Consider the following 461,373-nt stretch of genomic DNA (forward strand, 5'->3'; position numbering starts at 1 on the left):
GTATGTATGAAAATCAGACCCGCTGAGTCTAAATAATCATGGTCGGGACGACACGATTTGAACATGCGACCCCCTGGTCCCAAACCAGGTGCTCTACCAAGCTGAGCTACGTCCCGAAGCTTCACTTTTGAAAAATATCGTTCGTGAAGACAAAATATAATATATCACTTTTCCCTTTACGTTGCAACACCTTTTTTGATGTCCTTCCTAAGGCATGAAAATAGAAAGAAAAATCCTTAGCCGGCAAGCCGGCTAAGGAACTGACTTTCAAGCACTCGGGCCGGGACGGGTTTGCTGAACAAGTACCCTTGGCCTTCGTGGCAGTTTTGACCTTTAAGAAATTCAAGCTGTTCTTCGCTTTCCACACCTTCCGCGGTGACCTTCAGTTTCAAATGATGCGCCATCGTCGTAATGGTGGAAACGATCGCGGCATCATTTCCATCCAGCATAACCTCTTTTACAAAAGAGCGGTCGATTTTCAAACGGTCAATCGGCAGGCTTTTCAAATAATTAAGCGAGCTGTAGCCTGTTCCGAAGTCGTCGATGCTAATATGTACTCCCAAACGCTTCAGACTTTGGAGCTGGTTCAAGGCCGTATCGATATCGAAGGTCATGCTCTCCGTGACCTCCAGTTCCAAATATTTGGCATCCAGGCCAACCTCTCTCAAGATCGCATCCACCTTGTCTGCCAAATTATACTGACGGAACTGGCGCATGGATAAATTCACCGAAACGCAAACCGGCTCATATCCATCCAACTGCCATTTCCTGTTATGCTCGCAAGCCGTTTTAAGCACCCATTCGCCTAGAGGTACGATCAGACCGGAATCTTCGGCCAACGGAATGAAGTCATTGGGCGGAAGCAATCCCCGTTTGGGATGATTCCAGCGGACCAGCGCTTCCATGCCGACCATCTTTCCGGTGAGCAGACTGAATTGAGGCTGATACTCCAGAAAGAATTCGTCCCGTTCCAGCGCTTTTCGCATATCGTTCTCCAATTCCACTCTGGATTGGGTACGCTTCTTCATAGCTTCCGTATACCGGATGAATATCTGATCATGCTCTTTCGCATGGTGAACCGCCATATCCGCGTATTGGATCAGCTGATCTACGGAATCACCGTCTTCGGGATAAATCGAAAGCCCCATACTTAACGAGATGTGGTACTCGGTCTCATCGATCAAAATAGATGGATCCACCGACACAAGCAGCTGCTCAGCACGCGACTCCAGTTCGGTTACCTCTTTGGGACCGGGAAAAATAACGGCAAACTCATCTTCCCCCATCCGGAACACCTTTTCTCCTTGAAGGCATAGTCCGCTCAAGCGCTCTCCCACTTCCATCAGGAGCTTGTCTCCCGCGCTGTAGCCCAAAGAATCGTTTATTGCCTTGAACCGATCGATATTAATAACCGCCACGCCCGTTCTCACCGGCTCATCCTTCCCGTGGGACGTCAACAGCGATCCAAGAAATTCCTTCATACGTCTGAGATTAGGAAGACCTGTAAGATCATCGTGATAAGCCATATACTTCATCTTCGCTTCGATCGCCCGCTGGCCCCGAAACGGTTCATCAATCGTCAAATGATAAACGCCCTTAAGCACGAAATAATAAGAAATTACGATATACCAGCTGCCCAGGACATGGGCCAGTCTGGAATCCCCCGGAATGCCTGTCATCAGCAGGGTGAAGCCCATCATCATGAACATCAAGGCGCGAATCACTGTCAGAGCCGCTCTAGGGCGCTCTTTACGGTGACGATAAAGAATGGAGAAAATGCCTGTGGCATATAACGCCAATATCGCAGACATTAAAACCATTTTGACTGTGATATTCTGAAACTCAAGCAAACCCGCAGGCAGATGGTTCTGATATGTATATAATGAGACAATTCCGGCCGCTGCAACAAGAGCGGTACCCGAAAACACGAATATTTTATGTTGGCCTGAAACCTGCCGGTCTGACGTTGAAAATATGATCAACATTCCCGCCGCACACAATAGATGCGAAATGATTAAAAATGCATTTGACAAGCGCAGTCCGGTCTCCAGACCGAACAGCTTGATCCCGCTCGTTCCTGCGGCATTGAGAAAGCTCAGTATTCCCAGGATGGAGAATAACACCGCAGAGTAAAGCCGCTGTTTTGACAACTTATCCGTGAACAAAATCCACCCTTGGGTAAAAATCGCGAAAGAAACGGCACCGCAGACCAAACCTGCTACAAGCTGCAAAGTTTGCAGCGATTCCGCGGCATTTGAACGGTTTCCACTCCCGGCGGCAAACATAACGACACCGAGCATCACCGCCAAACCGAGTCCTCCCTGGATGATCGTTGCCCTCTCCTCTGTCCTGATTCCCATTCGTGTTCAACCCCCGGAGGTAATTATCTGTAAAGCTTCCTTGTAGTACAATTCAACAAAAACCGACCTTTTCCTGCCGGCGAAATTAAAACCTTGTAAAAAGCGCATGAATATTCATAAATTTTGTTCAAAATTCACGAAACGGTGTTTTGAAAGAATGCCATAACAGGTAAAAGTCCGGCACAAAATGGGCCGAACTTTTACCCTGAATCTATTATTTTTTGTTATCGAAGCTGACTTCTGGCGTCGTTAATTTATCGTAGAAGTCAACCGCCTTGTCTTTATCCTCCGAAGCCCGGAGAGCCATGGCAGAACGAGGATGCTCGTCCAATGATCCGGTAATCATGTACGGAATGAGATAGCCCCATTCCTCTTTCTCGCGAAGCGGAATAAGCAATTGCTCCAACACTTCGAGCATCGGCCGCAGCTTGTAATTGGTATTCTTCAGATGGGTTACCAAAAGCTCTGTCGGGCAATTTCCTGCTGCTCTTCCCATGCCGTATACCGACGCATCCAGGAATTCAACTCCCAGATCGGCGGCAACGAGCGTATTGGAGAATGCAAGCTGCATGTTGTTGTGCGTGTGCACGCCCAGGCGCTTATTCGGCAAATGAGTTTTGAATTTATTAACAAGGTAATCCATATCTTTATAATCGAGACTTCCATACGAATCTACAATATATACAACGTCAACAACGCTTTCTTTAATCATTTCAAAGGCTTCAAGCAGCTCGTTTTCCATCACGTTGGACAACGCCATGATATTAAGAGTAGTTTCATAACCCCGATCATGGAAAACCTGAACCAGTTTCAGGGCCTTGTCCACATCCTTGACATAGCAAGCGACCCGGATCAGATCCAGCAGGCTTTCGCTCCGCGGCAAAATATCATTCTCATCCACACGGCCGATATCCACCAAAGCGGACAGCTTGGTATTTCCTTTTTGAGGAATGACCTTCTTGAGAAAATCATCGTTCAAAAACCGCCAAGGACCCGCTTGATCGGCTCCCTTTAAAAGCTTGGGCGAGTTCTTGTAGCCGATTTCCATATAATCCACACCCGCCTCATTCAGGCCGGCGTACAATTTCTGCACGAACTCCACACTGAAATCCCAGTTATTGACTAAACCTCCGTCGCGTATCGTACAGTCGACAATCTTGCTTTGATTTTCCTTCATCCCTACCGATCCCTTTCCCTGTCTGTTTTACTTTCCATCTTACTTGAATCGAAATCAAAAAGTAAAGATGAAGAATCATTTTTAGGTATGATATTTATCACAGTTCGACTTTTCCTGCCATGATATATTGAATTGAATCCAATTGAGAGTGATTCTCAATGATTGAATGAAGACATATATACGTAAACATAAATGATTTTTTTAACATCCTAAAAAAGGAGCGAAAAATGACCGATGATACCATGCCAAAGCTGTTTAACAAGCTTACAACCCGGCAATTCGGGGTCCATCTGCAGATTCGGCAACATAGACCCCATTCTTAAGCGGCGCCTTGCCGACCTGGGCGTAGCCGAAGGTTCGAATATCACCGTCAAGCGTTGCTGCTTATGGGGTGGACCTATCCTGCTCGAATGCGACGGACAGCTATTGGGCATTCGTCAGAAGGAAGCGGCGAAGATTGAGGTGTCGGTATCATGAGCGGAGCTGCATTAATCGGAAACCCCAACACGGGTAAAACATCTCTGTTCAATACGCTTACAAGTTCATACGAGTATGTGGGCAACTGGTCCGGCGTGACCGTAGAGAAGAAAATCGGACAGCTCAAAGACAAGAGCGGCCCTCTTACCGATCTCCCTGGCATATACTCACTCCATCCTCTATCCCGGGATGAAGGCGTGGCCGCTGAATATCTGGTCACGGACTCCCCTTCCCTGCTCATCAATATCGTCGATGCCTCCCAACTTGAGCGGAATCTATATCTTACGATTCAACTGCTTGAATACGGTAAACCCGTCATTATCGGCTTGAACATGATCGATGTAGCGATAGCCCGCGGGCTAGCTATCGACACGGCCTATCTATCGGAACTTCTTCATACTGAGATTGTGCCATTGATAGCCCGAACCGGAGCCGGAAGCAAAGAGTTGCTGTCATGCATGAACAAAACAGAAGTAAAGGATTTATCGCCCGGTTTTACGATACATTACGGAACCGTTATCGAAGAAAGCATTCTCGGTATTTCCCGGGAAGTAAATTCGGAGCTGACTTTCTCAGGCTTATCCCCTCGTTGGATTGCACTGCAAATACTTGAAGATAACCCCGCAGTGATGAACTCTTTAGCTCTTACAGAAGCGACTCTGTCCCGCATTCGGGCAATTAAGGAAGATGCGCTGAAACAGCTCCGCATGAAAGAAGATACGTCATCCCTACAGGATTACATCCGTTCCGTGCGTACGGAGATAATTCAGGACATCTGCGAATCCGCAGTCGATCAGTCGAACCGGAAACCGCATACTTTAACGGAAAAGATTGATACCTTCGCAGCCCATCCGGTATGGGGAATTCCGATCTTTCTGGCCTTCATGCTACTCACCTTCGAGCTGACCTTCGATTGGCTTGGCAACCCGCTCTCCGATCTGCTCGACGCCTTCATTTCCGGACCGTTAAGCACTCTTGTTGAGCAGGGGCTAACAGCGGTGGGTGCCTCCGGTTTTACACACGCCCTTATTATTGACGGCATCATCGGCGGGGTGGGCGGGGTTCTCGTATTTATGCCGCAAATATTCATTATGTTTCTGATTATCTCGTTTATCGAGGATTCAGGATACATGGCCCGGATTACTGTAATGATGGATAAATTAATGGAAATGGTCGGTTTAAACGGTAAAGCGCTAATTCCTTTTATTATCGGATTTGGCTGCAATGTTCCGGCGGTCATGGCTTCAAGAAGCATTGAACAGCCGAAGGAACGAACGCTGACCATGCTTTTGGTCCCGTTGATGTCCTGCTCCGCACGCCTTCCCGTTTATGCGTTGTTTGCCGGCATCTTTTTCGCAAATTCCCAGGCTTTGATCGTTTTATCGCTTTATGTGATGGGCATTGTGCTTACACTGGTTCTTGCCAAGCTGTTTTCCCTGTTCCTGTTCAAGGACAGCAAATCCTTCTTTATGGTCGAGCTACCTCCATACCGAATGCCACAGACGGTAACGTTATTCCGGAGCACCTGGGAAAAGGGAAAAGGCTTCCTGCGTAAAGCCGGAACCTTTATTCTAGGAGGCTCTGTCCTTATCTGGCTATTGACCTATCTCGGCCCGGGAGGAATCGCGGCAGAAATGGATGACAGCTTCCTGGCTTCCATCGGCGGTCTGTTCGCAGCCTTGCTGGAGCCATTGGGCTTTGGAACCTGGCAGTCGGGCGCCGCATTGGTTACCGGGTTTATGGCGAAAGAGGTCGTCGTTTCCACGATGAATATCATCTATCATGTGCCTGATATGGCTGGCCTTCAGGAACAGATTTCACTGGCTTTTACACCGCTGCAAGCTTACAGTTTCATGGCTTTCGTCCTTCTTTACACACCTTGTCTGGCTACGGTAGGCGTGTTGCGCAAAGAGACGGCGTCATGGAAATGGACGTTGTTCTCTGTCGGTTATTCCTTGGTCCTCGCGTATACGGTGGCTGTAATCATTTATCAAGGCGGAAAATGGATCGGACTAACATAATTGCTGCATTTATTGATAAAGAAAGTAATGAAAGGAGTCTGTTCAATGGCTGATATTGTTATTATCACGATTGTTTTCTCTTATGCGGCGTTTGCTCTATACCGCGGAATCCGCAAAAGCAAAAAAGGGGCCTGCTCATCTTGCTCCCAGCGGAAATCTTGTTCCGCGGTCTGCAGTGATTCTCCGGCACCGCCATCGACTCCTAAATCGAAATAAGCATCCTGCTTACTCGTTTGCATAATGAATAAAGGGGCTGCCCTGACGTGATTTCACGCCAAGACAGCCCCTTTCTTTATATAACTATTGAACTAGCGGAAGGGAGATCACGAATACGGTTCCCATGCCCTTCATACTATCGACGTAAATATTCCCCCTGTGATTTCTAATAATTCGGTAACTGACCGATAACCCCAGGCCAGTCCCTTTTTCCTTAGTCGTAAAGAACGGGGCAAACAAGCGGCTCAGCATCGCCTTCTCCATTCCGTTCCCGTTATCCCGGATTGAAATATTGACATATTTCCCGTCCGGCACGGCCTCTATCTCAATCATGCCGGCATGCTCCCCGCCGACTTCTTCGATCGCATCCATCGCATTTTTGATCATGTTGAGAAGCACCTGCTTGATCTGTTTTACATCAATCGATACCTTTAGACCCGCCTCAGCCTCTTTTAATTTAATTTCGCAACCCATCATGAGCGCCTCGCTCTCGGTCAGAAGAATGACCTCTTTTAAAAGGGATGCGATGCTTATCGCTACTTTTTGCGGGGCCGAGGGCTTCGAGGAATTTAAAAATTCATAAATAATATCGTTAGCCCGATCAATCTCATTTAAAATTATGCGGGCGTATTCATCCCTTCCTAACTGGACCAGATGAGGCCTGAGTAATTGTATGAACCCCCGGATCGCCGTGAGCGGATTACGGATTTCATGTGCGATCGCGGCCGAAATCTTCCCCAGCATCGCCAGTTTGTCATTCTGGTATGCCGTTTGTTCGATCTGCTTGAATTCGGACACATCCTTGATGCTGAACAGATAATCGCCTTCCATTTGGTCTCCGTATGTAACTGTGGTCAACCAGTACCTGCCGTATTCATCGATCAGTTCATGATTCTTTTTGCGGTAAAAGATCGTCTCCCTATAAAGCCGTAAAATTTTTCTTTTCTTGAACTTGCTTAAATGCGGGTGTCGAAGCAACTGGAGCAAATTACAACCGATCAGAGAATGACGCGGAATTTCCAGCAGCCTGGCCATTTGCACATTAATAAAAGTCAAAACACCATCGCTGTCAAACAGCATAATACCACTGTCAAGATGTTGCAGTACGTTTTCGTACTTATTCTTAACAGACTCGGTTGATTGATACGCTTTAACGGACTGGAGCAATGTCTCCTGGAATTCGCTCAACAAGTCGGTTCCCCCTTTTTCTCCGAATGATCTTTCAGCCTCTGACGACAACTAACGATCACTATGCGGAAAGCCCATATCGCCCAGATCTGATATGAGACTTCACCTCTCCATCTTGTTTCCTATTCCATGAGCTTGTCCTATTTATATAATAAATCGATGACGATTGACGGGCACGAAAACGGCCTATTTCAATCATAGTAAAGACTTCCAAATATCGTCAATCAGAGATACTGTCGAAAAAAAGGGGATACTCTCGCAAAAGCACAACTCTATAAAAAAGTAATAGCCCCCCGGTGGGGAGCTATTTCATCTCTCTGCTATTCTTTTGCAGCAATCTCGCTCTACGCCGGCTCATGACGGCCAGCCGCTTTTTGAGTTCATTTTCCCATTTCGAATCGCCGATCTGCTTTGCTACCGTCAGTAAGTCCAGCGACATGTCGATCTGACTCTGAACAACATCCAGCGGATCCTCATCCTCACGGTTCACGCAATTGCCGAAGATGGAGTCCTCGTCTTCCATCACGAAATCCTGGAAATCGATCTCCGACAGCCCGTCGCCATGCGCATATTCGGCCAATACCTCATACTCGTTTTCCACTTTATAGTGAACTTCCACCCGATGGCACACCGGGCAAAATAGCAGGGGAACGTTATGAACCTGGGTCCGGTAATGCTTTAAAGTCCCTTTCGTTCCTATCATGCTTGCACCGCAGCAAAAACTCATTCCCCATCACCCTTTCCCATACAGGTTTTGTAAGACCTGGATTCCTTGAAAAGTCGATTGCATATAATTATTCGAGATCCAGCTTGTAAATTCCTCCAACAAATTGCTGCTCGTTCATTAAATAGGATAAGCTCAAACTTGTACTAAAATGCGTCCAGTCTGTATGCTCCGGAGATGCGGGCAAAAAGCCCCCTGCAAACGGCTTGCGTCTACAGGGGGCCTGAACAGCTATTTACTTGATATTACGCAAAGAGATTCTTGTCCCCTGGTTTCCAGTTCATCGGGCATAAACCACCGGATTGAAGGGCTTGAAGCACACGCAGAGTTTCTTCTACGCTGCGGCCTACATCATTGTGGTTTACCACTTGATATTTAAGCTCGCCATCCGGATCGATAATGAACAGTCCGCGGAGAGCTACGCCTTCCTCTTCGATCAAAACGCCGTAATCGCGGGCAACGCTCTTGGTAATATCCGAAGCCAATGGGAAGTTCAATTGACCCAAGCCATTGCTGTCTTTCGGAGTATTGATCCATGCCTTGTGGCTGTGCTCGGAGTCAACGCTGACACCCAAGATTTCAGTATCCAGGTCCTGGAATTGGGAGTAAGCTTCGCTAAGCGCCGTGATTTCTGTAGGACAAACAAATGTGAAATCCAATGGATAGAAGAAGAATACCAACCATTTACCTTGATAATCGGACAATTTCTTGCGTCCGAATTCCTTACCGTCACCGGTTACGATCGCCATATCAAAATCCGGTGCGGGTCTTCCAACCAAACGTTCTGCCATTTGAAAAGGCCTCCTTTTGAAATATGTAAGAAACTGATAAGTTTCTGTATACACATCATTCATTTTCAGTTCGAGACTACATTTCAAATGGTATCATTCGATAAAATCAAAGTCAATATTATAACCACTTCTTAATTATAATTATTATAATTAAGGTTTTATCTTGAACAATTCATCATTATAAACGATATATTATTTCTTCATTGTTGCTACGATCAGGTCACCCATGGCTTTCGTGCCAATCGCTTTACTCTTGTCAACCGCGATATCGCCCGTACGGTGACCGGCATTCAGTACGTCCGAAACAGCGCGCTCAATCGCATCAGCCGCATCGGCATACCCGAACGTCATGCGGAACATCAGGGCTACCGAGAGGATTGTTGCGATCGGATTGGCCAGGTTTTGACCCGCGATATCAGGCGCAGAGCCGTGTACCGGCTCGTACAAGCCGAAGCTTCCTTCGCCAAGCGATGCCGAGGACAGCATGCCGATCGATCCGGTAAGCATCGCTGCTTCGTCGCTCAAAATGTCGCCGAACATATTTTCCGTAACGATTACGTCGAAGCTCGAAGGACGGCGAAGCAGCTGCATTGCGCAGTTGTCGACCAATACATGCTCCAGCTCGACATCCGGATATTCAGGAGCGACTTTGATTACGACCTCGCGCCATAAACGGGAGGTTTCCAATACATTGGCCTTGTCAACCGAAGCAAGCTTCTTGCGGCGTTTCTGGGCAATTTCAAACGCTTGGCGAACGATGCGTTCCACTTCGTTGACATTGTAGGCGCAAGTATCGACCGCTTCCTGTCCATTCTCTGTTTCGCGGCGGAATTTCTCGCCGAAGTAGATGCCGCCGGTAAGTTCGCGAACGACCATGAGGTCGGTCCCTTCCAACACTTCCGGTTTCAATGTCGAAGCATCCTTCAAGCAATCAAATACAACGGCCGGGCGAAGATTGGAGAACAGGCCGAGCGCTTTGCGAATTCCGAGCAATCCGGTTTCAGGGCGCAGTTCCTTAGGATTGTTGTCCCATTTCGGACCGCCGACGGCTCCGAGCAGAACTGCATCCGCCTTCTGACAGACTTCCAGCGTTTCTTGCGGCAGCGGCGTTCCTTTCTCATCGATGGCGATGCCCCCGAACAAGGCATGCTCCGTTTCAAACCGGTATCCGAACAATTCCTCCGTACGTTTCAATACCTTTTCCGCTTCCGCAACAACTTCCGGTCCGATTCCGTCGCCGGCGATGACCGCGATTTTTTTCACTTCTGCCATATCAATACAACTCCCTTTCTCTCAGTAGCTCACTCGTAAAGATCCTAACCTAGTTGTATCATAACCTTTGACCAGAAAACAAAGATATAGAATCTATTAGATTAATAGGTTTTAACTATAAGCGATCTGCAGCTTTAGAAAATAAAAAAAAGCCGCTAATCGTTAGCGGCTTCAACCCACTGAAGATCTGGAGTTTTTATTGGCAGTTACATTTACATTTCCTCATCATAAGCTTCGGCAAGCGCATTGGCGGCAACAATCGCATTGTAAACGTCATCCGGCGTTACGGGAAAAGGCATATTTCCCATCGTGTCGCCTTCCGCACAGGCGTCCGCAGCCACTTGACGCCATTCTTCCTCAACGAACTTCTTAACTCCGAGATCTTGCAATGTCAACGGAAGTCCCACCTGTTTTACCAGGGAGATCACCATTTCGATTTCTTCATGGGGCGCATTTTCCAAGACGAGCTGAGCCAGCAGACCGAACGTTACCTTCTCCCCGTGCTGGGCATGATGCAGCGATTTGACGGCGGTCATTCCGTTATGAATGGCATGCGCAGCTGCCAACCCGCCGGATTCAGCTCCCACTCCGCTTAAATAAATCGTCGCTTCAATCGTGTTTTCTACCGCTTTGGTTACAACCCCGTTATCCACGGCAATTTTTGCTTGGACTGCATTCTCCAACAGGGTGTCATAGCAAAGTTTGGCGATTCCAAGACCGGTCAGCGAAGGCTTCATCAGAACCAAATTATCTCCCACCGAACGGTAGCAGGCTCTCGCTTCAAAATACGTAGCCAGAGCGTCTCCGATACCCGCCGCAAAGAAACGGGCCGGCGCGGCAGCCAGGATGCCGGTATCGGCCAACACCACATCGGGATTGCTGGGCAGAAACAAATATTCGTCAAAAGAACCGTCAGGCTTGTAAATGACCGCCAGCGCCGTGCAAGGTGCATCCGTAGAAGCAATGGTCGGAAAAATGACGACCGGAAGCTTTTCGTAATAAGCAGTGGCTTTGGCCGTATCCAGCGTTTTCCCTCCGCCGATGCCAACGACGATATTGGCCCCCGCCTTATGGAGAAGATCGCGATGGCGCTGAATTTCTTCCTTGGTGCATTCGTAATTGAATTTCTCGAATACGGATTTGCCCCCGCCTGCGGCAATGGATTGCCCCGCTTCCTTGGAGGCGCGTTCCAAAATAAATTCGTCGCAAATCACATAGGCGCTGTCGCCGAAATGCTTCATATAGTCATAGATCGTCTCCAGCAAGTCTTGCCCGATAATAAACTTTTTGGGAGAGGTTACGGATTTTACGGTTTTGGTCATGTTGTCTTCTCCTTTTTACTTATCTGAATTCCTCAGAAATTCTGAGCCTCCAAGTTAAGTTGGACGATTCCGCTCCAAACTAAACATAAAACCGGACTATCTTTCACGCAAAAAAACGAAAAAAGGCTGCGGGTCCTATGACTCCGCAGCCTTTACTATGTTCTTGTGCTTAATTTATTACTTTTTGATCCAGTGCATCAATCCGCGAAGCTCTTTGCCGACCACTTCGATCGGATGGTTAGCTTCGTTGCGGCGAGTAGCCGTCAGGAAGGCACGGTTCGATTGGTTTTCCAGGATGAAGTCGCGTGCGAATTTGCCTTGTTGGATATCGGACAGCACTTCTTTCATCGCTTTCTTCGTTTCTTCTGTAACTACGCGAGGACCTGTAACATAGTCGCCGTATTCCGCTGTGTTGGAGATGGAATCGCGCATCGTTGCCAAACCGCCTTCATAGATCAGGTCAACGATCAGCTTCAGTTCATGCAAGCACTCGAAGTAAGCCATTTCAGGAGCGTATCCCGCTTCTGTCAGCGTTTCGAATCCGGCTTTGATCAGGGCGCTAACGCCACCGCACAATACCGCTTGCTCACCGAACAAATCGGTTTCGGTTTCTTCCCGGAACGAAGTTTCGATAACCCCTGCACGAGTACAACCGATACCTTTCGCGTAAGCAAGGCCGATTTCTTTAGCTTTGCCTGTAGCATCTTGATGAATCGCGATCAGACCTGGAACGCCAAAGCCTTCGACATAAGTACGGCGAACCATGTGGCCCGGCGATTTCGGAGCGACGAGCAAAACGTCGGTGTCCGGGGACGGTACGATTTGGCCGAAGTGAACGTTAAAACCGTGAGCAAACAACAGAGCTGCTCCCTTTTTCAGGTTTGGAGCGATTTCGCTGTTGTAAACAGCCGCTTGAGTTTCATCCGGCATCAGGATTTGGACAACATCCGCACGTTTTGTAGCTTCCGCTACAGGCAGAACTTCGAATCCGTCTTCCTTTGCTTTATTGAAGGATTTACCTTCACGAAGACCGATGATGACTTGAAGTCCGCTCTCGCGCAAGTTTTGCGCATGGGCGTGGCCTTGGCTGCCGTAACCGATGATTGCGATTGTTTTTCCTTTTAATACGCTGAGTTCTGCATCTTGTTCATAGTACAAAGTAACTGCCATTTCTAAAGCCCTCCCATAGTATGCGGGTATGCATAACGCATGTCCCAATGATTTTGAACCTCCGCCTGTTTGACGGGTGATTCAAAGGACCGGTCTTTGTCGCCGCTTCCTCGCGATCCTTTCAATCCCCCGCCAAACCCGGCGGAAATATTAGTAAAACTGCAATTTCTTATGTGCTGAAAATTAAGCGTTGCCTCGAATCATCGCGGTAACCCCGGTCCGGGACAATTCCCGGATTCCATATGGATGCAGCAGTTCGATCATGGCATCGATCTTTTCCGTATCTCCGACCACCTGAACGATCATGCTGTTCGTTCCGATGTCGACGACCGCCGCGCGGAAGGTTTCAACTACGCCCATAATTTCCGGACGTTCCGCCGGTTCGGATTTCACTTTGATCAATGCCAGTTCCCGGCCAACCATCGGCTTGGAACTGAGGTTCACGACTTTGATAACATCGATCAGTTTGTACAATTGCTTCTCGATTTGTTCCAATGTTTTGTCGTCGCCTTGGGTCACAATGACCATCCGGGACAATCCTTCTTCCTCCGACTGGCCAACCGTAATGCTCTCGATGTTGAAGCCGCGCCGGCCGAAAAGGCCGGACACGCGCTGCAAAACACCAGGCTGGTCATTCACTAAAACGGCAATTGTATGGCTTGTCATCATTGTTCATCGTCCCCCATCAACATTTGATCAATGGTGGAACCTTGTGTAACCATCGGATATACGTTCTCGCCTTTGTCGACCACGAATTCCACCAATACCGGTCCCGGCGTCTCCATAGCTTCCTGCCATACCTTCTTGGCTTCCTCTTTGTTCGTCGCACGCAAGCCTTTGACGCCGTAAGCTTCGGCCAGCTTCACGAAGTCCGGGCTGCCTGCCAAGTCAATATGGCTGTAGCGGTTCTCGTAGATCAGTTCCTGCCACTGGCGAACCATCCCAAGCACCTGATTGTTGATTACAACGACTTTAACAGGAATCTTGTTAATTGCGCAAATCGCCAGCTCCTGAGCGCACATTTGCATGCCGCCGTCACCGTTGATGGAAATAACAAGCCGTTCGGGATGCGCCATTTGAGCACCGATAGCGGAAGGGAATCCGAAGCCCATCGTTCCGAGTCCCCCGGAAGTGATCCAGGAACGCGGCTGGTTGAACTTGTAATACTGGGCCGCCCACATTTGATGCTGTCCAACGTCCGTAGTTACGATCGCTTCTCCATTAGTCGTGTCGTTCAGAAGTTCGATAACCCACTGTGGTTTAAGTACAGTATCGGAATCTTTATACTTGAACGGTTTATCCTGTTTCGACTGATTGATTTGCGCTCTCCATTCGTCCGCCTTGTCCGCGCGGCCGACCAATGGGTTCAGCAATTCGAGAACCGTCTTCACATCCCCGACAATCGGGATGTCCGTCTTAACGTTCTTGCCGATTTCCGCAGGATCGATATCGATGTGCACGATCTTCGCCTTTGGAGCGAAGCCGTCGAGGCGTCCGGTTACCCGGTCATCGAATCTCGCTCCGATGTTGATCAAGAGATCGGATTGCTGTATGGACTGGTTCGCGGTATAAGTTCCGTGCATCCCAGGCATTCCCATCCAAAGCTCATGTCCGCTTGGAAATGCTCCAAGTCCCAGCAGAGTCGTCGTGATCGGGATTCCGGTCCGATTGACGAATTCCAGCAATGCCTCGTGTCCGCCGGAATATACAACCCCGCCGCCAGCCAGGATGACCGGACGTTCCGCTTCCTTGATCGCCGAAGCCAGCTTGTCGAGCTGCAACCGATTCGGAACGACAGTTGGATGATACCCCCGAAGATTGATGGTTTGCGAAGGCTCAAACAATGTTTTATTGGCCGAGACATCCTTAGGAATGTCGATCAGTACCGGCCCTTTGCGTCCGGTATTGGCAATGTGGAATGCCTCATGGATCACGCGCGGCAGGTCCTCTACGTCTCTGACCAGATAACTATGTTTTGTGATCGGCATCGTGATGCCGGTGATGTCGGCTTCTTGGAAAGCGTCCGTTCCGATCAGGCTGGAGACTACGTTCCCGGTAATGACGACGAGCGGAACCGAATCCATATAGGCTGTCGCGATTCCCGTCACGGTATTGGTAGCTCCCGGACCGGAAGTTGCGATGCAGACACCGACTTTGCCGCTTGCACGAGCATAACCGTCTGCTGCATGAATCGCTCCCTGCTCATGTCTTGTCAGCAGGTGATGGAAATCAGTGAATCCGTACAGCGCATCGTAAATATATAGCACAGCGCCCCCCGGGTACCCGAAGACGCATTCGACACCTTCCAAAAGCAAACTGCGAAGCAAGATTTCCGAACCGGTTATGACTTCCGGTTTCATCCATTTCTCACGTAATTGTTCTGTAGACCGCACTGCAGGAATTTGCGCGCTCATCAGTCATCCTCCTTCCAAAACTTAGGTATTTCTAAAATTTATTTGCCTTGTTATAACAAAAAAACCTTCCGTCCGCCGGAATAGTCTCCTATTCCGAGGGACGAAAGGTTTAGCTTCCGTGGTACCACCCATTTTCACCCGGTTCTTCACAGCACCGAGCCTTGACGAGTACAAGCAGTGACGCTTCTACCCGTGGTCTCTAACGCAGACCTGACGATTCTCCCTAATAGACTCATCGCAAACGGTGCCTAGGAACGCTTGCAGTTTTTCAGGAAAATAGCTCCGAGGTGAGCTCGCATTTAAGGGGTAATGGCGGATGGTCTCAGCAAATCCATCCACTCTCTGAGCAAAGAGCCCTTAAACCTTCGTCCTCTTCATCGCCGATTGATATAATCGTTAAAATGTTTAGACACATTATATGATTAGTTTACATCCAGAGTCAATACCCTTTTGAAAGACAGTTTAGAAACTCTCCCTCGAATCCGGATTTTGCTGGCCCGGGAATAGACCCTGCAATCCTGCCTCCGATCCCGTCCGCCCCCGGTTTCATCGGCTTCTTATTTCCATCGGAACGCTTCGGCCCCCTCCTGTCATATGATAAAAGATAACGCCCACTTTTATGCATGTGGTGAGTCCGAATCCGGTACTCACAGTGAGGAGGATTACGAGTGAAATGATACGCTACAGAAGGCCCAAACAAGATGACCCCGTGATCAACGACCTGATTCATAAGGAGCTTGTCCCCTATTCCCACCTGCCCCCCAATGAATTAAAGACGGTCATTAATGATATTCCAAAGCGGCTTACCCGCGGGGTAACGCTGGTGGTTTCGCCCAACTATGAAGCCGACCCGGTGGCGTTCATCCACTTTATGGTGCACGGCGAGCTATTATATATCGACATGATGGCTGTTGCACCCGCGCACCGGCGTAACCGCCATGGCAAGACCTTGATGGCCCAGGCGGAAAATTTCGCCGGATCGCGGGGTTGCAAACGAGCCAAAGTCATGGTGGATCGGGACAATACCCGTGCCCACGTGTTCTATCGCAATCTCGGTTACCATACGGTCCGCTATGTCCCATTGTCCCAATGTTTTGAACTGGAAAAGAAACTGCAGATTCGCTATTGATGTATTACCAGAATCCCCCGTAAGGGTATCCGTAAGGACCGTAAGGACCATAGCCTCCGTATCCGCCATAGCCGCCATAACCATAACCGCCGTAGCCGTAAGGAGCCGAGCCGATCGCAAGCAGGTCAAACAACACGAGCGGAATAATCGCTTTGGTTTTTACCTTTTTGCGTGAATTCTGAGCCACAATCAGACGGTTGCCGCTTATTTTAACCAATTTACCGGTAACCATGCTGCCATCTTTTTTGTAGGCGACAATACTTTTACCCAGCCATTTTTCGGCTTCCTTCTTCGTCACCGTTCTTCCCATGGTAACCCTCCTCAAAATGTAATCAAATAGCCGGGTTTGTTTACGATCCAGTGGGGATCTTACGATTCGGCTATTTCGCGTTCAAGTCACCATATTCATTTTCGGCTGTCTCGGCTTGCGCCATCGCCCTTCAACTATCCAAAATAGGCCGGCCCCCCCTCTTGAAACCACGGCAAATATGAAAAAAAGCCCTGCAGGGTGTTTGCCTGCAGGGCTTTTTGAAATATTATCTTTTTGATGGATCATAAGGTGCTCCCAATGCGGATGGAGCCGAAGAACGGCCGACCGCGCTGACCAGCACAATGATCGTCAATACATAAGGAATCATAAAAATGAATTCCTGTGGAATGCTTCTCGACCACTCGAACAATTGAACGTAGTTCCGGATCGCTTGGGAGAAGCCGAAGAACATAGCCGCCCCAAAAGCTCCCACCGGATTCCATTTCCCGAAGATCATAGCAGCGATCGCGATAAAGCCTTGCCCGGAAATCGTATTGTGGGCAAAGGTACTTGTCGTAGTCAGCGTAATCGTTGCACCGCCGATGCCGGCAAGCGCGCCGCTGATCATTACGCCGATATAACGCATTCTCGATACGTTGACACCCAGCGTATCTGCAGCGCCCGGATATTCGCCGACAGAGCGCAAGCGAAGACCAAATGGCGTTTTAAACAGCACATAATAAGCGACACCAACAAGAATCAGCGCCAGATACGTCGTTGGATACGAATTGAAAAATCCTTCACCGATGACCGGAATATCACGTAAGAACGGAATCTCGATTTTGTGGAAAACCTTAATCAACGGCGTTTCCGCAGAACCGTTAAACAGCATTTTGACGATATAGACGGTTAAGCCCGCCGCCAAAAAGTTGATTACGATACCGCTGATCGTCTGGTCTGCCTTAAACGTAATCGAAGCGACGGCATGAATAAGCGAGCCCAGAATACCGACCAGAATAGCGGCGAAAACACCGATCCATGGGGCCATGCCTCCTAGACCTGCTTCCTGGGCGTAGTAAGTCCCTACCCCGGCCGCGAACGCACCGAAGATCATCAAACCTTCCAGGCCGATGTTCACCACGCCGGAACGCTCCGAGAAAATCCCGCCCAGAGCCGTAAAAATCAGCGCGGTCGAAAATACAAGGGTTGAATTGAGCAGTTGACCTAGCAGCGTAAGAACGTCCATATTACAACACCTTCTCTTTCTTGCGCTTGAGGTAGAATGGCTTCAGCACAAAGCGGACGATGCCTTGCGCGGCAATGAAGAAAATAATGGAACCGATAATGATCTTGATCAGCTCTGGCGGAACGCCCGCTGCAAAGCTCATTCCTGCCGATCCGTAAGTCAATACGCCGTACAGGATAGCAGCCAGGACGACCCCGAACGGATGGTTCATACCGAGAAGCGCCACCGCGATTCCATCGAAGCCGTATCCGGGAGAAGCCGCAAAAACCGACTGATAATGAAATACGCCAAGCACTTCGAAGGCTCCCGCCAAGCCGGCGAACACCCCGCTGATGAACATGGCTTTCACGACGTTGCGCCCCACGTTCATTCCGGCATACTCAGCCGCATTCTGGTTAAAGCCAACCGCACGCATTTCATAGCCTTGTTTTGTTTTCCAGAGATATACGTAGAAGAACAAAGCAGCCAACAGGGCGATCACGATCCCCCAATGCACCCGGGCATTGTTGAATATGCCGGATAGGAATGTCAGAGCAGCCGAAGCTCCGATGTCCTCCGAACGGTTCTGCCCTTTGAGAAGAAAGAAATGACGGATTACATAGTTGGATAAATAAAGGGCTGTCCAGTTTAACATGATCGTCGTTATAACTTCGTTGATGCCTCGTTTTGCTTTCAAGTATCCGGCGATCGCTGCCCACAAGCCTCCGGCAACTCCCCCGGCAATTACGGACACGGGCACGACAATCGACGACGACACGCCCGACATGGACAGTGATACGGCCGTAGCGCTTGTCATCCCGATGAGAACCTGTCCGTCGGCACCGATGTTAAACATCCCGGAACGGAAGGCAAAAGCCACGGCAAGCCCGGTAAAGATCAAAGGCGTGATCTGTCGGATCGTCTCCCCAAAGTCATACGGATTACCCACAACCCGTTTGATTAGGGCACTATATGCTTCGAACGGATTGTATCCGCCCAATAACATGACGACCGCCCCGACGATCAAGCCGAGGAGAATAGCCACGAGCGGTACGATCAGGCTGTCCAGGGTAAAGATTCTGCGCAATCTACTCATCCGATTGTCCTCCCTTTTCCATGAAGCCCGCCATCATCAGACCCAGCTCTTGGTCATTCGTATTCTGAGGAAGCACCTCGCCGACAATTCTGCCTTCATAAATGACGGCAATCCGGTCGGATACATTCATAATTTCATCCAGCTCAAACGAAATAAGCAATACGGCTTTCCCTTGATCCCGTTGACCGATCAGTTGTTTATGGACGAATTCGATAGCTCCTACGTCCAGTCCGCGTGTCGGTTGGGCGGCGATCAACAGATCCGGATTTTTATCTATTTCCCGCGCAATAATTGCCTTTTGCTGGTTGCCGCCCGACAGGGAGCGGGCTTTGGTCTCTATGCTCGGTGTACGAACGTCGAAATCCTGTACCAGTTTCTCGGCATTTTTATCAACAACCCGGCGATCTAGAAACCCGTTTTTGCTGAAAGGAGATTTATAATACGTCTCCAAAACCATATTCTCACTGATGGAAAAATCCAGCACAAGCCCATGCTTGTGACGGTCTTCCGGGATATGAGACAGGCCGCCCTCGATAATTTTGCGCGCCGGCAAGTTCGCGATCTCTTTGCCTGACAGTTTAATCGAGCCCGAGTCAATTTTACGAAGCCCTGTAATGGCCTCGATCAGCTCGGATTGTCCATTGCCGTCCACGCCTGCGATCCCGACGATTTCTCCCGCTTTGACTTCCAGGTCCAATCCATTCAAAACGGAGACCCCTTGTTTATCGTTCATCTTCACCTGATTTAACTGCAAGACAGGTTGTCCGATAACCGGAGCGTCTTTCTCAATTTTGAACGTAACGCCGCGGCCGACCATTTTCTCAGCCAGTTCGTTCGGATTGGTATTGTCGGTATCCACGGTATCGATCACTTTGCCGCGCCGAATAATCGTTACACGGTCGGAAATTTCCATAATTTCTTTTAATTTGTGAGTAATCAGGATGATTGACTTTCCTTCCGCAACCAACCGCCGCATAATCGCCATTAATTCCACGATTTCCTGCGGGGTCAACACGGCCGTCGGCTCGTCAAATATAAGAATATCCGCGCCGCGGAACAAGGTCTTCATAATTTCCACGCGTTGCTGCATTCCGACCGAAATATCTTGGATTTTGGAGTTTGGATTAACGTGAAGACCATACTGCTCCGACAATTTCGCCACTTCGGCGGACGCCGATTTATAGTCGATATTAAGCCCTTTCGTCGGTTCCATACCAAGAATAATATTCTCAGTGACCGTGAAAGGCTGAACCAGCTTGAAATGCTGATGAACCATGCCTATTCCTAATTTTATCGCCTTGTTCGGATTATCGATCGTTACCGGCTTCCCGTCGATCTCAATGGAACCCTCGTCCGGCTGATAAAGCCCGAACAAAATATTCATCAAAGTAGACTTGCCTGCCCCATTTTCCCCTAGAAGCGCATGAATTTCCCCTTTGCGCAAGGTCAGGCTGATTGAATCGTTGGCTACTATACCGGGAAAACGCTTCGTGATTTGCTTCAACTCGACTACGGGAGCCGCGGTGCTCATGAAATCACCCTCACCATTCTGGGATTTACGCAAACAACAAGGCCAGTTCATACAACACTGGCCTTGCCTGCTTATGCTTTATTTTACTATCCGGCCGAAACCGCCGTAAAGAATAGATTTATTATTCTGCCGGAACTGTGATTTCACCATTGATAATTTTTTGTTTGTACTCTTCCACTTTATCAAGAACTTCTTTGCTGACATTCTTCGAGGAAGTGTCGGCAATGCCTACGCCGTCGTCTTTCAGAGTCAGGTTCGTAATTTCGCCGCCTTTGAAAGTTCCGTCAATAACTTGTTGAGTTACGTTCTTCACCGCTACATCAACCCGTTTGATCATCGATGTCAAAGTTACTTCATCACCAAACTCAAGCGATTGGTCCTTATCCACGCCAATAACCCACAATTTTGTAGCACCGCCTGCATTGTTACGTGCAGTGGCTTCGTTAAATACGCCGTTACCAGTTTGTCCTGCAGCAGGGAAAATAATATCCGCGCCGTTGTCATACAACTGGCTGGCAAGCGATTTACCGATGTCCGGCTTATCATAAGCGCCTGCGTAAGTGATTTTCACTTCAGCATCCGGATTAACTGCTTCTACGCCGGCTTTGAAACCAACTTCAAAACGTTTGATAACCGGGCTTTCAGCACCGCCGATAAATCCGATTTTATTCGTTTTTGTAGTCAGGCCTGCAACTACCCCAACCAGGAACGAACCTTCGTTCTCGGCAAAAGTAACGGATTCAACGTTAGGCGCGTCGACAACGCTGTCGATGATCGCCAGTTTAACGTCCTTGTTAGCGTCAGCCACTTGCTTCAACGCATCGCCCAAATCAAAACCGATTGCCCAAGTCAGGTCATAACCGCCTTGCACAAACTGGTTCAGGTTAGGGATGTAGTCCGAGCTGCTGCTGCTTTGCAAATACTTGTGTTGGATGCCTTGTTCCTTGTTCAGGGCTTCAAGAGCTTCCCATGCGGATTCGTTAAAGGATTTGTCGTTTACGCCGCCAATGTCCGTAACAAGACCGACCTTGATGTCGGATGCTTTACTTCCGCCGTTGTTACCACCATTGCTGGCTTCTGTTCCTTTGTTGGACGAGCCACCGTTGTTTGCTGCATTGTTCTTGTTGTTGCCGCATCCCGCCAAAATCATCATCACAGCAAGTACCATGACTAAAGAAAATTTGAAGGTTTTGTTCATTGACTTCATTGACGATTAATCCCCCTTAAAATATTGTGACCATTTTTGACCTCTGTACAGGACGATTATACATTTAAAACCGCCTAAAATCCATACCTTTAATGACCATAGGTTAAATAAGTTTCGCCTTTTTGTGAAATGAAACGCTTACCTTCGACACAATTCACATACAACGTTCGCTATGTGTCAATTTGGGAGTGTCGAAGATTTGCTTTCCTTTTCTTTACCCTTCATCTTTCCCAATATCAGGGTTCTCCACACACACACAGAATAACCCAGTAAAAAGACGGTTGACTCTATAAAATGAAAACAGCCGTCGTTCCCGGTTAAATTCCAACCAGGACGACGGCTGTTTGTACCGTATTTATTAAGCGTTGATTTTTTCTTTAGCTACAGTAGCCAAAGAGTTGAACGCGTTAATGTCGTTTACGGCCAAGTCGGCCAACATTTTACGGTTGATGTTTACTTCAGCCAACTTCAAACCGTGCATCAATTTGCTGTAAGACAAACCGTTCATGCGAGCAGCCGCATTGATACGAACGATCCACAGTCTGCGGAAGTCGCGTTTTTTCGTGCGACGGTCACGGTATGCGTACAGCAGGGATTTCATAACCTGCTCGTTAGCTGTTTTGAAGATGCGGTGTTTCGAACCAAAATAACCCTTTGCCAATTTCAATACTTTTTTATGACGACGACGAACCACGAATCCGCCTTTTACTCTTGCCATATCAATAAACCTCCCAATAAGTTGTGTTAATAATTACTTCAGGTTTGCAAGTTGTTGTTTCAAACGGCTAACGTCGCCGGAGTATGCCACAGGGCTGTTCGCCAATACACGTTTAGCGCGTTTGGATCTATGGGACAGCAAGTGATTGCGATTCGCTTTGTAACGTCTTACTTTACCGGTACCGGTAATTTTGAAGCGGTCTTTAAGACTGCTGTGTGTTTTCATTTTAGGCATTGTACTTCCCCCTCAAAATTTGTGAGTTGCTTGCTTGCGAAGTTCGCCTTTGGCGAAATCACGAAGCCGCGTTTAGTTTTTAGGTGCCAAAATCATGATCATGCTGCGGCCTTCCAATTTTGGAAGACGTTCCACCGTCGAAAGTTCAACGACCTCTTCTTTGACGCGATCGAGAATTTTCTTACCGATGTCGGCATGGGCAATTTCACGGCCGCGGAAACGAACCGAGCATTTCACCTTGTCGCCGTCTTTCAAAAATTTGATCACATTGCGAAGCTTCGTCTGAAAGTCGTGTTCCTCAATGTTGGAGCGGAACCATACTTCCTTGATGTCCACTATCTTTTGATTCTTACGGGCTTCCTTCTCTTTCTTCTGTTGCTCATAACGGAACTTGCCGTAGTCCATAATCCGGCATACCGGAGGTTTGGCCGTCGGTGCCACGTTAACCAGATCCAGATTCAAGTCGATTGCCATTTGCAGCGCTTCGCGAATCGGCGTGATACCAATTTGTTCGCCTTCCGCACCTACCAAACGCACTTCTTTGGCCCGTATCTCATCATTGATCAAATGTTCTTTACTGATAACTCTCCACCTCCAAGGATTTTCTTGTCTTAAGACGGATATTGCAAAATAAAAAGGGATGCAGGTTACCGCCCGCATCCCAAATTGATCAATTCTTCATGAACATACCATTCACAAATCATCGGATCAAAACCAGCCAACGTAATCGTCGGACAGGTGAGAAGCCATGGCCTCTGCTTGCAATCCAAATACTATTCATTGCAACACTCAAACACTTTAACACATGCCGTCAGGCCGTGTCAAGACTTTGATTCAAGATTCGATGCCGAATCCGCTTCTCAACAGCTATGCTTCGTGATAAGAAAAACTTTATCGATGAAATTCTCGGAAGCCAGACCGCGTTTAGCGGAAGTTTTTCTTGCGAATATAGAATTGTTCAGCTCCGCTGAAAACTAATAATTCTATAATCTTCAAAGTCCGGTTTTTGAGTAACCTTATCCTTTTTGGACTTCTTCTAGACGTACTACCCGTGTATGCTGCGTATGACTCCATTGTTTGTTGTTCTGGGTAAAGAACGCGTAGAAAGTAATCGGCCACCAGGAAATCAGGTAAATCGGGAACAGCACCAGATAAGCGTACACCTTCTTGAACTTGACCTTTTCGAGAATCATGGCTGCCAAGAAAATGAATACGTTAGCTGCAATCGCCACAAACGAGATCCACAGCGGGAACTTGGCGTACAGCGTTTCAAAGTTCGGTCCGCCGAACAAGGACTGGTCCGCCCAAATAAAAGCGGTCAACAGAAAAGTCAGCAACACGATATATACGTTAGCTCCGTAAATAGCCATATCGAGCTTAACCAGGTTACGTTCCTTGATGCTCTTCCACAAAAGCGGGAAGAAATATCTGCGGGCTACCGTAAAGTGTCCCTGCATCCAGCGTAAACGCTGACGCGCGGACGCTTTGAAGGTGAGCGGCTTTTCGTCAAACAGCTTGGCATCGTAATTGAATACCGGGTAAACCCCGCGTTCCACGCAGCGCATCGTGAACTCCAAGTCTTCCACGAGGCTCGTTGCTCCCCAGCCGATTTCTTTCAGCAGCTCGGTTTCAAAACACATCCCCGTACCGCCGAGGAAGTTAGCCATATTCAAATTGTGGCGGGACAACTGCCACAGACGGTTACAATACCAATAGGAGATCCCGTAAGAAGCTGTAATCCAGGAGTCTTCCGGGTTCTTGGTGTCAATGTATCCCTGAATGACCCGGGCGCCGGAGCAGAGGTCATTGTTCATTTCGCTCAGAAAATCGGGATGCGCCAAGTTGTCGGCGTCAAACATTACGACGGCATCATATTGCCGTGGCATTTTCCACAATTGCTTGAGCATCCATTCGATCGCGTAGCCTTTGCCGCGCAAATTCGTATTGGTACGGACGCAAGCGTTCATTCCGTGACTCCGGACAATATCCGCCGTACTGTCGGTACAGTTGTCGCAAATGACGAATACGTCGTAAAGCTCTTTCGGATAATTCAGATGCTTCAGATTTTCCATCAGGGCACCGACGACTTTTTCCTCGTTATGTGCTGCTACCAATACTGCAAAGGACTTGGATGGAGCATGGCTTTCTTTTTTCTTTTTCTTGTACATGCCAAACAGCGATAAACCGAACTGGTACACCCCGATCACCGCAAGCACGACCTGCAGCGATATTAAAATGGCGTCCATCATGATCTCTAGTACCCCCTTTTAACTCCCTTTGATTTTTTTAGTTTTTTTAGATCTTACGGAGTTTTGTTTTTATGACCCTTTGTGACATGCTGTGTGAATTCTGAAAATCTCTTTTCATTTTCAACGCTTTTTCGATTTTCCATGACTTTGTATCATTTGTCAAACCGCTGTAAACCCTGCGTAGAGCAAAATCCGACGGAAGTAACCCTATATTTGCGCAAAGCACCGCCGCAACCAGCAATCATTGCGGTTAGTTCTTATTTTCATCAATTTTGACGCTTTTTATTTCTTTAGTCCCCCTTTTTTTCAAATTGTTAACTCTATATAAAATCAGTCGTTAATACACAAACGAAAAAAAACAAAAAAAGTTTACTCAATAACTCATTTTCCTTTAAACTTTTTTGCTATCATTTGAATCAATATCCAGAAGCGAGATTCACAAGAATTCAAAAAAAGGGTATATTAACTCACAAAGTCCCCTGATCTTGAAAAAGGCCACGGAATCAAAATATGATGAGACTTACCTGAAAATGCCATTACTGCATTGCACTTTTTACTTTAACGTGCGAGTTCAAAAAGTCAGGTTTTCAGGACCAAGAAGGTTGGATGAAGTTAGGGACTGAGTAGCGGAGCGTACAAGGGTACGTGAGCAACGGAAGGCCCGGCTGAATTCAAGATTCGACGTCGAATCCGCTTCACGATCTGCTTCGTCGTGGAAAGATGACTTTTTGAACAACCTCTTAACGGCAAATTTAGGCCGTATCTTGCGGCAGACCAAGCGCGGAGGGATCTTTATGAACCGATTGCTTCAAAAATTAATACAACTGGATCAACGACTTTTTGTAGGAATCAACGGACGCTTGCACCGAAGCTTTCTTAATTTCTGGCTGTACCATCTCACTCATTTGGGGGGCGCCTGGTTTACTATTTTATCTACCCTTTTTATTTGGATCGTCGCCCCGGCGCCATGGAACAAAGTTGGCCTTCAAGCCTGTGTCGCCCTGGCGATCAGCCATATTCCGGTCGCTTTGGCTAAAAAAACATATCCGAGGGTCCGTCCGTATTTGACCCTTCCCGGAACCAATACGTTTCGGAATCCGCTCACGGACCACTCTTTTCCTTCCGGACACACGACTGCCATTTTTTCGGTTACTATGACCTTTATGGCAGTGCAGCCGGCCCTTGCGTTCATTCTCGGCCCGCTGGCTCTGATCGTCGCGGTATCCCGCATTTATTTGGGTTTACACTATCCTTCCGACGTGCTTGCAGGGGCCGTAATCGGATCTTCCGTCGCCCTTGGAACGGTTGCATTATGGGCGTAAAGGGGATATTGTAAATGGTAGAAAAACCTTGCAGGAAAAGGTGAAACTAAAGTGCAAAAACAAAGAGTCTTGCTTTTATCTGAGGGGTTTGGAGCCGGACATACACAGGCGGCGTATGCGCTCTCCAGCAGTTTACGCAAAGTGGCACCACATGTGCAGACTAAAGTCCTAGAACTGGGCAGTTTCTTAAATCCTAGAGTGGCGCCGATCATTATTACCGCCTATAAGAAGACGGTATCCACCCAGCCACGGCTTGTTCGAATGATGTATCGAAGCAATTATAAGAAATCATTAAACCGATTGACGACGCTAGCTCTCCATCGGATATTTTATACCCGTACGATTCAAGTAATCCGGCAGCTCCATCCCGACGTTATCGTCTGTACTCACCCGATTCCGAGCGCCATTATATCGCGGATCAAGAGGCTCGAGCTCCTGGACGTTCCGCTCTGCACCGTGATTACCGATTATGATGCGCATGGGACGTGGGTCAGCCGGGAAGTAAACAGCTATCTCGTATCCACCGAACAAGTTAAGCAGAAGCTGCTTGAGCGGGGAGTCGAAGAAGAGAAGATCCGGATTACCGGCATTCCGGTGCATCCGAATTTCTGGGAACGCCACGGGAAAGATGATATCCGGGCCCAATTTAACCTGAAGAACATGCCGACGGTGCTTGTTATGGGGGGCGGCTGGGGCTTTATGAAAGATGAGGCGGTCAATTCGCACCTAGCCTCATACCGGGACCAAATCCAAATCATCTTTTGCTTCGGCAGCAACACCAAGTCGCTGGAGAAGATGAAGAAGGATCCGCGTTATATCCATGAGCATATCCACCTGCTCGGATTTACCAGGGAAATCGACAAGCTGATGGAGGCTTCCGATCTCCTCATTACCAAACCCGGGGGCATGACCTGCACCGAAGGGTTGGCCAAGGGAATTCCGATGCTGTTCCACAAGCCGCTTCCGGGGCAAGAGGAAGAAAATTCGCAGTATTTCACCTCGCAAGGATGGGGTACCCCGATCAGCTCGCTGGATGACATTACCAAGTGGATTAAACGGCTGACTAACAATTATGACGAAGTCGTGCGAAACCGTGAAGAAGTGCTCGAACATATCGCCAGTTATTATCCGCTGCAAAGTGCGCAAGCCATTATGGATCTTATAGAACGCAATAAGGTGACGTCTTAAAATTGCAACCTTCCCCGTTTATAAAGACAAACAGGCCTCCGGAATAATCCGGAGGCCTGTTTGTCCATTGTTAAAATTGATCCATTTTATGTTCGTGGTAACGGCGCAGGGCCGACTCGCCAACCTTGACTTCGCAACGATAAATGGGCATCCCTTGTCCCACGAATTTGCTCTCGTATTCCGTCATGACATGGTTCTCGTTAATACCTTCACCGTGCAAATTTAGCGAAATTTGATCCATCTGCAATCCGGTCGCGGCAAAAGAATTCAGGGAGAATTCAAACAGCTCCCGCGAATCAGTTTTGAAATGAATCTCTCCTTCTTCATTCAGCAGCGTCCGATACTTATCCAAAAAGCGCGGGTGTGTCAGTCTTCTGCGCCCATGCTTCTTTTTCGGCCAAGGATCGCTAAAATTCAAATAAATCCGTTCGACTTCGCCCGGAGCAAAGAACTCCTCGATGGATTCGATGTTGCCTAAGGCAAGCCGGACGTTTGCCGGATTCTCTCCGTCGTGTCCGGACCAGATATTTCGTACCTTTTCGCTTGCCCGGCGGATTAATTCATCATACATATCCATCCCCACAAAATTGCAATCCGGATGTTTAAAGCTCATTCCGCTAATGAATTGCCCCTTACCCATGCCAAGCTCGATATGAAGTGGACGGTCGTTTCCGAAGATCTGCGACCATTTTCCTTTATATTCCCGGGGATCCAGCACGACCAGGTCTTGCTGTTGCTCCAAATTCTCCCGGATTCCTTTTCTACCGCGTAAACGCATGTCATTCCTCCGCTTTCATGTATATGCAAACTCATTACTCCATTACTGAAACATTTTGCCGAAGTTCGAACTAAAAGTAAAGAGATAAAGTACTCTTTCATGTACAAATGAAAAAGGAATCACTTCGCACCGCCGGGGAGACGGTACGCGAGATTCCTTTTTCGATATATTTTGGAATTGGGGTCCAAACGTATGTCAGTTACACTTAAAATAACATAATCTGTAATTCATCGCAAGAAAACACCCCTAGGCAAATTCCCCTTTTTACTTGATTTTTGATACAATGAATCATGTGAACCCGCTTAACCATAGGGTTTGGACCACTTTATACGACACAAAAACTTATTTTGTGACAATTAATAACAATCTCATGCAGAGCGAGGATAAGGGAGTAAAGATGACTACAACACTATCAGAAACACCCGCTATTTGGGGTGACAAACGATTTCATACCTGGAACACAGAGATGCGGCAACAGTTCGGGGAAAAAGTATTTAAAGTGATGCTCGACGCAGGCTTCACCTGCCCGAACCGGGACGGTTCGATCGCTAAAGGAGGATGCACATTTTGCAGTGCGCGAGGCTCCGGCGATTTTGCCGGAAGCCGCAGGGACGATCTCGTCACGCAGTTTAACACGATCCGGGACAGACAGCATCTGAAATGGCCCAACGCCAAATATATCGGTTATTTTCAGGCTTATACGAATACGTACGCGCCTGTGGAAGAGCTGCGTGAATATTATGAAGCCATTCTGGAGCAACCAGGCGTAGTCGGTCTCTCGATCGCAACGCGGCCTGACTGTCTCCCCGACGATGTCGTCGACTATTTGGCCGAGCTTAATGAACGCACATATCTGTGGGTGGAAATGGGACTTCAAACCATCCATGAATCCACCTCCACATTAATAAATCGCGCTCACGACACCCAATGTTATCTGGAAGCCGTAGAGAAGCTGCGCAAGCGGAACATCCGCGTCTGCACCCATATTATTTACGGACTGCCCCAGGAAAGCCACGAAATGATGCTGGAAACCGGCCGGGCCGTCGCTAAAATGGATGTGCAAGGCATCAAGATTCATCTACTTCACCTGATGCGCAAAACGCCGATGGTCAAGCAGTATGATGCCGGCCTCCTGCGCTTCCTGGAAAAGGACGAATATGTGAAGCTCATCGTAGACACGCTGGAATTTCTGCCGCCCGAAATGATCGTCCACCGCCTAACCGGCGATGCTCCCCGCGACCTGTTAATCGGTCCCATGTGGAGTCTCAAGAAATGGGAAGTGCTGAACGCGATCGATGATGAGCTTAAACAACGAGACACCTGGCAAGGTAAATATTGGAGGGGATAACAAATGGGCTTTCTCTCTGTACTAAGCTTTGCCCACAAACTGGCGGGCGAGCGATTGCAGCCTGGCGATAGTGCAGTAGACGCTACGGCAGGCACGGGTGCCGATACCCTCTTCCTTGCCAAAGCTTGCGGTCCGCGCGGGAGCGTATTCTCTTTTGACATCCAGGCCGAGGCTCTTGCATTGACGCAAGCCAGACTGGATAAGGAAGCAAGCGCCCCGCTCTCACCCGTGACGCTGCTGGAGAGCAGCCATGCGGACATGGAAACGGCACTGCCACCGGAAGTCCGGGGCAAGCTAGGCGCAGTCATGTTCAACCTAGGGTATTTACCCGCACAGGGGGCAGACCCTGCAGTAATTACGCATACGGAAAGCACCTTAAAGGCGCTTAACGCAGCTGTAAGGCTTCTGAAGCCGCGCGGCCTGCTCACCGTTGTTCTGTATCCGGGCCACCCCGGAGGCGACGAGGAAGCGGCGGCTGTGGAAGCCTGGGCGGCAGCACTTCCGCAATCGGCAGGACAAGCCATGTTATACCGGCAGCCGCAGAAGCCGGCGTCGCCATATCTCATTGCAGTCGAAAAAAAACAAAGTAAAGAAGGGGATAACGATGCCAGTTAAAAAGATGGAGCATGTGGGCATCCGCGTAACAGCGCTTGAAGATTCCATTGAATTTTATGTCCGGGTGATCGGACTTAAGCACTTATACACCGTAGGGGAGGTTGACGAGCCGCTCCGCCTGGCCTTCTTGACCTTCCCGGGTCAGGAATCCGTAGAACTTGAACTGGTTTATATCCGCGATGGTGAAGATCTGCCGCGTGAGGGTAAAGTACACCATATAGCATTTACGGCCAGCGGCATACAATATGAATATGAGCGGATCGCGAAGCTCGGTCTATCGGGCCTTGATCCCGAAATCCGTTCCTTACCGAACGGGAACCGGTTCTTCTTTTTTAACGGACCGGACGGAGAAGTGATCGAGTTTTTCGAGCCGGCGCATTTGGCTTAACGCGAAAGAGATTTCCAAATATCCAAGAAGGAAGTGCTGGAGCATGCGGGAACAAACTTTCAAATTTGAAAATGATGCCGGGCAAGAGGTGTTTGTCTATGAATGGTCTCCCTCCGACCCGTCGCTCCCTCTGCGGGGAGTGCTGCAAATCGCCCACGGCATGAGCGAGACGGCCGAGCGATATAAACGGTTTGCGGAGGTTCTGACGAGCGACGGCTTCGTGGTTTACGCCAATGACCACAGGGGTCATGGTCGAACCGCCGCCGGGCCGGAAGAGCTTGGCTGGCCCGGCAAAGACGGCCTGAACGGCATGGTCCGCGATATGATTGCCCTGGGCGAAATTATTCAAGAAAGGCATGCCGGCCTTCCTCTTTTTCTGATGGGACACAGCATGGGATCTTTTTTGACGCAGAAAACGATGTATACCGGACCGGATAGATACAAGGGGTTTATTCTGACCGGAACCAACGGTCCGAGAGGTCTCCTTTCCTTCGGCCAAAACCTGGCGATTTTGCAGTCTAAGCTTCAGGGTCCTGATCATCCCAGCCTGCTCATGAACGCTTTGTCCTTCGGCAGCTTCAACAAAAATTTCATGCCGATGCGCACGCCATTCGACTGGCTGTCCAGGGATGAACGGGAAGTGGATAAATACATAGAAAATCCGCTCTGCGGTTTTGTTTGCAGCGCCGGATTTTTCGACGGGCTATTCGGCCTGCTGCGTGAAATCCACCGTCCTGACCGGATGGCCAAGATTCCAAAGGATAAGCCGGTTTATATTTTCGGGGGCGAACAGGACCCCGTAGGCCTTCAAGGAAAAGGCGTCCGCAGACTTGTTGCTCTCTATGAACAGTTGGGGCTTCAGAATGTTGATGTCCGGCTGTACCCGGGAGGAAGGCATGAAATGCTCAACGAAAGCAACCGGGATGAGGTGAGCCGCGATACCGCGGATTGGCTGATCCGGCATACGGGTTAAACTGCCTTCTTCAAAAATATTTTAACGACAAAGGGACCGCTCCAAAGCCATCTGGCTTGGGCGGTCCCTTTTAACTTCTACTTATTATCCGCTTCAGGTTCCCCTTCGATCGGATGGTCAAGCCAGCTCCGGATCAAGGAAAGCAGCTGTGCGCTGTTCACAGGCTTCGTAATATAATCGGAAGCTCCCGCCTCCAGACAAGCCTCACGGTCCCCGCTCATCGCTTTAGCCGTTAATGCGATAATCGGCAGATTTTGAAACTCCGGCTTCTGACGGATCGCCCGGGTCGTTTCGTACCCGTCCATAATCGGCATCATAATATCCATCAGTACGATTTCAATGGATGGCGTTTGCTCCAAAATCTGGATCGCCTCCTGCCCGTTCTCCGCAGGGATTACCTTCATGTTATGACGTTCCAGAATCGTTGTCAGTGCAAAAATATTCCGAATATCATCATCTACGACGAGCACCTGCTTGGACGTGATCATCTCGTCGGATTCATGCAGCTTCACCAGCTTCTCCCGCGACTCAGCCGGCAGGTTCTCAGCCTTGCGGTGCAAGAATAAGCTGGATTCGTCCATCATTTGAATCGGCGTTTTGACTTCTTTGATCACGGACGATTTCATAAGATCCTCAAGCTGACTCTCTTGCTCCTGAGTCCACTTCCGATTGCGGTTCAGAATAATCGGAACGGATTTATTTTGCATATTCTTATGAATTTCATGAACCAGGCCAAGCACGTCCGTATTGCTCAAATCATTGTCGATCAGAATGACGTCAAAGCTGTGATTTTTGAGTTGATTCAAAGCTTTGCGGCCTGTATCTGCAGTAATGATCTCCAAATCGTTGTTGGCAAGAAGCTGCACCGATTCATCGCGGCGGTCGTTGTCGCTCATGACGATAAGCAGACGATGCTTCTCCCGTGCCGAGAACTGTTTCAGTTGATCCAGCTTCGACTCCAGCTCTTCATTGGTTACAGGCTTCCCTAAATACTCATACACGCCTTTCTGACGCAGCGGAATTTCGTCTTCTTCCACCGTGATAACGCAAATCGGAATATGCCGGACACTCAGATCATTCTTCAATTGGTCGATAACCAGCCAGCCGTCCATATCCTTTAGACGTAGATCAAGGGTAATGGCATCCGGACGGTATTTCTGAGCAAGCTCCAATGCCCCGTTGCCCCGGGTTGTAATGATCACCTTGATTCCTTTTTTATGCAAAATATCAAGCAAAATCACGTTGAATTTAACATCGTCTTCCACGATCAAAAATACACTGTCCCCCGGCTCAATGGAATCCCGGTCGTCCTGGATGACCTTCTCTTCCCTCGGCGTGCTTCCCCGTTTGGATTCGCGAGGAGTTACATCGATGACTTCCGGTACGTATTTCGGCGGCTGAACCGGCGTCTCCTGGCCCGATTCTTCCTCCGGCTCATGACCGGGAACATCGGTATACAAGGGCAGGTACAGATTAAAGACGCTGCCTTTATTCACCACGCTGTACAAGGTAATTTCTCCGCCTAACAAAGTCGCAATCTCGCGCGAGATAGCAAGTCCCAGGCCCGTGCCTCCGTATTCCCGGCTCGTGCTTCCGTCGGCCTGTTGGAAAGCTTCAAATATGATCCCCTGCTTTTCAATGGGAATTCCGATACCCGTATCGCTAACCGAGAAGCAAACCACTTCTTTGGCCCGGTTGAGTCGCTCGTTGCCGGCACTCCAGCCATCAACGGCCTTATGGATATGAAGGACGACCTGTCCTTCTTCCGTAAACTTGAAGGCATTGGACAACAGGTTTTTCAGAACCTGCTGCAACCTTTTCGGATCCGTTACCATTTTATCCGGAAGGCTTGGATCCAGCTTGATCAAGAAGTCCAGCTTCTTGTCATCGGCCATAAGGCCAAAGGTTCGTTCAAGCCCTTCGGTGATATCCTTCATCTTGAATTCGTTATAATCGGCGGTTACTGTACCAGACTCGATTTTGGACAAATCGAGAATGTCATTGATCAGTTCAAGCAGCTCTATCCCTGCATCCTGAATCGTCTCCGCGAATTTCACCTGATGGTCCGTCAGATTCTGGTCGGGATTCTCGGAGAGTTGCTCGGCAAGTAGCAGCAGCGAGTTCAGCGGAGTCCGGAGTTCATGGGACATATTGGCCAAAAATTCGGATTTGTAACGCGAGGTAAGAGCGAGCTGTTCCGCTTTTTCCTCAAGGATCCTTCTGGCAATTTCGACTTCGTTGTTTTTGCTCTCCACTTCCGCTTTTTGAAGAACGAGCAGTTTCGCCTTTTCCTCCAGCTCTTCATTCGTTTCCTGCAGCTCCAACTGCTGGTTTTGCAGTTCTTCCGTCAAGGACTGGGACTGCATCAGCAGCTCTTCCGTCCGGCGGTTGGCCTGCATCGTATTGATTACGATCCCGATCGATTCCGTCAACTGATCAAGGAAATCGAGATCGATATCGGTGAAGCGACGGAACGAAGCAAGCTCCAGTACAGCGAGCACCTGATCTTCAAAAATAATCGGCAGCAGCACGATATTAAGCGGTGCCGATTCGCCGAGGCCGGAGGAAATCATGACATAATCTTCGGGAACATTGGTCAGCAGGATTCGCTGCTTCTCGATCAGACACTGGCCTACGAGGCCTTCCCCGGTCCGGAACTGATTCGATAAATGCTTCCGCTGCTGATAAGCATAGCTGGCGAATAACACTAATGTAGCTTCGCCGTTCACCGGCTCGTTGATATACATAACTCCGTGCTGCATCGAAACCAGAGGAGCAAGTTCGGATAGAATCATGCGGCATACGGCATACAAATCCCGTTGACCCTGCAGCAATCTTGAGAATTTGGCCAGATTCGTCTTCAGCCAATCCTGCTCCGTATTAATCCGGGTCGTTTCCTTCAGGTTGCGGATCATCTCGTTTACGTTATCCTTCAGTTCGGCGACTTCACCCGCTGCCGCCACATCAATGCTTCGCGACAAATCCCCTTTGGTTACGGCGGTAGCGACAGTCGTGATCGCACGAACCTGAGAGGTAAGCGTACTGGCCATGTAGTTTACGTTGTACGTCAAATCGCGCCACGTACCGGCCGCTCCCGGCACATTGGCTTGTCCGCCCAGCTTGCCTTCCGCGCCGACTTCACGAGCCACCGTTGTTACTTGATCCGCAAAAGTAGCGAGCGTGTCGATCATATTGTTAATCGTATCGGTCAGTTCCGCAATCTCACCCTTAGCTTCCACCGTGAGCTTCTGCTTCAGGTTCCCGTTTGCGACAGCCGTGACTACCTTCGCGATGCCCCGTACCTGGTCTGTCAGGTTAGCCGCCATAATATTAACGTTGTCGGTCAGATCCTTCCAAATGCCGCCGACGCCGCGAACTTGTGCCTGTCCGCCCAGCTTGCCGTCGGTGCCGACCTCGCGCGCAACGCGCGTAACCTCGGACGCGAACGAGTTAAGCTGGTCCACCATCGTATTGATCGTATTCTTGAGTTCAAGCAGTTCGCCCTTTACATCGACGGTGATCTGCTTCGATAGATCCCCGTTGGCTACCGCCGTTGTAACGCCGGCGATATTGCGCATCTGAATCGTCAGATTGCTGGTCATCGTATTTACCGTATCGGTAAGGTCTTTCCAAGTACCGGATACGTCCTTCACATCCGCCTGAGCGCCCAGCTTTCCTTCCGTGCCGACCTCGCGCGCAACGCGCGTCACCTCGGACGCGAACAGGCTTAGCTGGTCCACCATCGTATTCATCGTATTTTTCAGTTCCAGGATTTCGCCTTTGGCATCTACGGTGATTTTTTTGGACAAATCCCCTTTGGCTACCGCAGTCGTTACTTCGGCAATACCGCGGACCTGATCGGTCAGATTTCGGGCCATGTTATTCACGCCCTCGGTCAAATCCTTCCAGGTACCTCCGACGCCTTTCACCTCGGCTTGTCCGCCGAGTTTACCTTCGGTACCGACTTCCAGCGCCACCCGCGTAACCTCGGATGCAAAGGTAGACAGCTGATCGACCATCGTGTTGATCGTATTTTTGAGCTCCAGAATTTCGCCCTGCACATCCGCAGTAATTTTCTTGGAGAGATCCCCGTTCGCAACGGCGGTTGTAACAACGGCAATATTTCGGACCTGGTTCGTCAAGTTGGACGCCATGTAGTTTACGCTCTCCGTCAAATCGCGCCATGTACCGGCCACGCCGCGAACCTGGGCTTGTCCGCCGAGCATCCCCAGCGTACCTACCTCACGGGCCACCCGCGTAACCTCGGACGCAAAGATGGACAATTGATCCACCATGATGTTGATCGTATTCTTCAGCTCCAGAATTTCGCCCTTCGCATTTACCGTAATATGCTTGGACAAATCCCCTTTGGCTACCGCGGTCGTAACCTCCGCAATATTTCGGACCTGGTTCGTCAGGTTGGACGCCATGTAGTTTACGCTCTCCGTCAAATCGCGCCATGTACCGGCCACACCGGTAACCTCGGCCTGTCCGCCGAGAATGCCTTCCGTACCGACCTCTCTCGCCATCCGCGTTACCTCGGACGCAAAGGTCGACAATTGATCCACCATCGTATTAATTGTATTTTTAAGCTCGAGAATTTCGCCCTGCACGTTTGCAGTGATCTTCTTCGATAGATCCCCGTTCGCGACCGCGGTCGTGACGACGGCGATATTCCGCACCTGATCGGTCAAATTGGAAGCCATATCATTAACGCTGTCCGTCAAATCCTTCCAGGTGCCCGATACACCTTTCACATCAGCCTGACCGCCCAGCTTGCCTTCGGTGCCGACCTCGCGGGCCACCCGGGTCACTTCCGAGGCAAACATCGATAACTGGTCGACCATCGTGTTGATGGTGTCTTTCAACTCCAGAATTTCGCCCTTCGCATTAACGGTAATTTGTTTCGTTAAATCGCCGGTCGCGACAGCCGTCGTCACAGCGGCGATATTCCGCACCTGGTTGGTCAAGTTCGCAGCCATATTGTTTACGCTGTCCGTCAGGTCCTTCCAAGTCCCGGATACGCCCTTTACATCGGCTTGACCGCCGAGTTTGCCTTCGGTACCCACTTCCCGGGCAACCCTGGTCACTTCGGATGCAAAGGTACTAAGCTGGTTGACCATCATATTAATGTTATTCGCGGTTCTTAAGTATTCCCCGGTCAGAGGCCTTCCTTCGAATTCAACCTCTACCTTCTGCGTCAAGTCCCCCTGTGCAACCGCATTGATTACACGGGCAACTTCGGCGGTTGGCTGCACCAAATCGCTGACAAGTCCATTGAGCGATTCAACGACAAGCTCCCAAGATCCGCCGGTATTTTTATGATTAAATCTGCGGGTAAGCTTGCCTTCCTTGCCCACCACTTCGGCCACAGTGCGGATTTCTCCCACCAGGCTTTCCTGCATGTCCATAATTTCATTAAACGTGTCTGCCACTTTGCCTGAGATGCCCGTCCGGTCGTAGGGCAAGCGGAAAGAGAAATTCCCTTTTTTCATAGCCATTAAAGCGTTCAGCAATTCCGCGACATCGATTTGATCGTTCGACGACTGGTTCCGCTGTTGTTCCTGATCCGACATCTTCAATCCTCTCCCGACATTGTTGTATATTGATTTATTTACAACGTATGACATTTTCGTTACATCTAATATATTACTATGGAATTCAGTACCCTGTCATTATTCCGGGGACATCTAAGGAAAAATTACCCACATCAAGGAGAAATTTTATGTTTCCATAAATAGAAAGTCCCGCCAAGCCCGAAGGCTAAGCGGGAAATCAGAAATTTATCTTACAATACGAATGCTCTGGAGATGATCACGAGCAAAATGAACAGTACCAGAATGGCACCTGTTGAAGTAAAAATACCGCCTGGGTAACCTCCACCGCCGCATCCAACGTTTCCACCAACTACACCACTCACAGGGATTCCTCCTTTGGTTTAGAGTACACCCTATTCTATTCCAAACCCAGTCGATTGACTGGGCCATTCCAATACATAGGCTTATGCCTGCGCCGGTTGCGCCTGATATTAAGCCATTCCCCGCTTTAACCTGAATGATGTAACAGGATCAGACGACGGCAAAATAGAGAAACTATTCTCCTTACGCTAGAGCCGAAGTAACCGGCATCGTATAGTAGACCGGCTTCTGATGACCGGCATCATCCTGCTGGTACAACACAACTAACAGCGTGCCTTCCTGTCGTTCTTCGAAGTCCGTTTTGCCTTCCAATACATCCGTAAGCGAAAAAGGAAGCTCGTCCAGAACAGCGCATTTTTGCAATTCCCGCTCGCCGAGATCAAGCGCGGCAAACGCCGGAGACACTTCGGCCGGACGCTCGGTTAAAGCCTTGAAATAAGCGGTCCGCCGCGGTTTGTCGATCCTGTCTTCCCACCAGATTTTGCGCGGCTTGTACTTGTGACCCAGGAAATAGTCCAGCTTCATCAGACCGAGCACGATCTCCGGCTGCTTCATACCGCGCCATTCCAGAAACTCATAGAGCCGGGTAAACAAATCCTCCAGCTGATGGCCGATTCGCTGCCATCCCTGTCCTTCCCAGAAATCTCCCAATTCCTGAAAGAAATCGAACGGCGATTCGAACTCCCGGGTAATCAAATACTCCATCGTATTGTCCATCCGGTGGTCGTTCCAATATTTCTCCAGCACATCCTCCAAACGCTTCAGCCGGACGATATCGGAGAAAGGCATAATATCGTTGCCCAGAATTTCATAAGGGGCATGATCCATATAAGTGTAATTGTACTTGGCGGCGTCATTCCTAAGCCCCGTACCGCGCAGCATTTTCAGGAACCCGAGCTGCAATTCTTCAGGACGCATGGCAAATACGTCGTTGAATGTTTTACGGAAGGAAGCGTAATCCTCCTCGGGCAGCCCGGCGATCAGGTCGAGATGCTGATCAATTTTTCCGCTGTTCTTGATTTTCATGACGGTCCTCGTCAGCTTGGTAAAGTTTTGACGTCGCTTAACGAGTTCATTGGTGTTATCGTTTGTCGACTGGACCCCAATTTCGAACCGGAAGATGCCCGGCGGAGCGTTCTCCGCCAAGTAATCCAATACCTCGGGCCGCATGATATCGGCCGTGATTTCAAACTGGAATACGCAGCCGCCGTGATTGTTGATCAGGAACTCGAACATTTCCATAGCGTAGCTGCGGTTGATGTTGAAGGTCCGATCCAGAAATTTGATCGTTTTGGCACCGTGTTCGATCAGATACAGAATATCCGATTTTACCCGTTCAATATCGTAATAACGCACGCCCACCTCAATGCTGGACAGGCAGAACTGGCAATTGAACGGACAGCCCCGGCTTGTCTCAAAGTAGACGATCCGTTTGCCCAGATCCGGAATATCTTCCGGAAACCGGTGCGGCGACGGCAATGTGTCTAGATCGGATTTCGGACGGGCCGGATTAACCCTAACTTCTCCGTCTTTCCGGTAAGCCGCACCGAATACATAATGGAATTTGCGTTCTCCTGACAGCTCCTGCAACAGGTGATGGAACGTCTCTTCACCGTCGCCCATCACGATATAATCAATACTTTTCACCCGCTCCATCCAATATGCCGTGTCATAGGAAACCTCGGGCCCGCCCAACACGATCGCCGTATCGGGCAGCACCTTTTTCAGCATATCGATAACCTTGATCGTCTCTTCGATGTTCCAGATATAACAGGAAAAGCCGATCACGTCCGGCCGCTTCATATATAAATCGGATACGATGTTCAACACCGGATCCTTGATCGTATACTCTGCCAAATCGATATCGAACTCACCGCCGCTATAGGCTTTGAGCAGTCGAATCGCCAGTGAAGTGTGGATATATTTCGCGTTTAATGTAGCTAAAATAACTTTCATCGTTCACAACCCTATTCCATATTTTGAAAAAACTCGAGGAACGGCAAGCCGTATTTGCGGTATTTGACTTCCCCGACACCTTTAATCCGCAGCATTTCGGCCTCGCTTGTCGGGCAGATCATGCTCATTTCGCGCAAGGTCGCATCGTTGAAAATAATGTACGAGGGAACCCGGTCCTTCTCGGCCAAATCACGCCGGATCAGCCGCAATTGCTCGAATACCGTTTCATTAACCGCTGAAGGACCATCGTCGTAAGCGGCGCCCCGCCGGCGGGAACCTCTTGTGCGGGATGCCGCATTGGCTGCGGCCGGCTCCGGCGCACGCATCATGACCTGATGCTGGCCTCGCAGAACATCTCCCGCCAACGGCTGCAGGCGGACAACCGGATATTGCCCTTCGGACAGGGCAAGATATCCTTCCGCGATAAACACGTTGATCAGCTCGGAGATTTCCTTCTCGGTTCTGCGGCGCATCATGCCGTAAGTCGGCAGGCCGTCAAAGCCGTATTGGAGCACCTTTTTGTTCTGGGAGCCCTTAAGCACCGAAGACACCAGGGAAACGCCGAAGCGCTCCCTCATCCGGTGAATGCACGAGAATACGATCTGTGCATCCACGGTCATGTCGACAAGTTCACGCTCGTCCCGGCAGGAGCTGCAAATGCCGCAGGCTTCCCGGTTATGGGCTTCGCCAAAATAATCGAGCATTCCCCAGCGCAGGCAACTCGTGGAATAGCAGTACTCTATCATCTGCTGAAGCTTCCGGTACTCATTGCGCTTGCGGTCTTCATCCTGAGGGTTCTGCTCGATCAGGAATTTTTGCGTCATGATGTCCTGCGGGCTGAACAGCAGAATGCACTCGCTCGGTTCGCCGTCCCGCCCGGCCCGGCCCGCTTCCTGAACATATGCCTCCATATTTTTGGGCATGTTGAAATGGATCACGTAACGCACATTCGATTTATCGATCCCCATTCCGAAAGCGTTGGTCGCAACCATCACCCGGATATCGTCATAGAGGAACGCTTCCTGGCTCTCCTCCCGTTCACGGTCGGACATGCCGGCATGATAGCGCCCTGCCGGTATGCCGTTTTCCCGTAAACGTCCGTACAGATCGTCGACCTCTTTTCGGGTCGCGGCATAGATGATGCCGGGTTGATGCCCGTGCGTTTCCGCGTAATTCATAATGAATTCACGCTTGTTTTCGCCCCGCAGCACCGACATGGCCAGATTATCCCGGCCCAGGCCGGTTACAAAAACGGACGGATCGTTCAGCCGGAGCAGGCGGATCATATCCTCTTTGACTTCCGGCGTCGCGGTCGCCGTAAAGGCCGCCAGAATCGGGCGGCGCGGCAGTCCGTTCACAAAGGGTGAGACGGCGAGATAGCTCGTCCGGAAATCATGTCCCCACTGCGAGACGCAGTGGGCCTCGTCGACGGCCACACAGGAAATTTCAAGCCCGCTCATCTCTTCACGGAACCAATCCAGTTCCAGCCGTTCCGGCGCGACGTAGAGCAGCTTCAAATCGCCTCGCTTAGCGGCGCGGATGCGGTCGTTCACCTCTTTGCCGGACAACGTGCTGTTAATATAAGCGGCCGGAATCCCCATTGCGATGAGCGCATCCACCTGGTCTTTCATCAACGAGATCAACGGGGAGACGACCAGCGTCAACCCGGGCTGCAGCAGCGCCGGGATCTGGTAACAAATCGACTTGCCTCCGCCTGTGGGCATAATGCCAAGCGTATCGGCTCCATCCAGCATGCTGGCGACGATTTTTCGCTGTCCTTCACGGAAATCGGGATACCCGTAATATTTTTGCAGCAGCTGCTGCGCTTGTTCCAGACGGGTGGTTTGAGCATTCATTGAACTAAACTCCTTATATCTTATAGATATTCTAAACTCTCAAGTGTTGCAATTTATTGTACCGGGCCCTGAAACAATGGGCAACTTTTGCGGTTTAATACAGCCAAATTGCACACCGGGTACATAAAGTGCCCGCCTCTTATCCACACTTACTATTATATACTTTAACCCCTTAAGAGAGGGTCCTTATTTTATTGGAGGAATACGCCGTGAAAAAGTGGAGCGAGACCTATCGGGCTTATAAAGATCAAGAGAAGAGCTCTTCCGGTTCCGGGGAAGCCGCCGCTAGTCGGGGCTTCTCCCTTCCTTTGAGCCCCTCGCTTGACGATAATCTGGCCAAGATTGAACAAGCGATCGGCGTCAATGGCGACCTTAGCGTGCGTAATTTTCTCATTGCTAACCGATTCAAGGCGGCTCTTGTTTTCCTGTCCTCGATGACCGACCAGAAGGGCATTCGGGAGAACGTACTAAAGCCGCTTATGCAATGGCAGGAACCCGAAGTTAAAGATGATGAAGAGCCATTAAGGGAGCATCTGCTCGACCGGCTCTGGAATGAAACGATCTATATCAGCGATGGCCAAAAATGCTCCGAAATATCCCGGCTCTTCGATTTGGTCTCTTCCGGCTACGTGGTGCTGCTTCTGGACCAATGCGAACAGTCGATAGCCTTTGCCATGCGCCAGATTGAAAAACGGGGCATCGAACAGCCCCAGACCGAACAAGTAATCCGCGGCGCACGCGAGGGATTCATCGAACTGCTCGACACTAACCTGGCGCTGATCCGGTACCGGCTGCAAACTCCGGACCTCAAGATCGAAACCGGGCCGGTCGGGCAGCGAACCCAATCCCGTGTGGCCGTCTGTTATATTCAAGGCATCACGGATCCGGAGCTCGTGTCGGAGGTGATGCTTCGGATTTCCAAAATCAATTTCGACGGGATCATCGATGCCGGTTACATCGAGCAGTTTATCGAGGATCAGCCGATTTCGCCGTTTCCGCAAATCCAGAATACGGAGCGGCCCGATAAAACCGTCGCCGCCTTGCTGGAAGGCCGCGTCGTCATTATGGTTGACGGATCCTCCTTCGCTTTGATCATTCCGGCCCTGCTCGATCAATTCTTCCAGACCATCGACGACTACTCCGAACGATTCATCATCGGAAGCCTCGTCCGGTTCATAAGGCTGATCGCCCTGTTGTTTTCCTTGTTCTTTCCTTCACTGTACGTTTCCGTAATTTCGTACAACCCCGAGCTATTGCCCACCGATTTTGCCGTGGCGATATCGGGCGGCCGGGCCGGCGTTCCTTTTCCGGCCGTCCTTGAAGTGTTTATTATGGAAGTTTCCATGGAGATTTTGCGTGAAGCAACGATTCGCCTTCCGCAGATGATCGGCGGGGCTTTGTCTATCGTCGGCGTACTCGTCGTCGGCCAAGCCGCCGTATCTGCCGGTCTCGCCAGCCCCATCACTGTCGTAATCGTTGCGCTGACCACGATCGGCTCGTTCGCCACGCCAGCTTATAACGTAGCTATCGCCCTCCGGATGCTCCGCTTTCCACTGATCTTTTTGGCGGGGCTATTCGGCTTATACGGCGTCATGATCGGTGCCGTTTTTATCATAAATCATTTACTCTACCTGGAATCATTCGGAAGGCCGTATCTCTTATCTCTGATTACCGGCATGAGAGAGCGGCTAACCGACACACTATTCAGAGCGCCGTTATGGTGGATGAACCGGCGGCCCTCCCATCTTCACCCGATCGATGCCACCCGGGCGCCTTACAGGAAGACACAGTCCTACATCGATGGCATATTCCAGTCAAAGGGGAATTCCAATGAACAGGAACCAGAAAATCTCAACGACCCAAACCGCAATCGTCGTCGCTAGTACAACATTCGGGGTAGGCGTGCTAAGCTTTCCCAGATCGATGGCCGAAGCCTCAGGAAGCGGCGCCCCTCTGATGGCCTTGTGCGGTCTCGCGGCCGCTCTGATTCCGCTGTGGCTAATCATCTTATTAGGGCTGCGCTTCAAAAGACAGAGCATTTTTGAATATGGGCAATTGCTTATCGGAAAATGGCCTGCCAAAGCGGCAAACCTGCTCCTGTTCCTCTTTTTTGCCGTATCATCCGCCCTATCTTCCCGCCAATTCGGGGATGTCCTGTCCACCGTTGTTTTTCGCAAAACGCCAATTGAGGTGTGCATCATCCTGATTTTATTGACGACCGCATTATCCTGCCGGCGCGACATCGTCAAGTTCAGTTTTATCCATATCTTCTACTTTCCTTTTATCTTTTTTCCGTACCTGCTGCTCATGCTGATTTCTTTGCAAAGAATCGATTTACTGAGTCTGCAGCCGTTGCTCGGTAATGCCCCGATGAAGTTTAACCCCGGCCTCTTTCAAGCGGCTTCCTTGTTTCTTGGGTCTTTTATCGTCACCATCCTAATTCCTTATATGAAAAAGCCCGAATCCGCCCTGAAATCGGGGACTTACGGGATATTCATCAGCGGCGGACTCTATATTCTCATGGTATTCTCGGTCCTCGGCATCTATGGTTCCGAAGAGACTAAGCTGTTGCTCTATCCCACGCTTGAACTGTCCCGTTCCATTTCCCTAGGAGGAGGGGTGCTGGAACGATTTGACGCCATATTTATCATCATCTGGTTCGTTACCGTGTACACCACGCTATATTCCAGCTACTACCTGGCTTCTTTTGCGTTCAGCAAATTGTTTCGATTTGCCGATCAGCGCCTTACCTCTTCGTTTTTGCTACCTGTCTTGCTGGGAATTTCCCTGCTGCCGCAAGACGTATTCCGGGAGCGAAATATCGTCCAGAGCTTGGAATTTAGCGGTTTACTATTTCTGACCTGTTATCCTCTTCTGCTGCTTATCATTTCACTCCTTCGCCGAAAAGGAGGCGTGACCCATGAATAATATTGTCAAAACAGGACTGTTTAGCCTGCTTTTCGTTTGCTGCGGAGTCCTCTTGACGGGATGCTGGGACAGTCTGGAGATCGAAGACAGGGCGCTGGTTCTCGGGTTGGCGATCGACGAGGCTCCACCCGAAACCATGGAAAAGGAAACCAATGTGACCCATGAAAAGGGGGAGCTGCCGAACAAGATGATCCGCATTACTGCGCAAATTGCCGTTCCCGGCCGGGTTCCGCTCGGCCCGAGCAGCGCTACCAGCGGGGAAGGCACCCAAAATTCAGTTTGGGTCGTTCAAGTGGTCGGACACAGTCTGGACGATGCACTGAACAATTTGCAGCAGCAAATCGCAGACCCCAGATATTTGATCCATTTACGCGTTATCGTCATCAGCGAAGCGATCGCAAAACAGGGACTTGATGATCTTAACGATTATCTCCGGCGCAATCCCGAAGTCCGACGCCGGACCTGGCTCCTCGTATCCGATGTGGAAGCCGCAAAAATTATGGACGTTGCCCCGCCGCTGGAGCGCGTCCCCACCCTTTACCTGCTGTCCATGGTTGAGAAGGCCGTGAAGACCGGTAAATTCCCTCTGGATTATTTGGGCGTATTTTGGACTGCGGAGTCCAAATGGGGGCAAGACGGCTATCTCCCCTACATTTCAATCCGAGGAAAAGAAAATATATTGATCAAGGGAATGGCTTATTTCAGCGAAGGCCGGCTAGTCGGAACAACCAGCCCTATCGAAATCGGCGGATTCATGGCGGCCAAAGGAATGGACCCCGGCGGGTACTCCGTTTTGGTCAAAGTCCCGGAGATGGGCTTCGTAATGGTGAAAACCCAGGAGCGGCATACGAACATGAAGGTTGAAATCCAAAACGGAATTCCCAAAGCTTATCTGAATATCAAATTGGAAGGTATGATCTCGGAACATTTCGGGTCGGCTTCGGAGATTGATTCGCCCGACAAGCTGGATCTCGTTGAGAAGACCTTTGCCGAAGATGGTATTAAAATCGTAAATAAGCTGATCCGGGATACCCAGCTCAAACATTCGGACATTCTCGGCATCGGGGAATTCGTCCGTGCACATCAACCGGCTTACTGGAAACAACATGTCCACGATAAACCGGATTGGGAATATATTTACGCAAACATTCCGGTCGAGGTTCGGCTCGATATGAAAATCCGCCGCATCGGACTAAAAAACTAGGGGGAATCCACCATGATCCGGGTCATCGGCTTTGACAGCATCATGTTTCTTGTGTCAGGACTGTTATTGCTGACAGTGGACCGTAAAATTTACAAAACCGAACATAAAAACAAGGAAATAACTTATTCTTCAATCTTCGGATGGATTAATTTGTCTGGCGCACTTGCGTTGTTTCTTGTATTTCTGTGGCTTGGATGACTTTTGTCTTTGACAAGAATTAATCGTAGTCCGGCCGCGGGAATCATGGTGCTTGTCCAGTTTGCGTGGTATAGTTAAGTCGGACAAAACTAACAAAATGGAGAATTTAACATAGTATGAAAAAATCCAAGAACGAAAAGACATATCATTCCAAGCCCAATTCCCGGATCTCCAACCGGCAAACGGCGGAGGAGCTTCGGGCCGGCGATATAATCGTCGTAACGATCAAGCGGCTTGGCATTAACGGCGAAGGGGTCGGCTACTACCGCCGCAAAGCAGTATTTATCCAGGGAGCTTTGCCGGACGAAGTCATCAAGGCCGAGGTCATCCGTGCGGAGCCAAAATATATCACCGCCAAAATCACGGACATCGAGAAGCGTTCCCCCCATCGGGTTGACGCCCCTTGTCCGGTATTCGGCATCTGCGGCGGATGCCAGATTCAGCATCTGTCCTATGAAGGACAAATGGCTGCCAAAGAGGATATTGTCCGAGAAGCCTTCTCCCGGTATGCCGGGTTTCAGGATCTCCGGATGAAGCCGATTCTCGTCATGGATCATCCTTGGGATTACCGCAACAAGGCCCAGCTCCAATTGGGCATGCAGCAGGAAGGCATGATCGCCGGATTGTACGCCATGGATTCGCACCGGCTCATCGATATTACGGGCTGCCCGATCCAGCATCCGAAGGTCAACGAAGCGGTGGACCGGACAAGGAATGTCCTGCAGCGGCTCCAAATCCCGGTGTACCGGGAGAAGAGCAACCAGGGACTGGTGCGGACCATCGTCGTCCGCTGGGGATTCCAGTCCGGCCAGCTGCAGGTGACGCTGGTCACATCAAGCGACAAGCTGCCGCAGCGCGAGCAGCTTGTCAAGGAGCTCAGGCTCGCGATGCCCGAGCTGACAAGCATTGCGATGAACGTCAATCCGAAGAACACGTCGCTCGTGTTCGGCAATAAGACGTTCATCCTGTGGGGCGAGGACAGTATCCAGGAGTCGCTCGGCGACCTGGATTTCACCTTGTCCCCGCGCGCTTTCTTCCAGCTTAATCCGATCCAGACGGTGAAGCTTTACGAATCGGTGCGCGCCGCTGCCAAGCTGACCGGCCGGGAGACGGTGGTCGACGCCTACTGCGGTACAGGAACGATCGGCCTGTGGCTCGCCCCTTACGCGCGCGAGATCCGCGGGATCGAGTCCATCCCCGAGGCCGTGGAGGATGCGAAGGAGAATGCTGCGCGCAACGGGCGCACGAATACGACCTTCTACCAGGGCCAGGCGGAAGACCTGCTTCCGCGCTGGGCAAAGGCCGGCTACGCCCCGGACGTCATCGTCGCCGATCCGCCGCGCACCGGTCTGGACCCACGCTTCCTTGAAGCGGTGCTCCGCACGAAGCCGAAGCGGTTCGTCTACGTGTCTTGCAACCCTTCCACGCTGGCCAAGGACTGCAAAGTATTAACGGACGGCGGCTACGAGGTTGAATGGGTGCAGCCGGTCGATATGTTTCCGCAGACCAGTCATGTGGAGTGCTGTGTCTCGCTGGTAAAGAAGTAACTTTTATAAGAAGCTTAAAAGTACCTGTACAGTCCAAAGCAATAATAAAGACGCAAAGGAATCCTACTCCTTTGCGTCTTTTGCATCTGATTATTCAAGAACAGGGTCCGGTTCATTTCCGTTAATCTTGTTCTCCCTTATTAATCCGTACAAGAAGAGTCTGGTTACTTCTTTGGAGAGCTCTTCCGGCGTCTTTAAGCCCGCCCATAATTTTGTTAATGTAAGGTGTTCAATAACACCCACGATTGCCGTGGCAACAAGGTTAATATCGATAGTAGAATCAAAGTAACCATTTTCCACCTCTACGGCAAGATTTTCTTCAATCCGCTTCGCCATTTGTTCCTTTATTTTAATAGCATCCGCCGAGAGAAAAAAACCGATCCGGGCAACATGTTCATTTTCTTGAAATATCTGAAACACCAAAGCAATATTATGGGTGATTCGTTGCAGCAGGCCTGACCTATCAATTCCGGAAGGGAGTCTGCTTTGTCCAACTCTAGTAAACAATTCAACTTTAAACAAATCGATCAATTCTTGAAAAATTGCATCTTTGCTTTTGAAATACAGATAAAATGTAGGCTGCGTGACATTGGCTTCTTTTACGATTGCGCTGATTTTCGTATCATGGAATCCAAATAAAGAAAATTGTTTTGCTGCGATCTTCAAAAGCAGTTCTCTGCTTTTTTCTCCATCCGCACCGATTTGCCGACCTCTTTTTTTCAAGTTGGAACAACTCCAGTGAAATAAGTATCTCTATCATTACAACTATGCTTATTATAATCAAGATTCTATAATGATTGCTACTCCAACATCTTCATACCAATCGGCTTTGAATAGAAATTGGTGCGTTCCCGGTTTCAGCGAACCGCCTGTAAGATCTATGTCAATCTTTCCGGCAGTCGACTTATTCACCCTGGAACTATGGATGGGGAGCGAGTTACCATTCATATATATTCCGGTAATCCCGTCTCTCCAGACCGCATCGTCCGTAAATGTAAATTGCACGGTGTCAGGTTTCGGAATTGTCCCCGTTAATACCGGCGCCGCTTGCGGTGCGGGCACTTCGATCGTTACTTCAACATCTCCATACCCCTCGGCTTTGATTAGAAACTTGTTCGTTCCCGGTTTCAGCGAACCGCCTGTAAGATCTATGTCGATCTTTCCGGCAGTCGACTTATTCACCCTGGAACTATGGATGGGGAGCGAGTTACCATTCATATATATTCCGGTAATCCCGTCTCTCCAGACCACATCGTCCGTAAATGTAAATTGCACGGTGTCGGGTTTCGGAACTGTGCCCGTTAATACCGGCGCCGCTTGCGGTGCGGGCACTTCGATCGTTACTTCAACATCTCCATACCCCTCGGCTTTGATTAGAAACTTGTTCGTTCCCGGTTTCAGCGAACCGCCTGTAAGATCTATGTCGATCTTTCCGGCAGTCGACTTATTCACCCTGGAACTATGGATGGGGAGCGAGTTACCATTCATATATATTCCGGTAATCCCGTCTCTCCAGACCGCATCGTCCGTAAATGTAAATTGCACGGTGTCAGGTTTCGGAATTGTCCCCGTTAATACCGGCGCCGCTTGCGGTGCGGGCACTTCGATCGTTACTTCAACATCTCCATACCCCTCGGCTTTGATTAGAAACTTGTTCGTTCCCGGTTTCAGCGAACCGCCTGTAAGATCTATGTCGATCTTTCCGGCAGTCGACTTATTCACCCTGGAACTATGGATGGGGAGCGAGTTACCATTCATATATATTCCGGTAATCCCGTCTCTCCAGACCGCATCGTCCGTAAATGTAAATTGCACAGTGTCAGGTTTCGGAATTGTCCCCGTTAAAGCCGGCGCCGCCAAGATTGGATTTAGTAAACCTTGGGCTATTTTAATTGCTTCTAAAAGAGCAGTCTTCTCGACACCATCGGCCAATAAAGCTACTTTAGCAATAGCATCTTCAATAGCTGCCTGGTCTACACCCGCTTTCAACGCTGTTTTTGTACTATCCGTGAATAAAGAAGCGACCGCATTTTGAGCCGCAATTAATTTAGAGTGTTCTCCCGTGCCAGATGACCCATTATTTGCTCCACCACCGCCGGCCGGAGGCTGCACCTCTATATTTGGAACCCCATTAATTCTAACAATTTTATGTTTTACCAACTCATAGTCGTAAAAAATGGATTTCACATTATTTTTCAGTTCAATGCGCACATCTTCAATTTTCGCGTCGGTTCCAAGAGTAATTCTGCTATTCATATTCTCGATGAAAAGTGAATTTATTCTTGCATTTAATCCCGTATTTAAGGAACCCGTTCCAATTCTGACGATAGGGATGATTGTACTTGCGTCTGTCTTGATACTAGCTTCAGCTAAAAGATTTATTTCGTTAGTTTGAGTCCCACCGGTTAATTCAAGAGTAATCCGATCTAAAGGAACTTGAACAAATTGCAGGACTGATTTGTGAAAATGCAATTTGGGAGTTTGGCTACGATTGATATTGATATTCTTATTATTTTTGTCTTTCCGCTTTGATACGATCGTCGAACCTTTTACGACCACATTCTCAAGGTAAAAGTTGTTTTGCGCATCAATTTCAATAACTAAATCCCTTGTTATAGTAGCGTCTTTAATGGATAAATCGTCACCCTTTAAAATCACAGTTGCATCAATAACGGCCCCGTTAGCTGATAAAACTACTTTCGGATTATTTTTTTCATCCTTTAATTGGCCACTTGTGTTTAGAGTCACAGATTCAATACGGCTTATTTTCCCTCCAATAATATGAGCTCTTATTCGTGATTTGTTAAATAAGGGAAGATTATCAGGTGTAATCCAGGCTTTTTGAGCATCCGTTAATACAAAGCTTTCGTTCCCCAGTTGAACAGAATCCGAAGTGATGGTTATCAATTCCGACTCAATGACCCGTTCTGATAAATGTTGGGAGATTTGTTGACAACGGGAAATAAATAAATCCATTTCTCCACGGGTTACTACACCGTTAGGCGAGTAAGTTGTCAGTGAAGTACCTAATGTAATCTTATTTTGGATCAATGGAGTCAAGTAAGGAGCATACCAACTCTTTGAGGATACATCCTCGAAGGGGTTTACTACTAATTCCTCTTTCGAAAACTGATAGGCAACTACGAGAATCTTCGCCATTTCCGCACGGGTAAGAGATTGGTCCGGCTTAAAAGTTCCATCTGAATATCCTTGGAATATTCCGGCACTTACGATAGCAGCAATCGAATTGTAATTTTCGGAGCTTTCATTCACATCTTGAAAATGGGGAGCATTTGGATCTTCCAAGTTGAGCTGCAGAGCTCTGGCTAGAATGACCGCGGCTTGTCCACGACTCAATCTTTCTGATAGGCGGTAATTCCCGTCCGAATAGTCGATCCCCCTCTCGCTTGCTTCAACTGGTTGCTTGGCAACAATCCCACTGAAAGATAGAAAGAAAATGAATGCGATAACAAACATGAATGCTTCCTTTAATCTTAGCCTTTCCCGCAATTTCATAAGGTGAATATCCTCCTTCAGATACATACCTGGCCCTTCTTTAAGCTATTGATCATTCAATAATCAAGCAGAAATAGTTCTTGCCAAGGCAATAATTATATTACTAATGAGTATTATCTTGAAGGATTAAGCTATTGTCAATCGAAATATCTTGCGGCTTTAGCGGATACGTTTGTTTGTTTGGCAACCCTGGACGAAATAGAGCTAACGGAGTCCATTTTCTTGAACGCAATTATTAGGTAAATATACCAAGGAAACTTAGGAAATTAGCACTAATCAAGATTCATATTTTTACCGAAATAGTAGATATGGTCTAATTTATTTAGGTTTCTCTAAGACAGTCACAGTATACGGAAAAGTGAGGGGCCGAAATGTCACTACCTTATGTTTATTCCCTGGCGTTTTTTATTGCTTTTGCCATCTATTTTATGTTGGGGATCTACACCATCTCCCTCAACACGAAAAGCATGCTAAACCGGCTATATTTTGCAGCATGTGTATCCCTTTCCGTATGGGCGTTCAGTTTCTCTATTGCCAATTCAGCGCAGGATTACGAGATGGCTCTATTTTGGCGCAGACTGGCTTCAGTCGGTTGGGGAACGGTATATAGCATACTGCTGAATTTTTATCTTATCCTGACGGAGAGAACTGGAATTCTGAAGAAAAAATGGCCTTATGTATTGCTGTACCTGCCAGCGTTGGTGAACGTTTTTGCTTTTGGTTTTAGTGATACGGCAAGGGAACATTACAAGCTGGTTGAGACTGCGGCGGGCTGGGTTAATGTTTCGGCGAGCGGCTGGGGCGACTTGTATTTCAACCTATACTATATTTTATTTACCATTTCAGGATTGATAATGCTCGGAAATTGGGGCATAAGGACAAGAGACCCGTTAAAGAAAAAGCAGGCATACCTGTTTATGATCTCTTATATCGTAGCTATGGTATTGGGGACGATGACAGATGTGATTCTTAATACATATACTTCATATCCGCTTCCTCAAATGGCGCCGGTTATTGTACTTTTGCCCACCACAGCTATTTTCTACGCCATCAGGCGGTATGGATTATTGGGTCTGGGAAAGAGCGATAGAGTTGAGCCGGGTAAAATATTGAGTGAAGTAAACATGGACAGATTTATAAAAATAATGTCCTTCGTGTGCATCATTGGCGGAATGTTGAATTTCGCTTCACAATATTTTTTCAATCAGCAATTTCCTCATCTCAACATAATTTTATCATTCAGTTTTTTCCTTTTTGCCATAGGCGCTTTATTGACGATCATTAAATTTCTGCCTATTAAGGCGGGCATTAAAGAATACAGCTTCGTTCTTATCATGTTAGTGTCCCTCCTTCTGATCGCGCTTCATTTTATTGATACGGCAAGTATTACAGTATGGGCCACTCCTTTTATTGTTATCATGCTGTCCGTTGTGTTCAACAAGCGGTTTATGATTCTTTGGATAGGTCTTTCCATTCTGGCTACGCAAATTTTCATTTGGGTGAGTGTACCGAAGGCCATCGTTCAGGTGGATGGATCGGATTATATTGCGAGAATCGGCATCCTGGGTATCACCCTTTGGCTGGCTTATTTCGTCAACCGGGTATATATCCAGCGTCTTGAAGAAAATGAAGCTCAGATCAAGTTTCAGAAGATGGTTTCTCAAATTTCGGGGGATTTTGTTAAAGTCACGGAATCAGATCTGGATGAGAAAATCAATGAACTGTTGGAATTGAGCGGGAGACACTTCCAAGTAGATCGGACGGTCTTCATCCGATTAGGTAAAGAGCAAATTAAATATGAATGGTGCAATGAAGGCGTCGAATCCGTGATCGACAGTATACCCGAGTTGACCGGCGAAGCATTTCCCTGGTGGAAGAATGAGATCTTGAAGACGAACCTGTTAAATATTTCGGACGTGGAACAGCTTCCCCCAGAGGCCCGTGGTGAAAAAGAATTATTTTACGCTCGTAATATGAAATCGCTAATGTCCATTACCGTAAGAAATAAAGGTAAAATTCTGGGTATCTTGTTCTTTGTATCCGTTAAGGCGGCAAAAACCTGGGGAAAAAATCATCAGGAGTTGCTAAGGATTCTGGCCAATTTATTGTCAGATGCACTGGTCAAATTGGAAGCCGAAAAAGAAATAAGCTATATGGCGTATTACGACGCTTTGACAGGTTTTCCTAACCATACCTTGTTCAAAAAACATCTCGAACAGACGATCCAAGCAGCTAAGGAAACCGGAGACCTCATTGGTGTTCTTTTCATTGATCTCGATTCTTTCAAAGTCATTAATGACACCCTAGGCCATCTTGGCGGAGATGAGATGCTAAAACAGGTGGCAGGCAGGCTGTCCAGGTGTTTGAGGCCGCATGATATAGTATCGCGTTTTGGAGGGGATGAATTTCTAATCCAGCTTGCCAAAATGGATCGAGTGGAAAACATTATGGAGATCGCAGATACGATCATGAAGTCGATTTCTCAGCCTGTAATGATCAGAGGACAGGAATTCTTCATTACGTCCAGTGCGGGTATCGCAGTATATCCTGCAGATGGCGAAAGTACGGAAGAGTTGATTAAGAATGCCGATCTCGCCATGTACGCTTCGAAAGAAAAAGGAAAGAATCAAACGACCTTATGCTCATCGGCTATGAAAGAGGAAGTACTGCAGCAAACACAACTGACAAACAGTCTGTACAGGGCGCTGGAAAGAAATGAGTTTGTCCTCTACTACCAGCCCCAGGTGAGTGTTGAAACCCGAGAAATCGTAGGTCTTGAAGCTTTGGTCCGTTGGAACAACCCGGAATTAGGAATGATTTCACCGGCTACATTTATACCCTTGGCAGAACATACCGGACTGATTATCCCGATTGGGCAGTGGGTTCTCGAGACGGCATGCCGGCAGAACAAGGAGTGGCAGGCTATGGGGCTGCCGCCTGTACGCATGGCTGTGAATCTCTCTACTGTACAGTTTCAGGATCGGAATCTGCTTAGTATTGTTGACAGAACACTTAGTGAAACAGGCCTTGATTCGAAATATCTGGAATTGGAAATCACTGAAAGTGCTGCAGCGGAAGGAGATAATCATCTTATCCATGCACTTCATAAATTGAAGGGGCTGGGAGTAACGATTTCTGTGGATGATTTCGGATCCGGGTATTCTTCTTTAAGTCGATTAAAGACATTGCCCGTAGATCGGATCAAAATTGACATGCAGTTTGTACGCGGCATCGCAAAAGGGAATAAAGATGAGGCTATAGCAAAGACGATTATTCAGCTGGCTAAAAACCTGAACCTTAATGTGATAGCCGAAGGGGTCGAAACGGAGTCGCAATTCAAGTTTTTTAACAAATACCAGTGTGATGAGATTCAGGGATACTATTTCTATAAACCGATGCCTGCGTCAGAAATAGAGTCCATTTTGATGGGGCTGCCGAAACCTGGTTAAGCACCTGTTCCTGAAAGACACGGAATTGATCTTCCGTGTCTTTTTCTGATTTCCTGATCTCATTCCAATTCAGCCATACTTCTCCACCATTTGATTTAAAAATTTTCGAAAATCTTCAATATACGTTTTAGGCTCTACGATTTCTAAATGGGTACCGAAGCTCGCCAAAAACTGAAACCCGGCACTGTCCTGCGGAACATAGATGGTTACTAAAAGAAGTTCAGAATTGTAATTTTCAATACTCTTTCGACCGTATCTTTCAATGAATTGATCTTTTACGCTGGGCGAAATCAACGCCTTGACCTCGACTAATTGCGGTTGATACCCCGAGGTATGTTCTTGTTCCAATAAATAGTCACGAGGGTTAAATGTCTCCTCATCTACCTGAAGATGATCGATCCGGGATAATTTGAACGTTCTATATTTCTGACGATCCAAACAGAATCCCTTCAAATACCAACTCGACTCGCTAAAATGAAGCTGATAGGGCTCGACAATCCGATTACTTTTCATGCCACTTTTATCTATATAATCAAATGAAATCAACTTGCTTTTTAGTATGGATTCCTGGCAGATCCTCAAGGTTTGAAGAATCTCAGACCTCCCCTCCCAATCGTAAAATGACAGTTCAATTGAACTTTTCAGAGACAACGGGCTTACCATGGATTCTATTTTTTTGATGGTTACTTCCACTTCCTCGCTAATTAGAATTTGTTCCAATCCGCCGAGTGCAGTCAATATATTCTCTAAGTCGGAGCTGCTTAAAAGTCGTTTGTCCACCTTGTATTCATCCATAAGACCGTAGCCCCCATTAACCCCATGGACAGCATAGATGGGGATATTTGATAAGCTCAGAGTTTCCATATCCCGAAGAATCGTTCTTTTGGAAACGTTGAACAGCTGGGTGAATTCTTTGGTTGAAACGATATCCTTTTTCAGCAAGATCATGATTATAGCTATCAATCGCTCGATCTTTTCCAAATAAAACTTCCCCTCTTTTTTGAAGAATTTCACGAATGGTGACCATCGTATGTCACCTATGATGAATTATACTACACTCATCACATGAAGGAGGTTTTACCCTATGTCAGCTGTTACATATTTAAATTTTGACGGAGATGCAGAACAGGCGATTGAATTTTATTCCGAGGCTTTAAGTGCAACAGAAGTTAAAAAGGTGAAATTCAAGGATTTCCCGCAAGATCCAAACTATCCATTGCCGGAAAATGAGCTGGATATGATCATGGAGTCTTCCATAACATTTCCAAGCGGGAAAATGATGATGTCGGATCTGCTACCTTCCATGAAGACGGTAACCGGTGAGTTGGTAAAAGGAAATCATGCGCTTATTAGTCTGATCAATGACAATCAACAAAAACTGGACGAATACTTCAGTAAGCTGTCGGTTGGCGGCCATGTCATCATGCCGTTATCCCATACGCCTTGGTCTTCCTGCTTTGGGATGCTGGTCGATAAATTCGGGGTTTCCTGGAAATTCAATAGTGATGCGGATCAATTTCTGGATAGTGTGATCTCCAACACAAAGGATGAGAATGGATAACTTAATTCCAGCAAAATCAAGAGAAGAATTTAGATGCTGGCTGCAGGACAATAGTAAGACCGCCAAGTCTTGCTGGGTTTTGGTTAGCATGTCCCCCGCCCCTGATAAGTTGTTATATTTGGACGCCGTTGAGGAAGCGTTGTGCTTTGGCTGGATCGATTCTGTGAAAAAGAAAATATCAGAAACTGAACTGGCTCAGAGAATGTCACCCCGAAGTAAGAATTCATCATGGACTGAATTGAATAAGGAACGGGTCCGCCGCCTGGAAAAGCTGGGGCTCATGAGAGATGAAGGAAGAACGGTCCTCCCGGATATGGCTTACGATTCTTTTAGGATTAACGAGGTTATTGAGCAAAGGCTGAAAGAGGAAAAACAAGTCTACGAAAATTTCCTGGCCTTTCCGGATCTTTATAAAAGGGTTCGGATCGATACGATCCAGAGCAATAAAAATCAGCCGGAATTATATCGGAGAAGGCTGGAGAAATTCATAAATAACACCCGAGATAATAAAATGTACGGTCAATGGAATGATTATGGTCGTCTGCTTGATTACTGATCTACTTCGAAAAAGCCCAGATAAAGTTAGTGTCTGGGCTTTTCAGCTTCAGCTAGTAGTAAGTAATACGTCTTATTCTACACTTTTTAAAGACTCTTTCATTACATTTCTGAATTCGATTAACTTGTTCACTTATCCATCTCCTCGTATATCGCCTTTTTTCCAGGAAATACCTTCCCCGCCCTCATGTTTTATTGTAGGCGAATTCAGAAATGACAAAATGGACCTAGGACGGTAATTGCAGCCGGTCTTAAGTCGGGAAGCGATCAGTCCGAGGAAGGATGTATTTTCTCATCGCAAAGTGCTCTTTACTATTGCACAGCATGTTCGACAGAACCTGCTTTCTATGATATGGTAGCTATAAACAAGGCATTTCGTTCCTTCGGAACGAGGTGCCTTCTCGCGTATTTTGCGGGATTTTTACATTAAATGTCTAAAGGCGGTGATGTAATGGTGCTCGTGCTTCCCCTGCTACGGGGGGCGGAATCCGTAGTCGCAAAGACGATAGATTTTGAATGCATGAAATACCATTTCTAAGAGGAGTGTTTATGATGATGAGAACAAGTTTTCAGGTAGAACGGCGCACGCCAACGAATAAGACGGGCTTGAAGCGTCTAAGGGAATCGGGAAGACTTCCCGCTGTCATTTTCGGGCTAGGTGAAGACAATGACATGATCCACCTTTCCGCTAAACAATTTGGAAAGTGGGTAAGAAGCGGCAGCGGCGGTATGGTAGAATTGGACCTTGGCGCACAAGACCAAGTTCTCGTTCTGCTGGAAGGCGTACAGCGGGATCCGGTAACCCAGGAATATATTCATGCGGACTTTCTTCGCGTGGATAAAGATCAACGGGTCCGTACCAAGATCAATATCGAATATGCAGGGATCGCTAAGGGCTCCAAGCTGGGCGGCATCGTTCAAACACAAAGCACGTTCATTGAGATCGAATCCTTACCTGAACTAATTCCAGCGTCGATTCTGGCCGACATAAGTCATCTCGAAATCGGAGACTCTTTGTACGTGCGTGATCTGGAACTACCTGAAGGTGTCCTCCTTATATCTTCCGAAAATGAACTTCTCGTCTCGGTTGTCACCCCTAAGCTTCAGCCGGAAACTGCCGAAGCTATATAACCAATTACGCATTTCAGGGGCTTACCTGCATAGGTAGCCCCTTATTACATATTTCAATATTTAATTCATTTCTATGAAATACCTGATTTCCTCGCTTACCGGGTAAAAACCGACAGATTCATAGAGGGACAACGCCGACTGGTTAGATGTTAAAACCATCAAGTATGTGTTTTTAAGATTGTTGGATTTCAAATACCTCAGAGCCTCAGTAAGCAAATATTTCGCTAGCCCCCGCTTTCGCCAAGGTTCACGAACGAATACGTCCTCAATAACACCGGTATCTTCTTCTTTCCAGGCCATCAACCCTCCGGCTACCGCCCCTTCTTTCCGGACCACCATGGAAGTCCAAAGCGTATTCCCCTTATATTGAGCAAGCCTATCTTTGCCGAGCGGGGTATCCGGCCATACTTCACTCTCGATTTTCAGATATTCATCCTCTTCACTGGGAGCAGCCATGTCCCAACAAGAAAAATCAAACTCCTTATCCAGTTCGAAATCGGAAATCGGTTCCGACAGATTGCGATTCATGCGAAACAAACTGTTCAGATGGATAAAGCCCTTCTCTATGAAAAACGAGCTGTTCTCTTTTTCCGATGCATCATTTCCGAGACATAAATTCGTACCGTATTCCGGCGACAAAGTACTTTTCAATTCATAGGCCCGGTCAACGAGACAAGCGTAGATTTGTTCCAGCAATTCCGCGTCCGTCTCCCGTTCCGGGAGTGTCTTCAGATTGAGATAAATCGAGTGCCTGCTGTCCGGGGAACGTCCGGGCGGGACCGAGTTAATGACGCCTACCTGGCCTTTGGCTACCATTCTGCCGTTTTCAAATGCACAGTACACGTTATTCCAATTCTCTTCATTCCCTACCCACCAAAACACGGCATTGGCTCTAGAACTTACGGCTGTATATAAATCGCCCAGCAGTTGCATATCATCCTGTCTGAAATTTCGAATGGTTCTGCTTATCGCAGAATGGTTCATTACATTACCTCCTACATGCATATCTAGTATTAGATTCAAAATATCATGCTCTCCGAAGTATATAAACGTCTTTTACAATTTACAAAAGAGCCTAGTCCGGTTATTCAACAAGCTTAAGAAGTAGGCTATAATTTTAATGAACTTAAGGAGGCGATGGAATGAAAAGAATAGCCGTATTTTGCGGATCAAGTGCCGGAGCATCTGAAGTTTACGGCCAAGGGGCGGCCGAGCTGGGCAAAGAACTGGCTGCAAGGAAGCTTACTCTTGTTTACGGGGGCTCCAGCGTGGGGTTGATGGGTACTGTTGCCGATACGGTGCTTGCGGAAGGCGGAGAAGCCATCGGCGTGCTGCCGACTTTTTTGGAAAACCGGGAAATTGCTCACAAGAACCTGTCCGAACTATATATCGTGGATTCCATGCACGAAAGAAAGGCCAAGATGGCCGAACTGGCGGATGGCTTCGTGGTTCTGCCAGGAGGAGCGGGCACGATGGACGAATTTTTCGAAATATTCACATGGGCGCAGTTGGGCCTGCATCGCAAGCCCTGCGGACTGCTGAACACGAACCGTTACTACGATCCCCTGATCACCATGATCAATCATATGGCCGACGAGCAGTTCCTTCAGGAAAAGTTCCGTTCCATGACGCTTAGCGACACGACTCCCAAAGGACTGCTGGATCAATTTCTATCTTATGAACCTCCTGCGGTAAAAACGTTTATGACAACCAAGCAACAGGTTTAATCTCAAAATAACTGTACAACCTGACAGATGGCCTGGAATGCCGAAGAGGTATAACATAATTTCAGTATAAAAAAACAGCCGCCCAAAAGGGCGGCTATTTTTTGCGTGCTCGCAGTTCCTTCATGATCTTGCGGCCGGTCGGAGTCTGAGCCAGACCGCCTTGGGCGGTCTCCCGGTGCCGGCTCGGCATGGCGGAGCCGACCTCCAGCATCACGTCGATCACCTCGTCGGACGGAATGGCGCTTCGCACACCGGCCAGCGCCATATCTGCAGCCGCCAGCGCATTGACTGCCCCGAATCCGTTACGGACGATACAGGGGATTTCGACGAGGCCGCCGACCGGATCACAGATCAAGCCGAGCGTATTTTTAAGAGCCAGCCCGACCGCATGCACCGCCTGCTCCGGCGTGCCTCCGCGCAGTTCCACCATAGCCCCGGCCGCCATGCCGATCGCCGAGCCGACTTCCGCCTGGCACCCGCCTTCGGCGCCGGAGATGAACGAATTGTTGGCGATCACGTAACCGATCGCCCCGGCGCAGAACAGCCCCCGCACCAGATGCTCGTCGTCCCAGCCGAAACGTTCCTGGGCGCTTACGAATACGCCGGGAATGATACCGCATGAGCCTGCCGTCGGCGTCGCGACGATCCGCCCCATGGAAGCGTTGACCTCCGACACGGCCAGGGCATAAGCCATCGCCTGGCAGGCGATGTCTCCTGCTGACGATTCTTCACGCTTCCGGTATGCCTCCACCCTTTTGGCATCACCGCCCGTCAATCCGCTGGGCGATTTCGTTTCCTCCGTCAATCCTTTATGCACCGCGCTTTTCATGATTTGGTAATATTCCGTCATGACCGTCATTATCTCGGCCGCGGATTGGCCGGTCTCTTCAGACTGATCCTGAATCATAATTTCCGAAATCGTCTTGGATTCACTCTCACACAGTTCCATGAGTTCCTGCAAATTGCGAAACCGCATCGTACCCGCTCCCTCCTAAGTCAGATGAATATATGAAACCCGGCTGACGTAAGGCAATGAGGTAACCTCGCCAATCAGCGGTTCAGGAATGGCCGAGTCCGCTTCCACCACAGTAAGCGCTTCTCCTGTCCTGCCCTTCCGGTCGGTAATAATATAACCTATATTGACGTCCGCTTTACTAAACAAAGCGGTAATCCCTGCCAGCACGCCCTGACGGTCGGCATGAGCCACCACCAGCGTAGGCAGCTCGCCGGAGCTCTTCACTTCGAATCCGTTAATGTTGCGGATCACGACGGTCCCCCCGCCGATGGAAGCCCCAATCACTTCGCATCGCTCTTCCCCGGAGGTCAAATTTATTTTTACTGTATTCGGATGAGCTCCAGGCGCCGTGCCGGTTGAAAAGTGCAGGTTCACTCCGGCCTCCTCCGCGTTTTGCAGAGAATTGCGAATCCGCTCGTCATCCGTGCGGTAATCCAGGATACCGCCCACTACCGCAAGATCCGTGCCATGCCCCTTAAAGGTCTCGGCAAACGAACCATAGAAGCAAATATCGGCCTCCGTCGGCTCGGCACCGAGCAATTGTCTTGCAAAGCGTCCGATCCGTACCGCTCCGGCGGTATGGGAGCTGGACGGGCCGATCATCGCCGGCCCGATAATTGAGAACACATTCTTGAATCGCATCGATATCTCCCCCGGCTGCTCTTATTCCTCAAGAAAGTCAAGTCATGCAAAAAGGACAGGAAAAGGCCAATTGCCTCTTCTCTGTCCCGGTTACCAGAAAGTTTAATGTCCCTCATCACTCGGACACGTACCCCTTGGGTGGCTGAACGCTCTCTCCAGAGTCGCGTCGGATTATGGTCCTGTTACCTGAGAGATTCATGACTGGCGCGCAAGGCCTGCCCTTTGCTCCTTCGGTGCCGCTCATTCCTGCAAGGATGGCGGGCTCTCCCATAATCGTCATTCGCGTATATTATAGTTTGTATTAAATGTAATTTGAGCAGGTAGAAATGTCAAGTTCTGGCTCAGGAGGCGGAAAAGCTGCGGATAACCTCCTCAAATTCCGGCTCCTCCATCGCAATATCGTCGATCTCGCCCCAGGTGCCCACGATTCGGATGATCTCCATCGTGCTGACCTCGGTACGGTTTGCCTCGATCATAACGGTATCGTCCTCCATGCCCGTCACACGGAACAAATGAGAATGAGCGCGGCGGTCCAAATCCTCCGGTACATGATAAGCCCCACGGAACTTGATCCGGATGGATGTCGGCAGCCCGATCATCTCCCGCAAGGACGGGATGGTTCCATCATACGTGAGTTGCCCGTGATCAATGACCATGACCCGATTGCACAGCTGTTCGATATCGTCCATGTCATGCGTGGTCAGCAAAATCGTTTTGCCGAAATCCTGATTCAGTGTGCGCAAAAACTGCCTGATATTGACTTTCGCGTGCACATCCAGCCCGATCGTCGGCTCGTCGAGAAACAGCAGCTCGGGATTATGGAGCATGGCGGCTGCAATATCCGCCCGCATCCGTTGACCAAGGGACAGCTTTCGCACTGGCGTCTCCCAAAATTCATTCAGATCCAGCAGCTCTGCAAACTGATTCAATCTTTGATTTTTATCGGCCGGGCTGACATCGTACATTTGAGCCAAAATATCATAGGAATCCTTAACCGGAAGATCCCACCAAAGCTGACTCCGCTGTCCGAACACGACGCCGAGCTGCCGCACCGCTTTCCGGCGGTCCTTGTGCGGGTTCCAGCCGCCCACGGACACCTCGCCGGAGGTGGGGTGCAGGATCCCGGTCAACATCTTTATCGTGGTCGACTTTCCCGCTCCGTTCGGACCGATATAGCCGACAAATTCTCCCCGTTCCACTTGAAAGCTGATGCCGCGCACCGCCTCTTTATGCCGGTATTCCCTGGAGAATAACGTGCGTATGCCGGAAAATCGGCCTTCCCGAACAACCGGGGTCTTAAACTCTTTATATAAATTCCGGGCTTCGATCATTGCTTAACCCCTCCCCTAGCTTCCCGTACTTTGGTATCTAGTGATGCCGAACCGCCAGAAGCGCAGGCTTGCCGCAAGACAGACGATCGCCACGCCTGCCGATGCCGCGAGCACCCATGCCCCCAACTCGCCCCGTAAAATATAAAGGGACGGAATGTAATTCACGAAGCCTACCGGGATTACGATCAGCAGCAGAGAGGACATCCACTTGGGATATATCGAGAGCGGGTACTGTGCCGCTGTACGGGCCGCATCCTCCGTGAATGTCTGCAGTTCGCCGATCCGTGTAGTCCAAAAGCCGATCGTAGCCGTCGCGAGACCGATCGAGAACAAGATGACCGCGCCCGTGCCAATAATAAACAAAGTGGATGGCACAGCGGTCCAACCGACTTGCCCGCCCTTCATCATCCCTCCGAGGGACCAGCAAAGGATGAACCCGCCCTGCAACACTTCGCCGAGCATAATCCGGAAATTTTGCGGCATCAATGCAAGCAGCACCGGCATTGGCCGGGTCAAGAGCTGATCGAAATCGCCGCTGACGAGGTATTTTTCCAAATGATGCACCTCATCGGCAAAGGTCCGGTACAGTGTTTTGGACAAGGTCATTACCGCGAATAAATAACCCACCTCATAGATGGACCAACCCTGGATAGCGCCGAATTTATGCAGTACAATCGCGACCATCAGAAACTCGGAGATCTGGATCAGGGCGGCCAACACCGCCGCAAGCAGGAAATTAAACTTATATTGCATCCGGCTTCGGATACTGGTGCGGATCAACAGCCGGTACAAGGTCAACCAGGATTTAAGCTTCATCCTCCCTGCACCTCCACTTTCCGTCGCACCACTTTGGTCGCCAGAAGACAGAGAACCGTCAGAAGCGCGCACCAAAACAGGGTTCCCCATAACCAAAAGGCATTACCATAGCCGAGATACACAGTCGTGGGCACATATAACAGATAAGGATAAGGAGACATCCAGGCCAGACTCTCCAGCGGTCCCGGCAGCCATTCGAGCGGAATAAAAAATCCGGCAAGCAGATTGATAAGCGCGTGATTGCCCCAATAAAGCCATGACGACTCGGTTGTCCATAATGCGCTGACTCCTATGAGATAATTCAAGCAAATGGATAAGTAAGCAGCTCCGGCCAATCCGGCAGCGGTGTGCAAATAAGTAATTCCATGCTGTGGAGTCTGAAGCGAAAACACAAAAAAGTACAGGAGATAAATCGGAATGGATTTGTAAAGAAGCTGGTAGGCGATTTGCCCGCATTCCCTGGCCGCCATATGGCTGAACAGATGAACGGGACGCATCAGATCAAGCGAGATTTGACCGGTCCTGACGGCTTGCGGAATACCGAGACCGTTCGAGATGAAGCTGGTAATCCAGAGCGCCGCCTGGGTAAAGGCGATGTAGCCGACCATTCCCTGCGTTCCGTATTCCCCCAAAGGGTGATCCCGGCCCAGGCCGATCCAGATGCACGCGTACATGAACCCGAACATGGCGCTAGCGAGATTGTGCACCATATGCGCGCCGCGGTATTGAAGGTTGCGGGCATAGGCTTTGGAAGCCAGCGTGAAATAGAGCATAAGTATAGCACCTCCGATAAGCATAATAGACGCTGAAATCCGTCCACTTCAGACAAGGCGATTTTGCAAGAAGGACACTATCATACCTTAATATTCCAAGCCGGACAAGAGGTTTCTTGAGATAAAATAAGTAGTTCGCACATTCACTCCGTTACGAAAAAAAGAAGTCCAGGCCTTTACAGGCACAGGACTTCGATTACAAATCCTTTATTCTGCCGAAACTTGCCCCTTCACGACGGTTCCCTTCTTTGTGAGCTTGTAATTCACAATCTCGCCGCTCCAGAAATGGAATTTCAGAATGACCTCTCCGTCTTTCACCTCTTTGAAAAATTCAGGCAAAAGCTTGATTTGGTCGGTCGCGAACGAAGGTGCGAAGGTGTATCCGAACTCTTTGAAAGAAGTCCAATCCTGCGGTCCGGCATTCCCGCCGCCAGGATATACCGCCTCCATCGTGGCAAGCTGGTTCCCGTTAAATACTGTAGGAATCGCAAATTCTTCAGTGGACCCGGAGGCATTGAAGAGCTCAGGCGTTTTGTTGACAACGATTTTAAAATTCCATTCCGGACCGTAGCTGAAACGTGCGTTGACAATAGCGTTTTGGCCCAAATGTCCGGCCGCCGTCAATTTCGTGAGCCGGCTGGCTTTAAGAATCAGCTCTTCCCCGTTCAATTCGTAATCTTCGCCCTGAACCAGTTTTTCGCTGCCCGCGAACAATCCGGTCAACTGGTTTCCGTTCAGATTCAGCTGGATTTTCGCATCTTGAATTTCCGCCCCTTGCTTCAGGTAAATCAGATCGGTTTCGGCAGTGGACGAACGTCCTGTCCACCCGGCTTTCATAATGTTGAATAATTGCTCGTCAGACCATTTAAACGTAGTCCGGCCAAAATGCTGCCCGTTATCCCACAGCATATGCGTAATTTTCTTTTCTTTAAGATAATTGGTCAAAATCTCGAAGAACTTCAGTTTCTCGCCCTGCTCGATGACACCAGTGTTTTTGTCGAAGCCGAGCAACCCGTATTCGCCAAGGATAACCGGGATTCCTTTGGCGACCAGCGTGTTGTAAACGTTGTCAAAAGTGGTTGTCAAATCATTCAGCGTATCCTTCTCCAGCTTATAGTACCCGGCAATGTTCACGCTGAACGGCCAGAAACCATAAAAATGTACGGTTGCAATCAAATTCTTATCGTTAAGCTTATTGATCGTGTTGTACAGAACCGTCAAATCTTCCTGCTGCGGCGAAGTCTCGCGGGTCGGAATCACCAAGGGGCGCTCCGCGTTGAGTCCGCCGGAATTTCTAACGATATGATGGAAAGAAGTGATCAGTTCTTCCAGCATTTCATATTGCTTGGCATGATCCGTAGTCCCGCCATCCGTAAACCGCGGCTCGTTGATCGCTTCAAACATAAGCTTGTTGGAATGGTTCTTAAACCGGTCGGCGATCTGAGTCCATGCCGATTTATACTTTGCGAGCACTTCGTCATGATTCTTCTCCATATGGCTGATCCACTGCCAGGAATCATGATGCATATTAATCATGACGTACAGATCGGCTTCCAGAGCCCAGTTTACAACTTCCTCTACCCGGTTTAAATACGCCGGATCGATCTTATAGTCGGGTGCTTCACCCATGTGCTGGCCCCAGGTCACCGGAATGCGGATGCTCTTATAACCTTGGCCGGCAATTTCTTGAATCAATTCCTTCGTAACGCGGGGATTGCCCCAACTCGTCTCGTCGTCTCCCGTAGCGTCAAGCGTATTTCCCAGGTTCCAGCCTGGCTGCATGTCCTCGACATAAGCCTGAATGTTGATTGCTGCATTTTCCTTGGAAGCCGCGACCGGTTTCGAATCGGCCGAAGCTACCGACGAAAAGATCGATACCAACATAGCCACAGCCATCGTCAGCGATAAAAAAGAACGATGATGCTTTTTACTCATGAACTCATTACTCCCCTCTCGTTTGCCATCGATTTTATGTAAGCGTTTTCCATACAATAATTTACCATGGGTACCCAGTAGAAGATACCGTATAAATTTAAAGGGAAATCATGTACAAATCAGTGGTTGAAATGAATATCTTAAATAATAGACTCATAAATTTTAAAATAGATATTGTCGAATTTTGGAATTTCAATTATATATAAATAGAACAAGTTATTCTCCGAATATACATAGTTCATAAAAAACAGTTACTTAGGAGGGAATTTATTTCATGGATTGGTATCTCAAGGTTTTGCAAAATTATGTGGGCTTTCAAGGAAGAGCCCGGCGGACAGAATACTGGATGTTCTTTCTGTTCAATTTCATTATCGGTATTGTCCTAGGCATCTTAGGAGCCGTAATCGGCCTGGGCAACGGTTTAAACTATCTTTACTCTCTGGCTATTTTACTACCGTCATTGGCGGTAGGCGTCCGCAGACTGCACGACACGGGTAAGAGCGGCTTATGGCTTTTAATCGCCTTAGTTCCGTTTGTGGGGGCGATTGTCCTGCTCGTATTCATGTGCCTGGACAGCGAAGAAGGTACCAACCAATACGGTCCGAATCCGAAGTATTAATTACCGGATCAATCGATCCAATCTTTAGTCGAAAACTGTCTCCTACTTCCATGGGGGACAGTTTTCTTTTTATGGACTCTTGGCTCGCTTTCTATTATTGGATACAATGAATGTAATCTAAATATGAAACAGGAGCGGTGTACTTGTATGTGGAAAGAGTTTAAAGCTTTTGCGTTGAAAGGAAATGTACTGGATCTCGCCATCGGGGTCATTATCGGGGCGGCCTTCGGCAAAATCGTCGCTTCTCTCGTGAGCGATATCCTCATGCCTCTGGTAGGCCTGCTACTTGGGGGCGTCAACCTCTCCGGTCTAACATTCACGTTTGGAAATGCCACGCTGAATTACGGAGTTTTTTTACAAACCGTCGTCGATTTCCTGATCATTTCGTTCTCCATCTTTCTTTTCATCAAAGGAGTATCCCGATTCAAACGCAAAGAAGAGGAAGTCAAACCTGAGCAAGCCCCTCTTCCCTCAAATGAAGAATTGCTGCTGGCCGAAATTCGGGATCTGTTAAAACAAAACGCCCAGTTGAACAAGCCGGAGGCTTAAGTCTATCAGCGTGGTACACCTATCAATTTGACAATTGGTATGCAGTGACAAGAGTCCCTCATGTTAAGCATGAGGGACTTTTCACATTCAAATGGAATTTATAGAAATTTTTTACTGTAAAAACTAGAAAATATTAGTTTTACATGGTATATTATGGATGGGACAAGAGAAATCCCACCCCATGCTGAAGACAGCGCGTCCTCTACTTTACCGAAAGTGAGGTGAACGGGCTATTTTTTTGTGTACAGCCGAAAGTCGTTTGTTTAGTAGAATCACTCTAAGAGAGGATGAAATCTGCTATGGGCAAATGGTTCAGGAAAAGTAGTGCACTGTCATTCAGTATTTTGTTAGCGCTTACAAGTTATTCGGGATGGTCATCCCTTCCCGGCAAGGCAAGCGCGGCCGCTTCCGATTACAATTATGCCGAGGCGCTGCAAAAATCGATCTATTTCTATGAAACGCAGCGGTCCGGAGAGCTTCCCGATAACAACCGTGTGGAATGGCGCGGGGATTCGGGAATGCAGGACGGTGCGGACGTTGGGCATGATTTGACCGGAGGGTGGTATGATGCCGGGGACCACGTCAAGTTCGGATTCCCGATGGCCTCCACGGCAACCCTGCTGGCCTGGTCAGTGTATGAATACCGCGAAGGCTATGAGCAATCCGGTCAACTGGATGAAATACTGGACAATATTCGCTGGGCAACGGACTATTTTATGAAAGCGCATACGGCCCCGAATGAGTTATGGGGGCAAGTCGGTAACGGAACAGCTGACCATAACTGGTGGGGACCGGCCGAGGTGATGCCGATGCAGCGCCCGGCATATAAAATCGACGCTGCCCATCCCGGTTCCGATCTGGCCGGTGAAACGGCAGCCGCGCTGGCAGCCGCTTCGATCATTTTTAAAGACAGCGATCCGTCTTATTCAGCCGAGCTGCTCCGTCATGCCAAGGAATTGTATAGCTTCGCAGATCAATACCGCGGCAAATACTCCGATAGTATCACGGACGCCACACAGTTTTATAACTCCTGGAGCGGGTACGCCGATGAGCTGAGTTGGGGAGCGGTTTGGCTATACCTCGCTACCCAGGACCAGAATTATCTGGACAAAGCGATCGCCGCCAGCGACTTGTGGGGCACCAATCAGCAGGGGCAATGGGATTACAAATGGACCCACGCCTGGGATGACAAACATTATGGAGCCCAGCTCCTGCTGGCCCGGATCACCGGAGACCCCCGTTTCGTTCAATCCACGGAACGAAATATGGAGTTTTGGACCACCGGCGTTAGCGGTACGGGCGAAAAGGTATCGTACACCCCCGGCGGCCTTGCCCATCTCGATCAATGGGGAGCTCTGCGGTATTCCGCCAACCAGGCATTTCTCGCCTTTGTGTACTCCGATTGGGTGAGTGATGCCGCGAAGAAAATAAACGCGCGTTCATTCGCTGAACAGCAGATCCTGTACATGCTTGGCGACAATCCTCGGAACAGCAGCTATGTTATCGGCTTCGGCGATAATTCGCCGCAGCATCCGCACCATCGTACCTCTCACGGGTCCTGGGCGGACAGTCAGTCCGTACCGGCGAATCATCGGCATGTGCTGTATGGCGCGCTAGTTGGCGGACCTTCAAAAACCGACGCCTACACCGACTCGATCGGGGATTATGTGTCCAACGAAGTTGCGACGGATTACAATGCCGGCTTCACCGGTGCTTTGGCCAAAATGATGCTGCTTCACGGCGCCGGCCAACAGCCTCTCTCCTCGTTCCCTGCCCCGGAAACCCGCGAGGACGAAATGTTCGTTGAGGCCTCGGTCAACGCCAGCGGCAGCAACTTCATCGAAATCCGGGCTTTGCTGAACAATCGCTCCGGATGGCCTGCACGCGCCAGCGAAAACATGTCCTTCAAATATTATCTTGATCTCAGTGAAGCCGTCGCCGCCGGGTATGGACCGGAAGACATTACGGTAACGGCGGGAGGCTACAACCAGGGGGCTACCGTATCCCAATTGCAGCCCCACGATGAAGCGAACAACATTTATTATACGAACGTGGATTTCACCGGAACGCGCATCTATCCGGGCGGCCAATCGGCGTACCGCAAAGAGGTGCAATTCCGTATCGCCGGGCCACTGAACACGAATTTCTGGGATAACAGCAACGACTTTTCGTATCAGGGAATCGGAACTAACAGCGCCGGACCGGTAAAAAGCGCAAATATTCCGGTGTTCGACGCCGGCGTCCGGGTATTCGGCAAAATTCCGCCGGGAGGCGGAAATCCGGGTGAACCCCAAGTCCCTGTAGCGCCTAAAGGAGTAAAAGCGACTCCGGGCAGCGGAACGGTAGACTTGTCCTGGAATGCGGTATCGGGAGCGGCCGATTATGTAATTCAACGTTCGGAAGCGAGCGGCGGTCCTTATACTACCGTAGGCAGCGTGACCGGCACCTCGTTCAGCGATAGCGGCCTGAGCAACGGTACAACCTATTTCTACGTCGTTATGGCGAGAAATCAGGTCGGCAGCAGCCTTCCTTCCGCTCAAGTCAGCGCGACGCCGCGAGAAATCCCCATTCCTGCGGAAGGGGACTTAAGAGTTCAATATCGCACCAACGACACCAATGCCGGAGATAATCAGATCCGGGCCCAGTTCAAGATCGTCAACACCGGAGACGAAGACATTTCGCTCAGCAATGTGAAGCTGCGTTATTATTACACGATCGACGGGGACAAAGCGCAGCAGTTCCACTGCGATTACGCCGCAATCGGCAGCGGAAACGTGAGCGGTTCTTTCGTTAAACTGGACTCCCCTCTTCCGGGGGCCGATTATTATCTTGAAATTAGCTTTGGCCCAAGTGCGGGCACCCTGGCACCGGGTGCCGACACCGGGGAAATTCAAATCCGCTTCAATAAAACCGACTGGACCAATTTTAGCGAAGGCGATGATTATTCTTATGACGGAACAAGGCAAAGTTATGCCGAGTGGGACAAGACGCCATTATACCTGAACGGAACTCTCGTGTGGGGAGCAGAGCCCTGAGCCAAGCCTAGCCAGAATCTGATCAAACTGACTGCCAAGATCGATAAGCAAAGCCATTCAATCCTTACCCAAATTAAATTGAAGGGATGATGGATTTATGAAAAGATCGAACGTGTTCAGGAAACCTCTCTCGCTTGCCTTGACTGCCGCATTATTATTTTCTTTGATAACCGGTGTGTTCGGTGCCGGGACTCCAAAAGCGATGGCCGCCTCCCCGGAAGAAACCCGCTTTCTGCAGCTTTACGATCAGCTTAAAGATCCCGCCAGCGGATATTTTTCGCCCGAGGGCATCCCCTATCACGCTGTTGAAACCTTGATGAGCGAAGCCCCGGACTACGGGCATATGACGACCTCCGAAGCCTACAGTTACTGGATGTGGCTAGAAGTACTGTATGGCCACTATACGGGAGACTGGAGCAAGCTGGAAGAAGCCTGGGATAACATGGAGAAATATATTATCCCGGTGAATGAAGGCGACGGTAAAGAAGAACAGCCGACCATGAGCTATTACAACCCTAACAGTCCGGCGACCTATGCCGCAGAATATGACCAGCCGGACAAGTATCCGAGCCAGCTAAGCGGACAATATGCCGCAGGTAAGGACCCGCTCGATGCCGAGCTGAAGGCGACCTACGGCAATAACCAGACTTATCTTATGCATTGGCTCGTCGATGTGGACAACTGGTACGGATTCGGAAACCTGCTGAACCCCAGCCATACCGCCGCATACGTAAACACCTTCCAGCGCGGCGAACAGGAATCGGTTTGGGAAGCGGTCCCTCACCCCTCCCAGGACGACAAATCGTTCGGTAAACCCGGCGAAGGTTTTATGACCCTCTTCACGAAAGAGAGCAACACGCCGGCACCACAATGGCGTTATACCAACGCGACGGATGCCGATGCCCGGGCCATTCAAGCCATGTACTGGGCTAAGGAGCTCGGCTATGACAATGAAGTTTATTTGCAAAAGGCCGAAAAAATGGGCGACTATTTGCGCTACGGCATGTACGACAAGTACTTCCAGCAAATCGGCAGCGCCTCCGACGGCTCACCTTCGGCCGGTACCGGCAAAGATGCCGCGCACTATCTGATGGCCTGGTATACCGCCTGGGGCGGCGGGCTTGGAAGCACCGGCAACTGGGCATGGCGCATCGGTGCCAGCCATGCCCATCAAGGCTATCAGAACGTAGTCGCAGCCTATGCCCTGTCCGATCCGGAAGGCGGCTTGATCCCGTCTTCGCCGACGGCGGGGACGGACTGGGCCACTTCGCTGAAACGTCAGCTTGAATTCTACTCCTGGCTGCAGTCCAGCGAAGGCGCCATAGCCGGCGGGGCGACCAACAGCTATGACGGTGCCTATAAAGCATATCCGGCAGGAACCAGTACGTTCTACGGAATGGCCTATGACGATGCGCCGGTCTATCATGATCCTCCTTCCAACAACTGGTTCGGCATGCAAGCCTGGCCGGTGGAACGGATCGCAGAGTTATACTATATTCTCGCTTCCAATGGAGACACCTCGTCCGAAAACTTCCAAATGGCCAAGCAGGTCGTTGAAAACTGGGTCGACTGGTCGATGGATTATGCCTTCGCCAACAGCCGTCCGGTGACCGATTCGGAAGGCTATTACCTCGATCAGCAAGGGAACCGGGTACTCGGCGGCAACGATCCGCAAATCGATACCGTGTCCGCTCCGGGGGAATTCTGGATTCCGAGCAATCTGGAATGGCAAGGCAAACCGGATAGCTGGAACGGATTCAGCAATCACACCGGCAATCCGGGTCTTCACGTGGTTACGAAAAACCCGGGACAAGACGCCGGAGTGCTCGGCAGCTACATCAAAGCTTTAACCTTCTTTGCAGCCGCTACGAAGGCGGAAAACGGCAGCTACTCCGCACTCGGCAGCCAGGCCGAACAATTGGCCAAATCGCTGCTGGATGCGGCTTGGGGATACAATGACGGTGTCGGCATCACAACGGTAGAGCCTCGCAGCGATTACTACAGATATTTCATGAAGGAAATTTACTTCCCGAACGGATGGAACGGAACCTTCGGCCAGGGCAACGCCATTCCGGGAAGCAGCACCGTTCCTTCCGATCCTGCCAAAGGCGGAGACGGGGTGTACGCCAGCTATATCGATGTCCGTCCGGAAATTACAAACGATCCGGCCTGGTCCTATCTCGAAAACAAATTCAACACGTCCTGGAACCCGCAAACCAAACAATGGGATAACGGGACTCCGGAATTCACGTACCATCGCTTCTGGTCCCAAGTCGACATGGCAACAGCCTATGCCGAATATGACCGGCTGATCAACGGCGGCGGAGGAGGCCCGGTAGAGCCTGTGGCTCCTAAAGCGCCGACAGGCCTTAAGGCGACAGCCGGCGACGCTCAAGTCGGTTTGACCTGGAACAAACCGGCCGGCGCCGAGTCTTATACGGTCAAACGGGCCACCCTCAGCGGCGGACCATACACCGACATCGCCACGATTTCCGAAACGGATTACACCGATTTCGACGTGGTCAACGACACGACTTACTACTATGTGGTAAGCGCAGGCAATGCGGCAGGTTCCAGCCCGGATTCCGCAGAAGTCAGCGCGACGCCGACAGAGGCGCCGATTCCCGCGGAAGGCGATTTGACCGTCCAATACCGGACGAATGACAACAACGCGAACGACAATCAAATCCGGGCCCAATTCAAAATCGTCAACAACGGGGACGAAGCTATTGCGTTAAGCGATGTAAAGCTGCGTTATTATTACACCATCGATGGAGACAAAGCCCAGCAGTTCCATTGCGACTATGCCGCGATCGGAAGCGGTAATGTCAGCGGCACTTTCGTCAAGGTGGACCCTGCTCTTCCGGGAGGAGATTACTATATCGAGATCTCCTTCGGTGCCGGAGCCGGAAGCCTGGCCCCCGGTGCGTACTCCGGAGAAATCCAAGTCCGCATCAATAAAACCGACTGGACTAATTATGCGGAAGCGGACGATTTCTCTTATGACTCGACCAAATCGGCATATGCCGACTGGGAGCGCGTTCCCGCTTACCTGAACGGCAGCCTCGTTTGGGGACTCGAGCCTTAATCGCGATCAACACAAGGAAAGCCCGGCGGATGCATCCGCCGGGCTTTTTTTGTTCTTGGTTAGGTTCAAAACGATTAACTGTTAAAGGGCATGGAGCAAGTTCGTATTTGACTCCTTTAACTTATTAGATTATTATCTAATTAAACATTCATCGAATTTAATTGACTTCATTTTCTGTTCAATTCGAACAACTTAAGGAGGGTCTTATTCATGCAACTTCAGCCAAACGAAAAACAAGAAACGGAGCGGTTGACCTTGGAGTCCAAACAGCAGGCACTGCAAAACAGCGTTATCCGAAACTTTTTTACCGCGGAGGGTACATTGAAACACCTGCCCGCCCAATACAAGAAGAAGCTGATCGTATTACATCATCTTGTATCCTTGCTGGATCCGGTGCGGAAATATGCGGAAAAAGAGATCAACGAATTTATCAAGCAGTTTCACGGCGATTATGCCACCATCCGCAGAGAATTCATCATTCACCGGCTGATGTCCCGAGATCAGGAGGTTTATGAAGTAAATCCCCGGGATCAATGGGAAAGATGGGATGATTTGAACTGAAGTTACTTCCCCCCGCGGCTAACTATTTGCCTCTACCTCCCTCCGAGACGTTTTTTCCGGGACAGAATGGGTATAAAAGTAAGGTAATGCAAACAAACTTTACCTTGAGAACAGCCATGAAAAGGGGGATTCCCTCATGAAACTGACCCAGGAACAGCGGATCCAGTTGCACGAGTTTAACAATTTGACCAAATCGCTAAGTTTTAATATGTATGATATTTGCTATACGCGAACCAAAGAAGAACGGGAAGCCTATATCGCGTACATTGACGAACAGTACAATTCCGACCGGCTTACGAAAATTTTGACCACCGTTGCGGAAATTATCGGCGCCCATGTTCTTAATGTGGCAAAGCAGGATTATGTCCCTCAAGGGGCCAGCGTTACCGTGCTTGTTTCGGAGGGGCCGGTGGTGGAGGTGCCGAACGAATCGTTCGAGGAATCGCCCGGACCTCTGCCGGATAATGTAGTCATCCAGTTGGACAAAAGCCATATTACCGTCCATACGTATCCGGAGTACGATCCGAATGAAGGAATTTGCACATTCCGGGCGGATATCGATGTCTCGACTTGCGGTGAAATTTCACCGCTGAAGGCGCTGAATTATTTAATCCACTCTTTCGATACCGATATAATGACGATCGATTACAGAGTCAGGGGCTTCACGCGCGATATCAACGGTCAGAAGCTGTTCATCGACCATGATATCAGTTCTATCCAGAACTATATCCCCGACGAGGTGCTTGACCAGTACCATATGATTGACGTCAATGTGTACCAGGAGCATATTTTCCATACCAAATGCAAACTGAAGGAATTCGATCTGAACAATTACCTGTTCGGCTACACCAAGGACACACTTAGTCCGCAGGAGCAACTGGAAATTACGGAGCGTTTGACGATCGAGATGGACGAAATATTTTATGGGAAAAATATTATTTGACCGGCCTGGGGCCGGTCTTATTTATTTTGAGGCAGTCCTATATCCCCAGGCTATCTTGTTTCTCTGTGAATCGTATATTTTCTCAGCCGAGGCGAATATTTACGCAATTCCAGACGCTCCGGATGAGTTTTTTTGTTTTTGGTGGTCGTATAGTTTCTGTCCCCGCATTCCGTGCAAGCCAAAGTGACAACTACGCGCATAACCTTCACCTCCTTCCTGGTTCGGTACAATTCTATAAAATCCGGTCATTTGCCCATGGCGGCCTCATAATCCTCATCACTGATCCAGGGGAGCGGGTTGTTGAAACCGGACCAATCCAGCTCCATCTCCTCCGCCGTAAGCAGGCAATCGTCGAGGTCCCGCTCCAGCCCGCTTCGATCCATATCGATGCCGATTAACACGACTTCGTTCAAACGGTCACCCCAGACGGAATCCCATTTCGCCAGTACCTCCGGTTCTGTCTCGAACACCGTTTTCCGTTCTTCCTCATTGAGAGCAGCCACCCACCTGCCGGCCGGACCGAATTGGATCGAGGGGCCGGCTTGGCTCAGGCTTGCCGCCAGATCATGCTTTACTGCAAGCCATACGGTTCCTTTGGCTCTCACGACTTCAACCGGCCAATTTTCCAGCACCTTGGCGAGCCTTTCCGGATGAAAAGGTTTCGATCTCCGGTACACGAAGGAACCTATGCCGTACTCCTCCGTCTCGGGCGTATGCTCTTCCCTCTGAAGCTCTTTGATCCAACCGGCGGACAGGCTGGCTTTTTCGAAATCAAATCGGCCCGTGTTCAATATCTCCTTCGGATCGACCACACCGTTGCTTGAAGTAATCAGCTTGGCCGTCGGCTGCAGTCTGCGAAGCACTCCCTTAAGCTCTTCGAGATCGTCCTGGCTCACCAGATCGCATTTATTCAGGATCAGCACATCACAGGTTTCGATCTGGTCGATCAGTAAATCGACCACGTCCCGGGTATCCTCTTCCCCTGTCGCCTGTCCCCGGTCGAGTAGCGTTTCGCCCGAGCTGAAATCATGCCAGAACCGATAGGCATCCACCACGGTCACCATGGTGTCCAGTCTGGCAAAGGCGGTCAAGTCGATTCCCGTATCAGGATCTTCATAAGTAAAGGTTTGGGCTATGGGAACCGGCTCGCTGATTCCGGTAGATTCAATCAAAATGTAATCAAACCGGCCTTCCGCCGCCAGCTTTTGGACCTCTCTCAGCAAATCGTCCCGGAGCGTACAGCAGATGCAGCCGTTGGACAGCTCCACCAGCTTCTCTTCCGTTCTGGATAGCTGGGCCCCGTTGCTCACAAGGCCGGCGTCGATATTAATTTCACTCATGTCGTTTACGATTACGGCTACTTTCATGCCGCCGCGCTGGTTCAGAACGTGGTTAAGCAGCGTGGTCTTGCCTGACCCCAGATAGCCGCAAAGCACGGTGACGGGTATTATTTTCGTATCCAATGTCACTAACTCACTTGCCCCTTCCAATTTAAGTGTCATTTCTTATTCGTAATTATTACGATTAATAACAATTACTATATCCCCCGCTAACCAAGTTGTCAACGGTTCACGAAAATTTTGCTTTTCTGTTCTGAACTCTTATTCAGCTAAATAGTAATGATTATGATTAAGAATCCCGTAAAGGAGATCCCGTCGATGAACAAACTCTTTCCGCTCCGCATCCTTCCCATTTTGGCGCTTGCCGCGTTCATTTTGGCTTGTATGACCGTCCTCTTGCCTCTCGCCGCAGGCTCCGTCGATTTAACCTACCTATATACGTTCCGGACAAGCTTTCTCGGCATATTGCTGGAGGCACTGCCGTTTGTCCTGCTAGGCTCGATATTGTCCTCGCTGGTGCATTTATACGTATCCGAACAATTGCTGAAAAAGTGGATCCCCAAAAATCCGGCCGCCGGAATTTTGACCGCCTGTATTCTCGGGCTCTTGTTCCCCGTTTGCGAGTGCGGCATGATTCCGCTGATCCGCAGACTCATCCAGAAAGGTATGCCCGTATATATTGCGACAGTTTTCATTCTATCGGGGCCGATTATCAATCCGGTCGTCTTCGGCGCGACCTACATGGCTTTCCGGCTGTATCCCGAGATGGTTTACGCCCGGATGGGACTGGCCTTTTTCGTAGCCGCCTCCATCGGGGTCATGATTTACGTCACCTGGAAAACAGACCCGCTTAAAACGGCTTCTGCATCCGGAGCAACCGCTCAAGACCATCACGCTCACCATTCCCATTCAAATCAAGGTAAAAAGAAGTGGACCTCCATCTTTGTCCACACGGCGGATGAATTTTTCGATATGGGCAAATATTTGTTGCTAGGCTGCATGCTTACCGCAGGAATACAATCCTTTGTGGCCAAAGAAAGCCTTGAATCCATCGGCAGCGGCCCTATCAGCGCCTATGTGTTCATGATGGGATTCGCATTTCTGCTGTCTCTTTGCTCCACTTCCGATGCTTTCGTCGCCCAAACGTTTCTCCATTCGTTTTCTTCCGGATCCCTGCTCGCTTTCCTCGTCTTCGGTCCGATGCTTGATTTCAAAAATACACTAATGCTGCTGTCCGTTTTCAAAACGAAATTCGTCATTTACTTGGCTTTTCTGATTTGTACGGTGGTCTTTACGGGGGCAGTTGCTGTAGATGCTTTCTTTTTAAGCCAATAGGAGGGAATTATGATGAATGAAGAACCGGTCTTCCGGAGCCATGAACTGATCCGCAGTCTCATCCTACTCGGCTTCGCCATATATATCGCTCGTCTGTCCGCTACAGGCTATCTTCAATATTACGTTGCACCGGAAATGTATCCTTGGCTACGGCTGAGCGTCATTCCGCTCGTCGCGCTATCCGTCAATCTTGCGTACCGGGCTATGTTCGGGACGAAGCACGGTGTGGATTGCCATTGCCAACACCCCGTCACCGGTTCCAAACTCAAACATGCGGCGATTTATGCCCTATTTATTCTTCCGATACTATTAGGAAGCCTACTTCCCGACCAGGCTCTCGGGGTTACGGCCGCAGCAAAAAAAGGCATGATTCTCGGATCGCCCGTACTGACCAGAGAACAGCTGGACGGCAAATTCAAAGCACCGGACAAGTACAATGTGGAATTTGCCGAACTGGCCAAGCTGCTATATGTGCAGGATCCAATCGAAGTTAAACCGGAAATATATTCAGAAATCGTAGGGTCTATACAATTGTTCAAAGAGGAGTTCAAGGGAAAGAGGATCAGGCTGAGCGGTTTTGTTTACCGCGATGAGGGCGTTTCACCGGATGATGAATTTGTCCTGGGACGTTTTCTCGTGCAATGCTGCACGGCGGATGCTTATCCCTTCGGCGTTCCGGTCCTTCTTCAGGCTAACCATCCCGCCGTCCGAAACGATGCATGGTTAGAAGTCGAGGGGAACTTGGTTACGGTAATTCGCGAAGATAGGGAAGTTATTGCGGTTGAAGCCGAGTTGGTGACCGAAATTCCACGACCGGATACTCCTTATATTTATCTCAACAGTAAAGCGGTGGAACAATGGATCCAAGAGGCAAGAGAGTCTTCTGGAGGTATTAAGCCGGGGGCTGGGGATGACTCGTAAAGACAAACTCCAAGCTTGGGCTTTCCCGCTTAACGGACATAAGCATCCACTTCATCTTCCTCATTCTCCTTGCTACCTTTATTTCCGGCAATTTCCACGTAGACCCGGTTCGGGACGCAGATAATGGTCTCATTCGGCCGGGATATGAATCCCATGGCCATGGAAATTTTTTTGGGACAATCCGCAAAAATCATCTGGATGCCCCCGTCAAACTTTTTAAGAATATTATGCCCGAACTCGGTTTTAATCTCGATTTGTTCGGTCGCTCCATTCAGGGGAACGGTTTTGTACAATTGACCGTCCACCGTGATGACCGCATTCAGGTCTGCCGGATTATATGTATGACTCTGTTCGTTAAAATAGCGGAGCCCCAGCCAGAGGATACCTACTGCGACAAGCACAGCGATGAGCCAGAGATCGCCCTTTTTCAACTTCAGCATGTATGTCAATCTTCCCTTCACGGATCAGGGCTCAACCCCGTTTAATTGTAATAATTACGAATATAGGACAATATTAAAAAATTTCTTATTCTTTTGTCAATGCGCAAAGATATGGTCGCAAGCTTAGCAGTATGATAAATCTCTTATCTCTTTGAAGCTCCATTATATATAATTTGGAAAATGCGATTTGAACAGGAGGTTCGCTATGAGTGTATTGATTGCTTATGCCGGAAAGTACGGCTGTACGGCAAAATGCGCGTCCATGCTGGAAAGCCGGTTGACGGGTCCGGTAAGTATCGTTAATTTGCATCATGACCCCCTTCCCGACCTCGCTGCTTTTGAAAAGATAATTATCGGAGGATCCATCTACTACGGACAATGGCAAAAGCCTTGCGTCCGGCTCTGCCAGGAACATCTGAAGACTCTCTTGCAAAAAAAGGTCGGGGTGTTCGTTTGCTGCGGGTCCCCCGAGCAAGCAGACCAGTTTATCGCCCGTGCCCTGCCGTCCGAATTGCGGGATTCCGCCCTGAAGATCTCGTGCTTCGGAGGAGAACTGAAACCGGACGATATGAACTGGTGGGACCGGTTCGTTACGTCCATGGTAGCGAGATCCGCCGCCAAAAAGAACGCTCCCCCCTCAACTATACTGCAGGAAGCTATTGTTGATTTTTCAACTGCCATGAATAAAGCATAAAATTAAAGGGCTGCCGCAATCTTAAGGGAACTTAAGAATACGGCAGCCCGTTTAATAAAGGTTTACTTTTGATTTTGGCTAATGATCAGATCCGTCAGGATGTCGATCTGTTTCTCCAGGTTCAGACCGTCAACCATCCAGAATTGCTTCATATCCAGCATATAAACGTGATTATTCTTAACCGAAGGGAGGTTCTTCCACACTGCCCCGTTCATGACTTCCTTGGCCCGTTCCGCCCCGCCGTCCGGTTCATATACGGTAACAAACATATGGTCGGCCGCATAATCTCCAAGCACCTCAAGCGAGATATCGCTGCCGGTTCCAGGGAACACTTCGGATTCGATCTTCGGCAACGGCTTCAGCCCGAACATTTTATACAAATTGAATCCGGCATCTCTTGTAGCCGGCCATACCCAGAAGTTTTTGGCCCAGATCGAATACGTACCGATTGTTTCGTCCGGTCCGATGACCTCTTGCAGCTTTTGCTTAGCTTCTTCCGCTTTCTTTTGATAACGTGCGATGAATTCTTCCGCTTCTTTTTCGCGGCCAAGCAAATCACCCATCGTTCTCACTTCGTCAATCGGATCGATGCCTTCCCATCCGGTGGTAGCCAGCGTTACTGTCGTCGTGATTTTTTTCAATTGCTCTGCGATATCAGCAGGTGTATAGGAAGGGATAATGATCAGGTCCGGATTCAGTTCCAATACCTTCTCGACGGAGATATCGCCTACATTGACTACACCCTCCAGTTCTTTTTCCAAGAGCACGGAATTCTCCAATGCCACCGAGCCTGCGCCGACCGGCTTAACGCCAAGTGCCGCCAAATCGCCCAGGTGAGTAATCGAAACGATCCGCTGCGGGTTCGTCGGAACTTCAATGTCCCCGTTCAGATCTTTGAACGTTTTCGTCTTCGCTGCATCTGTATTCGAGGCCTGGTTGCCTGAATTCTGATTGGTTTGATTTGCTGGTGCATTGTCTGTATTTCCGGCTTTATTCCCGCCATTCTGTCCCCCGCAAGCGGATAGGACGATGGACAGTAACAAGATCGCCGTCAAAGATAGAAAGCTGTGCTTCATGTAACGCATAGTTTGACCCTCCATTGTCACTGATAATGATTATCATTTTCTTTATGGTTTCATATTATATCAGGAGCGCCCCCCTTGTCTACAAAAAAAAGATGGATGCTTCGAGCATAGTCGAAGCAAATCCATCTTCTTTAAAGGATAATATTCGAAATCCGGCATTTCATAAAATCAGTTGCGCTTATGGGCGCTCCACCGTAATCCAGCCCTCTTCGTCAACGTTGACCGTTGCTCCAAGCGATTCCGCAATAAAACGCAGCGGCACATACATTGTTCCATCTTCATGAACAAACACGGCCTGCGGCAGCGTAACCGGCTGGCCATTCACGGTAGCCTTGTTAGAGCCTTTAGTCACGGCGATCTTCGCACCGGTAATATCGTCGGTAATGACGATTTGACTGGAGCCCGGCGTCCACTTCACATCGGCATCCAGTTGTTCCGACAAGTAGCGGAGCGGTACGAAGGAGGTGTTCTTTTTGGAGATGACCTCATAATAGTCGTTGTAAGGATCGAGCAAAATATACTTATACGAAATTTGCATTTCGTCCTTCAAGATTTTGTATATCACCGAATTTGTATCAAAATTGCGCAGAATTTGCCCAGGAGTCAAGTATGGGTCCATGGCGTCGATGACTCCGGCCGCGGTATTCACTTCGTCCGTTTTCACGGTTCCGCCGACGTTCCATATCTCGCTGTCCACATGGACTTTAACCGCTTGAATCGGCAAATCTTCCGACGCAGGAAGGGCGATATTCAGTTCCACCTTTTCCTTGCGGATATTCAGCTTGCTGTCAAAATAGAGATTCATCTTCAATACAGTATCTTTGCCCAGGATCGTCGCAAGTTCCGGCGTCTCCGCCATCAAATCCGCCATTTGCTGGTCGTAATCGGCTAACAGATTGTTCAGCTCTTCCTGAAGCGCTGCAGCCATTGCCGCTACAGTAACCGCTTTGGATTCGGGAAGAATGTCCGTTGCATAGGAATCGATGATATCCGTACCCATTCCCGAACTCATCAGCGGATAGAATACATCGTAAAAAGTTCCGATCAGGTCTTTGACTCCCTGTTCATCCTTGGCGACACTCGTCAGAAACGGTTTGATCAAACCGATCAGCTCATCCCCCCGCAATTCAACCTGCAGGTTGGTCAAATTCAAGGATTCCCCGTTTACGGTTTCACTGCCCTGCTTTACCGATACCTTGCTCGGATTCGGCAAATGCTTCAGAACAAACTCGCTCGCCTTCTTCGTTAATTGCTGGATTTGATCCTGATACTCCGTCATATCCGGCATGCCTGTGTCGGCGGGATCAAGCGATATGTATACCGGCTGCTTGGCTCCTTCAACCTGAATCGCCATTCCTTTATCGTCCATCGACAAATGGAAAGGCAGCTTGTTACCGTCGTACCCGACCGATCCCTTGATCGAAATATTGGAAGCATCCTGCATCTTGGCGCTATCCACATTCAGCGAGAAGGAATTGATCAGATCGATCGTCTTCTTATCTTCCGCAGAGAGCGTTCCTGTCGCCGGAACAAGCTCTACCGACAGAGTCTGCTTGGATTCACTTGATGTCGGCTGGATGCTTTGAACCAACGCCTTGTTGATATCAAAGCCCGCCACTGCCTGGCAGCCCGCGAGCGCAATCATCAGAAGCGTCAGCGGAAGCGCAAGCCATTTGAATTTTATTGTCTTCATCCCCATGAGTCCCCCTCTTCATCATATTATTCCATTATCATCCAACGGTTTCGGGTTTGTAAATAGAGAATTAGGCGGATTTATTTGCTTACATTACCATACCGCCTGAGGCGGCAAGTATGTTATAATGGCTGCGGGCGCAAGCCTGTGACAATTGAAAAAAAGATCCTTGCGGCTATCGCACGGAAGAGGTTCGCGAACTCCCTCTATAAAAAACTAATGGTGCCCCTGCCTGAGTAGCATGGGCTTGTTTTTTTGCGATGTAAGTTCAAGAACTCTCTTTCTTCCCAGAAGGCGTTTGCTCGCCTTCGGATCAATCCAAGAAGAATGAGAGGTTTTTTTATGCTTAAAAATGAAAAAGCGGTCGTTGTTTTCAGCGGCGGCCAGGACAGTACCACCTGCTTGTTTTGGGCGCTTGAGCAGTTCCGTGAAGTCGAAGCCGTCACCTTCGATTACGGTCAGCGCCATTCTCTGGAAATCGAATGCGCCAAAGGAATCGCGGATGAATTGGGGGTTAAATTGACCGTCCTGGACATGTCCCTCCTCGGTCAATTGACGCAAAATGCGCTCACCCGCAGCGACATCCCGATCACGCATGAGGAAGGGGAGCTTCCCAGCACCTTTGTGGAGGGCCGGAACCATCTATTCCTCAGCTTTGCTGCGGTACTGGCCAAAGGCGTCGGAGCACGCCACCTGGTAACCGGTGTATGCGAGACCGACTTCAGCGGATACCCGGACTGCCGGGACGCTTTCGTTAAATCGCTGAACGTGACCTTGAATCTGGCGATGGACTTTGATTTCGTCATTCATACGCCCCTGATGTGGATTGACAAAGCCCAAACCTGGCAACTGGCCGATGAGCTAGGCGCTTTCGATTTTGTCCGCGAACGTACGCTGACCTGCTATAACGGAATCATCGGGGACGGCTGCGGCGACTGTCCCGCCTGCAAGCTCAGAAGAGCCGGAATGGACAGCTATCTTCAGACTCGCGGTACCGGCGGCTCCGTCAAGGAGGAGTTCTAAATATGGAACGGACACCCGGAGAATTTCGAATCGTAGAACAGTTGCAGGTGCTTGGTCAGGACATCGCCAAAGAGCAGCTCCGTTATCATCGTCGGCGCGTGCTCGTCAGCAAGGAGTTTACCTTCGATGCGGCCCACCATCTGCACGCATATGACGGGAAATGCAAAAACCTGCACGGCCATACGTACAAAGTAGTCTTTGGTATCAGCGGAAAGCCCGACGAGGTGGGGATCACCGTCGACTTCGGCACGATCAAGCAAATTTGGAAGGAAGAAATCGAAGGCTATTTGGATCACCGCTATTTGAATGAAACGCTGCCTCCGATGAATACGACGGCCGAGAATATGGTCGTTTGGCTCTTTGAGAAGATGGAAGCCTCCATGGCATTGGAGTGCTACCGCTCTTCTCTCCCGGAGGCCCGTACGGAATTCGTACGCCTGTACGAGACACCGACAAGTTACGCGGAAGCTAGACGGGAGTGGATGAGGGATGAATGAAGAAATCAAACAACAGCACATTCCCGTGCTTGAAATATTCGGCCCGACTGTTCAGGGCGAAGGCATGGTTATCGGACAAAAGACGATGTTCGTCCGCACCGCAGGCTGTGATTATCGCTGCAGCTGGTGCGACTCCGCTTTCACCTGGGACGGCAGCGCCAAAGAGTTGATCTCCCGGATGACCCCTGCGGAGATTTGGAACGAACTGTACCGGATCGGAGGCGACCGGTTCTCGCACGTGACCTTGTCCGGCGGGAATCCTGCCCTCCTGCCTCAGTTGGAGGGACTTGTCTCTTTGCTCCGGAGCAAAGGCATCACGGTGGCCGTAGAGACGCAAGGCTCCCGGTGGCAGGACTGGCTGAGCGACATTCACCAGGTGACGATCTCCCCTAAGCCGCCCAGCTCGGGAATGAATACCGATTGGGCCATGCTGGACGAGATCGTCGCCAAGCTCGATGGACGACCTGCTCCCTTGGCGGTGAGCCTCAAGGTCGTCGTGTTCGACGATGCCGACCTTGCCTACGCCAAGCAGGTGCACGCCCGTTATCCGGGCGTTGCGATGTTCCTGCAGGTCGGCAACCCCGATGTGCGGCGTATGGACATCGGCCACCACGCCGCTGACTTGCTGCATCGTTACGAAGCACTCATAGACCGGGTTATGTCTATGAGCGATTTGAACGATGTACGTGTTCTTCCCCAGCTTCATGCCCTGGTATGGGGCAACAAGCGGGGAGTTTAAAAAAGGAGGATATAAGAATGTCAGGAAGACGACCCGAAGAAATGCAAAATGTTAGTCTGTTGGGTAATCAGGGAGTTCAATACCCGATGACTTATGCGCCCGAAATGTTGGAAAGCTTTGATAACAAGCATCCTTATCGGGATTACTTTGTAAAATTCAATTGTCCGGAATTCACCAGCCTTTGTCCGATTACCGGTCAACCCGATTTTGCCACCATTTACATCAGTTATATTCCGGATATCAAAATGGTGGAGAGCAAATCGCTCAAATTGTATTTGTTCAGTTTCCGTAATCACGGTGATTTTCACGAGGATTGCGTTAATATTATAATGAACGATCTGATTAAGCTGATGGATCCCAAATATATTGAGGTATGGGGAAAATTCACGCCGCGCGGCGGAATTTCCATCGATCCGTACTGCAACTACGGCCGTCCCGGATCAAAATATGAAGCTATGGCCGAACATCGCCTGCTGAATCATGATCTTTATCCCGAAAAGGTGGATAATCGTTAATTCATGTTTTGATCACGTTATCGTCCCTGACTTGGAGAGGAGAACGCTCATGAAACCTAAAGTGTTTATTGCCAGAAAAGTTCCTCCTGAAGTTGAAGCTTATCTTGAAGAACATTGCGATTGCAGCAAGTGGGATCAACCTAAGCCCATTCCCCGCGAACGCCTGCTTGAAAGCCTGGGAAATGCTGAGGGGCTCCTCACCTCAGGCGGCAAAATCGACGCAGAGCTGCTGGAACGTGCCCCTCTGTTACGCGCGGTCAGTACGATCAGTGTCGGCTATAACAATTTCGACATTGAAGCGATGAAGGCGCGGCGGATACTCGGTACGAATACGCCCGGGGTGCTGAATGAAACGGTAGCCGATTTGATTATGGCGCTCATGTTGTCCACGGCCCGCCGGATCGCGGAATTGGACAAGTATGTAAAGGATGGCCGCTGGAAGCGGGGCGATGACGAGATCTTCTTCGGATTGGACGTCCATCATAAAAAGCTCGGCATTATCGGGATGGGCGGCATCGGAGAGGCGGTCGCACGCCGGTGCAGACTCGGCTTCGGCATGGAGGTGCTTTATCATAACCGTCACCGCAAGCCGGAGGCCGAAGCAGAACTGCAAGCGGAATACCGCACTCTTCACCAACTGCTGAGTGAATCCGATTTCGTCGTGATAATGACGCCGTTGACGCCGGAAACCCGCGGACTCATCGGACAGCCGGAGTTTGATCTCATGAAACGTACGGCGGTGTTCATCAATGCATCGCGCGGTGCAACTGTGGATGAATCGGCTTTGATCCAGGCTTTGAAGAACAAACAAATTTACGGAGCCGGGCTGGATGTATTTGAGCGGGAGCCGATCGAGGCTGACCATCCGCTGCTAACCTTACCGAACGTCGTAACCCTGCCGCATATCGGCTCTTCCACGGAGCATACGCGCCGCGAGATGGCCATGGCCGCCGCCAAAAACCTGGTGTTGGCGCTGCAAGGGCATACCCCTCCGAATGTAGTAAAGGAACTGAGGTAGAGAAACAGAGAAACGAGCATCCCTAAATTCAAAAACTCCCCAAGCTCCATGAATCATGGGCTTGGGGAGTTTTTGGCATTCCGGTAAATTAATCTTCGAATCCCGTATGATACTTCCGTTCGCTGGAAGAGGCGTGCTTCGTCGCTTCCTTGTCCTTCTCCTCGCGGACTTCAAGATTCAAATCCTCGACCGGAATCGGATCGACGTTTTGCTCGCTTTCGAACATATCGAACAAGCTGGGCTGTTCCGTAGGATATTGCTCGGGATGATCCCGGGTGGGAATCTCCCCGGTCTTCGGGGTTTCTTTCGAGCGATCCGGGAAACCGGCATCGTTCCGTTCGTTATCCATGATTTTCACCTCGTCTACGGCTTTGTACTTCCTTTATACCTCAAAACCTTCCGGAATAAACACGGGAAGTGTTCGAGAGTTAAGACGAGAGTAATAGAATCAATCTACAACAGCATTGGAATAGCAGCGCTTAATCCTCTTCCAATAACGGAGAGAAAGCCACCTCGTTCAGGCGCCCCGCCTCGGTATCTTCCAACAGCCGGACCAGCCAGGCGAGCTCGGTTTTGGCATGTTCATATCGCCCGGCCATTAAATGCAGAACGCTCCGCGGCACTGTCCCCTTATGCTCGCAATACACCTGATAACAGTAATTCACGTGATGCTCGGCCTCCCGTACCCGGTCCCGGAGAATAGCGGCGATCTTCTCGCGGTCCCCTTTTCCGGCAAACACCAGGGCGATGTACATCGGATGAAAGGGAATATCCTCCTCCTTGAACCGGTCCAGCAGCAGCTTGTGAAAATAAGCCCTCCCCTTGTCCGTAATCCGGTAGACCGTTTTGTCCGGACGGGTGTCGCTTTGTATGGTTTCCACCGCTTCGATATACGACTGTTTCGCCAGTTGATCAACAGCATAATAGAGCGAACCGATTTTGAATCTGCCCTGGAAATCCAGAAAGCGGTCCTTCATCCGGCTCCGGATTTCATAAGGATGCATATCCTCTTCCATCAACAAACCGAGAATGCTTAGACGGATCGATAAAGCTTGCATATCAAACCGTCCTCAAACACGCTGTTTGGACACTTCGGACGCCTTCGCCTTAGCTACCATCCGGTCGTTTGGCATCGCGATTACGACGAGTACGGCCAGAACGGCCGGAATCAACGCCCACATGAAGGTATGACCGATGGAAGTAGCCATCGCATTCGTCAATTTATCCAAAATATCCGGCGGAATCAGCGCCCGCTTCTCGGGAGACAACGCTTCCCGGGTATCCCCAAAGGCTTGGCCTGCCTGGCCCATTTCCTGAAAGGCCTCCGCCATATTGTTCGCCATCAGATTCCTCTGTACAATGCCGAAGATCGTAATCCCCAGCGTCATGCCAAGCGATCTGAGAAAAGAGTTGGTCGAGGTTGCCGCACCCCGTTTGCGCATATCGAACGGATGTACCGCAGCCATGCCAAGCACGGAAAAGGAGAATCCGACGCCAAATCCGGTCAAAATGCTATAGAGCGTCAGAAGCATCCGCGACGAATCGCCGCTCAGCGTACTGAGCGCAAAAATGCCCGATACGAAAAAGACGACGGAGATGGACATAACGCCCTTGTAAGACAGTTTTGAAGTCAACATCCCGCCCATCATACTGCCTACGACGGAGCCGATCATCATCGGCATCAGAATGAGGCCCGAGTTAGTAGCACTTCCCCCGAATACGCCTTGCACATAAATCGGAATATAAACCGTAGCCACGATAAAGACACTGCCATAGAACAACGCCAACAGGCTGCTTGTCGCATAAAGCCGGTTCCGGAACATATCAAACGAAATGATCGGCTCCTTCGCTCTTGTTTCCGCAACCAGGAAAACTACGAACAACAGCGCAAACCCGGCAAACAGGCCCAGAATGACCGCCGAATCCCAGGCGTATTTCTCTCCGCCGAGTTCCAGCGCGAACATCAAGCAGACGACAGCACCAACCAGCGTAAACGCACCGCTCCAGTCGATCTGCTGTTTGGCATGCGTAAGCGATTCTTTATAGAACATAATGATCAGCACCAGCGATACGAGACCGATCGGTACATTAATGTAAAATACCCAATTCCAGCCGAGCGAGTCGGTAATATAAGCGCCGAGCAGCGGACCGAATATGCTGGAGGTGCCGAAGACGGCCCCCATCAGCCCTGTCATTTTCCCCCGTTTCTCCACGGGAAAAATATCATAAATAATCGTGAACGCAATCGGCATCAGCGCCCCGCCGCCGATCCCCTGGATCGCCCGGTAAATGCTGAGCTGCACAATGCTTCCCGCCATCCCGCACAGGATTGATCCGATCAGAAACATAATGATTCCGAACAGGAAAAACCGCTTTCGTCCGTACATATCGGACAGCTTGCCGAAGATCGGCGTACCTGCCATGACAGCCACCATATAGGCGGAGGTAACCCAAACGAATTGCTCCATTCCTCCAAGCTCGGAAACGATCGTTCCCATGGCCGTCGTTACAATCGTATTATCCATGGCCGACATCAGGATGCCTAACATGAGGCCGATCAGAATAAATTTGGTGTAGTCCTTTTTCTCAGCAGCCATTCTTGGCCCCCCTTGTACCTATTCAAATTTGAATACCTATTTTATTTTAGTGAATATTGATAAAAAGTAAACATTTTTTGAAAAATCAATTCCGATTTATTGTAATTGCAATCAGCTGCCGTTCAACATTGTCCCTTTGAGGCAACTTTTTTTTCTTTCCGGGAAGGTGTAGCCTATAATATATAGGAACAGAGTAAGAAAGGAAGTATTCGACATGAATGAACATTGGTCAGGATTAGAACAAAGCATGCGGCAGCAAGGGATTCAAACGCTGCTCATTACCGATCCCAAGCATGTATATTATTTGACGGGGTTTTTGAGCAATCCGCATGAACGGTTTCTGGGGATTCTCTTCCAACCCGGCAATGAACCGATTTTGGTGGCCCCCGCTCTTGACGAAGAGGCGGCGCGCGCAGCGACCGGAAATATGGAGATCATCACCCACCTGGATACGGATAACCCTTATCTTTTGTTAAAAAATAAGCTTCACGCTCCGGTCGGAACTGTCGGACTGGAAAAAGAAAACCTCACGGTAGCCCGCTTCGAACAGCTTCAAGAGTCGCTGGGCTTCACTACATATCACGACGTGGGGCCTTGGCTCCGTGATATGCGCGTCCGAAAAACGGCCGGGGAGATCGGCAAAATACGCCATGCGGTCCGGCTCATCGAGGAAGTGCTTCAGGAATCGCTCAAGCAGGTAAAAGAAGGCGTATCCGAGAACGAACTCGTAGCCGAAGTGGAATACCAGATCCGCAAGCTGGGTGCGGACGGTCCATCCTTTGATTCCATGGTGCTGTCCGGCGAAAAAACGGCGCTGCCCCACGGAGTTCCAGGAGAACGCAAACTTCGCCGCGGCGATATGCTCATGTTTGATATCGGCGTATATGCCTCAGGATATGCGTCCGATATAACGCGAACTTTCGCGTTCGGCGAGCTGACTGAGGAGCAGATCCGAATCTATGAGACCGTGCTTGCCGCGAACGAAGCAGCGATTGCGGCTATCCGTCCCGGCGTCACTTATGCGTCCATCGATAAAGCTGCCAGAGATGTCATCGAGAATGCCGGGTATGGCCAATATTTCATTCATCGGCTGGGCCACGGACTTGGCATTGATGTGCATGAATTCCCTTCGGTTCACGGGCAAAACGAATACCTGCTCAGCGAGGGCAATGTATTTACGGTGGAGCCCGGAATTTACGTTCCTGGCGTAGGCGGGGTGCGTATCGAGGACGATTGTCTCGTAACGGATACCGGCGTGGAAGTATTGACGAGCTTCCCCAAACAGCTGACGTATCTGTAATCTATAGGCCTATAAAAGAAAACAAACCTCCGGCTATATTGAATAGCCTGGAGGTTTGTTGTTTTATTGCGGAGCTGTTGACGGCTCGTCTTCTTCGTGGCGGAAATTCCGGGCGATATACAGGAATGGAGTCCCCGCCGCCGTCAGGACGAATTTGAACACATACGTCGTCAGCAGAATTTCAAACCAGACTTGGAGACTGTACTCTCCAATGAAAGCGATCGAGCAGAAAATCACGGTATCCACGAACGAACTTACCATCGTGCTGCCGTTGTTTCTGATCCACAACTGGTTCCTTTTCGGATAAAACTTCCGAATCCAGGCGTACAGTCGTACGTCAAGGAACTGGCTGACGAAATAAGCGGTAAGGCTGCCTAGGGCAAGCCGCGGCATCAGGCCAAAGATCGTCTCGAGCGAACCTTGGGCGATATCGGTCTCCTGAGGCTGGAAGGCAAGGACCATCTGCATCAGAATCGTGGTCATGATCAGCGTAAAAAATCCGAACCAGACCGCTTTTTTCGCTTCCTGTCGCCCGAATTTCTCGTTGAGCAGATCACTGGTCAGATACAGGCTGACATACATCGTGTTGCCGAGCGTCATGACGATGCCGAACATCTCCACCGTCTTAACGACTTGAATGTTGGCTACGACCGTAGCCACGCCGATCCAGGCATAAAGACCCTTTTTTCCGAACAGCTTGTAACAAAGCAGAAAAAAAGAAAAGTTGACAAGCATATAAAATATGCCCCATCCGATGTTGAACAAACAGAATTCCTCCTAGTTTTGATTACGCGGGATGGTTACGAACCGCGGCCGTGAATTAGCACAGCAAGTCCCAAGATACCATATCTCCGCTCAAGATTCTACCCCTAACATTCCGCTCAATTTTGAAAATGAAAAATAATGAAAAACATCATTTTCAAAAGCCGACTTTTTCTATAGAATAACAATAATGAACACCGGTCAAATAAGACCTGAGGCGCACCATACTGTATAGAGAGAACTAAACAGAAAATTAGGATACGGGGAGGATTTCCATGTTTAAGACGAAACATTCCATTAACCGCAAATTCATGTTCACGTTTGCTGTCGTCATCATTTTGTCATCGGTATTGTTCAGTACCAGCTTCTTAGTTGTTTCCATGGGAATCATCAACAAGAACGTTCTACCTCAGTTCGACAAGGTGCTTCAGACCAGTTCAAAAGACATATTCAAAAATCTGGACACAACCCAGGCTCTCCAGTTGCTGAAGGGTAAAGAAAATTCCCGCTTTGTCGTGGAATCCTACCTTTCGGACAAAGTGGAAGAATATCAGTTACATACCGCTTACATTCTTGATTTGCAGAAGGATAAAGCGACGGTCATCGGCGTAAACGAAAACTCCAAGATGAAGATCGGCGATTCACTGGCCATCCAGGAAGCCATGCTTGCCGCCGAATCCAAAGGGAACGCCAGAATCAGCGAATTGTATTCCGACCAGTTCGGCTCCCATAAAACCGCCTACATAGCTCTTCCCGGCAGTACGGCCCTTCTGGCCGTCGGTATGGATGCAACATTTATCGAGGAAAAAAGAACCGAAATCTACTGGATTTGCTTCGGGATCTCAATCTTCGTTATCGCCGTCGGTATGATCGTCGCCTACCTCAACAGCCGGAGAATCACCAACCCGATCAAGAAGCTCGCCGCTGTTACGGAAAAGATGGCGCAAGGCGATTTTCGCGAACAGATCGACATCGTCGCCAAAGACGAAGTGGGACATCTGGCAGACAGTTTCCGGACGATGACCGCTCAGCTCAAAGAGATGATCGGGAAAGTGCTGGAGACCTCCCAATCCGTCGTCAACGGATCGGATCAACTGCTTCATTCGACCGCGACGTACAAAGAACTTACTGAAAAATCCGGAGCGGCTACACTTGAAATTAAAGAAGGCAGCTACACTATCGCTTCCACCGCAGCCGAGAACGCCCGGGCCATGGAAGAAATCTCGCAAGGCGTACAGCATATTGCCACCTCTTCCGCGGAAGTCTCGGAAAAGATCGGCCAGGCCTCGAAAGAAGCCGGCTCAGGCAATGAGCTTGCCAAGACCGCCGTCGAGCAGATGAAACAGGTGGAGCAAGCGGCCATTCAATCCCGGGATTCCATTGCCGTACTGAACGAACGGTCGGAATCCATCGCCAGCGTAGTGAGCGTCATTATGGAAATAACCAAGCAAATCAACATTTTGGCTTTGAATGCCGCGATTGAAGCGGCTCGCGCGGGCGAGCACGGCAAGGGCTTCGCCGTCGTGGCCGAGGAGGTCCGCAAATTAGCCGAACAATCCCGAAACGCCACGGATCAAATCGGAGAATACCTGCTCAGCATCCGGGAAGAGGCGGTAAATTCGGTAAATGCCATGGATCATGTCAGCGAAGAGATCAAATCGGGCAGAGAGCGGGTCAACCAGGCCAGCTTAGCTTTCGGGCAGTTGACGGATTTGATTTACAACATCAACATGACCATCCAATCGGTCTCCGCTTCCACCCAGGAAGTGTCCGCCGGAACCGAGGAGGTCACCGCTTCAGTGGAAGAGGCCGCGAATATTACGGCAAAATCGCTGCAAAGCATCGAAGAAATCGCTAATTATTCCGGACAGCAAATCTCCGAAACGGAAATCCATTCCAAGACGGTACAGGCGCTGTTTGATCAGGCTTTGACTTTGAAGGCGTCCGTCGAAAAGTTCAAAATGTAACAAGTGCAAAAAGACGTATCCCTGTTATTTAGGGGATACGTCTTTTTTGATTCTAGCCTAATTACGAATCAATTCGTAAATCCGCTCCATATCCAAATGCCGGCTAACGTGGTCGGCCAGCCGGTCAAAAGCGGCTACTTTACGCGACTCCGCTGAAATCTCCGAGGTCAGCGGGGACAGCCTTTTATCCTTGCGGACGGAATTCAGCCATGTCCGTCTCCATAAATCATTTTGGAACAAGCCGTGTAAATACGTTCCGAAAACCCGACCGTCCGGCGTAGCGCAGCCTTCATTCCGCCCCGTCCCGTCTTCCTCCCGGATTCGGAAAACGGGCACGGTCTCCTTCTCATGGACGCCGCATGTTACTGTCCTTCCGGAGTGAATTTCATATCCGCTGATAGAAATGTCTCCGGTCGGACGCCCCGCAAAGTCTTCATCATTCATGAAGGCTGTTCCGGTTACACGAACGGTCGTCTTACCAGGGATAAAGGTCGTCGCGACCGGCAGCCAGCCAAGCCCTTCCGCATGGCGAGGTACGGACGATTCTACAGCAGCCGGATCATGAAGCTCCGCGCCCAGCATTTGATAACCCCCGCATATACCGACAAGCCTGGTATGCGGCCGCGTTGCCATCATTTCCGCAATCCCTTCGTCGAGTCCTTGCTCCCGCAAATATTCCAGATCCCCGATCGTATCTTTGGAACCGGGAAGAATGATGACATCCGGCTCTCCCAATTGAGATAATTTCTGCACATACCGGAGGGAAACATCGGGCTCGGCGGCCAAAATATCAAAATCGGTGAAATTCGATAACCGGGGATGGCGAATTACAGCGATGTCCAGGTCCTTGCCCGGTATAGGCCGGGTCGGATACGAATCCAGAACCACCGAATCCTCGGCTTCGACATCCAGGTCCGGCATAAACGGCAACACGCCAAGCACCGGTATGCCTGTCCGATGTTCCAGCCATTCCAGCCCCGGTTGCAGCAGGGACAAATCGCCCCGGAATTTGTTGATCACGAATCCCTTCACCCGGGCCCGTTCTTCCGGCTCCAATAGCTCCAGGGTCCCTACAAGAAACGCGAACACGCCGCCGCGGTCGATATCCCCTACGAGGATGACGGGAGCATCCGCCCATCCGGCGAGATTCATATTGACGATATCCCGGTGCTTCAAATTGATTTCAGCCGGACTGCCGGCGCCTTCCATCACCACGATATCGAATTGCCGGCGCAGGCGTCCCAGTGCCTCCATCACCAACGGCTTGGCAAGCGGCAAGAAATTCTCCCGGTACCCCGCCGCGCTGAGATCGCGATAAGGCTTACCATGAACGACGACCTGCGAATGCATCTCGCCCGTTGGCTTTAGCAAGATCGGGTTCATATCCGTCGTTGCCGGAATGCCGCAGGCGTCCGCCTGTATGCCTTGGGCCCTACCGATCTCCTTGCCGTCCGGGGTTACGTACGAGTTCAAGGCCATATTCTGCGATTTGAACGGGGCCGTGGAATGCCCGTCTCGCGTAAAAATGCGGCATAGCGCCGTGACAATCACGCTTTTGCCCACATCCGACGCTGTACCTTGCACCATCAGAACTGCGCCTTGCGGACTGGTTACCGCCTTCTCCGCTCTCAATTCGTCACCTGCCTCGGCATCCGCAATTACTTCGGCCGATTCCGCCGTCATTTTGATTTCGGCCCTTGTCCCCGCATCGTCCCACACTCGCTCACTCATCCCATCGCCTCCCTTCCAGTAAAAAGATATCTCTCGCGCTCATCTAAAACATGCCCGTTATGTGTTTAACTCTAACGGACATGACGGACGCTTAGCGCCCTAAATTTATCATTTTAATAATCTAAAGGACACAGCGGCCGTTATTTTGCGAATTTCTACCCTAAACTACCTGTTCATCCCTAAATAACAGCTCTGATGTCCGTTAGCTGTTGAAAGCAGCGTTTTTATAAGAGTTAAGGTCTCTTATGTCCGTTAGCAGAAAAAAATGACCGCAACAAGCAGCAGCAAAGCTTCCAGGCCTTCATTCAGAGCTCCGTATATATCTCCTGTAAGTCCGCCCAGCCTTGCGCTGATTTTACTCGCGGCCAAGGAGCCCGCAGCCAATGTCACTAAAGGGGCGGCGGCAAAATACCCCCCGATCAGCAACCAGAAACCCATTCCGCCGGGAGCACTGCCGGATATAACTCCTGAAATTAGCCCGTTTGCAGTTCCGGCTATTCCGAGACCGGCGCCGGTCAGCAGCAGGGCCAACAAGGTAGCGATGGCCATGTCCTTTGTGCCGAGCCCGCGAAACCGTCCGGCCAATCCTTCCCCGGCCCGCGCGGTCGGAAAGCGGTGCATGGCCCAGGCCATAAACCACCGGCTCCAGACGGGTGCCGTCAGCATCGCTGCGGCCAATGCAAATCGGCCGGAGTCCAGGAGCGATGAAATCAGCGTTACTTTGAACAGAAGCAGTAGCACGCAGGCCAACACCCCCATCGCGCCGACCCGGCTGTCCTTCATGATCTCCAGCATCCGCTCGCGAGAGCGGTAGCTAAGGAGAGCATCCGCTGAATCCATCCAGCCGTCGAGGTGCAGGCCGCCAGTCAGCCACACCCATATGATCAGCGCCGCTGCCGCTGCAGGCAGGGACGGAATCGCCCAGCCGGCAAGTCCTCCCGCCAATGCTACGGCAAGGCCGATCGCTGCACCGACCAGCGGGTAATACTTGGCGCTGCGCCTTAAAAGTTCCGGCGAGAAGTCCAGCTCGGCCTTCACCGGAAACCGGGATAAAAATTGAAAAGCGGCCAAAATCGGCCGTCCTTTTTGACTCATAATTTATACTCCCTGCTTTTGAGCTCTATGGCGATACCTGCGGTAACCAGAAACACCTGATCGGAGATTTCGGCCATCTTCCGGTTCAAAATTCCGGCCCAATCACGGTATTTACGTCCAAGCGGATATTCCGGCACGATCCCGCTTCCAACTTCATTCGTTACCATCACTAAATGGCCGCTATAACTCTCCACGGCTGAAACAAGACGGTCCATTTCCTTTTGCACCGCATGATCGCTGGCCATTCCATCTCCGTTCGTATCACCGTCTTCCGGCATAAGCATCACGTTTGACAGCCACAACGTCAGACAGTCGATCAATACCACCGGGGCTAATGCTTCCCCGGTTTGAGCCGTGGCAGGGATAATCCCCCTTTGACCAGACGTTCCTTCCAGCAAGTCAGCTACATGGAGCGGCTCCTCTAACGTGGACCATTGGAACCCGCTCTCCTCACGCTGCAGCCGGTGATGTGCAATACGCTGTCTCATCTCCGAATCGAAGGCTTGGGCGGTTGCGACGTATAACCCGGAATCGCCATGCTTCATGCACCATTTTTCAGCAAATGCACTCTTTCCGCTGCGGGCTCCGCCGGTAACCGTGACGATCATATCTGCGACTCCCCGGAAGACCCCGCCTGATCATTTCCCGATGAAATTCCCGCGCTTTCAAACGTCGCCATCTCCGTCATAATCCGGCAAGCCGCATCCACCAGATGCAAAGCGAGTACGCCTCCCGTCCCTTCGCCGAGCCGCATGTCCAGATGAAGCATCGGCTCCAGGCCGAGCGCCTTCAGCAGATGAACATGTCCCTGCTCCTGCGATACATGGGATGCGACCATGTAATTCACCGATTCTGGAGCTAATCGCTCGGCAGCCAACGCCGCTGCGCCGGAAATAAACCCGTCCAAAATGACCGGGCAACGATTTGCGGCAGCGCCCAAAATAACACCCGTCAATCCTGCGATTTCCAGGCCGCCTACTTTGGCAAGCGTATCTATCGCATCCGACGGGTCGGGACGATTGCATTCCAATGCACGTTCAACGACCAGAACTTTATGGCGCATCCGTTCTTCGTTGATTCCGGTTCCCCGGCCGACCGTTTCCAGGGAGGAGACCCCGGTAAACGCGCTCATAAGCGCGGCGCTGGCCGTCGTATTTCCGATGCCCATCTCACCCGTTACAAAGCATCTTATCCCTCTCGATACGGCATCTTCCACGATATCCACCCCGGCCATTATAGCGGCCTCGGCTTCTTCGCGGGTCATAGCCGGGCCGGATACCATATTAGCCGTGCCGAAGCGAACCTTCCGCGAGATGAGATCCGGATGTTCCAGCTCCGCATTGACGCCCACGTCGACGCACATGACTTCCGCCCCCGCTTGGCGGGCAAGAACATTTACTGCCGCGCCTCCGGAAAGAAAGTTGAGCACCATCTGCGGTGTCACCTCAGCTGGAAATGCGCTGATCCCTTCCTCGCATACGCCGTGATCGGCAGCCATGACAACCACGCCGCGTCCCGGGAATTTCGGCTGCATCTCGCCTGTAATCCCCGCCAGCTTGACCGCCAAAGCCTCAAGCTTGCCAAGACTTCCCGGCGGTTTGGTCAAACTGTCCAAATGTGCTGCCGCGGCTGCCGAAGCCGCAGGATCCAACGCTCGCACCGATCCGGCTATATCCTTAATAGAGCGACTCATCCAATAACCCCTCTCTTCTTCTCGCCTATGATTCTTTTATACCATTCTACCATTCCTGCCCGGCAGGAAATACAAAAAAGCCCTGACAATTAATCGCCCGCTTCGGACTCAGCCGTTCTTGGCATCCTTTTGCAGCAGCAATTGCGGAACCCCTGTATCAGGATGGGCAACAATATGGGATTTGACATCAAATACGGATTCCATCGTATCGGAATTCAATATTTCCGAGGGAGCGCCTATGGCCACTAATGAACCCGCATTCAGGACCAGCAGGCGATCGCAGTAAAGGGAGGCGAGATTCAAATCATGCATGACAGAGATGACCGTTAATCCTTCTTCACGCTGCCACCCCGCGACAAGCTCCATAAATTGCTGTTGATAGCGAATATCCAAATACGTCGTCGGTTCATCCAGCAGAACTACCTCCGGCTGCTGCGCCATTACCTTTCCCAGCGCGGCCCGCTGCCTCTGTCCGCCGCTCAGGCTGCTGAGCTGACGATCCGCCAAGTCCCCGAGCTCCAACCTGTCCATTATGCTCTGCATCAGCTTCTCCGCATGTCCGTCCTTCTCTCTGCCCCGCCAGTCCAGAAACGGAAACCGCCCCATTTCGATCACTTCGCGCACGGTAAAAGAAACCGGAGGAAGCCCATCCTGCTGCAATACGGCCAGCTTCCGGGACAACGCCTTTCTGTTATAGGATGCTATGGGTTGACCGGATAATGAGATCCCTCCATGATCCGGGGCTTCGATGCCGGAAATCAGGCTCAGCAGCGTGCTTTTGCCGCTTCCGTTCGGACCGATAACCCCCCAGAACTCGCCGGGCTCAACCTTCCAGCTGATCTCTTTCAGCGCATGGAGACGGCCATACGATTTAGCGGCGTTTTGGACCTCGATCATCGCATTTCCCTCTCTCTCGCTTTTTTCTTCCTATATAACAAATAAGCAAAAAACGGCGCGCCGATAAAGGCCGTAATTACGCCGAGCGGTATTTCCGTTGGCGCAAGCAGCGAACGGGCCGCGAGGTCGCTCCACATCATGAAGATCCCGCCTCCAAGCGCGGACAACGGGATGATGAGACGATAATCGGGTCCGGTAACCAGCCGGATCATATGAGGAACGACTAGCCCGACAAAGCCGATAACTCCGGAAACGGAAACAGCCGCTGCCGTCATCAACGTGGCCACGAGCAGAACGGCCAGTTTCGTCGATTCCACGTTCAGTCCGGAATGTGCCGCTTGACGTTCACCTAAAGCCAGCAGGTTCAATGAACGCGAGCGGCTCCAGAGATAAAGTCCGCCAAGTATTAAATATGGAAGCAGGATGGCCGTATACGACCATCCTCGAAGACTCAGGCTTCCCATTGTCCAATACAATATTTCGTTGACCGTCCTTTTCGACATGGCCGTAAGAAAAGAAACGACCGCCCCGAGAAAGGATTGCATCACTACTCCCGACAAAATCAGGCTTTCGATCGGTATTTTTCCATTCTCTCTCGCCAGCCACATCACGATCCACAGCGTTGCCGCCCCCGTCAGGAAAGCGACTACCGGCAGCGTGAATATCCCCAGCAAAGAAAACTGCCAACCGAAAAAGATCAATACGGCCGCGCCTACCGCGGAACCCGAGGATACGCCCAACGTGAACGGATCGGCAAGCGGGTTGCGGAGCACCCCTTGAAATGCGGAGCCCGCGACGGCAAGCGAAGCTCCCACCAACAGGCCGAGCAGTACGCGCGGCAGGCGAACCTGCATCACGATTTGCTCCGAAGCCACGCTCCAGTCAGGCTGAATCCACCGCCCGAGACCGGGCAACTGATGGAGCAGGATACGAGCGATTTCCCCGGCAGGCAAGTGAACGGAACCGAACCCGATGCAGATCAGCAGTGAGAATATAAGCAATCCTAGGCCGATAAATCCGTAACCTGCCAGCCTGGTCCTCATGGCTGAATCAGGTCCGGATAGATCGCTTTAGCCACTTCAATCAAACCTTGGGTTACCCGTGGTCCCGGCCGGCTGAGCAAATTGTCGTCCATTGCCACAATGCGATCTTCCTTCACGGCCGTGATCTGATCCCATCCCCCGCGGCCTTTGATAATCTCGGCTAACGTCCGGTTGTTCTCATCTACGACGCTTTTCGCATATAAAATAACGTCCGGATTTGCCTTAATAATATTCTCTTCGTTAATTTCGCTCCAGCCGGTAATGTCGGATGCCACATTTTCCCCGCCTGCAACCTGAATCATCTCATCCATAAACTCTCCCTTGCCTACCGTCCAGCCTGGAGAAAATTCGATATATACCTTTTTCTTTTGATCAGCCGGCAAAGATTTCACGGCCTCGGTCACTTTATCCAATTCGGCCTGCATTTGTGCGGTTACTTCGTTTGCCTCTTTTTGATGATCGGTGATCTCGCCGATCGTCCGGATATTCTCCATCACGCCGTCAATCGTCTTCGGATTGGAGCGGTATACTTTCATCCCCAGGTCGCTAAGGCTCTTGACCGTATCTTCACCGATCAGGTTCCCGGCAAGCACAAGGTCAGGCTGAGCCGCAACTACAGCTTCCACATTCACCTGGAACCCGCCCATTCTTGGCTTGTCCTTTACAGCTTCCGGATAATCGTCATTATCGGAAACTCCGACCACCTGCTCATCCAGACCAAGCGCGAACAGCCCTTCTGTCTCCGATGGCGCCAACGATACGATCCGCTGCGGTGCGGATTCAAACGTAAATTCCGTTCCGAAAGCATCCTTTACCGTAAGCGGATAAGAAGTCTGCTGCCCTTCCTGCTCCGGCGCGGAAGTTTCGTTATTTTGACTCTGTTCCGTTTGTGACGTATTGCCGCTATTATCCGCCGCGTTATTCTTTCCGTTTGTACCGCAGCCGGCCGTAACTAGCAACAACAGCGCCAGCAGCCAAATCCCCCAAATCTTAGTCCATTTCTTCATTTTGTCCCTCTCCTTCGGGTTTCTTTATTAAGAAACGCCTTAACCCTAGCGAAGCCCTATTATTTAAGAAAAAAACCCATCCTGAGCGGATGGGTTACGTCTACAAAGTCATATCGGAGGCCTTGGCTTAATGGCTTGACTGCCCTAGCGGAAAAGCAGGCTCCGTGTTCTAAGCAGAACGTTATCCTTTCCTCGAAGGACCGTCTAATCTCCCGTTGGCAGGTCTCCTGACTATCAGGTTGCGACGAAGTCCGCCTTCCCATCATACTATGGCGTATGGCAGTGGCATCGATGAGCTTCGTCCCTGTACACAGTGGCGGGACCGTGCCGGATTTACACCGGCTTCCCTTTTAACCCGAAGCTTGCGGTTAAGCTTGCTCCAGGACCTACGGGCACTTCTATTCGCTTGAATCAAGGCTTTCTTTCTCTATAGGATTATAGGGGAAAAGACTCAAACTTACAATACTCCCGGGCAAGCTTCATGATCGAATCCCCTGTTTCTCGAGACTCACCCAGGAACTCTTATTCTATTGACAAATCGGCTCCAAGTACGCCGATCACGATATCGTCCTTCACAATAGGAACAGATAAGGTGATGCATCGCCGTTTCGTTATAGCCGAGACATAGCTCTCCGAAATGACCGTCTCCCCGCTCTTTGCACTGCGGAACCATTCACGCCCCTTGGCATTCAGCAATCCCGCCTCCGGAATCGAAATCACAAATGAACCGTCCACCCGGTTTGTCCATGCCGCCTCCAGCCCGGATTCCCGGGACAAGAGCAGCTCCAGAGCGGTCCGGTGATCCGCCTCCAACATCCCGGTGAGCGGCTCGGTTTGCGCAATCTCCTGAAGTTTGCGGGCGTAAGTCAAACCCAGAGCCCGGACCGCCTCCCGTTGTTCTGCCGACTCCTCACCACCGGATGAACCGATCCGGACCGCGTCAAGCGAGGTGATCAGTTCGGCTTGTGCCCGGTGCAAACCACCGGCTACGGTTTGCAGCTTGCCGATATGTATTCTTTGGGATTCCATGCGAGACAACGCACCTTCCACATGGGAAATGCTGCGGCTAAGCGCGGCATGGACATCATTCATCATACTGTCCATATTCCGCGTCATCTCAGTCTGTTCCTTGCTGCGCTTTCCTGTCTCGGCTACGTGATCGTTGATCGCAGCCACTTCATCGGATATAAACAGGATGTCTCTCCCCATGATTTTCAATAACTCAATGCCGTCTAAAGCCGACTTCTTTCCCTCATGCAGCGTTTCCTTGACCCTGTCAACCTCATCCACGATTTGCCGGAACAAGGGAGCGGAGCTGCCGATAGCCTTGCCGCTCTGCTCAGCGAGTTGCCTCATCCGCATGGCCACCACATCGAAACCTTTGCCCTGCTCCCCCAGCCTGGCCGCCTCAATAGAGGCGTTCAGCGCCAGCAACGACACCTCGCCGGATATTCCCTCAAGCTCCCGGTACAGGGCCCCGAGCTTTCGTGTATTGCTCTCAAGATCATTCATAGGGCCGGCAATGGATTGCTGGGATTCCGCCAGCGAGCGGATCGTACCGTCTGCAGCTACGAGCGCCTCCGACATCCTTGAAGCTTCCGACAGCGTCCTTTCGCTGCGGTAACGCAGCTGTTCCGCAGCCTCTTGAATCCGGAATGCGGAAGAAGCTACCTCCTCCATCGCGGCCAGGCTCTCCTGCACTTGTTCCAAAGACCGTTCGCTGCTGGCTTTCAGCTTCATATCCTCAACGGAAGATATATCGGATAAATGCTGGAGCTCCCCGATACTCTCACTCACCTCACCGACGGCAGCTTGCAACCGGTCCGCCGCTACTCGCGATTCGTTCACCATCGCCCCCCATTGGCTTGCCGTCTGCGCTTCTTCGTGCGATCCCTGCGGAGCTGCCGGAGGAATAGAACCGGAAGGGGGTTGTCCTTTCCTCCAGGATATCGGAAGATTCAGGGACAGCATTACAAAACAAAGAACGGCAATCAGGGCCGTCAAAGGAATGTACCAGGAAGAATCCTGCAGCAAAGCCGCCACGAATAATACGATAGCTGCTATAAAGCCAAGCAGACGTACATTTTTTTCGAATACACCAAAATATCTCATTGTCCTCGCCACCTCATGTCAGATTATCTAACATTATAAAGCGGGATTCTGAACTTAAAAAGAGAATTTTATAGAAAAATTAAAAATAATCATAAATTCCCTATGAAAACATCAAATATTTGACACCTCATGTGATATTTATCCGGGTTTTTGACTGGGATTCGGTTATCCCTGACATACCCATATCTTTCGAATGAATGAACCTTTGGCTGCACGGCCGTAGTCCATAATTCTAAATCCGCATGCCAGAATATCCTCCTCTATCTCCTCCGTTGAGATGATTACAGCACGGTCGCTGAATCCCCGCAGGCCGACCAGCATAGATTGTTTGACTTCTTGCGGCAGCACAGAGCACAGATTGTAGGGCATGTCCAGAATCGCCGCATCGTAATGATCGCTCACGTCCCTCATGTCTCCGACGGTAACAAGACTCGAGACATCGTATCCGAAATACGCCAAATTCTCCCGGGCTCCCTTAACGGCCAGCGGATTCAAATCCCGGCCCCGGATGTCTATTCCCATAGATAGTGCTTCGATAAGGACATTGCCCATCCCGCAGCAGGGATCGATCGCCCTAATCCCTGCCGGGTCAGGAACTGCGATGTTGACAAGGGATCGGGCCAGCGCGGCGGAAAGCCCGGTAGAATAATTTTGCGGCTTATGCTTATGCCCCTGCCAGGCCGGATCCGCCATGCGGCAAACTCCAAGCAGCCAGCCCTCTTCAAAAGAAAGCAAACCAAACGTAAAATCCGGAGTGCGCATTTCTGCGGTCCCCCGGATACCAGCTCCTACTTGCCGCTCCAACTGCCGTTGCTCCTTATAACTCCGTTTCAACCCGTGCTTGATATACAGCACTTTAAACGTATGTCCATCAAGCTGAATTCCCCCCGCTTGGGCAACAATATCCTCAAGTTCCACCCCTGTGAACAATACGTCTATCCGCATGGAAATAAATGGACTCCGTTCCGGCACAATCGCCACATTACTGTCTATATAGGGGTATACTCCCGGCGTTTGTCCGAATAGGGCACGGAATTCCATATTACACAATTCGCGATCGTTTTCATGACAAGCAAACGGATAAATATATCGATCAGAATGTAAATTCGTCAAAACCTTTGGTTGTTGAGATGACTCGGATGCACTTTCCATGTTTCCTCCCGAAATATAAGACCTTGCTCTTATTGTATCAAAATCGCAATCGGGAAGCTCAAATATGAACCCTATCTCCGAACCGGGGTAGAGCCGACGACTCCATACCTCCACAATACTTTGCGTCCGAACCAGCCAAACAGCCGGTCCGTGACAAAGCCCATTAATCCGAGGCTGATGAGGCCGACAAAAATCCAGTCCGTGCGGAAAAACAACCGCGAGTTCCAGATCAAATAGCCGACGCCTTCATTGGAAGCGATCATTTCCGCCCCGACGATGGCCATATACGATGTCCCCATGGCGAGCCGGACTCCGGTGAACATATAGGGCGCCGTCGCCGGGATGATGACATGCAGGATGATCTGCCATTCCGATGCCCCCATGCTGCGGGCCGCCCGGACTTTATCCTCTTCTACGGACAGCACCCCTGTCAGCGTGTTCATCATCACGATAAATAGTGTGGCATACAGGATCAGGGCGATTTTTGACTGCTCCCCGATGCCGAACCAGACAAGAAACAGCGTAATGAATGCGATGGGAGGAATAAACCGGATGAAATTGAGCAACGGCTCGGCAAAATGACGGATGACATCCACCTTGCCGATGAGGACGCCCAGCGGAATCGCAATCAGGCTGCCGAGCGCCCAGCCGCTAAACACTCTGTAAAAGCTAATACCGATATATTTCGGGAGCGAGCCGTCCTTGAACAGTTCAACCCCGCCTTTAACGGTCTCTACCGGGCCGGGAATTACTTCAGGGCCGTAAAGCAACGCCCCGGTTTGCCAGGCCGCCAAAACAAAAATCCAAAGCAGGAGCAGGCCAGCCCATTTCTTTTTTAACCAAGTCATCACTCTTCCCCCCCTATTCGTCAAAGTGCGCCTGAATCCGTGAATGATACTCGTAAAACTCCGCCGCCGAAACTTCCCTTGGATAAGTGAGCGGAATATCGTAAATATGCGATATTTTGGATGAAGGGCCCGGGGACATGATGCCAATCCGTCCTCCGAGCAGGATAGCCTCTTGGATATCGTGCGTTACGAACACGATGGTTTTGTCCGTTTGCCGCCAAATGCGAACCAGCTCTTTCTGCATCGTTCTGCGGGTCATCGCATCCAATGCGCCGAACGGCTCATCCATAAGCAGGATTTCCGGATCGTTGGCTAGGACACGGGCAAGCTGCACCCGCTGCTTCATCCCGCCGGATAGTTCCCTCGGCAGTTTATCTCCATGTCCTGTCAGCCCTACCAGGTCGATATACTGCTCGGAGACGACCCTTCTGTCCCGCTTCGGAACCTTCTTCATCTTTAGCCCGAACTCGACGTTCTGCCTGACGGTAAGCCAGGGGAACAGCGAGGAATCGGCCTGCTGGAACACGACCGCCCGGTCGCGACCCGGCTTATCGATATCGGACCCACCAACACGCAGATTTCCGCTTGTTTTTGAAATGAAGCCTGCGATCATGTTCAACAGTGTGGATTTTCCGCAGCCGCTCGGCCCAAGGAGAACAAAAAACTCGCCGCCCTTGATCACCAGGTCCACATCTTTGATGATGTAGTGAATATCCCCGTTTCCACTACCGGACCCGGGATGATCATGATAGCTTTTGTTCAAACCTTCGATTGTGATCGTATGTTTCTTTGAAGCCACAGGTTTAACAGACGCCAAGGACATCCCGATCCCTCCTTAAGGTGCCGCCGTCACGCGGTCAGGAAAAACAGTCCGCAGCGGATCCAGCTTGATTTTATCTCTCAATTCGAAGTCCTGCTGTATGATCCCGTTCTCCACCATGTATTGCTTTTGGCGGGACAGGCTGTCGAGCGCGGAATCCGTGAATTCGACGTTCCAATTAATGACGGATAAATCCTTCAGCGTCGCTTCTTTCGGTTGTTTGACTTCCTTGTATAAAATATCCGCAACCTTCTCCGGGTTCTCCTTCACAAACCGGGACGATTCATCCAGCGCATCCAGAAAATTCGCCACGACGTCCGGCTTGTCGGCAATCAGCGATTCCGGGGCGATAATCTGGCTGCCGATCCGCACCTTCGTTTGCGACATATCGGTCAGTTGATGCGCTTCTTCCAAAGCTTCAAACTTATCCACCATGGCTGCACCGGTAACCCAAACGGCATCGACTTCGCCCTTTTTCAGTGCAATGTATGCTTCATCAAATCCTCCTTGGCCGATGAACTTGACATTCTCGGGTTCGAGCCCGTATTCGGACAAGTATTCATCCCATAAATAAGAAATGAAGGTCCCCCGCAAAAAGCTCAGGTTCTTTCCGGCCAAATCCTCCGGACGTTCTATTTCGTTCCGCACGTACAGCTTCCACTGTTTCGCGCTCAGATCGGTAGAGTTTCCCGTCGACGCGATGATCGCGTACTCTCCTTTGCTGACGGCGTTCAAAATCGGGAAGTCGGCTCCCCAAGCGATATCCGCCTGCTTGATAAACAATGAATTAATTCCTTCCGCCGGCGTGGCAAACGTAACAAGTTTCGCTTCGATTCCGTGCTTCTCAAAAATCCCTTGATTCGCTGCAACCCGCAGCACGGGATTTGAGGAAATATCGGCGATATTCAGCTTCACCTTCTCCGCTTTTTCACTTGCGGTTTCGGTTGTCCCCGCGCTCTCTCCATTTTCGGCCGCACGGGCTTTGGATGACGTGGAATCCGGCGACGAACCGCAGCCGGTCAAGGCAATGATAAATAATAAAGATAGCGAAACAAGCATAGTCACCGATCGAGTCCTATTTTTCTTATGGTTCTGGTTCAGCATGGTCCTTTCCCCTCCTTTAATTATTCTTCTTTGTTCTGAGGCCGCTCGTCGATGCGGGCGACACACAGAGCTCCATCCTCGTAAGAGATCGTGCCGTCCACAACAGCAACGGATTCGGCACCCGTCCCAGCGGCACCCGGAACCCGGAAGCTAGCCACGTCCAACGGTTCAATCGCCTGTTCGACCGGACGCGAAAGCTGAGGCACCCACTCGTAAGGCACGCGATAAGCGCGATACACCATATTGGAGTTCCGTTTATTTTTGTAAGGTGAAATATATTCCCAAACCAGCTCATGCTCCCGGGTCACTTCGAAAATCCGTCCGTCCGCCCCTTCCGTAATCAGCGTGTTCCCGTTTGGCAGCCGCTGGGCGGAACTGATATAAGGACTATAGAAACGATAAGAGTCCAGCGGGGCAATAAATCCGGCCTCGGTCGGAGTATACTGCCACACGATTTCGAGAGTGACCGGATCGATCTCCAAAATGCGGGAATGGTCCCGAACCGCGTTCTTTTGGCCGATTGGAGAAGCCGGATTCGGAGCGCCGTACCCGGCCCAGCCGCCGTTGTCAAACAGGAGCAGATTGCCTTCGCCCGGCAATCCCCGGGGAATCAAGTGAGCATGATGCTGCCCGATAATCCAGCCCAGATGCTTAAATTCGGGAGCCGAATAATCCGGGCCTAACCGCCAGACGATCGCTCCGGTCTTTTTGTCAACGATAGCTATAATGTTGCTCTCTCTGGCGTCCCAGATAATATTGTCGGGATGGAACCGCTCGTCTCCCGCATCATAGAACCGGTTCGGTCCGAGCACCGAGATGGAATTGATATGCATCCAGTCTCCCGATTCATCGCCGAAGAACCGGGTGTTCGGATCGCGGAACAACACGTTTTTAGCCTGCTCGTCAAAGCCGAGTTCGTCGAAATGCTCATGGCAGTTCCATTCCCAGACAATGTTTCCTTCCCAGTCCACTTCAATAATCGAATCGTCCAACAGCAACTTATCTGAGATTTTCGGGTTGTGCACATTTTTATGAACCAGAATTAGCGTGTTTCCCCCACCAACTTCCGGGTCGGCGCCGGGAACATAATACCCTACGGGATTGCCACTTCGCTGGTAATCGTGATGGGCTCTCGCCATCCACTGCGGTTCATGCCCGGGATCCTCGATCCATTCATGGCGATTGAAACGCCATACGATGTTGCCGTCCCAATCGACCTGAACCAGGTCGGCCTCGTCCTGAAAACCGTGCTTGGGGTCCCGTTCAGCCGTGCTCCCGAGCACGTAGCCTCCCGGAAACACCTTGTTGGGGAATCCGCGCAGGCCCTTCCACAGATGAACCTCCTTTCCGCTCATGTCGATCAGCAGCGCTCCCGTGTCCGCCGCCTGATAGATCGTGTAACCGCTCCATGCTTTCTCCGGTTTGTATACCGTTGCTCCCGTAGGATATATTGTCGGATGTCCCATTTATACCGCCCCTTTAGTAAGATAGATATTTCCCCTGCCGTTTCTCTTCTCCGGCCGTTTGTTCATCGATATCTTCAGGCCGAACACCGGTGGAATGAACCGATGGTTGCCGTAAATTGCTCTCCGCAAGGGAGTTCAACGTATCTGAAAAATGTTCCAGCCGGTCGATCAATCCTTTGAACAGATCATGGACTTGCCCCAGCTCCTCCACCGATAATTCCTCAAACAAAATCGCAATGCACCGGGTGCCGATGTTTCGATTGCGGCTCACGAATTCCCTGCCCTGCGTAGTAATATCAAGCCATACCGACCTGCGGTCGCTGTCCCGCCGGATTCTCAGGGCGAACCCTTTTCTCTCCAACTTGTCGCAAAGTCCGGTCACGGCACCCGAGGTGAAGTCCAGCTCTTCAGCCAAATCCCCAAGACGCTGGGGGCCTTCCCGGATCATTTTTTGCAATACCAGCAAACCGGGCAGCGAGATCCCCTCGACTTCAACTTTGTCCCGTTCCTTCACGAATCGTCTGACCATTCTCCGGAACAGCCAATCCGCTTCCTCCATCAACTCCAACTCGGCGTTGCATCTGCTAATGACGGCCCCATCCCCTTTTGTAAAATTCATGCTCCTCCAATCGAACCCGAAAGTATTCCCTGTTTGAGTTCCGGGTTCGGAACCAACATTTTCACTCGTACATCCGCATTCCCGGCATGCGCAAAAGGCCCCCGAAAGCAATCCCGTGAGGGATTCTTTCAGGAGCCTTTGGTGATCCAATCGGCTGCCCGGTATTCTCTTAGCACTAAGAAAATGATTGATAAAAGATTTTATATCACGAATATTAAACCCATTATTCACACCTGTCAAGTATGAATTATATTTAAATTAAAAATGCCCACTTAAAAGTGGACACTTCACTTAATTTCAAACCTTTAATTTCAGCACTTCCCCCGTCGAGATCTTGTATTTGGCGTCCCAGAAATCGGTTCCCGGCTTCAGGATTGTACCCAGCATGGAAATAACGCCCCCATGGGTTACGATCAGACAGGGGTCATCCGCCAGCCTTTTAGCTCGGTGCTTGCGATAATCTACTGCCACCTCACCGGCAAATTCCCGAATCCGACCTTCAAATTCCGGCCACGATTCACCGCCCGGTGGCACGACGGTTTGGGGGCTGTCAATCCAGTTGCGGTAATGCGGGTTGTGCTTAAGCTGCTCATACGTCCGGCCTTCCCATTCTCCGAAATTCATCTCTCTGAGCCGCGCGTCATAATGGGTAGCAGCTTTTAAATCCGGGCGCAAATATTCCAATGTGCTCCTGCAGCGCCTGAGATCACTGCAATATACGGCGGAGAAGGAGATCCCCGCCAGCAACGCCTGCAAAGAGGACAGTCCCGAAGTGTCCCCGGGCAGCAGGTCCGGATCACTATTTCCCTGATATTTATGCGCTAAGTTCCACTCTGTCTTGCCGTGACGAACCAGCCATAACTCCATCACGCTTCCTCCTTCAAATCCAGGCTGGACCGCCGGTCACCCAAATCCATACCCCGGTTGCCAGCAGGATGAACAATCCGGATACGAAGAACATCAGCCTGGACGCTCTTGAAATATCATCGGGCTCCAGTTCCCGCGTTTTGTCGCCCATGTAACTCCGGAACGATTTGACACCATGATAGGAGTTCTCCCCGCCAAGCCGGATGCCGAGCGCTCCGGCCACCGCCGCTTCCGGATAGCCGCTGTTCGGGCTTGGATGCGAGCGGGCGTCCCGCCGCACGGACCGCCATGCGCCGGCGGCGTCAAATCTCAAGCACCAGGAAGCGAAGATGAGCATTAGCGCGGTCAATCGGGCGGGAATGAGGTTTGCGATATCGTCCAGGCGGGCGGATGCCCAACCGAGATGTATGTATTTGTCATTCTTGTAACCGACCATCGAATCAAGGGTATTTACCGCCCGGTAAGCCATCGCCAGCGGAGCTCCGCCCAGCAGGGCGAAGAACAGCGGCGACACGACCGCGTCGACGATGTTTTCGGCCACGGTTTCTACCGCGCCGCGAGCCACTTCGGGCGAATCAAGCTGCTCGGTATCGCGGCCGACGATCATGCCTAGCGATCGACGGGCAGCAGGCAGGTCGCCATTGCGCAGATGGCCGCACACCTCCATCCCGGCGTCCCGCAGCCCCTTGGCCGCGATCGTCGTCCAGATGAGCGCGGCTTCGGCCGCAGCGGCGAGCCACGGGTTGATCCCGGCCAGCAGGCGCAGCACGGCCCAGGTCAATGCAAAGCTGCCGCCCGCTATAACGAGCGGCAACAGCCCCCCCGCCGCCTTGTAGGCGCGGGGAGGAAACAGGCGGCGAATCGCCGCCTCGACCCGCCGGATCGCCTTCCCCATCCCGATAACGGGATGAGGAAGCCAGCGCGGGTCGCCAAGCAGCCGGTCCAGCGCATACGCGACCGGCAGCACCCACCACGCCGCCGTCAAGCGCGCGCCTCCGCCGCTACGCGCAGCGACTCGCTCACGGCGGCATAGACCAGGCGGCCCACCGTGCCGCCAAGGTCCGTTGCGGTGCCGGCGTAGCTGTGCAGCAGCGGCCAATCCGGCCGCTGGCTTACGCCGAGCACGACCGCATCGGTCGTGGTGCCGGTGGCCGGAAGGCCCGTCTCGGCGTCGCGCACGCCGAGATCGCTAAGCGCGGCGGCCTTCGCCTCGGTTGCCGTGATGATGGCGTTCACCATCGCTCCCGGCGTCATTCGGCCGTCGACCGCCAGCATCAAATTGATCGTTCCCGGCGTCCAGGAAGCCGGGAACGTCGTCCGCTTCACGCCCGCACGAGCCGCATTGGATACCCCGGCCGTGGCGCAGCAGAACACGGCGTAATCGTCGCACCGTTCCTCCGCAACGGAGGCGTGTCGCAATTGGACCGCGGTAAGCAGGCCTGCCGTATCCATTGAAGGATACCCCCAAGCTCTTAGACTATCGGCAATATCTCTTTCCGGATCATCGCACCGGTAAAAACGATCCACATAGATGTTGACGATCCGTCTCAGCGGCGTCATGCCGCCGCCATAGACAGAGCTTCCCAATCCATCCATTACCGCTGGAGCTTCCAGCAAAATATGGCGGTCTCCCCGGGTCAGCTTCAAGCCCGGCCACACGGCCGATTCATAGCTCCCGCTTTCGCCGGTTTTCAAAAAAGGCGTAGCCATCTCTATTTTCCTCCCTCTCCATTCAGCACTTGCTTCAAAGCATCTAGCAGCTTAATGCAAGCATCCCGGTCTTTCACGGCAATCCGGATATCCCGCTCCCCGAGCCCTGGATACATGGCGCAGCTACGCACCAATATCCCCTTAGCTCCTAATGCCGCCTGCATCCCCGCAGCCGTCCAGTCCCCGGGCAAACGCACAAGCAGGAAATTGGCCTCGCCGGGCCAAGTCCGGCACCCCATTCCGTCCAGTTCCTTCCGCAGCATCGCCCGCTGCCGGGCAATCTGCGAAATCGTCTCCTCCTCATACTCTTGTCCAGCGGCAAGACAAGCTTCTCCCGCAATCAGGGCCAGCGAATTAACGCTCCAGGTCACCTGCTTTCCCCGCATCGCTGCCGCCGTCTCCGGATGAGCAACGGCATAACCGAGACGCAGTCCCGGAATTGCATAAAACTTCGTCATCGACCGGATCAGAATCAAGCGCGGATAGCGTCCGATCTCCTTAAGCAGCGACTTTCTTTCCGATCCCGGAATAAAATCAATAAACGCTTCGTCGACCACGATATATGTACGGCAACGCTCCCCCGCCTCGGCGAATCGCCGCAGCTCATCCAGGCTGTACTGGACGCCGTTCGGATTGTTTGGCTGTCCGATAAATACGAGGTCACTTTCACTGATCAGCTCTTCCACTTCTTCAGGCGATGCTTTAAAATCCAGTTCTTCTCTTCCGTATGCCGACAGAACCTGCGCTCCGAATTGTTCCGATAATGTCTTATATTCCGAGAAACACGGTTCAACAACCCCAACCTTCTCCGGCTTTAGAGCCAGCAGAGCGAGCGCCATGTTTTCAGCCGCCCCGTTCCCGGTAACCAGACCGGCTTCCTCCGTATCGAGCGTGTCCGCTAAGCGCGAAACGAATGCCCTGTGGCCCGGGTCCGGGTAACTCGTTATTGTCGGCAGCGCTTCGCGTAACCGGTCGAACAACCCCGGCGGAGGTCCCAGCGGATTGATATTGGCGCTGAAGTCGATAAATTGATCCGCAGGTATCCCGTATCTGGCGGAAGCCGTCCGTAAATCCCCGCCGTGCCCGTAAACTTCCAGTATCATAAACTCTCCTCTTTCCTACCCAAATGAACACAACTTTTAGCGGTAGTTTAAAAAGTCATCTTTTGATCACGAAGCATTTCAAGTCGTTGAATCGACATCGAATCTTGCGTTCACCCTTGAAGTCCGGTACTCATGTAGGTTTTGCCTACACTCCGTTCCTCCTTCTTCGGGTTCTCGCAACCTTCTCGGTGCTGAAAAGCCGACTTTTTGAACACACACTTTTAGCGGTAGTTTAAAAAGTCATCTTTTGATCACGAAGCATTTCAAGTCGTTAAATCAACATCGAATCTTCCGTTCACCCTCGAAGTCCGGTACTCATGTAGGTTTTGCCTACACTCCGTTCCTCCTTCTTCGGGTTCTCGCAACCTTCTCGGTGCTGAAAAGCCGACTTTTTGAACACACACTTTTTGCGGTAGTTTAAAAAGTCATCTTTTGATCACGAAGCATTTCAAGTCGTTGAATCGACATCGAATCTTCCGTTCACCCTCGAACTCCGGTACTCATGTAGGTTTTGCCTACACTCCGTTCCTCCTTCTTCGGGTTCTCGCAACCTTCTCGGTGCTGAAAAGCCGACTTTTTGAACACACACTTTTAGGTGAAGTCTATCACACCCTGACGTGAAATCAAGACGGAATAAGCAGATGATCACAGGACCGTCTTTCATTTCGCGGATTATTTGGTTTACAATAGGATATAGAAAATCGTTACCAATCCATAGCAAATGGGGGACCAGAGATCCATGCTGTTTATCGACAATCAGGGAATTACCGATGCGTCACTCAATCTGGCCATCGAAGAATACGCGCTCAGACATCTTCCACTGGAGGACGACAGCTACTTGCTGTTCTATATTAACGCTCCGTCCATCATTATCGGGAAACATCAGAACACGATCGAAGAAATCAACGCCGAATACGTAAAAGAAAACGGCATTCAAGTCGTTCGCCGCCTGTCCGGCGGAGGTGCGGTATATCATGACCTCGGCAATCTCAATTTCAGCTTTATTACCAAGGATGACGGTCAATCGTTTCATAATTTCCGCAAGTTCACCGAACCGGTAGTCGAGGCTCTTCGCTCTTTCGGCGTCAATGCCGAAATGACCGGCCGTAACGACCTTCAGGTAGGGGAACAAAAAATATCGGGCAACGCCCAATTTGCGACGCGCGGCCGGATGTTCAGCCACGGCACCTTGATGTTCAACTTGAACTTGGAAGATGTACAGGCCTCGCTGCATGCGAATCCCGAGAAATTCAAGTCCAAGAGCACGAAATCCGTACGCAGCCGCGTCGCGAACATTATCGACTTCCTGGACCGCAAAATGACGATCGAGGAGTTCCGTTCCGAGCTGCTCCGCCACATTTTCGGCATGGATCCGAAGGATGTGCCGCAATATAAGCTGACGGAAACAGACTGGGCCAAAATCCGCGAAATTTCGGAACAGCGCTATAAGAACTGGGATTGGAATTACGGATTATCTCCGGAAAGCAATGTGAAGCACGCTAAGAAATTCCCGGTCGGTATCATCGATTTACGGATGGATATCAAGGACGGCCATATTCAGGGCATCAAGATCTACGGCGACTTCTTCGGCGTCGGCGATGTGACCGACATTGAAGACAAGCTCAAAGGCGTGCGTTATGAAGAGAACGATGTCCGCGCAGCGTTATCCGGAATCGATGTTAAGCATTATTTCGGCAATCTGGAAATGGACGATTTTATCGGACTCGTCTTCCTTGAAGATTAACGTATCAATAGACATGTAAACAACAAAAACCCGAAGCTGGAAGCACTATTCCTTTCCGCTCCGGGTTTTTTGCTTGCTTTTCCATCAGTTTCGGTCCAGCTTCCGGTCTGGTTAATTACCTTTCACCTTTAAATGAGCTTTTCCGAACGAGATGATTTGATGATGGATGAATCCGCCCAGCACCGCTATCCAGGCAACGAAAGCAATCACGACCATAACACGCGGGATCGCAACTAGAAACGGAAGCTTTAACGCCTGCGAGAGCTGGTACGTGCTCGTTGTATACATAGCCAGCGGGAACGCCATGCCCCAAAATTGCGGATCGTAAGTAAGCGGGTAACGGTGCACGACATGCCGCCAAATCATCAAAATAAAGAGCAGCGGAATCCACCACGTCCCCGTAATCCAAAAGAATATCGTAAAGCCTTTCAGGAACGGCGTGATTTCCACCAGGAGCGGCATATTCTGAACATGAAGAATCAGCGTTGATCCGGCCAAGGTAGCAATCGCAACCGCCCCCATATTAATCCAGTAAGGCGGGGTTAAAGCGGCATATTTCAGCTCTATGAACGTAAAACGGTAAAAGATCAGCGTTATGATACTCAAATACAGCATACATCCCAATAGAAACATGCAAAGCGTAAAGAACAGGACCATTTCGCGGCCGCTGCCGATCTGCGGAGACAACAGGGTTCCCAGGACGGATACCGACTGCGTTCCCACCGCGGCGATCAACCAGGCTCCGTTAATGCCTTCTCCCAAATCGGGTTTCTTCTCTCTGACCGTCACAGCGGTAAAAAAAGTATACATCACGATCAGCCATAACACGATTCCCAAAATCCACAAAACAGCAGGAACAGCATAAGAATGCGCCACTACGATAAATTGACTTCCTAATACGCAGGTTCCGGCGACGCAAGTGAAAAATCCCGGTCCCATGGAATGACTCGTCAGATCGCTTTTCACCCGGGGGCCATATTTCAGAATGCGGATAAGATTCAGGATCCATAACATGACATACACCATCACATTAAAATACAGCAAAAGCCGCGGGAGGATCGGAATCCCCAACAAATACATCGCAATGGACAACGCTCCCGTCGCCATTACCATCGAGAAATAACCCGGAAAAAGCTTCGCAATCTTCTCCTGCAATATGCTGTACATCCGCCCACCGCCTCCAAAGCGATAAATTCCCTCCAAATTCAGAAATCAATATAGCATAATTTAAACATTTAAATTGTGATTATACCGACATCGTTTTTGACACCGAACGCCCCTTTTCATTCTATCTCCTCTTTTATCTCTATCAAACCTGAAGCACGAGTCATAGAATGCATTATTCCAGGAAAGAGAGGTGAGCAGATCAATATGAATCGCCGAATCGCGAGGCTGCGCCGTCAAGCTAGGCGATGGATTGGAAGGCGTGTGGATGTCGATCGGTTTGTAGGGTCAGATATCGAAGGCGTACTGCTAAGTGTTTTTGAGAATTATATCGTTCTCCGCGTAAGGAGAAGAGGCGAATGGGTTCGCGTCAGAGTAAATTTCACCAACATTGAAGACATCGACTTGGATTAAAGGTATCCCCCCTCCCTTGGTAAAATAGGACAAGGCCCCAGGAATGAAGCATCCTGGGGCCTTACGTATTTAGCTTCCCTGGTACAGTTCTTTGATGATGACGTCGATCGGAAGCGCATCGATGGCCATATCCATAATCGTATGCCGTTCATTCACAAGTCTTATGAACTCCTTGAGCGGTAGCTTATCCGTATCCAGCTCCAGCTCGGTCTCCGTCTCCAATTCGCGGCTCAACACCCTGACCCCATGGATGTCGTCCCATAACGCCGCGCTTTCGGTCGTAATGCGAACGGTCTTCTTCGCGCCGAGGAACCCGCGCAGGGCCGAAATCGAGTCATCAAATACAATCTCCCCGTGATTGACTACGATTACCCGCCGCGCCAACTGTTCAACATCTTCAAGATCATGCGTGGTCAAAATAAAGGTGACCCCTTGCGAGTTCATTTCCTGGATAAACGCGCGAATCTTCTCCTTGGCGATGACATCCAGTCCGATCGTCGGTTCATCCAGAAACACGACCGACGGGCGATGCAGCATCGCCATGATGAATTCGCATTTCATCCGTTCGCCCAGGGACAGTTGGCGAGTCGGCTTCCGGATAATTTCCGATACGTCCAGCAGTTCGACCAGATGGTCCAGCGTTTCACGAAAGGCCGCTTCCTCCAAACCGTATATTTCCTTGTTCATATAGAACGCATCAATCGGAGGAATATCCCATAGGAGCTGCGATTTTTGCCCGAACACGGCACCTATGCTGCGTACATATTTTTTGCGCTGTTTCCATGGGGTAAAGCCAAGGATTTGCACCTCGCCTGAGGTGGGGTGCAACACGCCGGTAAGCATCTTCAGCGTAGTCGATTTTCCCGCTCCGTTCGGACCGAGGAAGCCTACAATATCACCTTCAGCTACCTCGAACGTTAGCCCCTTGACCGCTTCCACCGTAATAGCTTTGCGTTTGAATACGCTCTTTAGCGTCTCCCGGAAAGAAGCGCCCCGCTGATACGTCATGTAATTTTTTCGCAATTCCCGAACTTGAATGATCAAGGCTTAACCCCCCGCACTAGTATAGTTTCGCAGCATGTAATGCCAGAAGGCCAGCCCCGCCCCCAGAAACAGGAAGCACACCCCGCCTGCAACCCAGGAGCCGGCCACCGGCCTTCCCAACAAAGCTGCGGCCGGAAGAAATCCGATCATCGTTATCGGAATGACGTAAGTCAGCCCATTTTGAAAAATTTTGGAGAAAATACTCCCCGGGTACATCCCGAACAAGGATACCGAGTCGAAAATTTCATAAACCCGGCTGCTCCCGACCCATTTGAACAGCATTCCCGACAGGAACAGCGAGAACGCAAACAGCACAATCATCGAACATAGGAACAAGACCCCGAATTGCAGCCATTCCCCCGCACCCGGCATCATCATCCCCGACAGCGCCCAGCCGGTCAATAACCCGCCGCTGATCAGCCTGCCGAAGTCATCGATATCAAAGGAGCTAACCATCGTGATAAACAGGACGGACCTTGGCTTCAACAGAAAAATATCGTACGAGCCCTCCCGTACATGATACAAAGTCGTCGACACGATTCCGAAGAAGAAAGGAAACGCTACGCCCTTCGCCAAGGTGAATATCCCCTGAATCAATATCGCTTCCCGCAGCGTCCAGCCCGGAAAGGAAGCCCCCGAGCTATAAAGCAGCAGCGTAACTAGCGGAAACATGAGATCCCCGATCAGCATCATCAGGATGCTGATGAAGAAATCGGCCCGGTAGGCCATCCGTTCGGCCAGCTTGGTCTTCATAATTGCCGCATAGCACTTCAAAACCGATTTCATACGCCCACCCCCGTAAACTTACGGTTGCCAAGACGAATCAGCAGCGCCGTGATTCCCCACATTAACAGCACGGCTAATGCCTGGAGTCCGACAATTTGCGGAATGGACATCGTAAATCCGGCCAGCTCGTATTCCCCGATAAATACCCTTGCAGGCACGTACTGCATAAACTGAAACGGCAGGAAGAACAGCACCCGCTGAATAAGCTCCGGAAAAAAGGTCAGCGGGACAAGCACTCCTGCCGAAATATTGCGCAGCAAATGGAACATGCTGCGCACCCCGTCGGCATTTGTGAGCCAGAAGGCGGTTAAACCGATGCAGTAATTCACCAAAAATGTCATCAGGAAGCCGAGAATTACCGAGATTACAGCCCAAATCGGCCGGGAAGGAAGCAAGTCGATCCGGAAGACCCATAGATAGATCAGAAAAACAGGCAAAAATTCCATCCAGAAGCCTAGCGAACGATGGCCTATTTTTTGACATAGTGCAAAAAACACATGAGAAACCGGGCGCAGTACAAAGGTTACGTACTTGCCCGTCCGAATCAGCATCTGTAAATTCCAATCGGCGAAATCGAAGGTAAGATAGTTAATGCAAGACATGATTCCGTAATAAGCAAGCATTTGTGTCAGGGTGAATCCGTTCAAAGTCTCCCTGGAAGAAAAGACGGCGCTCCAGATAAAGTACTGCACCAGAAAATAAATGGGCCCGATGAGGATGGAGACCGCCATATGGGAGCGGAAGGCCGCCCACTCTTTATAAGTGGCCCAGCCTACCGCCTTAATAATGCCAAACGGGCGTTTCATTGCAAGCCCGACCAAATCACATTTTTCACGCTGATGATTGATTCCGGCACCCAGCTCTCGATGGAAGGCACAAAAAAGGCGACTACCAGCTCCTCATCCGGATCCACCATCAAAGCGCACCGCCCCGCGCCCTCATGAAAAATCGTGTTCGGCTTATACGGATCAAACACTCTTCCCAATGAGCTGCCCAGCCCAAATTCGCTGTCCTTCTGGCGTTCGCCCCAACCGAAAGCCGGAAGTCCGCCCGGAACCTGAACCCTGGACAGCATTTCCACCGTTTTGCGGCCCAGGATTCTGGCTCCATTATAGGTGCCCTTGTTTAGCAGCATTTGACCGAACTTATTTAAATCCTCCAGCGTAGACAATAATCCGCCGCCCGAACGAGGCCCGGCCCACGCGGGTTCCTTATCCCGCGATAATTTTTGAAGCTCCCAGTCATTAGTGACGCAAACCTCATCATGTAGAGGCTCAGGCACGTTAAAAAAGGTCTTCTCCATCCCGAGCGGTCGTAATATCGACTCGTAAACATAGTCTTCATAACTTTGCCCGCTGATCCGGCTAATGATTTCACCGAGCAGTATATAGCCTGCCGTGCAATAGTTCCACTGCTCCCCTGGCGGACAAACCGGCGGTCCGGCCAGCATCGCTTTGATCCATCGCGATTTGCGCTCCGCAATTTCCTCCTTCTGGCTCCGCCGCGGTTTCTCTTCCTTATCGTCTTCGGTCTCATCCTCCGCATAGGCAAACTCGAGATCCCACCAGCCTACCGGATAAGGCTCAAGAAAATATCCCATATCCGGTGCCAAACCCGAGGTATGGGTCAACAGATGAGTGATATTGATCTTTTCATAAAATCTGTGGTCGAACTCCGGAATCCAGTCTTTAATTGGCTGAGTCAGATGAAGCTTGCCCTCTTCCATCAGAGTCAGCACTGCAACCATCGTAAACCACTTCGTAACGGAGGCGATTCCGCGAATGGAGCCCGGCTTGAGATCGCCGCTAAACTCGGTATGACGGAGGGATCCCATTGAAGTATGGGCAAATGTCTTGCCTCCCCTCGCGAGGAGATAGGAAGCGCCTTGAATTTTACGGTCCTGTATAAGTTCTCCGAGCAGCTTGTCGAGACGGTCCAATGCTTCTTGCCGGAAACCGGCTTCTTCCGGCGTCGCATCCAGTCGTCCATGATGTAAGCTCATGGTTAAATTCATGAATACCATTCCTTTCTATATAGGAGCGCAAGTTCCGCCCGTCTACAACAGCGACGACCAGACAATAGCCCTCGGATTGATAATCGCTTCAGGCACCCATCCCGTGAGGCTTGGCACGAAGAATACATAGACCAGCCTCTCGACCGGATCGACGTACAATCCGCTATGCCCGGCACCTTCGTGAGAAAATGTCCCCGGCGTGCAGATATCGTTATGATTCAGATTCAAGCCGAGAGACATCGGATAATTCTTCACCTTATCTCCCCAGCAGGTCGAGGGCACGTTATTCAATTGATTGGAGACCAAATTCCGGGCCATTCTTCTGCCGAGCAGGGTGTAGGCGTTGCTGGTGCCTTCGTCAAGCAGGCACTGCCCGAACTTCCACAAATCCTCCAGCGTGGAAAATATACCGTTGCCTGCGGCGGCCGGGATGCCCGTCATATCGTGTGGCGACCGGAATTCATTCTCCTGCCAACGGTTGACGTAACATACCTCTGCGTGAAACTCCTCTGGAACCGTATTCAAAAACGTGCGTTCCATGCCTAGCGGTCCCGTAATTTCTTCCTGTATGTATTGTCCATATGACTTTCCGCTGGCTCTGGCGATAATCTCTCCAAGAATGGCATAGCCGGCCGTGCAATAATTCCACTGTTCACCCGGCTTGCACCACATTCGTCCGCTAAGAATCGTACGGATCCATTCTCCGTCCGGCAGGCGCCCGTCTTTGCTATGCTCCTTCTTCTCATGAATCCACCATTCATACCAAGGGAGCTGATAAGGCTCGGTTTGGCAGCCCGGATCCGCCATTAACCCCGAAGTATGCGTCAACAGATGCCAAATCGTTATGTCCCGGTGCTTCTCCGTATCAAACTCCGGTATCAGAGTATTGACGGGCTGCTGATAGAATAACTTGCCTTCTTCCGCAAGCTTGGCGATGGCAACGGCGGTAAACGCTTTCGTAATGGAATACACTTTCCGGATCGAATCCGGCTGCAGCCCGGGGCTTCCATCATGATAGGTTAAACTTCCTATCGCACAATTGGCCACGATTTGACCATCCCGCGCCACCAAGTAGCTTGCTCCCTGGATTTTCCCCGTTTCGACCAGGCCCGTAAAATGATGATCCAATTTCTTCAAACGTGTTGGATCAAACCCCAGACTTTCCGGCGACGAATGGATCACTCCCGGGGTGATCTGCAACGTTCTCGGCATACTTGTTCCCTCCCTGAATCATTGATTGGTACATTTTGGAATATGAAATCCTTCTTTATTCTACCTGAGAACATATATTCCCGTAAAGGGAAGAATTGGTTTAGCTTGTTCTTGCCATTCTTCCCGGTTTTTGAGGGGCGCCAGGCTTGATTTTGCCTCGGTTGATATGATGTGCATGTATTTTTGCGGGAATGACCATTCGCGGAATTGAAATCTGAGCCTTGTGAGGTACAATAGAAGCAGTTGAATTTTTTAGAGACAGAAGGATGAAAGCCGCTTTCGTCCCGAAAAGGAGAGAACACATTGTATAAACTCATTGCAATCGACATCGACGATACACTGATTAATGATGACAAAGAAGTAACCCCTGCCACACAACAGGCGCTGGAGCAGGCCGTAGCGAAAGGGGCCGTCGTCACTCTGGCAACCGGACGGGCTTACGCCTCGGCCCAGGCGATCGCCCGCCAAACCGGACTGAACGTTCCTATCATTACTTATCAAGGCGCGCTGGTCAAAAATCTTCTGGACGAGCAAGTGCTGTACGAGCGTTATGTTCCGAAGGATGCTGCGCAGAAGCTGTTTGAATATTGCATCGAGCATAATCTGCATCTGCAAACCTATATCGACGACAAGCTTTACGCCCGCGAAGAAAACCAAAAAATTATCGACTATACGGACCTGAACAAAACCAAATATTATATCGAACCGGACTTTTCCAAACTCGTCGCCCAGCCGACGCCGAAAATGCTCATCATCGACGATCCGGACTACCTGGACGAAATCGCTCCTGTGCTTCGCGAACTGCTCGGCAACGGCGTACACATTACCAAATCGAAGCCGCAATTCCTTGAAATTATGCATCATGAGGGAACCAAAGGCCATGCGCTGAAATTCCTCGCCGACCATTTCGGCTGCGATCTTTCGGAGTGCATCGCGATCGGGGATTCCTGGAACGACCATGAGATGCTGGAGGCCGCCGGTCTCGGCGTCGCCATGGGCAATGCCATCCCGGCGCTGAAAGAAATCGCCGACTATGTCACGGCAAGCAACAACGAGGATGGCGTCAAGCACGTCATCGACAAGTTTGTACTTGGTACTGAAGCATAAACACCATACGCAACGAACAAAAAGACTTCGGATATCACCCGACCGGTGATACTCGAAGTCTTTTTCAATTCTTAATGTGATTGCCGTTTTTACCGGAGCAAAACGGTCTGCCCTGTCCGTGCGTATTCCACACCTTCCGGCAAGCCGTAATCCCGCCGCAGGTCAATGTCATGAGACATATGTGTAAAAATCGTCCGCTTCGGTTTTATTTCCTGCAAAAGCTCAAGCGCTTCTTTTACGTCATACACCGAACGGGTGGAGAATTCTGCGGTTTCATGGTAAAAGCTTGTACCCAGTACCAGCAGATCCAATTCGGCCAACAGCCCGCGCTGCTCGGGGGGAAGGGCAATCGAATCCGAACAGTAGGCCCAAACGAAGCCGTCCTTCTCCAGTCGATACGCATAGGAGTAGCCATTCTTGCCGTGGTTTACTTTCCATCCGCGGATGCTCCAACCCGCCAAAGTAACTCCCTGATCCACGGTATGCAAATCGAGATTCCGGTCCAGCCACGGATACTGCCGCAATATCGTATCCAGCACCTCTTGCGGCGCATACAACTGTCCTTTCCGATCCAGCCAGCGGCAGGCGTCAGCCCATTCCGGCAAACCGCCGATATGGTCGAAATGCGCATGTGTCACCAACACTTGACCCGCGAAGCGCTGTTCCCGCCTTTCCATCGCACTGCGCCAATCCGGGCCGCAATCAATCAGGAACCCTTCCTCTTCGCCAAACGGGAACGGGTTCCCTTGATTCTCGTCAACCCGCTCCCCTTCAACCGCTACCAGAGAACGGTATCGACGGTTTACCCCGCCCTTTCTCGCCTCTTCACATATGGCGCAACCGCAATATACTCTCGGCACGCCCATGGCGTCTCCCGTTCCAAGAAAAACAAGCTGTTCCAATTCGTATCCGTCCTCTCTGTCTATAGCAAAGTTGCCGAAGCCGGACTCTATTCTAATTCCCGTCCGTTCAGGTCCACAGAAAACATAACCTGCTGCAATCTTGTCGATGGACCGCCCTCTTTTGACTCAATTGTCAGTATTATATTGTCGGCCTCATCCAGAACATCCCTGTCTTTCACGTACAAATGCGCACGATAAGCATGATACTGCAGCAGCCCCAGACTATCGCGGCTTCCAGCCTTGACGGCCCAGACATGAACCACTTGGTCCTCCGCCGGCACAAGGCCCCCCACCAGCATCAGCATCTCCCTGGAATTCTCATTATACCAGACGACGCCGGCCTCCGGCTCGGGCCGCCCCCAATCCATCGGGTATGAAATGCTGTCGGGTCTCTGCATCACCGATATGGCTGACGGCTCGTAACGTTCCACGTAATTTCCCCAGGATTCATCGTTATGCAGCCCGGTCCGGAAAATCCATCCGACAAAGATGAGCAGTATGAACGCTCCGGTGAGCAGGGCTCCGCCTTTGAAACGAACGGCAAGCAGATTTTTGGCCGCAGAGCGAATCCTGGTAAGATAAACCCGCCGGCGCAGCCTGCGATGAAGCGATTCGGAAAGCAGGACATTTGTGCAGGAATCCGGGCCATTCGATAAATCTGTTGTGGTGTCCGGAGATACAAGAGGCTCCCAAGCTTCGCAGATCTCTCTGCAGCACGGACAGGCTGACAAATGAGCCTCCATCTCCGCTCGGCGGGCCTCTCCTCCAAGTCCCATTAACCAATCGATCCATTCTTCCTCGGAAAAGGACTTCAAGCAAGAGGAACCGCTTCGGTTTTCTCCCGTTGTCATGAAGTTATATTGAACCATCCTGTCCATGCCGCTTCCCTCCTTCCGACGAACCGTTCCAGCCTTGCTGTTCCAACTGCCTGCGCAGATTCACTAGCCCGTAGCGAATCCATGATTTTACCGTGCCGATCGGAACGTTCCAGGCTTCGGCCATTTGCCTCTGTGTTTGCAGCGAATAATACGATCCTACAATCGCCTTCTTTTGGGTATCCGGCAGCCCGTGAATCGCCGTCCGCAACGCTTCCTGCTCCAGCCGGGACAGGATGTGATCCTCGCCGGAAGGATCGGCCTTTCCTAACTCCTCCGCGATCGGCGCGACTCGCTGCCTCCGCCGCAGCCTGTCCAGGCAGCGGCTTCTCGTTTTTACCGCAAGCCAGGCTCGGATAGAACCGCGTGCCGGGTCGTAATCCTTGCCTCTCCGAAGTACCTCCAGGAATACTTCATGACAAATATCCTCCGCCTCCATCTTCTCCCCGAGCAGCCGAAGCGCTACCTGCATGATAAATGGCGCATAGGCACTGTAAAACAAATCGAAAGCTTCAACCGATCCATCGCACATCTCCCGCAGCGAAATCGCCATTTCTTCATCATGCGGGTCCATGACTCCTTCCCTCCCGTACTTGACTCTTCCCTCTTTATCCTCGTTTTACCAAAAACGAAGGCGTTTGAAAACCCCGAATTTTTTTTTCGTTTCTGTAAATCCAAAACCTTCTCTCGTTCGTATCACTTATGAAACCGGCAATGAGAACAAGACGTTTCCGGTATGAAATTGACTTTTCGGCAGGCGATTAAAACGAGGGGCCCATCGTTGTTGCGCCGTCAGAAGCCGAGGCAGATACCGGGTAACGAGCTTGTCGATTGCCTTCAGATTATCGATTCAAGGAGGAGAATACCCAGATGGTACTTTCTTTCAGAAAAGCGGCGTTCCTGCTGCTAACTTTGCTCACTACGCTCTCTGTCGGCGCTTATTTCGGACCTTCCAAAGCTTCGGCGGCAGGCGCACTTGAACTGTACACCCCTTATCTGGAATGGTCCGCCGCTCCCGGCGAATCCGTGTCCTATTCGATCGACGTCATTAACCGGGGTGCGGCGACGGCTTCCGCAGCTCTGTCGCTCGATACGGCATCCACCGGCTGGAAATACAGCTTATCTGCCGGAGGCCGGGATATTTCCCGCATTGCCGTAAAACCGGGAGATACGCAAAGTGTCAACCTGGAACTGGAAGTTCCGCTGCAAATCGATAAAGGGCGCTACGCCTTTAAAATAAAAGCCGATGATGCTACCCTTCCGCTCATCGTGAACGTTTTCGAGCAAGGCACCTTCAAAACCGAACTGACGGTGGACCAAGCCAACATGGAGGGGCATTCGGACTCGACCTTTACTTACAGCGCGGTTCTAAAAAACCGCACGACAAAGAAACAAACCTATGCCTTGAGCGCACAGGCCGATATGGGCTGGGATGTCAGATTCAAAGCGGATGGCAACAGCGTTACCTCGGTCGAGGTAGAGCCTAACACGGAGAAATCAATTACCGTTGAGGTAAAACCGCCGGAGCAAGTTTCAGCGGAAACCTACAAAATCCCCATTGCAGCATCCAGCGGGGAAACTACGGCAAATGCCGAACTGGAAGCCGTAATTACCGGCACCTATGAAATGCAGTTTACAACAAAAAACAATCTGCTCAGTACCGACATTAAAGCGGGCGGGGAGCGAAAGCTGGATTTTATTGTGCAAAACACCGGCTCGGCGGAACTTCAGGATATCTCCTTCTCTTCGAACGCCCCTACGGGTTGGGAGGTATCATTTGAACCGTCCAATATCACGTCCGTAGCACCCGGAGAGAGCAAGCAGGTGCAGGCCATTATCAAATCAAGCGGCAAATCGCTGGCTGGAGACTATGTCGTTAATTTAAACGCCTCCACCTCGGGAAAAAGCTCGAGCGCGGATCTGAGAGTCACCGTCAAATCATCCGTACTATGGGGATGGATAGGGATTCTGATCATTGTAGCCGTCATTGCGGGAATCTATTATCTATTCCGGAAATTCGGGAGAAGGTAAGCATGAAAACCATCCATACACAAACAAACTCCGTTAGCTCAAACGGTATGATTTCAGGGACACCTTCGGGAATGCCGGTCATCGAGCTTACCAAGCTTACCAAGAAATACGGTGAACATATCGCAGTGGACCGTTTGGACCTGAACATTGCAAAAGGTGAGATTTTCGGCTTGCTTGGACCTAACGGAGCGGGGAAAACGACGACGATTCTCATGATGCTCGGTCTGACCGAACCTACTGACGGGCAGGCGAAGATCTGCGGCCATGATCCCGCCAGGGAGGCGCTCCAGGTGAAGCGGAAAGTCGGTTATCTTCCCGATGATGTCGGTTTTTACGAGGATAGGACAGCACTGGATAATTTGGTCTATACTGCCCGCCTGAACGGGCTGCCTCAGTCGGAATCGACCGAGCGGGCGTTTTCGCTGCTGGAAAGGACCGGTCTGGCCGCCAGTGCGGGCAAAAAAGTCGGCGCCTTTTCCCGGGGTATGCGGCAGCGGCTTGGTCTGGCCGATGTCCTGATTAAAAACCCGGAGGTCATCATTCTTGACGAACCGACCCTGGGGATCGACCCGGAAGGTGTACGCGAACTGTTGGAGCTCATCTCTTCCCTTAGCCGGGACGAAGGACTGACCGTGCTGTTATCCTCGCACCATCTTCACCAGGTTCAGCAAATTTGCGACCGGGTCGGCCTGTTCGTGAAAGGCAGACTTATCGCGGCCGGAGATATCCCGTCCCTGTCGAAAGCTCTGAACGAGGACGGCCTGATCCAGATTGAGGTAGGGACGGCGCATTGGACAGACCAACTGGTTCATCGTTTGTCCGAACTGGAAGGCGTACAATCCATCTCTCGTAACAATGAAATTCTGACCGTTGTTTGCGATCGTGATCTTACGCCAAAAATTGCAGAGATCGTAATCGGAGAAGAAGCGGAACTTACCTATCTTCGTCGTAAAGAATACGGCCTGGACGATATCTATCATCGTTACTTTGAAAGGGAGGGATAACGATGACGATAAATTGGCTGCAGATTAAGCAAAAAATCGAGGTTTTGTTTAATATCGTTTCTACCGGACCCGCCCAAGCTCGTGAACCGGGCTCTTCCTCTTCTTTTTGGGTCATGGTAAAAAAAGAAATCGGCGATCACATTCGCAGTTGGCGGTTCGGCATCCTCATCGGAATCATCATCCTTGCCTGCGTCGGGTCCATCTATTCCGCCGTCACGGCCATCCAGGACGGCACCCTGGACAAAACAGGAAATGGAGAATCCTTTCTGTTTTTAAGGATGTTCACTCTGACGAGTTCCAGTTTGGCCGTACCGTCGTTCGCCACATTTTTGTCCTGGCTGGGCCCGCTGCTCGGCATCGCACTAGGCTTCGACGCCGTGAATTCGGAACGGAACAAAGGAACCTTGGGTCGCCTACTGTCGCAGCCGATATACCGTGACGATTTCATTATCGCAAAGTTCATTTCGTCCTTATTCTTGATCTTCATCGTCGTGTTCTCTCTCGGCTTTCTCGTCATGGGACTCAGCTTATTGACGATCGGCTATCCTCCTTCGCCGGAAGAATTCTGCCGAATCGTGCTCTTCCTTGTGATCGCGGTCATCTATATCGGCTTCTGGCTAAACTTGTCCATCCTGTTCTCGATCCGTTTCCGCCAAGCAGCGACTTCAGCCTTGTCGTCCATTGCGGTCTGGCTATTCTTTACAATCTTTTACGGCATGATCATCGGTATGATTAACAGCGCTACCGCGGTTTCCAGTACACAGCCGGACCCTGCCGCTCAGTTGCGTCAAATGAATCTCATTTTGACACTGAACCGGCTGTCCCCGACCGAGCTCTTCTCGGAAACCATTACGACGATGCTATCCCCCGGCATCCGGACGCTGGGACCGCTCACGATGGATCAGCTGGTTGGTGCTATTGCCAGCCCGCTGCCACTAGGGCAGAGCGTTATTCTTGTCTGGCCCCAATTGACAGGGCTGATCGCAGCAACGATCATCTGCTTCGGAATCTCCTACGCACTATTTATGCGCCAGGAAATTCGCGCAAGAGCTTAAATACAAAGAAAGGACCAAGCGGGCAATTTCTTACGCCTCCTTGGTCCTTTTATTCTAATATTAGTGTTCAATTTTAAATCATTACGCTGATCGGTCCGCCTTTCAGCGGGTTTTCGACGATCCAGCTTCTCTCTTCATTGAACAGATATGCCCGGTGTACCAGAACACGGACCTGCTGACCGGCCTTCAACGTTTCTTTCTCCAGCGAGCGGAACGTGGTCAGGGTGTGACCTCCGACTTCCACTTCTACCAGCCATTCGCTTCCGCGAAAGTGCAGATGCTTCACCACAGCCGGTTCGGTGGCAGATAGCAGAGTAAATTCATGCTCTGAACCTACTTCAAGGTATTCCGGACGGATCAATGCCTGCGTTTTGCCGTCTCCAGCTTCCGCTTCAAACCCTTTCAGGTCGGCCGCTCTTTCGACTAGCGTGGACTGCCCTACGAACGAAGCAACGAACGGAGTGTTCGGTTCCTTGTAAATATCCCACGGCGAGCCTTTCTGCTCTAAACGCCCTTCATTGATAATCATGATTTCATCCGCCACTTCGATCGCTTCATCCTGGTCATGCGTCACGAATATCGAAGTAATGCCGACGCGCTCAATTAATTCGCGCAGCCAGGAACGAAGCTCCTGGCGGATCTTCGCGTCAATCGCCGCAAAAGGCTCGTCTAACAGGAGCAATTGCGGCTCTGGAGCCAGCGCCCGAGCAAAAGCGACGCGTTGCCGCTGTCCGCCTGACAGCTGGTGGGGATAGCGCTTCTCGAAGCCTTTCAGCCCGGTCAGCTCCACCAGCTCCATGACGCGCTCCTGAATCCGGCTCTTCGTAGCCTTCTTGACTTGTAAACCGAAGGCGATGTTATCGAATACGGTCATGTGCTTAAACAACGCATAGCTTTGGAACACAAAGCCGATGCCGCGGTCCTGCGGTGCGAGCGCGTTGACCCGCTGTCCGTGAAACAGGATCTCGCCTGAATCCGGCTGTTCCAATCCGGCAAGCATCCGGAGAATGGATGTTTTCCCTCCGCCGCTCGGTCCGAGAAGCCCGATCAGTTGCCCTTTTTCAATCCCGAAGCTGACATCTTTTACCGCGTGAAAACTGCCGAAATGTTTATCCAAATTCCGTACTTCCACATGCATGGGAGAGCCACTTCCTTTCGCCTGCTTATCATATATACTTAAATTTATTTATTCTTATATACTTACTTGGTTTTATGTTATAAAAACACTTTACCAAACCCGCTCGGATGCGTCAATAAATTTAAATATCCCCCTTCATGTTGGAGGTTCAGGCGACTATGGGTACAATACAGATATAGAAAGCTAAGTAAATCGGAAGACAAAGGAGAGCTTATCGCTTATGCTGCATACCGTGGAACTGTCAACGTCCAAGCGGGACGAAATGCGCGACATTACACGCGAAGTCATTTCGCTCGTTCATAAAAGCGGAGTTATAGACGGAGTTGTCGTTATCTATTGCCCGCATACGACAGCAGGCATCACCATTAATGAAAACGCCGATCCCGATGTCAAACATGACGTCCTTCTCAGGCTCGACGAAGTGTATCCCTGGAACCATCCGAAATACAAGCATGCGGAAGGAAACACGGCCTCCCATCTGAAAGCGATCACGACCGGTTCATCACAAACCGTAATCATTCATGAAGGAGAATTGATGCTGGGCCGCTGGCAGGGAATTTACTTTTGTGAATTTGACGGTCCCCGGCACCGCCAATACCTTGTCAAAATTATGGAAGGATAATAAAACAAAAGACGCGGATCTCCCTGGAGAAACGCGTCTTTGTTAATATGGGCAAATCCTGCAAAAGTTCATTATCACGAAATGGAAGTCCGTTACGTTATTATAGTAATGTAATAAAGGAGTACAGCTATGATAGTGTGAACGAGTAAAGTATGCGCGGAAAACAAAAACGTCTTATGACGTTAATCGGTAACTGCTTTGACTTAACATTTTGACGTGGGCAACGGCAGCGGGCATTATTTCTTCGAAGGTCAGGTGATCCTGAATGTAAAACGAGATAAATCCGTGTATTCCCAAAAACATACTAAGCGGAAGGGACGGATTGCTCTCAAGCGGGTGCCTTTCCTCTCTCAAAAAACCGCGGATAATCTTGTCAAACATATCAAAGCACTTGGCCTGCTCCGACTTGCAATATGCCAATATTTCTTCGTCCCTGAGCATAAACATGATTTCGTACTGATGCGGATGCTCCAGACCGAATTTGATGAATTCCAGCATCAGTTGTTCCGCTTTGGTCAAACCTTCGGTTGGCGGGCGTTTCGTCACCTGTTCGCATAACCGGGCCAGATGATTGAAATCCTGCACGACGATGGCATAGAACAATTCCGCTTTTTCCTTGAAATGATAGTAAAGAGAACCGTGGCTATAACCTAAATGCTGCCCGATGCTCCTCATGGAAATCCCGCGATATCCTTTCGTGATAAACAGATGTCTCGCGGCATCCATAATTCTTTCCCTCGACAATTCCTGCTCTACTGCTCTTCTAGCCATAGGCATTATTCCCCTTCAATAAAGTAAACCTTGTCACCTTCCGTCATTACAGCCTGCCCTTGCGTCATATCGGTCATCCAGTCTTTAAAGCTCTCCGTCTCTTCGTTGAGCGGCAGACAAAGCAATGTAACCTTGTCGGCAAACCCGGTTTCACCAGTGCGAATCCCCCGGTTTCTCAGCTCATTTTCGGCTTTTCCAAGCCAAGTGTAGTCCAACTCGACAAATACTTCGCGATGCAGTACGCGGGTGATAGATTCCCCCGCTTCGATGGCGGCAACGGCTCCGTCCGTATAGGCGCGGATCAACCCCCCCGCTCCCAGCATAATGCCTCCGAAATATCTCGTTACGACAATGGCAACATTCTTTAGACCCTGATTCCGGATCACTTCCAGGATCGGCTTGCCGGCCGTTCCGCTCGGTTCACCGTCATCCGACTGCTTCTGGATCTCGTCTCTTTCGCCGATCATATAGGCCGAGCAATTGTGGGTAGCATTCCAATGCCGCTTCTTAATCTCTTCGATAAAGCTGACGGCTTCTTCCTCTCTCTCCACCGGCATTACATGCCCGATAAATCTCGACTTCTTAATGACGATTTCCTTGTCTCCGGCTCTGCGAACCGTTTTGTAACGTTCCAACATATGACTCCATCCTTATGAATGTGCCAAGAAGCAGCCCAACCGGTTGACCCCGGTGAACTGCTTCCTGGCGGCTTTATTCCTGCCCTTGGTGAAAATAATACGATTATTCGGAAAGTCTCGCTTCAAGTTCCGCTTTTTCTTTCTCGTAACCCGGTTTGCCCAGCAAAGCGAACATGTTTTTCTTGTAAGCCTCTACGCCCGGTTGATCGAACGGATTGACGCCCATCATGTAACCGCTGATACCGCAGGCCTTTTCAAAGAAGTATACCAGATAACCGAAGGAATATGGAGTCAAATCAGGAACATTGACTACCAAATTCGGCACCTGTCCGTCGGTATGCGCCAACAAAGTGCCTTGGAAAGCCTTCTTGTTGACGAAATCCAATGTTTTGCCTTCCAGGAAGTTCAATCCGTCGAGGTCGGCCGGATCGGATTCGATCGTAATATGGCTTGGAACTTCGGTCACTTGGATGACGGTTTCGAAGATATTCCGATTACCTTCCTGAATGAATTGTCCCATGGAGTGCAAGTCGGTCGAGAAGTCGACGGCTGCCGGGAAAATACCCTTGTAGTCTTTGCCTTCGCTCTCGCCGAAAAGTTGTTTCCACCATTCCGATACATAATGCAGGGAAGGCTCGTAATTGACGAGAATTTCCGTTACTTTACCTTTGCGGTACAATGCGTTGCGGACCGCAGCATATTGATAGCTTGCGTTCTCCGCCAGATTCGGATTGCTGAATTCTTTGGCCGCGTCAGCCGCGCCCTGCATCATATCTTCAATGCTGATGCCTGCAGTGGCAATCGGCAACAGGCCTACTGCTGTCAATACGGAGTAGCGTCCGCCCACGTCGTCCGGAATTACGAACGTTTCGTAGCCTTCTTCGTTCGAAAGCTTTTTGAGCGCGCCCTTCTCCTGGTCGGTCGTTGCATAGATCCGTTTACGAGCTTCTTCCTTACCGTATTTCTTCTCCAGCGCTGCGCGGAAAATACGGAATGCGATTGCCGGCTCCGTCGTCGTACCCGATTTGGAGATGACGTTGACCGAGAAATCCTTGCCTTCGATAAGGTCGAGCAAATGATTCACGTAAGTGGAGCTGATGTTGTTGCCCGCAAAGTAAATTTCCGGAGTTTTGCGTTTATCCTTCGGAAGCATGTTGTAGAACGAGTGAGAGAGCGATTCGATCGCTGCGCGAGCGCCGAGGTAAGAACCGCCGATACCGATCACGATCAGCACTTCGGAATCGCTTTGAATTTTGGCCGCCGCTTTCTGAATACGGGCGAATTCTTCTTTATCATATGCCGTAGGGAGATCGATCCAACCCCGGAAATCGGAGCCGGCGCCTGTCCCATTATGTAATTGTTCATGAGCCGCACGGACTTGGGCTTCCAAGTTATCCACTTCGTGCTGCCCTACAAATTGCAAAGCTTTGCTGTAATCAAACGTCACTTTTTTAGACATGTTGAAAAATACCTCCATCTATTTATTTAAGACTCACTGCCTATCCTTGGACAACCATTGTAACAACTTGTAACTAGGATACTGTAAATTTCCAGCGAAAACAAGGCGCAATGTGCAGGTTTCCGGCCTGCATGGTAAAATAATTAAATGCTGTTCAATTCTTTTTAGAAGGTGACTACTTTGAAAAAAATCGGTTTTATCGGATTGGGAACGATGGGTGCTCCAATGGCCGCTAATTTACTCAAGCAAGGCTTTGAGGTTACCGTATATAACCGGACGGCGGCAAAATGCGAGCCGCTGGCTAAACTCGGCGCAGCGGTCGCCTCAACCCCGAAGAAGGCAGCGTCCGGCGCAGAGACGGTCATTACGATGGTCAGCAACGATGCTTCCATCGCAGCTGTTTATGAAGGCGCAGACGGCGTGTTGGCCGGACTTAAGCCCGGCACGACGGTGATCGACTGCAGTACGATCTCGCCCGCGCTTGTGAAGAAGCTGGCCGGTCTGGTCGTTGACCTCGGAGGCGTCTTCCTTGATGCCCCTGTGACCGGCAGTTCTCCGGCCGCCATCGACGGCAGCCTCGTCTTCATGGTCGGCGGTGATGCCGAAGTTCTCGCCAACGAGATGGACATTTTTGACTGCCTCGGCAAAAAAGTTCTCCATATGGGCGAGAACGGCACCGGAGCAGTCGCCAAGCTTGCGCACAATACGATCGTTGGCATCAACAACCTGGCGCTCGCCGAAGGCTTCTCCATCGCGGCGAAATCCGGATTGCCGGCAGACCGCTTCCTCGAGCTCGTCCAGCTTGGCTCGGCCGGCAGCAAAGCCGCCGAACTGAAGGGGCGCAAAATCATCGAGCATGACTTCACCAACCAGTTCTCGCTTGCACTGATGCTGAAGGATCTGAAGCTCGCCTCCTCGCTTACGGACGGAGCAAACATTCCTTCTCCGATGCTGAACCTGGCCAAAAGCTTGTTTCAGGCAGGGCAGACCGAAGGCTTCGGGGACGAAGACCTGTCTGCCGTTGTCAAGATTTACGAAGCCTGGATCGGCCAAAAGATCGGCGATCGTCAGCAATAGTTTTCCTGTTATTTTGAAACACGTTTTAGAAAAGGCAGGTACAGCGCTCAGCTTGTACCTGCCTTTTGATGTATTAGAACTTGATCGAGATAATCGAAGCCAGGCAATGAGCCGGCATCAAGCCGATAGACCGGCCTGATGCATTTAAGCCCCTGATCCGTAGGAGCAGCAGTAATCCGTTACGCTGCGGACTTCCAGCTTGAAGGAAGCATTGGCGGGCACGGTGAACGTGCCGCGGCCGCTGATTTCCCTCCAAAGCGTTTCGCCCGGAAGCAGAACCTTGAGGTCGCCGGACAAAATGTCCATCACTTCAAGCGAGTCCGTCCCGAATTCGTACTCTCCGGGAAGCATGATCCCGAGTGTAATTTTGCTGCCGTCCGGAAGCCATACGCTCCGGCTCGTTACTTTGCCGTCAAAATAAATGTTGGCGGCTTTGTCTACAGTTACATTTTTCAATTGCTGCTCCACGTTTCCCGCTCCCCTCAACGGTAAATCGAATCCCTTACTTCAATTGATCCTTCACATGTTTCACTACATTTTCAACAGTGAATCCGTATTCTTCGATCACTTTGTCCCCAGGCGCGGAAGCCCCGAAGATGTCGATGCCGATGACGGAACCCTTCTCGCCTGCGTAACGCTCCCAACCGAACGGATGCGCCATTTCCACGGCAACGCGAGCTTTGACTTCCGGCAGAATGACGGAATCCTTGTAAGCCTGATCCTGTTTGTCGAACAGATCCCAGCTTGGCAAGCTGATAACGCGCACGTGAATGCCTTCTTCAGCCAATGCCGCTTGAGCTTTCACAGCAAGTTGTACTTCAGAGCCTGTAGCGATGATTTGCGCTACCGGTTTGCCGTCCTTCGCATCGGATACCACATAGCCGCCGCGTTTGATGCCTTCGCGAGCAAGCTCGGCTGTTTTCTCCAGAATCGGCAGGTTTTGACGAGTCAGCACCAGTGCTACAGGGTTGGATTGGTTCTCAACCGCATAAGCCCAGGCAGCCGAAGTCTCGTTGCCGTCTGCAGGACGGATGACCGTCAGACCAGGAATGATGCGCAGGGAAGCAAGCTGCTCGATCGGTTCGTGAGTCGGGCCGTCTTCACCTACAGCGATACTGTCATGCGTAAGCACGTAAGTTACCGGCAGCTTCATGATCGAAGCCAGACGAACGGCCGGACGCAGGTAGTCCGTAAATACGAAGAACGTGCCGCCGAATACTTTGAGTCCGCTGTGGAGGGCAATCCCGTTCATCGCAGCAGCCATACCGAATTCGCGAACCCCGAAATACAGGTTGCGACCTTCGCGGCTTTGCGCCGTGTAAACAGGGAGACCCTTCAGGTGCGTCATTGTGGAGCTTTCCAAGTCAGCGGATCCGCCGAGAAGCTGCGGTACGCCGCCAGTCAAACCGTTCAGTGCATTACCGGAAGCCACGCGAGTCGAAACCGCTTTGTCTTCGGCGCTGTATTTCGGAAGATCCTTGTCCCAGCCGGCAGGAAGCTCGCCAGCTACCGCTTTTTCGAATTGAGCGGCAAGTTCAGGGTATTCCGCTTTATATTTAGCGAATGTTTCGTCCCAAGCCTTGTTTGCAGCGATGCCGCGTTCCTTCACTTTTGCAAAGTGTTCGCGCACTTCTTCAGGCACATAGAAATCTTCTTCATAGACCCATTTGTAGAATTCCTTCGTCAGCTTCGCTTCGTCAGCGCCGAGCGGGGAGCCGTGCGTACCGCCATGGCCGCCTTTACCTTGCTTGTTCGGGCTTCCGTAACCGATAACCGTCTTCACTTCGATCAGAGTCGGACGGTCGGTGTCGCGTTTGCCCTCTTCGATTGCGGCTTGGATAGCATCCAGATCGTTGCCGTCTTCAACGCGCAGCGTTTGCCAGCCATAAGCTTCAAAACGTTGTCTTACGTTCTCGGAGAAGCTGAGGTTCAATTCGCCGTCCAGCGAGATATCGTTGGAGTCATACAGGAAGATGAGTTTGCCAAGTTTCAGATGACCAGCAAGGGAAGCTGCTTCGCTTGCTACGCCTTCCATCAAATCGCCGTCACCGCAAATGCCGTAAGTATAATGGTCGATCACTTTCAGATCGCCCTTGTTGTAAGTTGCCGCAAGCTGGGTTTCGGCCATTGCCATACCGACAGCCATGGCGATCCCTTGGCCGAGTGGACCAGTAGTAGCGTCAACGCCAGCCGTATGTCCGAATTCCGGATGGCCCGGCGTTAAGCTGCCCCATTGACGGAACTGCTTGAGCTCCTCCATAGGGAGATCGTAACCGGACAAATGAAGCAGGCTGTATAGCAGCATGGAACCGTGTCCTGCGGACAATACGAAACGGTCGCGGTTAATCCATGTCGGATGGTCTGGGTTATGGTTCATCGTTTTGGCGAACAGTTGGTACCCCATCGGTGCCGAACCCATCGGCATGCCGGGGTGGCCGGATTTCGCTTTTTCGATCGCATCGATCGCAAGGGTACGGATCGTGGTGATCGACAAATTTTCAATGGTGTTGTTGTCTGACAATGGCATTTCTTTTCCTCCTTGGTCATGGAAAAATTCTTGTGCACAAAGAAAGGCTTAAGCTTGCTAAGTAAAACATTCAAATTGAAATGATCATTTTGACTTTATCTATTGTAACACTTCATGCATCCGTTTTCCATACCCATCTTTGACACTTGCTACCTCTTATAGCTTTCCCTCTCTTGGCACAAGAATATTTATGTTTTGCTGCTGACGGTATTCGGTAGGCGTCATCTGGACCCGTTTCCTGAAGACTTGGGTAAAGTGGCGCATATCCTGATAGCCGACGCGCTCGGCGACCTCCGCCAGCCGGAACTTCGGATTCATGAGCAGCAGCTTGGCCTGCTCAAGCCGCAAGGTCGTGACGTATTCCTTATACCCCTGACCTGTGATTTGCTTGAACAGCTGGCTGAAATAAGCCGGATTCAAAAAGACCGCCGCAGCGGTTTTTTCTAAGGACAGATCCTCGCAATAATGCTTTTTAATATACTCCAGGGCGACATCGATCGCTTTCTCTCCGCTCCCTTTTAGCGGCTCCAATTCGGAAGCCTGGGACATGCAAGCCTGTCTCATCTGAAATACCAGCTTAGGTATCATCTTTATATCGCGGTTTTGTCCGGACACGACGATCTGAAACGGCACTTTCAAGTAATGGGACAAATGCGCCTTGACCTTCTCTTGAAAATCCTCGATTCCGCCCCGTCTCTCAAGTGTGAACAAGCCTAGCAGACTTGTTTGGTCATAGCTGATGACAAAGCCGCGCCCATGCCCGTCGATCAACTCCGATAACACATTCTCCACGATAAAATGCTCCAGCCTGACGCTACGATCCCCGGCATTCATCTGGACGAGCAGCAGATAATAATCATGATATTCCTGGATAAAAGAGCCCATATCCAGATTGCCGACGTCCAGTCCGAATGCCAACCGTTGAAACACGCCTTCCCGTAAATATTTCAGGTTGGCTATCAGCCGCGCACGCTCTTTTGATTCTTCGCTTTCAAGTGCGATTTCCTGTGCAAGGCCGGCAATGACCTCATAGAGCCGATCCTTACCGATCGGCTTCAGCAAATAATCCCGGGCTCCCAGCCGCACCGCCTCCTGAGCATAGGAAAACTCACTATGTGCCGAAATCACGACCCATTTCACATGAGGATATTTGCGCTTCATAATCTTCATGAATTCCAGCCCGTTGATTCCCGGCATCAAAATATCGGTCAACACGATGTCGATCCGCTGTTCACCCATCAGCTTGACCGCTTCCTCCGTCGATGCCGCCACATAAAGTCCAAAATCCGGCCAATTCCTCCGGATGCTCCGCCGGACGCCTTCCCGGATCGCCCTTTCGTCGTCGGCAATTAAAATGTCCAAGCTCATCGCTCCTTTCCTGTCAGCGACAGCGGCATGACGATCGCAACCTGCGTCCCTTTTCCGGGAGCGCTTTCGATTTGCAGACCGCCGGCTTCCCCGAACATGTACTTCAGCCTGCGATGCAAATTCTGCAAGCCGATCCCCGTCTTGCCCGTCTCTTTCGGCCCCTCCTGATTTAACGACAGCTTCAACCGGTTCAATTGCTCCGGGTCCATTCCGTTTCCGTTGTCTTCTACGATAATCTTTAAAGCATCATCCTCTTGCAGCGTATAAACCTTCAATTTTCCACGTCTGCCCATCGGTTCCAGACCATGCTTCACCGCATTTTCAATGACAGGCTGCACCGTCATTTTCGGCAGCCGATAATCAAGCCAGCGCTCTTCCAGCTCCGTTTCAATCTGAAGCCGCCCCTCGAACCGGATCGTAATGATCTTCAAATAATGACCGGTCTGCTCCAGTTCCTCGCGCAGTGTGACTTCCGCGCCTTCCTCCCACTGGCTGCTATAGCGGAACATCGAGGATAGGGACAGTACGAGTTCCCCGAGCGGATCCTCCCCTTTTTCATCGAGCATCCAATAAATCATGTCCAGCGTATTGTACAAAAAATGCGGATTGACCTGGGATTGCAAAGCGTGGATTTCGGCGTTTTTTTCGCTGACCGACGAAATTTTCACCCGCTCAATGAGCTCCTCGATCCGATTGACCATCCTGTTGAAGGAAGCAACAAGAATATTAATTTCCTGATAGGAAGATACTTTCAACATCCCCCGGAAATTCCCGATCTCTACCATCTTCATCTCCCGGATCAGTTTTTTGAGCGGGGAACTGAACGACCGCGAGATAATGGAAGCGATTAAGGCAGACACTAGAATAAGGATCGATATAACGATGAGCAGGTAACGCTTCATCTCCACCAATTCCACATTGAGGTCGCGATTCGGCGTCATGCTGGCAACGGACCAGCCTGAGAACGGCAGTCTTGAAGCGACGATCAGATGCTTTGAATCCTGCTGCACGAGAACGTTGCCCGTAGGGGCATCAAAGGGCAGGCTTTCGAGTTCCGGCGGCAGCTCCTTACCCGAAGACACGGCGCGGCCATCCTGGGATACCAGAAACACCTCGCTATGTTCACCCAGCTTCAAATTATCCAGGGCATTCAAAATCGGCTCCGGGTTCATTTCATAGAGCACGATGCCGATGGGTTTATGCTCATCCAAATCATAGATTTGCCGCCCAAACGAAAATACGGGGCTATCCTCCACTTGATCGATCAAGGAATGCTCGTACACGCCGAGCCAGACCATTTTTCCCGATGAATCCTTCAACTGCCGATACCATTCCTCTTCCCGATAATTCGGCTTGACGACGTTCATATAATTTCCGTAGTTATATACTTTGCCCTTATTGGTGATCACGTGGATGCCAACCAAATCATCCCGCGAATAAAATATAGCTCCGATAATATTCGTAATTCTTTGCTCGTTAATAAATTCTACCGCCGGCTCATCGCTGGTTTCATTCAACAGCCGGATCATTTCGAAATTGTTGCTGAGCGATTTGGATAGACTGTCGTAGCCCTGATACATCAAACTGAACAATCCCGCGGTTTGAGCCACGTTTTTTTGCGATAAATCGCTTATTTTTTCGTGAAACTGATCCGTAGTCCGATTGTAGTAAAGCAGGCTTACTACGAGCACACAGCCGGACATGCAAAAAAGAAACAGCAAAAACAGGCGATGGTGTATGGAACGAAAACCGGTAGGCATGGATAACCTCCTTCCATCGATGTTTTGCTGCTCTTATAGAGGTTGTTCAAAAAGCCATCTTTTGATCACGAAGTGTTTCGAGATATGGATTCGACATCGAATCTTGCGTTCACCCTCGAAGTCCGGTACTCATGTAGGGTTTGCCTACACTCCGTTCCTCCTTCTTCGGGTTCTCGCAACCTTCTCGGTGCTGAAAAGCTTACTTTTTGAACTCGCACTTATATTATAAATAAATAGGTTAAAATTGTAACGAATAGATCCATGCATTTATTAGCCTTTTACCGCGCCTGCAACCATCCCTTTCGTAATTTGTCCCGACAGGAAGAAATAGATCAGAATGACGGGCAGCGCCCCCATCACCAGAAACGCGCCGATGTTGCCGTAATTGACGGAATACTGGCTGACGAAGGTGTAAACCCCGAACGGCAAAGTTTTCAATCTCTCGGAAGAAATAAATGTCGCCGCCAAAATATACTCGTTCCAGATCGTGATAAAGGTCAGAATGCACACGGTCATCATCGGCGGAATAGATACCGGCACAATAATGCTGCGGAAAATCCGGTAAATGCTCGCTCCGTCAATATAGGCCGACTCCTCGATCTCAGGAGGAATGCCTTTCATGAATCCGCTAAGGATAAAGACGGCGATCGGAGTGGAGAAGGCGATATAAGGCAGAATCAGCGATAAATGCGTGTTCAAGATATCAACATTTTTGAAGATGACCATCAGCGGGAGCAGGGTTGCCTGCATGGGGATCATCATGCCCATCAAGAAGACGGTCATCACCACCGTTCCGTACTTCCAGCGAAACCGGGAGATCGCGTAAGCCACCATGGAGCTCAGAAGTATCACGCATATCATTGTAACCCCGGTCACCAAAACGCTGTTGGACAAATATTTCAAGTAATTTCCAGCCTCATAAGCTTCTTTGTAGTTCTGCCATTGAGGCGCATTCGGTAGTGAAAAGAAGCTCCCGTCCAAGATCTCCTCATTCGTTTTCAAAGAATAGAACAGCAACCATAGAAGCGGGTAAAGCTGAGTAACAACAGGGATTGCGAACAGGAGATACACGACTCCCTTTTTGAATTTCAACATATCGTGCACTCCTTCCTAGCTGTATCTATTTTCAAGCTTATTGAAAAAGAAATTGATAACGACCGTGAACAACAGGCATACCGCTACCAGGAAGGTCGCAATCGCACTACCGTACCCGTACTTCAAGGACAGGAACGAGCTGTTGTACATATGCGTTGAAATGACGTCGGTCGCATGAGCCGGTCCTCCGCCTGTCATGACCATGACCATGTCGAAGGCCTGCAACGAGCCGATAAAAGCAAGAACTATCGATATTTTAAAAATAGGAACTATGAGCGGCATCGTAATGAAACGATCTGCTTTAAAGCCTTCGGCTCCGTCGATTTTGGCGGCTTCATAAATCTCTTCCGGTATATTGGTTACCCCGGTATATTGAATCAGCAGATGGTATCCGAAGTACTGCCAGAGCGAAACGAGATAAATGCTGTACATGGCGATGCTCGGCTCCGTCAGCCAATTATGCGTCCAGTTGTCCAAACCAAGGGAGACCAGCACGCCGTTCAGCATGCCGCCCATGGAGATAGGGTTATAGATGGTTTTCCATAGCTGGCCGATAATAACGACCGATAAAATAACGGGTGTAAAATAAATGGACGCCAGTCTGCTGCCATTTTTCAAATAACGGTGAAGCAAAATCGCCATCCATAAACAGAGCGGAATTTCCAGCATGGAGGCCAGCGCGTAGAGCAGCGTCCGTCTGACCGACGGCCAGAAAACAGGATCATTCGCAAACATATCCCGGAAGTTGGCCAGGCCGATAAATTCCGCATTCGCGATGCCGTCCCATTTTAGCAGTCCGCTATAAAAGGAAACCAGGATCGGTACAAAAACAAGGCACACATAAAGCAGCAAACACGGCAATACGAAGACGGCTATTGTTCCGGCGGGTACCTTGAGAACTTTCATCTTATTTCGCCCCTTCATATAAATTCGATGCGGAGAAGCACGAAGCTGCCCCGCATCGACGGTATAACGCGCTCGGAATCCGTGATTCCTTATTCCTTGTTGGCCTCAAAAGCCGCTTGATGCTCTTTCGCCACTTGAGCGGAGTCAACCTTTTGTACGAAGAGGTTCTGGATGCTGCTGAGATGCACTTGGGCCGTAGCCGGATTCATCGTATTGTCAAACGCCAGGTCGCCGCCTTTAACGTTATTGAACAGCTCTGCGACCTCGATCGCCAGATCGGAATAACCGGCCGCCTTCAGGTCACCGTCCACTTTTTGGCCAAGACCGACCGCATTTTTGAATTCAAATTGCTTCTTCGGAAAATTGAGAGCGAAGTAGTTAAGGAAGTCTTTCGTTTCTTGCAGATGCTCGCTGTTTGCGGATATGGCGAACGCACTGCCCGGCGCCAGCATAAATTCATCAGGATCGCCCTTGCCGTTTACGGTCGGGAATTGGAATGCTCCAACTTTGCCCGCCACGGAGGAAGCATCGATCGCTCCGGTCTCCCAGGAACCGATCACCCACATGGCCGCTTTGCCCGATTTAAAAATATTGCCCCCGGCATTGGCATCGATCGAAGTCGCTCCGTCCGGGAACGCGCCGGCTTGTACCAGCTCCTGGAAGCTGTCCACCGCTTCGATGAACGCAGGATCTTCAAATGTTTTTTTGCCGTCCATCACATCCTGCAGGAATCCGGGACCTCCATTCGTGCGGAGCAAAATATTCATGAACAGGAACGAACCGGTCCAGGAGTCCTTCTCCCCGATCGCAAGCGGGGTAATTCCTTTTGCTTTCAGCGTTTTAACTGTGTTCAGGAATTCTTCATAAGTCGTAGGGGTATTGGCGATTCCGGCTTGCTCGAACAATTCCTTGTTATAATACACGACTTCAATATTGTTGCCGTCCGGCAGGGCGTACACATTGCCATCGAAGCTGTAGTAATCCAGCAATCCGCTTTGGTACGTATCCTTCAGCCCGTTTTGATCCAGCATATCGTTCAGCGGCGCGAACAATTTCGCATCTACGAACGGCTTCATTTGCGCCGCCGGGTTGACGATCGTGATGTCCGGCACTTCCTTGGAAGCGGCTTGTGTTTTCAGTTTTACTTTTTGCTGGTCCGTATTGAGCGTATCCAGTTCGATGTGGATATTGGGGTGATCCGCCTCATACTGTTTGACCAGTTCATTTAATGTCTTGTGCGAAGGGGTCGTCGGGTCTGGATAAATGTTTTGGAAAGTAATTGTGATCTTCTTGTCACTGCTGCTGCCTTGCACAGCCGCGCCATTGTTTTTCTCGGTTGCGGCGGTATCGCTCTTGCCGCTATTTCCGCAAGCCGCTAGACTTAGCGCCATCACTGCGGCCAAGATTACCGCCAATGGCTTCAATGCTGCTCTTTTTACCATTCATTCATGCCCCCTAGATTCAAGATAGGTCAATTATTGCTCCCTAAAACGCTTTCAACAAGGCGTGAAATTTGGGATTCAGGTTTGTTTTTTTCAGGTATCATTCGAAAGAAGAAAAACAAAAACAGCCCCAAACAATTGGAGCTGTTGGTACAAGCATATTCAGTGGATGTAATAAGGACAGCCTGTATTACGAAAATGTCCGCCTAGCGTGGAAAAAACCTTTAATTTGTCTTTCAAAGAGTGGACACTTTTCCGTGAAAGAGATATCAGCGCCTCGGGTCTAGCAAGTCCGTATATAGTATTAATTATGATGAAGGGTATCTATATATGGATTAGATGACTTTGAGGGTCTCTACTCTCCTTTTGTCCTCTTTTGAAAAGAGATTTTGAGGTTTTGTCCACGAAGGGCGGACAAAGGATGTATTTAGCATAATATCGCGGTAAATCGCCCAGTCAAATCGAAATAAAACCTGCGAGACTAGCGCCGGCCGCGCCGTTTGGCATCCAAAAGGCGGCCAAGACGATCGCTCCCCGTCCCGCCCTGGGACGATGTGCCGTTTTGGTCAGGCTCGGCCGTCTCCCGCGGAGGGGAAGGCGGTGATGATGGGCCTGGAGCCTGAGGACCGGCCGATGGCGGAGATGGCTTGGCTGTCGGCGATGCGCCAGGCGATGGTTTGGCTGTCGGCGACATGGTCGGTGGCGACGATGCAGCCGATGGCGACGGTGCGGCCGGTGGCGACGGTGCAGCCGGTGGCGGAGCGTTACGCGACGGCGATTTGGCCGTCGGTGACATGGTAGGCGACGCCGTCGGTGCAGCTCCCGGCTGGGCCGCGGGTCCGGACGCAGGCGGCATGCCGCCGCGTTCCGTGCCGTCGCCGCCCGCGCCGTAAAAGGCGGCCGCGCGCGATTTACGCGCGGCGAGCCGGGCGAGCCCGGCATCCGCGGCAGCGCCTGCGGATACACCGGGCTGCGCAGCCGCCGCAAGCGCGCGGGCGCGGCGGCGCCAAGGCATGGCCGCGGCGATGGCCTCCGCCACGCGGCCCCAAGGCAGCGCCAGACGCCGCACGGCGACGTCGGCGAGCCAGAGCAGGAGCGCCGCACCCAGCAGCGGGCGCTCCCATCCGCGCAGCGACCGCGTCGGCTGCGCGGTGAACTGGAACGCCGCCTCCGGCTTGTTCCAGTCCAAGACGCGGCCGCCAGTCAGCTCGGCCACGGCCTGCAGCGTATCCTCCGGCTCGGCCGGGGGCAGCCGGTATTCCGGCGAATACGGGATGACGAAGCCGGTTCCCTGCATCCCGGCCGTTTCGCCCTCATCCCCGTCGGCTCCGCTCGGGTTCCGCAGCTGAAGCAGGAAGGATCCCGAAGACCTCACCGCCATACTCCCTTCGTATACGCCCGGGGAAACCTGGGTGAGCGGGACGCGCTCCTCGCCTCCGTCTTCCCCGCTGACCAGCGCTTCAAGCTCCTCGGGAGCTTCGGCGCCCTCTGCCGTCACTTCGAAGGTCACCTCATTACCGTTGACGGTAGTGTTGACTTCATAAGGCGAAGCCGCAAACTGCGGAAACGTCCACTTCACCATATCGGCGAAAAATCCGGGAAAACGGCTCCATTTCACGAAATCGCGTGACCATTTGCCCGTCAGATCGCTGGTCCAGGCCACGGTCCGCCCCGATCCGTACTGCCATCTTGCCAGCAGCGGGTCCGGTTCCGGGCTGGACAATACCGTTTGGGCCGTCATTTTCGGTGTTGCAGCTACGTAGCCGTAAATGCTAGGCAATCCGTCATGGAACCAGCCGCTCCAGTCCCCGGGCTGAACAATAGAGGGAACAAACGGCTTGTCCTCAATATAGGTTCTGGCGATCATGGCCGCCTCCCGGCTAAAAATAGCCGGAAGCGTCGTTGCGTCCTTCACAAGGTAATACCGTCCCTTTGCCCCGGCGGCCAGACTTTGCAGAAGATTGACATCGGCATCGTCCCCCACGGCCACGGTCGACATCGTGATTTTCCCGTCCGTCATCGTCTTCAGCAGGTCATCATATCCCGAATTCACAGCGGATTGTCCGTCCGTCAGCAGAATAATATGCTTTCGCTGGGCCTGAACGTTCAGTATTTCCTCCGTAGCTGCCGATACCGCCGGAAAAATATTCGTTCCGCCCGCGCTTGGAATACTGTTTATTTTTGCGATTACGCCGTCTTTGTCATCCAGCTTCTGCGGCTCGACCACCCACCAGGGCTGATCGTCAAAAGCCACCACGCCCACGGTATCCTTGGGCCTTAGCAGCTCCACGGTGCGGATCGCCGACTCTTGAGCCAGCTTCAGCTTGTCCCCTCCCATACTGCCTGAACGGTCGATCACGAGGATCAAGCCCAGCGAGGGGATTTCCCGCTTGCCTTCCAATTCCATGGATACGGGAAGCAGCTTCTCGATCGGGGTTTTGAAGTAACCGCCCATTCCGAAGCTTTCCTCCCCGCCGATCATCATGAATCCGATGCCGTAAGAACGGACCGCTTGTTCAATCAAATCCATCTGCTTGCCGCCGACCTGTTCACCGGAGACGTTATTAAACAAAATGCTTTCGTAACCCGCATACTTAACGAGCTCCGACGGCAGCATGCCCGGGCCGATCACCGTATGATCGATCAACCCGGAAGCCAGGGCATTTTCCAGGTTGGAGGAGGTTCCTTGCTTTCCCTCAACAATTAACACCTTCGGGCTCCCCGTAACCCGGGTGATTGCATAACTGGCATTGTTCGCCGATTGCTCGTCGCCGTCCACATAGATTTCTGCACGGTAACGGTGCAAGCCCGGATCTTTGGCCAATCCCTGGAGCGAAAAAAGATTCTCCCCGCGTTCCAGTGTGACGTTCTGCCTTCCGATCTCCCGGTTGTCCTCATACAAACGAAGCTCTCCGGCTCCGGCAAACGTACTTCGGATCAGCACTTCAAAAGCAAACGCCTCCGCGCGGTACAGCTTCTCAGGTACATGAAAAGCCTCTACCGCGGCATCATTCAACTCCGGCGGCACCGCCTTCAGCACGTCTACCGCTATTCCTCGTTCCTTAAGCATAGCCGCTTCCGTAAGGACGTTTCCGACATTGTTCTCCCCATCCGATATGAGCACGATGCGCCGGTTTTCCCCGCCTCCGAACTGGCTGCCTGCAAGCTGTAGTCCTCCTGCCAGATTGGTGAACCCGGAGTTCACCGCCGCTTCGGATCTCCCCCCGGAAACGGGTGCGGTATCCAGATTTTTCTCGACGGCCGCATCCAGCCCTACGGCTACCGTTCCGACGCGGTCATCCGGTCCTTTTTCGGCGCCGGCCCTATTGATCCAGTCCCATACGGGATCCTGGTCCATCATACTGGCGGAACGATCCGCCAAGAAGATGATTTCTTTGTCCTTCACCAAAGTAAATGTATGAAATCCCGCCAACACAAGCACCAGCAAAGCAATAATCGTCGTACGTAAACCGACGGCCCACTTCCTGCGGCCCCCCTTCAGCCTGAAGTCGGTTCGATAAGCATAGAACGCTCCGATGGCAAGGGGAAGTAACAGCAGCAATACCCAGGGATGATCAAATTGAACGCCCACGCTGATACACCCCCCATTCCACTAAAATAACAAGCAGCGCCAAGAGCGCGGCAGGGTAAACCAGCGATTGCCTGCTTTTGGAGATCAGGCTGTCGGACTGTCCGGATTGCCTTCCGTTCTCCATCTGAACAGCACCTTCAACAGGCCTATCCGAAAGGTTTCCTGCTCCCTGGAGCGGCTGTATGCCTTCAAATGCGGATTCCGCCGGGTCGGCCGTTACTTGCACCAAAAAATTCCGTTCTTTCGCACCTTCCGATCCCTGAACTTCAAGACGCCACAATCCCGGAATGCCGGGAGACGTTTGACGGGAGGAGACCACGCCTTGCTTCCGCTCTGCCGTTACCTGCTCCGCCCCGGCCTGCAAAGCAAAGCCCTCCTGAGGAATCCAGGTCCCCTCGATATCATCAGCAGCGACGGGAAGATCCAACTTGGCTCCGGCCATGACACGCCCAAGACCGGTAGCTTTCCCGGTTCGCAGCCACTCCACCGCATTGTTCACCAGAATCGGAAACTCGGGACGCAGCGGAAGATCGCTGTCCTCAAGCGCAAACAGGAAAACCAGCCGGGCTACTCCCTGATCTTTTCCCGCATAAGCCGCGGGCAGGCTGCCGATTTTCAGAAGAGGTTCTCCCCATACAGGAACCTCCCTCTTCAACAATTGCCCTGTCGGCGCCTCAGATAATGACAAGTAACGAGTTACGGGATGACTTAACGTTTCCGTTTCCGCGCTTTCCGGCTGCGCTTTCTCACCTCCGCCTCCCCAAGTCCATAGCGGGGTTTCTTTCAACAGATTTCTCCATGCACCCTCCCGTGCGAAATCGGGCTCCGCACCATCGATGACGATGATATCAGGCTTGGCGTCAGGCAATGCCGGAGCTCCGGAACCGCCATTCTTGCCGGTAGAAGCACCCGGATCCATGCGCGTAACTCGGGACCCGGTCAATTGTAGCGCTTTTTCCAGAAATAGATTTCCGGAAGAAAGCAGCAGTATATTGGCCGAATCCGCCTTCTCGCGAAAGGCGTACGCTTCGTTATCCGGTGCGTAGGCATCCCCGCCGCTCAACGACAGCCTATACACTTCGGCCGAATCAAGCCGCTCGAAAGAAACCGTTGCGCTCTTCCCGCCTTCTACAACCACTTGATGGGTGGCCAACAAATGTCCGTCTCCATACAAGTCCAGCGAGGCCTCCGTTTTATCCTTCCGGTAGTTCTTCACGACGGCGACGCCCGAAACTCCGCTCTCCTCCCCGTCTTGCCTGACCCCGAATTGAACGATGGCGGTATTGCCCGCCTGCTCATCTTGAACGGAGTTCACTTGAACCGGAACATCAAACTCGACATTCCCGGAGCCGGAAACATCGGGCCACTGGCCGTCCGTATAGATCGCGACGCTTGCCTCCGGGTCGTTCCGGGTCAGAGCAGAAGCCAGAGACAGCGTCTCACGATAGGCCGCTTTTCCATAATCCGCAGACAACTCGGAGACAGCTTTCTTAAGCGCGTTCTTGTCCTTTTCCCTGGATAGCAGGACCTGAGGTTGACTTCCAAGCTTCAGCAGCGTCACCTCTTGGCCTGAAGACATCCCGTCGATGTCCTCTCTCAGCTGCTTCTTCATCCGGTCCAACTTCGTATCCTGCTTATCCTTATCCCGTTCAGCCGCACCCCAAACCGCGCTCATGCTGGCCGACGTATCGGCAATGATTACCGTATGTCCCTGGCGTCCGCCCTGGACCCATACGAAAGGCAGCATCAGCGCGGCTACCAGCAGGGCTGCGGCAAGCAGCTGAAGCCAGAGAAGCAGCCGGTTTTGAAGCTTCTGCCATGGCCGGTTGGCTTCTATATTGCGGAGAACCCGGTTCCACAGCAAATGGCTCGGAACGATCGTATCGAGATATTTTCGCTTGAATAAATACATGATGACGATGGCCGGCAAAGCCAATCCGAACCATAAACCTGCCCAAGAAGCAATCCCCATTACGCTATCCCTCCATCCCAGCTGTCCTATTGATCCCTGCGTTCTTGTTCCGCCTCATTAAAAAACGATGGCTCCCGCTCCGCGAAGCGCTTCAAAAATCCCCTTCTCCAGCGGCCAAAAGGTCGGCGTCTGTACATAACGAATGCCCCGTTCACTGCAATACCCTGAGATTTCTCCGGTATATTTAAGCAGCTCGTTCCGGTAGGCATCAAGCACCTTGCCGGTAATCGCTACCTCTTTACCCGTTCCGAGCTCACTGTCCACGAGGCGCAAGTCTCCGCTAACCTCCGGCTGAAGCTCATCCTGCGAAACGATATGAACCAGCACGATTTCCTGACCCGCCGCCAAAAAATAAGAAAGTGTAGCCTTTATTTCCTCCGTTCCGCCCTCAAACCACAAATCGGAGAAAATCCAGGTCATTCCCGGTCTAACCGGTAAGGAAGACGGAGTATGCAACGCCCGGGACATATCCCCGGTACCCGAAACCGCCGCTTCCTGCAAAAAGGAAAATAGTCTGGAAGCCGAGGCTTTTCCGCGAATACCCGGGAGCCTGTCTTCAATTCCAGCCGAAAATAAAGCAGCCTGAACACGGTCTTCGGAAGCCAGTGCCATATAACCGATGGCAGCCGCCAGCATTTTGGCATATTGCAGCTTGTTCTCCGGCCCGGTGATTCCCCCTTGATCTGATGTCGATTGACCGCCAAAATCCATGGACGCCGAAATGTCCAAGTAAAGACTCACGTACATTTCCTGCTCATCCCAGTACTGCCTTACAAAAGGCCTGCCCGTCCGGCGGTAAACGCTCCAGTCAAAACGGCGGATGTCGTCCCCCGGCGTGTACTCGCGGTAATCGGCGAATTCGAGAGAGGCGCCGAATTGCCCCGACCGCCGTTTACCCTGCACGGTTCCTCGTACTCTCCGGTTGGAATTCACCGATAACCGCTCCAGCTTGGGAAGCAGGCCGGGCGGAAGCAGCGGGCTCATCATCGGGCCCCCTCCAAAGCGGAGAGAACTTCTTCGATAATCGTGTCCGGAGAAATGCCCATCGCCTGACCTTCAAAGTTAAGAAATAACCTGTGCCGTAGTGCCGGAACGGCTACCGCCGCGATGTCTCCGGTAGAAACGTGCAGCCTCCCCTTGGAAATCGCCCGCACTTTGGCTGCCGACACGATGGACTGAATCCCGCGCGGACCGGAACCAAAACGGACATAGCTCTTTACGGCAGCCGGTGCTTCCTTCTCCTCCGGGTGGGTCATCATCAGCAAGCGGACCCCGTAATCCAGCACTTCATCAGCCAGCAGTACTTCTTTGGAGGCCTTGCGGATTGCCAGCAGCTCGGCAGCCGTTGTCTTCTTTTCAGGGACCGGCGGATTGCCCGAGGTCGTTCGCCGGACGATTTCCTTGAGTTCCTCGGGAGACGGGTAACCGACGTGGATTTTAACCATGAACCGGTCCAGCTGCGCTTCCGGCAGCGGATAGGTTCCCTCCTGCTCCAGAGGATTTTGCGTCGCCAATACAAAAAAAGGCTGGGGCAGCTTCCTGGTTTCCCCGCCGACGGTCACCGTCTGCTCCTGCATCGCTTCCAAAAGCGCGCTCTGGGTTTTCGGAGATGCCCGGTTAATCTCATCGGCCAGCACAATGCTGCTGAACACCGGGCCTGCCTGAAAGACCATGTCCGCCGTGCCCTGCGGACCGAAGCTGATGACATTCGTCCCGGTGATATCGCTCGGCATTAAATCCGGCGTAAACTGAATCCGCGAAAAAGACAGGTCCAGCGTATCGGCAATCGTCTTCACCAGCACCGTTTTTCCGAGTCCCGGAATCCCCTCAAGCAAAGCATGTCCTCCCGCAAAAATGCACCAAAGCATCTGTTCTACGACTTCCTGCTGTCCGACAATGACGCGAGAAATCTGCTCGCGTACATGATCGATCGTATCGCTCCACGATTTCACCTGGGCTGACGGTTCCAACATCACAATTCTCCTCCTCTTGTCTCGGCTTAAGGACCGGGATCTATCTCCGTAAAATAATTTTCCACCAGGCTCTGCATGCTTTGCGGAAGATCTCTTCGCTCCAGGGAACGCTTCGCCTCTGTGGCGTAGTCGCTGTATACCTCTTCATAAGGTCGGCTTACCCCGTCAAAAACGGGGGATTCCCCGCCTTTTTGCACGGTGCCTCCCGTGCTCGGCCCTCCGTCGGTTTGTACATTGCCGGCCCCTTTCAGATCGCGCGGGGTAGTCACCAGAGTTCTTCTCCCGCTGCCCAATCCTGCGCCGGCTCCCTGTCCTTGGCCTTGGCCCGTACCTTGACCCTGGCCTTGACCTTGGCCTGATCCGCTGCCGCTGCCGGTTCCGGCACCATTACCAGTGCCTTTTCCCGAGCCGGCTCCTGTCCCAGGGTTCGAACTGGCTCCTCCAGCGCCTTCCGCGCCTTGACCGGCCCCGGGATCGCTACCTGCCTCGCCTCCGGCTTCTCCCCCGCCGGCGCCCCCTTCTCCGGCGGCAAGCTGCTCGGCGCTGCCTCCCATGCTCCACGTGTCGGACACGGCAAGACCCGAGGCCGCCATTTCCTCAGCCAATCCCATGCCCTGCTTCGCCAAAGCCGTAGCGAGGGCGGCGGCAGCTTCAGCCTGCCCGGCCTCGCTATCCGACGTCTGAAGCTGCTTCTTCAAAGCTTCGGCCAGTTTCTCCAGCGCTTGATCGCTCATCACCTGGTCTCCGCTGTCGATTGCGGAAGCCGCCTGCTTCAACGCTTCCGCCAGCCGCTTGGCATCCTCATTCCCTTCCGGAGCCGATTTCGCGATCTCATCGAGAGCGTCCGCCAAGCCCTGCCGTTCCTCCGGGGTCATTCCGGGCAGCTTCTGCCGGAGCTCATCCATCTTTTGATCCAGGTTACCGGCATCTTTTTGCTCCAATGCGGAGGCAAGCCCTTCGGTTGCATGATGATTCTTCAAATCCGGAAGCCAATCACTTGTCTGCTGCTGTTTCAAATCCAGTTTTTCCTGCATCTCCTTCAGCCGCTGCATCGCCTCTTCCACGTTATCCAGCGCTTCAGCAGGCTCCCGGCTCCGATCCAAAGCTTGCCGCAAATCCGCCAGCTCCTTGGAAAGAGCATCCTTGGCCAAAGGCTCCAGCTCTTTGGTTTCGAGTTCCTGGATCCGCTTATCGGTCTCCTCTTGCTGGGCGTGAATCCATTCCCTTTCCTTCCGGTGCTGGTCAAGCACCTGATCCATCGGGTTCGGCAGGACGGATAGCAGGACGACCGCCAACGCACCAACTGCCAAAGGAACCCACCATCCTTTGCGGCGGCGAGGTGGCGGCAGGCGCCGTTTAAGCTCCTGCACATAGGCCGATCCATGTTCCTCCGCCTGCTTACGCTGCAAACGGGCCGGAAGCGAATCGTCTCCGGCAAAGGCCAGCGCTGTTGTCATAAAATCCTGTCTTTCCTTCCCCGCTTCCGGGGTATCCATTTCACGAGCAGCTTCAGCGAGCGGGATCAGGCGCAGACGTCCCCACAGCCAACCCGCCGCAGTCAGCAGGACCAGGCTTCCCAAGGCATAAAATATAACGCCTTCTATTGGACAAAGCCTCCCTGCCGCAAGCAAAAGAGAGGCGGCAAGCAGCCCGGCCAGGCAACCCTGCCTGATTCCGGCCAGTTCCCGAAACCATTGCAGACGCCGGCGCACCATGTTTAATTGATTGTTCAACTGCTCCACTTTTGCCGCCTCCTCTCCTGCTGTTGATACTCCCAATTATACTGAATTGTCATAGAGTTATAGCAAAAAGGGTTAGGTTCCCTCATCCGGATTTACCGGCTTTACTGGATTGTCCGGAATGTTGTTCTTACGCTGCTTCTTACCTCGAACCGGCCGAATGCGGCGGATGGCGATCCACAAGAATAACAGGATCACCAGACTGTAAACAACAATAAATTCCTGCCACAATTCGATAGGTGCCGAGGATTGGAGGTTGCTCCGCTGTACCATAAACGCCGATTCAGAAAACGACGGTTCGAAAATGCTGATCAGCGCCCCGGCCGGATTAAGTCCGAGCAGGTAGCCTACCCATGAATAAGCCCGCATCGGTGCGCCTGAATTGTAATAGCTGGCTCGATCTATACTCATCGCAAACAGATAAGCCAACCCGGTCACCAGAAAGATTACAAGGCCAACGCCGTAGGTCATAATTACCGACACGATCGTTCTTTTTAACAGTGTGGAGAAAAATACGCCGATCGACCCGAGCAGCAGCATCACGAACAAATAAAACAGAAACACGGATACCAGTTGGCTCGGCGATACCCCGCCGTACAAAAATACGATGCTATATACCGGCAAAGTCGCCAGGATAATCAACGTCATGAAGCTGAGCGATGAAAAGAGCTTGCTCAAAACAATAGTGGCCGAGCTTTGCTGTGTGGTGAGCAGCATATTCAGGGTTTGTTTTTCCCGCTCACCACTGATCACCCCTGCCGTCAGAGCAGGAGTCATGAACGCGATCAATACGAGCTGCGCGATGCTTAACGCGTAAAACATCATCCGGCTCACCCCGGAGTCGACTCTGCCGTTTTGAATTCCCCCGCCGGACGTCATCACGTAAATAATGCCCATCGCAAGAAGCCCCATCACAAGCACATAAGCAAATACGGAAAAAGCTGACTTGGGGGTCCGCATCCGCAAAGTAAATTCCTTGCCGAGCACGGGATTAATGAGCACTCTACGCCATTTGTTCATGATCGGCTCCCCCTTTCGTAATCTCTAGGAATACGTCCTCCAGATTGCTTTGCGCCTCATGAAAAGATATCACCTGATACCCGGCTGAAATCATGCCGCCAAGCAACCGGGACTGCTCGGCATCGCCGCCGCCGAAGTGTACGTGGATGCCGGTCTCGTCATGAAACACCTGGCTGACATGCGCCTCGTCACGAAGCCGCTCCGCCAATTCCTCCGCCCGATCGAGCACACGGATATGAAGCACTCTTTTTACTCTAAGCCGGTTTTGTATTTCACTCACTTTGCCTTGGGCGACCATGACCCCGTGCTCGATCACACCGATCTCATCCACCATTTCCGCAAGCTCCGGTAAAATATGCGACGAAATAATGATCGTTTTGCCCATCAGCTTCAATTCCTTCAGAATTTCCCGCATTTCGATCCGGGCGCGGGGATCAAGTCCCGAAGCCGGCTCATCCAGAATAAGCACTTCGGGATCATGTACAAGACAGCGGGCCAGGCACAGGCGCTGCTTCATGCCGCGCGACAAGCTATCCACATAAGCATCCTTTTTGTCGCTTAAATTGACGAGCTCCAGCAATTGCGGGATTAATTGCTCCCGCTCTGACCGCGGAATCCCGTAGCTTGCGCCATAGAAATGCAGATATTCCGTCGTCTTAAACTGATCATAAACTCCAAAAAAGTCAGGCATGTAGCCGATTCTCTTACGTACCTCATGCGGTTGTTCCGTCACCTCGAATCCGCCTACCCTGGCGCTTCCCGAGGTAGGCGCGAGCAAAGTGGCCAAAATGGACATCGTAGTTGTCTTTCCGGCTCCATTCGGGCCCACGAAGCCAAATACGGTTCCTTTGGAAATCGACAGATTGACATTCTTCAGGGCATCAAACCCGCCATAGGTTTTCGTCAAATTTTGAATTTCAATCATTTTCCGGCCTCTCCTTTCAGGGCGATTTCCGGGAGGTCGAAGGAAGTCCATTCTCCGGCCGTAATTTTGATTTTCAAGTACCCGTTTTGTAAATAGGATTTTGCGGTTGTGGTGAATTCAGCCTGGTATTTGTTCAATCCGTCCAGCTTTTCCCATGCCCCACTATCCCAATTCCAAATCATCGCGCTCGTCTGATCACCCGAATAAGTCCAGCGCAGCTCCAAATTCGAATAATGAATATCGTTGCTTTTCGGTAATTCGTACTCCAATGTAATGTCGCCGGGCGACATATTCACCCTGCCGGGCCCCTCGCTTGCCCATTCTTTGGATGTCGTTTCAGTAACCTTAGCAGCGATTAGTCCAAATGGGATCGACATTTTGCCGTTATGGGTGAAGCTTGGCGTAAAAGACTGCACAATCATATTCAGCTGCTCAGAGGCCGCTACTTTGCCGTTGACTTTATAATCACCCAGTTCTTCCTTGTTCCAGGCGAGAAATACGGGATTGCCGGAGACTAACCCGGTACCTACATATTGATTGATCATTCCACGTTGACGTTCGAGCAAATAATCGTCGTTTCTACCCGAGGTCGAGGTATGGGGAAACAAAGCTGAACCGTAATCTTGGTATACTACGGATGCAATGGAAGGGGGAACCGGAACCGATTTACCTTTAGGAATCTCTCCCAATGCATACACTTTCCCTCCGGCCAGCAAGGCTCCATCGCTCAAATCACCGTTGGTTCCGTTCGTAACCGTACCCTGCAGATTGCCCTTGTCATCATAGGAAACCTCAATCTTCATCGCTCCGGATTGGAGCGGTTCCGATTTACTCATCCATAGCTTGGCAATCGAACGGTGCGTCATATCTCTCAATTTTACATCCGTCGCCTCCGGTTTTACCCGAATCAACTGCCGGTTGGCTCCTCCCGATTGCCCGCCTCCCAATAGCCCGTCCTCTCGTGTCACGGAAACGTAAGTACCGGCCGCAAAGGTCAAATTGTAAGTGCCGCCGCGCGGTACGAACAAGGCGGTGGCTGCAGACCGCGTAGCCTGTCCCTTGCCGTCGAGTTCCACAATGCTGAGCGTATGCGTGCGTACGCTTGATTTACCGGAGGTGCCGGCAACGTAAATACCGACGCTGGCAATGACCGCAATCAGCGGAATAAGCCCCCAGGACCATTCCCGCTTATCGAATCTCTTAAGCACGTAATACAACACAGGAGCTACGATAACGGCATATCCCAGCAATAGCCAAAGCAGCAGGGAGAATGGAGGCAGCGTCAACGACGGGAACAGATCCAGTAAGTAGCTTACGCCTGACATCATGTTCGTCCCGGAGACCCAGCCTCCCATTGTGCCGGAATTCGCTGACAATTCTTCTTTTAGTACCGTATTCCATACGGCTGCATGCCCGCCCCAGCTATGCAGGGGCTCCATCGCCATATCATAGGCGGCGTATATAACCCTGCCCTTACCTGAAGCCCAGGAAGCAAACAAAGGCAGCGATTCGGACGAGATATCCGCCCGGGCCCCCTCTTTCACGACCGCGGAAGATACGGGAAAGGGTTCACTTAAAGACAGCGGCTTGCCTCCGATTTGCACCAACTCGGGGAAGGAGCGGACATCCGCGCTTCCTTTGAATTCTACGGGAGACAAGTCTTCGAACCCTTGAGCCGTTTTGGCGTAGCCTTGGCCCCCGCCAAGCACCAGCGTTCCTCCCAGGTTCACCCATGAGCGAACGGCTTCCATTTGCTTGTCGTTCAGGGTGTCTGTCGGGTAATTGTTCAACACGAGCACATCCAAGCTGGAAAGCAATACCCCGTCTTCGGGAATTTGTTCGCCCTTCAAAGGGATGATGCCTGCATTATTCCCGGTTCCATTCAAAGCCGCCAAAAAATTCATGGTGTCGGGATCGCCTGCCAATGTGCCGATCAGCGTATTTCGATTGACTGAGCTAAGCAAATAGGGCTTGCCGGTGGAAAAAGGAATATATTTGCCCGACTCGGCCGAGCCTTCGTAAAAACGAATTTCATTGTTCTTATTGTCAAAGCTGCTGCCCAAGATGCCGAACGTGACAGCCTTGGTCGTTCCTGCCGGCAAATCGACCTTTTTTATATGGGATACGCTCGTCCCGTTATAAGGATCTTCGACCTGAACCACAAGCTCCCCGGACACGTCCGTGTTACTGTTCAGCGTAATGGTCAACGGGCTCCATTCATTCATTTTCACATTGCCCTCAAAGCCGACCTCGGTTTGAATGCCGATCGCCGGTCCCGCCGCGGAAGCCGGCTGCGGAACAAAAGCTCCGAGCCCAGTCATAACCGCAAGCACGAACAGGACAAGGGCCGAGCATCGTTTTATTGAAAAAAACACAGGACGTTCCCCTCTCTCCGATATGTATTTGCCTGAAATCCCTTCATATCCTTAACGAAAACCGGGATAAAAAAGTTACCCCGAAAACAAAAACCGCGCGGCATGTGAACTCCTGTCTGCCGCGCGGTTGGTTGATCTGTATCAAGCTTTTTAATTAAATACGACGGTTTTGTTCTGATGCACGAGAATCCGGTCCTCGATGTGCCACTTCACGGCTCTAGCCAGCACGACACGTTCGATCGTCCGGCCGATCCGTTTCAGCTCGCTGACATTATCGCGGTGGCTAACCCGCTGAACGTCCTGCTCGATAATCGGTCCCCCATCCAGTTCCTCCGTTACGTAGTGGGCGGTGGCGCCGATGATTTTCACACCGCGTTCATAGGCTTGGGCGTACGGTTTGCCACCGACAAATGCCGGAAGGAAGGAATGATGGATGTTGATGATCCGGTTCCGGTAGGGCTGAATCAGAGCTGGAGATACGATCTGCATATATCTTGCCAGCACGATCAAATCGACCTTTCCGTTGACGAGGTCAAGCTGCTTCTGCTCAGCTTCAGGTTTCGTATCCGGCGTAACCGGGATATGATGGTACGGAATTCCGAAGGATTCCACGTATTCCTTCATGTCGGGATGGTTACTGACGACCATAGAAATCTCTGCATCCAGATCTCCGGCCTGCCACTGCCACAACAGCTCGACCAGGCAATGGTCTTCCTTGGAAACGAAGATGGCCAGTTTTTTCTTATGGCTAAGCTGATACAGATTCCACTGCATCTCGAACTTGTCCGCGATAGACCCGAAATCTTCTTTCAGCCCGTCCACCCGGTCTTCCAATTGCTCCAGGTCGAATTCGATCCGCATGAAAAACATGCCGCCCTCCGGATCCATCGTATACTGGTCCGACTGAACGATGTTCGCGCCGTGTTCATGGAGAAATTGCGACACCGCGGCTACGATGCCGGGGCCGTCGGGACAGGATATCAGCATCCGCGCCCGATTGTTCTCATATGGTTTAACAGGGCGTCCGCCCGTTTTTACGTGTGTATCCATCGTTTTCTAAATCCCCCTGTGTCTTATGTGTATCTGTTGGCAACGAATACGATCAATGCCCTGTAGACAGCCAGGCCAGCAGGCGCTGATTAATCTGCTCCTCGTTATAATCCGGGAACAAATTCGCTGCGGCTATGAGATCGTACAGTCGTTCCATCGGCTCGCGCGGATCCGCCTTTTTCGCCTTGGCGTCGCTCTTGAGCAAGTTCCATGTATCAAGCACAAAAGCCCGCGGATGGATGTCTTGTCCGGCAAAAAAGGACCCGAGCTGCTCTATTTCGGTGAGCACATTCTCGCCAAATCGAGCGGCGACATCGCCCCGAAGCAATGCGATTTCCATTTCGTACATCGGACGCTGGGTTTTAGCGTCTTTGCCTACCCAAGGTGTCTCGAGAATGAAAGGCCGCCCTTGCAGCGCCTCATGGTGAACGACCCGGTTAATCGCTTCAAAACCGATCCAACCCGTTCCGATTGGAGTATGGCGGTCTTTGTGCGCGCCGATCGGATTCTTGCTGTCATTGATATGAACGACCGCAAGCCGGTTAAGTCCGATAAGATCATCAAACTGGCGAAGCACGCCGTCGAGATCATTCACGATGTCATAGCCAGCGTCATGAATATGGCAGGTGTCCATGCAAATGGTCAGCCGTTCGTTGTGCTGCACCTTATTAATGATCGCCGCAATTTCTTCGAAGGTGCGTCCGACCTCGGTACCTTTGCCTGCCATCGTCTCGAGCGCAATGTTGACATCCGTTTCATTCGTGCCGTTCAGCACTTCATTTAAGCCTTCGGCAATCCGTTCCACACCGTATTCGGCGTCTTTATCGGTAAAAGCTCCTGGATGCAGCACGATGTTGCGCACGCCAAGGGCATGGGTCCGGCGGATCTCCTCCTGCAAGAAATCGACCGCAAGCTGATACGTATTCGATTTATAGGACCCGAGATTAATAATGTAAGGGGCATGGACGACGATTTCGTCGATTCCGGCTGCCTCCATCGCCGCTTTCCCAGCTTCGATATTCATCGATTCGATCGGCTTGCGCCGCGTATTTTGCGGTGCACCGGTATATATCATAAACGAGCTGGAGCCGTAAGAAGCGGCCTCCGCAGTTGCGCTTAACAGCCCTTTGTCCGAGAATGAGACATGGGAGCCTATTTTAAGCATTTTCATTTCCCCCTTTTGGACAGTAAATCGCTAAACAACCCTATTTTATCTTGAAAATCGAAATAAAGCTAGCCGAGGCGGACAATACCGAAACATTTGGAAGGGTCCTAATAAATGTTCCTCCGAATCTATAGAAGTGTCGAAATAATCGTGTAAATACGGTATAATTTTTATCAATTACAAATATCACATGAAGAATATCGAGGTGTGAAGTCCATGCTGAACAACGCTTTGCTGCTCCCGCTGTCTTCGGAGGGACCGAGCAACTTATTTTTAAACAGTATTGTCTTCTGGGGATTCGTGCTGCTAGGATTGATGGTCATCGGCGGATTTTTTATGTTCCGCAAATTTTTGAAGGTGCTTCCCAAAGCGGATGGCAAGTCTAAACTGGACTGGCAAAATCACTGGGTCGAAACAAGCCGCCATTTATGGACGGACGAGGCCAAAGCTTTCTTGACCATGCTGGTACAGCCTGTACCAGGACCGTTCCGCGATATCGCCAAGCACTCGATTGCCGCCGAAATCGGCAGAATCGCGCTTGAGGAGAAGGCTTCCGAGGTGACTCGGGATCATTGCATCAAAGGATATATTTCTGCAACCCCGAAAAGAGATAACAAGTTTCTGATTACCTTTCTGGAGAAGAACCAGATCGATTACCAGCCTTACCGGCATTTGATGAACAAATAAGTGCGGCACAAAAATGCATCCGGCCTGACGAACCTAGGCACCGGATGTTTTTTGCTTTATAGCAGGATGAACCGTTCGGTGTAATAGAGGTAAAAGACAAACAAGAACGATGTTTTTATGTAAACATGATTACATAATAGGGAGGATTGCGACATGAAATGCGTTATTTTCGGGGGAACCGGGTTTATCGGGCGGGCGTTGAGCAGTTATTGGTTGAAGGAAGGCCATGAAGTATTGGTCGTCTCCAGAACAAAAACCACAGATGCACCGGAAGCCATGGGACGTACCTCTGGACCAACCTTTTGGACATGGGATGAACTAAGGAAGGACCCCTCCCCGCTGGAGGGCTCGCATGTGTTTGTTAATCTCGCGGGAGCCACGCTGAGCCAGCGGTGGACCGCCAAGGCTAAACGAAGCATTCTGGAATCCCGTTTAACGACAACCCGCGAAGTTGCACGGCTCAGCAAGCTGTACACGCCTGGTCCTGAGGTCATCGTGCAAGCATCCGCCGTAGGCATATACGGGACGTCCTACAATCGCGAATTCACTGAAAACGATCAGCGCGAACAGGGGCGTAGCGACTTCCTCTCTGAAGTGACCGAGCAGTGGGAAGCCGCCGCAGAGGAAGGGTTTGCCGGCCGTCGGCTCGTGAAGCTTCGGACCGGAGTCGTCCTCGGAAACAACGGAGGCGCCTTCCCGCTGATGCGGCTCCCGTTCTTGCTGGGGGTCGGCGGAAAGATCGGCACCGGACGGCAATGGGTACCCTGGATTCATCTGCATGACCAGGTCCGGTTAATCGACTTTTGCGTCAAGCATCCTTCGATATCAGGTCCGGTAAATGCGGTCAGTCCGTCCCCTGTTACGAATCAACAATTCGGCTCCTCAATCGGTCGCGTCTATCACCGCCCGAACTGGTTCCCTTTGCCGGGTCCGCTTCTAAAGCTCCTGCTCGGAGAAATGTCGATGTTGCTGCTGGAAGGACAGAAGGTGCTACCCACAGCTGCACTACAGGCCGGCTTCACGTTCGCTTATCCCGGATTGGAGGAAGCTTTAGTGGCATTGAAATCAAGCAAACAATTCTGAACAAGTACACAGTCAGATTTTCGACTTTGTGAGCAAATACAGGAAATACGGGGCCCCAATGATGGCAACCACGATACCCGTAGGAATCTCTTCAGGCTGCAAAATCCATCTCCCCAGCGTATCGCCGACGATCACCAGGAGACCGCCGGCAAGAGCGGAAGCCGGAAGCAGATGTTCATGCTTCGGTCCCACCAGACGTCTGGCCAAATGCGGAGCGATCAGGCCGACAAAAGCGATTCCGCCTCCGACCGCGACCGACGCACCGGTCAGACCGACTGCGGCGGCCAGCAGGCCCAGCCTGGAACGTTCGATCGAAGTTCCCAGCCCCGTCGCCGTCTGATCGCCGAGACTCAGCACATTTAATGCTCTGGCGCGGATAAACACATATGGCATTAAAATAACTATCCATGGCAGCAAAGCCAATACATATTTCCAGGACGTCCCCCAAATGCTTCCCACCAGCCATACTTGCAGCATTTGATAGTCTTCCGGACGCAGGCGCAGCTGTAATATGATCATGGCAGCATTAATTCCCGCCGCAAGCGCAATACCGACCAGCACCATACGGATCGGCTGAAGCCCGTAATGCTTCTTGTAAGAAAGCACATAGATCAAAGCCGCTGCTGCTGTTGAGCCTAACAGGGCCAGAAACGGCATCATAAAGACAGGTGCCGCGGCCGCCGTTGGGTAGAACGAAATAAACAACGTAACGGCAAGACCCGCACCGGCATTGATCCCCAGTATTCCTGGGTCGGCCAACGGATTGCGGGAAATTCCTTGAAAAATACAACCGGAAACCGCCATCCCCATTCCGATTAGGACGGAAATCACGATCCGGGGCAGTCTGAAATCATATAAAATAAGTTCCTGCTTGGCCGTTCCCATTCCGAAGAAGGTTCTGAACACATCGCCGGGAGATAATCGGATGACCCCCGTATTCATACTGATCATAAAGACAACGAGGATCAAAACAGCAAACAGAGCGATAACGGTGTAGGCCCGGATCGCCTTTTTGCGCAGATGGGCCGAGTAATCAGGTGCGCTCATTCCAATCCCCCTTTCTGCTTCAACGCCAGGTAGAGGAAGAACGGTACCCCGATCACCGCAATCAGCGCGCCGATCGGCACTTCATGAGGCGGATTGACCATCCGCGCCAATATATCCGCGAACACCATAAGTAAGCTGCCCAATACTGCCGACGACGGGATTACCCAGCGATAATCCACTCCGACGAGAAATCTTGCAATATGGGGGATCATGAGGCCCACAAATCCGATGGCGCCAACCAGCGACACCGCGCTCCCGGCAAGGATCAGGACAAAAATCATGCTGACCGCTTTGATCAAGCCGGTTCTTTGTCCGAGGCCGGTAGCCACCTCATCGCCCAGGCTAAGCAGGGTAATCGACTTGGACAGCGCAAATGCTCCGACCAGCCCTACAGCCACCCAAGGAGCAACGATTTCGATTTGTGTCCAGGTCGTTCCCGTTACCGCCCCCGCATACCAAAACGCGAGATCCTGACCTACCTTGAAATAAATAGCGATTCCTTCACTCAGAGCGACCAAAAGCATACTTACCGCCGCACCGGCGAGAGTCAGCCGGACGGGGGTCATGCCTCCCTTGGACATAAAGCCTATTCCAAACACCAGACCGGCGCCGACCGCGGCGCCCGCAAACGAATAAAACATCATCATCAGAAATGAAGTACTCGGAAAAAACGCAAAACAAACGGCAAGTGCGAGGCCTGCCCCGGAATTCAGTCCCAGCAATCCGGAATCGGCCATCGGGTTGCGGGTCATCCCCTGCATGATTGCACCGGCGACGGCCAAAGCCGCTCCGATTAATGCAGCAGCCAGCGCACGCGGAAGCCGCATATCCAGAATAATTTGATGCTCCGTCAAATCGCCGTTAAAATGAAATAACGAGTTCCATACCGTTCCTAACTTGATGTTGGCCGCTCCTACGGAGATGGAGAGCCCGATTGCGAACAGCAGCAAAATGACGCCGCCGAACAAAATTAACGTAGCCGCTATCGGCCGGGTACGATAACGGGATTTGGGAGCTTGAGTCGAAGCTGTCATGAGTCACAACCATCCTTTGACGTTTAACGATGATAGATTATGTAAGCTTGAGTATTATACACGAATTAATCAATTCAACCCTAGCTTTCAATTGAGAATGATTCTCGCTTATTATACTCTCTTTCGTCAGGATAATCTACGATTACAGGCAAATTAGAGAGACTGCCTGCCGGACTTCCGCAAGGTATAGGTACACTCGGCAATCATGAAGGAGTCCCCCGGATTCAGCGAATATTCCTTGTAGGGAGCGATAACTTCTCCCCCTAAACGGGTTCCGTTTCTGGAGCCGAGATCTTTCAGGCTGCATTCACCAGCACGAATCATCAATTCCGCATGCGCCCGCGAGACACCTGCCGTCCGATCCACATATTGGACCATTTCCTCAGAGCGTCCGATGACAAAACTGCCCGGGCTAAGCGGTATCGACTCTGCCCGATCTTCCCCGGGACCCATCCGATCGAGACTAAAGCTCGGCTCGGAGGACGAAGACATGTCCGGTTCGGAACCATGAGCAGTCCGCCTGCTCAATAATACCGTCTTCGGTTGCGGCACAGGAACAAAGTTGACAGCGGGCTCGACAGCCGGAGGAGCATAGCGATCCTCCTGAACCGGAGGAATCCCCGTCAAATTGTTCAAAGGCTCGTAAGGCTCGTTCCATCTCCAGCCCATCTCCAGAAGCAGATCCTCCCTTTTGTCCGATAACTCTAACTCTTCGGAATCATGTTGCTTGCCGCTGAGCTTGAAGCGCCCGGGAATGCTCCATTTTCCTTTCCATATAAGCATGGCAAACACAGCAATAAGCAAGGTCAATGCAAGGCAAATCATCAATGAAAAACTCCCTGGATGATCAAAATAAAGCAGTTTCCAAATCATTGCAATCACCAGTAACGCACCGAGCATGATGTAAGTTGTTTTGGAAGTTGAGCCTGTCTCTTCATTCTCTCCCGTCTCACCTACTTGTTGTTCGTTATCATCAAGCTCTGTGGGTAATTTAAATTGTTCCTTCCCGCGAGCGAGAAACGAGGGTGGATTGATATTAACACCAGCCGAAGAAGGCGAATGTGGCGGCATATATTCTCGGATAGTAACCGAAGCCGGCAAAGGCTGCTGAACCAAGCGCTTCCCCGCTACCATATTGGATTCGGATTTGGCGGGTTTGTCGTCCAGCAGAAGACGGAGCAACAGTTTCTTCATTTCCGCAACGGAAAACAGTTCATCCGAACAAAAGCGGAGAAGCTGCTGAATCCCGTTCCCTTCAATCACAGTCACAGAAGTCATCATCTTCGTAATCAAGGCAATGAGTTTCTTTGCCAAAGGCTCCTCCGTAAATCGGTCGGTTACCGGTAAATAAGCAAAATGCAACGTTCCCGCAGCCAACGATTCCTCTACGAAAATATGATTCTCATCCATTAAAAAATTATCCTGTGAAAGCATGTACTGCTTGCTGTCATCCAGCACGGTCAACGCCTGGAGCAAAAGACTGTAAAGCTCAGGCATCCCGATTTTCTCTTGCTTCAGACATTGGGACAGCATTCGCTTGCCCGTAATTTCATAGTGTATGCTTACCTCAAAATCTATCTCCCTTACATCGACTCTCAGCAGATTCGGTATGTTCACCGAGGAAAGCATCGCCTGCTGCACACGGCTTATTTGACTGGAGTGCATACCTTCTAACGCGGTTACTACCATATATGTACCGCCGTTCCTTACAAAATCGGTGACCAGTTCCCGCATATCAGGCTACCCCCTCTCCCTTTCTAGGATAAATAAAAGACAGCCAGAATTGCTCCAGGCAAAACCGCAAGCATGAACGGAATCTGCAGTTGATTGTTCGTCCCTGCCCGGACGGGATTCCAGCTTCGCAATATAAAGGCTCCCATCACTTGCCGGAGCACACCGCGCAGCCGGGAAAACACCTCCCGCCGCCAGATTAAAACACATACTCCGATTAGGCCCGCAGCAAAAATGGAATACATCAGAATGCTCAGTGTCAGATAGGTACCCATCCAGGCCCCGATGCCGCCGAACAGCTTCACATCGCCTCCGCCTACCGCACCGAACCAATAAAGTACCAGCATCAGACCAAAACCCGCAGCGGCTCCTTTCAGAGCAAACAGTCCCCCAGCCCATCCTTCGGTCAGGAGATGCCACGCCAACCCCGTGACAATTCCGGATACGGTAATCATATTAGGAATTTTCATCGTTTTAATATCCGTAATGAATGCCGCTCCCAATATGATGAAGCACCCTAAGTAGTCCCAATTTATCAAGAAAAAATCACCCTCCGTTTCTATAAATTTTGTCTGGAGATTACGAGCCACAAGCGGGTTCTATTTCGAAGACCTTGGACTTTCGACCGCGAATTGTCCGGCTGTCTCCAGACCTTCCTCCGTTTCAATAACAAAACTCCATGTGCCTGGCGTCGTATTTCCTCCGACCAGCCACTCCCATTCCACGAGCCCGTCTCCGTTTGCGGAGGCTTCACCCAGGTACTTGGCCTGGCTTGCCCCGCTTTTGTAGTACACCGTCAATTTGGCCGTCGAACCCGGTGCGATCCGAGCCGTGATCCTGGCCCGATGACCCGCGTAGGCAGGCTCGGGTTTGGACAGAATCACCGCAGGCTGTCCTGCTTCTCCATTCTCTTCTCCGTTCCCGTTTCCATGCTCCAGTTCTCCCGTATCGCCTATCCACAACCGCTCTTCGGCTCTTGCCTGAAGCACGATGGGCCGCCCGGTAAACGGAACTTTAATCGGTAGCTCATAACTGATCTCAAGGCCGAAATAAGGATTTTTTCCCGTCTTCATATCCGGTACGGTGACGCGGCTGACATGCAGACGATGTTCATTCAACCACGTGCCTTTTAAGAAGGGCCTGATAAGAGGCTTTACAACCGGGTCCAGCACGCTTTCGGTGACACTGTTTTTTATGTCCTGCAGCGGTTCGACGCCTTTGTCGGCCGCTGAAGAAATCCAATTGGAGAACGGCGCGGGGAGCGATGAAGCATACTGATCTGCCCATTCCGGCAAAGAGAGACCCGGCATGCTCCTTGCGGACGACGATGGCTTCCCTCCAACAGACAATTGCTCTCCCCCCTCCGTTTCCGCCGAATCGACGGACTGCTTAGAAACGGCAAGCGCCACGGGATACATATGGGCAGAAACCTGTTTGACCGCATTTGCAGCCACGGCGTGCATTTGTGTGGATAACAAAGTCATCTGGACCATGTAAATAAACAGGAATATTACGATGACGAAAACCGGCATTACGAGGGAAGCCTCAAGAACGATACTTCCCTGAAGCCGCCGGTTTCCGTCCATACGATCTCCTTTAGTAGGAGAAGTCCGCTTGTTTGATTGCATAATATCTGCTTCCTTCCACCCTGCCAGTTAGGGCTCCGGTCTCTCCCATCGTTTTGGCAACACCGGGCAGAAACCATAAAGGGATGGCTGTCGTCACCGTACTTTTCAAATATGTCGCCCGCTCCTCCGGTGCGATCCCGGTGTTCATACGGATAACCGCAAGCATCCTCGAAAGTCTCCTTTCATTTCGTCCGTGAAGCAGCAAAAATATTCGTAAGTGATCCCGGTATGTAAGCTTAACTTTCAAATAATCGCTTAACGGTATGGAGCCCTTTTTCGTAAGCTCAATCATATCCTTTACTGCATGCTCAACTCCGTACAACAGAGCTGCCGCCAGAACCAACAGCGGATTCCCCTTGGCTCCGTTCTTAATGAACCCCTCCATCGTTCGTATCGCCAACCGCATCGTAAATATCTCCCCGTAAGCGGCCGCAATATTACCAGCCGGGTTATGAAAGCCGTAAAGTATATATTCCACTTCCTGTTTGTCCGCAGCAAAAGCATCCGCCAAAATATCGATCTTATCCCGGCCGCTTTCGCTACCTTCCATAAGCTCGTCCAGTGTACTGATATCCAGATACTCAAAATAGCTAACGATGTACTCGGTCTGAAAACAGCTGTCGGACATTCCTTTCATAAGACCTGAGAGTCCCCCATACAGCGAGTCCATTCCGGCCATCGCCTCGCCTCCGGCATCATAAGGGCTTTCTTTGACTGTTGAACCGGAATCTTCACCGTTCATGGACTGCTGATTCAATTCACGGTTAGACTTGTAAAAAGATTCCAACCGGTCAAATTGCTCTTGCTGCTCCTTCAATTCGCCTTTCAAATCCGAAATTCGGCCGACGAGGTTTTTCGCTTCCTTCAGTTTGCCGCTTGCTTCACGCTCGGTACGCTTTCTCTCTTCGTCGGATCCTCGATGGGCTTCGAGCCTTTTTTGGTTTTGAAATAAGATATTCCCGGCGCCCGAATCCACATAATCACGCATATATTTGTCTACTTTCCCACCCATGCCGCTCACCGCTGATTCAAGAGTCCCCGTGGAGGTTGAAGCAGCAAAGACAGAACCCTCCAAGGATAAAAAGGAATTTGCCGAACCGAAGAGATTCTCAAAACCTGTCTCCTGCTCGGCAATATCCGCTTCAAAGTCGGAGAATAACTGCTCCGGCAACAGCAAATCTCGGCTTCGCTGACGGATCTTGGCAATTTCATCACCGCCCGTTGCCGGCTCCCCGTCTCCGGTACTGGCCATGGCGGATACTTCGTTATAACCATCCTGAGCCGGACGCTGTTCGGCCTCTTCAATGACGATTCTCATCTGCTCATTGATATCTTTAGCCTCCATAAGCAGTTCCCTTGCTTGTGGGAGCAATTCCTTATGTTGCTTGTCAGCGTCCCTATTTCTATCCCCAAGCTTGCCGAACAACCGTGAGGCTCCATTTTGATAACGGCTGATCTCCCAGGTATAAATCCGTTCCAACGGCTCCCGGTTCCGGTCCTCCTCCACTTTCCAGGCATAATCGGCGTACTGCGCCGCTACATCCGCTGCGGTAGAAATACCGTTATCAATGGAAGTCCCAGACACCCCGGAACTGCCGGAGCGTGGAATAAGCGGTGCTATTTCTGAGGCAGCCTGCGCCGCCTTGCTCTGCTTCTCAAGCAGCTCATCCAGCTTCGCTTCGCGACGGTCATAGAGCTTTTGCAATTTGCCCAGCAGATCGACCGTATTGGACGCTTCCTTCATAACCTGGGACATTGGTTTAAACTTGTTGATCACCTCGATCGTAAAATCGATGGGCGCCTTATACTTCATCTGTTCTCTGATCTGCTGTTCAAAAACGGCGTAAGTCCCGAGCGGACGTTGAAGCTCTGCGGTGGATGAATCGAGCCGTATCCCTAGTACCGGCAGATCATCACTTCGTTGTACAAACTCCAACTGATCCTGCAGCACCTTCGACATGATATATCCTTCGTCCGTTTCCCCGAAAGCAAACAAACCGTACTGTTCGACAAGCTGAGAGTCATATGCGGACATGACCGAGCGGGATGCGGCGTGCGCCAGCATCTCGGTTTTTGCCTGCAACGCGGACATCCGCGCAAAATCTATGAATATAGAAACAAAAGCGAATACCACAGCAAAAATCATAATCAAATAGACCGAAACCGCTCCCCGTTCGGACCGATGCGGGTGAAACATTCCTCTTCCCCCTTCCGGGCGGACAAAGATCCATGCCCGTCCGCTTTACTTGCCGAACAATTCCAGCGCTTTTCCCGCTTCTTGCTTGTCGACCGGTTCCGCTCCATCGCTACCTTTAAATTTGGCTCCATAATAACGGGCCAATTCCACTGTCCTTATCCATTCCACAGGATCCACGACATAAGATTCCGCCTGGCCTTCTTGCGCCAGGTCACCGATGACTCGTTCCAAAGGAGCAAGAGGCACCAGACGGTTTAAAGACACCTTCACCTTGCGAAGCAGCACCTTGTTATCGTATTCCATCATTCCGTTCATTACTTCGGGGATGGCTTTACCGGTCCGATTGAGCTTATACAACGGCAGGGAATCCTCAGATACGCCGGTGGAAGGAAGCCGGAGCGCAACTTGTGGCGTTTGCCGGGAGGAACCGAATATCGATTGCAGCATCCCATCATCACTCAGCCGCCAATACAATGGATCATAATGGTTCGCCTCGAAAGCCCCGGTATAGGGATCCCTACGACTGTTATCCCATACGAACGCACTCCGTTCCGCCGCCACAATTGCCGTTTGGCCTAGCAACACCCTTTGATATAAATACAAGCAGAAAAACAACAGGATAATAACGGTGGAAAAAATAATTGGGAGAACAAGCGAAGCTTCAAGCGTGAAGCTCCCCTCCCGGTCACGCAGTACCCGGATCATTGACCGTCCATAAAATTTTCCGTTTTGGATTTCGCCTTGCCGAGCAGGCTGGTGACGATTTCTTTAAGCTGTGTCCTGAAAATGACGGCTATAATTACGATCACAGCGATGATCAGAATCATTTCGAGCATTCCAAGCCCATCCTCATTGCGCCAAAAGCTTTTCACTTTCCCATAAAACTGTGTAAGCATTCTTTTCACTCCTTTGAAATGTTTGCTGACCTACAAATCCATAATCATAAATGCCGGAGCACCGACTAAAATAACAACCACCAGGAAGAGCAGAACCATGGGAAACACCAGCTTGGAAGAAGCCTGTTCCCCCAGCGTTTTGCTCACCGCCTTTCTCCGTTCCCATAATGAGCGGGACAGGTCACGTAGCGCGAGTACAAAATCATTTCCTCCCCGACGAAAATTGAGCAGCACGGCGGTGGTAAATGCTGAAACCTCCTGTATTCCGCAACGCTTGCTGAACCCCTCTATTGCCTGCTGGAAAGAGTATCCTCCCTCCCATTCCCTTTGCATTTGCAGAAGCTCACGGTACAATGGATGATTTTCTTTCTCTTTACCGCGTTCCAGACAATGTCTTATCGCCTGCTGTACCGTAGACCCGGCTCCGACCAGCAGGATGATCCGGTTCAATAATTCCGGCAGTTCCAGCAACACTTCGCGTTCGCGCCGGACAACCTTGCGATGCAGATCATTGATAAGCGCCGCAGGAAGCAATACGGCCAATACCGCTCCCATTAAGAAACCGCTGAAATCCCCGTTCATGAAAAGCGCCAGAAAATTACCCAACACCATCAGAAGCCAACTATAAGACAGCATTTCCGCCAGAAATAACAACGTGTATTCGCCTCCGCGGTGATCTCCGCAAATTTTTTGAACCGAGCGCTGGATTTTGAAGAAGAAAAACGGAAACCTTTGGGACACCTGCAGTTTCTCAAGGAGATAAAGCATAGGGGGCGCCAGCCTTTGCAGACGGATCCCTTCCATCTCCATATTGGAACAACCCTTGTATTTGCCGGAAGCGTAATAAAACAGCACTCCCCAGCTACCAAACAAGCAAACCAGAAGTCCTGTCCAAATCCAATTCAACAGGATCCCTCCCTATTAAATTCGAATGTCCATAATTTTCAGGATCAGCCATGAACATCCCGCAAACAGCAAGAGCGCAAACGCTGAAATAACCAGGCCAATCCCGCTATGGAGCGGCTGCATGTAATCGGGCGAGGACATATCCATAAACACCAGGAAAAGCACCGGAGCAGCGAGCATAGCTTTGGCTTCAAAACGTTTCTGGGCGATCATGACCCCGATCTCCTGGCTGATCTCCAGCTTCTCGCTAATGATGGCCGAGGTCCGCCTTACAATCTCCACCAAATCCCCTCCGGACCGTTTGCAGGTCGTGAAGACGTCCGCAAAGTTGCTGATATCCTCCAGCTCAGCCCGGCGGCTGAAATCCTGAAGCGCTTCTTCAATCGGCTGTCCGTATTCCATTCTTGTGCAAATGATGCCCAGCTCTACAATCAAATCATTGCTACCGTCGGGGTACAGAAGTCTCAGATCGGCAATTGCTTCGCGAAATCCATTCTCAACCGAGCGCCCGGCGGCCAGAGAAGATGAGAGTGAATACAGCGCTTGTTTGAAATGAAGTCCGAGATTCTCTCTCCTTCGGCGCAGCAAATACCGGCTCCAATACTTCGGAATCAGGCAGGCACCGCATGTCAGGACCAACGAAAGCAGCAGCGAATGAAAAAATACATAGCCTACTCCGTACAATGCCAGTCCGCCAAACAGCAAGCAGCCCATTCTTTGCCCTTTGGAAAGAACATACACCCGGTAATCCGGCAATGCATCCCGGCTAGCTTTGGAAGGCTCCGTTACCTTTCCGGCCTTTCCGGTTGTTCGCTTCCCGGCCATCATAATCCGACACCTGCTTGTTCCCGGGCAAAGCGGCTCATTCCGGCCATGCTCAGCTTCTCTGTGTGCAGTAATTGTCTCCCGGTGTTTTCCAATGCGCCGATAATTCTGCCCGACCTCTCTTCCTTCTCCTGAAACTGGTACAACGGGTTCAATACCACCTCCCCATCCTTCATTCCTACTACTTCCGATATTTCCGTCACTCTGCGTGAACGATCGCGGAGCCTGGACAGATGAATGAAAATGTCGATCGCCGAGGCGATTTGCTGCCTGACCACCCCGAGCGGAAGGTCAGCTCCGCTCAGTACCATCGTCTCCAGGCGACTGATCATATCCGCCGTACTGTTGGCATGGCCTGTTGAAAGACTCCCGTCATGGCCAGTATTCATCGCCTGAAGCATATCCAAAGCCTCCCTTCCCCGTACCTCGCCGACGATGATCCGGTTGGGCCGCATCCGTAGTGAAGAACGGATCAAATCTCTGACCGTAATTTCTCCCCTGCCTTCCGTATTGGCGTTCCTCGTCTCCAGGGAGACTAGATTGGGAACAGTCACGATCTGCAGCTCCGCCGAATCCTCAATCGTGATAACCCGTTCATCCCCCGGGATATACTGGGACAACGCATTCAGAAAAGTCGTTTTCCCGGATCCGGTTCCCCCGCTGATAAAGATGTTGTACTTGCTTCTTACCAATGTCTGCAGCCAGTTCGCCGTCTCCTTATCCAGGGATCCCTTCTCAACCAGATCCTCCATGGTCATCGGGCGCTCCGGGAACTTTCGGATCGTCATGGTTGGTCCTTTAAGCGCTATAGGCGGAAGAACGATGTTTACCCGTGATCCATTCTTAAGCCTTGCATCGACTATGGGCGAGGATTCGTTCACGACCCGATTGACTCCTGACACTATGGTCTGAATAATATCCTCAAGCCTTTCCCTGGACTCGAAATGAACCGGCAGGCGCCGCACTTGCCCATCCTGTTCCACGAATATTTCCTCATGTCCGTTGATCATGATCTCGGTTACGGTAAGGTCATCGACAAGCGGCTGAAGGACATCCAAACCGCGGAATGAATCATACAACCGCCTTACCCACCTGCGTTTATCCGCTGCCGTCAGACCCGCGAGGCGCTGTTCTTCAAGCACCTGGCGCTCGATATAATCCATCAGTTGATCGTCCTGCATGGAAGAAGTCACATCCAAACCGGAGCGGATTTCCCTGCGGAGCAAGGCGAATATATCTTCCTTCATCTTGCCGCACTCCCTATCTCATCCACTCCCGCCATACCCGGATTCAACAATCGGCACAGCTTCATGACATCGCGCTGGTAGATCGGCGAATGCATCAAGGCGCCGTTTTCCCCATTTCCTTGGCTCCAAGCCGGAATAAACGATAATGTTACCGCCACGGCCATTTCTTTTCTTGCCGGAGAAAGCGCATATTCCCCGGTAACCCGATTAGCCGCAAACAGCGATTTGCCGATCACGGAGTTGTATAAGGAAGGATGGGAACGCTCGAGATGGGCCAGCCATACTTCCGTCTTTCTCATGACGCTCCAGTCTTCCGTCACAAGCCAGACCAGCTTGTCCGATCGCTCGAGCACCATTTCGGTCCGTCCGTTCGGAAACGAATCGGTATCGACAATCATTGTGTCATAGAGCCCGCTCCCCGCAATGTAGTCCATCAGTTCGAAAGTATCCTTCCGCTCCATCTCCAACAGTTCATTCAAGTTGTCCAATGGCCCGAAGGTATCTCCCTGAAGGAGCGGATGCCTGTAAGCATAGGCGGAAACCGGAAATTTCAAGGGCTCCCGCTTGTCTTCCGCGGCTTTCAAGTCGTACAGCAGCCGGGCCAATCCGGCACGATGCCCGTCGCCCCGGGCTTCATGCCCTTCCCTCATAAATCCGCTCTGGATCGTCTCCAGATTCAAATAAAAGACTTTGGCTCCCTCGGAAGCTAACTGTCTGGCCATGTTCAGCGCCACCGTCGTCTTGCCGCAGCCTCCTACGGTAGACGTAACCCCGATAATCCTGGCCCTGCCGTCCATCGGAGCGATCCCTTCGCTGCCCCCACGGACAATCTCAAGAAGGGAAGATAGCAATAGATGCAGCGGTTGATACTTGGCCAACTGCTTGCCTGAAAAAGTCTCTTGCTCCCCGTCGCTCAGGCGAATAAATGTGATTCTCCCATGAATCCCTTCCCCTGCGGCTTCAAGAAAAGACGATTCGCCAAGCACGGCATCCACCATTTCCGAAGACTCCGCCAAAAACTTCAAGAACGCCTCTTTCCGGCTAAATGCCGTCATGATCAGTCGCCGGGCAAACTCGCTGCATCGTACGTAATGAAGAAACGGCTCGATATATTGCTCATCTTGAACGGCAAGCACGACTCTGACTGGTAACACGGTCCACCACCTCTTCTTGGGAACGCAAAAAAGCACCGCCCAATAACCGATCTCTCGGTCAATTGGACGGTGCTTCCGTTCCGTATTCCTAAAATTTACAATTAGAATAACATAGAAGAGCTGTTCGGACAAGTCCTATTTCTCCAAGAAACGCTTCCTGATGTCCGGCGTCGGCATCATGCAGGCGTCATCCTTACCGAACCAGCGGTAGCGGTTCGCTGCTATCCAGCCGTACACAGCATCGCGGAGCGGGCGGGGAATTATAATAAAGAGATACATCAGCGGCCAAGGGAAGCGCAGCCGTCTGGCGATTCGCAGCGCAGCCGTGGAGCGGGTATAATGAACTCCGTCCTCCACAAGGAGGATCGTGTTCAAAAAATCGCCTTCCGGAGTCTTTCCTTCGAGCAGGCGATCGGCCGCAGCCGATTGAAGAGAAGCAAAGTGGAAAATGCCGCGCGGATCGCGTTTGATAATAAACTTCACTGCCCCCTGACAAAGATGACAGACCCCGTCAAATAATATCACTGTATCGGCCTCACGATTATTTTGTCCCAGTATCCTCGCCTCCCGAGAAACTATAGAAAAAAGCACGGAGCCAACAGCCCCGCGCCTACTATCCAGAACCTTGCGCCGTTACTCGGCCAAAGCCTTGTCAATCCATTGTCCGTCTTCGACTTGACGTCCGATATCTCCCGCAAAACTATCCATGCATTTGCATATGAAATCTTTGCGGCAGACCGGACAAGGCGTTTTCTGCAAACGGCTGATATTGGTTAGCCGCCATTCAGGAAAACGATGGTAAAACACACGGCATTCGGTGCCGTCGGCCAGCTTGACGATAAATTCGTACAATCCCTCTTTGTCGTTGCTCCCGGCCTTGGTCACGTTATCAACACTCGGTCTGTAAGACATGGTCATCACCCGCATTATCAAATTAGAATCCTGTTTTAGTACTTAGACATATTAAATAATTTTGGGCGGCGTGTCAACTTGGAAGGGGATGACAAAGACTCTCGATTGCAACAAGATGCATACCCTCCGGTCAAAAAAGAGACTTCCTTTACATTATACCCAAAGGAAGTCATTTTATTGAGAAGAAGTTCCGGTCTATTCAACAAGATTTAGTTTCACTTCGATATTCCCGCGGGTCGCTTTGGAATAAGGGCAAAAATCATGAGCCTTATGCAGCAGATCTTGGGCTTGGGAACGTTCCACACCCGGCAGCTTGACGTCGATTTCCACGGCAAGTTTAAAACCGCCGTCGCTTTCGTCTTTTCCGATGCCGACATGATGGGTTACTTCCGCGTTCTCCGCATTCACTCCAGCCTTTTCCGCTACATTGGCCAACGCGCTTGCAAAGCACGCTCCGTATCCGGCAGCAAAGAGCTGCTCCGGATTACTTCCGCTGCCTCCCTGTCCTCCCATGGATTCGGGCATACTAAGGTCAAGTTTCAAGACGCCGTCCGAGGATTCAAGCGAACCTGTGCGTCCGCCTTTTACTGTCACAGTAGCCGTATATAAAGTCTTCATGGCAATACCTCCTTAAAGCCAATATAGAATGGGGGGTCACAGTCCATTTAAAGCAATACGGCCGATTTGAAACGGACAAACCCCAAAAAGTTTCCCTAGACAAAAACTCTTGGAGGTGTACAATATAAAAAAGATCTTTTCAATAGATAGGGTGAGATACCATGAATGAGACTCAAGATAAAGCAGAGGCCGGTATCCCCGGGTGGAGAATGAACGGCGATCAGCCTTCTCTGCCGGAAGCCCATCGCTCCATGCGCATTCCGGCGACTGGCTCTTGGTTCAGGAAATTTCTGGCCTTTGCCGGACCCGGCTACATGGTTGCCGTCGGTTATATGGATCCAGGGAACTGGGCGACCGACATCGAAGGCGGTTCACGCTTCGGCTACACGCTTTTATCCGTTATTTTGTTATCCAATCTGATGGCAGTCCTGCTCCAGTCCCTCTCCGGCAAGCTCGGCATTGTAACCGGCAAGGATTTGGCGCAGGCCTGCCGTGACAATTATTCCAAACCTGTCGTCATCACACTCTGGCTGCTCTGCGAATTGGCGATCGCCGCGACGGACCTGGCTGAAGTCATCGGGGCCGCAATTGCGCTTAATCTGCTTTTCGGATTGCCGATCATTTACGGGGTGATGATCACCGCCGTGGACGTTTTGCTTATACTATTGCTTCAGAACAAAGGATTTCGAACGCTGGAAATTTTCGTCGTCGTCCTTATCGCTACGATCGGGATTTGCTTCGGCATCGATCTGTTTCTCTCCAAACCGGATATGGGGCAGGTCGCACTCGGTTATATTCCCAACGCGGACATCATCCGCCGGCCGGAAATGCTCTATATCGCGATCGGTATATTGGGCGCGACAGTCATGCCGCACAATCTGTATCTGCATTCTTCCATCGTGCAGACCAGACAGTATGACCGGACTCCGGCCGGTAAACGGCAGGCGATCAAGTTCGCGACCTGGGATTCGAGCATCGCGCTAACATTCGCTTTGTTTATTAACTCGGCGATCTTGATCGTTTCCGCCGCGACATTCCACTCTGCGGGAATGACCCAGGTCGCCGATATCAGCGAAGCCTACCACCTGCTTACTCCGATTGTAGGCACCACTCTGGCAAGCGTCATGTTTGCGGTCGCGCTGCTTGCATCCGGGCAGAACTCTACGTTGACCGGGACGCTCGCCGGGCAGATCGTCATGGAAGGCTTCGTGAACATCCGCCTGACTCCTTGGCTGCGACGTTTGATTACGCGCCTGATCGCTATCATCCCGGCCGTTATCGTTACCGCCATTTACGGGGAAAGAGGGACTCAGGATCTGCTAATTTTTAGCCAGGTCATTCTTTCATTACAGCTTCCGTTCGCCGTAATTCCGCTGGTCAGGTTCACTTCGAGTAAAACGAAGATGGGCGAATTCGCCAACAAGCTTTGGCTGAACCTTCTGGCCTGGCTTATCGCCGGCGTTATCGTCGTGCTGAACGTATACCTGCTGGTTCAAAGTATCCTGTTCTGATAAGAACCCCCGCCTGCGTCTTGAAATCAAGGCGCTGCGGGGGTTTTGATTCTATCCGAAGCTACTCCTTGATCTCTTTAAAGGAGGCATCATAAAGACGGAACATGGTTTTATAACCGGATTCGTCTATTTTGATCCCGACATCGAGCCGGCCCGTTATTTCGAGAGGCTCGGATTTATATCTCAATTTGACATCCTCCGGCACAAACACAATCATAATTTTGTTCCAGTAAGTTTCGTCCCCGTTATCAAAAGGACACTCCGCTCCCGGTTCGGGAATAAGCAGGAACCAGTTATTTTCAAAAGACAACACTTCTCCCATAAACCCCTTGATCGTTACGGTTGATCCGCTAAGGTCCCAGAATGCTTCGGATGGAGTCGTTTGATCGTCACCGTCAAAAAATTGGGACCATCCGATCGGCTGAGCCCCCTTTTTATCCTTAACACCTGATGCGGCTTTATTCCCTTGGGATGTATCGGGCTTAGTAGAAGCAACGTTTGCTGTCGCTTTACCGGAGACCGCGTTGCTATCTTTCCCCGTTCCCGCCTTTACCTTGGTTTGCGTTTCCGTCGATTTCAGCTCCTTTGACGTCGTTTGCTCCTTCGCCGAAACCGCTCCGCCCGTGGAGTTCGTCCGTCCATCCGGCTTGTTCTCCACCTGGCTTTTCAAATCCTCCGGCTGTTCTGAAGCGGACTTTGGCAATGGAGCTAGAGCTGCCTTCTTTTCCTCAGGCGAAGCTGCCTTCTTCTCCTCAGCGGTTGGATCGTCTTCCTTTACTTTATCTCCGGATATTCCTGTTTCCTGTACTTGGCTCGGTACTCCTGTTGAAGCCGATTCAGCTTCTGCAAACCCCGTCTTCGCAGGAACTTCTTCGCTCGAACCGGACTTTGACGGCAAAGAACCGGCGGCCTCTCCAAAAGAACCAGCAGACGGAGTAAGCGCCTTGTTTTGACCGCAGCCCTGCATAAGCATCGCAAAAACGATGATAGAAGGCAGCAGCCCCCATACCCATGTTTTTTTCACCTCATCTACCTCCTTAAGCTTTGAACAAGGCGAGCGGATCCAGCCGATACATCCGGACAGCGGGCAGCAATGCAGCTGCGATTCCGATCGCGAGAGTGCCTGCTGCGATTAAAGCGTGATCACCTGAAACAAGGAACGGTGAAATTTGAATTCCGGCGTATTGAAACAGAGCGTCCCGCAAAAAGTAACCACCGACATGACCCGCCGCAATCCCAAAGACGAGCCCGGCCCCTGTCAGCACCAGACCTTCGCCCAACATGGCCATCACGATATAACCACGCGTTTTCCCCAAAAGACGCAGCAGCCCCGCATCCTTCGTCCGCTCTCCTGCAGCGGCGATCAAGGAAAGCAGGATCGACACCGCAGCCAGCAAAATGCATAGCGCCGTCACGATTCCAAGCAGTTCGGAGCCTTTATCCACGAGATTAACCACATCGGCAACCGCTTTGCTTGTATAAATAACTTGAACCCGGCCTTCTCCTTCAAGCAAGGACCGTAAATCCTGCCCGGCCTGCAGGGTTGCCGGCTTCACAAGGATAGCCGTTATATCGCGGTCTTCTGCGGCTTCCCCATGAACAGCCCAAGCATAGTCCACCGTCGTAAAAATAGCCCGGTCATCCGGGGTATTCAGCCGCGGCAAAATTCCCTTGACCGTATAGACAAAACCCTCATGTTCATCATGCTCTCCGTGATTCTCCTCTTCTTCGAGATGAACCTCTTCCACCAGGCCATGCGCCCCTGAAAACGTATCTCCGACCTGCACATGAAGCATTTTCGCCGCATAAGCACCGATCACGACTTCTCCGGTCAGCCCATATAAATGCCCTTCTGTCATCGGCTGATCGCCGTACCTGGTCATAAAATATTGCGGATCGATACCGACGATCGGATATTCGTTATAATGGTCCCCTGTCGTCAAAGCGTACGCCTTTTCGACGGAGTTGTTCTCACGCACCTTCTCCAGTGTTTCACCAGGTATATTCCCGGTTGGTGCACCAACATGATAAAACGTGTTCAACACAAGCTGACTTTCGCTGCCCGCCGCCCCGATCACCAAATCGAACGGACCATAGCCTTTCTCCGCTCCTTGCTCTACACCCGCTTTTGACAAGGTAAGCAAAATGATAAAGGCGACGGTTGCGGACACGGACACAATCGTCAACAGCGATAAATATTTACGGTGCAGCAAATTTTTAAATAAATAACGGAGGAGACTCATATCGCAAGCCCCCCTTGCTTACGAACCCGGCGATGAATTTCGTTAATTTCATGAATGTGCCTGCATGCCGGGAAACGCTCCGCCATTCTTAAATCATGGGTAACGACAAGCAGGGTATGACGGTCGCTCCCGCATAGCTCCAGCAGGAGCTCCGCGATTTCGTCCGCGGTCTCCCAGTCCAGACTGCCTGTCGGTTCATCGGCAAGGACCAGCGATGGTCCTGAGATCAGCGCCCGGATAATGGCCACACGCTGCTGTTGTCCTCTGGAGAGCTGGGAGGGCTTATGATCCCTCCGCTCCAGCATCCCAACCCGTTCAAACCAGTGGTTGATGAGTTCGAGGCGTTCGCTCCGCCCGGTATTCCGGTTCCCGGGTAAAGCGATCTCCACATTTTCTCTCGCCGTAAGAGAGGGTATAAGATGAAAATCCTGAAGAATGTAACCGATATGCTCTCCCCGAAAACGGTCTCGGAGTGCCTCGCTCATGCCGGATAGCTTGTTCTCTCCGATCAGGATATCCCCTTCATCCGGCCGCATAATGCCGCTAATCAAGTGAAGCAGCGTGCTTTTGCCGGAGCCGCTCGGTCCGGTAATCGCGATTTTTTCGCCTTGTCCGACATGCCATTCCGGAATGTCCAGAATCGGAATCTCTTTTCCCGCCACATGAAACTGTTTCCTCAAACCGCGGATCTGAAGCATGACTCTTCCCCCTAACCATCATGAAAAGGAAAACAGGAGAAGCGGCTTCTCCTGTTTTCTTCTGCCTTGTTTTGTCCTGACCTGTTCCGTTAATTTAATTGGATCCGTTCCGACAAAGCATCCCATTTCAGCGTTTTGCCGGTAAGCTGATTGAATGCCGACAGCGGCAGGTATAAGGTTCCGTTGTCCACGTCCACGGTAAAGGAAGCGGACTTGCCGCCCGTTTTGGCCGTTCCCGCGCCAAGATCGACGGTTATGGTTGCGCCTTTTCCGGTTAATGTCACGTTATTTCCGGTTGCCTGGTAAGTTCCTCCAAGCGATTCGGTTAAAGCTTTAGCCGGATAGAGCACCTCTTTGTCACGGTTAATTTTGAACTTCGGATACAAATGCTTGGATTGCAAATTGGAGGTGGCTTTGGATAAGTCAACACCAAGCACTTCCGCCCCGGCGATCGCGATTTGCGTATTGTCGACCTGCCCTTTCAGCTTATCGGCAATCGGTCCGTAAGCCCAAACGCCTACATCCACCGCCGAATGGCCGTGACCGGACCAGCCGATCAGCAAACGCTTGGAGATGACGGCGTTATATCCGCCTTCCCGCTTATAGGAAGAACCGTCTCCATCCAAAATCTGCTGTGCTTCCTCATTGGTTAAATCGTTAATCCAAGTGTTTTCGGACACGATTTTCTTGATATCGGCTACCGTTTTGGCTCCATCCAATGCGGCGATCAAGGACTCCGACGAATGCTTCTGTTTATCCCACAGATCGATATTTACCTCGTAAATGTTATCCCTGGACAGCGACAGCCCGCCTGTCTCATGGTCCGCGGTTACTACGACTGAAGTATTTCCGTTCTTTTTTGCAAAATCAATCGCTACTTTAAAAGCGGCATCGAAGTCCAGGGCTTCCTGCACCATGGTCGGAAGATCGTTGGCATGTCCGGCATGGTCGATCCGGCCGCCTTCAATCATGATCGCAAAGCCGTCCGAATCCGCAGACAGGATTTCCAGCGCTTTGGATGTCATATCCGCAAGGCTTGGCGTTTCCGACGATCTATCCGGTACGTAAGCAACATGCGAGCCGCCGAACAGCCCAAGCACCTTGGCGTCTTTCGCGGTAAGCGACTTCAGGCTTTGTGCATTCTCTACTACTTTGTAGCCCTTGGCCTCAAAATCAGGGAGCAGGTTTTTATCAGTCCGCTTGCCCTTCTCCTCTTTGGTCACGAAGAAAGATTTGCCTCCGCCGAACAATACATCCACTCCGCTGTCCAGATATTGGGAAGCGATCGCACTTTCGTTGTCGCGGCTCCGGACATGCGAAGCATATACGGCCGGAGTAGCGTGTGTAATCCGTGCAGTCGTCACGAGGCCTGTAGATTTTCCGTTAATTTCGGCCGCTTCAATAATGGAAGCGAAAGGCTTGGAAACATCCTCATTGGAAACGCTGATGCCCGCATTATAGGTTTTATGTCCGGTTGCAAAAGCGGTTCCGGCCGAAGCCGAATCCGTAACGATGCCGGAGACGATCGTACCGCCGTCTTCACCGCGGTCGGCGTATGTAGTAGCCTGCCCGACGTAATAGGGGTCGAGGTTCAATTTATCAATTCCTTTGACATACTGCTGATAATACCGTGCTGCCGATACTTGCGCCGGCCCCATGCCGTCCCCGATCAATACGATCAGATTTTTCGACTTCCCGCCTGCCGCTTCATTCCCGTTTTCTTTAGCGACGGCCGCCGGCCCGGCTGCGATGACGGATAATGCTAACCCGGAAGCTGCAAGCCCTCTCCAGAATTTATTCATTTTGTCCCCTCCCATTTATATTGACACTATGTAGAGTTTAAAGGGCCAGTATTAGGGGAATGTCAGAGAAATGTTCCGGATACGTAAAAAAAGAAAGTCCCCGGACCATGTCCAGGGACTTTCCTTTGTTAAATATGATGCGGTCGAGAGGACTCGAACCTCCACGGGCATACGCCCACTACCCCCTCAAGATAGCGTGTCTGCCATTCCACCACGACCGCTCGGCAGTTTCAGAAACGAACATTTTTTATTATATAATTGTGTTTACTAAATGTAAAGTGGAATTAATTCCCTCCCTCTTTCTTGTGTTTCCGATACCTTGCAAACTCCAGATACTCTTGAATAAAGAGCGCCTCTTTTGGTGTTAAATCGCCGGCCAGCTTCTCCCAGTTCATCGTGAGGTTGGCTGCGTATACAGCGCTGCTTTCTTGAATCTGTATAGCGGTTCTTTCGCGACCGGTCAAAAGCCAATCCAAACTGACATCAAAATAAGCTGATATCTCGATCAATTTGTTCGTGCTCGGCGTCGACTTTCCCCGTTTCCAATCTCCCAGATTTCCCGTACTGATTCCTAGTTCGAGACAAAACTCCTTTTTCATGAGACCTTTAGTCTTAATCAAAAGTTCAATCCTGTCATAGATAGACAAACTTCTTCGACCTTCCTTCAAAATACGCCGGATTACGCATTTAAGTATTCATTATTGTTAAATTACGTTTTTACGCATATAATGAACTGAACACTTTTTTGTGCTCCTGTCATCGGCCAATTATAACATAAAATTTCCAACAAATAATAGGCCGAGCAGCCTATGTATGTTTCTATTCATCTAATTTTGGACTATAGGAGCGTAAACCGTGACCGAACCCCTTTCTTTACTGAAGGAAGCCGCACATTTTCTTCCCAAAGGCGTGGCCTTCGTCGATCCCAATGGAACGATTCAATTCGTCAACCGGACTTGGGTAAAGCTTGCGTTATTGCACGGGCTATCCCCGCTGTGGGATCGTCCGGGATTAAATCTCGAGCGACATTTCGAGAACTTCATTGGTGACAATGCACCACTCGTCCGCGAATTGTGGCCCAGTTTAAAGTGTATTCTGGAAGGTAACAGCCTCTACTACTCCACCGAGATTTACTCTAACCACCTAGAATCAAGATGGTATCTCTTGGAAGCGGTTCCGCTTAATTTGGAAGGGATGATACGGCTTCGCGGCATGCTGCTTGTATATTCCGACATTACGGGCTATAAGGAGCTTGAATCACAATTAAAAGAGGCCACTTGTCAAATTCGTACCTTGCGCGGTTTACTGCCAATCTGTGCGGTATGTAAGCAAATCAAGGACGAGCAAGAAAACTGGAATTCCATCGAAGAATACTTAATGAAGCATACCCATGCCGAATTTACCCACGATATTTGTCCCGAATGCATCAGGCTGTTGTATCCGCAATATTCCTCAATCTTGGACCAGCCGAACGATCTATAGCAGCCCAATCATTCCTGCCATGACCCCTGCCATCCTCTCTACACTAACGACACCACTTCGTTCACATTACACTTAGCCCGACTGCATACCGTTCCGTACTTCACATACAATAAGGGTTGACCTGAAATGCATTTCATGTTTTATACTCGTTCCAGCACAGGCAGACAACTTGAGACAAGGAGGAATAATCATGAAATTAATTGCTATAGATTTGGACGGAACGCTGTTGACCTCGGAAAGCAAACCGAGCGGGGAGGGGCTGGCTGCGATCCGTGACATGCTGGAACAACGCCATCATCGAGTCGCAATTTGCACAGGAAGAGCCGGCTATGATGTGCGCCATCTGGTGGGAGACGATATAAAGCTGCCCATCATTTCATTTAACGGAGCGGCTATTCATGACGAGAACGGCCAATTATTAAAAGAAACGCCGATTAAGCGTCAAACCGCTATGGAGGCTATCGCCTATTTGGAAGAGCAGGATGTTTATTTTGAAATCTTTTGTCCGGATGCCATCTACTCTCCTTCACGGGGCGAAGATAAGCTGCGTGCGGAGATGGATGTAATCAAGAGCGCCAATCCCGATATAGACTACGATCAATTATGGGAGAGCGCGCTTGTCCAGTTTGTCCAATTCGGCATCAAGCCTACCGAACAGCCTCTGGACATCATCAGCTCAGGAAATTCAGCGTACAAGCTCCTTATCTTTACCTATAATGAAACCAAGTTGAATGCGATCCGCAGCCACTTTGATAACCAACCTTCCGTACACACCACTTCCTCTGCCGACCATACGTTGGAAGTCATTTCGACCGAAACGGACAAAGGACGAGCTCTGCAGTTTCTGGCGGAACACTACGAGGTGCCCCTGGAAGACACAGTGGTCATCGGGGACAGCTATAACGATATATCCATGTTCCGTATCGCGGGTACCCGCATCGCTATGGGTAATGCCGTGGATGAGATCAAAAAGCTCAGTACTGCCGTAACCCGAAAGAATGACGAACATGGTGTATCTTATGCGTTGAAGCATCTGATCTAATACGTCAAGTATCAAAAAATAACCGCCGGAAGACATCTCAGTCTCTCGGCGGTTATTGTTCGTTCTTATTCATATTGGGTTGCGAATCGCAGCAGCGGACTCATCAAAGAAGGTAGCACGGACACATGCCCTTCTTCCTCGATTTCTTTAAACATTACGGAGAGACCGGTTTCGGTCAACCGCAGCCTCCTCACCAGCTCTCTCGCATCCCTGATCATAGATTCCTTTTCTTCCGTGCCCACGATAACGAGCAGTTCTGGTGTTCTTCCCGATGCGGTAAACTGCGGCTTGACTTCCTCCCACTTGCTATAAAGCATCTTATTCTTCCACCAGACGGACGGACTTGCCGCTGCATAACGCTGGAACGTTCCCGGACGCGCGAACAACCCGTACAAGGTCAAAAATCCGCCAAGCGAATGCCCAAACAAGGTCTGTCTGGAAGTATTGATCCTTACATACCGCTCAACTTCCGGCTTAAGCTGCTGCTCGATAAAATCAAGAAACACATCCGCTCCTCCCGTTTTCGGCCAGGCAAGACCTCCAGGACGAAGGGGAAGTTCACTGGCGTCCGCATATACCGTATAATCACGGAACCTCTCTCCGCTAACGATCGGATCATTGGAATCATACCCGATTCCAACGATAACAGCCGCAGGGATTCCATGAGGTCCACGCGCCTGCATCCGCATGGATTCCGCCAGAGTTGCAAAGGACGCATTGGCATCTAGCGAATAAATAACCGGGTACCCTTCCTCCGGCGAAGGACTGTCGGGCACGGCGATGAAGATTCTATATTCATGGCCGGTTCCCTTGGCGGTCATTCGCCAGACCACCGTTCCCGGGACGGAATACCGGCTTGTATCACCCCTGACGGAAACCGGCGATTTAGGGACAGGACCAAATAGCCGCTTCAGCGCTTCGGGAAATCTTTTTATCATAAATAAATCGTCATGCGTTCCCTCAGGCTCAAACTCAAAGGTCAAGCGGTCTTCCGGGAATCCCCGCTCCTGCAGAAGCTTGTGCAATTCCTCATTATACCTGACCATATTTCGTTGTGAGTTCGTCTTGTATTTCCCTTCTAAACCTCCAATGGACATATAAATCCGGAGATCACGCTGGAGATCATATTGCAGCTCTGAGGAATTGCTGATAAATTCCATGACCCCTTCGTACCAAAGAGAAGCCGACAAAAGACCGAGCCGACCGAATACCTCGGGTCTCCAATATCCTGCAAACCAGGAGATCAAGCCGCCGAGCGATCCGCCGATCATCGCCGTATGCTCCGGCTCCTTCAAAGTCCGGTAGTTGGCATCGATGTAAGGTTTGAGAACATCCGCAACCTCATCTACGTAATCTCTGCCTTTTCCGCCGAATCCATCAGCATTCCCGCCCACCGAACCGGCAGGCCACGGCGTATATTCAGCATTCCGGTCCTCCGTTTCCAACCCGACCAGAATCACTTCGCCTAACTGTTCCGAAGCAAACAGATGTTCAAGATACCGGATGCATCCCGTAAACAGAAAGCCTCCATCCTGGACGTAAGCCACCGGATAACGGCGGTCGGAATCTTCATAGGATGGCGGCAAACACAACAGCACTTCTCTAGTCCCAATCGTCATCTGTCTAAAAAGCTTCATTTACACATCATGCCCCCTCTGTCGAGCCTCTGCTTTTTATTTTCTGCTCCGAAGCAGCAGGTAGACGAGATAAGGCACTCCCAGAATGGACACCACAATACCTGCTGCCAATTCGGCAGGAGCAAATAAGGTTTTGCCGATAAAATCGCTAATGACGACGATTGCCGCCCCTGCGACACCGCTGACCGGGAGAATATGCTTATGCCGTAATCCAACCAGCTGCCGCGCCAAATGAGGAGCGATTAATCCGACGAAGCTGATCGAACCCGAAACGGCGACGCTTGCGCTAACCAGGCCGATGCTGCACAGCAATAACAGGTTCTTCTCCCGCTCCACCGCTACGCCAAGCCCTTTTACGCTATCTTCGGTCATCTGGAACAGATCGAGCACATGGGAACGGAGCCAAATGACCACAGGAATACTCAGCATCCAAGGCAGCGTGGCGACGACAAATTTCCAATTGGCGCCATGAAGACTGCCGGCCAGCCAAACTGCGGCCGTTTCATAGTCCTGCGGATTCATCTTAAGCGAGACGTACATCGTCACGGCGCCAAATCCGGAGCTCATCGCGATTCCGACCAGAATCAAGCGCTGGGGATCCAGCTTGCCGCCCTGTCTTGCAAATAAAAAGATGACCGCCGTGGCAGCAATCCCTCCGGCCAGTCCAAACAGCGGCATCGCCATCACGCCCATCCAGCCGGTCAGGCTCATGGTGCCCTGGATCAGCAGCATAAACAAGACGACCGCCATGCCGGCCCCCGCGTTAATCCCCAGAATCCCGGGATCGGCCAGTCCATTGCGCGTAATCCCTTGAATAACCGTCCCGGCAATACCCAGCGCGAAGCCGATAAGCAGCCCCAATACGATCCGGGGAAGCCGGAAATCGAAGATGACCAGATCATAATCCGCCTGATGATGGATGCGCAGAATCGTTTTTAAAATGTTCATTACGGAAATGTCGAACGTCCCGTTAGTCAAGCTGAAGTAGACCGCAACGAATACGACCAGGATTCCGCATGCCAGCACCGTGACGAACCTGCCGTTCGAAGATTTAGGCACGCTGTTCCCCTCCCTTCGTCCTGATGAGATAAAGGAAGAGCGGCACGCCGAACAAGGCGGTCACGACACCCACCGGAGTTTCGAACGGGTAGTTCAGGAACCGGGCGATAATATCGCTGGCCGTCAGGAACAGACCTCCCAGTACCCCGGATACGGGGATGACCCACCTGTAATCAGAACCGGACACAAATCTCGCGATATGGGGGATGATCAACCCGACAAACGCAACCTTGCCGGCCAGCGCCACGGACACCCCGGTCAAAATGACGACCGCCAGCATGGCGAGTCCTTTCACCAGCCATATCCGCATACCCAGCCCCGCTGCCGTCTCTTCGCCCAGGGATAACGCCGAGACTGATTTTGTCAAGGTCAGGCTTAGCAGCAAGCCTGCGATCGCAAATGGAATGCTAAGCTTGATCAATTCCGGGTCCAATTGATGCAGCCGGGCATTATACCAAAAGCTGACTTTTTGCGATAGCTGAAAATACGCAGCAACCGCGCTCGCGGTCCCGCTCAGAAAACTTCCGATCACCGTACCCAAAATCGCCAGCCGCACGGGGCTCATTCCCTGGGGAATCGCCCATGCCAGACCGAATACGATTGCCGCACCTGCCGCAGACCCGAGCAGCGAGCTTAAAATGTAGAGATCCGGATGAGCATTCGGCATAAGGACCATGAACAAGGTCACGGCAAACACCGAACCGTCCGATACGCCCATAATAGAAGGAGAGGCAAGATAGTTCCTTGTAATCCCCTGCATAAGCGCCCCTGAAATCGCGAGAAAGGCACCGATGAGCATAGCGCCTACGGCTCTCGGCAGTCTGGAGGTCATCACAATTTGGTGATCAAGACTGTTTTGGTCAAATGAAAATACCGCATTCCAGACGGTATCGAAGGTCATATTTTTCGCGCCGTAACGGATGGATACCATGATCAATAAAAGAGCGACTGCCGGAGCCATCGCTAGGATGAACGCCGGCAGTATTTTTTTGTGTCTCATTTTCAACACGCCTTATTCTAAGCTATTTTGTCAACTGACTAACCGCTGCTTTCAGAAATTCGATCTTACTGAAAGCCGTGCCCCCTTGAGCCAAAGGATCAACCACATTGACAAACAGTTTTCCGTTTTTGACGGCGGATATGTTTTTGATGATCGGGTCATTCTGGAACTCTTCGAGCGCATTAGGCGTGTCTTTGTTTTCGTCCGGGGAGAATTGCAAGAACAGGTAGTCCGGATTCATTTCCGCAAACTTCTCTTTGGATACCAGTTCCTGGGCTTTTGCTGCCTTAACTTCCGCCGGCACAGTAAAGCCGAGTTCCTCGTACAGGACAGGATTAAAGAACACTTTTTCCGGATAAATGTACAATTCACCTGCACGGATACGTAGCGCGATTACTTTTCCACCTTTTACGGTATCGCTAAGCTGTGACTTGGCTGTCTCCAAATCCGCCTTGTATTTCTCGATCGTCTGTTTGGCCTGCTCCTGCTTTCCACTCAATTCTCCAAGCAATTGCAGGTTGCTTTCCCAATCCGTAGAGACATGGGAGTAAGGAATGGTTAGGGCAATTTTACTCAGCTGTTCCATCACTTCCGGCTTGAACTTGGTGCTCCCCAGGATTACGTCTGGCTTCAGAGCTAAAATCGTCTCGAAATTCGGCTCGGTCTTTTCGCCGACGGATTCGGCATCCGTTGTAATCGATTGGAACAGCTCCGGAAACTCGCCGGAGAACGTGATGGCTCCAACCGGTTTTACGTCAAGCACGATCGAGTCTTCCATCGCTTCGACGGCCCCGGTAATGACAATTCGTTCTGTCTTCGCCGGCAGCGTATATTCTTTGTCCAGGTATTTCACGGTTCTGGTTTCTTGCTGTGCCTCGGAATTCTCCGACGCTTCCACTTTCGTCTCAGTATTTGCAGCTGCGTTACCGGAAGGTGTCCCGGATGTCTCTTTCTTCTCTCCGCAAGCCGTTAATGCTAGCATAAATACTAATAACAACCCCACGATCCACTTCGTCTGTTTCATTTATACCTGCTACTCCCTTCCTATCGCCAATAAATTGATAATGATAATTATTATCATTTATATCGTAAAGAGAATCAGCATTTTTCTCCATGGAATATTACCGGAACTTTCATGGATTATTTACGGAAATGATATCCTCGACCTCCTCCAACATTTGCAATATAGCGACAGGAGAATATTCCCGCCAAGGATAAGACGAGAGTACATGCACCCTTCCGGCCCGAACCGCAGGGAGGCCTATCCATTCGGGAGAGGACTGCAGCGTCTTCCAGTATTCCAGAGTTTCCGTGTCTTGACGGATCAGCAGCCATAAATGGTCCGCATCACAATCGACCAGATGGGAAGTTGTAAAGGGATTCGTATGAGCGTTGTTATCCATTAAAGATGAAGGCATAAAACCTAAAATCCCGAACAACACCTCGTTGATCCCCGGTCCTTGATTCAGGCATAACTCGTTTCTATGAAAACGGAGCGGCAACATTCGAGAGTTCAAGCTCATATCCTGCTCATTCCGGAGCTTCCGGCAAACGTCCGCCCGTTTCCGGTTGTATCCTTCGAGCCATCGATCGGCTTCCTCCATTCTCCCAAGCAGCTCTGCTAATTCACGAAGCTGGGCTTCCCAGCCAATGACATCTTCCTTCATTTCATATATAGGTGCTATCTCTTTTAGACGTTCTTTCTCCCGTGGCTCGACACCAGTGGCGCACAGGATCAAATCGGTTTGCGAAGCGCCGAGTTTTTGCAAGTTTTCTTCCTTGTTGTGGTTCTGCCGATAGGCACTGAGGTGAACAGGAACGATCGGCGCGAGAGACTGATGATAATAACGGGACCATTTAGGATGAAGCGGCGCGGCATAAGGGGTGACCTCAAGCGGGATCAGATAACCGAGAATCGATGAGGAGCCGTACACGGCAAGTTTATTTTTGTGCGTCTTCATATAGGCTGACGGCGATAGACCGAACTCTTTTTTAAACTTCCGGCTAAAATAAAATTCGTCCCTGTATCCCACCTGATGGGCGACCTCCCGAAGCAAACGGTCCGTGCCCAGCATAAGCTGCTTCGCCTTATTCATGCGGATTTGAGTCAAGAATTCCATGACGCCGGAACCGTATGTCTTCTTGAACACCTCGGCAAAATATTTCGGGCTCAGCTCGGCGATCCCGGCAAGCTGTTCCGTAGTTAAATCTTCGCCGTAATGCTCTTCCATATAAATTCTGGTCTTCTCCAGAATCCGGGTTTTATCCTGATTGTTGAAGCTTTGCCCGCTCGTCTCCAGAATTTCATACAACATTTCCTGAAAATCGACCTGGGCTCTCCACTGCTTTAAAAGTTTGTGGTGACGGGAGTTTTGATAAATCGAAAAGGCCCAGTGGTGTACCCGGTCTTCCGCCGAAGCCAAGCCTATCATCCCCTCCGGAAATATTCCTGCCGGCACCCCTTCGCATAATGCATGGTCGGATGAGTCTCCCGTCTGGAACACGCTGAATTGAAACACCGCGATGCTGACATTTGCTCCGGAAACGGCACGGATTCCGAAAGTGCTGTTAGGAGGACAAAAGCAGGCGGTTCCTTTGGCCATTCGGGTAACCTGCTCGTTCCTTTCCATACTGGCCTCTCCTTCAAGCAGGATGATCAGTACCATATTCCAGGTCAGGCATGGATCTAAAGGCAGTTCTTGTCCACCATAGATTCCCATCTCCCATAACCGGATGGTCCAAGCATTTCCGCCGGAGGATTGCCGAGCTCCAGGGCGGTGCGTATTATAATTGGTCAGCAAATTAATTCCACCTTATTGATAATGGTTATCATTATCATATAGATACCATAACGAGGTTCCCCTGTCCAGAAAATATGTCCGGGAAATATCCGCCATTCTTATGCCGGTTCTATGTATGCTGAATGCAACAAAAAAGCCCCTGCATTAATGCAGGAGCTTTCCAGTTCTGTATGCGGTCGAGAGGACTCGAACCTCCACGGGTATACACCCACTACCCCCTCAAGATAGCGTGTCTGCCATTCCACCACGACCGCAAATTGGTGACCCGTAGGGGATTCGAACCCCTGTTACCTCCGTGAAAGGGAGGTGTCTTAACCCCTTGACCAACGGGCCTTATTTAATTTCGCTCTGAAGCAGCGACAAGATTGAGTATACCAAATACCAATATACCTTGCAACACTTTTTTTGTATTTTTTTTCGAATGTAATAATAAGCATTCCGCCTCTCCATATTGAGTGACGGAATGCTTATTAAATTTAAACAGGTTATTTAATATACCGGGCAATAATAGCCGCTACTTCCCCCCGGCTAATATTCGCTTTCGGCTTCATCGTGCCGTCAGGATAGCCGGAAATTACTCCGGCTGCGGTTAAAGCTTGTACAGCCTGTGATGCCCAGGCCGATACCTGTGCCTTATCCTTGAAATCAGATCCCGTCTTGTCATTTGGCACCATTAGGTCTGATTTGATCGCTTTGTACAAAATCACCATCGCTTCTTCTCTCGTAATCTGTTGACTTGGCTTGAAGGTTCCATCCGGGAATCCGCTGATGAGTCCGGCCTGCTGCAGCCCGTTTACATACTCGGCATACCAAGCGCCTGCTTGAACATCCTTATAAGCGGTCTTGCCCGAAGATCCGTCTAATCCGAGCATCCGGCAAATGATGGCCGCAAACTCCGCCCTGCTTACCAGGCGGTCCGGTTTGAACGTGCCGTCCTCGTAACCGGTCATGAGACCTTGCTCCGCCAGACGTTGAATCGAAGCAGAAGCCCAGTGTCCGGCCACATCCGCGAACACAGGCGAAGGAGTTGCCGGGCCCCCATTTCCGCCGTTAGTGTTGCTGCCGGAACCGGCGCCACCATTGTTTACACCGCTACCTCCATTACTGCTACCATTACTGTTGTTGCTGTTGTTGCTATTTTTTCCGTTATTGCTGTTATTGCCATTGTTTCCATTGTTTCCATTGTTTCCATTGTTTTCGTTGTTCCCGTTGTTGCCGCCTCCGTCTCCGCCCCCGCCCGGAGCTCCGCCGCCATCTCCATTACCGGATACCTGAATCAACACCGGCTCCGTGTAAATATCGTAAACCTTCTCGGCATCCAGCGAGGCTGTGTACCGCAGCAAAGCATACGTCCGGCCCGGCTTGTTCGCCGTAATCCGGCTGCGATCATCTTCATCCTGCTTGACGACTCCGCTGTTATCCAGAAGCACGATCTCGGGGCTGACCGTTTTTTGGTTGCGGCTGTAACTCTCTACGATAGCCGATAACTGAATACTCTCTCCCTGTTTAAGCGTTACCTCGGTTTGCTGAGGCGTCAGCAAAATGTCCCAGTCCTTCGCCCAAAACGCGTAATCCGTCGTGATGCCGAACACACCCAACATAAATATCGATTTAAATTCGGCATTGTTGTTGTAAGTCCATGGCGAAACGATCAGACCGCGATGATGAGCCGCCTCCATGAACTTCGGCCCGAGGCCGCCATAGCTGGTGTTCAACGTGCTGTCATACTGCTGCATCACTTTAAACGTCTCCCGAAGCGCGCCGTTCACCCGGTTCTCGTTCGCGTATCCGCCGGTCAACAGTCCAAGCGGCATGTCAGGCAACTGCTCGGCAAGCCGGGTCAATTGGTTCGTATCGAACGACATGACATTGATCAGATCCTCGGCATCTTTTTCTTTCACCAATTTCACAAAAGCATCCACTGCCGCCGGCGTACCGGTTTTGATTTCGGCGTAAACCATGGCGCCCCGTTCCCTGGCCAGATCGATCTGTTCCTCCAGCGTCGCTATTCTTGCATCTGGATAATTGGTGCCCGGTACCTGCTTCACTTTTAGCTTCCGCAGCTCTTCCAAAGTCATGTTTTCCACCAAACCCGTTCCATGGGTCGTCGTATCTACTACGCTATCGTGAATAATGACCAGGTGTCCGTCCTTGGACAGGTAAATATCATTTTCAATGTAATCCGCGCCGACATCCAGGGCAAGCTCATTGCTGATGATCGTGTTCTCGGGAGCAACCGAAGGCATTCCCCGGTGTCCGATAATATATGGCTTGCGAATGAGCGTAGTCTCATGGGAATACACCTGAAGCGCCCGTCTGATCTCCGCCGGTGACTTCGCTACAATCCCATTGACTCCTGCCGTTATCAGGCGGTGCAGGTTTACATATTCCTCCTGAGTTCCTGTCCCCTTCCCTTCTTTGGCCCAAACCATCATGGTCCGCTGCTGAAGATATGCGACATTGTCCTTAGTTGCCGCGGCCTGAGACAGAATCACAATCTTTGCTTTGCTAAGGGTGGCCTGTTTCCGCAAATCCATCAGCTCTTTCTCGTTAGCCGCCTTCACCCCGCTAAAATCGACGATCCCGCGGATCATCAAGTACGCTTCCCTGGCCTTTTTCACTAGATCGGGGTTATCGGATACGATAAAGGCATCCTCTAAATCTATGTCTTTTAAATAATCCGTCAAGGCGGTTACGGTTTGTTCGTCCTTGACGTAAAAAGCCGGAATCATTACCGTTCCAATCTTCTCAATGGCTTCCTGCAGGCTCATTATGACTTTGCTGCTGCCTGGAGTCGTCACATTGAGGTCTTTGTTCACATGAATAAAGAGAGTCGCAGGCATTTGATTGCCGTGTAACCCGTTCAGCTGCTCCACACTTTCCAGTTCTGTGATGATGGATGGAGCGAGCGCAATCCTGGTGTCGGTCTCGGCTACGGAAACGAAACGTTCTTCGGGCAGCGGAGGCAACTCTTCCAACTGCAGCGTGACCCGGAGATTATCAACCTTCATGACGCTGCCGTTCGCCTGCAATCCGATACCGCCTTTCAGATAAGCCCCGGCATTCGCCGTATTGATCAGCACTTTATCGTTGATCGATTGCATGACTCTGTCGCCATAGGCCATAACGGAGTAATGATACATATTGTCCGGGCTAATCTTTTCGGAAAAAGCGGCTTTATTCATGACATTCCATTCATTGGTCGGCGTCCTTTCCGCAAATTCCACTCCGTTGACCGCCGTTGCATTTTGCCGGACGGCCATCTGATAGTAAGGGTACCCGCCGCCTTGCGGATTCTGAATCCGGTACATGATGGAGTGCCATCTAGCCGGATCATTGGCTGCGAGATGCGTCACATCCGCCTCGATTTTGTAATCTCCAAACAGCGATAAGTAATCCGGAAGCAGCACTCTGGAAGGATTGTCCGGGGAGGCGCTTGCCCGGATCTCGAAAGCGCCGGCTTTTACGGCCGCATTGGCTTTCGTGGTCCCTTCGACTCTCGACCATCCGGACGGCAGCTCGCCTTCCGTTTCCTGATCAAAGTTATTTTCATAGAGTACGTACTCGGCATCTCCTTCGTCTTTCACTACAATCATCAGCTTCACTGCGGCCTCATCCTTCTTGCCGACAATAGAATAGATTCCTTTCTGACGAGGAACCAGCTTTCCGTCACGGATCTCCACATTACTCTCGTATGAAGTCCATTCTAACTCAGCGCCGGTTATGGATTTCTCCGTAAAATCGTTGAATTTGGCCTCAAACTCCAACTCCGCCAGATCAAGCTCTTTGCCCGTTTCGGCCAGCGTATAACCGGTTTCATGGGCAAGGGAGGTTACGGCTGCTCCTTTCGAGCTTGGCGTAACCGTTACTGAACCGGACCAATCCGCATTAGCGTAAACTGCCGTTAGCGTCACCGTTCCTTCTTTTACCGGATACAGCATGCCATCGCTTACCTTTACAATGCTTTCGTCCGAGGAATAGAACCGGAGCTTCCCGGCCTCCAGCGGTTCTGTCAAACCATCGGAATAGTAGACGCTGCCTGTTACCGTTAAAGGCCCTGTCAATGCTTCAATGGAAGCAGGCACTTGTAGACGCAGCTCATCCGCCGTAATGCGGGTAACCTTCAGGTTGTCAAAGGAAACCGTGCTTTGGTCGGCCTGGAACCCCACTTTCCCTCGGGCCAACAGGTCCGTAGCAAAGCTCTTGTCGACCAGAAGCTTGTAATCCTCATCCTCTTTGGCTTTGATATATTCCTTCACGTTATTGTCAAAGACTCGTACCTTAAAGCTATAGTCCTTGCCTACCTCCAATGCTTCCGAAGGGCCGCTGGCGATGACCGACCAGCTGTTATCCGGCTTCCGGTAAGCAACCTCATACGTACCGTTCTGCCGGACAGCCATTTGATTATATGGAGCCTTCCCATCCGACGCTCCCCGGAACATAAGGGCAGCCCAACGCGCGGAATTCAGTACGCTATCAAAACGGACGTCGGCCTCGATCGTGTAATTGTCCCATTGAACGGGAGCGCTGATGCGCCCCTGCTGACTGGACGCCGTTCCGGCAAACGTCATTCTGCCGTTTCCATACGTATCCTGAACGACAGAAAACGGTGTGCTGCCTCCGTTCACGTCCGAAATCCAGCCATATGGAATCTCTCCGTTTCCATAGGCATCGAAGTTCTCCTCAAGGAGCACCGGATTCACGATCCCTGAAACCGGCTGATCATCGGTTAGCGTCAGCACCCCGTAGCCTTGCGTATTGTTCCAGAAGGAGCTGGATTGATACGCGCTCCAGGCATTCACCCGCTGCTGGGATGTGTCTGCCCCATACCGGTCGGTTGCGGTCGCTTCGAAGCCCAACTGCTTCTGGATCACTGGATTCATCTCCAGCATGCTCCAAGGTACTGCGGCTTCCAATGACCAGCCGTTATCGGTCGTCCGAATGGCTCTCAGGACGTTCTTCTCATCCTTGGCTCCATGGTTCCCTAGCGCTGCCCCGAAATGAAACTGAGGCGTGGCCGAACCCGGCTTGTAAACAAAGCCCGCCTGCATGTCGCTGTTCTGGAACGGAGCCGACTGATGAAGACTCGGGTCAAAGAACAGACTCACGCTATCCTGCTCGAACCAGGAGCCTGCCGCGTCCGACATCAAGGCATCATCCTGCATCTCCATTCCAATATATAAATACTGATTATCCCAAAGCAGACCCAGCTTGGCCGCAGTATTCAGTCCTTCTCCTAATGGAACTTCGAGCGTCTCCGTCAGGGACCAAAACGATTCATCGAACTTGCCGTCAATCACCGGCGCAGTCAGCGTTTTGGACACATTCAACTCTTTTCGGCTTGCTTCCGCCGCTGCGGCTGTTGAGGGAGGCTGGACCAGGGACATGAAGGTATTCCCGAGAAGTGCAGTAAGCAAACAGATACTCAAATACTTTGTACGTGTTCTCATTGGCTTTCTTCCTCTCTTTTCGCGGGCAAAAAACGAGAAAAACCCTTCATCCAACAGAAAGGAATGCGCAAATAAGCGATCTTTCGTTGCATAAAGGGTTTTCTCCACGTCTCCTACCCCGGTTTATTCGGTTTGGTTTACTTGATACCGGCGTGCATGAAGCTCTCGACAAACTGTTTCTGAAAAAAGAAGAATGCGATCAGCAACGGCGCAATGACCATCATTGTAGCTGCAGTAACCGTCCCCCATTGCGCCCCGGTCTCGAAAGACTGGGCGAAGATGGCGATCCCGACGGTCAGCGGCCGGTTATGAACCGAATCCGTGACGATAAGCGGCCACATGAAATTACTCCAATGGGTGCTGATCGAGATCAGCGCAAAAGCGACATAGGTCGGCCTCGCGGAGGGCAGGTAAACATGCCATAAGCTTTGCCACCACCTGCATCCGTCAACTCTGGACGCTTCATCCAGCTCGTAAGGAATCTGCTTGAAGGTTTGCCGAAGCAGAAAGATACCGAAGGAAGAAGCCCAGAACGGAATCATAATCGCCCATTTCGTATCGATAAGATGAAGCTCCTTCATAATCGTATAATTGGGAAAGATCAAAATATCTGGCGGAATCATAATTTGCACGAGAAACAAGATGAATAGCAAGCCTTGGCCCAGAAATTGCAGTCTGGCAAATGCATACGCAGCCAGCGTGGCCGTCAGCAGCTGTACTATCAGTACGCCTGCGACGATCAACAACGTGTTCCAGTAGTACACTGGAAAGGGTATCGTCTGCCAAGCCTCCGTGTAATTGGCAAACGTCGGCTGCGTCACGGCAAACGGATTGGACCGGGTCAGCATTTCGCCGGCCGGCGTAATCGAGGTTACTGCAGCCCAGACCAAGGGAACTGCGAAAATGAGCGCAAGTATGGATATGGCGATTTGGTTTAACAGGCGATGCATCGCTTTGACTCCTCTCTAATAATGGATCCGCTTGTCCAAATATCCGTAATAGAAGATCGAAATGACCAGCAGAATGACGAGCAGAATCACAGTCAATACAGACGCCTTGCCCATATCCCAGAAGCTGAATGCCGTCTCATAAATATGATATAACAGCAGATTGCTCGCATTGTTCGGGCCGCCCTTGGTCATGATGTACAAATGGTCGACCAGCTTGAAGGAATTCGTCGTCGCAATAATAAGGACAAACAAGGTGGTCGGCATGACCAGCGGCAGCGTAATCGTTCTGAATTTCCGGATCGGTCCGGCTCCGTCCAATTCGGCGGCCTGATAGACCTCTTTCGGCAGAGCTTGAAGACCGGCCAGGAAAAAGATCATGAAATACCCGGCTTCCTTCCAGATCAGCATCCCCATCATGGAAATGAGCACCCATGAAGGATTGCCCAACCAGCTTGGACCGTCCACACCGAACAAGCCCAGAAATTTATCGAGCAACCCGTAATCCGGCGTATAAATAAACAGCCAGATGTTCGCAATAGCAATCATGGGAATCAGTGTCGGATAAAAGAACGCCGCCCGGATCAAGCTTCTTCCCCGCAGTTTACCGTTGACCCAAACCGCCATGTATAACGCAAGCAGAATGCTTACCGGCACGGTCACAAGCGCAAGCAGCACGTTATTGCGAAGTACTTTTAAAAACACCTCATCCCGAAGAACTTGCCCGTAGAGCTCCAAACCGACAAAGTGTCTTACGTTCATGACGGATTCATAAAAGCTCCAATCCAACACTTTTATCATGGGGTAGAATGTAAAAATCACTAGAAAAATAAGCGAAGGAAATAGCAAGGCATAGGCCAGAATGTTGTCCTTCCAACTGTACCTGCGGAATGCTTGCAGCAAGTGCCGTGTCACAAAGTCTCACTTCTCTCTTTACGTTTTACGTTCATCGGTTCCCCGATTTCTTATTTGCGATATTTCTTCAAAATCTCGTCCGCCTGTTGCTGCGATTTCTCGAGCGCCTCTTCCGGCGTCATTTCCCCAAGCAGCGCGGATTGAATATTATCGTTGAACAATTTCGTTACCTGTCCGTTTTGATAGGTCGACAGCTCGCTTGAAGCGTATTCCATCTGATCTCGCGCTACCGCAGCTTGCGGGAAGCCGGCAACATAGTCCTTCAGAAGCTCCGTTTCATAAGCGGCTTTGGTCGTTCCTACATATCCGGTATCGATGGACCACTGCGCTACGCGTTCCGGCTGCGTAAGGAATTCGATGAACTTCACGGCAGCTGCTTTGCGCTCTTCAGGAATGTCTTTGAACACATACAAGTTTCCGCCGCCCGTCGGCGAACCGTAATTTTTGTTCGCAGGCAGGTAGGCAACCCCGAAGTCGAATTTCGCATCGGATTTTACCTTGGACAAATTCCCCGTCGTATGGAACATCATTGCTGTTTTGCCGCTGATAAAGTCGGAAGGGACAGTGGCCCACTCCAAGATGCCTTCCGGCATAACTTTGTCTTTGCGGCCCAAATCAGCATAGAATTGCAAGGCTTCTTTTACTTCCGGTTTGTTGAAATAAACTTCTTTGCCGTCATTGGATACGATGTTGGTGCCGGTCTGCAGGGACAGCGCTTGAAGCATCCAATATTGATAGCCCGTGCTCGGAATTTCCAGACCCCACTGACTTACCGTGCCCGCGCCATCTTTGACGGTCAGCTTTTGAGCATATTCCTTTAATTCGTTCCAATTGGCCGGCGCTTTCTCCGGATCCAGGTTCGCCGCCTTAAACATATCTTTGTTGTAGTACATGACAATCGTGCTGCGCTGGAAAGGTACGCTCCAGACCTGGTCGCCGGATTTGGTGTTGCTCATAAAAGCTTCATAGAATCCGTTAAAATAGTCCTGTGAAAAACGAGGAGTCAATTCTTCGAGTGCGTTCATTTCCAGCAGGCTGTACAGCTCTGTCGAGAGCAGCACGGCCAAATCCGGCGAATTCCCGCCTTGGACCGCCGTCACGACTTTCGTCATCGTATCCTGGTAGCTGCCCGCATAGATGGGCTTTACGGTAATCGATGGATTTTCCTCGTGGAAATCGGCAGCCAGCTTATCGATAAAGCCTGTAATCGGCCCACCGACCGCTACTGGAAAATAGAAGCTAAGGTCGACCGGTTTTTCCTCCCCGCCTCCAGTTGATTTGTTGTTCCCTTTCGAATCTTGTTCCGCTGCCGAGGCAACGCTGTTTCCGCTGGCACCTTTACTGTTTCCGGCATTTCCGCAAGCCGAAAGCAAGAGCATCACGGCAATGATGAGAAGACTAAACTTCTTCACGTTATTCCCTCCTATTTTTATGAAGCTTATATTTGCTCCTTCATCTAAGGACGAAGGTTATTGCCTGGGTGAAACATCAAATGGTTTCCAACCGGGTTTCTTCCAAAATGTCGTTTATAGAAGAGCAAATGTAATCCGGGTGAATTCCCGTCGAGCGAACGGATTCCCGGGAGTCTACGCCGGAGAGGACAAGCGCTGTCCGCATGCCGATACTTTTACCGAGCATGATATCCGTCTCCAGCTTGTCTCCAACCATCAGGCATTGCTCGGGGGGCGATTTCAGCTTCTGTAAAGCGTAAGCAGCGTAGTGCCCTGAAGGCTTTCCGACGGTGTCGTGGGCTAACCGGTTACCTGCCGTTTCGATCGCTTTGACGAGCGCCCAGGTATCGGGGATTACCCCGTCCTCCATCGGACAATACGGATCCGGATTTGCGGCGATAAGAAATGCCCCGTTCCTTACGGCGTTTACGGCGGCCGTCAGTTTATCGAAATCCAAGGTGCGGTCCAGCCCTACCAGAACATGAGTTGCGTGGCTCGCTTCGCCGGTGACGGCAATCCCGCTGCGGGTCATCTCCTCGCGCATGGCTTCATCTCCGAGAAGGAGTACTTTTGCGCCTGAAGCATAATTCCGGAAGTACATCCCGGCAACGGACAGAGCGGTGATCACTTCCTCCGCGGTGCAGGCAATGCCGAAGCGCCCGAGCTTGTCCCTCACTTCTTCTCTTGTGTAAACCGTTGTGTTCGTGGCGAACAGGACCGTTTTCATCCGCTCCCGCAAGCCTTCGATCGTGGAGGCCGCGCCCTCCAAAACCCGATTCCCTACATAAATGGTGCCGTCGAGGTCAAACAGATAACTGGAAAAATCACTCAAAGGGATCTGCTGCATTTGTTTCCCAAGCTGCTCCTTTCAAACAAAATAACCCTTGCCCGAAAAATGAGATACGGAAGCAGACCATCTGGCGGCCTTACCGTATCATCATTACCGAACAAGGGTTTTCTCCTGGTCTCAACCCGATTATCGCAGTAACTATGGTACAAGATTAGTATATAACCGAAATATCAAGGGGGTATCAAGCCATTGTTATTGTAATGTAAAACGCTACTATTGCTTTTTACTAATGCAGCCCTACCTTTAATGATGCCTCCGCATGCTGCCATATCAACGGGTCTCCGCTGGAGATATAGTCCGCGCCGCTTTCCAAAGCCTCGACCATTTCATGTTCATGACGGATGAGCCCGCCAACGATCAGGGGTTGTTTAATCAAGGCTTTTAATTCGCGAGTCACCCGGGGCATTAAGCCGGGCATAAGCTCTACTTCATCCGGATTCGTACTGTTGATCATCCTTACAGCCGTGGTCATGGCCGCAGTATCGATCGCGAAGATGCGCTGAATGCTCTTGATGCCAGCCTGCTTCGCTGCCGTAATGGCGCTGGATTTGGTCGTAACGATGCCATCTGCTTTGAATTTATCGCACAAATATGCGATGGAATGAGCATCTCTCCCAAGTCCCGAGATCATCTCGATATGGGCATAGACCTGTTTGTCCGCCTCATGAAGCTGGCGGATATACTCCTCAATATTCCCGATATGCCCGATCATCAGATTGACGCGCTTCACATCGCTTTGCAACACTTGTACAAATTGCTCTTCCTTCGTTACCGAAGCGATGATTGGATAATGTCTCATTTTCCCACCTGCCCTATGATTCTTGTCTTGTCCTGTCTTTAGTCTAGCAATAAACTGTTTGAGCAGTATTAACGAAACCTGCCAGTTTTTCTTTCAATTTTAGGATAAGGTCGCCGAACCGGGATTCTCTCACTTCCCTTGCCCGGCCTTCTTAACTTATTTGTACGCTAAGTATTTCAAATAGGGGACTTTCAGGCTTCTATTTAAGCCAAATCACGGTTTCAAGCAGAAATAGCGCCTTTTTGGGTCTTATTTCTTTAGATTGCAGGAGAAAGGGGGACAATGCCCTGTTTTGTGGCCAAATAGCGTCCTTTTAGTCCTCTATTGCTCTCAAAATAGCGAGTTTCTCCGATATAAGACCCATTTTGTCCCTAATGTTATTAATCCAGCAGCAGTTAATGCTCCCATTCCGGCGCCCCCTCTTGTGAGGGTTCTCATCCCTATGCAAAAAAACAGCCCGCCGATTTCATCAGCAGGCTGTTTTGTCGTTGTATTTCAGAACGGAGAGAGAGGGATACTCTCCCGTTGGTCGAGACTGCGAAGCTATTCCTCACGATGTCTAAGCTCCGACGCCCCCTCCTATGAGGGTTCTCATCCCTATGCAAAAAAACAGCCCGCCGATTTCATCAGCAGGCTGTTTTGTCGTTGTATTTCAGAACGGAGAGAGAGGGATACTCTCCCGTTGGTCGAGACTGCGAAGCCATTTCTCACGATGTCTATGCTCCGGCGCCCCCTCCTATGAGAGTTCTCATCCCTATGCAAAAAAACAGCCCGCCGATTTCATCAGCAGGCTGTTTTGTCGTTGTATTTCAGAACGGAGAGAGAGGGGTACTCTCCCGTTGGTCGAGACTGCGAAGCCATTTCTCACGATGTCTATGCTCCGGCGCCCCCTCCTGTGAGGGTTCTCATCCCTATGCAAAAAAACAGCCCGCCGATTTCATCAGCAGGCTGTTTTGTCGTTGTATTTCAGAACGGAGAGAGAGGGATTCGAACCCTCGCACCGCTTACGCAGTCTAACCCCTTAGCAGAGGGTCCCCTTATAGCCACTTGGGTATCTCTCCAAGAAAATGGCTCCCCGAACAGGACTCGAACCTGTGACAACTCGATTAACAGTCGAGTGCTCTACCAACTGAGCTATCAGGGAACATTGAGAAAATTAAGATCAGAACATGATTAAATTTAACACGTTTCTGCAACAAAGTCAACAAATGCAGCCCTAAAATGCTCTCTGAGTAACCGTCACAAACTCTAAAAAAAATTTCATTTTAGGGCTTGAAAAATTCGATCTCAACGTTAAAATATATTAAACGTTAAAATTATTTTAACGAATTCCAATCAAAGGAGCTGCTGTGATGCGTGCGGAAGCATTAACTAAACGAAAAAGTATTACGAATGGATTATCGGGACTTACCAAACATAAGTCGTTTATGTATTTACTGATTTCAAGAACCATTTCCCGGTTTGGGGATTCCATCGATTCCATTGCCTATAGCTGGATGGTTTATACGTTGACCGGGTCCAAATTGATGATGGGGTCGCTGTTTGCTCTGAACTTTGTACCCAGCATTATGTTCAGCTTTTTTACGGGCGCTCTCGTGGACCGCTGGTCCAAACGCCATGTCGTTTTGTTTACATCCCTGGGCCGGGGCCTGCTGGTTATTCTGACCGCTGTCTTATATGGATTGTCTCTACTACAGCCTTGGCATCTTTACGTGCTTACCTTCCTCATCTCGACTCTGGAATGCTTCACCGCACCGGCTGAAATAGCGCTGGTCCCGCGTCTTCTTCCTAAAGAAAAGCTGCTTAGCGGTAATTCCATCAGCACAACGGTTTCACGGGTTTCGGAGCTCGCCGGCCTGGCTGTAGCTGGGGGGATCATTGCTATTGCCGGTATATCCGGCGCCATTTTAATTGACGGATTGACCTTTTTTGCAGCGGCAGCCTTCATCTTTATGATTAAAGTTCCAGCCGAAACTGCCGAAACTCCTGTTTCCAAGGTCATCGAGAAGACGAGTCTGCTGCAGGAGATCCGGATCGGTTTTAAATTCATTTTTGCTAATAAGTTAATTCTCACCATCGTGCTTATAGCCGCCTATGTAAATTTCTGTCTATCCCCCTATAACGTACTCAATCCTGTTTATGTCGATGAAATATTGAAATCGGGCCCCGTCGGGTTGAGCTTGCTTGGAATTACGCTCCTAAGCGGCATGGTTGTCAGTGGAATATGGCTCAGCCGCAAAGGCGATTCTTACAAAAAAAGCCGGCTTATTATCGCCGGGTATATGCTGCTTGGCGCAAGCTATGCCCTTTTTTACCTGCCAGCTTACTTACCGATTCCCCCGCTTTACCTGGCCCCACTGTTCAGCTTCGGGATGGGCATAGCAGTCCCTTTGGCTAGTACGCCCTCAACAACGTATTTTATGGAGACGGTCCCGAAAGAACTGTTGGGGAGAGTTGGCGCATTGTATAGTATGATATCTAGTTGTGCAATACCGCTTGGAAGCTTGCTGGCGGGAGTGATGGGGGAACAGATTCAAATCCATGCGCTCTATCTGTGCTTCGGACTGTTCCTGATCATACCGGGCTTCCTTCTGATGAGACACCGAAGCTTTATGAAGCTATAAACAACCGTTTCTCTTTGTATGCCGTCCCGATCATGCGTTATACTTAAACTCAACAACTCCAAATCGTCAGCTTTGGATCAAATTCGGGGGCAGGAACATGAAAAAGGAACTCAAATCATTGGAAGAAATCCGCATTTATTCCGATCCGTACCGCATTCAAATTATGAATGAATTCCAAAAGTTCGGCCGTCCGGCAACTGTTAAAGAGATTGCCGACTCACTGGGCGAAGTCCCGGCCAAGGTCCATTACCACGTAAAAAAACTGGAGAGCATCGGACTTGTGTCCATCGTGGATACCAAACTGGTGAACGGGATCACCGCCAAATATTATGCGCCGTTCAAAGGTCAGATTGCCATTAAGAAAAGCGAGTTTGACGAAGCAGTGCAACAAGTTTTTCAATCCGAAACTCAAAAACTGCTGTTCAATCTATTCGAAGAAAGCAAGAAGCGCTTTTTACGGGCCAACCAAGGTCCTTCTCCCGAGGGGACGCTGATGACTCACGATGTTTTTTTGACCAAAGAGGAAGCCGCAGAACTAACAGCTTTGATCACTGAATTCTGTGATAAGCATCAGCACAACGACACGTCCGCGCCTCGCGAGAACTATGAAGTCTTTTTCACCATAGCCAAAAACCAGGGCCCGGAGCATTCCGGGGAAAATAAAAAAGAACCATCATCTCCATAAGAGGAAATCCGGTTCTTGTACTTGCTGCTATTCAGTTGCTCCTGCTTGCTCTTCGTCTTTCTCATTCTCATATCCGCGAAGGCGAATGAACTGCGGCTCAGCTCCGGATTGCGTTTCCCTTCCCGGACCAGCTTTTGGCGCATTTTTTGGGCTTGCGATTTGGCCATAATGATCTCACTCCTTACAATTTACATTCCACTTCATTATAACATATTCAGTTTTAAGACACCCCGGCATCTGCCGCAACGGTAACGGTCCGGGTCCACCCGGCGTTTGCGAAGATATTCCATTCCGCAGTCCGAGCAAACCAACCTGTATCGATAAGGAAGGCTTTTACGCTTTGCCTGGCCCGGCAGGGATTGGCAGAAGCGGCTTCCGTCGACTTTATTCAACAGCGCCTTAAATTCGGGATCACGATGCTGGTACCCTCTTCCGGATAGATGCAAATGGTAATGGCATAGCTCGTGCTTAATTATTTTTTCAACCTCATCCGTTCCGTAAGCTTCCAATTGGGCCGGGTTGATTTCGATATGGTGGGTTTTCATAAAATACCTTCCGCCGGTCGTTCTAAGTCGTCCGTTAAACCTCGCCTGATGGCGGAACGGCACCCCGAAACTTCGCAGCGAGATCTCCTCGACCCATTGCTGAAGCTGCTTGTCGTTCATGTATTCATCGTTCTCCTTTTCTGAGGATGTACTTGAATTTTAACTTCTCCTTACGCTACACTGTCAAGTAGGTAAAGAACGAAAAGGAGAATATCTTGACATGGCCGTTATGAGATACGTCATTTTACAGCAGGATCAGAAACTATTGTTCGTGGAAATGCCCGGCGATTACGCCTATCAGCTGAGCGCGCTGAATCTGCGCCTTAACAAAGAGATCGATAAGCTTACGGCGGAGCAAGTGCCGGTTTTACCGCGGGCGATCGCGGAATGCGACCGTCTCGATCTGCTCCAGGAATCGCTGCAAATCACGAGCGGATTGGAGTATATTAATGAGCTTGAGGCGGCATTCACCGCCATCCGGGAAGAGAATTACCCTCTCGTCTCCCTGCTCACGGAAATTCGTGCCCTGCAAGCTCAATTGGAGCAGTGGTACGAAGAGGAAGGCATCGTCTAATTCATTCTTTCATTTTGCGGAACCCTCTTGGACCTGCACGGTTTCCGGCATTCACCCATATGCTACCTACAAAGAATGCCGGAGGAGGAGACCCTGTTGCCCAAATGGCTCAGCAACCAAATTATGCGCGCCTTCCATAAGCGCGACCGCCGCCAGATTGTTTTGCTCAATGATTGCTGGTTCTTTTATTACAATCGCCAGGGCGCGAATAACGAATCCAGCAACCTGCAATAAGACTAAGCCCATACCGGGCAAATAGCCTTAATCCATCATGACCACCCGTCCATCGGGTGGTTTGCTCTTGAATACAGAGAGACGGAAGATAATAAATCTCCCGTCTCCCTCCATATTCATATATTAAGCCGCCGCCACACGCCGTCTCCGCAGTTGCTCCATAACTGTAATGTAAATAATAGCAAGCAGCAAGCCTACAATCAGCCAAAGCATGGGGCCATTGCCCATCCCTTCAGCGCTATCCAAGCCACCGCCCATGACATGAGCTTCAGCCACGCCATTCACGACATCGATAAACTGATCCGAGCCGTCTTTGATCCAATCCTCGGTACTCACCAGAAACCCGACTTTGCTGTATTGACCGGAAAGCTCGATTTCCGCTGTTTTCATACCCTTCTCATCTACACTTGTGAATGGATAACGTGCCCCTTCATCACCTTCCCCCCATACCCACAAACTCCATTCCGTCGTATCCCCTTCCAACGGTTCATAGTGAATCACTACTTTGGTCGTATCTTTTCCCTCAGCTTGGACATAAGAGACCGGCAATACTAACCCCATCACTACCAACAAAGCTCCGATTAACCATGATCTCATTTTGACCACTCCCTTATCAGATCCAATTCATCCTGCACACCAGCAAACGCCTTCCGTTGTTTCGTCTCCAAACCATTCATTTCTGCCCACACCAATTCAATATTCCTTTGTAACTCTGCAAGCTGTATTTCATTCCTTCGGTCTACACCGTCCTGCAACTGATCGAACAGGTTACCCAAGCAATTTATTGAATCTTTCATAACCTCTATTAATCCTTCCAATGACTGTAGTTCCAGAAGAGGTTGGGCGTCCTGTAAGAAGTCTCTGAAGAAGATAAACGTATATTTCCACTTCCTTACCCAGAACATCACGAACAAATATAATTCCTCGTGGAATTCTTCATCCAAAGAAGCATCCTCAATCAGTTTAAGAAATGGCTTAAATGACGATAAACCTGTATAGATTAATCTTTTTTCCGTCACAAGCTCAAACGGTTCAGGTGAACAATAATAGTCGATATGTTTTTCCAAAATCTCTATGGCCAGCTGCTTGAATGGGACCTCCTGAAAATTCTCGAAACTGACGTCAAGGACAATCCTCTGCGCATTCGCATACCGGACTGGATAGCGTTTTAAAAATTCCAAGCTTCCGGCGCCGGCGAAGGATCGCTTTAACTCTTCTTCAGGAATTATTCCATAGAAATTATAAGTACTGTCGTAGACGGTATAGCCGTTCTGCGTATGGTCTACAAGCAAAAACATATGCGAATGGTGAATTCCATCTACATCGTTCTTGGAAATCCCTTGCTCTATCTCGAGTATTTTGGTTGCGAATTGATCCTCTTCCATTAAATAATCATGGGAATAGTTCAAAAAATAGGTCGTACCAACTCCGATTACCAGCTGACCTAAACTCATCTTCTCCTCGCACCAAGCCATACCTTCCTCAATCGAATTGAACTGTTTCGGCTTAACATCAATACCAAGTCTTCCAAGCAAGTCCAGACCCGGAATGTCACGGATATCATCGATTTGAAGCCGATCCTCCATTACCCCGCTTAAAGGAACGCTGAATACGGATATCCCTAAGCCAATACAGACCGGCAGAAAGCCTCTAGGAATAGGATAGCCCGCTTCGTACTGTATTTTGGTGTACATAGCTCCCATCATGCAAGGATAGTAATAAGGAATCTCTTGAATGTTCGCGCCAAAAGCAAGATTATATTTTCTGGCATCGGAATCCTCGGTGTTCGAAATTCCAACGGCCGCTTCATCAACTGTCCGCCATTCTCCAGCTTCCACGATTTCACGAACCGTACGATAACTGAGCATGTCCCTCAAACTAATCGCAAATGCATACTCATTGGCCTTCGCTACCACTTGTACCGCCTTTAGTGAATCCCCGCCCAAGGTATAAAAATCATCCGTAACCCCGATCCGCTCCACTCCGAGTACCTCTTCCCAAATTTGAGCAAGCATCTTCTCGTGCGAATTAACCGGTTCTTCATAGGAAACGTTCGTATATAGATGATCCCGTGGACCAGGCAGTGCGCCCCGATCAATCTTCCCATTCGCCGTTATGGGCATCACGGGCAATGAAACGAAATAGGACGGGATCATATAGTCCGGGAGCAGGCCGGACAAATACTCTTTTAATTCTCCAGAGGATTGCTCGCCGCTTAAAGTATAGTAAGCACATAACGATTTGCTGCCGCTCGCATCCGTCCAATCCGTGACCAGCGCTTCAAGCACGCAAGGATGCTTGAGAAGCTGTGCCTGAATATCTCCAAGCTCAATCCGGTAACCGCGAATCTTGACTTGATGGTCGCTGCGCCCGAGGAATTCCATCACGCCATTTGGCATCCATCTGGCCAAATCACCCGTTTTATACATTTGGGCTCCGGCAATCTTGCGCTCCCGGAATGGATCCGGAAGGAAACGTTCCTCCGTTAATCGAGGATCCGTGTACCCCGATGCTAGACATTCGCCTCCAATGTACAAATCTCCGGGAATATACGGCGGACAAGGTTGGAGCTTCGAGTCCAAAATATAGTATTTCGCATTCTGAATCGGAGTTCCGTAAGGGATGCTCACCCAATGTTCCTCCACCTCGGTGACGGGATAATAATTCGACCAGACGGTCGCCTCCGTCGCTCCTCCAAGAGCCACTACTTGCACGTTAGGAAAATGCTTCTTCATGACATCCGGCAATGTCAATGGTATCCAGTCTCCGCTTAAAAATGCTAAACGCAGATTCGGATTCGAAGCAGCTGCTTCAGCATCGATTTCCATCAATAATGCAAGCTGCTGCAGGGCAGCCGGTGCGGAATCCCAGAACGTAATCGGCTCCGTACGGAGAATTTCAAGCAATCGTTCCCGATCTGATAGTTCTCCCTCCGAGGCAATTCGAATGGAACCCCCGGAAGCCAGCATGCCAAAAATATCATAAACCGATAGATCGAAGCAGAGGGAAGTAACGAACAACAACCGATCCTCGGAACCGACCCCGAACGTCCGATTCACCCACTCGATGAGATTGATTACCGGGCGATGCCGGACAACTACGCCCTTTGGCGTTCCGGTTGTGCCGGATGTGAATATGACATAGGCCTCATGCTGCGAAGTTAATCCCGTAGCTGGATTCGAAGTTGGATAACGATCCAGGTGGAACCGGGTCCAGCTTCTTTTCCGGCAGCGTGTCATTAGGTAAACATCTTCTGCAAAGCTTGTCCCTTCCTTTTCCTTTGGTGAACCGATCTTCTTCCGAAAGACGAGATCGAACCGATACCCCAACTCGTTCGCAAAGCCTTCCCGCCTATGCAACACTTCTGTATGGTCAATTTCAGGGATACGGAGCTGCAAGTCAGTAAAAAAGTCTTCATCAAAATATAACTCGTGATTATTTGCCCCTCTATCATTGGACGACATCCCATGCTCTACTCTATACTGACGTACACTTTCAAGGAACGACTCTTTCCGCCGCAAGTCCATGATGTCCGCGACGATCAGGGTTCCTCCAGGCTTAAGACATCGCATCGCTTCACGAACCACTTGTTCAAAGTAGAAGTAACCAGGGAAAAACTGCGCCGTACTCGCCATCAGGACAAGATCAAAGCTGCCTGACTCCATTCCTTCAATCTGAAGCGCATAACCTTCTATCCACTCCATATGACTTAACCCAAGCTCCGCCGACTTGGTGGAGTTCATCTCCAGCATCCGCCTGGATGGATCAAGGCCGACAAAGCGTTGAACCATGGGAGCGATGCTAAAGGCGATCAGTCCGGACCCGCAGCCTACCTCGAGTACGCTGGACTGGGGGGTAACAAAAGGACGAGCCTGCCCGACAACCCGGTTGCGATATTCGTCCACCTCGGCTTCAGTGAAAGGAAGCCCGCTGTAGCTGCTAATAAATCCTCCCGCCGTAATGTAGTCCTTCGATTCCTCTGCGACTTGATCCCACAGCGCCCCCATCATTCGCAGGTTCTCTTGTTCCGCAAGAGGCATCGCCGCCTTCACATCCAGGTATACGACGTCCTGCAATGATTCAATGGTCCATATCAATTCCTGAAAAGGGCGCATGACGTCCTGTTTCGTGACGATGATCTTGATCGGTAAACTTCCCAGTATCGTCTCAATTCTGGATTTTGGAAATCCCGGCTCGATCGGTACGTAGGCCGCGCCTGCTTTCAAAATCCCCAAGACGCCAACGATCATCTCAACAGAGCGGTCCAGCAGGACGGCAACGTAAGATCCTGCTTGAATTCCTTGTTCCACAAGCAATGCGGCAAGCTGGTTCGCTCTTTCATTGAGCTCCCGGTACGTAACCTTCAAACCGCCCTCCGAACATACGGCGACCCCATCAGGAGTAAGCAGTACCTGTCTTTCAATCATTTGCGGGATCGTCATTTCGCTGACATAAGCAACATCCGTATCATTGAAGGCTTCAATGAGAGCTTTTCCTTCCCCTTGCTCAATGAGTAACGCATGGGAAATCCGATTTTCCGGAAATTCCAAATACTGTTCCAAAGCAAATATAAAACTTCGGGCATAAATTTCTATAGCCTCAGATGCAAACAATCGCCCATTGTAATGAAAATTTATAGTGATACCATCGGACTGCTGATCCACTACAATTACAGCTTCATATTTTCCATTACACAACGACTGAATGTCTGCTTCACGATGCAACCCTGACATCGCAAAAGCCAGTGGGGTCGATAACGCCTCTTCCTTTTGCAGTCCCAATTGCCCGGCGATCTCTTGAAGGTCGACATATTGATGTTTATACCCTTCGGCAACGCTTTGTTTGACCCGTTCCAGCGTTTCTTTGAAATTGGCTTCGGACATGATCTGATTTCGAATAATGAGATGAGACCCTGATGATTCGTCTGAAGAAAGCGGAAGCACAGGGATCGTCAGTGCGATCTCCGACAGCCCCCCATTCACCTTTCCGAGCCACGCCTGAAAAGCAGAGAATAAAGTCACGAAAATGGAGATTTTCTTATTTTTACTTACCTCCGACAACTGAGCGGCTAGAGGAATCGATAGTTCAATGGGGTAAGAAGCCTGTTCAAAGGCCGTTGTTTTGGGATACTGAACAGGTAAAGCCGAACGGGGAATTTCACCGGTTAAATGATTCAACCAATAACGTCTCCCAATTTCCATCTGCTCCTCTGTCATCCTCATAAGTAGATTAAACCCCTTCCTTTGATTGGAATGTTCGTTACAGTCTCTACAGATCGAAGTCCATTTCCAGCAGCGCTTCCAGTTCTGTAAGTCTTCGCCTCTGCTCCTCTATCTCCTCAGTCGTTCGCAAATCAAATTGTCCCAACGGCCTATGCGGATGTTCGATGATCAGGTCGATAACCCGGATGAAGTCATGCAGCATTTTCTCTACAGTTCTTCTTGTGAAAAGACTAGTTCGGTATTCGAGTGCCAACAGAATTTCTTCTCCGGCTTCCTCACCCCATAACGTAAGGTCAAACTTTGCTCTGTAAAAAACTAAATCCAACGGTTTGATGCTAAGCTCATCAATCTCCGGTATTGCCGTATCCATGTTCTGTAAGGCAAATGAAGCATCAAACAGCGGATTCCGCCCGGCGTCTCTCGATACATTCAGCTTGCGAATCAATTCGTCGAACAGATAATCCTGATTTTCAAATGCCGAAAGTGCCGTTTCCTTTACTTCAGCTAAATAATCAATAAAGGTTTTCTGATTCTCCGGTAGACTGCGCAGAGGAATAATATTTACGAACATCCCGATCAGAGGCTGGAGATCCGCACGGCTTCGTCCGGCAACCGGCGTCCCTACGACAATATCCTTCTGACCGGAGTAAATGGACAAAAGAATAGAATAAGCCGACAGTAACACCATGTACAATGTAGATCCTGTATTGGAAGCCAGAGTATGAAGGCTTTCTACAACATCGGGGGGAAGGACTGCTTTTACAGCGTCGTCTTCCCCCTCCGTGTTAGCCTGTCGAGGATAATCGGTTGGTATTTGCAGCAGCGGAGCAGATACAGCAAACTCGTTTAACCAGAATGCTTCTTGCTCAGCAAGCTGTCCCGTTTCCAGCATCTCATTTTGCCAGCAGGCATAATCCTTATACTGCAGACGCAGGGGTTCCACTGTCTCATCCTGGTAGAAAGCCAATAAATCGTCGATGAGGACGGACATAGAGACTCCATCAGAAATCATGTGATGCATGTCCAGGCACAAGACATGATGAGTTTCACCGATACAGAGCAGCTGTGATCTTAATAGCGGCGCCTGCGCCAAATCGAACGGCTGGATAAAAGTCCGAACCTCCGTTATTAAATTTGATTCCTGAATCGTTCTGCAGCCCAGTTGCAGTGACAGTTCCTCTTCCTCATGGATATACTGAACCGGTTTTCCTTCATGCAGCATAAAGGCGGTCCGGAGCGTCTCATGCCTGCGAACCAGTCGGTTCATAGCTGATTGAAGCCTGTCCACTTGTACAGGGCCATTGATTTGCAAAAATACAGGGATGTTGTAGGTTAATTGCATCGGGTCGTATTGGTTTAAAATAAAGAGCCGTTTCTGTGCCAGCGACAGAGGATAGAAATCTCTATGCTCAGCAGGCCTGATCGCCGGTAATGCCCCGCTCTTCAGACTCCGGTCAATCTCAACTGCCATGTCTTGAAATACCGGAACTTCCATAATTTTTCGCAGCGATAGCTGGACATGAAAATGCTTGTGGATTTCCGTGACCAGCAAAGCCGCTTTCAGCGAATGTCCCCCACGGATAAAATAATGATCGTTCAGGTTCACATGATCTATACCGAGCGTGCTTTTCCACAACTCTGCAAGCCGGCGTTCCGTCACCGTTGCGTTCGGATTGTCCGCCACGTCAATTCCGGCATGACTGGATAATGAAGGATCGGGTAACGATTTCGTATCGATCTTCCCATTGGCTGTCAAAGGAAGCTCACTCATCTGGACGTAATGCTGGGGAAGCATATAAGCCGGCAAACGGCTTCCGAGCCATTCCTGCAACTGCTCTGCGCCTAACGTTTTCGAAGCTGCAAAGTACGCACACAAAGTTTTTTCATCGTTTTGATCGCTTTGATTATTTTGCACCTTTACGAAAACCTCGCTGATCTCCGGATGCTGCATCAACTGGACTTCGATTTCACCCGTCTCAATACGAAATCCCCGGATTTTCACCTGATCATCCATCCTGCCTAAAAACTCAATGTTGCCGTCCGGGAGCCACCTCCCATAATCCCCTGTCTTGTACATAAGTTCGCCGGGAACGAACGGATTCTCTATGAATCGTTCCGCCGTCATTTCCTCACGACCCAAATACCCCAGGGCCAGAGATACGCCGCCGATGCACAACTCGCCCATGAATCCGATCGGTATGAGATGGTGTTCATGGTTGATAATATAGATCTCCGAGTTCAAAACGGGCTTTCCGATCGGCACTTTCGCCGCAAGCGTTACGGCGCTGGCTTCTTCCCTATTTAACTTCTCCCCCGTTTGCCAGTAGGTCGCACAAATCGTCGATTCCGTGGGTCCGTATGCGTTTATATAGTTGAGATGCTTCTCCCAGCGCGCTGCGAGTTCCGGATTGGAAGCCGATCCGGCGGTGACAAGGATACGTAGCGTCGGCATCTGCGAAGGTTCCAAATGAGCGGCATAGGCCGGCGGCAGCGTAGCGACGGTAATTGCCGATTGCTGAACATAGTCCGTGAAATCGACATAGCTTTCAATCGTCTCTTTAGTTAGCAGATGCAGCTCCGCCCCTGTGAATAGCGCCATGAACATCTCCCAAATCGAAGCATCGAAGGAGGCGCTCGCAAACTGAACGATTTTATCGGTTTCCCTTATACCCAGTTCATTCCTGAAGAAGCTGTGCAAGTTGGCCATGCCTCGATGTCCAACCATGACCCCTTTGGGACTTCCGGTCGAACCGGAGGTATAGATCACATAGGCCATGTCCTCTCCCCCTGCGGAAGCCCCTTTCTCAACTTGATTTCCAGAATTTGCACTGGCGTGCACAGGCAGCAATTGATCTCCCTGGATGAGCAAAGAGTAGCCGCTGAATGGGAACCAATTGACATACTTTGCGGGGCTAATCAAACATGCCGCACCGCTGTCCTCCAGCATATATTGAATGCGCTTTTGCGGATAATCGGGGTCAATCGGCAAGTAAGCCGCTCCCGCCTTGAGCACAGCAATCATGGAGATAACCATATCCATGGTCCGGTCGCAAACAACACCTACGATATGTCCCCTATGGATACCGTTCTTCTTCAATTGCTCGGCATACACTTCCGCTCTTTCATTCAACCCCCTATAGCTCAAACTTCTTGCACCGCATACCAGAGCAGTGCGTTCCGGCTTAAGTAGAGCTTGTTCTTCAAACAACTGCGAAATTGTCTTATCACTGGGAAACTCGCCTTTATTTGAATGAAACTCCGTCAAAAGCTGCGTCCGTACCTTCTCATTCACAAGCGAAAGTGCTTGTACTTGCATCTCCGGATTTCCGACCATTTGTTCAAGAATATGAAGAACACTGTCCGCCAGCGCCTGCATCATTCCTTCACTATACAGCTCGCCATTATAGATCAACTCGCCCGTAATCTCTTCATCTATTCTCTTGAAAGAGAAGGTGACTCCGTTGATTCCAGACATCCTGCAATTTTGCAAGTTCGACGGATCATGCATCGGCACAAGCTCACAAGCCACATTGCATAATTGAGAGAAATCCCATTTCTGCTCTTGCTCACCCTGAAACAACTGATTCACGGGAAAATACTGATAGCCGTATGCCGTCGTCACTGTCCGGTTCAAATCCTTCCACAATTGCTTCATCGTTTGACTGCCATCCAACTTGAGTGAAGTGGGCAGAAAGGAATTAACCGCAGACTCCTCATTTGGGCCTGCGATCGCCGGACAGCCAACGATGACGGATCGGCTGGATCTTATTTTAGCCAGTGCAGTCATCGTCCCTGACAATAAAATGACATAGATAAGTGAATCTTTTCGGCTGGACCAGTTTAAAAGACCCTCAATTAGCGATAATGTGATCGGAAGACTCAGTCGCCGCTCGCTAAACAATCCCTGCTTTCGCAGTTCCGATGGCCGATCAGGCACAAGCACTTCCACTTCTTCTTTCCCGGCCAGCGTGTCCAGCCAAAATTGTCTGGCCTCCCGGTATTCCTCCACTTCTCCGCTCAGCAGATCCAAATTCATTACACTTCACTCCCCATGTAGTCTAGAAGTCAAATTCGGCAAATTCCATCATTGGATTAGTGCGTATACGCTCAACTGCGCTTGCCCTTTCCTCATCTCCGAGAATACGTATATCCTGCAGTCGTACCTCTGGATCACTCGCAATCTGCTCCAGAATCCGAATGTAATGCAAGCAAAGCTGTTCCATCATTTCCTTACGGAACAAATGGGTCCGGTATTCGAGCGTGAAATTCAGTTCATTATTCAACTCCCGCACTTGCATCGTCAGATCAAATCGGGACACTCCAAAGTCGAAGAAATATTCAGAAAGTACCGCATCTTCGAACTCATAGCGGAAAGGGTCCATATTTTGCATAACGAACATCGTATCGAATAACGGATTCTGACCTCTCTGCAGAGAAATATCCAGTTCCCGAACCAACAGCTCGAACGGATACTCTTGATGCCGCAACGCCTTCAATATCAAATCCCGATTCTCCACTACGTACTCGTCGAATGTTTTATCCCTTGCAGGATAGCTCCGAAGTGCCAGCGTATTAACAAACATGCCGATCAGCGGTTCAAGTTCAGGCCGAATTCTACCCGCTGCCGGTGTACCGATAACGATATCTTCCTGTCCCGAATATTTGGACAAGAGCACGTAGTAAGCGGATATAAGTACCATGAATAATGTTGCGCCTTTCTCGGAGGCGTAATCAGCCAGCTTCCGGCGCAAATCGGAATCTCCTTGGAAGGAAAGTAACGCTCCTTCGTTCTGATCAGGTGAACGCCGCTCCTGCACCGCCGGCATGCTTAGCTTGGGAACTGGGGTTGAGTAAGAATTCAACCAAAATCTCCGGGTCTCTTCCATTCCTCCCGACTCCAGCCTGTTCTTTTGCCAAACCGCATAGTCTTTGACTTGCAGTTGAAGTGGCGGAAGAACCTCTCCACGATAAGCCCGAGCAAAGTCCTGAATCAGATTACCAAGCGAAACGCCATCTGAAATGATATGATGCATGTCGATCAGCACCATTTGCTTGCCCGATATGGTTGTAATAAATCCGGCCCGCAGCAGAGGCGGTTCCGACAGCCGGAACGGACGGACAAAGGCTTGAATCAACGAGTCGACGTTGTTATCGGGGACTTGATTGTGCAACTCCAAATTGAACTTCATATCCGAATGAATCTTCTGCACGATTTCTCCGTCCACCCAGGTGAATGAAGTCCTTAATGATTCATGACGCGAAATTACGGATTGCAAAGCGGTTTCCATTCGCTCGATATCTGCTTGTCCCTCAAGCAGCAGGACACCAGGCATGTTGTATCCGTCCTGATTACCTTGAATTTCATGGAGCAGGAACAAGCGCTTCTGAGCCGACAAAACGGGATAATAATCCCGCCCCTCGCATAATTCAATAGTTTCAAAACCCGACGCTTCCGAGCTATCAATCATTTGGGCCAACTCGTATAAGGACGGCTCTGTGAACATGTCTCCTATCGTCAGTTCCACACCAAACACCTGATGAACCTTTGAGACGAGCGAAGCCGCTTTGAGAGAGTTCCCGCCGATTTCAAAAAAGTGATCATGTCTTCCGGGGGATTCGCCCAACATCTCCGTCCAGATTTGTGCGAGACGCCGCTCCGTCGGGGTGGAAGGAGCTTCGTAAGGCTTCCGGTTCACTGGTACAGATTGCAATCCAGTAAACTCGCTGACTGCAATATTCAACAAGAGATCAGCACGACTGCAAGAAATGACTTTCATGTATGCCTGGTGACGGACATTATCCGGAATTTCGCCGGACGGCAGCCAGTGAATTTCAGGGTTCCAATCATCCATTATCGCGACTGTTGTTGTATCTTCTACAGTTTGTTTAGGCGGTGTTGCCGAATCTGAAGCAGGTACGAAATATTCAGGCAATGATACCGCTTCGTTCTGCTGCTTCTCAAAGAGAGATTCGAAATAGAGTTCCACAAAGCCCGGACAATCCGAAATTTGATCCAACCGGATTACATCATTCTTCTCGTTGTCCCAACCGACCCGCTGCAAGAATGAAAGAAACGGATCATTTTTATCCGTCTTGCGATAATCCGGCACGATTCCATGCAATCCGTTTGCTTCGGCAATTTGCTTCAATTGAGACATAACCGCATCCTCAATCCCCCGGCCAAGCACTCTACAACTAAGCAGGAAGCCATCAACCTGTAGCAGATCCTCATCGGATGAAGCCAGAACCACACCGACAATGCCGTAATCACCGAAACGATCCGATGCCTCAACTACCCAGCACCAACAATCGTTCTGCGATCTCCTTCCATTCAGCGCATCCTCCGTCAATCGAATGCCGTTCAAGTTAAATTGATTCGTGCGCATCATCAATTGTGACGCTCGAACGACCTCCGCATCATCCATCGTGCGCATGCTCATCCTTAGGCCTAATCCATATAAATAGTCATCCAGGGTAGCGGCGGATGCCTCCCGGTTCATTCTGCGATGACACTCCGCAGCGTATAATTGCGTGCGCATCCGGTCTTCATCGGTAATTGTCATGCGGTCCCAAGCCCAAATATGGGATAGGAATTTCTCCATATAACGCATATCAGCCGGAAGTCGCAGTGTCAGCACATCCGGGGCGTTCTGCATGACCTCCGAGCATTCCAGAGGATTATCATCAATGAAGACAAAACTATCGATCCCTAAATTCAGTTCCTTCGCCATTTGCTTCAAATTGTCCGATTTGGGCAGCCAATTGATTTTCCAATGGGCAAAATGTTCTTTCTTCAGCAGCATATTCGGGTTTTGCTCAAATACTTCCCATACGTCGGCTTCATTGTTTTTACTGCAAATCGTCAGTAACTGTCCCTCTTGCGCCCGGTCCAGCATCCATTTTTGCAGAATCAAATGGGGAGTCTCGATTTTGACGCCAAGAGGACCGTCTTCGCCGCAAACGCCTTGCCACAACGTGTTATCGCAATCCAGCGCGATCACTTTGAACGGTGCGGCATCCATCGCAATGGCCTTCCGGGCCAGCAAAGTACCCATGACCGCATAAAATTCCTCGCTGAACGGCATATGTCCCGCCCGATCTGTGATTGGGTCGAACACTTCAGTAACCGAATAATTCCGCCTCGCCGCACGGAAGTCGACGGTGTACACTTGGTCAATACTTTCCAGCGCCTGCTTCCACCGTTCATACAATTGGTCAAGATAACGAAGAAGCGAGTCCGGGTAGCCCAGATGGGTTGATGTAGGAAAAATGCCAAACAGGTACGGAACCGATTTATCTGCCGCCTGAACCATGCCCAGCAATTCTGTAAAGTGAAGCTCCAATTCGGTGTACACTGAATTTCGTGCAGCCTCGGCGCCGCCGATTAAATCTTCGAAACGGATGAGTACGACTCGACAGCCGTTCCCGCCCTCCAATGGATCCGAAGGATTCAGCAATTGTTGAAACACTTGATTGTAGCTGCCAAATCGAACGGAAGCCGGAATACTGAACTGGTGCATCCACCATTGCAAATGCCCCTCGATCGGCTCTGAAGTGAACGTAGCGTTCACGACGATTTCTTTGCTCAAGGAATCTTTCAAACCATCATTCAACTTCCGGCGTTCAGCCAGTTCAGCCTCTTCCTGTTCGTCAAACAATCTAATATTCCCGACAGGTTGCTGAGGCTCTTCCAGGAAACCGGCGATCACACGCTGAAAATCATCGATAAAACGCAACATCGTCCGTTCTTGGAATATGTCCACGTTATAATTCAGTTTGCAATCCAGCTCGCCTTCTTGCGTCAGGAACACATCGAGCTTGATATCTAGAGTCGCCGTGTCGATCGGAAGCTCCATTTGCTCAAACTGGAGCCCATCAACACGCATCTGATCCGAGCCCGTCATTCGGTACTCATTATGAAAAACCACCATCGTATCGTAAATCGGATTCCGTGAGCGATCCACAGGCCGGTTATACAACTCCACCATCCGTTCAAACGGAACGTCCTGATTCTCATAACAGACCGTCATTTGATACTTTGCCGATTCAATGTATTGCTGCAACGTCCAATTGCTCTCTGCACGGAATCGCAGCGGGACAAAATTAATGAACATCCCGACGCCATTTTCCTGCCCTGGACGTCCCCGTCCGGATACAATCGATCCGACGACAGCCTCCTGTTGGTCCGCGTATTTAAGAATAGTCAGACCATACAAGGAAGTCAGCATCACATTCGGAGTCGTGTGATTCGCTGCCGCAGCTTGCCTGATACGCTGACTCGTAGATTTTTCAATGCGAAAACCGATCTGTCTTCCTGCGAACGTGTTCACCTTCGGCCTGTGATGATCCAGCGGCAGGCGCAGCGGACTACCCATTTGTTCAAGCTGGTTTATCCAAAAAGACTCTTGTTTCACCATGACATCTGAGTTATCGAATTGTTCACGCCATTCTACGTATTCCCGGTATTGGAACACTGGCGGAATCAGGTTCTTGCCCTGATAGAGCTCGAAGAACTGTTTGACCAGAATTGCCGTGGAGAATCCGTCCGAGACAAGATGGTGTGAATCTATCATGAGCACATGTTCATGTTGCTCTTGCTCATTCACCTCGACATCGGGGTGGATCGTAATGAGTCCGGCTCTGAACAATGGCGCGGCATTCAAATCAAAAGGACGAATAAACCGGGTGATAATGTCCGATACTCCGCCATTCGCTGATTCATAACGCTCCAGGTCCATTTCCGCCCGCTCTCTAATGATTTGAACCGGGACGCCTTTTTCCATCGCAAATGTCGTACGTAACGCCTCATGCCGATTAATCAATTGCTGCAAAGCACGCTCCATTGCCGCATGGTCAACCTTTCCCCTTACTCGAAAGGCAAGCGGCATATTATAGCTGGTGCCGATTCCTCCGGTTTGCTCTTGAATAAAAATCCGAAGCTGGGAGGAGGTTAGCGGATACCGGTCTTTCGTTATACTTGCAGTTCCGTTTGATGGCCCTTGCTCGACCTGCTGATCCAAATGAGCAGCTAATTGTGCTACGGTTTCGCACCTTAGGATGTCAACCGCTTCCACCGGCTTTCCAATATGCTCTGCCAGCTTGACAGCAACTTGGTAAGCCAAGATGGAGTCCCCGCCCAGACTATAGAAATGGTCGTGGATATTAAGTTCTGTAAATCCAAGAACATGTCCCCATACGTTGCCAATGAGCTGTTCCGTGTGAGAATAGTGTCCTTCTGCCCGTCCCGTCAGATTGACTTTTCTAGCTGATGTTGCTGCCTGCTCCGTCCCCTCGCCCAGGGGAGCCATAATAAGACGAATAGGGGGAGAATTGTTCTCCACCCAGCAGCGATGTTTATCAAACGGGTACGAAGGTAAATGCACTCGGCGGTAGGTACCGCTGCGATACAGCAAACTCCACGGGATGTCCGCACCTGAGATATATAAATCCCGCCATTCTTGAAGCGAAAGCTCATCCCAACACTCGTTTTTCCTTGATGTTGTTTCCGGATTGCATGCTGTAAGTGATGACAGTAATTCGGAGTTAAGCTGAAGCCTTCTTAGATGCTCCATAACTTCATTTACATTCTTTACGACGAACGCAAGCCGGTAACTAAAATGGCTTCTCCCCAAGCTCGCCGTATAGCAAAGGTCCCCGATATTCCAGTGGCGGTCCTCATCAGACAACATATCGGCATAAGCATTTACTAATCTGGACAGCGAGGACAGACTCTGCGTGGACAGCGTAAACAAATATTGTTCACTGTCATTCGAATTCGGGCCCGGCCGATTTGTGAACATCGTGGTGTCATGTGTTCCCTCCAGTACAGGTGCTTCCTCCAACACGACATGACAATTCGTTCCGCTGAGACCGAACGAACTGACTCCGCATCTTCTCGGATGCCCTTCGTCCTCCCAATGCTTCAACCGGCGATTGACATAGACCGCAGACTCGATAAAATCGATGGATGCATTCGGCCTGTTAAAATGCAGGCTCGGAGGAAGCTGCTTATGCTTCAATGCCAGACAAGCTTTTACGAATCCAACCACACCCGCCGCATTGTCCAAATGCCCCAGATTCGATTTGACCGAGCCTACGGCACAAAATTGTTTGCGGTAAGTAAATCTGCGAAACGCCCGGTGAATTCCTTCGATTTCAATCGGATCCCCGAGCTTCGTTCCTGTTCCATGCGCTTCAATATAGGAAATGGTCTCCGGATCGATACCGGCATTCAACCACGCATCAGCGATCACTTCTTCCTGTGCTGCCACATTCGGAGCGGATAACCCGATAGAGCTGCCGTCCTGATTCACGGCCGAACCCTTGATAACTGCATATATCGAGTCTCCATCTGCGATGGCGCGGGCTAGAGGCTTTAGCATTACCGCAGCGGTCCCTTCGCCCATTCCGGTTCCATCCGATCCGTGATCAAAGGACTTCGCCCGGCCATCGGACGACTCAATACCGATTCGAATCCCGGTATCTGCGGGGAAGACTAGTGTCTTTACGCTACCGGCCAGCGCTGTATCGCAATCTCCGCTCCGCAATGCCTGACAAGCGAGATGAATCGCAACCAGTGACGATGAGCAAGCGGTGTCCACGGTGATCGCAGGCCCTTTTAGATCCAGCAAATAAGAGATACGCCCGGCGATGACGGAGGACAAATTGCCGGGAACCGCCATCGAGACTCCAGTAGGGTCAAGGTTTTCGATCAGTTTTTTATAGTCATGAAATGCATCTGCACAATATCCAAGGAAAATCCCCGCCTTGGTCCCTTTCAACTGACCTCCTCCATATCCGGCATCCTCGATCGTCTTCCAGGCCGTTTCCAGAAAGAGACGCTGGTTCGGGTTCATCAAACCGGCCTCCCTGGGCGACAAACGGAAAAACGGGTAATCAAACTTATCAATTTCCGGCAGGTATGCCCCTTTGAAAAAATCGGTATGATCAAGATCAAGTCCAATCCTTTCGGCGTAATCCCGGAGATCCCGTTTTCTCTCTTCAGGAAAAGGAACAACTAAATCTTCTCCCTCGGCCAAACTGCGCCAAAATTGATCGATGTGGTCGGCTCCGGGAAGACATACGGACATCCCGATTACGGCGATATCCTGAAGAGAGCTTTCTTTGATCTCTACCTTTTCCGAGTCATCTTCTTCCATGTCAAACGAGAATCCAACTAAATCGATCATTTATCTCCCCCCTGCCTCTGCCTGAAGTTGACTTGTGCTTACTGTAACTGCACTTTTCGCCTCATAGGACGGACTTTGCTTCCACAAACGATACATTAGCGGAGGCACAGCCAGCGAGCAGATGGCGATGAGGATAACAAAGTACATGTTAAAGCCGATCTCAAACATGCTATACAGGTTTCGGGCAATATAATAGGTGGCGAACAATCCGATTTCCGCGACGATCGACGCCCATATCGAGCGGTACCAATAATAGATAAGAGCGAAAATGACCGTCCCCATCCCCCCGTAAAGCGTCAGCGCCGGATCGAGATTGAAGAACAGCAAACTGTATACCAACGCATTACCGGCCAGCGCAAAACCGAGCGGCAAAACACTTTTTAATTCATTGAAAACCAATCCTCTGAACAACACTTCCTTGTAGATCGAATGTACGACCAAGAAGATAAGGAAAGTGATTGGCGCGCCGCCAATTAATGAACTGAACAAAATCTCAAACTGCGGGAACGTTTCCGAAACCGCGGGGATTTTCACCATGCTTGTTACCCACAGCCCCATACATATCGAGAGAAGAGCAATTTGCCATACACTGCGGAAAGGGATTTTTTCAAAGCGACATACTTGGATCAAGTCTCTCTTCTGATACCTGCGCATAATGAAGTAATAGACAGGAATGGCGATAAAATCGTTCAATACCAGCCCCCAGTTCCCGTTTCGGGCATCCGTTAGCCAGGGACGAATGGCATCTATCTTTGTCAGTTGGTTGTACCATAAGTACACCAGCGGCTGAAGAATGGCGTAGTAGATGGCTATAAATACGACGAGCCTTCCTACCATCACCAGGTAAGGTTTAGCCTTTGCTGTAAACTCCATTGCGGCCTGAACCTGCCCCTCCGGACGTTTTGCCGACAGGATCAATCCTGTGACGATCCCCCCTAACCCGATCAGCAACATGACATAACCAAGCAAACTGCCCTGTGCAATCCGGTCAATCATACCGGCTTCATTTGCACTTACAATTAGAACATTCACGATTACCGCAATCGAAATCGTTGACCAAATGGAACCTGTTTTCGTATAGAGAAATCCGTAAATAAGTGCCAGGAAGAAGGCATAGACAGTAATCGTTAAATTCGGCTGGAAGATGGCATATATGACAGCTTGAATCAAGTAAGCTGCTGCAAATGGCAGCCCTTTGCGAAGCTGATTGAACACAAGTCCTCTAAAGAAAATTTCCTCCATAAATGCCCCGGCAAGTCCAACCCCGATCAGAGTAAAAATAAATAATTCCGCCTGCCCGAATATATCCACGTACGCCTGCATTTGATGAAGTGCCGGCTGTGGAAGGAACGGGAGCTTCATCAGTCCGATGAAAACAAAAGCACAGCTAATCGCAATCGTCAGAGAAAGCAAGAGATCTCTCCCGCTGATCGGCCGAAATCCCGCTTCTTCGAAAAATGTTGTCTTTTCCTTCTTACTCACCCGATTTCGAATACCAAATAGCGCAATAAGCAACAGATACATCACGCTGAAATTAATCAATAGCCATACAGGCACATTGTTTTGCAGCAGCTTTTTGTAGGACTCATTCAGCGACATGATGAATACTTGGCCTTCAAATACAACGAGATACAGTCCTAGCAGCACAACCACTTTCAGGATCACGCTTCCAACCTGCTTCTTCATCGTGTAAACATCCCTTCTGTTTCAAATGGGTTACCATAGTCTTCAATCTCGGCTCCTTTCGCATTGACGATAGACTTCAACCAATTCCATGCTTCCCTTAATTGCTCGGCAGATGGTTCCGCGTTGTTATGTTCAAGATTCAGCAAAAGACCTTCCAATTGACGATACGGAGCAACTACTTGCTCTTGATAGACTTGCTCATTATGACAGTGGTTTCTGGTAGATACCGCTATCGCCAAATATTCCTCCAACACACGACGCTCCGTATATTGGTAGTTCGCCTTAAAAGACGGGGAGAACACAACTTGACGATCAGTCTGGTCATCCATCGAGTATGCTGGAAATGCAGGATAGTCCTCCTTCAACAGCCTGGCTAACGTTTTGCGCGGAGCTAGCTCGACAACCGCATCCATGCTGCGTTTCAGTAAGCAGGCTATACTTTGCCGCCAACGGACAGGCTCCGTCATCTGACGCTTTAAGCTGCCGATGATCTCTTCAGCATTCGCCCCATATATCTCCCCTTGGATGTTGGAAATCACGGGAAAAGTGAATGCTCCAAATTCATATCGCCTAAGCCGCTCTTCCAATTCATTCGCTGCTTCCGCCATGAATGGGGAATGGAAAGCTCCGCTTACTTTTAAGGAAGATAACTTTACTCCCTCTGCGGCCAGCAGCTCTTCGGCTGCCGTTACCGCTTCTGTCGTTCCCGAAAGTACAATTTGCTTGGAGGAGTTATAGCAGGAAATCACAGGACGGATCTTTACATCCCGCATCCTCTCTAACATATTTGCCGCTTCATATTCAGTAATGCCGCTAACGGCAAGCATTCTGCCAAGGCCGGACGCCGATGCTTCCATCATAAGACGTCCTCTTTCCCTAACGAGCTGGAGGGCATCGCAATATTTCAACACGCCTGCACAAGTTAGCGCAGTATATTCGCCCAAGCTATGCCCTGCCGCCGCTGCAGGTCGTATACCCGTCTCTTGGACAAAAAGCCGATAGGACGCTACTCCTGCGGTCAAGAGGGCAGGCTGTGTCAGATCCGACTGGGCCAGCTTCTCTTCCCCGCCGTGAAAACACAAGGCAGCCATGTCATACCCGAGCGTATCTGACGCCTCTTCAAACGTTTGTCTGACCACACTGTACCGCTCATAATCTTCCTTCATCATTCCGTTGTACTGCGATCCTTGCCCGGGAAATAAAACGGCTAATCGCTTCATCCATTCACTTCCTCCTTCCTCATCCTCACACGGCCCCTTCCTTCTGCATGCTCTGTTCGGATAAATAAACAAGGAATTTCATAAGATCGGATAAGAGGGCCTTCATCTTCTCTCTTCTCATTCTTCTGCCGTTGTAATCGAGACTAAATTCTACGCCCCTGGCATCCTGTTGGGCGGACAATACGAAGTCAAACCATTGAAGTTCACGGCTTCCCCATTCTCCGTCTTTCTTCCATCGGACCAAGGGATACGCCTCATGGTCATCTTTTTTCACACCCCGCTGCCTCATTTCGTCAGCAGTATAGATGAGAGAATTGCCGGAATTAGACATTCCTTGGGATACACTGTCTAGCAATTCAGAGAAGTCGGTAATTCCTTCAAGCTGCTGCCCAACATTAACCAGTGTTTGCCCTGGTAATGCCGCCTGGACTGTCATCTCCTTCGCATGCGCATGTTTGCCAAGGACGAATAAGTAAGACGCCACGAGCACTGCATAAAGATCGGTATTTGACGACTGGGCAAAGCTGTTCAAGCGTTGAGTTGTTTCCGAATCCAGCCGACTTTCAAGTACAGTCGCTTGTTGATTCTGCTCAGAAACTGTGAAGAAAGAAACAGGTAACACTGCAGGTTGTACCGTCCATGGACGATTCCCTTCCCGTTGCCGTTCCTCGATGAAAGCCGCCAGTTTGGTTACAGTCGGATGAGCGAACAAATCGGTTATTTTCACAGCGCCCGGTGCTAGACGATCTAATTCATGCTGCACGCGGAGCAGGAGCAAGGAGTTGCCTCCAACATCAAAGAAGTTGTTATGCATGGAAACCTTCTCTACTCCGAGCACCTCTTGCCAGATTGCCGCCAGCTTCTCTTCCATTTGTCCGGTTGGAGCGGTATAATCCCCTTCGTCTGCCGTATGCTGCAATTGCGGCTCCGGCAGCGCCTTGCGGTCAATCTTGCCGCTGACCGTCAAAGGAAGCTCCTCCAGCCGAACCGCAAACGCCGGAACCATGTAAACCGGCAAGTGGGCTTTCAATTCGCTGCGCAGTTCGGACGGCTCAAGCTTTCCATCACGCTCAGTAACGTAATACGCACATAAGTAGGCGTTGCCGTGCGTATCCTTCCGGGCTGTGACCACCGCTTCCTTCACCGCTTCATGTCTCAATATCGCCTCTTCGATCTCACCCGGCTCAATGCGGTAACCCCGGATTTTCACTTGGTTGTCGATCCGTCCCAAGTATTCAATATTTCCATCCGGAAGCCAGCGGGCCAGATCACCCGTCCGGTACATCACTCCGCCCGATTCCACTTCAAACGGACACGGAATGAACTTCTCGGCCGTCAAGTCATTCCGGTTCAAATACCCTCTTGCCAGCCCGTCGCCAGCAATACACAACTCCCCTGCTACGCCCACCGGTTGCAGACGATTTCCAACATCCACAATGTAAAGCCTCGTATTGTCGATCGGCTTCCCAATCGGCACCGGATCAACGACCTCCATCAGACCTGAGCAGTCGTAATGACTGACATCCACCGTGGCCTCGGTCGGTCCGTACAGGTTGATCAGCCGTGCGCCGCCGGCTTCTTCGCCTTCGCTACCTCCAAGCAGCGCCCGGAATCGGTTTACCTGTCGTGCCGTCAAGGCATCGCCACTGGCGAGCACATATCGCAAACTTCCCAGTTTGCCAATGCCTTCCGGTCTCGTCTCCAATTCGTCGAGGAACGCCTTCAGCATCGATGGCACGAAATGCATCGTAGTTACGCCATGCCGGGATACCGCTTCGATAATCTCTGCCGGGTCTTTCTCGCCCCCCGGGGTCAGGAAGCATACTTTAGCGCCGGCTTGTCCCCACCAGAATAGCTCCCATACCGAGACGTCGAACGTGAACGGCGTCTTCTGTAAAATGACGTCTCGATCAGACAGCGGATAAGCTCTTTGCATCCAGTTCAACCGGTTCACAACGGAGCGATGCTCCACCATGACCCCTTTCGGGCGGCCGGTTGAGCCGGAAGTATAGATTACATAGGCCAAATTCTGTGAGTTTCCGAGCGGTTCCAAATTATCGTTATTCGCCTGCCTGTCTGCCGAACCACTCTCTTCAGGACCAATCTTCGCAGACACGTCCACCCACTCACCGTTCCATGAAGCAAGCTTCCCGCGCAATTCACCAAGCAGCTTCTCTTGCGTCAACACGAATCGAGCTTTGCTGTCTTCCAGCATGTACGACATCCGCTCCGCCGGGAAATCCGGTGAAATCGGTAGATAAGCGCCGCCTGCTTTGAGTACGGCGAGCAGAGCGACCATCATCTCCGCTGAGCGCTCCATTACAACTGCGGCGATTACATCCGGACCGAGACCGCATTCCCGGAGATGCCGGGCCAGTCGGTTCGACCGTTCGTTCAATTCCCCGTAGGTCAGTGCTGAAGAATCCATGTTCCAAGCCACTTGATCCGGATCCTTTCGCACCTGTTCCTCGAACAGTCCATGCAGTGTCGCCTCGCGGCGGTATTCCACCGTTTCTCCGGCACTGCATTGAACAAGCTGTTCCTTCTCCCCTGACGACATCATTTCCAACTCGCCCACAGGCCGCTCCGGGTGCTCGGCCGCCTCATTGGCCAGCTGGATGAACCGCTCTGCAAATCGTGCGATCGTTGCGGCTTTAAACAGCTTCGTACTGTACTCGAATTTGCATTTGTATGCATATGCATCCATTTCGTCCGTCATAATTTCCAGTAATAAATCAAATTTTGAGACGCCCGTCTGTATATCCAATGTATGAAAGGTGACCTCACCGATCTGCGGCTTCGCCCGCTGCATATTTTGCATAACGAACATGACATCGAATAGCGGGTTTCGGCTTAAATCCCGGGCTATTCCGAGCTCATCGACCAATTCCTCGAATGGATAATCACTATTGTCGAACGCACCCAGCGCAGTCATACGGACGCTTTCCAGAAACGATTTAAAACTTTGCCCGTTGTTCATACTATTCCGAATGACCAGCGTGTTCACAAACATACCGATCATGGATTCAAGCGATGCTTGCGGTCTTCCTGCAACCGGTGTTCCGATCATAATCTCCGTTTGACCGGAACTTCGGGCTAAAAGGATATGGAAGACGGATAGCAGTACCATATAAGGTGTTGCGCCCGCTTGAGAAGCAAGGGCATTCAGCTTGGAAGCCAGTCTTTCCGGAATAATGAATGTATGTTGGCCGCCTTCGTTGCTCTTCAGCGACGATCTGGCATAATCCATCGGCAGGTCAAGCACGGGCCGTTCTCCCGCCATCGCATCCAGCCAGTAAAGCCGCTGCTTCTCCAGCATGCGCTGATTTGCTTCCCCAAGCTGCCACAATGCGAAATCTTTGTACTGCACCGTCTGCTCGGCAAGCGGCTTCCCTTCGTATAAGGCAATCAATTCATTTTGCAGCACAACCATCGACAAGCCGTCTCCGGCAATGTGGTGCATATCAAACAGCAAATATCGCTTTTCATCCGTCTCATTGATCAGGGCTGCCCTTAACAACGGAGGGTTTGCAAGATCGAACGGAGTTACAAATCTCTGGTACCACTCCTGGAGTGATTTATTCCCGATATCGGCAGTGAAAAGCTCGAAGCCGACGTTCTCACGTATCATTTGAACCGGAACTCCATCCTTTAGCACGAATGCGGTTCGAAGAGAACTGTGCCGCTCGATGAGTTTCATGAATGCTTCCTCCAACCGGCCCGCATCCACGCTTCCTGTGATCTCAATGACAACAGGCAAATTGTAAGCCCGGCTTTGATCTTCCATTCTGCTTAGGAAGAATAGACGCTTCTGGGCAGGGGTTAGCGGATATGCATCCCTTAACTCTGCCGGTACAACTTCCGAGTAGTCCCCGGTTGATTCCAGCAACTCCAATTGGCTAGCCAGACCCGCTATAGTCGGCGTACGGAACAAATCGCGAAGCGGTAAGCTCCGACCGAAGGATCGATGAATCCTCATCGTCAATTGCGCCGCAGTTAAGGAGTTCCCTCCCAGATCGAAAAAATGATCGTGCACGGAAATCTTCTCCACTCCGAGCACCTCTTGCCAAATCTCCGCAAGCTTTTCTTCCGTCTCCCCGGTTGGAGCGGTATAATCCCCTTCCTCTGCCGTAAGCTGCGATTGCGGCTCCGGCAGCGCCTTCCGGTCAATCTTGCCGCTAACCGTCAAAGGAAGATTCTCCAGCCGAACCGCAAACGCCGGAACCATATAACCCGGCAAGTGAGTCTTCAGTTCGCTGCGCAGTTCGGACGGCTCAAGCAACCCATCACGCTCCGTTACGTAATATGCACATAAGTAGGCGTTGCCGTGCGTATCCTTCCGGGCTGTGACCACCGCTTCCTTCACCGCTTCAAACCTCAAAATCGCTTCCTCGATCTCACCCGGCTCAATGCGGTAACCCCGGATTTTCACTTGGTTGTCGATCCGTCCCAAATATTCAATGTTGTCGTCGGGAAGCCAGCGGGCCAGATCACCCGTCCGGTACATCACTCCGCCCGATTCCGCTTCAAACGGACACGGAATGAACTTCTCGACCGTCAAGTCATTCCGGTTCAAATACCCTCTTGCCAGCCCGTCGCCGGCAATACACAACTCCCCTGCTACGCCCACCGGTTGCAGTCGGTTACCGCTATCCACAATGTAAAGTCTCGTATTGTCAATCGACTTCCCAATCGGCACCGGGTCAACGACCTCCATCATACCCGAGCAATCATAGTGACTGACATCCACCGTGGCCTCGGTCGGTCCGTACAGGTTGATCAGCCGTACTCCGCCGGCTTCTTCGCCTTCGCTACCTCCAAGCAGCGCCCGGAACCGGTTCACCTGTCGTGCCGTCAAGGCCTCGCCACTGGCGAACACATATCGCAAACTTCCCAGTTTGCCAATGCCTTCCGGTCTCGTCTCCAATTCGTCGAGAAACGCATTCAGCATCGATGGCACGAAATGCATCGTAGTTACGCCATGCCGGGATACCGCTTCGATAATCTCTGCCGGGTCTTTCTCGCCCCCCGGGGTCAGGAAGCATACTTTAGCGCCGGCTTGTCCCCACCAGAATAGCTCCCATACCGAGACGTCGAACGTGAACGGCGTCTTCTGCAAAATGACGTCCCGATCAGACAGCGGATAAGCCCTTTGCATCCAGTTCAACCGGTTCACGACGGAGCGATGCTCCACCATGACCCCTTTCGGGCGGCCGGTTGAGCCGGAAGTATAGATTACATAGGCCAAATTCTGTGAGTTTCCGAGCGGTTCCAAATTATCGTTATCCGCCTGCCTGTCTGCCGAACCACTCTCTTCAGGACCACTATCTTCAAGACCAACCTTCGCAGACACATCCACCCACTCGCCGCTCCATGCAGTGAGCTTCCCGCGCAATTCACCAAGCAGCTTCCCTTGCGTCAACACCACTCGCACTTCGCTGTCTTCCAGCATGTACGACATCCGCTCCGCCGGGAAATCCGGTGATATCGGCAGATAAGCGCCGCCAGCTTTGAATACGGCGAGCAGGGCGACCATCATCTCCGCCGAACGCTCCATTACCACGGCGGCGATTACATCCGGACCGAGACCGCATTCCCGGAGATGCCAGGCCAGTCGGTTCGATCGTTCGTTCAATTCCCCATAGGTTAGTGCTGAGGAATCCAGGTTCCAAGCCACTTGATCCGGATCCTTTCGCACCTGTTCCTCGAACAGTCCATGCAGCGTCGCCTCGCGGCGGTAGTCCACCGTTTCTCCGGCACTGCATTGAACAAGTCGTCCCTTCTCCCCGGGCGTCATCATTTCCAACTCGCCCACAGGCCGCTCCGGGTGCTCGGCCGCCTCATCGGCCAGTTGGATGAACCGCTCGGCAAACCGATTCATCGTATCTCGATCGAACAAGTTACAGTTATACTCCAGCACGCAATCCAATTGTCCGTCAGCGCCGGGGAATATATCCCACTTCAGGTCGAGCTTTGAAGTTCTCCCCGGTATATCCCTTTGGCTGAAACGGACTCCGTTTGCTTCAAAGTCCACATTCCCATTCATTTGGTTATGGTAAATCAACATCGTATCGAATAAAGGATTACGGGATCGATCCTGTACGATTCCGCAATTCGCCACGATCTCATCAAACGGCATTTCCTGATGATCGTATGCATCCAGCAAGGTGTCATTCATTTTGTGCAGCAAATCGATGAATGTCTGCTCACCATGCACCTCTTGGCGAATCGGTAAGAAATTGTTGAACATTCCGATCACCCGGTTACTTTCCGGCCGAAGCCGTCCTCCCGTTAAGGTGCCGATGACAAAGTCGTTCTGCGATGTGTACCTATGCAGCAAGATAGTATAAATGGACAATAATATCGCATAACCGGTAGCGCCGTGCGCAGCTGTAAGCTTATTCAACTTTTGCACGGTACGAGCAGGGATAGGGAGCTTAATCTGATTTCCGTCGAAAGTCCGCTCCGTTGGACGAGCGTGGTCCGTGATCATCTCCAGTATCGGAAGAGGTCCCTCAAGACGCTGCATCCAGTAAGTCCGATGGCGCTCCATCCTCTTTTCGCTTCGTTCAGTGAGCGACCATAATGCATAATCGTTATATTGAATCGGGACCGCTTCAAGCGTGTTCCCTTGGTAGAGCATTCTGAATTCATCAATTAGCACATTTAAAGAAATCCCGTCACAGACTAAATGATGCGTATCCAGAAGCAAGACGTAGCTGGATTCCCCCAACCGAACCGCTTGGGCTCGGAACAATGGCGCCTGCGATAGCTCAAATGGTTGAACAAAACGTTCCATTATTCGGGAAAGTTCCTGTTCTTCCGCCTGTACCCTACCCAGGCTGAATATTAATTTGTCTTCAATTTGCTGCACCGCTTCCCCGTTCACAAAATGAAACGAGGTCCGAAGCGCTTCATGCCTGTCGACCAGCTCTTGCAGCGCTTGTTCTACACGGTTCAAGTCAACGGAACCATCCATACTTAACGCAGCCGGAATATTGTATGTGGTACCGATTCCTTCAAGTTGCTCTTGCATATAGATCCGATTCTGCGCACTTGTTAATGGATAGTACGGGCGTGGCGCTGCCTTTTCGATTGGTCCTCGTTCCTCAATTCTGGACGTCTTCACCACTTTGGCCAGCTCTCGGATTGTAGGAACCGAATACACCTCCCGAATGGACAGGTCTACGCCAAACCTCTCGGACACAGCGGAAACCAGCATCATCACCTTCAAGGAATTGATACCGATCTCAAGTAAAGAATCATCCACATCCAATGGCCCCGTTTGCAATACTTCTGAACATAACCGCTGTAAGGCTCGCTCCGTCTCATCCTCGGACCACTTGGCCTCACGCACTTGCTCCGAACTCTTCCTGATTTGCCGGAGTGCTTCTTTATCTTGATCGAAGTGACCGTTTTTGTACTGGTCTGCGAGAATATATCGCTGCAGTTTTCCGCTCGTTGTCTTCGGCAATTGCTTTACAGGCAGTACCCAGCCAATTTCGTAGCCCGCCCTTTCACGAATAAACTTGGCTACATTATCCGCAAGGGGAGCAAACGACTCGATGCTGCCCCGATATACGGCGAATACGATGATTTCATCACTTTGCAATTGTTCGTTAAATGCGCCGCATACGGCGACTCTTCGTAATTTGCCTTCATCCATTTCTTCAATGATTCGCTCTAAATCATGCGGGTACACATTCTGACCGTTCACAAACAGAATATCCTTCTTTCTGCCTGTAACGACTAAGCGACCATTACGCATGAAACCTAAATCCCCGGTTCTCAGCCACCCATCTTCCCCTATCGCTTTGCCTGTAGCCACCGGGTCGTTGTAATACCCGCTTGTCACATTCGGTCCCTTGATTTGAACTTCGCCTATCGTTCGTTCAGATAATGGATTCCCGTCATCATCACAAATACGAACCTGACAATCCTTCACGGGCATCCCGAGATCGACAAACGATAACTCCGAAAGTTCTCCCGCATCTTCCCCTGAAATTTCCCTGACAGATTCTCCTACGGCGGTATCACGTTCAATCCGAATGTCGAGGAGCGGCTCATCAACCGGCGGGAACGTCACCGCAAGACTGGCTTCCGCCATACCGTACACGGGAAATGCAGTATGAGAACGTAGCCCGTATGCGCCCATCTCTTCTGTAAATTGTCTGCTCAGTTTGGCCGATATCGGTTCTGCACCGTTGAATATCAAACGGACGCAGGACAGATCCCAACCCGTTGCCCGATCCTTCTTGTAAAAATTCAAAAAGTGGCTATACCCGAAATTCGGTGATGCCAGCGTCGTAATACGGTGATCGCTTGCCTTCTGAAACCACATCGTCGGATGTTGGACAAATAGAGCAGTCGGCATCATATATTGGTGCATATCAGCCAGCAACGGGGTCAGGTGAAAGCCGATCAGTCCCATATCATGGGTAAGCGGCATCCAGCTAAGTGAGGAATCTTGATCCGTTGCTTCGGAGCAAGCCACAATCGCCTGCATATTCGCAAGCAGATTAGCGTGCGTCAGCATGACGCCCTTTGGATCCCCGGTAGATCCGGAAGAAAATTGAATGAAGGCAAGATCATTAGGGTCTGGATGATATATTCCTCCCGTCGGACCTTCGAACAAATCCTCTTTTTCTGTCTCCCAGGTTATATCCCTCAACTTCCTAAAGAACGCAATCTGATCTTCCGAATCCGATTCCGCTTCTCCTTCCCATCGTTCGAGTACCCGCTTGTCCTCAATTACCAGAAAAGGAGCATGAAGTTTTTGAAACACCTTGATGAGCTTTCTTTTGTTCTCCTCGCTTGCTCCGGCGGATAAGGGGACCGGTATCATCCCTCCAAGCTGACAGGCCCAAAACCAAGTCAGGAACAATTCCTGATCCTCCAGAAGGAACACAATTTCCCTGCCCCGCTTCAGCCCTTTATCCTGCATACGTTTGAGTAGTGCAGATGAACGTTGCAACAAATCCCCATAGGTTATCGCCGCTTCCTCTTTGCCGTTGCGGATAAAGGTGATGCCTTTGGTACTATCACTCCGCATCCGAATGAGCTCGACTAAACTATTCATCACAACACCCTCCCCGGTTGTAACAGTCGTGATTGAATTTTTTCCGTCAATAGCTCCGCATGATCATGAAGAAAAAAGTGTCCTCCCTCATAGGCAAAAGCTTCGCATCGGCCACTCGTATGTTCGCTCCACTCCATGGGATCATAATCCCCGTCTTGCAAACCCGAGAAAACGGTAAAGTCGCATGATAATGGGCTGCGATCATCTTTATGGAATCGGTAGGTTTCGGATGCTCGGTAATCACATTTCAAAATCGGCAAGAACAAAGATAACAAATCTTGATTTTCAAAAAATTCCCGCGGTGTTCCCCCTAATTCCTGAATCTTAGCCAAAAACAGATCATCTGGCATCAGATGCATATTCTCATTCTCGATGACATGCGGTGCAGCACGGCCCGAAACGAAAAGGTGTACTGGCTCCGGGTATCCGAGACTGCTCAATTTACGGCTCATTTCAAAGGCGATAACACTGCCCAGACTATGTCCAAACATCGCATATGGACTGCCGTCGAGATGTGGAATCAGCGTATGCCGAACATTTTCCACTATCTCATCTACAGAAGTCAGCAGCGGCTCACCGAAACGTCTTCCCCGCCCCGGAAGCTCGACGGTGATAAGTCGAATGGAAGGAGACAGCAAGTTTTTCCACCTTTCATAAACCGATACGGAGGCTCCAGCATACGGAAAGAAAAACATGTTGAGTCTTTTCAAAACTCCCCATCCCCTTTATTAATTGTATTTGCGCAGAGTTTTCAGGAAATAAATACAAACCGCCGCAACCAGTGTTAATCCTGCCCCATTCATCATCAGGACAAGGTCAGCACCATATAGGTCAGAGAACACTCCGGACAAAATAATCCCAAAAGGCGTAGCAAGACTGGAAAGGGATCCGATGGTCCCAAACACGCGCCCCTGATATTCTCCATCCACTTCGGTTCGCAGCATTACCATGACGATGATCGTTCCGACAGACAGGATAAAGCCAACAAGAAATACAAAGGGAATGGCAAAATAGACATCGTTTATGGATGAAAGAAGCATTAAATTGGGCCCGGCCAAAAGCATGGCAATACTCACCCAGATGCCTCGTTTGGCGATTTTGCTCCCCATGAATGCGATAAGTCCAGCACCCGTCGCGTACCCAATCGGAATAATGGCCTCCAGCATGCCGAATTGCCACGGAGTCGCCTTCCAAATCGTTACGGCAAGCACTTGAAAAACCATCATCGAAGCGACGAAGAAAACCATAATCGACGGCAGTAGAATGGAAACGGAACGGGCAATGGAATGACCGCGAATATATGACAATCCGTGCTTAAAGTCGTCCCAAAATCCTTTCTTTTCCCTGTCTTGCTGTATAGGGTTTGGAAACGAGCCGGACAGAAGCACACAGCCTGCTGAGATAAAAAAAGCAATACTTACGACGATAACTGATGCCGGTCCGCCAAATATGGCGACAGCAGCTCCACCAAGAGACAATCCGGCAAGACGGGCCAGTGTATCCGTAATTTGCATCAGACTCGTTGCTCTCTGGATCTGTTCTTTGCCCACAATGTTAATGAGCGAGGAGGAGAAAGCAGGATTATGGAATTGTGAAGCAGCACCGACCAATGCCAGCAAGACAATCAGCATCCACCAGCTCTGGCCCTCCCCAAAAGAAAAAACAGCAGCAACTCCTACCATCAAAATCCCCCGAACGATATCCATGCCCAGCATAATCATCCGTCGGTTATAGCGGTCCGCTATAGTCCCGGCAACACTTCCTAGTAAAAAGCTTGTTATCATCTGAACCACCATGATGGTCATCATGGCTTTCGCGCTGCCTGTCGTCGATAGCACCCAGAAGCCGACTACTATGGAATTAAAACCTTCCCCCACAATGGATAATGTGCTTCCTAAATAAATCCACAAAAAGGTTGCGTTATTCAGCAGGCGCTTTGACTGGGTTTCCGGAACCGCCTCCTGCGGCTTGGCTGCAACTAAAGCTTCTGAATTCACGGACACGCCCCCTTATACAGTAATGCTTGAAACATCATGTTCACTAACATCGTCCATTTGAATGGCTCGACTTCTCCCGATTGTTCAATCGTTTGCACAAAATCGTTATTGGAGGTGTCTTCATATGGAACAGGTATATAATCCTTCAAATAAATATGATAAGCAGTTAAATTTCGTAGGGTCTTGTTTGCGGGTATGATCACTAGGATCGGATCAGTATTGAATGAAATGCTTAGTGTGAGGTGAAAATCATTCAGAACAATGACTTAAGAGTGGTCTTGATGCAAGATAGCCGGGGGTTACTTCATCTTGAAATGTCATTCCTGTTGAATCGAAACTCGGTCTAAAATATAGAATCGTTGAATTAATCGGGTACGGATGGAAGGATAGGAAGGGAAAGAACGATATCTTCTTGATCGTTGTATTTGTGATGCATGCCTTGAAAAGAGGACAAAAGCGTGACAAAAAGCGACATTGAATCGGATTTGCCCATTTGCAAAATATTTTCCATAAGAACCTCCTAACAATAAATAATAAAAAACATAGAGTCGGGTAAAAGCGACAACAATACCGCCACATTTCCTTTAGGAGATACTATGAAGTTGGGCAAACGTTTGCAATTTAGAGAAAGGTTCAACTTTTAATTGTAAGTCAACCCAATAACTTCAATTTGAATTATATTTTGAATACATATTCTAGTCAATGAATTTATTTTCATAATATATGACTCCACGGTCATCTAACATCAGACTATTATCACAGATGAATAGGTCAAATTCACCATATTTGTAAGCGCTAACAATCAATCGCGTTGTCCAAACCCTTCACGCGCTTCTCCAACTCAAACAAGCTGAATTCTATCACAATGTAAAAGCCCGCCGAAATCGGCGGGCTTATCTGTAGTTAATGTCCTTATGTTCGTTACGGCTTCCGCATCGTTAATCCGACGCGTCCTTTTTTCAGATCTACATTCAGCACCCAAACGGTAACATTATCTCCAACCGATACGACGTCCATCGGATGTTTGACATAGCCCTCGCTTAGCTGGGAAATATGGACGAGGCCATCGTTCTTGATCCCGATATCCACGAAGGCGCCAAAATCGATCACGTTCCGGACGGTGCCCTGCAGCTCCATCCCCGGCACCAGATCCTCGATCTTCAACACATCGGTGCGGAAAATCGGAAGCGGCAGCTCTTCGCGGGGATCGCGCCCCGGCCGTTGGAGACTATCCAGAATATCGCGCAGGGTCGGTACGCCGACCTCCAGCCGTTCCGCCAGTGCCTCGGCGTTTAACGCTGCAAGCTTGTCCGCCAACTCTTTAGAGCCAAGCTGATCCAGGCCTACGCCCAGCTCGGCGAACAACCGGTTAACCACCTCATACGACTCGGGATGAATCGGTGTACGATCCAGCGGATGCTCGCCTTCGGCGATCCGCATAAAACCAATACATTGCTCATAGGTCTTCGCGCCGAGGCGCGGAACCTTCTGCAGCTGTTTCCGGTTGCGGAAGCGTCCATTCTCTTCGCGGAATTTGACGATGTTCTTCGCCGTGGTGGCATTCACGCCGGACACGTACGATAACAGTGAAGGCGAAGCCGTATTGACATCGACACCGACGTGGTTTACCGCCGATTCCACTACGGTGGTCAGGCTCTCGTCGAGGTGCTTCTGCGAGACGTCGTGCTGGTATTGGCCAACCCCGATCGCCTTCGGCTCGATCTTAACCAGCTCCGCCAGCGGATCCTGCAGCCGGCGGGCAATGGATACCGCGCTTCGCTCGGCGACATCCAGATCGGGGAACTCCTCCGCAGCCAGCTTGGATGCGGAGTACACGCTTGCTCCAGCCTCGTTGACGATCAGGTAGGCCAGTTCCTGAGACTTGCGTTCCGCGATTACTTCCGCCACAAACTGTTCCGTTTCGCGCGATGCCGTACCGTTGCCGATAACGATCAGGGTTATATCGTAGCGATCGATCAGCTCATTAAACTTGGCGGCCGCTTCCCGTTTCTTGTTGTTCGGCGGCGTCGGATATGTTACCGCAACTTCCAATAGTTTGCCCGTATCGTCCACAACGGCGAGCTTGCAGCCGGTCCGGAATGCAGGATCGACGCCCAGCACCCGCTTGCCCCGCACCGGCGGCTGCAGCAGCAGGCTGCGCAGATTTCCGGCAAAGATGGAAATCGCCTGCTGTTCGGCTCTTTCCGTGAGCTCGCCGCGCACTTCCCGCTCGATGGAAGGCGCGATCAACCGTTTGTAGGCGTCCTCCACAACGGCATGCAGCACGCTATCCGCAACGGAACTGCCCTTGATCCATCGGCCGGCAATAAAACGGTGGATCGGCTCTGGCTCCACTTCAAGCGAGACTTTAAGTATCTCTTCCCGCTCCCCGCGGTTCATGGCGAGGATCCGGTGGGACGGCATTTTCTTGGCCGCTTCCCGGTAGTTATAATACATCTCATATACAGACTCGGCCTCAGGTGACTTCGCTTCGGACGTCATCATGCCATGATCCATCGTATACTTGCGGACCCAAGCCCGGGTCGCCGCTTCGTCGGCCATGCCTTCAGCCACGATATCCATAGCGCCCTGCAACGCTTCCTCCGCTGTCTCCACGCCCTTGTCCGGTTGAATGTACTTGGCGGCTTCCGTCAACGGAGCGCCCTGTTTAGGCTGGGAGAGCAGCCAATCGGCCAATGGAGCGAGTCCTTTTTCCTTCGCCACGCTGGCCCGGGTCTTGCGCTTCTGACGGTAAGGGCGGTACAAGTCTTCCACTTCCTGAAGCTTGACCGCCTTTCGGATCGCCGCCTCCAGTTCGCCTGTCAATTTGTCCTGCTCCGCGATGATCCGGATTACCTCGGATTTACGCTCCTCCAAATTACGAAGATAATTCGTGCGCTCTTCGATATCGCGAAGCTGGTTCTCGTCCAGTTCTCCGGTCATTTCTTTCCGGTAACGGGCGATAAACGGAATCGTATTGCCTTCATCCAGCAGCGAAATCGTAGTCCGCACCTGTTTCAGGGACAGGCTCAGTTCCTTTGCTACCTGCTGTACAATCCGTTCCCGGTCTCCGCTCTCATTCTTCTCATGCGTTGCGTTAGCTTCCGATTGCGACAAAGAAATCCCTCTTTCATTCAAAAATTCCATGATTCCTTTATTATCACAAACTTCCCGCGTCTTTTCCACCGCAGGACGAATGGTAGTTTTCAGGCATCGCGGATTAAAGAAGAAAAACACCGGGCCCGAATTATCTTCCAGGCTGCGGTGCTTTCTGTTTGTGCATTAAAATGTGGAGTAATTCTCCACCCCTGCCGATGCAAACATAATAATTGCCAAAACAAGAATAAATAGAATTATTCCGTAAATCGCCGTCCCGACGATTCCGCAAACTAATCCGGCTATCGATAAGCCTTTGCCCTGCTCCCCGGTGCGCTTCAACTCTTTGAAGGACAGGCTGGCAAACACGATTGCGACAATTCCCAAAAGGAAACCTATGTACGGGACTACGATGGACAAAACGCCCAGTACGAGCGATGTGATCGATTTGCCGTTCGTCTTGGCCGGTGTCGGCGGTCCTGGCGGCGCAGGCTGATAACCCTGCGGATAATTATTGAATGTCGTATATTGATACTGATCTGACGGATTCTGATCCATTAAAAAAGTACCTCCTCCATAAACTATGATTATTGTACTTCATCTCCGGGTCGGGCGCCAACCATTTTTGGCTTTTGGGCTTGCTTTCGTACCGGAAAACGTTCAGCTAACTTTAAGTTACGTTTCAGACAACTTTAAGTTTCGTTTCAGACCCCTTTAATATTGGCCCCTTAGTATATGACCTGATACATACCTTTATCTTTAAAATACCCGTGGGAAGTTGGGAGTGAGCGAATGAAAAAAAAGAAATGGTTATGGATCGGAGTCGGAATTGTCGGCGCCATTTTGATTGCCTTGGCGGCTACGATGTTGATCCTGCCGGATAAAAAAACCGGAGAAGCCGCGCCTGTCCAACGGACAACCCAGGTTGTCAAAGGCAATATCCTCGTCAGTGTGTCGGGATCAGGATCGGTAATATCGACGGATAGCCAAAGCGTACGTACCAAGGATGAAGGCAAAGTCAATGAGGTAATGGTCAAAGCCGGAGATATTGTGAAAAAGGGGCAAACCCTGCTTACCTTCGAGGCCGACGACTTATCGGACAGTCTGGAGACAAAGGAAACTTCTCTGGAATCGCAGAAAATGGATTTGATTGACCTTCAGGCCCAGTACAAGCGTCAGGTTTATGATGGCGCCTCCGAGGAAGATTTGAATAACACCCGGAAATCCATCACCAAGCAAGAACTGAATATTAAAAGCACGGAGAATGAAATCGCCTCAATAAAAGAAGATATGATTCCACCCGACTCATTAACATCACCTATGGACGGGACGATTACTTCGGTAAATATCACTGCCGGCGAAAAGGCCAACAATGGAAGCGAATTGTTCGTCATCCAGGATTATCAGAATTTGAGCGTACAAATTCAAGTGGATGAATTGGATATCCCGCAGGTGAAAACCGGGATGAAGTCTTCCGTTCAACTGGATGCGCTGCCGGATCAAACGATCGACGGCGAAGTATCCGAAATTGCGAATGAAGGCACCGCTTCGGGGGGAGTATCCCTATTCGATGTCACGATTAAATTGAAGCAATCGGACGGGATCCGCGTCGGCATGTCGGCTGAAGCATCCATTGTTCTCTCCGACAAGACAGATATTTTGACCCTCCCCGTTGAAGCCGTGCAAAAAAGAGGCGAGTCTTACTTCGTGATTCTTCCGACTACCGACGCCTCCGCGGCCGGCAGCCGGAATGGCGGAAGAATCGTTCCGGAAGGCGATCTGCAGCAGCCAATCGGAACCTCCGGCGAACCACCGGCGAGACCTTCCCAAATATCGGAAGATAACAGGCAGCCCTCAAGCGATTCAGGACAAGACAGGCAAAGAACTAAAACTACCGGCAGAACGAACATGCAAGAGGTTGAAATCGGCGTTCATAACGAAACTTCCATTGAAATCGTCAGCGGTTTAAAAGAAGGCGACGAAGTCGTCATTCCTACAGTGATAGGTTCCTCCTCCTCTAATTCAACCCGGCAGCAGGAGCAAATGGGCCAAGCCGGGGGCTTTGGGGGCTTTGGAGGCTTCGGCGGAGGCGGTGTCAATCCGAACGGCGCCATGCCTGGCGGAGGCATGTCCGGTGGAGGCTTCTCGGGCGGTGGCACACCTGGCGGCGGAGCTAGTCGGACAGGAGGTGGCAGATAGTGTCTGATTTACAGCAGCCTCTGATCAACGTTTCCGGGTTGGGGCACGGATACAAAATGGCTGGAGAACTCATGCCAGTCCTCAAAGACGTCAGCTTTCAGATCCACCAGGGAGAATTTGTGGCGATTATCGGCCCATCCGGCTCCGGTAAATCCACTTTGATGAACATGCTAGGCTGCCTGGACGTAGCCAATGAAGGAATCTACCTGCTTGATGGCCAGGATGTGAAGAAATTGTCGGATAATAAACTGGCCGTAATTCGTAATGAAAAGATCGGGTTCATATTTCAGCAGTTCAATCTCTTGCCCAAGCTAACGGCATTCGAAAATGTAGAGCTTCCCCTCATTTACCGGAATGTCCCGTACAAGGAGCGAAAAAAGGCGATCGAAGAGTCCTTGAGACTAGTCGGTCTGGCGGACCGGATGCATCATAAACCTTCCGAGCTGTCCGGCGGACAACAGCAGCGGGTGGCCATAGCAAGAGCGATTGCGGGAAATCCTCCCCTGCTTCTGGCCGACGAGCCCACCGGCGCACTGGACAGCAAGACTGGCATAGAGGTTATGGAGAAGATGAAGGAGCTTAACCGTCTCGGTCATACCATTATTATCATCACCCATGATCTCTCCATCGCGGAGCAGGCCAAACGGGTCATCAGCATTCAGGACGGCATGATCGTCGAGGATCGGAGGCTTGCGGTATGAATCTGCTGCAAAGCGTAAAAATGGCCTGGAAAAGCATCATCGGGGCGAAGATTCGTTCCCTGCTCACGATGCTCGGAATTATTATCGGGGTATCCTCGGTTATCACGCTCGTATCGGTAGGCCAGGGGACTACTTCGCAGATTACGGAGCAGCTCGAAGGCTTGGGCACGGACTTATTGACCGTAAACATTACGGGGCGGGGAAATACGACTTCTTTGTCTTATGAAGAAGCAATGCAGCTTGCCGACATTGAGGGGATCAAGGCGGTCTCTCCTGTCGTAAGCGGGTCAGCTACAGCCAAAAAAGATACCGTCAATGATTCCGTATCCATCGAGGGCATTGCTCCGTCATATGAAGAGGTGCAGGACTTTCACGTCCAGTCGGGCCGCTATATCCTGGATCTGGACAATGAATTCAGAATGAAGGTGGCGTTAATCGGGACCGAAACGGCCAGCACGTTTCTGGGCACGGCCGATCCCGTTGGGAAAACGATCCAGTTGGACGGCACCAGCTTCAAAATTGTCGGCCTGCTGGAGTCAAAGGGGTCCAGTCTGACCGGTTCAAACGATAACAAAATCCTGATTCCGATCAGCACGGCCGAACGCTTTCTGCGAAGCCGGGGAGTTCGTTCCATCACCGTACAGGTGGAAGACACGAAACAAATCGAACAAGTCAAGTCATCGCTGGAAGCCGCTCTTGATAAAAAATTCATGAACGCGGACAATGCTTATACCGTGTTTAATTCACAGGAAATGCTGGATACCTTGAATTCCACCACTCAAATGCTGTCGCTAGCTCTTGGCGGCATTGCCGGCATCTCTCTGCTCGTGGGCGGGATAGGAATCATGAATATTATGCTGGTCTCCGTCAGCGAAAGAACACGAGAAATCGGGATACGTAAAGCGATCGGAGCAAAAAAGAGGAACATCCTGCTACAATTCATGGTCGAGTCTACCGCTTTAAGCGGGTTTGGCGGTTTAATCGGAGTTGGACTCGGATACGGCGCCAGCGCGTTGATCGGCCATTATTCTTCCCTCTCCACCTCGGTTTCCGTCCCGATCGTCCTGATCGCCTTCGGCTTTTCCTTATTCATCGGCATCGTGTTCGGAATGATTCCTGCCAATAAGGCAGCCAAACTCCGGCCGATCTACGCTTTACGCACAGATTGACTCTTAGTACCCGGGTTTGCTCTGAATATCGGCAGTGATTCGCTTCCAGCATTTTGAGGCAAATCACTGTTTTTCTTATCCTTCAAAAAAGAAAAGCGCCCCGAACAACCTGTTCGGAGCGCCCGGCCAACAAGGATCGAAGATCCCGTCTGGCTGTATGCTTAAAAGTCAATTAAACCAAGACTGATCAACAAAGCGTCATTCACTTTTTTCATCGTCTCTTCGTCTAAATGCGTAATCTTATCGGTTAGTCTCTGTTTGTCGATCGTGCGGATTTGTTCCAGCAAAATAACGGAATCACGGTCAAAACCATGCGTAGCCGCCTCAATCTCCACATGAGTCGGCAGCTTCGCTTTCTGGATTTGTGCCGTGATAGCGGCAACGATCGCCGTCGGGCTGAATCGGTTGCCGATATCGTTCTGGATAATAAGCACCGGTCTTACCCCGCCCTGCTCAGAACCGACTACAGGGGAGAGGTCTGCAAAAAAAACGTCGCCGCGCTTTACGATCAATGGTTACACCCCGCTTACTAGGCGGTCCAGAGTGATGTCTGCATCTTCCTCCGCATGGAATGCTTCAGAGGCCATGGATAAATTAATTTTAGCCATTTCCATATAGCCGCGCTGCATCGACTCACGGATGAATCTCTTCTTCCGCTCATTTAAATACAGCTTCATGGCTTGCCTGATCAGCTCGCTGCGATTGGAGTTCTCCATCGCGACGATTCCATCCACTTCCTGCAAAAGATGATCCGGTAAACTAATCATGATTCTTTTGGTGTTATGCATGTTGGCCATCCCTAACTTCCACCCCCAAAACCTTGTCGACCCTGTTCCCCTGACCTTGTGATTCAGTATAGCATTATTCAAGGAAATATATACAAAAGAAATATATGCCGAGAGTATATCAAGTATGCTGCATATCATTATAAACAAAAATGACTATGCCGTACATACCAGAAGATTTCCATGTGTTATTCATTCGCTGCCCGGTCATAAATTCCTTCATACAGGAAAAAAGTTTTGTAGGTTTTTGTCGTCCCTTGCTTTTATGACAACAGGGGATTCACCAGAATATCGGGTTTCCCGGTACTAACGTATAAACGGGGGATCCGATGCGCAAGCATGCAAATCACTTCGTAGTGGATAGTTCCAAGCATGGAGGCCAGTTCGTCTGCGGTAATTTCGCCGCCGGACTGCTGGCCGATGAGTACAACCTCCTCGCCGGCTTGGATTTCTTCGGCTTCCTCAGCCAAAGGTTGAAGCGACACCATACATTGGTCCATGCAAATGGTTCCGACTACAGGAACGCGGCGTCCGCGTATCAATACTTGCGCCTTGCCGCCAAGCAACCGTGAATAACCGTCGGCATAGCCGATCGGAATCGTTCCGATTCTTTCGTCCCGGTCGGTTACGTATTTCGCCCCGTAACTAATGGCGGAGTGCGGTGGCATTGTTTTAACCCTTACCAGCTCCGTTGTCAGCGATAATATCGGTCTTAACTTGATACGATCCCTACGTACTTCATCCGAAGGATAAAGACCGTATAAAGCGATGCCAATTCTCACCATACGGCAAGAAAGCTCCGGTATATCAATAGCTACGGCGCTGTTACCCGTATGTATAATCGGGATATGAATTTCATGTTCCCGCAGCGCGTCCACCACTTCCTGAAAACGCCGGTACTGCTCCAATGTATAGCTTTTGTCTTCTTCGTCCGCCGTGGCATAGTGGGTATACATCCCCTCCACTTCCACATGCGGAATTTGCAGCGCATTGCGAATGAACGCAACCGCCTCTTCTCCGGGAAGTAGGCCAAGACGACCCATTCCTGAGTCAATTTTGATATGGACCTTAAGTTTATGCGGAAATTCCGAAGGATCCAGATCTCTGATCGTCTCCAGCACTTCCCAGCTGAACACGGTCAGCGTGATGTCGTGCTCCCATGCAGTTCTTACGCCATGCGGCGGCGTGTATCCAAGAATCAATACGGGGATCTTAACTCCGGCACGGCGCAGTTCCAGCGCTTCATCCAAAAAAGCTACGCTGAGATAATCCGCTCCATACCGTTCAAGCTCCTTTGCCACAGTCGCTGCGCCGTGCCCATAGGCATTAGCCTTTACACATGCGAGCAGTTTCATGTCAGACGGCAGTCCCTGCCGCAGCTCCGTATAATTGGAATACAACGCGTCCAAATCAATGACTGCCTGGGTTGGTCGATACTTCACTTGCACTTCTAGGTCACCTTCTCTAATGATTGAAAGTCCATGCTCAAATAATACATTTCTCAAACAATACACTAATGGTAATGTCCCGGGGAGCGGCTGTCAAATCCGGGAGCTGAGAAATAAAGAAAGAGGCGAATAGACGGGTTCCGAAGTGCAAATGACTCCGGAATAACCGTAATCCGCCTATTGTCCTAAATTATTTACCCGTTTGGTCCTGCATAGAAGCGGCGACTTTCACCATTTCATTAAGCGGAAGATTATCGCTTGTGATCCGGAACTCCAAACCATCCGTAGTCCAGGTCAGAGTCTGGAGCTCATCTCCTGTTAATAAGCCCCAAGTAAAGCCAAGGTCGATCAATTCGCCGGGAACCAGCGAGGCCGTCCGGTCCGGAGACCTGGATTCCGTAAGCGTAAATTGATATGTACCTCCATAGCGCTGCAGCACTAGGCTCCGGTCGCTGTCATCAACGATTTTATCATCCTGATAAACAACCCCATCAGGCAGATAGGTCGGAATAATTACGCCGAACGGATCGGACAACGCAGGAAGTGCGGCATCTCCTTCATCTACGGCCGAGGCAGTATCCTCAGCTGCAGGATCATTCTGGCTCGCCTCCGGCGCCTTCTCGACCAGCATGCCGTTCTCATCGACTTCCAGCAGCGTGCCTTTGGCATCCTTGGCCGCGGCATCCAAATTATGCTGCATATCGAAGGAGTTATTCTCAAACTTGGCATCGAAATCGAATTTGTCGAATTTGACCTCTACGACCACTTTTGCTTGTGCGTCAGAGACTTGTACCTGTTTTGGCGCATAATTGTCCTTAGCCAGCCAAATTTTCTGGCGTACGAGCGCATGCGTGTTGTAATTGGCCGCTACTTCAAATACATAGCTGTCTTTATCGCTCACGAATTGACGGGAGCCGTCGCTCAGAATGCTCCGTACCAGGGTTTGGTAAAGATACACTTGGCCCTGGTTCTCAGGCCAGTCGCTCTGGAAGCGGAAGCTCTTGTTCAAGCTCGGCGTTAAAACATATACGCCCTGTTCATTGCGGAGAACGATCTGAGTCACGTCCTTCTCGGCATTGGTAAGCGCAATCCGGTAAAAGGAAGGATTTTGATACCACACCTCTACCTTGTACTCCTGGGGCTTCTCGCCGGTAAACAGCGTCATGGTGCCGGTGCCCTGATAACTTTCCATTTTGGTAACCACTTTGTCCAAATCCTTGACGACGCCAGCGGCATCCTTTTTCCCGCATGCGGCAAGTACGATGCTTAACACAATCAAAATAGTCAGCATCTTTGCGATCCGACGCATGAGATCATCCCCTCTGCAGTTTGATTTCCTAAACTGATACATGTTTATGAGGGAACTTGGCCGATTATGCAGACGAGTTCCGGCTTGGCCGAAAGAGGCTGGCAACCGTGTACATTTCATGTTGACCGTGCATCTCAGCGGTTGTAATATTGTATCTATATTTGTGAACAACTGTGATGAAGGGTAAGTAGACAGACATGCAGGGATTCTCAGAGAGCCGGTGGCCGCTGTGAACCGGTATCCCGCGTTTGATCGAATGGCCTTTGGAGTTGCTTTGCCGAACCGTCCGCTCAGGGCATAGTAGGAAAAGCCGGGTTTCCCGCCGTTATCAAGGGACAGGTATCGAGAGTATCGGAATTTGAATTTCAATAATTCAGATGCATTCTCCGTACCGGTCGAGATGGCCATTCCCCCCATTTTGCGGAGGCGGATGGTTAATTAAGGTGGTACCACGATAACCTCGTCCTTATACAGACGAGGTTTTTTTATTTTTTAAGGAGGTGATGGCCGTGGATGATGGCTGGTGGTGGCACGTTTTGCTATGTTGTGCAGTTCTAGATTACACAGACCTGTTCTCATCGGGGAACCAGGTCCCCAATTTAAGGAGGAAATCAAATGAACCCCAAAAACAAAGAACGGATGCTTACGGGCGACCGCGTAACCGGAAAGCTTCATCTCGGCCATTACGTCGGCAGTCTCCAAAATCGCGTAATGCTGCAAGACAAGTATGACTCCTATATTCTGCTCGCCGATGTTCAGGCGCTGACAACCCATTTTGACAAACCGGACTCCATCCGGGAGCATTTGCGCGAGGTGGCCCTCGACTATTTGGCGGTTGGAATCGATCCTAACCGGGCTACGATCTTCGTTCAATCCATGGTTCCGGAAATCGCCGAGCTCACCGTTTTCTTCTCCATGTTCGTCACGGTAAATGCATTGCGCCACAATCCTACGATCAAATCCGAATCGAAGGGCAGCAGCCTTGACGATCTGTACTACGGATTCCTGGGCTATCCCGTAAGCCAGGCGGCCGATATTACTTTCTGCAAAGCTTCTATTGTACCAGTAGGCGACGATCAGCTTCCTCATCTGGAGCTTGCCCGGAAGGTCGTACGCCGGTTCAATGAGCTGTACCGGCCCGTATTTCCTGAGCCGCAAGCGCTGATCAGCGAAACGCCGCGGCTGGTCGGTACCGACGGCAACGCGAAGATGAGTAAAAGCCTCGGCAACGCCATCGAGCTGGACATTTCTCCGGAACAATTGGCCCACAAAATCCGCCGGGCGGTTACCGACCCGGCCCGCGTCCGAAAACATGACCCCGGTCATCCGGAGGTATGTCCGATTTATGCATACCACAAAGTATTCGAGCCTTCCGGCGCCGCGGAAATTCACGAAGCCTGTGAACGCGGCTCGATCGGTTGCAGCGAATGCAAACACCGGCTCGAATCCTCGCTCAACAGCCTGCTGGAGCCGATGCGCGAACGGCGTTTCCAATATGCAGGCAACCCCCGGACCATCGACGAGATCCTCATAGAGGGGACGAGACGGGCCCGGGAGGTTGCCCGCGAGACGGTGTCCGAGGTGCGTGAAGCGATGGGACTGGACTATTTTCGGACCATGTGAAGACCATCTGAAGAAGATTAACTGGATTTTATACAGCTAATTTTTCATATTACGGCTCATGGTAGATAATAACTGTATAACCTACAGTTATTTCTTCCATTTCAGGCCGACACTTGAATAAATCTATTATTTAACTGCAGGTTTTCCAGTTAATACGCAATAAAGAGCTTCAAGTCCCTAATTAACTGTAGATAATACAGTTATTCGTAAAAAAAAAACGGTTGGGCATGATCTTCATTGCCCCAACCGTTTTTTTTGATTACCATCTTCTTTTTTTTCTTCTCCGTCTCGGTCTTGTTTCCAGCAGCACAATCGCCAGCAAATCGAACAATACCAGAGGTAAAATAAACGGAGCAAAGGTCGCATGTGCCTTGCTGCCTTTGCTGTGAACCGCGTCGGTCTTGAGATACACCTTGCCGTTTCCAACTTTCACGATTTTACCGTAGAAGATTGCACCGGTTTTGGTCTTGATCCGAACCTTCTTCCCCAGATACTTCCCGGCCAGATTCCCCCGTGCCTTCATCGTCAAAATCCCCCACCTCCTCTAGGTCATGACACAGTATACGTGTCAAAGCCAGAGAAAGATTGGGCAGATGCCTCGGCTCATCGGGATGTCACACTAATTTTGTTCCGGAAAGTTGCTTATGGACTCCAATCCTCTAAAAGTGCCTAACCCAGCGGTGTAACAGGTGTTCCTTTTGCATCCCTATACTACGGTAAAATGGTTGGTCGGATCCCACGTAAACCTCGCGGACGCCAAGGCGTCTTAAACGATTCAAGCCTTCGTAGATGACAGCTTTCCCTAGACCTTTGCGTCTGTAATCTTTGTGGGTCCCCACCGGTTCCAAAATCGCTATATGATTAATTTCATCGTGCCAGAGACCACAGAACGAAACGACTTCGCCTGAAGGATTCATAACGAACAAATCCAGTTCGGCCCTGTAATCAGGAGCATTCCGAATATTTCCAAAATGAATCATCGTATCTACCGCTTCATCCGTTCCCTCATAGTCAAAGGCTCGAATGTGCCCCAACGCTTTTTTTTGATCGTTCACTTCATTGCCGTCTTTTATGACAAACCCTGGAGCCAAGATTACATCATAGTGACGGTCGAGCTCCATCGACAACATGATATCTGCCTGCGGCTCCCGTACATACCCTCTGCTTGCCGCAATATGCTCCATCCCCTTCATCCCCGCCGTGATTGCCAGTGCATTTCGCGTAATACGCCGCCCCGGTTCACTAAATAAAAGATGATTTGCCGCATATTCAAACATCTCATGCATCAGCGCGGCGCCGGGTTCCCAGGTATCCAGCAAAAAATAAGCATCCCCGTCATCGCAAGCGACCGCTGCGATCTCCCCGTTCTCACGCTCCCATATTCCGATTCTGCTCAGCCATTGCTCCAAGGTTCCATTCTTCTTCTCCTGACAGTAAGGAACGAATTCCCACCTGTCTATCCCCCAACTATTCGGTTGTCCCAGCAAGCTGTGCGTTCTGATTATAAAATTCCGCACCTTCATCATATCGTCGGGTTCATATTTCCTTAATCTTGGTTTCATATCTCTGTCACCCTTTACTGCATTTTGTACTTATCTCATAAATGAGGATCGAGGCCGCGATCCCGACATTCAAGGAATCGCATATTCCATGCATTGGTATCGAAACTTTACGGATTCCCGCTCGGGTCCTGTTCCATGCTTCGGAAAGTCCATACCGCTCACTGCCAGCAACGAGGGCTTTATTACAGCGACGATAGACCACTGTTGTATAGCTGTCCTCCGCTGATGAATCCGCCAAATAGATTTCGTAACCCCGGGACACCAACCATTCAACACAGTGCTCTGCGGCTGCAAAACAAACCAACGGGACCACAAATGCCGCCCCCATGCTAGCTTTGATCAGTTTCGGGTGGGTCAGTCTTACTTTGGAGTTGCAGATCAATACGGCATCTACCCCTGCGCCGTCGCAGCTTCGCAGAATGGTTCCGATATTCCCTGGCGATTCCAGTCCGTCCAGTACCATAACCATCGCATTATCGGGCAAAATTAGCTCCTGTGCCGTAATTATTGGCATTTCGGAAATCGAGAGGAAGCCATCAGGTTTATCCCGGTCACCCAACTTTTCCAGCACCTTTTTAGAAATCAGGTATACTTCACCGGCTGCGTGGATCATTTTCTCGGCCAACTGTACCGCCTCTAGACTATAGGCGCAATCCGGACAGAAAAAGAACGAGTGGATTGTCAGCCCCGCCGACAGCAGTTTTTGCTGCGACCACATCCCTTCGGCAGCAAAACGCAACCCGGGCTGTCCATTAGTCCCATGATTCAATAAACGCCTTAGCTCCGCTATTTTCTCATGATGTATACCGACCGCTTTGATTTTATGGAGATACTTATCGAGTAATAATGTTATTTCCGGAGAAATCATATCCATCTTTCCTTTTGTGTATCAGGTATATAAATAACCATAAATGATCAAATACGCGGCTGATAGATCAAGTTCTGTTTCTATTTGTTTATGACACAAAAGACGGAGAGACAAAGAAGCCCGCCGCCAGGAAACGGCGAACGGGCTAAGATTTATCTTTTTTTCGAATAGACGATGCGCTTAATGCTGTCATACGAGAGACAGAAAGATTCGGCGAGATCGTCTATGGAGTGACCTTCCCGGAATTTATTACAGATTTCCTGATTTCGATGACTCAAAAAATCCCGGCTTCCGGAGTTTTCGCCCCACTTTTTGCGTACTCCTTCACACTTTGGAATGTATAGGGTAGCTCCCTGAACATATTTCTGAAGTTCTCTCAATAGATCTTCCGGCAATATGACTTCCGCTTTCATATATTTCATTTTTGCCCGCTCCTTAATTCAATTGAATTTAAGGTAGCAAAGCCTGCGGTAATCCACTTCGGAAATTGTCGTTCCGTTAGAAGGCGATATTCCTTAACGCTCCATGCAAGTTATCGCCCCAGTCGATCCTGCAGACTTTGCATGGAGCTCAGAGAGTACGAAATCGATAACCCAAACCATTTTTAGGATCCTCCTTTCCATCTGAATCTCTACAATAGCATCTCCCACATTCCAAAAAAAGGATATAACATCGTTCACAATATTTCAGTTACTCTGCGCGAGCCTGTTCCTCAGGCAAATGCCGTCGTGCCAACAACAAGAATGGCAGACCGAACGCCGTCGTCAACGCGATGATCCCGAAAATCAGCAAGGGCCGGTTCACCCCAAGCGCATCAAGTAGAAATCCCCCCAGCAAAGGGGCCATGACATTCCCCAAGTTGTTGAATCCGAACATGCCGAAATAGGTCCCGCGCAATTCGTTCGGAGCGATCCGGTCCACGAGCACATCCGTCATGGTGAACATCAGCACCTCACCGATCGTGAAGAGAACAACACCAAGCACCATCGTCCATATATACGGAAAAAGTCCGAATATAAGCAGACTGCAGGCTACGCACAGATTGCCGGCGATCAGCGGAACGATGGGAGAAAAGCGGCTGGAGAACCGGACCAGCGGGAATTGAACCGCCAACACCACAATCGCATTCAGCGACAGCATGTAGCCGAACCATTTTGCCCCGTCCGTAAAGCTTGGACTTAACTCCAGATATTGGGCCAGCGTCGAACCGAAATGTCCGTACCCCAGCACGCAGAAGATCATTCCGATCAGAACGTATACAAACGTCCGGTCCCTTCCCGTGACCCGCAGCGCTCCCTTAAGCGAAAGCCTGTCCGCGCTTTGCCCTGTCGCTCCGCCCATCCCTTTATGCAAAAGAAACTGGAAGACTAAGACTATCCCGTAGCAAAAATAAACAAGACCCGCAATATAAAAAGCAAATCCCGAATTGGAATTGCCCATTTGCAATCCAAGAATCGGACCGACCACGACCCCCAGATTAATGGCCGCATAGCGGAGGTTGAATACGAGAAGTTTGCTCTCTTGCGGAGTGATATCCGCCAGCAGCGCGCGGGACGTCGGTTCGAACATCGCCCGGCAAAGTCCGTTCAGCGCGTTAATAACGAAGAACATCCAAATTTGATTCGCCAGGGCGAAGCCGACAAACACGACCGCCCAACCGAAAATCGAAATAAAGAGCACCTTCTTGCGTCCGATAACATCGGATATGTACCCGCCATAAAAGCTTGCAAACACGCCGATCAGCGAGCTTACGGCAACCACGGTACCAGCCTGCGTCGGTGAAGAGCCCAGCCGGTTGATCAGGTAGATCGAGAGAAAGGGAATACTCATAGAAGTGGCCATCCGGCCGAAGATCGTCCCGATGATAATGGTCCATGATAACGGATGAATCTGTCTCAAGTGTGAGTTCATAAAATTTGCCTTTCCTGATCCGGATATAAAAACTATTGGATTATTAAAACCGAGATGCCGAAATCTGTCAAGAAAATTGCAGGAACAGAAAAAAAGTCCAAAACCCGTCGCTGTTATACTAACAGTCGATGAGTTTGGACTAGGGGGGGACAATTTTAATGGCCACTAGACTTGTCTTGGCGCAGACATCCGATTCGGTCCCGAATTGTGCCGGTCCCGGCTCGATTTCATTTTCTCAAGTAAAATATCATGGAAGCTGAGAGACGTATTTTGACTTTCATTTCTTTTTTCCCTATTAGCCGCTGATGACTTCGGGTATTGGGAGTGGTAAGGCACGGGGCTATGTACGCTGAGATTCATGTCATAGACTCCTTTGCAAAAAGGTATCCGGCACGTTGTACCTTTGATCTCTTACCCTCATTGCGCTCCCCGCAAACACCTTCGCATCAAAACAGGGATTAAGTTCCATATTGCATGGATTTAACCGGGATCTTGCTTCCCTTTTGTCCCGTGATTAGGACATTCGGCCCGCTCGGCGGGAATGACGATCTGCACCGTTGTGCCAATGCCCGGCCTGCTTCCGATCGTAACTCCGTACTTTGCTCCGAAATGGAGCTGGATGCGGCTGTTGACGTTCCGGATGCCGAACCCGGTGTTCAATCCCTCCACCGGATCGAATATTTGCCGGATTAAATCCTCGGACATACCGATACCGTCATCGATAATTTTAAATACAATGTTGTCGTCTTCCATTTTGCCGGAGACGCGGATATGAATCGGGCTTCCGAACCAGCCGTGCTCTAGGGCATTCTCAATAAATGGCTGTAGAATCAGCTTCACGGTCACGTATTTAATAATCTCCGGATCAATATCGTAGAACACCGACACCGAGTCGCCGAATTTGGTCGTCTGGATATTCATATAGGCCTGAACCTGCTCCAATTCGCTGCGGATCGGAATTACCGTCCGTCCTTCATTCAAGGAAAGCCGGTAAAACTTCGCCAAGTCCAGCACCATCCGCTGCAGCTTGTCCACCTCCCCAAACTGAGCCAAGCGGCTGATCGAGGAGAGCGTATTATATAGAAAATGGGGGTTGATTTGGGCTTGAAGCGATTCCAGCTCAGCTTCCTTTTTCTCGATTTGGGTCACGTACACCTGCTCGATCAAATTATCGATATTGCGGCCCATTTCATTTAAAGCCGAAGCGATCTGCGAGAACTCATCTTTACCCCGGTAGCCCATCCGTTTCCTCAGGTCCCCTTCCCGGAATGCGTTCAGTACGAAGACAATTTTATTCATCCGAACCGAGAAGTATCTCGAAATGAATACCCCCGCAAAGGTAAAGACTACCAAACACAAAAAACAAATCAAGATGATGAACATACGTACTTTAGCCGAATCCTGCTCCATAACCGTCAGGGGGACATAGGCCTCGAGCTGCCACGACTGCTCTCCGACAGATTCCCGAATGGTCAAATACTCCGCATTCTGACTCAGCTTGCCGCTGGTTTCTTTAGGAACGGTTCCGGACTGGTATAGAACCCTGCCTAGTTCATCCTTGATCAGCAGTGCGCTGCCGACTCCAATTTTCTGATAATCCACCGCCTGAAACAGTTCCTCCGTCCTGGCGCTGATCCGCATAAACCCGATCTCTTTCAATTCGAGCGGTTTCTCATAATCCACTAACCGCCGCAAAAAGGAGATGCGTTTGAATTCCCTATCCTTTTCCACCCGCTGCCACAGCTTCGTCTTTCCGAATTGTTCCGGAGGAAAATCCATATGCCACGCCTTGTCCTGAATCCGGGACAAATGGTATATATTATAGCTTCCTTCGAAATCCTCCGGCCGTTCGTTATCGATAGAGCCGTAATAAATCTCGGGAAACGTGTCGTTCTCCAAAAACAAAAACATCGCGATGTTCAGTCCGGTGGAATTCAGGGCGATGGAAAACTTAGGCATAATAATTTTAGTGGTCCGCTCGAAGCTATCCCACCCTTTTCCATAAACTCTAAGCTGCGTGATCAACGAGTAGTCGCCATACAGCATCGTGGATATCCGGTCCACTTCCCCCATTTTGTACTCGATATTATCTTTCATTTGCACCAGCGTCCCCTGGATATTGTTCTTCGTTTGTTGACGGATAGAATCCTGGTACATCGAATGGGAAAAGTAACCGATCGCGATGACCGGCAGAATAATAAACACCATATACGTAATCATCAGTTTATAACCGAACGGGATATATTTATGCTTTTGCTTCTCCCCTAAAGTAGGCATATTCATTTCCTCCGTCACTGGTCTCCCTTACGGAATTCCATCGGGGTTATCCCGTATGTTTCCTTGAACTGCCGGCTAAAGTAAGGAATATAACGATAACCGACCTGGTCGGCAACTTCATAGATTTTCAGCGTAGGATTTTTGAGCAATTCACGGGCCTGCTCCATTCGCATGCCGATCAACATTTCGCTGAAGTTCTTGCCCATTTCTTCTTTAAATAAATGTCCCAGATAATTCGGAGAAAATGAGAACTGCTCCGCGATGTCCTTCAGTGTGATGTTCTCGTTCATACGTTCCTTCATCGTCTTCAAAATTTCCCGAATGAGCCGGCTGTTCTTGGTAGCTCTCTTCTTTCGAATCTTCTCCGATATTTCAAATACTTTACGAACCAGCCAGGAGCGGATATCACCCATCATTTCAAATTTAAGTATAACGTCCAGGCTGTGTAGCTCCATTCCCAGCATCTCGAACAAATCCTCGTCCAGCTCCTGCAAGTAATGATCAAGCTTGAACACGATATACATCGCCAGGTTATACACCGTGAATTTCGACCTCAACGTGGAGACCGATTTAAACAAATTATCAATTTCGTCATGAACCCGGACCAGGTCATAATTCGACATCGCTTTAAACAAGGCGTCCAACCGGATATCCAGCGTCTTGGCGTCGTTTAACTCAGGCGCTCTTCGAACATCCTCATAATTGATGACTTGACCGCGGCCGAAAAACATTTTGCCGTCCAGCGCTTCCAGCGCCTGCTTATAGGATTGCGTTAGCTCGGAGATATGCTGTACTTCTTCTCCCAATCCAACCGTTATGGACATGGAGATCGTTGAATCGATCGATCCGCGAATCTCTTCCAAGCTTCGGCGCAAGCCCTTGCCGTGGAGAACGATAGCCATCCGGTTTCGGGTCAATTTGCAAGTGTAGAGCTCGTTGCTGTAAATAATCTCGTAAAGTTGCTTGAGATGATTTTCAAGCTTATCCTGGACATCATCTTCCACTTCTTTAGATTTCAGCCAATGCAAATCGTCTATTTCAAGCACCGCGGCGCGAAGCGGTCCCTCCAAATGATCAAGGCCGTAGGAAGCAGCAAGCTTCATCAAGCTATCGGAATGGTCCCAGATCAGTTCTCCTTCCAGCAATCTCACGAGCAGATCATTTTGCGCCATCGGCTTCATATGCCGATAGTTCTCCTCATTTTCCCGCTGTTGTTCCTCCAGCTTCAACTCCTCGGTAATCCCGAGAAGGGAAGATATCAATTCCTCATCATCCATCGGCTTAAGCACATAACTGCATGCCTTTAACGATAGCGCCTCCTTCACGTAGTGAAAGTCTTGATAACCACTTACAAAAATGATTCTGACATTCGGTTTCTTTTCGATGGCGATCTTGGCCAATTCCAGTCCTGACATATTCGGCATATTGACATCCGTAACGAGAATGTCGATCGGATGGCGGTCCATGACTTCACATGCCATAAATCCGTTGTTTACGGCATCGACCACTTCCAATCCCAGCTCTGTCCACGGAATAAAACGCTTCATTCCTTCCAAATCAAGCAATTCGTCATCGGCCAACAACACTTTATACATGATGAGAATCCTCCTAGGATAGGCTCTTTAATCCAGTATACCGTTCCAATATGTTCCTTGAACAGGCACATATTCATCCGGCAGTGATAGAAAAAAGGGCCCGAACAAACCAGGCCCTTTCATAAAAAATTAATTACCGTTAATCATTGCTTTGTTCTCGCCCCACTTCTTAGCGAAGTGGTCCAATGTTGCTTGGAATCCGGCAGCCATCGTATCATCATAAGCCTTGTCTAACAGAGCCAACACTTCTGCGTCGCTCTTCGTGAACAGCGTTTGAGCTCTCACTTGATCCCAAATGTCCTTAGCGCGTTGGAACGCAATGCCTGCTTCGCTGTCCGGGCTTGGCGGCATATTAACGAACTCCGTAGCGTCCCCTTGCGTTTTCCAGGTAATTTGATACTGCCAGTAAGTCGCCCAGTTACGCTCGTTTTCAGCCAATGTTGACTCGTATTTACCTTTTGTATCATCGGCAAATACGGTGTTGCCGACCCACATCAACGGATCCATGAACTTCTGATACTCAGCCAGTTTGTCTTTCTCCGTACCGTATTTCTCCGTAAATTTCGGTGTGTAGCCATCCGCTTCAAGTCCTTGCCAGTACTCGCCTTCCACGCCCCAGAATTGCAGCGTCGTTCCTTCCGGACCGGTCCACCAATCCAGGAATGCAAAGACGGCTTCCGGATCTTTAGCGCTTGTAGTAATTACTGCCGCATTCCAACCCAATTTGTTGTAGGTACCCGGATAGATTTTGTTCTTATCCAGCCCTTCTTTGTGAATCGGCCATATCATGAAGTAGCCAAGATCAGGATTGGACGGATCTTTTTTTCTAAGCTCGGTATCCGCAGCCATCGCGTAAACCGTCGGGTTCGCTGTCGCATATACCGCTACCCGGCCATTCATCAACTTCTCATCGACCTGGTCACGAGTTTGTGTAAATGCATCCTGCGTCATCAAGCCTTCCCGGAACAATTTTGCAGCATATACAACGGACTCACGGTAAGGTTCATCCTTATAGATTGATTTCATCTTGTCGTCACCGTCAGGTACGGCAAAGAATCTGCCGAAGCCCATGTTATCTTCCTTAAACGCGGAGTAAATTTGGTCCAGACCATGTCCTTCAGTGGCAAGGTCCGTTTCAAACGGAATTACGTTCGGATACTTTTCCTTAACCTGTTTCAAATAGGCGTATAAGTCATCCGTAGTTTCAAGCTTAGGCGAACCAAGCGCCGTATAGTACTCCTTGTTTACAACCCAGCCGGCGTTCCCGTTCGGCCGGTTCGTATACCAGTTCGGGAACTGATACAGCTTACCGTCAGGTGAACGAAGCATGTTCAGAGCTTTCGGGTCGAGCCATTTTTTCAAATTCGGGTATTTATCGATATAATCATCAAGCGGAACAAGCAATCCTGCTTCACGCAGCCGTTCTACGTCAGTTCCCCGTTCGCCCCATACGATGTCAGGCAATTCGCCGGATGCAATCATCGTATTCAGCTTCTGAGCTGCGTTGCCGCCGTTTGGTACTTCCGTCACCGTAATTTTCTTGTTCTCTTGAACCCATTTCGTGGTTGGATCATCGCCCCACTTAGGCATCGTATACCAGTCATAATTTCCGAACAATGTAATGTTGAGCGGCTCTTTCCCAAGTTCGTAGAGTTTCGGCCCCTCTGAGTTCGCCTCTGTCGTTGGCGTCTCCGCAGTGTTGCCGTTCTGTTCAGCCGGTTTAGCGCTATTGCTGTTTTTGCCGGAGCAACCGGCAACCAGTGCAATAATCGTCAGGACCGATAAAACGGTAACCAGCCAATTTCTCCTCTTCATCATAGCGTTGCTTTCCCCTTTCTGAAATACAAATGATATGATCTATGGTTAAAGCTTGTGCTCTAAACCCGCTTGAAATATCGTTTATCCACTTTACCTACTCCTTCAGTGAACCGACCAGTACGCCTTTGACAAAGTACTTTTGTACAAAAGGATAGACGCAAATAATTGGAAGCGTAGCAACGATCATCGTCGCCATCGAAAGCGATTTACTTGTTATCGTTTTGGCCCGCTGCATGTGGGCCAGCGATGAAGCATCCAGCCCCCCTCCCCCTTGTTCGGAGACGATATTGGATAACAGAATCTGCCGCAAAATCGTCTGGATCGGGTATTTATTCTGATCGGAGATATAAATCCCGGCGAGGAACCATTCATTCCAGTGATACACGGCGGTAAACAGCGCCAGGGTGGCGATAACCGGTCCCGACAAAGGGAGAACGATTCTGAATAGGGTCCCCCAGTTGCCGCAGCCGTCGATTTTTGCCGACTCCTCCAATCCATTCGGAAGCCCTTGGAAGAAGGTTCGGAAAATGATCATGTTCCACACGCCGATCAGCGAAGGAATAATGAAGACCCAGAACGAGTTCATCAAACCCAGGTTGCGAATCAGCATGAAGGTAGGAATCAACCCGCCGCCAAAATACATTGTGATAATGCACATAACCATATAGTATTTACGGCCCATCAGTTCCTTTTTGGACATGCCGTAAGAAAAGATCGCTGTGCACAGAATCGCGGATGCCGTACCAATGATGGTACGTAGAACCGAGATGAAGAATCCGCTCATCAAACGGTCATCCTTAAACACTACTTTATAGTTTTCCAAGGTGAATACTCTCGGCCATAGCGTAACTCCGCCTTTGGAAGTATCAAGCCCCTGGTTAAAAGATACCGCTAAAGCGTTCAAGAATGGATACAGCGTAGATACCGCGAGCAAAATAAGAAATGAATAGATAAAAAGCATCATAATGCGATCACCCAAGGTGTCCTTCATATCAAGCAACCTCCTCTGATTATATCCGGATTACCACAAACTGTTGCCCGACCGCCGTGCTATGAAATTGGCCAAGCTTAGCAGACCCACGCTGACTACGGCTTTGAAGACCCCAACGGCAGTTGCATAGGAGTATCGGTAATTGTCGATCCCGACACGCACCACATACGTATCCAATACATCGGATACATCCCGGATGGCCGGGTTGGCTGCGAGAATCAAAATGTCCTCAAAACCCGCGCTTAACAGGTTGCCGATAGCCAAGATCATGAAGATGCTGACAACAGGCATAATGGATGGAAGCGTAATCAGATAGATTTGCTTGAATCGGCTCGCACCATCGATCGATGCAGCCTCATATGTATTTGGATCCACACCGGCGATTGCCGCAAGGTAGACGATAGAGCCAAATCCGATTTCCTTCCAGACGTTCGTCGTTACGAGAATCCCCCAGAAATATTGAGGTAGTGACAAAAAGTTAATCGGCTTGTCTATGAAGCTCAGCTTCTCCAGAAGCATGTTGATGCTGCCGTTATCCACCGCAAGCAATGCGCTGACCAGACCGCCCAGGATAACCCAGGACATAAAGTGAGGCAAATAAGTAATCGTCTGAACAACCCGTTTGAAGGCCATTTTTCTAACTTCATTTAGCATGAGAGCCAGAACAATCGGGGCCGGGAATCCGATGAGAAATTTCAGAAAACTGATAACAATCGTATTTCTCATCACGGTTTTAAATTCCGGTGCATGGAAGAAATAAGTGAAGTGCTTGAGCCCTACCCACGGACTGCTGGAAAAACTTCTTCCGATTTTGTAATCCTGAAAAGCCATCAGGATGCCGTACATCGGTATGTAACTAAAAATAAAAATGAGGATGAGCGCCGGAATAACCATCAGTTGCAAATCGATTTGTTTAAAAAATCGCTGCACCCCGTTTGGCTTTTTCCCCGGCGTCTCCACCGGTTTTGATACGGATAGCTGTGTCATCTGTCTTTCCTCCCCAAACTGCTTTCTCCGTCTATTTACATTCTAATAGAACAGGAAACCGCTTACTATCAGAGCAATCAACGAAATATGATACTAATCAACAATGGGGAATTATAATCTATTGCATTACAATAAATCCGGTTTTTATTGTAATATAGTGCAATACACTTAAAATTGACCTTAGGTCAGGAGGCTACGATCGTTGAATTCCAACAAGAATACTTTGCAAAAAAAATTGCTCCCGAGGCACATCAGCTTCATGGCGATGGGCGGGGTAATCGGCACCGGCATCTTTAAAGGGAGCGCCGAAACGGTCAACGTAGCCGGACCCGGTGTTGTTATTTCCTATATCCTAGCCGGCTTGCTGCTCCTGGTCGTGATGGGGGCCATTGCCGAAATGGCCACCGTGTACCCGGGTCTCAATATGAAGGACTTTATTCGTAAAGCGTTTGGCGAACGGCTTTCCTTTGTCGTCGGCTGGCTGTACTGCTTCATGTGGCTCGCTGTCTGCGTAATTGAAGTGATCGCCGCGGGAAGCTTCCTGCAGTTCTGGCTCCCGGATGTTCCGCTATGGCTCCTCAGCTTGGCCAGCGCCGGATTTATCCTGGCGATCAATATGATGAGCGTCGGAGGTTATGGGGAATTCGAGTTTTGGCTGGCCGGAATCAAGATCGCCATGATCATCGTGTTCATTTTGCTGGGCGCCTGTATCCTGTTCGGAATTCTCCCGAGAGCAAACGCTGCATGGAGTTATAACTTTATTGCATACGGCGGCTTTTTTCCGAACGGCTGGACCGCCATCTTCCCCGCTTTGTTGATTGTCATGTTCTCTTACGGGGGCTCCGAGCTGATCGGGCTGACTCTATCGGAAGCGCAGGACGCCGAAAAGGTACTTCCTAAAGTAGTAAAAAGCTTTATATTGCGAGTGGTTCTGTTCTACACCCTGCCGATCCTGATCATTTGCGGCCTGATTCCGTGGAATTCGTTGAACGAGCATACCAGCCCGTTTGTACAGGTGCTTACTTCTGCAGGACTGCAAGGCTCCGCTCATTTAATGAACTTTATCCTAATAACTGCCGTGCTGTCCGCGGCCAACTCCGGAATTTACGGAGCAACCCGGATGCTGCATTCGATGGCTACGGACGGAGAGGCTCCGTCCGGACTGGCTCGTCTGTCCTCCAAGGGCATCCCGGTGAACAGCCTGAAGCTGTGTGCCTTCGTCCTTATTCTGGGGTCCATGATTGCGTATGTTGCTCAGGACAACGTATTCCGACTGTTGATGGCCGTCCCCGGTTTCGTTGTGCTGCTGGTCTGGATCAGCATTCTGCTGGCGGAATGGAAGCTTCGTAAAACTTACCCTGCCAAGCCGGGATTTAAGGTATGGGGATTTCCTTACATCACGATCCTGACCGTAATTTGCTTATCCGTCATCGCGGTTCTCTTCCTCTTTGACGAGCAAAACCGGATCAGCATCGGCGTTTGTCTCGCTGTGATGCTCGTCCTGTTCATCTGGTCCTTCTTCCGCTTCAAACCGAATCGAAGCAGGTAATCAAAAGTCGGTATTTATGAACCTGAAATTGAAGACCCGGTATTCTCCATTACCTCTCCCTGCTTTGTGCATGATACAATGAAGGTTGTTACGGCGCATAGTGTTCAGCCATTATATATAGAGAAAAGCTGGGGGAAGCCATGGAACTTGAAATCCGGACAGAGTATGTCATCAAGCAACCGAAAATACCGCTTCGTTCAAGGCTGCGCGAGCGCATCCGACGGACGTATCGATACGATACCGCGTTCTGGCGGATCAGCATAGCCGGGCCCTCGGGGGCCGGCATCTTCGCGTTTATCCTTGCCGCACTGGGAATGCCTACGGGTCTGGGTACTGCCTTTGACACCGTGACCTTCGCCTTTGCCGGCACAGTGGGCTTATTCCTGATAGCTCATCTCATCGCGATCATTCTGGCTTTAACCGGCCTGCCCGCTCCTCGCCTGTTTATAGGAACTGTCATTTTTGATTTGGCAGCCATCTTCCTTATTTTCTATCAGGAGGATGAAGCGTTCGCGATCTCGGCCATCGTATCTGCGGCTGTAACGCTAGCCGGGGTGCTTATCGGTCTGTTAGCCGGGTTATTTGCTTCCTATAAAATTACGCTGCGGATTAAAGCCTGTGTTGCCGCCGTATTGGTGCTGACTTGCTTGTCGTCCGCCGTATGGCCTGATCCAACCGAATTCGCGGTCTCCATGGATGGTTCGGACTTTCCTGAAATCACCGCCTTGAATCCCGGAGAACCGGGGAATTACCAAGTCGAATCCTTTTATTACGGAAGCGGCAAGGATATTTGGCAGCCGGAATACGGGGTTGGCGCCGATCTGATCTCAAGTTCGGTAGATGCCTCCGCTTACATCAAAAAATGGTCCGACTTCAGAACGTTCTATTGGGGATTCAATGAAAAAGCACTGCCTTTGAACGGGCGGGTATGGATGCCTAAAGGTTCCGGTCCTTTTCCGCTCGTCCTGATCGTTCATGGGAATCATTTAATGGAAGACTATTCGGATGATGGCTATTCTTATCTGGGGAATTTGCTAGCAAGCCGGGGATTCGTTGCCGTGTCTGTGGACGAGAATTTTCTCAATTATTCCGTGTGGACCGGTATCCCGGACAATGACATGAAGGTTCGGGCGTGGATTCTGCTCAAACATCTGCAGGAAATCGGCAAGTTCGCCGAGGATCCTGAGACGCCGTTCTACGGGCGGGTCGACTTTGAGCAAATCGCTCTGATCGGGCACTCCCGGGGCGGTCAGGCCGTATCGATGGCTTCCGAATATAAACGGTGGTTCGCCGCCGACGAAACGTTGGAAGGCATTGATCAGTATCAGATCCGGGCGATCGCAGCCATTGCCCCGACCGACAAAAAAGTCGACGGCAATTATGCCAAGCTGAAGGATGTCAATTATTTGACGCTGCAAGGCGCGCGGGACGGCGACGTCAATGATTTCGACGGAGAGCGACAGTACGCTCGGACCTCTTTTTCGAAGGGAGAGGCTTCTTTCAAAGCTTCCCTCTATATTGCGGACGCCAACCATAGCCAGTTTAATACCGGTTGGGGCGGCCGGGATATCAGTTACCCAAAAGGTATTCTGCTGAGCCGAAAAGGCTTGCTGCCCGCCGCAGAACAACGAACGATAGCAAAGGTTTATATTTCCGCATTTCTGGAGGCCACGCTCCACCGGCAGGATCAGTACCTTCCATTGTTCCGCGACTACAGGACCGGCTTGGATTGGCTGCCCGAGACCACCTATTTTAACCGGTTCGAAAGCGGACAAATGACCTCTTGGGCCAAGTTCGACGAGGATATGAACCGGATGACCGTTCCGGGCGGAGGCGTAGCCGAAGGCCAAGATATCCTTTGGAAGGAAGAAGAGGCCAAAAACCGCCGCCAGTCCGGCAAAGGCACGCGCGGTGCAGTGCTGGAGAGAGATGATCAATCCGAGACGGTGTCCACCTACAGTTTGAGCTGGGATAAAGCAGCACCGTCGCCTAGCAAGGCATCGGCACAATTTCTATCCTTTTCCCTGTCGGATCGGAGCTATGAAATAAGCCAGGTAAAAAAATTAGATATTGAAGTGGAGCTGGAGAGTTTGGATGGGGTCATCGTACGACTACCTCTTTCGAAGTTCATGCCGATTTTGCCGTTACCCGAAACCAACTACACCCTCCACCCTTGGCTGGACCTGCATTTGTCCGACGGCAAATACAAAAATCCGACAGAGGCGGTTTTCCAAACTTATTTGCTGCCGCTATCCGCCTTCAGCGACGAAGACCCGGACTTTAACGCAGCTTCCGGCATCTCGCGGCTCACCTTCCGCCTGACCGACGGCCCCGGACGGGTCATGCTGGATGATATCGGGGTGTATTGAGCGGCGAGGTTCCGAGCTCAGTTCTTAGAGCTCGGTTCTAAGTGCTCGGTTCTAAGTGCTCAGCTTTAGAGGTGGGTGGTCGGCGGATGCTGGTCTGCAAGGTGTTCGCGGTGTGCGGTGTGCGGTGTGCGGTGTGCGGTGTGCGGTGTGCGGTGTGCGGTGTGCGGTGTGCGGTGTGCGGTGTGCGGTGTGCGGTGTGCGGTGTGCGGTGTGCGGTGATCTGTTGGCGGCGGTCGGCGGACGTTGATCTGTAGGTGCTGGTCGGTGGACGTTTGACGAGATGCCTGGGTCGATTGTGGTCCGTGGTGATGGATGGTAGATTGCGGATCGCAGGCGCTGTATATGGCGTTTGGCGCTGTGTGTTAGGTATTTGACGCTGTACATTGGGTGCTGAGCGGTGATTTGTGGCTCGACAGACGATAAGCGTAGCTCTAACGGACACAGGGGACGTTATTCCTGGAAAATCCCCGGTTTTTAAATTCTAACGGACATACAGGACGTTATTTGCCGCCATTCCCCGTCAAACCTGGCTTTCTCACCTCATTAAGGTCTCTGGTGTCCGTTAGATTTCAAAACGCTTCATTTTGCGCCGGATAACGGCCCTCATGTCCGTTACATTTTCTGAGCGGCAGATCCTGAAAATAAAAAAGGCGAGGTTCCCTACCGGAACTCCGCCTTTTTCTGTTGTTACTCCTTTGGCACCAGATCGTAGATCTCGCCGCTCTCCATCACATCGATTAACCGGTCCATCCATTCGTAATATTTGACGGCTTCGCCCATCTTGCGGCGGTCTTCCTCAAGTATGGAACGGAACGGCTCCTGCGGACTGTTCTCTCCCGCCAACGACTTATTGATTTCCTGTATCGCGCGGCGAAGCACCAAGATGTTGGTTTCGACCGCTTTTCTCCATTTAATCGCAAAGTAATCGGTAAACGTCTGATACCAATCATACTCTACTTCATACAAATCTTTGCGGGAGCCCTTCTCCCACACTTTATTTACCATCTTCAAGTCAAGCAGGGTACGCACTCCCGTACTCATGCTAGTCTTGCTCATTTTCATTTCCAGTCCCATTTCATCCAAGGTCATCGGCTTGTCGGCAAAAAAAAGCAGCCCGTACAAATGGCCCGTCGACAATGATATTCCATATAAGTCCATGTTTCTGCCTATCGCTTCTATAACACGCTTACGCACTTTTAATAACTCGGCATGTTGTTCCGTAGTGAGCTGGTCCAAGCTCATGCGTGCGACCTCCTATCATTGCGCAATCAAGGCATCCTCATTTCCGCAGTTATCGGCATTTCCGCAGGCGGACGGATACTTCTTCTATCTTAAGAAAAGGATGCCCAAAAGTAAAGAAGTGAACCGGGTAGCATTTTGGAGCATTCGGCAGGTATACGAAGATTCTTTACGTACAGTTTTTTCTGTACGTTCTATACGTACGGTTTTAAGAATTGATTAAAAGCTTGGTTATTTGCTACACTAGGAGCATGGATTGGCACGGTACGGCGAAAATTAACTGTGTCTATATAGAGAAATGAAATTTGCAGAATTCAAAAGGGGTGAATGTATGGGAAATGAAATCTTAAAAGTCAATCGACTAAGTAAACTATTCGGACCCGGTGCCGAGCAAGGCATTCAACTCCTGGAGCAGGGGTATACGAAAGAACGGCTCGCTAAGGAAAAAAACATCATGGTCGGCGTAAACCGGGTAAGCCTCAGTATTAATGAAGGTGAAATCTTCGTGATCATGGGACTGTCCGGCAGCGGTAAATCCACCTTGGTACGCATGCTTAACCGTCTGATCGAACCTACTTCAGGCGAAGTGCTGATCCATGGACAGGACTTGAGAAAGATGAATAAGTCTCAGCTTCGAGAAGTTCGCCGCAAAACCATAAGCATGGTGTTTCAAAAATTTGCTCTCTTTCCTCACCGGACCGTTCTCGAGAATGTGGAATACGGTTTGGAAGTGCAGAAAGTAAATAAAGCGGAGCGCCGCGAAAAAGCCCAGAAATCGCTGGAACTGGTTGGGCTGAAGAGCTGGGAGCATGTTATGCCGGATCAGTTGAGCGGCGGCATGCAGCAGCGGGTCGGCTTAGCGCGGGCGCTGGCCAACGACCCGGAAATTTTGCTGATGGACGAAGCATTCAGCGCACTCGATCCGCTCATTCGCCGCGACATGCAGGATGAACTGCTCGAATTGCAAGAGAAAATGAAGAAAACGATCGTCTTTATTACCCATGACCTGGATGAAGCGCTGCGCATCGGCGACCGGATCGCCCTGATGAAGGACGGGGAGCTCGTGCAAATCGGTACGCCGGAAGAAATGTTGACCCAGCCTGCGGACCGTTACGTCGAACGCTTTATCGAAGATGTCGACTTGTCCAAAGTCCTGACGGCATCGCGGGTAATGCGCCGGCCAGAAACAGTAACATTGGACCGCGGACCGCGGGTCGCTCTGCAGCTCATGCGGGAAAGAGGTATTTCCAATCTGTTCGTAATCGACCGGGCCAAGCGGCTGCTTGGGGTCATTACGGCCGAGGACGCCTCTCAAGCGCTTAAAACAGGGGCTTCCCTACGCGATATTCTGATCGAAGACGGCCCGAAGGTGCCACCTGAAACTTTGCTGAATGAGCTATTTGAAGTGACCAGTTCCGCGAAGGTACCGCTGGCGGTCGTTGACGAACAGGAGCGGTTGCTCGGCGTCATTGTTAGAGGAGCCGTGCTCGGCGCTCTTGCTGGAGAAGTGGATAACAAGGAGGTGAGCGAACATGGACTTCATTCCTAAGCTTCCGCTCGCAGACTGGATAGAAGCGATCGTCGACTGGATGGCATCCAATCTCGAAGGATTGTTTGATGGAATTTCTGACGTAATCGAAGCCGTCGTAGGCTTCTTCTCAGGACTGTTCCTGCTTCCGCATCCGCTGCTTTTCATCGTTATTATCGGAATTCTCGCCTATCTGGTCGGAAAATGGAGATTGACCCTGTTTACGGTGATCGGCTTCCTGCTCATCGATAATCTCGGCTACTGGCAAGAAACGATGAACACGCTTGGATTGGTCATTACTTCAGGGCTCATATCCATCGTATTCGGCATTCCGATCGGAATCTGGAGTGCCTACAGCAAAACGGCGCACCGGATCATATCGCCTCTGCTTGATTTCATGCAGACGATGCCGGCATTCGTGTATTTACTGCCTGCGGTTACGTTCTTCAGTCTCGGCGTTGTGCCCGGCGTTATTGCGTCCGTCATATTCGCGATTCCGCCAACCATTCGCTTGACCTACCTCGGTATCAAGCAGGTATCCGGCGAATTGGCCGAAGCGGCCGACGCCTTTGGCTCGACTTCCTGGCAGAAGCTGATCAAGGTTGAGCTTCCGCTCGCCATGCCGACCATGATGGCCGGAATCAACCAAACGATCATGCTATCCTTGTCCATGGTCGTCATCGCTTCGATGATCGGGGCCCAGGGGATCGGCGCCACCGTCTACCGCGCCGTTACCCAGCTTAAAATCGGACAAGGTTTCGAAGCCGGCCTTGCTGTGGTCGTGCTGGCTATCGTACTTGACCGGTTTACGCAAAATCTTTTCAAATCGAACAAAGGGAGAGGTTAAAGAATGAAGATATCGAAGAAACTACTAGTACTTGCAGGTTTAGCCGGGGTTCTGGCCCTGTCCGCTTGCGGCTCTAATTCAGGTAAAGGCGCCAATACCGGGAACAAAGGGGAAACCGGTACAGCTGAATCGTTCGGGAATCAGGTTAAACATGAAATCATCGGGATCGACCCTGGGGCCGGCATTATGAAAGCTACCGCCGCTGCGATAGACCAGTACGGTCTCACCGACTGGAAGCTGATCGAAGGTTCGGGAGCGGCTATGACCGCCATGCTCGACAAAGCGGTAAAGGCTGAAAAGCCGATCATCATTACCGGCTGGACCCCACACTGGATGTTCTCGAAATACGATCTGAAGTATCTTGAAGATCCGAAAAAAGTATTCGGGGAAGCCGAAGAAATCCATACCGTCGCACGGAAAGGCTTAAAAGACGATCATCCTGTAGCTTATGAGTTTCTTGACCGCTTCGAATGGAGTTCCGATGAGATGGGTGAAATTATGACCGCCATCCAGGAAGGGAAAGATCCGGCGGATGCAGCCAAAGAATGGGCTGACAGTCATGGCGACCGTGTGGACACTTGGACGAAGGATTTGAAGCCTGTCAGCGGCGATAAACTCAAGCTTAGTTATGTAGCGTGGGATTCGGAAATCGCCAGCACCAACCTGCTGGAATACGTGCTGGAAAGTAAGCTTGGGTATGACGTTACCGCGCTTCAGGTTGAAGCGGGCCCAATGTGGACCGGCGTTGCCAGCGGGGATGTCGATGCCTCTCCTGCCGCATGGCTGCCATTGACACATGCCGATTATTGGACAGAGTACGGCGATAAGCTGGAGGACCTCGGTCCAAACATGACCGGCGTAAAAACCGGGCTGGTCGTTCCTGCCTATGTCGATGTTAATTCGATCGAAGATTTGAAATAATTCACGATTAAAACGAAGAAACCATCCCTCTGGCTGGGATGGTTTCTTTACTGCATCTATATTAATGAAGAGGGAGTATATATAATGTACCAACAGTTCCTTAATACAACCTTACGGAAACCTGAAAAACAGATTAATTTATTTATGGTTTCAAAGGAGACGAAAAAGGTCTGACATCTTCCCGCGAAGCTATTATTTCTCCCAGTTTTCCGGCCTCCTCTTCCTCGGATTCGATAAAAATCACGAAATCCCCTTTTACCAGAACCCGTTCAATTTCTTTCGCATCCTTCTCCGGAATGCCCACTCCCACTAGACCGACGACGAAGTCGTCGCTGCCCTTCCCGATCTCCGCACCCGCCAACAATTTTGCTGCTGGACCGATCACGGCCACATTTGCCGGCTCATCCTCGAGGATGGCGGCGACCTCGATTAGCGGATGGAACAACGCATGGTTCCCGTCGCCTCGCTTCGGCTTCGAAAGCCCGGTATCCCGGCTAATTAGTCCCAACTCCTGCTCGGTTCTGGCTACGACCGAAATACTTCCTTTTTTAACCCCCGCCTGCTTTAAATCCTCAATGACCAAGGCTGCGTCTTGTCTAGACTTCGTGATTGCAATTAGTAATTTCGCCATGACAGCATCATCTCCTCCCGACCGAAATCCGTTGTAAAGCCAATAAGTATTATTAAACCGACTATTAACCGATCTGAATCATTTATATAAAGTTTGGCATATAGCCCTTCGCCGTGACTCCCTAGCCCTATTCCTCATAATTTATAGAAAAGGAGGAGGAATGCCCAAGTGGATGCCTATTACAATTGTTTGCGCCTGAAAAATCGGAAGGTTCGCATCATGACGTTTGATAGACAGCAATATACGGGTACTATTGTCGATGTTGATCGTAACAACGTATATTTGCGTCCGGAACGCGGTGGAATTGTCCAAACGTCCGCATTTTACCCTGGCCCATACGGCGGTGCAGGCTGGTACGGTAATGACATTTTGACCCTGAGCCTGTTTACCCTGCTCGCAATCGCGTTGATCTGAATAGTAAATCTCTATAAATGAAATGGCCGCTCCCAAGCAAATATCTGCTTTTGGAGCGGCCTTTTTTATTGATGAACATAACTAGCAGCTTAATCACACGGCGAATTTCTTGATAGTTGCCTGAAGCTCTAAGGCCATGCTGCTTAGAGATTCTGCAGCGGCAGACACTTCTTCCATTGAAGCATTTTGTTCTTCGGCCGAAGCCGCAACGTTTTGCGTATTTGCCGCGGACTGCCGGGAAATCCGTGCCATATGCTCTATCGATTCCGTCATCGTTACCGCTCTTTGCGTAACTTGTTCGAACATCTCCGATATGTTCCGGGATCCTTCGGTCAACCGTTCTACCGAATTCGCTATCTCTTGGAATGTATCTCCCGTTCTATGTACCAATTGGATGCCGTTATCCAAGGTGGCCGCTCCTTCGTTCATCGCCCGAACCGCATGTTCCGATTTCGTTTGCACTTCCTGAATCAGCGACTTGATTTGTTCTGCGGCATCGTTGGAATGGGCCGCCAAGCCCCGTACCTCTTTTGCCACAACCCCGAAGCCTCCGCCGTGTTCTCCCGCCCGGGCAGCCTCGATTCCCGCGTTCAACGCCAACAGGTTCGTCTGTCTTGCGATATCTGTCATCAGATTGACGATTTGGCCAATTTCCTGCAGCTTCCGGTTCAGATCATGGACCACTTCCACTGTCACGCCTACCGATGCTTGAGCTGCATTCATCTGATCAACGGTGTTCAACACAACTTGGTTGCCGGATATCGCTTTGTTATTGGTCGACTCCATATAGCTAGCCATCGCATGGATGGTAGAAGCAGCCTGATTCATCTGATCTTGAATCTGAACGACAGCTTGGGTGGATTCATCCGACAATGTCATTTGTTTCTCCGCACCGGCTGCAACTTCCTGAACTTCATTTGAAATTAGTTCCGTTGCCTTGGTGCTCTCCTCCGCACTGGCGGAAAGCTGTTCTGAGGTAGCGGCAACCTGGGTGCTGTTCCAGCCGATTTGGCTGATCAGATCGTGCAGGTTTCTCTTCATTAGATTAAAAGATTCCGCCAAACTGCCAATCTCATCTCTATTTTTAACGGAAATATCCGCTATATTCAAATTCCCATCCGCGATCGATTTCGCGGCTGACGCCATTGCCGATATCGGCTTGGAGATCATGCGCGCGACAAGCGCGCTAATCGCGAGGGCTAATAGAAGCGCCGACAAGTTTAATACGATAATAGTGAAATTAATGGAATCCACCAGTTCCGAATTCGCCTTGCTGCCTTCTTTCATGCGTTGATCCTGATCGGACACCAATGCATCTACGTCATCTCTAATACTCCGGGCCAAGGGCATGGCTTCTTCTATAGCTATTCTTGACGCCTCTTCGGGACGAGTTCTAAGCATCTCTACAACCTGCTCGACCTTATTTACGAATTCCATGTTCAGGCTGGTGATTTTCTGTATCTCATCCTTAGTGTTTTGAAGCTGCACCAAGCCTTCCATTTGTTGAACGGAGAACTCTAACCCGGAGATGACTTCTTTCAATGAATCGTAAGCCCCTTCTTCCCTCAACAAAATGGCTCTAAGGCTGCTGATTTCTCGTGAAGCGTAATTCTGCACATCTTTGGCATGGGAAAGAATTTCCGCCCTCCGATCAACCAAATCGGAATAAGATTCATCCATCTTCTTGACCTCGAAATAAAAAATACCGCCTGTTAATCCTAACAACATTACAACGCTTAAAAAGCCTAACAAAATTTTTTTCCTTACCGAGACCTTCATAATCTGTGACTCTCCTATGATGTAATATATTTTTGAGACTATAGTAGGTGTATCGGCTATTTATTCGAGATTTATTAGGTCTAAATTCCTATGTACTTATAAGTCCTAAGAACTGGTTTTCGCGTTAATAAGTTCCTGCCGACTCTCAAATATCTGCAAGAACCTACTACGGATTATTTTGAACTCATATTTCTCAAGTCTCTACACCGCAAAATCATATAAATCCCTGTTATAGAAAAAAAGAAAACAATGCTCATTAAAAAGTCGGAGAAGCTTATGATTGATTTAGGTTTTATTTGTGCCAACACCATAATACTTCCTCCGATTACCAGAACGTCCAGCAATGCTGAAGGTAAAACTTTGATCATATTCAGGTTTCTTTTAAAAACCGCTATATTCAATATAAATGGAGCTATTTCCATGGATAACACACCTGCTGCTGCTCCAACGTAAGCATAACCAGGGATCGCCAATGTAAAAAACTGAATGATCGTCGAAGAGCCTATCCCGATCGCAAGCCCTAGGAAGGGAACCTTCTTAACATCCTGAGCCCAAAGTATGCTGGTCGTCATCTCTCGCAGCCCTACAATAATTGGAATGACCGATAAATACTTGATTAACTCACCGGCCTTGTCGGTATGAAATATGTAAAATGAAAGTTCTTTGGCATAAACAAATAAAAATGAAGCGGAAATCAATCCCCATAACCAGCTTAATTTTATGGCGATCCTTAGAAGCTCATGAAATTTCACTCTTTCCTTTTGCTGCCACTGCGAGGCGATTCTCATGGTTAAAGTATGGCTAAGGGCTCCTGTTATTAGCGTGGGCGTATAAACCATAGTAACCGCCATCCCCGTGATAATGCCGTAAATCGAAATAGCTTCCGAAGGACTGTATCCCGAAGCCATTAACCGGTTAGGGATAAGAATCGAATCTACAAATTCAGAGGCAGGAACCAACAATCGGGTAACCGAAATCATGATTGACGCCCGAAGTAACCAGTTGATAGGGAGTGATGATTTAGTTTGCTGTGAACCGGAAGAATATAAACCGTGATAAGAAATATAAATGGTCAGCAATATGAAGGTAATAACCACACTCAAAAAAGTGGCATATAACCCTTTTCCAATAACAGCCCCTAATCCGGAAGGCAGACAATAGTAAATAATCAACAGCATCAGAAACACTCGAGAAGCCTGCTCAACCACTTCCGAAACGGCAATCATACTAAACCGTTCGAGTCCCTGTAGATAGCCCCGCAACAGCCCCAGTAAAGGAGCAGCAAAGATGGCCGGTGCAATACTTTTCAGTGCGCCGTTTAAATCCGGATTGCCAAGCAACACCGCGATCCGGGGAGACTTCCAGAATACAGTTAGACTAAGAATACCGCCCGAAATGATTATGCCGAATGATAGTATTTTTAGGAGTTGCCACCCTTGCGCTGGCTTTTTTGCAGTAATAATCGCCAAAGCAGTAGGCAACCCTCCAAAAAGCATAATAACGAAACCGTATAACGAATAACCCATTTGGTACAAGCCAATTCCTTCTGCACCAACCAGTCTGGCAAGAATGATTCGGCCCACTAAGCCAAGCAACTTTACCAATGCCATTGCACTGGCTCTAATTGCAGATTGTAATAATAAATGAGGTTTGTTCATATTCGCCCCCAGGGACTCAATGTGCATACCTCATTTTTATTACATTTCAAATTCAGTTATGCTGACAAGCACTGTTTAATCTTTAATATGGACCAGAACATATTTTGTATTTCTGTCCCAACCGAGATCAAACGGGACTCTATACCGATCTGTGGTATGCGAATTAACGAGCGGGTATCCATATTCATCATATCCAACAAGCACCGAAAAGTGGTCTATATCGTTCCCATGAATGATATAACCGATCAGATCCCCAGGCTGTAACCGCGCAATCGCACCATTAGGATCTTCCTTTGTCGGCTTTACAACTTGCTCATACCCGCCTTTAAAAACTTGTTTTCCGTACCCGCTGTTGAGAAGGAATTGTTTGAAGGAATCCGTTCTAACCCAGTATTGGGTTCCACCCGATTGTTTGTTGTACCGCCATTGGCTCGTCATGGGAAGGCCGCCTCCCCTTTTGTCTCCAACCACTTGAGAAGCAAAATTGGTACAGTCCCCTCCCCGGCCTGTATAATCCTTATAATCCGGGTTATATCTGCGATTATTTCCGGCTCCCCAAGCCGTTCCCGCATATTTGTCTGCGTACGCTATTGCTTGCTGCCTTTTATACCTTTTGCCGTTGACTATATTCTTGGTTTTAGGAACGGACGGCGCTGCTCCATCTTCGGTTTCCGCAATTTTATCGGGATTCTCATCCAGTGGATCTAAATACCATTCACGCGAAATCATCCACTCGCCATTTGCTTTTTTCAATGTCATAAAATGCCGGGTCCCTATTCCAAAAGATTGGACCGGCACGATTTTATTCAAGTAATCATAACTCACTTTTAGGGACTGGACTACGGAAACAGTAGCTATTTCATTCATGAGCTTTACACGCACAATCTTAATTTCACTTTTGGCGTCAACTAGTTTGATCGATCTTTTGCCGGCCCATGAGTTGATGTATTTTATCCGTCTTTTTTCATTATGAAGAGCGTTTATACTTGCTTTATCCGATAAGTAATTATCCTCCAAAACGTGATCGTTCTGGTGAATCATTGCCTCTGCTCTTTTTTCATATACCCGCTTTATAAAAACCCCAATATCCTGTTCTGCTTTACTGTCGTTTGCATGAACTTCTCCGCACCAAAAACAACCGGTAATAGAAATTGATAAACATACAATCAACTTTAGGATTCTAATCATTTGTCACCACACCATCCATTTTAGTGAAGACGACTAGTCGATCTTCATATCCTTCCCAGAAGGTATGGTATCCAATATCTCCTCCGGTAAAGCTGGTAATTTTTAAAGTAAAATAACAGGCCAGGGACCCACTATATTTTTGAGCAAGGGGCATTTGCCGCGAGCGTTATAGGTAAAAGTCCATAGACTGTAGTCGAGTAAAAATATCGAGGAGGTTATTCATGGATACCAATTATCAACAAATCGCATTGAGCTGCATGAATAAATATGTGGGTATAACAACTTCCGACGGACAGTCTTATGACGGATTCATTGCACATGTTGGCGATGACTACATTACTCTTGCCATTCCTTCATCAGAAATGGCGGGGATGCCGGCCAATGCATCTACGTACAGACAATTCGGATTCCATCCAGGTTTTTTCCCACGCCGCCGCTTTTTTTCCAGACGCATCCCATTTCCTTTTATCACCAGCTTGTTTTTGCTTCCGTTTTTCATCTAGCGCGTGTGGGGAACATGATTTTATGCAAAAAAGGCTCCCTTTCGGGAGCCTTTCATCTTGCGGTATTACGGGGTTGTAGAACCCTTTATTACATCATACCACCCATGCCGCCCATGTCAGGCATTGCTGGTTTTTCAGGTTCCGGTTTGTCGGCAATTACAGCTTCAGTAGTCAGGAACAAGCCTGCAACGGAAGCAGCATATTGCAATGCGGAACGGGTTACTTTCGCCGGATCGACGATACCTGCGTCAAACATGTTGACCCATTCGCCGGTAGCGGCGTTATAGCCGATGCCTACTTGTTCTTTCTTCAGACGGTCAACGATGACGGAGCCTTCTTCGCCAGCGTTGGCAGCGATCGTACGAACCGGCTCTTCCAGAGCACGCAGTACGATTTCTGCGCCTGTTTTCTCGTCGCCTACCAGGCTCAAGCCAGCTACAGCGCTGTATACGTTCACGAGGGCTACGCCGCCGCCGGAAACGATACCTTCTTCAACCGCTGCACGCGTAGCGTTCAGGGCATCTTCAATGCGCAGTTTGCGCTCTTTCAGTTCGGTTTCGGTAGCTGCGCCGACTTTGATAACCGCTACGCCGCCGGCCAATTTAGCCAGACGCTCTTGCAGCTTCTCTTTGTCGAACTCTGAAGTAGTTTCTTCCAGTTGGGCACGGATTTGGTTGACGCGAGCGCTGATGTCGCTCTTGTCGCCGCTGCCGTCAACGATTGTGGTGTTTTCTTTAGTAACGATAACTTGACGAGCGTTACCCAGTTGCTCCACGGAAGTGCTCTTCAGATCAAGACCCAATTTCTCGGTGATGACTTGGCCGCCAGTAAGAGCAGCAATATCTTGCAGCATAGCTTCGCGACGGTCGCCAAAGCCAGGAGCTTTAACAGCTACCGCGCTGAACGTACCACGCAGTTTGTTCACGATCAGCATCGCTTGCGCTTCGCCTTCGAGATCTTCAGCAATGATCAAAAGCGGTCTGGATTGTTGAACAATCTTCTCGAGGATCGGCAGAATTTCTTGCGTGCTGCTGATCTTCTTGTCTGTGATCAGGATATAAGGGTTGTCGAGAACGGCTTCCATTTTGTCGGTATCCGTAATCATGTAAGGAGATACATAACCGCGGTCGAATTGCATCCCTTCAACAACTTCCAATTCCGTAGCAAAGCCGCGGGATTCTTCAACGGTAATTACGCCGTCTTTGCCCACTTTTTCCATCGCTTCAGCGATCAATTCGCCAACTTCTTCGTCAGCTGCGGAAATTGCGGCAACTTGAGCGATCGATTGTTTACCTTCGATCGTTTTGGAGATCTTCTTCAATTCTTCTACTGCCGTGCGAACCGCTTTATCGATCCCTTTACGGAGTCCGATCGGGCTAGCGCCTGCAGTTACGTTCTTCAGGCCTTCGCGGATCAGCGCTTGAGCCAGAACCGTTGCCGTAGTCGTACCGTCACCGGCAACATCGTTAGTTTTGGTAGCTACTTCTTTAACCAGTTGAGCGCCCATGTTTTCAAAAGCGTCTTCCAGTTCGATTTCTTTAGCGATCGTCACGCCGTCATTTGTGATGAGCGGGCTGCCGAATTTCTTTTCCAATACCACGTTACGGCCTTTAGGACCGAGCGTTACTTTAACTGCGTTAGCCAAAGTGTCGACCCCGCGAAGCATCGAGCGGCGGGCTTCTTCACTGAATTTGATTTCTTTTGCCATTGTTGAATTACCTCCCTGGTTAATGATGAATGGTAAAGAATAGGTTTGATGCTATGCTTACTGCTTATAAGTTTCGGTCATTATAAAAGACTACCCGACTTAGCCGACGATCGCGTGAATGTCGCTTTCTTTCATAATCAAATACTCTTTGCCTTCATATTTAACTTCCGTACCGGCATATTTGGAGAACAACACGCGGTCGCCTTCCTTCACTTCCAGAGGTACACGTACTCCGTCTTTCAGCGCGCCGCTGCCCACAGCGACTACTTTACCTTCCTGCGGCTTTTCTTTAGCCGTGTCCGGAAGCACGATGCCAAAAGCTGTTGTTTCCTCTTGTTCGATCGGTTCTACCAATACGCGTTCACCTAAAGGTTTGATCATGAAAAAATAGCCTCCTTTAAATATGTTTGTGTTAATGGATTGAAGTAAACTATGTATTAGCACTCGACATCCTCAAGTGCTAATAACCACTTTTATGATACTCAACTTAAGGTCAGATTTCAAGTCCCTGATCCAATTTTTGTTCCTTTTCCGAAAAAAATACGGACGAACACACCCTCACCATTTTATCCTCCGCCACGTAAAAATATTCCATCCTATTCGCCCGAAGCGGGCGGACAAATCTTGAACCGGCAAGAGGGACACGCCGCAAAGTGCGGACATGTCCCTCTTAATCCAACCTATTTATATTTCAGTTCCCGTTCTGCATCCGCAGCCAATTGCTTGCGATATACACGTTTGGACAACAACACGCTAAGCTCATAAAGTAAAATAAGCGGAATCAGTACCAAAAACGCCGAAAAGAAGTCGGCCGGGGTAATCATAACCGAGATCACCACAAGAATGAAGTAAGCGACCCGGCGCATCTTCTTGAGCCGTACCGGGTTTAGAAGCCGAATTTGGGTCAGGAACAAAATGACGAGCGGAAGCTCAAATAACAGGGAAATCGGCAGGACAATATTCATCAGAAACTTGAAATAGTCCGCCATTCCGTACGTCTCAATCAGTCCAAGCTGCTTGTTGAGCGAACCCGTGAAGGACATAGCAAGCGGAAATACGACGAAATAACCGAAGGCCAGTCCCGCCAAAAAACAAATAAACACAAACGGAATATATCTGAGCGTTGCCTTCTGTTCCGCCGGCTTCAGTCCAGGGCTCACAAAAGCCCAAAGCTGATACAGCGTAAACGGCAGAGTAATTCCCAGCGCTACTACCATAGAAATTTTCATATATACGCCGACCCCGTCCCAGAAGGAAAAGGCGTTTAGATCAATTCGGACGCCGGAGAGGGCGTTCACAGTTACATAATGATAAATAGGGTCCACCACAAAGAAGGCGGCGACCAGAACGATTACAAAGACGGACAGGACATAAACCAATCTGCGTCTCAGTTCCGATAAATGATCGACCACGCTTTGAGTATCTTTTTGTTCAGCCATAGGCCTGCCTCCCCGCCATCCAGGTACGAATATCACACACAAAATCCCTCCCGGCAAGGAAGGGACAGCAGTTCAATTATTTCACATAGTTAAGCTAATAAAGACAACTACTATTCCGGAAGCCTACGATGATCGGCTTTATCAGGCTGCGGAGTCGGAGTCGAAGCCGCGGCTGCCTCCGGTTTCTTTGCTTCGGATTGATCATGATCATCCACGATATCCTGGGTAGCGTTCTTAAACTCCCGGAACGTACGTCCGACCGCCCGTCCCAGTTCAGGCAATTTATTCGGTCCAAACAGAAGCAATGCTGCAATAACGATTAACAGAAATCCGGCTGTCATCCCCGACTCTCCTTTCACATACCTAACAATACCATAACCTATATCACAAAATTAGTCCATCCGCCTGACAATCTTGCATCCATTTCCGGTCCGGAGTCCATACGGATTAAAGCCGGAATTGACCCGTGACCATCAGCAGCGCTTCGGGAAGCTGATCCATGATGGCTGCCAGGTTCTCGTGCACGCCTTTCGGCGTTCCCGGCAAATTAACGATCAGAGTACGTCCGCGGATTCCGACAATGCCGCGGAACAGCATCGCACCCCGGTTCTTTTGCATCGACGTATAGCGCATCGCTTCGGCCATTCCCGGCACTTCCCGTTCAATGACTCGCCGCGTCGCCTCCGGGGTTACATCGCGAATCGCGAGTTCCGTACCGCCTGTGGTCAACACCAGATCGGCTTGGAAATAATCCGTCATCTCGATCAGGGCGGCAATAATTTCATCGGGCTCATCGGGAACAATCCGATATTCCACAATTTCGCCCCCAAGTTCTTCCTCCACAAGCTCCCGGATTACCTGGGCACTCGTGTCTTCACGTTCGCCTCTGGCTCCTTTGTCGCTTGCCGTTAGGATCGCAGTCTTCCAAACCATGAGTCACCCTCCTTATCCACCTCTTATATATGAATCAGGGATTAATCATTCGCCTGTGTCCGGTCGTATCTAACTCTCCCGAATGTAATCCCCGCTCTTTCCGCCGCTCTTCGAACGAAGATGCGTTGGTCCGATCACCATATCCTTTTGCAGCGCCTTGCACATATCATAGACGGTAAGCGCGGCGGCGGATACCGCGGTGAGCGCCTCCATCTCCACTCCGGTCTTTCCTTCCGTTTTCACGGTAGCCTCAATATGAAGCTCGTCGACTCCATTGTCTGTGAATGCAAGATTCACCCCGGTCAGCGCCAATGGGTGGCACATCGGAATCCAGTCCGAAGTTCGTTTGGCGCCCTGTATTCCGGCAATTTGAGCCACGGCGAGCACGTCGCCCTTTCCAACCTTGCCTTCCTTGATGGCCAGCAGGGTTGAAGGCAGCATGGTGATCGTCGTTTCCGCAACTGCGATACGCACCGTGGACTCCTTGCCGGAGACATCTACCATACGGGCTCTTCCCTGTTCGTTAAAATGAGTCATCTTGCCTTGGACTTCTGCCGAATCCATTATGTTCTTCACTACTTTCCTTCTATATATATGGTACCGGTTGCCGTAAACAGCATATCCAGTCTAAAATCATGTTCTTCCATGGGAATGAGGCCCGAAACAATTTGCTCCCGGAAGGCAAGCGCAGCTTTTAGCGCAAAACCCGTTCGCTTGGCTTCCCTTTCGCTCCGAGTCGCCCACTCGGCCATAAAGCGGTCGTAATAACCTCCGCCAAAGCCGATCCTGCCTCCCCACCGATCATAGGCCAAGCCTGGGACTATGGCCAGATCAATCTCACCGTAGCGGCTGGCAGGCCATATAGGGACTTCCTCTCCCGGCTCAAGAATCCCCCAGGTTCCGGGTGCAAGATCCTCTTCGCCGCCGATACGATGCAGCGTCATGATACCGTCTCCGGTCACTCTCGGAACCAGGACTGTATCACCCCGTTCCAGGCAACTCCTCAGAAGCGGGCGAGTATCCGGTTCATCGCGGAACGACAAATATGTAAACACCGTCAGCCCGGAGTCTCGCTTATTCCGAAGCGGTCCGATCACTTCATGTTCCGCATGCATACAGGCAGCAAGCGATTGCGCACTCCGGGACTCCCCGGAGATCTCGGAACGAACTCGGGACATCTCCGCTCTAAGCTCTCTTTTGCTTTCCCCGATGCTCATGCGATAACTCCTTTTCCGCCTTAGGGACGGGACATGCTATACCTTTCCTTAGTGTATCATTGTTGAGGCAAAATGAAAACTGAACCGGACACTTCAAACCCTTGCCCTACAGGAATGAGCGGTGCATTTGAACGTTATTTCATGTACACTGTTCATAGAGAGGGAGTTATATAGGAGGATCGAAATTGATATGCTGCTTCAAGCTACTGACATTACTAAATTATACGGCGTAACCACTATACTCGGAGGAATCGGACTTCAGGTTCTTGAACGGGACCGGATCGGTCTCGTCGGCGTGAACGGCGCCGGGAAGTCGACCCTGCTGCAAATACTGGCGGGTGAGCTGACTCCGGACGGCGGACAAATATTCAAAGCTAAAGAAACGCGGGTCGGTTATCTGGCGCAAAATAGCGGCTTGCAATCGGACCGTACCATTTGGGAGGAAATGCTCGATGTCTTCTCCGATCTGACGGAAACGGAACAGGAGCTCCGGCGGATGGAAATTCAGATCGCCGATCCGGGCTTGGCCCATGACGATAAAGCTTACCAGGATTTACTGACACGCTATGCAATAAAATCAGATTGGTTCAAGGATCAAGGCGGCTATGAAATCGAAACCCGCATCCGCAGCGTACTTCATGGTATGGGGTTCGGCTCTTTTTCGCCGGACACCGTGATTTCCACGCTGAGCGGCGGGCAGAAAACCCGGCTGGCCCTGGCACGGATCCTGCTTCAGGCTCCGGATCTGCTCATGCTCGACGAACCGACCAACCACCTGGACATTCAGACGCTGACCTGGCTGGAGGATTATTTGCGCAACTATTCCGGCGCCTTGCTTGTCGTCTCTCATGACCGCTACTTCCTGGACCGGCTCGTTACGGCAATTGTCGAAATCGAGCGGCATCAATCCCGCAGATACACCGGTAACTATAGCCGTTATATTGAACTGAAGGCTGCGGAGTACGAGAGCCAAATGAAGCTATACGAGAAACAGCAGGATGAAATCGCCCGAATGGAGACTTTTATTCAGAAAAATATCGTCCGGGCCTCAACCACGAAACGTGCACAGAGCCGCCGGAAAGCCCTAGAGAAGATGGACGTCATGGACCGTCCGTTAGGAGATCTGAAGAAGGCCAGCTTTTCCTTCGAAGCAGAAATCACAAGCGGCAAAGATGTACTTCAAGTCGATGGGTTGAGTTATGCCTTTGAGCCCGGGTCATCTCCTTTATTCAAGAACGTGTCTTTCAGCCTGCGGCGCGGAGAAACGGTTGCCCTGATCGGACCGAACGGAATCGGAAAATCCACGCTGTTGAAAATATTGACCGGAGATCTGAAGCCGACCGCCGGCTCGATCACCTGGGGAACCAAGGTCAAGGTTGGTTATTATGACCAGGAACAAAGTCATTTAAACCCGCAAAACACCGTGCTTGAGGAAGTCTGGAACGCCTTTCCCCATATGGAAGAGGCCCGAATCCGCAGCGTGCTGGGCAACTTTTTGTTCAGTGGTGAGGATGTGCTCAAGAAAATCTCTGCCTTAAGCGGCGGGGAAAAAGCCCGAATCGCCCTTTCCAAGCTGATGCTGCAAAAAGCTAACGTCCTGATCCTAGACGAACCGACCAACCATCTGGATCTGTTCAGCAAGGAAGTGCTGGAATCGGCGCTGATTGATTATGACGGAACCTTGCTCTTCATATCTCATGACCGTTATTTCCTGAACAAGATGGCGGAACGCATTGAGGAGCTTCATCCCGGCGGTGCCGAACATTTCCTGGGTAATTATGACGATTACTTGGCGAAAAAACAGGAACTGCAGGAGCTTGCCGCGGAACAGGCAAACAGTGAAGCCTCGAAACCGGGTCCCCAGGATCGAAGTTCCGTTGAGGAGGCTTCAACCGGAAAGACGGGGGCCGCCAATTATGAAGCGGATAAACAAGCTAAGCGTCAGGAACGGGCTCGTCTCCGGAGACTGGAACAGCTGGAAGAGACCATCGCCCGGCTGGAGGGCGAAATCGCCAATCTAGAAGCGGAATTAATGCTCCCGGAAATATATCAGGACTATACTGCCCTTCAGGAGCGCCAATCGGTAATTGACAGTAACAAATTAGAATTGTCCTCGGCTTATGAGGAATGGGAATCCCTTGCCGCAGAATAATTCTCAAAAAAAATTCAAATTCTTTATAATCTCTTTATACACATCGTTATCCACAGTGTTGAAGATGCATTTCCAAAAAAAGCGACCCTTGAGGTCGTTTTTTTCGGGCTTTTTTTGAAATTGTAGAATTTATCCACTAGGTTATGCACATTATCCACATTTTTCAGAAAATAATGACTCGATTTTCGGAATCCGCCTTCATCCGTTGGCAGGCAAGCTTTCAAGCATTTTTCATACAATAGCCTTTCAAATTGCGGTTAATATTGTCCACATCTTGACAGGCCCCCTATTTTACCCCATTCCCAAATGATTGTTCGCTTCGCAGGAAATTTCCCAGGCCCTTAGTTCATAGTTCTCAGTTCCTGATTTCACGAACGGGTCACGCTCCGCCAAAGCTTTGGCTTCTTCCAAATCGGCGGCCTGAATAATGAGCATCCCTCCGGGAACATCGACAAAGGGTCCGCACATTACCAGTTTTCCCATCGATTGTAATTCCCTTAAATAGGCGACATGACTGCGGATTAACTCCTCATTGAAGCTCCTTCCCGGATTCATCGAAAGTAAAATCACATACTTCACAAAAGATTGATTTTCCGTTGAATTCTCCATCGATTTCACGTCCCTCGTTTCTCGTACTAATTTCCCACAAGACGGATCAAACCCATTAGCTGATGAATTTCCCCAGGGATTCCATTCAAATTACCTATTGTCATTTCAACAAAAAAATACAATTATCTCTATAGGAATTCAATCAAATCCTGTAAAAAAAAGGAGAGTATGAAATGAAGCTGATAAAAATTGTCTCCCTGACGGCGTTAGGGGCTAGTTTATCTTTTGTAGGAGGATGCCAGTTGTTTGGCGTCGCTGAAAGTTCATCATCCTCTTCCGCGCCCTCTTTTCAAGAATCCTCTTTGCCGGGCGGTGGTTTAGCGTTCCCGCAAAATGAACGGATTCATCTGTCGACGGATCAAAAGTGGGTCGCTTCCGAAGGTCATCTGTCCGATCTCATCCGGCTGCAATGGACCGCGGAACGGGCCAAGCCGGCTATCTCATGGGCCGATGAAAAAGGAAACGACAAAACGGCTATCGTCTCACATGACAAAGCAAACAATCCGGAACAACATGACCACAAGCATATATCATTCGAAACTACGATGTCTCCCGACGGGGAGAACAAAGACCAGTTGTTTACGCGCTTTGAAATTCCTTACGACACCGATGTTGCGGAGATACGCACCCACTCTTCCAACTTCAACGTCATGGACGGCATTCTCAGAGTAGCCGCTGAAGGCAATCGGGATATCCAATTTGCCAAAACGGGCAAGGACAATGCGACTACTCCGCTTTGGAGCCTGCGTACAAACAGCGGGGAAAAAGGCGGGAATAGCGGCGCTGATTTCAACATTATCCGTTATGACGATAAAGGTGAAGCCATTGAGAGTGCAGTGACCGTTAGCCGCAGCGACGGCAACGTCGGCATTGGAACCAATGCCCCCGAGAGCAAACTTGACGTTGCCGGCGACAGCATACGCATCCGGGAATCGAAGACTCCCGAATCGGCCAATTCTCCGGGCAACCAGGGGGATATCGCCTGGGACGAGAACTATATGTACATCTGCGTAGCGAAAGACACCTGGAAGCGGACCGAGCTTAAGTCATGGTAATGCCATCCCCGCTACCGTCCTCAAGCTCATAGAAATTCCTTGCGGACGGGAGCAGCGTTACGATTTGAATCGCCAGACCAAGCATCATGTAAACAAGGTGAATCACTGCTGTCTCTTTGATAATATAGAGCTGCACCATAATCCAAATAATCAAAGCAAATGCCGTATATAGGGAGAACGTCCAGGACCAGTGCATGGGCCTGAATAAATTGAGCCGCTCTCCCAGCGACCACGCTTGCTGGCGAAGCAGTGACACCATAATTCCCAGCGGGCCGATCCCCAGTACGAGCAGCAGAATCATTCCGGGGAACAAAAAGTCGGAAAAGAGCGGGATCTTCATCATTTCCGTCGGCATTCCGAGCAACTGCCCGCTGGGATCTATAATTAAAGCCCCCCCTCCAAACACTGCCCCTATTCCTAAAAAGCCCTGCAATGCAATCAGCAGCTTCACTGAGAGCGGCATTTTCCTTGCTTCAACCATCTGCAACATCCCCTCGTTTCAATTTGTGAAATTCATCACTAATCAAAATAAAAAAAGATGAAACCCGCTGGTGGCCTCATCTTCGTTGTTATTCCTACTTTACCATAGGATAATCCCGCATGATACTGATTTATTGCTTAGCTTGAACGTGATCGGCAACACGGGTAGAATATACAGAAAACCCGGCTCTTATCAGCCGTACTGAAAGTGGGGCTTTACCTGCTATGACCTGCAAAGCATTTAATAGCATCACCGAACTCGTCGGCAATACTCCGGCGGTCAAGTTGGGACGTATGACCGGAGAACAAGACGCCGATGTTTATGTCAAACTGGAGTATTTCAATCCTAGCGGCAGCGTGAAGGACCGCGCCGCTTCTCATATGATCGCCGAGGCGGAGAAAGCGGGCCTTCTCCAGCCGGGGGCCACAATAATTGAGCCGACCAGCGGCAATACCGGTATCGGGCTTGCGATGAATGCTGCGGCGAAGGGATATAAAGCGATCCTGGTCATGCCCGACAACATGACCCTGGAGCGGATCAACCTCCTTAAAGCCTACGGCGCGGAGGTCGTATTAACTCCTGCTGCTCTGCGTATGCCCGGATCGATCGAGAAGGCGCTGGAGCTTCAATCGCAAATTCCGGGCAGCTTCATCCCCCAGCAGTTTCAAAACCCGGCGAATCCGGATGTCCACCGGCTGACCACGGGTCCGGAAATTATCTCGCAAATGGATGGCAGACTGGATGCGTTTGTCGCCACTTCCGGAACCGGCGGCACGATAACCGGCACCGGTGAATATTTACGCGAACATCTGCCGGAAATTCAGATCGTCGTTGTCGAACCGAAAGGCTCCCCCGTCCTGTCCGGGGGACAGCCGGGACCACACAAGCTAGTAGGCACCAGTCCCGGTTTTATTCCTCCCATTCTGAATACGGGAGTATACGACGAAATCGTGCAGGTCGAGGATAAAGACGCTCTCGATACCGCGCGTCGGCTTGCCGCCCTGGAAGGCATCCTCGTCGGCCCGTCATCAGGTGCGTCGGTCTGGACGGCGATGCAGCTGGCCCGGAAACTCGGCAAAGGAAAGCGGATATTATGCATCGCTCCGGACACCGGCGAAAGATACCTGAGCATGGGTCTATTCGATTAACCGATAACCTGGCGCTTCAGGACTTTATTTTCTCGTATGCGTCATCCATTCTGCGGCGTAATCAACCAGTGCCTTTTGCGGCATTAACATGGCGGGTGCGCCTGCGATGCTGCCTCGCAGCACTTTGCCCGTATCCCGTTCAAAGTCGGCACCGATCTTCTCAAAATCTTCGGAGTCGATTTCAATGTCGCGGAACTTGACCCATTGCCGCTGACCCTCGAGGATCATTGGCGCACTGCTGCCGATTTCTTTTTTGCCGGGATAATCAGCACGGTATTCAGCCAAATGAAGCGAGGTATTGTTGGCATGGCCTACGCCAAGCAGCAGGACCCAGCCTTCCGCTTCATAAATCCTGGCCAGCGGAGACTGCTCCCCAAGCCCGTAATCCAAGCCGTGGTGATCGGTTATGAAATCGGCATGAATTCCTCTTGCGGCAAAAGAGACATGCGGATGTCCGCTCCGTTTCACGCCGCTCTGCTTGCGGAACAATTCCGGAATGACGCCCATATGCCACAGTGGCGTTAAGTCCGGATCATAGGGCGGCATCTGCTCCCGGATCGTGTCCCACCACTCGATCGGGACGGGAGGGTTCTCCCATCCGCTCGGATCGCTCAGATCGTTCGAATGCGTCGGAACAACGAGCGTTCCAGTATCGCCTATAGCTTGTTCCAATGCCAGAATCATTGCGACCGGTCCCCCGGCCACCCATTGTCCGAGCGATTTAAAGGAAGAATGAACGAGCAGCGTCATCCCTTCCCTTACGCCAAGGGCGGTAAGGTCGGACCGCAGCGTTTCCACAGTAATAAGTTTTCCTTGCATAAGTTCCATGCACAGCTTCCCCTTTTCTCTATCTACTTCTTCTAACTTAAGCCTGTTCCCCGTATGAAGATGGCAAACCGTCCAGACTTACGGCATTTTTCTGCTGCCGGTATTCATCCAGTCCCGCCTCTCCCTTGTTCTCCGCCCATTGGATCAAGGTGTTCCGGTCTCCCTCGTATTGGAACAGCGGAACACCGAAGCCGCAGGAGGTTTGAACCTCGTAAACGGAAATATGGATCATTTGACGCGCACCCTGGAGCGGGGGGAAATATCCCTCAAGCTTCTCCCATTCCTCATTGCCGGGAAGAATAACCCGTCCTTTCCCGTACAACCGTAATATGAGCGGCTGGCCTTCAAACGCAGCGAACATCAGCGTTATTCTTCCATTCTCCGCCAAATGCGCCGCCGTTTCGTTGCCGCTCCCGGTCAAGTCCAGATATACCGCCTCCGATTCCGAAAGAATTCGCAGCGAATCGTATCCCTTCGGCGACAGGTTCACATGCCCCTCCCCGCTGAGAGGTGCGGAACCCACAAAAAATATATGCTGCTTGGAGATGAACTCTATGTGCTGAGGCAGCATGGCCGCAAATCTTTTTCCCATCAGGTTCCCTCCCAAATATCTCTTAGTCCCTCCGGCTTCGCATTCCGTTCAACACTTGGATGCTCCCATCGGCCGATTCCGTAAAGCGCTTGTATTCGTGAGAATCCATGCCGTAGATGGCAATTTTCCCATTCTCGTCGTAATGGACACCCCAACCGTACTTCTTGGGCAGCGCGGATGCACGAAGGCAGGCGTGTTTTTTGGAGAACAAATCGTCCCTGATTTCTTGCTCGCGCTCCTGAATTACTTCCGCTGAAATCTGTTTGTGCCGGATATGCGTCTCAAATAATAACGCAGGATAGTCAAATTTATAAGGATGTTCGGTCAGCAGTTCATATTGAATTACATGAACCGGCTTGCTCTCTTTTGCCGATACTGGGACGATGCCTGTTTCAGCAGGACAGTCCGGGGAAACCCGGATAAACGTATTTGTATAACTCATTCGCCAACTCCCTCTCGTATTCCGGATTCAAGCAAAGGCTCATACATCATCAGAGCATGATTCTCCGTCACATACTCATCCCTGACCAATTCACCCTCTAAGTTAAAGACGCGCCGAAATATCAGATTATGCCGGATATGCCCGCCCCAATACTCCCGGGTAATCCTGTGCGCTTGCTCATATACCTCATAGCGGTGCAGCGGTCGGTTGACCGATCTTAGCTCGCCTATCAGATCATGTTCCGATACATGTACAAGAATCTGAATCGGAGCATCCGTCGGGTTATACAGCTGAAGATCCAAATAATTATAAGAGCAGGTTGCTCCGCTTCCGAAAGGCTGGGTTCGGCCCGAATCCGGAAACACGTCGTAGCTATGGCGATGTCTCTCCCTGACTTCCAGAGAAGAATGAAGCGCCATCCAATAAAGCAGATTGGTTAGCTGGCATAGCCCGCCTCCAACACCCTGCTTGTATTTTCCGTAATGCAGCACCATTCCCGGCACGTATCCTTTCCTGCGCGTGGGCTTGCCAACTAATCTCCAAAAGGAAAAGGTTTCACCGGGCTGGATGATTACTCCGTTAATCCGCTGGACGGCAAGCTTCAAATTAACAATCTTGTTATGCTGAAGCTGCATATCCACATCCTTGAGCTGACGCAGCAAAATCGTTTGGTGACCCGCCAACTTGTGGGGAAGAGACTCCTTCTCCCGGATTCTGGAGATCTTTTGACCATCAACCCACCATGTCCAGTAACGTCTCAAGCGATAATATTTAGTTCCCAGCCATACTCTTGTCTTGGATCTCGGGATTGGCTTCAAAGGGATCCCCCCAAATACAATTTCTTGCCAAATTGACGTCGCAGTTACCAATATTATACTCAGTTTTCGCAATCCTGCACATTTAACCTGAGACAGGTTGTTCATAAGCAATCTTTTGATCACACAGTGCATCCAGTTGCGTATCCGACATTGAAGCTTGAGAGTTTCCTATCATCTTATACAGTAAATTGTGACTTGCGGGAGGGTTTTGGAATGTTTTGCCGAATTAGTAACTTTGGTGCTGAAAACAAATGTCTTTTGGCCTATTTTTCAAAGATTTTGTCATACTCGGGAGGATCGCATGAAATTCGGATTCAAGCCTGCAAACAGGAAATTTACAATACTTGTCGTACCTGAGGGCGCAAGCCCCGTATTCCGGTTTAGAACGCGTTTGGCTCTGCTATTGTCCCTATTGGTCTCGGCAATAGTCGTAATCGGGCTGGTACTGGTCCTTATCGTGGCGAACCGGAGCCATTCCAGCCGGATAGTAGCTTTGGAGACGGAGCTATCCTCGTCAAAGGATTATTATGAAAGTACAGTCGATGACAAGGAACAAGCCATTGATACATTGCTTACAGAGCTGCTCGATCTATCGGAGAAATCCAAAACCATTGAGTCGAGAATGCTCGAGCTGGAACAGCTGGAGGCGGAATTGAAAGCTATTACAAATGGCAATCGGCAAACCGGAGGACTTGCTCCTACCGTGGCCGTAGCTGCGGATAGTCCCGGAGAAGCTTATGAACAGAAAGGCGGGGTTGGCGGCGAATCTATTCCTTTGAGCGAAGAAGATGTGCTTGCCTTAATAAACGAGACGAAGGACAGCATCGCGGCTTCCTTAAATGAAATGCCCGATTTGCAATCAAGGCTGGAGCAGACCAAGATCAACGTGGAAAAGTACAAGGAAATGATGAGAATTTTGCCGACCTATTGGCCTACGGATTCCGCACGGGTCACTTCCCAATTCGGGAAACGCAGCGATCCCTTTAGCGGCAGACTTACGGTTCATAGCGGTCTGGATATCGGCGGGCAAACCGGGGATCCGATTTACGCCGCTGCCGACGGTACGGTCACGGATACCGGATACAGCTCCGCGCGAGGCAATTATGCTACGATCAAGCACCCGTCAGGCCTGCAAACCATCTATATGCATATGAAAAAAACGATCGCGACCAAAGGCGATGTTGTTAAACAGGGGGATAAAATCGGGCTGCTCGGCTCAACGGGAAGAAGCACAGGTCCGCATCTCCATATCGAGGTCATTAAGGGCGGAGTTACCGTCGATCCCTTAATCTATCTAACTATTCCCGGAGAGGATGAAAATCAGTAATGTTCAAGAATAAAACCGCCGTAAAGCTCGATCCGAATACCACCGATACCTTGGTTGGGGAGGGCAGTACATTCGAGGGGAAGATTATCTCGGGCGCCAGCATCCGAATTGAAGGACAGGTTATCGGAGATATCGACTGCGAAGGGGACGTAACCGTCGGGGAAAAGGGAATGATCCGTTCCGATACGATTATCGCCAGAAACATCATTATTGCAGGTACGGTCAACGGCAACGTTCAGGCCAAGCAGAAGCTGACCATCACTGCTAAAGGCAAGCTCTACGGCAACCTTTCCGCCGCCTCTCTCTCGATTGAGGAAGGAAGCGTCTTTGAAGGGACGAGCCGAATGGAAGGCGCCCAAAATTCCTCCTCTGCATCGGTTCAGACGATAACGCTTGCGGACAAGCAATCGGCCGCAGCGGCAGAGAAATAGGACTGATACTGGTTAAACAATAAAGGCCGCATCCCGGAATGTCATGGACAGCATATGTCTCATGACCCTTCCCGGGATGCGGCCTTGTTGCAGTTTATCCAACTTTATCTATTAACCTTCTTTGACCGACCAGGACTCCAAAGAGAGGGACGGTTCCGCTTTGAGTTCCAGATTCGAAAACTCGCCGTTCTTCCATTTCAGATAAGCGGCCGCACCAATCATCGCCGCATTATCGGTGCAATAGTTCAGCGGCGGAATCGACAGCGGAATCCCTTCCTTGTCGCAGCGCTGGCTCAAAGCCGCGCGCAGACCGCGGTTGGCGGCCACCCCGCCGCAGAGCAGAAGCTGGACGGCTCGGGTTGATTTAACCGCACGGATCGCCTTTTCAACGACCACATCGATGACGGATTCCTGGAATCCGCGAGCAATCGCGGCTTCGAATCCTTCCTCCCCGCGCATCCGGTGCCGGTTCACCGCATTCAGCACGGCGGACTTCAGCCCGCTGAAGCTGAAATCATAGGAATCCGGCTCCAGCCAGGCGCGCGGAAGCTCCTCCGCCTCATCCGACTCCATCGCAAGTTTATCGACATGCGGTCCTCCGGGATAAGGGAATCCCAGCGCCCGGGCGACTTTGTCATAAGCTTCGCCTACGGCGTCGTCCCGGGTGCGGCCGATCAGTTCGAAACGGCCCTCACGCTCCATATGCACCAGCTCCGTATGTCCGCCGGACACGACCAGAGCCAGGCAAGGATAATGGATCTCGCCCACTAGGCGGTTCGCGTAAATATGTCCGGCGATATGATGGGTGCCGATCAGCGGCTTGTCCAACGCAAAAGCAAGACTCTTGGCGGCCATGATGCCGACGAGCAGCGCTCCGACTAGACCGGGGCCTTCGGTCACCGCTACAGCGGACAACTGACCTGGAGATATCCCGGCCTGTTTCACCGCCTCCTCCAGCATCAACGTAATACTCTCAACGTGTTTGCGGGAAGCCACCTCCGGAACGACGCCCCCAAACGCTTTGTGGGTTTCGATCTGGCTGGCGATCAGATTGGACAGCACCTCGGTTCCGTTCTTGACAACGGCGGCCGAAGTCTCGTCACAGCTGGTCTCCACCGCAAGTATATAGCAATCCTGATTCAGCAATTTTGTTCGCTTCCTTCCTCTTCTCCGCTCCCGTTTTCTAATTCCGGCAGCTCGCACCACATGATGATAGCATCCTCATTATTATCCGAATAATAGCCCTTGCGTACACCGGCAGGAACAAACCCCAGTTTGGCATACAGCGATTGAGCCACCCGGTTGGTGGCCCGTACCTCGAGGGTCATGCGCTCCATACCCAGTTCCATGGCCCATTCCATAATCCGCCGAAGCAGCAGTTCTCCCAAATGCCGTCCGCGGTAAGCGGTCCGGACAGCGATATTCGTAATATGCGCTTCATCCACAATCGTCCACATCCCGGCATAACCGACCGGTTGGCCGTCGACATCCAGGATCATATAACGGGCGAAATGGTTTAACGTCAACTCATTGCGAAAAGCTTCTTCACTCCACGGCAGCGTAAACGATTCATGCTCGATGACCATAATATCCGGAATATCTTCCAGCTTCATCGTCCGAAACTGCACGCGCCCGGCATCTGCCTCTCTCCACATGTCCATCGCCGTTCCCCCTATCGCTCGCGCAGCCGCTTGGCTTCGGCCTCGGCCAGCTGGGTATAGTTCGGCTCCAGCGCATGCACATCGTCTCCGCCGCGCAGACCGGCCCGGCGGGTGCCGGTCAATCCGATCCAAGTCCCCTCAAGCTCATAGGGGATCAGATGCAGCGCATCGCCGAGCAAGGGGCGAAGCGCCTCCGCCGCAGGCTCATGCAGCGCCGTTTCGCCCACAAACCATACGCCGGAGGGACGATCCTCCGGCGCGAGCGCCTCCAGCAGGCCGGACAGCTGCTCCGTCCAGACCGACATGAGCCGGATTCCATCCGGCTCAAGACGCTCCGGCATCATGCCGGCCTCCGCGCCGAACAGCGCGGTATACGCTTGCGCGCGCCGCGCGTCTACCAGCGGGACAATCCAGTGCCCGCTGCCGCCGCTTGAGCCTTCCTTCGCTTGAGGCTCGCGTGTGCTGTCAGCCGCCTGGCCTGGAGCATCTTCCCGCAGAGTTCCGCTTGGCCCGGCGCTAAGCGCACGGCCCAGCTCGGCCGCATCCTGCGCCGTTCCCCGGGCCCATCCGCCCAAGGCGATCGCCTCCAGGCTCGAGACGCCATATACCGGCAGGCTCAGCGCCCAAGCCAGCGTTTTCGCCGTTGTAACGGCGATCCGGGCGCCGGTATAAGAGCCCGGACCTACCCCGACGGCGATCCCGTCCAGCTCCGCCTTAGCGACTCCCGCAGCGGCCAAAGCTTCCCCGATCGCTTCAACCAGATAAGCCGAATGGTTCCGCTCGGCGTGAATATTGCGCTCAGCCAGCACTTTGCCGTTCTCCATAACCGCTACCGCCAGGGAAGAGGTTGATGTATCAAACGCCAAAATCCGCCCCTGCGCCCGGTCTCCATTCCGTTCATGTTCTTGGTTCATATTCAAAGGACTCCATTCTCTCTCAAGGTGTTGATCCAGGCCTCATAAGGCTGTCCGCAGCCTTTTAAATAAAAGGTACGCTCCGTCCCCTCGCCCGATTCTATGTAAATGTACAGCACTTCCGGGGGCAAAAGGTCTTCAATAATGCTCGCCCATTCCACCAAGGTAACGCCACGGCCGTAAAAATATTCATCCAGCCCAAGCTCCTCGGCATCCTCCAGCGACAACCGGTACACATCCATATGATAAAAAGGCAGCCTGCCCTCATATTCCTTAATCAGCGTGAACGTCGGACTGTTGACCGTATCCTTCACTTCCAAATGTTTGGCGAACCGCTGCGAAAAGGCCGTCTTTCCCGCCCCCAGGTCACCATCCAATGCGATCACCGTTCCGGGAGAGGAATTTCCGGCCAAATAAGCGGCTAGCTTGTCCGTATCGTCCAGATCGGCCGCCTTAAATGCATAACCTGAAGATGCTTTATCAAAAATCCATTCCATGGTTACCCTTCCTTCATGTCCAACAAACGTATGTCCCCATTATATCGGTCCGTCCCGGCACCCGCAACACGGAACCGTTCCTCCGTCTGCCATCCCGCACCTATGAACCCAGTCGGCTCTATAGTTTATTAAAATAGTTTTTTATCCATACTAATGAGAAAAGGCAACCGGCAGCATCCGCTGTCCGGCGAAAGGAGTCCACCGACAGATGCATACGGTTTGGAAAGGGGCAATCAGCTTCGGGCTTGTCCATGTTCCGGTCAAAATGTTCTCCGCTACCGAGGACAAAGATATTTCCATGAAATATATTCATAAGGAATGCGGCAGCCCGATCTCTTATGTCCGGCGCTGTCCGTCCTGCGACGTGGATGTGAATTGGGAGGAAATTTCCCGCGGCTACGAATACGAAAAGGGAAAATACGTCCTGTTTGAAAAAGAGGAGCTGGAGCAGTTGTCCGCCAGATCCGAAAGAACGATCACCATTCTTGACTTTGTGGACCTGGAAGACATCGACCCGATCTATTTTCAAAAAACGTACTATTTATCGCCCGACCAGGCCGGATCAAACGCCTACCAGCTCCTGCTGGAGGCAATGAAGCAATCGGGGAAGATCGGAATCGCGAAAATCGCCATCCGTTCCAAAAGCAGTCTGGCGGCGATTCGCGTCATGGAGGGGTGCCTCGCGGTTGAAACGATATTTTACCCGGATGAAATCCGTCCGATCAGCCAGGTGCCGAATCTCCCCGAGAACATCACGATCAACGACAAGGAACTGACGATGGCTAAGCTGCTTATCGAACAGCTGTCCACCCCGTTTGAGCCGGAGAAATACAATGATGATTATAGGGACAATCTCCTGCAGTTGATCGAGCAAAAGGTTGCCGGGGAAGAAATCAGCCTGGCACCGGCCAAGCCGGAGAACAATGTGATCGATCTGATGGCCGCGCTCCAGGCCAGTATCGAGGCGGTCAAGCCCGTGGCGGCCATTACGACCGATCCCGGCCCAAGCAAAGCCAAACGGACCCGGGGCGCCTCGGCGGCTTCGGGAAGCGGCAGCAAAAAAGGAAAAGCCGCTGCGGGTGCAGCAGCGGGGACCGGTGCGGACACCGAAACCGGGAGAGCCGGTGCCAAATCTGGATCCGGGGCAAATGATGCCGGTACAAGTGCAGCGGAAACTGTCACCGTTCCGAAGCCCAAGCGCAAGAGCACCAAGACTGCCAAGAAGACGATTTCCTGACCTCGCCATTGACCCGTTAAATGCTTTGCGCCAATACACAAGCCTCCGGCGGCATATTGCTCCATCCCTGAATGACGGGATGCCGCATCGTGCCCCCGGGGGTCCACTCCAAAAACTGCACCTTTACGGTAAGCTGCGGTTTAACCCACTCCGCCCCCTTGATCCGCTCGGGAGTATTGATAAACGGACGTCCGGATATCCGCAACTGCGGCACCATTTCCGTCAACCGGGTCCATTCTCCGATCTTCCATTTACCCGTGCCCGCATGGCCAATATATATAAACCTTCCTTCAGCATCATACACGCCCAGCAGCAGCGCATTCACCCTGCCATCCCGGTGGGTTACTCCCCCTATTGCCGCATGCAGGTCATGAGCCAGCTTGAGCTTGCACCAGCGCCCGTCCTTTCCGCCGATCCGGTATGTACTGTCCAGTTGCTTGCAAACGATCCCTTCCCAGCCCTGCTGTTTCATCACCGCGAACAGGCTTTCGGCCTCCGCTACATTAGGGACGAGTTGAAGTCTCTCATGGGGAGTGATAATCTCCCGCATAAGCTGCTGCCTTTCCTTCAGCGGGCGCCCGGTAACCCACTCTCCGTCGCAATATAGAATATCGAATATCATATATATTGCCGGAACCCGCGAAACCGCAAAGCGGATTTCCTGATCCCGCCGCAAGCTGTCGCGCCGCATCACTTCATGGAACGAAGGCTTCCCGCCGGCGATCGCAATCATTTCTCCATCCAGAATCACCGAGTTCGCGCTGCAATAAGCCGGAACATCGGTAAATTCCGGGTACTGCTTGGTCCGCTCATTCCCTTTCCGGTTAATCAGACGAACCTCTCGTCCATCATAATAGGTAAGCATCCGGACTCCGTCCCATTTTACCTGTGCAATCCACTGGTCGCCCGTTGGAATGTCATGGGCCCGGACCGGTTCAAACGGAATTACCGGCTCCAATTCCATGTGCTGCCCCTCCTTTGCCGGATGTATCTTTTCCAAGTCTACCCCTAGCAATGGATCGTCATTCCGGGCAAGACTTATAGTTTTATCGAATCGGGCAAGGATAATATTGAAGGGAGGGGGTTCTTAATGCCCCGCAGTATCAAAGGAAGTATTGTTATTGAAGGCGAAGAGGTACCCGTGAGCAACCCCGACAAGCTGCTGTGGCCGGAGGCCGGGATCACCAAAATGATGTATTTGCAAAAACTCGCGGAGCTTTCGCCTTATTTGCTGCGTTATTGCCGGAACCGGCTGTTGACGACGATCCGCTACCCCGGGGGAATTCATAGCAAGTTTTTCTATCAAAAAAACGCCCCGGATCCCCTGCCTCCATTCGTTCAGACCTCCGTCCATGACGGCATCCGTTATGTGGTGCTGGACAGTCTGCCCGCGCTGCTTTGGCTCGGAAATCTGGCGGCGATCGAATTTCACCCGTCGCTCCATTATGTCGGCGAACAACTGCCTTGCGAATGGATGATCGACCTGGATCCTTCCCTGGAGGAGGAGCCCCGGATCATGGAGGCCGCATTCTATGTAGGGGAAATCCTCGGCTCCCTGGGCCTGTCTTCCGTTCCGAAGACGTCGGGGGCAACGGGCGTACAGATCATCGTTCCGATCCAATACGGCGTTACGTTCGATGACCTCCGTCTGATCGGCCATTTCGTAGCCCGCTACGTGACGGAGAAACACCCCGGCCTCTTTACGATAGAGCGGCTTAAAAAGGACCGGGGCGACAAAATTTATTTCGATTATCTTCAGCATTATGCGGGAAAGACGCTTGCCGCGCCTTATACTCCCCGAGCTCGTCAGGCTGCCAGCGTCTCCACTCCGCTAACTTGGGAAGAAGTGCAGCGCAGTCCGGCTCCGTCCGACTATCATCTCCTCAATATCGGCGACCGCTTAAAAGAAAAAGGCGATTTGCTTGAGACGGTTGCTCCGCAATCCGTTGAGATGATCCTGCAGCATTTGCGGCAGCCGGGCGGGAAGAAGTAGCCCGCCGCGGCGCGCAATCCTGCGCGCCACCCTTACAGCAGAGGGGAAAGCAGTCTGGCCAGCATTTCCGCCCCTTTTTGCCGGCGGGAACGCCGGGCAAATTCCCGCGGCACGATCATGCGGCTATCCGTCAAATCCTCTTCAAAATCCCGCGACAGCCGGGAAATGGAATTCCGGTCAAACAGCAATGCCGTCATCTCGAAATTGTAGAAAAAGCTGCGCATATCCATGTTGGCCGTACCGACCGAAGCGAGCAGATCGTCCATGATCAGCACTTTGGCATGTACAAAACCTTTGGTGTATTCATAAAATTGGACGCCCGCCTGCATCAGTTCCTCCACGTAAGAGAGCGAGGCCAGCTTTACCAGCCGGCTGTCGGATTGATAAGGAATAATCACCTTGACCTCAACCCCGCTGACCGCCGCAGTCTTTAGCCCGGCATAAATGCTGGGATCGGGAATAAAGTACGGCGATGTAATCCAGATCCGCCGCTTAGCAACGGAAATGGCGCCAAAGCACATTTCCTGAAGCGCATTCCAATGCTGGTCCGGGCCGCTGGTCAAAATTTGGACCTGCTCATTCCCCCGGCAGCTGTGCTCCGGGAACAGCTCCGGATCGCTAACACGTTGTCCCGAGGCAAGCCTCCAGTCTCCGAGGAACGTATTTTGCAGGAAGTAAACGGCATCCCCTTTGATCTGCAGATGCGTATCGCGCCAATAGCCCATTTTTTCATACAGACCAAGATAGTCGTCTCCTACATTCAGTCCGCCCACAAATCCGACGGTTCCGTCGATTACGATAATCTTCCGGTGATTTCTGTAGTTCACGCGCCGGTCCAAGGTCGCGATCAACGGCGGTAAAAAGAAAAACACCTCTACCCCAGCCTCTTCGAGCTTCCGCACGAATGAACGAGGCAGTTTATAGCTTCCGAGACCGTCGCAAATCAGCCGGACCTGTACTCCTTCCCGCGCTTTACGAATCATCATTTCCTGGAACTGCGTGCCGATACCGTCGTTTCGGAAAATATAAAATTCGATATGTATATGATCCTTGGCTTTTTCCATCTCCGACAGCATGGCATGAAAGGCTTTTTCGCCATTATTAAATACCTGCGTCTCATTACAACCCGTAATCGGGCTTTCGGAAAGATGGGTCAACAGGCTGAACAATCGTTCATGGCCCTCAAATTCCCGGTTGTGCATCTCTCCGATATCATTTACGATCTCCGACTGCTGCCAAAGCCGGGCCTTCATCTCCTGAAACAAACGAGATCCTCGGCGGCGCAGCTTTCTCCGCTTCTTGTAGTCCTGGGCCACGAAATAATAGAGAATAAACCCGACCAGCGGAACCGCGAAGAGGATGAACATCCAGGCAATCGCCTTGCTGGGACTGCGGAATTCCAGCACAAGAATCGTAGCGATCTGAAAAATAAAAGCAAACAAAACTATAACCAGCCAAGCCATTACCCTCACCCTTCCCTTCAATCAGCATTAACCATCCTGCTAAGAAATTATTCATCAGGGGCACAGACAGATATATCAGACAAGACACTTTTTTTGACATGATTTAAGAGTCATAGGAATAGATAAATTATAGAAAGCTTGCATTTGCGATCTCATATTGAGAGGAAAGGAGACGCCATGAAAACCGCCAGCATAGGCTTACCCAACCCCCATCGGATGACCTTGCTTGTCCTCCGGGATGCGAACCAGCCCGTCAAACAGCTCCATGTATCCAAGCCGCTGGTTATAGCCGTTCCGCTGATCGCCCTGTTATCCATCTCCGGCCTTATCATCAGCCTGCAAATTCAGTCCAGTCAAACGATCAGCAAGCTGGAGAAGCAGATTCAGAGCCAGGACCTTCGTTTTGAAGCCGTCGTAACCGACAAAGACGCTGCGATCGAACGGCTGCAGAACGAAGTCATCGCTCTATCCGGGCAGTCCCAGGAGATGATGAACCGGATGGAACGGGTAACCGAGCTTGAAACCGAGCTGCAAAAGTTCATCGACAAATACGGGGGCGGCGAGGAACTCGGAAGGTTGTCCTCCATGTCATTGGACGAGGATGATTCGCTTGGAGTCGGCGGCGAATTTATCGCGGTTCACGAGAACGAAATCGAACAATTGGCCTTGGATACGAAGGATCAATTTACGGAAATGAGCGCTTTGCTTGATGAAATGGAGAAGAACGTGCCGGTCACCCTGAAAAAAGCCAGGCAAACCCAATATACGCTCTCGGGCACCCCTACGGAATGGCCGACATTGTCCAAGCGCTTGACTTCCAACTTCGGCTATCGCACCGATCCGTTCACGGGACGGGCCTCTTTTCATGCCGGGGTCGATATTGCCGGAAAAATCGGAGACCCCGTCTACGCGGCCGGAGCCGGCAAGGTGATCACCGCCGCCAAAGACAGTTCCCACGGCAAATACATCGTCGTTGAACATCCCGGAGGTCTTCAGAGCTGGTATCTTCATCTCAGCAAAATCAGCATTTCCGAAGGGGATACCGTGACCAAGGGACAACGAATAGGCAGTTTGGGCAACACGGGCCGCAGCACCGGGCCGCACCTGCATTTCGAGATCGTCAAGCAGGAAAAGGCCGTAGATCCGTTACCTTATTTGGAGTAGAGTAGACCAATTAATATTACCAAGTTGATGGAGGATGAAATCGCTTATGTTCAAGGATAATAAATCGCCGGTAGGCACGGACACGCTTATCGGCCAGGGCAGCTCTGCCGAAGGACGGCTCGAATGCGAAGCCAATCTCCGGATCGAGGGAAAATTCAACGGAGAAATCGAATGTGTAGGTCAGGTCATTGTCGGGGAAACCGGTGAAGCCAGGTCCAACATCATAGGCGCCGACATCGTGGTAGCCGGGAAAGTTATCGGTGATATTATCAGCCACGGACGTCTGACGATTACCGGAAGCGGTCAGGTTGACGGGAATGTCAACGTCGCCAAGCTGGTTATTGTGGAAGGCGGACTGCTGAACGGCTCCAGCCAAATGGAGAAGACCTCTCCCGCCGTGCTTCCCGTTAAGGAAGGCAAAGTGAAGTCCTCCAAAAAGTCGGCGCGTCCTGAAGCGGGGTAATCACTGTGAACCTGATAAAATAAGTTCCCGCCTGCTCTTTGGAGCGAACGGGAACTTTTTGTTTCGGATGACGATTAGATTAGGATAGACTAGGCTGCAACATCTCTCTTTTTGAAAACAAACCAGGCAATGAGGAGGAACGCCAGCACATACCCGGTAAGCACGGCGGCCGAGAAGCCCAGCGTCATCCCTGCAGGTCCGACCTGCCCGCCCCGGTATTGGCCCAGGTCCATGTTGACGAACAGCATATATTTAGCCCAAGCATATCTTGTTGGATGAAACAGCATCGTAAAGATATTGCCCGCAAACAAGATGAACATCGACAAGCCGATCGCAAGGCCGCTCGTACGAAATACCGTCGACACCATAAATGCAAAGATCGTAATTACGAGCAGGTCGATATAATTGTAGAGCAAATCCTCCATGATATAGCCGAATGGCCCTCCCGAGCTTTTGGGGAACACACCGGACTGAATATCCGGAAACAACAGAAACGAAACAGCCATATTTGCCAGGAGATAGACCGCCGACATCGCCAGCGTAAACAGCAATACGGCCAACAGCTTGGATACCAATATTTTGGTCCGTGTCCATGGCCGGACAAGCAGCAATTTGATTGTGCCCCAAGTAAATTCCGCGGCCACGATATCGGCAGCAACGACTACCGAGAAAATAGAGACCAGAAAATAAAGGAACGACAATTGATCCACCGCGTCCCAGGCTCCTATCGGGGAAGAGGAACTCCCCATGTAAAACAGCACTCCGAACAGCATCATCAACAGCACCAGAATGGCGAACATGATCCAGGTCCGCAATCGGCGGTATATTTTCATGTTTTCATTTTGGACCAGCTTCAGAAAATCACCCAATATGCCCGCCTCCCGTCATTTCCAAAAATTGATCCTCCAGCGAACGGGTTACCACACGAATGCCGTATACCGATATACCCGCCATGACCAGCTTGGCATTAATCGCCGCGGCCGTACTCCGGTCAACGGCGACAATCAGGCTGCTGCCTTCAATCCGCCCCGCTCCGATCAATTCCAGCGCTTGGGCCGGATGATCCACATCAAACGCCGTTTCACGCTGACCGTCCGCAGGAGCGTCTCCGTGGTTCAACTCCCTCACGTCGATGAGCCGGCCTTGCTGAATGACCGCGACTGTATCGCACATGAGCTCCATCTCGGACAAAAGATGACTGGAAACGAATACCGTCGTCCCCTCCTCCTTCGCCAAAATCCTCAGGTAATCTCGCAGTTCGCGGATACCTTGCGGATCCAGCCCGTTCGTGGGCTCGTCCAGCACAAGCAGCTTGGGCCGGTGCAGGATCGCTTGGGCCACGCCCAGGCGCTGCCGCATCCCGAGAGAATATGTCTTCACCTTGTCGTGAATGCGATGCTGCATCCCCACACGTTCTACCGCTTCCATAATTCTCTCGCGGGTAATCCCCGGCGACATCCGGGCATAATGCACCATATTTTGATACCCGGTTAAAAATTTGTACATTTCCGGATTCTCAACGATAGCCCCGATATGGGAAACCGCCCGTTCGAAATCACTCTTTATGCTCGAGCCCTGAATCAGGATATCGCCTTGCGTTATCGACATCAATCCGACCATCATCCGGATCGTTGTCGTTTTTCCGGACCCGTTCGGTCCCAAAAATCCGTACACCTGACCCGGCGGAATATCGAGCGTCAAGTTATCGATCAGCGTCTTGGAGCCGATCTTTTTGCTGACGCCCTGTATCCGGACCACAGGTTCCTGTACCATACCTCCACTCTCCTAACCATACGCCCGCCTGTTTCGGCGTTTTCCCTATTTTACCATAGGTGGGTGGCGGGGACGAAACTGCACTTGGAATAAGGCTAGAAGAGTATAGAGGAGACTCGAGTAGAAAGTATTAATTCGAGTAGAACAGAGTGGCTTGATAGTGGTATAATTTAGCAGACGAAGAACGTCCTTTAACCATGTTGGTGAAAGGGCGTTTTTTTATTACAGGAAGAGGTGTAGAAGATGAATTTTGAAGAGGCTCATCAGGCTATGCTGGAAAGCCATATCGCTCGCAGAACAGGTGAAAGAAGAGGAAGATTGATTCGGGGACATAGCTATGCAGAGAAACTTATGCTGCAAAATGTATGGTGGCCACTTTTCGGGACATTCGAAAATTTACATCCGGAATACGAGATATATGACTGGAACAGAAAATCACAATTTCTCGACTTCGCCTTCCTTCCCCCGTTCGGTAAATTCGGGTTAGAATGCGACGGCTTTCAAAGCCACGTCAAAGACATGGACCGGGAGAAATTCTGTTACTCTCTTAATCGTGACACTTTTCTAACCGGAATGGGATGGAAGATGATTCATTTTGCTTTTGATGATATACAGAACCGCCCTGAAGTATGCCGCATGCTGCTCCAACTGGTCATCAGCCCCCATATTATACGTGTCGAAGCCTCGCAAACACTACATCCTATGGAGAAGGAAATCCTTCGGATGGCCTGGAGTTTGGGCAGAAAGATTCGTCCGAAGGATGTAACTTCACTAATGCACTTAGACTTTCGTACAGCACGCAAATGGCTTAGATCCCTAGCTGAAAAGGGTCTATTGAATCCTATACAGTACACCAATAATGGACCAGTCAACTACTATGAACTCGAGACTAGTACATACTCCTATTTAGGCTAGCTTGAGTTAATATGAGTTACATTTTGGATAATTAGCGAATGCTGGAGCTATAGTTTGTTACAACCCAAGTTAGTTGCTGCATGCGCTCTGGGGTTCTGCTTTTGGCGGTCTGGTGGGTTTGGCGGTCTGGTGGGTTTGGCGGTCTGGTGGGTTTGGTGGGTTTGGTGGGTTTGGTGGGTTTGGTGGGTTTGGTGGGTTTGGTAGGGCTGTGGGGCTGTGGGGCTGGTGGGGCTGGCTGCCCGGCAGTGACGGTATTGCAGAGTTTGGGGTCTTGCGCCTTGGCGGATCTATCCAGTCACCTTAACTGGTAACCCCAACTAATTCTCACACTTATCCGACTCCCCCTGGTTACTATTGGTATAAATTCATGACTTCTTAGTTAAGCGCTACTTACTCGTTGGATAATTTCCAATGAGATTTGCCTTGTAGCCACTCGATTAAAGTTTGGTTGGATTTTTTCCAATAAAAACATCACGATTACGTCAATTAACCCGTAATCCAAGAATATCATTGGATTTTTTCCAATGAAGGCACATTAAATTCTCTTACTTGGCAATATGATTGGATTTTTTCCAACCAAATTGAGTTCTATTAAAAAAACAAGCGGGATCACGTAAATTTGTGATCTCGCTTGTTTTGCTGCAGTCGCTGAGCGCCCGCCATCACTGGGCGCGGGCCCAGGGGCGATGGCTGCGGCGCTGGCTTTAGTTGCCCGAGCGTGCCAGTTCGCGCGTGTTGGCTTCGAACGCGGCGAGAAGGGCGGCCTCGCCCTGCAGGCCATCGTTCTCCACCTTGCGGATTTGCTCCAGCATCCGCTTGTAGTCCTTTGGAATGACGCGGACGAATTTCGGCAGCAGCTCATTCCAGTGGTCCAGCACGCGGCGTCCGGCAGCGCTATCCGTGTACAGGACATGGCGGCTGATCAGCGTCCGAAGTTCGTCGGCCTCGGCCGGGTCTTCGACCCGCTCCAGCAGCACCATCCCCTGGTTGCAGCGGCCCACGAAGTTCCCCTGCATATCCAGCACATATGCGATGCCGCCGGACATTCCGGCCGCGAAGTTTCGGCCTGTGCCGCCAAGGACGACGACGCGCCCGCCGGTCATGTACTCGCAGCCGTGGTCGCCTACCCCTTCGACCACGATGCTCGCGCCGGAGTTGCGGACTGCGAATCGTTCGCCGGCGATGCCGCGAATGTAGGCTTCCCCGCCGGTCGCCCCGTAGAACGAAGTGTTTCCGACGATGACGTTCTCCTCGGCAGCAAACGTAGCCTGCGGCGACGGCTTTACGATGACCTTGCCGCCCGACAAGCCTTTGCCGGTGTAGTCATTGGCATCGCCCTCCACCGTCAGCGTCATGCCCCTTGGCACGAAGGCGCCGAAGCTTTGCCCGGCCGATCCCTCGAACCGGAACGTGATCGTATCCTCCGGCAAGCCGGCCGCGCCGTAAAGGCGCGTCACTTCGCTGCCGAGGATCGTACCCGTTGCCCGGTTCACGTTGCAGATCGGCAGCACCGCGCTAACGGCTTCGCCGCGCTCCAAGGCCGGAGCCGCCAGGCCAAGAAGATGCGTGAGATCCAGCGTCTCTTCCAGGCCGTGGTTTTGCTGCCGCGTGCAGTACCGGCTAGTTCCTTCCGGTACCGCTGGCATGTGCAGCAACGGAGCCAGATCGACACCTTGTTTCTTCCAATGGTCGATCGCTTTCAACGTATCCAGGCAATCGGTACGGCCGATCATTTCCTCCAGGCTGCGGAAGCCGAGCTCGGACATCCACTCGCGAAGATCTTCGGCGACAAAGGTCATGAAATTGACGACATGCTGAGGATCGCCCATGAAATTTTTGCGCAGTTCCGGATTTTGCGTCGCCACGCCGACCGGACAGGTATCCAGCTGGCAGACCCGCATCATGATGCATCCGACGGCGACGAGCGGTGCGGTGGAGAAGCCGTATTCCTCGGCGCCCAGCAGAGCCGCGACCGCTAGATCCCGGCCGGTGAGCATTTTGCCGTCCGTCTCCAACACGACCCGGTCGCGCAGGTTATTAAGCATCAGCGTCTGATGCGTCTCAGCAAGGCCAAGCTCCCAAGGTAAACCTGCATGGCGGATCGAGCTTTGCGGCGATGCCCCGGTTCCCCCGTCGTAGCCGCTGATAAGAATCACGTCTGCGCGCCCTTTGGCCACGCCGGCTGCGATCGTACCGACGCCCGCTTCGGATACCAGCTTCACGTTGATGCGGGCCCTCGGGTTTGCATTTTTAAGATCGAAGATTAATTCAGCCAAATCCTCAATTGAGTAGATGTCATGATGCGGCGGCGGGGAAATCAGGCCCACGCCCGGCGTAGAACCGCGAACCTCGGCGATCCATGGGTAAACCTTCTTCCCCGGAAGCTGACCGCCTTCACCCGGTTTAGCCCCCTGCGCCATTTTGATCTGGATCTCATCGGCATTAACCAGATAGTGGGAAGTAACCCCGAACCGGCCCGAAGCAACCTGTTTGATAGCGCTGCGGCGCAAATCGCCGTTCGCGTCAGGAATATAACGGGATGGATCCTCTCCACCCTCACCGGTATTGCTCTTGCCGCCGATTCGGTTCATCGCAATGGCAATCGTCTCATGCGCTTCTTTGCTAATAGATCCGAAGGACATAGCCCCGGTTTTGAAACGGCGCATGATCGATGCGGCCGATTCCACTTCTTCCAGCGGCACCTTCGGTCCGATCGACTTCAGATCAAGCAGCGAACGCAGTGTCAAGTGTTTTTCATTTTCCCCTTGAACGAGGGATGAGAATTTTTTGTACAGGCCATAATCTCCGGTGCGTACCGACTGCTGTAGCACGTGAACGGTTTGCGGATTGAACAGATGCTCCTCCCCGTCGCTGCGCCACTGATATTCCCCGATCGAATCCAGCACTTTGTCGCTGCCGTCCTGTTGAGAGAAAGCCCGGAAGTGGTCGCTCAGCGTTTCCTTGGCTACGCCCTCGAGACCGATTCCTCCGATCCGGGACGGCGTCCAGGTGAAGTAGCGGTCCACAAAATCTTCCCGCAGGCCGACAGCTTCAAAAATCTGCGCTCCCCGATACGATTGGATCGTGGAGATGCCCATTTTGGACAAAGTCTTCACAACGCCCTTCATAGCCGCCTTAATGAAGTTACTTACTGCCTTTTGAGGCGAAATCCCTTGCAGCATGCCCTGATCGATCATATCCGCCAGCGTTTCGAAGGCAAGATACGGATTTACGGCGCTCACGCCGTATCCGAGCAGCAGCGCGAAATGATGCACTTCCCGCGGTTCGCCGGACTCCAGCAAAATGCTGACCTTCGTGCGCGTCTTTTCCCGGATCAAGTGATGGTGCAATGAAGAGACAGCGAGCAGCGCAGGGATTGCAGCGTTCTCGGTATCGACACCGCGGTCCGACAAGATCAGAAGGTTATGGCCTTCCGCGATCACGCGGTCGGCCGCTTCGCATAGCGAATCCAGAGCCTGACGGAGCCCTTCAGCACCTTGCCCAGCCGGAAACAGAATCGGAAGGGTCGTCGCCTTGAATCCCGGACGGCGGATATGGCGAAGTTTGGCCAAATCCTCATTCGAGAGAATCGGAGATTCTAGCCGAATTTGACGGCAGCTCTCCGGCTCCGGCAACAGAAGATTCCGTTCCGGTCCGATCATGGTCGCCGTGGAGGTTACGAGTTCCTCACGGATCGCATCCATCGGCGGGTTCGTCACCTGGGCGAACATTTGCTTGAAGTAGTTGTAAAGCCGTTGCGGCCGGTCCGACAGTACGGCGAGCGGAGCATCGTATCCCATGGAGACGAGACCTTCCTCGCCCGTCAGTGCCATCGGCTCAAGCACTTTGCGCAAATCCTCAAAACTGTATCCGAATGCCATCTGTCGAAGCACAATATTCTCAAGCTGCTCCTCCGGAAGCTCCGGAGCTTCCGGAAGGTCTTCAAGCAAGATCCGGTGCTCTTCCAGCCACTCGCGGTACGGATTTTCCTTGGCGATCGACGCTTTAACCTCCTCGTCCGAAACGATCCGTCCTTCTTTCGTATCGACGAGGAGCATGCGTCCAGGTCGCAACCGATCCTTATACAGAACATCTTCCACAGGAATGTCCAATACGCCTACCTCGGAGGAAAGTATGATGAGATCGTCCTTAGTCACGTAATAACGGGCAGGTCTGAGTCCGTTCCGGTCAAGCATTGCTCCGATCTGAATCCCGTCGGTGAAGCCCATCGCCGCCGGCCCGTCCCATGGCTCCATCAATGAGCTATGATATTCATAGAATGCCTTTTTGTCCTCATCCATTTCGGCATGGTTGTTCCATGGCTCCGGCACCATCATCATGGCGACATGCGGGAGAGAACGGCCGCTCAGATACAGAAACTCAAACGTATTGTCGAACATGGCGGTATCGGAACCGTCCGGATTAATGACCGGCTTCACCTTTTCAAGATCGCTGCCGAAGGCTTCCGTTTCGAACAGCGCCTGCCGGGCATGCATCCAGTTCACGTTGCCGCGCAACGTATTGATTTCACCATTATGAATCATGAAGCGATACGGATGCGCCCGTTCCCAGCTCGGGAACGTATTCGTACTGAAGCGCGAGTGAACCAGGGCGATGGCTGATTCCAGACTCTCCTCTTTCAGATCGACATAGAACTGGCCGACCTGCTCCGTCGTAAGCATTCCTTTATATACGACTTTACGGCAGGACATGCTGGACACGTAAAAAGCATCCCCTCCTTCCGCACCGCCATAACGGATAGCCAGCTCCGCCCGGCGCCGGATGACGTATAGCTTCCGTTCAAAATCCAGGTCATTCACCAGATTATTGCTGCGGCTAATAAATACTTGCCTTACGAAAGGTTTGGCCTCTCTAGCCGATTTCCCTAGCATATCGTCCCGTGTCGGAACGGTCCGAAATCCGAGCACGGTCTGCCCCTCTTCTTCCACGATCCGCGTCAATTCGGCCTCTTGTTCGCTACGAAGCGCATCGTCATGCGGCATAAACAGCATCCCTACTCCGTACTGCCCGGCTTCCGGAAGAATGTACCCGAGTTTCTCTGTTTCCGCGGCCAAAAAGCGGTGCGGGATTTGCAGTAATATACCTGCGCCGTCACCGGAATTCGGTTCACTTCCCTGCCCTCCGCGATGCTCCATATTGCTCAACATCGTAAGCGCCTGGCTGACGATCTCATGCGAAGCCTTGCCTTTAATATGGGCTACAAACCCCATCCCGCAGGCGTCTTTTTCTAAGGCAGGATCGTATAGTCCCTGCTTTTGTGGTATCATTGTGTGCTTCATATTCAGCGCAACCTTTCTATAAATAAAGTGAGTCACCTTATAAACAACGGGTTTTATTTAGTATTTTTATTCTACCGGAAAACGCGTCCGCTGTTTTTGCACTATTTTCTCTTTCTTTTGCACAAATGCTTAAAAAGTTTTTACAAAGAAATAGACTTCAATAAAAAGAACCTGCAAAACCTCATTAAGAGGTCTTGCAGGTTCTTAGATTAAACTATGAATTTCTTAAGCTTAAGTTTAGGCGTTCAGACTCGCTTCCGTGCTTACATCCTCACTGTGTTTATGCGTGACAAAGTAGAGAAGCGTAATCGCCAGGAAGACGACGCCGAAGCCCGCCAGTACGCCAAGCTGCTGCCAAGCGTGACTGAAATCGCCCGTAGAAACAACCGCTTTGTAGCCGCTGACGCTGTACGTCATTGGAAGAATCGGGTTGAAGACTTTCATCCAGTTAGGGATCAATTCCAGCGGGAATGTTCCTGCACTTGTGGTCAATTGGAAGATCAGAATCAGGATCGCCAGGAAGCGGCCCGGATTCTCAAGCCATGTGACCAAAGCCTGAATGATAAACATAAAGCACAAGCTAGTAATGAAGCTGAACAGATAGAACATTGGAACGCTTTGAACTTTAAGTCCCAAGCCATACAGAGTCAGTCCCGATGCGAGCAGCGATTGCACCAAGCTCATGCCGGTAAACGCAAGGGCCCGGCTGACAAACCGGTTCCAACCGGTGGCGTCCTCTACCGAAGTTCCGCGAAGCGGAACGACCAGCGTCGAGATCAACGCTCCGACGAACAGACCGAGGGACAGGAAGTAAGGAGCGAAACCTGTACCATAGTTCGGCACTTCGTTCACTTTTTGCTCGTTTACTTCAACAGGTTGGGCATACATATTTACAAGCTTATCGGTCTTCTTAACACCGGAGGTTTGATCGGCAGCTTCATTCAGCTTGCTTGCCAGCTCTCCGGAGCCTTCAGTCAGTTTATCCATTCCGTTCTTGAGCTCGCCTGCGCCTGCATCCAATTGCTTGGAACCGTCTGCCAGAGTTTGCACTCCGCCGGACACTTGGCCCATGCCGCCTTCGATTTGCTTGGCACCCGTGCTCAGCTTGCCTGCACCGGCTGCCAGCTGTTCGCCGCCTGTTGCCGCTTCGGCCAATTTACCGCCGAATTGCTTCAGCCCGCCAGCCAATTGCTCTTGGCCTGCGGTCAACTGGGTAGCACCTTGGGCGAGTTGCTTCTGCCCTTGCGCCAACTGCTGGCTGCCTTGCAGCAATTGCTGTTGAGCGCTGTGTAAGTCCTTACTGCCTTGCAACAGCTGCTGCTGGCCTTGCTGCACTTGTTCGCTGCCTTGAGCCACAGCTTTGCTGGCTGCGAGCAGTTGCTGAACAGTCGGATTTTCCGCCAGCTCAGGGCTTGCTTTAGTAAGCTGCTCCAAGCCTTGGGCCACCCCTTTCGCTCCTTCAGCCACTTTAGTGCTGCCTTGAAGCGATGACTCGAGGCCCGTTACCAGTTTGGAGCTGCCTTCTTCAGAAGCGGTGAGACCCGCTTGAAGCTTATCGGCTCCTTGAACGGAAGCATCCAATCCATTTTTCAACTGCACGCCGCCCTCATGGGCTTTTATAGCTCCGCTTTCCAGTTGTTTTTCCGCTGCGGACAATTGATTTAGACCACTTGCCAATGTAGATGCCCCGGTCTTCAGATCCGCAGCTCCCTTACTAAGCGAGCTGGCTCCTTCTTGAAGCGGAGCGATGCCGTTACTGAGTTCGATTGTACCGGCCGCCAGCTTGGCAAGGTTCTCTTTCAATGTTTTAGCGCCTGTATCGAGTTGAACGGCTCCATCATTAATGGTGCTTGCACCGTCGCCTGCATCGTTCAAGCCGCCGGAAATTTTCTCAACCTGATCGAACAGGGTTTCCGTATAGGCTTCCGTTACTTTAGCGGAAACTTTAGCCTTGATTTCTTTTACCGCCGTACCGCCGATTTGGGCAGCCAGGAAGTTATAGCCTTCGTTTGGTTCATAAATGATTTGTGCCGGCTGAGGATTTTCATCCATCAGCGTCGTTGCCTGCGAAGAGAAGTTATCCGGAATTACAATCGTCATGTAATACTCATTGGAGTCCATCCCTTTTTCCGCTTCTTCACGGGTAACGAACCGCCACGAAAAGTCATTTCCCTTCTTCAACTCATCCACCAGTTCCTTACCGACCTGAAGCGATTTCCCTTCATATTCAGCGCCCGTGTCCTGATTAACTACCGCAACGGGAATCTCATCCATTTTGCCGTAAGGATCCCAAAACGCCGCAAGGAACATTCCGCTATACAGCACGGGAATAAACAGTACGACGATAATCGGGATAATTACTTTTGGCTTTTTGAAGGATGCAGCCAAGTCCTTGAAAAACACCGACATTGATTTCATATTCGTTTTCTCTCCTTGTATCCTCTGATGTCTAATTTCTATTTTTTTGCAGTCCAGGCTCCTTCAAGGCCCGGGTCCTATGCCAGTGAAAGACCACCCGACAAAAATCGGCGAGTAAATTCCTTGATCTGCTCTTTGCTCAAAGGATCGTGAATCTTGTTCCAATCCGACGTCAACGCGATGTAAAGCTTTAAGAGGACAAATGAGACAACCTTCGGATCAAGACCGTTAATCTCCCCTCGCCCCGCCGCGCGATCCACTTGCTTTTCCAAATAGCCCAGAATCGCATGTTCAATCTTCTCCAGCCCCTCCCGGGCCTGCGGTGTCCCAAAATCACGGACTTCCTGAAACAGTTTGATCAACAGCTCATGCTCGGCTCTGTATTCAAGCAGCGAATCCATACTTTGATACAGGTTTTCGAAAAAAGGTCTGTCTTCCCGGACTTCCCGTTCCGCAATCCGCTTCATATCCAGGATGACCGAGCGGAGAATCTCGTCAAAGAGCTCCTCCTTGTTAGTGAAAAATGTGTAGATCGTCCCCTTGGCAACATTAGCGATCTTCGCCACGTGGTCCATCGTCGTTGCCTTATATCCGAACAACGCGAAGGATTTCTCCGCTGCCTCGATGACTTGTTTGCGGCGATCTACCACAGCCATTTCGAGCACCTCCTTTTACGTCAAATGCCTTGCTCTCAAGAAAATGACTAAAATTCAATTTCGGTCATTTGGTCAATCAACACTTTATCACGTCTAATTCCACTTTGCAAGATGTTTTTTCAGGAAATTTCAAAGTGACTTACATCATACTTTGTAAGAAGGTCGCCCCGACTAAAGTCCAGCTTCAGACCAGTCCGCAGGCTCTTTTTTCCAAGCCGTAAAAAAAATAAACTGAAGTTACGAGTGAAATAATCTCTTCGCAATTTCAGATTATGAAAAGGGTGATCTTATGCCGTTCAAAAGAGTGCTGATCCTATCGGAAGGGTTTGGCAGCGGCCATACCCAGGCGGCTCATGCGCTTGCGGCCGGATTGCAGAAAGTGGATCCGCATATACAGGCCAAGGTGCTGGAGCTCGGTTCGGTGCTGAATCCTACGCTTGCCCCCTGGATTCTATCCGCTTACCGGATCACAGTAACGACTAGCCCTGCGCTTGTTGGCCTGTTTTATCGCAAAAAATACGAAAAGCCGGTCGGACGGCTTACCCGGCTGGCGCTCCATAAATTGTTTTATAATCATGCCGCCGGGGTGATCAGACAGATGGAGCCGGACTTGATTATTTGTACGCACCCGATTCCCGGCGCCATAATATCGAGGCTGAAGGCTTCAGGGCTGGATATCCCTCTGTATACGCTGATTACGGATTATGATGCCCATGGATCATGGATCAGTCCGGAAGTTGACCGCTATTTTGTCTCAACTCCCGAAGTCCGGAGCCTGCTGATCCAACGCGGTGTAAAACCGGCCGCCATTCAGGTTTCCGGCATTCCCGTTCATCCCGAATTCTGGATCCGGCAGGACAAAGCTTCCGTAAGGCGCGAGCTTGGACTCAAAAATATCCCGACCGTACTCATTATGGGCGGCGGTTGGGGCATTCTGAAAGATGAGTTAATCGAAAGATTATCTCAATGGAAAAAGAATGTCCAAATTGTCTGCTGCATGGGCAGCAACGAGAAGCTGGTAGCTAAACTGCGTAATCATCCCGGGCTTCAGCACTCCAATATCAGGGTGCTTGCCTACACCCGTGAAATCAGCAAATGGATGGACGCCTCTGATCTGCTAATTACCAAACCCGGTGGTATGACTTGTACGGAAGGGTTGGCCAAGGGTATACCTATGCTGTTCTATGAATGCATTCCCGGCCAGGAGGATAAGAACCGCGATTATTTTATAAAAATAGGTTGCGGAAATGAACTGACCTCCACAGAAATTTTGGATTTCTGGTTCGCCAAAATAAGCAGTGACCGCACAGCTTACACCGGCAGTTATACCGAGCTCCGTCGAAGTCCGGACACTTCCTTTTACCGACCTGACCTTTGCGCCAGAAATATCGCCGATCTGCTGGAAGACCCCGCGGAATCCTCGCTTGCTCTGGAACTGAGCAGACAGGCGGTAGGCCAAGCGGTAAATTATCATGACTATTTATAAAAAGTATGATTTCCGATTACTTTCGCTTTATCCTTTGTCCGGGCAATCGTGAGATCTTTAGCCAGTTTCAGCGACAAGAAATAATAGGTATCGTCCGATACCTCTCTTCGTCCGTTCAATGCTTCATTCACGGCATGAATCGTGTCCTCATTCGGGCTAACTCTCTTTAATCTTCCGTTCCGAACAGGGCTGAATTGAGATTTTTGATATATAACTTCCTTTATGGTATCGGGATAATTAGCGGACCGCAGCCGGTTTAAGACAACGTTGGCGACTGCCACCTTGCCTTCGTACGGTTCGCCCTCTGCTTCCGCCATAACGATTTTTTGGAGGAGAAGCAGTTCTTCCTCGCCCAAAGCGTAGCTCCATGTAGCGTCTTCCTTGTCTTCATGGTTTAGCAGCTTTGTGCGCGTGAAGAATAATTGGTCGGGGGGATGGTTCTTGTCCGGGGGAGCAGGCTCCGTTATTTTTGGCTCAAGCGCCTGTTTGCGCAGCCAAATCTGCTCTGCCAGCAGTTCATTATGCTCCGAGCGGCTTATGCCGAAATCAGTTTGCTGGATTTTTATTTCAAGAGTCGTTAAATTCGGGAGGATCGGCTTGCCAAGCCTCTCTCCCTGGATCGATATCGCATGATGCTGCTGCAACGGAGGTGCGGAGATGATAAGTTTTGTTTCTGGATTCACAGGCATTGCAGAAAGATTGCGGTTCCCTGTTCTCTCCTTCCCCAAGTTTTGCTGAAGCAGACAAATCGCACCAAGACTAACCAAAATGGCTCCTATTAGGAGCGCGACGTAACGGCTTTGCCGAAAAATATACATAATAGACCTCCTACCCGACATTTCTCTCTAGTAAATGGCTCTTCTTTCCGAAGAACTTTACGCATGATGATATATTCTTTCATCTATGTAACCGAAAAAAAGACGTTTGAATAACAAAAAAATGTTTTTTTCAACAAAATAAGCCTTCCGAAGGACGGAAGACTCAAGATTATTACTATGATAAAAGTGAAATTCTACCCACTTCTTCATACATAGGCGATTTATTCATCCGAGTTCGGTAAACGACGATGGCGTCTGCGGTCCAGCTTCCGAATTCGGTTGGAGATCCGGTTCCGGCTAATTGCTCCGGCGAGAGGCGGCGATCTTCAGCATATTTTCGCGCCAGAGTGATATGCGGGCTATAAGGACGGTCCTCCGGGATAAAGCCCAGTTTCCGATTGCCCTCCGCCACGGCGCTCTGCAGCGCCTTAAGATGTTCCATGTCCCCTTCCACCCCTGCCCAAAGGACTCGGGGGTTCGAAGCACGTCCAAAAAAACCTACTTCCCTGGCATTTAATTCAAATGCTTTTTGGCCCTCCGTAATGCTTTCCAGGTTTGCTTGAAGGTCATTGATCCGGGTCGGCGATATATCTCCGAGAAATTGGACGGTAATATGATAGTCCGCCGGATGAACCCATTTCGCGAAGGCCAGATCGCTTTTGCGCGTTTCGGTCCAAGCAGATAATGCCTCCTTTATGGACTTAGGAAGGGGTACAGCAATGAAAACCCTCCAGGAATCGATAATTTTTGACACAAACATCGCCTCACTTGTCACAATTTATATGAAAATTCACTATTTTGTCACACTTTGAATGATTAAGCTAATAAATTCTCAAAACATTACTACTATATAATGTGATTTAGACTTCACACCTTGTACAACAGCAACCTATTATGATTGGGGAATGAGTATGGGATTCGCTAGAAAAATAACTGCCGGCATTATCGGGGTGCTCCTGCTTGTGAGCGCACTCATCGGCTTCTTCAGCTACCAGACGGCCTACAGACAAGTGGAAGAGTCTGTCGGAATCGAAACGGTAGGCTGTGCCAACATCACGACTGGCCTTGTGGATCCTGGAATCATCGAACGACTCGCTAACGGGGATACTTCCGATCTTGGAGCCCTGGAGGAACGTTTAAACTGGACCGTAAACCACAAATCGCTCTTCAAGGAAGTGTTTATTCTTTCTTTGGACGGTAAAATCCTGGCCGCGGATCAAAATTTGAAACAGCGCGGATATAAAGCCGGAGACGATTTTTACTTCAGCGAAGATGATCGCGATATGATTATGCACAGCAAGCATTCCGTTTATACAAAAATCTACACCTATGATGGCGTTGGGCTTCTGACAGGCTACGGTCCGATTTATAAAGACCATGACCCGACCAAAGAAATCGTCGGCCTGATGGCGATTAACTTCGATGCCTCCATCATTCATGAGCGGGTTTGGGATATCATTGCCCTACCTTTTATTATTGGAGGAGCAGTGTTCCTGCTGGCTATCGTTGCCGTCTATCTCTTTATTCACCGGATGATACGTCCGATCGAGCAATTATCGAAACAGGTCAACCTGGTCGCCCAAGGCAACTTGACCGTAGAGCCACTATCTATCTCCAGCAAAGATGAAGTGGGAACCTTATCTCGGGATTTTGGCAACATGACGGTACAATTACGCCAGTTGATTACCGAGGTAAATGAAACATCCATGCAGGTCGCCTCCTCTTCCCAGGAACTGTCTGCCAGTGCCGAGGAAACCGGAAAGGCCAGCGAGCAAACGGTATACATAATTCAAGAGCTGGCTGAAGGCGCGGAGAAACAGCTGCAAAATCTGGAGCAAAGCTCGGCAGCCCTTCAGGAAATGTCCGCTTTTATCAGCCAGATCGTAAATACGGCCGACCATGTATCGGAGGAAGCCCGAATTTCCGCTGAAGCCGCCAAGGATGGTGGAACCTCCATCCAGCTTGGCGTTAAGCAAATGAATACAATTGAAGACAAGATCGTAAGCCTCTCCTCCAACATAGGACAGCTAAGCAGTCATTCGAGGGAAATTCAGAATATTCTCGACATCATAACAGAGATTGCAGCAGAAACAAACCTGCTTGCGATCAATGCCGCCATCGAGGCCGCCCGGGCCGGCGAGCATGGCAGCGGCTTTGCGGTCGTCGCTTCCTCCGTCCGGAAGCTCGCCGAGCGGTCCGCGGACTCGGCCAAACAGATCGCCTCACTCATTAACTTTATTATTAAACAAATGGAAGCGACCGCGGATACCATGGAAGAGGCAACTCTTGAAGTGAAGCTTGGGACCGAGCTTGTTGTAAACGCAGGGAACTCCTTCCTTGAAATTCAACAATCGACCAAGAATTCCGCCGAAGCCGTTGAAAATGTCAGCGAAACGGTTCGTCAATTGTCCGTGAACTCCAAAGTGCTGGTGGAAGCAATGGAGCAGCTTGTAAACGTGGCTAACGGAACTGTCGACGGAACCCAGACCATGTCCGCGGCTTCCGAGGAACAACTTGCCGCCATGCAGGAAGTCGATGCTTCCGCTACCTTCCTCTCCGATCTATCGGAAAGGCTGCACACTTTGATCGACCGCTTTAAAGTCTAATACGCGGCACTGATCGCAATACGCCCCTCATCCTAAGGATGAGGGGCGTTTCAATTATAATTTAACGCTGCAGCCTCAGCGCCGCATTCTCTACCGAACGCTTTTCCGCTAGATTATTTCCGCTGACGTGCTCTTGCTTCGCCGCCCTTGCGACCAGCCTCTTCACGGCTCATCTTGCCGTTATTGCCATCTGAATCGCTGCGTGCTTCGCCGCCTTTTTGTCCGATCTCCTGATAAAAATCCTTATCGTGCGAGCGTGAAGTAGCCTCCCCGCCCTTTTGGCCAATTTCTTGATAGAAGTCTTTATCATGATTGCGGGAAGTGGCTTCCCCACCCTTTTTACCGATCTCCTGATAAAAATCCTTATCGTGGTTTTTGGCCGTTGCCTCTCCGCCCATACGACCAGCTTCCTCACGGCTCATTTTCCCATCTCGGTTGTTGTTTGCCATTTGAAATCTCTCCTTATCGTTTGTTTGGATGGTACCGTTCATCGGTACGCTATTGTATTACCCCCCCTTCAGAAAACAAAACAACTATTCCTATCGACATACCAGGCAAGCAAGCACATTTCTTACCAAACGTATCCAACCAATTGAGAGCTTCAATTTGCGTAAACTTTTTCCGGCATTTTACTAATGATGCAATTAACCAACCGTAGTATGTTTCTCGCTCGTCGTATAGCTGTGAGTGAAGTAGTCTGGCCAATGCGTCTCGTAAAACAAGTAAATTAGAAATTTGCGGCATATAGGGACAATAGTATGATTCCGTGCAATGTGAAGTCGGATCCATCACCAGTGTTGTTACTCTAACGGACAGCAGGGACGCTATTCTCTCAAATTTGGCTCCTTTCTAAATCTAACGGACACCAGGGACGTTAAATGGGGCTTCGCCATCAGATTTTGGGCGATTTTCGTGAGTTAGCGTCTTCTGTGTCCGTTAGAATTTCAAACTTACCTTTTTGCACGGTTTAACGGCTCCTATGTCCGTTAAAAGTCGGCTCAACACTAGTAGGTTCTCTAACGGACACCAGGGACGTTATTCCCTCAAATTTGGCTCCTTTCTAAATCTAACGGACACCAGAGCCCTTATATGGGGCTTCGCCATCAGATTTTGGGCGATTTTCGTGAGTTAGCGTCTTCTGTGTCCGTTAGATTTTCAAACTTACCTTTTTGCACGGTTTAACGGCTCCTATGTCCGTTAAAAGTCGGCTCAACACTAGTAGGTTCTCTAACGGACACCAGAGCCCTTATATGGGGCTTCGCCATCAGATTTTGGGCGATTTTCGTGAGTTAGCGTCTTCTGTGTCCGTTAGATTTTCAAACTTACCTTTTTGCACGGTTTAACGGCTCCTATGTCCGTTAAAAGTCGGCTCAACACTAGTAGGGTTCTCTAACGGACACCAGGGACGTTATTCCCTCAAATTTGGCTCCTTTCTAAATCTAACGGACACCAGAGCCCTTAAATGGGGCTTCGCCATCAGATTTTGAGCGATTTTCGTGAGTTAGCGTCTTCTGTGTCCGTTAGATTTTCAAACTTACCTTTTTGCACGGTTTAACGGCTCCTATGTCCGTTAGACGTTGGACGAGCTACTTTGCGAGTTCTTTGCGAGCACTTTGCAAGTTACTTCGAGTTCTTTGCAAGTCCTTTTAGGGTAGTTCTGGTGAGTTCACAACGAGTACATTTCACGTCAAACTGTAGTCCGCGACGCCTTTACGCCCACCTTGGTTTCCGCCTCTTGCCCATCTGCTATCGCAGTTGATATTTGCGATAGCGCTGGCTGCCCTCTCCTGCGACGCGCAAAATTTGCAACTCAACCATACGGTGCAAAATGCGGCGAGTGTGGCGATCCGACAGTCGAAGGTGGAGTGCGAGTTCGGATGGGGAAAAAGGACGCAGCAACCGGCGCGCAAAACGCATCGTTTCCGCTTCCGCCCACCCCATCTCGGCCGATACCGACACATCGGTCGAAAGAAATTTACCGACGAAGGAGAGGATGAGCTGCTGGCATTGTTTCGGTTCCTCTTTGATGGATAGGTAGGCGATAGGCAGAAACACCCATCCATCGAGGGCCAGCATGCTGTGTCGCATGCATAGATCCTTAAACCGTCTGACATCAAGGTCTCTCGCGTGGGGTCCGTACCCTTGGATTTCAATCCCGCCTTTTGCACCGCCCGGCATATAAGCAAGGTCCAGATACCGGTAACCATTGTTGAAATCGCGTACTTCCCATTCAGGATACAAGTAATTAAAATTACCCACCGCAGGATACCAAACTGAGCGTAAAAACTCGACCGTCCCATGCCCCAATCCTTTCTCAAGCAGTTCGCGTCGCCTAGGATTCTCCTCCTCCTTCAGATTCAAAGAGATCCATTCTTCATACTTTTGATCGAACATGATTCCACCGCCTCTCGAAAAATAAAAAAAAGCCGTTCCATGACATCGCCCGCAATAGGCAAATGCAATGAAACGGCGTGTTCTTCACTCCGTCAATTCCTAACCATAGTGTACACGGATGCAAATGCGACTGGCAAGGAGGTTTTTGCGCAAATGATCACTGGAATCACATTTCCATTTAACTCAAATCTCCTATAAATAATCTAAAACACAAAAAAAACAAGCCCCGCCGATGGTAAACTGGTACCCTTGTCAAGGACACTTAAAAAAGAGAAGGCTTAGGCAACAGACAATAGATGATTCCTGTACTGAACAGGGGTCATCTTTTTTAATCCCCATTGATACCTGTGATGGTTGTAATATTGAATATAGCGGTCAATTTCGTCTTGCAACTCTTCAAAAGTGATGCAACCTCGACTATCTACATGGTCTTTCATGTGGCCAAAAAATGACTCCTGCGGGGCGTTGTCCCAACAGTTTCCTCGTCTGGACATGGACTGACCTAAACCTTTCTGCTTCAATAGCTTTTGGTACGTGGGGCTTGTATAATGGCTTCCCTGATCTGAGTGGATGAAAGCCTCTTTATGTAATTTAACACGTCTTTGTTTCATGAGTTTATCTATAGTTTGAGTGGCAATGGATAAATCAATTCGCTTTGATAGATGATGTGCCAGTAGTTCCCCCGTAGAAGCATCCAATATAGTCGACAAATAGCCTACCTCCGTACGGTTGTAGGGAAGATACGTAATGTCGGTAAGCAAGACGAACCCCGGAATACCCTTCTTGAAATTCCTCTGTAACTGGTTAGGAAGAGTTCGATGCTCCAGGGTAGCTTTGGCCATACGTTTGTAGGGGTTCGGCTTTCTATGCGGACACACCAGGTTTAGTTTTTTCATTAACCGGCGGATTCTCTTTAGGTTGTAGGTGATACCAAATTCATTCTGAAGAACCATCTTTATGGAGCGAGACCCCTTTTTGAACCCTCTCCAATAGAATGCTTTCTTAATCCAGCCACCTGCCACGACGTCGAGTCTTGCACGTTCTAAGCGGGCGTCTGCAGCCTTTACATAGCTGTAATACCCCGAACGAGATACGTTAAGGAGTTTACAAAGATAGCGAGTCATACGCCCAAGGCCTTGGTCTACGGCCTCTGCAATTAACTCAAATAATTTAGTTTTGCTCAGATTCATTCCTTTTGCTACCAACAACCTTTCGTTCGAGTCTAGCTTTTTTAGTAGTTCAAGTTGGGACTCCAGGAGTTTGATCCGAGCATCTTGCTTGGCAATGACCTCCTCTTGCGTCAGTTCTCGCTGCAAGGGACGCCCCGAGCTGCCTTTACGAGAATCCGTTAAGCCAACGATTCCATCGCGTTTATACGCTCTCCGCCAACGATCAGCACACTGTTTTATACGACTCATCCCTATGACATTTACATCAAATCCATTGGCCTCAAAAATCTCCCTAGGCGTTTTTTGTAACATATTTTGATCGATGAAAAGCTGCTTAAATTCATCTGAATAAGTTATGGCCTTCGCACTTACATTCACCACGTACTTGTTTTGTGATAGGACCTCACGGTCCTCTTCGGTAAATCTCTTCTTGCTCATGCAATCCCCCCCCGATGCTTATTCCAGTATACAAAAAGGTACCCACAGCCTGAACACCTTTTTTCAAAGTGTCCAAACTATGGGTACCAGTTTATGGCGAGGCCTGCTCCTTTTATAGTTAAACCAACAGTGGATAATTATTTGCCCAAATAGGCGTTCAACATCCAGTTATGCTTCTCAAGCGAAGACAAGATCCCCAACAAGAGGTCGCCAGTAGCTTCGTCTTGCGCTTCTTCGGCAGCTTCCATGCCTTGCTTCAATTCGCCTTGCAGCGTCGTAAAGTCCGCAACGATCGCAGCGACCATAGCCTCAGGAGCTTCACCGCCGGCAGCTTCGGATAAGGAAGCGACGGACAGGGAATCGCGAAGGGTTGCTACCGGTTTTCCGCCGATGGCCAGCAAACGTTCCGCCAGCTCGTCAATATTTGCGGCAGCTTCATTGTACAGCTCTTCAAATTTTTCATGCAGAGTAAAGAAGTTTGGACCTTTCACAAACCAGTGGAAATTGTGCAGCTTCGTATACAGGACAGTCCAGTTCGCAATTTGCAGGTTCAGTTGCTTTTCCAGAGCCAGTTCGTTTTGGGTCAAGTTTTGATTTGTCATTTCAATTCCCTCCAATTAAAATATAATGTTAAAGTAGAGATAGCAGCGCTAAAAAGATGCTTTAAATTTAGACTAATTCTAAATCCTGTTATAATCATACCACCATACCGTACATAGTGCAACGTTTAAAACATGAACATCCCGTGAAGATCGCCTTCCGGTCTTTTCGTTCCGATTTCTTTTTAGAAGTTTGCGTAAAAAGATAGCTGTTTATTCGCCTGCACTTACCTGCGCAAGGAATTACATCCTCAAATTCATTAAGAAACATAAGAAAAACGTCTATCGACGCACTTTCATGGAAGCCAGACCGCGTTTGGCGGAAGTTTTTCTTGCGATATCAGGCAGCAAATGCTCCGAAGTTTATACTTTCTGATATCTAAAAAATAAGGAACCTGGCAAAAATCGCCGGTTCCTTATTATGATTTTATCCACGAATATGCAATTTCAACTGTTCCAGATTGCGTTCCAGTTGGCGGATGCCATCCTCCACAATCCGGCGGTCGACCGAGTTTTCCGTATCGATCTGCGGCTTGCGGGCGGCCAGAGACTTTTTCTCTTCCTCCCAGTAAGCCTGGCGGCGCTGGATTTCTTTATATTTGTCCAGCAGGTCCGTAATAATATCGTAAAAACGTTCGTAATCCATAATCACGTCATCAAGGAAACGGTCGACTTCTTCTTTTTCGTAGCCCCGCATCTTAACGTCGAAATCCTTTTCGTGAATAGCGAGCGCATCCAGCTTGATGCCCAGTTGCCGGAACAGTCCTTTCTGGTCCTCCAGCTTGCGCGAGTATTCATCTTGCATGAGTATCCCTCCATACCCTAAAGCTTACATTTTTTCATTATTAATACCCTATATAATGTATCATAATTAAATCGGATTTTCGACGCAATGACTGTGCAGAGTAAACCTACACTCCCCATGATATAATACAAAAAGCGAAATTATACCAAAGCGGCAGTTGAAAAGAGGTTATCATCTTGGCACAAGAACATAACAGACCTGCAAAATCCACCTGGCTAACCAACCCGTGGGTGATACTCGCCAATGTTTCTCTCGGCACCTTTATGTCGACCTTGGACGGAAGCATCGCCAATGTGGCGTTGCCCACGATCGCCGGGGAACTCAGCGCTCCCATTCATGTCGTCCAGTGGGTACTTACCGCGTATTTGCTAACGATATGCGCAACTTTACCGATCATGGGCAAAATTTCGGATATGTTTGGCCGCAGCAGAATTTACAATTATGGCTTTCTGATCTTCGCCATCGGTTCGGCCCTTTGCGGAATATCCGGCTCCCTCGGCCTTTTGATCGGCTCCCGGATTCTCCAAGCGCTGGGAGCCGCGTGCCTCATGTCCAACAGCCAGGCGATTATCGCCGAGGTGTTCTCTAGCAAAGGACGCGGGCGAGCTATGGGGATCACCGGAACCATGGTATCGCTTGGCTCGTTGACCGGACCGGGGATCGGCGGCATTCTGGTCGAGCATCTGGGCTGGACGTCGATTTTCTGGATTAACGTCCCTATCGGGATCTTCGGATTTATCGCGGGCTGGTTTATTCTGCCCAAGGACCGCAACCGCAAGGAACAGCAGCCGTTCGATTACACGGGCTCCACGCTCTTCATGGTCGGCATGGTGGCGTTTCTTTACGTCATTTCGGGCGGACAAGACTGGGGCTGGCTCTCCCCTACCGTTTGGATTGGCGGAGGGTTATCCCTTGTGGTGCTGATCTTGTTCTACTTATGGGAAAAAAGAACCCGCTACCCGATGCTCGATTTCACGCTTTACCGGATTCCGGCCTTTGCGATCGGGAATATTACGGCGCTCCTTTCCTTCGTCGCCCTGTTCTTTACCAATGTGTTGATGCCGTTCTATATGCATGACGTTCTCGGGTTCTCTCCGGCCAAAACCGGATACACGATGATGGTCTACCCGCTAGTCATGGCCGTTGTCGCTCCCATCTCCGGTTGGCTGTCCGACAAGATCGGCTCGTACTCCCTGACTACCGCCGGGCTCCTTGTCAACGCGCTCGCCTTCGGACTACTGAACACGCTGTCGACGAATGAGAGCGCTTGGATGGTTGGGCTGCATCTTGGTCTGTTCGGACTGGGCGGCGGCTTGTTCCAATCCCCGAACAACTCCAGCATTATGGGTTCGGTGTCCCGGGACAAGCTGGGAACCGCCGGAGGATTGAATGCGTTGGTGAGAAATATTGGCATGGTGCTCGGTACTTCCCTGTCCATATCGATTTACTCTTCACGTCTCAGCTATTTGAGACCTTTGTCATCAGGAGAGCCCGAAGCCGCGCTGCATGCGCTGCATACGGTTTTTTGGACGGCGATGGGCATTTGTCTGCTGGCCCTGCTCGTCTCCGTTCAACGGATGCGGGTTAAGCCCCGGCAAGCGAAACCGGGCCATTCGTGATTTAATTGTTCGACAGAATTCATGTTTCTTTTTATAATAAGACTTAGCAAGTAAAGTAAAAATGGCCTTGGTGGTGACTACAATCTTATATATCTATTCTTTTTTGCTCTCGTTTCTCATTGTCTATTTTCTGATTCCCCCGTTGGGGAGACTGGCGTTCCGGCTTGATTTCGTGGATAAGCCCAGAGAGGATGTCGAACGAAAAATCCATCGCAATCCGATCCCGCTGACAGCCAGCTATGCGATCTTTGCAGGATTTTTTATCTCGTACCTCCTGTTTACACGGGATTTCTCGATGCAGACAGGCGCTCTGTTCCTGGGCGGTATTCTGCTGCTTGTGATCGGAACCGTCGATGACTGGTTCAAAACCAAAGGCAAAGACTTCCCTGCCCTACCGAAGCTGATCGTACAAGTATCAGCTGCCGTGCTGGTGTTCGCCTCTGGAATTTCTTTCAGCGGCTTCGTCAATCCGTTCAGCGGGGACTATGTACTTTTGCCGGTATGGCTGCAGTTTATATTGACGATTCTCTGGATTTTCGGCGTAACGACCGTTATTAATTTTTCGGACGGACTGGATGGATTGGCTGGCGGCTTGTCCGCGATTTCGGCCGTAACCTTGTTTGTGGTCGCTTTGACTAAAGGTCAGACCACATCTGCGATGCTATCCATCACGCTTATCGGTGTGACGCTTGCCTATCTCAGGTATAATAAACCGCCGGCAAAAGTATTTATGGGCGATGCAGGAGCGACTTTCCTCGGATTCATGCTTGCCGTGATCGCACTGGACGGAGCTTTCAAACAGGCGACCGTACTCTCCCTGTTTATTCCCGTACTGGCGCTGGGGGTCCCGATTTTTGACAACCTGTTCGTTGTCATCAAACGTTTCCTGCAGGGCAAAGCCATTTATCAGGCCGATGCCAGCCAGGTTCACTACCGGCTGCTGCGCGCCGGCTTAAACCATAAGCAGGCCGTAATGTTCCTGTACCTGATCAGCACTTGTCTCGGACTATCCTCAATCATTCTGCTGCTTTTGCAAGGATGATCTCTGGATCTCTCATAGTAAACGTTCAAAGTCTATACTAAAGTTACATTAAACACAAAAAGGGCGCCCACCGGGCGCCCTTCATTTTTGTGCAAACAGGTTCTCCCCGCAATAACAGGGATTATTTATGTTAGGATTTATTGGTCTCTTGTACGGCGGTTTGGATCTCCTTCGGTTTCTCATCGTCAAAGTCCCCGCGAGCGCCTTTCTTAAACTCCTTCAGCATCGTCCCGAAGCTGCGTCCCAATTCAGGCAGTTTGCTCGGACCGAACAATAACAGTGCGGCGATAACCAATAACAGCAGATGTGTGGGCCGCAACAAATTTTCAAGCACTTATATCACCTCTTTAGGCTATCTTTTTTTAAAATTATACTACTTTATTCGGAAGAAAGGAAAACTATTTATAAGGATTCGCTAAATTTCTCCACATTCCTGAATTGTCTTCGGACTGGAAGAAACCAAAACCGGCTTCTGGGCATATGCTGTGGCATCAATGTTGCAAAGGAGCGAGCATCATGAACATGATCAGCCTTTGGGCTGTCGTCGCCATCGGTTTGGCCTCCAACCTGGATAATGCAGGGGTCGGCATCGCCTACGGTGTCCGAAAAATCCATATTCCGTGGTATTCCAACCTTGCGATCGCGCTCATTTCATTTATCGCTACGCTATTGTCGGGATTGTTCGGTAACATGATCGCCTTGTGGGTTCATCCTTGGGTCGGTCAATGGATCGGTACGATTGTGATTGTGGCTGTCGGAGTGTGGGTGCTTCTTCAACCCTTTGTGGAAAAGAAACCGGTCGTTGCTACGGAGGACGATCCTCCGATTCTGACCCGTCTGCTCCGCAATCCGGAGGAAGCGGACAAAGACAGCTCCAAGAGTCTCAGCCTCGGAGAATCACTGCTGCTCGGCATCGCACTTGCGATGAACGCGCTGGCGGGCGGATTTAATGCGGGCATTACCCATTTAAATGTATTTTACACCTCTCTGTCGGTCGGTGTGTTCAGCTTTCTGCTTCTGGCCCTGTGCGCAGGTTTCGGTGAAAAATACGCCGCCGAAAAGCTAGGCAACCGGGCTACCGTCATTTCCGGCCTGCTGCTTATCATCATCGGTCTGCATCAAATTTTATAAACATCAACCGTCTTCCTTAATGCCCCTTCCATTTGTGAAAGGGGCTATGGTGGGTTTATCGAAGAAAATTATTCTAAAAAAATCTTCAACGACCAATTGACAAAATTAAAACTAATTAATACTATTAGACTTATCGGAATTAACTGACTGACGAGTCAATTAGGAAAGTAGGTGCCATGGTTGAAATCAGCGAACACCCCTGATCCGGAGCGAAAGCAACAATTGAAAGACATCGCGCTGGAATGGTTTGCCCGCAAAGGTTACCACAACACCAAAATTTCGGATATCGTAAAAACTGCCGGCGTCTCGCAGGGAACTTTCTACTGGTATTTTGAGAGTAAGGAAAAGATGACGCTTGAATTGATCCGCAGCGGTAAGGACAAATTAGTCGAAACGATTGCGACGGGTTACCGCAAAGAGCCTGGCACGGTCGAAGACATGGAAGTGTCCACGCGCAAGCTGCTGACGGAGCTGTTCAGGTTCGCGGAGAGCGAACGGCATTTGATGGTACTTCTGCTCATTAAGGGCCAAGGCGCCGATCCTGCCGTCCAGGAAGCTGTCTCGCAAACCTGGCAGGCTTTTGGACAAGCCTTTCGAACCAATATCGAAAGAGCGTCCGAGCTTGGAATGCTTCCCGATTCTCCGGGAGTGGAGCTTCGAACCCTGCTTCTCTCTTCCCTGATTGAAGGTACGATCTCCAAATGGTTGTTCGGGCCGGAGCATGACGTCGATTACGTCCCGGTCTATACGGCGGAGCAAATGGCCCATGCGGCCGCACGTTTTGAATTTTACGGTTTGATCGGCGAACCTGGCTGATAAGAAACTTCACTCACAAACAACATTTTATAAATAAGGAGAGAACCACACTATGAAATCCAGAAAGAGAAAATCCCTATTTTTCATGACTCTGATTGCAGCGCTAACCCTTGTTTTGTCCGCTTGCGGCAACAACGCCGGGAATAACGCCTCCCAAACACCTCCGGCCGGCAACGATCAAGCGCAAAACGAAAGCAACGCTTCCGGCGGCAAACTGCTGGAGCAAATTAAAAGCAAAGGCAAAATTACCATCGGTTTGATGGGCACGTACGCACCATATAATTTCGTCAATGAAAACAATGAGGTCGACGGATACGATGCCGACTTGTCCAAGGAAATTGCCAAGCGGATCGGTGTCGAGGCGAACTTTGTGACAGGTGAATTTTCCGGATTGATCGAAGGTCTGCAAAAAGGAAAATACGACGCTCTCGTCAGCCAAGTCACAATCACCGAGGATCGTAAGAAATCGATTGATTTCTCAGAGCCTTATGTAAAAAATGATGTAAGCATCATCGTAAAAGATAATAACGACAGCATTCAATCGGTTGAAGATTTTAAAGGGAAAAAGGTCGGTGTGGCGCTCGGAACGAATGACGAAGCTTACCTGCGCGACGAAGTCCTTCCGAAAGTCGGCGATTTTGAAATCGTGACTTACAACGACAATTTGAACGCACTGATGGATCTCAACAACGGCCGGATTGACGCAACGATCAATAACGTGTTCGCACTGAAGCCGCTCATCGAGAGCAATAACCTGAAATTGAAAACCGTGGGCGAGCCTTTGAAATCCGATTTTGCCGGCGTTGCTATGCCGAAGAATAACCCTGATCTGCAAGAAGCCGTCAACAAGGCGCTTCAAGAAATTAAAGATGACGGTACGCTTAAAACGTTGTACAACAAATGGTTTGACGTAGATCCTAACTTTTAAACGATATAAATAGTTCATCCTGCTCTGGGGAGGTAACCCGATGAAACTCGTGCTCGATAATCTTGAATATTTGCTGACCGGCGCTTATTACACGCTGCAAATCACCTTGGTGTCCATGTTCTTCGGACTGATCATAGGACTCGTGGTAGCCGTCGCCCGGTTAAAAGGGAATGCCGTGATCCGGAATATCGCCCGGGTGTACGTGTCGATTATCCGGGGCACGCCGTTAATGGTGCAAATTTTCATTGTCTATTTCGGTCTCCCCGACTGGGGCATACATCTTAGTCCTATGATGTCGGCTTACCTTTCGATGAGCATCAATATCGGCGCCTACCTCTCCGAGACGTTTAGAGCCACTATTATGTCCGTCGATCACGGACAGACTGAAGCGGCTCAATCTCTAGGAATGACCCCTTGGCAGACGATGCGTTTTGTAGTGTTGCCTCAAGCGGCCCGGATCGCGATTCCTCCGCTTGGGAACTCTTTTATCGGGATGCTCAAGGAAACTTCCCTGGTATCTGTCGTTACTGTCGTTGAGTTGTTCCGCGCGGCCCAAATCCTGGTGTCCAGATATTACGTGGCGATGCCTTTCTTTCTAGCCATCGGCTTGATGTACTGGATTATGAGCACGGGCCTGTCGATCATCTTGAACCGGATCGAAAAACGATTGTCCAAAGCCTACGAGATTTAATGAATGAATGTATTGGCGACCCTACCAAGGAGCTGAAACCGTATGAACCTTAAAGAAGAACATTTGCTGGACGTGGCCTCAAGAGCCAAGGAAATGCTGGAACGGGAAGGATTGGACGCTCTCGTCGCCTCCAGCGCCGAAAATGTCTACTATCTGTCCGGCCAGCCCAGCATGTTTATGTATACATTCCGGATGACCGAGGCGGCTTTTGCCATCGTGTTCCGTGATCCGGGCCGAAAATCCATATTGCTCATGAGCGAATTCGAAGCCTCGGGACTGCCGGACCGCATCCCGGGCTTTGACATTCTTACCTACCCGCAATGGATTGACCTGGATGATCCCTTCGGCATGAGAAGGGATCTGTTCCGCGGCGAGCGTCCGGCTGCGCCTGGGCCGGACGCCGCGCTTTCGGCGCTGGCCGAGGCACTCGGCGCCAGCGGCCTTGCGGCCGGCGCAGCCGTCGCCGCCGAGCTGGGCGGCATGCGCGGCGGGACGCGCGCGCTGCTCGCCGATCGGCTTCCGCAGCTGCGCTGGGCGGAAGCCGCCCCGCTGTTTACGCGGCTTCGCGCGCGTAAAACCGGCTTCGAAATCGCGCAGCTGCGGGAAAGCTGCGCGATTTCGGAAGAAGCGATCGGCGCTGCCTTGCAGGCCGTCGCAGCAGGCGTTACCGCGGCCGAGCTCGCGGCCGCGTTCCGGATCGCGGTGACGCGCCGCCGCTTCGGCTTCAGCGAGCGCTTCACCACGATCTCCGTCGGCCCGCAATTCGCGCCGGCGTCGGTCTACGCGCCGCACCGTGCGGCTCCCGGCGACATCATCAAGTTTGATGTCGGCGCCGACGTGCAAGGCTACGGCGCGGACATCGCCCGCACGTTCTCGCTAGGCGAGCCGGGCGATGCCGCGAAGCGCGCCTATGCGGCGCTGCGGCCGGGCCACGACCGCATGCTGGAGCTCGCCGGCCCCGGAGTGCCGATGGCCGCGGTGTTCGCCGAGGGCATGGAGGTCATCCGGCGCTCCGGCTTGCCGGACTACAACCGGGGCCACCTCGGCCATAGCATCGGCCTGGCTCTCGCCACCGAGGAGGCGCCGTTCTTCAGCGCCGCCGATACCACCGTGCTCGAGCCAGGCATGGTTGTCTGCATCGAAACGCCTTATTATGGCTACGGCGTCGGTGCAGTCATGATCGAGGACATGCTGCTGATCACCGAGAACGGGAACGAACGGCTGAACAAACTGACCCGGGATCTGGTTGTTTTATAGCCGGGATCCCTAGTCATCTCTCGTATAAGAAATTAGAAAATGACGGTAACTGGAAATGATCAATCTCCCGGTCGCCGTCATTTTCATTTCAATCTATTACTGAATCTCCCTAAGGACTTCATATCTACAAATGCGGATGATCATCGTTTCAATCCGACTTGTTCCTCGCTCCATTCCCACAGCCTGCGGGCGGAATCCGGGTTCTCACCCCTTGCGGTAAGCGGCCTGGCTTGCTTCTTATAGAAATATTGTCCCGTGACTCCCTTTACTTCAGGAGAACTCGCCAGATATATCGCCGTTTCCGCCCCCTGCTCCGCCGTCAGGAAAAACGGGCGCAATAAGCCGACCAGCGATTTGCCGAACCCGGTATTCCGGTCAACTCCGATATTGGTAGCGACCGCTCCGGGATGCAGACAATTCGCCGTTACACGAGTTCCTTCCAGTCTTCGCGCCAACTCCTTCGTAAACAGAATATTGGCCAGCTTCGATTGCGCATAGCCCTTCGCGACATTAAAGCCGCGAGCCAGCGACGGATCCTCATGAATTTTGCCGATTTTGTAAGCACCTGAAGACACATTGACGATTCGTCCTTCTTCGGCGCGCTTTAGCGAATCCAGCAGCAGATTGGTGAGAAGAAAATGACCCAGATGATTGACTCCCAACATGGACTCGAAACCGTCCTTCGTCAATTCCCGTTTCAAGGATACTACACCCGCATTATTCAACAGCACATCAATCGCGCCGTATCGTTCCGTCACTTCCCCGGCAAACTTCGCTATGCTATCCAGGGAGCCCAAATCGCACAGCATCAACTCCAGCCGGTCTGATCCGCTTTCCCGGACGGCTGCTTCCCACGCCTTTCGGCCCCGCTCCGGACTTCTGCAAGCCATCACAACATGCGCACCTCGCCGTGCCAATTCTATGGTGGAGGCCAGTCCCATCCCCGAATTTGCCCCTGTGATGATTACCGTCTTTCCTTGCATCCCGTTCCCTCCCTTGTACAATTATCTGCCGGTCAGTCGGCTATACTATACATTTCTATGAATTCAGTGTAATCCCTCTTGAGACCCGGGCTTTAGGTTTTATCGGGTTCCATGTTATTCTATAATGGAATCTATATAATCATGACGTAGTTCAAAGATAGTATGAAAGGAGGCATGTCTTTGAAGTGGCTGACACCCTACGAACAGGAACTTAGTCTCGCTTTTGCCGAAGCGGAATCCATTCTGAGAGATCTTCCCGAACCGTTCCGGAAACCGGCACTGGATTATCTCGATAAATTCCATGCCCTGAAGGACAACCGTTCCAAAAACTACATATGTTATCTGCTGCCCTTTTGGCTCCAGCCGCTGGCCGGCATAGAAACGGAAATCACCCGCCGCTTTGCGGTCGCCAACATTTTCGGAATGATGTACTACCATCTGATCGATGCCTGCATGGATGAACCGGACAAGCTTATGCCCGGTCAACTCCCGCTGGCCGAATTGATTCATCTGGAATTCGTAAAACTGTACAGCAGCTGTTTTTCGGAAAATCCTCTCTTTTGGTCCTATTATAAAAAGTACGTAAACCAATGGGCCGAGGCCGTATCCAGTGAGACGGGTTCGGATTTCTATCATGAGAATCCCGTTAGAATGGGCCATAAGGCAGCCCAGGTAAAGCTGTCGATTGCCGGAATCATGTCTATTGCGGGCCGGGAAGCAGAGATTCCCCGCTTGGAGCAGGCTGTAGATACCGTTCTGGTGACGCTGCAACTGTTGGACGATTGGCAGGACTGGGAGAAGGACCTCGCCGAGGGAAGCTACAACTCTCTGGTTTCGATCGTCCAGACTGACTTGCAGATCCCGGGGGAGCGCAGGCCCGAACCGGAGGAAATCAGGCAGGCCATTACGATTCATGGCACGCTTAATCAACTGTCGGAACATGCCCGGCGCAATCACGAGGAGTTGGCCGCTATTCGGGACCTTGCACCCGATCTTTATGATTTTCATGATTTTCTGCGGAATAACCTTGAAGAAGGAGCCCGGGAGATCGAAGCGAAAGTAATTTTATTGCAAGGTGGCGGTCTTGGGTACTGGCTATCCAAGAATATCTAGTATTCCTAGATTTCCTACAAGATTCATGGTATACTAGAAAGGAAAATATAACCATTTTATTGAGAAAGGGTGATTTTATGACATCAGGGGCTCTCCTTCAAACACAAGTTATTGAAAAAGCATGGCAAGATCCAAGTTTTAAGGCTAAATTACTCGCCGATCCAAAAGCAGCAATCCAGGAGGCACTAGGTGTAATTCTCCCGGATCACATTAAAGTAAAGACAGTAGAAGAGAATTCCGATGAATTCTACCTCGTACTGCCTCCTAGTCCAGCTAATGTAATTAAGTCCGAAGTTAAACCAAACGCAGTTTGGGGATCTTAAACTACCCTAGTTAATTCATAACCAGGAGTAGCGGCGAAGGGCAAGGCTCCGGTTTCTTACGCATTTTTCACTGCGGGAAACCGGACCACAACCTCCGTCCCTACTCCTTTTTCACTTTTAAAATGAATTTTTCCGTTCATGACTTCGATAATCCGGAACGTCACCATGAGCCCCAATCCGGTCCCCTTGGTCTTATTCGAGAAGTAAGGCTCTCCCAGCCGGGCCAGCACCTCTTCATCCATCCCTTCGCCGGTATCCTTAATATGAATGCATACTTCCCCGTTCTCTTCATACGCCCACACATGAATCTCCCCTTCGCCGTGCAGGGATTCGATGCTGTTTTTAATGATATTGATAAAAGCCTGCTTGAACTTCGAGGAATTCCCTTTAATATGCAGATCCTGAGGGATGTGCACAGAAATTTTGCCGCCCTGAAGATTGGCCATTGGAATCAGAATGCCTTCGATATGAATGAACTCGTTCAGTACGTTCAGCGTGGTCACTTTACCGACTTCCGGCTTGGCAAACGTGAGGAAATCCGTAATAATCGCAGACGCCCGATCCAGCTCTTCCAGCGCCATGCTGAGATAAACCTTGTCCGTGGAATTTTGCTTGGCCACAAGCAATTGCAGGAAGCCCCGGGTTACTTGAAGCGGATTGCGCACTTCATGCGCTACGGATGCCGCCAGTTCGCTGATGATCTCCATTTTCTCGGAACGCTGGAGCTCATTGTTAAACAACTCCAATTGCTTGGAGTACTCCACTACCTGCTCATGATTACGGGCAAATCTCTTGCCGAGAATAATGATTAAGGCAATCAGAAAACATACTACGCCCCATTTCCAAAGAAATAGATCATAGTATTCCGATTTTAAATAGAACCAGAGCAATTCCCCTAACCCCAAAACGGCAAAAACAGCAAAACCGATCGTAAAGATGATCGCTTCTTGATTTCCCCGAATTGTATAAATCGTCGCGATAGAAACCAATAAAATAAACTGAATGATCATAAACAAACCGATCAGCGTGCCGGAAGCAAGTCTGTAGTATTCATAAAATTGATTATTGCTCAACAAATTGATCGCCATTAAAAGTATGCAGAACAGGGAATAGCCGACCTGAAACTTCCGGAATTTAGTAATGATAGATTTGTAGCCCCTGCCGAATATGCTTTCAAAAAAGCTCGTAAATGAAGGAAGCAGTACGAAGAGCGACAAATCGAACAATAGAACATACACGTTTCCATATTTACCAAAAAGCGAATACAGGAACGAAGAGTATGTAATAACTATGGTTCCGCTGGACAAGATCACCATGCATAACGAAAACCAACTGGACATGTTTTCATTTTTCAGGAACAGGGAACAAATCAGCATCACGACGGCGATGAAAATCAGGGCGCTGCCGATAATAAAATCCGTCATATTGTTCTTGATAAAAGTATTTTGCAGTTCTTTAAAGTCCCCTGCCAGAACGTTGCTCTGCAATCCGATCCGGGTCCCCGACTTGATCCCGATATAAATGGACTCCCCTTCTGAGGAGTGGTCCATAGGCAGCAAAATTGTATTTATTCCGTAATTGTACATTCGGTCAGACTCATATATCATCCCATTCTGGGATTTAATCACTACGTGAAGCCCGTATATTTTTTCAAATAAGAGCGCTGGAGAACCGGATGGAATAGTTGGTACATCGATCTTCACCCATTGTCCCTCCGCCCCTTCCGGGCGCTTAGGAGCAGGATCATTCGCTTTAACGTTCTCCCAACTTTGCATCGCTTCCAGTTGATTTATGTTTATTTCAGGATTAAATTCATCGGTCCATACAACTTGCCAATCGTTAATCGATTGCTCGTCCGCGCTTTTTCGCTCGGGACTTTCCATTAAAAATGCACAAGTCGCTACAACACTAAGTACAATCAAGATGGCAAACGCTTTAAAAAAAGCCTTCATTCCAGCACCCCTGCCAATAATTTAAGAGCTAATCTATCTAATTCGATACAATAAACCGATAAACCTTCAATAATATGGAAAATAAAGAACGATTTAAATAAGGACACGTACCAGAAACATTTTACCGTTATTAACAAGTTTAATCTATGAATAGTTTTGTCAAATCTTGAAAATTACTTTCCAATCTTGTACGAAATAGAAATTTAAATAAAAAAAGCCCTGACCTCTTATGAGTTCAGGGCTAAGAACTAAGCGAGCTCTATTTCTAGTTTTTTTACATTCCCGCTGCGGATGTCTTCCGCAAGGATGCCTGCAATAACGGAACCGTCCACACGCAAGGTCGTACCGTCATTTTTATGAACGGTGATGCTGGAGATCGTCGCTGCCTGCGGTCCAAAGGTATCCCGTTTCTCCGGATTATGATAAGTCACTTCCGTGCTTCCCAGGAATTTGAACGATACTTGCCCTTGAGCATCAAACAGCCAGCCCGGAAGAGAAGGATTCAAATGAAGCTGAAGTTCTCCTTCCTGAACCCGGAATACGTGTTTGCCTGCCATCATCGTAATCCACATCCCGATGAACTCGGCGGTGGAACCGCTGAGTCTGGCCACAAAGCCCCGGCCGTGCACCTCAGGATCCGGATTTACGCTGGAAGCGATGAAGGACGAGTTTTCCAGCGTGCTGCGGCCATAAACCGCCGGATCCAGGAATGGAATCAACGAGGTTTGGATCTCCGCAAAGAACTGTTCCTTCAAGCCGGTCTTTAATAGCGCCAGCAAGTATTTATAGCTCATATGAAGAAATACGGATTCCCGCTCCAGCCAACCCGGTGTGAACGCGCGGATCCGGCCGATTTCATGGGATTCCTCGTTCAAGCTGACTGAAGTCTTGTACATCTGCAATTTTTGGTCAAAAAGATCGCTGCGGCGAATGTTCTCGTAAGCTTCTTTTGCTTCCTCCGGGTTCTCCAGCGTCTTCATCCAGCGTGCCGGACCCTCCAGGAAATGAGGCAGCGGACGTGCCGCAAATTTCTTGACCTTCGCCTTGGGCAACCCGTAGTCGCTAATAACCGCACTCCCTTGTTCATCAAGAACAGGCTCGTATTCCACCGCTTCGAAAGCAAAGTACGTCGGCGTCAACCCACCGCCAAGTGAAATGGCTTCAGTTATTCCGGCATCGATCTTGCGAAGCATATTTTCGTAAATTGAAACCAGTGTGGACAACTGAACTGTTTGCTCGACTCCGCTGATTCCAAAGCGAATTCGTTCCCGATACCCTTCGCGCGCGGAAGCCGATTGATCCCAATATTCAAAAGAATCAAGCTCCCCTGCCAAGTGCCGGGACAGCAATCCGTTAACCTCATGAAGCAAATCGGCAATTTCTTCAGGCACCAGAACCTCTCTTGTCCCGGATTCAAGCGCTTCTTCCAACACGAACTTCACAATTCGCTTCAATTCGAACGTTTCGCTCATCCCTGAGCCGAACAATCCCGGTAATCCGTTCATCGCATCGTTCCAGCCCGGCTTGTTTCCTTCCATTTCAACGCCCATTCCGTATGGATCCAGCGTGGCGAATTTAACGAGGGACAGGGAGAGCAGCTTGACGAACAAATTGGTGCGGTATACTTCACCGTTACCATGTCCGGTTTTCAGCCAATTGGTGGATTTGGCGGTGACCCCAAACCGCTGCATCTTCTCTTCATCATGCACCAGCGATCCGTATTGACGCACATGCTCGCCATTAAGAACGTATTTCTCGCTTCTTGGCAGAACTCTCGCCGGACTGTCAAAGTAAGTATAGTCCGTTTCTCCGTAGAGCAGCCCATCTTTACGATCCGGGAAAATGTCGAGATAACTGTCGATCAAATCCATGTTGTAAGTCCAGTGATCCGACCAATATCCCTCTCCAAAGGCCGCCTCGATCCCCTGCTCGGCAAGGGAGAAAACGCCGGTCAGAAACTGTTCTTCGCCAAGGTTCAACGTTACATTATTGGCGGCGATATAGGAGATCAGCTTGCCTGGCGTAAATTTGCCGAGACACAGTCTTTGAAGCTCTTGCCTGTGATCGGCCACTGCGCCCTTCAGCCAATCCGTAAGCTCGCCTGCCCGGCTTTCGGGAACCCGGAAGCTGGTACCTTCGACGCCGAGCGGATTGTATCCATCGGCTTGCATCAGGCTGAAGAAGGTTTTGATATTGAAGGTTCCGACCCGCGGATTAAAGTAAATGTCGCTGCGGCGGTTCTGGTTCGCATCGCGGAAATTCCCGTTCCCTTGCGAATAATATTCCGGGGCCAGCGAGAAGAAGTTGTAATCCCGCTCCGGATCGCCGTGTTTACGGGAATACAGATGAATTACAAAGCCTTCCTTGCCATTCTCGAAAATAAACGGATATCCGCCGCGCAGGAAATTGTCCAGATAACTCTGTCTGCTATAAGCATCGAACAGCGGCATCGACGTCTTGGTGGCGATGTCGGCGGTCAAGTTTTCCGTCAATTCCCGTGCTTCTATTTGTTTTTGCTCTATATAGGCCGGCGATGAAATACAGTCTGCCTTCTCGTTCAGGCGCTCAACACTATCAAAGTGCCCGATGAGAGTGTAAATCTGCTTGCTTTCCCCCGGCGCCAGTTCGGCCGTAACTCCCGTGAACCCGCAAGGTACCTTGTTTGTGCAGTATTGCGGCCGACCCGCCAGTTCCTCAAGCGGCGTACCGGCGAACCCTTCCGGATACCCGAGCGAAGTATTGCTGCCAAAGACCAGCTCAAAATCGGCAAAAGGTTTGATCCGGCTGCCTTGTTCATCAAACGACAAATAGAAATGCCCGCTGCGAACCTCGCTGATCTCCGCCTCGTCATGGGTGCTGGAGCGATTCCGGTAATAGGGAATTCCGTTCTCCAGGTTATCCACTTCCATCCAGCTGCGGAGCAGGTTTCCGATCTCTTTATATCCGGCATTCTCTACCCCGTACGGCAAAATTTCCGGAAGTCCGTCCAGCACCTCCATGCGCAGCGCTTCTCCGGTAATGTTGGTGATCTCCACTTTACGAACTAGAGCCGCATAGTCATCGTTCGGTATATGAAAATAAGTAACTTTCGTACGCAGCCCTTTAGCTTCGTTGATTTCTTCAATCCCGATTTCGTTAGCCAAAATCCGCATCGTCCGCCGTGCCGCCGGGTCTGGGTAAGCATTTTGGAACGGCTCATAAATCGTATCAGCGCCTTCCAGCTTAACGAAGGTTCTGAAACCCTTCATCGATACGGATTGATACATAATGTTAGCCGGGGAGAACTCCATGATCGGACTGTTCTTGTCGCGAATCCCGAAGCTGCAGACCGCCTGCCCCCGGTTCGCATAAAACGTCCACATCGGAATTCCCTTCAAACCTGCCAAACCGGGCAGAAAGCTGGAGAATGGCTTGGCCTGATCAAATTGCTCGATAATGAATTCCTCTTTTTCAAAACTGTAATTCGGCATAATGTATTATCCTCCACATCCTGAAATGTCTTGAGATTGCTTTATTGAATAATATAAGTTGCGATCGAATGGGCCGGCAGCGTATCGGTGACGGTCTCTTCACCCAGTTGAATCGCAAATTCCCGCTTCTCGTCGGTTTCGTTTTGGATGACCACTACTACGCTCGCATCTGTATTCTTGAATGCCGTCATTTGCAGCCCGGAAGCTTCCGAGGATAGTCCTACACGGACAGCACCCGGACGAATGTATTTACTAAAATGACCAATGTAGTAGTACGAGCTGTTGTAATGGACGGTGTCTGTTACCGTATCAGCTATAATCGGGGCGTCGCAAAGATTGTTGACATGGTTAGGTCCTCCGGTTTCGTCAAGAACGAGGTTCCAGTCAAGATACCCTTCCGTCCAATTGTTCAAGTCGCCGATCATATTGCGGCCGTACCGTTCTCCGGTAAACCATTCGCCCAGCTTGACTCCGCCTTCCTGGCATCCCTCCGTAAAGAGAAGATGCTTGTCGGGGAACAGGTCATGAACCTTGCCGACTTCTTCAAACGCTTCGCTCACATACCAGTGGAATCCTGTTCCCCAGACGTATTTGGCCGCTTCAGGATCAGACAGAACCGCGGAAGCCCGTTCAACGATAAGGTCGCGATTATGGTCCCAAACGAGGATATTAACGTCTTCAAATCCTTCACGGTGCATCGTAGGCCCGAGGTGATCGCGGACAAAATCACGTTCCTCTTCACCGCTGAAGATGCAGGAATCCCAGGTTTGCACGGCCGCCGGCTCATTTTGGACGGTAATCCCCCAAATCGGTACGCCCTCTTCCCGGTATGCCTTAATGAATTTGGTATAATACAATGCCCAAGCCTCGCGGAATTCCGGCTTCAATTGGCCGCCATGATTCATTTCCCCGTTCGTCTTCATCCAGGCAGGCGGACTCCAGGGGGAAGCCAGCATCGTAATATCCTTGCCGATTGCTTTCACCGCGTCATGAATCAGCGGCAGCACCCATTTTCGATCACGCGAAATATCAAACGTTTTCAGTTCAGCATCGTTTTCTTCCACATAAGTATAATTGCCCAGCGCGAAATCACAGCTGTGAATGTGTACCCGGCCGATCGTATATCCGAGTCCTTCCTCCGGGTCGAAATAGCTGCGGATCACTTCCGCTCTCTTCTCCGGACTTATACGGGACAATGTATAGGCCGCCGCTTCCGTAAAAGCGCCTCCAAAACCGAGGATGGTTTGATAAGTTTGCTCGGTCGTTACCTTAACCTTATCCTTTCCTTCCGCCGATCCTGCCTGAGCCGTCAAATCCCCTTGCAACTGCAAGCGTTCTCCGGTATCACGGGATGTCAACACTTTAGACCATTTTGCCATTTTGATCCGCTCCTTAAACAAATGTTAGTTTCACAGTGAAACCTTTCGAAACCGGTTTCGATTTGCCTAAAAAAAAACAGGGATCATTATAGCGATCGACAAGACTCCCTGATAACCAGCTCGACCGGAAGCATATCCGATTGAACTTCTTCCCCGCCTTCTATCGTATAGATTAACATGTCGGCCGCCTTATTGCCAAGTGCATATGTATCCTGGCGAATCGTCGTCAAAGCAGGTGTCAAAAATTTGACCATTTCGATATCATCAAACCCGATAATGGAAATATCCTCCGGAACTCGAAGACCCTGATTTTTAACCGCCATCATCGCCCCTACGGCCAGGTTGTCCCCAGCAGCAAAGACGGCCGAAGGCAGCACGCTGGCTTTGAGCAGCTCTTCCATGGCGATACGTCCGCTTTCAACCGTATAATCGTAGCTTCCCTGAATAACATGCTCCGGTTCTACGGACAATCCCAGTCCTTCCATCGCTTGCAAATATCCCTGAAGCCGTTTCTCCCCCGCAAAGGTATTCCCGCCGCCGATATGGGCGATCAGCCGGTGTCCGAGCTCGTGCAAATAATTCACTGCCAGGATGCCTCCGGCAATATTGTCCGAGTAGATCGTGCTCTTCGTATCCGATTCCTGGTCCAGCAGAACACATGGGATGTTTGATTCCAGCAGCTCCAGAAAATAAGGATCCGTAAAATCAGGCAAGATGACGACTACCCCATCCACGCCGCGGATTTTGCAATGCTCAAGGTAACTGCTTTTCTTCCCCCCGATGTCCTTAGAAATAAACATCAGGTCATATCCCCTGGAGGTGGATACTTTCTTGAATCCCTCAATTACCCCGGCAAAGTAAGGATGCAGAATTCCGGCTCCGGAAGGCTCGTTAAATAGCACTCCGATCGTCCAGGAGCGCTTGGTCGTCAAGGAACGGGCATGAGCATTCGGCAAATATCCCAGTTGCTCGGCCGTCTCTAAAATTTTGCGCCGGGTTTTCGGGCTGACATCGGCGTAGTCATTAAACACCTTGGAAACGGTGGTCGGTGAAAAACCCGTTGTTTTTGCAATATCATAAATCGTGATCACTTGCCTATTCATCTCCTGCCCTTGATCAGACCACCTATAGGGGTTCATGAGAATTTTAGCCGTCCACAAGAATGAAGTCAACCACAGATGTCACCATCACGCTCGCTGTCTCCTCCTTGTTTCACCGTACGCCGAACCGTTTAAAAAGTAGTCAAACGGACCTGCCGTCCTAGTCAGCACAGAGTAAGCATTCCTGAGCAGGATGATAATAAGGAGGGATTTCCATGTACGAGCCTCGTGACAGAAATGAAGTAAGCAATGTGGATGTGGAACGAAGAGATGTCCAGCATAAATCGGAACCCAGCATGGTTGCGGCAACCTTCATTAAGTATGCGGCCTACATTGTTTTATTCTTCGGGTTTCTTTACTTCCTTGTCAAATACGTGTTCCCTAAATTTTAAGACCATATTACCGTTCGGAAAGCAAGAACCGCCCTTCTACGGGCGGTTCTTGCTTTCCGTTTGAAATACGGGAAATAGGGTAAACTCCATGTAAGTACACTAAGATCAAGGAGGCGAACCTTTATGCCGGACTACCCGAAGACTGAAGGGGATCAAGCCTATGAACGCTATCAACTGTTAGGCGATTATCGTGCCGAAAATGATATTCCGGACGACGATTTGCTGCCTCACGATACGCGGATTACCCAAAGCTTGAGCGAACCTGCCGAAGAAGTTAGCGATACTGACGAGCTCCAAATGGAAGATTCTCTGCCTGACGTTCCCGATGCAGATGAAATACAACCCGGCAGCCCGGTAGACCAAGCCGCTCCAGACCCCGATGCCATGCATGGCACCGATTTGCTTAACGGCTTTGACGGAGACGAAACGGAATAAACACGATAATACCTTTTAACAAAGGGGACTAACCAAATGATTCTGGTTAGTCCCCCTTTTTCTTTCTATTATATTTTGAATTGTCCGACCAATTGCTGCAGTTGTTCAGCCATACTGCTAAGATCGGCGGAGGAAGAAGCCATCTCCTCCAGTGACGCAAGCTGTTCTTCCGCCGCTGCCGATATCGTCTCCGTGTTCCCTGCCGTCTCCTCCGATAAATTGCGGATCTGACCGATCACGAGTTCGACCTCTGCGGCTTCCGAGGCCACTCCGTCCATGGTGACCGATGCCTGGGATATCGTAGCCGCTGCTCCTACAACGGAATCACGAATCTGGCTAAAGGATTTGCCGGATTTCTCCACGGCATCCAATCCTTCATTCACCCGCTCCTTAACCTCTTCCATCGTAGTAGCGGCTTGTTCCATTTCTTGTTGAATATGACCGACCAACTCTTTGATTTGATCGGCAGAATGCTGCGAACCTTCGGCAAGCTTCCGGACTTCCGAGGCGACGACCGCAAACCCGCGGCCTTGTTCTCCGGCTCTGGCCGCTTCGATAGAGGCATTAAGGGCAAGCAAATTCGTTTGCTGTGAAATGCCGGCAATTACATTGATAATCTCACCGATATGCTCTGCACGCCGGTTCAAAGATATGACCACCTCGGCCAGTCCCTCGACCGTGTGATGGATTCCCTGCATCGTACTCTCCGTACCCGCAGCAGCTTGTGCTCCTAAATTGGCGGATTCGGTTGTTTCTGACATCGTTCTGGTAACTTCCTGCATCTGAACCGAGACATCCTCCACCTTTCGCGCCATTTCCATGACGGTGCTGGTTCCGCCTTCGACACTCCGGAGCTGCTGCTCGCTTCCTGCAGCCACGTCATGTATCGCGACCGTCACGTGCTCGATCGCCTTCGTCGTTTGTTCGGCCCCGGCGGAGAGTTGTTCTGCAGATGCGGATACACTGTTCGTCATATCCTGAACGCCTTCTACCATTCCTCTGAGGTTATCCACCATAAGCTGGAAGTTGCCGGCCAATTCGCCAATTTCGTCCTGACGGAATGAATCGAGACGTTTCGTCAAATCGCCTTTTCCCAATATGCTTGTCGCTTCATTCAATTTCTGCAACGGAAGGATAACCGAACGGACATTCATAAAGACGATAACCGCTGCGCCGAGTACAGACAGAACTACGACAACGATCGTCGTATTGCGAATTCCTTCCGTCCCATCCGCAACTTCTTTCTGGCTAATCGTTCCCCCGATTCTCCAGCCTGTAGCCTCGTTTTTCATAAATGCCATTTTATAATGGTTCTTCTGCTGGGAATAGTCGAGCTTTCCGCTGTCGCTTTGGAACATCCGGTTAACGAACTCTTCTTTATACTCCGAACCAATTTGGGCCGTAGGATGAACCAACAACTTCTTGGTGCTGTCGACGATAAAGATATAGCCGTCGTTCCCTACCTTCATATTCGTCATGGAAGCAACCGCGCTCAAATCTAGATCTAAAGAAATCACGCCGCTCCCATCGGCCAGCACTTGCGAGATGGACACGACCGGCTTGCCGTCAACCGACAAATAAGAAGGCGACACAACCGCCTTTTTGGACTTCAGCGCATGTACATACCAATCTCTGGTACGCGGGTCGAAGTCATCGTCAAGCTTCAGATCGGAAGACAGCAAAATGCTCCCCTTGTTTGTCCCCACATACAAGTTCAGGACATCCTTGTGGATGGCCTGGTATTCCTGCAGTTTATTCTTGATTGCGCTGCTCCCGGCCGCAACTTCCTGATCTACCCCCGTCCCAGGGATTCGTTCGCCATAATAGTTGAGATCCACCATCTTCTGACTGATCTCATTCGTGATAATCGCGTCCGCCGAGCTGACGCTTTGCAGCGCACTCATCATTAAGTCCTGCTCTACACGATGGCTCGCAGCCGAATAGGTAATCGAGCCGATAATGATGCTCGGGACAAGCAATACAATCGTGTAGGAAACGATCATACGCATCCGGATCGTTAAAGATTTTTTTCTCATGACGCCGCCTTCTCTCTGCAGATATAAAATTAAATCGTAACTTATATATCGGCAGCAAAACATTGGCGATTTATTGACAATTAATGGGGTTTATATAAAAATTCTAATGAGTTTACCGGATCATCCCCGTATATTTAACATCTAAGTTGGCTTTAACCTGGAATTCCAGTCCCGGATACAGACGCTCCCACTCCTCCCGCTCGGTCGAATTGTTCCAATTCCTTGAATAATATCGAAGCCCCCAGCCGAACGGATCCACTCCGGAAGCTTGTATTTTCTTAAACAATTTCACGCTGTCCCTTTCCCATTTTTCGCTTGCCGCTTTGGAGATGGCCCGCAGCACCGGACCCGTGACCGGCGTCCTCTTCATATTCTCCTCCAGCGAAGCTTTACCGGATAAACGGTATTCCACGATCGCCTTCTTTTCTTTGTCTGCCTTGATACGGTATTTGGCTTTGGAGTTCTCCAGATTGTAGTCAAAGGAGTTTCCCTCGGTATCCACCTTGAAGCTGGAGCGCAGGTTATTCGAGGTTAGCAGGTTCAGCATCCGGGTTTCATCCGCAGTAAGAATGGTAACCAGCTTTTGTTTATTGAATAGTGCCACCCTGTCAATGATGAGCATATCCGGGTGCTTTGCTCTCACAACAGGCATGATCGGATCAAGCCCGTGTTCGGTCGTCCTCCGGCTTAAATCAAAAGAATAGGCGGACTTAATGTACGGAGATTCCGTCCCCTCTTTGCCTAACCCCAGAATCAGGGCATTTCCCGGCAATCTTTCGGTTTTAGTCTGCATTTTGACCACTTCCCTGGCGGAAGGACTCCCCACCGCAACATACATAATCAACTGAATATCCCGGCGACGGGTGGACCAGTCAACCAGGGGTACTATATTGTCCCTGGCTAACGACTCCCCATAGATCATCGCCTTGCAGTGACTGAAGTCCAGTTCTTTGTCCGTTTTCGACTTAGCCAAACGCACAGCTTCGGGCACACTCTTCGCAATCTCTGTAATGACGACCGGTTCCTGGCTTCTTTGCGTCGGATCGCCTTCAGGTATTGCCATCTTGAGCGTCACCTCGAACTGGTTCTTCTTGTTCTTATCCTCCGGACGATCGATTCCTATCGCCAGCACGAAGGATCTCTTGTCAATGTCCTTGAACTGACATCCGGAAATGGTCCAAGTCAGCGCGAACGCCAGCAGGCAGCAGATTGTTCTTTTCATGTCTTTTTCGCTCTCCTTTTCTTCGCAAAAAACAAAATAGCCAGCAGAACGAACTCATTTATTAGGCGAATATTCAAAAACCACTGACCTACCTGACCCAGCCGCACCTGGTTAAGGAAGTTCATAATTACAATCGTCACTATGGAAAAAGGAATCAGCACCCACCAATCCGCCTTTTTTCCAGGGAGTTTTCCCGCCTTAGATTGAAATGCGCCTTTAAACAGCTCCAGCCCCACATGCCAATGAACTACCGTGCTGAGCATGGAGATCGTCAAATAGATCGTATAAAACAAAAAGAGCACTCGTTCGATAATAAATAATTCCATTCGAATAGAATCGGCCGTAGAAAACCAGCTATACACATGATCCTCGACGCCGACAGTCCCCTGATACCCGATAGGAACCATAAAGGTGATTAACAAAATAAGCAAACCAAACAACGGAATGGTCCATAAGTATCTCGTTTTCAGGTCTTTGAAATTCCGGTTGAAAATGGTGAGATTAAAATAGCCGGAAAAAATGAAAGTTGCGCCGGCCAAAGACACATATTTGGGTTTGGTCCACATGTAAGTAACGATTTGCATAACTGCGTCCCAACTAAAATTCGGATTCAACAAAGCCTTGGCGAGCATGTATATAATGACTGGCGTTGAAAGAAAGAGAATCGTCTCCAACCCGTAAAGAATCGATTCGGAAGATAAGCGGCAACAGATTACCGCAAGCAGCAGAAACCCTACAATAACAGCATACGGAGAAATATCCGGGCTGATATAACGAACTGTGATGTCTACGAACGACAGCATCGTAATGATACCGGCCACAAACCAGAAGCAGGCAAAAATAATTATGATAATAAATGAAATGAATCTGGGTATATTGGCGTTAAGGATCTCCGGAAGCCCCTGCCCATTAAACCCGGACATGATTCTAGTAAATACGTAGAGCAGAATAGTTCCGATGATGACCGATATAAGGATCGACGGCAAGGCCCCGTGAAATCTTGTATAAATAAGAACTCTGGGAACAAAATTGATAATATTGATCAATGCGTTCACCAGAAATAAATGATAGATATACTTGCTGCTCACCATCACTATTGCCCACCCTTTGATTTGATCTCCAGCGCAAACATCTTCATATAAGGCCGCCCAAAGCTGCGGATTCCCGATAAATACATGATCAACCCGACCACCGACCCAACGACACCCAATAGTCCGAAGGTTATCGCGAACAAAATCATGATGTATTTAATAACACGTATGGTGTACCCCATCATACTTAACGGAATGATAAAATTGGAGATGGCGACGGCCGACACCAGAATAATCATAATATTGCTGACCAGTCCAGCCTGGGTCGCTGCCTGTCCAAGAATCAAACCGCCGACCGTCGTAGCCGTAGGTCCAATTGCCTTGGGCAGACGCAAGCTCGCCTCCGTCAGAAATTCCATCATCAACAGCATTAGAAAGACTTCCATGAAGGAGGGGTAGGGGACAGCGGCCCGGCTTCCCGCGATCAGCAGTGAAATCTGGACCTTTAAAATCTCGGGATTATAAGAGGCAAAGGTGACATAGAGGGACGGCAGCGTCAACGTCAAGAACAAACCGATATACCGGATGATTTTCAGAAACCAGCCGACCAACGGAACCTGGATTTTGTCATCCATTGCCGTGAAAAAGTCGCTGAAAATCGAAGGAGCAAGAATGGCAAACCCGTTGGAGTTAATCAGCACCGCGACCTTGCCCTCCGCAATATTGAACACTACCCGGTCCGGTCTTTCCGTAACGATCATTGTCGGAAAAATCCGTACCCGTTCGGGACTGATATATTTCTCCAACTCCCCTGCGGATTGCAATATATCGATTTTTACATTTTCGATCCGCTTTTTCATTTCCTTGAGCACTTGCCGGTCCACTCGCTCGTCATCGTACAGAATAGCCACTGAAGTTCGGGAAACCTTTCCTACGGTCAACATATCGATCTTTAAAGTTTCCGATTGATATCTTCGCCGGATCAGGTTTATATTCAGCTCGATATTTTCGCTGAACGCATCCCGCGGTCCCTGAACGATGGCCTCGTTCACCGCTTCACCGACTCCGCTCGACTCCACCTTGACCGCATTGAATAAATAACCGCTTTTCCCGATCGATATCAACACGAATCCTTTAAGCACAAACTCAATAATCTGCTGCCGTTCCCTAGCTTGAACGGTACCCGGAAAAGAAGCGATATAATTCTCGAAAGCTTGCAGGCTTTCCATTTCATAGCTTGGAATGACGATATAACGGTTAATCATATCCGAGTTCGTTAAGCTGCTAAGATATTGCAGCCCGATTTCATCGGAAGAGCCGAGAGACCGCTGCTCGAAATCAACCTGTCCCGACATTTTTTCAGATAGCCATGCAGCTCCCTGTTCACCTTGCTTCTTGCCCAATTCCGATCCCTCCAGCTCACATCCGATATTAACTCCTTAGCTGAGCCTATTTTGCCAATAACTCCCGATTCTCATTCATTTTGCGGACGGCCAAGGGGAGGCTGAGCGAGAAAAAAAGAAAAGGACCTCACCTTATCGGTGAAGTCCTTTAAATAGAAGATGCCCGGCAAACGCGGTTCCTGCCCGACGTCTTTGCCTGGTAAAGCGCCTGATCCGCTCTCTCGAACAATAGTTCCTCGACGATATCCGGATAGGTGGCGCTCCCGGCGGAGATCGTAATTTTATGTTCGGTTCCGTCCGGCAGAATGAAGATCTGGTTCTCGACATTTCGCCGAAGCCGCTCAGCTATAATCTCAATGCGTTCGGAATCGCAATCATCCACGATCACGGCAAACTCTTCTCCTCCTTTACGGGCAATATGATCTCCTGGATGAAAAGTATCCCTCAAGACCATAGCCAGTTGGGATAAAACCGCGTCACCGGCCGGGTGGCCGAATGTATCGTTTACCTGTTTAAAATGGTCGATATCAATCAGCAATAGGGTAATGGGCACGCGATACCGGGTCGAGGATGCGATGCGCTGCTCCATAATGACTTCAAAAGCCCTCGCATTAAACAAACCTGTCAGGAAGTCGCGATGAGCCGCTTCGCGCATAATTCTTAATGAATCGTCTGATCTTTTCAAATATAGGAGCATTGCGAGAGTAAACATTCCTCCCACGATAAAGACAAGACAAAATGTTCCGATCGGAACCCATTTGTTCTCAACCAGAATGATGGAGAAGACCAGTACGGAAAATCCGGCGGATAACCCCAGCGTCCAGGCCCATCTCTTCAGAGACAGCTTATAGTCTTTTAAAATCAGGATCGCAATGATAAAGGTTCCCAGCGCATTGACGGCTCCCCAAACAGAAGCCATGCTCACACCGCTTAGGAATACTAGCCTGTATACGAAAATAATGACCGTGGCGACCAGGCCCGCTATCCATCCGCCAAGGGAGACGGAAATTAAAATCGGCAGCTGACGGAAGTCGGCAAAGACGAAGGTGTTAATCGGGAATGTGTAATACATTAAAGCAACCCCGAATAGTCCGAGGACCAGTCCGAGTATTAATTTGGTTTGATTTCTTTTGTGAAGATTGTAGGCTTGGCACTTACCCCAGGCCATGTTCCCAAAAAATAAAAAGGTAGTCAAAACAGTAAAGTTGTTGATTAGACTCTGCAGCATATCCTATTTTACCTCTCAACTGTAATCATCCGACAAGAGACCATTGCCGGACTAGGTAAGCATATCACAAAATTTAGGTAAAGGACTCACATATTCGCTTAATTTTCGATTATTTTTCGCTAATGTTCGACAAATTTCTACATCTTTCACGGAGACTTTCAATGGATTCCGCTTTCGAATCTGCACATGATATAATGGGCTTAAGTTGTTGGAAGGGAGAGCAAGATGATGAACGACACGGCGGCTGTCGATGAACAGGAGCCTATTGAAGTGTGCCTGTTAGCCGGGAAAATCATGCTCCAAAGCGGAGCGGAAACCTACCGGGTAGAGGATACGATGACCCGGATCGCCACGGCCTTGGGCCTTGCCGGATCCCATAGTTACGTCACGCCCACAGGCATCATGTTTCAATCCGATGACATGAGATGGGCCAAGCTGATCCGGATTGTGGAACGCACTACGGATTTGCAGAAGGTTGCTGCCGTGAACGATGTTTCACGCAAGCTGTCCAGCCGGGATGTCACGGCTGCAGAGGCCCGGGCCCTTCTCGTGGACATTGACACATCGCGGCATGCCTACCCGGTCGGGCTTCAAATTGCCGCGGCCGCCATCTCCAGCGGGTGCTTCACCTTGATGTTCCGGGGCAGCCTGTTTGATTTTTTTCCCGGCGTCGTATGCGGCGGACTCGGTTTCCTGGCGTTCATCCTGCTCCATCGTCTCGTCAAAGTGAAGTTTTTCGCGGAATTCAGCGCTTCCTTTCTGATCGGCATCGTCGCCTCGCTGCTGGTGTTGGCCGGAATCGGCAAGGAGCTCGATAAAATCATTATCGGGTCCGTCATGCCCCTTGTTCCCGGACTATTGATCACCAACGCGGTCCGGGATTTGATGGCCGGCCATCTGGTCTCCGGATTGTCCAGGGGCGCCGAGGCGTTCCTGACCGCTTTTGCCATAGGGGCTGGTATCGCCTTCGTATTTACCATTTTATAATCCGGAAAAGAGGACTTAACCTGCTATGAACCTGGTTCTGCATTTCATTACCAGCTTTATCGCCTCTGCGGCTTTCGGCATCCTGTTTAACGCCCCCAAGCGGACCTTGCTGCAATGCGGATTCTCCGGCATGCTGGGCTGGGCCGCTTACATTTTGCTGGGTTACAGGCTGGATACCATATACGCGACCGTAGCCTCGACGATCATCGTCGGTGTGGTCAGCCAAATCTTCGCCCGTACTTACAAGAAGCCCGTTATCATCTTCAGCGTATCGGGAATCATTCCGCTGGTGCCGGGAGGCATGGCCTACGACGCCATGCGGAATTTCGTGGAAAAGGAATATAACACGGCGATTCAGCTTGCGGCGCAAGCATTTCTGATCTCCGGTTCCATCGCCATCGGGCTTGTCTTGTCCGAGGTGCTCAATCAAATTATCCGCAAAATCCGGATGCCCCGCCCCAAAAAAGTCCGCGCCAAATAAGCCGGCAAGAAAGAAGATGAACATCAAAGATGATAGCTCAAATTTTGCTGGATGTCGTTTTGCCCATTTTCGTGCTGATCGGGCTCGGAGCCTTGATGCAGCGGGCCTTTCGACTCGATTTGTACACCCTCGCCAAAATTAATTTTTACTATATTACGCCGGCTGTCGTGTTTCTCAGCATGTACCATTCCGAAATGTCGCCTGCGCTTCTCGGCAATGTTACGTTATTTTATGCGTTATATGTACTACTGCTCTATGTCGTGAGCATGATCGTCAGCCGCCGCATGAAATTCAGCCGGGGAATGAAAGCCGCTTTTACGAACAGCCTGATTCTCGATAATTCCGGGAATTATGGCTTGCCGATCAATCAGCTCGCTTTCAAAGGAGATCCGCTGGCATCCTCCCTCCAGGCGCTCATTATGACGTTTCAGAGCCTGGTTACCTTTACTTACGGCGTAATGTCGGTGCAACGGGCCAAGTCCGGCGGAACCTTGAAGGCTGCCCTGATCGGTTTTCTCAAGATGCCGGTGCCCTATGCGCTCGTACTCGGGCTGGTTTTCCATGTCCTGAAGCTCCCTCTTCCGGAGTTTGCCTCCAAACCGCTGGGCTACATTTCCGATTCCATGGTCAGCGTGGCTCTGCTTACATTGGGAGCGCAAATTGTAAAGTACCCGCTGCGGCTGGACCGCCTCGACGTGTATGTCAGCGTTCTTTTGCGTTTGCTGATCGGTCCTGCCATCGGTTTATTACTCGTCTTCCTGCTGGGGCTCAAGGGTGTGCCCGCCCAGGCGCTTCTGATCGCTTCCGGGATGCCTACGGGTGTGAACAGCACCATCCTCGCTGAAGAATACGATAATGAACCGGATTTCGCATCGCAAACCGTGCTGATTTCCACATTGCTCAATATCGTAACCATCACGGCATTAATCTCCCTTGCGAAATATGTGGGGTAAAGCTCAAATGCCAAGAGGCCAGCTACGGATATTTCCTCCGTCGCTGGCCTCTTCTTTTTTCATCCTGAGTTTCCACGCCTGCTTTACAGATCAGGCCGCTTTTAGATTACCGGCTTTCCGTTCATCTCATGAGTCATTTGATGCCATTCTTTAATCATTCGTCTTAGAAATAGACCCTCTTGTTTTCCTAATCCATATTGGTTCTCCCTGGCGATCATCTCGCCAATCCGTCGTTTCAACATTTCACTCCGGCGTTCCAACATTTCATCATAAGCCAAGTAAAGTCATCTCCTAAATCCGTTGTAATAACGTTATTTTCACACATCTATTAGTATAGACGTTATAATTCGGGAGGGAAAACCGGATGTCTTTACCTAAGCCTTGATGAGATAGGATGCTCTATCACTACCCTACTGTAATGCGATCCAGCCGCAAACTTCCTCCCATATCCTCCCGGATGGTCCGGTTTCCTCGGGATGGTCCCGGAGGTGCCCGTCCAGATCGAACTATCTGTCGGAAACATAAGCCTGAGTACCCTGCCCCGACCGATTGGATCGATTGGATGGAGTTTCCTTGTATAGGGCAAAGGGTAAAGAGATAAGTAATAACAGAAGATGGACCATTGCGCAATATTACAAGGAGGGTACATATTCTATGAATCTCAAAGGAAAAGGCTGCTTGATCCCGCTGATCATCGTCATTGCGGTGGTCGTTATTCTCATTGCTCTGTTTGCCGGAAATTACAACAAATTCGTCGCGGCGGACGAAAACGCGAACCAGGAATGGAGTAAAATCGACGTTCAGCTCCAGCGGAGATATGATCTGATTCCGAATCTGGTCAATACGGTAAAGGGATACGCCTCCCATGAAAAGGAAGTAATCAAAGCAGTATCCGACGCCCGTGCCGCACTCGGCGGAGCAAGAACTCCGGATGAACTGGCTCAGGCCGACCAGCAATTGTCCGGCGCGCTCAGTCGTCTTCTGGTTGTCGTAGAGAATTATCCGACGCTCAAAGCAGACGCGCAGTTCACGCAGCTGATGGACGAGCTTGCCGGCACGGAGAACCGGATCGCTGTAGCCCGGAACGATTATAATGCAGCCGTCGCCACCTACAACAATATGCGAAGACGCTTCCCGGGCAATCTGCTCGCAGGCATCATGGGCTTTGATAAACGGGAGTATTTTGAGACCACGCCGGAATCGCGGACCAATCCGGAGGTGGACTTCGGCACGGATTCAACTTCATCCTTGAACCCGGTAAATCCATTGCTTCAGTTCCCGGGTGAAGAAGCCCGGGCGGGGGCTGGAGCATGAAACCTTCAGGTGGCCGTGTTTGTTCCGGCACCGGGTCCGCTTGCTTAAGAATTGTGTCCCTCCTCCTGCTGGCTTGTGTTCTGCTGGGAGGGCCTGCTCCCCTCTTTGCCGCACCGAATATTCCGGAGCCGCAAGGCGATATTTATGTTCAGGATTTCGAGAACCTGCTCACGGCTGAACAGGCCCGGGAATTAAACAGCTTGGGAAGGGCCCTGGAGGATCGGACCAAGGCTCAAATTGCCGTATTGACTGTGCCAACTCTGGACGGCTACACCGTGGAAGAGTACGCTTTGCAGGCCCTCCGCAAATATGGACTGGGGGACCAGAAATTGAATAACGGAGTGCTGCTTCTGCTGTCGATGGAGGATGGCGAGCCGGGCAACCGACCGCTGCGGATCGAAGTCGGCTATGGCCTCGAAGGGGCTCTGCCTGACGGCAAGGTCGGCAGAATCCTCGATCAGGTCACCATCCCTTATCTGGTGAACAACCATCCTGGTGAAGCGATCGTGGAAACCTATAAAACGCTATACAACGAAGTTGCCAGAGAATATGGTGTGGAGGGAACTTTAACGCCGCAGGAAATTGCGGTTCCCGAAGCGCCTGCCGGGAATGGTGGAGACGGCCGCTTATCCTCCGGCTGGATCATTCTCATCATCGCTTTTCTGGCGGTAGATTTTATTTTCTTCCGCGGAATGATGACGATGTTCCTGATCTCGATACTCGGTCGGGGAGGCGGCAGCGGCGGAGGCGGAGGCTTCGGCGGTGGTGGTGGCGGCTTCCGCGGAGGCGGCGGGGGCTCCTCGGGAGGCGGAGGCGCAAGCCGAAGATTCTGATTCACGGCAAGTCCGGCTACCCCAACGCGGCAACTCCCGGTATAATATCCATAGGATATTAGCCAAAGGAGAGAAACCTACTGAATATGGATCCCATTACCTCACTGTCGCAAAAGGCCGTATTTTTTGATGTGGACGATACGCTCTACGATCACCTGATTCCGTTCCGCGAGGCTCTGCAGCGTGTGCTCGGCACCGGCGAAGACTTCCCTTATGCCCCCGCCTATCACCGCATGCGTTATTATAGCGATAAACTCTCCGCAGAAGCCGGGGGCACTCCAACGCATGGCTCCGAGCTCAGCGAGATGCGTACCCGCAGGTTTTCGCTTTCGCTGGCCGAATTCGGCATTCTGCTGACCGGTTCTCAAGCTGAAGAAGTCCAATCCGAATACCTGAACCGCCAATTTGATATTACTCTGTTCGACGGAGCCCGTCCTTTAATGGACGATTTGATCGGCCGAGGAATTATTGTCGGCTTGATTACGAACGGTCCCCCGGAGCATCAAATGAAAAAAATCCGCGCCCTTGGACTGAGTGAACTCATCCCTCCGGAGCGGATTTTTATTTCGGGGGCCGTCGGAATCACCAAGCCGGACCGCAAGTTGTTTGATCATGTGACCGACGCGCTGAATTTGACCTCCGCTGCTTGTTATTATGTCGGCGATTCCTGGCGGAATGACGTCGTCGGCGCTTTGGAGGCCGATTGGAACGTCCTTTGGTTCAATCACCGCGGCGCGGAGCCCGAATCATCACACAGCCCCCATTTCAAGGTGGACAGCTATGCGGACATCGCTCAAATTCTTCTGGATGCCGCTGGGCAGGCGCAGAAATAAGTTACCCTGCCGATCAATAAAACAGGGACATCCCGTCTCCCAATAGCCGGCCGATCCGGCCGAACAGGACGTTACCCAACAATCCTACGGTAATCGAGGATGCGATGTATACCAGGATTGTGCTTTGCAGCCTGTCGAACATCCCGCCCTCTTCAGGCATCAAGCTTGAAATAACGAATGCCGGGACTGCAAACATCGCCCCGAACAGGCCGACCATGAGCAGCAGTGACTGGAGCATGTTGACTTGCAGGATCGCCATCAGCAGGGCAAGCAGCAGCAATGCCGTAAAGGGTACAAGATAAACGCCAAAACGGGCAGCAACCTCTTGAAAGTTCCCTTTTCCTTTTCCGTACTTAATGGCTAAAAAACAATAGGCTACCGTCAAGATCGACATTATGGCGAAAGCCAGTGCCGGTCGCAGCACGAGGTCCAAAAAAGGATAGTCTATCCAACCAGCCAGGCGGTGGAAGCCGAAATAGATAATTAGCGGTACGACCAGGGAATAAAGGACTATCGTGATGATTCCATTGATAAACTGCTCCCTGCCTACGCCTTTAGCGTAGGCTGCGGGGCTTTTTAATGCGGACGCAAAAAATTTGAAATACAGCCTGGAAGCCTGTTTGGCATTTTCCAAATATGCGTTGGCCTGCTGCCCCTCCCCGGTGGTCTTAAGCAGCGGCGTTCCGCAATCCTCGCAAAACTTCGCGTTTTCATTCGATTGGCTGTGACGGCAATTCGGACAAATCATGAGCCTCCTCCTCTCTACCTCCAATTATGTTGGATAAACCCGGTAATTATCAACCCCGACATTGAAGCTCGTTCTTTTGATTCACCAAGTATCGTACGGGTATAAAACTACTGATATCCCAATACTGCACTGTTCAGAGAGGAGCTATCCCATGAACCAATCCAGATTGAAGGACTATACAGCTGTCGTAACCGGAGGCGGGTCCGGCATCGGCAGAGCCGCCGCGATCCGTATGGCGCAGCATGGCGCAAAAGTATATATGTTGGACCGGACGCCGGAAGAAGCCGAAAAAACCAAACGGACCATCGAATCCGCCGGCGGGCAGGCTGCTGTGATCCAGTGCGATATTTCCAAGCCGGAAATGATCGAACAGGGATTCCGCCAAATTGCAGAAGAAGCGGGAAACATTCAGGTCGTCTTCGCGAATGCCGGTATCAACGGGACTATGGCCCCGATCGAGACTATGGAGATCAGCGACTGGGACCAGACGATGGACATTAATCTTCGGGGTACGTTCGCTACCGTAAAATACGCTATCCCCTACATGAAGGAAAATGGAGGCAGCATCATCATTACCAGTTCCATTAACGGGAACCGGGTCTTCTCCAATATCGGCTTCTCTGCCTATGCCTCTTCTAAGGCGGCTCAGGTCGCCTTTATGAAAATGGCCGCTCTTGAGCTGGCCCAGTACGGTATCCGGGTGAATGCGATTTGCCCCGGTGCCATCGAGACGAATATCGGGGACAATACCTTCCCTACGGATGACATCAAGGAAGTGAAAATTCCGGTGGAATTTCCTGAAGGTGACCAACCGCTGGAAAAGGGTCCCGGCAAACCCGAACAGGTGGCCAATCTCGTCCTGTTCCTCGCATCCGATGAGTCGTTTCATTTGACGGGCACCGAAGTATACATTGACGGAGCCGAATCTCTTTTGCACGGTTAACCTGTAAGAAGTAACAAAGCCTGCTCCCTGTATCTGCCGGGAAGCAGGCTTTTTCTATGCCCCCTAAGAGACCTTTTCCCCTTTTCTAAAGCATGATGTTTCATGAGGAAGCTGCATATTTTTCCAACGATATCACATAATACTTAAAAATCCATGGGCAGGAGGAGGACATCTTGTCGATATTCAGCAAGATCGCTCAAATTTTTGATTCCGGCAAAAACCAACAAGAGCAATCCCCTCAAGGAACAAAGCAGGTTTCCGGCCCGTTGTCCCTGGATACCGTTCTTCAGGAGTTCAAAGAATGCAGCGATCTGACCCGATACAGCATCCCTTTGTTACAGGCCGATTTGCTTTTCTTTGAACATCAGATCAATATGAAGACCTATGAGCGCGACGTTCTCAGGCCCCTGTTAAATATACGGAATGAAGAACTCGACGATCTGTTGCAGCAATCCCAATTTTCGCCTGCTTCCGAAGCAATCGATGCGGTTTCGGGGATTTTAACTGGGAATGTCGCCCTGTTTGTCCCGCAAGGCGTTTACCTTATCGATGCCTATGGCCCCGAGAAACGGAGCATCGAGCAATCGCAAACCGAAAGCGCCATTACGGGGCCGCATGACGCATTTAACGAATCACTGGAAACCAATCTTTCGCTGATCCGCCAAAAATTCAAAAGCAATCGATTAAAAGTTTCTCAATTCGAGGTTGGCGAATTGACCAAAACTAAAGTTTGTCTTCTATACATCGACGGGATCGCTTCTATGGAACACGTCAAAGAAATGGGGAGCCGGATCAAAGCTATCGAGTTTAGCAGTCTGTACGACGGTACGATGTTGACACAGTTGATCGATGATTTTCCAAACTCTCTATTCCCTTTGTTTCAAACATCGGAGCGGCCCGATATTGCGGTGTCCAAGCTGAATGACGGAAAGCTCATCGTCATCGCCGACCAAAGTCCCTCGGTGATCATTGCGCCGTCTTCCTTTTTTGAATTTTTCACGACGCCTGACGATTATTACAATCGCTGGGCTGTCGGCAGTGCGCTGAGACTGCTGCGTTACTTGGCATTTATCATCACGATTTCTTTAACTTCCCTGTATGTTGCCATTACCACCTATCATTATGAAATGATTCCCGAGAATCTATTGGTCTCCCTTACCGAATCCCGGAGCCGGGTGCCTTTTCCGCCCATCATAGAGGCCTTGCTAATGGAAACGACCATAGAGATGCTTCGGGAAGCCGGGGCCAGACTGCCGACAAAAATCGGACAGACGATCGGCATCGTCGGCGGTATCGTCATCGGAACCGCAGCCGTGGAAGCCGGATTCACCAGCAACATCCTAATCATTTCGGTAGCGATGTCCGCGATTGCTTCCTTCGTGATTCCCAGTTACGTCATGAGCGGATCGATCCGATTGATTCGATTCGGACTTATCATTTTATCCGGCATGCTGGGTAATTTCGGATTCATCGCGGGGATTGCGCTCATGATCATTCACTTGTCCAAGCTGACCAGCCTCGGAACTCCCTATACGATTCCGGCTGCACCGATCAAGCCGATGGATTGGAAAGACATTTTCATCCGGGGACCGTTTTGGTCATTTCACCAGCGCCCGTCGCAATCGGCCTCTCCGAACAAGAATCCAAACAAGATGAAGAAATAGGTGATTTCCTTTGTCACATGAAAAGCTACACCGGTTTCAAATTGCCTTATTGATTTTCAACACGCAAACTGGTGTGGTCCTATTTATTCTTCCGCGTACAGTAGCCACCTATTTCGGCACGAACGGATGGATCGCGTTAATCTTCATGTTCCTGCCGATCACATTGAACATTTTGCTGATCACATCGGTTTACCGGCTTGGCCGCGGCGCGTCCATATTTGCGATTCTAAAGTCCGGAATCCCCCGCTTCTTGCTATTTCCAATATATCTCGTCATGGGCAGCGGGTTGGCAATGGTGGGGTGTCTAGTAATCAAGCAGTACGTCATGATCTATCAATTGCTCATCTTTCCGCAAACCCCCGATATCGTATTGAAACTGGTTGTCGATATCATCGTTTTTTTGCTGGTGACCAAAGGGATCTATAATATATCCAAGGCTAATGTGTTTTTCGTCGCCTTGCTGATCACTATGGTTCCGCTCAGCTTTATCTTTATGAAAGATTTCGATATAACACGAATGTCTTCGTTCTTTTTCAAAGAAGGGAAGGATTTCGGACAGGGGTTCATAAAAGTATATGGCTCCTTTATGGGGTACGAGTTATCCTTATTTCTGTTTCCATATGCCGAAAAGGGAAAGAAGTGGCTCAAATATATCCATCTGGGCAATAGTATGACTGTTCTTGTCTATTTGCTAGTAACGGTGATATGCTACGGTTTTTTCAACTACAAAGAACTGGTCCATCTGTCTTTCCCGTTACTGGACATGTTTGGTTACTTGTATTTCCCCTTTGTCGAACGGGTGCAAAATTTTCTGTACAGCCTCTTTCTGGTGTCGATCCTTATTACCGGCGGGATGTACTACTGGTCCAGTCAGGCCGTATTCACCGAGTTGATCCCCCGGCTTCCGTGGAAATGGGCTCTCTTTTTCGTGATGGCATCCACCTTCATCGTAGCTTTTATCCCCAAATCTCTAATTGAGGTAGAAGATTGGTTTAATGTTTTGATCTATCTCCAGCTTGGGGTCGCTATCGTGATTCCTCTATTGGCTTTATTGGCACTGCTGATACAGAAAGGCAGGAAACGTCATGCTTAAAAGAGCGGGAATTCTAATCAGCTCCATTTGTCTCTTACTGCTCACCACTTCATGCAGTCAGGACCAGCATATTCTTGAGCGGGTCGGTTATGTCCGTACCGTAGGCTTTGATCGGGAGGACGAAAATCGGGTCAGAGTTACGCTTAGCATTCCCCTGATTCTTACGGAGGCCAATCAGACGCGTTTTACGGATGAAATTTTGACCGCGACCGCCAAAAGCGGGAAAGAGGCTCGAATCACGCTCTCGCGAAAAACGAGCAGAAAGCTGCTCAGCGGACAAATCCGGACGATCATGTACAATACGAATATTGCGAGACAGGGTCTGAGGGAGTTTATGGACACTCTGCAGCGGGACCCCACGATTTCCAAACGTACGGAGCTCGTGATCGTCGATGAATCGGTCCATGACCTTCTGTCGCGCACTTACAAAGGGCATCTCCGGACAGGCCAGTATATCGACCGCCTTCTGAAAAAGGAATTCGATATGCAGACGATTCCCCGTATTTTGCTGCACGAATTTTTCCGCGATTATTATGACGACGGCAAGGATCCAATTGCGAACATGATCCGAAAAAGCGGAGAAGATCTCGAATACGCCGGAGTCGCTCTCTTTCACGATGACAAATACATGGGCAAGTTAACGCCGGACGAGGTCTTCTATTTTTCAATCATGTACCATGACCATGGAAAGGGCGAATTTACCGTCACTTCGGACAAACCGGAAATGAAGTCTGTCACCCTGGACGGAATTAACAGCCGCAAGAAGGTTAAAATCAGAAAAAACGAGGAAGGAAATTATATCGCCGATATTTACATTAAATTCAATGGATCGGTACTGGAATATGTGGGAGATATGAATTTGACCAGCTCTGCGGACAGATCTAAGCTGGAGAATTTATTGAACGAGCATGTAGTTCAGCAATGTGAGAAGGTCGTGAAAAAATTGCAGAAGCATCGCACAGACAGCATTGGGATCGGGCAGCACGTCCGCAATAAAATGAGTTATAAAGCGTGGATGGACTCCCCCTGGGACGAAATGTACGCTAAGATGGAAATCCGTGTCCACGCCAAGTCCAAGATAAGAAACTTCGGAAACTACTATCACTGACCCGCATCGGCGAGTCGGTGCTTTGGCAAATTTTATCCCTGCAAAGCTTTCCGCACGCTAAGGATATATTTCGCCTGATCCAGCGGGTTGACTCCCCGGCGCTGACGTTTGGCCGAAACCTCGGCCGGACAGAGCTCATATCCCGCGAAAAATGAGGAAAAGGTGCTGCGGCCCTTCGTATAGGAACTCAGCTCAACCGGATAATTCATCGAGGTTGCAACCGGCAGCCGGCCTTCGATCAGCATCCGGTCGCCCTGCAGCACCGGCGGTTCCATCGTTCCGCGCATCAGCGCGAAATCGTTGATTACTCGCCCTGCATTCTCCTCTGGAACAACGATTCGAACCTGGAGCACAGGTTCGAGCAGGGCGGTTCCGGTATTAGCTAGCCCATCCATAATTCCCATAGGCGTAGCCACGGCAAAATCCAGCGGGTGCGTATGCCACACGTGATGCTGTCCATAGGTCAAGGTGACTTTCAGATCCGTCACCTCCCAGCCGAACATCCCCTGCTGCAAAGCTTCTGGTACGCGCCGCTCGACCTCGTTCTGGTACTGTGGAAGCAAATCCTCCGTTCTCACATTGGCTTCATACACAAGCCCGCTGCCTCGGGGACCCGGCTCGATCCGGAAGCGGAGTATAGCCCAACACGGCTTAGGCATCGTGTAGGCGATAAACCCTTCACCGGCTTGCTTAGGGGTTTCCTTATATATAACAGACGGATTCCCGAACGTCACCGTTAATCCATAACGGTTCTCAAGAATACTGTGCAAAATCTCCAATTGGATCGGACCCATCACTTTGACGTGCAGTTCGCGTTCATCCTGCAGCCATTGCACATCAAGGAGCGGATCTTCATCGGACAGCTCCTGAAGGGCTTGGACGACATGCGGATAGTCCGCCTCAGTCTTCCAGTAAGCACGGACCGTCAAAAGCGGAACGGCCAGCTTCGCTTCCGGCGGGATCGCGTCGGGTACTCCGAGAATATCCCCAATCCTTACATGCGAAAGTCCGCAAACTGCGGCGATATCTCCTGCGGCCAGCCATCCGAGATCCTCAGAGCGGGCCCCTTCGACTTTCCGGATTTGCGTCACTTTCTCCTGAATGTCCCGGGTATAATTATGTACGTTATCCCGGTTGCGCAAACTCCCTTGATACAAACGGACATAAGCCATCCGGCCCATACTCTTGTCGCGTTCGATTTTGAACACGATGCCCGATAACGGGGCCTCGGCGTCCCCTCCCGCCAAGGGCAGGTAATGAATCATGGCGTCCAGCAACGCCTCGATCCCGATGCCTTTCGCGGCCGCCCCATAGACCAGGGGGAACAGCTTGGCCGCCTTTGCCGACTCTACCGCACAGCTCCGCCACTTGACCAAAGAAATGGCATCGCCGTTCAAATAAGACTCCAGCAGCGTTTCATCCCGTTCGGCCAAGTGTTCAAACAGCCGAATCCGCGCTTTGTTCCCCGCTACGTCCATTGGAGCATCCTCAAGCAACTCTATAGCCCCCGTAAACTCCTGCTCTCTGCCTAGCGGCAGTTGAACAGGAACGATATCGGGCGACAGAAATTTATGGATCTCCGACAGTAAGGTTTCCGGGTCTGCCCCGACCCGGTCCATTTTATTTACGAAAACCAAAGTAGGAATCGCAAGCTTTCGCAAAGCGTTCCAGATCATTTCACTCTGTGCCTGAACACCCTCCACAGCAGAAAGAATGAGCACCGCACAATCCATGACCCGGAGCGAACGCTCTACCTCCGAGAGAAAATCGACATGCCCCGGGGTATCGACCAGATTCACCTGGACTCCTTTCCAGCTAAATGAGGTCATCGCGGCCCGGACGGAAATCCCCCGTTGACGTTCAATATCCATGGAATCGGTCAACGCCGTCCCCTCATCCACGCTTCCCAGCGTCCGTGTCCGTCCGCTCTCAAACAATATATGCTCGGTTGTCGTCGTTTTTCCCGCATCGACGTGCGCAAAGATTCCGACGTTCAGCCGTTTGGTTACGTTTATGTCCATGTTGTCTGCTCCTGAGTAAGCCATATTTTCACAAGAACATATTACCTAACATCGGATTTCCCGTCTATCTCATTTCCAAAATATCAACGCCGTACGGCTCCAGCTCAAGCTCAAGCCCTCTGGATTCGCCGTAAAGCAAACTTGGATACGCGCCGGGCAGCGTAACTTTGCGCGCTTCACGACATAAATTCAGTACGAACAAAAACGATCTGTCTCTACCGGTTCGAACCGTAACCTGGACCCCTTCGGGCAGTCCGGGGAACATCGTTATCTTTAATTTGGAAGCCACTTCACTGAACAGACTCATCAACCAGGCCTCCTCCGGGTGGGTCCCCAGATAATAAACCTGCCCTTGCCCGAAGGCATTGACGGTAACCGCCGGTATGCCGGCATAGAAATCCCCGCCATACCTCATCACAATATCCGCCCCATTCGGCGAAAGAATATCGCACCATTGGCGGCACGTAAATGTCCGACCCTCTTCATCCACGATTTCATGGACATCGCCTCCGATCGGGTCATATTCCTGTACAGCGACCCCCGCGCATTTCGCAAGCAATCCGGGCAGCGGCATCATGACGCATTGATTGTTCATATGCTTCACTCCGGAACGGCTGGTGAGAATCAGTGTCCCCCCTTCCGCAGCGAATCGCTCCAATTTGCCCGCTATCTCTTCGTTCATCAGATACAAGCTGGGCGCCACAATCAGCTTATATCGGTCCAGCGGCTCGTTCCAATCGATCACGTCACAGCCGATTCCAAGCTTGGTCAAGGCCCGGTGGTACTCCTTGATATTCTCATAATAGTTCATACCCTCGACCTGGGGTTGAACTCGGAGGGATTCCAGCTGTTCATGGGAAAAGAGGATGGCAGCATCATGCCGCAGCTCGGTTCCCCGGAGCTTCCTTGACAGCGTATTCACTTCAGCGCAAAGCGCGGCGAATTCTTCAAATTTACGCCCGGGAATGTTGCTGTGATCGATCAGTCCGTGCCAGAACTGCTCCGCTCCGGCGACCGCGCTTCTCCAGCGGAAATGCACGACCGTGTCGGCTCCCCGCGCTATAGCCTGCCAGGCAAAGGCCCGAATAAACCCGGGATACGGAGTTCTCCACATCGGAAACCAGCATCCGGGCGGTCCGCTAAGCTGTTCCATGATCCAGAAGTTCCGCCGCTTAATGCCCCGTGTGACGTCCAGAGATAATGCGCCGCTGTAAGGGCCTGTTGCCTGTTTGTCCGGAGAAGTGTTCGGATAATAATCAAAAGCGGCGAAATCAAGCTCCTTGCCGATCTGGTACTGATCCAGGCGCTGGGGATAACTGTGAAAGTTGTGGGTAATGAATTGACCGCGAGCATGTTTCCGGATGATTTCGATTTGGGTATGCTGAAACTTTACGACCTCATCCCATTGATATCTCGCGTAGTCCAGCAAATAGGACGGATTCTGATGCGGTGATCCTCCATGCGGAGGGCCGATCTGGCACCAATCGCTATATTCCCCGCTCCAAACCACGGTTCCCCATTCCCGGTTGACCGCTTCCAAGGTCCCGTATTTCCGTTCTACCCATTCGCGGAACCCTCTGCTGCACCGGGGACAATGGCAATCGATCATACCGAACTCGTTGTCGATTTGCCACCCTGTGACGGCCGGATGCTTTCCGAAATGCTCCGCCATTCGCTCCACGATTCTTGAACCGTATATGTTCAGCGAATCGCTGCTGTAGCACCGATGCCCCCGTACCCCGGGATGATAAACGCTCCCGTCGGCAAACACGGGTAAAATATCCGGTCTCAAATCCGTTAGCCAGCGCGGCGGCGTGTTCGTCGGCGTCCCGAGAACCACTTCAATATCGTACTTGTGAAACAAATCCAATACTTGATCCAGCCAGTCAAATTCATAAACGCCTGATGAAGGTTCAAGCCGGCTCCAAGCAAACTCGCCCATGCGCACGACTCGAATCCCCGTTATTTTCATTAATTGGATATCTTGTTCCCAGAGCTCGCTGTCCCAATGTTCGGGATAATAATCCACTCCCATTTTTACTCCACTGGCGAATTTTCGCTTCTTTTCCATTACCTCTCCTCCTTATCCGAAACGCCTATTGCAAAAAACGGCAAAACTGCTCCCGTCTGCCCTCTATAACGAGAGAGCGCGGAAGCAGTCTGCCTGACACAAGTAGATTGATTATTCAGTTAATTACTTCTTCAACTTATCCCATGCCGCCTGCATGTTGGTCATCCAGCCGTTCACATCGGTTTTGCCCGCGATGAGCTCCTGAATGGCGCTGGCGAATTCTTGAGTTACCCCATCCGGGAATTTCGAAGATTGCAGACCGTAAACTTTATTCTCGTCTACATATTTCTTCACGTCCGCACCCAGCATGCCGATATCTTCGGCTGATGCAGGAATCGTCGTCAAAGCAGGGATGAACTTCCATTTTTTAACGATATACTCTTTACCCATATCGGAAGTTACGAGCCAGTTCAAGAAGATTTTTGCTTCTTCTTTAGAAGCGGAATCTTTGTTTACTACCAGGTTTGCAGGAATCCCTACAGTCAGCTTGTCGTTCTTCTCGGCATTGTCGTCAATCGGCATTGGGAACATCCCGATGTTCATGCCCGGAGTAATATTGTCGATCAAAGTTTGCGCCCAGTTGCCTTCCTGCATCATACCGATTTCGCTGTTGGCGAACAAGGCAAGGTGAGTGTTGGCATCCGTGGTCAGCGGGTTCTTTTGACCATATTTCACTGTAAGGTTAAGCAAATTGCTCCAGTCTTTAAACTGCTGGTTGCCTACGATCGTTTGGGTTCCCTCGTTCATACCTTTGATGAATTCATCAACGTTGTCCTGTCTTGCAAACGCGGTGCTGATCCCTTGGTTACCAAGCAGCCACCATTCTTGATAAGCGTTACCGAAAGGAGTGATTCCGGCAGCTTGAAGCTTCTTAGCCGCTTCTTCCAGCTCGGTAATTGTTTTAGGAGTTTCCGTAATGCCGGCTTTGGCAAACAGATCTTTGTTGTATACATAACCGATCCCTTCCAGGTTCATCGGCATGCCGTATACTTTACCGTCTTTAGTCATAGGCTCGGCTGCCAAAGGCACGAGGTCTTTAACCCATGCTTGGTCGGACAAGTCTTCGATCTTATCTTGCCACATATCCAGTTCGGCAAAACCACCGTTAGAGAAAATGTCAGGCGCGTCACCGGAAGCGAATTTCGTCTTCAGCGCTGCTGCGTAGTCCGCACCGCCGCCAACGGTTTGAATGTCCAGCTTGATGTTCGGATATTCTTTTTCGAATTCGACCTTCAATTCATTCAGGCCTTCAACGATTTCTGTTTTAAATTGGAACACTTTAACCGTCTTGACTGCTCCGCTCTTACCGGAGTTACCGGAATTACCGTTTGCAGCATTATTGGCGTTGTTCTTCCCGCCGCAAGCTGCGAGCAGCATGCTCATCACGAGCAGTACGGACAGGATAACCATAGAACGTTTCTTGTTCATAACTTCATTTCCCCCTAGTCATTTTTCTTGAAGTTTTTGATTCCCAACCTCTTTATATATGGAACGCCAGGCTTGTCCGATATTAACCTTTTACCGAGCCTGCCGCAATTCCCTCAACAATGTAACGCTGCAGCAGCAGGTAGAAGATGACGATCGGCAGAATGCCGATGGCCAGCGCCGGAAGCGCCATGTCCCACTGCTTCGTGTACTGTCCGAAGAAAGAATAGGTCGCCAGCGGAATCGTCCGCAGCGAAGGATTTTGCAATATCAACGACGGCAGCAAATAGTCATTCCAAATTGCCAGCGCGTTGAGCACGATAATGGTCATCATCATCGGCTTGAGCAGCGGCAGCACGATCCGGAAGAATACCGTAATCGGGTTGCAGCCGTCGACGGTCGCAGCCTCTTCAATTTCCAAAGGAACGGATTTGACAAATCCGTGGAAGAGGAACACTGCCAGCGGGAGACTGAGTCCCAGGTTCGTCAAGAGCAATCCCCAAATGCTGTTGTTGACTCCAAGTGTGTTTACCACTTTAAGTACCGGAATCATGATCGTTTGAAAAGGTACGACCATGGACATAACGAACAGCATCAGCAAGATACGGTTGAATCTAGTGTTAGAGCGAACCATTTTGTAAGCGGCCATGGCACTGAACAGCGTTATCAGAATCACACTGACTATGGTGATCAGCGCCGAGTTGCGGAAAGCTTCTGAAAAGCGGGCCAGCTCCCATGCTTTCGAATAGTTGTCCCAGTTGAATTTAGACGGCCAGGAGGCCGCGTTGGACAAAATTTCACCGAACGATTTGACCGAGTTCGCAAACAGGAAATAGAACGGGGCCAGGAACACGAGCGCCACCAAAGCCATGATAATCTCAATGACGACATTTCTTCCGCGCGATCTAGTCTCCATCAGGCTTCAACCTCCTTGCTCTTCGTGATGCGAACTTGAATCAGGGAAATGATCGCTACGATAACGAAGAACAGCAATGCTTTCGCCGTACCGAGACCATACCGGTTATTCAAGAAAGCTTCATTGTAGATGTTCAGAGCAACCGATTCCGTCGATTTAAACGGACCGCCCTTGGTCAGGGACAGGTTGAGGTCGAACATTTTAAAGGACCAGGAAATCGCCAGGAACAAGCTGACGGTTACCGCAGGCATAATCAACGGAGCGATGATGCTGCGCAGCACCTGGAAATGACTGGCCCCGTCGATTTCGGCGGCTTCCAGTACTTCCTTGGAAACATTGCTGAGCGAAGCGATATAAATAACCATCAAATAACCGGAGTATTGCCATACGAACACCATGACGATCGCCCAGAAACCGGTGGTAGCATCGCCGAGCCAAGGAAGCTGGAAGAAAGACCAGCCCGTCATATCGCCCAAGGTTGAGAAGCCTTTAATAAAGATAAACTGCCAAATAAATCCGAGCAGCAGGCCTCCGATGATGTTAGGCATAAAAAACACGGTACGCAGGACGTTCCGTGATTTCAAAGGCTTTGTAAGGAAATAAGCCAGGAAGAAGCCGACCAGGTTGGTGAGCACAACACCCAAAACCGTGAAGCGAACCGTAAACCAGAAGGACTTCCAGAAATCCGGGTCACCGGAAAATATTTTTGCGAAATTATCGAAGCCGACCCAAGTAACCTCGCCCGATACGCCATTCCAATCCGTAAAGGAATAATACATCCCCATTAAAAATGGAATAATCATGACCAGAGTGAAGAATAGTACGGCCGGGCCGACGAAAAAGAATTGCTGTCCATAATGCGATAACTTTCTGCTACGCATATTGGCCCCCCTTTCAATGTCTCTCTTTGTCGTTATGTGTCTTATAATGCTATTATGTAATTATTTTGATTCCCCTTACACCGACAGAGGTGATCACTAAGGTGTAAAATATTGATCGGAAGTGGATTAAATGAAATGGAACAGCATTCGCACCAAAATGATTGTTTTTATGTTATTGCCGATTGTCATATGTATCGTAGCTGCTATGATCGTTAGCTATTCTCATACAACAGCTTCGCTTAGAACGCGGGCGGTAGAAGAAAATACGAACCTTCTCTATCAAGGTTATCTTAATATCGACGGTATGCTGCAGGAGATCAATCGGGTATCCCTCAGCGTATATTCGGATGCCGAGTTTTACAGACAGCTCGACGCCGGTTATGACGATATTTCCGCCAATATCAGCATCTATTCGTCGCTAAATTATATGTACAAAGCGATACCTGGCGCTTATCAGGTTTATCTATATGGCATCAAGGACAACAAAGCCACGATGATCACCCAGGAAACTCCGAAGCGTTGGCAGGATCCCGCCCCTTACCCCGCCTCCGCATTGCCCGAAAAAGAGCTGCTGCAAATCCAGACTACGCACCCAAGTCACCATTACGGTCTTCTGTCTCCTCTTCCCCAGGCGACCAAGGAGCAGGTCTTTACCCTGCACCGGCGGATTGAAAAGATCCCGACCAATCAAGCCATCGGGTATTTATCTATCGACGTGAAGCTGTCGGCTCTCTTCGGCATCATCAACCAGCTCTATGACAAGAGTAAAGAGAATCTGTACATTATTGATGCCGAGGGCAATTTAGTGTATACCGAGGACGAGACGCTGCTTGGGAAGCCGCTCCAAGACGATTGGTACGGCAAACCGGCTGCCGGTTTTACAGGGGATCAGGGCTCTTTTGAAATGAACGGGGCCGTATTTATATATCAGCGCATTCAAAGCACGGGGGCGGACTGGACACTGGTCAAGCAAATTCCTGTATCGAACCTGCTCGGCGAAGCGAATCAGGCCGCTAAGATCAACGCCGTTTTGTTCGGAGTTGCCTTGCTTGTCATCATCACGGCCATCGTCCTGATTTCAATCCGGATCACTTCCCCGATCAAGCGTCTTTCGACTTATATGAATCAGGTGAAAATCGGAAACCTTCAGGTTGACGTAGCTCCTGCGGGAAATGATGAAGTCGGTGTTTTGACGGAGCGGTTCCGCGATATGATGGACACGTTAAACAACTTGATCCTGAGGGAGTACAAACTGGAGCTTAGCAGCAAGGACAACCAGCTTCGGGCACTGCAGGCGCAAATTAACCCTCATTTTCTGAATAACACGCTGCAGATCATCGGTACGTTGGCATTGGAACTGAAGGTACCGCAAATATATACCCTGATTTCTTCCCTCGGGAAGATGATGCGTTACAGTATGAACAATGATGAACGAACCGTGACCCTAAAGGACGAGCTTGAGCATGCTAAGGCTTATATAGAACTGCAAAAAGAACGGTTTGAGAACCGGTTTGCGTTTCATTATGAAATCGAGGATTCACTTCTGCAGGTGCCGATGCCGAAAATGATCTTACAACCTATTATGGAAAACTACTTTAAACACGGCATCGACCTTTCGGAATCCGGGGGCTGGATCTCACTGACCGCCACGAAGGATACGGAAGGAAACATGGCGATTATTGTGCAAAATAACGGGGCTTTGATTCCGGATGACAAGCTTCGCCGGCTGCAGAGCGGCCTTGCCCTATCGGGGGCGGAACAGGTCAAGCCCGGAGAGGATGAGCCGGATGGAAAGACGTCCTCCATCGGTCTGATCAATGTCCTGACCCGGCTGCGCTTGGTTTACGGAGAGAATGCTGAGTTGATCGTAGCTAATTTAAAACCGGACGGAGTCCGGATTACCTTGAAATTCAAGGTCCAAGATGAAAGCGGAGAGTGAAGAAATCATGAGAGCACTGATCGTTGACGATGAAGCGAGAGTGAGGAAGGCGGTACGCCTGCTGGTTGATTGGCAAAGTCACGGAATTGAGGAAATCGCGGAAGCCGGCGGCGGCACCGAAGCCATCGCGATGATTAAGGAATTCAAGCCGGCACTCGTTATTATGGATATGATGATGAAATCCGGTCACGGGATGGAGCTTATGGTTTGGGTGAGCGAGCATGCGCCGAGCCTCAAATTCATCGTGATTAGCGGACATGACGATTTTGAATTTGTCCGAAGCACGGTAAGGCACGGGGGCATTGATTATATTTTGAAGCCGATCGATCCCGAGGCGATTAATGCTGCCGTTGGCAAAGCTGTCGGCCAGTGGCGGCAAGAAGAACAGGAACGCCGGGAACATCAGCAGAAGAGCATCCAGTTAAACGAATTCAGGCCGGTGTACAGTGAGAAGCTTCTCTCCTCGCTCATCGACGATCCGGGCTCCTCGGAGTCCGCAATGAGACGGCTCCGGATGGAGGGCGTGATTCCCGAAGAGGCGGATAAGGGCCGGCTGCTGCTGATCCCGATCGATTCCGGGGACACGGCCTTGCTGCGACGGTTCGGGTATGATAGCGAATTGCTGCATTTTTCGCTCATTAATATTTGCAATGAGTTTCTACTCCCGGGGCGGCACGGGATTGCGTTCAAGTATTGGGGAGCGCCGATGGAAATCGTAATTTTAACATGGGGTCCGTCGGATCGCGCGCCGGAATTGATAGCAAGGATTAATGACGGGCTGTTCCATACCCTGCAACGTAGAGTTCATGTCGGTATGGGGATGGCGGGAGAGCTTCCGCAAAGTCTTCCCCATCAGTATGACGAAGCGGAAACTGCGATCTGCCGGAGGAATCTGCTGCAGCCGGATCAATATGTCCATCTACTTAAGTCTGCTCAGCAGGATACGATCGAAGGCGCTGCGTCATTATCATTTGAAAGTGTGCAGGAGGAGTGGAAAACTGCGGTTCTGAGCGGAGACGCTGGCCAAATCTCTTCAGCCGCCCAACAGTGGATCGACGAATTATGCCGTTCGGGCTACGTATCATCCGAGCTGCTTGATGCTTGGGAAAGCGACATCCTGTCTTTTCGAGTCAGACTGCTGCGGGAAGCGCTGGGTAAAGAAGCCGATAACCTGGTGTCCGAATCCGAACACGACGAATCGAGCCTGACCCCTCCCCTGACGAGCAGCTATACCTTCTCTCCCTCCGCGTGGCGCGATTGGTCCAGGGCTTTTATGACCCGCCTTGCCGGAGAAATCTCGGCTCGCCATTCCAGGGAGAACCGGATGACCGGCGAAATTATTACCTATATCGAACAGCATTACCGTAACGAGCTGTCTCTCCAGGAGATCGCCAGTCATTTCTATGTCAGCCGCGAATACGTTTCCCGCAAATTCAAGCAAGAATTCGGGATCAACTTCTCGGATTATCTTACTAAATACCGGATCGACAAAGCCAAAAAGCTGATGCTGAACCCGGATCTGAAACTCCAACAAATTTCCGAGATGGTCGGATTCAATGACGTGAAATACTTCAGCAAAGTATTCAAGAAGCAGGAAGGTGAATCGCCGCGGGAGTACCGGAGCAAATGAGTGCGATCAATATAGGTGCTTGGTGCGGTCCGTCGGTTATAGTAACCAATTCTCATTAAGCAGGTCAGTGTGGAGATGCATTGTATTCTGCGGGAGTGTGGTAGGAGTAACTCTGATGGGAATGTGTCTTTGGATTGATGATATAGTGTGGACGTGGCACTAGGCGGGAGTTTGGGAAATTGTGCTGAGTGAGGGTACTTGGATGAGGGTACTTGGATGAGGGTGCGGGGTGAGGGCGCTGAATCGGAGTTTGGACGGTGGGGTTGTGGCCAATGGTGACGCTGGACGGCGATGCTGGATGGCTAACGAACCCAGTAACCCTTATTTGGCTTAAAAATGGCCAATTCAAAATATAACGAACTCCAGACACGTTATTCACAGCAAAAAGGCAGCAATTCACCTCTTATCGCCCAAATAACGTTACTGGAGTTCGTTAGGTTCCAAAACATGCTGATTTCGTGCAAATAAGCTTCCTCAGGTTCGTTAGCCTGGGAAAGTAGGACTCCAAAGAGATTCCAAAAAGCAGGACCCCGAAAAGGCTCCGGAAGAAGCCCCAGGAGAAGCCCCAGGAGAAGCCCCTTGCCTAGTTACTCCTTACAAGATTACGAGAGGACCCCACAAATATTAAGAGTTTCTCCGCACATCCGGTCTGCTCCTTATTCCGTTCATCCGGTGAGCAGGCCTTTTTCGACATGTCCACAAGATGTACGCGAATACCCATGGCTTAACCTTGGTCTGCCCTGCTGTTTACCGGAGTTCTACTACTTACGCTCATACCATTGCAAGAAAGCTTCAGCCACCGCTTTGCCCGCCAGGCCGTTTGGATGAGGGTCATTCCCCGGGCTCATAAATTCCGGCCGGATCTGGTGTTCCTGCGGTGCAGGCTGGGACAATACGGCTGCAATATCGAACACCCGGCTCACTCCGGCAGGAGGCGCGGTTCTCAGCACTTCATTCACCTTCCGCCATACCTGCTCGCGGTTCCCGCTGAAATTAAACGGAGGCACCGTAAACAGAATGATGTCGGCCTCGCTATTGTTTGCTTTGAGAGACGATACGATGCTGGTCAGGTCCTGCAGCAACTCTTCCGCGCTTCGCTCGCCGATATCGATATCGTTGACGCCCAGCGCAATCAAAACCTGATCCCCCTGTTTGGCTTTATGCAGCCAAGGGCCATCCGCTGCGGCGTCATAGGCCCGCGCCCATCCCGAACCGATATTCCAGACGTTATAATCCGCGCCAAGCCCATCGGCAATCCGCGCCACCCAATAATCGTACCCGTCCTTTGCGGTTCTCACGCCCTGGGTAATCGAATCTCCAAAGAAAACCATCCGCAGGTGACTTTGTTTCTTGTATCCGATCCAAGCGGGCATTACGAGAAGATTTTCCGAAAGAGCGAACAAATCCCCTTCCGCTTCGTCCGCATGTTTGCCGGGGGTATTATAAGCGGTTACCAGCATCTGCTCGGTATTGTAAGGGACCGATCGGCCGGAGCCGGAAGCGATAGTCCAACTGAAGGCCAAGTCATGGCCTTGCGGCAATTCAATCTCAACGGAATCGCTCCAAAACGTCTCTCCCGGTCGGACCAGCCGGGTCAAGCTGCCGTCAAAAGTAACGGGAACCTGCGATTGACCGGAAACTTCGCCGTTTCTTCCGGTTCCTCCATCGGCTACGAACGCAGCCTCGATCAGCCAGTTGCCGCCAGATTGTCCTCCCTTGGCAACGCTCCCCTGGTCCCAGGTGGAATCCACTGCATTACTGAACCAGAACCGAAGCTCCAGTTTGCCCTGCTCCCGAAGCCGGACATAGGTCCGGTATGTATGCGTAAACGCCTCTTCGCGATCCATAATATAGTTGGAAGCCGTCGATACGACCGTTGCAGAGCCATACTCCTTCATCAAGGCCAGATCTTGAACCGGCATGTCCTGCATTTCTTTCTGTTCCATACTGCCACTCCTCATCCTAATCTTTCATCTCCTCGAACTATTGTACAAAAAAACCGGGGCTGCGACTACAGCACCCGGTTTAAAAACGCTTTAGTCCGCTCATGCTGCGGACTTCCAAACAACTGCTCCGGCGTTCCCGATTCGATGAATTCGCCGTCCGCCATGAACATGACCCGGTCGGCCACCTCACGGGCAAAGCCCATTTCATGGGTCACGACGATCATAGTCATCTGCTCATCGGCCAATTGGCGCATGACCTGCAGAACCTCGCCGGTCAACTCCGGATCGAGCGCCGAGGTCGGCTCGTCAAAGAGCATAATTTCCGGGCTCATCATAAGCGCCCGGGCAATCGCTACACGCTGCTTCTGGCCTCCGGACAAATTGGATGGGTAGACATCCCCCTTATCTTGCAATCCCACTTTTTCCAGCAGGCTCGAAGCCTTGCTCCGGATTTCCTCGGCCGAATATTTCTTCATCAGCTTCGGAGCCAATTCCAGATTGGCTCTTACCGTCAAATGGGGGAACAAATTAAAGTGCTGGAACACCATCCCCATCCGGGATGTAATTTCCTTGATCTTTCCCCCGGAAGGATAAACACCGTTATGAACGAGTTCTTCATTTCCGATCCGGATGCTTCCTCCATTCACCTCTTCCAGGTGTGCAAGACTGCGAAGCATCGTGCTTTTCCCGGAGCCCGAAGGACCGATCACCGCTACCACCTCGCTCGGAGCTATGCGAAAGGACACGTCCTTCAACACTTCCAGCTTTCCAAAAGATTTTCGCATATTGGTTACTTCAATAATGACATTGTTCGTCATCGCAAGTCTTCCTTTAATCAAATTTAAATTTCCGCTCCAGCATCTTAAAGAAGAACGTCAGCACCAACGTCATCGCTAAATAAATAACACCGGCAACGACAAACGGCATAATCGTAAAATCACGGTTGACAGCAGTTTGAGCAAAATGCAATAGTTCGGGAACCGCGACCGCATATAAAAGCGCCGTATCCTTCACCAAGGTAATTGCTTCGTTCGATACCGCCGGAAGCGCGATCCGGAACATTTGCGGAAGAATAATCCGGGTCATCGTATGCCAACGCCCCAGTCCAAGCACTTGTGCCGCTTCGTACTGGCCCTTGTCTATCGCCAGAAGTCCACCCCGGAATATTTCAGCAAAATAGGCGGCGTAGTTTAAAGTAAACGCCAGACAGGCGGCGGCAAAACGGTCCATAACCAGATATTCCCCGATCACCGGAATGACCGGCAGTCCAAAACAGAAAAATAGCATCTGCAGCAGCAAAGGCGTTCCGCGCATGACATAAATATAAACATTGGCGATCCAGGCCAGCGGTTTTACGCGGCTCTTGACCATTAACGTAAAGACAAAACCGAGCGGAATGGAGGTTAAAATCGCCAAAAAGAACAGCAGAATCGTCGTTCTCGCACCTTCCAGCATCGGCCCCGTAATATCCCATAAATAATCCAGACTCATAAGTAACTCTCCTCATATGAAAACTAAAAACCGGATTTAGAGTTCAATCCGGTTTTTCTTAGTGTCACTGAAATGGAATCTAGTTCAGCACCTTGTCTTCCCCGAACCATTTCTCGGAGATTTGTGCAGCTGTCCCGTCCTGGCTCAGCTCATCCAATGCCTTTTGCAGCTTGTCCAGCAGCTCATCATTGCCCTTCTTCACGCCGATGCCGTACTCCTCGGGAGCAAGCGATTCATCAAGCAATTTGAAGATTCCTTCTTCTTTGGACATATAATAGCGGGCCACTACTTCATCTATCACGACCGCATCCAGACGTTTCGTCTTCAAATCACTCAAAGCGAGCACATTGTCCGGAAACGCGGATACTTCCTTGACCTCGGATTTAATCGGGTTCGAATCCAGAGCATCCGCCGCTGAGGAAAGCGATTGAAGGCCAACGACCTTACCAGCCAGTTCGCTGATTGCGGATATTGGTGAATCCGCCAAAGTCACAACCACCTGGCTGTTTTTCAAATATGGCTTAGTAAACAGAACTTTCCCTTTGCGCTCATCGGTAATTGTGTAGCCATTCCAAATCAAGTCAATTCGTCCGCTGTTCAGCTCGGATTCCTTGGCCGACCAGTCGATCGGCTGGAAAGTCGCTTCCATTCCCATTTTCTCTGCAGCTGCCTTCGCATAGTCGATATCGAATCCGACAAGCTCATTATCGCTGTCCCGGAAGCCCATCGGAGCGAACTTGTCGTCGATTCCGATCACAAGCTTATTATCGTCCTTGCCTGAGCCGGAGCAACCGGCCAGAGCCATTAACATCATACCCAATACCACTATCAGAATTGCACTTTTCTTCATCTGAATTTCTCCCCCATCTGGTTGACAAAAGCTCTATACGCTTTAGTTCGTTAATACGTTATCAGATTCTCATGATACCATACTACCAAAGAAGAGTCGAGAGAAATGAAAGTTTTCCAGAAACTGATCTTAATCTGTCACAAATAGGGCTAGCTCGCGATAGATTCCGATGATTTCCTCCATTTTCATCCGCACCAGGCCGCTGGAAGACGGGGCGACGAAATCGATAACCCCATCCACGATAGATTCGCTCTGGAACCCCCAATCCGCCCGGGGTCGGCCGCTGTATTCGGTATAAACGCCCTTGCCGACAAAACAGGCGATTCGCGGCCGATACTCTCTTAGCTTGTCCCGCAGTATAAGCCGACCCTGTTTATATTCTTCGCGCGTTATATCTTCCGCGCCGCGGGTAGGACGCGCAACGATGTTCGTAAATCCGTAACCCAGTTTGAGTAGATCCTGGTCTTCAGAGGCATCGTACAAACGCGGGGTAAGCCCGGATTGATGCAAAATGCGCCAGAAGTTGTTGCGCGGATTAGCATAATGATGCCCGGCTTCCCCGGACCGGATGCTAGGATTGAATCCGATAAAGACGATGGACAAGCCGAAATCGAGATGATCCGACACTTCGCTCAGCTCATTATTCATAACTTTGCCGCCTCCTGGCTCCGGCCTTTTATTCTATCCGTGAGGGCAAAGAAAACACCGTACATTACAATAAATATAAGCAGCGCAATCCCTTCCTCGGCCAGCAAATAGTAAGGATACGGTCCAAGCATATCCAGGATGGAAGGCGTATCCGGCTTACGCAGCAGAAACATATAATTTGCTCCGATGACATAATTCAGAAGCCCAATGATCAGAGCCAAGCCGTTCAAGAACAGCATCGTTTTCCCGATTGATTTCCAGGTAGGCCTGTATTGTTCGATCCAGGTCATATATAACGGAGCTAGAATGATCAGCGAATGAGCTATGAAAAACTGAAAGAACCGGAAATGCGGATACCCGTAACCCAGATTCGGCGTGAGTATAGCCTGAAGCGCCCCGCCGATGCCGGCAAAAAAGAGGACTTCATACAGCCATCTGCTTCGGCTCCATAGCATAATGATCGACAGCAGCAGCGTTATACTGCACAGCTCAAGCGGAAGGGTATGACGAACATTCCAGGCTCCTTGCGTCCAATACCATACATTTAAAGTGGCCTCGGAAATCAGGAGGAAGCCCAGTAATCCGAATCTCACCCCAAGGCGCAAGGCTCTCCGGGATCGAATTCTTTTTCTGGCCGCATAAAGTCCCAGAATCATCACAATCAGCAGACCGATCCAGATCAGATGGGACGGGGAAAAGAATATAAATTCCGGCGCTTGCCCGGAAGAAAAAACGGATGCTGATTCCATCATAGAATCCCCCTTTTATCGTTGGAGCACCAAATCATCCTTCGCCGTGCTCACCCGGTTTCTCCCGTTCTCTTTGGAACGGTATAACGCCCTGTCCGCCTCCATAAAGAGCTCCTCCAGCGACTGTCCGGACAACCCGAATTCAGCGACTCCGAAACTGGCTGTAATCCTGATCGGCCCTTCCGCCGAGTTCAGCGGGGTGTTCTCGATTTCCCGGCGTAATTTCTCAGCAGCGGCTGCCGCTTCAGGGAGATCAATCCCCGGGAGGCCAATGACAAATTCCTCTCCTCCGTATCTGCCGAGGAGGCCGCCGGCCATAAGATACCGTTCGCCGAGGGCTGCGATATGACGAAGCGCCTGATCCCCCACTCCGTGCCCAAACCGGTCGTTAATATGTTTGAAAAAGTCGATATCGAAAACGATCAGCGAAAAAGATTCCTTAGCATTTTCGGCCGCCGCAAGTTTACCGCGCGCCGTTTCCATAAAGAAGGTCCGGTTGAAAATCCCCGTCAGCCCGTCGTAAGAGGCCAGCATGGTCAATTTCTCCTCCATGCGGGCGCGCTCGGTAACATCCATCACCGTTATCGTCTTCCCCACGAACCGTCCTCTGCGGTTAATGACCGGAGAAGAGTGAATATGATAATAACAGGTTTCCTGCCCGATGCTCCAGCTGATTTCTTTCTCATCGGTCACATTGTGATCGGAATGAAAATCGAAGACAGGCTCATTGAAGTTTTCGGACAAACGGAGTTCGCTAACGGGCTTGCCGATATTCGCGGAACTGAGTCCGGGAATCATCATCGCCGCTGCAGGATTAAAGTCCGCCAGCAGGCCGGCCGGATCGACGACCAGAACACCGTCGCGCATACTGTCAAAAATATATTCTCTGGCCACGGGCGCAACGATCATCAAGCCGGAGGTTCGGATAGCCCATATATAAAAGAAGGAAGTCACGCACATGATGATCGGTACAAGGTCCATCTCGTAGGGAGTCAGCTTCATCAAATACAGAAAAGAAGCAAATCCCGGCAAAACGAATCCGATTAACAGAGCCGCTACTTGGCGTCTCAGCACGTTTTTTCTCCGGTTCCAATAACGCAGCAGCAGGAAAGTACCTACCAGCAGACAGCCGACAGTATAGCTTCCGTGGACGACATACCACTCCCCCATCACGATATCCATCATGGGTCTGGGGGCATTGGGATTCAAATAAATGTCTCGGTAAAACAGATGATGCCACTCGTTCGTCGTAATCATCACCAGCGTAATGGCCGGAATGATCAGCATCAGAACAAGCTTCCGGCCAGTTATAAACTTCTCCAGCCCCACATAGTACATGACCAGCATCAAACTAAGCGGAGCGATAAAGGGCATCCCTACATACTCCACATTCGCCCAGAACATAATTTCCTTCAATGTGTTCCCTGTCAATTCGAAGGCAAACCCGAACGCATAAATGGCCGACAGCCCGGTGATCCAGAAAAACAGGTTGATTCCGGAATACTTGTTCCGGTTCACAAACGCATAAATGGCAAGCAGTACACTCAGTACACCTGACAATGCCGCCAAAACAATAAAGATGCTAATCGGTGAGTTCATTTACAAGGTAGCTCCATCATTTCAAATATTAGTTATATGGTAGCATAAGTGCCGACATCAGCGGAAGAATTCATTTCTCGCCCTGTAATAGATGTTTTATTGATAGCATTCATCAATTTATCACTATAAAGTTTTTGTTTTTTTGATATAATGGAACATATCTCGGAAAACGTTTTCCGAAGAGCGGATAATACACTTTATACCAGGAAAAGAGGGATTCCCAATGACTCAAGCAAAACAACGCTGTTTAACCGTCGACCAGATCGGATACCCGTTAAATGCCAAAAAATCCGTCATCAGCGCAGGCAAATCAGGAACATTCGAAGTTATCCATTCGGTTACCGGCAAGCCGGTTTTTCAGGGAGAAACCGGACCCTTGCAACCTGACGAGGCCGCGGGAACGGCGGTTTGCTCAGGCGACTTCTCGGCGCTTGCAGAACCCGGCAGCTATTATGTCAGACTAGGCGATGAGATTTCCGCTCCGTTTGTCATTGCGGATAACCCGTATAAGGAGCTCCATCAGGGTCTTTTAAAAGCTTTTTATCTTTTCCGCTGCGGATGCGATTTGAGTGAAGAATATGCCGGACCCTGGAGTCATGCAGCGTGCCATCTGGCGGACGGAACCGTATACGATGATCCCGAAGTGAAGCTGAACAGCACGGGGGGCTGGCATGATGCCGGAGACTACGGCCAATACACCGGCCCTGGCGCCAAAGCGGTTGCTGACCTGCTGCTTGCCTTCGAACTAAACCCACAGGCGTTCCGGTCCCCGCTTCCGATTCCGGAAACGGACGGCATCACGCCGGATGTGCTGCATGAATGCCGTTATGAACTGGAATGGCTGTTCAAAATGCAGGATGACCGTACCGGCGGCGCGTTTCACAAATTGACGACCAAGCAATTTCCGGCTTTGAATGTCATGCCGGAAGACGATCTGGCGGATTTGTATTTCCTCCCTGTTTCGGCAACGGCTACCGGGTGCTTGGCCGGCGTCATGGCGATGGCTTCGCGGATTTTACGCCCGTTTGACGAAGTCTTTGCGGACCGCTGTCTGGAAGCCGCGAAGCGGGCTTGGCAGTGGTTGCTGGATCATCCTGAAGTTCCGGGCTTTAAAAACCCGCAGGATATCGGTACTGGGGAATACGGGGATGAACAGGATCTGGATGAGCGTTACTGGGCGGCTGCCGAATTGTTCCGGACGACCGGAGACGAAACCTATCATACGCATTTCAAAGCGCTGGCTGCGCAGCAGTTCCCGAAATACGAATTGGGTTGGGCCGATATGGGCGGTTATGGAACCTTCGCTTATCTGCTCCAGGATTCCGCTAAGGGCGATAACGCTTTGCTTAACTGGCTTAAAGACGGACTGCTGGAGGAAGCCGACAAGCTGGCGGCGATCAGCACCGCTGACGGCTACGGTATTTCGCTAACCTCGGCGGATTACATCTGGGGCAGCAATATGGTCGTTATGAATAGAGCCATGCTGCTGCTGATCGCCTACCATCTTAGCGGCAACGACAAGTATGAAGCTATGGCGCTGGACCATATTCATTATTTAATGGGCCGCAACCCGCTTGATATCAGCTATGTGACCGGTTATGGCGATCGCCCGGTGATGCATCCGCACCATCGTCCTTCTGTCGGCGACAGCGTGGCCGCCCCTGTGCCCGGTCTCGTAGCCGGCGGTCCGAACCGCGGGCTGAACGATGACTGCATGATGGAGCACCTGCAAGGCAAAGCGCCCGCCGAATGCTTTATCGACGACGAGCTCAGCTATGCCGGCAATGAGGTGACGATTTACTGGAACTCCCCTGCCGTCTTCGTGGTCTCCCATTTTGTGAAATAAAATATTTCAGCAGCAAATAGAAATCAAATAGCGCGAGTTGTATGGGTTAAGTCACCACCCATACGCTCGCGCGTTTTCTTATAACTTAGTGACTACTCTAATTCTTTGATACGCGGAGTTCCTAATCCGCCAACTCCAAAGCTTGCATCATTCTTAGCAGGATGACCGTGGCCTCGGCGCGGGTTGTAAATCCTGAAGGAGTGAATTCCCCGTCCGCATCCCCTTGCACGATGCTGCGTTGCGTAAGCAATCCGGCACTGGAAACCGCCCAGTCGGGGATGGCTGCGCTATCGGAGTAACGGGCCAACGCTTGTGCCGCATTCAGCTCGTTTTCTACTTCCGTGCGGCCGGTTTCAAGGAGCCGGATAGCCCGCGAAACCATAACCGCCATCTCGGCCCGGGTGATACGGTCGTCCGGCATGAATGCGTTCGTTCCTTTTCCGTTCACCAAGCCGGAGGCGACCGCAGCGCCGATTTCTCCGGATAGAGGGCCGCCTGTCGCGACATCACCGAATCCGCTGCCGGAAGCCTTGGGCGACAGTCCCAAGCTTCTTACGAGCAGGGCCGTGAACTCAGCTCTCGTAATCTCCCGACCAGGCGCAAAATGACTGTCATTAATCCCTTGGACAATGAGCTTCGAAGCCATAGCTTCAATTTCGCGTTCCGCCCAATGTCCGTTGGCGTCATTGAATTGTTTCCGGAACCCGATGACCATAAAGACTCCATTTTCCGGAGATTTTATTTCCAGACGCGCCTTTCCGTTCTCGCTTCTGCTTACGGCCGGTACGGGATACAGCTTCCCGTCACGCTCGTCGTATCTCACCGCGATGACATTAGCGCCCGCCCCCTCAAGGAAAACGACGCGGCTGATATATTTCATGCCTAAATCAACAACTTGCTGCTCCTGTCCGTCCGAACCGACGGATACGCGGAAGTCAACGGCCGAAGCATCTATGACGGAACCTCCCAAAGCTGTCGTTTTAAGATTCAACTCTTTCTGTAAGGAGGCCGTTACCGGAACGATCGATACGGACAGGTTTCCTCCATGGTTCAAGCTCTGTCCAAGCGTTCCCAGCGGAAGATGATAAGTCCCCAGAGCAGTTTCGATCACGAGCGCGACCTGGCTGCCCTTTTTGATTCCGGCCGCCAAGGTTTGAAGCGGGAGTTGGAGTTCCACTCCGCCCTTCAACTCCGGAAGTGAAATCAATAGCTCGCCCTGCGGATTTGAAGAAGCTGCATCAAGAGCAGACTGTAATATCTCCGTCGACATCACGCTCACCCGCGTGATGCTTTGTCCGGCCGCATTTACCGTCTCCCAACGTTTCAGCGAATCTCCGGCAAGCTCAGCCGCACTCACGGACTCCTGGGAACCGGATGGCTCCTGGCCCGCCGAAGGCGACGCCGCTCCCGGGGATGTCACAGAGCCTGTACCGCTGCCACTGCCTGGCGAGGAGCCGCCCGGGTTCCCGCCGACCTCTCCAGGCTTTGCCTGCTCGATGATCCTGCCTTCCACTTTTGGCGTGACCGTACCGCCCAGTGCTGCCACATATTCCATAAATATTTCGTAGTCGGGATACCCGAGATCCTCATGATATGCCCCTTGCTCGATCGCCTGTGCAAAGGAAGCATATCCATCTCCCCCGTTAGCTACAAAACTGTTGGTAGCCAGCCGGTAGTTTGCTTTCAAATCCAGCGGCACGAATCCCTGTCCCTGTTTGATTTGTACATCGAACACCTTCGCCCCGGCAGGCTGAGCCGGATCCCACTTAAACTTCATGCCTGCGATTTGCGGGAATTTCCCCGGAAGATCGGCCGACTTGGCGCCGCTGATCCCGTTTTCCAGGCCGTCTTTGAGCTGTTGCCCGGTCACATCCAGCACATACAGCGTATTACCGAACGGCATGACCGTCCGCAGCTCGCCCATCGTAATATCCCCTTGATCGATCGAAGCGCGGATTCCTCCGCCGTTCATCAGAGCGATATTCGCATCCTTCAAAGCTTTCGCCTTGGCCAGCATTCCGTCAGCAATCAGGTTGCCGAGGTTCGTTTCCTTCGACCGAACCTGAGCGCGTTCCCCGTCCAGAACGGCAGCCGCGACCCCCACAACCTGCTTCTTCAATTCCTCCAGCTCCGCATTGTATGGGGCCAGCATTTCCTTGACTATGGAATCTTCTTCCACTTTACTGTCAACGGTAATCAAACCGCCCCCCGTTTGCCCCGGGTCCGTCAATACGTTACCTTGACTATCGAATACCAGGTCGACGCGACCGAGGAATTTCCCCCACTCGTTCGCTTGAACAACCAGTGTAGGCGTCTGATGAACTTCATCGATGACTACGTCCGGAGTATCCAGCTTCGTATGCGTGTGGCCGCCGACGATCAGGTCAATGCCTTCTACGTTTTTGGCCAATCCCTTGTCCCGCGCATATCCCAAGTGCGATAGTCCGATGATGATGTTGATTCCTTCCTTTTCCATAGCCCGAACCGTCTCTTCCGCCGCAATTTCGGCGTTGCGGAACACTACGTCTTTTCCGGGACTGGACGTTTCTTTGGTATCCTCGGTCGTCATGCCGAACACACCGACACGATGCCCGTCAACCTCCAGAACAACATACGGATATACCCCCGATTTGACACCCGATCCATCCTTACTGGCGCCGAACGAGACAGGTTCTTTAAACAGCGGCGCTATATTCTTATCCTTGCTGAAATCAATGTTTGAGCTGACCAGCGGAAAATGTGCATTTTTCACAAATTCGGCCAGCACCCCGGTTCCTTTGTCAAACTCATGATTTCCGAACGTCATGGCGTCATATTGCAAATAGTTCATAAAGGTCAAATCTGCGGACCCTTGCCACTTCGTAAAATAAAGATCCCCCGAGAAAACATCCCCGGCATCCAGCAGCAGGCTGTTGCCCCCTTCGCCGCGGATCTGCTTCACCAGCGTCGCCCGCCGCGCCACCTCGGCCAAATGAGCATGCGTATCGTTGGTATGCATCACTGTCAGCTTCCATGTATCCGCGTCAGCTTCACTTACCGTAACGACGGCTTCCGCCATTCCATAACCATCTTCGCTTCGCGCTGTGACCACGGTTTGCCCTGCCGCCTTTGGCATTACGTTTCCTTCGTTATCAACTTCAGCCACTTGCGGGTCCGCCGAGCTCCACCGAACCTCCGCACCGGCACCGTCACCGGTTTCCGCCGAAGCATTCAGCTTGCCTGCGGGACCGCCGACCGTCAGCGACAAAGCCGTCTTATCGAGCGTAACCTTCGTAACTTTCAGTTCCAGAACGGCTACCGTTCCGCCAACCTCATTGGCTACAAGCAGAAGCGGACGGCCCGTCGGGCTGTCGGAAGCCGGAATGAATTCCAGTCCTTCAGGACCCGAATCCGTGTTCAGGCCGGCGGCAAAATCGCGCGTGTTGGTATAATTCACGAATACCGGATGTTCCGGATCGGTAATTTCATAAGTCATCACCCCGCCGATCCGCTCCAGTCCGATAAACGCAAAGACTTTGCTTCCGACCTCCCCGACGGCAACGTATTCCGGTTCAGGCCCTTTTTTGGCACTGCGGTCGTCCTTCTCCACCTTGCTGTTGCTGACATTGAAATAGTCCGGCAAGCGCTCCCCGGTAATCCGTTCAAAGTCGTTTCCGCTATCATATACCTGGGTCAGATCACCCGCATTCCAAACGGAGAACGAACGTCCGCCGTAGAGATAAACCCCGTCATTCCCCATATCCCCGGCGACTTCGGTCTTGCCATAGACAGCCTCTTTTCCCTGTAAAAAGAGTGCCGCCTCCGAACCCGGATTCAAGTCGACCAGCTTCGAAATTTTGCTGCCGTTCTCACGGCCTGGCCATTCGGTAACATCTCCTTCATTGGCGGTCAACAGATAAGTCTGTCCACCCGCCGTGTAAGAAGCGATCCCGTCAGGCATATACATGCCATAGAAAGGCACATTTTCAAGCTTGATCGCTCCGTCGTTCACCAGATCGAGCGCATTTCGCGGATCATTCAGGTCCTTGTACCCTAGTCCGTGAACACCGACCACTTTACCGGAGGGGATGTCGATAATCGCCACTGCATTGTTCTCCTGAAGCGACACATAAGCCGTCAACTCATCGGCGGAAAGAGCGATATATTCCGGCTCAAGATCATGCACAGCGTCGGCCTTATCTCCGCTTCCGGTAATCTTCCCTTTCGCATCCGATGTGCCGCGAATGTGTACGAGATCATCAATCACGCTTGGATCATCAAATTTAACACGGGTAACCTTACCCTCTTGCGTATCTACGATCGTCACGCTGCCTTCGGGGTCTACACCCTCTTCGCGCGGTTCCCCTTCATCCGCCGTTAGAATATAACGGCCATCCGATGTATATTTCACCATATCGGGCTGAACCCCGGCTTCATAGGACTGCAAGAAATTCCCGTCATAGTCGAGCAGCAGAATTCTCCCGTTCTTGTCATACGCGGCTTCCTGCACCGCCGCAGCAATTGTCCCTGTCGCGGAATTGATGTCCAGACTGGTCAGGTCTCCGAATTGAAAACCTCCGGATTCAGCGAGCGCATTGACATCAATGCTCTTTTCCTTTGTGAGCGTGCCGTCCCCCGTAAGCGGAACGATATCGATGGATGGCGGGGTCGTGGATCCGTTCACCAGATAAAACTTTCCGTTATCCCGGTTGAATCTCACAATTTCGGCTACTCCGCCGTCTTTATTCGTAGTTCCGACAGCATATCCGGCGATCTTGCTGATTTGCAAAGTATCGATAGCCGGCTGAAGGACGCTTCCGGTCTCCTCCGGCTTCACTTCCAGCACCAGCGTGCTGCTGAAGCTGCGGGCGGGAAGGGAAGCGTCCGTAACTTTAACCGTAACCGGATAAGTTCCTTCCGTTCCCGGCTCAGGTGTTCCCTCCAGCTTGCCTTCGGCCGCTCCCAAAGTCAGGCCTGCCGGAAGCCCTTCCGCCTCATAACTGTATGGAGCCTGTCCTCCATAAACGTCCAGGGTGACGTTATAGAATTTCCCTGCCTGAGCAGCAGGCAATGCAACGTCGGATAACCCGAAATCCTGGGTTGCCTGTCCTTCAGTGCCTGATTTGGCAGCCGCATCCGCATCGGTATCTACAAGAGCAAACGCAGTAGTCTCCATATCACCGGAAATCACTCCGGGTCCCGCTTCTGAAGCTGCCGGCAGTATCTCCTCGGCCCGAACGGTACCCGGTACCAGTGATCCCAGAATCATTTCCGCAGCCAGCAGCAGCGAAATCAAGCTAACCGTCTTCGATTTCAAAACCATTCCCCCATATTCGTATGATTTTAACCTTGAGTGTACCGGGGGAATGTTATCGGAACTTCCTTTTTATCAAGGACTTATGTAAAAAAAAGAGGATTGCTTGAAATTACATTCAAGTCAATCCTCGATATTTAGGCTTGCTCCGCTGCCATACGGATGTCTTCAAGGATGGAATCCGCCAGCCTTAAGGCGTCCGCCAACGGTAACCCCTCGAATTTATCCGGATTGCTGTGGCCCACATGCTCGCGCCATGCCGCATTCAGCACATCCCTGCGGCGGGATACGGCACGGATAAAATCTCCGTCCATACTCTTGGCCCATTCCGGCGTACGCTCGGGCTCAATACCGAAGACGTCACCAAGAATCGTGCGGGCCATTACCCAGTGGCCGTCATCTTCCGGATGGACTCCGTCGTTGTACTTGTATGCCGGATCGGCTTCTCTCCGTCCGGCGATAAAGGACATCATCGGCTCCCGGAGATTCACCACGGTATAGCCTTGCTCCGCTCCGTATTCCTTCACCCAGTCGGCATACTTTCCAAGTACACCGTTATAATCCCTGTAAGGCGTTTCAAAAGCATACTCCTGCAATCCGTCCGGCTGGGCCTCTCCGTTGATCGACAGCACGTCATACGGCGGCGGAGTCATCAAAATCACCCTGGCCCCCGTCTGTCCGATCCGCTCGACCGCCTTCTTCATTCCGTTCCGGAATAGCGCGAAACGCTCCTCCGAAAACGAATGATAAATCCCGTCGTTCATCCCGTAGCACAGAAACACCCAATCCGGCTTACTCTCCTCGAGCGCCCGTTCCAGCCGTTCATGCAAGCATGGACGCGGAAACGGGTGACTCGGTTCATTCGTGCCGGCCACCGTTTCACTGCTGACGCCCAGGTTGATCAATTCCAGGCTGTGATGGGGAAAATACTTGAAAAAATAAGCGTCAAGATAACGAATGTAAGCTCCGTTTTCCGTAATGCTGTCGCCTAAAAAAACAATTCGTTTTCTTTCCGGGACCTTCAATTGGTCATCGGGTGTATGCATCATAAAGTCAACGCCTCCAAAATTATTAAATCAGTTGAATTTCATTTTACTTCACTTCGTTTTCCGCGACTATCAAATATGGAATCTGGCACGGAACTTGCCCGGCGGCTCCCCGGTCCAGCGTTTGAATTGGCGGCTGAAATGCGCGATATCCTTGTATCCTAGCCGCGCGGAGACGGCCTCCACCGAGAGCGCCGATTCCATCAGCAGCAGCTTGGCCTTTTTGAGCTTCAACGCGGATAAATATTGGCGCGGGGACATGCCGTACACCCGATGAAACATCCGGTTGCAGGAGGAAGCGCTGTACCCCAAGCCTTCGGTCACGGCCGCCACGGTTTCCCGCGAGAGGTCGGAAGGTTCTTCCCCATCGGCATCGGCAAGCCACTCCGATTCCGGCGCTTCCACGCTTTTCTCCAGTCCCGCCGCTATCTCGGCAGCGATCCGCGCCATCCTGCCGTTAGGAGTTTCCACCCGATTCTGTTCGACAAGCGTTTCGCCAAGGCCCGCAAACAATTCAAATACGGCGGACAGCGCTCGCATTCTATTGGAGAGCTTCACCGTGCCTTCGCCGGAGGTAAGCTGTATTAATTTATCCAGGCTGGGCCGAATCGTTTTGACCAGCGGACTGTTTTCCTCGAAGTGAAATCTTCCTCCCTGACAGAGCATTTCGCGAAGCACGCGATCATCCACATTAAAATGCAGACAATAATAGGTCATCCTCTCGGAACTCGCCGCACGGCTCTCATGCACATCCTCCGGCCGCAGAAGCATAAGATCGCCAGGTTCCTGTACGAAACGCTGGCCGTTTACGATCATTTCCTGTCTGCCCGCCAGAAGTAAATTTACTTCAAACAGCGGATGGGTATGACGCGGATAAGACCAATCCTGTGTCACGGTGCGCAAATGAGCCGCAAAAATCCGAAAGGTGGAATCCATGTCCGGCAGCATAAATTCAGCAATGTGATGTTCCTCCGAAATATTCATAATCCCGCCCCTCCTGTATCCGATAAATTAATTAATCTGAACGATTTGGATAAATTGATAAACGCTTTGGACATAGGACTTCATAATTACCCTTGATATAATCAAGTTATCATAACGCTTACATTTAGAACAGGAGGTAATCAAGATGGGTAAAAATAAATTTTTCAACGCCCACCACTCCCCGGTTGGAGCCTTTGCCAGCTTTACGCTGGGTTATCCGGGCAAGAGCGGAGGGTTTGATCTGGAGCTTGGCAGCCCGCCAAACCAGAATATATATATCGGGCTTCAGGAGGAGGGGCAGCAGCGGTATCGGGCCCTGCCTTTTTATGGGGAAGGCCAGGACGAACGTGACCGTTATACCTCGGAACACGACGATGCCGATGATAACGGCAGCAATCAAGACGACGCTTTGATCCTCCCTTTTCCCCGCGAGTCCATTTCACGCCGGTTCGGCGCGGCCACGGACGAATGGCAGGCCGGTGATTTGACCTTCCGGTTGTACTCGCCTTTCGGCAGCGTTCCCGATCCGGCTTCCGCGGACGATAAAGAATTGGCTTTCGCGCTGATGCCCGCCATACTGGCGGAAATCACGGTCGACAACACTCGCGGAACGTCTGACCGCAAAGCCTTCTTCGGTTTCCAGGGCAACGACCCTTATTCCTCCGTCAGACGACTGGAAGATACGACCGGGGGAGACATTGTCGGCGTCGGTCAAGGCCGGCATACCGCGATTGCGACCAACGACAGACGGGTGAAGAGCGCCGGATTTTTCACGATGGAAGCCATTCTCGAGCCTAAAACGGAGGAGAACCTGCGGTTCGGACTGGGACCCGTGGGCGCCCTGCTGATGGATACGCCGGCAGGCGAAAAAGCCACCTACCGCTTTGCGCTTTGCTTCTATAGAGCCGGTTACGTGACAACAGGACTGGATGCTTCCTATTACTACACCCGTTATTTCGCCAACATCGAAGAAGTGGCAGCCTATGCGTTAGAGCATTTTGAGGAAAAAGTGGAGTCGGCCCGCAGAAGCGATAAACTAATCACCGGAGCATCCCATCTGAATGAGGATCAGCGCTTCATGCTGACCCATGCCATCCGGAGCTACTACGGATCGACGGAGCTCCTGGACCATCAGGGCAAGGCGCTGTGGATCGTCAATGAGGGCGAATACCGGATGATGAACACGTTCGATTTGACGGTGGATCAGCTGTTTTATGAACTGAAAATGAATCCGTGGACGGTTAAAAACGAGCTCGATCTCTTCGTGAACCGTTACAGCTATGAGGACACCGTCTCCCTTCCGGGCGACGACGCCGTTTATCCCGGCGGCATCAGCTTTACACATGATATGGGTGTAGCGAATTCTTTTTCGCGTCCAGGCTACTCGTCCTATGAATTGCATGCGATTAAGGATTGCTTCTCCCATATGACTCATGAGCAGCTGGTCAACTGGGTGCTGTGCGCCTCCGTCTATGTGGAACAAACCGGGGATAAAGAATGGTTGGACCGCAATTTGGGTATTTTCGAGCAATGTCTGGACAGCATGGTCAACCGGGACCATCCGGACCCGGCGCAGCGCAGCGGTATTATGGGGCTGGACAGTTCCCGGACGATGGGCGGCGCGGAAATTACGACCTACGACAGCCTGGACGTCTCGCTCGGCCAAGCCCGTAACAACATTTATTTGGCGGGCAAAAGCTGGGCGGCTTATGTTGCGATGGAGAAGCTATTTCTGGAAACCGGACGTCTGGATCACGCCAAGCTTGCCGGCGAACAAGCCGAGCGCTGCGCCGGCACGATCTCCGCGCATCTGCTGCCGGGCGGCTACATTCCTGCGGTGATTGGGGAAAATAACGACTCCCGGATTATCCCGGCGATCGAAGGCCTTGTATTTCCACTATATACGGGATGCAAAGAAGCACTTGACGCAAACGGGCGGTTCGGGACTTATATCGCCGCACTGAAACAGCATTTTCAGACTGTGCTGGTTCCCGGCAGCTGTCTATTCGAAGACGGCGGTTGGAAGCTGTCCTCGACCAGCAACAATTCCTGGCTCAGCAAAATCTATTTGTGCCAGTTCATCGCCCGCCACATTCTGGGACTCCCTTGGGATGAGCAAGGGGCAGCCGCCGATGCCGCACATGCCGCATGGCTGACATCCGATTCGAACGCTTATTGGAGCTGGAGCGACCAGATGCTCGCCGGAGTTATCTGCGGCAGCCGGTATTATCCCCGCGGCGTAACCGCCATTCTATGGCTGGATGAACAACCGGGTCATTAACGGACAATCAACTATAGAAATGGATATGAAATAGCTATTAAAAAAGGGACCGGATCCCCAGTCATCACAATGACTGGACCGGTCCCTGATTATGGTTTATCGTCTTGCCCACTCTTCCGTACCCTTCTGGTTTTCTTCAGCTTCAAGCCGGGTGCGAGCCACGCGGTTTCTTCCTGCCTGTTTGGCCTTGTATAACGCCTTGTCACTTGATTGATACAGCCTTTCCAACGGCACCTCCGGCCCTGGCACTACGGTAATGATTCCTACGCTGATGGAGTATTCGAAAGACCGCCCCCCGCAAGAGGCCCGTTCCACCGAAAGCTTCAACGATTCCGCCACCTCATCGGATTTCAGCTCATCCGCTCCCGGCAGCAGAATGGCGAACTCGTCGCCACCGTATCTCCCGAATAAATCGGCTTCCTTTAGTTGGCCTCGCATTTTATCCGAAAAATCCCTTAACACTTCGTCGCCTATATCATGGCCGTATGTATCATTGATCGTTTTGAAATCGTCAAGATCCAGCAGGATGAAGGATACGGGCATTTGTTTTTTCTCATATAGGGATAAATTCCGCTTCGCTTCCAAAATAAACGTTCTACGGTTCAACGCTCCCGTTAAATCATCGTAACTGGCCAACTTAAGCAATTCCCTGTCGGATCTTTCTTTGGACAGCAGAACAAACCCCGCATTTCCCAGGGTCATAATGAGATACAAGGACAGAAACGACAAGCTTTGATAAAAGTTCGGTTCAAACATCGTCACCGCTTCGACAGAAAACCAGGACATGCCGGTTCGGACAAGCAGTCCGACGGTCATGAGAAGATATATATATCCGATGAGAATGCTTAGGGACGATCGCTCCGGCGAAGTGATCATTCGGTAAACGGGCGGGTAGAGGAACGCCGCTGACGCCACCGAAACGATCGAAATCCGCAGACCTTCCGTATTGTAAAACAGAACTACGAAATTATAGCTCAGAATGGATATCAAAGTAAGGATTAAATAATACCGTCCGGACCTTTTGCCGAATCCGCCCGTTACTTTCAATAGCGCCATCGTCTCTAAAGCTGTACCGAGCAGAAAAATTGAATTGGCCAGTGAAATAAAAAACATTTGAGAGCCGAGTATCGGAATAGCGAGAATTCCCCATGTGGCCGCTTGGAACCATTTCGCCGCATAAAAGGTGTTCACCGCCGTATCTCTCGGCTGCCTGTGCCTATATGCGGTTATAAGCACTACCGTAAATAAATGACCAAGCGCAAGCAAAATGAACACGGTTTTCATGTCTAAATTTAAAGGCATAATGTTCAGATCATCCATTTCTTATCCAAGTCGGAAGTTTATGCAAATAAAACGGAAATAATACCCAAACCTTTCGCTATAATACGGGAAAAGTCCTTCTTTTTAATAACCAGTATAAATAAAAAACAAGACTCCCGACAATTTTCCTGTCGAAAGCCTTGCTTATCCTTATATGATGACCATTATGCCGGTGAAGAATTATTTTGTCTGGAAATGGCGAACAATGCCGCCCAGATGAGAATGAATCCAACCGCTTGGGCCAGTGTGATGATTTGTTGAAAAGCGATCCAGTTGAGAAGCACGCCCACCATCGGAAAGCTGAGTTCGGCCAGCGTAGCTACGGATGCTTTCGTCGTCGTTAATCCTTTATAGTAAACCAATAGGCTGAGCAATCCCGGTAAAAGCGCCTGCCCGAGCAGATTCAAGGAAAAGGCCGTAATTCCGGATGCGCTCCCCGGCAAATGCCAGGCTGCTCCTTCATTCCAAGTCACAACAAGCAAGAGCGGCAGAGCCAATATGAAGCGAAGCGACGTAACCGTTTCGTATTTCATCTGTCCGACCATCAAGCGCCCCATAACCGTCGATCCGCCCCATAGCGCCGCCGCGCCCATCGATAACAAGCTTCCGACCTGGATAAAATCGTTCCAGTGTCCAAACGGGATGGAGAAGCCGAAGGTCAGCAAGTAGGTGCCGCCCAGCGCCAAAATGAATAACAGCGAGAAATGACGCGGCAGGGATTCCTTAAGCAGAAATCTGGCCATGATGATGGCGAACAGAGGCTGGAGTTTCTGAAGCAGCAGAACCGCATTCACATTTCCGTTCGCCAGCCCCATCGTGAACAGGATTGTGGCGATCGCGGAACCGCCCCATGATATAAAGAGCAGCGCCCCAACTTGCTTCCAGCCGACGCCGAGAAGTTCGCGGCGGTTTTTCCATAAGATCGGAGCTACCACCAGCGCAATCAATATGTGCTCCAGCAGGACCAGTTGGGCCGAAGTAATCGATTTGAGCAAAATAAGACGGAACAACGGGTCAACGCCCCAAAGAGCGGCCCCCAATACGACCAGCCAGAACCCGCTTTTTGCAGAAGTCCCTTGCGCCTTAGCGAGCGGCTTGACTTGTACCCTTACACTTGATGCATTTTCCATATTCCCGACTCCTTCTCGAATATGGGGTCTACGCAGAAAGCCCCCGCCAATTGACATAGGTCAACATAAACGGGGGCTGATCAAATAAGCTTGCGGAATGCATATTCTATGCCGCATGCTTATTAATGATCTTCTCCCATCCGGACTTTACCGTCGGCCTTGGAATTTCACCAAGTCAGTCGCCGTTCCAAAAGGAATAGCGAGTCGCGGGCTAAAGCTATCATTCAAAATAGCCATCACCGCCGGTCAGGAATTTCACCTTACCCCGAAGATCCATATTCATTGTATTTTTATTTTTTAAATTTCAAAGGTTGCCTTCATAATACTGCAGCATATCCTCATTCTCTGTAACAATCATCACATTGAAAATATATATGACTTATTTTATGAAAATAACCCTTATTTGCAACCATTATAGCATTATAATTTATTTTTGTAACCCACTATTTTTTTGAAAGTGAGCTGGTTTATTCAAATGCCGGAATGGCGATTTCACTGTATTGTGATTCCAGGAACTGTTTCACCTCAGGACCGGACAAGCGCTCCGCCAATTTCTTGATCGGCTCGGAATCTTTATTGTCCGCACGGGCTACCATCGTAATCGCAAATTCCGATTCCGTCGTTTCGACCAGCAATGCATCCTTTTTAGGCGTCAGGCCGATCGGACTCGCATAGGCCGGAGTCATCAGCACCAAATCGGCGTCATCAAGCATCCGGGCCAGCATCAACAGATCCACTTCTTCGAATTTATATTTTTTCGGATTTTCAGTAATATCGGCAACGGTAGCGTTGATTCCGACGCCTTCTTTTAACTTGATGATGCCGGCCTTCTCCAACATGACGAGCGAGCGCCCGGCGTTGGTAGCATCATTCGCTATGACGATCGTAGCTCCTTCAGGCAGTTCCTCCATCTTCTTATAGCGTTTCGAGTATGCACCGTAGACCGCATGATAGACAGGCTGTACCGCTACAAGCTCGCTGTTCGTGCTTTCATTATATTGATTCATATAAGGCACATGTTGAAAAAAGTTCGCGTCCACTTCCTTGTTTGCAAGCGCGTCGTTCGGCTGAACATTGTCGGAAAGCACCACCAGCTCCAAATTGATGCCATCCTCTTTCAGGAGCGGTTTCACCAATTCCAGAATATCCGTCATCGGCGGGATCAGCGTAGCTACCTTCAACGTTACCTCCTTGCCGTCCCCGTTTTGAGCCGTAGAGGCGTCGCCGTTTTGCTCTGCGTTCCCCGCACCCTTAGTATTTCCGTTACCGCAACCAGCTACGGCTACCATTACCAGAACTAACAGTCCTAACATCCACTTTTTGTTCATTTTCAGCATCTCCAACATCCTTCCAATGGTTTAGTTATCTTTTGTCTTTTACCATTTATCTTTTATCCAGCCATCTCGAAATCAGGCTGCCGGTAAACTGGATCAATTGAACCAGAACGATCATCAGCACGATGACCGCCGCCATCAGTTCTGTCTCAAATCGCTGATACCCGTACCTGATGGCAAAATCGCCGACTCCTCCTCCGCCCACAACGCCCATCACCGTCGAGTATGAAATAAAGCTGATAGTCGATGTTGTGAGTCCCAGCACCAGGCCGGAACGGGCTTCGACGTAGAGAAATTTATAAACGATCTTCAGCTTCGAGGCTCCCATCGATTGAGCGGCTTCCACTACCCCGCGAGGGACCTCAAACAGCGACTGCTCCACCTGCCTCGCATAAATTGCAATCGACACGATTGCCAAGGGCACGGAGGCTGCAATCGTCCCGATCGCTGTTCCCACCAGGAATCTGGTGAAGGGAATCATAAAAACGACAAGCAGCAGAAACGGAAACGACCGAACGATGTTCACGAACCCATTGAGAATCATGGACCAGGTCGCGTTTTCGCGGAGCTGGCCTTTGGCGGTAAGATACAGCATGGTTCCCAACGGAAGTCCCAGCAATATGGCCGCCATGACCGAGATTCCGACCATAAGAAACGTTTCACCGACCGCCTCGGCAATCTGGATTCGAAAGTCCATGAACTTCTCAAGCATCAAGGAAAAGTCAAACATCAGACACCCCTGCCTTCCCAAGCAACAACTCCCGGTAGGACGGCTTATGGCGTGGGACATTCCTTGCGGTACGCTCCTCCAGCGCGAAGCCGTCCGTTAGCCGCCCTTGCTCCACTACCGACACCTCATGGCAGATCTCTTTCACGACATCCATTTCGTGGGTGACGATAACAACGGTTACCCCCAGCGTTTCATTGATGTGTCTCAGAACATTCAGAATTTCTCCTGTCGTGACGGAATCCAGGGAAGAGGTCGGTTCATCGCAAAGCAGCACGGCAGGACGATGGGCGAGCGCCCTGGCAATCGCAACACGCTGCTTCTGTCCGCCGCTGAGCCGGGCCGGGTACTGCTTCGCCTTGTCCCGCAAACCAACAAATTGCAGACATTCCTCTACCCGTTCTTTCCGTTGCCGCTTGCTCATCCCGGCAAGTTCCAGCGGGACGGCAACATTTCCGCTTACTGTCCGGTTATGGAGCAAGTGAAACTGCTGGAATACCATGCCCATGGATCGTCTAGCCACCCTTAACTGACTTTCCGGAAGCCGGGTCAGGTCCTGTCCGCCGACAATTACTTTTCCGCTGTCGGGAGGCTCGAGCACATTCATCATGCGCAGCAGCGTCGATTTGCCCGCACCGCTGGGGCCGATAATTCCGTGAATACTTCCTTCACGGATCGTAAGGGAAACCGATTCGACGGCTTTAAAGACCCCCTCGCCGGAACTGTAGCTTTTACTGACTTCATGAAGCGAAATCATGCAATACACCTCACCACATTTTCCAGAGATAATTGTATTATTAATTTTTAAAACTGTTATAACGAATAATTCCTTTTGATTATAGTTCATTATAGTTTCTGTGTCACTAATAGTGAGCTATATTTTCATATACAAAATAAACTTTGAAACATTTATTATCCGTAATGCGTTTAAAGAATACTTAAGAAACCAACACCCAAGGAGGAGAATTTCAACATGACCAACTTGAAAAAAAGCAAGCTCATTGCGGCCTTGATTCTCTCCGCCGCGCTTACCCTCAGTGCATGCGGGGATAAATCGGAAACAAAAAACAACGACACAAATACGGTTCAAGAAAACACCCCATCCGCTCCAAACGACAATTCCGGCAAAGCAGGAAATAACGGTGCTGCCGGGGAGGAATCGGAAGCGGCGCAGGATCAATTGGTCGCCGAATTTGACGCCTTGCTCCAACAAGAAGGCAACAAGCTTCCGGAAGCTTTCGAGTTTATTGAAAAGCATGTGGACAGCTTAACCCCTGAGCGGGTTTCCCATCTGTTGTTGTCGGTGGAAGATGCCCAGATTGCGGCGCTGGGAGGCCTCGCGGACCGTTTTTACGAAGGGGATACTCAGGAGAAGATTGGAAAAATATTCGAGATCGGCGATTCTTTAGACGAATTGATCGGCAAGGCAACTGACGAAAAACTGAAGGCCCTGTTTACGGAGACCAAGAACAGCGGCTACCAGCTTGATCCGACCGAAGGCATGTTCAATCCGGATCCCGATTACAGAGTAGCCGCGGCGTACGCCGACAAAGCCACCGGAGATGTAAAGGATTATTTGCAGTTAAAGGCGAAGGAATCCGGAGAGCGTTCGCTTCGGGACGCCGCGCTTGTCATCGGTTGGGATGAACTCCTGACCCGGGCACTTGCCGCCGAAAACTTCACCAAACAATACCCGGACTCCAAGCGAATTAAAGAAGTGAAGGCCATGCTTACCAATTACACGACGACCGTATTTTACGGTGCGAACAATACCCCGCTATTCGATTACGACAACAAACAAATGGAACCTGACGCTCAAAAAGCTTACGAATCAGCGCTTAAAGAGGCAGCTTCCGGATCCAGCCCGCTGTTGGACGATCTGAAGGCCTTCATGGATGAAGCGGCAAAGAACAAATACAAACTCACGGAATCACTGGAGCATTTTCGCAGTGAACTCGTTCCGCTCAATTACGAGTAATTCAGGCCATTTGACCGAGTGAGGCTTGAACAGATTTTTTCGGCTAACGGACACCACAGCCCTTAAAACGCCGAAATCACGGCGTTTCAAATTCTAACGGACATGAGGGACCTTAAGGGCTGGTAGAACGCCTATTTTCGGGCCAATGGAGTGAGTTAAGGGCCTCTGTGTCCGTTAGTTTTGCAAAGCAGCTATTATCGATCCAATAACGGCTCTGGTGTCCGTTAGATTGAGATTAGCGCTGGGAGTGCAAGGTGCAGCCGAAAGGCATGGAAAGTAAGTGTCAATCCCTAATGGCGGTTGGTTCCTCCGCGTGGCCTCGGCTAACGGACACCACGGCCCTTAAAACGCCGAAATCAAGGCATTTCAATTTCTAACGGACATGACGGCCCTTAAATGCTGGTTGAACGCCTAGTTTCGGGCCAATGGAGTGAGTTAAGGGCCTCTGTGTCCGTTAGATTTGCAAAGCAGCCGTTTTCGATCCAATAGCGGCCCTGGTGTCCGTTAGAATTGGGATTGAGAGATGTTAGTTGGCTCCGCAAACTTAGCAGATACTTAACAAAAAGACCGCCGGAGCAGTTAGCTCCGGCGGTCTTTCTACATTTTTGGCGACGGCGGATGGATTTCCCGCCCTGTCACGGATTCATATACTGTCCCCGCACCAGCAGGCGCGACAGTACGACTGCTGCTTCCGCACGGCTCGTGATGCTTTGCGGTGCGAACCGTTCCTCCGATTGCCCCTGCATAATTCCTGCATCAAGCAAGGTCTGCACGTCTTCGCGCGCCCAATCGTGAATTCGGGCAGCGTCCTGGAAGCTGCCAGGACGGGCGGCTGGTGGCAAATCGCCATTCGCATCAAGCAGCTTCAAGGCCCGCGCCGCCATGACTGCCATCTCTTCACGGCTAATTGCGGCGTTTGGATGGAAGGTTCCGTCGGCATATCCCTGAATCAGGCCGGCTTCGGCGGCTGCGGAAGCCGCCTCATGGAACCAGTCGCCCGGCTCCACATCCTCGAAGCGACCGCTGTCAGGATCGCTACGCAGATCCAATGCCCGTACCAGCATCGCTGCGAACTCGGCTCGCGTCACGGATTGCCCAGGTCCAAATCGGCCGTCCGGGAAGCCGTTTACGATCATCCGGGAAGCAAGCTTCCCGATGTCACTATTTGCCCAGTGACCGGCGAGGTCGGAGAATGTTTTTTCGTTCACCCCCACGGTAAACAATCCGTTCGCGTCGGTCTTGAACGTAACCGTGGTCGATCCGTCCGGGTTGGCCTGGAACAAGGCCGGCACATAACGAAGCGTACCCGTGGAAGGATCAAAGCGAAGGCCGACCGAGGTCTGCGGATTCCAGGTTCCTTCCAGCGTAAGCAGACGTTCGACAGATCCCGGACCATACCGGGTGATCGGCGTTTCTTTTACGCCCTCAGTTACAGAAACCTTAAATTCAGCGGCATTTCCCTGCAGCTTAAAGCCTTGTTTGATTGCTGCTTGAGCAATGCCGGATTGCGCTTGCTCGGTATCCGTAAGCTTCGTCAAGCTGAACTTCACGACCGCCTGATCGGCATCGCCAACCCTAGCCTGGTTCAAAATGCCTTCCACATATCTTAACGGGAAGCGAACCTCCGCCTTCGCTGCGGTATCGACTACCGACAGAATGGCGTCCGGACGGGAAGAAGCTGCCGCAAGAAGAGCGCCCGCATTGAAGCTTGCGTTTCCTTGATCGCCCGTTTTAATTTCGATCCGGCTTTGGCCGGATGCAAGAGCTGCTTTCAATTGGTCGTCGAAGGAACTGGTCCCGGTTGTTGAAGGAATCGTAACGGAACCCCCGCCCCCACTACCGTTGCCACTGCCATTGCCTCCGCCGTTGTCCCCCGGGTTTCCTGGTTGCTCGGGACCGCCCGGATCAACGACCGGCTTCTTGGCGGAAGCGAAGCCCTGGTTGATCTCCTTGAACGAAAATCCCCCCGCCGGATTGGACACCATCTTCATCCGGTCGCCGCGCACGATGACATTGTCGACTGTGGCGGAGCCTTTCAGGTTCGGCGTTACGTCAACGCCATGGGTGCCCGCACCGTCGATGACCAAATTTTGCAGCAGCACATCGTTCATCGCAAAATCCCCATGTGCGATCAGACCGGAATACGTGCTGTCCTTCGCCACATTGTCACGAACGACGATTTTTCCATTCATATTGCTTTCCCCGGCAAATAACCACAACGCCCCCAGGCTAACGCCATATCCGGTATCGTAGCTGCCGGTGCGGATTAGCGTATTGCGCTCCACTACCGTGGTTCCTTCGAACGGTTCTGCATTAAACCGGGTCGAAACCGCGATGCCTGCACCGTTCGTTACCGTATCTTTTACAAGATTATCTTGTACTTTGTTGTCTTTACCGCCGAATACGACGATATTGTCAGCCAGCCAAGGCAAGGTTACCGTATTAAAGCGCGCCGTGTTGTTTACGCTTGGCGTCCGCTCCGCCCCGTTCACTTCGCTAAGCTTCGGGTCGGTGAACGACCACATGGCAATGCCGTCATCGCCCGGGTAACGGATATCGCTCTGTTCCATCATGCTGTTACCGGTACCTACCGCAAAATTGATGCCATCCGCCATCAGATTGCGGATACGAAGTCCCATCATGTACAATCCGTTCGTACGGGCGGCCTCTCCGATCGGCTGGGTTAGCCAGAGACCGGCTTTCGTATGCTCAATCCATACATGCTGGATGACCGAACCCGGACCGAATGCCCCATGGAACGCATTCGTGATAGCCTCGTCATCGCGGACATTAATACCGCCGTCGATAAGCAAATCGTAGACCTCAACCTTGCCTCCATGCCCCATAAATTTAGCCCCGTTCAAAGTCGTATGCCACATTCCCGCACCACGGATCACCGCCGATTCCAGATCCAGCAGTTCATCGCCGAAATTAAACGTGCCTTCCGGGAACCAGACGCCTTTCCCCTGGCTCGCCGCAGCCGCCAGGGCGTCTTTAAATGCCGCAGTATCGTCCATGCCGTCATTCGGAACCGCCCCAAAATCGGTTGCGGACAAGAATCCTTCCGCAGGCATTCCATACGCATCTTCTACCTGTTCCATTTCCACGAGATCAATGACGTAGGATTCCGCCCGGTCACCGGCATCTTTTTGCAGCTTGATGACCGCACCCGCAGGGACGTCCCCGATCAGCGCATGAATTTCATCAAAGAAGCGGTGTCCGCTGCCTTGCCGCGGATCGTTCGACCAAGGATAGCTGCCGTATTCCCAGGCATACTTGGAAGTCAGACGCAAAGTTTGTTTGAATACGCCGTCCACGTACAAGGACAAGGTTTCATCCGCGCCTTGCCCGTCGGCGCTATCCGGAATCGAATAACGGATTACCAGTGAGTTGGCCGGTTTGGCAAGTGAAAACTCGACGAAGTCGCCGCTCCGATTCAAGCTCACAGCCTGACGACCGGAAGCCTCGGAAGCGATGCTGCGGAATTTCCGCGAAGGCTTGATGATCGTACCGTTACTCTCGGCATCCTCCGCTTCATAACTGGTGTATGACACAGTAGCTCCGCGATATTTTTTGTTCACGCTATTTTTCACCGTTAGGGAGTCGATGGCCGTAATGTCTTGACCTCCCTGCGTACCTTCCAGCGAAACCGAGTTCATGCCGCTGCGCAAATTCAGCTTCACCTCGGCCGTTCTCCACCCGCCTTCCTGCGCGAGAGACAACTCTTGCTGCGGATAGCCGTTGACGACAAGTTGAAGCCGCCCCTCTGCACCGGAGTCGTTCCGGTAGCGAATAACCCCGTCGTATTCCCCGGCATGATCACCATGAACGGCAAAGCGAAGAACATTGTCGCCGTTAAAGGCATCCGAGGCAGGATACTTCACGTCGGAAGCCACGGCTTCAAACCGCCATAATTCTTCCGCTTGGGATGCGTCTTCTCCATAACCCGCTCCTTGCGCGGTGTCCAGCAATTTCCCCGAGGCTTTTGAATTCGATAATGTGAAGTAACCTAATTTCTCCTCGACAATCCATTGCGAATCCAAGGATTTGCCGGACGCGGCAATTGCTGGCGCGTTCTTATCATTCAGCGCGAGATAATGCCCCGTGGCGATGTTCTTGATCAAATGGCGGCCATTGAAATCCTGCATCAGCCATTCGCCGGACGTCTTTGCGCTTGCCGCGTCGGCGTAGACCAATTTACCGCCTGATTCGGCCAGGACTTTACCGCTTTGATCCTTGGGCGAAATCATGATTTTGTTTGTATCGTCCTGTGTTGGAGTAGCCGTATTCAGATTACGCGGCTCCGCCATCTCGGGCGTCTCGAATTCTTCCGGCGCCGGGACGAGACTCCATTGCACCGAGCCCCATGAGGACGGGAGAAGCCCGCGTTCCGCATATCCGGTATTATTTTGCACATGGATATATTCGTCGTCGTAATTGCCATACTGGCTGCGGATCGTCACATTAACGCCGTCTTCCGCCCGCGTCACCGACCAGGACGACGCGCCGTCAGCGGCTGGAGAATCGTGGCTGCTCTCCAAAAACGTATAGTCTTCGGTCAAGGTCAGATAATGACCGGTCGCCCGGTTCTTAATCAGCATTGTACCGTTATCCTGTGCGAGAATCGTCCAATGGGAATACCCGTTGTCCGCCTCCAAATTCCCGTACAGCACCACGCCTCCCGGGTTTTCATACAAATAGGAGTCGCCCGTTACGCTCTTGATCCTTACCGGCGTAACCGGGATAGGCTGCTCCGGAATCGTCACGGGTTCGGCGATAAAAGCAGCTTCGGCACGTTCACCCGCTCCGGGTGCCCTGCTTACTTTGAAAACCGGACTTCCTTGTTCATTTTCGGCTGCATACAGATAATGTCCGGTCCAGCCGCTTTTGATGGTCACTTCATCCGTTCCCGGCTTAGGCTCGACCACCCATTTAATGCTTCCCCAGACCTCGTAAACCTCGGTTCGGGTTTCTACCGGAAGCGTCGGCTCGTCCTCGGCTTCCACCTGCGCATCGGCCAGATTTTGTATGGACAGGGATCGCCCGCTGCCTTTATTTTTCATGATGACCGCACCGCTGCCCCCTGACTGCTGCAAGAACCAGACCGAATAGTCATCCGGCGCCCCATATGTCGCATCGGCAACGGACTGGGCACTTTCCGAATCTTTTAAGTAGAGCCCACCGCTATTCTTCAATTGGAAACGGAAATACGGATTGGTCTGCTCCGTTACGGGGATAAATCTCCACTGCGGGCTGCCCCAATTCGGATTAATGACGCTGTACTCCGCATACTTGGTCAGATTTTGCAGCGAAATGAATTTGCTGAAAGGTTCCCCGGGTACTTTATCGGTCACGCTGCTGATCACATAAGTACCGCCGCCAAGGTTTTTGGCGCTCCAAATATAGGATTCGGGTACGCTTCCGGGATCTGCGAGCGCAGTTACCTGGATATGACCGTCAGGCATATCGGCAATATTCATGTAATGTCCGGTCTCCCGGTTCTGGAACAGCTTGCGTCCCTGATGCTTGACTACAAGCCACTGGTCACGCTGGTCATCCTCCCGGGGATTTCCGTATTTCAACGTTCCGTCCTGGTTTTCATAGAGATAAAACGGTTGCCAGGAATTTTGAATGCGAATGTAAGCGTCTGACCCATCCACCGGCAGGGACGGATCGATCATTTCCCATTGCGCTCCAAGGCTTCCGGCATCTCCGCTGACAATCACGCTATCGCCAGCTCCGATTGAAATATACTGTCCGGGCAGTCCTTTGTTTTCGATCGTTCGATAATCATCGTAATCTTCCGATGCCGTAAGCGACCATGTATACGTCGCATCCGTCACGCTGACGGGACCGGTCAGCAGGTGATTACCGTCGGTGTTTAAATAATGATTACTGGCGGCATTCCGGATTCGCTTGCTTGTATCATAATCCTCCACGATCCATAAATACCGGTCGTCGGAAGACCCGCTTCCGCCGCTAATGGCGCCATGCTTCACCGTTCCATTATCCTCATAAAGAAAATCGGTGGCCGCTTTGGCATCACTATAAGCCCCGATCCGGACCGCCGGCAACTCCGACACCGGTTTGACCTTCCATAAGGCGTTTACGCCGTCGGCTCCGCCCGCCCAATCGTTGGAGCGGACGTCATCATCATCCGGGAATTGAGGATTCATATAGTTTCCGGGCATTTCTGCGTTCTCGAACGCGACGAACCCCGGCTGGCCGGTCGCATCCTTCATATTCCACAAGCTTAAGCCCGGTTTATCCGGTAAGGGATCACCGGTTAAGATCCCCGCCCAAGTCGTTTCATTCTGCAAAATTACATGTCCGGTCGCCTTATTGCGGATGGTGATCTTCCCGCTGTCGTTCTGTTCGAAGAGCCACTGGGCGGATGGATCATCGGCCGCCTTAACGCCGTGTTTGACTTGTCCGTCCTGCTCAAAAATGACACTCCCGGGACGCATCAAACTTTCGATACGAACCGCTGCATCATCGACGGAGATAAAAGCCCACTGCGGGCTTTCAAACGTAATGTTAATGTCCGAACTGGCTTCGGCAAAGCCAAGCTGGTCTTCTTCGTGAATGACCAGATTTCCTTCCGGCACGCTTGCGCTGCGGACAACCATGAACCCGTCCCGGTTGGATTTGTCTATGATCCATTGTTCCGCAGCGGTATCCGACGATGCAGTTGTGGTTAGCGGCTGATTGCGCTGCGTCGTGCGAGCCAGAGATATGTAGTTGCCAGTCTTGCTGTTCTGGATTCGCGAAATGCCGCCTTCCGTCACCACGATCCAGTGAGCCGACTCGTCGCTGGGATTGGTGAGCCCATACCGAACGATACCGTTCGAATCCTCGTACAAATAATTGCTTTTCCATTTGTTCTTGATCATCACTTTTCCTGCGGGAATGTCTCCGGCTCCCGTACCGCCTGCAGCCGCTTGTGCCGGATATGCGGGGAATGCGGACCATATCAACAATACGGCAAGCAATCCCGCAATCATCGGCCTGATTTTTTTCATTTGCATTGACCTCCTTTATCTTATAGGTATTTTCTTCTCCATCTTAAGTTAAAAGCGCTTTCACTCCGGTGTGCGTTTGTATGGAAAAAAGGTGCATTATTATGGATTCCGCATCGTTACACATAAAAAGGGCTGCCCCGCGGAACGTCATTTCCGTAAGAGCAACCCTTTTAATATTCAAATCAGGCCATGGTCATATCACGCCTCTTCAGCCGCCGATCCATCTCCGCTCGGTATCGTTGTCGATTCCTCTCTGCCGTTCTTCCAGCGTGATTCTGCAGCTTGCCGACAAGGCCTCCACCGCCAAAATAGCGGAGATCAGCTCCATATTCATCCGGTCATGATAGAGAACGCGGTTGACCGTTTCCAGCGTGATTCCCGCCGGATCCCTCTCCATTAGAGCCAGCGGTTGTCCGATACTCACCCTGCCTTCCCGGAGCACCCTCAGGTAAAAACCGGTAAAGCCGGTTTCCTGAAACCACAGAGGCAGCTGCGGAGATGCAAACCGCTTGGCCAGTTTGTGGCACGGCGGGCGCGGTTGCGAAACCTGAATCACGGCCTCGCCCCAAGTCAGGATATCGCCGACGCATACATCGTGTTCGGTTATTCCTTCGACCGTCATATTTTCGCCGAAGTCCCCGTAATTCAACTCCTGATTCAGCACCTTGGAAAAATAGCGGTAATGCTCCGCCGAGTGCATGCTGAGCACTTTATTCGGACCGCCGTGACGAAGGCGGTTAGCCTGGGCGTCTCCCTCCAGAATAAGTTTGGTCAGTTGGAGATCGTGCTGCACGGGATATTTCTGAATCGCCGTAATGACCTCTTTGCCTTCATACACCAGCCTAGCCGGCTGCCCGATATTGACCGACAATAATGTCAGCACCATCCATCTCCTCCGTTCCTACGGTCTATGACTGACTCGCGTTTAACCTTGTGAAGCTTCCGCCAGCACGGGCTTTTTGTCCGCAGGAAGCGGAACGGCGTCTTCCCTTTTCCGATGATTCTGAATCAGCCGGAATTGCGCCGGACCGGCCAAAAGAAGCAGCAAGGCAACCGCCGAGAACATCACACCGCCGCCGTAATATTCAAACAGCAGACCGAATAATAGCGGGCTTAGCAGTTTGGGAATCGACATATACATCCCGAAGATCGCGTTATATTTTCCGCGCATGTTGGCCGGCGCAATTACGGAGACGTATTTTTGCAAATGAGTCATGCCAATGATTTCCGCCACCGTAAAAATAAGTTCAATCAATATCAGAATATAAAAATGACGGGCAAAGCCATAACCGACGCCAACGACGGCAAACAGGACATAGCTCAGCAATATCATCATCTGCGGAGTTCGCCGCTCCGTTTTTTTGGCAACCCACACCATCGCCGCAACGACGACTACCGAATTGATCGTCATCAAAATGGCGAACAGGGACGATGCATTGGCGAAATGCTCTTTCAAATGTAGCGGAAATGTAGTCTCCACTTGGGAATACAGCACGCCCACCGGCAGCGTGAACAAGGTAAACCAGTACAGCAAGCGGTGGTCGCGGAACGTAACTTTGGGTATTGCCGATTTCTGCGGCAGACTGCCTTCGGCTGAACGGGCGGGCACCGTCTCCGGCACCTTCCACCACACCAGCATGGCAAACAACAGGAATGAAGCCGCCGAAACCGAAAATACGGTACTCTGATTCCATGAGTAAATAAGCAACCCCAGCAATGGACCGACGGCTCCCCCCACATTTATCGCGGTATGTATGAGGGCGAACACTTCCCCCCGTTTCTCGGGAGGGACCACGTCAGCGACCTGTGCATTGGCGGCCGGCAGGAACATAGGCATGCCCATTCCGTTAATCACGGACAACACGGCAAACTCCCAAACCTGGTCGGTAAAAACGAAGCCGAGCATGCAGGCCCCTTGAATCAGCAGGGCAAACAACATCACCGGCTTGCGCCCGTATCGATCGGCGATTCCCCCGCCCCAAAAGCTCAACAGTATGCCGGCAAGAGGCTGCAGACCCACGATCAACAGCGGGAGCAGGATCGAACCATTCAACTTATCCGATAAATAAAAAACGAAAAACGGTCTTAGCATAAAGGTAGTCGTCGCGCATAAAGCGGTTCCGAACACCCGAATCCAGATCACGGCATTGTATTGGGATAGAGAAGCGAAGAATCGTTTCATCTTAGCCCATACCCATATGATTGTTGCCTTCGCAGGATAACTCCCACGTTCTCAGCTCGTAGGATTCTACTCCGGCCTGCACGTAAGGGTCTTTTTCGGCAACCGCCTTCGCTTCTTCGTAACTGGCCGCCTTAATGATGACCATCCCGCCGCGATAATCGGTAAACGGGCCGCACAGCACGAGCCTGCCTTGACGGTCCAGTTCCTTCAAATGCCCGACATGGGCCCGGATCAAATCTTCCGACATTTCCTTGCCGGGGATCACGGACAACAAAATGACGTAACGAATATCCTCTTCTCTGGTTAAATACATGAAGATCGCTTCCTTTTTTTTATTTTCTGCAGCTTGGGTATCGGTCGGTATTTATTCCTTCAAGATCACGTGGCCAAAAGACCGCTGTCGATCCGCTCCTTTGCCTGCGCCGCCTCCGGAGGAAGCCAGCAATGCGGATCCTCCCCCATATGCGTCTGATAATAACCGTAAGCCACGCCCCGGCAGCCGCCGCAGCGCTCGCGGATCACGCAAGTTCCGCATTTGCCCCCCAGGTTGCTGCGATCGCGCAAATCCGAGATGACGGAGGACTCATCCCATATTTCACGAAAGGGCTTATCCTTCACGTTCCCGATGCCTACCGGCAGCATCACGCAAGGCGTAACCGTTCCGTCCGGGGCAATATACCCCTGGCCCGTCCCCGCCTGGCAGCCGCGGAATGCTTCCTGGCGCGCCAACGACGAATCGACCAGAGCCATCTGCGCCAAATGACTGGTGAACTTCATTCTGCCGGCATACTCCCGGCGTTTGTTCGCCCAAAGGCGGGCAATCTCCTTCCATTTCTCGGCCGAGAGGTCCATGGCCTGGCTGCCCCGGCCGACCGGGACGAATTGGGACAGATTGAACAAATGAATGCCCTGCTCGTAGGCGAATTGAATAACATGCTCCAAATCCTGCACATTGTCCCGGTGCGGCGTAAAACAGACATGCGTCTGCAACCCCGCCTCCCGGCAGGCATGCATTGCTGCGGTTGCCCTTTCGAACAATCCCGGCAAACCGCGCACTTGATCATGGACCGGTCCCAGTCCGTCAAGACTGATCTGGACGCGGTGCAAACCGAGCCGCTTCAGCTCATGCGCCCGTTCCTTTTGAATCCACCAGCCATTGGTACCGAGTCCGACCTGCATGTTTCTTTTCACCGCATGGGAAATCAGTTCGTCAATGTCGGGCCTGAGCAGAGCCTCGCCACCCGATAGAGCCAAATCCACGACGCCCAATTCGGACAGTTGATCAATCAGGCCGAGAGCCTCTTTCGTGTCCAACTCCCCGGGCAAGCGGCAGCCCGCGCTGGAGGAACAATGAACGCAGTGGGCATTGCAGAGATTCGTGACCGCCCAGACCATATGCAGCGGATAGCGGAGTATGAGACTCATGAAACCCCTCCTCTTCTTTATGATAGTTTCGCGTGTTCCGGCGGTCCGGCAATCACCCGGAATAACGATTCTTCCAGCAGGCGGCCGGCCAGATTTGCGAGTTGCCTTTCCGTTATGTCGTCGATCCTGTCCAGCACTTCCTGCAGGGGAACCATCTCCCGCCCTGGAAGCCAGGCCTGCGCCATCGAAATCATTCTGCTATCCGTAGTGGAAGCATCTACCGCGAGTTGGGTCTTGATTTTATTTTTAGCCCGCCGGAGTTCGCCAGGATCCCCTTTTCCTTCATGCAAGCGCCTCAGTTCATCCATCACGATACCCTGGACCTTTTCCTCTTGTTCTGCAGGAAACGTACCGTAAATTTTCAACATGCCTCCTCCGGAAAAAGAGGTATATACCGCGTTGGCCTGCTCCGCGATCCGCGCCCGCACCAGCACCGTTTCAAATCTTGAGCCCAGCGTATTGTCGTCGCCGAGCAGCGTGCACAAAAGATGGGCGGCATAATGATCCGCACCTTGTAGCGGCGGAAGCCGCCATCCCCAAATTCCCGCGCCCTTGCGGAAAAGAGGGGCCTTTAGTTTGGAGGTACGCTTTTCCGGCCCGGCAATCGATCCTCCCATGCTTCGCTTTTGCCGGACCGCTTCGGACAGAAGACCGTCTGCGCTCGGCCGCCAATCCTCCAGCGAAGTCAGCGCCTCATCAATCTGTTTCTCTTCGTAGGCGCCTGTAATAATGACGAGCGTATTGTCGGGGACGTAATGACTTCGATGGAAAGCGCGTAACTCCTGAAGTTCCAGATCTCTAATTTGTTCCTTCGAGCCGATGAGGATGCCGCCCATCCTGTCGTCGAAGCTTAACCTGTGAAGCTCATGGAGCATTACGCTGCGCGGCTCATCCAGTTGCCTCGCCAATTCCTCCTGAACCACACTTCGCTCCACTTCATAGTCGGCTGCATTCAGCTTGGGATGACGCACCATATCCGCCAGCACCGGAAACAGGCTGCCGAAATACTCGGGCAGCATCCGGGCGTATATGCATGTCCCTTCCCAAGCCGTAAAAGCGTTCATGTCCGAGCCGGTTTCCCGCATCGCCCGCCGGATGTCTTCCTCAGAAAATGCTTCGGAGCCCCGGAACAGCATATGCTCCAGCATATGAGCGGCCCCCGCTTGATTTGGCGTCTCGTCGCGGGGCCCGCTCAAAACGTAAAAACAGACCGACACCGTAGCCATGGACGGCATCCGGTGCAGTAATACCCGAAGATTATTCGGCAGCGTAACCGATCGTTGCTCCATGATGGAATCTCCTCCTCAATGAATCGCTCCCGCCTTAAGATCGCTTGCCGCCAACGGGCCGATGCTGGCAATGCCTAGGGAATTCGTCAGCGCATGTCGGGAGATCGCCTCCGAGACCGCCCCTGTCGTCACTCCTTCGATCGATCGGCGCATAGCCTCCAGCGTACTCGGATATTTGGGATACCAGCCCGAGGTAAGCAAAGTATTCATCCGGGCAACCGTACTTTCTGAACGCATCACCATCTGCTTGATCAATTGGTTTTTGGCGGATTGCACTTCCCGTTCCGTCACTCCATCGCGTTCAAGACGCCGCAGCTCCAGAATGATTTGTTCCAGCGCCTCCAGCGCCGACTCCTTCCGGGAACCCAGTTGAATGGTCATCAGGCCGGCGTCGCGGAAAGAAGTAAGGCTGCTTCGAATCTGATAAACGAGCCCTCGGCGCTGTCGGATCTCCTCATACAGCCGGGATCCGTCCCCGCCGCCGATAATCTGAACCAGAACGGCGAGCGGAAAAAAATCGGCATCGTCATACGGAACACCGGGAATCCCCAGCGTCAGATACGCTTGATTCGCTTCTCGTTCCTTGGCGATGATTCCCGGCGTCCATAAGGGAGCTTGCTCGGACGGGAAGCAGGCCGAAGACGTATTACCTTTCCAATTATCTTGGCAATCATCCAGCAGTTTTTCTAAATGATCTTCTGCGTAGTTCCCGACAATAGCGAGTACGCAATTAGCCGGTTGATACAATCGCTCGGAAACGTTTCGGACAGTCCCGGGGTCCAAAATGCCGTAACCGTCGCTTCGGCCATACGCCGACCTGGCAATCGGCTGCGTACCGCCCATGGCTTGTCTGAGCAAATCGGCCGTACATGCCTGAGGCTCATTTTCGCGGGCCGCAGCCTGATGAGCCGCCAGAGATCGAAACGCGGCAAAGGAACGCTCCTGCAAGCCCGGTGCTGATACCGCTTGAAGCAACGTCCGCAGCGTCTGCGCAAAATATGGAGCGAGGGCCGTGACCCAATATCGGGTCCACTCTATGTTCGGAGCGGACTTTTTATGGATTCCCAGATCGGCCAGTTCGGTGGAAAGACCGTCCCAAATCCAATATTCAAGAATCCTCGAACTGCCCAGTTCCCACGGTTCTTCCAGTCTCGCGCCGGCGCCTGTCAGCAAACCGACCGAAACGGTTTCTACATCTGCCTGCGGCATCGCGATTACGGATAATCCATTAGTCAACCGCCGCAAAAATAAGCCGCTATTTTCCATGACCATCGCTCCTTGAAATAGATGGAGACAAAAGGACCTCCCTGTGAAGAAAGGTCCCTTCCTTCCGCCGGTCAGATTACCCGCCAGGCAATCAGCGACAGCTCGCCCAAATCCACAATATCCATGTAGTCCACAGCCGAAAGCAGGTCGCATTCTTTCATTTCGGATAATGAAGCCCTAGCCGTTTCCAACAGCAATTCTTTATTTTGTTCCATGATCTCACCTCCTTTCCCAGCCGAGAGAGGATTAGTTCGAAATCGTAACCAGTTTCCGTTGCTCCAGTCGCTCCAAAAGCTTCCAGACAGCCATCTTTCCTTCTTCACAGCCTAAAGCGGGTATTTCTTCGGAAGCGATCGACGCCAGCTTATCAACCTCGCAGGAATATTCGCATAATTTCAAAATGGCATGGGCCACGGGCTGCAGCAGATGAATCTCGTCCGTCGCGGGATTGTATACGATGAATTTCCGGTTTTCCTCTTTCCGTGTAACAACCCCCGGAGTTCGGCTGACTACACTGTTTGAATTGATATTGCTCATCACGGTATCCTCCTATAATGCCGCGGCGGTTTCCGGTACGATCCAGCAATACGGATCGCCGAGCGCCGGGTCTCCATAATAGGCCAGCGAGGCCGAGCGGCAGCCGCCGCAAACAAATTTATGCTCGCAAGTTCCGCAATTCCCCTCGGTTTTGGACTTGCGGTCGCGAATACCGGCAAGCAGCGGGGAATGATTCCAAATCTCGTCAAACGTAGATTCCCTCAAGTTTCCCGCCGCCATGGGCAGTGTTACGCAAGGGGTCACATTGCCTTCCACCGTAATTCTCGCCGTTACCCGGCCGGCTCCGCAGCCGATGTACATGGCGCCTTCTTTTGGAGGCAGCATCAAAGCGACCCGGCAGTCGTGCCAGTAGATTTTCATTCTGCCAGCATATTCCTCCTGCATCTCGATCCATTCCTCGATCACGCCTTTTAATTCCTCCGGCGACAGAGCCAAATCACGGTCTCCCCGGCCCGTCGGTATAAATTCCGACAGATTCGCTCCGTTGGCCCCCAGCTCCGCCGCCAACTTCACTACGTTTCTGCCGTCCCGGAAATTCAGCTTCGTCGGCGTATAGCCTACGGTCACACTGATTCCGTTGCGTACCAGACATGCCACGGCCTCTACCGCTTTGTTGAACAGTCCCGGTACTCCGCGGACCTGTTCATGCACCTCCGCCGTGGCACCGTCGATGCTGACGCAAACGCTCTGGATTCCCGCTTGCTTCAGTTTCCCGCACATCGTGTCATTGATGACGGCACCGTTCGTTCCGACAGACACCATCATGCCGTGACCGCTTGCGCGTGAAGCGATCTGCATCCAGTCGGGGCGTAGCAGCGCCTCCCCTCCGGACAATCCCAAAATCAAAACACCGGCGTCCGCAAGCTGATCGACTACGGACAACGCCTCCTCCGTCGAAAACTCCATCGGATGAGCCAGTCCGGCTCCGGAATAGCAATGCACGCACTTGGCATTGCACCGTAGCGTAATTTCCCATACCAGGTAGAAAGGGGCTTTGAATTCGTCTTGAATCGTTGCAAGCACACTCACACACTTATCCTCCTTCCGTTTAGATGACTGCCATATTTCTCCAACCCTGATCCAGCTGATTTCAAAGTAACACACCTTCTTTTTCCGCTCATCGTCCATTTGAAGTAGATAGGAGTGAAAAATCGGAAATCAAAATGTTCTTGGGGAGAACGAAAGAATAGGAGAAAACGGAAAATGCCGGAAGAACAGATGAATGTGCGAAAAACGAAATGGGGGAAGTTCCATGGGGATTATATTGTGGGAAGAATGGTGGGCGTGAGAGGTAATTAAAAACGGTAAGAGGACGTTTTGCGGAGGTATGCGGTAAGGTGCGAGAAGAAAGTTTGATGGAGATATGTGATAAGGTGCTAGGCAAAGGTTTGACGGAGGTATGCGGGAATGTGCGAGGCAAAGGTTTGATGGAGGTATGCGGGAATGTGCGAGGCAAAGGTTTGATGGAGATATGTGGGAATGTGCGAGGGGATAAGGTGCGAGGCGAAGGTTTGATGGAGATATGTGGTAACATGATCAGTTGAGTGAAGGATGGTGTTACGGGGGCGATATCCAAAAACTAGTTATTTGAGAGTCTGTAAAATAATTTGTGTAAACTCCCAATTCTACTAAAATGGAAAGTAATAGAAAGGTTGGGGGAACACATGGGACTTTGGACAAAAGAGCAATTACGAGCTTTCATTAAGGAGAACAAACTGGTAACGGCTCAAGATGCACAGAACGCTTTGAAAGAGTTGTTTGCAGAGACCATTCAAGAGATGTTGGAGGCAGAACTCGATACACATCTTGGATATGAGAAGCATGAAGTTAAAGCCAAAGTAACACCCAATAGCCGGAATGGCAAGAGTAAAAAGACAGTGGTTAGCGAGTACGGTGAGCAAGAAATCATGGTCCCTCGGGATCGTTTGGGTGAGTTTGAGCCCTTGGTTATACAGAAACATCAGAAGAATGTGACCGGAATCGAAGATCAGATTATAGCTCTTTACGCTAAAGGTGTCAGCACTCGGGAGATTCAGGATCATCTCCAAAATCTGTACGGAATCGAAGTCTCGCCTACACTCATATCCAATGTTACGAACAAAATCGTACCTCTCATCAAGGAATGGCAAAATCGGCCACTTCAAGGTGTCTACGCGGTCATATACATGGACGCGATTCATTTTAAAGTGAAACAGGACGGAGCTATTGTAAATAAAGCTGCATACATGGTGATCGGAATTGATCTGGATGGGAATAAGGATGTGCTGGGTATGTGGATTGGCGAGAACGAATCCAGCAAGTTCTGGCTCAGCGTACTCAATGACCTTCGAAATCGAGGGGTCCAAGATATCCTTATTATCTGTGTGGACAACCTAAGTGGCTTCTCTGAAGCGATTGCAGCTTGCTATCCAAAGACCGAAATCCAAAAGTGTATCATTCACCAGATCCGTAATTCCACTCGCTACGTATCGTACAAAGATCTTAAGAAAGTCACCGCTGACTTGAAGCCGATTTACAAAGCAGCCACGGAAGAAGGCGCCCTGCTTGAACTGGATCGGTTCGAGGAAGTTTGGGGCACCAAGTATCCGCTCATTGTTCGCTCTTGGAGAAACAACTGGGGAGAGCTCTCAACGTTTTTCAAATACCCGCCGGAGATCCGCAAACTCATCTATACTACCAACATGATTGAAAGCTACCACCGGCAGCTTCGTAAAGTGACCAAAGGAAAAAGCATTTTCCCTACCGATGAAGCCTTGCTTAAAATGCTCTACCTAGCCACAATGGATGTTACTCGTAAATGGACAGGTCGTGTCCAAAATTGGGGGCAAATGCTACTCCAGCTATCCGTCTTCTTTCCGGATCGCATCAGTAACTATTTACGTTAGAAACGCCAAATCCCCCTCGGGGGATTTGCTTGACAATGAGTTTACACAAAAATCTTGACAGACCCTTATTTGACGTAGCGTCGGACTATCCCATGTATTTCTAACGGACACCACGGACGTTAAAATGCCCAAAATTGCTCTCTTTGAATTCTAACGGACACCAAAGACCTTAAATACGCTAAATCGGCCAATTTCTGACTCAATTTGAGCGATTAAGGTCACCTGTGTCCGTTAGCGGTTCAAAAGTCCGGATTTGTTACGTTTAACGGCTCCTGTGTCCGTTAGAATTAAGGCTGTGGCAAAAAGGTCATGCGACCACAACACACAGACGGTTAAAGCACATCTCTTGGTTAAGGCGCATCTCGTGGTTAAAGCATATCTCATGTTTAAAGCGCATTTCATGGGTAAAGCATATCCCATGTTTAAAAGCACATCGCTATGTTCGAAGTACGTCTCACGTTTAAAGCACATCTCTACGTATAAAGCATATCTAGCGGTTAAAAACACAGCGAGATATTTAAAACACCTCGCAGCTAGAGTACACCCTAAAAATCATACCAAGCGCCGCGGCAGTGTGATAAAGCAATATTCAGCTTAGGTTCCTTTTCCAGCAGCCTTAACTCTACCCTTCTCTTTCCAAAGGCAGCTTGGCATATTCCCCCATGGCCATGGAAACGGCCTCCATCCTTTTGTGAACACCAAGTTTGCTAAGCACATTGCGAATATGAGTGCGTACCGTGTTATAGGTGATGTTCATGCCGGTAGCAATTTCTTCCGTCGAATACCCTTGACACATATACCTTAAAACCCGCATCTCGCTAGGGGTGAGCCCGAAAGACGGCCACATCTCCTGCACTCGCTCCAACACCACATGAACCACCCGGTCCGTCGACTCCGATCCTCGGCTGATAAATACTGTTTTGGATACAGGGATCGCCCGGTTGCGAGCATTCAAATAGACATGGCGCTTTCCCAGATAACTTCCCATCGTTTTAGCCGCTTGATGGATCGGACAATCCTGATCGCAAACGCAGCGGCCCTGGGCATCGCAAAACAAGGAAAGTTCTCTGCACGGCATGCCAAGTGTTTTGGCGGCTCCAATCCCGGTCAACTGCTCCATCCCCCCATTCCAGGCTAGGATGATTCCCTTCGAATCGATCTCAAAAGCGGAATTCGACAATTTCTTGATCCAGACAACTGAGTCCCTGAGCTGTTCCTCTTGGCTGGCAGAGTTTATCATATTCTCACTCCTCACGTTGATCCCGCTCTTTAATGGTTTCCGACAGTATTGGCTTGGCCAAATCCTATATTTGCTTCATGATAGCAATTTTTTACTATATAAGGAAGAGGTGGAAATAAGGTGATTTTGTCGAATGCTGGCACCTGCAAAATTTCCAACAAAAAAAGAACCTTTGAACTCCCGCCGATACGGAAGTCAAAGATTCTTTACAATTTTATGTCATTTTAGTTGGATCAGATCGCAGGCATTACGTTTCCGCCATTGACCGGAATGTAAGCCCCGGTAATAAATCCGGCCAGATCGGATGCCAAAAAAGCGACCGCATTCGCGATATCCTGATCCTCACCTCTGCGCTTCAGAGGTACCTGTTCCACATAAGCGGCGTCATTCAGGTCGTGTGCACCGCGATCTTTTTCGCTGATCGTCCATCCCGGAGCAACCTGGTTTACGGTAATTTGATGCGCGCCTACCTCCTTGGCCAAGACGCGATACACGCCGTCCATCCCCCGTTTGCCTGCCGTATAGGCGGATTGGCTCGGGAAGTTTTGCATAGCGCACTCGGTATTGATCCCGATCATTCGTCCCCAACCTTTGTCGATCATCCCCGGAATAAAAGCTTTGGCCAAAAATACGTTCTGCATGACGCAGGATTCAAACTGGCTCACATAATCTTCCGGCGACTGTTCCAAAACGGAAGTCCATCCGTATTGCACAACGGCATTCGCAACCACGATATCGGGATCGCCAAGCTGCTCGCGAATCTGTGCCTTCATGTTCTCGATCTGCTCTTTTTTCGTAATGTCGCCTTGGACGATCATGGCTTGTCCACCGGCTTCTTCAATCTCTTGAAGCAATTCGCGTGCTTTTCCTGCGTTGCTCATATAATGGATGGCTACTTTCGCTCCGCACTGAGCCAATGTCCGGGTCATGATTCTGCCAAGCTGTCCTGTGGCTCCGGTAATCAGCGCGATTTTTCCCGTTAAGTCGATATTCAACACTGCCATGGTCTCCTCTCAAGCCTGTATTGTTACAGGGTTATGATGCTCCATTATTTCAATTCTGCAAAAACCCTTGGATTCCTGCCGCATTAGTTGGGCATCTTCTCTTCGCGTAATGAACACTGCAACTTTTATTAACTATTTTGCAATATATATATTGCATTTTGGTGATTATATTATTATAATTCAACCATAACCTTCAAAAAAGGAATTATACCCATGAAAGGGGTTTTGATCACGATGAAGTTATTCGCCAAAAACAAGCTGGTCGATGAGCGCATTCTCCATCTTAGAAACAAAATTTTCAAAGAGTCCTACTTGGTGGTAATGGTCATATGCAATCTTTCCTTATTCTTGAAAGTGCTGGTATTCCAGAGCGGTTGGGAGTCCTTTATAACCGAACTCGTGATTGTGTCGGCGGGCAATCTGTATTACACGATCCGTACCGTCATGCTCGGGATCTATTCTGACGAGGTCGAGGCTCACGATAACCGGAGTAAAATGTCCTACAGTCTCAAAAATATTTTGACCGGCCTCGGCATCGGCCTTGCGATCTCCTTGTTCTTCGGCATCCGCAGTGCGATTCTGTACGCAGACGGCACCTTCTTGAACCAAGCCTGGTATTTCTTCATTGTCTTTATGGCTTCGCTCATGATCTATCTGCCGTTCTTTATCGGCTTTCTTGCCGTCTCTCACTCCTTAGCTAACAAAGCAAGCAAAAAAGCCTCCGATGATGATCTGCTGGATTCTTGAAGAAAGGGATAGGATATAGCCTTATGAAAAATCTCAAGTTAAAGATGGCCCGGGTGGAAAAAGATCTGTCCCAGGATGAATTGGCACAGCTGGTGGGAGTGTCCAGGCAAACGATCGGTCTCATCGAACTTGGCAAATACAACCCGTCTCTCAGTTTATGCGTCGCGATCTGCAAGGCGCTGTCCCGCACGTTAAATGACCTGTTCTGGGAAGAAGATTAAAGCGGGAATAACCCTCCCAACGCATAAAAAAAGGCCTGAGGCCTAGGAATTCCTGCATTTAAACCAGGAGTTCCAGTAGGCTCTCGGGCCGGACCAATTTATATTTGGCTGGAATAGACTCGTGATTGTTACACCCCCACAGAGCCAGGGCAAAATCAACTCCCGCATCTCTGGCGCATTCGCAATCATAGATCGTATCACCGATATAAATGGAGCTTTTAGGATCCGAACCTGAAATCTCCAAATATTTTAGCAAAGGCTCAGGATTGGGTTTATGTTGTTCAGTATCCTCGGCGCAGACCTTGTAGGGTAAATACTCCATCAGCCCGAACGGTATAAAGTCATCTCTCAATTCCTCGCCCGTTTTGGAAGTTACGATTCCCTGTTTAAAATCCCTTTGACTCAGCGTCCTCAGCACTTGAGAAATCCCGTCAAATACGCTCATGGTGGAATAGAAATCCTTCATGTAACGGTTCCAGCGGTCATTAGCCTCTTCAATGTTGAGAATGCCGAGTCTCGGTAACGCTACTGCTCCCGGGATGCCCAGGACAAACCTCAGATCCTGCGTATCCATCTCGATCCCGTAATCGAGGGACAGCATTTTTTGCAGCGATCCCAGAACAGCATGCTCCGTATCGATTAAAGTACCGTCAACGTCATAAATAATAGATGTGTACATTTTTTCTCATCCTCCTACTATTGGTATGCCTTCCTTCAAACCTATTCCAGCATAAAAGATGAAATGGATTTCAGGTCAATCCCTAAATAGAGGAGCGAAGGATCATTTTATAAGGCGTCTCCACTTTGGCTTTGGATTTGGTCATGGCCAGATCAAAAGCTTGTTCCCCGACCTTAACCAGTTGATGATCTAAGGTAGAAATGTCGAGTCCGACGCCGACCGGCTGATTTTCTTGCCCGATAATGGCCAGATCTTCCGGGATACTCAAGCCAACCGATCTGGCATACTTGTAGATTCCGCCGGCAACCTCATCCCCGTTCGCATATATTGCCGTCGGTCTCGGATTTATTCCGAGCAGCCGCTGGCCCGCCGCCATTCCGTCTTCAAAGCTGAAGCAATCGGACTGCCGGTAAACCGGATCAAACTGTCCGAACACCTTCTCATAGGCCGCAATCGTTTGACGGGTGCTGACGCTTTCGGTGCCCCGTGCAGTGGTAAAGGCGATGTTCCGGTGCCCCTTCTTTTTTAACAATTGAAAAACTTCAAGATACGCGGCGTACCGGTCCATATAAGAGCAGCCGATTTCCGGATGTTCCGTATATTCGCAGGAAATCACCGATCCGTACTCGGTAAAAGGAAGGATATTCTCCCAAGGGTTGGCTCGCGACGTGATGATGATGGCGTCCAGCAATTTATTTTTCAACATAAATAAGTGTTCGATTTCTTTATCCGGATTATATTTGGTGGGCAGCACCATGATTGCGTAATCGTTCTCCACGGACCGGTTGAGCACCCCGTGCAAAAGTTGATCGAATGCCTGATTATTCGTATAGGGGATAATGACCCCGATTTTCTTCGTCTCTCCGCGGATTAAATCGACGGCATTCCGGTTGGGCGTGTAGTTCATTTCTTCAATGACTTTCAGGACCGCGGTCCGCTTTTCTTCCGATACATATTTGTGATGGTTCAGCACACGGGAGACGGTAGATACGGATACGCCGGCCAGCCTGGCGATTTCATGGATATTTGCCATAGGGTTACTCTCTCCAGACGATATTTATAATGGTTCCTGAAAATAGTATAGCGCCCCGTGCCCTCCATATCTAATATTTGCGGTTGTTTACCTCCAATTCGGCGGTCACTTCGGTAAAGACGCTTTCCGGGGTGACGATTTTTTTCGGGAGCGTGCGTCCCTCCATCAATTCATTCACCGCCTGCATCAGGTTCGGTCCCAGGAGCGGGTTACATTCCACCACTGCATTAATTTTGCCTGCGATCATGCTCTCCAGCGCCCTGCGTGTACCGTCCACGGAAATAATCACAATGTCCTTCCCCGGCTTCAGTCCGTATGCTTCAATCGCTTCAATCGCGCCCAGCGCCATATCATCGTTGTGGGCATACAACACCCCGATGCCGTCTCCGAACTCTTGCAGAAACGATTTCATAACTTCCCTTCCCTGCTCATGGGTAAAATCGGCGTATTCGCTCTGCAGCACCTTAAACTTGGCGTGCCCCTGAAGCGTATCCGCAAACCCTCGTCCCCGGTCGATGGAGGGGGTGGAGCCCGCTGTCCCTTTCAACTCCACAATGCCGACAGGCCCTTCCGTCCCGGCCATTTTGTCCACCAGGAATTTCCCTGCTTTTTCCCCTTCTTCATAAAAATCCGAACCGATGAGGGTCACATATTTCGACGCGTCTTCTACATCAACCGCCCGGTCCACAATAATGACCGGAATCCCCGCCTGCTGCGCCTCATCCAGAATCGGATCCCAGCCCGATTGAACGACAGGGGCGATCGCAATCACATCTACCTTACGGGAAATAAAGCCGCGGACCGCTTCAAATTGCTTCTTTTGCGACTGCTCCGCATTTTCAAAAATGAGCTCGATTCCCGCCTCCTCCGCCGCCTCCTTGACCGATTGACTGTTGGCGTTGCGCCAATCGCTCTCCGTGCCAAGCTGAGAAAAACCGAGCACAATTTGCCGTTTGCCGGTAGTGAGCGCCCCCTCCGCCGGCACCGTTCCGACCGTAGGAGTAAGGGGTGAATCGACACCGCCAGTACCTGCTCCTGTCTGTGAAGCCGGAGTCCCCGGCGATTCGCAGCCCGCCAAAATGGCAAATCCAGCCAATATGAGCAGCGTAAAAAGAGGAAGCAGGATATGTACTTGGAAACGTCTAGTATGTTGCGTTATGGAAGGCTTATGGGAATGCACTTGGGATTGCGTTGTGAATAGTATTGAATAATGCTCTATATATTGCTTCGGGTTCTGTTCGCTCAAGCCGCTCGCCTCCCTGATCAAGTATCTATAAGCCATTCTTACCACAAGCCAGCCTTGGAGAAAAGAGCGAAAAAACCTGAGACTGGAGTATCAGGTTTTTTCTATCGGTAAAACCAGGGGATCCGTAGAACTCGGTCGGGGTTTGACCAGGACCGGATTGGTCGTTACCTCCAATAGTCACCCTTAGTCGATTTCCCCCTGTATGTTGTAGCTCCCTATTTGTATGTCTCATTGGAAATTTTCCAATAAGAACAATGGAAAAGGGCAACTAGATGGATTCTCATTGGATATTTCCAATGAGAATCACCGAAGACGGGTGTTTTAGGGGAATCTAGGCTCCGGTCATTGGAAAATATCCAATCACGAAGGGATTTCCATCGTTTCGAGCTAATTTGATTGGAAAATATCCAATCATCGATTGAATACCGAGGAATCCATACCTAGCACCCTCGCCCAGACATTGCCGAAATCAGCCTATTCCTAACCCATCCATTGCCTATATTCGCTCATACCTACCTTATTCCGAACCCAAACTTACCCCAATTTCCTCAACCTAGCCTATACTTTGCGCCAGTATCTCCCCATACTTAGCCAACTTAGCGCAAACTTCCATCCTTAGCCCGAGCTTCGCCCCGTCAGGCGACGCTCGCCCAGCAGCCTTTGCAGCAGGATGAACAGCAGCAGCAGCACGCCGATCACGATCCGCGTCCACCAGGAGCTGAGCGTCCCTTCAAAGCTGATGATCGTCTGAATGACGCCTTGGATCAGGACGCCGAAGAAGGTGCCCACCACGTAACCTACGCCGCCGGTGAGGAGCGTTCCTCCGATCACGACCGCCGCGATAACGTCGAGCTCCATGCCATTGGCATGCAGTCCGTAGCCGGACAGCATGTAGAAGGTAAACACGATGCCCGCCAGCGCAGAGCAGAAGCCGCTAAAGCCGAACACCATCATTTTCGTGCGGGCCACGGGCAATCCCATTAACATCGAGGACGGCTCGCTGCCGCCGACGGCGTAGGTGTTGCGGCCGAATTTCGTATAGTGGGCCAGATAGATGCCCATAGCTACCACGGCCAGCGCGATCAGGACGCTGATCGAAATGAAGCTTCCGCCCGGCAGTTTGATTTTCGTCTGAGCAACCGACGTGTAAAAAGCATTATCGATCGTTATCGTGTTAATGCTGATGACATAGCAGAGCCCCCGTGCGAGAAACATCCCCGCCAAAGTTACGATGAACGGCTGGATGTTAAAGTAATGGATAATCGCCCCCATGGCGGTTCCGAACAATACGCCGATGATCAAGACGAGCAGGATAACGATCATTGGCGGCCAGCCTTGCTGCAGCAGGCTCGCGGATACCATCGTCGTCAAAGCGATCATAGAGCCTACGGACAAGTCGATTCCACCTGAAACGATCACGAAGGTCATGCCGACAGCCGCGATCAGTAGGAAGGCGTTGTCGATCAACAGGTTAAGCAGCACCTGCATCGAAAAGAAACCCGTATAGCGGAAGGAACCGACGATAAAGATCAACAGAAACAGGCCGATCGTTACCCAGAGCGGAATGTACTGTCGTTTAAGCATGGCGTTTCACCTCCGGATTCGCGGTTTGCAAAGGACCGGCCTTCGGCCTACCGCGCAGCAACCCGCGGAACTTCTCGGACTGAACCAGGCAGACGGCCAGAACGACCAACGCTTTAACCACCAGCGTAATTTCCGGCGGAACGCCCACCATGTAGATCGTAGTCGTCAACGTCTGAATGATTAACGCACCGACCAGCGTACCCGCGAGATAGAAGCGCCCGCCGGTCAGGGAGGTCCCTCCGATGACAACGGCCAGAATCGCGTCGAGCTCATACCAGAGCCCGGCATTGTTGCCATCAGCGCTGGAAACGTTGGAGCTGAGAAGCAGCCCGGCGATGCCTGCGCACAAGCCGCAGAACATGTACACGGCCAGCATTACCGTTCGGGAGCGGACACCCGCGAGCCGGCTGGCCGTCGGCTTACAGCCGACCGCTTCAATAAACAGCCCGAGCGCGGTCTTCCGAGTGAGCAGCGAGGCGATCACGAACATCGCCGCGACGATAAAGATCGAAAACGGCAGCGTCAGCAGCGAGCCGGCCCCGATATACTGATATTTCGGGCTGAGTACAGTAATGATCTGCCCGTTCGTGATCAATTGAGCGATGCCCCGTCCGGCCACCATCAGGATTAAAGTGGCGATAATCGGTTGTATGCCGATGCGGGCCACGAGGAATCCGTTCCAAAGGCCGAGCGCAGCCGATAATACAAGCGCAATGCCTACCGCTACAAGCACGGCGACCAGGCCGTTTTGATCGGTTGCGCGGCTGATGCTGAGACAGGCCATCGCTCCCGTGATCGCCACGACCGAACCGACGGACAGGTCGATCCCGCCGGTAGCGATCACAAGGGTCATGCCGATCGCTACCAGAATGAGCGGTGAGCCAAAGTTCAATATATCAATCAGGCTACCGTATAGATGGCCATCCCGCATTTTAATAGAGAAAAAATCCGGCGAATAGATCAAATTAAATAACAATAACACGCCAAGCACCATCAATGGCCAAAACAAACGATGCTTCATCATCCCTTATCCCCTCCTGCAATCGCCTGCATCACCAACTGCTGGTTCATTTCCGTACCCGTCATTTCCTTCACCTTCCTGCGATCCCTCAACACGGCGATCCTATGACTCACCCGCAGCACTTCTTCGAGCTCGGAAGAAATAAAGATGACCGACATTCCCTTCTGCGCAAGTGAGAGCACCAGCTTCTGGATTTCCGCCTTCGCCCCGATATCGATCCCCCGGGTCGGCTCATCCAGGATGAGCAGCTTCGGCTCCGTCAGCAGCCAGCGGGCGAGCAGTACCTTTTGCTGATTACCGCCGCTGAGATGACGGATCAGTTGCTCCGAGTCGCGCGGATTGATGTTCAGCAGGGAAATATACTCCTCCGCAATCTCCTCCTGCCGTTTGCGCGGGATTCTCCGGAACCAGCCCTTGGAGGCCTGCATCGCCAACACGATATTCTCCCGAACCGTCAAGTCGTCGATAATACCTTCCGTCTTCCGGTTCTCGGAACAAAAGGCGATGCCCTGATCGATCGCCTGCCTTGGCGTATGAATACTCCCGGCACCGCTTCCCGCTAAACGGAGACTGCCCTTGTCCGGCCGGTCCGCCCCGAAGAACAGCCGGGCCATTTCGGTTCGCCCCGAGCCCAGCAGTCCGGCCAGGCCGAGAATTTCCCCCTGATGGATCCGCAAGTCGAACGGCTCAATCGCACCCTGCCGGCCAAGCCCTTCCGCTTCCAACATTACGACGTCATCCTTCTTATCGTTGCTGTCCGACTCATTCGATAGCGTCTCAAGCTTCTCAAGCATCACCAGCTCTTTACCGATCATCTTCGAGACCAGCTCGATTCTCGGCAAGTCCGCAGCGAGGTATTCCCCGACGAATTCTCCGCCCCGCAAAATCGTAATCCGATCCGAAACCTCATACACCTGATCCAGAAAATGTGTGACGAACAGAATGGCCAGCCCATCCTGCTTCAGCTTTCTCATGATGTCAAACAACTGCCGGACCTCGCTTTGATCCAAGCTGGAAGTCGGTTCATCCAGAATCAGTACCTTGGCGGATATGCTGAGCGCCCTGGCGATCGCAATCAACTGCTGCACCGCCACCGAATAGGATTCCAGAGGCTGGGTCACGTCGATCTGAAGATGAAGCCTTTCCTGCAGCAGCCGTTCGGCATTCCGGTTCATTTCTTTCCAGCGAATCCGGCCCAAGCGGCAGGGTTCGTTGCCGATATAAATATTCTCCGCGACGGACAGATTCGGGCACAGATTCACCTCCTGGTATACGGTGCTGATCCCCGCCCGCTGCGCTTCTTGGGGACTGTGCACCGCAATGGCATGTCCTTCCATCTCCACGCTTCCCTGATCGGCGGTATAGACGCCGGTAAGCACTTTGATCAGCGTCGACTTGCCCGCTCCATTTTCACCCATCAAGGCATGCACCTCTCCGGGAAACAGACGAAAATCCACTCCGCTCAAGGCTTTCACTCCGGGAAACTGCTTTTGAATCCCGGTCATTTGCAATATCGGTTGCAGTTCCTTCATTCTGCTCTTCTCCCCTCCAAGAGAACAGGCAGCCCCGGCGAAGCCCAAACGCCCGCGCGAAGCTGCCCTCCTCCTGTTACTTGCCATATCTTAATGCAGAACCATTTCGAACAAACAATTTCTTAATATTGGCGATTCGGCAGTTCCCGTTTCGCATCCTCGGAAGTAAATACGCCTTCTTCCGTAACGATCCGCTTCTCCACTTCCTTGCCGTCAACCACATCCTGCACCGCTTGCATCAATTGCGGACCGAGCAGCGGATTACATTCCACGATAAAATTGATTTTGCCTTCGCTGGCTGCAACGAATCCGTCTTTTACTCCATCGACAGTAATAATCTTGATGTCTACGCCCGGCTTAAGTCCGGCCGCTTCAATGGCCTGAATCGCTCCAAGACCCATGTCGTCGTTATGTGCATACAGCACGTCGATCTTCTTGTTAGCCTTCAGGAACGCCTGCATAACTTCTTTACCTTTGGCTCGAGTGAAATCGCCGGTTTGCGATGCGATTACCTTCAGATTCGGATTCGACGCAATCACCTCGGCAAAGCCCTTTTGCCGGTCGATGGCTGGCGCGGACCCTGTCGTCCCTTGCAGTTCAACGATATTAATTTCTTCCGTGGAATCCTTATATTGATCCACTAGCCATTGGCCGGCACGGCGTCCTTCTTCAACGAAGTCGGAACCGATGAACGTTTCATACAGCGAGGTGTCGGCCGAATCTACGGCACGGTCGGTCAAAATGACCGGGATGCCCGCATCCTTCGCTTCTTTCAACACGGTGTCCCAACCGGACTCCACGACCGGAGAAAAGGCGATGACATCCACTTTTTGCTGAATGAATGTACGAAGGGCTTTTATCTGGTTCTCTTGCTTTTGCTGCGCGTCGGAGAATTTCAGATCGAATCCGGCTTCTTTGGCAGAATCCTGGACCGATTTCGTGTTGGCCGTTCTCCAGCCGCTTTCGGCTCCTACCTGCGAGAATCCGAGCGTGATTTTCTTATTGGATGACGTATCCTTTTGCTCCCCATTGCTCTCCGCATTGGTTTGCTTTACCTGATTTCCCCCGTTTGCAGGCTCCTTGTCATTTCCTCCAGCCCCGTTGCCCCCGCCGCAAGCTGCCGAGAACAGCAGCATCAATGAAGCGGCCAGGATCAGGCCCGATCTTCTAAATGAATTCATCTTGTTTCCTCCCCTTTTTTTGGTTCACCATAGCCTGGCGTGACTCGATTATAAAACGCTTCCATTTTAGGAGGATACGGAGTTTCATCGCTTGTCGATGGCCTTTTTTGGGCGGATTTTCTTACAGAACATGATCTTGGTTTGTTTTTTTGCGCCAATAGTTCAATTTTTTATTAATGATTGCGTTTTCATAGGCGATCCTTCATAATTTGGAACAAAAGAGAAGGTTTTGCATTGCCGATGCCGACATCCTCCTTCGAAAGGCAGACGTCCGATGAAACTGATCAACTGGATCTCCTCCAGCCTGCGCGCCAAGCTGTTGATGATGTTCCTGTGCTTAACCGTCATCCCGTTAATTGGAATCGGGTTGGTTTCTTATCAGAAATCGTACAATACCGTTTATGAAAATAGTAAAGCCAGCGCCGTGCTCACCGCAGACCAACTGGCTCAAAACCTGGAAACCCTGTTCATCGACAGCGGCAAATTGCTGGAACTCGGGAGTCACCCGAGAGTGCTCCATTTTCTATATTCGCAAAATGATACCTATGAAGATGCCAAAGAGATTTTGAGAACGATAGATTCGTACCGCCAAACCTACAAATATGAGAGCGTTCTCAACATTACGATGATCAATTTGTACGGACGGGGCATCAGCGAACGGCGCGGCGTCTTCCAACTGGACAAAAACCCGCTGCGCAATCCTCACTTCACCTATTTGATCAACCACCCTGATTCCGTGCTCAACATTCCTCCGCTTGACTCTCAGCCGCTGGACCGGGTGGACGGTTTGCAGGAAAAGCCGGGGATCTCCATTATGGCTGCCGTAAAACAAAGGATTACGCACGAGGTAATCGGCTTTATCATTATAGACTTGGACGATTCCGAGGTGGGCCGGTTTTGCGACGAGGTGATCATTGGCGAGACGGGATTTTTTTATGTAATCGATGCCAGCGGCCGTCCGATATTCACCCCTTCCCGGCTGGACCGGGACAACATTCTTCCGGATAGCGACATGCTCGCCTCCTTGGCCTCCGGCACTTTGAGCAGTTACGTCGATAAGTCGAAGGGCGTCCCGAAGTTCATTTTCGCCTCTTCCTCACAAGCCACGGGATGGAAAATCATCGGTCAGGTTCCTTTGCAAGAAATCGTCAAAGAGGCCGATTCGATCCGTCAGCTCATTATCGTCAGCGTGGCGCTCAGCATTCTTTTTGCCGTATCGCTGCATTTCTTCATATCCTCCCGACTTACTCGTCCGCTGAAGCTCCTGAAGAATAAAATGAAGCTTGCGGCGTCCGGTTTTCTCGAATCGAAGGTCACGCCGTCGGGCAAGGATGAAATCGCCGATCTGGGACGAAGCTTCAACATTATGCTTGGAAAAATAAAAAGCCTGCTCGAACAAAACATACGGGAGCAGGAGGAAATCAAAAAGGCGGAGCTACGGGCGCTGCAAGCCCAAATCAACCCTCACTTTCTTTACAATACGCTGGATTCGATTCTCTGGATGGCGGAAGCGGGAAAAAACGACCGGGTCATCACCCTCGTGGAATCGCTCTCCCGCCTGTTCCGGATCAGCCTCAGCAAAGGACGGGACTGGATCACGCTCGAAAAAGAAATCGAGCATGTGCACAGCTATCTGGTCATCCAGCAAATGAGGTACCGCGACATTCTCGATTATGAAATCGAAACGGACCCGGAGCTCCGGTCTTGTTCCGTCCTCAAAATGACGCTACAGCCAATCGTAGAAAATGCGCTTTACCACGGTATCAAAAACAAACGCGGCAAAGGACTGATCACGGTCAGCGCCAGGAAGACGGAAATGAACGAGCTCCTGCTCACGGTCCGGGACAATGGCTGCGGAATGACACCCGAGAAATTGGAGCAGCTGCAGCGGAATTTGCTTAACCGCCGGATGCCTGCGGAAACCGGAGAAGAGGTGTCGGGCGGATTCGGGCTCCATAATGTGCATCAGCGGATCAAGCTTTTTTACGGAGATCAATACGGGGTGCGGATCGAAAGCGTTCCGCAAGAGGGTACGATCGTAACCATTTCAATTCCGATGAAAGCGGGGGATTAACGGATGAAGAAAGTACTGCTCGTCGACGATGAAATTCTCATCAGAGAAACGATTCGGGACTGCATTCATTGGGAACGGGAAGGGTTTCAGTATTTGGGAGACGCCTCTGACGGCGAAGTGGCCCTTCCGATGATCGAGCAGATGCAGCCCGATATTCTGATCACGGATATCAAGATGCCGTTCATGAACGGGCTTGAGTTGAGCAAAATCGTACGCAGCAGGATGCCCGACGTGAAAATCATTATTTTAAGCGGGCACGGGGAGTTTGAATATGCAAGGAAGGCGCTCAGCATGGGTGTCGTGGAATATTGTCTCAAACCGATCAGTTCCTCGGATCTGATGAGGCTGCTTCGCCGGGTTAGCGACAAAATCGACAAGGAACGAAGCGAAAAGGAACAGTTGGCGGGCCTGATGCAGCGGGAGCATGAAAAAACCGAGCTCTCCCGGCAAAAGCTGCTTAACGATTTGTGCGGCGGGCTGCTGTCAACGACGGAGGCGATCCAAACCGCGGAGGCCTTATCCCTCCGGCTGGTGGCACGCTGGTATGCCGTCGTCCTGATGGATCTGCGTCTTTCTCCGGAGAATAGACATGATCTGGATGTCCCTTTATCGGCGCTGAAACAGCATGTCGAAGACGGACGCGAGCAAATTTTGGAATACCGTTCCAGTCTCACGAAGACGGTCTGGATCGTAAAAGGCGACAACAAGGAAACGTTGGATCTTTTCCTGCGGCCATTCCGGGAGATGCAGAACAAGCTTGAGACAGAGTCTCATTGCTGTGAGATATCCCTTGGAATCGGATCGGCGCAAGAGCGCCTTCAGGGGATTCATCTTTCTTTTCTGGAAGCGGAGGAAGGTCTTCACTGGCAGCGCCTCTCGCGGCAAAACCGGAAGAATTTGCTGGAAGCGACCCGGAGTTCGATCCATCATAGCATTTTCCTAGACCGTCAGGCGTTTATCCGGTTTCTCAAAATCGGAACTCCCCGTCAGTTGGAATCATTCATTCCCGAGTTTGCTTCCGCGCTTGCTCCGATCGACTGGAACGCTTCGCTCACCGGCTATTATCTATTGAACGATCTTACGCTCGAGGTATTTAAAACCGCCGAGGAATGGTACCGGGGATCTGAAGCTGACGGACAACGGCTTGTTGATTTTCAGCAATCGATCGAATCAATCCGCAACTGGGGTGAGGCTTGTCATTATTTAACCCGGCTGGTAGAGCAATTCTGGCATTGGCGTTCTCATTCTTCCGACCGCTATGCTCATCTGCTGCTCCGGGTTAAGGAATATATTACGTCCAATTACGACAAGGACCATATTTCACTACAGGACGCCGCTGAATCCATCAACATGAGTCCCAGCCATCTCAGCAAAATATTTAGTCAGGAAACGGGTCAGACGTTTATCGAGTTCCTGACGCAGACACGCATCAATAAAGCGATGGAGCTGCTTCAATCCACCCAGGCCAAAACCTATGAAATTGCCTTTCAGGTCGGTTATAGCGATCCGCATTATTTTTCCAACCTGTTCAAGCGGGTCACCGGGATGACGACGACGGAATTCCGCAAGCAAGGCGCATCGTCTACGGCCGCGGTGTCTTTCGGTCTGGCGGAAGGAGAGCAAGATGAACGCGCTTCGTTTTTTGCGTAATTTCAAGTTATTTGGCTTGGCTTTGGGACTGATCGTCGCATTGACGATAGTGTTGGCTGGATGCCAAGGGCAGTCTGCTTCCGAAGGGAAGCAGACAACGATGAATACGTCGGGTTCTTCTGGTGGAGGCTCTGGGACAGGAGGAGGCATAACTTCGGAAACGGAGTTAAGGTTATCTTCTAAAGGCCTCCCAGGATCAGTCGCCGCTCCGGCCGCCAACTCGGCTCGCTTATCCGAGTCTCCTTCGGAAGCGTCCATGGACCAGACGCCGCTATATACCTTCGGCATCATTTACCCGATGGCGCATCCGTTTTATGAAGAGATCACCCGCTTGACGGAAGAAGCCGCTTCCCCGGAGAGGGTGCGGCTGGTCGTCAAAGCGCCGGAAGTCGTAAACCTGGAGCAGCAAATCCATATGATGGAGACGATGATCCAGCAAAAAGTGGACGCTATCGCCATCTCGCCTATCGATTCATCAGCGCTGGGCCCTGTGATCGATAAGGCGGTTCAAGCCGGTATCCCCGTCATCTGCTTCGAATCGGACGTACCGAACAGCAAGCGGTCATCCTACATCGGTACGGATAACGTCGATGCCGGGGTTCAAATGGGCAAAATCATCAAGCAAATGACGAAAAACAAGGGCATGATTCTGGTGGAATCCGGTGTGCAGCGGATGGAGCTTCATCAGAGGCGCCTTCAAGGACTTCTGGATTATCTGCGTGACGAAACCCGCATTCAAGTGCTTGAAGTCCGGCACAACGAAGGCGACAGCGACAAAGCGCTAACCGATCTTGAAGCGATGATCGATGCTCATCCGCATTTTGATGCCTTGGTATCCGTCGACCTCATTTCCAGCTCCAATTCGGTCCTGGTCTGGAAAGCCAAAGGCCTGAACCGCTACGCCGCCGCCTTCAATATGACGCCCGAAATGAAAGAGAGCCTGCGCAACGGCCAGATCACTTCGGTTCTCTCTCAGAACGAGGAAAGCTGGGGCCGACTCCTGATCGACCATCTCCTGCAAGCGGCCCGGGGCGAACCCGTCCCCCCTTTCACCGATACCGGAAAGGTGGTCATCAATAGCTCCGCTCCCTAAGGGCGATGTGTAGGTGTTTGAGGACGAAATGCTTAGGGGCCGGGCTCTGAGTAGGGTTGGATTGTTCGGCGAGGCTGCTCGGATGTGTTGGATGTGACTGCGGGTAGTGGGAGTAGCTTAAGCTCAGAGGTGGTAGTTACTTGTTTGGCGGTGCAGCTCGTGTGAGCTCGGGGGCATAGAAGCATCAGAGCACTAGTTACTTGTTCGGCGGTGCCGCTCGGGTGAGCTCGGGTGCATAGAAGCATCAGAGCACTAGTTACTTGTTCGGCGGTGCCGCTCGGGTGCGTTGGATGGATGCGGGTTGCTGGGGAGTGGGAGTAACTTGGGCTCGGAAGTGATAGTTACTTGTTCGGCGGTACCGCTCGGGTAAGGTGGATGGATGTGGGTTGCTGGGGAGTGGGAGTAACTTTAACTAAGAGTAAGTCTATTAGCGCCCGGATGGTAAAATTAACTGGAAAAACTACAGTTAATTTATCGAATAAGGCATTGTTGCACGATTTAACTGGAAAAACTGCAGCTATTTCGGGACCAATTTGACGAATCGGGAGAAATCGGTCTGATTAGATGCATGTTTTACAGCTAATTCTTAAAAAATCAATTTTAAGCACAATTTAACTGTAGGTTTTACAGTTAATCCTCCTGGGGAGCACAAAATTTCACGCGCAGCAAAGTCAAAGTCAAAGGCCGCTTCGTCAGCCGACAACTTGTCGGACGAAGCGGCCTTTGAAGTGATGCGAGCCGGACTGGCAGCTGCGCAAGGGTTCCCTCGGCGTGCTGCGCTGCAAGGTCGCAGCACGCGTGCCAGGCTAGCGGAACAGCGCCAGCAGCTGTTCCGCGCTTAGCTCGGCGGTCGACGCGAGCCGCAAGTCGGCCTCGCCGAGCCGGTCGGCGCTTCCGATGCCGACCGACTTCATCCCGGCGGCGTTGATCGCCGCGATGCCTGCGGCCGCGTCTTCAACGCCGACGCAGTTCTCCGGCGGTACGCCGAGCAGCTCCGCCGCCCGGAGAAATATCTCCGGGTCCGGCTTGCCCTTGCGGACGCCCGCAGGGTCCGCCACCGCCTGGAACCAGGAGCCGGCGTCCAGCCGCTCCAGGATCAGCGGGGCGTTGTGGCTGGCCGAGGCCAGCCCGACGGCGATCCCCCGCTCGCGCAGCGCGGTCAGCAGCTCACCGATGCCCGGCAGCAAATCGCCGGGCGTCAGTTGACCGATCAGCTCGCGGTAGCGGTCGTTCTTCCGCGCAGCCAGGTTTTCCTTCTCCGCGGCGGTCCAGGAACGGGTGCTCTTTTCCAGCAGAATGTCCAGCGATTCGCTCCGACTGACACCCTTAAGCCGTTCATTGACGTTCCGGTCAAAAGGAATGCCCAGTTCGTCGGCAAGCTCCTTCCAGGCAAGGTAATGATACTCCGCCGTGTCCGTAACCACGCCGTCCAAGTCAAAAATTACTGCCTCCAGCCGCGCGGCCAGGGACATTACAATTTTCTTCCCGGGCGGCAAATGGACCAGCTCTCCCTTGTGTCGAATCGTAAATGCATCGCCTTCACGCAGCGTGTACACCACCTCATCGTGCCCGATGCAAACCTCCAGCAATCTGCCGCGGTTCGCCACTTTGAATCGGCAGTTCTTCCACTGCGGCGGCAGTGCGGGCGAGAACGAAAGGATGCCGTCCCCGTACAGCCGCAGACCGCCGAAACCGTTCACGACCGACATCCAGGAGCCCGCCATCGCGGCGGTATGAAGGCCATCTTTTACATTCCGATTGACGTCGTCCAGATCCATCCGCACCGTGCGGTTAAAATATTTGTAAGCCTCCTCCAGATCACCGATCTCAGCGGACACGATACTATGAATGCAGGGCGATAAGGAGGAATCATGAGTGGTCAGCGGCTCGTAATACCGGTAATTCCGGATTTTATCGGCCAAAGTGAACCGGTCTCCGAGCAAAAACATCGCCATCACAAAGTCGGCTTGCTTCAGTACCTGATGGCGGTAAATCACGAGCGGATGGTAATGCAGCAACAGCGGGTATTTATCCGCTGGCGTGCCCGCAAAATCCCACTTTTTCTTCGATAAAAACGTATCGTCCTGCGCATAAATCCCGAGTTCCTCATCAAAAGGAACAAACATAAGATTCGCCGCTCTCTTCCATTCCGTCATCTCGGTGTCCGTAAGTCCGATTTCCCGCTGCAGACGAGCGTAATGCTCCGGATAGCTCCTCCACAACAGGTCCGCCGTTTCGCAGGCATAATTCAACTGTTCCCGGACCAACAGGTTCGTGTAGGCGTTGTTATTGACGATGGCCGTGTACTCGTCCGGTCCGGTTACGGCATCGATGCAAAACGCCCCGCCCCGAGCCGGGTTAAAGTGACCGAGATCGACCCAGAACCGGGACGTCTCAAACAGAATCTCTGCACCTTTCTCCGCTAGAAAATCCAAATCCCCCGTCGCCAGCACATACTGCCGAATTCCGTAAGCGATATCCGCATTAACGTGCGCTTGCGCCGTTCCCGCCGGAAAATAAGCCGAATTCTCCTCACCGGCGATCGTACGCCAAGGATATAGCGCCCCTTTCTGCGACATTTCCGCCGCGCGTTCCCGCGCTTTGTCCAGTGTCACATAACGAAACTCCAGCAATGCCCGGGCAATCTCCGGCTGGGTGAACGTAAAGAAAGGCAGCATGTACATTTCCGTATCCCAAAAATAATGCCCCTCGTACCCTTCACCGGTCAGTCCTTTGGCCCCGATATTGGTGACCCCGTCCCGCCCCACCGACTGCAGCAAGCCGTAGGCATTGAACCGCATTCCCTGCTGAAGCGCGGGGTCGCCTTCAATCTCCACATCTCCCCGGCTCCAGAACCGGTCCAAAAAGACACGCTGTTCAGCAGCTAGCGCCTCAAAACCCACTTGCTCTGCGTCCGTCAGCACCTTGATGTTACGGGGGACGAGTTCCTCCTCCGGGTAGTCCTTGGAGGTGTGGTAAGCAATATACTTGGTGAGCCGCGCCGTCTCCCCGGTTTCGAGCGGAAACACATACTTTATTCCTTTGCGTGGACCATCCGCGACCACTCTATTTTCCACTTCTCCCGGAGCATCCATGGAGTGTCTTATTCCCGTCACCAGCGAAAATCCGGTGTTCCTCGTCCGGTGCTTCATCCAGCATCCGGCCGCTTCCCTGCCGCTCTGTTCCAGCAGCAGGCTCGGCTCCAGGCGCCGCGCCCCTACCCTCGGATCGCCCGGAGAACCTCCTTCCGCTCCCGCGACCTCTCCGTTAATCAGCGAGATCAACCTTAGCTCTCCATCAAAATTGAGCGCCGTAACTTCATAACAGATCGCAGCCAGATGCTTGCGCTGCAAGGCGACGAGACGCCGGATCTTGATCATGACCCGATGGCCGGCCGGCGATTCCCATTCCACCTGCCGATGCAGCAGCCCCCCCTTCATATCCAGCACCCTGCTGTGTATGTGGGCGGTCCCGCTCTGCAAGCTGAAGGGGTATCCTTCAATCTCAAGCCGCACGATTTTGGCATCAGGCACATTCAGCATCGCATGGTTGCGCGCCGGATATCCGTAAGCACCTTCCGGGTAATGGATCGGCTCGGAATCATAAAATCCATTCAAATAGGTGCCGGTAACCGAGCCGCCCTCCGTTCCATGGTACCCTTCTTCAAAATTGCCGCGCATTCCGATATAACCGTTTCCGAGGGCAAAAACACTCTCGTTTCTCTGGTGGTTTTTCTCCGAATATTCCTCTTCCCGGATATGCCACGCTTCGTAAGGATACAAAGCTTCCGAGTGCGTGCCCTGCTCCATGTTGATCTTGGTTTTCATCGCTATGAGGCTCCTCCCGAAACGAAACTGGTTTCTCGTACAAACAACGAATTCAACCCTTTACCGAACCGCCCATAAGCCCTCTGACAAAATATTTTTGCAGGAGGAAAAAGATGGCGAGCGGCATCAGCATCGAAATGAACGCGGCCGAGGTCAGCAAGTGCCAGTCGTTCCCGCGCGAGCCGACGAGATCGGCGATTTTCATCGACATGACCTGTACATCAGGCTGGTTCCCGATAAAGATGAGCGAAACGAGATAATCGTTCCACACCCACAAGAATTGAAAAATACCGATAGAAGCCAAAGCCGGTACGGACAACGGCAAGATCAGCCTAGAGAAGATCGTGAAGTGACTCGCCCCGTCGATAAAAGCGGATTCGAACAAATCCTTCGGCAGTTGGCTGATGAAGTTATACATAAAATAAATGACGAGCGGCAGGCCGAAGGCCGTATGCGCCAGCCAGATTCCTAAGTAACTCCCGTTGAGCCCGAGCGCCGTGTAATCTTTGAGGACCGGAATCAACGCCACTTGAAGTGGAATAACTAGCATCGCGATAATGACGACGAACAGCGTCTTACGGCCCGGGAATCGCAGCCATGCAAATGCATAAGCGGCAAAAGAAGCGATCAGCACCGGAATCACCGTAGCAGGAACCGCGATCGTCAGTGTGTTCCAGAATGCTTGGGACAAGCCGCTGCCTTTTTGCACCGTCTCGCTACCGTCGGCATTTTTCAGCTTATACTCCTTACCGGAGAGTACGTTTTTGTAGTTGTCCAGCGTCAGCGCCGGCTTGAACTCCCAGCCCTTCTCCATCACGCTTAGCGTGCGGGCTCTGCGGTTCTCCCACATCAGGCGGTCGCCGTCCACGGTCACCCCGGATTTCAATTGATCATCGGTGAACGTTTTGCCGCCCACTTCGATCGGCTGCCGCAAATCCGTCTCTTTGGGTAGCTGGACACTCTCGCCGGATTTCTTCCAATCCTGGTGAGGGAACACGTTCCACCAGCCGGTCTGGAGAATGTCCGCCGCAGGCCGAAATGAGGAAATGAATAACCCGAGCGTAGGGATAAGCCATAGCAGGCAAATGAAGCCGAGAATGATATTAACTAGCGTTTTGCTGCCTTTTCTCTTTTTTCGCCCGACCATTAGAATCCCCCCTGTTTGCGAAACTGGCGCAGATTAATGATGATCACCGGCAAGACGGCAATGAGCAGCACGATCGCCAAGGTCGATCCGTACCCGAAATTGCGGTACATGAAAAACTGCCGGTAAAACTGTGTAGCAACGACTTCCGTATCGTATTGACCGCCTGTCATGACCATGACGACGTCAAATATTTTCAGCGTAAAGACGATAATCGTGGTGGTTACCGTAAGAATTGTCGTGGAGATGTAAGGAATCATGATGCCGAAAAAGATTTTCACTTCCCCCGCTCCGTCCACGCGCGCCGCCTCCAGAATATCCTCGGGAACCCCTTTAATGGCGGCGGAGAAGATCACCATGGCAAAACCGGTTTGCATCCAGATCAGAATAAGAATGAGAAAAAAGTTGTTCCACGGCTGAATCATACTCGTCCAGGCCTGCGGTTCGCCCCCGAAAAAAGTAACGATCGCATTCAGCAACCCGATTTGCTCGTCGCCCGGCTGGTAGTAGTAGACAAACTTCCAGATCACCCCGGCGGCCACGAAGGAAATGGCCATCGGCATGAAGATGATCGACTTGGCCAGTTTCTCGAAGCTGCTGCGGTCGGCCAGAATCGCAATCAGCAAGCCGAGGCTTACGCAGGCCAGGGTGCCGACAAACACCCACAGCAAATTGTTGCGCAGCGCTATGCCCATCAAGCGATCGCTGAAGATGGCGGCGTAATTCGCGAGGCCGACGAATTTTTCCGAAGATGCATTGAAAAAGCTCAGGTACAGCGTCCGTAGCGCCGGCAAAACCAGCAGCCAGCCCAGCAAAATCGCCCCCGGCCCGATGAAAATATACGGCAGAATTCTCCGGCGCACCTTTTCCGGGTACTGTTCGGCCGCGAGATTCAGCGTAAAGTACAGTAGGTACACGCCGAGCACGCCCCATATGACCGCCAGCACAGCCGTCACCAGCGGATTCAACGTCGAATCGCGAAAAAACATAAAGATCGCGCCATGAACCACGAGATTGCCCAAAAGGATAACGACCGACAATAGCACGGCTTTCAGGCTAACTCCCTGCTTCGCTTGTGCACTCATAATGGCTCCTCCTCAAAGTTTTGCGGAGCAAAACTTACTTCGTAAGCATTCACTTCGTTTTGCGGAGCAAAACTGACATCTGATTTTCATAAGCAATCGCCAATAATCTGTTGGCTTTGATGAAAAAAAGAGGGGCCCGCTCAAATTTAAGTCAGCCCCTCTCCTGTTTTTCCGGTTCCGGTGCCCTTCGGCATAAACTTTGCCTTTTGGCAGTTCCGTTACCTTCCGCACTTCCGGAACCTTTCGCAGTTCCGGAACCTTTCGCCAGTCCCATTCCCCTCTCAATCCCAATCTAACGGACACCAGCGCCGTTATTGGATCGAAAATGGCTGTTTTGCAAAGCTAACGGACACACAGGCCCTTAACTCACTCCATTCACCCAAAAACATGCGTTCAACCTGCATTTAAGGGCCGTCATGTCCGTTAGAATTTAAAATGCCGTGTTTTCGGCATTTTAAGGGCTGTGATGTCCGTTAGCGAGACCTCGCGGCCGAGATTAACGCGGAGGAATCAATCTCGGACGAGACCAACGTGGCTGAGATCGAGCTCGCTGAGACGAACCCGATCCACCGCCATTAGGCATGGCCTCTTACTAACTTCCATTGCCTTTCGGCACTTCCGTTACCTTCCGCACTTCCGTTACCTTCCGCCAGTCCCATTCCCCTCTCAATCCCAATCTAACGGACACCAGCGCCGTTATTGGATCGAAAATGGCTGTTTTGCAAAGCTAACGGACACACAGGCCCTTAACTCACTCCATTCGCCCAAAAACATGCGTTCAACCTGCATTTAAGGGCCGTCATGTCCGTTAGAATTTAAAATGCCGTGTTTTCGGCATTTTAAGGGCTGTGATGTCCGTTAGCGAGACCTCGCGGCCGAGATTAACGCGGAGGAACCAATCGCGTAGGAAACCAACGTGGTTGAGATCGAGCTAGCTGAGATGAACCGCCGTCCGGGATCCATCCTACTTGCCGAGACCAGTTGCCGACGGGAACAGCCATCGACAGTCCGCACCCAACCGCCGAGATCAATCGCATACTTGACCGCCCTCCGGACGAAACGAACCGCCAGCCGAAGTCGCCCCCTATGCGACCTACCGCCAAACGCGACGGCCAACCACAGAATCCCAGCGCACAAAAATCAGTTCTTCCAGCCTGCCTGGATCTGCTCCAGCGCTTTATCCAACGTCGCCGTTCCGCTCACATAGTCCGTCATACCTTTCCAGAACGTCCCTGCGCCGACTTGGCCCGGCATGAGGTCAGATCCGTCAAAGCGTAGCGTGGAAGCTTCTTGAACGAGCTTCGCCATGCGACGGTCGGATTCCGAGCTGTACCAGTCCAACGCTGCGTCATTCATTGGCGCGATTACGCCGCCGGATTGAACCCAAGTCTTGATCGACTCGCCAGTCGTAAAGAATTCCATTACCGCACGAACTTCAGGACGGTCGTTGAACATCGCGTAAATGTCGCCCGCTACGAGCACCGGTTTGCCGTACTGCTCATCGATCGGCGGCAGGTAGAACCAGTCATAGTCCACGTCCACTTTGGCCGTTTCCGGGAAGAAGCTGGTTATAAAGTTACCTTGACGGTGGAACCAGGATTTCGGCGGATTATCGAACATCGGTGCCGGAGCGTCGCCGAAGGCGGTTGTCACGATCGATTTGGTGCCGCCGTATACGTAGTCTTTGTTCAACCAGATTTCGGACATGACTTCTACCGCATGCTTCACTTCAGGAGAGGTGAAAGGCAGCTCCCCTTTTACCCATTTATCGTAATTCTCTGGCGATGTGGTGCGGAGCATGATGTCTTCCACCCAGTCGGTAGCCGGCCAGCCGGTGGCCGCGCCGCTCTCAATCCCGATGTTCCAAGCCGCGTCCCCGTCCTTGGCGATTTGCTCGGTCAGAGCCATCATTTCATCCCAGGTTTGCGGAACTTCGTAACCGGCTTCCTCAAATTGCTTTTTCGGATACCATACCAAGCTCTTCACGTTGCTGCGGTTCCAGATGCCGGCCATGATTTTTCCGTCTTTGCCGTCCATCGTTCCCATGTCCAGCCAGCTCTGATTGTAGTTCGCTTTCAACTTTTCCTGATCCAAAATGTTGGTCAAATCAATAACTTTGCCGGTCTTGGCAATCGAAGCGAGCAACCCCGGTTGCGGGAAATCCGCAATATCGGGAGCATTGCCGCCGTCCACCCGGATGTTAATCGTTGCTTCAAACTCCTTGGAGCCTTCGTATTGAATATCGATACCTGTTTTCTCTTCAAATTCCTTAATGCTATTCTCGAACTTCACCTGGTCGGCGTCCACAAACGGACCGAACATCGTGACCTTGGTGCCTTTATATTCGCCTTTCATTGCCAAATCCAGCGGGGAACCGCTGTCATCACCGCCGTTATTCGTTCCGCCCTGATTATTTCCCGAAGCCTCGTTGTTGCTTGGAGCAGGAGCAGGCGGTTCGTTCTTCGAGGCATTATTTCCGCCCCCGCAGGCGCTGAGAACCATCGTGAATGAAAGACAAAGTACGAGCAGCAGTGACCATTTGCGTGCAGAAGTCTTTTTCATCTTTTCAACATCCCCTTTGATTTTTTAGAAGCAGTTCCAACTTTCCAGCCATCCTCTGAGGGTCTTGATGTCCCGGCAATGCTAAGGCGAATCACCTCCTTAAAAGCTTGCAAAGCTTTTCAAAATAACAAATCAATCTCTATTTTTCATGAAAAATCGTGCATTTCTGTTACTTCCTATTCTTCTCATCCTGTCGCCACATACTATGTATGCGTTTGCATTTTGATCTATTCCTAAAAGCTTCTCCGCATTTCCGCCAGGATATAGATTAGATTCAGCTTCATTGTGAAAAGCTTTTCAAACTCTACGGAAAAGAGGCGAGGTGCTTCATCTTCCCCTGATAGTTACGATGAGTTTCACTTCACCATCCCCTGGCAGAATCTCTTACGATCGATCTTTCCTACTCATCTTTCCCTGGTAGATTCCCTTACGATCAGTCTATGCTTCATCTTCTCCCGGGTGACCTTCACGCTTCCCGTCGTTACCAGTTCATGCAGTTGTTCCGCGGAACGGTAGCCCAATTCGTAAATGGGCTGGGCGATCGTCGTGAGCTTCGGAATGAACATACCGGCCATGCGGACATTATCGAATCCGACGACGGATACTTGACCGGGCACCAGCACATTACGGTCCTTCAAGTACGAAATCGCACCCATAGCAAATTCGTCGGCGACGCAGAATACGGCGGTGGTATCGGGATACTCCGAAAAAAGTTCGTGGGACGCTTCATAAGCATGTTCAAACCGGTGACTCGCATATTTAACCTTCTCAAGGTTGTGCTCCAAACCGAATTCCTTAAGCGCCCTGGCAAACCCTTCAATACGGGGCGGTCCCGCAATTGAATTCACATCGTTGAAGCCGATCATTCCAATTTGCTTGTGACCCAGCTCGATCAAAAACTTGACCGCATCGTAAGCGGCGGCTTCGTCGTCCACTTCGACGCTGGGAATGTCGTACTCGTCGGAGTGCGACGAGACCATAACAAACGGAATCCGACAGCCCACCAGCTTGTCGTAGTATTCGGGAAACAGCATATCGCTGGCGAACACGATGCCGTCGACCTGCTTTTCATGAAAAGCATCGATGTACGACAACAGTCGCTCCGGGTCCCGATCCGTATTACAGATCATGAGGCTGTACCCGAGCTTGATACAGGCATCCTGCATCCCCCGAATCATGCCGGCGTAATACATATTTTCAATATCCGGAATAAGCAAGCCGAGTGTAAAAGACTTTCGATAAATGAGGCCTCGTGCAAAAGAGTTCGGCTGATACTGCAGCTCCTCGATCGCATCGAGCACTTTTAGACGCTTACTCTCAACTACGGTTTCCGGTGCGTTCATTACGCGGGATACCGTGCTGATGGAGACTCCCGCCATCTTGGCAACATCCCGAATGGTTGGTTTCATTATGTCTACTTCCTTTTTTGAAAAGCTTTTCAAGTGCAGTATAGCAAACCTGATTTTAAATAACAAGCACTTTTTGAAGCGCTTACATAAAGGTGGTAACTGCACGGGTGATCGTGCATGGGTGATAGCGGTGATTCTTTAATTCTTCCTCATGTTTAAAATACAAAAATAGCCCCCATCGCCATTACCGGAGGTTCCCCAATTACGGATAACTTCCGGTACGGCGATGCGGGCCCATGCTTTTATTTCAAGCTTCAGATCTTTTTATTCGGCCGCCAAATCCCTGGCGGAGGTAGTGACTACAATTCTTGATGACAACCAAGATCCCAGGAGGGCTACTATTACGCTCACGAGAGCAACAACGGCAATTCCTCCACCATTGAGCAGAAGCGGGAGCCGGACAAGGCCGTAGGAGACCAGAATTTGCTCAAGCAGCCGAGGAAGCAGATATACGCCGCATACTGAGCCGATAAATGCTCCGATCAGTGAAAGGACCCCAATCCCCAGACTGACGGCAGCTCTGATTTTACGGGAAGTCATGCCGAGAGATTTGTATATTCCGTACGTTTTGCTCTCTTTTCTGATTTGAATCCGGCAGAAACTATAAATGATCAGAAAGGTGACCAGACAAAACAGCAGTCCCATAAAGCCCATTGGAGCGATCAAGACAACCTCCGCCTCTTTGTAAACCGAATCCAGCAGCGTCTGTTGGGTCACGGCCGACAATGAGTCGCCATACTTCCGATTCAGGTCCCGCACGATTTCGTCGGCTTGGGACTTATCGTACAGATTTAGATAACCCATCTCCCTTTCACGGTAATCCGGCCGATAACTTCTCACCGTATCCGCGGTTACTCTAGCGGAAAACGACATATTGGAAATCGCTTGGTATATCCCGCTCACCGTAAGCGTGAGCTTGTGTCCTTCGAGGTAAATCTCGACCATGTCTCCCGGCACTTTCCCCAGTGTTCTCGCCAAGTTGAAACCTAGGGCAATTTCATTCCCGTTGCGCGGGTTATCTCCCTGAATCGAGGCGAAGCCGAACTCCTCATACCCGCCTTCAAGTACGCCGACATAAACGTTCAGCGACCGGGAACGGTCATCCTTCACCTCCGAGTCCTCCAGCGGAAATACCCCGGTCATATCGTCGTTCCAGCCGACGGACTTCACCCTGGAGTCCAACTTCATATCCGCTTCAAATCGCTCCCCGGAGAATACGGCTTGATTAAACACAGTAACAACGACAGGCGCATCGTCATATCCCCACAAAGCTGAGGTCCGTCCGATATTAATAATGCTATACAGAAGGACAAACCCGAGTACAAGCACCGCCGAGCTAACGGTCGTCAGGAGCAGCATCACTGTGGCCGCCTTTCGGTTGCCGTTTAAATTCCGCAGCGCAATTACGCCGGTCACCGGTATTCTCCCGAAACTGAGCCGGGAGTTCTTGTTCCGGGGATTCAGGCGCCTTGCCATCCGGCTGTATTCAGCTTCGGACATCCCGTACCGGATTGCCTGGACCGGTTGTACCTTCCGGGCCTTCCCGGCGTATAACCATACGCTGATTAAGACAAGCAGAAAAATAAAGCAACCGACAGCCGATCCCAGGGACAATCCTTGTATTTGTAATAAGTCATCCCCCGTTTTCAAATACTGCAGCGATCTGCTCACAATGCCGACGGCCAGCAGCCTGCTGATCAAAACTCCGGGTATAACGGCCGCCAAAGCAACCAGGCCATATTGCAGCACGTAAGCCGCTACGGTTTGTTTCGAAGTCAGACCCAGTGAACGAACAATACCGATCGTCCGATAATGGGTCATAATCGCCTCCGAAACGGTAAATGCGACCGTAAACAAGGCTACGAGCATCATAACCGATCCGAGAAATATCATGATAAATCCGATGACCTTATTAATAATCAAGTAAAAAGAGGATAGTTCCTCGAATTCGCTTTTGGTCTCCAGATAGGGGGTACCGAGGTAGGATTCGAATCGTTCCCAGATCACCGGGCTTTGACTGTAATCCTCATATCTCAGCCCCATCATATATTGATCACTCCCCGGCAGAGAAGCCAGTTCCCGGTCGTAATCCTCGCTGTTCATCCAAATTCGGGCATTTATCGTGAACGGCGAACCATATGCCAAGTCAACCACGATACCCGACACCGACAATTCGAAGCTGCGGCTGCCTGACTGAAAGGTCAAGGTATCTCCCTGTGTAATGCCGTGAGTGTAGGCCAAGGAGGTAGGTATCCATATCGTTCCTTTGGCGGGAGTTATTGTTTCGGTACCCTGGGCAAAAATCAATTTATCCACATTAGCAGGTTGCTCCGGCGTATTCATCATAAACATATAGATATTGGAAATCTCTTGTCCGTTATAGGTTAATCCGTCAAGATTTCGAAACGGTACCAGTGCGGTCGCCTGAACATCGGACTGCTCATCCCACCACTTATGAATCAGCCTTGGATCGTGAAGCTCATCCCCCATCGTTAAAATTTGATGAGCGCCTGCAGTCTTGTTATGCATATCCTTATATAGGTTCCCCGTGTTGGCAAAAACAAGAGACGCCGTCGTCAGCAGCAGCGTGGACAGCATAATGAGCAGAGCAATAAGTCCGTTTTGAATCTTCTTCCTCCGCAAATAGGAACGGCAAATGATCCAGATCGGCTTCATACGCTCACCCCTTTCCCGAAACAAGGGAAAAGATGACGGACTCTCTGGTTTCCATATCCCGTTCATCGAATTTACCGAATTCCAGTAATCCGCCGACTTGCCCGTCCCGGATGAATATAAGCCGGTCAGCGCGGCAAGCCGCTTGAATATCGTGCGTGACCATGACGACCGATTGTCCCTTCCGGTTCAATTCCGTCAAAATATTCAGCACAGCGACGCCATGCTCATAATTCAGGCTCCCTGTCGGTTCGTCCGCAAAAACCACTTCCGGAGCATTGATCAACGCCCTAGCAATCGCCGCGCGCTGCTGCTGTCCCCCCGAGGTCTGGAAAGGCAGGCGGCCGCGCAAATCTCCGATGCCCATCGCGCCCATAAGAGTCTCTGCCTTGCCATTTACTTCTTTTGGGGGATTTCCCGAGATATGTCCCGGCAGAGTGATGTTCTCGAACAAGGTTAAATCCGGGACCAAATTGATGCTTTGATAAATATAACCGATCCTTTTGGCGCGAAAATCCGCCATTTTCTTCTCGTTAAATGTATCGATCCGCTCTCCGCGGAAATGAACCTCACCGGCGGTCACGGTGTCAAGTCCGCTGAGCATGTACAACAGCGTGGATTTCCCCGATCCGGAATTGCCCATGATCACCGTAAAGTCGCCTTCGTAAATCTCCAGGCTTAAATTGCGGATAGCATGGTATTGTTCGCTTCCGGTGGAATAGGTTTTGCACAAATTCACCGCTTCAATAATCGCTTGCTTCTTCAATAGATACCCTCCCAATCTTGCTACGAACAGCTGCTATTTCGTGGTTATACAACCATTGTAGAGGGCATTTCTTACCATCCTCTTATCGATTTATGAATAAAGTATTACTGCCTCCTCCTAATCCACCGGGAGGGTAAAATGAAATTCCGTCCCCTGTCCTTTGTTGCTGCGAAAAGAAAGCATCCCCCCATGCGCTTCCACAATCGTTTTGCAGATTGACAAACCTAGCCCCGCGCCTTCCGTACGGCTGTAATGGCCTCCCTCTTGCCCGCTCTTACCTTGATAATAACGTTCGAAAATAAAGGGCATATCCTGCGGCCGAATACCACTTCCCGTGTCCGTTACGGAAACTCGCAGTTGCCCGGTTTCAAGCTCGATGCTTATGCTTATCCGGCCGCCTGCGGGGGTAGCTTTTAGCGCATTGACTATGAGATTGGAGATTACTTGCTCCATCCGGCGAGCGTCCGCCGAAATCAGAACATCTGGGATCATAGCAGGTCCAATGTACGTGATGCCACGTGTTTCAACTAGGTGCCGGGCGGGCTGCAAAATCTCTTCAAACATTCGCCTGCTGTATTGCTCTGTCAGTTGGATCGAGATCTGACCCAGCTCCCTTAAGGCATGGAGGAGCAGATCGTCAATCAATTTGGCCATTTTATCGCTCTGGGTATGCATGACATCAGCATATTCACGTACGGTTTCCATATCCGGACTGACTCCGTCCCTGATGGCCTCGATATAGGCTTTGACGGTAGCCAGCGGTGTTTTCAGGTCATGCGAGATATTCGATATCAATTCTTTTCTGGACTGTTCCCCCTCGTCCCTTCGACGGTGCAGATCCATAATCTCCAGGCGCATTTGATCAAATACCGCATACATTTCGCCGACTTCATCAGCTTGGTTATATTCCACCTTTTGACCATAGTCCCCTCTGAGAATAGCTTCGCTGTAATCCTTCAGCTTGGTCACAGGTGATATCATTCCGTGATTTATTTTTCTATGTAATACAAACAGCAGGCCTGACAGCACGATAAAAGCCAGCAGCATGATTACGCCGGGCAGTATCGCGTGCGAGACCCTTTTTGTAAGTAAGGCTTCATCCGCTTGCAATTCGAATATGGCGTTACCGACTTGAGTTTGTCTGTCGGGGTCCACGACCGGAAAAGCGATCTTGTAGGCGCCGGGCCCACTCCGGGCAGCGGATAAATCAAAATGAACCGATGTTTTCGGATTAATGCGGGTAGGAGATCCGCTCTGAGAGGAGTTAAAAATCACGCTGCCGTCCAGCCCGGCAAACAGAAGGCTCACTCCGCGCTGGGTCGATAAGTCGCGCAGAGATTCACGAACCGATTCGTCCCCGGACAGCTGTTCATGATTCTTTTCCAGATAAACCATAAAATCGCTGACGGTCAATCGGGCTTGATTAATGGCCGAGGTGGCGCCGGGATTGCCCGAACGCAGCAGCCCCATAAGTAAGTAACCGCCGCATGCGGTAATGATGACAACACATACCATCGCGGCGATAATCCATCGTTTTGTCCAAGTTTTCAAATCCATATCTAAGCTTCACTCGCTCCCGTAACCTGTTCGTCGCTAAACTTGTAGCCCACGCCCCAAACGGTCTTGATATAAACGGGATGAGCCGGATCGGCCTCGATTTTTTCGCGGATTCTGCGGACGTATACCGTGATCGTGTTCTCATCGCCGTATGCACCGTATCCCCATAGCTCATCCAATAATCTGCTCTTGGAGAACACCTGATTTTTATGGCTGGCAAGAAAAAACAACAGTTCGAACTCTTTGGCCGAGAACGAAACTTCCCGATCCGCAACCGCGACCCGGTACCCTTTTTTGTCGATCACAAGATCTCCAAAGGTCAATACATCTTCTTGCCGGGCAGCGGCATGAATCAAACGCTCGTTTCTCCGCAAGTGCGCGCTGATTCTGGCTACCAGTTCACTGAGGGAGAATGGCTTAGTCATGTAATCATCTGCCCCGAACCCGAGTCCCAGCACCTTGTCCGTATCGCTGCCTCTGGCACTGAGGATCAGAATCGGGGTATCCAGCTTTTCGCGGATTTGCCGGCACAGCTCGATTCCGTCCGCGTCGGGTAACATAATGTCCAGGATGATAAAATCCGGCTGCACCGCATCGATCAAATGTACCGCTGTTTTTCCGTCGCCGGCCACATGGACTTCGTACCCATGGACTCTAATATAATCCTGCATAATCCTAGCCATGTCGGCTTCATCTTCGACCACCAGTACTCTTCGTTTAGCTTCCATAACTTCCTCCACCGCATCCCGCCAAAATATAAAATTATTGTACCACAGCGGTAAATGCCCCAACATCATACCTGAAAAATCCGCCGTTCGCCGTACCGATATACAGCTCGTCGCCATGCCGGTTCACGGTCCCGTTCCGGTGGTCCAGTTCGCGCAGTTCGGCATATCCCGTTCTTGCGTCCCGGAGTCTTCCGATCACGGAGCCGTCATGCTTGCCAAGAATCAGCAAGTCCGAACCGTATGGAAACAATAGGATATCATCCAACACCGCAAAGCTTCCGGCCGTATAACGCGACAAATCCACGTATTCCGCTGCGGTATTGGGCATGCGCCACAAGTCACTCCCCGTATTTATATCAAAGGCGGCCGGTATTCCGTCTACCGCAACATAAAGCATCCCGTCATGAATCGTACCTTTGGATCCTTTTCCCGAAATCGTAAGCTTCGTCTTCTTCGCCGCCACGTCGTACAGCCTTGTCTCGAATAGGGATGCACTCCAATATTCTCTGTTGTCCAATGGATGCTGAACAAGCAAATACCGCTCATTCAACACTTCGAACCGCTCTCCGGGCGATGATTTGTATTCGCCATGGACTGCGCCCGTTTTTAACTCCAGCAACTGCCAAGCATCGCCCGTTAGAATCCAGCGCTTATCGGAATCGGGACCCGCGAACGGGTCGATTTGAGGCCCGCCCGAGAAATAAGGTTCAAAGCTGGGATCGTCCAGTTGTTCTTCTTCAGCCTTGACCTTAATCTGCCATGCCGGTTCTCCCGTCGTGAGGTCAAGAGCCTCAAGCTTGTTTTTGTCCCGAATTAACACATAGGGGTCATCGGAACCTTGATTTAGAATCTGGGCCTCCCTAGTGATGTCCCTCCGCCAACGCTCCTTGCCGGTTTCACTGTCGAGCACGCTTAATACCGAGGGAACGGTGCCGTCTTCCTCCCCCGTATCTTTCCAGGTCACTAAGACGACTGATTTCTTCGCTCCCCACATCCCTATCCGGTGCTCGTCACCCGATTTTTGTTCCCACATCGTTTTACCGTCGGACATCCGAATGCGCCGGATTTGGTTGATATACTTCTGTTCTGCGGGATTATAAGAAGTAAAGACGTTCACATAGTCGCCGGAGGTTTCCGGCACTGCGGTCAGGACGCCGAATCCCGCATCCACTTGCCAACGCGTCTCTCCATACGTACGGCCGACAGCATACAATGAGGAGGCATTATGCATGCCGCTAAAGCCCCCGTCATCCCCTTTGATAAGCAGCGAATCTTTTCCCGCGCCGAGTAAATAGGTAAAACCAAGGGTTCCCTGATTTCTCCACTCGGACTTAATGTCGAGCGTCTGCGGAAGCGGTGTTACGGCATAATCTTGAGAGAATAAATAATCGTCTCCCGCATAGAGTCGGTTCCATGGCTCTCCTTCAGCGGGAATGATCCAATGCGTTCGGACCAGCTTGCCCGAAGGAGAAAATGTCACTATAAAATGAGCATCTTTACGCTCATATCTCCAGGCCTCTCCGAGAATCATCGGGTCTCCGCCCACCGTTTGCAAATCTTCGGAAGTTTCCGTAAACGTCGGAGCGCCAAGCAGCTTTTCTACCGTTTTCTTGTCATCGCCGAGCTTTAGGGACAGTTCAGTGATGCCGCGGATTGTATCCAGCGAAGCTTGAGAATCTGTCCCTAACAATGGGGTTGGAACCGGCGTCACACCGGTCACATCTTTGTCTCGGACCCATAGCAGTGTCGGCCGGTACACTTCATATCCCTCATGCCAAACCGACGGAGCCACGACGACCCCGTACCAGTCATTCCATTTGGCCATCGCCACCATTTGGCTTGACTCTGAAGCAGCCTTGTCCGCTTGGTTCCACTGAACCGAACTGGACGGAGCTAGCGACAGCTTGGCAGTAGGACGCAGCGTTACATATTGCGGTGCAAGGCTCACGGCCTTTGCGGAGGCTTCAGAAACATACCAGAGCGGGATCCAGAGCGTCCCTTTATCGTACGTCTGAAAGGACAGCATCTCACCGGATAAGGATTTGACCGTTATTTTTTCTCCGGACTGGCCGAGATACATGACCTGCATGTCTCGCGGATTGCTTTTAACGTTAAGAGGTCCTGAAAATAATGGCGCTTGATGTCCGATGACGATAGAGTCGCCCTGCTTCGGCAGTGTGCGAAATAAGCCGGATTGGGCCAAAGCCCCGGTCCCACTGGCTGCTCCCGGTGAGCCAGGGATCAGTGGCGTGTCCTTCAGGATGCTTTCTGACACTGCAATTCCCGGTGTGGCAAGTCCCGGTGCGGCAGGTCCCTTCGTGGCAAGTTCAGGGATGGTTAGTCCCGGTGCTTTCCCGGTAGCTTCCTTTATAAACTCAGCTGACGCAGTTGGCGTCAACAATAGAAAGGCCACAGCGGCAAGTCCACAACTTCCTATACTTAATCGGCGGAACCACGCGTACCGTGTGGCTTGATTATTTATAATGATGGTTTCGGACGTCTTCTCCATGCGTTCATTCGGTCTCATCCTTGCAGCCCCCTCTTTTTTCCATAGATGCTATATTTAATAGACGCTAAAATTTGCATAAAGTTTTACAATTAGCTCCGGCCGTTTCAACTGAGCATCTGTAGATATCCCCTAGGTGGGGATAGGCTTGATCAAGAGTTTATCATGGTCGTCAGGAACATGACGATCAATTTAATCACCTTGAGCATCCGTTTGGTTCGATCAGTTCGATCACCACTGTTACCTCGTTCACCTTTCAGCGGATCACCCGATACCTCGTTCACCCGGATCACCTCAATCGTCTCAATCATCCGATCTTCTCTATCAGCTAGATCAACAGATCACCTCCATCACCCGCTAGCTAACGGACACCACGGGCCTTAAACCGCCTGAATCTTCGACTTTTTACAGCTAACGGACACAGGAGACGCTATTTTGCCATTTTAGGCCTCAAATCGGCTCATTATGCCGTGTTAAAGGCCGTGGTGACCGTTAGAATTTGAAAAGGGCATATTTTCGAGGAATAAGGTCTCTCATGTCCGTTAGAAGATACACAGAGGCGGCCGAATGACTAAACAAAAATAACCGCCAAGGCGATAAAATATCGGCCCTAACGGTTATTCCATTTCCGGATCCTATTTTCGATTCCATTTCCCGGATCCCAGTTCCGGATTCATTTTCGAATTCATTCCCGAAGCATCAGTTATGCTCTAATGAAATTTGCATTTCAGTACTTCGTACTACGTAATTCCTTAGCAGCTCCCCGCTCCCTACTTAGTTGCCGCCACGGAGAAGACGACGGTTTTGGCTGCGTTGTCCACCAGTACATTGACTGTATAATCCCCGAGTGTCGCCTGCTTGGAAGCGAGCGGCCTGTCCGCCTCCACTTCCGTACAGATCGCGTCGAACCAGCGGTGGAACGCGATGGCGTCATAAGTAAACAGCTGATTCGCAAACAGCTCGATCGGCTCCTTGTTGCGAGCCAGCGTTCCTTCGCGCAGCCGGACCGTGATGCCGTAAGTATTGTAGGTCGGATCCAGCCAGATCGCGACTTCTTCTTTTGCCGCGTTCGCGCTTGCTTCGGCTCCCAATGCTCCGGCGCTGGCCGCCTGCTGGACCGCTTTTTTCTCCTTCTCGTCCTTATACAGACGCAGCGTCGTATCGAGCAAATCATAGTTCGTGCCGCGAAGCTGTCCGGCCTGCTTCAGCGTATCGTAGGCATCCCACATTTTCTGATCCGGGAATGCGACGATCTTTTGCCCGCCGCCAATGGTCGGCACGAGCCGCTGCAGCTTCTCTTTCTCCGGCTGAACCGGAAGCCGCTTCGTCTTGTCCGTCAAACGGTTCAGGATGACAAGCGCCTCGGCCCGTGTAACGTACCGGCCCACCCCGAAGTTTCCGTCCGGGTAGCCCTCCATGATACCTTTGATGAGCGATTCCGCGATAAATTTCTGTTCGCGCTCATTGGCGCTGGTCAGATCTCCATACGACTGTGCCACGGAACGGCTAAAATCCGCGTCCTCCAAATATTCCGTTTCCTGCAATGTGTAGAACAGAATTTCCGCTACGTTTTCGCGGGTCATGTCCGATTGAAAATCGCTATAGCGGCTTTTGTTCAGGAAGTTCAAGTCACTTGCGACGTCTATGTATGGCTTGGCCCAATAACCGGTTAATGAAGGCTTGAAGTCAAAATAACGGTAGTCCTGCTTTAAAATCGTCCGGTTTTCCTCCGTCAGCGAATCCAGAAAGCTGTTCCGCCAGCTTCTTTCCTGATTGGGGTGCTGCTCGCTGTAGGACAGGATCAGCATTTTAACGAATTGATCCACTTTAACCGGTTCGCCCGGCCGGAAACTGCCGTCGGGATATCCGTCCAAAATCCCTTGGTACACCATTTCTTCGATCGCCGGCTTCGCCCAGTGTCCCTTAATGTCGGTGAATACCGCCCCTCCCGCTTGCTGTGTTTGCGTCCCCGCCGCTTTCACTTCTGCTGCCAAAGCTTGGCCGAACAAGCCGGTTAGCAAGCAAAGCGACAGCATGATCCGAAATGTTAAGACAACCGGTCCATGCTGATTATCTTTTTTTTCTTTCATTAATTAGGCCTCCTGCATTATATAATGGCAAGCTGCGTACGCAGCAATATAGTTACCATTATCCAGAAAACCACAATTTTCGCGGGTTGTGAATAGGTCGGGCGGCGGCCACATTTGGCCCCAGTAAAAACCAGCTTTTAAGGTCGCCCCCCCTGTCCAAAGAACTTAGAATTCGAGCGTTCTAACCTCAAAGTCGGGCAGGAGGAAGCATACCCTATTACCTATATCGATAGCACGTTATTATATTGTCTGTGCCACAGCTTTTTCAGGGCGACGGCCGATGAGCCACATGCCGATAATTACAGCTAACCCGCCCACCGTCTGCTCGTAGCCTACATGCTCATTCAGCAAGAAGAAGGACAAGGCCATCGAGGTCAAAGGCATCATTCCCGAAAAAGCAGCCGCAGTATAAGCGGATGAGCGCTTTATTCCCGCATACCAGCAAATAAAGGCGAGTGCTGTGACAATCCACCCGTACCAAGCCAAGGCAAGCCAGCCGGTTAAGCCCAGGGACGACAGAGAAGAGATCGGGCGCTCTATCCATGCCGGCACAACTGAAAAGACAAATGCGGCGATCGTGACGAGCGTCGTTTGTACAACGGGATCCAGACCGGAGTCAGTGTTACCGGAACGGTTCCCTAGCCGCGACAACATATTAAACGTCGATTCGCTGGCCGCTGCCGCCAAGACTAGCAAATTCCCTCCGAGATGACTTGCCGAAAGCAAGCCTCCGCCAAAGTTCGCCACCCCTTGAATTAGGAATATCCCCGCCACGGTAAAAGCCGTCCCGGCCGCGATTCCGGCTGTCAATCTTTCACGCAGCACCAGCCAGGCTAACAGGGCAGTAATTGCCGGAGCCGCACCGGTTAATAGGCCCGCCTCTCCCGCGCTGGTCAGATTCAGCCCGCCAAGCAGCAGCGCTCTGAACAAAAAGATTCCGAAAAAGGCCTGTAAAATTACCATCTTCCAATCGACTAACTTCATCTGCCGGATTGCAGGAATCAGCCGGGCTCCATATAGCGGGACCAGAATGAGCAGCCCGAGCAGCAAGCTGAGCGCGGTGATCGTAAAAGAGCCGAGCCGGTCCGACACAAGACGGGCCGCAATTACGGAAGTCCCGGCTAATGAAAAAGCCAGAAACAAAAAAATGTTTCCCTGTTGCTGTTGATTCATGATTTGGATGCTCCCTCCTTTAATTCCTGAAAATGATCATGGTATAATCTTATCCGATAACTGGATCCATCCAAGTGCCGGTTTAGCGGCATTAATACCAGTCCAGTTCGGAGGAAGTATGTGGGGAATTCATTTACAGCGAGGTGATGGAAGTCCCTCGTTGGCTCGCCAAATTTTTCAACAGATTAGCAGCTCTATCCTGGATGGGACCCTTCCTCCGGATGAGGCGTTGCCTTCGACGCGCGAGCTTGCCAAAGCGTTGGCCGTGTCCCGCCATACGGTCAGCGAAGCCTACGATATGCTGATTACGGAAGGCTATGTCGTAAGCAGGCAAGGAGCACCGACCCGCGTGGCGGGGAATCTCCGCCTGGGCCTGTCCAGCGCGGCCGGGCACCAGCCTGTCTTGAATGAACTGCAACCACCTGCGACCCGGATCACGGCCGATTTCAAAACCGGGCGCCCCGACCTGCGGCCTTTTCCCAAATATGTTTGGAGCCGGCTTCATTCGGAGGCGTTTAGCCAATTACCTTCGGAACTGCTCGGGTACAGCGGGCCGGACGGTTACCCGCCGCTTCGGGAGGAAATCGCAGAGTGGCTGTTCCGGAGCCGGGGTCTGCGCGTGGATCCGCAAAGCATCTTTATTACCGCCGGAGCAACCCAGTCGTTAAGCTTGCTGGCGGATTTGCTGCACCGCGATGACCGGGAATTTGTCTTAGAAGATCCGTGTCATACCGCGGTGCCCACCTTGCTTCGGAATCGGGGTTATTCCTATAGGCCCGCCCCGGTAGATGACCACGGCTTGATTCTGGAAGGAACAGACATGGACTGGGATGCCGGGGATATTTCCGCCGTGTATGTGACCCCGTCCCATCAGTTTCCGCTCGGCGGCATACTCCCGGCGAATCGCCGCACGGCTCTGATCCGGCAGGCACGGGCGAAGTCTTTTTACATTATCGAAGATGATTATGACAGCGAATTCCGCTACCAAGGAGCACCGGTAACTCCGCTGTATGCGCTCGATCCGGAGCGGGTGATTTATGTGGGGACGTTCAGCAAAACCGTGTTCCCCGCGCTGCGTCTGGGCTTTTCTATTTTACCGGAGGCATTGCAGGAGGATTGGAAGCATTTACGTGTGTATGCCGATGTCCAATGCCCTGTCGCGGAACAGGCTGCTTTGGCGGAATTTTTACGGACCCGCAAGATGGATCGCCATATTAGCCGCATGCGCAAACTGTACGGACAACGGCGTGAAGTTTTGCTTGAAGAGGTGGGTAAAATATTTGGACCGGACATTGTGAAAGTTTGGGGGGACGTTTCCGGATTGCACCTGGCTTTGCAGTTTGCGGAGGGGCATTTTGACGAGAGGTTTATTCAAGAGGCGAGAGATCGGGGAATCCGCATCTCCGTTGTCGATAAGTATTCCCTCACCCCCGGAAAACACGCAGACAAACTGCTGCTGGGTTACGGACACCTCGAACCGGATGAAATACGGACAGGCATATCCATCCTGTACGATTACTGGAGGCAAACCATCGGATAGCGGCTATCAAACCGTGACATAACAACGGCATGAAAAAACAGCCTCCCCTAAATAACGCATTCAGGAAGGCTGTTCATTTCTTTTTCGCATATCCCATTCTACCACCCGTAGGCATACACCCGGGTCCCGATTCTTGCAATGACGGTCTTGAGTCTTTGAGTGTAGGCAAAATCAAGCGTCTCTATATCGTCCGTCTTATATGCGGATGTCGTGCTACCCGGTTTTCGTCTAGTGTTGAGCAGCGCAATAATCTCCGCCCCTGTACGAATCCCCATACCGTGAGCAAAGTAGGTTCCGTCCGGAAGCAAGATCGCGTTCTCCCCGCGCCATTCTGGCGACATAGGATTGAAATCGGGGTTTATAAAATAAAGCACATCCCCCGGATAGGCTTCAACCGCCGGGATAATCCGAAGATCGCTGTCATATTTCCAATCATAAAGGAGTAAATCGGCAAAATAAGTATTGAACGCAGGCTCACCGATCGAATCCAGCACGCCCTTATACAGCACGATTACCATGGCCGTAGCACATTCAAAGGCATAAGCCCATCCGTTTCGAAAAATATCGCGAATGCCCTCGGCCGGCGTTACTCCGCTCCGCAACCTAAAGCCTCCGTTTGGTTCCCGGTTCCAAAGCGCCTCGTTACACCGCGAATTTTTAAACGTAGCAAACTTAGCACCGCTGGCATGGAGCGCCCTGGCCGCTTCTACAATCGCGCTTCTCACCTTTAATTCGAACTCCAGTTCACCAATGGAACCGTAGCGGTAAGTCACCTGGCTTTGCTGTTTGCTCTGGAGAATCTCCTGCTCTACTCCGGTCAATTGAAGCTGCCCGATCCGTTCAGCCTCGCCCGGCGGAAGAATAATCATGTGGTCCACCTCGCAGATCGCCCGGAAGCATCTGATTCCGGGCTATATCCTAGTTGGGTTATTGTACGCGGATGAGGACCGGTGCGTGCCTAATATGTTCCTGCAATCGTTGCTCAGGTTACAAATACCCCACCGGATGGTCTTTCAATCTCCAGCCTTTATTCTCCTCGTATAAAAATCGCAGTGTAATCGACTCCATGACCTCGTCCACATCGGGAACCCTAAACACGAATTCCTTCCTGTCGGTTTCATTTACGGAAATCTCAGCTAGTTTAGCTTCATCCCAGTTCAATAAGGAACCCACTTCATAAATCGTATAGACTAGACGGCCGTCCTGCGCTTCAACCACACTGGACTCTACCATTTCTTGTACCAAGGATTCGGTGAAAATCCGTTCCAAATATTCGCTGATCTTCTCCCTCGAATTTAAGTCCTTACAGAAATAATATTGAAAAAACTCCTCATCGGCGAGCCTTTCGTCAAAGGATGCACATTCATTTCCGCCGGCACTAAAGACGGTGAAATAGACATCGATCGCTTCGTCCCTTAGCTGAAGTGCTATTTCATCAGTTAAGGGTGGTACTTCTGCCTGCGGGTCCATATCTCGGTCCATACCTTGCCCTGACAAGGGCTTAAAACTATCAAAAATTTTACCGAGATCTTTCATCATTTCATCGTATTTCCGAGCATCTACGGCCGCTTCTTCCCTGCCCTGATATATAGCCTCAGTCGGACCGCTCGCCACAATGACCATTCCATTGCAAATTCCTACTTTCGAAAACGGCAGGCCCTCTTCCTCTCCTCCGTTATCCCACCATACATCCCATTCTTCCACGGTTCCGTAAATATATAATTCAAACAGCGTAGCCTTCTCAATGTCCCTGTTCTGCGGAAGATAGTAAACTTTAATTACGTCAAAGTCTTCTACTACCTCGTATTTGGAATCGTCCCAGGACTCGGGAAACTCAATTTCAAAGCCTATCTGGTCGTTTAAATATCTTTTGTTCTTTTTCATGGTTTCCGACAGCTTATATTTGGTGATCCCCCAGCTGTCAATCTTGTGATTGGTGGCGGAAGCTTGGAAATAGTAATCATCGATTGAAAATTCATAAACCTCGGTGTTTACATCTTCGCTATCAATGTACCCCAAACGAACCAATTCTTCAGGATCATATAACTTATAATTTTGTCCATATGCCTTTTCCAACCGCTCCGTGTCATCACCAACCTTAATTCCTTTTGGAGCCGGCTCATCATTATCAAAAGAAATTGCATATAAAAGTAAGTCCTTATCAAAAGTAAGGCTTACCTCTTCTGTCCAAATGTCTTTATTTCCCCAATCCCATGCATTAAAGTCCCTAGTATTTTCGATTTCATTAATAATTTCGATATCGTTTTCTTCTAAGATCGTCATTACTTCTTCCAGAGTCATGTCTAAACGAAATAATGCTAGATACTTAGATTCAGTTACATCGTTAATTTGTTCTGGAGTTTCAGTAGATATTACGGTTTTAGCATTGGCGGATTTATCTTGAGTATCGTGGTCAGAGCGGGCTTTACAACCACCAATGAAAATTAGCATACAGCTTAGCAGTAGCAATATTAATAACCTTTTCAAAAAATCCGCCCCTGTTCCTCACTTTTCCATTCGAATCATGCATCACATTCAATCTGTAATATATATGCTCTTCGCCATCTCTAACAGCAGTTCGCGATTTTTGCTGTAGAACGTTTAAGTGACAGCAGCGTAGAGTTGCACTCTAATTTCACTTCCATATACAATGTAATGCATTACGATGTTATCTCCATTATCTTTTTCTTTAAAAACATGCCCTTTAATCCCTTGTAACGTTTCTATCTCCTCAACCTGAATCCCAGCTTCCTTCGCTTCATCAATCTCTGATGTATCGATACCATCTCCCATAGGATAATATCCACCATAAGTACGAATATCGTTGCCATCTTCCTCATAAAGAAAAACGCCATCTCCAGCAGGAGACTCTTCTGAAATATTCCAACTTGATGGATAGTCTATTTCAAATCCAAATTTATCAGAATAATTAGACATCGTTGTAGCCGCCGGATCTCCTTCATTTTCTGTAAACTCCGAATCGATATCTAAATTAAGGAAAATATCGTAAATCCCCTTCGAAGTGATCATTACATATTCCGAGTCACGGATTTTATGAAATGTTCCCGAATCTTTGTCTGCCGACTTCCAGATGATATCCCCCGTAGATTTATCTAACACATTCACACCTTCTTCAAAAGCCGATATGAGTGCGTATCGATCATTGATTGTTGCGATGTCTTCAATAACTACAAAAGACGTTTTATAAATTTTCTCAAGTGATTCCGATAAATCTGTCCACGAATAGTTAACCAATTGTTCGCCTTTATCTTCTGTAAGCAATCCCATTTGAAATGAACTGATTTGATCAGACCATACATATCCTGAGGCATCTTGTTGAACAAATTCTTCCCACGACTTTGATGTTTCATCGAACAGACTAACCCCTGTGTTTTCGTCACTATCCCCCCAAATGACCATCAACTTCCCTTTGAACCATCGCAGTTCCTCGATTTGAGCACCTTGCAATTGTTCTGTCGTTTGTAACTGACCAAACTGATGGGCTACTTTATCATATGTTTGGATAGAGCCGTCTCTTTTCCCGAAATAAACCATTCTTTGATTTCCATTAATGCTTGTTACCTCATCTAATTCATAACGGTTCTTTACTTTATTCGTAGTCAAATCGATGGAGATCGCACCATTGTCAGATCCTATCCAAGCTGTATCCTCATCGCTATACACCGTTAAACTAGATCCTAATCGAAGGTCCTTTTCAGAATAGGATATAAACTTTTCATTCTTTGTGTCGTAACGCACGAGAGGTTTCGATAAATCATTATCATCGCTCCCTTCTAGTTGCTGAAAATAGAACCAAATGTTGTTGTTAAAGGCTCTTATCTCATTGAATCCCTTTGTTTCTATTTCATTGCGAAGCTCGTTTGTGTTCAATTGATATGAATAGATACCTTCCTCTTCTACATACCAAAGTTGGTCTCCTACAAGGAGACTATCCATAGGATATATATCTTTATCTAGTCGCTTATTTATTGTCAGGAAATCATCCTGATTTGCCTTATTTTCAGGAAATGATTGTACTGCGTTCGACTCTAACGTTGGTGGCTTCTCTGAAGCCGCTGGAAGTTTGTCCTGCGAGCCGCTACATGAAGCTAGCATAATAACTATCATATAACTTGCTATTATTTTTGAAATTGTCATTGAGATTACTTCCTCTATAGGTTAGTACCTTACTGATTATAAAACTCTACAATTTCCCCATTAATTTGAAGTCGAATCGTTGTCGGCTCATCACTACTGAAAGGAGGGGTTACAGATGAAATGTCTTCGAAATCTGCATTGGTGAATAGATCTTTATCAAAGTCAATTACATCAGATTCAAACATATACCACTCTCTTCCCAGCCAACCTCTCCATTCTTCAAAGTATTTATCTTTCTCAAAGATTAAAAAATTGTTGTTTTGCTTCATGCTTACTTCACTTATTTCATCATTTGGACTATAAATTAGAATGGGAATTCGAATTTGACTATCGCCTGGATAACGAATCCCATATTCAACCAACCCATTGCCAATACCCTCTACACCACCGATGAAATCTATCTCCTTCGAAAACGGATATAGCGCTCCATTATAATCAAAAAAGGGACTATCAGTATGAACTGTTGGCAAGTTTAGTACCTCATTACAATCGGCTGTATATTCTTTCAATTCATTTCCCCAGGTCTCCCTGTTCACTTCAACTAATTTATTCATTGGCCCTATATCGGTGGAAGGTACCTGTGGAGTAAAATCAGGTTCGTTTCCCAACACCATGGATACATAATAATTCTTAATTTCATTGTCCGGATAGCCAATGACTCCATGTAAAGCTCCCGTTCTTTGCGAATGGATCGGAGCAAAGACCAGTATATTGGAATATTTCCTGTCATCCGTTACAAAAATCGGATTGTCCTTCATAAAGACCTGCTCTTCTTCCTGGCTTGCCGGTACAGACTGTTTTGTCATAATAAAATTAAGCAAAGGAAATATTCGAAAACCAGATAGATAATCGACGTAACCTTCAGATTCCGAAAATTGCCCTAGCCGTTCTAATGCTTTTTTGCATCGTTCAATATCATTCTGATTTTGTATACTTTCATGCGGTATAAGTTTATTATTTGAACTCGAGTTATTATCAGTTGTTAGCGGCTCAAGTTGAATGTTGGTACTCGCATGATTATTACTAATATTCCCCTCGCCCTTGCAGGCACTTATCATAATTAAGGAAATCATAAAAATGATTAAAAAAGCTTTTTTCATACAAGTATCCTCCTAATAATCTATAACTCACCATATCTATTAATTGTTTTATATAATTTTTTTCCTCTAGCAGAACGCTTTTCATTAATTTCACGAGTAGTACTGAGACTACCATCTGCAGGATTATATACGATAACTGTCCCTTCATTATCATAGCCAACAGCTACCATCCAGTGTTCTCCACCATTAACAGCAAATAGTACAGGATGGCCTTTATCGACTGATTTTTTAACCAAATCTTCAAACCCAGACTCCCCATATTTGAAATTAATCTCTTTAGGGCGGGATATTTCAGCTGAATTCCAATAAAGATTCCCTGAGGAATCATACTTGACAGTGTCATTGTACTTTCCTGGATGTGGTTCCTCCCCACCTTTCCAATTTCCAAAGGTGCTCCAAGCATTAACTGCTGCTAACGCTGTTGTAGTGCATCCTATTTGGGCCATCGTTTTCCCATTACCTAACTTTTCTTTTCCATAACGACTATCTCCTTGAACATATAATGGAAAATTTTGAAGATTAGGAATCGTTGTGGCCCCCTTGCTTAGTCTTAACTTCTCCTCTAAGGCCTTCTGTGCTGTTTTTACATTCGCTTCAAAGGTATGACTATAACCTTGATTTTTACCCTTATCTTTGGGGAAGTTTTCAACGTTAGGTACTGTCGACTCATTATGTGGTTCAATTGCATTTAAGAGAATATAAATTCCTGGTTGCTCGTCAACAAATTCCGGATCATATACACCATCTTTAACATATTTCCCCTTCTTATAGATGTTTGTTCCACTATATACATATGGGCTAATGCGACCTTTACTGTGATAGCCCCATCCATTATAGGCCTCAGCAAAACTTAGCATTGCAATTAAATCATTAGATTGAGAGTTGAGTCTGTAAGCGTCCCTTAGATCCTTCTTTTGTAATAGCGCATGTACTGCAGCATCTTCGAAATTGTCAAATAATATACCCTTAGGTTCTTTTGTTGTGACTTTCCCTAACACCTGTCCATTATGCAGATAGGTATTGAAATTACAGGTTGATTCTCGATAATGAATAGCGGCAACCAGTTGAGGAGGGATACCTGTTTTTTTAGAGATTCGCTCATACACATCTTTATTTTTCTCATATATCTTTGCAAAACTCTTCAATGTTTTCCCAAAAGTAAGCTCATCAATTTGGTTTATTTTTGATACCGATTCTTTTTCATGATTATACTTAGATTTGCTCAATAATTTCGGATCGCCAGATGTATTATAACCATTTGTTTCTTCAACGTTCAAAGCCTTCCCCGCAGCTCCCACACCAACCCACAAATTCTTAAAATCAACACCGTCAACCGTTTCAGAGGAAAGTGAATACTTATTTTTTAAAATTTTCCGAAGCTTCTCTGCATACTCATGGGCTCCGTCCATTTCATTCTTCATGTTCTTGGCCTTATATTCCCACCAGGCTACTTGAGCACGCCCGATTTCCTTCAATTGCTCGTGAATTTCATCAAGCTGTTTTTGCGCCCAGGCACCCTTAGATCCACCTTCCATAATCAAGCCTAACAAATAATGGTACTGGTTATCTTGCGGCAAAAGTACCGGGATGAATTTATCGTCTTTCATAATCTGAAAGGAAGGATCGTATGAGCATGCCTCCAACTTGCTTCCTTTATAAAGAGCCGTCAAATCAACGCCCTCCTTATAAAAGTCTTCGCTAATTCCGTACCTCTTCAAGATTTCACGCTGATTGAAGGCTTCTTTATGAGCATTATTCATAAGAGGAATATTTCCAAACGACTTATATACAGCATGTGCTACCTGGGCACGGGCAATCGTATTTCTGGCTTTAAAAATCTCGTCGAGTTTCTTCTTCGCTTCGGTTTGTTCCTCTTCTGTGCCATGAAGGGCTACTTCATGCAGCTTTTGGACCACGGGATCCTGAAATAACGGATCATCCAAGTAATCCTTCAATCCTTCTCCAGATAGTCCTCCCCCCTTGATGTAGTATGAAGACGGAGCAGGCGGTATGTATTTTTGTTTCATCGTTTTCTTTGCTTTTTCCTCATCGCGCCGATAAATTGATGCTGCTTGTATTAAAACATCTGATTTTTTAGTGAGTCTGGAGGTGACTGAAGATGCCATTTTTCGAATCGCTTGAAGGTCCGCATCTACCTTATCCAGAGCCCTTTGTACTTCACGTTCCGGATAATCGCCTCGTAGTTGGCGGGTCAGTTGGGTTATATCTTGAAAAAGATATTGCTCCCGGTCCCCAATCGTTCCACTCAATTTCTTAAGCATGGCAGACAATTCTTCAAGCTTCGCGGGATCTACCTTAATACTGCTCATTCAATCGATCCTTTCCATCAACCCACATAATTCATAGAAAAAAAGACGCGGCATCTGTAAACATTTTAAAGTCCAATGCCTGTTCTTCTTATGTCTTAGTTTTTACATATTTCATAAAAATGCTAGGTTTAGTGTAAATGTACCTGCCGAAAGCTCAATCACTCACCTATTCTTATTGAAAACAGTAACTACGATACTTGAATTAATACTCGAATCTACATATATTTCATAATTATCGTCCTTAAATATTTTTAATGGCAGTTCCGGTTCTTTCTTTTTCTTTGTTTTCACATAATTCATGACTGATTGAACGGTTTTGGCTTCTACCTTTTGGGACAAGATGTCCTCCACCTCCTGAATTTGCATCCCATAGTCGGCACCTCTAGTTGAAAAGGTGATACTTAAGATGAATAGGGCAGTGTGCCCTGTTCCTGAACCTTCCCATATATCTAATTCAGACCCCGTATTTTGTTTCACCTTGAACCCATGAATGGTTTCCTCATAAACTTCATCCTTCGTCTCATCCGTCTCCGGCTTCTTAACATCCTCAACAAATCCCGAAGTACTGATATACACCGTGCTTGATGCTGAATCCCATTTCACGGATGCGCCCAATCCCTCGCTCACAAAGCGAAGCGGTACGAAAGTTCTTCCGCCCACACGGTTTGCAGCCGTATCCATTTGCAGCTTTTCACCGTTGATGTCGTACTCCTCTTTGCCTAACACCAAGGTCAGGGTGTCTGAATCCAACATAACGGTTACCGCTTTTGTAGCGGCCGTCCAGTCTACCTTCGCATTCAGTGCTTCACTCACAAAGCGCACTGGCACTTGTACCCGTTGGGCTTTATCGACATAAGGCTGCTCGTCAGGAAAGTAAATCCGCTCTCCGTTGACTTCTACACGCAATTGCAGAGGTGCGGCAGAAGCCATAACTGGGGCTACGCTCACCAAGAATACGATCAATGCCATTACTGTACCGATTTTTCGTTTCATTTTCTCTCCCCCTGAATATTCATTCTTGGAATAAAAAAGACGCGGCAACAAGCTTATCCTGTCGCCACGCCTAGAGGTTAGTTATTCAAATCATCAAACATCGAGCCGATTACGGTTACTTCAATATTGTCCAACAAATCCACCCCTTGAAGAGTACCTAGCTTAGAATAGGTATGATCTCCTCTGGAAAGAGCTGTATCTGCTACCCATGCTTTTACATAGTACTTGCCGTTCTGCATATTGGCATGGGTATAGATCGGAGTATTCTTTGGATTGATTTGAATCGTAACTTTCGTCGTTTCTGTAACTTTATACATTTTTTTCTGGCCGTCTTTTACAAATTCACGATAGTTATAATAAGTATTGCTGCCTAAGGTGGAAGAATCGGTATAGCCCTCCATTACCATTTTCCAAAACTTATGGGTCGTTCCGGTCTTTTGCATGGAGGATTCGATCTCCTCAACTTCCTTTTTATAGCGCTGCTCATTCTTGTCGCTTCGATCCAATACCTCCAACAGGACCTCACCGTTTACGCCTTTTGGATTCTTTGCCGACAAAATCCCGGGAACGGTTTTAAAGCCGCCGCCTTTAGGATCCAGTGGGTCATTCGCGATATTCACCGCCGTCTTCTTGTTGTTGATATAGATCAGATTGGTTTCATAGCGGAAGGAGTCGATTAGCGTGTTTACCAAATCCTCATGATCCTTGGTATCCGCGTCAGACTGCTTATAAGTGACGGTCTTTACGTTAAAGGTGTAGCTTCCGGCCGGATTGAAATAATAACCGGATTTGATCGGATAAGCATACTTTTGCAAGTCACGGTCCGTTGGAAATACTGCCTTATCATAAAGCTTCTTATTGTTCTTCTTGTCTTTTGCCGCTTTTCTGGCTGTCGCATATTCCTGCGCCATCGTCTTCTCTGATTTCCAAGCGATATTAGCGCTCGCCTGCTGGGTGAATACACGCTGATATTGACCTGGAACGGCAATTCCGTTGTCATTGGCATCAGGCTTTATTCCGTTTGGTGCATAGGGCTTCCCATTCTCGTCCAAATGGTACATCCATCGGATTACATCGTAATTATAGGGTTCATTTTCCCAGTACATGTCCTTTTTGAATGTTTTGTCCGCGTTGGAGTAATTAATTTTATTCTGAAAAGTTTGCTTCGGGATTTCCTTCAGGCCATTATAAACATAAACATCGTAGGCCTTACGGTCTGTGCCTGGTACCTCAAAATTAGCTGATTCGGTGCCAGTCTTAGTCTCTGGAGTGCATTCTTCTTCTCCCTTTTCGTTCTTAGTGCAGTTTTGGACGGTATACTTATAATCTGCACTTACAGATCCAGAATAGGACACCGTTCCATCCCGACGGAGAGGATCTTTAGGTTCGGGAGCAGGCTTCTTCCATTTTTTGTTCTCCGGGTCATCCCCAAAGTCCTTTCGGTGAATCGTTGCCTCGAATACCGGACTCCGAGAGATCGATTCGCTCCACTCATTGACATCCGGATTGTTCGTTACTTTATGCTCCCTGAATAAATTCGGGGTATCATTGTTGACATTGAGCTTGCCGGTCGCCGGGCTAGTCCAGGATGCATCCGAGCGGGGCAATTTTAGCGTTGCTACCAAAGGATTATTTTTAAGCGAAAATTTATCCTTCACGGAAAGGATATCGTATTGTAATCCTTTTGGAACAATGACCTGAACCGCCTTCGGGCTGGAATTCAAGACGTTGTTGCCCAGAATGATTTCTTCGGGGTCCTTTCCGTCTTTATTGACCTTAAACTGAATCGTAACATCGCTTCTTGGCATAGTAAACTCGGCAATCAGTACCCGGCTTTCATTTTTAACCAACTTGATATTTCCCGATTGGCTTGATGCATGACCGGAGAACGACAGTCCGTTGTCTTGCGCAGTCAACTTATTTCCGCCGCTGGTTATGTTCCACTCAAACTCAGGATTAACCGGATCCGAAAAATTCGAAGCGACACTAACAGCTACCTTTATTCGTTCCCCAGCCAGCGCCTCTTTTGGAAGGGAGTCGAATTTCGCGGAGATATCGGTGGTCTGCAAAATAAATGGCGCTAAAGGGATATCCAAGTAAGTAATGCCAATCGAGCTATCGATATAGATCGTTCCTAACCCCCAGGAATATTCCGTTGGAGGTTGAAGCACATGGACGTAATGCGTCCAATTCCCTCCCTTGGAGGGTTTAGCTCCATCGACATATACCGGTTCATCCTGCAAAGTAGCGTTTTGGTTGTTATACATAAATTCTTTATACCTGTGGTCTCCGCCGTATACGAAAGTCAGGCCATCGATGATAGACTGTTCCAAGGTTCCGTCCAATAGGTACTTGTTGATGCGTTCAGTATCCTTGTAATCATCAAATGGAGTTGTAGCTATTCCGTATTTCCCTATTACTCTTGAATTTATCCAAGGGGTAGGAATCATATCGAAGTTTTGTATCTGCGTTCCGCTCCAACCGGCAAACCAAGGAACCCCTTCGGTAGAAACATGATGTCCGTCTTTTGAGTATCCGCTATACTCCTTCATTTTTGTTCCATTATGATTAAGATCCGCCCCATGGTCAGTTCCATAAACCATTTCAAAGGTAAACCCGTTCGGATTTTTTTTGATGTCCCCTTCTTTTACTCTATCCAGACGCTTCTGAATCAAATCCTTTCTAAGATACAGGTTCGCCCCATCTTTTGTAATATAACTCGGATAATAGTCATTCCCTTTTCTATATAATTTTTCCATGTCCTGATTAATTTTATCGATCACTGCTTCGACCGTTTTTGGAATCTCAATGTCAGACGAATAAGTCGGCTTAATAGGGATTAATATACCTAACAAGCAAACGATGATGAATACTTTTATACTTTTTCTCATAACCCACCTATTCTTTGTTGAAAATAGTAACTACGATATCGGAGTTAATATTCGATATTACAAAAATTTGATAATTATTGTCTTTAAATATTTTTAAAGGCAGTTCAGGTTCTTCCTTTTTCTTTGTTTTCACATAATTCATGATTGATTGAACTGTTTTGGTCTCTACTTTTTGAGATAAAATATCCTCCACTTCTTGAACTTGCATCCCATAGTCGGCACCTATTGTTGAAAAAGTGATACTTAAGCTAAATAAGGCAGTATCCCCTGTTCCTGAACCCTCATATATCCTTAATTCAGATCCGGTATTTTGCTTCACCTTAAACCCATGAATGGTTTCCTCATAAACTTCATTCTTCGTCTCATCCGTCTCCGGCTTCTTCACATCATCAACAAATCCCGATGTGCTGATATACACCGTGCTTACCTTGGAATCCCATTTTACGGATGCGCCCAATCCCTCGCTCACGAAACGAAGCGGTACGAAGGTTCTACCGCCCACACGGGTTGCGGCCGTATCCATTTGCAGTTTCTTTCCGTTGACGTCATATTCCTTTTTGCCCAGTACCAGGGTCAGCAAATTGGAATCCAATTTAACGGTTACCGTTTTTGTAGCGGCCGTCCAGTCTACTTTCGCATTCAGCGCTTCACTCACAAAGCGAACCGGCACTTGTACCCGTTGGGCTTTATCGACATAAGGCTGTTCATCCGGAAAATAGATGCGTTCCCCGTTGACTTCTACCCGCAGTGCCAAAGGAGCCGCCGAAGTCATCATGGGGACTGCACTCACCAAGAATAAGATCATAGCCATTACTGTACCGATTTTCCGTTTCATCATTTACCTCCTATTAGTTTGGAATAGATGCTATTTTTATTTTTATTTCTATTTTTCAATATCCATCAACTGCAAAGGGCTCATCAAACATATAAAGCCGCGCTTGCCATTTATTTTCCGAATTCATTTTCATTGCTATAAAGTAGCGTGATAAGAGATGTTCATTGCTTCATCGCATCTCTTATCACGCTATAGGAATTACTTGCCGCGAAGCTGATTTGCGAGATCTTGCTCGCTTTGTTCCTTGATGGTAGCGATTTGATTCACTTGGTCGCTAATTTTGCCTACACATTCAACCAGCTTCATCAGGCTGTTTTTCTTCAAAGTTTTGAATTCATCGATAAAAGTGCTGGATGATTCACCTTTCCACCAAGAAGATACGCCGTCGATTTCCTTTTCAAGCTGATTCAAAAGGGACTCCAGATTCGAACCTTTGTTCTTGATCGAACTGGCTACGCTTCTGGCTTGCTCAGGACTAAACTGTTGGATTCCACCTGCCATTGCTTTCTCACCTCCTTTCAAGCAAAATTGTCTTACCAAACCTGTTAATACCTCATGGAAGTCGAGCGTTTCGGCGAGCTGAGCTCGGCTGCCTTTTGTTGGCGGGCCAGATCCGCCTCCGAGACCTTGGAAGCCAGCGTGTAAAGATAGGTTTTCAAGCTTCCCAGCTTTCCAGTCATGGATGTAATTTCTTGGTTAATCATCTTGTACTCGTTCCGAAGCGTATTCCCCGCCTCCCCCTGCCACCAAGTCTTGGAGTCGGCGACTGAACTTGCGCAGGTCCCGGACTCACGCCGGATATCGTACGAGACCGAATCCGTATTAATTGCTTTCTTTTGAATATCGCTCGATGATGGCATGACGCCATCCCTCCTTCATGGTTCACTGGCCGAGGCGGAGCATCTTTGTTATGCCAGTACCTTCTTTTGGGATAATGTCGCCGTCCGGATCCCTGTGTATTTATTCTTCACGATAAAATATCCGTCTCCAAGTTCCAGTTCCTTCTCCTGGGTTCCGTAAGGGATTCTCGTATTGTACAGATTCTGATCCTTTAAGCTCCCAAGCAGCAAACCGGTTTGTTCCTCCCGCAGCGCCTTACCGAAACTGTCCCAATTGCTGGCCAAATCCGAGGTTAAGTCGGCTGCAAGCACAGCTATTTTCAAGCCGCGTTCTTGCTTGACGATTCGCTCCAGCAGCTCCTTAAGCGCATACTGGTCTCCGTCGGTAAATTCGCTTACTTTATCGATAACAAATACGATCTGTTTCCACTTTGCATAAAGCGTCGGCAGGCTGCCTCCCGTCTGTCTTGTCGCGACGAGCTCCGAACGGCGTTCGTCGATCTCCCGTTTCAAGTCTTCAACCAGACTGTACATGTCTTCCACTTGGGACAAATCCCGGACATTCGGGTATTCCATCATTTCGAAGAGCCCCATCGAATTGGAATC

General features: G+C 50.6%; 370 protein-coding genes, 6 tRNA genes, 1 pseudogene, 4 riboswitches and 1 other annotated feature (1 of these 382 only partly in view). Of the genes and pseudogenes, 109 read left to right on the forward strand and 268 right to left on the reverse strand.

Annotation, left to right across the window (positions count from 1 at the left end):
• Positions 1 to 39: 39 nt before the first annotated feature.
• From NYE70_RS19430 to NYE70_RS19440, 3 genes are all read right to left on the reverse strand, one after another.
• A tRNA-Pro gene (locus NYE70_RS19430) sits at positions 40 to 116 on the reverse strand.
• 120 nt (positions 117 to 236) lie between these two features.
• Positions 237 to 2,360, reverse strand: coding sequence for a putative bifunctional diguanylate cyclase/phosphodiesterase (locus tag NYE70_RS19435; protein WP_213656078.1), 2,124 nt, complete (start codon positions 2,358 to 2,360; stop codon positions 237 to 239).
• A 214-nt stretch (positions 2,361 to 2,574) separates the two neighbouring features.
• Positions 2,575 to 3,537 carry an aldolase catalytic domain-containing protein gene (locus tag NYE70_RS19440; RefSeq protein WP_211022082.1) on the reverse strand — a complete coding sequence of 321 codons (963 nt, stop codon included), beginning with the start codon at positions 3,535 to 3,537 and terminating at the stop codon, positions 2,575 to 2,577.
• Positions 3,538 to 3,771: 234 nt separating this feature from the next.
• Between NYE70_RS19440 and NYE70_RS19445 the strand changes: the two genes are divergently transcribed.
• From NYE70_RS19445 to NYE70_RS19455, 3 genes are read left to right on the forward strand one after another with little or no spacing between them, the layout of a single operon-like run.
• Positions 3,772 to 4,014, forward strand: coding sequence for a FeoA family protein (locus tag NYE70_RS19445; RefSeq protein WP_211022080.1), 243 nt, complete (start codon positions 3,772 to 3,774; stop codon positions 4,012 to 4,014).
• A complete protein-coding gene (gene feoB, locus NYE70_RS19450; RefSeq protein WP_341047647.1) occupies positions 4,011 to 6,035 on the forward strand; it encodes a ferrous iron transport protein B in 2,025 nt (674 codons plus the stop codon). Before NYE70_RS19445 ends, feoB begins: the two co-directional genes overlap by 4 nt.
• A 45-nt stretch (positions 6,036 to 6,080) precedes the next feature.
• A complete protein-coding gene (locus NYE70_RS19455; RefSeq protein ID WP_211022076.1) occupies positions 6,081 to 6,251 on the forward strand; it encodes a FeoB-associated Cys-rich membrane protein in 171 nt (56 codons plus the stop codon).
• Positions 6,252 to 6,335: 84 nt separating this feature from the next.
• On the opposite strand, the gene NYE70_RS19460 is transcribed toward NYE70_RS19455, so the two are convergent.
• The 8 genes from NYE70_RS19460 to ilvB form a co-directional block, all read right to left on the reverse strand.
• The gene (locus NYE70_RS19460; RefSeq protein WP_341047648.1) at positions 6,336 to 7,442 is read right to left on the reverse strand and encodes an ATP-binding protein; all 1,107 of its coding nucleotides are present in this window, start codon (positions 7,440 to 7,442) and stop codon (positions 6,336 to 6,338) included.
• Between the two features lie 301 nt (positions 7,443 to 7,743).
• Positions 7,744 to 8,166 (reverse strand): hypothetical protein, encoded by a 423-nt coding sequence (locus NYE70_RS19465; protein ID WP_290408727.1) that lies wholly within the window; start codon positions 8,164 to 8,166, stop codon positions 7,744 to 7,746.
• A 242-nt stretch (positions 8,167 to 8,408) separates the two neighbouring features.
• On the reverse strand, positions 8,409 to 8,954 hold the full coding sequence (locus NYE70_RS19470; protein ID WP_211022070.1) for a peroxiredoxin: 546 nt from the start codon (positions 8,952 to 8,954) through the stop codon (positions 8,409 to 8,411).
• Positions 8,955 to 9,146: 192 nt separating this feature from the next.
• Positions 9,147 to 10,226: a 3-isopropylmalate dehydrogenase gene (gene leuB, locus NYE70_RS19475; protein WP_211022068.1), complete on the reverse strand. Its 1,080-nt coding sequence runs from the start codon at positions 10,224 to 10,226 to the stop codon at positions 9,147 to 9,149.
• Between the two features lie 212 nt (positions 10,227 to 10,438).
• A complete protein-coding gene (locus tag NYE70_RS19480; RefSeq protein ID WP_290406859.1) occupies positions 10,439 to 11,548 on the reverse strand; it encodes a glycerol dehydrogenase in 1,110 nt (369 codons plus the stop codon).
• Positions 11,549 to 11,725: 177 nt separating this feature from the next.
• Positions 11,726 to 12,718 carry a ketol-acid reductoisomerase gene (ilvC, locus tag NYE70_RS19485; protein ID WP_211022065.1) on the reverse strand — a complete coding sequence of 331 codons (993 nt, stop codon included), beginning with the start codon at positions 12,716 to 12,718 and terminating at the stop codon, positions 11,726 to 11,728.
• A gap of 183 nt (positions 12,719 to 12,901) precedes the next feature.
• Positions 12,902 to 13,387 (reverse strand): acetolactate synthase small subunit, encoded by a 486-nt coding sequence (gene ilvN, locus NYE70_RS19490; RefSeq protein WP_211022062.1) that lies wholly within the window; start codon positions 13,385 to 13,387, stop codon positions 12,902 to 12,904.
• Entirely contained in the window at positions 13,384 to 15,132 is a 1,749-nt protein-coding gene (gene ilvB, locus NYE70_RS19495) for a biosynthetic-type acetolactate synthase large subunit (protein WP_341047649.1), read from the reverse strand. The genes ilvN and ilvB overlap by 4 nt, the downstream gene beginning before the upstream one ends.
• 673 nt (positions 15,133 to 15,805) lie before the next feature.
• On the opposite strand from ilvB, the gene NYE70_RS19500 reads away from it, so the two are divergent.
• Positions 15,806 to 16,261, forward strand: coding sequence for a GNAT family N-acetyltransferase (locus tag NYE70_RS19500; RefSeq protein WP_341047650.1), 456 nt, complete (start codon positions 15,806 to 15,808; stop codon positions 16,259 to 16,261).
• A gap of 4 nt (positions 16,262 to 16,265) precedes the next feature.
• Here NYE70_RS19500 and NYE70_RS19505 read toward each other — a convergent pair whose 3' ends face one another.
• From NYE70_RS19505 to NYE70_RS19545, 9 genes are all read right to left on the reverse strand, one after another.
• Positions 16,266 to 16,571 (reverse strand): hypothetical protein, encoded by a 306-nt coding sequence (locus NYE70_RS19505; RefSeq protein ID WP_211022056.1) that lies wholly within the window; start codon positions 16,569 to 16,571, stop codon positions 16,266 to 16,268.
• Between the two features lie 226 nt (positions 16,572 to 16,797).
• Positions 16,798 to 17,757, reverse strand: a complete 960-nt coding sequence (locus tag NYE70_RS19510) for an ABC transporter permease (RefSeq protein ID WP_211022054.1) — start codon at positions 17,755 to 17,757, stop codon at positions 16,798 to 16,800.
• A 1-nt stretch (position 17,758) separates the two neighbouring features.
• Complete coding sequence (locus tag NYE70_RS19515; protein ID WP_211022052.1) at positions 17,759 to 18,832, reverse strand: ABC transporter permease; 1,074 nt, start codon at positions 18,830 to 18,832, stop codon at positions 17,759 to 17,761.
• Positions 18,825 to 20,363 carry an ABC transporter ATP-binding protein gene (locus NYE70_RS19520; protein ID WP_341047652.1) on the reverse strand — a complete coding sequence of 513 codons (1,539 nt, stop codon included), beginning with the start codon at positions 20,361 to 20,363 and terminating at the stop codon, positions 18,825 to 18,827. Before NYE70_RS19520 ends, NYE70_RS19515 begins: the two co-directional genes overlap by 8 nt.
• 121 nt (positions 20,364 to 20,484) lie before the next feature.
• Positions 20,485 to 21,561 carry a BMP family lipoprotein gene (locus NYE70_RS19525; RefSeq protein WP_211022192.1) on the reverse strand — a complete coding sequence of 359 codons (1,077 nt, stop codon included), beginning with the start codon at positions 21,559 to 21,561 and terminating at the stop codon, positions 20,485 to 20,487.
• Between the two features lie 367 nt (positions 21,562 to 21,928).
• The gene (gene rplT / locus NYE70_RS19530; protein WP_108464861.1) at positions 21,929 to 22,288 is read right to left on the reverse strand and encodes a 50S ribosomal protein L20; all 360 of its coding nucleotides are present in this window, start codon (positions 22,286 to 22,288) and stop codon (positions 21,929 to 21,931) included.
• Positions 22,289 to 22,321: 33 nt separating this feature from the next.
• Positions 22,322 to 22,522 carry a 50S ribosomal protein L35 gene (gene rpmI, locus NYE70_RS19535; RefSeq protein WP_211022049.1) on the reverse strand — a complete coding sequence of 67 codons (201 nt, stop codon included), beginning with the start codon at positions 22,520 to 22,522 and terminating at the stop codon, positions 22,322 to 22,324.
• A 72-nt stretch (positions 22,523 to 22,594) separates the two neighbouring features.
• Positions 22,595 to 23,089: a translation initiation factor IF-3 gene (gene infC / locus NYE70_RS19540; RefSeq protein WP_211022046.1), complete on the reverse strand. Its 495-nt coding sequence runs from the start codon at positions 23,087 to 23,089 to the stop codon at positions 22,595 to 22,597.
• 449 nt (positions 23,090 to 23,538) lie between these two features.
• The gene (locus NYE70_RS19545; protein WP_211022044.1) at positions 23,539 to 24,771 is read right to left on the reverse strand and encodes a glycosyltransferase family 2 protein; all 1,233 of its coding nucleotides are present in this window, start codon (positions 24,769 to 24,771) and stop codon (positions 23,539 to 23,541) included.
• Between the two features lie 794 nt (positions 24,772 to 25,565).
• Between NYE70_RS19545 and NYE70_RS19550 the strand changes: the two genes are divergently transcribed.
• Together NYE70_RS19550 and NYE70_RS19555 are read left to right on the forward strand one after the other, a co-directional pair.
• On the forward strand, positions 25,566 to 26,093 hold the full coding sequence (locus NYE70_RS19550; protein WP_213656073.1) for a phosphatase PAP2 family protein: 528 nt from the start codon (positions 25,566 to 25,568) through the stop codon (positions 26,091 to 26,093).
• Between the two features lie 51 nt (positions 26,094 to 26,144).
• Positions 26,145 to 27,281, forward strand: a complete 1,137-nt coding sequence (locus NYE70_RS19555) for an MGDG synthase family glycosyltransferase (protein WP_211022040.1) — start codon at positions 26,145 to 26,147, stop codon at positions 27,279 to 27,281.
• 70 nt (positions 27,282 to 27,351) lie between these two features.
• Here the strand turns inward: NYE70_RS19555 and trmB are convergent, their stop codons facing one another.
• Complete coding sequence (trmB, locus tag NYE70_RS19560; protein WP_213656072.1) at positions 27,352 to 28,059, reverse strand: tRNA (guanosine(46)-N7)-methyltransferase TrmB; 708 nt, start codon at positions 28,057 to 28,059, stop codon at positions 27,352 to 27,354.
• Between the two features lie 397 nt (positions 28,060 to 28,456).
• On the opposite strand from trmB, the gene NYE70_RS19565 reads away from it, so the two are divergent.
• The 4 genes from NYE70_RS19565 to NYE70_RS19580 are packed head-to-tail and all read left to right on the forward strand — an operon-like array spanning position 28,457 to position 31,383.
• Positions 28,457 to 29,407, forward strand: a complete 951-nt coding sequence (locus tag NYE70_RS19565) for a TIGR01212 family radical SAM protein (RefSeq protein WP_211022036.1) — start codon at positions 28,457 to 28,459, stop codon at positions 29,405 to 29,407.
• Between the two features lie 3 nt (positions 29,408 to 29,410).
• Positions 29,411 to 30,022, forward strand: coding sequence for a class I SAM-dependent methyltransferase (locus NYE70_RS19570; RefSeq protein WP_211022034.1), 612 nt, complete (start codon positions 29,411 to 29,413; stop codon positions 30,020 to 30,022).
• The gene (locus NYE70_RS19575; RefSeq protein ID WP_211022032.1) at positions 30,012 to 30,410 is read left to right on the forward strand and encodes a VOC family protein; all 399 of its coding nucleotides are present in this window, start codon (positions 30,012 to 30,014) and stop codon (positions 30,408 to 30,410) included. Before NYE70_RS19570 ends, NYE70_RS19575 begins: the two co-directional genes overlap by 11 nt.
• Before the next feature lie 43 nt (positions 30,411 to 30,453).
• Entirely contained in the window at positions 30,454 to 31,383 is a 930-nt protein-coding gene (locus NYE70_RS19580) for an alpha/beta fold hydrolase (protein WP_213656070.1), read from the forward strand.
• Positions 31,384 to 31,460: 77 nt separating this feature from the next.
• Here the strand turns inward: NYE70_RS19580 and NYE70_RS19585 are convergent, their stop codons facing one another.
• The 4 genes from NYE70_RS19585 to recQ all read right to left on the reverse strand — a co-directional run bounded on the left by NYE70_RS19585 (position 31,461) and on the right by recQ (position 41,113).
• On the reverse strand, positions 31,461 to 36,959 hold the full coding sequence (locus tag NYE70_RS19585; protein ID WP_341047659.1) for a HAMP domain-containing protein: 5,499 nt from the start codon (positions 36,957 to 36,959) through the stop codon (positions 31,461 to 31,463).
• A gap of 212 nt (positions 36,960 to 37,171) precedes the next feature.
• Positions 37,172 to 37,303 (reverse strand): hypothetical protein, encoded by a 132-nt coding sequence (locus NYE70_RS19590; protein WP_280520396.1) that lies wholly within the window; start codon positions 37,301 to 37,303, stop codon positions 37,172 to 37,174.
• A gap of 181 nt (positions 37,304 to 37,484) precedes the next feature.
• Entirely contained in the window at positions 37,485 to 39,257 is a 1,773-nt protein-coding gene (locus tag NYE70_RS19595) for a B12-binding domain-containing radical SAM protein (RefSeq protein WP_211022026.1), read from the reverse strand.
• An 11-nt stretch (positions 39,258 to 39,268) separates the two neighbouring features.
• Positions 39,269 to 41,113: a DNA helicase RecQ gene (gene recQ, locus NYE70_RS19600; protein WP_211022024.1), complete on the reverse strand. Its 1,845-nt coding sequence runs from the start codon at positions 41,111 to 41,113 to the stop codon at positions 39,269 to 39,271.
• A gap of 209 nt (positions 41,114 to 41,322) precedes the next feature.
• Here recQ and NYE70_RS19605 point away from each other — a divergent pair, with 209 nt between their 5' ends.
• From NYE70_RS19605 to rlmD, 5 genes are all read left to right on the forward strand, one after another.
• Positions 41,323 to 42,996, forward strand: coding sequence for a spore germination protein (locus NYE70_RS19605; protein WP_341047662.1), 1,674 nt, complete (start codon positions 41,323 to 41,325; stop codon positions 42,994 to 42,996).
• Positions 42,944 to 44,041: a GerAB/ArcD/ProY family transporter gene (locus NYE70_RS19610; RefSeq protein ID WP_290406866.1), complete on the forward strand. Its 1,098-nt coding sequence runs from the start codon at positions 42,944 to 42,946 to the stop codon at positions 44,039 to 44,041. The genes NYE70_RS19605 and NYE70_RS19610 overlap by 53 nt, the downstream gene beginning before the upstream one ends.
• A complete protein-coding gene (locus NYE70_RS19615) occupies positions 44,034 to 45,245 on the forward strand; it encodes a Ger(x)C family spore germination protein (protein ID WP_290406867.1) in 1,212 nt (403 codons plus the stop codon). The genes NYE70_RS19610 and NYE70_RS19615 overlap by 8 nt, the downstream gene beginning before the upstream one ends.
• A gap of 12 nt (positions 45,246 to 45,257) precedes the next feature.
• On the forward strand, positions 45,258 to 45,443 hold the full coding sequence (locus NYE70_RS19620) for a CLC_0170 family protein (protein ID WP_290406868.1): 186 nt from the start codon (positions 45,258 to 45,260) through the stop codon (positions 45,441 to 45,443).
• A gap of 116 nt (positions 45,444 to 45,559) precedes the next feature.
• A complete protein-coding gene (gene rlmD / locus NYE70_RS19625; protein WP_341047665.1) occupies positions 45,560 to 46,990 on the forward strand; it encodes a 23S rRNA (uracil(1939)-C(5))-methyltransferase RlmD in 1,431 nt (476 codons plus the stop codon).
• 90 nt (positions 46,991 to 47,080) lie between these two features.
• On the opposite strand, the gene NYE70_RS19630 is transcribed toward rlmD, so the two are convergent.
• Positions 47,081 to 47,713 carry a TetR/AcrR family transcriptional regulator gene (locus NYE70_RS19630; protein ID WP_290406870.1) on the reverse strand — a complete coding sequence of 211 codons (633 nt, stop codon included), beginning with the start codon at positions 47,711 to 47,713 and terminating at the stop codon, positions 47,081 to 47,083.
• 57 nt (positions 47,714 to 47,770) lie between these two features.
• Positions 47,771 to 50,506 (reverse strand): hemoblobin-interacting domain-containing protein, encoded by a 2,736-nt coding sequence (locus tag NYE70_RS19635; protein WP_341047666.1) that lies wholly within the window; start codon positions 50,504 to 50,506, stop codon positions 47,771 to 47,773.
• A gap of 371 nt (positions 50,507 to 50,877) precedes the next feature.
• Here NYE70_RS19635 and NYE70_RS19640 point away from each other — a divergent pair, with 371 nt between their 5' ends.
• The gene (locus tag NYE70_RS19640) at positions 50,878 to 53,955 is read left to right on the forward strand and encodes an EAL domain-containing protein (RefSeq protein ID WP_341047668.1); all 3,078 of its coding nucleotides are present in this window, start codon (positions 50,878 to 50,880) and stop codon (positions 53,953 to 53,955) included.
• A gap of 69 nt (positions 53,956 to 54,024) precedes the next feature.
• On the opposite strand, the gene NYE70_RS19645 is transcribed toward NYE70_RS19640, so the two are convergent.
• Positions 54,025 to 54,936 carry a helix-turn-helix transcriptional regulator gene (locus tag NYE70_RS19645; protein ID WP_211022006.1) on the reverse strand — a complete coding sequence of 304 codons (912 nt, stop codon included), beginning with the start codon at positions 54,934 to 54,936 and terminating at the stop codon, positions 54,025 to 54,027.
• Positions 54,937 to 55,039: 103 nt separating this feature from the next.
• Between NYE70_RS19645 and NYE70_RS19650 the strand changes: the two genes are divergently transcribed.
• The 3 genes from NYE70_RS19650 (at position 55,040) to NYE70_RS19660 (ending at position 57,202) form a co-directional block, all read left to right on the forward strand.
• On the forward strand, positions 55,040 to 55,516 hold the full coding sequence (locus NYE70_RS19650) for a VOC family protein (RefSeq protein WP_341047670.1): 477 nt from the start codon (positions 55,040 to 55,042) through the stop codon (positions 55,514 to 55,516).
• A complete protein-coding gene (locus tag NYE70_RS19655) occupies positions 55,503 to 56,072 on the forward strand; it encodes a YdeI/OmpD-associated family protein (protein ID WP_341047671.1) in 570 nt (189 codons plus the stop codon). The genes NYE70_RS19650 and NYE70_RS19655 overlap by 14 nt, the downstream gene beginning before the upstream one ends.
• A 548-nt stretch (positions 56,073 to 56,620) precedes the next feature.
• Positions 56,621 to 57,202 carry a 50S ribosomal protein L25 gene (locus NYE70_RS19660; protein ID WP_341047673.1) on the forward strand — a complete coding sequence of 194 codons (582 nt, stop codon included), beginning with the start codon at positions 56,621 to 56,623 and terminating at the stop codon, positions 57,200 to 57,202.
• Positions 57,203 to 57,262: 60 nt separating this feature from the next.
• On the opposite strand, the gene NYE70_RS19665 is transcribed toward NYE70_RS19660, so the two are convergent.
• Positions 57,263 to 58,186 carry a GNAT family N-acetyltransferase gene (locus tag NYE70_RS19665; protein ID WP_244861633.1) on the reverse strand — a complete coding sequence of 308 codons (924 nt, stop codon included), beginning with the start codon at positions 58,184 to 58,186 and terminating at the stop codon, positions 57,263 to 57,265.
• Positions 58,187 to 58,344: 158 nt separating this feature from the next.
• On the opposite strand from NYE70_RS19665, the gene NYE70_RS19670 reads away from it, so the two are divergent.
• A complete protein-coding gene (locus NYE70_RS19670; RefSeq protein ID WP_211021999.1) occupies positions 58,345 to 58,929 on the forward strand; it encodes an LOG family protein in 585 nt (194 codons plus the stop codon).
• 94 nt (positions 58,930 to 59,023) lie between these two features.
• Here the strand turns inward: NYE70_RS19670 and sdaAA are convergent, their stop codons facing one another.
• The 6 genes from sdaAA to NYE70_RS19700 form a co-directional block, all read right to left on the reverse strand.
• Positions 59,024 to 59,905 carry an L-serine ammonia-lyase, iron-sulfur-dependent, subunit alpha gene (sdaAA, locus tag NYE70_RS19675; RefSeq protein ID WP_211021997.1) on the reverse strand — a complete coding sequence of 294 codons (882 nt, stop codon included), beginning with the start codon at positions 59,903 to 59,905 and terminating at the stop codon, positions 59,024 to 59,026.
• A 15-nt stretch (positions 59,906 to 59,920) separates the two neighbouring features.
• Positions 59,921 to 60,586, reverse strand: coding sequence for an L-serine ammonia-lyase, iron-sulfur-dependent subunit beta (gene sdaAB / locus NYE70_RS19680; protein ID WP_211021995.1), 666 nt, complete (start codon positions 60,584 to 60,586; stop codon positions 59,921 to 59,923).
• A 164-nt stretch (positions 60,587 to 60,750) separates the two neighbouring features.
• Positions 60,751 to 60,866: riboswitch (glycine riboswitch) on the reverse strand.
• Between the two features lie 61 nt (positions 60,867 to 60,927).
• Positions 60,928 to 61,917 carry an ABC transporter ATP-binding protein gene (locus NYE70_RS19685; protein WP_290406879.1) on the reverse strand — a complete coding sequence of 330 codons (990 nt, stop codon included), beginning with the start codon at positions 61,915 to 61,917 and terminating at the stop codon, positions 60,928 to 60,930.
• Between the two features lie 15 nt (positions 61,918 to 61,932).
• Entirely contained in the window at positions 61,933 to 62,733 is an 801-nt protein-coding gene (locus tag NYE70_RS19690) for an ABC transporter permease (RefSeq protein WP_341047678.1), read from the reverse strand.
• Positions 62,730 to 63,506 (reverse strand): ABC transporter permease, encoded by a 777-nt coding sequence (locus NYE70_RS19695; protein ID WP_341047680.1) that lies wholly within the window; start codon positions 63,504 to 63,506, stop codon positions 62,730 to 62,732. Before NYE70_RS19695 ends, NYE70_RS19690 begins: the two co-directional genes overlap by 4 nt.
• A gap of 207 nt (positions 63,507 to 63,713) precedes the next feature.
• The gene (locus tag NYE70_RS19700) at positions 63,714 to 65,441 is read right to left on the reverse strand and encodes a cellulase family glycosylhydrolase (protein ID WP_341047682.1); all 1,728 of its coding nucleotides are present in this window, start codon (positions 65,439 to 65,441) and stop codon (positions 63,714 to 63,716) included.
• A gap of 274 nt (positions 65,442 to 65,715) precedes the next feature.
• Here NYE70_RS19700 and NYE70_RS19705 point away from each other — a divergent pair, with 274 nt between their 5' ends.
• The 6 genes from NYE70_RS19705 to speD all read left to right on the forward strand — a co-directional run bounded on the left by NYE70_RS19705 (position 65,716) and on the right by speD (position 74,236).
• Positions 65,716 to 66,060, forward strand: a complete 345-nt coding sequence (locus NYE70_RS19705) for a DUF805 domain-containing protein (RefSeq protein WP_341047683.1) — start codon at positions 65,716 to 65,718, stop codon at positions 66,058 to 66,060.
• A gap of 147 nt (positions 66,061 to 66,207) precedes the next feature.
• On the forward strand, positions 66,208 to 66,609 hold the full coding sequence (gene mscL / locus NYE70_RS19710; protein WP_211021983.1) for a large conductance mechanosensitive channel protein MscL: 402 nt from the start codon (positions 66,208 to 66,210) through the stop codon (positions 66,607 to 66,609).
• A gap of 299 nt (positions 66,610 to 66,908) precedes the next feature.
• Positions 66,909 to 69,644, forward strand: a complete 2,736-nt coding sequence (locus NYE70_RS19715) for a glycoside hydrolase family 9 protein (RefSeq protein WP_341047686.1) — start codon at positions 66,909 to 66,911, stop codon at positions 69,642 to 69,644.
• Between the two features lie 97 nt (positions 69,645 to 69,741).
• Positions 69,742 to 72,732: a glycoside hydrolase family 48 protein gene (locus NYE70_RS19720; RefSeq protein WP_341047688.1), complete on the forward strand. Its 2,991-nt coding sequence runs from the start codon at positions 69,742 to 69,744 to the stop codon at positions 72,730 to 72,732.
• A 210-nt stretch (positions 72,733 to 72,942) separates the two neighbouring features.
• A complete protein-coding gene (locus NYE70_RS19725) occupies positions 72,943 to 73,293 on the forward strand; it encodes a DUF2087 domain-containing protein (protein ID WP_211021977.1) in 351 nt (116 codons plus the stop codon).
• Positions 73,294 to 73,429: 136 nt separating this feature from the next.
• Positions 73,430 to 74,236, forward strand: coding sequence for an adenosylmethionine decarboxylase (gene speD, locus NYE70_RS19730; RefSeq protein WP_211021976.1), 807 nt, complete (start codon positions 73,430 to 73,432; stop codon positions 74,234 to 74,236).
• 50 nt (positions 74,237 to 74,286) lie between these two features.
• Here the strand turns inward: speD and rpmG are convergent, their stop codons facing one another.
• Complete coding sequence (gene rpmG / locus NYE70_RS19735; RefSeq protein ID WP_059046469.1) at positions 74,287 to 74,436, reverse strand: 50S ribosomal protein L33; 150 nt, start codon at positions 74,434 to 74,436, stop codon at positions 74,287 to 74,289.
• A gap of 45 nt (positions 74,437 to 74,481) precedes the next feature.
• Positions 74,482 to 75,738, reverse strand: coding sequence for a GTP-binding protein (locus NYE70_RS19740; protein ID WP_211021974.1), 1,257 nt, complete (start codon positions 75,736 to 75,738; stop codon positions 74,482 to 74,484).
• Between the two features lie 156 nt (positions 75,739 to 75,894).
• Here NYE70_RS19740 and NYE70_RS19745 point away from each other — a divergent pair, with 156 nt between their 5' ends.
• Together NYE70_RS19745 and NYE70_RS19750 are read left to right on the forward strand one after the other, a co-directional pair.
• Positions 75,895 to 76,911, forward strand: coding sequence for a permease (locus NYE70_RS19745; RefSeq protein WP_211021972.1), 1,017 nt, complete (start codon positions 75,895 to 75,897; stop codon positions 76,909 to 76,911).
• Between the two features lie 9 nt (positions 76,912 to 76,920).
• Positions 76,921 to 77,832, forward strand: coding sequence for a TIGR03943 family putative permease subunit (locus NYE70_RS19750; RefSeq protein ID WP_341047692.1), 912 nt, complete (start codon positions 76,921 to 76,923; stop codon positions 77,830 to 77,832).
• A gap of 29 nt (positions 77,833 to 77,861) precedes the next feature.
• Here the strand turns inward: NYE70_RS19750 and NYE70_RS19755 are convergent, their stop codons facing one another.
• Positions 77,862 to 78,272 carry a NusG domain II-containing protein gene (locus NYE70_RS19755; protein ID WP_211021968.1) on the reverse strand — a complete coding sequence of 137 codons (411 nt, stop codon included), beginning with the start codon at positions 78,270 to 78,272 and terminating at the stop codon, positions 77,862 to 77,864.
• Positions 78,273 to 78,477: 205 nt separating this feature from the next.
• Between NYE70_RS19755 and NYE70_RS19760 the strand changes: the two genes are divergently transcribed.
• Complete coding sequence (locus NYE70_RS19760) at positions 78,478 to 78,966, forward strand: flavodoxin domain-containing protein (protein ID WP_211021966.1); 489 nt, start codon at positions 78,478 to 78,480, stop codon at positions 78,964 to 78,966.
• Positions 78,967 to 79,028: 62 nt separating this feature from the next.
• Here the strand turns inward: NYE70_RS19760 and NYE70_RS19765 are convergent, their stop codons facing one another.
• Both NYE70_RS19765 and NYE70_RS19770 read right to left on the reverse strand, forming a co-directional pair.
• Positions 79,029 to 80,051: an ABC transporter substrate-binding protein gene (locus tag NYE70_RS19765; RefSeq protein ID WP_211021964.1), complete on the reverse strand. Its 1,023-nt coding sequence runs from the start codon at positions 80,049 to 80,051 to the stop codon at positions 79,029 to 79,031.
• Between the two features lie 178 nt (positions 80,052 to 80,229).
• Positions 80,230 to 81,744, reverse strand: a complete 1,515-nt coding sequence (locus tag NYE70_RS19770) for a copper amine oxidase N-terminal domain-containing protein (RefSeq protein ID WP_247681750.1) — start codon at positions 81,742 to 81,744, stop codon at positions 80,230 to 80,232.
• A gap of 182 nt (positions 81,745 to 81,926) precedes the next feature.
• Positions 81,927 to 81,970: riboswitch (PreQ1 riboswitch) on the forward strand.
• 116 nt (positions 81,971 to 82,086) lie between these two features.
• Here NYE70_RS19770 and queC point away from each other — a divergent pair.
• The 5 genes from queC to NYE70_RS19795 are packed head-to-tail and all read left to right on the forward strand — an operon-like array spanning position 82,087 to position 85,536.
• Positions 82,087 to 82,767 carry a 7-cyano-7-deazaguanine synthase QueC gene (gene queC, locus NYE70_RS19775; protein ID WP_211021960.1) on the forward strand — a complete coding sequence of 227 codons (681 nt, stop codon included), beginning with the start codon at positions 82,087 to 82,089 and terminating at the stop codon, positions 82,765 to 82,767.
• Between the two features lie 2 nt (positions 82,768 to 82,769).
• Positions 82,770 to 83,264 (forward strand): 6-carboxytetrahydropterin synthase QueD, encoded by a 495-nt coding sequence (gene queD, locus NYE70_RS19780; protein ID WP_211021958.1) that lies wholly within the window; start codon positions 82,770 to 82,772, stop codon positions 83,262 to 83,264.
• Positions 83,257 to 84,003, forward strand: a complete 747-nt coding sequence (gene queE / locus NYE70_RS19785) for a 7-carboxy-7-deazaguanine synthase QueE (protein WP_211021956.1) — start codon at positions 83,257 to 83,259, stop codon at positions 84,001 to 84,003. Before queD ends, queE begins: the two co-directional genes overlap by 8 nt.
• 17 nt (positions 84,004 to 84,020) lie before the next feature.
• On the forward strand, positions 84,021 to 84,518 hold the full coding sequence (queF, locus tag NYE70_RS19790; protein ID WP_290406887.1) for a preQ(1) synthase: 498 nt from the start codon (positions 84,021 to 84,023) through the stop codon (positions 84,516 to 84,518).
• Between the two features lie 49 nt (positions 84,519 to 84,567).
• A complete protein-coding gene (locus NYE70_RS19795) occupies positions 84,568 to 85,536 on the forward strand; it encodes a 2-hydroxyacid dehydrogenase (RefSeq protein ID WP_211021952.1) in 969 nt (322 codons plus the stop codon).
• Positions 85,537 to 85,624: 88 nt separating this feature from the next.
• Here NYE70_RS19795 and NYE70_RS19800 read toward each other — a convergent pair whose 3' ends face one another.
• The 3 genes from NYE70_RS19800 to NYE70_RS19810 form a co-directional block, all read right to left on the reverse strand.
• The gene (locus NYE70_RS19800; RefSeq protein ID WP_247681749.1) at positions 85,625 to 85,885 is read right to left on the reverse strand and encodes a hypothetical protein; all 261 of its coding nucleotides are present in this window, start codon (positions 85,883 to 85,885) and stop codon (positions 85,625 to 85,627) included.
• A 130-nt stretch (positions 85,886 to 86,015) separates the two neighbouring features.
• Entirely contained in the window at positions 86,016 to 86,594 is a 579-nt protein-coding gene (locus tag NYE70_RS19805; RefSeq protein WP_211021950.1) for a PadR family transcriptional regulator, read from the reverse strand.
• 12 nt (positions 86,595 to 86,606) lie between these two features.
• Positions 86,607 to 88,133 carry an MDR family MFS transporter gene (locus NYE70_RS19810; protein WP_290406890.1) on the reverse strand — a complete coding sequence of 509 codons (1,527 nt, stop codon included), beginning with the start codon at positions 88,131 to 88,133 and terminating at the stop codon, positions 86,607 to 86,609.
• Positions 88,134 to 88,347: 214 nt separating this feature from the next.
• Between NYE70_RS19810 and NYE70_RS19815 the strand changes: the two genes are divergently transcribed.
• On the forward strand, positions 88,348 to 89,433 hold the full coding sequence (locus tag NYE70_RS19815) for a M24 family metallopeptidase (protein WP_211021946.1): 1,086 nt from the start codon (positions 88,348 to 88,350) through the stop codon (positions 89,431 to 89,433).
• Between the two features lie 63 nt (positions 89,434 to 89,496).
• Here NYE70_RS19815 and NYE70_RS19820 read toward each other — a convergent pair whose 3' ends face one another.
• Positions 89,497 to 90,198: a queuosine precursor transporter gene (locus NYE70_RS19820; protein ID WP_213656037.1), complete on the reverse strand. Its 702-nt coding sequence runs from the start codon at positions 90,196 to 90,198 to the stop codon at positions 89,497 to 89,499.
• Between the two features lie 272 nt (positions 90,199 to 90,470).
• Here NYE70_RS19820 and NYE70_RS19825 point away from each other — a divergent pair, with 272 nt between their 5' ends.
• Positions 90,471 to 92,162: a methyl-accepting chemotaxis protein gene (locus NYE70_RS19825; RefSeq protein WP_211021942.1), complete on the forward strand. Its 1,692-nt coding sequence runs from the start codon at positions 90,471 to 90,473 to the stop codon at positions 92,160 to 92,162.
• A 57-nt stretch (positions 92,163 to 92,219) separates the two neighbouring features.
• Here the strand turns inward: NYE70_RS19825 and NYE70_RS19830 are convergent, their stop codons facing one another.
• From NYE70_RS19830 to cobD, 18 genes are all read right to left on the reverse strand, one after another.
• Positions 92,220 to 93,749 carry a cobyric acid synthase gene (locus tag NYE70_RS19830; RefSeq protein WP_341048935.1) on the reverse strand — a complete coding sequence of 510 codons (1,530 nt, stop codon included), beginning with the start codon at positions 93,747 to 93,749 and terminating at the stop codon, positions 92,220 to 92,222.
• A 396-nt stretch (positions 93,750 to 94,145) separates the two neighbouring features.
• The gene (cobS, locus tag NYE70_RS19835; protein ID WP_341047702.1) at positions 94,146 to 94,988 is read right to left on the reverse strand and encodes an adenosylcobinamide-GDP ribazoletransferase; all 843 of its coding nucleotides are present in this window, start codon (positions 94,986 to 94,988) and stop codon (positions 94,146 to 94,148) included.
• On the reverse strand, positions 94,985 to 95,596 hold the full coding sequence (cobU, locus tag NYE70_RS19840; RefSeq protein ID WP_211021938.1) for a bifunctional adenosylcobinamide kinase/adenosylcobinamide-phosphate guanylyltransferase: 612 nt from the start codon (positions 95,594 to 95,596) through the stop codon (positions 94,985 to 94,987). The genes cobS and cobU overlap by 4 nt, the downstream gene beginning before the upstream one ends.
• On the reverse strand, positions 95,593 to 96,681 hold the full coding sequence (cobT, locus tag NYE70_RS19845; RefSeq protein WP_341047704.1) for a nicotinate-nucleotide--dimethylbenzimidazole phosphoribosyltransferase: 1,089 nt from the start codon (positions 96,679 to 96,681) through the stop codon (positions 95,593 to 95,595). Before cobT ends, cobU begins: the two co-directional genes overlap by 4 nt.
• A 108-nt stretch (positions 96,682 to 96,789) precedes the next feature.
• The gene (locus tag NYE70_RS19850) at positions 96,790 to 97,578 is read right to left on the reverse strand and encodes an ABC transporter ATP-binding protein (RefSeq protein WP_341047706.1); all 789 of its coding nucleotides are present in this window, start codon (positions 97,576 to 97,578) and stop codon (positions 96,790 to 96,792) included.
• Positions 97,575 to 98,621: a FecCD family ABC transporter permease gene (locus tag NYE70_RS19855; RefSeq protein WP_290406894.1), complete on the reverse strand. Its 1,047-nt coding sequence runs from the start codon at positions 98,619 to 98,621 to the stop codon at positions 97,575 to 97,577. The genes NYE70_RS19850 and NYE70_RS19855 overlap by 4 nt, the downstream gene beginning before the upstream one ends.
• The gene (locus NYE70_RS19860) at positions 98,618 to 99,628 is read right to left on the reverse strand and encodes an ABC transporter substrate-binding protein (RefSeq protein WP_213656030.1); all 1,011 of its coding nucleotides are present in this window, start codon (positions 99,626 to 99,628) and stop codon (positions 98,618 to 98,620) included. The genes NYE70_RS19855 and NYE70_RS19860 overlap by 4 nt, the downstream gene beginning before the upstream one ends.
• Positions 99,629 to 99,828: 200 nt before the next feature.
• Positions 99,829 to 100,033, reverse strand: a riboswitch (cobalamin riboswitch).
• Between the two features lie 117 nt (positions 100,034 to 100,150).
• Entirely contained in the window at positions 100,151 to 101,740 is a 1,590-nt protein-coding gene (locus tag NYE70_RS19865; protein WP_290406895.1) for a methyl-accepting chemotaxis protein, read from the reverse strand.
• A gap of 165 nt (positions 101,741 to 101,905) precedes the next feature.
• Positions 101,906 to 102,781, reverse strand: coding sequence for a TRM11 family SAM-dependent methyltransferase (locus tag NYE70_RS19870; RefSeq protein ID WP_341047709.1), 876 nt, complete (start codon positions 102,779 to 102,781; stop codon positions 101,906 to 101,908).
• A gap of 182 nt (positions 102,782 to 102,963) precedes the next feature.
• Complete coding sequence (locus NYE70_RS19875; RefSeq protein WP_211021922.1) at positions 102,964 to 103,740, reverse strand: ABC transporter permease; 777 nt, start codon at positions 103,738 to 103,740, stop codon at positions 102,964 to 102,966.
• A 13-nt stretch (positions 103,741 to 103,753) separates the two neighbouring features.
• Positions 103,754 to 104,563 (reverse strand): ABC transporter ATP-binding protein, encoded by an 810-nt coding sequence (locus NYE70_RS19880; RefSeq protein WP_211021920.1) that lies wholly within the window; start codon positions 104,561 to 104,563, stop codon positions 103,754 to 103,756.
• Between the two features lie 12 nt (positions 104,564 to 104,575).
• The gene (locus tag NYE70_RS19885; RefSeq protein ID WP_341047712.1) at positions 104,576 to 105,664 is read right to left on the reverse strand and encodes an ABC transporter substrate-binding protein; all 1,089 of its coding nucleotides are present in this window, start codon (positions 105,662 to 105,664) and stop codon (positions 104,576 to 104,578) included.
• Between the two features lie 20 nt (positions 105,665 to 105,684).
• A complete protein-coding gene (locus tag NYE70_RS19890) occupies positions 105,685 to 107,130 on the reverse strand; it encodes an aryl-sulfate sulfotransferase (RefSeq protein ID WP_213656027.1) in 1,446 nt (481 codons plus the stop codon).
• Between the two features lie 13 nt (positions 107,131 to 107,143).
• The gene (locus NYE70_RS19895) at positions 107,144 to 107,749 is read right to left on the reverse strand and encodes a MarR family winged helix-turn-helix transcriptional regulator (RefSeq protein ID WP_211021916.1); all 606 of its coding nucleotides are present in this window, start codon (positions 107,747 to 107,749) and stop codon (positions 107,144 to 107,146) included.
• Positions 107,750 to 108,046: 297 nt separating this feature from the next.
• The gene (locus tag NYE70_RS19900) at positions 108,047 to 108,616 is read right to left on the reverse strand and encodes a histidine phosphatase family protein (protein WP_211021914.1); all 570 of its coding nucleotides are present in this window, start codon (positions 108,614 to 108,616) and stop codon (positions 108,047 to 108,049) included.
• Positions 108,617 to 108,629: 13 nt separating this feature from the next.
• Positions 108,630 to 109,601: an adenosylcobinamide-phosphate synthase CbiB gene (gene cbiB, locus NYE70_RS19905; protein WP_341047716.1), complete on the reverse strand. Its 972-nt coding sequence runs from the start codon at positions 109,599 to 109,601 to the stop codon at positions 108,630 to 108,632.
• Positions 109,598 to 110,326 (reverse strand): adenosylcobinamide amidohydrolase, encoded by a 729-nt coding sequence (locus NYE70_RS19910; RefSeq protein WP_341047717.1) that lies wholly within the window; start codon positions 110,324 to 110,326, stop codon positions 109,598 to 109,600. The genes cbiB and NYE70_RS19910 overlap by 4 nt, the downstream gene beginning before the upstream one ends.
• A 2-nt stretch (positions 110,327 to 110,328) precedes the next feature.
• Complete coding sequence (gene cobD, locus NYE70_RS19915) at positions 110,329 to 111,429, reverse strand: threonine-phosphate decarboxylase CobD (protein WP_211021908.1); 1,101 nt, start codon at positions 111,427 to 111,429, stop codon at positions 110,329 to 110,331.
• A gap of 739 nt (positions 111,430 to 112,168) precedes the next feature.
• On the opposite strand from cobD, the gene NYE70_RS19920 reads away from it, so the two are divergent.
• Positions 112,169 to 113,173 (forward strand): lipoate--protein ligase, encoded by a 1,005-nt coding sequence (locus NYE70_RS19920; protein ID WP_341048936.1) that lies wholly within the window; start codon positions 112,169 to 112,171, stop codon positions 113,171 to 113,173.
• A gap of 111 nt (positions 113,174 to 113,284) precedes the next feature.
• Here NYE70_RS19920 and NYE70_RS19925 read toward each other — a convergent pair whose 3' ends face one another.
• The gene (locus tag NYE70_RS19925; RefSeq protein WP_290406900.1) at positions 113,285 to 114,340 is read right to left on the reverse strand and encodes a tellurite resistance/C4-dicarboxylate transporter family protein; all 1,056 of its coding nucleotides are present in this window, start codon (positions 114,338 to 114,340) and stop codon (positions 113,285 to 113,287) included.
• A gap of 204 nt (positions 114,341 to 114,544) precedes the next feature.
• Between NYE70_RS19925 and NYE70_RS19930 the strand changes: the two genes are divergently transcribed.
• The gene (locus NYE70_RS19930; RefSeq protein WP_211021904.1) at positions 114,545 to 114,751 is read left to right on the forward strand and encodes an acetyl-CoA acetyltransferase; all 207 of its coding nucleotides are present in this window, start codon (positions 114,545 to 114,547) and stop codon (positions 114,749 to 114,751) included.
• Between the two features lie 69 nt (positions 114,752 to 114,820).
• Here NYE70_RS19930 and NYE70_RS19935 read toward each other — a convergent pair whose 3' ends face one another.
• Genes NYE70_RS19935 through NYE70_RS19955 form a run of 5 tightly spaced genes read right to left on the reverse strand, consistent with a single transcriptional unit; the run spans position 114,821 to position 119,807 of the window.
• Positions 114,821 to 115,795 (reverse strand): ABC transporter ATP-binding protein, encoded by a 975-nt coding sequence (locus NYE70_RS19935; RefSeq protein WP_341047719.1) that lies wholly within the window; start codon positions 115,793 to 115,795, stop codon positions 114,821 to 114,823.
• Between the two features lie 3 nt (positions 115,796 to 115,798).
• The gene (locus NYE70_RS19940; protein WP_341047721.1) at positions 115,799 to 116,581 is read right to left on the reverse strand and encodes an ABC transporter permease; all 783 of its coding nucleotides are present in this window, start codon (positions 116,579 to 116,581) and stop codon (positions 115,799 to 115,801) included.
• Positions 116,578 to 117,387 carry an ABC transporter permease gene (locus tag NYE70_RS19945; RefSeq protein WP_211021899.1) on the reverse strand — a complete coding sequence of 270 codons (810 nt, stop codon included), beginning with the start codon at positions 117,385 to 117,387 and terminating at the stop codon, positions 116,578 to 116,580. Before NYE70_RS19945 ends, NYE70_RS19940 begins: the two co-directional genes overlap by 4 nt.
• On the reverse strand, positions 117,384 to 118,595 hold the full coding sequence (locus NYE70_RS19950; protein WP_341047722.1) for a serine hydrolase domain-containing protein: 1,212 nt from the start codon (positions 118,593 to 118,595) through the stop codon (positions 117,384 to 117,386). Before NYE70_RS19950 ends, NYE70_RS19945 begins: the two co-directional genes overlap by 4 nt.
• A 42-nt stretch (positions 118,596 to 118,637) precedes the next feature.
• On the reverse strand, positions 118,638 to 119,807 hold the full coding sequence (locus NYE70_RS19955) for a serine hydrolase domain-containing protein (RefSeq protein ID WP_213656020.1): 1,170 nt from the start codon (positions 119,805 to 119,807) through the stop codon (positions 118,638 to 118,640).
• Positions 119,808 to 120,110: 303 nt separating this feature from the next.
• On the opposite strand from NYE70_RS19955, the gene NYE70_RS19960 reads away from it, so the two are divergent.
• Entirely contained in the window at positions 120,111 to 120,914 is an 804-nt protein-coding gene (locus tag NYE70_RS19960; RefSeq protein ID WP_213656019.1) for a Cof-type HAD-IIB family hydrolase, read from the forward strand.
• A gap of 89 nt (positions 120,915 to 121,003) precedes the next feature.
• Here the strand turns inward: NYE70_RS19960 and NYE70_RS19965 are convergent, their stop codons facing one another.
• The 3 genes from NYE70_RS19965 to NYE70_RS19975 are packed head-to-tail and all read right to left on the reverse strand — an operon-like array spanning position 121,004 to position 123,265.
• Positions 121,004 to 121,816, reverse strand: a complete 813-nt coding sequence (locus NYE70_RS19965; RefSeq protein WP_341047726.1) for an MBL fold metallo-hydrolase — start codon at positions 121,814 to 121,816, stop codon at positions 121,004 to 121,006.
• A gap of 47 nt (positions 121,817 to 121,863) precedes the next feature.
• Complete coding sequence (locus tag NYE70_RS19970; protein WP_341047728.1) at positions 121,864 to 122,694, reverse strand: anti-sigma factor; 831 nt, start codon at positions 122,692 to 122,694, stop codon at positions 121,864 to 121,866.
• Positions 122,672 to 123,265 carry an RNA polymerase sigma factor gene (locus NYE70_RS19975; protein ID WP_341047730.1) on the reverse strand — a complete coding sequence of 198 codons (594 nt, stop codon included), beginning with the start codon at positions 123,263 to 123,265 and terminating at the stop codon, positions 122,672 to 122,674. Before NYE70_RS19975 ends, NYE70_RS19970 begins: the two co-directional genes overlap by 23 nt.
• A 296-nt stretch (positions 123,266 to 123,561) precedes the next feature.
• Here NYE70_RS19975 and NYE70_RS19980 point away from each other — a divergent pair, with 296 nt between their 5' ends.
• The 3 genes from NYE70_RS19980 to NYE70_RS19990 all read left to right on the forward strand — a co-directional run bounded on the left by NYE70_RS19980 (position 123,562) and on the right by NYE70_RS19990 (position 126,781).
• Positions 123,562 to 124,722: a COG1470 family protein gene (locus NYE70_RS19980; protein ID WP_341047731.1), complete on the forward strand. Its 1,161-nt coding sequence runs from the start codon at positions 123,562 to 123,564 to the stop codon at positions 124,720 to 124,722.
• Positions 124,723 to 124,769: 47 nt separating this feature from the next.
• Entirely contained in the window at positions 124,770 to 125,726 is a 957-nt protein-coding gene (locus tag NYE70_RS19985; RefSeq protein WP_341048937.1) for an ABC transporter ATP-binding protein, read from the forward strand.
• Positions 125,727 to 125,839: 113 nt separating this feature from the next.
• Positions 125,840 to 126,781, forward strand: a complete 942-nt coding sequence (locus tag NYE70_RS19990; RefSeq protein WP_341048938.1) for an ABC transporter permease — start codon at positions 125,840 to 125,842, stop codon at positions 126,779 to 126,781.
• Positions 126,782 to 126,854: 73 nt separating this feature from the next.
• On the opposite strand, the gene NYE70_RS19995 is transcribed toward NYE70_RS19990, so the two are convergent.
• Positions 126,855 to 127,919 carry a sulfate/molybdate ABC transporter ATP-binding protein gene (locus NYE70_RS19995; RefSeq protein ID WP_341047733.1) on the reverse strand — a complete coding sequence of 355 codons (1,065 nt, stop codon included), beginning with the start codon at positions 127,917 to 127,919 and terminating at the stop codon, positions 126,855 to 126,857.
• 220 nt (positions 127,920 to 128,139) lie between these two features.
• Between NYE70_RS19995 and NYE70_RS20000 the strand changes: the two genes are divergently transcribed.
• Entirely contained in the window at positions 128,140 to 128,541 is a 402-nt protein-coding gene (locus NYE70_RS20000; protein WP_211021877.1) for a secondary thiamine-phosphate synthase enzyme YjbQ, read from the forward strand.
• A 174-nt stretch (positions 128,542 to 128,715) separates the two neighbouring features.
• Here NYE70_RS20000 and NYE70_RS20005 read toward each other — a convergent pair whose 3' ends face one another.
• The 3 genes from NYE70_RS20005 to NYE70_RS20015 form a co-directional block, all read right to left on the reverse strand.
• A complete protein-coding gene (locus tag NYE70_RS20005) occupies positions 128,716 to 129,312 on the reverse strand; it encodes a TetR/AcrR family transcriptional regulator (protein WP_211021875.1) in 597 nt (198 codons plus the stop codon).
• A 5-nt stretch (positions 129,313 to 129,317) separates the two neighbouring features.
• Positions 129,318 to 129,950 carry a YigZ family protein gene (locus NYE70_RS20010; RefSeq protein WP_341047736.1) on the reverse strand — a complete coding sequence of 211 codons (633 nt, stop codon included), beginning with the start codon at positions 129,948 to 129,950 and terminating at the stop codon, positions 129,318 to 129,320.
• A 103-nt stretch (positions 129,951 to 130,053) separates the two neighbouring features.
• Positions 130,054 to 131,409 (reverse strand): glucose-6-phosphate isomerase, encoded by a 1,356-nt coding sequence (locus tag NYE70_RS20015; RefSeq protein WP_211021871.1) that lies wholly within the window; start codon positions 131,407 to 131,409, stop codon positions 130,054 to 130,056.
• A 180-nt stretch (positions 131,410 to 131,589) separates the two neighbouring features.
• On the opposite strand from NYE70_RS20015, the gene NYE70_RS20020 reads away from it, so the two are divergent.
• On the forward strand, positions 131,590 to 132,486 hold the full coding sequence (locus NYE70_RS20020) for an NAD(P)-dependent oxidoreductase (protein WP_341047738.1): 897 nt from the start codon (positions 131,590 to 131,592) through the stop codon (positions 132,484 to 132,486).
• Between the two features lie 144 nt (positions 132,487 to 132,630).
• Here the strand turns inward: NYE70_RS20020 and ppnP are convergent, their stop codons facing one another.
• From ppnP to NYE70_RS20105, 17 genes are all read right to left on the reverse strand, one after another.
• Positions 132,631 to 132,954 (reverse strand): pyrimidine/purine nucleoside phosphorylase, encoded by a 324-nt coding sequence (ppnP, locus tag NYE70_RS20025; protein WP_211021868.1) that lies wholly within the window; start codon positions 132,952 to 132,954, stop codon positions 132,631 to 132,633.
• A 34-nt stretch (positions 132,955 to 132,988) separates the two neighbouring features.
• Positions 132,989 to 135,013: a transketolase gene (gene tkt, locus NYE70_RS20030; protein WP_213656012.1), complete on the reverse strand. Its 2,025-nt coding sequence runs from the start codon at positions 135,011 to 135,013 to the stop codon at positions 132,989 to 132,991.
• A gap of 156 nt (positions 135,014 to 135,169) precedes the next feature.
• Positions 135,170 to 136,375 carry a response regulator gene (locus NYE70_RS20035; RefSeq protein WP_341047741.1) on the reverse strand — a complete coding sequence of 402 codons (1,206 nt, stop codon included), beginning with the start codon at positions 136,373 to 136,375 and terminating at the stop codon, positions 135,170 to 135,172.
• Positions 136,376 to 136,377: 2 nt separating this feature from the next.
• On the reverse strand, positions 136,378 to 138,141 hold the full coding sequence (locus NYE70_RS20040; protein WP_341047743.1) for a sensor histidine kinase: 1,764 nt from the start codon (positions 138,139 to 138,141) through the stop codon (positions 136,378 to 136,380).
• 270 nt (positions 138,142 to 138,411) lie between these two features.
• Positions 138,412 to 139,236 (reverse strand): carbohydrate ABC transporter permease, encoded by an 825-nt coding sequence (locus NYE70_RS20045; RefSeq protein ID WP_341047745.1) that lies wholly within the window; start codon positions 139,234 to 139,236, stop codon positions 138,412 to 138,414.
• A 15-nt stretch (positions 139,237 to 139,251) separates the two neighbouring features.
• On the reverse strand, positions 139,252 to 140,142 hold the full coding sequence (locus NYE70_RS20050) for a carbohydrate ABC transporter permease (RefSeq protein ID WP_341047747.1): 891 nt from the start codon (positions 140,140 to 140,142) through the stop codon (positions 139,252 to 139,254).
• An 89-nt stretch (positions 140,143 to 140,231) separates the two neighbouring features.
• Positions 140,232 to 141,584 (reverse strand): extracellular solute-binding protein, encoded by a 1,353-nt coding sequence (locus NYE70_RS20055; protein ID WP_211021855.1) that lies wholly within the window; start codon positions 141,582 to 141,584, stop codon positions 140,232 to 140,234.
• 481 nt (positions 141,585 to 142,065) lie between these two features.
• Positions 142,066 to 145,176, reverse strand: coding sequence for a VWA domain-containing protein (locus tag NYE70_RS20060; RefSeq protein ID WP_341047750.1), 3,111 nt, complete (start codon positions 145,174 to 145,176; stop codon positions 142,066 to 142,068).
• Complete coding sequence (locus NYE70_RS20065) at positions 145,160 to 147,148, reverse strand: vWA domain-containing protein (RefSeq protein ID WP_341047752.1); 1,989 nt, start codon at positions 147,146 to 147,148, stop codon at positions 145,160 to 145,162. The genes NYE70_RS20060 and NYE70_RS20065 overlap by 17 nt, the downstream gene beginning before the upstream one ends.
• Before the next feature lie 57 nt (positions 147,149 to 147,205).
• Entirely contained in the window at positions 147,206 to 148,135 is a 930-nt protein-coding gene (locus tag NYE70_RS20070; protein ID WP_341047754.1) for a DUF58 domain-containing protein, read from the reverse strand.
• Positions 148,132 to 149,121, reverse strand: coding sequence for an AAA family ATPase (locus NYE70_RS20075; protein ID WP_341047756.1), 990 nt, complete (start codon positions 149,119 to 149,121; stop codon positions 148,132 to 148,134). Before NYE70_RS20075 ends, NYE70_RS20070 begins: the two co-directional genes overlap by 4 nt.
• A 26-nt stretch (positions 149,122 to 149,147) precedes the next feature.
• On the reverse strand, positions 149,148 to 150,863 hold the full coding sequence (locus NYE70_RS20080) for a phage tail tape measure protein (RefSeq protein ID WP_341047758.1): 1,716 nt from the start codon (positions 150,861 to 150,863) through the stop codon (positions 149,148 to 149,150).
• A gap of 72 nt (positions 150,864 to 150,935) precedes the next feature.
• On the reverse strand, positions 150,936 to 151,880 hold the full coding sequence (locus NYE70_RS20085) for an ABC transporter permease (protein WP_341047760.1): 945 nt from the start codon (positions 151,878 to 151,880) through the stop codon (positions 150,936 to 150,938).
• A complete protein-coding gene (locus NYE70_RS20090) occupies positions 151,864 to 152,805 on the reverse strand; it encodes an ABC transporter ATP-binding protein (protein WP_341047762.1) in 942 nt (313 codons plus the stop codon). Before NYE70_RS20090 ends, NYE70_RS20085 begins: the two co-directional genes overlap by 17 nt.
• A complete protein-coding gene (locus tag NYE70_RS20095) occupies positions 152,802 to 155,180 on the reverse strand; it encodes a DUF7408 domain-containing protein (protein ID WP_341047763.1) in 2,379 nt (792 codons plus the stop codon). Before NYE70_RS20095 ends, NYE70_RS20090 begins: the two co-directional genes overlap by 4 nt.
• A gap of 150 nt (positions 155,181 to 155,330) precedes the next feature.
• Positions 155,331 to 156,230, reverse strand: a complete 900-nt coding sequence (gene purU, locus NYE70_RS20100) for a formyltetrahydrofolate deformylase (RefSeq protein WP_211021836.1) — start codon at positions 156,228 to 156,230, stop codon at positions 155,331 to 155,333.
• 52 nt (positions 156,231 to 156,282) lie between these two features.
• Positions 156,283 to 157,395 carry a deoxyribonuclease IV gene (locus NYE70_RS20105; protein ID WP_341047766.1) on the reverse strand — a complete coding sequence of 371 codons (1,113 nt, stop codon included), beginning with the start codon at positions 157,393 to 157,395 and terminating at the stop codon, positions 156,283 to 156,285.
• 216 nt (positions 157,396 to 157,611) lie between these two features.
• Between NYE70_RS20105 and NYE70_RS20110 the strand changes: the two genes are divergently transcribed.
• Positions 157,612 to 158,082 (forward strand): DUF2621 domain-containing protein, encoded by a 471-nt coding sequence (locus NYE70_RS20110; protein WP_211021831.1) that lies wholly within the window; start codon positions 157,612 to 157,614, stop codon positions 158,080 to 158,082.
• 153 nt (positions 158,083 to 158,235) lie between these two features.
• Positions 158,236 to 159,165, forward strand: coding sequence for a TIGR01777 family oxidoreductase (locus NYE70_RS20115; protein WP_341047770.1), 930 nt, complete (start codon positions 158,236 to 158,238; stop codon positions 159,163 to 159,165).
• Between the two features lie 12 nt (positions 159,166 to 159,177).
• Here NYE70_RS20115 and NYE70_RS20120 read toward each other — a convergent pair whose 3' ends face one another.
• The 15 genes from NYE70_RS20120 to NYE70_RS20190 all read right to left on the reverse strand — a co-directional run bounded on the left by NYE70_RS20120 (position 159,178) and on the right by NYE70_RS20190 (position 173,360).
• Complete coding sequence (locus NYE70_RS20120; RefSeq protein ID WP_211021828.1) at positions 159,178 to 160,212, reverse strand: FecCD family ABC transporter permease; 1,035 nt, start codon at positions 160,210 to 160,212, stop codon at positions 159,178 to 159,180.
• Complete coding sequence (locus NYE70_RS20125) at positions 160,209 to 161,246, reverse strand: FecCD family ABC transporter permease (protein ID WP_290406924.1); 1,038 nt, start codon at positions 161,244 to 161,246, stop codon at positions 160,209 to 160,211. The genes NYE70_RS20120 and NYE70_RS20125 overlap by 4 nt, the downstream gene beginning before the upstream one ends.
• 153 nt (positions 161,247 to 161,399) lie before the next feature.
• A complete protein-coding gene (locus NYE70_RS20130) occupies positions 161,400 to 162,980 on the reverse strand; it encodes a DUF6382 domain-containing protein (RefSeq protein ID WP_290406925.1) in 1,581 nt (526 codons plus the stop codon).
• A gap of 23 nt (positions 162,981 to 163,003) precedes the next feature.
• Complete coding sequence (locus tag NYE70_RS20135) at positions 163,004 to 163,567, reverse strand: A24 family peptidase (RefSeq protein ID WP_341047772.1); 564 nt, start codon at positions 163,565 to 163,567, stop codon at positions 163,004 to 163,006.
• A gap of 9 nt (positions 163,568 to 163,576) precedes the next feature.
• Positions 163,577 to 164,605, reverse strand: a complete 1,029-nt coding sequence (locus NYE70_RS20140; RefSeq protein ID WP_290406926.1) for a TadE family protein — start codon at positions 164,603 to 164,605, stop codon at positions 163,577 to 163,579.
• Positions 164,574 to 166,802 carry a TadE/TadG family type IV pilus assembly protein gene (locus NYE70_RS20145; protein ID WP_290406927.1) on the reverse strand — a complete coding sequence of 743 codons (2,229 nt, stop codon included), beginning with the start codon at positions 166,800 to 166,802 and terminating at the stop codon, positions 164,574 to 164,576. Before NYE70_RS20145 ends, NYE70_RS20140 begins: the two co-directional genes overlap by 32 nt.
• 45 nt (positions 166,803 to 166,847) lie before the next feature.
• Positions 166,848 to 167,507 carry a TadE/TadG family type IV pilus assembly protein gene (locus tag NYE70_RS20150; RefSeq protein ID WP_341047775.1) on the reverse strand — a complete coding sequence of 220 codons (660 nt, stop codon included), beginning with the start codon at positions 167,505 to 167,507 and terminating at the stop codon, positions 166,848 to 166,850.
• Positions 167,504 to 167,698, reverse strand: a complete 195-nt coding sequence (locus NYE70_RS20155; RefSeq protein WP_290406929.1) for a Flp1 family type IVb pilin — start codon at positions 167,696 to 167,698, stop codon at positions 167,504 to 167,506. The genes NYE70_RS20150 and NYE70_RS20155 overlap by 4 nt, the downstream gene beginning before the upstream one ends.
• 30 nt (positions 167,699 to 167,728) lie before the next feature.
• Positions 167,729 to 168,607: a type II secretion system F family protein gene (locus NYE70_RS20160; protein ID WP_445323883.1), complete on the reverse strand. Its 879-nt coding sequence runs from the start codon at positions 168,605 to 168,607 to the stop codon at positions 167,729 to 167,731.
• A gap of 12 nt (positions 168,608 to 168,619) precedes the next feature.
• A complete protein-coding gene (locus tag NYE70_RS20165) occupies positions 168,620 to 169,429 on the reverse strand; it encodes a type II secretion system F family protein (protein WP_445323884.1) in 810 nt (269 codons plus the stop codon).
• The gene (locus NYE70_RS20170; RefSeq protein WP_341047782.1) at positions 169,429 to 170,676 is read right to left on the reverse strand and encodes a CpaF family protein; all 1,248 of its coding nucleotides are present in this window, start codon (positions 170,674 to 170,676) and stop codon (positions 169,429 to 169,431) included. The genes NYE70_RS20165 and NYE70_RS20170 overlap by 1 nt, the downstream gene beginning before the upstream one ends.
• On the reverse strand, positions 170,673 to 171,830 hold the full coding sequence (locus NYE70_RS20175; RefSeq protein ID WP_341047784.1) for a nucleotide-binding protein: 1,158 nt from the start codon (positions 171,828 to 171,830) through the stop codon (positions 170,673 to 170,675). The genes NYE70_RS20170 and NYE70_RS20175 overlap by 4 nt, the downstream gene beginning before the upstream one ends.
• A gap of 135 nt (positions 171,831 to 171,965) precedes the next feature.
• Positions 171,966 to 172,388, reverse strand: a complete 423-nt coding sequence (locus NYE70_RS20180) for a thiol-disulfide oxidoreductase DCC family protein (protein ID WP_435530110.1) — start codon at positions 172,386 to 172,388, stop codon at positions 171,966 to 171,968.
• Between the two features lie 75 nt (positions 172,389 to 172,463).
• Positions 172,464 to 172,742 (reverse strand): hypothetical protein, encoded by a 279-nt coding sequence (locus NYE70_RS20185; RefSeq protein WP_211021726.1) that lies wholly within the window; start codon positions 172,740 to 172,742, stop codon positions 172,464 to 172,466.
• A 195-nt stretch (positions 172,743 to 172,937) separates the two neighbouring features.
• Positions 172,938 to 173,360, reverse strand: a complete 423-nt coding sequence (locus NYE70_RS20190) for an organic hydroperoxide resistance protein (RefSeq protein WP_213656651.1) — start codon at positions 173,358 to 173,360, stop codon at positions 172,938 to 172,940.
• Positions 173,361 to 173,521: 161 nt separating this feature from the next.
• Here NYE70_RS20190 and NYE70_RS20195 point away from each other — a divergent pair, with 161 nt between their 5' ends.
• On the forward strand, positions 173,522 to 174,871 hold the full coding sequence (locus tag NYE70_RS20195) for an Nramp family divalent metal transporter (protein WP_290406933.1): 1,350 nt from the start codon (positions 173,522 to 173,524) through the stop codon (positions 174,869 to 174,871).
• A gap of 61 nt (positions 174,872 to 174,932) precedes the next feature.
• Here NYE70_RS20195 and NYE70_RS20200 read toward each other — a convergent pair whose 3' ends face one another.
• From NYE70_RS20200 to NYE70_RS20225, 6 genes are all read right to left on the reverse strand, one after another.
• Entirely contained in the window at positions 174,933 to 175,895 is a 963-nt protein-coding gene (locus NYE70_RS20200) for a hypothetical protein (protein ID WP_341047788.1), read from the reverse strand.
• A 13-nt stretch (positions 175,896 to 175,908) separates the two neighbouring features.
• Positions 175,909 to 177,114: an ABC transporter permease gene (locus tag NYE70_RS20205; protein ID WP_341047790.1), complete on the reverse strand. Its 1,206-nt coding sequence runs from the start codon at positions 177,112 to 177,114 to the stop codon at positions 175,909 to 175,911.
• Positions 177,111 to 177,812 carry an ABC transporter ATP-binding protein gene (locus NYE70_RS20210; RefSeq protein WP_341047792.1) on the reverse strand — a complete coding sequence of 234 codons (702 nt, stop codon included), beginning with the start codon at positions 177,810 to 177,812 and terminating at the stop codon, positions 177,111 to 177,113. Before NYE70_RS20210 ends, NYE70_RS20205 begins: the two co-directional genes overlap by 4 nt.
• An 89-nt stretch (positions 177,813 to 177,901) precedes the next feature.
• Complete coding sequence (locus NYE70_RS20215) at positions 177,902 to 179,614, reverse strand: alkaline phosphatase (RefSeq protein WP_341047794.1); 1,713 nt, start codon at positions 179,612 to 179,614, stop codon at positions 177,902 to 177,904.
• Positions 179,615 to 179,752: 138 nt separating this feature from the next.
• Positions 179,753 to 179,835 (reverse strand) — tRNA-Leu (locus NYE70_RS20220).
• Between the two features lie 63 nt (positions 179,836 to 179,898).
• Positions 179,899 to 180,213, reverse strand: a complete 315-nt coding sequence (locus NYE70_RS20225) for a helix-turn-helix domain-containing protein (protein WP_244861582.1) — start codon at positions 180,211 to 180,213, stop codon at positions 179,899 to 179,901.
• 256 nt (positions 180,214 to 180,469) lie between these two features.
• On the opposite strand from NYE70_RS20225, the gene NYE70_RS20230 reads away from it, so the two are divergent.
• Positions 180,470 to 181,096, forward strand: a complete 627-nt coding sequence (locus NYE70_RS20230) for a hypothetical protein (protein ID WP_211021719.1) — start codon at positions 180,470 to 180,472, stop codon at positions 181,094 to 181,096.
• A gap of 190 nt (positions 181,097 to 181,286) precedes the next feature.
• Positions 181,287 to 182,138, forward strand: coding sequence for a Cof-type HAD-IIB family hydrolase (locus tag NYE70_RS20235; protein ID WP_213655477.1), 852 nt, complete (start codon positions 181,287 to 181,289; stop codon positions 182,136 to 182,138).
• A 65-nt stretch (positions 182,139 to 182,203) separates the two neighbouring features.
• Here NYE70_RS20235 and NYE70_RS20240 read toward each other — a convergent pair whose 3' ends face one another.
• From NYE70_RS20240 to NYE70_RS20310, 15 genes are all read right to left on the reverse strand, one after another.
• The gene (locus tag NYE70_RS20240) at positions 182,204 to 183,775 is read right to left on the reverse strand and encodes an alpha/beta hydrolase (protein WP_341047798.1); all 1,572 of its coding nucleotides are present in this window, start codon (positions 183,773 to 183,775) and stop codon (positions 182,204 to 182,206) included.
• 36 nt (positions 183,776 to 183,811) lie between these two features.
• Positions 183,812 to 184,834, reverse strand: a complete 1,023-nt coding sequence (locus NYE70_RS20245; protein WP_341047801.1) for a FecCD family ABC transporter permease — start codon at positions 184,832 to 184,834, stop codon at positions 183,812 to 183,814.
• Entirely contained in the window at positions 184,827 to 185,834 is a 1,008-nt protein-coding gene (locus NYE70_RS20250) for a FecCD family ABC transporter permease (RefSeq protein ID WP_341047803.1), read from the reverse strand. Before NYE70_RS20250 ends, NYE70_RS20245 begins: the two co-directional genes overlap by 8 nt.
• A gap of 22 nt (positions 185,835 to 185,856) precedes the next feature.
• The gene (locus NYE70_RS20255) at positions 185,857 to 186,858 is read right to left on the reverse strand and encodes an ABC transporter substrate-binding protein (protein ID WP_341047805.1); all 1,002 of its coding nucleotides are present in this window, start codon (positions 186,856 to 186,858) and stop codon (positions 185,857 to 185,859) included.
• Between the two features lie 109 nt (positions 186,859 to 186,967).
• Complete coding sequence (locus NYE70_RS20260; RefSeq protein WP_341047807.1) at positions 186,968 to 188,635, reverse strand: AraC family transcriptional regulator; 1,668 nt, start codon at positions 188,633 to 188,635, stop codon at positions 186,968 to 186,970.
• A gap of 171 nt (positions 188,636 to 188,806) precedes the next feature.
• A tRNA-Leu gene (locus NYE70_RS20265) sits at positions 188,807 to 188,889 on the reverse strand.
• Between the two features lie 4 nt (positions 188,890 to 188,893).
• A tRNA-Glu gene (locus tag NYE70_RS20270) sits at positions 188,894 to 188,968 on the reverse strand.
• Between the two features lie 152 nt (positions 188,969 to 189,120).
• A complete protein-coding gene (locus NYE70_RS20275; RefSeq protein WP_341047809.1) occupies positions 189,121 to 194,085 on the reverse strand; it encodes an S-layer homology domain-containing protein in 4,965 nt (1,654 codons plus the stop codon).
• Between the two features lie 137 nt (positions 194,086 to 194,222).
• Positions 194,223 to 195,035, reverse strand: a complete 813-nt coding sequence (locus NYE70_RS20280; RefSeq protein WP_211021711.1) for a carbohydrate ABC transporter permease — start codon at positions 195,033 to 195,035, stop codon at positions 194,223 to 194,225.
• A gap of 15 nt (positions 195,036 to 195,050) precedes the next feature.
• Positions 195,051 to 195,947 (reverse strand): carbohydrate ABC transporter permease, encoded by an 897-nt coding sequence (locus NYE70_RS20285; RefSeq protein ID WP_290406942.1) that lies wholly within the window; start codon positions 195,945 to 195,947, stop codon positions 195,051 to 195,053.
• A 50-nt stretch (positions 195,948 to 195,997) separates the two neighbouring features.
• A complete protein-coding gene (locus tag NYE70_RS20290) occupies positions 195,998 to 197,326 on the reverse strand; it encodes an ABC transporter substrate-binding protein (protein WP_211022169.1) in 1,329 nt (442 codons plus the stop codon).
• Positions 197,327 to 197,435: 109 nt separating this feature from the next.
• Complete coding sequence (locus NYE70_RS20295; RefSeq protein ID WP_341047814.1) at positions 197,436 to 198,230, reverse strand: HAD-IIA family hydrolase; 795 nt, start codon at positions 198,228 to 198,230, stop codon at positions 197,436 to 197,438.
• A 244-nt stretch (positions 198,231 to 198,474) separates the two neighbouring features.
• Positions 198,475 to 199,047, reverse strand: a complete 573-nt coding sequence (locus NYE70_RS20300) for a glycerol-3-phosphate responsive antiterminator (protein WP_211021708.1) — start codon at positions 199,045 to 199,047, stop codon at positions 198,475 to 198,477.
• Between the two features lie 972 nt (positions 199,048 to 200,019).
• Positions 200,020 to 200,108: transfer RNA gene (locus tag NYE70_RS20305), tRNA-Ser, on the reverse strand.
• 7 nt (positions 200,109 to 200,115) lie between these two features.
• Positions 200,116 to 200,191 (reverse strand) — tRNA-Asn (locus NYE70_RS20310).
• Between the two features lie 208 nt (positions 200,192 to 200,399).
• Between NYE70_RS20310 and NYE70_RS20315 the strand changes: the two genes are divergently transcribed.
• Together NYE70_RS20315 and NYE70_RS20320 are read left to right on the forward strand one after the other, a co-directional pair.
• Positions 200,400 to 201,671 carry an MFS transporter gene (locus NYE70_RS20315; RefSeq protein ID WP_341047817.1) on the forward strand — a complete coding sequence of 424 codons (1,272 nt, stop codon included), beginning with the start codon at positions 200,400 to 200,402 and terminating at the stop codon, positions 201,669 to 201,671.
• Positions 201,672 to 201,768: 97 nt separating this feature from the next.
• Positions 201,769 to 202,356, forward strand: a complete 588-nt coding sequence (locus NYE70_RS20320; RefSeq protein ID WP_341047819.1) for an ArsR/SmtB family transcription factor — start codon at positions 201,769 to 201,771, stop codon at positions 202,354 to 202,356.
• Here NYE70_RS20320 and NYE70_RS20325 read toward each other — a convergent pair.
• Together NYE70_RS20325 and NYE70_RS20330 are read right to left on the reverse strand one after the other, a co-directional pair.
• Positions 202,275 to 202,523, reverse strand: a complete 249-nt coding sequence (locus NYE70_RS20325) for a hypothetical protein (RefSeq protein WP_341047822.1) — start codon at positions 202,521 to 202,523, stop codon at positions 202,275 to 202,277. The two genes, NYE70_RS20320 and NYE70_RS20325, sit on opposite strands and share 82 nt — an antisense overlap.
• 36 nt (positions 202,524 to 202,559) lie before the next feature.
• Entirely contained in the window at positions 202,560 to 203,021 is a 462-nt protein-coding gene (locus NYE70_RS20330; RefSeq protein WP_341047824.1) for a SprT family protein, read from the reverse strand.
• Positions 203,022 to 203,121: 100 nt separating this feature from the next.
• On the opposite strand from NYE70_RS20330, the gene NYE70_RS20335 reads away from it, so the two are divergent.
• Both NYE70_RS20335 and cmpA read left to right on the forward strand, forming a co-directional pair.
• Entirely contained in the window at positions 203,122 to 203,475 is a 354-nt protein-coding gene (locus NYE70_RS20335; RefSeq protein WP_211021703.1) for a hydrolase/acyltransferase, read from the forward strand.
• 96 nt (positions 203,476 to 203,571) lie between these two features.
• Positions 203,572 to 203,709: a cortex morphogenetic protein CmpA gene (gene cmpA / locus NYE70_RS20340; protein ID WP_213655464.1), complete on the forward strand. Its 138-nt coding sequence runs from the start codon at positions 203,572 to 203,574 to the stop codon at positions 203,707 to 203,709.
• A 123-nt stretch (positions 203,710 to 203,832) separates the two neighbouring features.
• Here the strand turns inward: cmpA and NYE70_RS20345 are convergent, their stop codons facing one another.
• From NYE70_RS20345 to NYE70_RS20400, 12 genes are all read right to left on the reverse strand, one after another.
• Complete coding sequence (locus NYE70_RS20345) at positions 203,833 to 204,306, reverse strand: pullulanase-associated domain-containing protein (protein ID WP_211021701.1); 474 nt, start codon at positions 204,304 to 204,306, stop codon at positions 203,833 to 203,835.
• On the reverse strand, positions 204,303 to 208,925 hold the full coding sequence (locus tag NYE70_RS20350; RefSeq protein ID WP_341047828.1) for an AMP-binding protein: 4,623 nt from the start codon (positions 208,923 to 208,925) through the stop codon (positions 204,303 to 204,305). The genes NYE70_RS20345 and NYE70_RS20350 overlap by 4 nt, the downstream gene beginning before the upstream one ends.
• Before the next feature lie 52 nt (positions 208,926 to 208,977).
• Entirely contained in the window at positions 208,978 to 212,967 is a 3,990-nt protein-coding gene (locus NYE70_RS20355) for an amino acid adenylation domain-containing protein (protein ID WP_341047830.1), read from the reverse strand.
• 22 nt (positions 212,968 to 212,989) lie between these two features.
• A complete protein-coding gene (locus NYE70_RS20360; protein WP_341047832.1) occupies positions 212,990 to 220,120 on the reverse strand; it encodes an HAD-IIIC family phosphatase in 7,131 nt (2,376 codons plus the stop codon).
• Positions 220,121 to 221,806 carry a CPBP family intramembrane glutamic endopeptidase gene (locus NYE70_RS20365; protein ID WP_341047834.1) on the reverse strand — a complete coding sequence of 562 codons (1,686 nt, stop codon included), beginning with the start codon at positions 221,804 to 221,806 and terminating at the stop codon, positions 220,121 to 220,123. It abuts the gene before it with no gap.
• Positions 221,803 to 223,026: an ACP S-malonyltransferase gene (fabD, locus tag NYE70_RS20370; RefSeq protein ID WP_341047836.1), complete on the reverse strand. Its 1,224-nt coding sequence runs from the start codon at positions 223,024 to 223,026 to the stop codon at positions 221,803 to 221,805. The genes NYE70_RS20365 and fabD overlap by 4 nt, the downstream gene beginning before the upstream one ends.
• A 25-nt stretch (positions 223,027 to 223,051) precedes the next feature.
• Positions 223,052 to 232,105, reverse strand: coding sequence for an amino acid adenylation domain-containing protein (locus NYE70_RS20375; RefSeq protein ID WP_341047838.1), 9,054 nt, complete (start codon positions 232,103 to 232,105; stop codon positions 223,052 to 223,054).
• On the reverse strand, positions 232,105 to 232,815 hold the full coding sequence (locus NYE70_RS20380; RefSeq protein WP_341047839.1) for a thioesterase II family protein: 711 nt from the start codon (positions 232,813 to 232,815) through the stop codon (positions 232,105 to 232,107). Before NYE70_RS20380 ends, NYE70_RS20375 begins: the two co-directional genes overlap by 1 nt.
• An 18-nt stretch (positions 232,816 to 232,833) precedes the next feature.
• Positions 232,834 to 234,102: an MFS transporter gene (locus NYE70_RS20385; protein WP_341047840.1), complete on the reverse strand. Its 1,269-nt coding sequence runs from the start codon at positions 234,100 to 234,102 to the stop codon at positions 232,834 to 232,836.
• Positions 234,103 to 234,466: 364 nt separating this feature from the next.
• Positions 234,467 to 234,613, reverse strand: coding sequence for a hypothetical protein (locus NYE70_RS20390; RefSeq protein ID WP_211021692.1), 147 nt, complete (start codon positions 234,611 to 234,613; stop codon positions 234,467 to 234,469).
• 410 nt (positions 234,614 to 235,023) lie between these two features.
• On the reverse strand, positions 235,024 to 237,249 hold the full coding sequence (locus NYE70_RS20395; RefSeq protein WP_341047843.1) for a Tex family protein: 2,226 nt from the start codon (positions 237,247 to 237,249) through the stop codon (positions 235,024 to 235,026).
• A 135-nt stretch (positions 237,250 to 237,384) separates the two neighbouring features.
• Positions 237,385 to 237,756 carry a DUF4190 domain-containing protein gene (locus tag NYE70_RS20400; protein WP_211021690.1) on the reverse strand — a complete coding sequence of 124 codons (372 nt, stop codon included), beginning with the start codon at positions 237,754 to 237,756 and terminating at the stop codon, positions 237,385 to 237,387.
• 234 nt (positions 237,757 to 237,990) lie between these two features.
• Between NYE70_RS20400 and NYE70_RS20405 the strand changes: the two genes are divergently transcribed.
• The 3 genes from NYE70_RS20405 to NYE70_RS20415 are packed head-to-tail and all read left to right on the forward strand — an operon-like array spanning position 237,991 to position 241,267.
• Positions 237,991 to 239,397 carry an efflux RND transporter periplasmic adaptor subunit gene (locus tag NYE70_RS20405; protein WP_341047845.1) on the forward strand — a complete coding sequence of 469 codons (1,407 nt, stop codon included), beginning with the start codon at positions 237,991 to 237,993 and terminating at the stop codon, positions 239,395 to 239,397.
• Positions 239,398 to 239,453: 56 nt separating this feature from the next.
• Entirely contained in the window at positions 239,454 to 240,098 is a 645-nt protein-coding gene (locus NYE70_RS20410; RefSeq protein WP_211022168.1) for an ABC transporter ATP-binding protein, read from the forward strand.
• Positions 240,095 to 241,267: an ABC transporter permease gene (locus NYE70_RS20415; protein ID WP_211021687.1), complete on the forward strand. Its 1,173-nt coding sequence runs from the start codon at positions 240,095 to 240,097 to the stop codon at positions 241,265 to 241,267. Before NYE70_RS20410 ends, NYE70_RS20415 begins: the two co-directional genes overlap by 4 nt.
• Before the next feature lie 161 nt (positions 241,268 to 241,428).
• On the opposite strand, the gene NYE70_RS20420 is transcribed toward NYE70_RS20415, so the two are convergent.
• The 4 genes from NYE70_RS20420 to NYE70_RS20435 form a co-directional block, all read right to left on the reverse strand.
• On the reverse strand, positions 241,429 to 241,779 hold the full coding sequence (locus tag NYE70_RS20420; protein WP_211021686.1) for a type II toxin-antitoxin system PemK/MazF family toxin: 351 nt from the start codon (positions 241,777 to 241,779) through the stop codon (positions 241,429 to 241,431).
• Between the two features lie 3 nt (positions 241,780 to 241,782).
• The gene (locus NYE70_RS20425) at positions 241,783 to 242,064 is read right to left on the reverse strand and encodes a CopG family ribbon-helix-helix protein (RefSeq protein ID WP_018750966.1); all 282 of its coding nucleotides are present in this window, start codon (positions 242,062 to 242,064) and stop codon (positions 241,783 to 241,785) included.
• Positions 242,065 to 242,315: 251 nt separating this feature from the next.
• Positions 242,316 to 243,500, reverse strand: a complete 1,185-nt coding sequence (gene alr, locus NYE70_RS20430) for an alanine racemase (RefSeq protein ID WP_341047851.1) — start codon at positions 243,498 to 243,500, stop codon at positions 242,316 to 242,318.
• A 190-nt stretch (positions 243,501 to 243,690) separates the two neighbouring features.
• Positions 243,691 to 244,809 carry an outer membrane lipoprotein-sorting protein gene (locus NYE70_RS20435; RefSeq protein WP_341047854.1) on the reverse strand — a complete coding sequence of 373 codons (1,119 nt, stop codon included), beginning with the start codon at positions 244,807 to 244,809 and terminating at the stop codon, positions 243,691 to 243,693.
• 164 nt (positions 244,810 to 244,973) lie between these two features.
• Positions 244,974 to 245,280, forward strand: a binding site (T-box leader).
• A 144-nt stretch (positions 245,281 to 245,424) separates the two neighbouring features.
• Between NYE70_RS20435 and trpS the strand changes: the two genes are divergently transcribed.
• Positions 245,425 to 246,432: a tryptophan--tRNA ligase gene (gene trpS / locus NYE70_RS20440; RefSeq protein WP_341047856.1), complete on the forward strand. Its 1,008-nt coding sequence runs from the start codon at positions 245,425 to 245,427 to the stop codon at positions 246,430 to 246,432.
• A gap of 259 nt (positions 246,433 to 246,691) precedes the next feature.
• Here the strand turns inward: trpS and NYE70_RS20445 are convergent, their stop codons facing one another.
• The 10 genes from NYE70_RS20445 to NYE70_RS20490 form a co-directional block, all read right to left on the reverse strand.
• Positions 246,692 to 246,955 carry a hypothetical protein gene (locus NYE70_RS20445; protein WP_341048940.1) on the reverse strand — a complete coding sequence of 88 codons (264 nt, stop codon included), beginning with the start codon at positions 246,953 to 246,955 and terminating at the stop codon, positions 246,692 to 246,694.
• 136 nt (positions 246,956 to 247,091) lie between these two features.
• Entirely contained in the window at positions 247,092 to 247,994 is a 903-nt protein-coding gene (locus NYE70_RS20450; protein WP_341047858.1) for a GNAT family N-acetyltransferase, read from the reverse strand.
• A 7-nt stretch (positions 247,995 to 248,001) separates the two neighbouring features.
• Positions 248,002 to 248,763 (reverse strand): TrmH family RNA methyltransferase, encoded by a 762-nt coding sequence (locus NYE70_RS20455; protein ID WP_341047860.1) that lies wholly within the window; start codon positions 248,761 to 248,763, stop codon positions 248,002 to 248,004.
• A 251-nt stretch (positions 248,764 to 249,014) separates the two neighbouring features.
• Complete coding sequence (locus NYE70_RS20460) at positions 249,015 to 249,284, reverse strand: CD3324 family protein (RefSeq protein ID WP_341047862.1); 270 nt, start codon at positions 249,282 to 249,284, stop codon at positions 249,015 to 249,017.
• A 268-nt stretch (positions 249,285 to 249,552) separates the two neighbouring features.
• On the reverse strand, positions 249,553 to 250,773 hold the full coding sequence (locus NYE70_RS20465) for an MDR family MFS transporter (RefSeq protein WP_341047864.1): 1,221 nt from the start codon (positions 250,771 to 250,773) through the stop codon (positions 249,553 to 249,555).
• A 480-nt stretch (positions 250,774 to 251,253) separates the two neighbouring features.
• Positions 251,254 to 253,050: a sensor histidine kinase gene (locus NYE70_RS20470; RefSeq protein WP_341047866.1), complete on the reverse strand. Its 1,797-nt coding sequence runs from the start codon at positions 253,048 to 253,050 to the stop codon at positions 251,254 to 251,256.
• Between the two features lie 14 nt (positions 253,051 to 253,064).
• Positions 253,065 to 254,645 carry a response regulator gene (locus NYE70_RS20475; protein ID WP_213655455.1) on the reverse strand — a complete coding sequence of 527 codons (1,581 nt, stop codon included), beginning with the start codon at positions 254,643 to 254,645 and terminating at the stop codon, positions 253,065 to 253,067.
• Between the two features lie 129 nt (positions 254,646 to 254,774).
• Positions 254,775 to 256,463, reverse strand: a complete 1,689-nt coding sequence (locus NYE70_RS20480; protein ID WP_213655454.1) for an extracellular solute-binding protein — start codon at positions 256,461 to 256,463, stop codon at positions 254,775 to 254,777.
• Positions 256,464 to 256,557: 94 nt separating this feature from the next.
• Positions 256,558 to 257,454 (reverse strand): carbohydrate ABC transporter permease, encoded by an 897-nt coding sequence (locus NYE70_RS20485; protein ID WP_211021676.1) that lies wholly within the window; start codon positions 257,452 to 257,454, stop codon positions 256,558 to 256,560.
• A 30-nt stretch (positions 257,455 to 257,484) separates the two neighbouring features.
• Positions 257,485 to 258,441: an ABC transporter permease gene (locus tag NYE70_RS20490; protein WP_211021675.1), complete on the reverse strand. Its 957-nt coding sequence runs from the start codon at positions 258,439 to 258,441 to the stop codon at positions 257,485 to 257,487.
• A 202-nt stretch (positions 258,442 to 258,643) separates the two neighbouring features.
• Here NYE70_RS20490 and NYE70_RS20495 point away from each other — a divergent pair, with 202 nt between their 5' ends.
• The gene (locus NYE70_RS20495; protein WP_341047870.1) at positions 258,644 to 259,990 is read left to right on the forward strand and encodes an amino acid permease; all 1,347 of its coding nucleotides are present in this window, start codon (positions 258,644 to 258,646) and stop codon (positions 259,988 to 259,990) included.
• A gap of 140 nt (positions 259,991 to 260,130) precedes the next feature.
• Complete coding sequence (locus tag NYE70_RS20500; protein ID WP_341047872.1) at positions 260,131 to 262,359, forward strand: poly(ethylene terephthalate) hydrolase family protein; 2,229 nt, start codon at positions 260,131 to 260,133, stop codon at positions 262,357 to 262,359.
• Between the two features lie 687 nt (positions 262,360 to 263,046).
• Here the strand turns inward: NYE70_RS20500 and NYE70_RS20505 are convergent.
• On the reverse strand, positions 263,047 to 263,601 hold the full coding sequence (locus NYE70_RS20505; protein WP_211021672.1) for a GbsR/MarR family transcriptional regulator: 555 nt from the start codon (positions 263,599 to 263,601) through the stop codon (positions 263,047 to 263,049).
• Between the two features lie 328 nt (positions 263,602 to 263,929).
• Here NYE70_RS20505 and NYE70_RS20510 point away from each other — a divergent pair, with 328 nt between their 5' ends.
• The 3 genes and pseudogenes from NYE70_RS20510 (at position 263,930) to NYE70_RS20520 (ending at position 266,894) form a co-directional block, all read left to right on the forward strand.
• Positions 263,930 to 265,147 (forward strand): quaternary amine ABC transporter ATP-binding protein, encoded by a 1,218-nt coding sequence (locus tag NYE70_RS20510; RefSeq protein WP_341047876.1) that lies wholly within the window; start codon positions 263,930 to 263,932, stop codon positions 265,145 to 265,147.
• A pseudogene (locus NYE70_RS20515) lies at positions 265,131 to 265,962 on the forward strand (ABC transporter permease); the annotation flags it as partial. The gene NYE70_RS20510 and the pseudogene NYE70_RS20515, both read left to right, overlap by 17 nt.
• Before the next feature lie 14 nt (positions 265,963 to 265,976).
• A complete protein-coding gene (locus tag NYE70_RS20520) occupies positions 265,977 to 266,894 on the forward strand; it encodes a glycine betaine ABC transporter substrate-binding protein (RefSeq protein WP_341047878.1) in 918 nt (305 codons plus the stop codon).
• Positions 266,895 to 267,036: 142 nt separating this feature from the next.
• Here the strand turns inward: NYE70_RS20520 and NYE70_RS20525 are convergent, their stop codons facing one another.
• Positions 267,037 to 267,525 carry a hypothetical protein gene (locus NYE70_RS20525; protein ID WP_341047880.1) on the reverse strand — a complete coding sequence of 163 codons (489 nt, stop codon included), beginning with the start codon at positions 267,523 to 267,525 and terminating at the stop codon, positions 267,037 to 267,039.
• A 168-nt stretch (positions 267,526 to 267,693) separates the two neighbouring features.
• On the opposite strand from NYE70_RS20525, the gene NYE70_RS20530 reads away from it, so the two are divergent.
• On the forward strand, positions 267,694 to 267,939 hold the full coding sequence (locus NYE70_RS20530) for a hypothetical protein (protein WP_211021669.1): 246 nt from the start codon (positions 267,694 to 267,696) through the stop codon (positions 267,937 to 267,939).
• A 93-nt stretch (positions 267,940 to 268,032) separates the two neighbouring features.
• Here NYE70_RS20530 and NYE70_RS20535 read toward each other — a convergent pair whose 3' ends face one another.
• From NYE70_RS20535 to NYE70_RS20545, 3 genes are all read right to left on the reverse strand, one after another.
• A complete protein-coding gene (locus tag NYE70_RS20535; protein ID WP_290408278.1) occupies positions 268,033 to 269,718 on the reverse strand; it encodes a methyl-accepting chemotaxis protein in 1,686 nt (561 codons plus the stop codon).
• Positions 269,719 to 269,891: 173 nt separating this feature from the next.
• A complete protein-coding gene (locus tag NYE70_RS20540; RefSeq protein ID WP_341047883.1) occupies positions 269,892 to 271,376 on the reverse strand; it encodes an oligosaccharide flippase family protein in 1,485 nt (494 codons plus the stop codon).
• 75 nt (positions 271,377 to 271,451) lie between these two features.
• The gene (locus tag NYE70_RS20545) at positions 271,452 to 272,564 is read right to left on the reverse strand and encodes an amidase domain-containing protein (RefSeq protein WP_341047885.1); all 1,113 of its coding nucleotides are present in this window, start codon (positions 272,562 to 272,564) and stop codon (positions 271,452 to 271,454) included.
• Positions 272,565 to 272,785: 221 nt separating this feature from the next.
• Between NYE70_RS20545 and NYE70_RS20550 the strand changes: the two genes are divergently transcribed.
• Positions 272,786 to 273,067, forward strand: coding sequence for a phosphatidylinositol kinase (locus NYE70_RS20550; protein WP_211021659.1), 282 nt, complete (start codon positions 272,786 to 272,788; stop codon positions 273,065 to 273,067).
• 88 nt (positions 273,068 to 273,155) lie between these two features.
• On the opposite strand, the gene groL is transcribed toward NYE70_RS20550, so the two are convergent.
• The 7 genes from groL to NYE70_RS20585 form a co-directional block, all read right to left on the reverse strand.
• The gene (groL, locus tag NYE70_RS20555) at positions 273,156 to 274,775 is read right to left on the reverse strand and encodes a chaperonin GroEL (protein WP_211021658.1); all 1,620 of its coding nucleotides are present in this window, start codon (positions 274,773 to 274,775) and stop codon (positions 273,156 to 273,158) included.
• Between the two features lie 99 nt (positions 274,776 to 274,874).
• On the reverse strand, positions 274,875 to 275,156 hold the full coding sequence (gene groES / locus NYE70_RS20560; protein ID WP_114496573.1) for a co-chaperone GroES: 282 nt from the start codon (positions 275,154 to 275,156) through the stop codon (positions 274,875 to 274,877).
• 299 nt (positions 275,157 to 275,455) lie between these two features.
• Positions 275,456 to 276,214, reverse strand: coding sequence for a twin-arginine translocase subunit TatC (tatC, locus tag NYE70_RS20565; RefSeq protein WP_211021657.1), 759 nt, complete (start codon positions 276,212 to 276,214; stop codon positions 275,456 to 275,458).
• A 110-nt stretch (positions 276,215 to 276,324) separates the two neighbouring features.
• Positions 276,325 to 276,555, reverse strand: coding sequence for a twin-arginine translocase TatA/TatE family subunit (locus NYE70_RS20570; RefSeq protein WP_211021656.1), 231 nt, complete (start codon positions 276,553 to 276,555; stop codon positions 276,325 to 276,327).
• A 106-nt stretch (positions 276,556 to 276,661) separates the two neighbouring features.
• Positions 276,662 to 277,147, reverse strand: coding sequence for a MogA/MoaB family molybdenum cofactor biosynthesis protein (locus NYE70_RS20575; protein WP_213655445.1), 486 nt, complete (start codon positions 277,145 to 277,147; stop codon positions 276,662 to 276,664).
• A 69-nt stretch (positions 277,148 to 277,216) separates the two neighbouring features.
• Positions 277,217 to 277,684 (reverse strand): cyclic pyranopterin monophosphate synthase MoaC, encoded by a 468-nt coding sequence (gene moaC, locus NYE70_RS20580; protein ID WP_341048941.1) that lies wholly within the window; start codon positions 277,682 to 277,684, stop codon positions 277,217 to 277,219.
• A 38-nt stretch (positions 277,685 to 277,722) separates the two neighbouring features.
• A complete protein-coding gene (locus tag NYE70_RS20585; RefSeq protein ID WP_290408276.1) occupies positions 277,723 to 278,364 on the reverse strand; it encodes a 5-formyltetrahydrofolate cyclo-ligase in 642 nt (213 codons plus the stop codon).
• 190 nt (positions 278,365 to 278,554) lie between these two features.
• Here NYE70_RS20585 and NYE70_RS20590 point away from each other — a divergent pair, with 190 nt between their 5' ends.
• Positions 278,555 to 280,516 carry an ABC-F family ATP-binding cassette domain-containing protein gene (locus NYE70_RS20590; RefSeq protein WP_211021653.1) on the forward strand — a complete coding sequence of 654 codons (1,962 nt, stop codon included), beginning with the start codon at positions 278,555 to 278,557 and terminating at the stop codon, positions 280,514 to 280,516.
• Positions 280,517 to 280,807: 291 nt separating this feature from the next.
• Here NYE70_RS20590 and NYE70_RS20595 read toward each other — a convergent pair whose 3' ends face one another.
• A complete protein-coding gene (locus NYE70_RS20595) occupies positions 280,808 to 281,125 on the reverse strand; it encodes a YciI family protein (protein WP_211021652.1) in 318 nt (105 codons plus the stop codon).
• A gap of 173 nt (positions 281,126 to 281,298) precedes the next feature.
• Between NYE70_RS20595 and NYE70_RS20600 the strand changes: the two genes are divergently transcribed.
• Positions 281,299 to 282,180, forward strand: a complete 882-nt coding sequence (locus NYE70_RS20600; protein ID WP_211021651.1) for a hypothetical protein — start codon at positions 281,299 to 281,301, stop codon at positions 282,178 to 282,180.
• Here the strand turns inward: NYE70_RS20600 and NYE70_RS20605 are convergent.
• Positions 282,167 to 282,670: a hypothetical protein gene (locus NYE70_RS20605; RefSeq protein WP_341047889.1), complete on the reverse strand. Its 504-nt coding sequence runs from the start codon at positions 282,668 to 282,670 to the stop codon at positions 282,167 to 282,169. The two genes, NYE70_RS20600 and NYE70_RS20605, sit on opposite strands and share 14 nt — an antisense overlap.
• A 215-nt stretch (positions 282,671 to 282,885) precedes the next feature.
• On the opposite strand from NYE70_RS20605, the gene cysK reads away from it, so the two are divergent.
• A complete protein-coding gene (cysK, locus tag NYE70_RS20610; protein ID WP_213655443.1) occupies positions 282,886 to 283,809 on the forward strand; it encodes a cysteine synthase A in 924 nt (307 codons plus the stop codon).
• A 24-nt stretch (positions 283,810 to 283,833) separates the two neighbouring features.
• Here cysK and NYE70_RS20615 read toward each other — a convergent pair whose 3' ends face one another.
• Genes NYE70_RS20615 through NYE70_RS20630 form a run of 4 tightly spaced genes read right to left on the reverse strand, consistent with a single transcriptional unit; the run spans position 283,834 to position 286,489 of the window.
• Positions 283,834 to 284,637 (reverse strand): aminoglycoside N(3)-acetyltransferase, encoded by an 804-nt coding sequence (locus NYE70_RS20615; RefSeq protein WP_341047891.1) that lies wholly within the window; start codon positions 284,635 to 284,637, stop codon positions 283,834 to 283,836.
• 37 nt (positions 284,638 to 284,674) lie between these two features.
• On the reverse strand, positions 284,675 to 285,229 hold the full coding sequence (locus tag NYE70_RS20620; protein WP_213655441.1) for a pyridoxamine 5'-phosphate oxidase family protein: 555 nt from the start codon (positions 285,227 to 285,229) through the stop codon (positions 284,675 to 284,677).
• A 22-nt stretch (positions 285,230 to 285,251) separates the two neighbouring features.
• Positions 285,252 to 285,671, reverse strand: a complete 420-nt coding sequence (locus NYE70_RS20625; protein WP_213655440.1) for a DUF6157 family protein — start codon at positions 285,669 to 285,671, stop codon at positions 285,252 to 285,254.
• Entirely contained in the window at positions 285,668 to 286,489 is an 822-nt protein-coding gene (locus tag NYE70_RS20630) for a VanW family protein (protein WP_244861573.1), read from the reverse strand. Before NYE70_RS20630 ends, NYE70_RS20625 begins: the two co-directional genes overlap by 4 nt.
• 301 nt (positions 286,490 to 286,790) lie before the next feature.
• On the opposite strand from NYE70_RS20630, the gene NYE70_RS20635 reads away from it, so the two are divergent.
• Both NYE70_RS20635 and NYE70_RS20640 read left to right on the forward strand, forming a co-directional pair.
• Positions 286,791 to 287,816, forward strand: coding sequence for a M23 family metallopeptidase (locus tag NYE70_RS20635; protein WP_341047894.1), 1,026 nt, complete (start codon positions 286,791 to 286,793; stop codon positions 287,814 to 287,816).
• Positions 287,816 to 288,247, forward strand: a complete 432-nt coding sequence (locus NYE70_RS20640; protein ID WP_290408268.1) for a bactofilin family protein — start codon at positions 287,816 to 287,818, stop codon at positions 288,245 to 288,247. Before NYE70_RS20635 ends, NYE70_RS20640 begins: the two co-directional genes overlap by 1 nt.
• A 111-nt stretch (positions 288,248 to 288,358) precedes the next feature.
• On the opposite strand, the gene tsaD is transcribed toward NYE70_RS20640, so the two are convergent.
• Genes tsaD through tsaE form a run of 4 tightly spaced genes read right to left on the reverse strand, consistent with a single transcriptional unit; the run spans position 288,359 to position 291,319 of the window.
• The gene (gene tsaD / locus NYE70_RS20645; RefSeq protein WP_341047897.1) at positions 288,359 to 289,393 is read right to left on the reverse strand and encodes a tRNA (adenosine(37)-N6)-threonylcarbamoyltransferase complex transferase subunit TsaD; all 1,035 of its coding nucleotides are present in this window, start codon (positions 289,391 to 289,393) and stop codon (positions 288,359 to 288,361) included.
• Positions 289,387 to 289,902, reverse strand: a complete 516-nt coding sequence (gene rimI / locus NYE70_RS20650; protein WP_373316826.1) for a ribosomal protein S18-alanine N-acetyltransferase — start codon at positions 289,900 to 289,902, stop codon at positions 289,387 to 289,389. Before rimI ends, tsaD begins: the two co-directional genes overlap by 7 nt.
• 17 nt (positions 289,903 to 289,919) lie before the next feature.
• Entirely contained in the window at positions 289,920 to 290,822 is a 903-nt protein-coding gene (tsaB, locus tag NYE70_RS20655) for a tRNA (adenosine(37)-N6)-threonylcarbamoyltransferase complex dimerization subunit type 1 TsaB (protein ID WP_341047899.1), read from the reverse strand.
• 2 nt (positions 290,823 to 290,824) lie between these two features.
• A complete protein-coding gene (gene tsaE / locus NYE70_RS20660) occupies positions 290,825 to 291,319 on the reverse strand; it encodes a tRNA (adenosine(37)-N6)-threonylcarbamoyltransferase complex ATPase subunit type 1 TsaE (RefSeq protein WP_341047901.1) in 495 nt (164 codons plus the stop codon).
• A 208-nt stretch (positions 291,320 to 291,527) separates the two neighbouring features.
• Between tsaE and ku the strand changes: the two genes are divergently transcribed.
• The gene (gene ku / locus NYE70_RS20665; RefSeq protein WP_341047903.1) at positions 291,528 to 292,556 is read left to right on the forward strand and encodes a non-homologous end joining protein Ku; all 1,029 of its coding nucleotides are present in this window, start codon (positions 291,528 to 291,530) and stop codon (positions 292,554 to 292,556) included.
• A gap of 16 nt (positions 292,557 to 292,572) precedes the next feature.
• On the opposite strand, the gene NYE70_RS20670 is transcribed toward ku, so the two are convergent.
• Positions 292,573 to 293,520: an ATP-dependent DNA ligase gene (locus NYE70_RS20670; protein ID WP_341047905.1), complete on the reverse strand. Its 948-nt coding sequence runs from the start codon at positions 293,518 to 293,520 to the stop codon at positions 292,573 to 292,575.
• A gap of 126 nt (positions 293,521 to 293,646) precedes the next feature.
• Between NYE70_RS20670 and ligD the strand changes: the two genes are divergently transcribed.
• Complete coding sequence (gene ligD, locus NYE70_RS20675) at positions 293,647 to 294,549, forward strand: non-homologous end-joining DNA ligase (protein ID WP_341047907.1); 903 nt, start codon at positions 293,647 to 293,649, stop codon at positions 294,547 to 294,549.
• 32 nt (positions 294,550 to 294,581) lie between these two features.
• On the opposite strand, the gene cls is transcribed toward ligD, so the two are convergent.
• Complete coding sequence (gene cls / locus NYE70_RS20680; protein WP_341047908.1) at positions 294,582 to 296,012, reverse strand: cardiolipin synthase; 1,431 nt, start codon at positions 296,010 to 296,012, stop codon at positions 294,582 to 294,584.
• Between the two features lie 177 nt (positions 296,013 to 296,189).
• Here cls and NYE70_RS20685 point away from each other — a divergent pair, with 177 nt between their 5' ends.
• Positions 296,190 to 297,176 (forward strand): M23 family metallopeptidase, encoded by a 987-nt coding sequence (locus NYE70_RS20685; protein ID WP_244861572.1) that lies wholly within the window; start codon positions 296,190 to 296,192, stop codon positions 297,174 to 297,176.
• 46 nt (positions 297,177 to 297,222) lie between these two features.
• Entirely contained in the window at positions 297,223 to 297,639 is a 417-nt protein-coding gene (locus tag NYE70_RS20690) for a bactofilin family protein (RefSeq protein ID WP_211021636.1), read from the forward strand.
• 89 nt (positions 297,640 to 297,728) lie between these two features.
• On the opposite strand, the gene NYE70_RS20695 is transcribed toward NYE70_RS20690, so the two are convergent.
• Together NYE70_RS20695 and NYE70_RS20700 are read right to left on the reverse strand one after the other, a co-directional pair.
• Positions 297,729 to 298,508 (reverse strand): ABC transporter permease, encoded by a 780-nt coding sequence (locus tag NYE70_RS20695; protein ID WP_211021635.1) that lies wholly within the window; start codon positions 298,506 to 298,508, stop codon positions 297,729 to 297,731.
• Complete coding sequence (locus tag NYE70_RS20700) at positions 298,501 to 299,412, reverse strand: ABC transporter ATP-binding protein (protein ID WP_341047911.1); 912 nt, start codon at positions 299,410 to 299,412, stop codon at positions 298,501 to 298,503. The genes NYE70_RS20695 and NYE70_RS20700 overlap by 8 nt, the downstream gene beginning before the upstream one ends.
• 243 nt (positions 299,413 to 299,655) lie before the next feature.
• Between NYE70_RS20700 and NYE70_RS20705 the strand changes: the two genes are divergently transcribed.
• Positions 299,656 to 300,327, forward strand: coding sequence for a hypothetical protein (locus NYE70_RS20705; RefSeq protein WP_290408265.1), 672 nt, complete (start codon positions 299,656 to 299,658; stop codon positions 300,325 to 300,327).
• A gap of 704 nt (positions 300,328 to 301,031) precedes the next feature.
• On the opposite strand, the gene gltB is transcribed toward NYE70_RS20705, so the two are convergent.
• The 3 genes from gltB to NYE70_RS20720 form a co-directional block, all read right to left on the reverse strand.
• Positions 301,032 to 305,627, reverse strand: coding sequence for a glutamate synthase large subunit (gene gltB, locus NYE70_RS20710; RefSeq protein WP_341047913.1), 4,596 nt, complete (start codon positions 305,625 to 305,627; stop codon positions 301,032 to 301,034).
• A 237-nt stretch (positions 305,628 to 305,864) separates the two neighbouring features.
• Complete coding sequence (locus tag NYE70_RS20715; RefSeq protein WP_341047915.1) at positions 305,865 to 308,045, reverse strand: YhgE/Pip domain-containing protein; 2,181 nt, start codon at positions 308,043 to 308,045, stop codon at positions 305,865 to 305,867.
• Positions 308,046 to 308,122: 77 nt separating this feature from the next.
• Positions 308,123 to 308,701 (reverse strand): TetR/AcrR family transcriptional regulator, encoded by a 579-nt coding sequence (locus NYE70_RS20720; protein ID WP_211021631.1) that lies wholly within the window; start codon positions 308,699 to 308,701, stop codon positions 308,123 to 308,125.
• Positions 308,702 to 308,990: 289 nt separating this feature from the next.
• Between NYE70_RS20720 and NYE70_RS20725 the strand changes: the two genes are divergently transcribed.
• Positions 308,991 to 310,187 carry an MGDG synthase family glycosyltransferase gene (locus tag NYE70_RS20725; protein WP_341047916.1) on the forward strand — a complete coding sequence of 399 codons (1,197 nt, stop codon included), beginning with the start codon at positions 308,991 to 308,993 and terminating at the stop codon, positions 310,185 to 310,187.
• Here the strand turns inward: NYE70_RS20725 and NYE70_RS20730 are convergent.
• On the reverse strand, positions 310,178 to 311,005 hold the full coding sequence (locus tag NYE70_RS20730) for a cell wall hydrolase (RefSeq protein WP_211021629.1): 828 nt from the start codon (positions 311,003 to 311,005) through the stop codon (positions 310,178 to 310,180). The genes NYE70_RS20725 and NYE70_RS20730 overlap by 10 nt on opposite strands.
• Positions 311,006 to 311,180: 175 nt before the next feature.
• The gene (thpR, locus tag NYE70_RS20735) at positions 311,181 to 311,765 is read right to left on the reverse strand and encodes an RNA 2',3'-cyclic phosphodiesterase (RefSeq protein ID WP_341047917.1); all 585 of its coding nucleotides are present in this window, start codon (positions 311,763 to 311,765) and stop codon (positions 311,181 to 311,183) included.
• Between the two features lie 151 nt (positions 311,766 to 311,916).
• On the opposite strand from thpR, the gene NYE70_RS20740 reads away from it, so the two are divergent.
• Positions 311,917 to 313,611: a methyl-accepting chemotaxis protein gene (locus NYE70_RS20740; protein WP_341047918.1), complete on the forward strand. Its 1,695-nt coding sequence runs from the start codon at positions 311,917 to 311,919 to the stop codon at positions 313,609 to 313,611.
• A gap of 113 nt (positions 313,612 to 313,724) precedes the next feature.
• On the opposite strand, the gene NYE70_RS20745 is transcribed toward NYE70_RS20740, so the two are convergent.
• The 5 genes from NYE70_RS20745 to NYE70_RS20765 form a co-directional block, all read right to left on the reverse strand.
• On the reverse strand, positions 313,725 to 314,060 hold the full coding sequence (locus NYE70_RS20745) for a KGG domain-containing protein (RefSeq protein ID WP_211021626.1): 336 nt from the start codon (positions 314,058 to 314,060) through the stop codon (positions 313,725 to 313,727).
• Between the two features lie 1,297 nt (positions 314,061 to 315,357).
• Positions 315,358 to 316,005 (reverse strand): transcriptional regulator, encoded by a 648-nt coding sequence (locus tag NYE70_RS20750; RefSeq protein ID WP_213655424.1) that lies wholly within the window; start codon positions 316,003 to 316,005, stop codon positions 315,358 to 315,360.
• Between the two features lie 278 nt (positions 316,006 to 316,283).
• Complete coding sequence (locus NYE70_RS20755; protein ID WP_211026252.1) at positions 316,284 to 317,612, reverse strand: IS3 family transposase; 1,329 nt, start codon at positions 317,610 to 317,612, stop codon at positions 316,284 to 316,286.
• Between the two features lie 137 nt (positions 317,613 to 317,749).
• On the reverse strand, positions 317,750 to 318,214 hold the full coding sequence (locus NYE70_RS20760) for a Dps family protein (RefSeq protein ID WP_341047919.1): 465 nt from the start codon (positions 318,212 to 318,214) through the stop codon (positions 317,750 to 317,752).
• Positions 318,215 to 318,638: 424 nt separating this feature from the next.
• Entirely contained in the window at positions 318,639 to 319,016 is a 378-nt protein-coding gene (locus NYE70_RS20765) for a DivIVA domain-containing protein (protein WP_211021623.1), read from the reverse strand.
• Between the two features lie 176 nt (positions 319,017 to 319,192).
• Between NYE70_RS20765 and NYE70_RS20770 the strand changes: the two genes are divergently transcribed.
• Entirely contained in the window at positions 319,193 to 320,635 is a 1,443-nt protein-coding gene (locus NYE70_RS20770; RefSeq protein WP_341047921.1) for an MFS transporter, read from the forward strand.
• Between the two features lie 61 nt (positions 320,636 to 320,696).
• Positions 320,697 to 321,677 carry an MraY family glycosyltransferase gene (locus NYE70_RS20775; protein ID WP_341047922.1) on the forward strand — a complete coding sequence of 327 codons (981 nt, stop codon included), beginning with the start codon at positions 320,697 to 320,699 and terminating at the stop codon, positions 321,675 to 321,677.
• Between the two features lie 130 nt (positions 321,678 to 321,807).
• On the opposite strand, the gene tatA is transcribed toward NYE70_RS20775, so the two are convergent.
• Positions 321,808 to 322,011, reverse strand: coding sequence for a twin-arginine translocase TatA/TatE family subunit (tatA, locus tag NYE70_RS20780; protein ID WP_211021621.1), 204 nt, complete (start codon positions 322,009 to 322,011; stop codon positions 321,808 to 321,810).
• 146 nt (positions 322,012 to 322,157) lie between these two features.
• On the opposite strand from tatA, the gene ytaF reads away from it, so the two are divergent.
• The 5 genes from ytaF to NYE70_RS20805 all read left to right on the forward strand — a co-directional run bounded on the left by ytaF (position 322,158) and on the right by NYE70_RS20805 (position 326,500).
• The gene (gene ytaF / locus NYE70_RS20785) at positions 322,158 to 322,808 is read left to right on the forward strand and encodes a sporulation membrane protein YtaF (protein ID WP_211021620.1); all 651 of its coding nucleotides are present in this window, start codon (positions 322,158 to 322,160) and stop codon (positions 322,806 to 322,808) included.
• 180 nt (positions 322,809 to 322,988) lie between these two features.
• A complete protein-coding gene (locus NYE70_RS20790; protein WP_290406959.1) occupies positions 322,989 to 323,624 on the forward strand; it encodes a TetR/AcrR family transcriptional regulator in 636 nt (211 codons plus the stop codon).
• Between the two features lie 52 nt (positions 323,625 to 323,676).
• Positions 323,677 to 324,552, forward strand: coding sequence for a substrate-binding periplasmic protein (locus NYE70_RS20795; protein ID WP_290406960.1), 876 nt, complete (start codon positions 323,677 to 323,679; stop codon positions 324,550 to 324,552).
• A gap of 40 nt (positions 324,553 to 324,592) precedes the next feature.
• Positions 324,593 to 325,243: an amino acid ABC transporter permease gene (locus NYE70_RS20800; protein ID WP_211021617.1), complete on the forward strand. Its 651-nt coding sequence runs from the start codon at positions 324,593 to 324,595 to the stop codon at positions 325,241 to 325,243.
• A 42-nt stretch (positions 325,244 to 325,285) separates the two neighbouring features.
• On the forward strand, positions 325,286 to 326,500 hold the full coding sequence (locus tag NYE70_RS20805; protein WP_290406961.1) for a M24 family metallopeptidase: 1,215 nt from the start codon (positions 325,286 to 325,288) through the stop codon (positions 326,498 to 326,500).
• A 140-nt stretch (positions 326,501 to 326,640) separates the two neighbouring features.
• Here the strand turns inward: NYE70_RS20805 and NYE70_RS20810 are convergent, their stop codons facing one another.
• Positions 326,641 to 327,483, reverse strand: coding sequence for an SDR family oxidoreductase (locus NYE70_RS20810; RefSeq protein WP_211021615.1), 843 nt, complete (start codon positions 327,481 to 327,483; stop codon positions 326,641 to 326,643).
• Between the two features lie 174 nt (positions 327,484 to 327,657).
• Here NYE70_RS20810 and NYE70_RS20815 point away from each other — a divergent pair, with 174 nt between their 5' ends.
• Together NYE70_RS20815 and NYE70_RS20820 are read left to right on the forward strand one after the other, a co-directional pair.
• Entirely contained in the window at positions 327,658 to 328,596 is a 939-nt protein-coding gene (locus NYE70_RS20815; RefSeq protein ID WP_435530112.1) for a hypothetical protein, read from the forward strand.
• Positions 328,597 to 328,673: 77 nt separating this feature from the next.
• Positions 328,674 to 328,919 carry an NHLP leader peptide family RiPP precursor gene (locus NYE70_RS20820; RefSeq protein ID WP_211022159.1) on the forward strand — a complete coding sequence of 82 codons (246 nt, stop codon included), beginning with the start codon at positions 328,674 to 328,676 and terminating at the stop codon, positions 328,917 to 328,919.
• Positions 328,920 to 328,975: 56 nt separating this feature from the next.
• On the opposite strand, the gene NYE70_RS20825 is transcribed toward NYE70_RS20820, so the two are convergent.
• The 4 genes from NYE70_RS20825 to NYE70_RS20840 all read right to left on the reverse strand — a co-directional run bounded on the left by NYE70_RS20825 (position 328,976) and on the right by NYE70_RS20840 (position 336,811).
• A complete protein-coding gene (locus NYE70_RS20825; RefSeq protein ID WP_290406963.1) occupies positions 328,976 to 330,871 on the reverse strand; it encodes a sensor histidine kinase in 1,896 nt (631 codons plus the stop codon).
• A 248-nt stretch (positions 330,872 to 331,119) separates the two neighbouring features.
• The gene (locus NYE70_RS20830) at positions 331,120 to 334,341 is read right to left on the reverse strand and encodes a cellobiose phosphorylase (protein ID WP_341047928.1); all 3,222 of its coding nucleotides are present in this window, start codon (positions 334,339 to 334,341) and stop codon (positions 331,120 to 331,122) included.
• A gap of 41 nt (positions 334,342 to 334,382) precedes the next feature.
• Positions 334,383 to 335,720: a glycoside hydrolase family 30 protein gene (locus NYE70_RS20835; RefSeq protein ID WP_341047933.1), complete on the reverse strand. Its 1,338-nt coding sequence runs from the start codon at positions 335,718 to 335,720 to the stop codon at positions 334,383 to 334,385.
• A gap of 86 nt (positions 335,721 to 335,806) precedes the next feature.
• On the reverse strand, positions 335,807 to 336,811 hold the full coding sequence (locus NYE70_RS20840; protein WP_341047935.1) for a LacI family DNA-binding transcriptional regulator: 1,005 nt from the start codon (positions 336,809 to 336,811) through the stop codon (positions 335,807 to 335,809).
• A gap of 224 nt (positions 336,812 to 337,035) precedes the next feature.
• On the opposite strand from NYE70_RS20840, the gene NYE70_RS20845 reads away from it, so the two are divergent.
• Positions 337,036 to 337,212 carry a hypothetical protein gene (locus tag NYE70_RS20845; RefSeq protein ID WP_211021609.1) on the forward strand — a complete coding sequence of 59 codons (177 nt, stop codon included), beginning with the start codon at positions 337,036 to 337,038 and terminating at the stop codon, positions 337,210 to 337,212.
• Positions 337,213 to 337,335: 123 nt separating this feature from the next.
• The gene (locus tag NYE70_RS20850; RefSeq protein ID WP_244861564.1) at positions 337,336 to 337,647 is read left to right on the forward strand and encodes a hypothetical protein; all 312 of its coding nucleotides are present in this window, start codon (positions 337,336 to 337,338) and stop codon (positions 337,645 to 337,647) included.
• A gap of 68 nt (positions 337,648 to 337,715) precedes the next feature.
• On the opposite strand, the gene NYE70_RS20855 is transcribed toward NYE70_RS20850, so the two are convergent.
• From NYE70_RS20855 to NYE70_RS20875, 5 genes are all read right to left on the reverse strand, one after another.
• Positions 337,716 to 339,683: a methyl-accepting chemotaxis protein gene (locus NYE70_RS20855; RefSeq protein ID WP_341047937.1), complete on the reverse strand. Its 1,968-nt coding sequence runs from the start codon at positions 339,681 to 339,683 to the stop codon at positions 337,716 to 337,718.
• A 112-nt stretch (positions 339,684 to 339,795) separates the two neighbouring features.
• Positions 339,796 to 340,905: a Ger(x)C family spore germination protein gene (locus NYE70_RS20860; protein ID WP_341047938.1), complete on the reverse strand. Its 1,110-nt coding sequence runs from the start codon at positions 340,903 to 340,905 to the stop codon at positions 339,796 to 339,798.
• The gene (locus tag NYE70_RS20865) at positions 340,902 to 341,996 is read right to left on the reverse strand and encodes a hypothetical protein (RefSeq protein WP_341047940.1); all 1,095 of its coding nucleotides are present in this window, start codon (positions 341,994 to 341,996) and stop codon (positions 340,902 to 340,904) included. The genes NYE70_RS20860 and NYE70_RS20865 overlap by 4 nt, the downstream gene beginning before the upstream one ends.
• 2 nt (positions 341,997 to 341,998) lie before the next feature.
• Positions 341,999 to 343,339: a spore germination protein gene (locus NYE70_RS20870; RefSeq protein ID WP_341047942.1), complete on the reverse strand. Its 1,341-nt coding sequence runs from the start codon at positions 343,337 to 343,339 to the stop codon at positions 341,999 to 342,001.
• A 148-nt stretch (positions 343,340 to 343,487) separates the two neighbouring features.
• Entirely contained in the window at positions 343,488 to 344,567 is a 1,080-nt protein-coding gene (locus NYE70_RS20875; protein WP_341047943.1) for a GGDEF domain-containing protein, read from the reverse strand.
• Between the two features lie 225 nt (positions 344,568 to 344,792).
• Between NYE70_RS20875 and NYE70_RS20880 the strand changes: the two genes are divergently transcribed.
• From NYE70_RS20880 to NYE70_RS20890, 3 genes are read left to right on the forward strand one after another with little or no spacing between them, the layout of a single operon-like run.
• The gene (locus NYE70_RS20880) at positions 344,793 to 345,554 is read left to right on the forward strand and encodes a threonine/serine exporter family protein (protein WP_211021604.1); all 762 of its coding nucleotides are present in this window, start codon (positions 344,793 to 344,795) and stop codon (positions 345,552 to 345,554) included.
• A 25-nt stretch (positions 345,555 to 345,579) separates the two neighbouring features.
• The gene (locus NYE70_RS20885; protein WP_211021603.1) at positions 345,580 to 346,035 is read left to right on the forward strand and encodes a threonine/serine exporter family protein; all 456 of its coding nucleotides are present in this window, start codon (positions 345,580 to 345,582) and stop codon (positions 346,033 to 346,035) included.
• Between the two features lie 29 nt (positions 346,036 to 346,064).
• Complete coding sequence (locus NYE70_RS20890; protein ID WP_211021602.1) at positions 346,065 to 346,988, forward strand: AEC family transporter; 924 nt, start codon at positions 346,065 to 346,067, stop codon at positions 346,986 to 346,988.
• A 101-nt stretch (positions 346,989 to 347,089) separates the two neighbouring features.
• Here NYE70_RS20890 and NYE70_RS20895 read toward each other — a convergent pair whose 3' ends face one another.
• Complete coding sequence (locus NYE70_RS20895; RefSeq protein WP_211021601.1) at positions 347,090 to 347,266, reverse strand: hypothetical protein; 177 nt, start codon at positions 347,264 to 347,266, stop codon at positions 347,090 to 347,092.
• A gap of 376 nt (positions 347,267 to 347,642) precedes the next feature.
• Between NYE70_RS20895 and NYE70_RS20900 the strand changes: the two genes are divergently transcribed.
• From NYE70_RS20900 to NYE70_RS20910, 3 genes are all read left to right on the forward strand, one after another.
• Positions 347,643 to 348,302 carry a LemA family protein gene (locus tag NYE70_RS20900; RefSeq protein WP_211021600.1) on the forward strand — a complete coding sequence of 220 codons (660 nt, stop codon included), beginning with the start codon at positions 347,643 to 347,645 and terminating at the stop codon, positions 348,300 to 348,302.
• Positions 348,299 to 349,135, forward strand: a complete 837-nt coding sequence (locus NYE70_RS20905; protein ID WP_211021599.1) for a TPM domain-containing protein — start codon at positions 348,299 to 348,301, stop codon at positions 349,133 to 349,135. The genes NYE70_RS20900 and NYE70_RS20905 overlap by 4 nt, the downstream gene beginning before the upstream one ends.
• An 86-nt stretch (positions 349,136 to 349,221) precedes the next feature.
• Positions 349,222 to 349,968, forward strand: a complete 747-nt coding sequence (locus tag NYE70_RS20910; protein WP_211021598.1) for an HAD family hydrolase — start codon at positions 349,222 to 349,224, stop codon at positions 349,966 to 349,968.
• Positions 349,969 to 349,981: 13 nt separating this feature from the next.
• Here NYE70_RS20910 and NYE70_RS20915 read toward each other — a convergent pair whose 3' ends face one another.
• Complete coding sequence (locus tag NYE70_RS20915) at positions 349,982 to 350,716, reverse strand: zinc ribbon domain-containing protein (protein ID WP_213655407.1); 735 nt, start codon at positions 350,714 to 350,716, stop codon at positions 349,982 to 349,984.
• Positions 350,717 to 350,867: 151 nt separating this feature from the next.
• Between NYE70_RS20915 and NYE70_RS20920 the strand changes: the two genes are divergently transcribed.
• The 4 genes from NYE70_RS20920 to NYE70_RS20935 all read left to right on the forward strand — a co-directional run bounded on the left by NYE70_RS20920 (position 350,868) and on the right by NYE70_RS20935 (position 355,524).
• On the forward strand, positions 350,868 to 351,659 hold the full coding sequence (locus tag NYE70_RS20920) for an SDR family oxidoreductase (protein WP_211021596.1): 792 nt from the start codon (positions 350,868 to 350,870) through the stop codon (positions 351,657 to 351,659).
• Between the two features lie 173 nt (positions 351,660 to 351,832).
• Positions 351,833 to 353,323, forward strand: coding sequence for a spore germination protein (locus NYE70_RS20925; RefSeq protein ID WP_247681721.1), 1,491 nt, complete (start codon positions 351,833 to 351,835; stop codon positions 353,321 to 353,323).
• A 10-nt stretch (positions 353,324 to 353,333) separates the two neighbouring features.
• On the forward strand, positions 353,334 to 354,416 hold the full coding sequence (locus NYE70_RS20930) for a GerAB/ArcD/ProY family transporter (protein ID WP_341047947.1): 1,083 nt from the start codon (positions 353,334 to 353,336) through the stop codon (positions 354,414 to 354,416).
• Complete coding sequence (locus NYE70_RS20935; RefSeq protein ID WP_341047948.1) at positions 354,409 to 355,524, forward strand: Ger(x)C family spore germination protein; 1,116 nt, start codon at positions 354,409 to 354,411, stop codon at positions 355,522 to 355,524. Before NYE70_RS20930 ends, NYE70_RS20935 begins: the two co-directional genes overlap by 8 nt.
• A gap of 32 nt (positions 355,525 to 355,556) precedes the next feature.
• On the opposite strand, the gene NYE70_RS20940 is transcribed toward NYE70_RS20935, so the two are convergent.
• The 5 genes from NYE70_RS20940 to NYE70_RS20960 all read right to left on the reverse strand — a co-directional run bounded on the left by NYE70_RS20940 (position 355,557) and on the right by NYE70_RS20960 (position 362,838).
• Positions 355,557 to 357,545, reverse strand: a complete 1,989-nt coding sequence (locus NYE70_RS20940) for a translation factor GTPase family protein (RefSeq protein WP_341047950.1) — start codon at positions 357,543 to 357,545, stop codon at positions 355,557 to 355,559.
• A gap of 64 nt (positions 357,546 to 357,609) precedes the next feature.
• Complete coding sequence (locus NYE70_RS20945) at positions 357,610 to 359,616, reverse strand: beta-galactosidase (RefSeq protein WP_341047952.1); 2,007 nt, start codon at positions 359,614 to 359,616, stop codon at positions 357,610 to 357,612.
• A gap of 123 nt (positions 359,617 to 359,739) precedes the next feature.
• Entirely contained in the window at positions 359,740 to 361,044 is a 1,305-nt protein-coding gene (locus tag NYE70_RS20950; protein ID WP_341047953.1) for an ABC transporter substrate-binding protein, read from the reverse strand.
• Between the two features lie 82 nt (positions 361,045 to 361,126).
• The gene (locus NYE70_RS20955) at positions 361,127 to 361,957 is read right to left on the reverse strand and encodes a carbohydrate ABC transporter permease (RefSeq protein WP_211021590.1); all 831 of its coding nucleotides are present in this window, start codon (positions 361,955 to 361,957) and stop codon (positions 361,127 to 361,129) included.
• Positions 361,957 to 362,838 carry a carbohydrate ABC transporter permease gene (locus tag NYE70_RS20960; RefSeq protein WP_211021589.1) on the reverse strand — a complete coding sequence of 294 codons (882 nt, stop codon included), beginning with the start codon at positions 362,836 to 362,838 and terminating at the stop codon, positions 361,957 to 361,959. Before NYE70_RS20960 ends, NYE70_RS20955 begins: the two co-directional genes overlap by 1 nt.
• A gap of 130 nt (positions 362,839 to 362,968) precedes the next feature.
• Here NYE70_RS20960 and NYE70_RS20965 point away from each other — a divergent pair, with 130 nt between their 5' ends.
• Together NYE70_RS20965 and NYE70_RS20970 are read left to right on the forward strand one after the other, a co-directional pair.
• Positions 362,969 to 364,777 carry a cache domain-containing sensor histidine kinase gene (locus tag NYE70_RS20965; RefSeq protein ID WP_341047955.1) on the forward strand — a complete coding sequence of 603 codons (1,809 nt, stop codon included), beginning with the start codon at positions 362,969 to 362,971 and terminating at the stop codon, positions 364,775 to 364,777.
• Positions 364,761 to 366,407 (forward strand): response regulator transcription factor, encoded by a 1,647-nt coding sequence (locus tag NYE70_RS20970; RefSeq protein WP_341047957.1) that lies wholly within the window; start codon positions 364,761 to 364,763, stop codon positions 366,405 to 366,407. The genes NYE70_RS20965 and NYE70_RS20970 overlap by 17 nt, the downstream gene beginning before the upstream one ends.
• A gap of 761 nt (positions 366,408 to 367,168) precedes the next feature.
• Here NYE70_RS20970 and NYE70_RS20975 read toward each other — a convergent pair.
• The 7 genes from NYE70_RS20975 to NYE70_RS21005 all read right to left on the reverse strand — a co-directional run bounded on the left by NYE70_RS20975 (position 367,169) and on the right by NYE70_RS21005 (position 373,690).
• Entirely contained in the window at positions 367,169 to 368,353 is a 1,185-nt protein-coding gene (locus NYE70_RS20975) for an SGNH/GDSL hydrolase family protein (RefSeq protein ID WP_341047959.1), read from the reverse strand.
• Between the two features lie 65 nt (positions 368,354 to 368,418).
• Positions 368,419 to 369,171: an amino acid ABC transporter ATP-binding protein gene (locus NYE70_RS20980; RefSeq protein ID WP_341047961.1), complete on the reverse strand. Its 753-nt coding sequence runs from the start codon at positions 369,169 to 369,171 to the stop codon at positions 368,419 to 368,421.
• A gap of 13 nt (positions 369,172 to 369,184) precedes the next feature.
• The gene (locus NYE70_RS20985) at positions 369,185 to 369,844 is read right to left on the reverse strand and encodes an amino acid ABC transporter permease (protein ID WP_213655400.1); all 660 of its coding nucleotides are present in this window, start codon (positions 369,842 to 369,844) and stop codon (positions 369,185 to 369,187) included.
• A 79-nt stretch (positions 369,845 to 369,923) separates the two neighbouring features.
• A complete protein-coding gene (locus NYE70_RS20990; protein ID WP_213655399.1) occupies positions 369,924 to 370,694 on the reverse strand; it encodes an amino acid ABC transporter substrate-binding protein in 771 nt (256 codons plus the stop codon).
• Positions 370,695 to 370,823: 129 nt separating this feature from the next.
• Positions 370,824 to 371,342, reverse strand: coding sequence for a mismatch-specific DNA-glycosylase (locus NYE70_RS20995; protein WP_244861559.1), 519 nt, complete (start codon positions 371,340 to 371,342; stop codon positions 370,824 to 370,826).
• Positions 371,339 to 372,091 carry a YwaF family protein gene (locus tag NYE70_RS21000; RefSeq protein WP_445323885.1) on the reverse strand — a complete coding sequence of 251 codons (753 nt, stop codon included), beginning with the start codon at positions 372,089 to 372,091 and terminating at the stop codon, positions 371,339 to 371,341. The genes NYE70_RS20995 and NYE70_RS21000 overlap by 4 nt, the downstream gene beginning before the upstream one ends.
• Before the next feature lie 15 nt (positions 372,092 to 372,106).
• Entirely contained in the window at positions 372,107 to 373,690 is a 1,584-nt protein-coding gene (locus NYE70_RS21005) for a histidine kinase N-terminal 7TM domain-containing diguanylate cyclase (RefSeq protein ID WP_341047967.1), read from the reverse strand.
• Between the two features lie 223 nt (positions 373,691 to 373,913).
• Between NYE70_RS21005 and NYE70_RS21010 the strand changes: the two genes are divergently transcribed.
• Positions 373,914 to 375,536 (forward strand): glycoside hydrolase family 9 protein, encoded by a 1,623-nt coding sequence (locus NYE70_RS21010; RefSeq protein ID WP_341047969.1) that lies wholly within the window; start codon positions 373,914 to 373,916, stop codon positions 375,534 to 375,536.
• Between the two features lie 121 nt (positions 375,537 to 375,657).
• Here the strand turns inward: NYE70_RS21010 and NYE70_RS21015 are convergent, their stop codons facing one another.
• The 3 genes from NYE70_RS21015 to NYE70_RS21025 all read right to left on the reverse strand — a co-directional run bounded on the left by NYE70_RS21015 (position 375,658) and on the right by NYE70_RS21025 (position 382,859).
• Positions 375,658 to 380,838 carry a choice-of-anchor I family protein gene (locus NYE70_RS21015; RefSeq protein WP_341047971.1) on the reverse strand — a complete coding sequence of 1,727 codons (5,181 nt, stop codon included), beginning with the start codon at positions 380,836 to 380,838 and terminating at the stop codon, positions 375,658 to 375,660.
• Positions 380,839 to 380,966: 128 nt separating this feature from the next.
• Positions 380,967 to 381,878, reverse strand: a complete 912-nt coding sequence (locus NYE70_RS21020; RefSeq protein ID WP_341047972.1) for an SGNH/GDSL hydrolase family protein — start codon at positions 381,876 to 381,878, stop codon at positions 380,967 to 380,969.
• A 69-nt stretch (positions 381,879 to 381,947) separates the two neighbouring features.
• Positions 381,948 to 382,859: an AraC family transcriptional regulator gene (locus NYE70_RS21025; RefSeq protein WP_341047974.1), complete on the reverse strand. Its 912-nt coding sequence runs from the start codon at positions 382,857 to 382,859 to the stop codon at positions 381,948 to 381,950.
• A 145-nt stretch (positions 382,860 to 383,004) separates the two neighbouring features.
• Between NYE70_RS21025 and NYE70_RS21030 the strand changes: the two genes are divergently transcribed.
• On the forward strand, positions 383,005 to 385,140 hold the full coding sequence (locus NYE70_RS21030; RefSeq protein WP_341047977.1) for a glycoside hydrolase family 52 protein: 2,136 nt from the start codon (positions 383,005 to 383,007) through the stop codon (positions 385,138 to 385,140).
• A 96-nt stretch (positions 385,141 to 385,236) separates the two neighbouring features.
• On the opposite strand, the gene NYE70_RS21035 is transcribed toward NYE70_RS21030, so the two are convergent.
• From NYE70_RS21035 to NYE70_RS21055, 5 genes are all read right to left on the reverse strand, one after another.
• Positions 385,237 to 386,424, reverse strand: a complete 1,188-nt coding sequence (locus tag NYE70_RS21035) for a GGDEF domain-containing protein (protein WP_341047978.1) — start codon at positions 386,422 to 386,424, stop codon at positions 385,237 to 385,239.
• Positions 386,425 to 386,624: 200 nt separating this feature from the next.
• Positions 386,625 to 387,590 (reverse strand): DMT family transporter, encoded by a 966-nt coding sequence (locus NYE70_RS21040; RefSeq protein ID WP_211021576.1) that lies wholly within the window; start codon positions 387,588 to 387,590, stop codon positions 386,625 to 386,627.
• A gap of 124 nt (positions 387,591 to 387,714) precedes the next feature.
• A riboswitch (FMN riboswitch) is annotated at positions 387,715 to 387,867 on the reverse strand.
• A gap of 190 nt (positions 387,868 to 388,057) precedes the next feature.
• Entirely contained in the window at positions 388,058 to 388,918 is an 861-nt protein-coding gene (locus NYE70_RS21045) for a MetQ/NlpA family ABC transporter substrate-binding protein (RefSeq protein ID WP_341047979.1), read from the reverse strand.
• 55 nt (positions 388,919 to 388,973) lie between these two features.
• Positions 388,974 to 389,636: a methionine ABC transporter permease gene (locus NYE70_RS21050; RefSeq protein WP_341047981.1), complete on the reverse strand. Its 663-nt coding sequence runs from the start codon at positions 389,634 to 389,636 to the stop codon at positions 388,974 to 388,976.
• 10 nt (positions 389,637 to 389,646) lie between these two features.
• Positions 389,647 to 390,408 (reverse strand): methionine ABC transporter ATP-binding protein, encoded by a 762-nt coding sequence (locus NYE70_RS21055; RefSeq protein WP_290407003.1) that lies wholly within the window; start codon positions 390,406 to 390,408, stop codon positions 389,647 to 389,649.
• Between the two features lie 216 nt (positions 390,409 to 390,624).
• Here NYE70_RS21055 and NYE70_RS21060 point away from each other — a divergent pair, with 216 nt between their 5' ends.
• Positions 390,625 to 391,629 (forward strand): hypothetical protein, encoded by a 1,005-nt coding sequence (locus tag NYE70_RS21060; RefSeq protein ID WP_290407004.1) that lies wholly within the window; start codon positions 390,625 to 390,627, stop codon positions 391,627 to 391,629.
• A 635-nt stretch (positions 391,630 to 392,264) separates the two neighbouring features.
• On the opposite strand, the gene NYE70_RS21065 is transcribed toward NYE70_RS21060, so the two are convergent.
• The 10 genes from NYE70_RS21065 to NYE70_RS21110 all read right to left on the reverse strand — a co-directional run bounded on the left by NYE70_RS21065 (position 392,265) and on the right by NYE70_RS21110 (position 406,400).
• A complete protein-coding gene (locus tag NYE70_RS21065; RefSeq protein WP_341047984.1) occupies positions 392,265 to 398,651 on the reverse strand; it encodes an S-layer homology domain-containing protein in 6,387 nt (2,128 codons plus the stop codon).
• 208 nt (positions 398,652 to 398,859) lie between these two features.
• On the reverse strand, positions 398,860 to 399,537 hold the full coding sequence (locus NYE70_RS21070; RefSeq protein WP_211021571.1) for an MOSC domain-containing protein: 678 nt from the start codon (positions 399,535 to 399,537) through the stop codon (positions 398,860 to 398,862).
• A gap of 39 nt (positions 399,538 to 399,576) precedes the next feature.
• The gene (locus tag NYE70_RS21075) at positions 399,577 to 400,833 is read right to left on the reverse strand and encodes an MDR family MFS transporter (protein ID WP_341047986.1); all 1,257 of its coding nucleotides are present in this window, start codon (positions 400,831 to 400,833) and stop codon (positions 399,577 to 399,579) included.
• A gap of 1 nt (position 400,834) precedes the next feature.
• Positions 400,835 to 401,146 carry a YciI family protein gene (locus NYE70_RS21080; RefSeq protein WP_290407008.1) on the reverse strand — a complete coding sequence of 104 codons (312 nt, stop codon included), beginning with the start codon at positions 401,144 to 401,146 and terminating at the stop codon, positions 400,835 to 400,837.
• 65 nt (positions 401,147 to 401,211) lie between these two features.
• Complete coding sequence (locus NYE70_RS21085) at positions 401,212 to 402,258, reverse strand: radical SAM/SPASM domain-containing protein (protein ID WP_341047988.1); 1,047 nt, start codon at positions 402,256 to 402,258, stop codon at positions 401,212 to 401,214.
• 17 nt (positions 402,259 to 402,275) lie between these two features.
• Positions 402,276 to 403,547: a M16 family metallopeptidase gene (locus NYE70_RS21090; RefSeq protein ID WP_341047989.1), complete on the reverse strand. Its 1,272-nt coding sequence runs from the start codon at positions 403,545 to 403,547 to the stop codon at positions 402,276 to 402,278.
• Positions 403,548 to 403,562: 15 nt separating this feature from the next.
• Positions 403,563 to 404,813, reverse strand: coding sequence for a M16 family metallopeptidase (locus NYE70_RS21095; protein ID WP_341047991.1), 1,251 nt, complete (start codon positions 404,811 to 404,813; stop codon positions 403,563 to 403,565).
• Between the two features lie 71 nt (positions 404,814 to 404,884).
• Complete coding sequence (locus NYE70_RS21100) at positions 404,885 to 405,028, reverse strand: hypothetical protein (RefSeq protein ID WP_211021566.1); 144 nt, start codon at positions 405,026 to 405,028, stop codon at positions 404,885 to 404,887.
• A 31-nt stretch (positions 405,029 to 405,059) separates the two neighbouring features.
• Positions 405,060 to 405,350 carry a hypothetical protein gene (locus NYE70_RS21105; RefSeq protein ID WP_211021565.1) on the reverse strand — a complete coding sequence of 97 codons (291 nt, stop codon included), beginning with the start codon at positions 405,348 to 405,350 and terminating at the stop codon, positions 405,060 to 405,062.
• Positions 405,351 to 405,362: 12 nt separating this feature from the next.
• Positions 405,363 to 406,400, reverse strand: coding sequence for a radical SAM/SPASM domain-containing protein (locus tag NYE70_RS21110; RefSeq protein ID WP_341047993.1), 1,038 nt, complete (start codon positions 406,398 to 406,400; stop codon positions 405,363 to 405,365).
• 635 nt (positions 406,401 to 407,035) lie between these two features.
• Here NYE70_RS21110 and NYE70_RS21115 point away from each other — a divergent pair.
• Positions 407,036 to 408,256: an IS256 family transposase gene (locus NYE70_RS21115; RefSeq protein WP_211020084.1), complete on the forward strand. Its 1,221-nt coding sequence runs from the start codon at positions 407,036 to 407,038 to the stop codon at positions 408,254 to 408,256.
• Between the two features lie 622 nt (positions 408,257 to 408,878).
• On the opposite strand, the gene NYE70_RS21120 is transcribed toward NYE70_RS21115, so the two are convergent.
• Together NYE70_RS21120 and NYE70_RS21125 are read right to left on the reverse strand one after the other, a co-directional pair.
• Positions 408,879 to 409,496, reverse strand: a complete 618-nt coding sequence (locus NYE70_RS21120; RefSeq protein WP_213655380.1) for a helix-turn-helix domain-containing protein — start codon at positions 409,494 to 409,496, stop codon at positions 408,879 to 408,881.
• 233 nt (positions 409,497 to 409,729) lie between these two features.
• The gene (locus NYE70_RS21125; protein ID WP_211022150.1) at positions 409,730 to 410,491 is read right to left on the reverse strand and encodes an SDR family NAD(P)-dependent oxidoreductase; all 762 of its coding nucleotides are present in this window, start codon (positions 410,489 to 410,491) and stop codon (positions 409,730 to 409,732) included.
• A gap of 222 nt (positions 410,492 to 410,713) precedes the next feature.
• Between NYE70_RS21125 and NYE70_RS21130 the strand changes: the two genes are divergently transcribed.
• Together NYE70_RS21130 and NYE70_RS21135 are read left to right on the forward strand one after the other, a co-directional pair.
• Positions 410,714 to 411,247, forward strand: a complete 534-nt coding sequence (locus NYE70_RS21130) for a DUF6773 family protein (protein WP_244861557.1) — start codon at positions 410,714 to 410,716, stop codon at positions 411,245 to 411,247.
• Positions 411,248 to 411,270: 23 nt separating this feature from the next.
• Entirely contained in the window at positions 411,271 to 411,468 is a 198-nt protein-coding gene (locus tag NYE70_RS21135; RefSeq protein WP_211021561.1) for a helix-turn-helix transcriptional regulator, read from the forward strand.
• 58 nt (positions 411,469 to 411,526) lie between these two features.
• On the opposite strand, the gene NYE70_RS21140 is transcribed toward NYE70_RS21135, so the two are convergent.
• The 7 genes from NYE70_RS21140 to NYE70_RS21170 all read right to left on the reverse strand — a co-directional run bounded on the left by NYE70_RS21140 (position 411,527) and on the right by NYE70_RS21170 (position 419,744).
• Positions 411,527 to 412,147, reverse strand: a complete 621-nt coding sequence (locus NYE70_RS21140) for an HAD family hydrolase (RefSeq protein ID WP_341047995.1) — start codon at positions 412,145 to 412,147, stop codon at positions 411,527 to 411,529.
• Between the two features lie 82 nt (positions 412,148 to 412,229).
• Positions 412,230 to 413,180: a LacI family DNA-binding transcriptional regulator gene (locus tag NYE70_RS21145; protein WP_211021559.1), complete on the reverse strand. Its 951-nt coding sequence runs from the start codon at positions 413,178 to 413,180 to the stop codon at positions 412,230 to 412,232.
• Between the two features lie 70 nt (positions 413,181 to 413,250).
• A complete protein-coding gene (locus tag NYE70_RS21150; RefSeq protein WP_341047998.1) occupies positions 413,251 to 414,426 on the reverse strand; it encodes an ABC transporter substrate-binding protein in 1,176 nt (391 codons plus the stop codon).
• Between the two features lie 615 nt (positions 414,427 to 415,041).
• Complete coding sequence (gene yjfF, locus NYE70_RS21155; RefSeq protein WP_213655376.1) at positions 415,042 to 416,010, reverse strand: galactofuranose ABC transporter, permease protein YjfF; 969 nt, start codon at positions 416,008 to 416,010, stop codon at positions 415,042 to 415,044.
• Positions 416,003 to 417,034 carry an ABC transporter permease gene (locus tag NYE70_RS21160; RefSeq protein WP_290407018.1) on the reverse strand — a complete coding sequence of 344 codons (1,032 nt, stop codon included), beginning with the start codon at positions 417,032 to 417,034 and terminating at the stop codon, positions 416,003 to 416,005. Before NYE70_RS21160 ends, yjfF begins: the two co-directional genes overlap by 8 nt.
• Positions 417,031 to 418,563 (reverse strand): sugar ABC transporter ATP-binding protein, encoded by a 1,533-nt coding sequence (locus NYE70_RS21165; RefSeq protein ID WP_341048002.1) that lies wholly within the window; start codon positions 418,561 to 418,563, stop codon positions 417,031 to 417,033. Before NYE70_RS21165 ends, NYE70_RS21160 begins: the two co-directional genes overlap by 4 nt.
• Positions 418,564 to 418,685: 122 nt before the next feature.
• Positions 418,686 to 419,744: an ABC transporter substrate-binding protein gene (locus NYE70_RS21170; protein ID WP_211021554.1), complete on the reverse strand. Its 1,059-nt coding sequence runs from the start codon at positions 419,742 to 419,744 to the stop codon at positions 418,686 to 418,688.
• Positions 419,745 to 420,018: 274 nt separating this feature from the next.
• Here NYE70_RS21170 and NYE70_RS21175 point away from each other — a divergent pair, with 274 nt between their 5' ends.
• Genes NYE70_RS21175 through NYE70_RS21185 form a run of 3 tightly spaced genes read left to right on the forward strand, consistent with a single transcriptional unit; the run spans position 420,019 to position 424,561 of the window.
• A complete protein-coding gene (locus NYE70_RS21175) occupies positions 420,019 to 421,818 on the forward strand; it encodes a sensor histidine kinase (protein ID WP_211021553.1) in 1,800 nt (599 codons plus the stop codon).
• A gap of 3 nt (positions 421,819 to 421,821) precedes the next feature.
• Positions 421,822 to 423,468 (forward strand): response regulator, encoded by a 1,647-nt coding sequence (locus NYE70_RS21180; protein ID WP_341048004.1) that lies wholly within the window; start codon positions 421,822 to 421,824, stop codon positions 423,466 to 423,468.
• Positions 423,443 to 424,561, forward strand: a complete 1,119-nt coding sequence (locus NYE70_RS21185) for a sugar ABC transporter substrate-binding protein (protein WP_341048005.1) — start codon at positions 423,443 to 423,445, stop codon at positions 424,559 to 424,561. Before NYE70_RS21180 ends, NYE70_RS21185 begins: the two co-directional genes overlap by 26 nt.
• 806 nt (positions 424,562 to 425,367) lie before the next feature.
• Here NYE70_RS21185 and pgmB read toward each other — a convergent pair.
• The 13 genes from pgmB to NYE70_RS21250 all read right to left on the reverse strand — a co-directional run bounded on the left by pgmB (position 425,368) and on the right by NYE70_RS21250 (position 446,081).
• A complete protein-coding gene (gene pgmB / locus NYE70_RS21190; protein WP_341048006.1) occupies positions 425,368 to 428,388 on the reverse strand; it encodes a beta-phosphoglucomutase in 3,021 nt (1,006 codons plus the stop codon).
• Between the two features lie 52 nt (positions 428,389 to 428,440).
• The gene (locus NYE70_RS21195; protein WP_211021551.1) at positions 428,441 to 429,535 is read right to left on the reverse strand and encodes a carbohydrate ABC transporter permease; all 1,095 of its coding nucleotides are present in this window, start codon (positions 429,533 to 429,535) and stop codon (positions 428,441 to 428,443) included.
• Complete coding sequence (locus NYE70_RS21200; protein WP_341048007.1) at positions 429,535 to 430,617, reverse strand: carbohydrate ABC transporter permease; 1,083 nt, start codon at positions 430,615 to 430,617, stop codon at positions 429,535 to 429,537. Before NYE70_RS21200 ends, NYE70_RS21195 begins: the two co-directional genes overlap by 1 nt.
• Before the next feature lie 1,140 nt (positions 430,618 to 431,757).
• Positions 431,758 to 433,179 (reverse strand): ABC transporter substrate-binding protein, encoded by a 1,422-nt coding sequence (locus NYE70_RS21205; RefSeq protein WP_341048008.1) that lies wholly within the window; start codon positions 433,177 to 433,179, stop codon positions 431,758 to 431,760.
• 404 nt (positions 433,180 to 433,583) lie between these two features.
• Positions 433,584 to 434,588, reverse strand: coding sequence for a LacI family DNA-binding transcriptional regulator (locus NYE70_RS21210; RefSeq protein ID WP_211021548.1), 1,005 nt, complete (start codon positions 434,586 to 434,588; stop codon positions 433,584 to 433,586).
• A 264-nt stretch (positions 434,589 to 434,852) separates the two neighbouring features.
• The gene (locus NYE70_RS21215) at positions 434,853 to 437,264 is read right to left on the reverse strand and encodes an FtsX-like permease family protein (RefSeq protein ID WP_341048012.1); all 2,412 of its coding nucleotides are present in this window, start codon (positions 437,262 to 437,264) and stop codon (positions 434,853 to 434,855) included.
• Positions 437,265 to 437,268: 4 nt separating this feature from the next.
• On the reverse strand, positions 437,269 to 438,027 hold the full coding sequence (locus NYE70_RS21220) for an ABC transporter ATP-binding protein (protein ID WP_211021546.1): 759 nt from the start codon (positions 438,025 to 438,027) through the stop codon (positions 437,269 to 437,271).
• 117 nt (positions 438,028 to 438,144) lie between these two features.
• Positions 438,145 to 439,584, reverse strand: a complete 1,440-nt coding sequence (locus NYE70_RS21225; protein ID WP_341048013.1) for a sensor histidine kinase — start codon at positions 439,582 to 439,584, stop codon at positions 438,145 to 438,147.
• A gap of 2 nt (positions 439,585 to 439,586) precedes the next feature.
• A complete protein-coding gene (locus NYE70_RS21230) occupies positions 439,587 to 440,312 on the reverse strand; it encodes a response regulator transcription factor (RefSeq protein WP_213655367.1) in 726 nt (241 codons plus the stop codon).
• Positions 440,313 to 440,346: 34 nt separating this feature from the next.
• Positions 440,347 to 442,839 (reverse strand): outer membrane protein assembly factor BamB family protein, encoded by a 2,493-nt coding sequence (locus tag NYE70_RS21235; RefSeq protein WP_341048015.1) that lies wholly within the window; start codon positions 442,837 to 442,839, stop codon positions 440,347 to 440,349.
• 131 nt (positions 442,840 to 442,970) lie between these two features.
• Positions 442,971 to 443,129, reverse strand: coding sequence for a hypothetical protein (locus tag NYE70_RS21240; protein WP_341048017.1), 159 nt, complete (start codon positions 443,127 to 443,129; stop codon positions 442,971 to 442,973).
• A 459-nt stretch (positions 443,130 to 443,588) separates the two neighbouring features.
• A complete protein-coding gene (locus NYE70_RS21245; RefSeq protein WP_341048018.1) occupies positions 443,589 to 444,908 on the reverse strand; it encodes an S-layer homology domain-containing protein in 1,320 nt (439 codons plus the stop codon).
• Positions 444,909 to 445,148: 240 nt separating this feature from the next.
• Entirely contained in the window at positions 445,149 to 446,081 is a 933-nt protein-coding gene (locus NYE70_RS21250) for a DMT family transporter (protein WP_341048020.1), read from the reverse strand.
• Positions 446,082 to 446,241: 160 nt separating this feature from the next.
• Between NYE70_RS21250 and pdxR the strand changes: the two genes are divergently transcribed.
• Positions 446,242 to 447,621 carry a MocR-like pyridoxine biosynthesis transcription factor PdxR gene (pdxR, locus tag NYE70_RS21255; protein WP_341048022.1) on the forward strand — a complete coding sequence of 460 codons (1,380 nt, stop codon included), beginning with the start codon at positions 446,242 to 446,244 and terminating at the stop codon, positions 447,619 to 447,621.
• 98 nt (positions 447,622 to 447,719) lie between these two features.
• Here pdxR and NYE70_RS21260 read toward each other — a convergent pair whose 3' ends face one another.
• From NYE70_RS21260 to essC, 11 genes are all read right to left on the reverse strand, one after another.
• Complete coding sequence (locus NYE70_RS21260) at positions 447,720 to 448,490, reverse strand: protein-glutamine gamma-glutamyltransferase (RefSeq protein WP_213656759.1); 771 nt, start codon at positions 448,488 to 448,490, stop codon at positions 447,720 to 447,722.
• A gap of 118 nt (positions 448,491 to 448,608) precedes the next feature.
• Entirely contained in the window at positions 448,609 to 450,108 is a 1,500-nt protein-coding gene (locus NYE70_RS21265) for a DL-endopeptidase inhibitor IseA family protein (protein WP_341048024.1), read from the reverse strand.
• Between the two features lie 114 nt (positions 450,109 to 450,222).
• Positions 450,223 to 451,779, reverse strand: a complete 1,557-nt coding sequence (locus tag NYE70_RS21270) for a hypothetical protein (RefSeq protein WP_341048026.1) — start codon at positions 451,777 to 451,779, stop codon at positions 450,223 to 450,225.
• A gap of 29 nt (positions 451,780 to 451,808) precedes the next feature.
• A complete protein-coding gene (locus NYE70_RS21275) occupies positions 451,809 to 452,879 on the reverse strand; it encodes a hypothetical protein (protein ID WP_341048028.1) in 1,071 nt (356 codons plus the stop codon).
• A gap of 20 nt (positions 452,880 to 452,899) precedes the next feature.
• On the reverse strand, positions 452,900 to 455,209 hold the full coding sequence (locus NYE70_RS21280; RefSeq protein ID WP_341048030.1) for a C39 family peptidase: 2,310 nt from the start codon (positions 455,207 to 455,209) through the stop codon (positions 452,900 to 452,902).
• Positions 455,210 to 455,371: 162 nt separating this feature from the next.
• Positions 455,372 to 456,202, reverse strand: a complete 831-nt coding sequence (locus tag NYE70_RS21285) for a copper amine oxidase N-terminal domain-containing protein (protein WP_341048033.1) — start codon at positions 456,200 to 456,202, stop codon at positions 455,372 to 455,374.
• Between the two features lie 77 nt (positions 456,203 to 456,279).
• The gene (locus tag NYE70_RS21290) at positions 456,280 to 459,093 is read right to left on the reverse strand and encodes a hypothetical protein (protein WP_341048035.1); all 2,814 of its coding nucleotides are present in this window, start codon (positions 459,091 to 459,093) and stop codon (positions 456,280 to 456,282) included.
• Between the two features lie 7 nt (positions 459,094 to 459,100).
• Positions 459,101 to 459,931, reverse strand: coding sequence for a copper amine oxidase N-terminal domain-containing protein (locus NYE70_RS21295; protein WP_341048037.1), 831 nt, complete (start codon positions 459,929 to 459,931; stop codon positions 459,101 to 459,103).
• A gap of 195 nt (positions 459,932 to 460,126) precedes the next feature.
• Positions 460,127 to 460,429, reverse strand: a complete 303-nt coding sequence (locus NYE70_RS21300; protein ID WP_211022786.1) for a WXG100 family type VII secretion target — start codon at positions 460,427 to 460,429, stop codon at positions 460,127 to 460,129.
• Positions 460,430 to 460,473: 44 nt separating this feature from the next.
• Positions 460,474 to 460,788, reverse strand: a complete 315-nt coding sequence (locus tag NYE70_RS21305; RefSeq protein WP_341048040.1) for a hypothetical protein — start codon at positions 460,786 to 460,788, stop codon at positions 460,474 to 460,476.
• A 48-nt stretch (positions 460,789 to 460,836) separates the two neighbouring features.
• Positions 460,837 to 461,373: the 3' portion of a type VII secretion protein EssC gene (gene essC / locus NYE70_RS21310; protein WP_341048041.1), read on the reverse strand. The gene runs 3,375 nt beyond the window's last position; 537 of the gene's 3,912 nt are visible here — the last part of the coding sequence; its start codon lies beyond the right edge, outside the window; its stop codon occupies positions 460,837 to 460,839.

It is taken from the genome of Paenibacillus sp. FSL R5-0407, from assembly GCF_038009185.1.
Lineage (GTDB): Bacteria > Bacillota > Bacilli > Paenibacillales > Paenibacillaceae > Fontibacillus > Fontibacillus vini.

Excerpts from the sequence above, each read along its gene's own strand:
- NYE70_RS21230 (WP_213655367.1), bottom strand. The coding sequence starts at position 440,312 with ATGGAAGCTAAACGAAGAGTACTGGTGGTCGAAGATGAAGCCGACATG.
- tatC (WP_211021657.1), bottom strand. The coding sequence starts at position 276,214 with ATGGCTGAACAAAAAGATACTCAAAGCGTGGTCGATCATTTATCGGAA.
- NYE70_RS20050 (WP_341047747.1), bottom strand. The coding sequence starts at position 140,142 with ATGAAAGTTCTCAAGGTACCCGCCGGAACAATAGCCGTCTTCGTATTG.
- cysK (WP_213655443.1), top strand. The coding sequence starts at position 282,886 with ATGACCTGCAAAGCATTTAATAGCATCACCGAACTCGTCGGCAATACT.
- NYE70_RS20810 (WP_211021615.1), bottom strand. The coding sequence starts at position 327,483 with ATGCAAGGAAAGACGGTAATCATCACAGGGGCAAATTCGGGGATGGGA.
- NYE70_RS20240 (WP_341047798.1), bottom strand. The coding sequence starts at position 183,775 with ATGAAGCTTTTTAGACAGATGACGATTGGGACTAGAGAAGTGCTGTTG.
- purU (WP_211021836.1), bottom strand. The coding sequence starts at position 156,230 with ATGGATACACACGTAAAAACGGGCGGACGCCCTGTTAAACCATATGAG.
- NYE70_RS20920 (WP_211021596.1), top strand. The coding sequence starts at position 350,868 with ATGAACCAATCCAGATTGAAGGACTATACAGCTGTCGTAACCGGAGGC.
- NYE70_RS20300 (WP_211021708.1), bottom strand. The coding sequence starts at position 199,047 with ATGAGACATTATCCAATCATCGCTTCGGTAACGAAGGAAGAGCAATTT.
- NYE70_RS21250 (WP_341048020.1), bottom strand. The coding sequence starts at position 446,081 with ATGAATCAACAGCAACAGGGAAACATTTTTTTGTTTCTGGCTTTTTCA.
- NYE70_RS21270 (WP_341048026.1), bottom strand. The coding sequence starts at position 451,779 with ATGACAATTTCAAAAATAATAGCAAGTTATATGATAGTTATTATGCTA.
- NYE70_RS20235 (WP_213655477.1), top strand. The coding sequence starts at position 181,287 with ATGAAATTAATTGCTATAGATTTGGACGGAACGCTGTTGACCTCGGAA.
- rlmD (WP_341047665.1), top strand. The coding sequence starts at position 45,560 with ATGAAAAAATCCAAGAACGAAAAGACATATCATTCCAAGCCCAATTCC.
- NYE70_RS20155 (WP_290406929.1), bottom strand. The coding sequence starts at position 167,698 with ATGCTTACACAGTTTTATGGGAAAGTGAAAAGCTTTTGGCGCAATGAG.
- NYE70_RS20045 (WP_341047745.1), bottom strand. The coding sequence starts at position 139,236 with ATGTTGAAATTCAAAAAGGGAGTCGTGTATCTCCTGTTCGCAATCCCT.
- NYE70_RS19855 (WP_290406894.1), bottom strand. The coding sequence starts at position 98,621 with ATGAGGACCAGGCTGGCAGGTTACGGATTTATCGGCCTAGGATTGCTT.
- NYE70_RS20975 (WP_341047959.1), bottom strand. The coding sequence starts at position 368,353 with ATGGAACAGAAAGAAATGCAGGACATGCCGGTTCAAGATCTGGCCTTG.
- NYE70_RS19950 (WP_341047722.1), bottom strand. The coding sequence starts at position 118,595 with ATGAATTTAACCATGAGCTTACATCATGGACGACTGGATGCGACGCCG.
- NYE70_RS20520 (WP_341047878.1), top strand. The coding sequence starts at position 265,977 with ATGAAGATATCGAAGAAACTACTAGTACTTGCAGGTTTAGCCGGGGTT.
- NYE70_RS19870 (WP_341047709.1), bottom strand. The coding sequence starts at position 102,781 with ATGGAATTCCGTGCCCTATTCGGACAAACGCCGGGAGTATACCCCTAT.
- NYE70_RS20250 (WP_341047803.1), bottom strand. The coding sequence starts at position 185,834 with ATGAGACACAAAAAAATACTGCCGGCGTTCATCCTAGCGATGGCTCCG.
- NYE70_RS20900 (WP_211021600.1), top strand. The coding sequence starts at position 347,643 with ATGAATCTCAAAGGAAAAGGCTGCTTGATCCCGCTGATCATCGTCATT.
- NYE70_RS21240 (WP_341048017.1), bottom strand. The coding sequence starts at position 443,129 with ATGATTGAGACGATTGAGGTGATCCGGGTGAACGAGGTATCGGGTGAT.
- NYE70_RS19920 (WP_341048936.1), top strand. The coding sequence starts at position 112,169 with ATGCTGTTTATCGACAATCAGGGAATTACCGATGCGTCACTCAATCTG.
- NYE70_RS20570 (WP_211021656.1), bottom strand. The coding sequence starts at position 276,555 with ATGACAGCCGGATTTCTGTTAATCGTTATTGCAGCATTGCTTCTGTTT.
- NYE70_RS19620 (WP_290406868.1), top strand. The coding sequence starts at position 45,258 with ATGATCCGGGTCATCGGCTTTGACAGCATCATGTTTCTTGTGTCAGGA.
- NYE70_RS19500 (WP_341047650.1), top strand. The coding sequence starts at position 15,806 with ATGATACGCTACAGAAGGCCCAAACAAGATGACCCCGTGATCAACGAC.
- NYE70_RS19890 (WP_213656027.1), bottom strand. The coding sequence starts at position 107,130 with ATGGGACATCCGACAATATATCCTACGGGAGCAACGGTATACAAACCG.
- NYE70_RS20490 (WP_211021675.1), bottom strand. The coding sequence starts at position 258,441 with ATGACACAGCTATCCGTATCAAAACCGGTGGAGACGCCGGGGAAAAAG.
- NYE70_RS21290 (WP_341048035.1), bottom strand. The coding sequence starts at position 459,093 with ATGAGAAAAAGTATAAAAGTATTCATCATCGTTTGCTTGTTAGGTATA.
- NYE70_RS19525 (WP_211022192.1), bottom strand. The coding sequence starts at position 21,561 with ATGAACAAAACCTTCAAATTTTCTTTAGTCATGGTACTTGCTGTGATG.
- NYE70_RS20730 (WP_211021629.1), bottom strand. The coding sequence starts at position 311,005 with ATGTATATTTTTCGGCAAAGCCGTTACGTCGCGCTCCTAATAGGAGCC.
- NYE70_RS20315 (WP_341047817.1), top strand. The coding sequence starts at position 200,400 with ATGCGTGCGGAAGCATTAACTAAACGAAAAAGTATTACGAATGGATTA.
- sdaAB (WP_211021995.1), bottom strand. The coding sequence starts at position 60,586 with ATGCGATTCAAGAATGTGTTCTCAATTATCGGGCCGGCGATGATCGGC.
- NYE70_RS20395 (WP_341047843.1), bottom strand. The coding sequence starts at position 237,249 with ATGGAATTTTTGAATGAAAGAGGGATTTCTTTGTCGCAATCGGAAGCT.
- NYE70_RS20860 (WP_341047938.1), bottom strand. The coding sequence starts at position 340,905 with ATGAAAAGAACAATCTGCTGCCTGCTGGCGTTCGCGCTGACTTGGACC.
- NYE70_RS19505 (WP_211022056.1), bottom strand. The coding sequence starts at position 16,571 with ATGGGAAGAACGGTGACGAAGAAGGAAGCCGAAAAATGGCTGGGTAAA.
- thpR (WP_341047917.1), bottom strand. The coding sequence starts at position 311,765 with ATGTTTGTGTCAAAAATTATCGATTCCTGGAGGGTTTTCATTGCTGTA.
- leuB (WP_211022068.1), bottom strand. The coding sequence starts at position 10,226 with ATGGCAGAAGTGAAAAAAATCGCGGTCATCGCCGGCGACGGAATCGGA.
- NYE70_RS20985 (WP_213655400.1), bottom strand. The coding sequence starts at position 369,844 with ATGAGTCTGGATTATTTATGGGATATTACGGGGCCGATGCTGGAAGGT.
- cobU (WP_211021938.1), bottom strand. The coding sequence starts at position 95,596 with ATGATCGTCACGGTTACCGGCGGAGCCCGCAGCGGAAAGAGTGCATTT.
- NYE70_RS21225 (WP_341048013.1), bottom strand. The coding sequence starts at position 439,584 with ATGGATTTGAAAACTTGGACAAAACGATGGATTATCGCCGCGATGGTA.
- NYE70_RS21120 (WP_213655380.1), bottom strand. The coding sequence starts at position 409,496 with ATGATAAACTCTGCCAGCCAAGAGGAACAGCTCAGGGACTCAGTTGTC.
- NYE70_RS20405 (WP_341047845.1), top strand. The coding sequence starts at position 237,991 with ATGAAAAAAAAGAAATGGTTATGGATCGGAGTCGGAATTGTCGGCGCC.
- NYE70_RS21140 (WP_341047995.1), bottom strand. The coding sequence starts at position 412,147 with ATGTACACATCTATTATTTATGACGTTGACGGTACTTTAATCGATACG.
- NYE70_RS20600 (WP_211021651.1), top strand. The coding sequence starts at position 281,299 with ATGAAGCTGATAAAAATTGTCTCCCTGACGGCGTTAGGGGCTAGTTTA.
- cobD (WP_211021908.1), bottom strand. The coding sequence starts at position 111,429 with ATGATACTGGAAGTTTACGGGCACGGCGGGGATTTACGGACGGCTTCC.
- ilvC (WP_211022065.1), bottom strand. The coding sequence starts at position 12,718 with ATGGCAGTTACTTTGTACTATGAACAAGATGCAGAACTCAGCGTATTA.
- NYE70_RS20775 (WP_341047922.1), top strand. The coding sequence starts at position 320,697 with ATGGCCTTGGTGGTGACTACAATCTTATATATCTATTCTTTTTTGCTC.
- NYE70_RS20950 (WP_341047953.1), bottom strand. The coding sequence starts at position 361,044 with ATGAACAAGAAACGTTCTATGGTTATCCTGTCCGTACTGCTCGTGATG.
- NYE70_RS20360 (WP_341047832.1), bottom strand. The coding sequence starts at position 220,120 with ATGATCGATTTAGTTGGATTCTCGTTTGACATGGAAGAAGATGACTCG.
- NYE70_RS20485 (WP_211021676.1), bottom strand. The coding sequence starts at position 257,454 with ATGAAGGACACCTTGGGTGATCGCATTATGATGCTTTTTATCTATTCA.
- NYE70_RS20465 (WP_341047864.1), bottom strand. The coding sequence starts at position 250,773 with ATGAACTCACACTTGAGACAGATTCATCCGTTATCATGGACCATTATC.
- NYE70_RS21170 (WP_211021554.1), bottom strand. The coding sequence starts at position 419,744 with ATGAATTCATTTAGAAGATCGGGCCTGATCCTGGCCGCTTCATTGATG.
- NYE70_RS19740 (WP_211021974.1), bottom strand. The coding sequence starts at position 75,738 with ATGACACTTAAATTGGAAGGGGCAAGTGAGTTAGTGACATTGGATACG.
- NYE70_RS20325 (WP_341047822.1), bottom strand. The coding sequence starts at position 202,523 with ATGGCCAAATCGCAAGCCCAAAAAATGCGCCAAAAGCTGGTCCGGGAA.
- NYE70_RS20190 (WP_213656651.1), bottom strand. The coding sequence starts at position 173,360 with ATGAAGACTTTATATACGGCTACTGTGACAGTAAAAGGCGGACGCACA.
- NYE70_RS20690 (WP_211021636.1), top strand. The coding sequence starts at position 297,223 with ATGTTCAAGGATAATAAATCGCCGGTAGGCACGGACACGCTTATCGGC.
- NYE70_RS20165 (WP_445323884.1), bottom strand. The coding sequence starts at position 169,429 with ATGGCCGGGAAGCGAACAACCGGAAAGGCCGGAAAGGTAACGGAGCCT.
- NYE70_RS20820 (WP_211022159.1), top strand. The coding sequence starts at position 328,674 with ATGACATCAGGGGCTCTCCTTCAAACACAAGTTATTGAAAAAGCATGG.
- pgmB (WP_341048006.1), bottom strand. The coding sequence starts at position 428,388 with ATGAAAACCAAGATCAACATGGAGCAGGGCACGCACTCGGAAGCTTTG.
- NYE70_RS19695 (WP_341047680.1), bottom strand. The coding sequence starts at position 63,506 with ATGCTCTATTTCACGCTGGCTTCCAAAGCCTATGCCCGCAACCTTCAA.
- rpmI (WP_211022049.1), bottom strand. The coding sequence starts at position 22,522 with ATGCCTAAAATGAAAACACACAGCAGTCTTAAAGACCGCTTCAAAATT.
- NYE70_RS20670 (WP_341047905.1), bottom strand. The coding sequence starts at position 293,520 with ATGGAATTGGAGCCGGTAATTCCGTTTGAACCGGTCCGGGCCCATGAC.
- NYE70_RS19760 (WP_211021966.1), top strand. The coding sequence starts at position 78,478 with ATGAGTGTATTGATTGCTTATGCCGGAAAGTACGGCTGTACGGCAAAA.
- NYE70_RS20475 (WP_213655455.1), bottom strand. The coding sequence starts at position 254,645 with ATGTATAAAGTGTTGTTGGCCGATGACGAATTGCTTGATTTGGAAGGA.
- NYE70_RS20090 (WP_341047762.1), bottom strand. The coding sequence starts at position 152,805 with ATGATTGAAATTCAAAATTTGACGAAAACCTATGGCGGGTTTGATGCC.
- NYE70_RS20225 (WP_244861582.1), bottom strand. The coding sequence starts at position 180,213 with ATGAAAAAGGAGTTTTGTCTCGAACTAGGAATCAGTACGGGAAATCTG.
- NYE70_RS19810 (WP_290406890.1), bottom strand. The coding sequence starts at position 88,133 with ATGGCTGCTGAGAAAAAGGACTACACCAAATTTATTCTGATCGGCCTC.
- NYE70_RS20085 (WP_341047760.1), bottom strand. The coding sequence starts at position 151,880 with ATGAACAAATGGCGTAGAGTGCTCATTAATCCCGTGCTCGGCAAGGAA.
- groL (WP_211021658.1), bottom strand. The coding sequence starts at position 274,775 with ATGGCAAAAGAAATCAAATTCAGTGAAGAAGCCCGCCGCTCGATGCTT.
- NYE70_RS19720 (WP_341047688.1), top strand. The coding sequence starts at position 69,742 with ATGAAAAGATCGAACGTGTTCAGGAAACCTCTCTCGCTTGCCTTGACT.
- NYE70_RS19685 (WP_290406879.1), bottom strand. The coding sequence starts at position 61,917 with ATGATCGAAGCCCGGAATTTATATAAAGAGTTTAAGACCCCGGTTGTT.
- NYE70_RS19980 (WP_341047731.1), top strand. The coding sequence starts at position 123,562 with ATGGTACTTTCTTTCAGAAAAGCGGCGTTCCTGCTGCTAACTTTGCTC.
- NYE70_RS20460 (WP_341047862.1), bottom strand. The coding sequence starts at position 249,284 with ATGAAATATATGAAAGCGGAAGTCATATTGCCGGAAGATCTATTGAGA.
- NYE70_RS19880 (WP_211021920.1), bottom strand. The coding sequence starts at position 104,563 with ATGTCCTTGGCGTCTGTTAAACCTGTGGCTTCAAAGAAACATACGATC.
- NYE70_RS20075 (WP_341047756.1), bottom strand. The coding sequence starts at position 149,121 with ATGTTGGAACCGTCAGCCCAGGTGAAATCGTGGAGCGATACGATCGAT.
- NYE70_RS20755 (WP_211026252.1), bottom strand. The coding sequence starts at position 317,612 with ATGAGCAAGAAGAGATTTACCGAAGAGGACCGTGAGGTCCTATCACAA.
- NYE70_RS21085 (WP_341047988.1), bottom strand. The coding sequence starts at position 402,258 with ATGAGTCTCATACTCCGCTATCCGCTGCATATGGTCTGGGCGGTCACG.
- NYE70_RS20740 (WP_341047918.1), top strand. The coding sequence starts at position 311,917 with ATGGGATTCGCTAGAAAAATAACTGCCGGCATTATCGGGGTGCTCCTG.
- NYE70_RS20940 (WP_341047950.1), bottom strand. The coding sequence starts at position 357,545 with ATGGACATAAACGTAACCAAACGGCTGAACGTCGGAATCTTTGCGCAC.
- NYE70_RS20450 (WP_341047858.1), bottom strand. The coding sequence starts at position 247,994 with ATGAAACCAAGATTAAGGAAATATGAACCCGACGATATGATGAAGGTG.
- NYE70_RS19800 (WP_247681749.1), bottom strand. The coding sequence starts at position 85,885 with ATGGATAACGAACGGAACGATGCCGGTTTCCCGGATCGCTCGAAAGAA.
- yjfF (WP_213655376.1), bottom strand. The coding sequence starts at position 416,010 with ATGCTTAAACGACAGTACATTCCGCTCTGGGTAACGATCGGCCTGTTT.
- NYE70_RS20990 (WP_213655399.1), bottom strand. The coding sequence starts at position 370,694 with ATGAAGAAAAGTGCAATTCTGATAGTGGTATTGGGTATGATGTTAATG.
- ligD (WP_341047907.1), top strand. The coding sequence starts at position 293,647 with ATGCCCCGCAGTATCAAAGGAAGTATTGTTATTGAAGGCGAAGAGGTA.
- queC (WP_211021960.1), top strand. The coding sequence starts at position 82,087 with ATGCTTAAAAATGAAAAAGCGGTCGTTGTTTTCAGCGGCGGCCAGGAC.
- NYE70_RS21185 (WP_341048005.1), top strand. The coding sequence starts at position 423,443 with ATGAACGCGCTTCGTTTTTTGCGTAATTTCAAGTTATTTGGCTTGGCT.
- NYE70_RS19895 (WP_211021916.1), bottom strand. The coding sequence starts at position 107,749 with ATGAATTTTACAAAAGGGGATGGGGCCGTCATTAGCAGATGCAACGCC.
- NYE70_RS20615 (WP_341047891.1), bottom strand. The coding sequence starts at position 284,637 with ATGGAACTTATGCAAGGAAAACTTATTACTGTGGAAACGCTGCGGTCC.
- NYE70_RS20330 (WP_341047824.1), bottom strand. The coding sequence starts at position 203,021 with ATGAACGACAAGCAGCTTCAGCAATGGGTCGAGGAGATCTCGCTGCGA.
- NYE70_RS20745 (WP_211021626.1), bottom strand. The coding sequence starts at position 314,060 with ATGGCAAACAACAACCGAGATGGGAAAATGAGCCGTGAGGAAGCTGGT.
- NYE70_RS21165 (WP_341048002.1), bottom strand. The coding sequence starts at position 418,563 with ATGAAGGAACTGCAACCGATATTGCAAATGACCGGGATTCAAAAGCAG.
- NYE70_RS19940 (WP_341047721.1), bottom strand. The coding sequence starts at position 116,581 with ATGAAATCGGTTTTGAAGTGCTATGCGGCAATTATGAAGACCAAGCTG.
- NYE70_RS20215 (WP_341047794.1), bottom strand. The coding sequence starts at position 179,614 with ATGAATAAATTCTGGAGAGGGCTTGCAGCTTCCGGGTTAGCATTATCC.
- NYE70_RS20955 (WP_211021590.1), bottom strand. The coding sequence starts at position 361,957 with ATGGAGACTAGATCGCGCGGAAGAAATGTCGTCATTGAGATTATCATG.
- NYE70_RS19615 (WP_290406867.1), top strand. The coding sequence starts at position 44,034 with ATGAATAATATTGTCAAAACAGGACTGTTTAGCCTGCTTTTCGTTTGC.
- NYE70_RS19885 (WP_341047712.1), bottom strand. The coding sequence starts at position 105,664 with ATGCTGAACCAGAACCATAAGAAAAATAGGACTCGATCGGTGACTATG.
- NYE70_RS21175 (WP_211021553.1), top strand. The coding sequence starts at position 420,019 with ATGAAACTGATCAACTGGATCTCCTCCAGCCTGCGCGCCAAGCTGTTG.
- NYE70_RS21025 (WP_341047974.1), bottom strand. The coding sequence starts at position 382,859 with ATGAATATTTCGGAGGAACATCACATTGCTGAATTTATGCTGCCGGAC.
- NYE70_RS19875 (WP_211021922.1), bottom strand. The coding sequence starts at position 103,740 with ATGACTTGGTTAAAAAAGAAATGGGCTGGCCTGCTCCTGCTTTGGATT.
- NYE70_RS20980 (WP_341047961.1), bottom strand. The coding sequence starts at position 369,171 with ATGACGAACAATGTCATTATTGAAGTAACCAATATGCGAAAATCTTTT.
- cobS (WP_341047702.1), bottom strand. The coding sequence starts at position 94,988 with ATGAGTCAAAAAGGACGGCCGATTTTGGCCGCTTTTCAATTTTTATCC.
- NYE70_RS20590 (WP_211021653.1), top strand. The coding sequence starts at position 278,555 with ATGCTGCTTCAAGCTACTGACATTACTAAATTATACGGCGTAACCACT.
- mscL (WP_211021983.1), top strand. The coding sequence starts at position 66,208 with ATGTGGAAAGAGTTTAAAGCTTTTGCGTTGAAAGGAAATGTACTGGAT.
- NYE70_RS20525 (WP_341047880.1), bottom strand. The coding sequence starts at position 267,525 with ATGGCGAAATTACTAATTGCAATCACGAAGTCTAGACAAGACGCAGCC.
- NYE70_RS20500 (WP_341047872.1), top strand. The coding sequence starts at position 260,131 with ATGGAACTTGAAATCCGGACAGAGTATGTCATCAAGCAACCGAAAATA.
- NYE70_RS20970 (WP_341047957.1), top strand. The coding sequence starts at position 364,761 with ATGAAAGCGGAGAGTGAAGAAATCATGAGAGCACTGATCGTTGACGAT.
- recQ (WP_211022024.1), bottom strand. The coding sequence starts at position 41,113 with ATGAATGCTCAAACCACCCGTCTGGAACAAGCGCAGCAGCTGCTGCAA.
- ilvB (WP_341047649.1), bottom strand. The coding sequence starts at position 15,132 with ATGAGCGCGCAAATTCCTGCAGTGCGGTCTACAGAACAATTACGTGAG.
- NYE70_RS20435 (WP_341047854.1), bottom strand. The coding sequence starts at position 244,809 with ATGCGTCGGATCGCAAAGATGCTGACTATTTTGATTGTGTTAAGCATC.
- NYE70_RS21050 (WP_341047981.1), bottom strand. The coding sequence starts at position 389,636 with ATGCTTGAGAAGTTCATGGACTTTCGAATCCAGATTGCCGAGGCGGTC.
- NYE70_RS20015 (WP_211021871.1), bottom strand. The coding sequence starts at position 131,409 with ATGTCTAAAAAAGTGACGTTTGATTACAGCAAAGCTTTGCAATTTGTA.
- ilvN (WP_211022062.1), bottom strand. The coding sequence starts at position 13,387 with ATGATGACAAGCCATACAATTGCCGTTTTAGTGAATGACCAGCCTGGT.
- NYE70_RS19985 (WP_341048937.1), top strand. The coding sequence starts at position 124,770 with ATGATTTCAGGGACACCTTCGGGAATGCCGGTCATCGAGCTTACCAAG.
- NYE70_RS19850 (WP_341047706.1), bottom strand. The coding sequence starts at position 97,578 with ATGATCGAGGTCCAAAACGCCGCTAAATCGTATGGCCGTCTCCATGCG.
- NYE70_RS19650 (WP_341047670.1), top strand. The coding sequence starts at position 55,040 with ATGTCAGCTGTTACATATTTAAATTTTGACGGAGATGCAGAACAGGCG.
- NYE70_RS21200 (WP_341048007.1), bottom strand. The coding sequence starts at position 430,617 with ATGAGTGCACAAGCGAAGCAGGGAGTTAGCCTGAAAGCCGTGCTATTG.
- NYE70_RS20355 (WP_341047830.1), bottom strand. The coding sequence starts at position 212,967 with ATGAATTTGGATCTGCTGAGCGGAGAAGTGGAGGAATACCGGGAGGCC.
- NYE70_RS19725 (WP_211021977.1), top strand. The coding sequence starts at position 72,943 with ATGCAACTTCAGCCAAACGAAAAACAAGAAACGGAGCGGTTGACCTTG.
- NYE70_RS21275 (WP_341048028.1), bottom strand. The coding sequence starts at position 452,879 with ATGAAAAAAGCTTTTTTAATCATTTTTATGATTTCCTTAATTATGATA.
- sdaAA (WP_211021997.1), bottom strand. The coding sequence starts at position 59,905 with ATGCGGTTTCGCAATTTGCAGGAACTCATGGAACTGTGTGAGAGTGAA.
- NYE70_RS20480 (WP_213655454.1), bottom strand. The coding sequence starts at position 256,463 with ATGATGAAGAGGAGAAATTGGCTGGTTACCGTTTTATCGGTCCTGACG.
- speD (WP_211021976.1), top strand. The coding sequence starts at position 73,430 with ATGAAACTGACCCAGGAACAGCGGATCCAGTTGCACGAGTTTAACAAT.
- NYE70_RS20725 (WP_341047916.1), top strand. The coding sequence starts at position 308,991 with ATGCCGTTCAAAAGAGTGCTGATCCTATCGGAAGGGTTTGGCAGCGGC.
- NYE70_RS19700 (WP_341047682.1), bottom strand. The coding sequence starts at position 65,441 with ATGAGTAAAAAGCATCATCGTTCTTTTTTATCGCTGACGATGGCTGTG.
- NYE70_RS21105 (WP_211021565.1), bottom strand. The coding sequence starts at position 405,350 with ATGAGCAATATCAATTCAAACAGTGTAGTCAGCCGAACTCCGGGGGTT.
- NYE70_RS21095 (WP_341047991.1), bottom strand. The coding sequence starts at position 404,813 with ATGGAAAATAGCGGCTTATTTTTGCGGCGGTTGACTAATGGATTATCC.
- NYE70_RS19910 (WP_341047717.1), bottom strand. The coding sequence starts at position 110,326 with ATGGCTACGCCTTTTTTGAAAACCGGCGAAAGCGGGAGCTATGAATCG.
- NYE70_RS20350 (WP_341047828.1), bottom strand. The coding sequence starts at position 208,925 with ATGACAGAGGAGCAGATGGAAATTGGGAGACGTTATTGGTTGAATCAT.
- NYE70_RS21045 (WP_341047979.1), bottom strand. The coding sequence starts at position 388,918 with ATGAACAAAAAGTGGATGTTAGGACTGTTAGTTCTGGTAATGGTAGCC.
- NYE70_RS20115 (WP_341047770.1), top strand. The coding sequence starts at position 158,236 with ATGAAATGCGTTATTTTCGGGGGAACCGGGTTTATCGGGCGGGCGTTG.
- NYE70_RS21100 (WP_211021566.1), bottom strand. The coding sequence starts at position 405,028 with ATGGAACAAAATAAAGAATTGCTGTTGGAAACGGCTAGGGCTTCATTA.
- NYE70_RS20825 (WP_290406963.1), bottom strand. The coding sequence starts at position 330,871 with ATGAAGGCTTTTTTTAAAGCGTTTGCCATCTTGATTGTACTTAGTGTT.
- NYE70_RS19580 (WP_213656070.1), top strand. The coding sequence starts at position 30,454 with ATGCGGGAACAAACTTTCAAATTTGAAAATGATGCCGGGCAAGAGGTG.
- NYE70_RS20765 (WP_211021623.1), bottom strand. The coding sequence starts at position 319,016 with ATGCAAGATGAATACTCGCGCAAGCTGGAGGACCAGAAAGGACTGTTC.
- NYE70_RS20280 (WP_211021711.1), bottom strand. The coding sequence starts at position 195,035 with ATGCATCGCCTGTTAAACCAAATCGCCATATCCATACTTGCGCTCATT.
- NYE70_RS21055 (WP_290407003.1), bottom strand. The coding sequence starts at position 390,408 with ATGATTTCGCTTCATGAAGTCAGTAAAAGCTACAGTTCCGGCGAGGGG.
- NYE70_RS20410 (WP_211022168.1), top strand. The coding sequence starts at position 239,454 with ATGGCTGGAGAACTCATGCCAGTCCTCAAAGACGTCAGCTTTCAGATC.
- NYE70_RS21035 (WP_341047978.1), bottom strand. The coding sequence starts at position 386,424 with ATGAAAACCGTGTTCATTTTGCTTGCGCTTGGTCATTTATTTACGGTA.
- ytaF (WP_211021620.1), top strand. The coding sequence starts at position 322,158 with ATGCTGTGGCATCAATGTTGCAAAGGAGCGAGCATCATGAACATGATC.
- NYE70_RS19995 (WP_341047733.1), bottom strand. The coding sequence starts at position 127,919 with ATGCATGTGGAAGTACGGAATTTGGATAAACATTTCGGCAGTTTTCAC.
- NYE70_RS20010 (WP_341047736.1), bottom strand. The coding sequence starts at position 129,950 with ATGTTGGAACGTTACAAAACGGTTCGCAGAGCCGGAGACAAGGAAATC.
- NYE70_RS20185 (WP_211021726.1), bottom strand. The coding sequence starts at position 172,742 with ATGTCTTACAGACCGAGTGTTGATAACGTGACCAAGGCCGGGAGCAAC.
- groES (WP_114496573.1), bottom strand. The coding sequence starts at position 275,156 with ATGATCAAACCTTTAGGTGAACGCGTATTGGTAGAACCGATCGAACAA.
- NYE70_RS19455 (WP_211022076.1), top strand. The coding sequence starts at position 6,081 with ATGGCTGATATTGTTATTATCACGATTGTTTTCTCTTATGCGGCGTTT.
- NYE70_RS20070 (WP_341047754.1), bottom strand. The coding sequence starts at position 148,135 with ATGATGAGCCCGCTGCTTCCGCCCGGCCTGCTTCCCAAGCTGGAGCGG.
- NYE70_RS21300 (WP_211022786.1), bottom strand. The coding sequence starts at position 460,429 with ATGGCAGGTGGAATCCAACAGTTTAGTCCTGAGCAAGCCAGAAGCGTA.
- NYE70_RS19575 (WP_211022032.1), top strand. The coding sequence starts at position 30,012 with ATGCCAGTTAAAAAGATGGAGCATGTGGGCATCCGCGTAACAGCGCTT.
- NYE70_RS19955 (WP_213656020.1), bottom strand. The coding sequence starts at position 119,807 with ATGCCGAGAACGTTGCAGATCACCCCGGGAGTGATCCATTCGTCGCCG.
- NYE70_RS21070 (WP_211021571.1), bottom strand. The coding sequence starts at position 399,537 with ATGGTGCTGACATTATTGTCGGTCAATATCGGGCAGCCGGCTAGGCTG.
- NYE70_RS21260 (WP_213656759.1), bottom strand. The coding sequence starts at position 448,490 with ATGATTATTCTTCCGCCGGGCGAGGCTGAACGGATCGGGCAGCTTCAA.
- NYE70_RS20640 (WP_290408268.1), top strand. The coding sequence starts at position 287,816 with ATGTTCAAGAATAAAACCGCCGTAAAGCTCGATCCGAATACCACCGAT.
- NYE70_RS19510 (WP_211022054.1), bottom strand. The coding sequence starts at position 17,757 with ATGGACGTTCTTACGCTGCTAGGTCAACTGCTCAATTCAACCCTTGTA.
- NYE70_RS21215 (WP_341048012.1), bottom strand. The coding sequence starts at position 437,264 with ATGAAGCCGATCTGGATCATTTGCCGTTCCTATTTGCGGAGGAAGAAG.
- NYE70_RS20140 (WP_290406926.1), bottom strand. The coding sequence starts at position 164,605 with ATGCAATCAAACAAGCGGACTTCTCCTACTAAAGGAGATCGTATGGAC.
- NYE70_RS21075 (WP_341047986.1), bottom strand. The coding sequence starts at position 400,833 with ATGAAACGATTCTTCGCTTCTCTATCCCAATACAATGCCGTGATCTGG.
- rplT (WP_108464861.1), bottom strand. The coding sequence starts at position 22,288 with ATGGCAAGAGTAAAAGGCGGATTCGTGGTTCGTCGTCGTCATAAAAAA.
- NYE70_RS20585 (WP_290408276.1), bottom strand. The coding sequence starts at position 278,364 with ATGAGCATCGGGGAAAGCAAAAGAGAGCTTAGAGCGGAGATGTCCCGA.
- NYE70_RS21040 (WP_211021576.1), bottom strand. The coding sequence starts at position 387,590 with ATGGAAAATGCATCAAGTGTAAGGGTACAAGTCAAGCCGCTCGCTAAG.
- queD (WP_211021958.1), top strand. The coding sequence starts at position 82,770 with ATGGAACGGACACCCGGAGAATTTCGAATCGTAGAACAGTTGCAGGTG.
- NYE70_RS19585 (WP_341047659.1), bottom strand. The coding sequence starts at position 36,959 with ATGTCGGATCAGGAACAACAGCGGAACCAGTCGTCGAACGATCAAATC.
- NYE70_RS21010 (WP_341047969.1), top strand. The coding sequence starts at position 373,914 with ATGACTCAAGCAAAACAACGCTGTTTAACCGTCGACCAGATCGGATAC.
- queE (WP_211021956.1), top strand. The coding sequence starts at position 83,257 with ATGAATGAAGAAATCAAACAACAGCACATTCCCGTGCTTGAAATATTC.
- NYE70_RS20850 (WP_244861564.1), top strand. The coding sequence starts at position 337,336 with ATGCCGGACTACCCGAAGACTGAAGGGGATCAAGCCTATGAACGCTAT.
- tsaE (WP_341047901.1), bottom strand. The coding sequence starts at position 291,319 with ATGGAATGGATTTTTGATAAAGCATCTTCAGGTTATGCATTTAAGGCG.
- NYE70_RS21060 (WP_290407004.1), top strand. The coding sequence starts at position 390,625 with ATGACCAACTTGAAAAAAAGCAAGCTCATTGCGGCCTTGATTCTCTCC.
- NYE70_RS20040 (WP_341047743.1), bottom strand. The coding sequence starts at position 138,141 with ATGCCTACCGGTTTTCGTTCCATACACCATCGCCTGTTTTTGCTGTTT.
- NYE70_RS20150 (WP_341047775.1), bottom strand. The coding sequence starts at position 167,507 with ATGATCCGGGTACTGCGTGACCGGGAGGGGAGCTTCACGCTTGAAGCT.
- NYE70_RS20540 (WP_341047883.1), bottom strand. The coding sequence starts at position 271,376 with ATGAACAAACCTCATTTATTATTACAATCTGCAATTAGAGCCAGTGCA.
- NYE70_RS19755 (WP_211021968.1), bottom strand. The coding sequence starts at position 78,272 with ATGCTGAAGTTGAAAAAGGGCGATCTCTGGCTCATCGCTGTGCTTGTC.
- NYE70_RS20390 (WP_211021692.1), bottom strand. The coding sequence starts at position 234,613 with ATGGAAAATATTTTGCAAATGGGCAAATCCGATTCAATGTCGCTTTTT.
- NYE70_RS20880 (WP_211021604.1), top strand. The coding sequence starts at position 344,793 with ATGATGAACGACACGGCGGCTGTCGATGAACAGGAGCCTATTGAAGTG.
- NYE70_RS20120 (WP_211021828.1), bottom strand. The coding sequence starts at position 160,212 with ATGAGCGCACCTGATTACTCGGCCCATCTGCGCAAAAAGGCGATCCGG.
- NYE70_RS19805 (WP_211021950.1), bottom strand. The coding sequence starts at position 86,594 with ATGCAAGCTTTATCGATCCGTCTAAGCATTCTCGGTTTGTTGATGGAA.
- NYE70_RS20290 (WP_211022169.1), bottom strand. The coding sequence starts at position 197,326 with ATGCTCTTGCTTTCGGCTTGCGGAAATGCCGGAAACAGTAAAGGTGCC.
- NYE70_RS20760 (WP_341047919.1), bottom strand. The coding sequence starts at position 318,214 with ATGACAAATCAAAACTTGACCCAAAACGAACTGGCTCTGGAAAAGCAA.
- NYE70_RS21145 (WP_211021559.1), bottom strand. The coding sequence starts at position 413,180 with ATGGCAAATATCCATGAAATCGCCAGGCTGGCCGGCGTATCCGTATCT.
- NYE70_RS19900 (WP_211021914.1), bottom strand. The coding sequence starts at position 108,616 with ATGGAGTTATGGCTGGTTCGTCACGGCAAGACAGAGTGGAACTTAGCG.
- tkt (WP_213656012.1), bottom strand. The coding sequence starts at position 135,013 with ATGCCATTGTCAGACAACAACACCATTGAAAATTTGTCGATCACCACG.
- NYE70_RS19655 (WP_341047671.1), top strand. The coding sequence starts at position 55,503 with ATGAGAATGGATAACTTAATTCCAGCAAAATCAAGAGAAGAATTTAGA.
- NYE70_RS19435 (WP_213656078.1), bottom strand. The coding sequence starts at position 2,360 with ATGGGAATCAGGACAGAGGAGAGGGCAACGATCATCCAGGGAGGACTC.
- rimI (WP_373316826.1), bottom strand. The coding sequence starts at position 289,902 with ATGTGGAGAGAGGCAGATGCCGGGCGCGTGCAGTTTCGGACGATGAAG.
- NYE70_RS20345 (WP_211021701.1), bottom strand. The coding sequence starts at position 204,306 with ATGAGATCATGGTTAATCGGAGCTTTGTTGGTAGTGATGGGGTTAGTA.
- NYE70_RS21030 (WP_341047977.1), top strand. The coding sequence starts at position 383,005 with ATGGGTAAAAATAAATTTTTCAACGCCCACCACTCCCCGGTTGGAGCC.
- gltB (WP_341047913.1), bottom strand. The coding sequence starts at position 305,627 with ATGAAGCACACAATGATACCACAAAAGCAGGGACTATACGATCCTGCC.
- NYE70_RS20365 (WP_341047834.1), bottom strand. The coding sequence starts at position 221,806 with ATGAAGAAGCAGGTTGGAAGCGTGATCCTGAAAGTGGTTGTGCTGCTA.
- NYE70_RS19930 (WP_211021904.1), top strand. The coding sequence starts at position 114,545 with ATGAATCGCCGAATCGCGAGGCTGCGCCGTCAAGCTAGGCGATGGATT.
- NYE70_RS21180 (WP_341048004.1), top strand. The coding sequence starts at position 421,822 with ATGAAGAAAGTACTGCTCGTCGACGATGAAATTCTCATCAGAGAAACG.
- NYE70_RS21295 (WP_341048037.1), bottom strand. The coding sequence starts at position 459,931 with ATGATGAAACGGAAAATCGGTACAGTAATGGCTATGATCTTATTCTTG.
- NYE70_RS21090 (WP_341047989.1), bottom strand. The coding sequence starts at position 403,547 with ATGGAGCAACGATCGGTTACGCTGCCGAATAATCTTCGGGTATTACTG.
- NYE70_RS21205 (WP_341048008.1), bottom strand. The coding sequence starts at position 433,179 with ATGAAAAAGACTTCTGCACGCAAATGGTCACTGCTGCTCGTACTTTGT.
- queF (WP_290406887.1), top strand. The coding sequence starts at position 84,021 with ATGTCAGGAAGACGACCCGAAGAAATGCAAAATGTTAGTCTGTTGGGT.
- feoB (WP_341047647.1), top strand. The coding sequence starts at position 4,011 with ATGAGCGGAGCTGCATTAATCGGAAACCCCAACACGGGTAAAACATCT.
- NYE70_RS21305 (WP_341048040.1), bottom strand. The coding sequence starts at position 460,788 with ATGCCATCATCGAGCGATATTCAAAAGAAAGCAATTAATACGGATTCG.
- NYE70_RS20005 (WP_211021875.1), bottom strand. The coding sequence starts at position 129,312 with ATGGCTAGAAGAGCAGTAGAGCAGGAATTGTCGAGGGAAAGAATTATG.
- NYE70_RS19480 (WP_290406859.1), bottom strand. The coding sequence starts at position 11,548 with ATGACCAAAACCGTAAAATCCGTAACCTCTCCCAAAAAGTTTATTATC.
- NYE70_RS20960 (WP_211021589.1), bottom strand. The coding sequence starts at position 362,838 with ATGCGTAGCAGAAAGTTATCGCATTATGGACAGCAATTCTTTTTCGTC.
- ku (WP_341047903.1), top strand. The coding sequence starts at position 291,528 with ATGCATACGGTTTGGAAAGGGGCAATCAGCTTCGGGCTTGTCCATGTT.
- NYE70_RS20625 (WP_213655440.1), bottom strand. The coding sequence starts at position 285,671 with ATGAGTTATACAAATACGTTTATCCGGGTTTCCCCGGACTGTCCTGCT.
- NYE70_RS19635 (WP_341047666.1), bottom strand. The coding sequence starts at position 50,506 with ATGAAATTGCGGGAAAGGCTAAGATTAAAGGAAGCATTCATGTTTGTT.
- trmB (WP_213656072.1), bottom strand. The coding sequence starts at position 28,059 with ATGCGTTTACGCGGTAGAAAAGGAATCCGGGAGAATTTGGAGCAACAG.
- NYE70_RS21280 (WP_341048030.1), bottom strand. The coding sequence starts at position 455,209 with ATGAGCAGTATTAAGGTAGATCCCGCGAAGCTTGAAGAATTGTCTGCC.
- NYE70_RS21245 (WP_341048018.1), bottom strand. The coding sequence starts at position 444,908 with ATGAAAGAAAAAAAAGATAATCAGCATGGACCGGTTGTCTTAACATTT.
- NYE70_RS19745 (WP_211021972.1), top strand. The coding sequence starts at position 75,895 with ATGAACAAACTCTTTCCGCTCCGCATCCTTCCCATTTTGGCGCTTGCC.
- NYE70_RS20110 (WP_211021831.1), top strand. The coding sequence starts at position 157,612 with ATGCTGAACAACGCTTTGCTGCTCCCGCTGTCTTCGGAGGGACCGAGC.
- NYE70_RS20130 (WP_290406925.1), bottom strand. The coding sequence starts at position 162,980 with ATGCGGGAACTGGTCACCGATTTTGTAAGGAACGGCGGTACATATATG.
- NYE70_RS21115 (WP_211020084.1), top strand. The coding sequence starts at position 407,036 with ATGGGACTTTGGACAAAAGAGCAATTACGAGCTTTCATTAAGGAGAAC.
- NYE70_RS21020 (WP_341047972.1), bottom strand. The coding sequence starts at position 381,878 with ATGATGCATACACCCGATGACCAATTGAAGGTCCCGGAAAGAAAACGA.
- NYE70_RS20550 (WP_211021659.1), top strand. The coding sequence starts at position 272,786 with ATGGATACCAATTATCAACAAATCGCATTGAGCTGCATGAATAAATAT.
- NYE70_RS19465 (WP_290408727.1), bottom strand. The coding sequence starts at position 8,166 with ATGAGTTTTTGCTGCGGTGCAAGCATGATAGGAACGAAAGGGACTTTA.
- NYE70_RS20545 (WP_341047885.1), bottom strand. The coding sequence starts at position 272,564 with ATGATTAGAATCCTAAAGTTGATTGTATGTTTATCAATTTCTATTACC.
- NYE70_RS19565 (WP_211022036.1), top strand. The coding sequence starts at position 28,457 with ATGACTACAACACTATCAGAAACACCCGCTATTTGGGGTGACAAACGA.
- NYE70_RS19705 (WP_341047683.1), top strand. The coding sequence starts at position 65,716 with ATGGATTGGTATCTCAAGGTTTTGCAAAATTATGTGGGCTTTCAAGGA.
- NYE70_RS21080 (WP_290407008.1), bottom strand. The coding sequence starts at position 401,146 with ATGTATTTAACCAGAGAAGAGGATATTCGTTACGTCATTTTGTTGTCC.
- NYE70_RS19570 (WP_211022034.1), top strand. The coding sequence starts at position 29,411 with ATGGGCTTTCTCTCTGTACTAAGCTTTGCCCACAAACTGGCGGGCGAG.
- NYE70_RS19665 (WP_244861633.1), bottom strand. The coding sequence starts at position 58,186 with ATGAACCATTCTGCGATAAGCAGAACCATTCGAAATTTCAGACAGGAT.
- NYE70_RS19825 (WP_211021942.1), top strand. The coding sequence starts at position 90,471 with ATGTTTAAGACGAAACATTCCATTAACCGCAAATTCATGTTCACGTTT.
- NYE70_RS20875 (WP_341047943.1), bottom strand. The coding sequence starts at position 344,567 with ATGCTGCAGAGTCTAATCAACAACTTTACTGTTTTGACTACCTTTTTA.
- NYE70_RS20700 (WP_341047911.1), bottom strand. The coding sequence starts at position 299,412 with ATGGTACAGGAACCTGTGGTCCGGATACAGGGCGTCAGCAAAAAGATC.
- NYE70_RS20620 (WP_213655441.1), bottom strand. The coding sequence starts at position 285,229 with ATGGGAAAAAGATTTGCGGCCATGCTGCCTCAGCACATAGAGTTCATC.
- NYE70_RS21130 (WP_244861557.1), top strand. The coding sequence starts at position 410,714 with ATGAAAGGGGTTTTGATCACGATGAAGTTATTCGCCAAAAACAAGCTG.
- NYE70_RS19445 (WP_211022080.1), top strand. The coding sequence starts at position 3,772 with ATGATACCATGCCAAAGCTGTTTAACAAGCTTACAACCCGGCAATTCG.
- NYE70_RS21135 (WP_211021561.1), top strand. The coding sequence starts at position 411,271 with ATGAAAAATCTCAAGTTAAAGATGGCCCGGGTGGAAAAAGATCTGTCC.
- NYE70_RS19945 (WP_211021899.1), bottom strand. The coding sequence starts at position 117,387 with ATGAAACGCCCGTTTGGCATTATTAAGGCGGTAGGCTGGGCCACTTAT.
- NYE70_RS20320 (WP_341047819.1), top strand. The coding sequence starts at position 201,769 with ATGAAAAAGGAACTCAAATCATTGGAAGAAATCCGCATTTATTCCGAT.
- NYE70_RS19515 (WP_211022052.1), bottom strand. The coding sequence starts at position 18,832 with ATGAGTAGATTGCGCAGAATCTTTACCCTGGACAGCCTGATCGTACCG.
- NYE70_RS20910 (WP_211021598.1), top strand. The coding sequence starts at position 349,222 with ATGGATCCCATTACCTCACTGTCGCAAAAGGCCGTATTTTTTGATGTG.
- NYE70_RS19815 (WP_211021946.1), top strand. The coding sequence starts at position 88,348 with ATGAATGAACATTGGTCAGGATTAGAACAAAGCATGCGGCAGCAAGGG.
- NYE70_RS20935 (WP_341047948.1), top strand. The coding sequence starts at position 354,409 with ATGCTTAAAAGAGCGGGAATTCTAATCAGCTCCATTTGTCTCTTACTG.
- NYE70_RS21000 (WP_445323885.1), bottom strand. The coding sequence starts at position 372,091 with ATGGAATCAGCATCCGTTTTTTCTTCCGGGCAAGCGCCGGAATTTATA.
- NYE70_RS20000 (WP_211021877.1), top strand. The coding sequence starts at position 128,140 with ATGCTGCATACCGTGGAACTGTCAACGTCCAAGCGGGACGAAATGCGC.
- NYE70_RS21065 (WP_341047984.1), bottom strand. The coding sequence starts at position 398,651 with ATGAAAAAAATCAGGCCGATGATTGCGGGATTGCTTGCCGTATTGTTG.
- NYE70_RS20415 (WP_211021687.1), top strand. The coding sequence starts at position 240,095 with ATGAATCTGCTGCAAAGCGTAAAAATGGCCTGGAAAAGCATCATCGGG.
- NYE70_RS19715 (WP_341047686.1), top strand. The coding sequence starts at position 66,909 with ATGGGCAAATGGTTCAGGAAAAGTAGTGCACTGTCATTCAGTATTTTG.
- NYE70_RS20335 (WP_211021703.1), top strand. The coding sequence starts at position 203,122 with ATGGCCGTTATGAGATACGTCATTTTACAGCAGGATCAGAAACTATTG.
- NYE70_RS20945 (WP_341047952.1), bottom strand. The coding sequence starts at position 359,616 with ATGGAAAAGAAGCGAAAATTCGCCAGTGGAGTAAAAATGGGAGTGGAT.
- NYE70_RS21160 (WP_290407018.1), bottom strand. The coding sequence starts at position 417,034 with ATGATGAAGCATCGTTTGTTTTGGCCATTGATGGTGCTTGGCGTGTTA.
- NYE70_RS20905 (WP_211021599.1), top strand. The coding sequence starts at position 348,299 with ATGAAACCTTCAGGTGGCCGTGTTTGTTCCGGCACCGGGTCCGCTTGC.
- NYE70_RS20065 (WP_341047752.1), bottom strand. The coding sequence starts at position 147,148 with ATGGGGATTGCTTCTTGGGCAGGTTTATGGTTCGGATTGGCTTTGCCG.
- NYE70_RS19610 (WP_290406866.1), top strand. The coding sequence starts at position 42,944 with ATGAACAGGAACCAGAAAATCTCAACGACCCAAACCGCAATCGTCGTC.
- NYE70_RS19595 (WP_211022026.1), bottom strand. The coding sequence starts at position 39,257 with ATGAAAGTTATTTTAGCTACATTAAACGCGAAATATATCCACACTTCA.
- NYE70_RS21285 (WP_341048033.1), bottom strand. The coding sequence starts at position 456,202 with ATGAAACGAAAAATCGGTACAGTAATGGCATTGATCGTATTCTTGGTG.
- NYE70_RS20445 (WP_341048940.1), bottom strand. The coding sequence starts at position 246,955 with ATGAAGGCACGGGGGAATCTGGCCGGGAAGTATCTGGGGAAGAAGGTT.
- NYE70_RS19670 (WP_211021999.1), top strand. The coding sequence starts at position 58,345 with ATGAAAAGAATAGCCGTATTTTGCGGATCAAGTGCCGGAGCATCTGAA.
- NYE70_RS20575 (WP_213655445.1), bottom strand. The coding sequence starts at position 277,147 with ATGGTTTGGAAGACTGCGATCCTAACGGCAAGCGACAAAGGAGCCAGA.
- NYE70_RS20595 (WP_211021652.1), bottom strand. The coding sequence starts at position 281,125 with ATGGAGAATTCAACGGAAAATCAATCTTTTGTGAAGTATGTGATTTTA.
- NYE70_RS20830 (WP_341047928.1), bottom strand. The coding sequence starts at position 334,341 with ATGCCGAATTACAGTTTTGAAAAAGAGGAATTCATTATCGAGCAATTT.
- NYE70_RS19660 (WP_341047673.1), top strand. The coding sequence starts at position 56,621 with ATGATGATGAGAACAAGTTTTCAGGTAGAACGGCGCACGCCAACGAAT.
- NYE70_RS20425 (WP_018750966.1), bottom strand. The coding sequence starts at position 242,064 with ATGGCCAACATGCATAACACCAAAAGAATCATGATTAGTTTACCGGAT.
- NYE70_RS20125 (WP_290406924.1), bottom strand. The coding sequence starts at position 161,246 with ATGACAGCTTCGACTCAAGCTCCCAAATCCCGTTATCGTACCCGGCCG.
- NYE70_RS20505 (WP_211021672.1), bottom strand. The coding sequence starts at position 263,601 with ATGAGCTTGGACCAGCTCACTACGGAACAACATGCCGAGTTATTAAAA.
- cls (WP_341047908.1), bottom strand. The coding sequence starts at position 296,012 with ATGGCTTGGCTGGTTATAGTTTTGTTTGCTTTTATTTTTCAGATCGCT.
- NYE70_RS20605 (WP_341047889.1), bottom strand. The coding sequence starts at position 282,670 with ATGTTGCAGATGGTTGAAGCAAGGAAAATGCCGCTCTCAGTGAAGCTG.
- NYE70_RS20535 (WP_290408278.1), bottom strand. The coding sequence starts at position 269,718 with ATGAAGGTCTCGGTAAGGAAAAAAATTTTGTTAGGCTTTTTAAGCGTT.
- NYE70_RS20800 (WP_211021617.1), top strand. The coding sequence starts at position 324,593 with ATGAAACTCGTGCTCGATAATCTTGAATATTTGCTGACCGGCGCTTAT.
- NYE70_RS20890 (WP_211021602.1), top strand. The coding sequence starts at position 346,065 with ATGATAGCTCAAATTTTGCTGGATGTCGTTTTGCCCATTTTCGTGCTG.
- NYE70_RS20845 (WP_211021609.1), top strand. The coding sequence starts at position 337,036 with ATGTACGAGCCTCGTGACAGAAATGAAGTAAGCAATGTGGATGTGGAA.
- NYE70_RS20375 (WP_341047838.1), bottom strand. The coding sequence starts at position 232,105 with ATGAATAGTTTAGTCGAGCTCATTCGGATGCGGAGTGATAGTACCAAA.
- NYE70_RS20145 (WP_290406927.1), bottom strand. The coding sequence starts at position 166,802 with ATGTTTCACCCGCATCGGTCCGAACGGGGAGCGGTTTCGGTCTATTTG.
- NYE70_RS20510 (WP_341047876.1), top strand. The coding sequence starts at position 263,930 with ATGGGAAATGAAATCTTAAAAGTCAATCGACTAAGTAAACTATTCGGA.
- NYE70_RS20995 (WP_244861559.1), bottom strand. The coding sequence starts at position 371,342 with ATGAATAATGAGCTGAGCGAAGTGTCGGATCATCTCGATTTCGGCTTG.
- NYE70_RS19860 (WP_213656030.1), bottom strand. The coding sequence starts at position 99,628 with ATGAAGAAATGGACTAAGATTTGGGGGATTTGGCTGCTGGCGCTGTTG.
- trpS (WP_341047856.1), top strand. The coding sequence starts at position 245,425 with ATGAACCCCAAAAACAAAGAACGGATGCTTACGGGCGACCGCGTAACC.
- NYE70_RS20205 (WP_341047790.1), bottom strand. The coding sequence starts at position 177,114 with ATGAGTCTCCTCCGTTATTTATTTAAAAATTTGCTGCACCGTAAATAT.
- NYE70_RS20635 (WP_341047894.1), top strand. The coding sequence starts at position 286,791 with ATGAAATTCGGATTCAAGCCTGCAAACAGGAAATTTACAATACTTGTC.
- NYE70_RS20750 (WP_213655424.1), bottom strand. The coding sequence starts at position 316,005 with ATGTTCGATCAAAAGTATGAAGAATGGATCTCTTTGAATCTGAAGGAG.
- NYE70_RS20835 (WP_341047933.1), bottom strand. The coding sequence starts at position 335,720 with ATGGCAAAATGGTCTAAAGTGTTGACATCCCGTGATACCGGAGAACGC.
- NYE70_RS20865 (WP_341047940.1), bottom strand. The coding sequence starts at position 341,996 with ATGGTGAGCAGCAAGTATATCTATCATTTATTTCTGGTGAACGCATTG.
- fabD (WP_341047836.1), bottom strand. The coding sequence starts at position 223,026 with ATGAAGCGATTAGCCGTTTTATTTCCCGGGCAAGGATCGCAGTACAAC.
- NYE70_RS21015 (WP_341047971.1), bottom strand. The coding sequence starts at position 380,838 with ATGGTTTTGAAATCGAAGACGGTTAGCTTGATTTCGCTGCTGCTGGCT.
- NYE70_RS19520 (WP_341047652.1), bottom strand. The coding sequence starts at position 20,363 with ATGAGCACCGCGGCTCCCGTAGTCGAGTTGAAGCAAATCACGAAGCGT.
- NYE70_RS20885 (WP_211021603.1), top strand. The coding sequence starts at position 345,580 with ATGAACCTGGTTCTGCATTTCATTACCAGCTTTATCGCCTCTGCGGCT.
- NYE70_RS20915 (WP_213655407.1), bottom strand. The coding sequence starts at position 350,716 with ATGATTTGTCCGAATTGCCGTCACAGCCAATCGAATGAAAACGCGAAG.
- NYE70_RS19770 (WP_247681750.1), bottom strand. The coding sequence starts at position 81,744 with ATGAAGACAATAAAATTCAAATGGCTTGCGCTTCCGCTGACGCTTCTG.
- NYE70_RS19865 (WP_290406895.1), bottom strand. The coding sequence starts at position 101,740 with ATGAGATATTTTGGTGTATTCGAAAAAAATGTACGTCTGCTTGGCTTT.
- NYE70_RS19440 (WP_211022082.1), bottom strand. The coding sequence starts at position 3,537 with ATGAAGGAAAATCAAAGCAAGATTGTCGACTGTACGATACGCGACGGA.
- NYE70_RS20795 (WP_290406960.1), top strand. The coding sequence starts at position 323,677 with ATGAAATCCAGAAAGAGAAAATCCCTATTTTTCATGACTCTGATTGCA.
- NYE70_RS20470 (WP_341047866.1), bottom strand. The coding sequence starts at position 253,050 with ATGCCTACTTTAGGGGAGAAGCAAAAGCATAAATATATCCCGTTCGGT.
- NYE70_RS21195 (WP_211021551.1), bottom strand. The coding sequence starts at position 429,535 with ATGGTCGGGCGAAAAAAGAGAAAAGGCAGCAAAACGCTAGTTAATATC.
- NYE70_RS19925 (WP_290406900.1), bottom strand. The coding sequence starts at position 114,340 with ATGTACAGCATATTGCAGGAGAAGATTGCGAAGCTTTTTCCGGGTTAT.
- NYE70_RS20685 (WP_244861572.1), top strand. The coding sequence starts at position 296,190 with ATGAAAACCGCCAGCATAGGCTTACCCAACCCCCATCGGATGACCTTG.
- NYE70_RS20855 (WP_341047937.1), bottom strand. The coding sequence starts at position 339,683 with ATGAGAAAAAAATCTTTAACGATCCGGATGCGTATGATCGTTTCCTAC.
- NYE70_RS20170 (WP_341047782.1), bottom strand. The coding sequence starts at position 170,676 with ATGAAGGAAGATATATTCGCCTTGCTCCGCAGGGAAATCCGCTCCGGT.
- NYE70_RS20210 (WP_341047792.1), bottom strand. The coding sequence starts at position 177,812 with ATGCTTCAGATCCGCGGTTTGAGGAAACAGTTTCATGTGGCGGGAAAA.
- NYE70_RS19550 (WP_213656073.1), top strand. The coding sequence starts at position 25,566 with ATGAACCGATTGCTTCAAAAATTAATACAACTGGATCAACGACTTTTT.
- NYE70_RS20815 (WP_435530112.1), top strand. The coding sequence starts at position 327,658 with ATGTCTTTGAAGTGGCTGACACCCTACGAACAGGAACTTAGTCTCGCT.
- NYE70_RS20055 (WP_211021855.1), bottom strand. The coding sequence starts at position 141,584 with ATGGTAAAAAGAGCAGCATTGAAGCCATTGGCGGTAATCTTGGCCGCA.
- NYE70_RS21235 (WP_341048015.1), bottom strand. The coding sequence starts at position 442,839 with ATGAGACCGAATGAACGCATGGAGAAGACGTCCGAAACCATCATTATA.
- NYE70_RS19750 (WP_341047692.1), top strand. The coding sequence starts at position 76,921 with ATGATGAATGAAGAACCGGTCTTCCGGAGCCATGAACTGATCCGCAGT.
- NYE70_RS19970 (WP_341047728.1), bottom strand. The coding sequence starts at position 122,694 with ATGGACAGGATGGTTCAATATAACTTCATGACAACGGGAGAAAACCGA.
- NYE70_RS20400 (WP_211021690.1), bottom strand. The coding sequence starts at position 237,756 with ATGGATCAGAATCCGTCAGATCAGTATCAATATACGACATTCAATAAT.
- NYE70_RS20705 (WP_290408265.1), top strand. The coding sequence starts at position 299,656 with ATGAATTTTGAAGAGGCTCATCAGGCTATGCTGGAAAGCCATATCGCT.
- NYE70_RS20275 (WP_341047809.1), bottom strand. The coding sequence starts at position 194,085 with ATGAGAACACGTACAAAGTATTTGAGTATCTGTTTGCTTACTGCACTT.
- NYE70_RS19830 (WP_341048935.1), bottom strand. The coding sequence starts at position 93,749 with ATGGTGCAAGGTACAGCGTCGGATGTGGGCAAAAGCGTGATTGTCACG.
- NYE70_RS20255 (WP_341047805.1), bottom strand. The coding sequence starts at position 186,858 with ATGAAACAGACGAAGTGGATCGTGGGGTTGTTATTAGTATTTATGCTA.
- moaC (WP_341048941.1), bottom strand. The coding sequence starts at position 277,684 with ATGACTCATTTTAACGAACAGGGAAGAGCCCGTATGGTAGATGTCTCC.
- tsaB (WP_341047899.1), bottom strand. The coding sequence starts at position 290,822 with ATGAACCAAGAACATGAACGGAATGGAGACCGGGCGCAGGGGCGGATT.
- NYE70_RS19545 (WP_211022044.1), bottom strand. The coding sequence starts at position 24,771 with ATGATGGACGCCATTTTAATATCGCTGCAGGTCGTGCTTGCGGTGATC.
- NYE70_RS20805 (WP_290406961.1), top strand. The coding sequence starts at position 325,286 with ATGAACCTTAAAGAAGAACATTTGCTGGACGTGGCCTCAAGAGCCAAG.
- NYE70_RS20965 (WP_341047955.1), top strand. The coding sequence starts at position 362,969 with ATGAAATGGAACAGCATTCGCACCAAAATGATTGTTTTTATGTTATTG.
- NYE70_RS20720 (WP_211021631.1), bottom strand. The coding sequence starts at position 308,701 with ATGGCTGTGGTAGATCGCCGCAAACAAGTCATCGAGGCAGCGGAGAAA.
- NYE70_RS19690 (WP_341047678.1), bottom strand. The coding sequence starts at position 62,733 with ATGAAGCTTAAATCCTGGTTGACCTTGTACCGGCTGTTGATCCGCACC.
- NYE70_RS19795 (WP_211021952.1), top strand. The coding sequence starts at position 84,568 with ATGAAACCTAAAGTGTTTATTGCCAGAAAAGTTCCTCCTGAAGTTGAA.
- NYE70_RS21210 (WP_211021548.1), bottom strand. The coding sequence starts at position 434,588 with ATGAAACCAACCATTCGGGATGTTGCCAAGATGGCGGGAGTCTCCATC.
- NYE70_RS21005 (WP_341047967.1), bottom strand. The coding sequence starts at position 373,690 with ATGAACTCACCGATTAGCATCTTTATTGTTTTGGCGGCATTGTCAGGT.
- rpmG (WP_059046469.1), bottom strand. The coding sequence starts at position 74,436 with ATGCGCGTAGTTGTCACTTTGGCTTGCACGGAATGCGGGGACAGAAAC.
- NYE70_RS20195 (WP_290406933.1), top strand. The coding sequence starts at position 173,522 with ATGAATGAGACTCAAGATAAAGCAGAGGCCGGTATCCCCGGGTGGAGA.
- NYE70_RS19640 (WP_341047668.1), top strand. The coding sequence starts at position 50,878 with ATGTCACTACCTTATGTTTATTCCCTGGCGTTTTTTATTGCTTTTGCC.
- NYE70_RS19765 (WP_211021964.1), bottom strand. The coding sequence starts at position 80,051 with ATGCGTTACATGAAGCACAGCTTTCTATCTTTGACGGCGATCTTGTTA.
- NYE70_RS20105 (WP_341047766.1), bottom strand. The coding sequence starts at position 157,395 with ATGCTTAAAATAGGCTCCCATGTCTCATTCTCGGACAAAGGGCTGTTA.
- NYE70_RS20715 (WP_341047915.1), bottom strand. The coding sequence starts at position 308,045 with ATGAAATCAATGTCGGTGTTTTTCAAGGACTTGGCTGCATCCTTCAAA.
- NYE70_RS19990 (WP_341048938.1), top strand. The coding sequence starts at position 125,840 with ATGGTAAAAAAAGAAATCGGCGATCACATTCGCAGTTGGCGGTTCGGC.
- NYE70_RS19470 (WP_211022070.1), bottom strand. The coding sequence starts at position 8,954 with ATGGCAGAACGTTTGGTTGGAAGACCCGCACCGGATTTTGATATGGCG.
- cobT (WP_341047704.1), bottom strand. The coding sequence starts at position 96,681 with ATGAGTCGCTCTATTAAGGATATAGCCGGATCGGTGCGAGCGTTGGAT.
- NYE70_RS19975 (WP_341047730.1), bottom strand. The coding sequence starts at position 123,265 with ATGGACCCGCATGATGAAGAAATGGCGATTTCGCTGCGGGAGATGTGC.